Here is a 461,373-nt window from a genome sequence, read left to right as displayed (position 1 = left end):
GCAAGCTGCGGGGGCGATATGATAGCCCCTAGTGCGATGATGGATGGTATGGTGGCTACTATCCGCGCTTATTTAGACAAAGGCGGATTCACACATATCCCCATTATGAGCTATTCTACAAAATTTGCAAGTGGCTATTATGGACCATTTCGCGATGTGGCTAATTCTGCACCGAGCTTTGGCGATAGACATTCTTATCAGCAAGATGGCGCTAATCGTAGAGAGGCAATTTTAGAAAGCCTTACTGATGAAGCGGAGGGAGCGGATATTTTAATGGTGAAACCCGCCCTTGCATATTTAGATATTGTCCGCGATATACGCGAGCATACCTTGCTTCCCTTAGCTGTGTATAATGTGAGTGGCGAGTATGCTATGCTAAAATGTGCGCAAAAAGCAGGGCTTATTGATTATGAACGAGTGCTACTTGAGACACTTACAGGCTTTAAACGAGCCGGAGCGGACATTATTATTAGCTATCACTCTAAAGAGATTGCCCAAATTCTATCCTAAAGACTTAATGAATATTTTTATATGCTATTTGATATATTTTGCTTTGTTTGTAGGATATAGCCCTATCGAAATCCCCATTCTTTTTGTATAGTCTCAATATATAATTTTTCTAGCTCTACGAGCATTACACCTTCTCGATTATCAAGACTATCCTTAATACGTCCATCTGCATTGACAAACATACTATCGCCATAAAATTGCCAAATTACTCCACCATAAGAGAGGCTATTAATAGCATTAAGACGTAAAATTACCATACTATTGTTAAAAGCACGTGCTTGACATAAAATACGCCAACGTTCTTTAGAATCAAATGTATTGCTACAAGGCATTATTACCACATCAACTTTTGCAGATTTTAGTTTAAGCCATATTTCATCAAAATGTATTTCAAATCCTGCAATAATGCCTATTTTTATACCCTCTTTTTCAAATACAAGGGGTGTTTTAGGCGAATTTGGTAAGACATTATCAAAAAATGCCCTTTCATTCCAATGCGAATAGCCTATGAGCCTTTGCTGATGATAAAATTGCACCCTCTCACCCTGTATAAGCGCAATACTTTTATATACTTTACCTTTTTCACAAAGCAATATAGGTGCGACTATATCAAGATGATAGCTTACAGAGAGTTTATGCAAATGTGAGAGGAGTTTTGCACAAGATTTTGCAAAATCTTTAGAATCTTTAGTAATTTCTTTATAAAAAGGCTGAAATATATATTCGCTAAATGCCGCAATCTGCACTTTTTGTTTTTTGCAACTTTGGAGATATTTTTTTAATCGCCCATTATTGGGCTCAAGTGGTAAAAGCTGCAAAAGAGCAATATTCATATCATATCCTTAGGTGGTAAAGATGTCTAAAATTGTAGCATATATGGTTTATTCTGCAAAACCACTATGTGTGCTTATTTCGCCCAAACCAGCGAGGCAATTTTCTGCCTTGCAATCAAGCTTAGCATTCACCTCCCCTTGTTCGTTATAGGCTTTCTGCCACAATGCTTGATTGTCCTGATAGAGCATTTGCATTTTAAGTTTCCCATTGGGATAAAACCAGCTAACTTTTACTTCTTTAGGTATTCCTGTGTTATATACTCGCTCTGTGATCAGTGCGCCATTTTTATCGTAACTTCGCTCGGCTCCTATCTTGTCTCCATTGGCAAAGTGAGATTCTAAGCGCACAATACCACTTTCATCATATTGCTTGTTCTCACCATTTTGCACACCATTTGTATATGTGCTCATTTGTGCAATTTTGCCATTAGGGAAGTAGGCTTTTACTACACCTTCTATCTTACCATTTCTGTAATTATATTGCCGTGAAACTTTGCCATTTGTATGATACTCTATGAGTTTTCCCTCTAATATATCATCATTATAGTTTGCCTCTTTAGCAAGTGCGCCATTCTCGTGATACCACCTTGCCTTACCAATGATTTTGCCCTCATCATAATAAATTTCACTTTTAAGAATATTATTAGGGTAATAGGCTAGGGCGATACCCTGAAGTTTATTGTTTTTGTAGTTTGCATCATAAATCACTTCGCCCTCGTGCGAATATTTTAGTTCTCGCCCTTCTTTGCGCCCATTGATAAAGTGCATTTGTTCTATTAAATGCCCATCTTTATCGTACCACGCCTCGCGCCCGTGCTTAATTTCCGTGCCTTTGATATAGCTTATTTTGCCCTGCAATATCTCACCAGCCGTATTTTTAGTGATTGTCCGTATTTCTAGGTCAATCCCTACGCACACACTAGCCAAGCCTAAACACATTATTATATATCGTAACATCATTTTCTCCTTATGGCTACGTGCTACATCGGCATTTATTTATCTTTCTCAATACCTTTATGTCTAAGCCCTCATATACTGCCTAAGTAAATGCAAGACCTGCTTACAAAGTAGTACTTTGGTATGTGCATAAGTCCACTCTTGTAGGACTGCTTCCCCTTGAAGCCTTTTTATAAGCTTTGTATACCGTTTCGCTCCCATCTTGTGGCCTATCTTTATAAGCTCTAATTGTTTAAGCTCATTTTGCAATTTTTTACGCTTAGTTCGAAATAAAGATGTGAAAAATATATTCCATTATTTTAGCCTTTTGTCCCGTTTTAGAAGTTTAGAAATGCGCTAGTTTTCACCAAATACACGTTTAAAAATGGCATCGACATTTTTCGTATAGTAGCCATAATCAAAGCATTCTCTAATGGTTTGCTCACCAATGAGACTCACTAACTCCCTATCTGCTAAGAGATATTGTAGATAGAGGCTCTCGCCTTTGGCATTCATCGCATTTCCACCATTTTGTAAATCTTGCCACACTTTCATTGCATTGCGTTGGACGATTTTATAAGATTCTTCACGTGAGATACCTTTCTTAGGGAGTTCGAGCAAGATTCGCTGAGAGAATACAAGTCCGCCGGTAAGCTCAAGATTTCTCATCATATTCTTAGGATACACCACGAGCTTTTCAAGCAATCCTTTCAAGCGAAACAGCATAAAATCCGTAGTGATAAAGCCATCAGGTAGGATAAATCGTTCTACGCTTGAATGGCTAATATCACGCTCGTGCCATAATGCGACATTTTCCATCGCTGGAAGTGCAAAGCTTCGTATCATTCTGCAAAGCCCTGTGATATTCTCACTTAGCACAGGATTGCGTTTATGCGGCATAGCCGAGCTGCCCTTTTGCCCTTCCTCGAAATATTCCTCTGCCTCATAGACTTCTGTGCGTTGCAAATGGCGGATTTCTACTGCGATTTTCTCACAGCTACTAGCCAAAAGGGCTAAATCGCTCATTAGTCTTGCATATCTATCACGTTGAATGACTTGATTGCTCACTCTTGCTGCCTTTAAGCCTAAATCCGCACATACAAGCTCTTCTAGCTCAATGGGCGTATGGGCGAGATTCCCCATTGCGCCACTTAGCTGCCCCACGGAGATGACTTCTAGCGTAGATTGCAACGCCTCATAATGCCGCCCTAGCTCATCATACCAAATCGCTAAGACTAGTCCAAAGGTGATAGGCTCTCCGTGAATCCCGTGGGAGCGCCCAACCATAAGTGTATCCTTATGCTCAAAGGAGCGCGTTTTAATCACAGTTCTTAGCTCTTCTATATCGTGTAAGATAATATGCAGAGAATCTCGCATTTGCAATGCCACAGCCGTATCGATACAATCGCTACTTGTGATTCCATAATGCACAAAGCGGCTCTCCTCTCCTAAGCTTTCTGCCACACTTGTAGTAAAGGCTATCAAATCGTGCTTTGTAACACTCTCTATTTCATCAATACGTGCAATATCAAACCTTGCATTTTTGCAAATTTTCTCACAATCTTCATCAGGCACGACACCTAGCTTATTCCACCCGCGCACTAATGCCTTTTCTACCGCCAACCACGCGGAATATTTAGCATTTATATCCCATAGTTTTTTCATCTCCTCACGCGCATATCGCTCTACCATAATATCTCCTTAATTAATAAAAACAAAGCAAATTTTAGCCAAAGTTTGCAAAATTACTCTACAAAGAGAGTGATAAGATAAGGCAAAATCTCCCACTTGCGCTTAAAAATTAACTTTATAGCTGATTTGCATTGTATCGGGTTAGTTTTTAAGGTTTAGAATCTATTATTTTTGCTTTAATTATGATTTTGAAGTTCTATGTTTTTAAGGAAAGATATGCAATACAATAAAGTAAAGGATATATATGAACTATGTCATCATATATCGCCCTTTGATACGCAAGAATCTTGGGATAAGAGTGGGCTAAATCTAGGAAGTATGAATGATACATTTGAGCATATACTCGTATGCTTAGAGGTCAATCTAAATATCGCACAAGCACTTCAACCAAAGACATTGCTTATCACCCACCATCCTTTGTTTTTTCAGCCTTTAAATGCCTTTTGCACAGATAGGTATCCTGCCAATATCGCGCAGATTCTATTACAGAAGCATTGCTGTGTGATAAGTTTGCATACCAATTTTGATAAATCTCATCTTAATACCTATCTTACCCATAAAGTGCTGCAATGGGAGCATTTTGTCGCGCAAGGATTGTTTATGTATGGGAGCATAGCACCTATATCACTGCCAAATCTCGCGCAATATGTATGCAAATCACTGCAAACAGACTATATGCAATACATACAGGGCGATGTAGAATCTATAAAGGAGCATAGTATTAGCGATGTATATATTGTCTGTGGCAGCGGTTGCTCTCTGCTCTCTTGCATCCCACCATCTCCCAGTACTTGCTTTATTACAAGCGATGTGAAGCACCACGATGCGATGATAGCTAAGAGTATGGGGATTAGCCTCATTGATATGGGGCATTATGAAAGTGAGAAATATTTTGTAGAAATTTTTGATTCTATTTTGCAAAATGCAGGATATAACGTTATAATTGCAGATTGTGAAAATCCATTCTCTCTCTGCTTAAATAAGCCAAGAGATTAACCCTCATTCAAAGGACAAGTGATGAATAAGCATTTACAAGAGCTCATACAAGTAGCCCATTTTGATAAGCAAATCGATGATTTAGAGCCCAAAATTGCCCAAGTGCGACACGAGCTTAATGAAAAAATTAAGCAAGAAAGGCAAACATTAAAAGATATAGAATCCCTCAATGAAGAAACACGAAATATCGAACTCGAGATTGCCCGACACGACTGCAATATTCAAGAATCTTCCGCAAAATTAGAGCAAATTACTAAAAAGCAAAAAGAGGTCAAAACAGAAAAGGAAATGCGCGCACTTGATGTGGAAACAGATATTGCCAAAGAGAATATGACACATTCTAATGCTGAAATAGAGCGACTTGAAGCACTCAAAGAGAACAAAAACAAAGAAAAGCAATCCTACACACCTAAACTCGAGCAGCTAAAAAGCGAAATTGAAGCCCTTGAAACACAAACACAAAAGCAGGTGCAAGAAATCAAACAAGCTCAACAAGATCTTTTTGAAGAAAAAGAATCTTTGGTAGCAAAAATGGACAATAAAGTCATTAGTTTTTATGCCAAAATTAGACGATGGGCACTCAATACAAGCGTAGTGCCTGTGTTTAAACAAGCCTGTGGCGGCTGCTTTATCAAGCTTAATGATACGATTTATAATGAGATTTTAAAAGGCAATGATATTATTAACTGCCCTCATTGCGGAAGAATACTCTATGCAGATTCTCAAGCAAAGGCATCTGCCCAAGAATCTGTAAAAGCAGAGGCAAAGCCCAAGAAAAAAGCTAAGGCATAATCCTTAGACGTCGTTGGATACATAATGTGGATACCTTAAAACACACACAAAAAGTCTCCTTTCCTTTTCCTCTTGGTTATTACTGCTTATGTGTGCTGCTGTATATTATCGCGCTTCCCTTTTTGATTGCAAGCAGTTTTCGCTTAAAGCATAAAGATTCTATACCGGCACGATTTTTCCCTTTTTTTATCAAAAAGCTTGAATATGAGCCACACTATTGGTTTCACGCCTGCTCCTTTGGCGAGGTAAAATCACTCGAGCCGCTCATTAATGCCTTTTACAATAAATCTGTAAATATTTTAATCACCACTATCACGCATACAGGCTTTAATGAGGCAAAACGTTTGTATGGAAACAAAGCAGATTCTAAGGCACATATTATCATGCGCTATCTCCCTTTTGAAATCTTTTTGCCTCTGTGGAGTAAGCAATGCAAGGGGCTTAAAACATTAGTTGTGACAGAAGCAGAGATGTGGAAAATACTTTTTTTTATGGCTAAATCTCATAACGCACACACTTTACTTATTAACGCACGTATTTCGCAACGTTCATACAAGAACTATGAGCGGTTTGCGTGGTTTTATCAGGGGATTTTTGCCCTCATTGATGAGGTATTGGCTCAAAGTCATATCGATAAACGACGCCTTGAAGCCTTAGGCGCTACTCATATTGAAGTTTTTGGGAATCTTAAGACGCTTAATACCCCCTGTGTTAGCACACATTATACAAAGCCCTCTATGCCACTTTTCATCGGGGCAAGCACACATAGAGGGGAGGAGAGATTGATTTTAGAATCCTTTAAAACCTTTAAAGAACAATCCCCTACAACACTTTTGCTCCTTGCTCCTCGCCACCCTGAACGTTTTAAAGAAGCTTATGATTTAAGTATGAGCTTTTTTTCTCGCACGGCATTATTTTCACAGACACATTTAGAATCTTGTGAGCAGTATGATGTGATAGTCATTGATACATTAGGGGAGCTGAATAATCTCTATGCGATAAGCGATGTAGTGATACTTGGCGGGAGCTTTACTACAAATGTGGGCGGTCATAATCCGCTTGAACCGGCATTTTTTGGCACAAGACTTATTAGCGGGGAACATATCTTTAACCAATATGCACTTTTTGAATCAGTGGAAAATTATGTGCTTATCCCTCCTCAAAGCCTTAGTGATACACTTTCTAGATGGGAATTGCTCCCTAAGAGTGCCATTAAGACAAATTCACACGATAAGCTCAATATACTTTTGCAAAAGATTCACTAATGCTCAAAGATAAGGCATACAAAGTCCTAGCGCATAATCATCAGCTTTCGCATAAACAGGCTAAGGCTTTGATTGATCAAGGTTTGGTGCGATTGGGAGGTCAGAAGCTCACTCTTGCTCGGGCGGAAGTACCTTATAGTGCGACTTTTGAAATATTAAGCGTTAAAAAACCTCAAGTGCTATTTAGCGATGAAAACATTTTAGCCCTTGCTAAGCCACCCTTTATAGAATCTTATGATTTATGTGCGATGTTTGAGGGCTGGTCTTTGCTCCATCGGCTAGATAGGGAGACAAGCGGTGTTATCTTGCTGATTAAGGAAAATAGTGCTTTTCACAAGAGGGCAAAAAGGGCATTTAAAGATAAGGAGGTATATAAGGAATATATAGCCCTCCTACACGGACGACTTATGGATTCTATCCAGATAGAGAAGCCCATACTCACTATAAAAAAGGGCTTTGCTAAATCATATATTGATAAAAATGGCTTAGAGGCGCATACACAGCTTACACCATTAGCCATAGTGGGTAAAAAGACATTGGTTCAAGCAGTGATTACCACAGGGCGCACACATCAAATTCGCGTGCATACTCAAAGTATCAAATACCCCATATATGGTGATAGAATCTATGGCATAGCAGATAATGCCCCCAGGCTTATGCTTCACGCCCATAAAATTGCGCTTTTAGATTATGAATTTATCTCGCCTGTCCCTCAAGAGTTACAAATGGAGCATTTGTAATGCAGTTTTTTTATTCACACGGATTCCATTCATCAAAAGATTCTCTAGCATATCAGCGAATATGCGAGGGCTTACACTTAAAGCCTTTGCAACTTGTTTATGATAATGGCGGGGACTTTAGGACAAATCTGCAAAGCTGCAAAGAGCAGCTAATGGTATATAAGCCCACTATGCCTTTTGGGTTTATTGGCAATTCTTTGGGAGCATTTTACCTATGGCAGCTTATGCTTTATGCTGATACGCTTAATGTGCCTCTCCCTTGTGTTTTTATATTTTTTAATCCTGTATTTGAGCCATTAGGACAATTGAAAAAATATATAGATAAGCCACAAATAAATAGCACCACGCAGCAGCATTTCACCCTCTGTGATAAGCATTGGGAAAGTTATGCCTTCGCCCTGCGCCTGCCTATACCAAATACCATATCAAATATAAACGGAGCGGTGTGTTTAAGTGAAAGTGATGAACTCATTGATGGGAGCACTTCACAAGCCTATTGGCAGCATTATGCCAAAATAGTGCATTTGCAAGGAGGGCATATCATTACTGATTTTGCCCCACTTTATGAGAATCTTTATCCATTTTTACACAATTAAAATAATTTAAGACTTCTTTTTATTACTCTTGCGTCTAGCTCGTTGTGCTTTACGCTGTGCCAAGAAAATGCGGTAATTTGTCTCCCACCATAAATAGTCTTTAAGATGTCTTCGCTTGAGAGTCGTATGACTGGGTGTAAGAGATTCTACAAGGTGTATGGATTCCTCAACAATTTGCTCAAGATCTTTAAAACCTCCCTCCTTCTGCCCTTCCTCAAGGATTTCAAGCTTTTCTAATACTTCTTGTGGCATAAGCTCTCACTCAGCCTGAGTAATATGTAACAATGGGGCAAGTTCTTTCCTATCCTGTGCTGTTAAAATAATCTTATGTTTTGTGTTCTGCTCTAACATCCTTCCTCCTTCATTTTTCATAAATTCAGCTTATATATTATACAAAAAATTCCCAAAAACCTTTAAATAGAAATATTTATAAGTTAGCATACGAAATTCATAAATGTATCATTTAGCACTTTTGGCACAAATTTTGTATAAAAATTTAATTTTTTTTTGACTTTAATAAAAATTTTGTGTAATAATTGAAAATATGACTTTATATATTTCAAAAGGAGAGAGGCATGGCAACAATTACGCTAACCAATAACGAAACAAAAGAAAGCTTTGATTTTGAACTTATCGAATGCACAAGAGGGCCTAAGGCAGTAGATTTTTCTAAGCTTTTTGAACGCACTAATATTTTTTCTTATGACCCGGGCTATGGCTCAACAGCTGGATGCAAATCTACTATTAGTTATATTAATGGTAAAGAAGGGGAGCTTTTATACAAAGGTATGCCTTTGGCTGAACTTGTGGAAAAATATCATTTTACAGATATATGCAAGCTCCTTATTACAGGTGAAGCGCCCATTAATGACACAGAATCTAAAGAATTTGAAATTGAACTTATGCATCGCAGTTTTTTGCACGAAGGGTTGATTAATATTTTTAACGCATTCCCTGATACAGCTCACCCTATGGCAAATTTATCCGCTGCACTTTCAGCACTCTCAACATTCCATTTTCATCATTTGGATATGAGTAATGAGGCAGAGCGACAAGTGATGGCGAGACGCGCTATTGCCAAGATTACTACACTTGTAGCTTTCGCTTATCGACATTCTTTGGGTATTCCTTATATTTATCCCGATGTAGAACGAGGCTATGTAGAGAATTTCCTCTATATGCTTCGTGCTTATCCGGGTGGCAAAATGAAGCAAACTGCCAATGGAGCAAGTGAGATTACACCACTAGAAGTAGAGGCACTTGATAAAATCTTTATCCTCCACGCAGACCACGGGCAAAATGCCTCTACCACTACTGTGCGCAATGTGGCTTCCACAGGAGCACACCCTTATGCGGCATTAAGTGCTGGAATTAACGCTTTGTGGGGTGCTGCACACGGTGGAGCAAATGAAAAAGTGCTTGATATGCTTAATGAAATTGGCGATGCAAAAAATGTCGATAAATTCATCGCTAAAGCGAAGGATAAAAATGATCCATTCAGACTAATGGGCTTTGGGCATCGTGTGTATAAGAATTATGACCCTCGCGCTAAGATTCTTAAAAAACTCAAAGATGACTTAGATACTAAGGGTATTAAGATGGATTCACGTTTGAGTGATTTAGCCCATAAAGTCGAAGAAATAGCCTTGAGTGATAGCTATTTTGTAGAGAGAAATCTCTACCCAAATGTGGATTTCTACTCTGGTATTATTCTTTCTGCGCTTAAAATTCCTGTATCGCTCTTTACACCTATTTTTGTTATTGGACGAATGCCGGGCTGGTGCGCACAGCTACTAGAGCATATTAAAGATCCAACAGCAAGGATTACTCGACCACGTCAAGTATATATAGGAAAATAGCTTAAGTGTATTTAAGGGTTTTTCGCTATAATAATGTCCTTAAATTTTACTAAAGGACAAAAGAATGCTAGAAGGACAAATTAGAGAGAGTATTTCAAAATCTCAAGCAAAGGCTTTGAGGAATGATGGTTATCTAATTGCAAATATCTATGGCAAGGGACAGGAGAATATCCATTGTGCTTTTAAGCTTAATGATTTCATTAAGGCACTTAAGCATAAAAATACCTTGATTTTCCCTGTAAAAGTAGGTAGCAAGACCCTAGATGTGGTAGTTCAAGAATACCAGAAAGATCCCGTAACAAACACTATTGTCCACGTGGATTTGCTTATGGCACAAAAAGGTGTAGTGAGCAAATATAAAGTGCCCGTAAGTGTTAAAGGCAGTGCTAAGGGCTTAAAGAATAAGGGTGTTTTGTTTATTTCCACAAAACGTATTAGTGTCAAATGCAGCGCGGAACATCTCCCCAATACCTATGAACTTGATGTGAGTGATTTAGATGTGGGAGATTCTATCCTTGTACGTGATTTACCACAGATTCAAGGTGTAACTATCATCAATCGCCCATCTGTGGCAGTAGTTGGAGTGATTAAAGCTAAATAATGTCCTGCCTTCTTGTTGCAGGGCTTGGCAATCCGGGTGTCAAATATCAAAATACTCGGCATAATGTTGGCTTTATGGTGCTTGATTTTTTATCAAAAACCTTAAATTTTACATTTCATTTTGATAAAAAATTTAACGCAGAAGTGGGCACATTACACACAGATTCTCATAAAGTATTTTTTCTTAAACCTCTTACTTTTATGAATCTCTCTGGCGAGTCTATTGCCCCATTTGCTCGGTATTTTGATATTGCTCATACACTGATAATACACGATGATATTGATATTGCCTTTGGTGATATTCGCTTTAAATATGGTGGCTCAAGCGGTGGGCATAATGGCTTAAAATCTATTGATAAAGCTATGGGGGATAAATACTTGAGACTTCGTTTTGGCATAGGTAGGGACACGCAAGGCAATGTGATAGATTATGTATTGAGTGATTTTAATACTCAAGAAATAGCGCAAATAACACAAACTTTGCCTTTTATCCAATTTGCCATTGCATATTTTTACACTATGCAAGGTAGCATAGAGGATATACTCGCTCACTTACAAAACCGCTTTACATTAAGAAATAAATCACAAAAGCCCAATAAAGATTCTATAAATATCACAAAGCAAAACATAAGGGACAAAAGATGATTTTTCGTTTTGTGGGATTTTATTATTTAAAATATTTTTTCATTATTTTTTTAGGACTAGAGGGGTTTTTTCTCGCTATTGATACATTGAAATATGTTGATGAATTGCCCGATTCTGCTAATTTATTGATTTTGTTTTTATTTTATGATGGCGTATTTGCCTTGACTTATACCTTGCCTATTTCGCTTGTTTTGTGTTCAGTTTTATTCTATATGGCATTTCTTAAAAGCTCACAATTAACAGCGCTGATGGCGTTAGGATATTCAAAGTTGCAGATTCTTTTTCCATTGATTTTTATTTCAAGTATCTTTATTTTTAGCTTCATTGGCTTAAACGCTACGCCATTTGCATACGCACGAGAATATGCAGAAAGCATTATTTACCAAAATACACAAAATGTGCGTGAAAACCTACTTTTAAAAAGCGACAACCAATACATTTTTCTCCACAAACTCTACCCTTTGCTTAATGGTGAGGCAAGAGCAGAAGGCATTAAAATTTTTGTGCTTGATGAGGAGCATAGACTTGTGGGCTACCACGAGGCAAAAGAAGCATTTTTTGAAAACAATGAGTGGATTTTAAAAAATGCAAAAAGCTTAGGGATTGTGCCCAATTTGATACTTGGAGAAAAAGCTTTGCAGATAAATATAAATGAGGAATTAGCCACACTTAAGGGCTTTAGCTCTAAAGTACTTGAAACAATTGCGCAAGATAAGCCTACAGCTTCAATTATTGATGCGTTTGCCTCACTTCATATTGCCTATAAGCAGGGTGTTAGCTCGGATAAAATACGTGGAATCCTCTATGGGCTACTCATCGTGCCCTTTTTTGTCCCACTTTGCATTGCTATTATCGCTTATTATATCCCCTCATTGCCTCGCTATGGCAATCTCACGCTCATTAGCTTTGTAAGTATTATTGCTGCATTAGCCATTTGGGGATTATTCTTCTCTCTTTCACAGCTTAGTGTCGCAGGGCTTGTATATCCTGAAATAGGTTTATTGTTCCCTATGGGAATCTTATTTGTTATATTTTTGTGGCATATTCGATATTTAAATCAAAAGTTTTCATAAAAATGAACATTTTAAAGCAAAACTAACAAAAAACAAGGCATAATCATTGCACTTACAACACAAGGGGTTATTATGGACGATAGAGTTTTTACCTTTGCAGGGTTGATTAATGCCAATCATGATTTCATTATTGGATTTCATACACTGCTTGTAGCAGTGCTTATGCTTATTTTTGCACGTTATGCAACACATAAAATGCAAGTTATTCCCGGTGGCATACAAAATGTTTTTGAATTTGTCATTTCTGGAATTATTTCGTTCTCAAAAGATATTGTAGGTGAAGAGGTCGCACGTAAATACTTTCCATTAGCAGCTACTATTGGCTTTTTAGTATTTTTTGGAAATGCTATTGGTATCATACCCGGTTTTGAATCTCCTACATCAAGTTGGAGTTTTACTCTTGTATTGGCACTTGTGGTATTTTTTTATTATCATTTTGAAGGTATTCGCGCACAGGGCGTGTTCAAATACTTCAAGCATTTTATGGGTCCTGTGTGGTGGCTTGCCCCGCTTATGTTCCCTATCGAGATTATTTCACATCTCTCACGCATTGTTTCACTCTCTTTCCGTCTTTTTGGGAATATCAAGGGTGATGATATGTTTTTGCTTGTTATGCTTATGCTTACTCATTATGTTGTGCCTGTTGTTCCGTTTGCTATTCTTGCCTTTATGGCTTTGCTTCAAGCTTTTGTATTTATGATTCTTACTTATGTGTATATTCACGGCGCAATAGTCGTGGATGAAGAGCATTAATAGCTTTGAGGGCGTGGCTTATTACCCCTCATATTGATGAGAGATATATAAGCACACTTGCCTTGTATTTACCTACAATAGCCGTAGATGGGATTATATGTCGCACTCAAAATAAAAAATGGCTCAATGAATTTGTCAAATATATCTCTCCCTTAAGTAAAATACTATTACTTAACCTGCCTTTTAATAGCCTATTAGAAACCATATCTCTTTCTGCTTCTTTTCAAGGCGTGCATTTAAAGTCTCACTTAATGAACTATATAACCCCACTTAAAAATGCTTATTTGGAGGAATTTGCAGAACAAAAAATTATCGGTTATAGCGCACATAGTATCGCAGAAGTAGAATCTGCTTTAGCATTGGGAGCGGATTATTGCACCTTAAGCCCCATCTTCCCTACACCAAATAAAGGCACCCCGCTAGGCTTAGAAACACTCAATAAGATTCCATATACTATACGTTCACGTGTTATTGCACTTGGGGGCATTAATCACACCCATATCCCTATTCTCAAAACATTAGGATTAGGCGGTTACGCAGGTATTCGATGTTTTTTAGAATCTAAACGATGAAAGCCAATCGCATAAATCATTCATCAAGTTGGTAGTATTGGCTATTTACAGCATACAAAAATGCAAATGATAATCTTATCAAAAGACGCTTAGTCATTTCTACAGATTTCTAAGCTTTTACCAAGTAAAGATTCAAGGAAAATAGTCGCATAGCTCCCCTTTGGTAGGGTGAATCGCAGCTCAAAATGTGCTTCTTGGGGCTTGTATTTGCTCTCTACATCTTCCGCCCATACCCACGCATACCGCCTTGAACCACTCGCGCTAATCTTATCTTTATATGCTGCTTCGCACACCAAAGCCATATCTTGGGCGTTTATGCACTTTGTGCCATAAAGTGCACCAGTGGGAGCGATATATCTTTGCATAAAACGTGCAGATTCTATATTTTCATCTTCGCATAAAAATGTCTTGCCAAAGGGATAATGGCACATCACATCGCCTTTTAGCAGCACAAAAGGCTGCTTTTGGGCTTGCCATATTTTTAGCATTTGTGGGTTACATTGTGTATTAAGATGTTGTAGGGCAGGGAGTGATGAGCTTTGCAGAGCATTCATAGCTTCATTTGGACTAAAATGATGTAGGATTTGAGAGAGTGTGATGCGGCAGGAAAGCCACGCATTAAACAAATAGCTTTGATAGCTTGAGATAAGAAACTTGTTTATCTTTTTGTTTTTCATTTCCATAGCATTATGTGCTAATTCTCTGCCACTTTGAAAATTATCGCCCTCATTGCCAAATCGCTGATTGCCAAAATAGTTTGGGAATCCGCTCTGTGTGAGGGATTGCAAGATGGATTCTAGTTTTTTAGCATTTGTGGGACTACATTTTTTAAGTCGCATAAAGAAAGCATTACCCTTAAGATGCCCGATTTTAAGCTTATTATGATGAAAGGTAATGTTTAGAATCTTCACTTGTTTTTCTTCTAAAGTCGCACGGGCAGATTCTAAACGAGGAAGCAAAGAATGGTGAATGCTAATGTATTGGTATGTTGTCGCTGCTTTGTCTTTAAGCCCTGCATAGCCTATATCACGCACTTTGCAGCCAAGTATTTGAGAGAGGAGATGTAAAAGCTCAAAGGTGCTTAAACCCTTTTTACGCACATAGAGGAGGCAATGCTCCCCGCTTCCGCTTGGCTCATAAAGGGGGATTTCTCTCACTACAAAATCGCGAGACGAGGGCTTAAAATAGCCATCACAAGCACTATGTGTAAAAGGGTAAATTCTACGAATAGGTGCAATATCGGGCATAGGCTAAATAAGAGTGCGTTTGATATGCGGGGAGAGATGTGTGAGAATCTCATAACTAATCGTCCCAAAAGCCTGTGCAAGTACGCTCACATCATTAAAAACACAAATGCGAGGTTTATCGCATAAGCAGGAGAAGCAGTCCATTGAGGAGCGAGGGAGGATTTGATAACCCTCTGTGGTATAGACTTTGTGCCGCTCACTCACGCGGAAAAACCCATCGCCATAGCCAATATCATAGGTGCTAATGCAGCTTTGAGATTCTAAAGTTGTGCAGCCACTATACCCTATACGCGCTCCTTGTGGCAAAAAGCGAGTAGCGATTTTATCTGCGTATAATGTAGCGACCTTTTGTAGTTTCGCACTGATGGGATTGGCAAAGGCGACATCGAGGTATCCATACAGCGCGATACCCACACGCACCAAATCATCATCTATTTTGCCCTCACTTGCCACACGTACAGCTCCAGAAGAGCTTAGAGAATGGAATCTTGATAACTTGAAACCATATTTTTGAGATAACGCCCTCACTTGCTCCTTAATAGTTCTGAAGCACTCTTGTGTGCGCATAAAGCCTTCATCTATATCATCGCCATAGCCATTATGGGTAAATACCCCTATAAGCTCCAAGCCCCGATCAAGAATGGCTTTGATGTAGGATTCTAACTCATCAGGTTGTATGCCATTGCGATTCATACCAGCATTGACTTTTAGCTCTACCTTCGTGCCTTTGGGTAAGGATTCAATATGCGCCTTTTGATGCACTACAAAAGCGATATGCGGGGGGAAATCACCTTCTGGCATACCATAAAGTGCTGTGATATGCGGAAAAATTTCACTTATTCGTATAGCTTCAGCATAATTTTTGACAAACACGCTTTTTACACCACATTGCTTCGCGAGTGTGCTTATTTGCTCTAAGCCGTGCCCATAAGCGTTATCCTTTAAGACTGCTGCAAGTTCTATATCTGTGCCAATATGTGAAGAGAGAAGTTGAAAGTTATGTTTGTATGCTTGAGAAGAGAGAGTGATTTCTGCCATTGCTCTGCCTATGCAGACACAAGGTCTGCATATTTCATCATAATATCAATTAAGCTATCAATGATTATTTAGGAAGTTTGGAGATATAATCCGCTAATGCCTCAATATCTTCATCACTTACGGTCGCCATTTGTCCATACATAATAGCCTTTGCACCACCATTATCTTCTGTTTTTGCCTTATAACCTTTGAGTTTTTTAAGCAAATCAGCCTTTGGCATACCAGCGATTGTTACACCACCTTTGCTACCGGGAGCAACTTTCTTCGCATCAGGCCCATGACAAGCAATACATTTTTTAAATACTGCAGGTTGGTCAGCATACGTGAAACTAAAAAGACCCAAAATAGTGAGAAAAAGCAACTTTTTCATAGTTCAATCCTTTCGTTGTTTTAAGATTAATCAACAATGAGATTCTACAAACCAAAACTTAATAATTTCCTTAAATGAAAACTAAATCTTTACACGTGCGCTTATGGCACGTGAGAGTGAAAGCTGATCGATAGAATCTAGCCCAATGCCAGTTGGCACACCTTGAGCGATTTTGCTAAAATGCACAGGGCTCTTGATTTTATCCTCGATATAGAGCATAATCGCCTCATTAGCGAGGCTTGGAGAGAGGGCAAAAATTACCTCTTTAATAGATTCCCTATGGATTCTACGATTAAGCAATGTAAAATCTATTTGCTCTAGCTCCGCACTTAGCACAAAATATCGCCCTTGATACTCCCCCATCTCCTCGATTGTCAGCACATCTTGTGCCTTTGCTACGATACATAATTCCCCATTTTCCCGCTCTAACGATGTGCAAATCTCACACTCCTCGCTTTCGCTCACACAAAAGCATTTTTGACATCTCTGCACTACAAGGGCAGCATTCTCTATCGCGTGAGCGATATTTAGCCCTAAAAATTTATCTTCTACACAAAGTGCATACGCCATTTTCTGTGCGCTTTTTTTGCCAATGGCAGGGAGCTTTTCAAGTGCTAGAATAAGCTCATAAAATGCCTTAAGACTGCTCTTGTAATGATTCATAGCACAAAGCCTTTGATGTAGTATTGAATAGCGCAATCTTAGCTGAAAGAATTTAACTTTGCCTTATAAAATTTCGCTACAATCTCACTCTCACTTTAAAATTAAGAACATTACAAAAGACTAGGAGCAGATTTTGGAGACATTTGATTATTATGAAGTTCTAGAAATCACACGCACAAGCGATAAAGAGACGATTAAAAAAGCTTATCGTAAAATGGCGCTCAAATATCACCCTGATAGGAATCCCGATGATAAAGCAGCTGAAGAGCAATTCAAACGTATAAATGAAGCTTATGAGGTGCTTAGCGATGATTCTAAGCGACAAATCTATGATAAATATGGCAAAGAGGGCTTACAAAATTCCGGCTTTAGTGGCTTTAGCGGACGCGATTTTAGCGATATTTTTGGCGATTTGGGAAGCATTTTTGAATCTGCCTTTGGAGCAAACTTTGGCTTTGGGGGGCAAAAACGTAGCAGTGGGAAATACAACCTTGATGAACTTATTGGCTTAGAGCTAAGCTTTAAAGAAGCTATTTTTGGCTGTAAAAAAGAGATACATAATAGCTTTAAAAAGGCTTGTTCGCATTGCTATGGCAGCGGGGCAAAAGATGGCAAACTAGAGACTTGCAATGATTGTCAAGGCAAGGGACAAGTCTATATGCGACAGGGCTTTATGACATTTGCACAGACTTGCCCCACTTGCAAGGGCGAGGGAAATAGCGCAAAAGAGAAATGTCCTAAGTGTAAAGGTAAGGGCTTTGAGATGAGTGAGGAGAGCTTTGAAGTCAGTATTCCTGAGGGTATTGATGATGGGAATAGAATCCGTATCAGTGGGCGAGGGAATGCTGATAAAAACGGTAAAAGAGGCGATTTGTATATCGCTGTGAGTGTGAGCGAAGATGAAAACTTCGTGCGTGATGGGAATAATGTCTATATTGAAGTGCCTGTGTTTTTTACTTCTATTGTGCTTGGGGCGACACTAAAGATTCCATCTTTACGCGGGGAGCTAGAGCTTAAAATCCCCCCAAATACGCGCGATAAAGAGCAATTTATCTTTGATAATGAGGGGATTAAAGATGTCAATAGCGCGTATAGGGGCAAATTCATCGCACAGATTAAAATCACTTATCCCCCTAAGCTCAACGCAGAGCAAAAAGCCCTTGTAGAACAGCTAGAAAAGAGCTTTGGAGTAGAGAGTGAGCCATATACGAATCTGTTTGAAGAATGTTTTAGTAAAATTAAGCAATGGATTGCGCATCAAAAAGCGCATAAGGCTGATAAAGCCTAGAATAAAGGCTTATTCTTTGAGGCTTAATCATTTCTAATATTAAAGTTATCTATGGAAAAACTGCAGCAAATCTGTTTTAATCTCCCAAATAGCTTGCGTAGCGGGTTTATAGTAAATGTTATCAAAGACAGATTCGGCGATGTGAGAGCTAGGTTCAAGATTATTAAGAATTTTTAAGCCCATTTTGCACTTCCATTCACATCGCGCGATAATAGAACTAATATCCACGACATTGCCACTTGTGCCAATCACCACCATATAATCCTTAAAAGAAAGCCCCTCAAAAATCTTATACATCTGCATATATTTGGGTGCGCGCTCACCAAAAAAGACAACAAAAGGCTTCAGTTGCTCATATCCGCAATGTTTGCAAGCGCGAGGGGTAAATACCTTATAACCTATATCAAGGATATGCTCACAATGAGGGCAAATGATTTTACTTAGCTCTCCGTGCAAATGAATGACATTCTGCGCCCCAGCGCGTTCAAGCAGGCCATCGACATTTTGTGTGATATACTTCGATAGATTCTGTGCGCTTTTTGTTTGCTTTAGGGTTTAAAAGTGTAGGCAAAGAGGCGAGAAACTGGTGCATTGCATTAGGCTTGACACTGCCTAGCTCCACGCGCCTTAAGTTATAGAATCTATGCACGAGGTCAAAATTTTCCCGCCAATTTCCATAATTGCACACTTCCATAGGATTATACTGCGCCAACAAACCGCCATTATCCCTAAATGTCTCTAAGCCTGATTCCGCACTTAATCCCGCTCCGCTAAATACAACGCATTTTGGCATATTGTCTCCTTGAATAAACGTAATTTTTTATATCATCTCATATTTCATCAAGAAGCTATCACATTTTGTGTATAAAATGGGAGCTTTAGGACCGAGTAGCAATATTTATGATTTAAGAGTCTTAACAGAATCTTAAGCTGACTTCAAACAAGATTCGTAAAGCTAGGCTAGAGTGAGCAGAATATATCCCCACTGACCTTACAGAATCTACCAATATAAAGACAATTTTAGTGTTTGATGAAACAGACTCTGGGTCAGGTTTTGTGTTATTAAAAGTCAGTGTTCAACGTTGAAATTGCATCTATGATATAGCTTGAAAAATGAAATTATAACTTATTCATAAAACCTTGATTTTAAGAGTATAACAATATGGATTAATTATTATGAGATTTAGCAGTAATTTTAAAAGCATTGCCTAAAGAGTAAGAATATAAGTTTATTTTTTTTGCTATAATAACGCTTCTGTTTTTGCTTTAAACTTTCATAGAGGTGTCATTATGTCGTTATATCAAATGCTTTCCCCCTATCTTTTTAAACTTGATTCCGAAAGAGCTCACAATTTAGCAGAATGGGCGCTTAAGCATATTGTACCTTTACCTTTAGTGCAGGATTTTGTTGTTTCCCAACATTGTGTTTTTGATGAGAGGCTTAATGTAGAAGTGGCAGGTATAAGATTCTATAATCCTGTGGGATTAGCCGCGGGATTTGATAAAAATGCAACTATGGTGCGGGGATTGTCTGCTTTAGGATTTGGGTTTTTGGAGCTTGGGACGGTTACTCAAGCTCCTCAAATTGGCAATGCAAAGCCTCGTCTTTTTCGCTATGAGGAAGAGAAGAGTTTGCAAAATGCTATGGGTTTTAATAATCAAGGATCGCTTGAAATTGCCAAACGTCTTAAAAATCTTTACCCTTATAGTATTCCATTAGGTATTAATGTAGGCAAAAATAAAAATATTATGCAAAGCGATTCACTAAAAAATTATGAAAACGTATTGCTAGATTGCTTAGAGGTAGGCGATTATTTCGTGTTTAATCTCTCTTCGCCTAATACGCCTAAATTACGTGATTTACAAAATGTAACTTTTGTGCAAGAATTATTTAAGATGGCGCGCACACGGACACAAAAGCCACTTTTTCTAAAAATTTCGCCTGATATGGATAAAGATGAAATGCTCAAAGTGGTAGAAATGAGCATCAAATCCGGTGCGAGTGGCATTATCGCTACAAATACAACTATTGATTATAGCGTAGTGCAAAATCCTAAAGAAAGCGGCGGAGTGAGCGGAGAGGCATTGAGAGAAAAGTCAAAAGCTGTGTTAAAGATTTTAAGCGAAGCATTCTTTGGTAAAACGACATTAATTTCTGTGGGCGGTATTAGCAATGCACTTGAGGCATATAAACGCATTAAGTTAGGTGCATCATTGTTACAAGTATATAGCGGTTTAATCTTTCAGGGTCCAAGATTGTGTAGGGCAATCAATGAGGGGATTTTAGAACTATTAGCACAAGATGGGTTTGCAAATGTGCAAGAAGCGATAGGTCATGATATTCTTAATAAGCCTAAGAAGCGTGGGAGGAAGTCTAAGAGTGATGAAATAGAGGTGATAGAGGGAAAAATACAAGCTGTTGAGTCTAAGAGACGTGGTAGAAAGCCTAAGACAGCAGAATCAGCGGAATCAGCAGAAGCTTCAAATATGACTAAAAACGCCAAATCAAGTGTAAAAAAATCTCAAAAGGCAAGTGTAAGCAAAACAAAAGCACAAGATTCTACAAAAGACACCCAAGCAGCCAAGAGACGTGGGAGAACAAGCACGGCACAAAAGCCAAAAAATACTACTTCCACAGCAAACAAAGTCAATATAGAGAATCCTGCCAATGAAGCTACTAAGACAATCCAAGACAAAGATGATTCTATCAAAGAGTAAGCCGTGAAGTTTCTTATTATAGGAGTATTGATGAGTATCTCTCATATATTTAATTCGCCCTCGTCTTTAAGTGTATTTACACCTAGTGCCTTGCCTAAGTATTATACAAAGACGCTTGAAAATGGATTACAAATCGTGGTGGTGTCGCTTAATAATCAAAGCAATGTGATTGAAACCAATGTTTTTTATAAGGTAGGTAGTCGCAATGAAGTGATGGGTAAAAGCGGTATTGCCCATATGCTCGAGCATTTAAGCTTCAAATCTACAAAGAATCTTAAGGCGGGGGAGTTTGATGAGATTGTTAAGGGATTTGGCGGAGTGAATAACGCCTCTACAAGCTTTGATTACACACGTTATTTCATCAAATCAAGCACAGAGAATCTTGACAAATCTTTAGCACTTTTTGCCGAGCTTATGAGCAATCTCTCGCTTAAAGAAGATGAGTTCTTGCCCGAGCGCAATGTCGTAGCAGAGGAACGATTATGGCGGACAGATAATTCCCCTATGGGCTATTTGTATTTCCGTTTTTTTAATACCGCTTTTGTGTATCATCCTTATCATTGGACACCTATTGGTTTTATGGAGGATATTCAAAGTTGGCAAATCGCAGATATTGCTTCCTTTTATCACACATATTATCAGCCGCAAAATGCTATAATATTAGTGAGTGGCGATGTGAATCCTAATGAAGTCTTTGAGAGTGCTACTAAGCATTTTGCCCCGCTGAAAAATACTGTACCTATCCCTGAAGTCAAGACTAAAGAGCCAAGGCAAGATGGCATAAGACGAAGCATTGTGAAAAAAGATTCGCAAGTAGAATTTTTAGCAATGGGCTATAAGATTCCCAATTTTTTAAGCAAAGATCAAGTGGCTTTAAGTGCGATAGGCGATATTTTGAGCGGTGGAAAGTCAAGCATATTGTCAAAAGAGCTTGTCGATAAGCAGCAAATAGCAAGTAGCGTGTATGCCTATAATATGGAGCTTAAAGATGATGGTGTGTTTTTGATTATGGCAACAGCAAAGCAGGGCATAAAGGCAGAGAGTATTGAAAAGGAAGTATATAAGGTATTAGAGAATCTTAAGCAGGGTAAAATCACGCAAGAAGAGCTTGAAAAAGTGAAAATCAATACAAGGGCGAGTTTTATTTATGGGCTTGAGAATGCTTCGTCAGTGGCTGGGCTTTTTGGGAGCTATTTGGTGCGAGGAGATATTTCGCCTTTGCTTTCTTATGAGCGAGATATTAATGCCTTGAGCATAGATAAGATTAAAGAGGTAGCAAATAAGTATTTTGTGGAAGATTCATTAAATGTAGTGATTTTAAGAGATAAAGATAAAAGCGAGGCACAAGAATGATTTTTGGTGCAATGAGTGCATTAGTAACTCCTTTTAAGTACAATAGAGTGGATTTTGAGACTTATGAAGCATTGATTAAGCGGCAAATCCGCTATGGTATGGACGCTTGTGTGCCTGTAGGCACAACGGGTGAATCTGCCACACTTTCACACAAAGAACATATGGAATGTATAGAATCTGCAGTAAGCATATGCAAAGGAAGTGGTGTAAAAGTAGTCGCAGGTGCGGGAAGTAACGCCACAAGTGAAGCCATAGAATTAGCACAATTCGCACAAAAATGCGGGGCTGATGCGATTTTATGCGTTACGCCTTATTATAATAAGCCAACACAGGAGGGGTTATACGAGCATTATAAGGCTGTGGCTGACGCAATAGAAATCCCCGTAATGCTCTACAATGTGCCTTCTCGCACAGGTGTAGGCATTGAGATAGAAACAGCAAAGGCATTGCACAAAGATTGTGCGAATATTTATGCTATCAAGGAGGCAGCGGGGCTAATGGATAGAATCGTAGCTTTTGGCGCGGAAGCCCCAAACCTCGCTGTTTTTAGTGGGGAGGATATGATTAACTTTCCCATACTTGCGAATAATGGCAAGGGCGTTATCTCTGTAACAGGCAATCTTATGCCTAAAGAAATCGCTGATTTAACACATTTTGCACTCAATGGAGATATGCAAAAAAGCTATGAAATCAATACGAATCTTTATGAGATAAATAAGATTCTCTTTTGCGAGAGCAATCCCATACCCATCAAGGCAGCTATGTTTCTAGCGGGATTATTGCAAAATTTAGAATATCGTCTGCCATTAGTGCCACCTTCTAAGGAAAATATGGCTAAAATACAAAAAATCTTAGAACAATATGAGGTGCAATTATGAATCTAGCAAACACAAGGGATTTTATGAAAGGTAAAACGCTTGTTATTAGTGGGGCTACGCGGGGGATTGGCAAGGCTATTTTGTATAAATTCGCACAGAATGGTGTGAATGTCGCTTTTACCTATAATAAAAATGAGGAAGAAGCGTGTAATATCGCTCAAGATGTGGAGGGCAAATATGGCATTAAGGCAAGATTTTATCCGCTTAATGTGCTGGAGCTAGAGCAGTATATTGAACTTTTTAAGAAAATTGATGAAGATTTTTTACGGGTTGATTTTTTTATCTCTAATGCTATCATTTATGGCAAGAGCGTTGCGGGAGGATTTGCGCCATTTATGCGTTTAAAGCCTCGTGGGTTAAATAATATCTACACAGCTACCGTGCTTGCCTTTGTCGTAGGCACACAAGAAGCAGCTAAGAGAATGAAAGAGGTAGGTGGCGGGGCGATTGTATCGCTTAGCTCCACAGGGAATCTCGTGTATATGCCAAATTACGCAGGGCACGGTAATTCAAAAAATGCAGTGGAAACGATGGTAAAATACGCTGCTACCGAGCTTGGCGAATGGGGTATACGTGTCAATGCAGTGAGTGGAGGACCAATTGATACAGACGCGTTAAAGGCATTCCCAGACTATGCACAAGTAAAGGCTAAAGTCGAGGAAGAGTCTCCGCTTAATCGTATGGGGACACCTGAAGATTTAGCGGGAGCAGCGTTTTTCCTATGTGATTCTACACAAAGTGCGTGGCTCACTGGGCAAACAATAGTGATTGATGGTGGCACGACTTTTAAATAAATATGTTTTCTGTGCATTCTCCTCCATTGCAGACTTTAAAAGGGCTATGTTTTAAAGCTATTAATATACCCTGCACGCCATTTATGTGGCGTAATCCACAGACCTATAAACCTACATTAGTGTGGTTAGCTATATCTTTTGGCTTTGCTTTTATCTGCGTTTTGCCTTTTTATATGCAGTGGCTTTTGGAGCAATACACTTCTAGGGATATTTCTCCATTATTGGCTTCATTTTTGGGCATCTTAAGCGTTGCAAGTGTGCTTTTTACCCCTGCAAATCGTCGCTTTAGCGTGGGATTCTTTATCGGTGTGCTATGGTTTTATTGGATTTCATTGGGGGTGAGATATTTTGATATGAGCTTTCTTGTTCCCCTTATTGTTGTAGCAGTGGGAATCTTTATGGGATTTGTATTTTATATTGTGCTGTGGTGCGAATGTCTGCTGCTTCGTTTTATATTTTTACTGCTTTTGAGTTTTTTTACTCCGCTTGGTTTTGATTGGATTATGCTTGAGAGTGTGTTTGCATATAGCTATTTTGGGGTGGATAAGCTAAGCTTTGCCCTCATTATATTAGGATTATGGCTACTTGTGAAGTATACATTATGGTGGCGATTAATAGGTGTAGTATGCCTTACCTTTGCCCTTGATAGCCATATTTTTAACACACCACATACAGCAACAATTCCTCTAAAGATGAAGCTAATCCAAAGTGATGTAAGTCAGGATTTTACCTATCGTATGGAGCAAGTAGATTCTATTTTTATGCAGCATATTGAGGATATTGCACAGGCAAAAAATGCAGGTTATGATATGGTTGTGCTGCCAGAGAGCGCATTTTATGTGCCTTTTGATGTTATGCCTTCATATTATGAGAATCTTTTGGCATTGAGTGAGGAAATAGTTATCCTCACAGGAGCATTGCGTGTGGAGCGCGATAATGATAACACTCTTTTATATTTTAATAGCACATTTAAGTTTGATAAGGGAGAAGTGAGCTTTTATGATAAGGTGCTGCTTGTGCCTTTTGGGGAGTATATCCCCTCATTTTTATTACCTCTTGCAAATATCTTTTTTCAGGGCATTGGAGGATTTAGCGCAGGAGAGGAATTTGGGTATTTTGACATAAAGGGTGTGCGCCTTAAGAATGCGATTTGCTATGAGGGGACAAATCGAGGATTCTATAAAGATAATCCGCGATATGTGATTGTAACGAGCAATAATGCGTGGTTTGTGCCAAGCATTGAGCCAATTTTGCAAAAAAATTTAATGAAATATTATGCGCGATTGCACAATAGCGTGATTTTTCACGCGACTAATCGCTCATCCCACGCTATCATTACACCCTAGCTTTTAGAATCTCTAGTTTATTATGGCTACGCTGTTATAGCTAAAGCTAGCGCGTAGTCTTACTTCACGCGATATAAAATCCCGATCGTGTAAGACCTTTACCGCAATACATCGCGATAGTAAAGGCATAATGGAATCTAAAAAAATGTGCTTTAAAGCCGATATTAGTTTATTGTGATATGATACGCAATTTTAATTTGCTAAAGGAGGAAAAATGATTTCTTTTAAACATATAGTGTTAGGGCTTATTATTGCAGGTAGTGCAGCATTTGGCGCTACAAATAATTCAAGTTTAAGCAACACAAAAAAACAACTTTTAGGTAATTTTGCAAGTGGCTCTATTCTTAGCGGCTCTTCTCAGGCTGGAAGTGTTCAGCGCTGGTATCTTTTTAACGAAGGGCATTTAGGATATTCATATAGCAAACTTGGGAATTTAAATCTCCATTCTGCCGATGTGGGGTACTCTATTTATATTACTTCTATTAAAGCAGCAAGTGGCATACGTCCGTATGTAGGGACAGAAATCACCGTGCCTATTTATCTTAAATCCTTAGGTAACTCTAATGCATTTTATGATGATAAAGAGATAGGGTTGCCCGGTGGCTCAAAGGTAATGACTGAGCTAGGCTTTAATGGCTGGGGTATACAAGTGCCCGTGATTGTGGGTGTGCAAATGGGTTCATTTTATATTCAAGGTATGGTAGGATATTCATATCATAGCATTACTGATAATTTTTATGTAAGCGAAACACAAAATGATACATCGCTTGAAAATATATATCACGGGCTTACCTATGGTGTTGGAGCTGGATTGAAATTTTCTAATGTCTTTAGTGTGGGATTGCGCTATGTGATGGGAGAATTGACAAGTTCTAGTCGCACAGCTGGTGCTAGTATTAATACAGATTCTGTGCGTACAAAAGATTTTAGAGATAACTATCAGCGATTTTCTATTATTTTTGGCGTAGTTTTCTAGTATATTTTCCTCTCTGTCACTACTTGCATAAAAGTGGTATCATTTTTGCTTAAACCCTTTGGAAAAACCAAGGGGGATAAGTGTCTAGACAAAATTTTGATATCACTTCAGCCGTGCAGATGGCACATCAGCTCTACCAATCACAACGTTACCACGAGTGCATAGATATATGTATTCAAATATTAGGGATTGACTATACGCAAGCACAAGTATGGAGCTTAGCGGGTATGGTAATGCTTGAGCTTAAATCATTTGAGAGGGCAATAGCATATTTCTCTCAAGCTATGCAATATGAACCCACACAGCCTAATCACACCATTAATTGTGCGGAAGCCTACCGTCGCAGTGGGAATCCTGAGCGATGTATCGCAGAGATTAAAATGCTTCTTAGACAAAATACAGCAGCACAAAATAATTCTAATCTCCATTTTAACCTCGCAAAAGCCTATTCGGATATAGGAGATTCTAATCATTCAATCAAGCATTACACGATTGCTATTAAGCTTGACCCTAATGATTTAGGAGCGATGTTTAACCTCGCTAACGCACAAGTGAAACTCAAAAATTTTGGCGAAGCCATAGAGCTTTATCTTAATGCCTTGAGTAAGGGTTATCTTGATGCAGGTGTGAATCTCGCTAATACCTATGTGCAATTAGGGTGCTTTAGTGAGGCACTGCAAGTATATAGCGCGATATATACGCATTATGCAGAGGATAGCGATTTTAATTTTAACTATGCTAATACCCTTGCTTATGCTAATGAAGATATACAGCACACACAGGCACTATACGGGAAAGCCATCGCGCTTAATCCTAATAATATAAGCTATTATATCAACTATGCACATTTCCTACTCCGCTCCTTGCGCCTTAAAGATGGTTTCCGAATCTATGAAGAGCGTAAAAAACTCCCCAATATGTTACCTAGGAGGATTACAAATATTTGGCATTATGATGAAAGTAAAAAAAGTAAATTTAAAGGCAAAAAGGTGCTTGTCTATCACGAGCAGGGGCTTGGCGATAGCATTATGTTTGCACGATTTTTACCCCTTTTAGCAAAGCATACAAAGGATATTTGTGTTATTACTCAAGTTCCGCTTGTGCCACTTTTTACAAAACTGCCTTTTAAATGTGTCTCAAGTCTTAGCGAAGTAGGAAAATACGATATAGCCATCTCTCTTTTGTCACTGCCTTTAGCGTTAGGGGTGGAACATACTGATGATTTAGCCATAATGCCCTTTATGTGTGAAAAGCCCCAAGCGCCCCATAAAGTCAAAAAAATCGGCATTTGCTTTAGCACAGATTCACAATTTAGCGAAGCAAACGATAAAAGTATCCCGCTTGATGTACTAATGAGTGCATTGCAAGACCATAAGGAGATTGAAATCTACTCGCTTAATAAGCCTCAATGCGAGGAGTTAGGAAAGCATAGTATTATCCAAAAAGAGATGAATGACTTTGCAGATACTTATGCGATTATTGATGATATGGATATGGTGATTAGCATTGACACATCAGTAGCGCATTTGAGCGCGAGTATGGGGAGACACACGCTTGTGTTGCTGAATAAACGTTATGATTGGCGTTGGGGGAATGGTATTTCTACGCCGTGGTATCAAAATGTTGTGTGCTTCACACAAAGCAAGATGTATGAATGGAGCGACGTTGTACAGAATCTTAAGGTATACCTCAAAGCGTGGATTTAAGTAGAATCTCTTTTATTATTCTATGCTGTTGTGCTTTACCCCACAAAACTTGACTTTTTAAAAAACTTTGCTTTACAAGTGTGGGCTGGTGCTAAAGCGCAAGCACGAGACTGGCTCGGCGAATATGCCTCGCTCCCCTTATATATCGTTCACTAGATTACCAGCTCACCATTCTTAAGGCGCTTTTATGGGTTGGCACTATCGTGTAATTGATTTGATACAAGTGGGGACACAAGAGAATCTAAACCTAGAATCTCTCTTTACAGGGGTGGAGTGAGAGGGTAATCCAACAAACACTTCGTGCGTATAATCACCAAATGAAGCGCGGTTACAAGTATATTCTTTAGGCGCGGAGCATGGATTCATTCTACACGAGCAAGACCTTTTGCAAGTGTGGATTAGCACTCCGTGCGAATGTGGCGATTACATCGCAGCAGCAAAGGCATAATAGACTAGAGAAGCTACAAATCCAGCTTGTGGGGGGTGAGGGTGTAATAGATGGCATTTTGCTTTGCTAAATTTTTAAATGAGAGGGAGAGAAATTCATTGTGGGCTATAGCAAGAAAAATAACGTCAAATTGCCTTGAAGGGAGTGAGGGTAGGAGTGAGATATGGTATTGCTCTTGTACATCAGGCGCATTAGCGATAGGGTCATATACGCTTACCTCTACCCCAAATTCCTCAAGCTCTTTTTTGACAAGTGGGACTTTGGAGTTGCGTATATCGGGGCAGTTTTGCTTGAAAGTTACCCCAAGTATGAGAATCTTCGCCCCAAGTATGGCAATATGCTGTTTTATCATTAATTTAATGATTTTCTGTGCGATAAAATGCGGCATAGTGTCATTGATGAGTCTCCCTGAGCTGATTACTTGCGGCACATAACCAATCGCATTCATTTTGTGCGTAAGATAATAGGGATCAATGCTGATGCAATGCCCTCCTACTAATCCCGGTGTGAATGGCAGGAAATTCCACTTTGTCTTTGCCGCTTCAAGCACCTCTAGGGCGTCAATATCCAAATAATCACAGATAATACACATTTCATTGACAAAGGCGATGTTTAGGTCACGTTGAGCGTTTTCGATGATTTTTGTCATTTCAGCGGTTTTGATTGATGAGACGCGATGTGTTCCAGCTGTGATGATTGAGGCATAAAGGGTATCTACAAATGCCGCTGCTTCATCGTTGCTACCTGAAGTAATTTTGTGGATATTGCTTAGGGTGTGTATGCTATCGCTAGGATTTATCCGCTCGGGCGAGTAGCCAAGATAAAAATCGCTATTAAGATGAAGTGATGAGGTAAGCTCAAGCATAGCTCTGCATTCATTTTCCGTGCAGGTGGGGTAGGTGGTGGATTCATAAATAACGATATTGCCTCTTTGCAAAACTTTACCTACCATTTCACTTGCGCCCAAAAGCGCGGAGAGGTCGGGGACTTTGTATTCATCAATGGGCGTAGGCACACAAATAATATAGACATTTGCTTCTACAATATCACAAAGTGTGCTGCTAAAGGTGCAATGAGAGCGGAGAATCTCTTCCTTAGAGACTTGCTTTGTCTCATCAATGCCTTTTTGCAAGGATTCTATACGAGTGGGATTAATATCAAATCCAATGGCATTATAACGTTTACTAAATGCGATAAGCAGTGGCAACCCTACATAGCCTAAGCCAATCACGGCAATGCGGATAGTATCTAACTGCGGTAGTGGAGCTAACATTATAGTCTCTCAATTCTATCGCCAAGAAGGCGATATACGCTGTTATCGTAGCTATCGTGTGCAATGAGTGTATCATCAAAGATAAGACGTTTTCCTGCCTTATCTACCCAACCAATATGCTTAGCGGGATTCCCCACATAGAGGGCAAAATCTGGGATATTTTTTGTAACGACACTTCCTGCACCTACAAAAGCATATTCGCCAATCTCCACACCGCATATAATCGTGCTATTTGCGCCAATAGAAGCGCCAAGTTTGATAAGAGTGCGCTTAAACTCGCTTTTGCGGGAGATGAAAGCGCGAGGATTGATGACATTAGTAAAAACAACGCTTGGTCCTAAAAACACATTATCACCAATCTCTACTCCTTCATAAATGCTGATGTTGTTTTGTGCCTTGAGGTTATTGCCAATACTTACATTTGGTCCAATCATACAATTTTGCCCAAAGGAGCAGTTTTGTCCAATCACGCTACCGCTTAGAATATGGCAAAAATGCCATATTTTGCTACCTTCCCCGATACTCACGCCCTCATCGACTATGCTTGTAGGGTGGATAAAATATGCCATTATAGAAACCTTGCGCTTAAGGGGTGATATTCGCCCTTTAAGCCAATGGGCGTAGCGTGGCGGATTTGATGGATAAGCTCAATGGCTGCTTTTGTATCAAGTAGGCTAAAGCCTTTGCCATTTAGAATATTTGCATAGCTTTTTGTGTGTAAATCCTCGAAGCCTTCGCTAAAGGCAAATTCCTCTCCCTCTAAATGCAAGGAGCGATACACTCTTTTTTGCTTTGCTCTGCATTCATCGGGCAGGTGTTGCTCATCAATGGAGAGAAACCATCGCACTCTAGCGTGTTCTAAGACTAGAAATCCACTCGCACTAGATTCATTATAGGTATGCACGATACTCTCCTTGAGTGTGCCAAAAATCCACAGAAGCATATCAAAAAAATGCACCCCGATATTTGTCGCTATTCCGCCACTTTTACTCTCATCACCCTTCCACGAGTGCGTATACCATTTGCCCCTAGCGCTAATATAGCTTAAATCAATATTAAGTACCTTTTGTGAATCTTGCTTTAAAAGGCTTTGAATGTGCTCTCTAAGGGCAATGATACTTGGGTGCAGGCGAAGCTGTAAGATGGTATAAATACGCTTTCCGCTTTCTTTTTGGGCTTGGAGTAGGGCGTCAAGATTCCACGGATTTAGCACGATGGGCTTTTCACAAATGGCGTAAGATTCATTACGTAAGGCAAGACGGATATGCGTATCGTGCAGGTGATTAGGGGAGCAAATGCTGATATAATCTAGCGGTGTGTTATTACATTTAAGCTTATAGAGATACCTCTCAAATCGCTCGCCTTGTGTAAAAAAATCCGCTTGAGGAAAGTAGCTATCGAGTATACCTACTGAATCGTGCGTATCAATAGCACAAATAAGTGTGCCATTGTTTGCCTTGATGGCTTTGAGATGTCTAGGAGCGATAAAGCCCCCAACGCCAATAAGCCCAAAAGTTTTACTCATAGTAATATGAGGCTATTTTACCTCAAAATGCACAGGGTCTGGAACAAGAGTTTTAAAATTAGGCAAATCTCTACTTGCTTCTGTGCGGGAGGTATAAGGCCCAATGAGGTATTTTGTGGTAGGCTGTCCATTTGAAGTGCCTGCATAAACGCGATAGCTATAATTGCTGATTTGCTTTAAAAACTCTGCACTTGGTTTATTAGCAAACGAACCTACTTGTACATAGAATCCTTTTTCTGCTACTTGCCCATTTTTAGATGTGTCCATACGCGGAGTGGAAACGTCTTCAAAAATATTAGGAATGCTCTTTTGGTTTGTCGAAGCTGGCTTAGCAGGTGCAGTAGGCTTGGTAGGTGTTGTAGGATTCTGTGCTGGCTTGGCTGGTTGTGCGGCTGGCTTTGGTGTTGGCTGTGCAGTAGGTTTAGCTGGAAGCACTGGTTGTGCAGCTGGTTTTGGAGCCTGAGCAGGTTGTGGATTCTGTGCGGGTTTAGGTGTTGGAGCAGGCTGTGGCGATTGAGGTGAGGGTTGTGTATTTTGCGCTATTTGAGGATGAGTATCTCCTTGCTCACGTTTGCGAATATCATCAAGTATTTGTTGAAATTCATCAATTTCCCCTGAAGGATTATTACCAAGTGGGACATTCTCAAAACTTGAATCTAGAGGATCTCTAATGGGTGTTAAGCCATTATTTGCCGCTGTGTGTTTTTCATGTGTTGTATCTTCAGAAGCAAAAAAGATGCTTACACCAATTACGATGCACAAAAAAACTAATGCCATCGCAATCATCATCATAAGTTTTTTAGTTTTATTTTCTCTTTGCAAATCATCATCATTGATTAAAATGTCATTGAGTTCTCGTTTTGTTTCCATTTTTACTCCTTTAAAGTAGTTACATATGCCTTGCCCAAGACGATCCACGCTCCTTAGCATAGACGTCATAAGGTAGAGCGAGAATATTGAAATTAGAGGGCATTTCATCATTGGGAAATACTCTCCATTCTTTAGGGCAATGTTGAGATAATTTTAACGAAAGTGTTTTAGCCAAACGTTTACCTTCATTGAGTTCAGTATGTCCTTTATGCACATATAAATGGAGATGTCCGGGCGTTTTGGAACAAAATGCAGTAAAGTTTAAAAATCCTTCTTCGCGCAAAAGCAGTTGAGCACGATGATAGAATCTCTCTGGATTACGCCCGTTATAATCAAATACGATATTCTCTACTTTTTTACCTTTAGCCAAAAGCAGAGAATGGGCTACTATAAGCTCTTTACGAAAATGTTTGCCAATGAGCATAGAGGTAAGCATTGCATCAACTCTCTCATACTTATCATATAGAATCCGCCCCATATGATTGACTTTGCTCCCTAACCCATTAACGCGTCTGTAATAATGCGATGTGTCCATCTTGATGAGCTTAAGATCCATTTCTGTCACGACTTACCCCCTAAAAAATTGGTCGTTCATAGATTCTAAAATCTTTGGCAAAATCTTTGACTTGAGATTTAATTGTTGTCTGTAAGTTGGTATTGTGAATATCATCAAGTATATCTGCTATCCTCTCTGCAATCCATTCAAACTCTTTTTCTTTCATACCTCTTGCGGTAAGAGCAGGAGAACCTATCCTTATACCGCTTGTAACAAAAGGAGAGCGGGTCTCACCCGGAACAGTGTTTTTATTAATTGTGATTCCGGCATTGCCTAAGGCTAAATCCGCGTCTTTGCCGCTAAAATCGTTATTTAAGAAGCTCATTAGCACAAGGTGATTATCGCTTCCGCCACTTACAAGGTTGTATTTACGCTTAATGAGGATTTTTGCAAGTGCTTGGATATTTGCTTTGACTTGCTTTGCATACACTTTCCATTCGGGCTTGAGATTTTCTTTGAAACCTACTGCCTTACCCGCGATTACGTGCATAAGTGGTCCGCCCTGAATCCCGGGAAAGACAGCCTTATTGATTTTGGCTATTAGCTCCTCATCGTTGGTGAGAATCATTCCGCCCCTTGGTCCTCGCAAGGTCTTATGTGTGGTTGTAGTAACGATGTGGCAATGTGGGAAGGGATTAGGATATTCTCCCGCTACGACTAATCCAGCAACGTGGGCAATATCTCCCATAAGGTAGGCCCCTACAGAATCTGCGATTTCACGCAATCGTTTAAAATCAAGCTCACGTGTATAGGCAGAAAAGCCGCATACTAAAATATTTGGCTTCACTACTTGGGCTTGAAGAGCGAGTTTGTCATAATCAATATATCCATTAAGCTCCACGCCATAGAAAAAACTTTGATAAAGTTGCCCTGAAGTGCTTACCTTCGCCCCGTGTGTGAGATGCCCTCCGTGGCTTAAATCCATACCTAGAATCTTATCATAAGGCTTTAAGAGTGCTGCATACACTGCTGCATTTGCCTGTGAACCTGAATGAGGTTGCACATTAGCAAAAGCGGCACCAAAGAGCTTTTTAGCCCTCTCAATGGCAATCTCCTCGATTTTATCGACAAACTCGCAACCTCCATAATAGCGTTTGGATGGATAGCCCTCAGCATATTTATTGGTAAGAATGCTTCCCATAGCCTCCATAACGCTAGGAAATGTGAAATTTTCACTCGCAATCATCTCTAGATGGTCATTTTGTCGTTGTAATTCTTTTTCTATTAGCTCAAATATCTCACTATCTTGGTTTTGGATTAAATAACTCATTTGCCCTCCTTATGCTCTATGATGTTGGTTTGGGTATCTTTTGAGGATATTATATCAAAGTTTGGCTTAGTTGGCTTTAATGCAGGAAATAAAATTACATCTTTAATTGTTTTTGCATTGCATAAAAGCATTACCAATCTATCAATGCCTATACCCTCTCCCGCTGTGGGTGGCATACCGTGTGCTAATGCCCATACATAGTCTTCGTCCATATATTGAGCCTCTTCATCACCTGCATCCTTTGCCTTAACCTGCTCTTTAAAACGTTCTAGCTGGTCTAGAGGGTCGTTGAGTTCACTAAATCCATTGGCGATTTCTCTCCCACCGATAAAAAGTTCGAATCTATCTGCGATCAAAGGATTCTCATCATTACGTCTTGCGAGAGGGCTAATGTCAATGGGGTATTGTGTAATAAAAGTAGGATTGATAAGTTTATGCTCTACAAACTCATCAAAAGCCTCGGCTAAAAGTTTGCCATAGCCCATAGATGTATCGACTTTGAGATGTTTTGCTTGGAGGTGGGCTAAGAGTGCATTTTTATCATTTATAATCTTTTCATCTAAGCCGCCTATATTTATGAGTGCGTCTTTATAACTCATAATGCTCCATTGGTTAAAATCAATGTTATCTTGATTGTAAGTTAGAATTTTAGGGAGTTTGAGGGAGTTAAAAAGAAAGTCAAAAAGTTCTTTAGTGAGAGTGATTAAATCCTCATAGGTTTTATATGCCCAATAAAATTCAATCATACTAAACTCGGGATTATGAGAGTGGTCCATACCTTCATTGCGAAAGTTGCGATTAAGTTCAAATACGGCTTCAAATCCCCCTACAATAAGCCTTTTGAGATAGAGCTCAGGTGCGATACGCAAATATCTATCCACATCAAGGGCATTATGATGAGTGATAAAAGGACGTGCATTCGCCCCACCGGGAATAGGGTGAAGCATAGGTGTTTCTACCTCTAAAAAGCCCTTTTTCTCAAAGAAAGCCCTCACACAGGAGATAATTTGACTACGCATTTTGAAAGTCTCTTTTACCTCTTCATTGGCAATCAAATCCACATAGCGCTGACGATAGCGAAGCTCCACATCGCTAAGCCCGTGGAACTTTTCAGGCAGTGGCACAATGCTTTTAGTAAGAATTTGAAAAGAACGCGCGTGTATGCTTAACTCTCCTGTTTTGGTTATAAAGGCATAGCCTTGCACATTGATAATATCTCCTACTTCAAGGATTTTCTTAATGTGTGCAAAATCCTCTCCCACATCGTCTTTTGAAATATAGGCTTGGAGTAAAGCACTCTCATCTTGAATCTTAATAAAACACGCCTTGCCCATCAGGCGGATAAATCTCACGCGTCCTACAATACTTTCATTTTCAGAGTTTTTGGATGAAGATTCTGCAATATCTTGCAATTTAAGATATTGGTATTTATCTAAAAATGCCTTATTGCTTAAAGTCCGCGTAGCTTTGTTGGTATAAGGATTAAGCCCTGCTTCTTGCATAAGTTCCTTTTTTTTGATACGTTGTTGGATATAGAAATTTGAAAACATACTTTTATTGCTCCGAGGCGGTTGTGTCGTTGGAATGTATAGAACCATCTGTTGCTTGAGATTCCCCCTCATCTATGTTTTTGATATCTTCTGTATGTTTTTCTTCTGTTTCTTTTGCTTCTAAGTCTTCTTTTGATGAGTGTTGTGTAGATGAGTGTTGTGTATGAATATTATTAAGATTTTCTTTGATTTCTTGAACTTCTTCAAGATTCATAATGCGTATGGCAAGATTTTTCATTATGGGGAAAAGTGAACTATCACGTTCAATGCTTTGAGACAGATTATTTAGCCAACCTATTTGAGTAATCCCAAAAACAATAATAGAAATAAGTAAAAAAGCTTTAATAAAGGCAAAAACTAAACCTAATATACCATCAAGGAGAGCTAAAGGAGTGATTTTAAGTATACGGAAGAGAGTTTCCCCAATAAGAAGGAATGCAAGCCAAATACAAACCATAAGGATAAGAAAGCCTACAAGCGCATTGAGTTCTGGAGCATTGAGGTCATAGATAGTTTGTGCAAACCATTGCCCTACATTATCATAGAATCGTGAAGCAAAAAATATACCGAGTAAAATGCCTAGTAAGCTTGCTAACCCACGTATGATACCTTGCCAAAACCCTTTGATTGAAAGCAAGATAAGTAAAACTAAGATTCCTATGTCAATATAGCTCAATGTATCCATTTGAGGTAATCCTTTAAAATTCAAAACTATTTTGAGCGCTTTTCGTATGCAGTTTAGATTTTGCTTCCTTAAAAATATCGTTCAGTAGAGATAATGTTTTACTTACTCTTAAACTTTATATGGAGGCAAACCCTTGGATAGCTCATAAATTGCCTCAAAATGTCATCTTAATATCTCTAAGGGTAAGATATTCAAAGAATGTGTGATAATTCTCCAAGATGTTGAGAACTTTGGTTTTTATTAGGTATTAAGATAACGATATATTAAACGATTTTGCATTATTTTGCAAGAGTTTTAGCTTATTTTTTGGTAAGGTAGTCTAGAATCCTGCGTTTTATTTAGATGATATAGGGAATGCAAACTCGCAAGGAATGGGGCAAGATGGGTATTTTGAAACTATTAGTGAAGAAAATAAAAAATTTTAGCGAACTTGTTAGCTTTGAGCATACTATTTTTTCAAGCAGTTTCATTCTCATCGCAATGGTTGTGGGAAGTATGCAGGTATATAGCATTCCGTGGTGTGGATGGGAGACGTTTGTGCTATGTATTTTGGCTCTTATTAGCGCACGTAATTTCGCTATGGGATTTAATCGCTTTAGAGATAGGGATATAGATAAGGATAATCCCCGCACAAGTAGCCGCCCTAGTGTCGATGGGCGTATTAGCCTTATGGGGCTTGTGTGCTTTAATGTCTTTAATGCGCTACTTTTTCTGTTTATCTCTTACTTTGTAAATCCTCTTGCTTTTGCCTTGAGTGTGCCGTTTTTGCTCATTTTAGCCTTTTATTCCTATACCAAACGTTTTAGCGCGATAGCGCATTGGGTGCTTGGGGTGTGTTTAGGCTTGGCACCTATTGCTGGGGTGATTGCTGTGATGGGGGAGATTCCATTATGGAGTGTATTTCTCTCCATAGGTGTGCTGTTTTGGGTGGCTGGATTTGACTTGCTTTATTCCATACAGGATATAGAATTTGATAAGATTCACAAGCTCCATTCTATTCCGGCTTATTTTGGTGTTGAAAAAACCTTGTGGATTTCGCGCCTATGCCATATCTTTGCCGTGGGGTTTTGGATAGCTTTTGTATATGAGGCACAGCTAGGGCTTATCGCCCAAATAGGTGTAGCTATATCCGCCCTTATGCTTTGCTATGAGCAATATCTTGTAAAACTGCATTTAAAGCATATTCCTAAGGCTTTTTTTGTTACTAATGGCTATTTGGGGATTATATTTTTTGTATGTATTTTGGCAGATTCTATAAGGGAAGCATATGGATTTTAAGAGCATTCTAGTACAAAATGGCATACAAACGCGTCTTGTTCCTTGTGAAATTCAAATCGCATTTGAGCAGCTTAATACGAGTAACGAAGAAATGTTTAAAAAGGAATATATTGCGCTCTCTCAAAATCGCTATGGTTCTATTACTCAATGGCTTAACAAGATTAAGTCTAAAAATCGCACAGAAGATACTGATGAGGTATTATTAGAATTACTTGTGGAACTCTATCAAAAAGTGGAAAATATTGAGCAGATTCTTAATAATAGGGCTACACAATATCTGCGTTTGGCAGGTGAGGGTGTCGCTCATTTTGTGGGGCATAATGTATTATGCACCTCTTCAAGCATATTTGAAGCAGGAGAAAAGTATTATTTGCGTATTTTTTTGCCTGTATTTCCGCAACGTTATATAGGGATTTTTGCTCGAGCTATTGCACCTCAAGTGTTGGTTTTTGAGCAGATTGGGCATAATGATTTGGTAGATTTTGATAGTTTTGTTGTGCAAATGGAACGTTTAATGATTTTAGATTCTAAAAGTTTGTCGAAGGAGTAAGGTAATGTTTGGCATATCAGTAAGCAGTATGAGTATCATATTTTCTTTAATATCCATAGGTATAGTGTGTTATGTTACTTTTTTAAACTATACACGCAACCTTGATATGGCAAAGCGAATTAGACGTTTCGAAAAGGGTATGGAAGATATTAATAATGAGATATTTAAGATTCACAAATGGATTAAAGACAATGAGCTTGAAAGTCAGCTAAGCAGCACTGCCCTTAATACAAAAATCAAAACTGAAAGCATTGATGCGGTAAATAACGCATTAGTAGGTGTGTATCGCCAAGTAGAGATTTTAGAGGCACAAGTCAATAAGGAGCGGGATTATATCGAGGAAAAAATTGTGAGTCTTGAAGAGAGGATTCGAGAATTTAGTTTGTTTCCCACATCAAATACAAATATCAACGAGAAGCGCATTGTCAATATGTTTCGTGATGGGTGGAGCATTGATGCGATTGCTAAGGAAATGCGTTTAAGCAAGGGCGAGGTTGAATTTACACTTAAACTTGCAGATATTAAAGAGTAGTTTGAGAGAGATGTGCTATGATACATAAATCTTCAAGGAGAGTATTATGAAAAAACCCACTTATGCAAAGCGAGTAGAACTCTTACAAGAATCCACAACTATTGCTATTAGCACCCTAGCACGCGAGTTAAAAGCGAGTGGGCAAGATGTGCTTAGTCTTTCAGCTGGTGAGCCAGACTTTGATACGCCTGAGATGATTAAAAATGAAGCCATTAGGGCGCTAAAGAGTGGCTTTACAAAATATACTGCGGTAGTGGGGATTCCAGAATTGATAGAGTCTATTCGAGGGAAGCTTTTACGTGAAAATAATCTACAATATGAGAGCAATGAAATCATTGTAAGCAATGGCGCAAAACACTCACTTTTTAATGTATTTCAAGCTCTCATTAATAATGGTGATGAGGTGATTATCCCCTCTCCATATTGGGTTACTTATCCTGAGCTTGTAACCTTTAGCGGTGGGAAGCCCGTGATTGTGCAAACAACAGAGGCAAATAACTTTAAAATTACAGCCAAGGAGCTAAAAGAGGCTATCACATCTAAAACAAAGATATTTGTTCTTAATACCCCATCAAATCCCACAGGTATGGTGTATAGCAAGGAGGAGTTAGAATCTCTTGCAGAGGTGCTAAAAGATACAAATATATGGGTAGTAAGCGATGAGATGTATGAAAAGCTCGTATATAGTGTGAAGTTTTTCTCCGCTGCGGCGGTAAGTGAGGATATGCTGCAACGCACGATTACCATTAATGGCTTAAGCAAATCAGTAGCGATGACAGGGTGGCGCATAGGCTATCTAGCTTGTAAGGATAAAAAACTTATAAAGTTTATGGATAATTTACAAAGTCAATGTACCTCCAATATCAATTCCATTACACAAAAGGCTTCAGTAATAGCCTTGAAAGGCGAGGTAGATAATGATATAGAGGATATGCGCACTGCATTTGAGGAACGTATGCGCTTTGCTTGTGATGCGATTAATAATATTCAAAGTCTTAATGTCCGCCAACCTCAAGGTGCATTTTATTTGTTTATTAATATCTCTGCATTGCCTCAATATGGCGCAGATTCTATGGGGTTTTGCAAGGCATTGCTTAAGGAGCAAGGCGTAGCACTTGTGCCCGGCTGTGCTTTTGGAATGGAAGGCTTTGTGCGATTATCCTTTGCTTGTAGCTTAGAGGAGCTTGAAGAGGGTATTGCTCGCATAGAACAATTTGTCAAAGCACTTTTTAAATAAAGAATCTTCAAAGTGCTAAAGCATATTTTTCAAACAAGTATATTTCTTTTAGCACTTTGTGTATGTGCGTGGTGGTGCATCGATAGTGATAATACCCCAAGCCCACATATTGATTTCTCAAAGCATACTTTGCATTTACCCGATACTAGCCCTTATAATGTTTATAACGACATTATATATTTTGATATTCCAAATAGTGAGGCTTCTGCTCACGCAAGTGCGATAGCAAATGTAAGCAATGTAAGCGATAAGTATTTGATGTTGCTCTATTTTGCTGGGAGTAGAGAGGGGGCTAGAGATGTGGGGATTTATCAAAGTTTTTTTACCTTTAATAAAAATAACAAAAATGTAAAAGAACAAGATTCGCAAATCGGCAAATGGAGTGAGCCTCAAAAGATTTTAGATGCGCCTTTGCTTTCAAATCTTAGTGGTAAATTTATTAAAAAGCTAGGGAATCCTGTAACCTTTGTAGATACGCAAGGGCGGACACATCTTTTTGTTGTTGGCGTGAGTATGGGCGGGTGGGCGACAAGCAAAATCTATCACCTTATGTTTAAAGATAATCTTTCTAGTTTGCAATACCTTAGAGAATTGCATTTAAGTCCATTTTTGAATTTCTCTCACCTTGTTCGCACGCCTGCTATGCTCAAAGATGATGGCGGATTTATCTTGCCAATCTACCACGAGTTAGCGCGTAAATATCCGCTTTTGCTTGATTTTAATCATCATTTAGATATAGATTCTATCTTTATCCTCCCACCGCAGAATCTCTCCCAGCTTCAGCCGAGCTTTGTCCCGCTAGATAGCCATTCAACCATAGGGGTTTATAGGAATCATAAAGTGCTAAATGATGTGATGCAAGTGATTGAGTGTGCGCCTTTGTGTAAGCATTCAAAGCCAAGCAATTTGCGCAACTATGACGCCTCATCTGTGCTATTTAATGTCCTAGATTCTACATTTTTACTGCACAATCAAAGCTCTCGCCCACAGGGCAATAAACGCGAGGAGCTATGGCTATATATGTTTGATAGGCAAAGCCAAGAGAGCGAATCTATTGACTTTATACCTCTTCTGCGCCTTGATGTGTTGCTTGATAGCGAGGTGTCTTATCCTAGTGTGGCATTAGATAGGGATTTTGCCTATATTGCTTATACGTATGGGCGCAAACATATCCGCGTGAGCTTTGTGCCAAAGAGTATGCTTAAAGCAAAGCTAAAAATAGCAAGTGAGGCTATGCAATGAATCTTGCTGTATGTGTGGCGATAAATATCGTCACTCTTTGTGGCGTGATGTATTTCTCCTGCTTTGTGAATCTAAAGCCTAGTGTGCGATATGCCTTAGTCCTTGTGTGGCTTGTGCTATTTAATATGCCATTATATGAATGGAGTATGTGCGATTATGTCTATGCACTTTTTGATGTGCCAAGCGTTATGCTTGTACTTATAAGTCTATGGTGGCTTGTAGGCTTTATGTGGCAATCTCTAAAGATTCAAAGCCATAGATATGAGAGATTGGCAAATATGAGAATCTTTCCTCCTTTTGTGCAGTGCGTATGGATTATTTTCGGTATCGTGCTTTATATGGGTTTTTTGGGCTTTTGGGGTGTGGATATTTACCATTTAGAGTTTAAAATTTTGGTTTTTATTCTTTGTATTTTGGGCGTTATTGTTTATAGCGTATCCCCATTGAGTGCGTATGGATTAATTTTCTGTATGGTGGCGTATCAATTAGAGATTTTAGGGGATATACATATTGTTTATTATTACATTGACCCTTTTTTGTGGGTAGGGTGTATTCTAGCAGTTTTAATACGCATTTGTAAGCTTTTGATTAAACATTACGGAGGAAAGAATGAAAGATAAATGGCTTGAAAAATTGCTCGTCCAATCCATTTGTTTTGCTATATTTTTATTTGTCTTGTTTTTTGTGCTAAAGCTTTGCTTTGTGCTGTATAGTGGTGTGTATCATAATGCCATAGGGGAAGTAAAGCATTTTGGAGAATATATTAATACCTTTATTAATGGTTTGCGATACGACTCTCGCAATATCGCGGCTTTTAGCATTATATATTTTCTAGTGGGTTTAGTCTTTTTTTGGAGTAATGTACGTTATTTCGTGCTATGGATTTATGCCTTTCTTGTGAGTGTTGTGAGTATTTTTATAGGCATTGCAGAGATTGTATTTTATGAGATTTTTGATGATGTATTTAATGCTAATCTTTTGGGCTTAATTTTTGATGACCAAAAGGCTATTTTCCATACGGGTATCAGTGGGCAGTATGGAATCACATTTAAGGTTATAGTATGGCTTTTGCTTAGTTTGATCTTTATGTGGGCTTATACAAAGATTTTTGGCTCGATTGCACGTGAATATGGAAACGACCCGCTAAGTTCTATCCGCTCTCGCTCTTATAGGAAAGAATCTTATCTTGTGTGTGGGGTGCTCTTTGTCATATTTGGCTTATTTATGATGATTTGTATCAATTCTGCCTTAAGCTTTAAGGGTGTGAGTTTAGACCAAGTTATCAAACCTGTTGAAAATAACTTTTTACGTAAAGCCTCGCCTGGAGCTTTAAGAGATTTATATCTTGTATATAATGGATATACAAAAATTTCTAATTCTAAATTTAGCGATTACACTACTCAAAGTCCATTAGAAGTGGTGAGGGAATACTTTGGGCTTGATTCTAAAGAGCCTTCTTATAACCTTAAAGACTTACTTGCAAAAAAGGTGAATAATACTACCGGCGGGAAAAAGATAGATTATATATTCTATATCATAGCAGAATCTTTAAGCGAGTGGCACTTTGATGAGGATTTTGATGAGATTGGTTTGACATCGGGGCTAAAGTCTTTGGTAGATGGCAATCACGGTGTGAAGATTGGCATATTTTTGGAAAATGCGGGTTCTACGATTAAAAGTATGGACGTGCATCTCACAGGGCTTTTCCAAACAGAGATTCCTGTCAATTCTATGCTTGGCACATTGCAACCTTTTATCACCGCACCCGGCGAGATTATGAAGGATTTAGGATATAAGAATAACTTTTATTATGGTGGGAGTGGCATTTGGCAGAAGCTTGACCAATACAGCTCTTCACAGGGCTTTGAAAAAATGTATTACAGCACTCACATTATTAATAATGCAAAGCTAAATGATTATTCCTCTCCTTATGAGGGGTTATGGGGGGCGTATGATCATCATCTTTTTGCATTTATAAAGGATAATGTCTTTAAAGAGCGCAACGTCCCTAGTTTCAATATGATTCTCACTACTTCTAATCACCCTCCTTATGATGTGCCTTTGGAGCAGTTTGGTGTGCCGCTTGATAGAATCGAGCAGTTCTTTGCCCATAATGCTAAGTATAAAGACAAAAGTGCGCGATTAATTGGGCATATTTGGTATGAAGATAAGGCTATCACACAATTTATCCGTGAGATTTCTCGTGTGCTACCTAATTCGCTTTTTGTCATTACAGGCGATCATTATGATAGGGAATATCCAAAACAAGGTTTGGCAATCAAAGTAAGCAATGCTGTGCCGTTTATTATCTATTCGCCTATGCTTGAGATAAAAAAGAATACCAATGTCGGCTCACATATTGATATTACGCCAAGTATAGTGGAGCTTGTTGCACCGCATAATTATACATATCATAGTTTTGGTACACCGCTTGTGAGTAATGATAATATCGCACTGAGCGAGAAAAATAGTGCATTGGGATATTTTGCCATAGCCACGGATAGGTTTATTTATAATAAGGATGGCACGATAGAGTATTTTCACGATGGCACAGCACGCAATAATGATAAACAGAGCGCACAAGCACTCTATAAAAAGCTCCAACAAGCCACAGCATTGAGCTGGTGGATTCTCAAAAATGGTTATGAAGTTAAAGAGATACCTTAAGAGTGGATAAAAATCATTGGCTACGTGAGAGTAGCGATGGGAGCTTGAGCGCGTATAATGAAGCATTTGGCGAATGCTATCATAGCTTGAGAGATGGCGCACTGAATGAAAGCCTTTATAAGCATGTTTATCCTGCATTGCAGCATATCCAATCAGTTTTTTTAGAGCTGCCACATATATTATGTGCGCTTGATATATGCTTTGGCTTAGGGTATAACAGCTTTGCTCTTATAGCGACTTTAGCACAGAGAGGCTATAAGGGTAAGCTGAGAATCTACTCTCCCGAGCAAGATAGTGCGATATTTAGCGCATTGCGTGATTTTGCATATCCGCCATTGATGAGCGCATACCACAATGAGATAGATAAGATTTTTTGCTTTTTTGCCCAAAGCCTCTGTAATGTGATAAGTATGTATGCTTTTAAAATAGAGGATATGGAATGTGAAATGTATATTTACAAGGGCGATGCGTTAGATATGTTAAATTCCCTCCCGCAAGAAGCGTTTCATATCATTTTTCAAGATGCCTTTAGTCCAAAGAAGAATCCTGCCCTATGGAGCGAAACATATTTTTGTAGTTTATATAAACTTTTGCACTCACAAGGCATTATTACTACCTATTCTCAAAGCAAGGCTATCCGCCAAAATGCTTATCGTGCAGGATTAAGGGTGTATAATTATGAGAGTGGCATTGTGCGCGGCGGCAGTGTGATGGGCAAAGATGATATTAGACTATCATCTTTAAATGGATTTATGATACAGAATAAAGATGATTTGTAAATGCAGAAATAGCAAGAATCTATTGATATCTGGAGAGGAAGCGAATACAATAAACTCATTTTTACCCCCCCCCCCTCAATTTTTGTAAAAAATAATAAAGAATCTAGATCTTTAAAGAAAGCAATATTTATTTAAAAAAAGTCAAATAAAATTTAAAAAATATAAAATTAATATTTTAAATTTAATATATCATTAATTTATTCGATAAATATATTTAGTATAATTAAAATTTAAAAATAATTTTTATGAAGAGTTTTAATACTAAAGGGTTTGTGGAAGATAAGCATAAATGGTCGGAGTAGCGGGATTCAAACCCACGACCTCACCCACCCCAAGGGTGCGCGCTAATCAGGCTGCGCTATACTCCGCCTTCTTAAAAGGGTGGTATTATAGCGAATTTTAGTAACATACTCTAGCTTTCTTTGGGAATGCAAATTGCTTTGCTTAGTTGTGTTGTGATATGAAAGCCAAGGAAAGCATTATGAAAGCATTAAATAGATATATCTTTGGGGCTATATGGATATGGCTTAGCATAACTTGTCTTTATGGGCAAAAATTAAGTGAAGTAGCTCAAATTGTAGGTATTAGAGAAAATAGTCTCGTGGGCTATGGATTAGTTATAGGGCTAAATGGCACAGGCGATAAGAGCGGCTCAAAATTCACTATGCAGAGTGTGGCCAATATGCTAGAGAGCGTGAATGTAAAGCTGTCTGCAAATGATATTAAGTCTAAAAATATTGCAGCTGTAATGGTAACAGCAAGCTTGCCTCCATTTGCAAGGCAGGGTGATAAGCTTGATATTTTAGTATCTTCTATTGGCGATGCGAAATCTATTCGTGGTGGAACACTTATTATGACCCCATTAACTGGGGTTGATGGTAATATTTATGCCCTTGCGCAAGGAAGTATTACCTCAGGTGAGGGGGCAAGCACATTATCTGGAAGCATTATAGATGGGGCGATTGTAGAACGTGAAGTAAGCTATAACCTCTATAATCAAAAAAATGCAACACTTAGTCTTAAAACATCAGATTTACAGAATGCCATTAAGATTCAGCAGGCTTTGAATAGTGTTTTTGCCGACGCGGTGGCGGTGGCTGTCGATGCACGCACTATTAGACTAAGTAAGCCTGACAACTTAAGTATGGTAGAATTTTTAGCTTTGGTTGAGGAAGTGGAGATAGATTATTCTCATAAAGAAAAAATCGTTATTGATGAGAAGTCTGGCACGATTATCGCAGGTGTGGGGATTACTATTGAGCCTGTGGTTATTACACACGGGGATATTACAATTAAGGTTTCTAATGAAATGGTTGAAGATGCCAATGCATTAGTGATTGATGATAGTGCAGTTTTAAGCCAATCCCAAGGCACAATTAGCAGTACAAATGGCACAAAGCCCACCGTTTCAAGTGTAGTGAAAGCATTACAAAAACTGGGTGCTAGCCCACGTAATGTTATACTTATACTAGAGAGTATGAAAAGATCGGGTGCATTACGAGCAGAGATTGAGGTAATGTAAAAATGAGATTTGAATATAAGATTCTAGGAGCGCAAAATGAATATTGACACATCTATGGCAATGATGAATTTTTACAATACAAAAGAAAATAGCATAGCCAAAGCACGACTTGAAGAGCAGAAGACAGACGCAGCACTTAGAGAGCAAACAGACCAATTTGAATCTATTTTGCTTAAATTTATGCTTGAAAAGGCGATTAAAAATGATGATACACTCTATCCTAAGCAGCCCGGAAGTGATATATATCATTCAATGTATATTGATCAATTAAGCCAAGAGCTAAGCGGTGGTTTTGGGTATAGCGAATTGCTTTTTAATTTTCTAAAAGAGCAACAAAATATGGAGAAAACTACTAAGAATCTTGCACATAGGGGAATAAGAAATCCGTATGGACAATCAAAATAGCTTTATTAACCCCGAGATTTTAGCACATCTTAGCAGTAGTGATAAAGGCATTTTGCTAGAGGCTTTAGATACACTTATACAAAGCACTTATGGCACGGAGCAAGAATTTAAAAAACTACAAAATGATTTTAATAGCCTTAAAGCACTCTATGAGTGGGTGCTTGAGCTTATCCCCCAAGCGATTTGCGTGATAGAATCCGATGGAAATGTGTTTTACCAAAATGTTAAAGCCAGTCAAATCGCAGATGTGTTTAAGGATATTGCGCATTTACAAGAGGGGGAGCACGAAGTGGAATATGAGGAGCAAAACTACCTTTTGCAAGTGAGTATTAAAAACGATAAAAAAGTGGTGAGTGCGACTAATATCACCAATCAAAAACGGCAGGAGCGATTAGCCTCTATGGGACAGATTTCCGCACATTTAGCACACGAAATACGCAATCCCATAGGCTCTATATCTTTGCTTACCTCAACGCTCTTAAGACGTGGTGAGCCGCAAATTGAAAGTGTTGTTTTAGAGATTAAAAAGGCGCTTTGGCGTGTGGAGCGACTGATTAATACGACTTTGCTTTGGACTAAGGGCGTCAAAGCGAATCGCGCATTATGTGCTTTGAGCGATTTAGAAAATGAGCTGCACGAAATTGTGGGGCATTATACTTATTCTAAGCCTATTAATTTTGTCTTTGATTTACAGGGAGGGGGAGAGGAGCAGATTCTCGCGGATTTTGATTTGTTAAGCATTGTGCTGCAAAATTTTCTCTCTAATGCTATTGACGCGATTGAGGAGGGCGAGTGTGAAGAGGGGCTAATCAATGTAAATTTTGCAAGCGATAATACATCTTGGTGTTTTATATTTAGCGATAATGGACAAGCCATTGCGGATAAAAATATGCTATTTGAGCCATTTAAAACTACCAAGTTAAAGGGTAATGGCTTGGGCTTGGCATTGTGTCAGCAGATTATCACCGCACATAATGGTTCTATTTCGCTTGAAGATAGTATGGAATCTAAAATTTTTTATGTAAGGATTGCTAAAAGCTAGGTCTATACTGCTATAATGCAGAGTTTATGAGATGGGTTAGCACGATTTGTTTAAGGAGACAAAATGCGTATTACAAAAATTACTCCCGCCAAATGTTTTGAATGTGAATTTGATGATATTGCCACGGATAAGTCTATTTCGCATCGTTCGGCGATGTTTGCGCTTTTGGCAGATTCTCCTTGTGAAGTGGAGGGCTACCTTATGGGTGAGGATACGCTCCATACATTGCAAATCGCACGTGAGTTAGGACTTGTGGTAGAGCAGAGCACAAATACCCTAAAGCTTATCCCGCCTCATCATATCAATGAGCCGCACAAAGTGCTTGACTGCGGTAATGCCGGGACGGGAATGCGGCTATTTGCAGGATTATTAAGCGGTGTGAAGGGGCATTTTGTGTTAAGTGGTGATGAGTATCTTAATGCACGTCCTATGAGGCGGATCGTTGAGCCTTTAAATAGCATTGGGGCGTGCATTAGAGGGAGGAATAATAATGCCTATGCACCTTTAAGCATTGTAGGAGGGCATTTACAAGCTTTTGATTATACAAGTCCTATTGCCTCTGCGCAAGTAAAAAGTGCGATGATACTTGCAGGATTGCGCTCTCAAGGGCGTTCAAGATTCTATGAGCCATTTTTAAGCCGCAATCATACGGAAAATATGCTACGCGGTATGGGTGTGCAAATACAAAGCAAGGAAAATGAAAATGGTGGGTATGAAGTGTGTTTTGAGGGGCAGCCTTATAAAAAGTTAAAATCTTTTCATATTAAAATACCTGCTGACCCATCAAGTGCGTTTTATTTTGCTGTCGCTGCGTGTGTGTTAGAATCTAAAGTAAAGCTTAAAAATGTGCTTTTAAACAAAACGCGTATTGAAGCATTTAAGATATTAGAATCTATGGGTGCGGAGGTGACCTATCATCGTCATCACTCGCTTTATGAGGAGGTGGGCGATATTGAAGTATATGGTAAAAGCCTAAGGGCGATTGAGGTAACTGATAATATCGCTTGGCTTATTGATGAGATTCCGGCTTTAAGTATTTGTTTTGCAGTCGCAAAAGGCACATCACGCGTTTGCAATGCTAAAGAATTGCGCGTTAAAGAGAGTGATAGAATCCGTGCGGTTGTGAGCAATCTACGCAGTATGGGGATTGTATGTGATGAGTTTGAAGATGGATTTAGCGTATGCGGAGGAGAGTTAAAAAGGGCTAGGGTATCATCTTTTGGCGACCATCGTATTGCTATGAGCTTTGCTATCGCACAGCTTGTGTGCGGGGGAGAGATAGCAGATAGTGCTTGTATTGATGTGTCTTTCCCGCAATTCCTTGCATATTTATCGCATATTACATCTGTGGAGAATGCAAATGAGGGTTAAACTTGCAGAGAAATATGGCTTTTGCTTTGGAGTGAAAAGGGCTATTCATATTGCCGAGGGTAATCGTAATGCCACAACTTTTGGCCCGCTTATACATAATGTAAAGGAAATTGAGCGACTGCAAAGGGACTTTGGCGTGAGTTTAAGCGAGACTTTGCAGCAAGCTCAAGATTCTCAAAGTGTGATTGTGCGCACACACGGGATTACAAAAGGGGATTTGGAATCTTTACGAGAGCGTAAGACAAAGATCATAGATGCTACTTGCCCTTTTGTAACCAAGCCGCAAAATATTGTAGAGAAAATGTCTAAAGAGGGCTATCAAATCATTATTTTTGGCGATAAGGATCACCCCGAAGTGAAGGGGGTGGCGAGCTATGGTGAAAATGTGGTGATTGTGGCAAGTGTTGAAGAAATAACCAAATGCAAGTTGCGAAAGAAGATAGCGCTTGTTTCTCAAACGACCAAACAGCCCGAACAATTTGGCAAAATTGCTGCATTCCTTGCCTCAAGGGTTAATGAGCTGCGCGTGTTTAATACTATTTGCAACGCCACATTTGAGAATCAAAGGGCAGCCCTTGAATTAAGCCAAGAGGTGGATATAATGATTATCGTAGGGGGAAAAAACTCTTCAAATACCAAGCAGCTTTTAAAGATTGCCCAAACGCACTGCAATGATAGTTATTTAGTGGAAGATAAAAATGAATTACAAAAGCAATGGTTTAGGGATAAAAAGTTATGTGGGATTACAGCGGGAGCTTCTACTCCCGATTGGATTATAGAGGGTGTGAAGGCAGAAATAGAACAAATTTAGGAGATTTTTATGTATGTATGTTGTTCTTTAAGCTATGGCAAGGTTTGCTTTGCTAGAATCTTAAGAATTTAATCTTAATACATAAAGGGTATTGATGTTAGTCAATTTAGATCATGATGACTTTTTAAATGATGAAGAAGATTTTGCAAGTTTGTTAGAAGCAAGTGAGAAAAAGGCTGCCACAGGCGCGATTCAAACGGGCGAAATCGTAGAAATCAATGATGAATATGCAATGGTAGCTATTGCAAATGAAAAAAGCGAAGCAAAATTAAAAGTATCTGAAATTACTGATGAAAAAGGCAATGTGCTATTTAACAAGAATGATAAGATTGAAGTATTTGTAACATATGGTCGAGGAGGACCAAGTGCGTCATATACAAAAGCACAAAAGATGAAAAAAATTGTTGAGAAAATTGCGCAGTTAGCAGATGACTATCAAGATAAAATCATAGAAGCAAAGGTGATTAAAAGAAATAAAGGCGGCTATGTAATGGAGTATGATGGCGTAGATATATTCTTGCCACGTAGAGATTCTGCAATACGTGAAGATGACAAGGCTATGGGTAGAATCTACAAGGTAGTCATTGTTAATATTGATAAGGAAAATAACTCAATCATCGTATCGCGCAAACGATTCTTTGAGATTGATGATAAGCAACGTAAAGCATTAAGTGGCAAGTTTTTACAAAATGATGAGGCACAAACAGGTCTTATAAAGAAAATAGCACCTTTTGGAATCTTTGTCGATGTGGGTGGTGTAGAAGGACTTGTGCATTATACAGAGCTTAGCCATAAAGGACCTATTAATCCAGCCAAGAAATTTAAAGAGGGCGATGAGGTGATGGTAAAAGTGCTAGGATATGATGAGAAAAAGCGCAGACTTTCTCTTTCTATGAAAGCACTTGGCGATGACCCGTGGGCAGAGATTGAAAAAGAGCTTGAAGTAGGCTATGCTATTAAAGTAAGTGTAAGCAATATTGAGCCTTATGGGGCTTTTGTAGATTTGGGCAATGATATTGAGGGATTCTTACATATTTCAGAAATCTCTTGGGATAAAAATATCAAGCACCCCTCACATTATTTGAGCGTAGGGCAGGAGATTGATGTAGAGATTATAGAGATTGATACACGGAATAAAAAATTGCGTGTATCATTAAAAAAGTTGCTTGACAAACCATTTGCGCATTTTGCTAAAACACATCAAGTTGGTAGTGTTGTTAGGGGTAAGATAGCTACTTTAACAGATTTTGGAGCATTTGTGAATCTTGGCGGGGTTGATGGACTACTCCATAATGAAGATGCGTATTGGAATAAAAATCTTAAATGTAAAGATGGTTTTAAAATAGGTGATGAAATAGAGGTAAAAATCATCAAAGTTGATAGAGAAAACGAACGAATTTCTCTATCACACAAAGTGCTTAAGCAATCTCCTGCAAAAGAATTTGCAAAAATGCATAAAGTTGATGATGTGGTGCATAGCAAGGTGATAGATATAAAAGATTTTGGCATTTTTGTTAAAATCGATGAGATGGAGGCACTTATTCGCAATGAAGATGTTTATCCACTCAAAAAAGAAGAAATAAAAGTAGGTGATGACATTGAATGCGTGATAGCTCATATCGATGAGGAAAACAATAAGATAAGAGCTTCTATTAGGAGGCTAGAGCGCCAAAAGGAAAAAGAAACTCTTAAATCTTTTAATACTGAAGAAAAAATGACGCTTGGTGATAAGCTTAAAAATCGCTTATAGGAGAATATTAATAAATAATGAAAAAGCTCATATTTCTTGCAGGGCTTTTGGTAGTGATAGGTGGAGCAATTTATGGTGTGATTTATATGGATAGAATATCAAATGCACCTCCATTCCATATTCAGCCTATGGAGATTCCCCAAATCAATGGGGCGGTAGAGCATAAAGAGGAAACTTGGCTCAGCTTTGTCCCTGATAGCAATGAGTTACCCTATGCTTATCCAGCAACAGAGCTTAGTGTGCAATTTGACTTTCTCACTGAAGATTCTAAGCCCATAGCTCCATCAACTATTAGTATTGATGGGCTTGATGAATATAAGTTTGCCTGTGTGAAACAGGTCTTAGCACAAAATAATATTGAAACAGCATATTACAGGTTAGGTGATGTGTTAAAGCTTATGGTATTTGTTGATGATGAGGCAATGTATGAGAAGCTTTTAGCAGATTTGAAATATTATCGTTTGCAATTTAGTGTGCAATAAATTACAAAAAGGAGAAGATATGAAATACAAAGTCATCGTATGCGACCACATTCATCAAAGCGGCTTAGACTTGCTTAGAGCGCAAAATGATATAGAAATGGAGAATCTCGCTTCCTTACCTAAAGATGAATTGCTTAGTAAAATCGCTAATGCCGATGTGGTGATTACGCGAAGCTCGACCAATGTCGATGAGAGATTCTTAGAATCTTCAGGCCAAATACGTGCGGTAGTGCGTGCAGGCGTGGGCGTAGATAATGTCGATATTGATGGCTGCTCTCGCAAGGGTATTGTAGTGATGAATGTCCCCACAGCCAATACTATTGCCGCAGTTGAGCTTACAATGGCACATCTTATCAATGCCGTGCGGAATTTCCCCAGTGCAAATGCACAACTCAAAAATGAGCGTAAATGGAAACGTGAAGATTGGTATGGCATTGAGCTAAAGGGTAAAAAGCTTGGTATTATTGGCTTTGGTAATATCGGCTCACGCGTGGGAATCCGCGCTAAAGCTTTTGAAATGGACGTATTAGTCTATGACCCTTATATCCTGCCATCTAAGGCGACAGATTTAGAAATCGCCTACACAAGCAATTTTGATGAGATTCTCTCTTGCGATATTATTACGATTCACACGCCTAAAAACACTGAAACAAAGGATATGATTACCGCTAAAGAGATTGCTAAAATGAAAGATGGCGTGATACTTATTAACTGCGCACGTGGGGGTTTGTATAATGAAAAAGACTTATATGATGGGCTTCAAAGTGGCAAAATCAAGTGGGCAGGGATTGATGTGTTTAATAAAGAGCCAGCTATTGATGATGCGCTGCTTGATTTGCCAAATGTCTATGTAACGCCGCACATCGGGGCAAATACATTAGAATCTCAAGAGCAAATCGCCATTCAAGCTGCGCAGGCGGCTATCGAGGCTGCTCGTGGCTCAAGCTATGCTAACGCCCTCAATCTCCCCGTGAAAGAATCCGAATTGCCAAGTGTGGTAAAGCCTTATCTTGAATTAATGCAAAAACTAGGATTTTTGGCTGTACAGGCAAATAAGGGCGTGATTACCTCCATTCATATAGAAGCGCAAGGCGAGATTGGCGCTTATGTGGATTCTCTTAAAACTTTTGCGCTTGTGGGTGCGCTCAATGCGAGTTTGGGCGATAAGATTAATTATGTAAATGCACCTTTTGTCGCTAAAGAGCGAGGCATAGAGGTGAAAACTTCCATAAAGCAAGTAAGTGATACCTATAAGAATCATATCCATATCACTTTAAGCACACAAAATGAGAGTATTAGCTTAAGTGGGACGGTTTTTGAAGATAGACATCTGCGCCTTACTTCGATAAATCATTTTCAATTTGATATTGAGCCAAAGGGTAGAATCATATTCTTTAGAAATACCGATGTGCCGGGTGTGATTGGGCTTGTGGGTAGCACATTAGGGAATCATCAAGTGAATATTGCTGATTTTCGTCTCGCACGTCAAAATAAAGAAGCAATGGCGGTTATACTTGTAGATTCACAACTACCTGAAGTAGCTATCAAGCAGCTTGAGGAAATCCCCGCGTGCTTGAGTGTTAAGGTGCTTAATATATAATCTAGTTGGGCTATGTTCTCGTATTATGACTTAGCCTTTTATTTCTTTTCTTATAAGTAATGTGCCGTTAATGTTTACAATCATTTGAGTGAATGAAACCAGATTAGCATATTGTGTATCTTTGCATTGTGCGGATTTTGTTTTATAGAGAGTGATATGCCTTTTTTCAAATAGTTTTCTAGGCATTGTGTTTTTATCTGCTTTGCAAAATTTACATTGCAAAGCAAGAAGTTTTTATCACATCTCATTTATTTTAAAAGTTATTGTTGAAAAAGCGATGCACTTTGCGCATTTTGTGTTTTGCTCCCTTGTCCCCCCCCCCAAAAAAACAAATCATCCAAGGAATGGCTCTATTTGCAATCAAAGGCTTTGACTTAGATAGAATGTAAAGTTCTTTCTATCGCGTAATGAATCTTCTGTATCTTTGGTATTTGAAGCAGTGTGCATAAACGCTTTTGCCTTTTGGCTAGATCCTAATTTTGTATTTAGTCGATTTTGCTTTTTGTATTGTGTTTCATTGTTTGTCTTTATGAGGTTATCTATCGCCTTGCTACAGCTAACTCTCTTACACTGCCTTGTGCCTTTTTTGGCAATAATCCTTGAGATAAAAATTGATGTATTTCTCTTATGCTGTGCTTTGTAATGATAAGCTTTTCTTGCAGGATATAATCAAGGGCGGATTTGATGTTGAGTAGCATTTGATCATCTACACTCTTTGAGCTTATTGGGAGGTGTGTTTCAAATAATGTCTCCGCCTCTCCTCTTGTATAGATATTCCCTCGATAATAGCGGAAGTATAGACAAAATCAAAGCATAACTTATAGGCAATGGATTTATGATTTCCTATATTTGTAATCAACTCGTTTAAGTTTATATCTGCACCTATGTCTAGTAAATTATCGCTTTAGACTTTGCTTAAAAAGCTTGTTTTGTCTAAAAATCGGGATTGTATCCAATCATTTTTATCCTTAAATTGTCAATTTGTAAAGCTTTTGCCTCTATTCTATTTCGACATTATATTCATTATCTCATTTGTAAAATTTTGAAACTCTATGTGTGCTTTTGGTATCGATTCATTGATACTTAACACTGCGTTTATGGTTCCCTTATATGAGATTCTATCATAAAGAATACTCTCAGGCAAATACAAGCATTATAGGCTTCTTGTAGTTCTCTAAGTAAAAAGGATGGGGACTAACTTGTTCATCAAAACACAGATTCTAGGTTCTATTCCGCTTTATAATCCAAGCATAAGCAAAAGGCTCATTACAACTTTGTGTTTCATTGTTTCTCTTTAAATGATTTTGTTTTGTCTTTGAGGCTAAAAGCTATTGCATTAGCAAAAAATGTAATATTGCTATTCTAAGCTACATTGAGGTGATACTGATGTAACATTTTCATAAAGTTTCTCTAGTTTATTATGCCTTTGCTACTGCAGCTAAAGCATCGCATTCGCACGAAGTGCTAATCCACACTTGCAAAAGGTCTTACACACTTAAGGCAAAGCCTCTCGTGTGCGCTTAAAGGATACATTTATAACCGCACTTCATTTGGTTATCAAGTGAGATTCTAAGGTTAGAATCTCTATTCTTACCTGCTTTTTTGCTGTAAGGTGTGTGCTTGTTATAGCATTTTTGAGATTATCTAAGCCCTTAAAATGATTATGTTTTAGTGTATCCCTTGCGCTCTTAGCTTGAAGCATTTGCTTTTCATACTTGTGCATAGCGCCATAGATAGAAAAATGCAGATTGTTTGCTTTAAACTTAGATTCCACATCTTGCATAATGCGTTGCAATCCTAAAAAGACATTATTACTTAGTTTAATCTCTTTATGCTTATAAGTAATATTGTTTGCATAATTTAAAGTTTGTGTAGTGGCTAAAAATATTTAACTTTAGCAAAAAAATTAAAATACAATATGTAGTTTAATTTTTTTTGCTAAAATTTTACGCAAAATTTAAATTACAAGGTGAGTTTATGAAAAATTCGTTTCTTTTCACTTCGGAATCTGTTACAGAAGGACACCCTGATAAAATGGCTGACCAAATTAGTGATGCGGTGCTTGATTACATTATCGAGCGCGATAAAAAGGCGCGTGTAGCGTGTGAAACGCTTGTAAGCAATGGCTTTTGCGTGATTGCAGGGGAGTTAAAGACACATATCTACGCACCTATGCAAGATATCGCGCGTAAAGTTGTGCAAGAAATCGGCTACACAGACGCACTCTATGGCTTTGATTATCGTTCCGCTGCTGTGCTAAATGGTATTGGAGAGCAAAGCCCCGATATTAATCAGGGCGTAGATAGAGAGGATGGTGAGATAGGAGCGGGCGACCAAGGGCTGATGTTTGGCTATGCGTGTAAGGAAACACCCTCTCTTATGCCTCTGCCTATTTGGCTCTCTCATCGTCTCACAGAGGGTTTGGCCGCGAAAAGAAAGGATGGTACATTGCCATTTTTGCGCCCTGATGGGAAGTCGCAAGTTACTGTGCGCTATGAAAATGGTGCGCCTGTGGCGATTGATACGATTGTGATTTCTACTCAGCATAGCCCAGAGACACAGCAAACGTATTTAAAAGACGCTGTGATTGAAGAAATCGTGCAAAAAGTGTTGCCTAAACAATATTTAAATGATAATATCCGCTATTTTGTCAATCCCACAGGGAAGTTTGTTATAGGCGGACCTCAAGGCGATGCAGGGCTTACAGGACGCAAAATCATCGTAGATACGTATGGGGGTAGTTGTCCTCACGGCGGCGGGGCATTTAGCGGGAAAGACCCAAGCAAAGTCGATAGAAGCGCAGCGTATGCAGCACGTTATGTAGCAAAGAATCTTGTGGCAAGTGGTGTATGTGATAAAGCCACCGTGCAAGTAGCCTATGCTATCGGCGTGGTAGAGCCTGTTTCAATCTTGGTAGAAACGCACGGGACAGGTAAAGTCGAAGATTCTAAACTCACAGAATGCGTGAAGCATATATTCCGCTTGACACCTAAGGGTATTATAGAATCTTTAGATTTATTGCGCCCTATTTATCGTCAAACGGCGGCTTATGGGCATTTTGGACGTGAATTGCCTGATTTTAGTTGGGAAAAAACCGATAAGGTAGCAGCGATTAGAGATTTTTGCGGTGTGAAGTAGCTTAGAATCTATAAAGATTCTTAAACTCGCCATTAAACCTTTGAAGTCATAAGAATATTTTATGCAAGAATTATCTAAAACTTACCTTGATGATGTGGCGGGGATTTTACCTCGCCGATATGGGCTCAAGGTGGGTAAAAGCTTTCTCTATGGCGCACCAAGTGTAGGGAAGAGTGCTATCGCGCTTTTACATAGTAAGGCATACAAAAAATGCCTTTATATTAATTGTGTGGATTGTCGCACTGATATAGAATCTGCCAATAAGCTCATTCTTAAATCCTATCTTGAGCGCACTATTGAGCTTTTAATCGTGGATAATTATACACCGCATATTTCTCTGCCCAATCTCCCACATATCATTCTTATTGCCTCTTCTCCTGCACATTGCCCGGAGGGTTTTGTGCCTAAACACATACGTGCTTTAAGCTTTGAGGAATATGTGAGTTTTGATAATAAAAATTTCTCTATTCAACATCTTTTTAATAGCTTTCTTAAAGATGGGAATCTTGTGCAAATCTTATCGCTTTCTCCTAGTCATAAAATCCCACGCAAACAGGAGATTCTTAAACTTGCCTTGCAAAATGATTTTCACCTTTTTAGTGCATTACTGCATTTTCAAGCCCAAAAGCTAAGTATTCACCATATCTACATCATATTGAAAAAAACGCATAAAATTTCAAAAGATAGAATCTACCCGCTTTTGCACTCACTTGAAGAGCGAGGTATGATTTATCTCGTGCCACATAGTAAACAAAAGCATAAAAAGCTCTATTTCTATGATTTTACTTTGCCCTTATGCGTGAGTAACCATAAGCATCTTCAAGCCATACTAGAAAATATGCTACTTTTAGAGATTTTGAACTTTTGTGAGCGATATGGCGTGAGTGAGGCGGTGAGCTATGGCGATATGGGGGAGTTTATATGCGATCTTGGGGTGTTTATATTCCTCCCATTTGCCACACGTGAGAGTATAGAATCTAAACTCGCACATTTTCGCACGAGCTACCCACGCATTTATGTGATTACCTTTGATTTTGAGGGTAGGGGTAGAGTGTCGCTTCGGGGGTTAGAATCTATGCAGTGGGAGGCGATGAGCTTTATTAACTTCGCCCTTGAATTTAGTGTGTGAGTAGGTGCCTTAAAAAGGCGAGGATTGTAACGCACTTTGGCATTTTTTGAGGCTACTCAAAGCTTGAATCCTGCATATCAAAAATGCGCCATCGTATGCTGTAATCAAAAAGTTCTTTGTATTCTTGCGCAAATTGCTTTTTCTTTTCATTAAGGATAAAACTTTCATTAGTGGATAAAAGTCCAAAACTTTGTGCAGAATCTGCCCACTTATAGCCTACTTCGGTAGGGATAGGATAAATCCCATCTTTATCAATCCACACAAGCTGATTGAAACCAAAGGCATATCGCTCATCATCATCTTTGCTTAAGATATTGCGTCCTCCTATACTAATGTAAGTCGTATGAGGCAAACTTAAATCATAAAGTGTGGGCAATATATCCTTATGTGAGCCTACACGTGAAGAGTCGTAATGTATTTGGGAGGTAACGTGGTGGCACATACATATAGAGAGGGACAGCATAGTAGAGGGCTTTATCCGTGCTTGTATTGCTATTAAAGTCTCTTAGGCGATGGTCGCCACTTGCTGCTACAATGGTATTTTGAGCAAGAGGAGAGGCTTTTAGCATATTCATAAAATACCCAAAAGTGTCATTAGCATATTGATAGAGTAAGGCGGCAGTTTTCATTCTCTCTTGGGATTCATAAGTACGGAGGGAGAGAAGCGTATCCGGAAGTGTTATAGGCTTTGGCACATAAGTGCGTGGGAGGTGGAAAGGTGGGTGATTGCTCGTAGTAAGCATAGCAATAAAAGTAGGTTTTGTAGCATTATTTAGAATCTCTAAGGCAAGTTTATAGATATACTCATCGCTCACACCATATGCGCTTTTATCTGCCTTACTTTGTGGAAAATGCTTCATAAGATAGGTCGCATCATAGATATGATGCGCTCCTTGCAGTGAGATAAACGCCCCAAAACCCTGCCACGAGGCATAACCTGATGTGATATATATAACTTCGTATCCTGCATTAGCATAGAGCTTAAAGGGATTAAGCGCAAGGGCTGTAGTTTTGTATTTGCCTAATGCAATTTGTGCTGTGGGGCTATCAAAAAAGAGAGCGGCAAATGAGCCAGCCGTGCCATTAGCCCCACTTAAAAAGCGATAAAAGACAAAATCCTCTTCAAAATGCTGCCTTAAGGCTCCTAGCAAATCATTATTTTCCTTATCATCATAGATAAGTAAGTTTGTGCCAAAACTCTCCATAAGATTAGGCACCATATGGGGAGGATTATCGCGCACAATAGCAGAATCTGCGCTTACACGCAGTAATGGAAAAAGTTTTTGTTGTAAGGATTCTCCTTGGGTAAGTGAGGGTGGTGTGAAGGTTGAATCTTGTTCGTAGTTGCTCATAGCCCAAGCAAACGCCATAAGTGGATTTGCCGCTAAGTGATTGAAAATAGGTAAGGGAGAGATAGAGTAATTATCTTCTTTAAGAGGAAACGTCCCTAGTGAACCACGAGCTGCAATAACAAGCAAGATAATCAATAAAAGCTGTCCGCTCATTTGACGTATAATATAAAAACGATGAGGGGTAATTCTAAGTATATTCTTGAGATATATTTTGTATGGAATCTTATAGAGATAGGAGCAGAAGATTCCAAAAATCAAAGCGCATATAATGCCTATCACAAGCGGGTAATCCTGCCACATAATAGAGAGGATAGCAAGGGTATCATCATCTTTTAACACAAAAATAAAAACATCGATTTTGTTCCCATAAGTGCGAAAATAGTAGAAATTCACAATCGCAGCAACCATAAAGGTAAAGCCACATAAAAAGGTATAATATGCGGGAATGTATGCAAGAAGTTTAAGGTAAATATTACAAGGGTATCTTACCCCCCCCCCCTAATATCACTTAATCGCCTTAAAAGATATGAAAATAAATAAGCGATGTATGATATAGCCATAAAAATAAGCATAGTAATACCAATAGAGCGCATATCAAGTTTTGCACCCACAAGCCACATTGCGCTAAAATCGCTGAAGTGTTCCTGCCATAAAGAGGAGGGCAGATAGTGTGCTACCATCACACCACGAGCAATAGCACAGCATAAAAACAGCGCAACACTCAGTAAAAGCACTTGATATATTAAAACTCTCAAATAAAGCATATAGAAAATCCTTGAAGCTAAAAATGTAATCGCATAATTGTAACAAAAGATTTTGTAAAAACAAAGTTTGATTTTAGACAGGACTAGATATAAAAAGAGATTGAAGCTAAGTGGCTCCGGATGCAGGATTCGAACCTGCGACCAAGTGGTTAACAGCCACCTACTCTACCGCTGAGCTAATCCGGAATATTTTAAAGCCTGAGATTATATATAATTTTTATGCCCTTGTCAAGAATAAGCATTAATGCCGTGTTTGCAAGAGGGAGGCTATCAACGCTTAAAGGCAGTTTTAGTTATATAAATATTGACTTTACATCGTTTTTACTTTGTTCTTTGCGCAATTTTACATCACTTTCTTACACTGCAATGTGTTGAAAGCGACAAAATGTTCTTAAGGAGAAAAAATGAAAAAAATAGGTTTTGTTTTGATACTTACAACGAGTGCTTTTGCTGTCGATGAAGTAAAAAGCTGGTTTGAGGGGATACAATTCAAAGGCTTTGCTTTTGCAAGATATTCTGGTGTAAATGGAGCAAATGGGTATGGCGATCGATACCACTATCGCTTTAAAATTGACGCAAAAAGTGAAGAAATCAATGGATATTCCCTCACCGCTGGGCTATATCTCAATCAAGGCTCAAGCACACCCCAAAGACCCGAGCATAACACACATGGAGACGTGCAGGGCAGTCAGGCTATTGCCGCACATAATCAATTCCCCGATAGATTCGCAGTTGCACAACTTTATGCGAGTAAAAATATCACCACAGATTCTATGAAATTTTCCGCAGATGTAGGGAGAATGAATCTCATCACATCATTTACAGAAAAGGCTACCGATGTGGGCTTAGGAGCTAGAGGGAGCTTCAAGTTCTCTAGCGTAGAGTTTGGCATTGCTTTTTATGATAGCTGGGCTACGAATAACTTTGCTTACGCATTTAATGCGATGAAGAATAAGCCTTTAGTTGGTTCTGCCCCTGCGAGTGCCTCTTGGGGAATGGGGAATAATCTCACAATTGTGAATCTTAAAACCCCAAAAAACAATAAGATTGCTGACTTACTCAGCGTAGATGTAAGTATAGGGAATGCCATAGGGCTTTTTGATGTGCTAGCCTTTGGAGAATTAAGATTTGATTGGGATAAAGTGTATCTCTTAGTGCAAGGGGCAGGAGCAAAGATGAATAATACTCCCTATTGGCAGATAGGGCAAACAGGCTCAACAAATGCTCCTATCAGCATAAGTACTTGGGAGAATACGAACACTTTTCCTACTTATAGCGGATTTGATAATAGTAATTTTGCAAAAAATCGAGGAATATATAATATCCAGCTAGGCGCAAAGTTTGGAGGCTTTAGTGCAAGACTAGGCTATCTAGGAAGCTTTGGTGATGGCTATGGAGTGCTTTTAGCCTCTAAGGCAGGGCTTAATATCGCAGGCAAAACTTGGAATAACAATCTTAACTCTTCAAGCGAAGGCTTTAGTGTGTTAGGCTCTGGCGGAAGAGAGGGGACAAGCATTATGGTGGGCTATGCAGCCGCAGAATTAAAGGTTACAGAGCCTTTAAAAATAGGATTTGATTTAAGTTATGTAGCTGGGGATAACAATTATGCTTATCTTGGTGTAGCACGAGCCCCTGATTTAACTACAAATGCTAAGGGTATTAAATTCTTTGAATTAGCCCCATCTTTAAGCTATGCGTTTAATAAGAAACTTAAGGCTAATCTCTTCTATGCACAATATTTAGGTGATGTTACTTATGGGAAGACAAGGGCAGAAATCCGCTTTGATTTTTAATCGTTTTCTTATTTGATGTGTGAGTGAGGCATATCCTCTATTAACATAAAATATTCTTTTTAAACAGTCCTTACTATCTATGCCCTTGCTATCAAGGCTAAAGCCCTCGCAAAAGTCTTGCACGCTTAAGGCAAAGCCTCTCGTGTGCGCCATGCAGTCCTTTTGCAAAAAAAGGACAAATCTCGCAGTAGCGAAGCTACGAGGACAAAAGGATACACTTATGACTGCTTACGCATTCATCAAGTTAGTTTTTAAGGTAGAGATTCTCTAGTCTAAAACAGGCACTTAAAAACAATATGATTATTTTTGGTGTCAAATTATATATAAATATATATAGAGGTATCGGGTAGAAAAGTAAGAGAATCTTTAACTATGATTGATTTTTATCAATGTCCTAAAATGAGAATCAACGATAGAATCTATCCAATCATTTGGATTTCTATGTAGATTCCCAAATGTGAGTGATATTTTAAGGAGGTTTTATGACAAGCAAAATGCAAGAAAATAAATCCACACTTTCGCGTAGAGACTTTTTGAAGAGTGCAGCAGCAGCTTCAGCAGCGGCAAGTGTAGGCTTAAGCATTCCAAGTGCGATGAGTGCGGAGGCACAAGATGCACAAAAGCTTTGGAAATGGGACAAATCTGTATGTAGATTCTGCGGGACGGGCTGCGGTATTATGGTAGCTACGCAAAAGGATAGCAATGGGCACGCTAAAATCGTGGCTGTTAAGGGCGACCCTGAAGCACCTGTGAATCGAGGATTGAATTGCATTAAAGGATATTTTTGTGCAAAAATTATGTATGGAGCAGACAGACTAACCAAGCCTCTTTTGCGTGTCAATGATAAAGGTGAGTTTGACAAAAAAGGCAAATTCGTGCCTGTTAGCTGGAAAAGAGCCTTTGATGAAATGGAAAAACATTTTAAGAAAGCTTATAATGAACTAGGACCAACAGGCATAGCTGTGTTTGGCTCGGGGCAATACACTGTGCAAGAAGGCTATGCGGCAGTAAAGCTTATCAAGGGTGGCTTTAGAAGTAATAATATTGACCCTAATGCGCGGCATTGTATGGCAAGTGCGGTGGTTGCGTTTATAGAAACTTTTGGTATTGATGAGCCAGCGGGCTGCTATGATGATATTGAACTTACCGATACTTTTGTGACCTGGGGTGCGAATATGGCTGAAATGCACCCCGTGCTATGGAGTCGCGTAACTGATAGAAAGCTAAGCAATAGTAATGTAAAAATTATCAATCTCTCTACTTATGCAAACCGCACTTCAGATTTAGCAGATATTGAAATCATCTTTAAGCCTAACACGGATTTGGCTATTTGGAACTTCATTGCAAGAGAAATCATTAAGCGCAATGCCGTTGATGAGGCTTTTGTGCGAGAAAATTGCGTATTTACTACGGGCTTTGTGAATATTGGCTATGGTATGAGGAATAATCCCAATCACCCTAAATTCTTACCAGAGGAACGCGATACTGTGGCAAAAGAAGTATCAAAGGTGGTGAGTGATGATGAGGGCGTTACCCTGCAATACTTAGGTATCAGGGCAGGTGATGAGATGAAAATGGATAAAGCCGCTGTTGCGGGGAATCATTGGAGTATTGGCTTTGAGGATTTCAAAAAGGGCTTAGAGCCTTATAATCTTGATTTTGTTGCAAAACTTGCTAAGGGCAATGTCGATGAAAGCTTAGAATCTTTCAAGCAAAAGCTTCAAGCCTTAGCCGATTATTATATTGAAAAAAATCGTAAGATAGTGAGCTTTTGGACGATGGGGATGAATCAACATCAAAGGGGCACTTGGGTGAATGAGCAAAGCTATATGGTGCATATGCTACTTGGTAAGCAAAGTAAGCCCGGTAGCGGTGCATTCTCGCTCACAGGACAGCCTAGTGCGTGCGGAACAGCGCGTGAGGTAGGGACATTCACACATAGGCTTCCTGCGGATATGGTTGTGGGTAATCCTAAACATCGTGAAACAACAGAAAAAATATGGAATCTCCCCGCTGGAACACTCAATGGCAATCTTGGCTCACCTTATTTGAAAATTATGCGTGATTTAGAAGATGGTAATATCAAATGGGCGTGGGTGCAAGTAAATAATCCGTGGCAAAATACGGCTAATGCGAACCATTGGATTGCCGCAGCAAGAGAGCAAGATAATTTCATCGTAGTGAGTGAATGTTATCCGGGCGTGAGTGCTAAAGTTGCAGATCTTATTTTACCTACAGCGATGATTTATGAAAAATGGGGCGCGTATGGTAATGCAGAGAGACGCACACAGCATTGGAAACAGCAAGTTGTAGCACCCGGCGAGGCTATGCCTGATATTTGGCAAATGGCAGAATTTGCCAAACGTTTCACTCTAGCTGAAGTGTGGAATAAAGAATATGACAAGCTCAATCTTAAGCCCGTTTTGGAGGCGGCTAAGGCGATGGGCTACAAAGAGAGTGATACGCTCTATGATGTGCTTTATGCTAATGAACGTGCAAAAGCCTTTAGCGTAGAGGATTCAATGCTTAAAAATGAGCTAAATACAGAAGTTCTTGGTGATTATCGTAATGTCAAGGGTGGCAATGATGAGGTGTTTGAGGGCTATGGATTCTTTATCCAAAAATATCTTTGGGAGGAGTATCGTCAATTTGGCTTAGGACACGCACACGATTTGGCTGACTTTGATACCTATCATCGTGTGAGAGGTTTGCGTTGGCCTGTGGTCAATGGCAAAGAGACGCAATGGCGTTTTAATGCTAAATATGACTTCTATGCACAAAAACTTGGTAATGGCAAAGCTTTTGCATTCTATGGGAATAAGGGCAAGAGTATCTCCGGCGGTGATTTAAAAGCACCTAATGAGGATAAGGTGAGTATTGACAATAAGGCAAAAATTTTCCTCCGTCCTTATATGGATCCTTGCGAAATGCCTGATGAGAAGTATCCTATGTGGCTTTGCACCGGACGTGTGTTAGAGCATTGGCATTCTGGCACGATGACTATGCGTGTGCCTGAACTCTATCGTGCTGTGCCTGAAGCACTTTGCTATATGCACCCCGAAGATGCTCAAGCACAGAATCTAGAGCAAAATCAAATCGTATGGGTAGAATCAAGACGGGGTAAAGTAAAAGCAAAGCTTGATTTAAGAGGTAGAAATCGCCCACCAAAAGGACTTATCTATGTGCCTTGGTTTGATGAAAATGTGTTTATTAATAAAGTCTGTCTTGATGCGACTTGTCCGCTTTCAAAGCAAACAGACTTTAAAAAATGTGCCGTGAAAGTCTATAAAGCATAAGGATAGAATGTGTCAAATAAAATGCAAGAACCGCTCAATCCCAAAAGACGAGAAGCTCTCCTAAAGATAGGGCAAAATACTGGTTTTGCCCTATTTGGTGCGCTTTTATGGGGAGCATATATTAATGTCGCTAAAGCCGGGAATGCCAATATTTTGCGTCCACCGGGTGCGAGTAAAAATGATGCGGAGTTTATTGCTAATTGCATTAAATGCGGACTTTGCGTAGAATCTTGCCCATTTTACACATTAAGACTAGCAACATCAAATGATGAAACTACGCTTGGCACACCATTATTTGAGCCACGTAAAGTGCCTTGCTATATGTGTGAGGATATTCCGTGTGCGGCAGCTTGTCCTACCAGTGCGCTTGATATAAAGCGGCTTTATGAGCCTAAAAAGCCAGAGGTTGGAGTGGCATACACAGAGCCTAGTATTAATAATGCGACTATGGGTGTGGCGGTGGTGGATTCTAAACATTGTGTGGCTTATGCGGGAATTCAATGTGATGCGTGCTATCGCGCTTGCCCGCTTATAGATAAAGCTATTGTGTTGGAATATAAACGTAATGAGCGCACAGGAAAGCATGGATTCTTGTTACCTGTGGTAGATAGTGATTATTGCACGGGCTGTGGTAAATGCGAAAAGGCTTGTGTGACGGAGTTGCCTACCATCATTGTTTTGCCTCGTAGTGTGGCGTTAGGCAAGATGGGGACAAACTATATCAAAGGTTGGGATAAGCTCGATGAAAATCGGCTTTTTGAGTTAAAAGAGCAAAAAAATAAGCCTAAAGCCTTACCTAATGAGACTTTGGACTATCTTAATAGTTCGTTTGGAGATTTGTAATGAAGCTTTTTAAAATGAGATTCCTGCTTCTTAGACGTTTGGCTCAATTACTTATTCTCGCGCTCTTTGTGCTGGGTAATTACTCTATTGGCACACTTAAAAACGTGCAAAGCAAAGAAGAGGTGACTATCTTTGGTGGTAATATTGAATCTTTGCTTGGAGATTCTAGCTCGGTAGTAGCAAAGCAATCAAGTGTGTTTAGCCATATCGCGCAGGGGAATCTAAGCTATGCGCAATGGTTTGGAATCTTCCCACTTAGCGACCCTTTGGCTGCGTTGCAAATATTCTTTGCTGGTGGTGGGTTAGCGCTTGATGTGTGGCTGGGTGTTTTGCTCGTAGCGACTCTTTATGGCGTATTTTTGGGAAGAGCGTATTGCGCCTTCGTATGCCCTATCAATCTCATAACCGATTTGGCAAATTTCTTACGCGCTAAACTAGGGTTTAATCGTACCCAACGTATGGTTTTCCTCTCACGCTCAAGCCGCTTTGTGATTTTAGCCTTAAGCTTAATCTTAAGCGCATTATTTGGTGTAGCGGCATTTGAGCTTATTAGCCCCATCTCTATGCTACATCGTGGCTTAGTTTTTGGTATGGGATTTGGTATTTTTGCTATTTTGGCGGTATTTTTATTTGATTTGCTTGTGGTTAAAAATGGCTTTTGTGGGCATATCTGTCCGCTTGGGGCGACTTATAGTCTTATTGGCAAATTTGCACTTTTGCGTGTGAAGCATACACTTGCAAACTGCACAAAATGTATGCAATGTGTGCGAGTATGCCCTGAGCCTGATGTGTTAAAGCCTGTTGGCAAGGAAGATGGTGCATTTAAAACAATGACTTGTTTGCGCTGTGGGAGATGTATCGAGGTGTGCGATGATAATGCACTGCATTTTAGTATTTTAAACTTCACACATAAGGAGAGAAAATGAAAACATACATACGAATTTTTATTGTTGGATTGCTTGGATTAGTGTTTGCTGCTTGTGGAGATTCTAATGAGAAAGCACTTAAAGATAGTGAAATTGGCTTAAGAAAAGTGGATTTGCAAAATGAGCAAGATGTGGCATTGCTTCAATATGGATATAGTGAGGCTATGGCGGGTGAAAGCACGAGGATTGAGCGCTCCTACGAGAATGCACCGCCTATGATTCCACATAGCACGGAGGGTATGCTGCCTATCACACAAGATAACAATCAATGTCTTATGTGCCACGACCCTGCTTTTGCCGCTGATTTGGGTGCGATACCTGTGCCTGCTTCACATACCTATGACTTGCGGACAAACAAAGATTTAGGCGAGGTGGCCGCTGCACGATTTAATTGTGTATTGTGTCATACGCCACAAGCAGATGTAGCCCCTGCGGTTGCAAATACCTTTACCCCTACATTCCGCACACAAGATGCTAAAAGCTCATCAAATCTCCTTGATGTTCTTAATGAGGGCGTAAAGTAGGCTTATGAAAGGCTTATTATTGCCTTATATGCGTTATTTTGTATATGTGCTATGCGTGGTGGCTTTGCCCTTATGGGCAGCGCCTGTTACTATTGAGAGTAAAAACGCACAAGTGATACATACTGATGGTATTATCACGTATATTAGCATATTTAAGAATCTCATTTATGTTGGCAATGCTTCGGGCGAGGTGCATATCTATGAGATGGATAATGCAAAAAAGGCACAAAAGAAGGCTACACTTACATTGCCATTAATTGAAGATTATTTTGGCAATATGTATGCGCCACGTGTGTTTAATATTACTACTTTTGATGGCAATAATCTTTTTGTGTTAAGTGAATCTTCGCGTGGAGGTAGGCAGATACTTAAGCTCTCTGCTATGGGCGATATGCAAGTGATTTTAACTACGACAACCTCGCCCAAACGTATCGTTGCCTTTGATAAAAATAAGCTTGTTGTTGGATTTTTGAGTAATGAAATCGGGCTTTTTGATATTGATAGTGCTGCTTTTATCTACACTACTCAGCCTAGTCAAGCTGGTTTTTCTAACTTATGTGTGAATGCGCCCTTTATTTTTAGCACCGATGAATCGGGTGTGGTAAATGTGTTAGATGTGGCAAATGGCAAGATTCTCGCGCGGCTTGATAATATCAACAAGGACAATAACTATCAAATTGCCTCTTCGCAAAATGTTATTCTTACAGCCGGTGTGGATAGAAAAATGGGAATTTATACTTTTGATACTCCCGTTTCCACCACTTCACAAAGTAACTCGCAAAATACAAAGCCAACCTTTAGCCTCAAAAGTGCCAGGAGCGTTAAGAGTGATTTTCTTATCTATGCAGTGGGTATCTCACCTCAAGCGACTTTAGCGGCATTTAGCAAGAATGAGCAAAATGATATAAGCCTTATCCATCTGCCCACATTAGAGGAAAAATATATACTTAAAGGTGCGACCTCGCTTATTAATAGCATTATTTTTTATGATGAAAAGACGATTGTTTCAGGCAATGATGATAAAAATTTCATTATTTGGACGCTTGATTAGCTAGTCTTAAAGGAGCAAAGATGAATATCTCAAGCATTGTGGTAAAAACGACAAAAGATAGTTTTAACGCAGTCAAAGCAAGTATTAGGGAGATAAAGGGCTGTGAGATTTATATCGAAGATGAAGCAACAGCGCAGCTCATAGTGGTGCTAGAAGCCCCAAGCACAGAGGAGGAAATGGCGATTAATAAACATTTAGAATCTTTAGCAGGTGTGGTAAGCGCGAATATGCACTATGCCTATCAAGAAGAGGAATTAAATGCACGACTTCAAACTAATAGTGATGGCGTGTGTGAGTTTCTTAATGATGATTCTATCCCTGCGGAAAATATCACCTATGCGGGCTCAATCGCACATCTTATGGGTAAGACTAAAAAGCATTAGCATAGGATTGCAAAACTTACTATTCTTCCTAATCAACTTAAAGTAGCCTAATAAACAGAATCTTGCTTCTGCAAGAAAGCAAAAGTGCCATTTGTAGATTTTGAAGCTAAAATTAAAAACATATTTTTTTCTTTGTAAGATTTGCTGCTTTTGTTACGGGTGAGGTGTTTTCTACTTGTAAAAATACGAATTTTCTATAAGGTAGAAAGTTTTTTGTCTCATTTTAAGAAGCAACTTTTGCTCCTATCTTAGCTAGGAGTGTAATTATGCTCTAAGGAGCTAATATAATGAGATGGTTTAATTTTTATGCGAGGCGATATTTTAGCCTATGAAGCCCAAGATGGAATCTTTTATAATTTTACTTTTTGCTTAACTCAATATATCGTATTCAGGCAGAGTTTAGGGTATTTAAAAGCACCTCTTTTATAAATTATTTGTGCGTTCAAAAAATCTATCAGAGCCAATATGGGCGATTTCTTTATATCTACATTTGCGTAAAGAGGCACTAATGCCCGATGTATGCGATAATTATCCTCTACCCCAATGAGATTAATACGATATGGTGTAAAATCAATCGATTCTAGGATTTTAAGCTCCGCCCCCCCCCCCTCCACATCAATAGAGAGATAGTCAATTTCAGTTGTATCATGGTGCTTTGCCATAAGGGTGTCAAATCGCATACCCTGTATTTTATAATATTGCCCCCCCCCGCAGCTTTTATTTCACTCTCTATACGGGAGAGATGTTTTGCATCATATTCGCCCACAATACCGCTTAACATTTGTGCCGCCCCTTCTACTTGCAAAAACTCTACTTCCTCGTCTCTATCACACAAGGCGACATTATATTTTGTATTTTTCTTACCTTGACGATTAAGAAGAAGCTTTCCTCTATAAGGATACCTTGCCAATTTTGATATGCTCCATGTGTTTTAGGAAAAGTCTCTAAAAGATAGGTATTGCTAAAGCTTATGCCATCATTTGCACCAATATCAATAAACGTATATTGTGCTTTTTTAGGCTTTTGATGATAGTAATTGATAACAAACACTCTTGTAGATATTGAGCATACGATAAGCCCAAAAACGCCCATTGATTGCGATATTTATAGAGCTTTCTTAATATATACGGAAGCTGCTTGAAGTGCTATTTGCTAGGTATAAGCTTTGATTTGATATGACTAAGCATAATACTCTCCTTTCATTTTGTGTTTAAGATTTTATTCAAAATAGCTTAGAATCTTATAGCCGCCATCTTGAAGATATTTGTCTTTTTGCATAAGTTTTAAATCGCTTTGCACCATATCTTTTACCAATGCTTTTAAGTCATATTCTGGCACCCAGCCTAGCTTCTCTCGTGCTTTGCTCGCATCGCCAATAAGCAAATCCACTTCCGTAGGGCGAAAATATCGAGAATCTACGCTAACTACTTCTGTGTCTTTTTTAAGTTTAAAATTCCCGTGACACGCTATGATATAGCCCTTTTCATTGACGCCTTCACCCTCAAAACCCACTTCAATGTCAAGCTCATCAAATGCCATTTTGACAAATTCCCTTACCTCTGTGGTTACCCCCGTGGCGATAACCCAATCTTCAGCTTTTTGCGCTTGTAAAATAAGCCACATCATACGCACATAGTCTTTTGCGTGTCCCCAATCACGTTTTGCAGAGAGATTCCCCAAATAGAGCTTATCTTGTAATCCTAGAGCGATTTTAGCCACAGCACGTGTGATTTTACGCGTTACAAAAGTTTCCCCACGTATGGGGCTTTCGTGGTTGAATAAAATGCCATTGCTTGCAAATATATTGTAAGCCTCTCTATAATTGATTGTGATCCAATAGGCATAGAGCTTTGCACACGCATAAGGTGAGCGAGGATAAAAGGGCGTTTTTTCACTTTGAGGCACTTCCTGCACCAATCCATAAAGCTCACTTGTAGAGGCTTGATAGATCTTGGTTTTTTCTATTAGGCCTAAAAGTCGCACGGCTTCTAAGATTCTAAGCGTGCCTAAGCCATCGGCATTAGCAGTATATTCAGGCGTATCAAAGCTTACGGCTACATGGCTCATTGCCGCAAGGTTATAGATTTCGTCAGGTTTCACATCAGCGATAATTCGTGTAAGGTTCATAGAATCTGTTAAATCACCATAGTGTAAAAAGAAATTACGATTATTAACGTGGGGGTCTTGGTAGAGATGGTCGATTCTATCGGTATTAAAAAGTGAACTTCGTCTTTTAATTCCATGCACCTCATAGCCTTTTTTAAGGAGAAATTCGGCTAAATATGCTCCATCTTGCCCTGTGATACCTGTAATAAGCGCCTTTTTCATAAAATATCCTTTATAAAACCATTGCAAAATATATATCATAAAATATTTTTGCTTAAATTACATAGTCATATCAATGAATCAGGGTGTAAATTGGAATACTCTAAAAATAAGAATACATGAGCAATAATATAGAATATGGAAAAAGGAGGCTAAGACTTCTTGTGTGGATTTAGTCTCCCTCTCTTCCCTGTAGCGCTTATATTATTTCTTTTTCCTTGTTTGTGGAAAAAAAAGGGGGGGGGGGAGTATTTTCTAAGCGGGAAAAATCATAGCAGTAGCCTTGCCATAATAACTATATTTGTAAATTTATAACTCTATGGCATTACAATATATTTTAGGAATTAAGCTTGCTTATAATTTAAGTATTTGAAATTGATAAGGAGGAAGTGATGAAAGCTTTATATATTGGCGTATGTGTGGCGTTTTTGGCTGTATTTTTTAGTGCATGTAGTGGCAAAAAGAAGCCCATTGGTAATTTTCAAAGTGTAGAATGCCACACAATTTGCAATGCTAATGAATGCACGCAGCAGTGCGTGAGTGCAAGTGGGGATTATTACAAAAAATAATGCTTGCTGCTTTTTACAAACTCATCTTTAGACGTTTTATTTATGTCTATGATGCGGGGTTTTTTAGCCTCTTTTATGCCTTTAAGGCGATGATTGCTATTTGCATAAGTGGAGGATTTTGCTATATCTTGCTAGGAAGCGATGTGCTGATTTGGGCAGTGATGATGGCAATGTATGTATTTTTTCTCAATGGATTTAAGAGCAACAAAGATATGGATTGGAAATATCTTGTGTTGTTTGTGCTTTTTGTCTGTGGACTTATACCGATTTTTGGTATATGGGAGGATAGTTTATGGCTTATCTTGCCCTCTATGCTCCTTGCTTTTAGTATTGGTATAAGTGAAGTGTATGATAGCGATTTGCCTAAGGTGCTTACTTTAGCTCTCATTAATGCACTTGTGGCTATCATCTTTGTAGGCTCACACCCTGAAGTACCATTATGGCAGTGTATCACTGCTGCCCTTATAGGTGGGAGCGTAAGCATTGGTGTGCGACTTTTTATATCCTTTGGGCAGTATGGGAGATTTGTCCAAACGCAATTTGTCGCTCAACTCTTTGAACTCTCTATGATGTGTGAGAATCTTGGTACAGATAATTATGAAACGCTCAAAACGCAATCAATCAATCATATTTCTTTGCTTAAATCAAAGCTCACTTCCACTTCTGCTAAAATTAAAGACGCTCATCTTATCAAAAACCACAAACGTGCCCTTTTTTATATTTATAAATTAGAAAGTGTGTATTATGTGCTAGATTTAATGAATTATTATTTTTTGCACGATGAGGTAGCATTAAAAGATAAAACAGCATTAAAAATGGCACAAGAAGAAATGGCTTATAATCTTAAAGAACTCTCACATATCTTTTATGGCAAAAAACCTATGATTACCAAGCATTCACTTCAATATGCGCTTAAGCATAATGCCAACTCCCAATGGATTGACGCGCTAAAAATCTTTTATTCTAAAATAGAATCCTTTACACAGCTTTCATCTTTGCAATCTCTTGCCTTTGTAGAAAATACTACACCCAAGAGCCTTAAAGAGATGTATGAATCCCTTAAAGATAACCCTATGCCATTTTTTTATGGGATTCGCTATGCGGGGGCAATAGGTGGTGCGATGTTTTGTGCACAGTTTTTTCATATCACTCACGGGGCGTGGATTGCCCTTGGGGTAGTATCTATGATGCATCCTAATATCAGCACGATTAAGACAGTGGGCAAAGATTCTATTTTAGGAAGCTTATGTGGCTTAATACTTGGTGTGATATTGGTATTGACATTGTGGGAATCTCCTTTGCTCTTGGGTATTTTTATCGTTAATCTTTTTTTGGTCGTGTATTTTAAGACTTATCCTTTTGTGCTATGGTCGCTTGTGTTAATGCTCGAGTTTGTGTTAATGTTTGCCTTTGTGGATAGTGATTTTATTACGCTTATTGTATATCGATTTGGTGATATTTTGCTAGGATTTTTATTTGCTTTTTTTGCTTCTAAGATACTTTATCCGCGATATAGTGCTGATGAGCTACTCCCTCAAACGATACTATGTCTAAAGTCTTTTACTGCTTTGATGATAGATTTAGAGCAATCCCAAAGCCAAATTCTAGTCCATCAAAATCAGCTTGTGCGGCAGCTTGATGAGCTTTTTATACTTATTAGACAAAGCAAGGAAGACAAGAGACGCTATACAGAGCATATTTTGCAGGGATTTGCTACCTTGCAAGATAATTTTTCTCAACTCAAAGAACTGACATTTTTATTATGTGAAAGTTTTGCTCCTAAGGCGAATATGTGCGATGTGCTTTTGAAAAATGATTTGAAAGCTTTGCGTGTGCGCTATGAAATGCTTTGTTCTATGCTTGATTCTAAACCGTATTATTTCAAAACTGATGAAGACGAGAGGTTTTTACTCAAAGAGAGTGATATTTATCTTATTGTGCATTCCATTTTTGTATTGCAAAATGCTCTTTATGGCTTTTTGCGCACTACATTGAGGGAATAAGGGTTTTTATAGGTGTTGTTAAGTTTGCAAACATAAAGGCAGCAAGCAGAGATTTATATGGTTTTTGTCATTTGCTAAAAACCCATCGTCTTATTAAATGTCTAAATTGAGCAATATAACATTTTTAAATAGCAATTTGGATTCGCTTAGCGTAATGCGGTGTTTTGGTTATAATAGTATAGAAATAGAGAAGCTAACCTTTGAAACTCACTTTGCAAACGCGGTGAAAATCGCAGTAGCAAAAAATGATAGAAGAGTAGAGTGTAGGAGATAATGATGCAAAAATGTGCGTTTTTTGATAGAGATGGTGTGATTAATAAAGACTTAGGCTATGTGTATAAGCAGACGGATTTTATCTTTTGTGATGGAATCTTTGAGCTTCTCTCTACGCTTAAGGCACAGGGCTATCTCTTGCTTGTGATGACTAATCAATCCGGCATCGCGCGAGGTTACTATACGCAAGAGCAGTTAGGGAGCCTCCATCAGTATATGCAGCAATGCTTGATAGAAAAGATTGGCTTTGGCTTTGATAGAATCTATTTTTGTCCGCACTCACCGGAGGCAAATTGCGCCTGTCGCAAACCTAAAATTGGTATGATTGAAGCCGCTTGTAGGGATTTCTCCATTAATTTGGCGCAATCTTTTTTTATAGGAGATAAAATCACAGATATGCAATGTGCGCAAAATGCCCATATCAATGGGAAATTTCTACTAGGCACAGAAGATATAGGGGATAATTCACTCAAAAATATCCAAAAGGTTGCCACTTTGCAAGAACTCCATAGTATAATAAAAGCACAAAATTCGCTCTAAAGGTAGCAGGTATGAAATATATTTATGATGATTTAGTAGAAAAGAAGATTCTTATTACCGGTGGGGCTGGATTCATCGGGAGTAATCTTGCGATGTATTTTCAAAAGCACCACCCCAATGCTCAAGTTTATGTGTTTGATAAATTCCGTGATGGTGAGCTATTCCCTAGTGGGAATCCTACATCTCTAGGACATTTTAAGAATCTTATTAAATTTAAAGGCAATATCATCGTAGGGGATATTACTAATACGCGAGATTTGCAAAAGCTAAAAGATTATGATTTTGATGTGATTTTTCATCAGGCTGCTATATCTGATACTACCGTGCAGAATCAAGAGCTAGTGATGAAGGCAAATTATGAGGCATTCTTGCATTTGCTTGAGCTTGCTAATAGCTCTCAAGCAATGATGATTTATGCCTCATCTGCGGGGACTTATGGTAATTCTCCCGCGCCAAATATCGTAGGTAGCGGTGAAATACCCGAAAATGTCTATGGCTATTCTAAGCTTTGTATGGATAATTATGTGAGAAAAATCCTTGAGAGCGACCCTTCTTGCCCTATTATAGGCTTGCGCTATTTTAATGTTTATGGAAATAGAGAATTTCATAAAGGTAAAACAGCCTCTATGATTTTGCAGCTTTCCCTCCAAGCCTTAGAGCATAAGAAAGTGCGGCTTTTTAAGCACGGCGAACAAAAACGTGATTTTGTATTTATCAAAGATGTAGTCCAAGCTAATGTCAAAGCCCTAGAATCTGCTAAAAGTGGTATTTATAATGTCGGCAGTGGCGAGGCGAGAAGCTTTAATGATATTGTGGCTTGTCTTAAAGAGCATTTGGGGGATTTTGAAATAGAATATTTTGAGAATCCTTATAGCTTTTTCCAAACGCACACAGAAGCAGATATAAGTGCTACAAAAGAACATCTCTCTTATACGCCACGATTTAACCTAGAGCAAGGGATTGAAGCATATATGAAGGAGATTCAAAATATTTTTGCAACTCTAAGGCGGTAAGTTGATGTTTCATTTAGAATCTAAAAGTCCTAAAATCCTTGTTGTGGGTGATTTGATGATTGATCATTATGTGTGGGGGAATTGCGAAAGAATCTCGCCCGAAGCCCCTGTGCAAGTGGTAGATGTCAAAGATGAGAGCAATCGCTTAGGTGGGGCGTGTAATGTCGCACATAATTTGAATGCGCTCAATGCAAAGGTATTTGTATGTGGTGTAGTAGGAAGTGATGATGCAGGGTTATGGCTAGGGGACAAGCTAGAATCTATGGGGGTGGATATTTCATATCTCTTTGTAGATACCACACGTCCTACGACCAAAAAGACGCGCATTATCATCGCTAATCAACAAGTACTACGTGTGGATAGGGAAAGCAAAAAGCCTATTGATGATGAGATTCAAAATAATATTATGCAGCGGCTTCACGCGGTGCTTGATATGGTGGATTGCGTGATTATCTCCGATTATAATAAGGGCTTATTGAGTGAGGAACTGACACAATTTATTATCAACTATGCAAAGAGTAAATCTAAACTCGTGCTATGTGACCCTAAGGGACAGGATTATCGTAAATATAGTGGCGCGACACTGCTCACTCCTAATAAAAAAGAAGCCCAACTTGCCACAGGCATAAATATCACTGATGAATCTACCCTTATCCACGCAGGAATGGCGCTTAAAGAGATATGCAATCTCACGCATTCAATAATTACCCTAAGTGAAGATGGTATAGGTGTATTTGCAGATAATGCGATGGAGCGCATACCTACAAAGGCAAAAGAAGTGTATGATGTAACAGGTGCGGGAGATACGGTAATCGCTGCTCTTGGCTTTGCTTTAAGCAGTGGGTGTGATATATTAAAGGCGTGTGAGTTTGCTAATACTGCTGCTGCGGTGGTAGTAGGTAAGGTAGGTAGTGCTGTGGCTACTCATAGTGAGATTATGACCTATCTCCATACCCAATCTACCAATTTACGACAGCATATAGCCTCAAAAATCGTCTCTAAAGCCCAACTCATCGGTATATTAAAAGGTTTGAAACAAAGCAAAATCGTCTTTACCAATGGTTGCTTTGATATTTTGCATAGGGGGCATTTGGCTTACCTTGACCGCGCACGTGGGCTAGGTGATATGCTGATTGTGGGGATTAATGATGATAGCTCTGTAAAAGCCCTCAAAGGTGAATCCCGCCCTATTAATACCCTAGAAAATCGCGCCTTTATGTTAGCTGCGCTTGAATGTGTGGATTGTGTGGTGAGCTTTAGTGAGGAGACGCCTTTAGAACTTATCAAAGTCATTAAGCCCGATGTGCTTGTTAAAGGTGGCGATTATCATAATAAAGAAGTGGTAGGCAAAGAATATGCTAAAGAAGTCGTGCTGATAGATTTTGTAGAGGGCTACTCTACAACAAATATTATAGAATCCATACAAAGGAGTGCATTATGCAAAAACTCATAGAAGCCGAATTTAACGCACATTTACAAAGCGCACAAAAAATTTTTTCTCTCACAGCAGAGTTGCAAAAAGCCGCTACATTACTTACGCAATGTTTAGAAAAAGGCGGGAAGATTCTCATCTGTGGCAATGGTGGGTCTGCCGCTGATGCACAGCATTTTGCTGCAGAGCTTACAGGACGCTATAAACAAGAACGCAAAGGCTTGGCGGGTATCGCGCTAAGTGTGGATACTTCTGCACTTACGGCTATTGGCAATGACTATGGCTTTGAATATGTATTTTCACGTCAAGTAGAAGCCCTCGCGCAAAAGGGCGATGTTTTTTTTGGTATTTCTACAAGTGGTAATTCCGCTAATGTGTTAAATGCTGCACAAGTAGCACGTAATATGGGTTGTGCCATTATAGGATTAAGCGGACGCGATGGAGGGAAGCTTAATGATATGAGTGATATTAATCTTATTATGCCTGATAATGATACGCCCAGAATCCAAGAGTTACATATTTTAGTCATACATATTTTATGTGATATTATCGAACGCAATTGTATGAGTAGAGGGGCATAATGCTCCTCCCTAAGACATTGCATACTTTGCAAAACACTCAAAAAGCAGTTATTAAAGAGACTTTGCAAGATGCACTTTATGAATCTGGCATTCACACGAGACTTTTAGATATAGTCTTTGGACATTATTTTATTTATACGCTTTTAAGCGATGGTATCCTTACACCTGTATTTTTATATGAAAATTGTATTAGCTATAAGCAGTCGCAAGCCTATGGGTTACCCAAACTGCATTTTTGTATGTGTGATGAGATACAAAATAATTTTAATCTAGTAAATAGAGCTCAAACACTCTCAAACCGCCACTATATCGCTAAGATAGCTAAGAAAAATGCTTTTAATGTAAGCATTAAGCAGGGTATGAGTGAAGTAGCATTTTATAATGATTATCCGCTTGAACTTTGCCCAATGTGTAAGTATATTTTACAACAAATGCGTGAAGGAGAGGTGATTAATAGCACATTGAGTGTTTATGTGTTTTCTCACCAGTGGTTAGAGCTTTTAGAATCTAATGCCTCTATTAGACAAAAAGAACTTATCGCTTTGCAAAATGCTAATCTCCTTTGCTACAAATGTAAAAGTTTTATCGATATTGATTCTTCAGTATGGATACACATTAATAAGGGGATTCTCAAAATCTGCTGTTGTTAATTTTTTTCTTGTATTATGGGACATTTTAAGATTTCACTCAGGCAGGATTTTATGAGCTTAACATTAGGTATTGATATAGGAAGCACAACAGCAAAAGTCGCGCTAATGGATAATGATGAAATTATCTTTCAATCTTATGAGAGGCATTATTCAAAGGTGCGTGAAAAAAGCATAGAGATCGTGCAAAAAATCACTGATATAGTCGGTGATAGGGAGCTTAAAGTAGCCATTTCTGGTTCTGCTGGATTTGGTATTTGCAAAGCAAGTGGGATTGATTTTGTGCAAGAGGTCTTTGCCACTGCTACAGCAGTCAAGCATCTTGTGTCTGATGCCGATGCGGTAATTGAGCTAGGCGGAGAAGATGCAAAGATTATATTTCTCACAGGTGGCACAGAGGAACGTATGAATGGCTCGTGTGCAGGTGGGACAGGTGCGTTTATCGACCAAATGGTAACGCTTCTAGCAGTTACCCCACAAGAGTTTGACGCTCTCTCGCTTCAATGCCAAAAAATCTATCCTGTGGCTTCACGTTGTGGTGTGTTTGCCAAAACTGATGTGCAACCACTTTTGAATCAAGGTGTGAATAAAGAGGATATTAGCGCGAGTATCTTTCAAGCGGTAGTGGATCAAACTATCACAGGATTAGCGCAAGGGCGCAAGATTGAGGGCAAGATTCTGTTCCTTGGAGGACCACTCTTTTATTATAAAGGTTTGCAGGAGCGATTTGCCAAAACGCTTAAACTTGATGAGGAGCACGCCATTTTCCCTGATTTCGCACAATATGCAGTAGCCATTGGCGTTTCGCTTGAAGCGCGCAATTTAGAGAAAACTTATACTTGCGCCTCACTGATTGCAGCATTAGAGTCAAGTAAAAAGGCTGCTTCGACAAATAAATATCTTGAACCTCTTTTTGCTTCAAGTGCCGATTATGATGCTTTTATCGCGCGACACGAGAGTGCAAATGTAGAGGAAATAGACATTGAGAAAGCCTATGAGGCAAATAATTATCAAAAAATTGATGTTTATATCGGCATAGATTGTGGTAGCACAACAACAAAGCTTGTAATGCTCGATAATAACAATGCAATTGTGTATCAATACTACAATTCTAATAAGGGCAATCCCGTAGAAGTGATTTCCTCTCAACTCAACTACATTTATACGCATTTTGGTGATAAGATTCACATTAAAGGCAGTGCGGTTACAGGCTATGGGGAAGAGCTTATAAAGGCTGCATTTACCCTTGATTCAGGGCTTGTGGAGACAATGGCGCATTTAAAGGCTGCTAAGCATTTTAATCCTAAGGTAGATTTTATCATCGATATTGGCGGACAGGATATGAAATGCTTTTATATCAAAAATCAAACTATTGATTCTATTATGCTTAATGAAGCGTGTAGCTCTGGATGCGGGAGCTTCATTGAGACGTTTGCAAAATCAATGGGATATGATATACAGACTTTTTCAAAGTTAGGATTGGAATCTAAGCACCCTGTGGAGCTAGGCAGTCGTTGTACGGTGTTTATGAATAGCTCGGTTAAAGAAGCGCAAAAAGAGGGCGCAAGTATTGAGGATATTAGCGCAGGGCTATCTATGAGTGTGGTAAAAAACGCCATCTATAAAGTGATACGCGCTCGTGATGCAGATGATTTAGGGAAGCAAATTGTTGTGCAAGGTGGGACATTCCTCAATAACGCGGTGTTAAGGAGCTTTGAGAAAGAAATCGGTAGGGAAGTGGTGCGTCCTAAGATTAGTGGCTTAATGGGTGCATTTGGCGCGGCATTATACGCTAAGGCTTTGGGCTTAGAGCATTCTACTACGATGAATAAAGAAGAACTATCGTCATTTAAGCATACTGCAACAGCAAGTGTGTGCAAGATTTGTGGTAATAACTGCCAACTAACCATTAATCGCTTTGGCGAGGGTAAAAAGTTTATTTCGGGCAATCGCTGTGATAAGCCTTTGGGATTCAAAAAATTGCTTTTCTTGCCTAATCTCTATGATTACAAGCTCAATAAACTCAAATCTCTCTGTGCGTATGAAAATATGGATAAATCACATCTTACAAAGGGAAAAATTGGCATTCCTTTAGGGCTTAATATGTATGAGAATCTCCCATTTTGGCATACTTTGCTTAGTGAGCTAGGCTATGAAGTGGTGGTTTCTGATGTTAGTACACGTAAAACCTTTGCCATAGGGCAGCATACTATTCCTAGTGATACGGTGTGCTATCCTGCTAAATTATTGCACGGACATATTGAAAACCTCCTCAAAAAAGGCGTGGATAAAATCTTTTATCCCTGTATGAGTTATAGTTTTGCAGGTGATGAGAAGCATAAAGATACTAGTACAAATAGCTACAACTGCCCTGTAGTTGCGTATTATCCCGAGCTTTTGAATGCCAATGTCGATAAATTACGTGAAGTGCAATTTTTCTATCCATATTTTGGTTTACATAAAAAAGAGGAGTTTAAGAAAAAAGGCTTTGAATTTTTCAAAAAAGATCTAAACGTTGATAAAAAAGCATTCTTACAAGCGGTTAATAAAGCCTATGAGGTGCGCGATGAATGGTTGAGTGATATTAAAGAGCAGGGGGAAAAGGCATTGCAGTTTGCCCGAGCAAATAAGCTTAAAGCTATTGTGCTATGCGGACGTCCATATCATATTGACCCAGAAATCAATCACGGCATTGATAAGCTTATTAACTCTTTGGGGCTTGTCGTGCTAAGTGAGGATAGTGTAGGGCATTTAGCAGAAGCGGGAGAACTTCACATTCTTAATCAATGGAGCTATCATTCACGACTTTATAATGCTGCTGCCTTTGTGAGCTGTGATGATAATTTAGAGTTAGTGCAGTTAGTGAGCTTTGGCTGTGGGATAGATTCCATCACTACTGATGAAGTGCGTGAGATTTTAGAATCTCACGGAAAATTCTACACACAGCTTAAAATCGATGAAATCAGTAATCTAGGTGCGGTAAAGATCAGAATCCGCTCTTTGCTTGGTGCTATGGAAGAAAAGCAGGCTCAAAAGAAAGCAAAGGTCTTGCTTGGTTCACACCACATACTTGAAAATGCCTAATTTAATTTCAAAGGATAGTCTATGACACAAAAAATGACACCACATATCAATTCTTGGCAAAGCCCTGATACTCAATTGCTCATCATTAAGCCAGAAAATAAAAGAGAACTTAAACGCGTCCCCTTCACCGCGGAGATGAAGGAAACACACACGATATTAGTGCCTATGATGTTGCCCATACATTTTCAATTACTTGTAAATATCTTGCATTTGCACGGATATAAGGCTGAATTGCTACATAACGATGGAAAAGGCGTAGTAGATGAGGGATTACGCAATGTGCATAATGATACTTGCTATCCTGCCTTGCTTGTTATTGGGCAGATGATTGACGCACTTAAAAGTGGTAAATGGGATTTGGATAAGGTCGCTTTGCTTATCACGCAAACAGGTGGAGGTTGTCGAGCAAGTAATTATATTTATTTATTGCGTAAGGCACTTAACAAAGCTGGGTTTGGTAATATCCCTGTGATTTCACTTAATTTTAGCGGGTTAGAATCCAATCAAGGTTTTAGCGTTACCCGTCCTATGTTGCAAAACTTCCTCAATGCTATTTTATATGGGGATTTGTTAATGCATATTGCTAATCAAACACGGGCTTATGAGAAAAATAAAGGCGATACGGATGCGATGGTGGATAAATGGGTGCGTCGTATTACCACAGAGGGCACGAATGAGGGTTTAAAAAAATATAGTGTTTTAAAAAAAGATTTAAAGCTTATTTTAGATGATTTTGCCTCAATTCCTAGGGATTCTAAGCAAAAGGTACGTGTAGGTATTGTAGGTGAGATTTATATTAAATTTTCTCCACTAGGAAATAATAATTTGGAAGACTTCCTTTTGAATGAGGATTGTGAGGTCGTAATACCTGGATTCTTAGATTTTTGCCTCTATTGCGTGAATGATACGATTGTGGGAAATAAAATGTATGGTGGCACTTTTGTAGAGTCTCTCATTTACCGCGTGGTGTATTGGTTCTTTGCCAATAAGCAATTAGATATGATTAAGATTATTAAGAAGCACGGCGTATTTAGAGCTCCTGCGCCTTTCAAGCATACTAAGAAACTTGCTGATGGCTATGTATCTCAAGCAATGAGTATGGGTGAGGGGTGGCTACTCACTGCTGAAATGCTCGAACTTATTGAACAAGGAGTAGAAAATATCGTTTGCACTCAGCCTTTTGGTTGTCTGCCTAATCACATTGTGGGACGTGGTATGATGAAGGTTATCAAAGAAGGCAATCCTCAAAGCAATATTGTATCTATTGACTATGATCCGGGCGCGACAAAAGTTAATCAAGAAAACCGCATAAAACTTATGCTAAGCAACGCGAAAAAAGCATACCTAGCAAATGCTTAATTTTATAAGGAATTAGATACTCTCTTGTTGAGGTTTGATAGTGAGACTATTGTAAGAAAGCAGTTTGTTTAGATGCCTATTTACTTTGTTTCATAACATCGGTGGAAGTGAGTAAAAATCTAGTAAAACCCTGTTTTTAACATTCTTTATACTAAATGATAGCTAACAAGAAAAGCAGTTAGGTTTGCTAAAATTATGAGGCAGCGTAATTCAAGTAGCTAGGAGCATCTCTTTGTTCTTGTTAGTTTATTTTGTTATAAAAGAAACTTGAAATATTACTAGGTAAAAATGCACTAGGCAGTTTTGTCAAAAAACATACTATTTTTTAAAAGCTTGTGCTAAAATTTAATGTATTTTTTAGTATAATTTTTTCTAATTTTTATGTGCTCAAATAATTATTGATTACACACAATTATCATCTCTTAAACTATAAAACTAAAGGAGTTTGCTCTATGCTAGAGGCAACCATTACGCTCAGCCGACATTCGTATGTAAAAGACAAGTTGCAAGAGGGCTTAAATCGCTTTATTACACACGAGTCGTTCGGGGGGATTCTACTCGCTTTTTGTGTGATAGCCGCAATACTTGTAGCAAATTCCTCTTATGCTGATTTGTATTTTGAATTTTTTCGTAGTGAGTTTGGGGCATTTTTTGGTGATTCTGTCTTTAAAATGAGTTTGCAGGAATTTATCAATGATGTGTTGATGTCTTTTTTCTTTTTGCTTGTGGGATTAGAAATGAAACGTGAAATGCTCTATGGGGAACTTGCGGGATTCAAAAAAGTGAGTTTTTCTTTTCTTGCGGCATTTGGTGGCATTGTTTGTCCGGTAATGATTTATTTGTATTTTAATATTGACACAGCCTATCAGCACGGCTTTGGCGTGGCTATGAGCACGGATACTGCCTTTGCACTCGGGCTTATTATGTTGCTTGGCGATAAAGTGCCTAAGATTCTCAAAATTTTTCTTGTAACGCTTGCTGTGGCTGATGACTTAGGGGCAATTTCTGTAATTGCTATTTTTTATTCTGATAATATTAGTATGCAGTGGATTTATCTTTCATTGTTGCTTATAGGGGTGCTTATTTATCTTAATTATCGTGATACCAAATATCTATCTCTGTATTTTTTAGTAGGTATTTTGTTGTGGATTTGTGTGCATCATAGTGGGTTTCACGTAACTATTGCTGCGGTGATTTTAGCTATGGCAATCCCGGGGAGAACACGTGTGAATAGACGATATTTTATCAATATGCTAAAAGAGTTCGATAAGATGAAAGTAGCCACAAATGGCTGGGACGATATTCTTCACGCTAAAGAAGTTGAAAAAATGGGTTTTTGGAAAGGAAGCTTAAAAAATATTAAAAATTTTATATTCGCTCAAGATGTGGAAAAAAAGATTGATATGGCAAAAACTTCACAATTAGTGCATATGCTTGATACCATAGGTACTTACTCGCGCTATGCGCAAAATCCACTTATACGGCTTGAAATGGCATTGCAGCCTTTATGTGCATATTTTTTTGTACCGCTTTTTGCCTTTGCTAATGCAGGAGTATCACTCCATAGTGGCATTGATATTAGTCTTAATAGTGTGATGTTAGGCACAATTTTAGGTTTAGTAGTAGGCAAGCCCATAGGTGTACTTCTATTTTGCTTTTTAGGAGAAAAACTCAATCTCGCTACACGTCCAAAAGATCTAAATTATGGGCATATTTTGTCAGTAGGTATGATTTCTGGCATTGGCTTTACGATGTCTATGTTTGTCGCAAATCTCGCTTATAAAGATGATATGATGAGTATTGATATGTCTAAAATCTCTATTTTAGTAGCAAGTTCAATAGCGGCTATACTTGGGCTTTTGGCAGTATATGTTAGCACGAGAAATCAGCAAGAGCAAGAGGAATATATAGAGGAGAATAAAAATCAAAAAATTGAAGATGAGATTCAAAAGCTTAGAGATACGCAAAGTGTCATTTAAGCCTACAATAAAGGAGTAAAGATGAAACCTAAACAAAATAGAATTTCACAAGCCTTAAGTAGTTTTATTCGTGCAGAATCTTTTAGTGGTATTTTTCTCTTTTTCTGTGCTGTGAGTGCAATGATTGTGGCAAACTCTCCCTTATCGCATTTGTATCACACATTTTGGGAGCAGCCCTTTGGCTTTAGTTTTGCTGGAGGATTCTATGGCTTTAGCATTCACGATTGGATTAATGATGTGTTAATGTCAGTTTTCTTCCTTATGGTGGGGCTAGAAATCAAACGTGAAATACTCTTTGGAGATTTATCCGGGTTTCAAAAGGCGGCTTTTCCGGTTATTGGGGCAATAGGTGGTATGGTCGCACCCGGTATTATTTATTATGCCCTTAATATGGGAACGCCCTCTTATCACGGCTTTGGAATCCCTATGGCGACAGATATCGCCTTTGCTTTAGGCGTGATTTTACTACTTGGCAAACGAGTGCCTTTAGCCCTCAAAGTATTTTTGGTAACACTTGCTGTGGCCGATGACTTGGGCGCTATCGCTGTGATTGCAATATTTTATCCCTCGCCTGAAGGTTTGCATTTGATGTATTTAGGTTTAGCCGTAGTGATTATTGTCATTCTGAGCTTTATGAATCATATCGGTGTGCGTCATTTAGGCGTGTATATCGGTATAGGGATTATATTGTGGTTTTGTGTGCATCATAGTGGGATTCACGCTACTATCGCGGCAGTGGCGTTAGCATTTTGTATTCCCGTGAAGCCTAAAATCGAAAGTAAAGAGTTTATTGAAGTCGTGCAGCAAATGATAAAGATTTTTGAGAGTAAGGACAAAGAGCGCAAAAATATTTTGCTTGATACACAGCAAATGAGTGCTATTGATGAGGCGGGAAGAGATTTTAGCAAGGTGCAAAATCCGCTTTTGCGTTTAGAACATGCCTTACAGCCTATATGTGCGTTTGTTATTATGCCGCTTTTTGCCTTTGCTAATGCAGGTGTAGATATTCGCGGGGAGGTGAATTTCCACATCGACCATATTATGCTAGGCATTATGTTTGGGCTTGTTGTGGGTAAGCCTGTGGGGATTTTAGCCCTTACATTTTTATGCGAAAAATGTAAAATCGCCGCTCGTCCTCACGGTGTATCGTGGAGTCATATTTTTGGCGCAGGAATGCTTGCTGGTATTGGCTTTACAATGTCTATGTTTGTTTCAAACCTTGCCTTTGATGAAATAGAATCTGCCAATGTGGCAAAAATAGCCATTTTACTTGCCTCAAGTATAGCTGGAATCTTAGGCTCTCTGTATTTGGTAGTAAATCATCTCATCACAAACAAAGCTAAATCTTAACTATTCTAAGATAGAATCAGCCTCTTTATTTTAATCTCAAAGGATTACTTATGCAAGGTCAAGGTGGAATGCAAGAGACTTTAATGTCATTACTTCCTATCGTATTTTTTATAGCGATTTTCTATCTACTTCTTATTCGCCCCGCAAATGTGAAAAGAAAAAAACATCAAGAGATGATTAACGCATTGCAAAAGGGTGATAAGATTATTACCACAGGGGGATTGATTTGTGAGATTGTGAAGCCTGAAAAGACATTTTTTAGTGTGCGCTTAAATGATGATACTATTGTTCGTCTCTCTCGTGAGTTCATCGCTTATAAGCTTGATGAGAGCGATACAACCCAAGAATCATAGTAAATGGCAAAGCAACATATCCAGCCCTCTCATACGACTCAAAAGAGCTTCAATTATAGGTTTTTAGCACTTATAATTGCTGCATTACTTGGGATTTTTTTTTCTCTGCCCTCTTTTACCGATATGAGCGGACGTAAAATCTCTTTAGGGCTTGATTTGCAAGGTGGGCTAAACCTCCTTTTGGGTGTGAAAACACAAGAGGCAATTAAAGCGCGATTTGCCTCCCTCGCTTCACAGATTGATTTTGATACAAAACGTGAGAAGATTCTCATTGATAATCTTAAGGCAAGTGAGGATAGCGTGAGCTTTGAGCTTTTTGATATTGATGAAAAACCTAAGCTTGATGACATTCTCTCTCGAATTAATGGGCTATATATCAATGAGCGAGAGGGTAGGTATTTTATCACTTTCACACCTGAATATGAAGAGGAGATTCAAAGTAGTGCCATAGCTCAAGCTATTGGTACGATTCGCAATCGCCTTGATGAATTTGGCTTGAGTGAACCAAGCGTAACGCAGCAAGGCAAAGAGAATATACTTGTGCAGCTCCCCGGTATTAAGACAATAGAAGAAGAACAGAGGGCAAGGGATTTGATTGCTAAGCCTGCGCATTTGCAAATGATGGCAGTAGATGAGGAGCGTAATGCACGAGTAAGCACGATGAGTGAGCTAGAGGCGCAAAAATATAATGATGTGATTTTGCCCTTTGTTAATACAAGTGAGTTGCAAAAGCTTGAAAAGCAGCTTCTTATGTTTAAAGAGGAAATGGCAAGTATTCCCACACATTCTCGCACACAGGACAATACGCAATATATGAATCTTGAAGCACAAATAGAATCGCTTGAATATGATGTGCGTGTTAAAAAAGCACAATCTAATCAAGTGATTCTACTCAAAGCTGTGCCTATACTTGATGGCTCGATGATTACAGACGCACGTGCAGCTTTTGACCACAATAATCAATCCATTGTGAGCTTTAGCCTTGATGCGAAAGGCGCAAAGATTTTTGGCGAATTTTCCGGGGCGAATGTAGGCAAGCGTATGGCGATTGTGCTTGATGGCAAGGTGTATTCTGCACCTGTGATACGTGAGAGAATCGGCGGAGGAAGCGGACAAATTAGTGGAGGTTTTAGCATAGAGGAAGCGAGCGATTTAGCCATTGCGCTTAAAAGTGGAGCATTACCTGCGCCAATGGAAGTGCTTGAAAAGCGAAGTGTGGGACCAAGCTTGGGCGAAGATTCTATTCGGGCGTCAATGATTGCGCTTATTAGCGGATTTGCATTAGTGGTTGTCTTTATGATGATGTATTATGCACTTGCAGGAGTGATTGCTGTAATTGCCTTATTTGTGAATATTGTGCTGATTATTGCTGTAATGGCGTGTTTTGGTGCGAGTTTGACATTGCCGGGTATGGCAGGCATCGTCTTAACGGTGGGTATGGCAGTTGATGCAAATATTATTATCAATGAAAGAATCCGCGAGGCATTACGCGGGGGCTTTGGTATAGCAAAATCCATAGAAATGGGTTATGCGAATGCTTCAAGGGCGATTTTTGATTCTAATCTCACTACGCTTATTGCCGCTGTGCTGCTCTATGGCTTTGGAAGTGGAGCGATAAAGGGCTTTGCTATCACTATGGGCATAGGTATAAGCGCGTCTATTTTAACAGCTATTATCGGCACACACGGCATTTATCAGGCTATTTTGGGTTGGATTACAAAGAGTGGGAATATCCCTTTGTGGTTTGGGATTACACTCCCTCCTAAAGATAGTGCACAAGCACCTTTAAGGAGCAAATAATGGAGATTTTTAAGAAAGTAAAAGTATATGACTTTGTCAAATATAGCTCCTATGGGCTAGTTATATCAAGCATTTTGATTATTGTTTCATTTGTGCTACTTGGCTTGAAGGGCTTTAATTTAGGCATTGACTTTGCTGGAGGCTCTATCGTGCAGTTACAATACACACGGGCTGCGCCATTGCCACAAATCCGCGAATTACTCACCCAAGATGAGCGATTTAAAAATTCTCAAGTAAGTGAATTTGGTTCTAAGGAGGAGGTGTTGCTTAAAATCCCTTATACCCCAAGTGAAGCCAATGAGGATATTTCTAAGGATATTGTAACCCTTTTAGAGCCAAGTGGGAGTTTTGAACTACGTAGGGTGGATTCTGTAGGTCCTAAGGTGGGCGATGAATTAAAGAAAAATGGTATTATTGCCTTGACACTCGCGCTTGTGGCGATGATGGTTTATATTTCATTTCGCTATGAGTGGAGATTCTCACTTGCTGGTGTGTTAGCACTCGTGCATGATGTGATTATTGTCTCTGGTGCGGTGATATTGGCAAATGTGGATTTTAATCTTGATGTTTTGGCCGCACTGCTTACGATTATTGGCTATTCTATTAATGATACGATTATTATCTTTGATAGAATTCGTGAGCAAATGCTTATTAAGCGTCAAAAAGATATGAAATATGTGATTAATGAGGCGGTTTCTTGCACGCTTTCAAGGACATTGCTTACATCTCTCACAGTGTTTTTTGTGGTGCTTACACTTTATCTTTTTGGTGGTGAAATCATCGTAGGATTCTCGCTGCCTATGCTGGTGGGCGTGATAGTGGCTACTTGTAGCTCTATGTTTGTTGCGCCACGTTTGGCATTGCTCTTTGGGTTTAATTTAGATGAGTATTATCAAAAAGAAGCTAATAAGCTTAAAAAGCAAGAGGAAAAGAAGCGATTACGTGCGATGTATGAGCAAGGTCGTCTATAAAGGAGTAAGATATGGATTGGGGTAGGGTATTTTTTGTCTTTTTTAGCTTGATGAGTTTGACTTTCACACTTGGTTTTTTGTATGAGAATAATATCATTATACTTTTTATTGCCACAGCGATTAATTTTATCGCTACAACTTTGCGTATAGGGGTGAAAAATAGCCTTTCAGCTGAGCTTTTTGCTAGTTCACTTGTGGCAGACTTTCATCTCATACCTGCTTTTATTTTTCTGCAAGTTTTTGGGGATATTGAAATCGCTACAGCACTTGTTGTAGGTGCGGCGGTGGCAAATCTATTTTCTATGATTTTGCTTTGTATAGGCGGGGCGAAGGCTAAAGAGAGTGATTACTAGATAAAAGGCGGTATATGAAGCACACATTATGCAGGATAACCTTTTTTTCTCTGCTTAGTTTGTGTGGTGTTGCTTTTAGTGCCTGTGCGACTTATAAACTCGAAGTTTCAAATGTATCCTTGTATAATGAGGGGGTGCAGATAGTGGATTCCATAAAGACAAAAAGCAAAGTGCGCCTTGAAGTAGGGCAGCATAAAGTGGGAAGTGCTAGTAGCATACCCTTAGCGCTTTTTGTATCTGCTGCTAATCTTTCTGCTCAATCAGTAATTTTTGATAGAAACAATGTATTACTCTATCAAAATGGCAAACTTTTACCATCTTTAAGCAATGAGGAGATAAAAAGTGGCAGTTTTGATTATAGCTATATTATAGAATCTTATCATCTTTATATCCCGCCTGCTCCTGTACCAAGCCAATCTGTTGTGATAGCCTCGCCCTTTATTTATCGTGGGTATTGGGGAGGAGGATTCTATATTTATAATGATATGGTTTTTTCTGCGCGTGAGAGAATGCAGCGGCGAATAGAGCTTGAGGAGCAAAGGGCTAAACGTGCTATCATTATCTCAAGCGCATTGCAAAAAAATACGTTAGAACCTAAAGGTATGCCACGAGGAGGATTTGTGATATATTCACCTTCGGTATTGCAGGTAGGAGAGCTTGATATACGCGTTCGCGTGGGTGATGAGGAACATAGTTTTACTTTAGAGATTGTGAAGTAGGAAAGAAACGATGAAAACATTTGCTATGTATATGTTAGGAGGCATAATTGTGAGTTTATGCTTTATGGCTTGTGGTGAGAGTAAAACCCAAGAGGAGCATTCATCTACACAGGAGCAAGGGCAAATACCCTTTAAACTCCAAGGCAATGAGAATTTGGATGCCCTTATGGATAAAATTCTTATGCAGTATGCACCTTTAAGCGGAAATACGCACTTTTTTGATATTAGAGAGATACAAGCCGATAGCACACAATTTACACCCATAGATGAACAACGCAATAAAATTCACCATCTTCTTTATGAAGCATATAAGGAGAATCGGGCTCATTATATAGAGAGCGCTTTGCTTGAGAGTGTTTTGGGCACACAGAGAGAATGGAATGTGCTATCCACTTCAGCACAGCCTTATATGGAAATCCCTTCTTTAGAACGTTTAGATACAGATATAGTCCTTGCTCTTAGTCTTTTGTTTTTGAATGACAATAAGGGTGATAGTAGTGAATTTGATAAACTACTTAAGCAGCAATATCAAAGCGCCAAGGGAAGCGGTACATTAAGCACGATTATAGAATCCCAAATCCAAGCACGACTTTTAGCCCTTTATGGCTTATATCATTTAGATGCAATCAATCAAAATATGGAGCATTTAGCCACGCATCAGGTACGTGTGAGCCTAGAATCAGACCTAGAGCAATATAAAGATTTTATTTTAAAAGAACATTTTGATGTATATCAAAAGGCTTTTTCTCTTCTTAAGGAAGAGATTCTCAAACAACAAGCCCCTATGGATAGAATCTTGGCAAAACTCCTTGAGTATCCACAATCCTTAACGGACAATGATGATATATATTCACATATTGAGCATTTAAAAAATGCTTATGAGATATTTAAAACGCATAGCTTTAATAGCCCCCAAGTCCAAGATATCATCAGCATTGCACAAAATCCTTTGAAGAATGTGTATAGCAACACATTGATAGCAAATTACCTTTATGGGCTTGATTATTTGAGTTTAATGTTTTTAGATGATAATGGGCAGAGCAATATTCCTTTAGCGCTAGACTATTTGCAAAAAGATTTTAAATCCTATCAAATTACGCAACATCGGTTTGATGCAGCTTTATTCCAAAACTATATATCTTCGATATTTATAGGTGCGTATTTTTTGTCTCAAACGTATAAAGATCAGGTTTATTTTGAAGAGTTATTGCGTCTTATTCGAGCTGAAATATCACAATATAATGATGTAATGAGTGAAAAGGATAAGGAGTTATATCAAGATGCGCTTTTTATCTTAGGACAAACTGATAAGAGTAAGTTTCTAGCCATTACATTTGTGGATAATAGACCAAAGGAAGAAGAAGGTTATGTAAAAATCCCACTTGTACTTTCTCCGCAAGAAAATGCACATATTAGAAGTATTATGTCTAAAGAGAAAAATACCGCAGAGGAACACAAAGATGTATGTCTTAATCCAAGCGATATAAGTTTTATGCTGGCTTTGACATACCAAGCTTACAAAATGCAAGGTTTTGAGGGTGTTGCCCCAGAAATGTTTCAAATTCGGCTTGATGAAGTTTTTGATATAGAGCAATTCCGCCAATTACCGCTTTCAAGGCATTTAATCGATTTTGATACTTTTATGGTTTTGGGCGTGGCTGATAAGCAATGTTATGCGCAGGAATTAGATGTGAGTGAGCGTTTGGCTGTGCTTGAGGCAAAGGAGCAGATTTGTGGATATAATTTGTATTTTGATAAAGAAAACGGATTCGTGGTTGATGATATTCTACCCTCTCGAGTCTTAGAGCAAACAGCCGATGGCAATATTTACTATCGCTTAAAAGTGGCCGATATGAATCTTAATCAATTTCTTTTTCATAATGATGAAAATGCACTGAGTGCGTTAAAGCAAGCAGATAATACAGGGGAGATATTACCTGTGCTACTTACATTTTTCCCTCATATGCAGACATATCTAAACAATCGCCTTTTACCTAATGAGGCAGATGAAATTATTAAAAGAGCAACGCCTAGGTCTTGTAAGTAATATTTATGCGTTTGTTTTGATTTTCATTCTAAATTCTTTGCGTTTTTTTGCTTCTTCAAAACGTCTTTTTTCGTTTTCAGTAGTGGGGTTAAGTGGGGGAATCTGCACCTTTTTGCCATTGCTATCAATGGCTACCATTGTGAAATAGCAACTATTGCAATGTGTCACAAAGCGATTTTTAATATCTTCACTAATCACTTTGATCCCTACTTCACAGCTACTACTCCCTACATAATTCACAGAAGCGAGGAAAATCACTAAAGAACCAATAGGAATAGGATTCTTAAACACCATACCATCTACACCGATAGTTACCACACCACAGCCACAATATCGCGTAGCACACGCATAAGCGACTTGGTCGAGGAGCTTCATTAGCTCTCCTCCGTGCATTACTCCGCTAAAGTTTGCCATACTTGGTGAGGCAAGCACACTCATTGTTAAGCATTTGGGGTCGAAGATGTCTTCCATGTGTTTGTATCCTCCAAAAAAGATAATTTTATTTTAAACTTTATAAGAGATTATTATGCGATGACAAGGTTACTACTTATGTAAATAAACGGTAAGAGTGCTTATTTTTATCTCTCTAGTGTCCATAAAAGTAACCTTAATTCTATGCTTTTGTATCATCTAATGTCTAAAAAGAGAAAAAATTGCTGAAAATAATTAAAGTTTTTTTGTTGTAGAACGATATGTATTTCAACCTAAAGGCAGGGACGCCTCTAAGGAAAAAATACATAAAGGAGTCACTATGGCTTTTCAAGTCAATACTAACGTTAATGCGCTTAACGCGCACGCTCAATCTACCTTTACTCAATATAATCTTAAAAATTCAATGGAGAAATTGAGTTCAGGTCTTCGTATTAATAAGGCTGCAGATGATGCTTCAGGTATGACAATTGCTGATAGTTTGCGTTCTCAAGCAAGTGCATTGGGGCAAGCTATTAGAAATACAAATGATGGTATGGGGATTATTCAAATCGCGGATAAAGCGATGGATGAGCAAATCAAAATCCTAGATACTATCAAAACTAAAGCTGTTCAAGCAGCTCAAGATGGGCAAAGCACGCAATCACGTTCAATGATTCAAATGGACATTAAACGTTTGATTGAAGGTTTGGATAATATTGGGAATACAACTACTTATAATGGTATGGCATTGCTCTCTGGTGCATTTTCTAATAAAGAGTTTCAAGTGGGTGCGTATTCTAACCAATCTATTAAAGCTTCTATTGGTGCGACTACTTCTGATAAAATCGGGCAAGTGCGTATTGAGACAGGAGCATTAGTGACAGCTTCTGGTGATGTTACTATAACATTTAAGAATGTAGATGGTGTAAATGACGTAACTCTAGAATCTGTGAAAATTTCTTCATCTGCAGGGACAGGTCTAGGTGTTTTGACTGAAGTTATCAATAAAAACTCCGATAAGACAGGTATTCGTGCCACAGCAAATGCGATTACTACTTCGGACGTATCTATTGCGAGTGGAAGTTTAGCAGGCGTAATGATTAATGGTATCTCAATTGGTGATATTATTGGAATTAAGAAAAATGATAGCGATGGTCGTTTAGTGCAGGCTTTCAACGCAGCTACAATGCACACAGGTGTGGAAGCTTACACAGACAACCTTGGACGCTTAAATTTACGAAGCACAGATGGACGCGGTATTGATTTGAGGGCGACTGGTGCAGTCCAGGGGCAAGGTGATCAGGCTATCCAGACTCTCAACGGTGGGCAAAGTATCACAAATGGCTCTACTAACTATGGACGCCTTTCATTAGTGCGAACTGATGCAAGAGATATTGTGATTTCTGGTGTAAATATCAGCTCAACAGGTTATACTGATGAAACAAAAGTTGCTCAAACAACAGCGAATCTTAGAGATGTAACTGGTGTATTTAACGCTGATATAAAATCTGCTTCAGGCGCAAACTACAATGCCGTTATCGCAAGTGGTGGTGCAGACCTTGGCGCTGGTGTGACAAGTCTTAGGGGTGCGATGGTAACAATGGATATTGCAGAATCTGCGCAAAAAATGCTTGATAAGATTAGAGCTGACCTCGGTTCTGTTCAAGGGCAAATGGTAAGCACAGTAAACAACATCACTATTACTCAAGTGAATGTTAAGGCTGCTGAATCTGGCATTCGTGAAGTAGATTTTGCGGCTGAAAGTTCAGAGTTTAGTAAGCTCAATATTCTTGCTCAATCTGGTAGCTATGCACTTTCTCAAGCAAATGCTATCCAGCAAAATATCTTAAGACTTCTTAACTAATTAAGATATATTCAACTTCTTTTCCTCCTCTGCAACAAGGGGAGGTTATTCCCTTTCTTAATATTCTCTTATATAAATACTAAAGATTTGGTTTTGTAATCCGCTAGAATTTCTTTTGTAAAATTTAAGTTTAAATCTTATTTGGGTTTTGAAAGACTTATTGACCGATAGATTGATTGTTTTGATAGTAATAGTAGCGATTTTAAGCGATAATGTGGCACGCCCGAAGGGAGTCGAACCCCTAACCCCCAGATCCGAAGTCTGGTGCTCTATCCAATTGAGCTACGAACGCATTTGAAAAGTTATAAAATATGGGGTGGGTGATGGGGTTCGAACCCACGACCCTCAGAGCCACAACCTGATGCTCTAACCAGCTGAGCTACACCCACCATATAAAAAGAAGCAATGGTCGGGGCGAAAGGATTCGAACCTTCGACCCCTTGGTCCCAAACCAAGTGCGCTAACCAGACTGCGCTACGCCCCGACATAAAAGGGCGCTATTATAATACAACCTTATTTTTTTGTCAAGGATATTTCTTGAGCAAGAGGCTTGTATCTTGCCTCTGATGCTTTTGTGTTAATTGTAGTTGTTTCCAAGGTTTTTTTGTTATTTCTCTTTATATGGAGCAAAATATCCAGCTCAAAAACCAACACTATGGCTTAAGAATATCAAGATTCTCATCATAATCTTGCGTTTGTATCCCCAATATATGTAACAATGTATGAAATACATAATCGTGGTTTAAAGTGGTATTTATGTGGTTTAAAGCGAGGTTAGGAAGCTGTCCCCATTGTGTGCTAAACCACATAATAGAAGGGATATGCTTTTGATATTTTGGTGCAAGATTATAGCCTAAGCCCCCGTGCATATACTGCCCCAATTCCCCTAAACTCTCCCCATGGTCGCTCACATACCACAGCATAGAGCGCATAGAGCTTTTTTGTAAAATATGTATCATTTGTGCCAATACCCAATCTCCATAGCGCAGAGTATTATCATAGGCATTGACTATTTCTTCATAATCGCATTTTGAGAGTTCTTTATGTGTGCATACGGGAGTAAAATATGTAAAATCTACAGGGTAGCGATTTACATAAGAAGCTCCGTGAGAGCCGTATTGATGTGCGATGATAAAAATATGTTTTTGTCTTTTTTGTGCATTTTGTATAATGTGCTGTATATCTGGCAATATTACTCCATCAAAACTATCGGTTGGGTAGAGAATCTTATGGGCTATGTTTCTATCACAGCCCCCTATACATTTTCCGCCATTATTACCTAGATACCATACTTCATAACCCACACTTTGAGCAATATCAAGGATATTATTAACATAGAGTGATAAGTTGCGATGAGTGTAGGTTTTATGTGTGTAGTGTGTAAGCATACAAGGCACAGAAATAGCTGTAATGACGCCGCAGGAATAAAAATCTTTAAAGCTTATCACATTCAAAGATTCTGTATAGGGGTTTGTGGGTTTGGGATAACCATTAAGAGAGAAATTCGCACTTCTGGCACTTTCTCCAATCACAAGGAGGACGATTTGTGGCGGAGTATTAGCTGCTAAATGCGCATCTTGTGCGATAAGTATGGGCGTAAATTGTCGCTCCTGTGAGTTCTGTATATAAAGAATAGTAGAGCGAATGGGGGCAATGGGATTAGGCATAGTGGCTAGGCTTTTTTGTGCTTTAAAAACAAAGATAATATCTTTACCCCAAATTGCGTAGCTTGCGCTTATAAATATGCTTAGAATCCCAAGTATGTATATCTTCTGCTTACAGGCTTGCATAAATGGAATCTTCTTAAGTTTGATAGCACTAAGAAGCACGCAGGGCAAGATTCCAAGGATTGTTACATAGCCTATAAATCCAAGACTTATCATATCGAGGGCTTCATCCGCGTGGGTTTCTAATACGCTTTGTATAATATCCTCATTGATAAGCACCCCTAGAGAATCCATATAGAATCCACACACGCTACTTAGTAGCAGGATAAAGCCCAGCATATACTTCACACTAAATCGTAGGCATAAAATTTCTAATCCAAGCATTAAAATACCTATATGGATAAGTGCATTAAGCCACGTGAGATAGGAAAGCTCTATACGTGTGGCGAGTTCATCAAAAGTAGTATTAAAAGAATGATTAAGGCATAAAACGATAAAAATCGCACCAAATAGTGTAAGAAAGTGGTAATTAAGTGGGAAGCGAAAATATTTCTTTAAAAGAGCAAACATTGAAAAAAGAGATAAGCGCTAAAGGCTCTGCTTAAGAGAGCCTTATGGGATTAAAGAATAGCATCAAGCTTTTCACGAATAGTTTGCTCTGGCAACGCACCTGTAATTTGATCTTTTATCTCCCCATTTTTCATAAATAAAATAGTAGGGATATTTCTAATGCCAAATCGTTTTGAAAGTTCGGTTTCATTATCTACATTCACCTTACATATTTTTGCTTTACCTTCATAATCTTCTGCAAGTTTGTCAATTACAGGAGAAAGCATTTTGCAAGGATTGCACCAAGGTGCCCAAAAATCTACTAATGCCACACCGCTTGTAATCTCTGTGTCAAAATTATCATTACTCAATTCTATATACTTAGCCATCGTTTCAGCTCCTCAATAAAAGATGATATGTAAATGCTACCTTTAAATCGCATTGCTACGATGTATGAAGCATTTATGTGCTTATTATATATCGCTTTGTTTAATAAATTTTATCCATATTTGAGAATTTTTATAAAATTTATAGATTTCTGTTAAATAATACTTAAAAATTTAGCATGTTGAATTTGCCATAATGACGTGTTTGCACGAGCACATAAGCTCCATCTCTTGCGTAGCATCACTCTTGCTGTTGCCTTTGATAAAGCTTGGCTCGCAGCCGCTAAAATCTATATAAGCCCTCAAATGTGCTTCTCACATTATTGTATATCGTTACTAAAGATGAAAATGTGTGGAAAGCTAAGGCGATTTTTCAGGATTTGTATGGCTTGATTATAGTATGTGTCACCAGGTCGCACATAAGCGACGTTTTTATCTAGTAGATAATCTCTTAAATGCACGTGCAGGAAAACACTTTCTTTGGTGTTAAGTATTTTTTTTCTTTAAGTTTTTGATTGTATTTGCTAAGAGAGCGAGCAAGCGCAAAATCTTTTTTGTAAGATTGGATATAAATTATCTAAATAAGCAATATTATGAAAATATCCGTGAGGCATAGGATAGGGTGCAAAAGCTTTGTTTGAAAAATGCTAGAACTTTGTTGTTTTTGTGGGGTTTCTTACACAGTATATTTGTGTTGCAGATAGTAGGGGCTATAGGTTAGATTTCATTTGAATATGCCATTGCAGTATTTTTGATAGAGATAGCGTCAAGGTAGCATTATAACGGGGGATAAAAGATGGGAAGTAATGGTATGTTTAGATTTATAAAGTGGCAGTGAGAGGTTGAAAGAAGCAATTTCTAATAAATGAATACTATCCCCCCCCCCAGCGTGTAGAATCTATATGATTATATGCTGTTGCACCTTTGCTCCATAGCTTTTGCAAAAGCGTAAATAAACATTTGATTGCCTAAATCACCTACAAGCTTAATAAGTATTAAAACTCCCTTCGTAATGTAGTTACGTAGATTGCAAGTGTAGTATAATTATCCTCAAAATGGCATTTTATGCTAAAATGTAGTATTTATTTTATATTTTTTAAGGATTCTGCAATGCTACAAACCATCAATCTTTCAATGCGATATGCGACAAAAAAGCTTTTTGAAAATGTGAATATCAAGCTTGATGTGCATAAACGTTATGGGCTTATCGGGGCAAATGGCGCGGGGAAATCGACTTTTCTTAAAATTTTGAGTGGCGTGTATGAGGCAAGTAGTGGCGAAGTAGTGATTGATAAGGGCTTGAAGATGGGGGTTTTGGGGCAGGATCAATATGCCTTTGAGGATTTGAGTTTGAAAGATGCCGTGTTGATAGGCAATAAGCGGCTTTATGAGGCGATTAAACGCAAGGAATACTTATATGAAAATGGCGATTTGAGCGATGAGCAGGTGAATGTCGAGCTCGGGGAGCTTGAAATGATATGTGCTGAAGAAGACCCGATGTATGAATATGATGTGGTGATTGAAAAGATTTTAGAGGATTTGGGCTTTGGGAGCAGCATTCATAACGAATTGATGAAAACCATCACCGGTGGCGATAAGTTTAAGATTCTCTTAGCACAGGTGCTTTTCCCAAAGCCCGATATACTTTTGCTTGATGAGCCGACAAATAACCTTGACTTGCCTACAATCGCGTGGCTTGAGGAGAATCTCAAGCGGCACGAAGGCACTTTGGTGGTGATTAGCCACGATAGGCATTTTTTAAATAGTGTCTGCACTCATATTTTAGATATGGATTTTGGCTCTGTGCGGGAGTTTAGCGGGAATTATGACGATTGGTATATTGCCTCAACTTTGATTGCTAAGCAGCAGGAAATGGAGCGTAACAAAAAGCTTAAGGAAAAAGAGGAATTAGAATCTTTTATTGCGCGATTTTCTGCTAATGCGAGTAAGGCAAGACAAGCTACGAGCCGACAAAAACAGCTTGAAAAGCTTGATATTCAAAGCCTTGCTGTGAGCTCAAGGCGAGACCCAAGTATTGTGTTTAAACCCAATCGTCCTATCGGTGATGAAGCTCTAGAATGTGAGGGAATCACCAAGAGTTATGGGGATTTATGCGTGCTAAAAGATGTGAATCTAAAGATTCTACCCGGCGATAAAATCGCGCTTGTGGGGGCAAATGGCGTAGGCAAATCGACATTGTGTAAGATTCTCATAGAAGAGCTAAAGCCAGATAGTGGTGTCGTAAAATGGGGTGCGACTACCCAAAGGGGCTATTTCCCGCAAAATGTGAGCGAAGAAATAAAGGGCGAGGAGACCCTCTATGAGTGGCTTAGGAGCTTTGATAAGAAAAAGGAGAGTGGTGAGATACGTAATGCGCTAGGCAGAATGCTATTTAGTGGAAAGGAGCAGGAGAAGCCTATAAACGCGCTTAGCGGAGGGGAGAAGCATAGAATGGTGTTAAGCAAGCTAATGCTTGAGGGTGGCAATTTCCTCATACTTGATGAGCCCACTAATCACCTTGATTTAGAATCCATTATCGCACTAGGCGAGGCATTGTATAAGTTTAGCGGTAATGTGATTTGTGTAAGCCATGATAGAGAGCTGATTGACGCGTATGCTAATAGAATTATAGAGCTAAAAATCGATAGTGAAAATCCTACAAATGGCGCACAGATAATTGATTTCCGTGGTAGTTATGAGGAATATTTGGAATCTTGTCTTTGAAACTTATTAGAAACAAATGTGAGAGTAGAGTTTTCTGTAATCTGTAAGATTAATTTTTGGCAAAACATTTTTTTAAAGAAAGTGAATCCATAATTTGGCAAATGCCTTGCAGGACTATTTTATGCAGGTAAGAATACGTATAGATTATACTCGAATCTCTAGCTTATCTATGCCTTAGCCAATAAGCGAGTTTTTAGGGTATCAAATCTCTAGTCTCCCCACAAGTGAGGTATATCTTCGCTGACATAAAAATTAAATCGCACAAAGTGCCAACCTCTTAAAGCGTCGTAAGGGGGTGAGAGGATAATCTAGCGAATAACAATAAAAAAGAGCGAGGCATATGCCGAGCTGACTTTGCGCTTGTGCTTTAGCACTAGGCTACACTTGCACATTTAAGTCCCTCCTCCTTATAGAAAGAAAGACTAGAGAATAAACTAGAGTTTCTCTAGTCTTTTTCTTTGGGCTGGGGTTGTGTATTGGCATAATCAATTATACGTTGGATAATCATATCAAGGCTTAAAATTTCGCTTACAGCATCCATTTTTATAGCTTTTTTTGGCATACCAAACACTATACAATCTTTTTCATTTTCTGCTAATGTATGTGCTCCATTATCATACAATTCTTTAAGCCCTATGCAGCCATCATCTCCCATACCTGTAAGAATAATGCCAAGCGCAGAAGCACCTGCTGCATTATTCGCACTGCGGAAGAGAATATCTACACTTGGTTTATGGCGTGAGATTTTCCTCTCTTCATTGAGTGGATAGGCACAATATGAACCCATTACAAAATCAACTACCATATGTTTGTTACCAGTGGCGATATAAACGCAATTATTTTTTAATGACATTTTAGTGGTAACTTCGTAAATGCTAAGCTGCGAGAGGGTATCTAGTCGCTTGACAAATGAGGAACCAAAACTTTGTGGGATGTGCTGCACTACAGCGATAGGTGGTAGCTGTGCGGGCAGGCGTGAAAAAATATATGAAAGTGCATCAACTCCGCCTGTTGAAGCACCAATAACCACAAGTTTGCTACGATTAATTTTGCAGGGATTGCTTTTAAGGATAAGATCGGGATGGTATTTGATAGTTTTCATCAACATCGCTACGCCTTTATCTTTATAAAAGTTTTATTGCCAAGTTTCTCAAATTTTTCACTCAGGTGGAAGAGGATTTCACTATGCCCTAGATAGAATGTTCCATCAATACGCAATGTATCAATTAGTCTTGATAGAATCTCTTGCTGGTCTTTTTGCTTAAAATAAATAAGCACATTGCGACAAAAGAGTATGTCAAATTCTTCACGTATAAAGGGATAGGACTTGCTAAAAAGATTCGTTTGCTTGAATGTAAGCATATTTTTGAGTTTATTTTTTACTTTAAATAAGCGCACAGATGGGTTTTTACCATCATCAAGGGCATCAAAATATTCATCTATATCGCACTAATGTGGAAATTTCTCAACTTTAAAATCAATTGTATAAATGCCTTCTTTGGCTTCTTGCAATACATTTGTATCAATATCAGTAGCTACAATGCTTACAGGGATGCTAGATTTGTAGAGTTTTTTTGCATAAAGCACACTCATAGCAATAGAGTAGGGCTCTTGCCCCGTAGAGCTTGCGCAACAATAAATTTTAATAGGCTTATTAAGTCTAGAAAGTGCAGGCAATGAGCGATCAATCATATCTTGAAAGTGAAAAACCTCACGAAAGAAGTCTGTTTTGTTTGTGGTGAGGCTATTGATAAATTGCTGTTGGATTTTAGCATTACTCTCAATGTTTGAGAGTAATGTATCTATGTTATATATTTGTGTATCGCGCATAAGGTGGTAGATTCTATTTTTTATCATTGCAGGTTTTGAGTCATTTAAGAATATACCGCAATATTTATAGAGCTTCTCTTTAATCAACGAGAGTTGATTTTCATCAAGCATAACCACCTTGCTTTTCTCCTTGATCGCTTATTTGATAACAATGGTTTTTGTGCCGCTGCTGCTATAAATAAGGATTCTTTTATTTTTACCTTTTAATCGTGTGAAAGCATTGCTTAAGTCTGCAGGCTTTCTAATAGTGATATTCTCGACTTGTGCGATAATATCACCTACTTTAAATCCAACTTCACTTGCCTTTGAATTAGGGCTGATACGTGTAATTACAACACCATTAATACTATCGGGTATTTGGTATCTTTGCCGTAGTGTGGGGGTTAATTCCTCTACACTTAAACCATCTATAGCTGAAGAAGAGCCATTCTTTGACGTATTTTGTGTATTTTGAGATTTAGAATCTTTAAGTTCAGCAAGTGTGATTTGCGTTACCCTTTCTTGCTTATCGCGAATAAATTTAATAGTAACCTTTTCATTGGGAGGTAGCATACCAATGAGGTTTTTAAGTTCCGCGGCACTTGATACTTTTTTATTATTAACATAGGTGATGAGATCCCATACCATAAGCCCAGCTTTTGCTGCAGGAGATTGTGGCTCAAGGCTAATAACTACCGCTCCGCTATTATCTCCATAGCTTTCTTTGAGGTCTTCGCTCACATCTTGAATCCCCACACCCAAAAATCCACGTTTAATGCTGCCTTTTTCAATAAGCTCTTTGGCGATTTTCTTTGCCATATCCGAGGGTATGGCAAAGCCAATGCCGTGATTACCACCTGTGCGTGAAAGGATAGCCGTATTAATGCCAATGAGTGCTCCACGAGAATCCACCAATGCACCGCCAGAATTACCTGGATTAATCGAAGCGTCAGTTTGGATAAAGTTTTCATAATCATTGATTCCAATACCGCTTTTATTGAGGGCAGATACAATACCTTGTGTGATACTCTCACCCACACCAAAAGGATTGCCAATAGCAAATACGACATCGCCTATAAGCACATTGCTGCTATCAGCAAAACTAATAGGAGAGAGATTGTTAGCGTCAATCTTAATCACAGCCAAATCGCTACGTGCATCAGTGCCAACGACTTTTGCAGTATATTCTTTGCTGCTATTTGAAAGTGAAACAAGCACCTTATCAGCATCTTCAATGACGTGATTGTTAGTAATGATATACCCATCATTAGAGATGATTACACCGCTACCAAGGCTACGTTCTATACGTTCTTTAGGGATTTGCCCATAAATATCACCAAAAAATTGCTGAAAGAAGGGATCGTTAAACATAGGGTGATTAGGGAGAGAGTTGCTTACATTCTTTTGCGTAGAGATATTTACCACCGCTTTTTTGGCTTCTTCAATAGAGGAATTAAAGGAGTAGAGCGTGTCATTTCCTGTTTGTGGGGTGATACGTTTTTGAATCTTGGGCGCTTCTTTAAAATCCACCGCCACACTAGGACTAAAGAGAAACATTAAAAAGCATAAACATAAAAGTGTGTATCGCATATCTGCTCCTTTAAAAATGTAATAGCTGATTGTATAAGTTTAGGATAAATATTCATTAAGTATAGCTCGATTTATTGTCCCCTGATTTCACGAGCACCTTTAGCATTAGGTGCAGATAAAAAGCCCTCACGTTCAAGCTGTTCAATAATATTTGCCGCTTTATTGTAGCCAATGGATAATCGGCGTTGCAAATGGCTGCCTGAGGTCTTTCTATCTTGTAGGATAATTTTTTTTGCCTCGGCGATTAAATCTCCATTATCTCCATTTTCTTTGTCATTATATGAGAAGCCCTCATCTCTCTCTTCTAGGATAAAACTTTTATCGTAATTCACAGGCTGCTGCTCTTTGATAAAAGCCGTGATTTTTTCAATCTCTTCTTCAGTGCTCCAAGGAGCGTGTAATCGTATAGCCCTCTCTTCAAGTTTGAAAAGCATATCGCCCCTACCAAGCAGAGATTCTGCACCAAAGCTATCAAGGATTACTTTAGAATCTATTTTTGTTCCTACTTTATAGCTAATGCGTGAGGGGAGATTAGCTTTGATTAAACCGGTAATGACATCTACGCTTGGACGTTGGGTAGCTACGATAAGATGTATCCCTGATGCACGTCCCATTTGTGCTATACGAGCAAGGGCAAACTCCACCTCTTTGCCCCCTGTCATCATTAAATCTGCTAATTCATCAATAATTACTACCAAGTAAGGGAATTTATCTCCTCCTTCTTCGGTCATTTTGCGATTATAGCTATCAATATCTCTCACAGGAATTTCACTCATTAAGTCTAGTCTTCTCTCCATTTCTACCACGGCACTATTAAGGGCAATTATCGCCTTTTTGGGCTGACTGATAATGGGTGTGATAAGATGAGGAATATCCGCATAAATGCTAAATTCCACCTTTTTGGGATCAACCATCAAAAGCTTGAGATTTTCGGGTGTATTTTTATAAAGTAGAGAGAGAATCATTGCATTTAATCCCACACTTTTGCCACTGCCCGTCGTCCCAGCAATAAGTAAATGTGGAGCTTTCCTTAGGTCTGTAATAAAGGGATTACCAATAATGTCTTTTCCCAAAGCAAGTGTGAGCGGCGAGGTAGAAGTTTTAAACAAATCGGATTCTAGAATCTCGCGTAAATAGATAGTTTGAGTTGTATTGTTTGGAATCTCAATGCCCACTACATCTTTACCCGGGATGGGGGCTTGGATACGGATAGAGCGTGCACGTAATGCCATAGCCAAATCATCTTCAAGGGTGAGAATCTTGCTTACTTTGACGTGAGGAGCAGGGCGGAACTCAAAGGTAGTTACAATGGGTCCGGAGTATGTGCGGACTATATCACCCTCCACACGGAACATTTTAAGCTTGGCTAATAGATCTTCAATTTTGCGGTCAATTTCATTTTCATCAATTTCTGTATGATCATTTTGCGGCTGATTGAGAAAGCTTGTGAGTGGAAGCCTGAAGTATTTAGGTTTATCCACTTTACCATATTCAAGGTTATTGAGCATTGAAGTATTCTCATCAAGTTCTGTAATGCGTTGATATGTAGGTTTGGTAGGTGTTTGTGCTGGTATTTCTTGCGCGATGTCATTTGCCCATTCTTTAGATTCATTATTGTCTTCTGGTGAGGAAATCTCTTGTATATCAAGCTCTAATGGAGTATTTTGCGGAAAAATTTGTGGTGGAGTATAGGCGCTAGATGTAGGCGATTGGTTGCTGATATTATCGGGTGTATTTTCGCTAGGAGGGGCAACTTCATCGCTGGACATACTCTCTTTAGTGGCTGGAGATGAATCTTGTATGTTATTTGTTAGGGGTTCTATGGGTGTGAAAATGGGGGGTTGAATCGGTGTTTGATTGGGCAATGTTGGAACTTGTGGGCTAGATTCTACAGATGGAATATTTTCATTTGAAATGCTTTCAATAGGAGGATTCTGTGTGGATTGTAAAGATTCTAAACTAAGGTCTGCAGGAATCTCAAGGGATTGTGATGCTTTAAGATTTTCATCTGCGATATGTTGATGTTTTTGGGTATTTTGTGGTGGTGTTGTGGATTGCAAGAATGCGTTAGGGTTTAAAGGACGTGGAGGAGGGGTAGAGATAGTCTTTGATGGTTTTTGAACGGGCTCGGGTGGAGTAGACTGGGGGTGTTGTAAATCTTGGGTTAATAAAGTGGGCTTTTGAGCTGTAAGAACAGGGTCTGTGAGTGCAATATTTCTTTTGCCACTGAGCTTATCAAGTATATTTTTATGTTTAGCTATTTGTAGTTTAAAAAACTCTTCTAATTTAAGCTCTTCGCCTGTAGCCTGGACAACTTCTAATCGTGGTTTTTTATCAGGCTGCTCTTGGGGCTGCTGAAGTATGGGCTGCACTGGGGGAGTAGAAGAGGGGGCAAGAGCGTTCTGTGTATTTTCTTGTAGCGGATGAAGTATTTTTGGATTGGGTTTGTATGCTTCATCAAAACTTTCTTCAATAAGTACATCTTTAAAGTCATAGCTTGCTTGTTGGATTCTCTCTTGTGTCATATTTTGCAAATCAAGAATTTGTTTTTCTTTTTTGCTAAAAAACCGCTGCAAATAAGGTAAAAAACGTGTTTTTATATGAAGAAAAAATGTTTGTATATGTTGAGAGCATACAAGTGTGTAATGCTTGATGAGGTCAAATGCTACAAGGGCTTTGTGTTTGCTTTGTTTTAAGAGTAAGTCGATATTGCGCTGTGTGCCAATAAGCCACGAGAATACAAAGAAAAATAGGGTAAGCACCCATACCCCAAAGTAGCCAATATAATCCTTAAGAAAAAATACAAGACTATTGCCAAAATAGCCCTTTTCTAATACGAGAGATTGTAGAATCAAAAGTCCAAGAAAAAAAAGACAAAATGATACAGCGATTTCAAGTCGTCTAAAGGTGAGTTTCAAGTTTTTATAAAGGGCATAGAGCGGATATAAAAGAAAGGGCAAGTAAATATAGGCAAGATAACCAAAAAAACCAATATTCGCCCTAGCAAATGCTTCACCAAAGCTACCTACAAGCCCATTATTGCCAAAAAGAGTAGCTACAGAGAGAAAAAGTAGTACAATATTAAGCCCAATATAAATATATAGTTTTTTAATGAGAAATCCTTTACGCGTATCTTTGAAGCACTAAGGTGCCTCAAAGTGTAATTTAGATACTTGTATTTTGAGATGAAATGGCGGGATTATATCATAAAGATTTTGAGAAATTCATAATGTTTCTTTTATTTTTATTTGGCTACAATCTAACTTTTGTGTATTGTTTTAAAGGAAACAAAAGCAATTTAAAGAATTTTGTAAATATTAGCTTTATGAGGGAACTGGAGAGAGTTCTGGCTTTTTGAAGGAGTGCAAAAGTGCATGGCAAAATACTAAGATATTCTAGTCAGACCAAAAATGGTGTTATTATTAACGTTAATAAGAAGATTTTTGAGTTACGTGAGAAAAATTGGCACGATCAACGTATGATACCGAGTGCAGGTATGCTCGTAGAGTTTCGGCTTGATGATGAGGGGAATGATAGAGTTACAAGCTGCAAAGCTTCAAAGTATCAACATTTTGGAGAAGGTGATTTGGTGCGCGAAATTGACTTCTGGCGTACAAATACCGATGAAGAGCTTAAAAGTAAAGAATCCGATGCAAGGGCAGCCATTGCAAAGCAAATTTTTGCTGAAACAAATTATCTTAAGCTTAATAGCATACAGATTAGCACACCTATTGCTGATGCTATCAAAAACTACTTTCGTGAGGAATTTCACGCACTTAATTCTATTGCTGATACGGGAGGAGATGAGGAAAGCCCTCAAAAGCGTATCAATTATGTTATTGTGAAGCCTTATCTTACTAAGGCTATTGATTATTTAGTCTTTAATGATAGGCATGTAACCATTGATAATTTTGCCGATGATTTGCAGGTGTTAAAAAAGCTTGAATACTCCTATAGGCAGTTTCAAACAAATACCAATCTCACTCCTGATAAGATTTTTCAAGAATGTTTTCTTGAGTTGCAATATCACTATAAAGGTGTTTTAAGAGCGATAGAGACCTTTAATGAAAAGAAGCTTTCTATGCAGAATAAGATTCGTGTAAGTGCTATGGAATTGCGTTCGATTCAATCTAAGATTGATGCAAAAAAGGGTGATATAAAAGCTTTAGAAGAACGTAAAGTAAAAACAAAAGCTGCTGCAGCTAAAGCAGAATCTGACATTAAGGTGATAAGTGCAACTATGGATAGGTTAAAGACCCTTGCAGAGAATTTCAAAAAAGATAATCTTAAACAATTTGAAGCGATTTTTCACAAAATGTATGAAGTGCTTATCAATAGAACTAAAGAGGCTATGGACGTGTGTGCAACACATATTGATAATAAAATATGGGAATTAGGTATGTCATCAGTAGCGATAAAAAATGTATTTTTTAAGCATAATATCAACAGCCCATTTTGCTCGATGACCTTTTTAGGTAACCACGTTAAAATGCTTGATAGATCTAAATTGAGAGACAATGAATATGCTGTGTATCAATACTATCATAAATATATGGCAAAAAATGCAAAGGATTTTCTCATTTTTACAGATAACCCAACTTTTGGTTTGGAGCTGAAAATCAAAATTATGTCTGTAAGCAAATTCCATAATGTGGTGATGTATCACAAAGAAATCGAATATTTTAGTGCAGTAAATCGCCAAAAATTTGAGATTGTCTATGTGGATTCTGAATTGCGCTTTGGTACACCTGCCTCGATTATCAAAATTGGTAAAGAATCTAAGCGCAATAAAGATACTAATTTTGCTATTCTCTCTTTAGCACAAATTAAGACATTTAAGTTTGAATGAATCTCCTCTCCCTGCAAGATGTCAGCAAGCAATACGAGCATAAAGTTATCTTAAATCGTATTGTCTTGCATATCTCAGAATATGAACGTATAGCTATTGTAGGTAAAAATGGTTCGGGTAAATCAAGCCTTTTAAATATCATTGCCGGGCAAATAGATACTGATAGCGGGGAGCGTATCAACATCAAACATTTAAAGATTCTATCCCTTCATCAAAAGCCCTTTTTCTCTCCTCAAGCAAGCGTCAAAGATGTGCTTATAGAAAGTATGCGTGAGATAAAGGCTGCGCACGAGCGGCTAGAGGAACTGCATAGTATAATGGCTCAAACAAATGAGTCTAGCAAGGAAACAAGCGAGGAATATGAGCGATTAAGTACGTATTTAAGCACATATAGGGGCTGGGATTTACAAGCATTAGTTGATGAGATTCTCACACGTTTTGAATTAGAATCCTTTAAAGATAGATTGGCAAATTCCCTTAGCGGAGGAGAGCAAAAGCGTATAGCCCTAGCAAGTTTGCTTTTGCAACCTTGTGATATTTTATTGCTTGATGAGCCTACAAACCACCTTGATGTGCAAATGGTGCAGTTTTTAGAATCTTTTTTGTTGCAATCGCATTTGACTTTGGTGTTTATTAGTCATGATAGATATTTTATTGATAAAGTAGCAACGCGTATCATAGAGCTTGATGAGGGGATTTTGCGTAGTTTTGATGGTGGTTATATGGACTATCTTAGCAAAAAAGCAGAGATTTTAAAAAATATGGATAGGGAGCATCAAAAGCTACTTAAAATACTTAAAAGCGAGGAGGAGTGGCTAAGGCGAGGTGTGAGAGCGCGGACTAAGCGTAATGAGGGGCGCAAGAATAGAATCTTAACTATGCGCGAGGAAGCGAAGAAAAATCCATCACTTATACGTAAAATGCGCCTAGAGCTAGAGAGGGAGCAAAAATCTTTTAATCAATCTCATAGCGCAAATAATCAAAAATGCCTTTTTGAGATTGAGCATATCTCTAAAAGCATAGGCGGAAAATGCTTGATAAAAGATTTGAGTTTAAGAATCTTAGCGCGGGATAAAATCGCTATTGTAGGCAAAAATGGCTCGGGTAAATCAAGCTTTTTAAAAATGCTGCTTGGAGAGCAAAAGCCTGATTCTGGTGTGATAAAAGTCGGTGATATCCGCATAGGGTATTTCGATCAGCATATCACTATGCTTGATGATAGCAAGGATTTGCTAGAGACCTTTTGCCCTAATGGCGGAGAACATATCGATGTGCGTGGCAAACATTTACACGTCTATGGATATTTGAAACATTTTTTGTTTCCTAAGGAATTACTCACCCAAAAGATTGGATTTTTAAGCGGAGGGGAGAAAAATCGCGTGGCTTTAGCCTTGCTTTTTACCAAAGCTGTTGATGTATTAGTCCTTGATGAGCCTACAAATGATTTAGATATACAGACGATTAATATCATTGAGGAATACCTCTTAAGTCTCTCTTGTGCGGTGATTTTCGTAAGCCACGATAGATATTTTATTGATAAACTAGCCCAAAAGCTATTGATTTTTGAAGGTGAGGGTAAGATCACGCAAAGCAGTATGCTATATAGCGAGTATTTAGCTATGCAGGAGGATTTGTACGAGATAGAGCATTTTGAATCTACCTTGCAAACGGATACAAAGATAGAGATAAAGGCACAGAGCTATCATAGAGAGGATTCTCAAAACAATCTCAAAAAGCCTAGCAAACTCAGCTACAAAGAAAGTAGAGCTTTGCAATCTTTGCCAAATGAAATTGAGTGTTTGGAAAAGCGGCAAAAGGAGTTACAAGATGCTTTAAGTAACCCCCACATTTATGAGCAATATGGCATTAGCACTTTAGCAGCAGAGTTAGCTCAAGTGGAGCAGGAGCTAGAGAGTAAAATCACACAATATCTTTTACTGGAGGAGAAAAATGCGCCTTTTTGCTCTAAAGCTTAATAGAATATTATAAAACTTTTGCTACAATCGCCTACTTTATCTTATATCACAGCGGAGGGCATTCCCTATGAAAGAGTCTCAATATATTTGGAAAGATGGTAAGCTTGTGCCATGGGCAGAGGCGACCACACATATTTTAAGCCATACCTTGCATTATGGCAATGCCGTATTTGAAGGCACAAGGGCTTATATGACAAAAAAAGGGCTTGCCATTTTCCGCTTGAAGGAACATATAAGGCGGCTTTTAGATTCTGCTAAGATTGTATGTATTAAATCCCCCTATACACAAGAGGAGCTAGAAAAGGCACATATCGAGCTTTTGAGGGCAAATCGCAATGATTATCACGGCAATGTGTATATCCGCCCTATTATGTATTTAGGCTATGGCGTGATGGGTGTAAGCCATATTAATGCTCCTGTAAATGTGGCGATTGCTGCGTGGGAGTGGGGTGCATATCTAGGAGAAGATGGTATTAATAATGGCATTAAGGTTAAAACAAGCTCTTTTGTTCGCAATCCCACTAAGGCAATGATGGGTAAGGCAAAAGTAGCAGCAAATTATCTTAACTCTCAAATGGCAAAGCACGAGGCCCTTAGTTGTGGCTGTGATGAGGCATTATTACTTGATGATAATGGCTTTGTGGCGGAAGGAAGTGGGGAGTGCTTCTTTATCGTGCGTAATGGCAAGCTTGTTACACCCCCTTATGATAATACTTTAGAATCTATCACGCAAGCTACCACAATCGAGCTTGCTAGAGATATGGGAATCCCCATCGAGCAACGTCGCATTACTCGTGATGAGGTATATATCGCTGATGAGGCATTTTTTACGGGGACAGCAGCGGAGATTACGCCTGTGCGTGAGCTTGACGCACGAGTGATAGGAAATGGTAAGGCAGGAGAGATGACAAAAAAACTGCAAGAAGCCTTTTTTGGGCTTGTGAATGGGGAGAATCCAAAATACGCCCATTATTTGACTTATATTGATTAAGGAGAGAGTATGCCTATTGATTTAAATGAACATTTGAAGAAAAAACGCGCTCAAATTGATGAGAAATCAAATGAAACTAAACGTGAGCCAAGTAATGGCAATAATGGTGGTGGAAATCGCCCTAATGGTGGAAATAATCGAGGTGGCAATAACTTCAATATAGAATCTTTCCCTATGCCCTCTATGCCTAGTGGTAAGTCTTTGGGGATTATTATTATCGTTGCGTTGCTGATAGTGATTTTTATCGCGGCACGTCCTTTTGTGATAGTGAATGCTGGGGAAGTGGGTATCAAGGTAACTACCGGTAAATATGACCCTAAACCGCTTGACCCGGGATTACACTTTTTTATACCTATTATTCAAGATGTGATTATCGTTGATGTGAAAGTGCGGACGATTAACTTCTCACGTATTGAGGATATGGGAAATATCGGGCGGGAGCAAAGTATTCTGCGCAATGACGCTATTAATGTGATGGATACAAGCGGTATGACTATTTCCATAGAGCTTACCGTGCAATATCAGCTAGAGCGCGATAAAGTTCCGGCTACTATTGCAGAATATGGCACAGCGTGGGAGCAAAAAATCATTAATCCCGTTATCCGCGATGTGGTGCGTAGTGCAGTGGGGAATTATCCCACAGAGGAGCTTCCTACCAAACGCGATGAAGTGGCAAATCTTATCCATAATGGCTTTCAAAGCAAACTTGAGGCAACACCCAATCAACCTGTGAAGCTTGTCTCTATTCAGTTGCGTGAGATTGTTTTACCCGAGCAGGTGAAAACACGTATTGAGGGCGTGGAACTTGCTAAAAGGGACGCGCAGAAGGCAAAAGAAGAGGCAAATGCTTTACGTGAGAGAGCAAAGGGTAAGGCTGATGCGCTGGAGATTGAGGCAAAGGGGCAGAGTGAGGCAAATCGCCTTGTTAATGAGAGTCTCTCTCAAAGATTGCTAGAATTGCGACAGATTGAAACACAGGGGAAATTTAATGAGGCACTTAAAGAAAATACTAACGCACAGATATTTTTAACACCAGGCGGGGCTGTGCCAAATATTTGGGTAGATTCTAAAAGTAAGCAAAAAAGTGCTGTGGTAGGGCAATAAATGCAGTAATAGGGTAATGATATATGCAAGATTTGCTTGGCTTGATTGATTGGGAGCGATATGAGCTTATCCCTACTATCGTGCAAGAGGAGCAGAGTGGGGAGATTCTAATGCTTGCTTACTCATCTAAGCAATCTTTGGAACTTACCTTGCAAACACAACTCGCACATTATTTTTCCCGCTCCAAACGTAGAATCTGGCAAAAGGGTGAGCAAAGCGGACATATACAGCATATTAAGGCAATAAAGCTTGATTGCGATAATGATAGTTTGATCTTTATTGTCCATCAAATAGGCGTAGCGTGCCACACAGGGGAGAAAAGCTGCTTTTTTAAAGCTTTTACTTGCGAGGATTCACAATCTAAGCAATCTACACTAATGCTGCAAACGTCGCATACACAGGGCATCTATCATATCCTTGATGAGCTATATCACATCATACAAGAGCGGAAATATCAAAATCCTAAAGAAAGTTATAGTGCTTCTTTGTTGAGTAAGGGTATCAATAGTATTGCTAAAAAGATTGTAGAGGAGGCTGGAGAGTTATGCTTTGCCCTTAAGGATAAGGAAGAATCTGCGATTATCTATGAATGTGCGGACTTACTCTATCATACGCTTGTAGGCTTAGCTTGGGCGAATATCTCTCCTGAGCTTATCTTCCAAGAATTACGAAGACGCACTGGTCAAAGTGGTATAGCAGAAAAGGCTTCCCGCACATCACATAAGGATAGTGTGAGTAATGATTGAGAATCTTAAAGCCATTTTGATGCAAATGGCTTCGTATTTTTCGATTTATGAAATTGCTATTCTCTTAGTGATTTTTTTTGTTTTTATTATGATTTTTACACTGGCACTTTTATTGCGAGGGCGGAAGTTCATAGCAGGATTTTTCTTTTTTCTCTCTGCAGGGGTAATTATTAGTACACCTTTTACATTGCAATTTGTTATGCAAAAAGTGCTTTATAAAATTGATGTGGATATTACTCAAGCTCATATTATGCAATACACAAAAGGCTTTTTTGTCGCTGGTAATATTACACATAAAGGCAAGATTACTATTAATGAATGTGCTATTAGTGTCAATGAAGTGCGTGATGAAAAGGGTAATAAAATCATAAAAATGCTTAATAGCATTTTCCCCAAGAGTTCATCACATACTAATATTGATATTGATATTGGAGTAGGTGAGCAAAAGTATTTTGCAGTCATTGTCCCACACCCAAAAGCTAAAGAGCCATTTTTATATAGAATCTATGTAGATTGCTATCAATCTAATAAATTTGCACAAAAAATGAATAAAAAAGCTCAAAAGCAAAGCTCTAGCATTATTAAGCCGCAAATGCCTACCTATGAACCACAGACTTTGGCTGATGAAAAAGAGGAGGATTCTATAATCCAAGAGCATATAGAGGCAGATATACAAGATACTACTTCTTCAAATGAGGAGCATTCTCAGCCTTAGATATTACCTTAAGAGGGTATTTGAACGTGGGAGAGAATCTGCTTAGATTCTATAATATCTTGCGTGATACGCTTTTTTAATAAGCTTAAATCGCTAAAGCTTTGATTATCGCGGATTTTTTGCACGAAGTAAATATCCGTTACATTGCTTTTAAGATATATCTCTTTCTCAAGTATGTGGCTTTCTATGCTAAAAGCCCTATCTGTGCTAAGGCGATGTCCCACAAAGCACACACTTGGCAATATCTCATCATTTACACGGGTAAAACTTGCATATACACCATCTTGGGGTAATACATAACGCTGCGTGTGGAGATTAATCGTCGCATAGAGTGCCTTTGCGCCAAGATTCTGTCCCGTGATAACTCTACCTTGTATGGCATAGTATCGCCCAAGCATAGCGTTTGCATTCTCCATATCACCATAGCGGATAAACTCCCTAATCAAGCTTGAATGCACCCCTATACCATTAATGCAAAATTGCGGCACGATAATCACCTCTCCGCTAAAAAGATGAGGCAAATCACTTGCATTAAATGCCCTGTCTTTCCCAAAGGCAAAGTCATAGCCCACCACTATGGTTTGCAACAATGGAAATTTATCTTTTAGAATCTGCATAAAATACTCCCCACTCCATTGCATAATCTCCTCAAACGCTACAGAGATGATAGGATAGGGGCTATATAGCTCTTTATGCGGTGTGAGCAAATTGCCTGTGCTTTCTATACATAAAAGCACACTTTGAGGGGGCAAATGAGTAAATAATGCCCTGTGCGCCAAGTGCATACCATCAAACTTCCCTAATGCTATGCCACGCACATTTTCATTTTCTACCATAGATAAAAAACTCTTCATTACCTTCCTTTCCTTTTAATATGCTTTGCTGTATGTGGAGGATTCTAAAATCATTTTGTATATGCTCACAAAACGCCCTTACGTATTCCTCCCCCAAATGCTTATCTTTTAACACACCTTTTTTATCTCTTTTAGCGTCTTTACCCACTTCAAATTGTGGTTTAAAAAGCCATATATAATCCCTGCTTTGAATGCGTTTGAAAGATTCTATAAGTTTGTAGAGTGAGATAAAGCTCACATCACACACAAGTAAATCAAAGCTACCCTCATCGCTAAAATTCCGCACATCGCATTCCTCAAAGACCTTCACGCGTCTATCATTGCGAATATCGCTATGGAGCTGATTTTTTCCTACATCTACACAAATGATTTCTTTTATGCCCTCTTCTAATAGTACCTGTGTGAATCCCCCTGTGCTTGAGCCAATATCAAGCACCCTTTTATCTTTGAGATAATCCCTCTCCCATAGTCCTTGCCTAATTAATTCATTTATAAAGCCTCTTAGCTTATACCCCGCCCTGCCTAGCAGTAAGCCCTGTGTGTTAATCACCACTTCATCGTTAGCATTAACAAGCATAGCATTTTTATAGATGGTTATGCCATTGACTTTGACGCAGCCAGAAGCAATGGCTTCTTGTGCTTTAGTGCGGGAAGAGAGCAGGGCAGCGCAGTAGGTATCAAGCCGTTGCATTATTGTGCGAGTTTGCTTTCACGTTTGGCATAACCAAAGTCAAAGTCCATATTGCCTATATTTTGAATCTGCGCGGAAAACTTGAGATTATCCCGGCCTCTTAGTCCTATGGAGTGAAATACGACTTTATATATGTCATTATAGGTAATATCGGGTATGAAATGTCCCAAATCTGCTTTTTGCATTTTGAGAATCTGCACAGATTCTATGCTTTTATAGCCATTGCTAAGGTGAAATGTGAGGGATTTTAAAGGTATGGAAGTGTCTTTGGTGTATATTTCGACTAAAAACACTTCCCCCTCATCTTGTTTAAGAAATTTTTTATCGATTTCGTTCATATAGCGCACAATCATAAGCACACGTGTGCGATTATTTTCTAAAATCTGTGATTTGCGCATAGCTTGTATTTCAAGCTCTTTTGTAGTTTGTATCTCTTTGGGGGCATTATGCACTGAAGGGATATGTGTAGAATCTGTGCGGAAAAAATCGCTACAAGCACAAAGCATTGTTGTACTTAGGATTATGAGGATATTTTTTTGGATTATATGTCGCATATTTTTCCTTTAGATTCTGTATTGCCCTGCTTTATTATAGCAAGGTCTTGCACACTTATAAAGTGAGTTTGATAGGTTTAAGAATCTCTAGTCTATTATGCCCTTGCTGTTGCGATGTAATCGCCGTATTCGCACGAAATGCTAATCCACACTTGCAAAGGGTCTTGCTTTGCAGATATAAAATCTGCTTCGCACCATTCAATCCCGAAGGGATTTAATCTCGCAAAGGGCAATAGCCCTTGAGGACAAAAGGATACACTTATAACTAAAGCTACGCTTTATTTGTCAAGCGATTCTCATAGGCTAGATTCTATAGTATAGGACATAAAATTCTAATAAGATTCTAGTATAAAGTTTGCTACAATTCTTAGATTTTAGCACAAAGGATTTTTATGCACTCCCCTAAACATCTCCTCCGCACAAGCGACCTTAGCATAGCACAAATAGAATCTATCCTTTCTCAAGCCCAAATTTACAAAGATATGCGCCATAGAGAGAATCTCAAAAATAAGACTATTATTACTATTTTTTTTGAAAACTCCACCCGCACACTTTCTAGTTTTGAAATCGCCGCTAAACGCTTAAGTGCTGATGTTGTAAGACTTGATGTGAGTAGAAGCTCAACTACAAAGGGAGAGAGTATGTCTGATACTGCTGCTAATCTTAATGCAATGAATCCTAGTGCAATTATTATCCGTCATAAAAATGCAGGAGCTGGGTATTATCTCAAGTCTCAAGTGAGCTGTCCTATCATTAATGGTGGTGATGGCGCACACGCACACCCAACACAGGCTTTGCTTGATTTGCTTACGCTTAAAGAGCATTTTGGTAATGATTTAAACAATCTTAAGGGCAAAAAAATCGCCATTATCGGGGATATCAAAAACTCACGTGTGGCAAATAGTAATATTGAGCTGCTTAGTCGCTTTGGGCTTGAGGTAATTTTGGTTACCCCACCGCATTTTCTCCCGCCTACTACATTACGCACGGCTACGCATTTGCGCGAAGTAGCAAATGAAGTCGATGTGTTTATGAGTTTGCGCACGCAGACTGAACGTCACGATAAGCAGATTTATGGCTCGCTCAAAGATTATGCAGGACAATACTGCTTGACACCGGAGATTCTAAGCGATAGAGATGTGATAGTCCTGCACCCCGGACCTGTGCATCGTAATATTGATATTGATGATGAGGTGCTTAAAGATCCGCGTTGTAAGGTTTTAGAGCAGGTAACGAATGGTGTGTGTGTGCGTATGGCGGTGCTCGAGTTTTGTATCTCTGCTTAGGGTATTTTAAATTAAGTCTTTATTAAGTGTAAAGTGTTAGAATACATATTGTATTTTCAAAAACCCGTCAAATATTTCATTTGTCAATGGAGGCAAGATAATGAAAAAGATAGTATGTATAGGTGTGTTAGTTTGGGGTTGTTTATTGATACAGGTCAATGCTTTTGAAGTGCAAGTCAATGGTTCAGCAGAGACTTTCACCAAATGGGGCTTTAATAATCAAAAACTCAATAAGGAAACTGGTGCAGCCCCTACGGAGAGCTTTACGACACTTTTCTCTCAACTTAATTTAGAGGCAGATTTGGGAGCTGGGTTTAAAGCAGGGCTAGGTGGTGCCATAGGTGGATTAGTCTTTGATTCTACAGCGGGGCTAAATAGTGGTGTGGGCAATGCTTCGCCAGTACAGCAGGGATATTTTGGGCTTTCTTGGGATAAGGAGAAAATACAAAATTATATCGTTCATAATGCTTTTTTGGAATATAAATATGCCGATAGTGTTTATTTGAAAGCTGGACGATATGAGGGTGGTAAGGTAGGTGAGTGGTATAGTGGATATACGCAAGGAGCGGAAGGATACATTCAGCTTAAGCATATAAAAATATGGGGATTTTTATCAAATCGCCGCGGTTTTGCCTATGATCAATGGTTTAATGATTTTTATCGTGTGAGTGGCACTTATAGTAATGGCGCGACACGGAATACCTATGCAGCAGGACTTGATTTAAGTTTTGCTGGGTTTAGCGTGAGTGGATTCTCATATTATATTCCCGGTGTGGTAACTGCGCCGGGTGTAAGCCTTACATTTGATAGTAATCCAAATTTTGAAGCACAAGGTTTTCGTTCTGTAAGTAAGGTGCGCACTCTTTTCCCCATAGCTGCAGATGGACAATGGGGAAGCGATAAGAGTGTGCGGGGAGGACAATGGGTAGGTATTGAACATCATAGTGCTACTTTAATCTTTGAGCAAAAGTTTGAGTTAGATAATTTTCATTTTGGGGCAGGATATTATCAAAATTTTGGCAATGCAAGTGCTTTAATTGGGAGTTGGGGCAGCCCGCTAATGCTTGATATATGGACAGCGAGCGCGTGGGATATTGGACCAGCACTTGCTGATATAATAAGCAAGAATGCTATTACAGGCTTTGGATTTTTGGGCGCAAATTATGCTAAGTTTGATTGGCAGTTTATTGCTAGGGCTACAAATAGCACAAGAAGTGCGGAGCAGAGTGTAGCTTTGCATTTAAAGTACCAAGTGCGTGAAGATGTAAGTGTGGGTGGCAAGCTAGAATGGTTTAGCGATACGACAAAAGCTGGATATAATCCACTTGCTGGATATTACACTGATGTTTTTCTTACTCATAAGCGCATTGATGATAGAAGTCATCTCTTTTTCTATATCCGCCATACATTCTAAATAATATCACTCTGCATAGCATACGGGTGATGAGGCTAGTTTAAATCTGTAAAGAGAATCTACGTTTTAAATGGGTTAAAACAAGTATTAGCGAAGTTTTCTCTAAAAATAAGGCTTTCACCTTAGCTTCATTTTATTCTTAAATTATCTTGCAAATATTTTGTTTTAAACATTTTATATTTTGGAGTATAGAAATATTAAGAGATACTTTCATATAACATAAGCTTTGATGTGATAAGAATTATTGTTATAAGCTATTTTTACGCAACACTATAGAGTGTTTTATTGGAACCATAAAAGGGGTACTTGTAATGTTAAAAGCAGATAGGCTAAGGCTAGGGCAAATTTGGATTTTGTTTGTAATCTTTTTTGAGATTAAGTGGGTGCAGTGTAAGTAATGTCAATTAAATTATGGTAGAAGAAAAAAACTCTATACAAGCACTATTTAGGGTTTTTGATGAGTTATTAGATATCCTTTATGCAAAATCGCCAAGACTATCTACAAAAAAAGCAATGATAGCCTTAGGTATAAGCGAGATTAAAAAAGTAAGAGAATAAAAATTGATACAGATTTTATGCTTGAGAGGCTTATAAACAGACTTCAAAAAACAAAAATGAGCATTACTCGGCTTTTTGCAGAGGATACCAACGATAATGGATTGCGGTATTCAAGGCAAGTGAGAAGAGCAAGAGATGATAAAGAGTTTGATCCGCATACAACCATAGAAGAAGGCACGATACGTTCAGTAAATCACCACTTGAAAAGTCAAATCACAGTAGAAGAAAAAAATAACTGAGTATAGCGGCAAGGAGGTAACCTATAAAATTTGGTTTGCTTTGATTAATCTTGTTACGCACGAGCAATTTTGGAATGAAAGTGTGATAATAAGTAAGGTTTGCAAAGAGAAATACATAAAACAATCAAGTGATGTTATAACTTCCATAAAGCCTAGTGCTGCACCACAAAGCAATTTAGCAAAATCAACTCTTGATGCATATTTTGTTGTGAGGGTAGGGGAGAGAGGTGCTTATTAATAGGATATCTCTTTTATAAGGAAGGAGGAGAGAGGCAAAAATCGCAAGGAAAGTTCTACAAATAAGTTTAATATCAATTATCTTATGCGTATGAATATGGGTGCAATGTTTGAATTTGAGCATTTATCTTTGAATCTTAATGCGCTTTATGCTTGTGCAAATGCTATGAGTGAAGATACAAAAAGCTCAAATCAACCATTTTTCCCACGAAGTACCTTAAAGAATATACGACGTGATGAGCAGATTTTGAGGGCACAGAGTTTAGCAATTAGGTGCAGAACCTTAATAAAATTTCTTAATGTTGTGTATGCCGGTGCTGACATAATGTTTGATGTGCATTCATCTTATGCTACAAAAGAAGGGTATGATGATAATTTCAATAAATGGCAAAAGAAAGCTCAATATTATCCATTTGTGAAATTTGGTTTGATGTTTCATAAACTTTATCAAAAAGGAGTCTTTTTATATCCAGGAGCCCTTCTTCAGTGGAGCGAGACACAATATTCGGGGGCATATTTTGATGCGGGGTTTATGTGGAAATTTTAGCAAAAAATGCAGGTTGAGATTTTTGGGCTTGCCTTGTAATTTGTTTTGTAAGTGAAGATTAACACATTGGCAGATGAATTTAAGAAGAGTGCTAGCAGCATAGAATCTAGCCTATAAAGCTCATACTACAAACGTGGATTAGAGACGTTTGGGTAGACTTGCTCCTTTGTGCTTGTATAGCAGACTTAGACTATAGGCAAAGATTCAAAATGCTATATTGTCTTAAAATATTTTATTATCATAGGTGTATAAGATTTTGCTCATACATAGCTTGATGTATTTCTTCATATCCCTTCAAGGCAGTTTCATCGCATAGCACCCATTGATTGAGCCCTTCTAAAGCCATCATTTGAGCTATTTTGGGGTCATTTTTTAGATTATTTTGTGAGCACATCATCTCTATAAAATCTTTTTTGAGTGTTTCGTCAAAGTTCGCAAGGCAGGTGAAGTTGCAATGGCAATAATCAGGACTTGCATAAAAACTTTCTATTTGTGGATAGCTCCCCTCTTGTATAATTCTAGCCCACGTTGTCGAGCCAATGGCTCCTGCATCAAGCTCTCCTGCCTTAACTTTATCCAATACGTCAAATTCACTTCTGCCGGTATCGCCGTGTTTGCCTAAGTCGCTATTGAAACGAAATATATTGATAGCTCCATTTGTTGTATGTATAGAGTGAATGAGGCTCGTATCACACTCTTGGATTTTATGCCCTTTAAGATAGTAGAGGGGCATAATAGCAGCTTGTGCAGAATCCAAGCTCCCCAAGCCAAATTTTTTACCCCTTAAGTCCTCTATATTCTTTACATTACCTTTTTTGCTCACAAAGACACTTTTAAAGCCTATATCTGTATCGCGCATTAAGATGGCTTGAGCTTTATTTTGTGTAGCAAACATCGTGCGGATATAGGCTACATTAGTATTCCACGCAATATCTATCTTACCATCAATAAGCCATTGCACTTGCCTTTCATAATTACTAAAAAGCACATAATCAAGTCGTGTGTTTTTAAAATATGTATTTGCATAGTCTCTAATAACATCCCAAATAGGCAGTACCTGTGGGGCGTATGCGACTGCCCCTACTACAATATGTTTCATATCTATTCCTTTGGTAAAAGTGCATCTGCAAGCCATACTTGCAAAATATCAAGGCTTGGTGCCATTACTTGAGAGGCTAGAGCGTCACGTAAGTATCGCTCTAATGGTAGCTGTTTGGAATATGCTTTTCCTCCACCAAGGCGCATAGCAAGCTCTGTAATCTCCATAACTAGAGTGGTAGCGTTGATTCTACAAGCAAATATCTTGGATACTGCATCAGCTTCTTTATTATCAAAAGCTCTTGCTGCCTCATTTACAAGGGCGATTTGGCTTTGGGTTTTTGTATAAAGATTAGCAATGTGATTTCTCACTAATTCTTTGTCTGCTAGGCTTGAGCCATCAGTATATTTTCGTGTTTTGACGTGATGAATCGCACACTCATACGCAGCTCGTCCTACCCCACTATATACTGCTCCAAGCCCTACGACAAAATACATTGCCACAATCCCAGCCTGTGCCTCACCCTCTCCATCTTTGCCAAGCAAAGATGTTTGGGTATTGAGCTTTACATTATTGTATTGCACAGGTTTAGAGAAGTTTCCTCGCATACCAAGCCCATTCCACACACCCTCTTCGTGTAGCAATCCATCACTATTATTAGGGACAATCCAATTATTTTTGCCCCCTGAAACTTTGCACGAATTGCTATAGGTAAGATAATAGTCTGCGTGTTGGGCTGAGGTTACAAAGCTCTTTCTGCCATTTAAGATTCTGTACTCATCCACTTCTTGCTCTGTAATATCGGGCAGTCCAAAATGCGTTCCCGAGCCACTCTCACTATATGCTAGAGCAAATGCAGCTTCACCTTTGGCAATTTGAGGTAGAAATTGACTTTTTTGTCTATCACTCCCAAAGAGAGATAGACAGGCTGTGGCAGTATTGTGCATCATATAGCAAAGTGCGCTAGAAGCATCAAATCGAGCTAAATGAAAGCAAACTTTTGCATGATGTTGGCAGTTTCCACCACTCCCACCATATTCTTTTGGCACAAGCAGCCCCATATAGCCCTGATTTCTTAGTGCGTCATAAGCCTCTTTTGGGAATCTTGCTTCTTTATCAATAGATTCTGTGTATGGGGCGATATGTGCTTTCCCAAACTCTACTGTTACTTCTTCTAATTTCTCTAAATTTAACATTTTCTCTCCTTACATAAAATTAGGCGTATGTGCCTTACTCAAATCTATGGCTAACTCTTCATCAATGCCACATTCTATTAAGCGATTTGTGCGGTTTTTTTCCATTTTTTTCTTGAGTTCTAACACCTCCTCAAAACCTCTTAAGATATGCTCTTCTCCTCCACCGCGCAAAATTGCCATAGATTCTAAAAGAAGCGAAGATTCACTACTTTGGGTATCTAAATAGTGTTTACGTGCAAAAACAACTTCTTTTAAAGCCTGAATTTTGGCAGGATTTTGAGCAATGGCATACTTGATATTACTCATACCATAGGCAACGTGGCGAGATTCATCACGTCTTGCTAAATACAATAAATGCGCACTTGCCTCATCACCCAAAGCCCTGAAGCTCTCTTCTAAAAAACGTAGTAAATCAATAAATGTCCCTTCCCCCATAATATGGAGCAAAAAGCTTGATTTGAAATAATCTTTTTCTTTATAGAGGCTATATAGACTTTGTTGTGTGGTGAGTGTAGAATACTGCACACCAAGTCCTGTGGCATTAGCACGTTTGATAAAAGATTCAATATGACGTGCTTCATCACCTATAATACTTGAGAGTAAAAGCGGCACAGCTGTGAAATAAGGGGAAATTTGGCTTAAAAAACGACTAGGGATATAGAGGGCAGAAAATTCATTTTCTACGAGATATGTCATAATTTGTGCTATGGCAAACTGCAATGCAGGGGAAAATAAAGGAATCTCCTGCCATTTTATATCACTTGAGGTATTCCATTGTGTCTTTTTCGCATCTTCGTAAATAGGCTCTATATACGGACTAAAAATCTCCTCATCACATATATAGGTAAAGTGATAATCAGGACTTGCACTTTCTACCTGCACACCATAAGGAGCAAGCCCCTGTCTGTCTGGCGCAATGTGAGGATTTGTATATGTGCTAAAACGTGTGTGTGAGCATTTACGCAAGGTATAGATAAATCTTTCTTTAGAATCCTTATGTGGCATCTGCTTGTGTAAAAATTCTTCCCCCTTAAAGCGACACCACATCAATAAATCATTTTCTAAATTATCATATTCGCTTACTATCTCTATGAATGTATCTTTTTGGGAAAGCAAAAAAGCATTCTCAAGACGCAAAAAAAAGAGACTTTGGGGAGGCAAACTACCCATAAAAAGACAGGTTTTGTGCATAAAATGACTTTTGATTAAGCTCTGTAAGCCATAAGAAGACTTGTTATCTTTCAATCCTGAAAGCTGATGTAAATATAATATATTACAATCGCTTAAAAAAGATTTAAAATATTGTTCAAAATGCCCTATTCTAGGGATATACTTAGATTTATATTTTGCATAATATCACATTGTTTCCTATTGTAGAGATTCTCTTTCTCACACTTCCCTCTTCCTTAGTAGAGGGGATTAGGAGGAGGGGAAATATCACAATTTCCATAAATGCTTACTAGACTAATCTTTAGATATTTTATAAGGCGCTTTATCCTATAAAACAAGCAAAACTACAGCTTCCTACAAATGACAATCCTATGCAGCGTGAAACGCATTTACACGAAGTGCCAACCACATTTGCATACAGCGTAGCATATGAGCGAAGCTCTTATCCTTTGGCAAATCCCGTAAGAGCAAAGCGAAATTTTAAGCCTTGATATGATTATCCAACGTATAATTGATTATGCCAATACACAACCCCAGCCCAAAGAAAAAGACTAGAGAAACTCTAGTTTATTCTCTAGTCTTTCTTTCTATAAGGAGGAGGGACTTAAATGTGCAAGTGTAGCCTAGTGCTAAAGCACAAGCGCAAAGTCAGCTCGGCAATATATGCCTCGCTTTCCCTTAAATATCATTCGCTAGATTATCCTCTCACCCTCCGTAAAAAAAGAGTGAGAGGAAAGGGCTTTTTGTTTTATCCTCCCTCGCAGAATTCCTCTCTTTATTCCCCCTCCCAAAGCGGAGGGGGTTAGGGGGTGGGGCATAAGAATTAAAAATATTTTAAATGAAGAATACAGGAGATTCAATCCTCTTTAGAGAAAATATGGACTTAGATTCTCTCCCTTAGAATCTTTGCTTTGTAAATGTGGATTAGCACTTCGTGCAAATGTGAGAGTTTTAGCTCAATAGCAAAGTCATAGGTAGAATCTCTAGTCTATCATCTATACCTTTTTCAAAACACAACCCACTATATTGATATACAGATATATCCCTATGAAAAGGAATCATAGAACTATCAAAAGGATCTTTCCATTCATCTACTAATCTATATCCACGTGAAGTAAAGAATCCTATAAACTCATCTCTATTAAAAATATAGAGTGGCAAGTAATATTGATTAAGAGCATTTTGAAGTGTTATGAAAGTGTGAGTTTTACTTTGAAGGGGAATGCGCGTAAGCAAAATGTGTGTAGCCCCCCCCGCTGCTTAATAGAGCAAACTTATCAAGTAGCTCCCAAATATTTTTTACGTATTGAAAGGCAGATGAACTAAGGAGTATGTTTGATGGACTAAGATTTGTGCTAAAGCTAAGATTCTCTATTTTAAGCTCTTTTGTCATCGCATTCCCTACACTTACATTAGATTCTAACTCTACTACCTCCCATTGAGGTTTAAGAGCATTATATGAAGTATAGGCAAAATAATGTCTTCCATTTGCTCCACCAAAATCACATACTTTTGCCTTTGGATTTTGAGCTAAGATTCTATCAAGATGAAAAAAGAGAGGATATTCTGTATCTACTAAAGCAATAGGTTTTTTAAACATTTCACACCAAGATTGCAATATATCTTGTGGTGTATCTATATAACCTTTATTTCTTCCTTTAGTCTTAGGCATACACTCAAGTGCTTCTTCAAAGCTAGTATATACTCCACGATAAGCAATATAAGCATTAGGAAAATGCAAATAATGATATATATCCTTACAAAAGTTCAATAAAGATTTTAGAATCTTTTTCATATATGTTCCTTTTTGAGATGAATTTGAGGCAAAGTAGTTTTAAGGGAATTGTAGCATATTATTGGAATTATCCCTTATATGAGTATATCGTAATAGTTTCTCTATAAAATTAGAGCACAAAATGTGTGAGAAGATAGCTTCCCCATACAAAAGTTACAAACAAACACGCTATAAGTTGTATAGCACTTCCCATATCTTTTGCTTTTTTGGCAAGAGGGTGGATCTCAAGGCTTGTGAAATCAATGGCATTTTCAATTGCGGAATTAATAAGCTCTACGATAATAGAAAGCACACAAGGCAAAACAAGCAGGATAAGTTCTAGCCAGCTTTGAGCGATAAAACACGCAATAATACTTAGCATAATGCCTATACTTAATACTTGCCTAAAGCCCTCTTCTTCCTGCCACGCTGCCTTAATGCCATCGAGGGAGAAAAAAAAAGCATTATAGAGGCGCTTTAAACCTCTTTTCCCCTTTTTGTCGTTGCGTTGAGGATTCTTAGTTTTGGTCGCTGGCATTTATGTTTTCCTAGCGCGAGATGACTTCTAATTGATAATTGTCAAAAAAATACGGGAAGATTTGCTCGGGGTTTTCAAGTGAGATAAAAATATCTTCTGTCTTATTTTTTCGACTTAGATTAAAGCCTAGCTCGTGTGTATTACCAAGTATATAAGATTCTATGCCTTTTCCAAGCTGGGATATTTCATCAGGGTAGATATTCCCTAGGGTTAGGTTTGCAGCAAGGACGAATAGCACATTAATATTATTCACATAGCTTGCGAAATTATCCATATTAGCACTTATACCCAAGAGTGGGCTTTGGATCTCATAAAAACGATACATATCCTTGCTAAATCCCTTATCCTTAGTATTTATACTGAAGGTGCGGAGGGCATATTGGTAGTTTTGATATGGCGAGAGGGCATTTTCATTAAACATCATATCAAGGTAGAAATCTTGTAGGATCTGTGCGATATTTTGCCGTGCGAAATTTTCGTGCTGATATACGCCTTCGGTTTGTATAGCATATGTGGCATTAGAGGCTTTTATATCGCATTGTAGTTTTTCATTGAGGGTAATATCATTTTGATTAAGCGCAATATCGCATTGTATTTTGTTTGGGACAAATGATGTAAAGAGTTTGATGCTCTTTTGCTGGATCAAAGCTTCTTCTTCTGTTTGTGCCGTAGTTAAGGGGAGATCATTAACCTCCATTTTCATATTTTTGATATTAAATGTAGCCTTAAGTGAGTTATCATCAGCAGAATGCACGTCTATGCCTATATCGTATAGATGGAGATTAGCCTCTCTACTGCTTAATGCAATATGTTTGCTATAGCAACCTATGCTTATAAAACCACTACACACAAAAGACTCCCAAGATTCGATAACATCAGTTTGATTAGCAAAGTGCTCGAAACTTTGATTGAGCGTTTGTGTCATACGATCTTTAATTTCTTTGCTTTTAAATGAGATAGCAACTCCAAGTCCTATGGCTACAACCGCGCCAATGCCTAAAACAATACCAATGATTTTTTTACCCATTTTGTTTCCTTTGAGGTTTTTGATATGAAAGATTATAGCATAAGTTTGCAATAGTAGAGACCCCACCCAAAGGGCGAGGGAAGAGGGATATTATTTAGTGTTGGTGGCACCAGCAGAAATTTTATCAACTTCGTCGAAGTTGTAAGGTTGAATATTTTTATCAAGCTCTAAAAGCTCTTTTGGTGCTTCACCATTTACTCTGGGATCTTTGTAGTAGCGCTCACCAGCAGTATGTCCATTAAGGTCTATTTTATAAACAATTTCACCGGGATTAAACTTTTGAATCTCTTCAAATCCTAGATTAGAAGTTTTAAAGCCTTTAATGCCATTTGCAGCAGCGATTTCAACAAGTTTGGTTTGTCCCATTCTCGCCATTTCTACAGCTTGGAGGAGCATACGGCTTGCTTCGCGTGGATTATGAAATCCTGTGGAGTTTTCCGCACCCACAAAATCACCTCTCATTTGTCCTCTTCTATGAAGTTCTAGTGGCTCTTGGAGAGCTTTAGAGATTTTTGTATCATCAGCTTTGCCATTAGTTTGATATGCAGGAAGTTTGCCTAACTCTTCGCGTAATTTCTTGATATCAAAGATAAGGCTCACAGTCGCATATTCTGCACTTCTTAAGTCAAACGCTACAGATTTTTGAATATCGGCAATTTGTTTTTTGAGATATTCTTCAGGCTGTGTATGGCAAGTTTTACACGCAGAATTTATATCAAAGAGTGGTGAAGTAACATTATGTTGTGTGATTTTTTTGCCACCTGAACCTCTAATGTAAGGCATATGACAATCTGCACAGCTCACACCATTAGCCGCATGCACACCACCGCTAAAGAGTTCGTATTCAGGGTGTTGAATCTTGAGCATAGGCGCTTTAGTTTCTTTATGTGTCCAGTCTTCTTGAAAGATTGGTCGCACTGCATCATAATGTGCATCAAACATTTCGATTCTAAAGTTTTCACCTTTTTTCCAAGCACTCCAAGGGAAAGTGAGATTGATACCATCGACTTCTATTTCGGTAGCTTTGTTGCCATCTCTCCAATGCTCATATTCATCATAAGTTTTTTGCGTGCCATTCCACCATTTTTTGGTTGGATCGGTGGCAATTGATTCCCCCATAACTTTGACTTTTTCTCCTGTTGGCTTGAAGTAGTATTCCACGTGGCATTGAGCACATACAAGGGTTCGCATTTCTTTTCTATCTGCTTTAATGCCTTGAATAGGGTCTTTTTGATAGCCCCTACCAACAAGGGCATTGATGAGTGCAGGGCGCACTACTCTTAGACTCATATCATCAGGATTATGGCAATCTGCACAGGTTACACCCATTCTTTTACCGCCATGAGGTCCGCCGTGTTCTTCAGAGCCCTCTTGTATGCCATTGCGAGCAGGGACGTTTTTAATCATTGTCCAATATTTTGTGCTGTTAAATACAGTGAAATCACCTTTGGCTACATTATTGATAAGCCACGGAGTCCAGCCGCTATGGCAGTTCATACAGGCTGCAGGCTGCCCGCCAAATTTTGCAAAACCGTGTGCATTAAGGAAATCTTTGTTGTTTCTAGCAGTTTCCATTTGATCTACTTGTATCCAAAAATGCCCTCTTTCTTCATTTGCGTCAAGACTAAAGGGATAGCCTGCCCATAAGATTGTGAGCTGTGGATAGCGAATGAGCTTTGAGTATGCAAGGTTACCACCAAAGTTTGTGTATTTTGGCGTTTCAGTCTCTACCTTAAGATACATATCAAGATATTCAGGGAAGTTTTTACCCCAAAAATCAAAAGTCGGGTTTTCATCAGTAAGCTCCACAAGCTGCTTAGAAATCACTCCTGTATTCCCTGCCTGTTTTGATGAAATATCAAAGTTAAACCATACAAGTCCAACGATAACAACAATGGCCACAACAATAAATATAGGTAGCATTCTTTTTTCTTTTTGCATCTGTTTCTCCTTAAATTTGTCTAAAATCCTCTTTTGTGCCCTACGCCCTCATGGCAGGAAACACAGCTTAAAGCATTGTTATGCCCTGGGGTGGTCGTAGGATTGACCGCATTCTGGGCATATTCGATATGGCATCGCACACAATTATCTTGCACCATTTGCTTACTTGCTTCATTTGCGCTAAGATTAACGGGTAATGAATCGAGCTTAAAGGTAAAGGCATAAGCATGTCCTACGCCGCTTTGGGCTTTAGCGATCCATTTAGAAATAAAGTTATGTGGCAAGTGGCAGTCATTACAAGTAGCTCGTGGCTGTCCTGCGGTTTTGTGGGAGTGGGGAGCATTAGAGTAGTCGTTAAAAACTTCATTCATAATATGACAGTTATTGCACGCTTCTGGATTGTTGCTAAAATATGAGGTGCCTTTGGCATGATAAAATGTATAGCATGCAAGGATAGCAATAATCGTAAGAAGAATGACGAGAATACTCGATATACGAGAGGACGACTTTTTTTGTATGCCTTGTCTCAATAAACTCTCCTTATTTGTTGGTTGCTGAGTGATTTTAAGAAACACTCGCTAGAATATTACTATATATCGCCATAAAAATGTTTTAACTTTTATCAAATATTGTTCAAAAAAGGAAAAAAATGTTTTTACAAACAAGTTTGCAAAGCCTACTTTTTAAGGGACAAAAGATATGTTTTGCTTTGAGTGATCGTTTTGGCGGAGTGAGCAAAGGAGCTTTTAGCACACTTAATTTGGGCTATTATGTAGGTGATAAATCTTTAGACGTGGATTCTAACCATCAGCTTATAACGACAAGATTTTATGATATGTTTTGTGTTGAGCAAGGAGATAGGGCGGCTCTGTATTATTGTCAGCAGATTCATAGCACACAAAGCGTTGTTTTGGATAAAACTTTAGAATCTTTAGCGCAAAATCGGGGAGGGGTCTCTATATCACTTGGTGAGGCTGATGGCATTATCACACAGATTCCATATAGAATCTGTGTAGCCCTAGCCGCAGATTGTAATCCCATTTTGCTCTATGATAAAGCACATCACGCAATGGCAGTAATCCACGCCGGACGCAAAGGCGTATTTGATGGTATATTGCCACAAGTGTTTGCAAAGATGAATGCCTTGTATCAAACACAAGCAGCAGATTGTCTGCTTTATGTAGGGGCGTCCATACGCTCGTGCTGCTATGAGGTGGGTGGAGATATATGTGAGGAAGCTATGAATCTTGGCTTTAGTCGCAATGTCTTGAAGGGTAATAGGCTTGATTTGATGGCGTGTTTGCAAGAGCAATGTGAGAATCTCCATATACAAACACATCAAGTAGAGGTTAGTCCATATTGCTCCTGCTGTGATGAGCGGCTATATTCATATAGACGTGATAAAACAACAGGGAGATATGGGCTTTTGGCTATGCTTTTGTAATATTATTTAGGTGTATATACTGCGACAACAGTGTGTCCATAAGCATTTGGTGGAATCTTAATAAAATGCTTGCCTACTTTCCCTATTTTATTGATAATCTTTCTTGTAATGCCCCTATCTACAAGTGGTGTAGAGAGAAAGAGCTTAGCCCACATCGTACTTTGATAAAAATCGATATGTTCGTTTTGGACATTTTCGTGGTAGAGGTCAAGTAATTGGAGATTGAATATATCAGCAATTTTATGCAAGGTAGTGTCGCTAAAGCGGGAGACGTGATGAGGAGGCATATTGAGGATTCCATTTACGCAATATTGAATAAAGCTATTTTCACTCGGCACGGCGATGATAAGCAGAGGTTTGTTATATGCCCCCCCCCCCATTTAATTGTGAATCTTTTAAGCACTCAATTTGAGCTTGGAGGAAGCCATAAGGATTGCTTACGTGTTCAAGGACTTGGAAACTACAAGCGATGTCAAAGCCTTTGGCGTGGGATTTGGCATATTCTTCAACGCTGATATTTTCAATGCAAATGCCATCTTTGCTTGCCATTTCTTTTGCGCCTGTGCTAAGCTCTAGCCCGATGTAATGCTTTTTGGCTTCAGGGGGTAAAAAATGAGCGAATGCTGCTTTACCACAGCCTACTTCTAAAACTTTGGATTCTGGATTAATGTATTTTTGGACGTAATCATACTCGTGCTTTTCAGCGAAGTAATACCACTCAAGTGTGTTAAGCGTATTGTAGAAGTGATTATCCCCTGTGGGAATCGTGCCATCTTCACAAGTGAAAAAGCGCAAATCACATATTTTGCAGTGATGATAAAGTAAGTTGCTTGTAATAATATGACTTACATCAAGCCCAAAGGCACGTTCATAGAGTGCATTTATATCATCTTGTTTGATGGTTTGCAAGATAGCAGTGCTTTGGCTATGGCAGAGAATACATTGTGTCATATACGTCCTTTGATTTGAGATTTAAATTTTCTAAGCAATTTGACAAGGGGCTTGAGTATAGGCTTGGCGATATTGATAGTCATATATATACATCTGCTCCCCCCCCCGCTAACCGCACAGCAAGATTTACTTGAGAATCCTTATACTTGCTATAAATTTGCACATACTCCGCGCCCTCTATATATCCGTTATATGTAACGCCCATCATCTTAGCGATATGTTTAAACGTGTAGCGATAGTGAAAATGCTTAGGCAGGTGGCATTTAATCACGGGATAAAAACAATTCCCAATCAAGGCTTTTCCACCAATTTTAAGACAAGAGAGCATAGATTCAAAAGTCTTGAGGACATCATCAACGTGTTCTAGCACATCGGTAGATAGTAGACAATCATAAGCATTTTTTTCAAGAGTAGAGACAAAGCGGATATTATCAAATGCTTCTATGCACTTTTTGCCATATTGACTAGGGAAAGGCTCATAAATATCAATTTGCACTTTCGGACAGAGTAGAGCGATTTCTTTAGCTAAGCTCCCAAAGCCCCCTCCATAGTCGCAGATACGTTCAAAGCCCTGTATAGCGATATATTGAGCGATTGCCTTGCGTATAGATAGAGAGAGATTATGAGATTCTATAAACAATCCATTGAGTAGCCATACAGGGTGGGCGTAAAATGCACCGATTTTCTCCCAATCAAGATTGCTATTATCACAGCCCATATTGTCCCACACTAAGTCAATGAGATACCACATTTGCTCCAAGTCATCGCTTATTTGTGGATTTTGCATAGAGAGTAATATCTCAATTTCTTTTCTTTCATCGCTTTGTAAATCTTTATTTGTTAAGTCAATATTCATACTGCCCCCTATGTGGTTACTATTCGTTTTTTGCGGATTCTAAAAGCGGATTGTATCATAAAATGCTCTCCAAAAAATATACGAGGTAAGGCATAAAGGTGATTTTTATGCTGGGGATAGATACAGCCACGCCGTGTTGTTGTGGCAGTGGCAAAACCTAGCTTTGGTATGATAGAAAAATATGAAGAATCTACTTCAAGCCTACTTCCAAAAGGATATGCAAAGTGTTTAGGAATATAGCCTAGATATTGTGTAAAAAGCTGCTGGGATAGGGTAATGTCATCTATGACTTGTTTTTGTGAGAGTTGATTAAAAATAGGGTGAGAGTGCGTGTGCGCTCCTATCGTGCAAAGATTCTTATCCCCCCCCCCATTGTATCTAATAGCTTAATGTCTTCCCAAGTAAGTGCTAGAGAATCATAAGCACGAGGATTATAAGGGATGTTTAAAGAGCGCATAATCTCCTCCCCATCTTCATAGCTTTGGGTATGTGTGATAATATGATGACGTAATGTAAGAAACATCATTTCTTTAGATTCTTTGCTTGAGAGGTCATAGCCGATATGTTGAAACTCCATATAATCCGTGCTTAAAAGATAATCCTCTAGTCCAAACCACCACATACTATGCGTGGATTGAGGGAAAGAAGTGCAGATATAAATGCAAAAGGGGATATTGTATTTTGCAAAAATAGGATAGGCATAGGTAAGATTATCTTTATAACCATCATCAAGCGTAATACATATAAAATATTCTGGGAGAGATTGATGTAAAAGCCTATAATGAAGCTCATCAAGGCTTATAAACACATAGCCAGATTGAAGAGAATCTACAATAAATTGCTCCAAAAATGTGGGGGTAACCTTCATATTTTCATTAGGAGTAAGCTTATCCTCAAAGGGGGCTACACGATGAAGCATAAGAATAAGCCCTTTGCCCTTAAAGAAAGATTGCGCTATGTGAAAGCGAGAAAGATAATCCACAAGAGAATGAATGAATTGATACATAATCTCATCCTTAAAATTTACTATACTTTTTTAGCGATAATGCAAATAAGCACGGGATAGCGACTATCGTAGGTAAAAAGCTCTTTGTGTTTGAGCTCTTCAGCGGCGATTCCGTGTAGCTCGGCTATCACACTTAGCACATTTCCATAGCTTACCACCTCTACATTACCCTCTCCAAAAACGGCTTCAAAATCCTTTTTAATTCCCATATCCGTAAATCGCCAATAGTCTCCCCACCGCTCATAATCATATTGTGAGATTTGCACTAATCCTGCCACAGTTACAAGAGCTACACTTTCTTTTATGCCCCTCCCCTCATTATTTTTTAGCATAAGATAAATGCCTTTAATCGCAGCCTTGTAATCATAAATAAAATTAAGTGTAACGGTGCAGATGAAGCAATCTAAGATATTATGGGGAAGGGTAGAATGTTTAGTTAAATCCCCTATAATCGTTGCTTGCGGGCTAGAGCTATCAAAATGCAGGATTTCACTTTGCTCTATATCTGTGCCAAATTCTTTTGTATAGGTGTTTTCAGCGATTTCACACACTCTGCCTTGTATATAATGTGCATTCTTACTAAGAAAATCATTTGTGTAGATTCTATCAATAGGTGTGCCTCTATCAAAGCCAAAGACACTTGATAGTGGTGTGGTTTGGCGGAGGTTATGCCATTTTGCAGGCTTGAGGGTGCGCGTTACTCTTTTTTGAAAATGTGCAAAAATGCGGCGAAGAATGCGATAAGGTGTAAGTATAGAGAATCTCATAAAATATCCTTTTTAGTGCGATAATATTTGTGTGATACCCGCACATATTATCTTTAATTTTAGGCTGTATAGTTTTTATTAGAGGGAGGACTTATGCCCCTTAATGGCTACCTATAAAAAGAGGCAATAAGGTATTTGTATCAAATCAAGCGCGTATTATAACAAATTATTTTCTCGCCTCAAGATAAAGGCTTGAAACTCCTTTGTATGGAGAGCCATCGGCATTTATATCAAGTAGATATTTATTAAAATGTGGGATATGGGAAGATTCAAAGCTCATTTGCTCTATGTGGTGAAATTGAGCTTGATGCAAAAGACGCACAAGAGAGAAGCTATCATAAGCCCATTTATGCCGCTCTCCAATACTTGTGCGGATAAAAATTTCACTCGCAACAGAACGTGGAGTAAGGTAATAAAGGACTTTAAGATAAATAGAGAGGAGCTTATTTAGAATCTTATCGAGGGTGATTTTTGAGGCGAAAGGGACACTTTGGGTATTTTTTTTCAAGACATTTTCCCCTACGCGGTGCTCTATAAAATTTGCAAGGGTTATGTTTTGGGTTTGTTTGACATTCTCAAAACAAGCCCCCATATCGCCCCCACTTCGCATACGTACCATTTGGTCAAATATCTCAAGCATAAGCCAATCATATTCTTGTATCAGCATTTGCAGGTTTGAATCTTGCCCAGTTTCTTTCTTATGCCCCCCCCCCCACAATATACTCTCATTGCAAGAATCTAAGCTATGAGATGGCAAGAGATTTTTAATCTTATGCAACGTATCCAAATAGGCTTGTGCCATATTTTCCAAATCAGGCACGACTATGCGCAAAATACCATTTGGTTTAAGAATGCGCTTGATTTCTTTGAGTATATCAAGGGCTTTGTGAGGATTCAAATGCTCTAAAAAATGGCTGCTGTATGCTACATCAAAGCTATTATCGCTAAAGGGTAGGGTGGAGAGGAGATTTACCTTTTTGACATGATTATCAAGTGGGCTAAAATCTATATTCACCCAATCCGTGTGGAATCTACTGCCACAGGCGAAATTAAGCATTTTAATGGGGGTATTATTTTCTTGCATAGGAATTCTTTGAAATGTGGTAAAAAGATGATTGTAGTAGCAATTCACTTAACATTTGATTTTCCATTTTGCTAGAGTGATGTAAAAAATGTCAACGGATAGACATTATAGCCTCCTCTCATAGATCGCCTTAAGCGATGATAGAGGGCTTTAAGATTTTTAGGAGGCTTATGCCTTAAATCAAAATTATGAGGCATAAAAGTTTCTCTTAGCGCAATAAGCTCTTTTATATAAGGTGTGTAGATTTGCTCTAGTGCGGCTTGAGGAAGCTTATAATTGCCTAAATCGACTTTGTTTTCACCAATAAATGAAAGGGCGTGAAAATGATAAAAAATAGGGCGGAGGTGGAAAAACTGCTGGATATTCCACGGAGCAAGTGCGTATCTAGGATTGCTTGGCACATACACGCCGCAAAATCGTTCAGTCCAATCATCAAGGTATTTTTGGTCGCCAAACTTACCATCTTCAAAATGCGCAAAACACCATTCTAAACATCTTTGTTTCCACCAAGTGAGCGCTTCTAATCCATCTTGTGTCGCCTTAAAGCACATAAACTGCACACAATAGATTCCACTTGTGGCTTCTTGATTGTAGATAGGCGTGTAGTTATGCTTTGTAAGTAAGATAGAGTTTTCTCTCATTTCATCAATAATCACATTAGGATTCTCAAAGAAATACACATCTGCATCAATATACGTGCAAAATGGGAGGTTGAAAGTTTTAATACAATATTCGATAATCGCGGGGGTGCAGCTCCAGCAGTATTCCCCAAGACTTCTTGTGCTTTTAATAGCAAGGAGCTCTTCAGTTTCAAAATCATATAGGGCAATAGGCGTAACAAAGGATAGTTTAAGCGCGGTGATATGCTTTAAACTCTCATCATCAAAGCAAAGCACATAGATATGAATATCTTGTGTATGAGCGCTCAGGGATTTAATCATCGCAATCCCGCGTGTAAGGTAGTTTGCATTAAAGAGTGTGCAGTAGTAATACATACGCACTCCTTAGAGATGGTAAAGAAGGGGAATAGATTAAATGCGATTTAGAAAAAACAGAAAAAGAAATAACAAAATGTCTAAGAATGTAAAGTAGGAGGAGGATTACAAGTTTGTGTGCCCCCCCCCCCATTAGCCATTTATAAGCTTTAATATAATCTTGAGCGATTTTGCTTGATTCAAATTGTGCGGATACGTTTTGATAGGCATTGAGCGATAGGGTATGATATGCACTCATATTGAGGTTTAAAACCCATTCTATACCATCTTTTAAGTCCGCTGTATCGCCTCTTTTAGCAAGGTAACCATTGCGCTTATGCTCTATCATATCACTATTACCACCAATATCAAATGCCACGACAGGTGTCCCACAAGAGAGAGATTCCATAATTACATTGCTGAGATTTTCGGCTAAAGATGGCGCGATGAATACATCACAAGCATTGTAGGCTAGGGCAAGTGAGCTATCATCATAGATAAAGCCTAGAATGTGGGTATTTTTGATACCTTTAACTTGAGGGGCATTCCCGCCAAATACGATGAGTTCGCATTGGGATTTAAGTGCGGGGTTAAGGGATTCTAAGGCAGTTTTTAGCTCATTAAAGCCTTTACGTGGGGTATCTGCTCCACCAATGGCACCAAATCCTATATAATATGTGCGGGTGGAAACCTGATGCGATAGGAGGGCATAAAGGGTGAATCGAGCGAGGAGAATCACTCGCGTTTTATCTACTGCCCCCCCCCCAGCTAATTGCTGATAGATATCAATATAGGCAGGTGCGATTTTTTGAGAATCAAAATGTTGCAGGGCGGATTCCCTAGCATAAAGGGCAAGGGAAGCATATATTTGCGGGGCGAGCTGCAAAATCCACTCTATGCCATTTTTTAAATCCCCTATATCATAGCATTGGGCTAAATAGCCATTTTTGCGGTGCTGCACGATGTCTTTAAGTCCGCTTGTGTCAAATGCCACGACAGGTGTCCCGCAAGAGAGGGCTTCTAGGGCAGTTTGCCCAAAAGATTCCACAAAGCTAGGCATAATAAAAACATCACTTGCGCTATAAACGAGTGCAAGACTTATATCATCGTGTAAAGTTCCCATATAATGTGTAGGTATGCCCTTAATCTCCTCTCCTTTGCTTTCTCCAAAGACAAGTAATTCGCATTGGGATTTTAAGTTAGAATTGAGAGATTCTAAGGCATTTTTCAACTCATTAAAGCCCTTACGTAGCATTTGTGAGCCACCAATAGCACCAAAACTAATGAGTTTTTTTGGTGTGTTGATACGCAGGGTATTTCGTGCAAATTCCTTATTGATAGGGCGGTATAGGCGTGTGTCGATAGGATTAGGGAGGTTGATAATAGGTTTATTTTTAAAAAGTGTAGAATCTCTAGCACAGGATGTAATCCATTGAGATAAGCCGTTTATGGTTAGATTCTGTAATGTATTATAAACTTTTGCCTTATGTTTAAAAGTCCAAAAACTGATGTCAAAAGGAAACTTAGAATGGAGGAGTGGGCAAGATTTACAAACAGAGCCAACCCCTATACAGGCGGGTGCCACTATGTGGCACCCGCCTGTATAGGGGTTGGCGTCGTGCAGGCTCCACAAAAGCGGCGCTTTGATGGATTGCAAATCTTTGATATTAAAGAATCCGCTTTCAACCCAATGCAAATGCACTACATCAGGGTTTAGCTCATTAATAGCGGCAAGAAGCGGACGATTGTGCGGTGTGAAGAATGGAAGATGGGGTGAAAATATATCTTTGTGTCGTTTGGGATAGAGTTTAAGCGGGAGCTGGGATAAAAAGGGGCGAATCTTGGCAAAGGCTTTTTGGAGTTTGGTTTGCGCGATTTGTTTTATCTGTGGAGTATCTGTAGTTTTATTTTGTGTAAGTATTATAGAATCTACATTGTGTTCAAGCAGTGCCTTATGTAGCCGGACACAGGCTCTTCCAGCTCCACCATTATCTTGAGTAACAAGATGCACTATTCTCATCGTATTCCTTAATCTAAACGCTCTTTTTGCTATTTTGCATCTTAGGTTAATCAAAGTGGCACGCCCAAGAGGATTCGAACCTCTGGCCTACGGCTTAGAAGGCCGTTGCTCTATCCAGCTGAGCTATGAGCGCATTTAAAGTAAAAAGAGGTTTGGGATTGGTTGCGGGAGAGGGATTTGAACCCCCGACCTTTGGGTTATGAGCCCAACGAGCTACCGGACTGCTCTATCCCGCGATACTTAAACTTAATTACAAACTAGAATGTTTAGATATAGCTATAAAACTAAAGGCTTAAAGAAGTGGCTGGGGTAAAAGGATTCGAACCTCTGAATGCCTGGACCAAAACCAGGTGCCTTACCGCTTGGCGATACCCCAATAACAAAAAAATTTAAAGGCGCAATTATAATGAGTTTGTATAGCTTTGTCAAGATTCTTAATGCGCTACGCTTGTGGCAGGAATTCTCTCTATGCCTTTGCTATCAGGGCTAAAGCTTTCGCATTTACACAAAGTGTCAATCCACAATTTGCATACAGCGTAGCATACGAGCGAAGCTCTTATCCTTTGGCAAATCCCGTAAGGGAAAAATGAGTTTTTAAGGCAGAATCTTTATGATATATTTGCTTTGAAGTTACTTGTGTGTTTTACAATGTAAGTATTCCTTGAATGGTTTTAGCGATGAAGCTATTTAAGGAAAATATTATTGTGAAAGGATATATTATGAGTAAAGTTGTGGAAACATTAAAACAAATTCAAGCTGATGCGGCAGTGTTTTATGTCAAAGTGCATAATTTTCATTGGAATGTTAAGGGTATGGACTTTCACCCTACGCATAAGGCTACTGAAGAGATTTATGAAAATTTTGCTGATGTGTTTGATGATGTTGCAGAGCGCGTATTGCAAATTGGTGAAAAGCCCTATGTAACACTTGCAGATATGCTTAAAGCTGCAAAAATTAAAGAGGAGAGCAAAACAAGTTTTACTTCAAAAGATGTTTTAAAAGCTATCCTTGCTGATTATGAATATTTCCTTAAAGCGTTTGAAAATCTTTCAAGTGAGGCTGAAAAAGCTGGAGATAATGTAACACAGGGATATGCTGATGATAAAGTAGGTGAGTTGCAAAAAGCTATTTGGATGCTGAAAGCTACACTTGCTTAAGCCTCCTTACATTTTCGTTTCACATATTATATTAACGATGAGAATCTCTTTTTAGATTCTCATCATCTCCTTAACTTCAATTTTTAAAATATAGAGATTCTAAAAGAAATTTATTTTGTTTTTATATAATTTGCCCCAAAAGCAATGCAAAGGTTAAAAATGTATCAACAACGCGTGAAAGAAGCTATAGAGGCGATTAAAAAAGGTGAGATGATTATTATTATGGACGATGAGGATAGGGAGAATGAGGGTGATTTAGTGATGGCGGGAATCTTCTCTAGTCCTCAAAAAATCAACTTTATGGCGCAAGAAGCACGAGGGCTTATTTGCGTATCTATCACACAAGAGCTTGCCAAAAAACTTGACTTGCCCCCAATGGTGCAAAAAAACGATAGCAATCACGAAACAGCTTTTACGATTTCTATTGACGCAAAAGAAGCCAAGACGGGTATTTCAGCCTATGAGCGCGATATGACTATTAGACTTATGTGTGAGAGTAACGCAAAACCAAGTGATTTTGTGCGTCCCGGACATATTTTTCCGCTTATTGCTAAAGAGGGAGGAGTGCTTGTGCGCACAGGACATACAGAGGCAAGTGTAGATATTTGCCGCCTTGCAGGAGTTGCACCCATTAGCGTGATTTGTGAGATTATGAAAAAAGACGGCACAATGGCAGGGCGCGGGGATAAATTTTTGCTTGATTTTGCCTCTTTGCATAATCTTAAGATTCTCTATGTATCCGATATTATCCATTATCGCCTTAATTTTGAAAATCTCCTGCGTGAGACTTCTCGTAAAAATGCAGTATTTATGGGCGTAGCGTGTGAAAAAATCACCTTTATAGACCATTTAGAGCGCGAGCATATTGCCTTTGCATTTTCTACCTCTACTCCGCATAAGACAAAGCCGCTTATTAGATTCCATAATATGCGCAGTGATTTGGAATTGCTAGAAAATACAGAAGAATGGAATGCGCTTCTTAAAAGCATTGAATATTTAAAAGAACAAGGCGGCTATTTGATAGTTTTAAATACTCATTCCCTGCATATATCTAAAGCCTGTGGCGATATGAAAGACTTTGGTATTGGTGCGCAGATTCTTAAAAGATTAGGTATTGAAGATTTTGTGCTTCTTAGCTCTTGTAGTGCAAACAAAGGTGAGTATAATGCCCTTAGTGGCTTTAATCTGCATTTGGTGGAAAAGATTGAGGTATAAAATAATATTAAGACAAATTTGTTTATAATCTTAGCTTTTGTAAATCCATATTTTAGGGAAAATTATGCCATTATCTCCAAGAGTGAAAATTCTTGTCTGCTATCATAAGATAAGCCCAATCATTGCAAATGAAGTGTTGCAACCAATTTTGGTAGGTGCGGCACAAGCAGACCAAACTACACGAGAATCTTTAGAATTTGCTTGTGCTAAGCAGGGCGTAGAACTTTTTAGGGACGATTATATTTCAGGGGAGGAGGCATACTCTCATAAGTTAAAAAAGAAATTTCCACACTCAATCCCCACTTTTGCGAACTCACCGCAATGTATTGGGCGTGGAAGAATCTAGATTCTGATTATTATGGACTTTTTCATTATCGGAGGGTGTTTGATTTTACCCCAAATACATTTTTTTCAAGGCTAAAATCAGCTTTCACTCCCCAAAGCAACCTCATAGCGAAATATCACCTTGATAGTGCTTCTATCACTTCATATTTGCAAGATTCTTCTATTGATATAATTATTCCTAAAGCCCTATCTTTGCGCCCAGATATAAATGCGTATAAGAATTTTGCGCGTGGAGGGCATAATATAAAGGATTTAGATAAGGCGATTGCCTATATTAAAGAAACTTATCCATTTATGACAGATTCTATTACGCAGACGCTTTTTACAAATGGTGCAAAAATATGTTATTGGAATATGGCAATTTGGCGTAAAGAGGTATTTTTTGCATATTGTGAGTGGATTTTTGATGTGCTTTTTGCGTTGCAAGAGCAGATTGATTATACATCATATAATGCCCAAGAAGCGAGAGTTTTTGGATTTTTGGGTGAGTGGCTTTTTAATGTATGGCTTCACTACCAGCTAAAAATGCGTAAGTTGAATGTCCGTGAAGTAAAAAGCAAACTCCTTTATAGTAGGCAAAGTAAATTCTTTGGTAAAGTCGGCTCAAATGATTGTGAGCGATATTATTTTTTATTTCTTCGTATATACAAAAAACCTATTTCGCCCCCCCCCCCCCACAATATTAGTGAAAATGCAAGGAGTAAGGAATGAATATAAAAATTTTAGTCTGCTATCACAAAGTTAGCCCTATTATTGCAAATGAATGTTTGCAGCCTATACTTTTGGGTGCGGAAAATGCAAAACCACAGATAAAAAATGAGCTGGAGCGACTTTGTCAAAAGGTGGGAGTGCCACTTTTATATGATAATAATGGAGAGCATATTAGTGAGCTTAACCCTTATTTTTGCGAACTCACCGCAATGTATTGGGCGTGGAAGAATCTTGAAGCAGATTATTATGGGTTATTTCATTATCGTAGAGTGTTTGATTTTAGAGATTCTACTCATTTTGATATGCCTAGAACACAAAAATGTTATTATGATTCCATAAGAGGTTTTTTTAGTGATTTTTATCAACAATATGGGCTTAATCCTCAAAATATTATTGAATCTCTAAAGGGTTATGATATAGTGCTTCCAACTTTGGTTATTGACCACGATGATAAGCAAAGAGCACAACATTTATCATTATATGAATTATATGATGAGGTGCATTATATTAAGGATATGGATTTGGCTTTAGAGTATATCGCTTCAAAATATCCGCAGATGTATCAAATTGCACTCGATACACTCCACAAAAAGCCTTTGTTTTGGTATATTGCAAATATGTATATTATGAAAAAGGCATTATATCTTGAATATTGTGAGTGGATTTTTGATATTTTGTTTGCCATTGAGCCTTTGAGTGCTTATAAAAATTATGATAGTTATCAAGCAAGAGTTTTTGGGTTTTTGAGCGAGCGATTATTTAATGTATGGATTGCTTATAAAAAAACACAAGAGAATCTTAAAATAAAAGAACTACCCTTAGTCTTTTTTAAATTTAGAGCAAAAAGAAAATGGCTCGGTTGGGTGAGTGATGGCGATGTGAAGCGATTTTATGTATGTAAATTACGAGTGATAAAGAAATATCTAGGTGAGGCTAAATCCTAAATGTGTGACAGAGTTCAAAGAGGCAAGGGAGAGCTAAATGGATTCTAGGATCTCACAGAAAAATACTCCACAAGATAATTTAGAGCAAAATGCTTTAAGTCAATATACTTCACAGAAAAATACGCACTTTTTGCATAAGCTTTGCAATCTTGCAGATGTGAAAATAGCGCGTTTTCATCTCGGTGAAATTGTCCTATGGCTGTGTATGCTACTTGTGGTGGTTACTTTAGCTATTGTGCCATTTTCTTATAGCTATATACATATCAAAATCCCCATTAATTTGCTGTATGTCGCATTTGGTATGTATCTGCTTTGTTTTTGGCGAGATTTGAAATCTATCAAAACCCTTATCTTGCCTCTTAGCTTTATGGCTATTGTTGTGATAATGGCATATATCTCGCTTTTTTTTGCGGTAAATGTGTCAGAGACAAAGAAGCTTATTCGTTGGTATCTCCTTGAACCTAGTCTTTTTATGATAATGAGTTTTTTATTTACACTTTCCTTGAAGCACAGCCAACAGAGGATATTTTTTCTTTTACTCTGCTGTGTTGTTTTCTATCACCCTTTGGTTACAATTTATGATTTTTATGCCAATGGAGGTGGGAATCTCGGCTATCGTGCGAAATTACCGCATTATCATATCCCTGCTACGGGATATAGCTTTTATTTACTCTTTGCCTTTAGCTTTGCTTATGTGGGCTTTTTAAAAACAAGGGGGTTTGCAAAATACATCTTTGGCATATTTACACTTTTAGGAATCTACGCCTTTGTGTGTAATGGCGGGAGATTCGGGGCTTTGGCACTTATAAGTATGATGTGCGCGCCTTTGGTATTTTTTACCTATAAGCGCAAAAAAATAACTTTTTTTAGCTTATTGCTTACGCTTTGTTTAGGTGCTTTTGCTCTATATCATTTTAGCTCCTCGTGGCAGGATAGATTTAATTTTCATAAGATAGTCAATAATTTTATGCAGGTATGGCATACACCTCCCGCGGAAATGGGGCAGTTTGCAGGGGAGTATTGTCTAACAGGTAAGCAAACGCAATGTTCTGTGCATTCTTTAGACAAACAAGCAGACATCACAATGGAATACTCGGCACTCGATAGAATCTCTAAGCTTAAATCCACGCTCCTTGCCATAGCTGATAATCCATTGCGTCCTAATGGCTATCACTTTCAGCAGTTCCCTTTTAATATTCAGCAGATTTTTCCACTAGATTCTATCAATCACCCCTTTTCGCTTACTCCTTATGAGGATACTTTTATATCTGCTCACGCGCATAATCATAACTACCCTTCATCAATCTTTTTTGAGCTAGGACTTGTAGGCTTTATAGGATTTAGCTTATTTGTGGGATATTTTTTCTACGCACTTTATAAGGCAAAAATTGATTTTCGCTCCAATGTAAATATACAGCAACTCTTTATGGGAAGCATAGGCTTGGCTCTTTTGGGCTTGGTTGTAGCAAATGTTTTTGATTGTTTTCCTGTGCGCGATGGACAACTTTTTCTTTTTGTGCTACTTGGTGTATTTTTGGCTCATTTTAGAAACTTAAAGGATAGTAATGCAAGATGTTAAGACTCAAGAGAAACCCCTCGTATCTGTGATAATCCCAATCTATAATGTAGAAAAATATTTGAGAGAATGCTTAGATTCTGTGATAAATCAAAGTTTGCGTGAAATAGAAATTATTTGCATAAATGATGGCAGCACCGATAAAAGTGGGCAAATCGTGCAAGAGTATGCAAAAAGAGATTGCAGAATCATTTATTTAGAGCAAGAGAATCAAGGCGGAGGTGCAGCACGAAATACAGGATTAGAGAGGGCAAAAGGAGAGTGGGTTTTAATTTTTGATTCCGATGATTATATGCGTCCTTTTGCCATAGAATCTTTAGTGCAAAGAGCATTACAGACACAAGCGCAAATAGTTATAGCTCAAAGCGAGGAGTTAAGCCAAGATGGCAATATAGTGCCTATGGATTGGGCTTTGCGTTTAGACTTGCTCCCGCAAAAAGAGAGATTTGATTATAAAGATTTGGGTGATTATGTGTTTGGATTTTGTGTCGGGTGGGCGTGGGATAAGCTCTATAATAGCGCCTTTATAGAATCTCATAATTTGCGCTTTGAGCCTGTGAAATCACCAAGCGATGATTTACTTTTTACTTTTAGCTCATTAGTAAGAGCAGATTCTATAAGCGTGTGTGAAAAAATGCTTTTCACACATCGCAAACACGCTACTTCGCTAGAGAGCAGCAGGGACAAGAATCCAACTTTGTTTTTATCCTCTGTATCAAAATGGCAAGATTCACTTATAAAAATGGGGATTTTTTCATCAGTGCAAAGAAGTTTTATGAATTGGACTTTAAGTTTCTGTTTATGGCATTTGCATACTCTATATTCTAATGAGGCACATTATCAATTATTTGTAGCTTTAAAAAGGGCATTGCGTGATTTGGGTATAAGCCATTACCCAAAAGCGGCATTTTATAATCAAACACACTATAAGCAAATGCGCTATATCTTATGTATCCCACTTTGGCTTCATCGTTTGAATACTTGGAGGATATGTGATATAAGGGGTATTTTCCGCCTAAGATTAAGTAAAAAAGGGAGTGTAATTAGAATCTTTGGCAAAACTTTATATAGCAATGGCAGTGATTATTTGTAAAAGGAGCGAAAATGAAAGTAAAAAATTGTATTGTGGGAGCGGGATTGGCTGGGCTGACACTTGCGGAGCGTTTGGCAAATGTGAGAGGAGAATCTGTGCTACTTATAGAGCGGAGAAATCATATCGGTGGAAATGCCTATGATTATAATGATGAGGGTATTTTTGTGCATAAATACGGCACACATATTTTTCATACTAATGATAAAAAAGTATGGCATTATTTAAATAAATTTAGCAGATTCTATCCTTATATGCACGAAGTCAAAGCCTTTGTAGATGGGCAGTTTGTGCCTGTGCCTTTTAATCTTAATTCTTTGTATATGGCATTTCCTGCAAAAATAGCACAAGATATAGAATCTACGCTTTTAGATAAATTTACCTATGGGAGCAAAGTATCTATTTTGGAACTACAAAAAGTGCCAGAATTGAAGTTTTTAAGTGATTTTATTTATGAAAAAATCTTTTTGCATTATACTTTGAAGCAATGGCAATGCACCCCCAAAGAGCTAGACCCTAGTGTGTTTGAGCGTGTGCCTGTAAGCATTAGCCGAGATAATAGGTATTTCCAAGATAGATTTCAAGGAATCCCACTGCAAGGCTATACTAAAATGTGTGAAAAAATGATTGAAAATCCGCTTATTACGCTTAAACTTGAGTGTGATTATAAAGATATAAAAGATTGTATTGAATGCGAGAGGGTTTTTTATAGTGGGGCGATTGATGAGTTTTTTGGCTATGAATTAGGCGAGTTGCCTTATAGGAGCTTGCATTTTGATTTTGTGCGTTTTGAGAGAGAGCATTTTCAAAGTGGGGCAGTTATCAATTATCCAAATAATTATGATTACACGCGCATTGGCGAATATAAATACTTTTTAAATTCTAAAACGCCTCATAGTATTGTGAGCTTTGAATACCCTAAGGCGTGGAGCAAGGGCGATGAGCGGTATTATCCTGTGCCAAATGAACAAAGTGCAGCGATATATGAAGCCTATATGCAGAGGGCAAAGGCATTGAAAAATGTCTACTTCATCGGCAGACTTGGGGAATACAAGTATTATGATATGGATAAGGTGGTAGCTAGAGCCTTAGAGCTTTTTGAATCTTTAAGCTGATAAAGGAAACAGATTTTTTGATACCAATATCAAATCTCGTCTTGATGTTTTTAGTCTTTTTGTGCCAAAAAGATAGAAGCTTGTGTATTGCGTGGTTTCTAGTGTTAAAGCTAGATTTATGAGGTATCCAGCCTTTGCATTTTGTAGAAAAATATTGCATATAAAAATATGTCTCCCAATGCCTCAATATCGATTCTATACCGAGTAATGCCTACCCATCATACGCAGTTCTTCTGTGCTAAAGCCTGCTTGGATTCTTGCTTGGATATTAAGGATACGTGGAGGGCTGTAAAATGCCCTAAAACGTTCTAATGTGGCTAAAAACTCCTGTGTAGAGGCATTAGTGTGGCTATATCGCCACCATCTATTACCCTTTTTTACGTGAGCAATTTCATCGTGCAAAATTACCTCTAGCACAGCAAGAAGCCTATCACGCAATGTATGCTCAAAATGCTTAATCTTGCTCACTACAAAGGGATTCGCATCAAGCCCATTTGCTTCTAAGCCCCTGTGAAGTAGCGCCATTCTATCGCTTATATCGCTTGTTGCCTTTTGTGCATCAAAGAGTTGAGTATGCACGGGGAAATCGCCGTATTCATAGCCAAGTGCATTGAGGCATTCGCGCAATAATCTAAAATGCCGCATTTCCTCTAATACGACTTCTAGCCAATCGTGATAATAGGATAAGGGCAAATCCCTAAAGCGATACATCGCATCAAGGGCTAAATCTATCGCACTATACTCGATATGCACGATAGAATGCAGCATTTTAGCGAGGCTTTGCTCACTCTTTATATGCTTTGGGCGGCGGATTCTAGTAGGGTGGGTAATCATACAGAATCCTACATAGGAGGGCTGTTTGAGCAGATAGATGGGGGAATGTCTGCTCTTTATGGATTCATAGCTTTGTGCGGAGGCTAGAGCTATGTTGCTTATCCTTGCCAATGCCTCGATCTCTGTGCATTTTTGTGCAGGAGTTTTAGCATTCATAGCACTATAAAGCATATCAAAAAACATTCACACCCTTTCTTTTATGCGATAAAACACCGCAGAAGTTTCGCCCAAAAGCAGCGCAATGCAGAATATGAAAATCTCCCAACCAAGTATTTCAAAGACAAATGATGAGAGATAAGAGCCAAGTGTGCTATCTGTGTAGTAAAAGCTCAAATATAAGCCGCTTAACACGCCTTTATGATGTGTGCTTAGGGAGCTATTGAGCGCATTAAGCACGGAATGCGCAATAAAAGAGCTAAAGCACATTATAAACATACCCACATATATCCACATTACAGAATCTATGAGGAATACACATAGCCCTAGCACGAAGAAAATGAGGCTTAAGACTATGGTCTTTCTCTTGCCCTCGTATATTTTTGCGATAGAATAAGCAAGGAGTGAGACGACAATACTTGCGCGGTATCTTAAATAGAACCACCCATTTTGTGCTTGAGTAATATGCGGGAATATGTCTCTAGTGTGGAAAGGAAGCGTATTGAGCACGGCTTGTTTTGCGCCCATATCAGTGTTTTATATATTTATTTGCGCTCTAGCACTTCGCACGCAGGGAGAATCTTGCCCTCTAGCAGCTCTAAGCTCGCTCCACCACCGGTAGAAATAAAGCTCATATTATCACGCTCACCGGCTTTGTCAATCGCATCTGCAGTATCGCCCCCGCCAATAAGGCTAAAGGCATAGGTATCGCTTACGGCGTGAGCGAGATTAAATGTCCCGCGTGAAAACGCTTGTATTTCGTAGATTCCAAGCGGTCCATTCCAAATAATCGTTTGGGAATCGCGCACTACCTCACTAAAAAGCTTACTTGTCGCTGGTCCCATATCTACTGCCATAAAGCCCTCTGGCACATCTTGCGCGGGAGTGATTTTAATATGGCGGTGCTCTTTAATATCATCAGTGCTGACAACATCTACGGGCAGATAAATTTTGACTTTCTTTTCTTTAGCGTGGTTGAGAATCTTCTGTGCCTCACTGATGAGATTATCCTCTACAAGGGATTTTTGCATATCAAATCCTAGCGCCTTAAGGAATGTATTGCTCATCGCTCCGCCGATGATGATTTTATCCACGACATCAAGGATATTGTATAAAAGGGCAAGTTTGGAGCTGACCTTGCTACCGCCTACAATGAGTAAAACAGGCTTGAGCGGATTTGCCATAGCTTTTGCAAAGGAGTCAATTTCTTTTTTGAGTAATAGCCCTGCTACGCGCTCTTTTGCATATTTTGCAATGCCACAAGTGCTAGAATGGGCGCGGTGGCTTGTGCCAAAGGCATCATTGACATATACATCACAGAGGGAGGCGAGTTTGCGTGAAAGCTCATCACTATTTTTTTCCTCTCCCTCATAGAATCTAATATTTTCAAGTAAAATCACATTGCCATTCGCACCTTGTTGTAAGGATTCTACATTCTCAATATTTTCTGCAAAATTGACATCTCGCCCTAAAAGCCGCTCCACACGTTTGATTACGTGTTTGAGTGAAAATTCCGCACTTCGCCCTTTGGGACGCCCTAAATGGCTCACAAGCACAATACTTTGAGCGTGATTATCTATGCAGTAATTAATCGTTGGCAAAGCCTCCCTTATACGTGTATCATCACTAATATCAAAGTCTTCACCCATTGGCACATTAAAATCCACGCGTATTAGCACTCTTTTGTCTTTCACATCAATATCGCGCACACTTTTTGTATTTTTCATCACCTCAATACCGGCTTCTTTCATTAAACCTACTCCTTAAAAATTTGTTGTTATTTTAGCATATTTATGTGATTATGGCTTTTAATTCAAACATACTATATGTCCTAAATGTTATCGATTTTACCGCCCATTATCGTGCAAAAGCTTGCCTAAATTATTGTTTTAATAGTATAAGGAGGGGTTGGATAATAGCTTACACTTCAGTTGTGCTAATACCATATTTCTCTTCAAGCTTCTTGCCAAAATTAGTAGCAAAACCCTCGCAAAATCGCATTCCATAGAGCATAACAAACCACGAAACATAAATCCACAGCATAAGAAAAAGAAAGATAGAAATCGAACCATAGACGCTTTTGTAAGTTTGATTATAGAACACATAATACACAAACGCCCATTTAGTGAGTAGCCACGCTGCAGAAGTGAGCACACTTGAAGTAAGTAGAGAAAGAAGTTTCAAGGGTTTATTAGCTGAAAGTTTAAAAAGGAGGAAAAACATAGCCCAAGTCAGCAAATAGGGAATCAAATCAAATAATATGCTTAAATCTGCCGTGCCTTTGAGCGTTTTTTGCACTTCGCCACTAAAATAGATTGAAAAGGCTAATACCACCGGGAAAAGCGTAATCATCGTCCAATACATCATAAGAGAATCAAAAAATTTGCGCGGCGTGGAGTTAAACATCTTTGCCGCGATATACTCATAATTGCGAAAAAACATCACAGAAGCCACAAGTGTGTAGCCAAGCCCCATCATACCAAGCGAAGAGCTATTTTGCATAAAGGTATCAAGGTATTCTGCAATCACATCTGTGTGCGTGGGCAGGATATTTGAGAGGATAAGGGTGCGGATTTGCTCGATTTGGGATTGAAAATTGGGTAGATTGATAAAAATCGTAAAGATAATAAGTAAAAGTGGCACAATAGCAAAAATTGTATAAAAGCTAAGCGAAGCTGCATAAAAGCTAAGCTCCTTATCAGCGACAAAGTCCCAAATGCTCTTAATCTTGCTCCATAGTGCAAAAAAAAGCTGCCGACTCCTGGTCCAAAGCCAATGAACAAATCGCTCTTTTGTTGTGTGCTGCATATTGCTCCTTACATATTGCTTTAATGGCAGCTTGTGGCTGCGACATAGCCATAAGATTCTATCATTGCTACATCATCTCTAGGAGCTTTACCATCGGTGGTGAGGTAGTCTCCTAGCACGACAGCGTTAATCCCTGCCTCAAAAAGTGGCTTTTGATTATCTCCAAAAACCACCTCTCGTCCCCCGGCAATCATTAGCCGCGTGTTAGGGAGGTATTCACGCGCTAAAATCACGCATTCGAGCGCTTCATCTTTGCTTAATGTTTTCATTGGTAAAGGCAGTGCTTCATTGGCGATATAAAAATTAATAGGAGAGCTATGAGGGGAGAGAATCTGCAAATGCTTTAGAAGCTCGATTCTATCACTCCAGCTTTCCCCTATGCCAAAGATTCCACCAGAGCAAAGCCCTAGTTCAGCTTTAAGCGTGTTTTCGCAAGTCTCAAACCGCTCAAGCCACGTATGTGTGCTGCAAATCTGCGGAAAATAATCTTTTGATGTTTCTAAGTTGTGATTATAGCTATCCACGCCGTGCTTTTTAAGGAATTTAAGCGAATCTAAATCCGCACTCCCACAACAAGCGATAATATGCAAACCTAAATCTGCCTCTTTAATCGCACTTGCAGCTTTAGCGATATATTCACATTTATCAGAATCGAGTGAGCGTCCCGCCGTTACAAGGCAAAATCCCAATGCCCCATACTCACGCAAAGCCTTAGCTTCTTGCAGAATTTTATTTATGTTTTTGTTTTTATATCGTTGAATCTGTGTGCCATAATGCGCACTTTGTGTGCAGTATTTGCAGTCCTCCGGGCAATCCCCTGATGTTACATTACAAATACTGCATAAAAATATTTCATTACTTGCCATATTTTGCCTTTCCCTATAAGATGTTTCAAATTACAAAATCTCAAAAAACTTAGCATTGTAGCAAAAAAGTATTTAAAGTTTATGACGAGCTTCTTTAAAAATAGCTTCTTGCGTGCGTTCAATATTTTTTTCAATTAATGTTGTTTAAGGAGAAGTTAAAATCGCAGACATCTAGTATCATAGATATCTGCAAAGGATTTAAAGGCTTTGAAGGATAAGTTCATTGAGTTGTGTATTAAAGGCTTTAGCATTTTCCAATGTGCCACCTTCAAGGACAAGCGTAGCGCCAAAGAGCAATAAGGCACTTTGAGCGATTTTATCTTTTTTTGCACTTTTAAGCTTTTTGACAATGGTGTGAGTGATGTTAAGCTCTAAGGTCGGCTTAGATTCTGGCATTTTCTGCCCCATTTGTGCCATAAGATTTGCCATCATAGGATTAGAATCTTCCTTAATAAGCGTGAGTGGCGCATCGCCAAGAGATGAGAGCTTCACATCAGCAATTTGCTCTCCTAAGGCTTCTTTAAAACCTTTGATAACTTTCTCATAGTCTTTTTGCGTAGCCTCATCTATGCTCTCCTCACCAAGCTCCTCTAAGGCTTCTTTAGAATTGATACTTCTTAGCGGTGTCTTGTCATATTCACCTACCATTGGCATTACAATTGCATCAATCTCATCGCTTAAAAGCAGCACATCAAAGCCCTTTTTGGCGAATTTTTCAAGTAGCGGTGTGTTTTTAAGCGTGTCTTTGTTTTCCCCTAGTATGTAGTAAATGCTCTTTTGCTCACTGCTCATAGCGTCTTTGTAAGCCTTAAACGAGAGATTCTCCGCCTTAAAGCTATCAAAACGCAAGAGTTCTAAAATCTTTTCCTTGTTTTCATAATCGCTATATAAGCCCTCTTTTAGCACTTTGCCAAACTGCTCATAAAACGCCTTGTAGCTTTCCTCATCTTTAGCGATATTGCCAATTTCACCTAGAATCTTCTTTGTCGAGGCGGATTTGATATTGGCTAGAATCTTATTTTGCTGCAAAATCTCGCGGCTTACATTAAGAGGCAAATCCTCACTATCAATCACCCCTCGTACAAAGCGTAAATACGGAGGCAAAAGCTCCTTATCATCATCGGTGATAAACACACGTTTGACATAGAGCTTCACACCGGATTGATAATCCACGCGGTAGAGGTCAAAAGGGGCTTTTTGAGGGATATAAAATAATGTTGTGTATTCTAGATTTCCCTCGACTTTTGTGTGAATCCACCGCATAGGCTCGTTATTATCGTGTGAAAGTGTGCTGTAAAATTCCTTATAATCTGCATCTTTTAATTCCGCTTTGGGAATCTTCCATAAAGCCTTAGCTGTGTTGATTTGAGAGGTTTTGTTCTCTTTGACTTCTTTTTTGTCATCACCCTCGCCTTCAAAGCTAGATTCTGTATAATGGAGATAAATAGGGAAAGCGATATGCTCGGAATATTTATGGATAATGTTTTCAATCTCCCAACGTGACGCAAAATGTGCCTCCTCCTCTCGCAAATAGAGTGTGATTTGTGTGCCTTGTGTGTCTTTGACACATTCGCCTACTTCATATTCACCCTTGCCCTCGCTTACCCACGCATAAGCCTTATCCTCTCCGGCTTTCTTGCTTTGCACGACAACGCGATGAGCCACCATAAATGCGGAGTAAAAGCCTACGCCAAACTGCCCAATGAGCGCAGAATCTTTCTTTTTATCCCCGCTAAGTTGCGCGAGAAAGCTCTTTGTGCCTGATTTTGCAATAATGCCAAGATGTTCTTTCATATCCGCCTCATTCATACCTATACCATTATCCTCTATAGTAATGGTTTTCTTAGTCTCATCAAATTGTATGTCAATACGTGGCGTGAATGTAAGCGATTTGAGCTTCTCATCTGTGAGTGTGAGGTAGGAGAGCTTGTCTAATGCGTCAGAGGCATTACTAATCAGCTCTCTTAGGAAAATCTCTTTATTGGAATACAAAGAATGTATCATTAAATCTAAAAGCTGTGTGATCTCGGTTTGAAATTGATGTTTTGTTGCCATTTTGTCTCCTTGAATAATAAAATTGAGCAATCATAGCAGAAAATATTAAATTTTATATAAAGTTTATAGTAATAATATCAAGTTTAATGAGTTAATATGTATAAAAAATATTTAGTATAAATCTAATACATTTCAAGAATATGCCCTAAACTTAATGAATTTTTCGAGACTCAAAAAAATCATTGTTTTTTGCAATATTCTGTAACTCTATGTATAGAATAATCTCTACTTTTGCAAAATTAAACAAAAAAAATATGTGCAATTACAGAAACTTATCATTAATTATAGACTTGCATTTAATGGCGGGTAATGTCATAAATAACTTAATAGCAAATGCTCGTAGGTTGGTGTTAATACGCACGCTTAGAGTTATGGATTAATAATGCTACAAAAGTTTTTATGTTTAAGGAAATATCTTCTAATAATATGTCTCTAGCAGTATTGCCAATGCTGTTGTATTGTGCAGTTTAAGAGTGCATTAAAGCTATGCTGTGATACAATCGTGCAAATTTTTCAAACAGGAGCGGCAGGAGCGGTATGAAAGCTTTAGCGGTGAGTGAGTTAAACGCGCAGATTAAAAGCATTTTAGAGCAAACCTTTATGGATATTCTTGTGTGTGGGGAGATTAGCAGTGTGAAGATTCACACAAGTGGGCATATCTACCTCACGCTTAAAGATGAGCATTCAAGCATTCGCTGCGTGATGTTTAAGGGAAATGCACGTAGCCTTAAAATGACGCTTGAAGTGGGGCAGAATGTAGAGATAAATGGCGCAATTAGCGTATATAGCCCTAAGGGGGAATATCAGATTCTATGCAAAAGCATTGCTCTTGCAGGGATTGGGGAGCTTTCACGTGCGTTTGAAGCCCTTAAAACAAAGCTTAGTGCAAAGGGTTATTTTGATAGTGCGCACAAAAAGCCTCTGCCTAGATTCCCTAAACGCATAGCCTTGCTTACATCTGCCACAGGTGCAGCAAAAGAAGATATGCTAAAGGTCGCTCAAAAGCGATGGGAAAACATACATATCACACTTTTTAATACCATTGTGCAGGGCGTGGAAGCAAAAGATTCTATCGTGCGTAATATCGCCCTTGCCGATAGCTTTTTTGGCACAAAAGAGGGCTTTGATGTGTTAATTATAGGTCGTGGTGGTGGTAGTATGGAGGATATGTGGGCGTTTAATGAGGAATGCGTAGCGGAGGCGATTTTTGCCGCAAGGACGCCTATTGTTTCCGCAGTGGGGCACGAAATCGATACCTTTATTAGCGATTTTGTCGCTGATATCCGCGCTCCTACGCCCTCTGCTGCTATGGAGATACTTCTGCCGGATAAAAATGAATATTTGCGTTTGCTTGATGAGATGATGAATGCGTTTGCCTCCATACTGCAGAAGCATATCACGCATAAAAGCGATATTTTAGAACAGCTAAAAGAGTATTTCCGTCTTTTTAACTTCCAATCTCAATATATGTCTAAAACTGAGCAGATTAAGACATTGCAAACAATGCTTACAAGGCAGATTGAAGTATTATTACAAGAGAAAAAGGTGCAATGTGAAAATATGGCTTTGTCTCTAAATACCCTTAAAGAGCGGTATATAAGAGCGGCGCAAAGTCAATATGAGAGGATTTATGAAGCTATAAGTGTGCTTAATCCTACATTGCTTTGTGCGCGTGGATTTGCACAGGTGAGTAAGGATAATAAGCCTATCGTGCTAGAGCAGCTAAAGCAAGGTGATACATTTTATTTAAGTGATATAAAACACTCGATTCTAGCTCAATGTATAGAGCGCAAAACACACTAATAAGGTTATAGGCGTATGGAAAGCAAGGATTTAGGTATATATGATATTGCCATTATGGGCTTAGGCGTGGCAGGGAGCAATCTTGGCGCATTGCTAAAGCCCAATCTTAAGGTGATTGGCATAGATAAGAAAGATTTAAGGGGAGATTGTTTTGATGAGGGCTTTCATAAGCCTTGTGGTGGGCTACTCTCTCAAGGAGGACAAAAGGCTTTGGCAAAGCAAGGGCTTACCCTCCCTAACGCACTTTTGGTCAATCCGCAGATTTTTGCCATTAATACCATTGATTTTGGCTATCCTCACGCCTCATATATACATAAAAGCTATGTGAATATGGAGCGGCATCGCTTTGATTTATGGCTGAAAGGGCGTATCCCTAGTCATATTGATACTTATCACAGAGCGTATTTTAAGCAAATAAGGCGGGAGGGAGAGCTATATCATATCACTTTCAAGCAAGGGCAAAGTTTCTATCATTTCAAGGCGCGTATTGTGGTGGGAGCGGATGGAGCAAAAAGCCATTTGCGTCAAATGCTTTATCCCAAGCTTAAAACAAAGAGCCTTGTGTGCATTCAGCAATGGTATAAAGAATCCAATGCCCCTATGCTTTCGTGTATTTTTGATAGGGAGCTTAGCCCGAGTTATAGCTGGAGTATGTCTAAAGATCATTATTTTATCTTTGGTGGGGCATATTTGCATACGAGCTGTAATGAGCGATTTAAGGAGCAAATTAAGCGATTGCAAAGCATAGGGCTACATTTTGGCATACCACTTAAGAAAGAGGCGTGTTTGGTGCTGCAACCCACACGAATGCGGGATTTTGCGCGGGGGTATAGTGGGGTATTTCTCATTGGTGAAGCGGCGGGATTCATTAACGCTAGCACTTTAGAGGGCATTAGCGGGGCGTTGCATAGCTCAAGAATCTTAAGCGAGATTCTAAATAATATACAATCAAGCACAGATATTAACATTAAATCTTTGCATATACTTTATGCTAAACGCACGAGGCTCCTTGTCTTTAAAACACTCTTTAGGCATTATGCGCGTTATCCTTTTATGTTTATCGCGCTTTTAAGACGTATGATCTTGCGTATGGGAATCTTGCGTGTGCGTAGCGGCTTAAGGGATAATAAAATCATTTAAAAATGGTCGATATAATCAAAAGCATAACAAAAAAGGCTTATAAATGATGAAAAAACTATTTCTATGTGCGAATTGCTTGTGTGTAAGTGTGGCTTATGCCGGACATAGCGGATTCTTCATAGGTGGGAGCTTGAGCCTTAATAACACACATTACAGTGGTGTGTATAGCACACAGGATAATGGCACAACTACGCATTACCCTCATGGCAACGATTCTCATAATGCTTTTGGCTTATCTGCGCGATTAGGGTATCAAAGGTTTAGTGCCGATGCGCGATTTGGCGCGAGATTCTATATCGAATACAACGATAATGGCTATGCAAAGTATATTGATGAGGCAAATATAAGCCACAAAATGGATGCTTATGGCTTGGCTTTGAATGTGGATTTACTCTTTGAGCTTTTGCAGATGAAAAATGCTACTCTAGGAGTTTTTGCCGGTGGCGGCGTTATGTTTAATACGCAGACTTTTACAAAGACGCATTATAGTATTTATCAGGAGGATTTTACTTCAGCAGCATCGCTTAAGGGTTATGGGCTAAGCGCACAAGCAGGAGTATCGCTTACATTTAATGATAAACATAGAATCGAATTAGAGATTAAGCGTAGTAATCTTGTGAGCGATTATGATTCAGGATATATTTATGTCGGTGCACAGGCGGAATCTTTGAAACTTGAAGCGCAGGGATTCTTAAGCTATCGACTAAACTATGCATATGTGTTCTAGGAGGTGTGAGATGAGATATGTATGTGTAACATCTCTTGTTAGCCTTTGCCTATGTGGAAGTGCCCTATTTGGGAGTGATGAGGTAAGTGGAAGTATAAAAAATGGTGCGTTTTTTGCCATTGGGGGAAGCTACACGCCTCAAATACCCTATAATGTGCTCTCTCTAGTAGATTCTCAAACACAGATAACGCGCACAGCCCTTTATGGCGGGGGTATTAAATATGGTGCAAAGCATTACTTTGGCAATGCGTTAGGATTGCGCTTGTATGTGCCATTGCAAGCAGGGTATAGCTCTAAAAATGCGACATTTGCCGCTTTAGGTATGGGGGGCGATATACTCTTTGATATTGGCTCATCGCGCAAAAGCATTGGTATCTTTGCTGGTGGTGAGGTAAGCTATGCATATTATTGGCTGGGTGGGAGTAATGCTAAGGGTATGCAAACTGAAGTGCATACGGGTGTAAGCCTTAATTTCAATCCGCATTTTACTTTGCAAATGGGCATTAAGCATTATATTGATAGGCCCTCGCAGGCTAGACTTGCTCTAGGTTCATCGTGGCGCGATTATGGCGCGTTTGTGGATTTTGTCTTTTCACTTGATAATAGCGATATTTCGCGCTCTTATGCCTTAAGGGAGGAAGCAAGACAAAAAGCAAAAGAACAACAAGCTAAAGAAGAAGCCGCTAGAATCGCTGCTCATAATAGGAATATATATGCAAATGGCGGCGTGGTGTATGGTAGCTCAAATCCCGGCGGAGGTATGAGCGCGTTTTTTGGGGCATTGCTTGGTGGATTGTTGGGCAGTTCAACAAATGCTGACAATAGAGGAGGTTCATATTATTCCCCAAGGCAAAGCCCACCACCGCAATTAAAAATGCGCTAATGAATACCTTTGATCCCGCTATTTTTAAGCCCACATTGCCTGATTCTGTGCTTTATATCTTGCAAACCTTGCAAAATGCGGGATATGAGGGGTATATCGTAGGTGGCTGTGTGCGCGATATGATTTTGTGCGAGATGGGGCATTCTCTTACTTTGCCAAATGACTATGACATCGCTACTTCAGCGCTCCCGCAAGAGATAATGGCACTCTTTCCTCATACTATCCCCACAGGCTTAAAGTATGGCACGATTAGTGTTATTATAGAATCTTGTAGCTATGAGGTTACTACCTTCCGTGTTGATGGGCATTATAGTAATGCGCGTAGCCCGGATTCTGTATATTTTAGCACTTCTCTTTTGGCAGACGTGAATCGGCGGGATTTTAGCATAAACGCCCTTGCTTATACACCGCACAAGGGGTTAATAGATATGGTTGGCGGCATAGAGGATATATTGCACAAACAAATTGTTTGCGTGGGGAATCCTATGGAGCGTTTCAGTGAAGATGCCTTGCGGATTCTAAGGGCTTTACGCTTTAGTGCAACTCTTGGTTTTGGGATAGAATCCCACACAAAGGCGGCATTATATGAATGCGCTGTGTCGCTAAAAAAAGTAGCAAAGGAGCGCATACGTGTGGAGCTATCTAAGCTTTTGTGTGGGGCTTATGCGCAAGATGTGCTAAGTGAGTATATATCACTTTTTGTAATAATGATCCCGCAAATCCCGCCTCAAAGTGATTTTAGTGTTTTTGAATCTTTGTGCGGGTGCGAGGTAAGGGTTAAATGGGCTTGTTTTTTGTATCCTTGCAAGGCTTGTGCCGATGGTATTTTAAGGGCTTTAAAGTTTGATAATAAGACGAGGGAGTATGTGTTGGCATTGCTTAGGCTTTATGAAATGCCTTTAGGTATGAGTGCACAGGAGCTAAAAATATTGATTGCGAATCTTGGTGGGAGAGATAAGGGGCAAAATGTGAGCGGCGAGCGTTTAATTAGCGATATACTTATGATAAAGGCGGCGCAAAAGGTGGATATGGAGCTTTTGGAGCAATTTAGGGAAGGCTTTAATGCGATTTTAGATTCTAACCTGCCTTTAAGTATTGCAGAACTCTGCATTAATGGCGATGATTTGCTAGATAGAGGAATGAGGGGTAAGAGAATAGGAGAGGTGCTGCAAATGCTTCTTATGAAAGTATTAAACGAGGAGATAGAGCATAAACGCCCCACTTTGCTTAGATATATCTCGAAATTAGCATAATATTGGCTCTGCTTGATTGGGCTAAAGATATAGCTTTTCTTTAAGAATATTTTAATAATGCTTATGATACAAATCGTTTTTAACATATTATAGTAATAATTATTATAATATTTTAATTTTCAAAAAGGATTTGCTATGAATATATTTCTTATGCCCCCCCCCCCATTAATCTTTTCTAAAAAGCATTATAAACTCTTCTTTTACACATTAGCATTGACTACTTTAGGTTTTGTTGGTTTTGCGGAGGAATTAGAAGATTCTCAATCTCAACTTACACAAAATAAAAAACTCAATGCTATTATCACTTCTGCTACCGGTTTTGACTTACCGCTTAAAGATGAGCCGAAAAATATTTTGTTCATTGAAAAAGAGGATTTAGAAAATAAGGGCTATCAAAGCTTGGAACAAGCTTTGCAATATCAGCCGCTTATCACCTTTAGTGATTCTGGCTTTGGGCGAAATATCGATTTAAGAGGGCAGGGAGCTGATGCCAATCGTGCAGTGAAAATTTTGCTTAATCGTGTGCCTATCTCCCTGCTGGATACCAGCCACGGTGTGCCACCTTATAATAATATCGACATAGAGGACATTCAAAGTATTGAGGTGATTCCCGGAGGGGGAGCTGTCGTCTATGGGAATGGCACACGAGGAGGGGTGGTGAATATCGTTACTAAAGCCCCGAGTAAAGATTTTGTGCGATTGGTGCTAAAAGGCACAAGCGGCGAGGCTTTGGGGCTGCAAGGAGGAAGTCTTAGCTTAGCGGCAGGAAAGAGGGTAAGCGATAGTCTCTTTATCCGTGGTGATGTGAGCGGAAGCTACACCCCCGGCGCACGCAATACCGCTTCATTGGATAACTCCGTAAAAGCCTTTGAAAATGACAATACTACAAATACCTATGTTGCCTTTCAAGCCCTCTATACCCCAACAGAATCAAGCAAGCTTGATTTTAACATCAACTATTCGCATTTATGGCGGAGCTATCCACGCGCATATTTTGCCTTAGCTAATTCTACGCGAATGGGGCAAAACATTACTTATTTCCCAGATAAGGGCAGAAATGAGCTAAAAAATGAGCGTAATCTCCCTCACGCCGATACATACAGAACAGAGACAGACGCCTTGCAAACTTCACTCAATTACACACAAAAATTTAGCGAGAGCCTTAGCTTTGACGCGCTAGCTTTTTGCCAATTCTCCTTATTAAGATATACCAAAGATAGTTATATAAGTGGGATGTTTGTTAATAATGGCAGTGGAGGCAAGGCAGGATTCCAAAATCACGGCGGGGGCTTAAATCTCAAGCTTAAGCACAGCACACAAAACAACACTTTGATTGTAGGGCTTGATAATGTGCTAGAGTATTCTCAAAGGCGGAATCTAACCGACCATATCATTACTATTCCCGCAGGACAAACTCCCACGATATACGACTATGCGGCAGATGTGAATAACACTGCACTAAAGCTTTCTAACTCACTCTATGTCTATGATACCTATGCTTTTAGCGAGAGATTTGACTTAAGTGCGGGAGCGAGAGTGGAGTATTCAAACTATTGGACAGATAATAATCAAGAGTATGCGAGTGTGTGCAGTGGTATGTTATGCAATTCTATGCCTACAATGTATCCAAGCTTAAATCAAAACGAAAAATTTAGCCTACACAGACAGCGATTAGGCTATGCCGCAGAGATTACGCCTAACTTGAAATACAGCGATACGGGCAATATCTATGCTAAGGCGGAGCTAGGATTCATAAGTCCTAGTGCATATCAAATGATTAATGCAGACCCTAATTCAAGCACAAATAGTGGGCGACCAAGCGGTGGAATCTATCTCAATGAAGCTAATGGCGTGAGACCAGAGCGATACCTCACAGGCGAAATAGGCTTTAAAGATGAGCCAAGCTTTAGTTATTTGCAAGCTGCACTTTTCTATACACATACCTTTGATGAGATTTTTGTAAATCAAATCCAACACGGCACGGCTTATACATATAGTAATCTCGGGCAGACGCAACGTGCGGGGCTAGAATTCATCGCAAGTCAAAGACTTTTTGCGACTGAATGGCTTAGGCTAAGTGAGGGGGTAAGCTATATATGGACAAATATTTTCAAATCAAATGGTGCTACTGCCGCACTCAAAGGCAAGAATGTCCCTTATGTGCCAAGCTTAAAGCTCACTTTTAACATCGAGGGCGATATTTTTAGGGCTTCAAATCAATTTCTCACGCTCTTTTTAAACAATGCCTATTTTTCCCAAAGTATCGATTCCACAAGCAAGACAATGAATAAAAATGGCTATGTGCTAAGCGATTTAGGGCTTATGTATGGTATAAAAGATATAAAGGTAAATGTGGGCGTTCGAAATCTGCTTGATTCTTGGTATAGCACTTATCAAGTGTTTCCAAACTACTATCCGGGATTTGGCAGAAGCTACTATGCAGAGCTGCGATATAGCTTTTAACAGCTTTATGATTGTCTATCTACCTTGTCTATTATGCCTTTGCTATTGCAGCTAAAGCTGCTGCATTCGCACGAAGTGCCAATCCATACTTGTAAAGCAAAGCTTCTTCAGATGAAATCTCGCAAGGGTAAAAGGTTTTGTTTTACAGAGTGAAGCCCTGCAAAACGAAGTTTCTTTAGGTATAGGTTCTCTAGTCTATTTTTCTCCCCATAAGTGAGGTATATCCTCACTCATATAAAAATAAAATAGGCACGATAGTGCATACCTCTTAAAGCGTCGTAGGGGTGGGGGATTTATAAGGGGGAGGGAGCGACTTCGCAATTCAAGCCCCTCCCCCTTATAAAAAAAGAAAAAATTTAGAATAGTGAATCTAAAGAGAATAACTTATGGCAAAATCTTATCTTGGCTATCAAAGCGAGTTTTGCTACTACCCTTTGTCAATCCGTGTGAGCTCTGCTTGTAAAAAGCCCTTCCATTTTGCCCTATTGATAGCCTTTGTTGTGATGAAAATATCCTTATCACCGCGCCCGGAGACATTCACAATGATATTTTTATTTTTAAGATTCTTGCAGATTTTGATAGTTGCTGCGAGGGCGTGACTAGATTCTAAAGCGGGGATAATGCCTTCATTTTTAGCAAAGAATTGACAAGCCTCAATCGCCTCTTTATCCAAAGCAGAGGTAAATTCTACCCGTCCAATCTCCGCTAAATGTGCGAGCTGCGGACCTATACCCGCATAATCTAGCCCTGCAGAAATAGAATGTGTTTGACTAAGCTGCCCGTCTTTATCCTGCAAAAAGAGGCTTTTATAGCCCTGTGCGATACCCTCACTCGCGTGAATATTATGAATCCTCTTAGCATTTGCCCCTCTCCCCTCGCCTATGCCACCGCCCTCAACGCCGATTAAACGGACATTTTTATCCATAAGATAATGCGTAAAAAAGCCCATTGAGTTGCTTCCACCGCCTACACACGCTACCATTACATCAGGTAATCCACTAAAATATTTTTTTGTCTGCTTTTTGAGCTCCTTGCTTATCACACTTTGCAGCTCCCGTACCATATCAGGGTATGGATAGGGACCCAGCGCACTGCCTAATACATAAAATGTATCCTCGCTTCTCTTGCTCCACTCGCGTAATGTCTCATTCACCGCATCTTTAAGCGTCTTGCTCCCGCTACTCACACTATGCACTCGTGCCCCGAAAAGCTCCATATTAAAGACATTAGGATACTGCCGCGCGACATCAATTTCACCCATAAAAATATCGCATTCAAGCCCGAGCCTCGCACAAGCTGCTGCTGTGGCTAATCCGTGCTGCCCTGCTCCTGTCTCGGCTATCACACGCTTTTTTCCCATATATTTTGCTAGAAGCGCCTGTCCTAGCGCGTTATTAATCTTATGTGCTCCTGTGTTTGCCAAGCCTTCAAACTTCAAATAAATATTATTTTTGAGGACTTTTGAGCTATTTTGCGCATAAATAAGCGGTGTAGGGCGTCCTACAAAGTTTTTAAGCAAAAATTTTAACTCTTTTTTATACGCCTTACTGGTAAAAATATCGCGATACGCGCTTTCTAGTTCCTTAAATGCAGGAAGCAAAATCTCGGGGATATACTGCCCACCAAAGGCGTGGACACCATTTTTTCCCTCGCCAAAATAGCCCTTTTTAGATTTTGTAAATATTTTTGCCATTCACATACCCTTTGTAAAAAATTCCCCAGATTCTAAGGAAAAATATATGAGATTTACTTTAAATGCTCGCAGTTTTTCTGCAAAATGTGCCGCTAAAATATGCTACAATGTGTGTTTTACTTCATTTTGAGGGCTACTATGTGTGAAAATGCGAAGCAAAAAGATATGACAAAGCTAATGGGGCATATTATTGCAGGGTATCCTAATATGGAATCTAGCCTGTATGCTGCACTTGGGATTTCTCTAGCGGGGGCGAGTTATTTAGAAGTGCAATTTCCATTTTCTGACCCTAATGCCGATGGTGTGGTAATAGAGGAAGCTTGTGATAAGAGTATAGCGGATGGATTCACACTCTCTGCAGGATTTGAGCTACTCTCCACACTTTCAAATCGCCTCTCACAGCTCCAAGATTCGCCTACAAAGCTTATTATCGTAACGTATGCAAACTTGATATTTCACTCTGGTATGGAAAAATTTATCAAAGAGGCGAAAAAATGTGGTGTATTTGGGATACTCGTGCCTGATTTGCCCATAGAATCTGATGAGAATCTCCGCACTTTAGCAAAAAAACATCATATCGCTATTATCTGCCTCATCACGCCTAAAACGCCTATTGCACGTATGAAAAAGATTGCTAAAGTGAGTGATGAAATCGTGTATGTAGTTGCTAGATCAGGAATCACAGGGGATAAAACAGAGTTAGATCAAGCCTTTTTTCGCTATCTTGCCGATGTGAAAAAACATTGCAAAAAGCCTATCGCACTAGGATTTGGAATAAACTCTCACGCTCAAGTGGCAAGTTTAGAGGGAAAAGTCGATATTGTAGTCGCGGGAAGCTACTTTGTGCGCTTTATCAGTGAGCTTTCAATACAGAATCTTGCCCCGCAAAGCTATCAAGATAAACTCACTACCTACGCAAAAAGCCTTATGGGTTGGGATTAACCATAAATACAAAGGCTTGGCGTGGAAGTATTGTTTTTATTTTGCTACTTGGCTTGGTGATGATAATTTGGAGAAGTATCGCTGGGCTTATGGCAAGCTCCTCGATAAAAGCACTCAAACAAGCCTTGTTTGAACTGCAATATAAAATAAGCCTATTCCAAAAAAGAGATAGAAGGTCTCAAAAATCCACAAACAGCAGATTCTCAACCCCATAAACACAAAAATTGATATAAGATTTAAAAGCAGACTTAGCCCATAGTAAAAATAAAATGCAATGTTTTCCTACTTTTAGAGAAACTTTTATAGGTTTAAACACATCTAGCAAAGCCATAGCAGAGCTATCACCCCCCCCCCCACAGGCACAAAAGATGGAATCTAGCACACCTTATATTTTGTATAAAAAGTAATGAGGCAAAACAAGCACTTTATTAGTATTTTTTATGCTTTTCATCAAATTTTATTATGATAATATGATATTTGGAATGCTCATTCTCAATCTATTTTTTTTTGCATTACCTTGAACCTACAAATGCATTTTTTGACCTTACGTTATTGCGGGCTACTTGCAAGTATTATCATCGCTTGGAATCTGTTCAAAATATGCTTTACATTGGAGTAATCCCAAATGCTTTTTTACAATATATGCGTAATACGCACTCTTATTTGTAATGATTTTGTGTGCTAATGTAGAGTGTCTTTTTATGTTTTGTATATGCTGCATAATAGCGGTGTGAGCTTTTATTTCAATGCTAATTTGAATATGTCTATTTTGCGGCTTTGGTGCTATGTGGCATTGTGTTGCCCCATATATGCTTCAAAAAACATATTAAACTTTTTAGAATCTACCCATTATTATTTTTTTCCTTGCGGCGTTAAAAGTCTTTTCTTATCGATACTATCGCTTTTGGTAGTTTTGCTAAGATTGTATTATTTATCTTTATGGGACTTGTATTTTGGGATTGTTTATATCTACTCGCACTATGGTTTTAAACTATTAAGTCGATAAGATAAGATGTGTAGCGTAAATAAGATTCTTTTTACTTAATGCAGGATAAATGCTTTCCTCTTTAGTAGAGATTGCCCTTCGCATTTTCTTTTCTTGCCTTTATTAGCGCGGGAGAGATACATTAAAGCATTTCATCTATTAAAGTGGAAACTAGATTGATTGTCTTTTGATATGAAATAAGATAAATATATTTTCATTTAAAAGGAATACTATGCGTTGGAATGCCTTTGATACTCGTTGGGCGCTTTCGCTCTTTGGCACGGCGGTGGGAGCGGGAATCTTATTTCTACCCATTCGTGCAGGGACAGGTGGATTTTACCCTGTGGTGATTATGACTCTTCTCATCTTTCCTATGGTGTGGCTTTCTCATCGAGCTTTGAGCCGATTCGTCAATGAATCTCAAAGCCCTGAGCACGACATCACACACGCTGCAGAGGAATATTGGGGGCGAGGTGTGAGTATTTTTATTACTCTTTTATACTTTTTTGCCATTTATCCCATTTGTCTTGCCTATGGCGTGGGAATTACAAACACCTTTGCGAGTTTTTTTGTTAATCAACTCCATTTAAGCAGCCTCTATGATGAAGCTACAATGAGCCTCTACCCTTGGGCACGTGCGAGTTTGGCATTTGTGCTTGTGAGTGCGATGATGGCAGTAATGCTGCTGAAAGAAGAGCAGATTACAAAAGTATGCAATGTCCTTGTATATCCGCTATGCGCGGTGCTTTTTGGCTTTTCACTCTATCTTATTCCGCATTGGAAGCTAGAATCTTTGCAGGAAGTCCCAAGTTTTGGTGAATTTATAGAAGTGATATGGCTTACCTTGCCCGTGCTTGTCTTTGCCTTTAATCACTCTCCGGCAATCTCTACTTTTACGCTCAGTGTGCGGAGGGAATACACAAACTCACAGGAAAAGGCAAATCAAATCCTCTTCCGCACAGCGCTTTTGCTATTAGTTTTTGTGATGTTTTTTGTGTTTTCTTGTATTTTATGTCTTGATTCAGGGGATTTTGCTAAGGCAAGGGAGGCAAATATCCCTATCCTCTCATATTTTGCTAATCAGTTTAACACGCCAATTATTGCCTTAGGCGCACCGCTTGTGGCTTTTCTAGCTGTTGTGAGTTCATTCTTTGGACATTATTTTGGGGCACTTGAGGGCTTGAATGGCATTATCCGCAAAGGCGTTAAAAGCAGCGGCAGAGAGCCACATATTCCCACGATTAAGGCTTGTAGCACAGCTTTTATGTATGTGAGCATTATCGTTGTGGCATATCTCAACCCAAGTATTTTGGGTTTTATCGAGGATTTGGGTGGTCCAATCATCGCTGCGATTTTGTTTTTAATGCCGATTATTGCCATTTGGAGTGTGGGGAAGCTCAAAGACTACAAAAACCCGCTTTTGGATATATTTGTGTTTGTAATGGGAGTTCTAACAATTACAAGTGTGGTATATAAGCTATTTCTTTAGCTTATACTAAATGCCAAGTAGTTTTTGTTATAGAATCATTATAATTTAGCATAAATATTAAAAGGAGGTTTATTTTCTATGGTAGTTGAGTCTTTCAAAGATTTTGTCCTAGAGCAGTTAGATTCTGCATTACAAGGGCAGTATCAATTTAGCGCAAAAAAGATGTTTGGCGAGTATTGTATTTATGTGCAGGATATGGGTGTGCAAGGCGATAATGTAGCTAAAGCGATATTTTTGTTATGCGATGATACATTATTTATCAAGCAGCATAAGATTCTCCAAGATATATGCAAGAATCTGCCACTTGGGATTCCCTACCCAAATGCTAAAGAATATTATATGCTTGATGTGGAAGATTCTGCCTTGCTAAAATCTATCGTGGAACTTGTTAGTCTAATCTTACCCGCCCCAAAGAAGCGCAAATAGCATCGCAAAGTGGATTAAGCAAGTTTTGCTATAATATGCGTCTTTTAAACACACACAAAGGCTACCTATGCAGCACAATCCTTCAATACTTGTCTTAGATTTTGGCTCTCAATACACACAGCTTATCGCAAGGCGTTTGCGTGAATATGGCGTTTATACCGAGATTGTCCCTTATTTTGAAAAGCTAGATTCTATCAAAGCTAAGAATCCTAAAGGTATTATCCTAAGCGGAGGACCTGCAAGTGTGTATGAAAAAGATGCATATAAACCAGATTTTGGCTTATTTTCTCTTGGTGTGCCTGTGCTTGGAATCTGCTATGGTATGCAGCTTATTGCTCAACATTTTGGTGGGCACGTGATGAGGGCAGAAGCACAAGAGTTTGGCAAGGCGGTGTTAGAGATAAAAGATAAAGCAAATAGGCTTTTTAAAGGAGTGAAGCAAGATTCTATCGTATGGATGAGCCACGCAGATAAGGTGGAATCTATCCCGCAAGGCTTTGTAGAGCTTGCAAAATCGGGTAACACGCACTATTGTGCTATTGCGGATTACAAGTGCAAGATTTATGCCTTGCAGTTTCACCCCGAAGTCGTACATAGCGAGTGTGGGGGGCAGATGTTGCGTAATTTTGCAGTGGGGATTTGTGGTGCGGATACAAGTTGGAATATGCGAAACTTTGCACAAAATGAAATTGTAAAATTGCGCCAAATCGTGTATGGAAGTGGGGTTAGGCAATGTGTGAATCCTGCTTTTAAAACCATAAAAGAAGCTTTTAAAGAAATAGGCAAAGCACAAGTGATAAAAAAGCTTCTTAAAATTTGGGAAGATTCTGTAAGAGCCACGCAAGAAGTGAGTGAGGAATTTATCACCCATAGACGTAAAGAGATAGAAAAAGATTATATTGCAAAGGCAGAGGAAATACTGATATGCACGACAACAGAGGAGTGGCTAGGCTTTATTGCGGTGCAAAAAAATGAAATTACTTTGCTTTTTATCGTTCCGCAATATTTTGGCAAAGGGATTGGCAAAGCATTACTTAAAGAGACTTTGAATCGGCATTTATACCCATTTGAAAAAATCAAACTTAATAGTCGTAAGCAAGCCATCTCTTATTATAGTAAACTAGGTTTTTACAAAGCAGGAGAACCCTTTTGCGTTGGAAATTATCGGGAGATTATGCTAACGCCTATGGAGGTAGCAAGGGAGGACTTAGAGTGTGCCTTGGAATCCCTAAGGGATTCTTTGCATTTTATCACCTTTGTAGAAGCCTTTAAGCACATTGGTAAAGCACAAGCCATAGAAAGGCTTGTTGAAATCTGGGAGCAGGGCGCAAGAGTCACCCACAAAGATTTAAGTGAAGATGAAATCGCGGATATGAGGGAGGAGATACGAGAGGCTGTTTTAGAATCCAAAATTCTACTGATAGTGCAAAAAAATAGGGAATGGTTAGGCTTTATTGCAGTAGAAAAAAATGAAATTGCAATGCTTTTTGTTGCGCCGAGTGCCTTTAAAAGTGGGGTGGGTAAAGCTCTGCTGCAAGAAGCATTTACGCGATATTTAGGCAAATATAAAGTGATAAAGGTAGCAAGTTTAGAGTGGGCTTTGGGATTCTATCAAGCTTTAGGATTTGCAAAAACAGGAGAGAAACCTATCCCCGCAGGGAGTGCAGGTGCATTTTCACCCGAGCTTATCCCGCTAAATATTACGAGTGAGAGTTTGCAAAAGTCTTTAGGGCTTGAGGCGCAAGATTCAAATGAGGGCGTGCGTGAAAAGGTGCGTTGCGCTTGGGCTACCGATAAGGACGAGGCGGCGCGTAAGCTCTATGAGGACTATCACGATAACGAATGGGGTGTGCCACTCCACGAGGATAAGAAGCTTTTTGAGTTCCTTTTGCTAGAGGGTTTTCAAGCGGGACTTTCTTGGATTACAATCCTTAAAAAGCGTGAGCATTTTAGGGCAGCGTTTGATGACTTTGATTATCATAAAATCATCACTTATGATGAAAGTAAAATAGAATCTTTAATGCAGCACAAGGGGATTATTAGGAATCGTGCCAAAATAGAAGCAGCGATTATCAATGCTAAGGCATTTTTGGCTGTGCAAAGAGAGTTTGGGAGCTTTGATAAATATATTTGGGGCTTTGTCAATCATAAGCCCATTATCAATACCTTTGAGAGTATTGCAGATTTACCCGCTACTACGCCATTATCCGATACAATTAGCAAGGATTTAAAAAAGCGTGGATTTAAATTCGTAGGCAGCACGATTGTATATGCGTTTATGCAGGCGGTGGGGATTGTAAATGACCACCTTACCTCGTGCTTTAAGCGCAATTCGTCTTTGGGTATGCAATGCGATAAGGTTTTGGATTTTTCGCAAGGCACGGACGCTAAATCCGCTAACCTTACAAAAAATCCAAAAAACTTACACAGCCATACCGCAAATACTAGAATTGTGGATTCTCAACATACAGAATCTAGCGACACTAAAGGGCAAAGTCATTTAGAATCTAGTGCAGATTCAGGTTCGGCAGTATCAAGAGATTATCAAGAGCAAGATAACATTGAGGCGGAAGCAGTTGAGATGAGAAAGGGTGGCTTTCAAGGCGGAGGCGAAGGGAGTTTATTAGACATAAATGACCAAGCCGACAACGCAGAATCTGCTCTTTATCGCTCAAATGCAACGCTTTCTAAGGTTTTGTGTGCAGTGAGTGGGGGGGTAGATTCTAGCGTTGTCGCGACGTTGCTCCACCGCGCAATAGGGGGTGACCTTATTCCGGTGTTTGTGGATACTGGGCTTTTGCGCAAAGGCGAGAGAGAGGCAGTAGAGAAAATGTTTAGAGAAAACCTCAAAGTGCCACTAATCACTGCGGACGCTAGTGCGTTGTTTTTAAGCCGCCTTAAAGGTGTGATTGAGCCAGAGAAAAAGCGTAAAATCATCGGTGAGACCTTTATTGAAGTCTTTGAAAAAGAGGCAAAAAAGCACAATACCAAAGGCGAGATAAAATTCCTCGCACAAGGCACACTTTATCCTGATGTGATAGAATCTGTGAGTGTGAAAGGTCCATCTAAGACGATAAAAAGCCACCATAATGTCGGCGGACTGCCTGAATGGATGAAGTTTGAGCTGATTGAGCCATTACGAGAGCTATTTAAAGATGAAGTGAGGGCGTTAGGGCGAGAGCTAGGAATGCCTGAATCTATGCTAATGCGCCACCCATTCCCGGGACCAGGACTAGCCATACGCATTATGGGAGAGGTGAATAAGGCGGATTTGGATTTGCTGCGTGAGGCGGATTCTATCTTTATAGACGAGCTACATAAACAAGGCTATTATGATAAAGTATGGCAGGCGTTTTGTGTGCTGCTCAATGTGCGGAGCGTGGGTGTAATGGGCGATAATCGCACTTATGATAATACAATTTGTGTGCGTGCGGTGGAAGCGATTGATGGAATGACAGCGACTTTTGCGCATTTGCCCCACGATTTTTTAGAATCTGTAAGTAATAGAATCGTCAATGAAGTAGAGGGCATTAACCGCGTGGTGTATGATATAACTTCTAAACCCCCGGGTACGATTGAGTGGGAGTAGCAATGACACAAATCTTAAGTGATACTTTACTTACACCCAAACAAGCGAGTATCTGGGCAAGTGAGTATTTAGGGAAAAAGGTAACAAGCAATAATATTATCTATCTCTTAAATTATGGGAAAATTGCTAATCACAGCACAGATTTAAAAGAAAATTTGATTGATAAAAATGAGCTTAAAATATATTATGATAGCACGATTAAATCGCAAAAACACTTAGAATCTCCGCTCTCGTTTGCACAATATAAAGAAGCAGAGACGACAAAGCATATCCACAGAATCCACCCCTATAAAGGCAAGTTTATCCCCCAACTTGTGGAGTATTTTTTAGATTCGCACACAGATTCTATCAAGCAAGAAACTTATTTTAAGCCCAATGATATTGTGCTAGATATTTTTGCAGGGAGTGGCACAACTTTGTGTGTGGCAAATGAGCTAGGAATGAATGCGGTTGGGATTGATATTTCCATTTTTAATGCTTTACTTTGCAATGCTAAGGTTGCTAAATATGATTTAGAAGCCCTTGAATCTGAACTTCTAAGGCTTACAAACTGCTTAGAAAAACATACAAAGAATCTACAAATTAGCTCTTTTGAATCCGCTTTAAATGACGCTTTGAGCACATTTAATCAAGCTTATTTTCCTAACAAAACCTTTAAACGTCAAGTTGCCTTAAAACAAATTGATGAAAAAGCCTATGGAGAGGCAAAAGCGCAGGAGTTTTTAAAAATTTATAATGATTTAGTGAAGCTTTATCATATCAACCTTAGCACAAAGGCGCAAGGAAGCTTTTTTGAAAAATGGTATGTGGATTCTATAAGGGAGGAGATTATTTTACTTAAAAATGAAATTGCAAAAGCCCCCAAAGTTTTACAAGATATTTTATGCATTATCCTAAGTCGCACAGCAAGAAGCACTCGCGCCACGACACACTCGGATTTAGCTACACTTTTAGAACCTATCACAGCAACTTATTATTGCAAAAAACACGGCAGAATCTGCAAACCACTCTTTAGCATTGCAAAATGGTGGAAAGCCTATGCTAAAGATGCTTTAAAGCGATTAAGAGAATTTGAATCTTTGCGAAGTGAAACGAAGCAACTTTGCTTGAATGCAGATTCTATAAATGTAGATATTATCACTGCAGCGCAACAACAAGATAAGGCTTTTGCTCAACTTATCAAATCTCAAAAAATTGCTGGAATCTTTAGCTCCCCGCCTTATGTAGGGTTGATTGATTATCACGAACAACACGCTTATGCCTATGATATTTTTGATTTGCCTCGCAAGGATAATTTAGAGATTGGTAAGTTAAGTGAGGGGCAAGGCAAGAGCGCACAAGAAAAATATATGCAAGGCATAGCACAAGCTTTAAAAAACGCTAAAAGATTTTTAAAAGAGGATTATAATGTGTTTTTGGTTGCCAATGATAAATTTAATCTTTACCCAAAAATTGCAGAACTTGCAAATATGCAGATTGTCAAAAAATACGATAGACCTGTGCTTAATCGCAGCGAAAAAGATAAAAATAGGTATAATGAGAGTATATTTCATTTGAGGGATAAAAACTTTCAAACAAATTTAGTTTAATGTATTAAACTTAAAAAAATGCAAGGAGCAAAAAATGAGTCAAGAAACTTTAGAGAAAGTCTTAAGTAGGGATAAATTCAGTATTCCACAATATCAAAGGGATTATGCGTGGAAAAAGAAAAATTTTGAAGAATTATGGGAGGATTTAAGGGAAAGCAGAGATTCTGGAGATTCTCAAGGACACTTTTTGGGGACTATTGTTGTAGCACCAAATCAGCAGGATAGTAAAAAATTTGATATTATTGATGGGCAGCAGCGCATTACAACTATATTTATGCTTTTATACGCTCTTGTATGCAAAAGTGAGTTTAAAGATACTTACAAAATTAAATTTCTAACTGATAAAAGAGGTGATACAAAACTTGAGGTTGTTCCACAAAATCAAGAATTCTTAAAAGAACTCTTAAGAGATTCAGAGAAAGGAACTTTATCATCAACATTGAAAGAAAAAGCTGATACTAGAGGTAAGAAAAACTTATATGAAGTTTTTGAATCAATTTTAGATAAAGTATCAAACCTAGATTCTGTCGAAGTTGAAAAATCTATTGAAACATTATTATCTATGGTTTTAATGTGGCTTGAAGAACCAAATTCTGGGAGAGCCATACGAACATTTCAAAGCGTTAATGATAGGGGCATTTCTCTTAGTTTGTTAGATAAGTTAAAATCACTTTTGATTTATTATTCTAATCTTTATTGTAATGGCAGTGGGGGCTTAGACGAGGAAATTAATAATACTTTTGGAGAAATTTTTAAGATATTTTTAAAAATTGAAGACCATAGACATATTTCAAATATTGGCAATCAACAATTTGGAGAAAGCGACATTTTTCGTTATCACGCAGGAAGCAATAAATTTGCACATATTGAGTTCTTGGGGTATTATAGAAGCAGTAATAGTGATACTTATGAGAAACTAAAAAGTGAGCTTAAAAGTATTAGCAAAAAGTTAGAAAGTTCTGATTTCAAAAATTTTATTAAATCTTATATTGATGATTTAAAAAATTTTTATCAAGCCTTTTTGGGTTTATTGGATGAAATAGATACTAATCCTCATATTTTTAAACTTTTTTTGCTTGAAAAAATAAATCCATATTTTTATAATTCCCTTGTAAGATGTAAGATAAATAATCAGCTTGATAACGAGCTTATAACGCTTTTTGCAAAGGCGGATATTTTATTTTTTAAATCAGGCAGTTCTCGTGATGGAACTGCATATAACTTGATTAATTCTTGTTTGCACGGAAAAGAAGAGTTTAAAAATGAAATAATTTTGCAATGCAAAAAATCTAATAACATTAAACAAGCCATAGAATATTTATTAGAATATGCCTATGGTATGCTTTATTTTCATTATGTATTTTTTGAACAAAATTGTCAAAATATGGATATAAACGAACTAAAGAATCTTATAGAGAAAAAACAACTCACACAAGAAAAAGAACATATCATACCTGAAAATTTGCTTGAAACAGAAGATGAAGCACAGGCAAAAAAATTAGGTTTTGATGATTTAGAGGATTTGGATAATTATATAAATTCATATGGAAATCTTTTATCACTTGAAAAAGGTCTTAACTCAAAAGCAAAAGATAAAGATTTAATTGGCAAAGCGGAGATTTACAAAAGTTCCAAAATTCATTTTATAAGAAGGTTTGAAGTGGAAAAATTTAATAAAAATTTATTGAAAAAGCGTAAGGAGGAATGTGAAAATTGGCTCAAAAAAGAATTTTTTAAAGATTTTTTAAATTAAGGGTGAGCAAAATAATGCAAAATCTTAAAAACAATGTCAAAAATCGTCTGTTTCAAGCATTACGCAATAAGTTTGAAAATTATAAGCCCGAAACTTCTTCTATGCCTTTTCACACAAGACTTTTAGGTAAAGACAGAATGGCACTTTATAGCTTTATTCAAAGTCTGAATACTAATTTCGGCACAAGTATCTTTGAGCCTGTGGCTGAAGAATTGGGTTTAAAGCATTTTGATGTTATCAAGCGTCAAATGGTGGTTGCAACTACAATTACCAAAGAAGCACAAAGAGTGATACAAGATATTATGGATTCTTTAGAAAGCGGCAATTCTAAGCCTAACAAAAATGAGGAAATCGCTAGAATCTTAGCGGTTTCACAAAGTGGAGAAACAAGCATTATCAAACCTACAAAGGTGGATTTGTTTTTGCAGAAGGGCAATAATGTGTATTTAATTGATATTAAAACCGCTAAACCAAACAAGGGTGGATTTAAAGAATTTAAACGCACACTTTTAACTTGGGTAGGTTGCTTTGGGTTTAATAATCCAAATGCAAAGATTAACTCACTCATTGCTATACCTTACAACCCTTATGAGCCAAAACCCTATGAGAGATGGACAATGGCAGGAATGCTTGATTTAGATTCTGAAATTAAAGTAGCAGAGGAATTTTGGGATTTTTTGGGTGGCAAGGGAAGTTATGAGCTAATTTTATCGGCTTTTGAAGAGGTTGGGTGTGAAATGAGAGAGGAAATTGATGCGTATTTTAAGAAATTTAATCAACATTGAATCTGTGAGTAATAGAATCATCAACGAAGTAGAGGGCATTAACCACGTAGTGTAATCTTGCAAGAAAATCTAAGAGCAAATCCAAGCACAAGTAAATTAAATAAATAAAATCAAAGGTTAATACTTTGACATTAATCAAAAACTATATAAACGGTCTTAAAAGCGTAAATGTATATTTTGCTTACCCACTAAGCGAAACATACAAAGTTTTTATATATTAATCATTTTAATATAATATTAAACGATTTTGAAATAGCAATTTATTCAATTGAAAATAAACAAATATATAAAATATAAAGTTAGATGAATAAAAGAATATTAAAAGATTATTTTTTATAATTTTTTATGCTCACTTTAGCTTCTTATAAAAAGAAATAATTTTATATATTGCTTTATATTTATTTTGTTAAAAATTGCATTGAAAAATTTATTTTTAAACAAAGGCTATTTTTATGAGACATTTATTTTTTATTTTCATAACTCTTTTGTTTGCAGCGTGTTCTTCAACACCAAAGGTTGATCATGGTATAGGATTGAGCCCAACGCCTCCACCTAATGAGCCAATACCGGGTGAAAAATCAAGAGCAATGCTGATGGAAATGGAGGGGCATAAAACTCCTGTTAGTATTCCTGATGCAAATGCGCCAAAAATAGATAGAAATGCTTCTAATCCTATATCAATTATGTCTTCATCGGGAGGTCTTTTAACGCTTTGGGCGCTTAAGCCAAGAAATTGGGTATGGGGATATACGCCTATTGATAGTTTTGAGTTTGGCAGAGCAAAATTTTGGCGTATTATAAGTTTTTCAAATGGGCAAGTGATGATTAAAAATATGCAAGAAAGTACTTGTCTTCAGGCTTATGGAAATGGTGTGATTCACGATATATGCGATAGTAAAAATCAAGCGCAATTATGGAATCTCAACTTCTTTGACAATCAAGCGATACAAATTCAAAGTGTGAGTGCAAAAACTTGTTTGCAAACACCAACTGTGCGAACAACGACATACTATAGTATTTATTTAACAAAATGTGCGACGAGTTCTAACCTTGACCAACAATGGTATATTACCCCTGTGGCACTAGAACCAGAACCTATTTTTTTCATTAGATAATCAATATTAAGGAGTAAAAATGAGAATACTATTATGCTTTTTAATGAGTTTTACCCTTGCTTTAGCCAATCTTGAAGATTATAGAGTAAGCACTTGGAATCTACAAGGTTCTTCAGCAAATACTGAGAGTAAATGGAATATAAGTGTGAGACAACTCATCACAGGAGATAATCCTGCTAATATCCTTATGGTGCAAGAAGCAGGTGCTATACCTGCTTCAGCGAGAAGAACGGGCAGAATGGTTCAGCCCGGTGGGACACCTGTAGAGGAGTTTACATGGGAGCTTGGAACTTATTCTAGACCAAATACGGTTTATATCTATTATGCTCCTCTAGATGTGGGAGCAAGAAGGGTGAATCTCGCCATAGTTTCTGATAGAAGAGCTGATGAAGTTCTTGTAGTGCATCAAAATGTTGTTGCCACAGAGGCATCGCGTCCAGCTATTGGTATTCGTATCGGCAATGATGTGTTTTTTAATATTCACGCTTTAGCAAGTGGAGGTGGTGATGCACCTGCTTTAGTTACAGCCGTGCACGATAATTTTATTAATATGCCACAAATAAATTGGCTTATCGCTGGAGATTTTAATCGTGATCCAGCGCTCTTGCAATCTGGGCTAGATACAAGAATCACCAATCATATCCGCATTACTGCGCCAAACTCTGCTACACATTTTAGCTCTAGAGGAGCAAATAGAACACTTGATTATGCGGTAGTGGGCAGATCAAGCCCTTCTCGTTCTACTATAGCCTTGCCGCAAATTGCAGCAATACTTATGGCAGCAAATATACGCGCACACCTCTCATCTGACCATTCGCCTGTGCATTTTGGACGATTTTAGGAGGCATCAATGAAAAAATTTACTTTATTATTCATTTTAATCTCAAGCTTTGTATATGGAGGTGATCCTGAAGATTTACCAGATTTTACCGCACCATTTTCTCTAAGAAATCTTGCAACAGGAGATTTACTTGCTCCAGATTATAGAAAACCAAATTGGAATCTCAAGCAAGTTGATCTTGATGAACAAATCCGCAAAAGTGATCCTTTTGATAAGTTTAATTTAGGGGCTATGCAATTTGTTAATGCAGATGATCCAAAGTCGTGCCTAGGGATTGATGAAAGCGGATTTTTTGCGCTTAAAAATTGTGAAGAGGATTTAAAAAGTAAAAAGCTTGAAACCGTATTTACAATTATTCCTACAACAAGTGCTGCGGTACAAATTCGTTCTTTTGTTTTGGACAAAACAGAATGTATTTCGGTATTTTTTAACCCTCGCCTACCTTCAGGCAGGGGCACTGGCATTACTCCTTGTAGTGTAGATAAAATATTTACCATAGATTTGTTTAGACTTATGCTCATTCTCCCTCCTTTGGTTGAGGCAAAAACTATTAATCCTTAAAGGTTTGCATAAAAGAAAGATTGAGTATGGGTGGTTATCCTTATTCCACCCATACACCTACATTTACAAGATATAGCTTTTATGCTATAATGCCGCAAATTTAAAATTCTTAAAATGGAGGAAAAGGGCAATGTTTTGGGAGCAAGGCTATCAATCGTTTGCTTTTCTCATCTATTTTTTCTCTATCTCCTCACTTTAAAGCTCTGCTTCTCACCTTTACATTACATCATACATAGATTCTAAACCGCATTTATGGGCTTTGGCTTTTGCAATCCATAAAATGCACAAAATTATTTCACAAGGAAATGTTATGACACAGATTAAACTCACCCCGAATCTCGCGTGGGGATTGGTGCTTTTAGGTGGCATTGTAGAATGCTTTTGGGCGAGTGGGCTAAAATATGCCGATAGCCTCTTGCTCTATGCGCTCACAGGCATTTTGATTCTCATCTCATTTTTTGGAATGATTTTAGCAGTGAGAGTGCTAGAAGTAGGTATCGCTTATAGCGTGTTTGTGGGCATTGGCACATTAGGCGTTACAATGGCAGAAGTTCTTTTCTTTGGCGAGCCTTTTTCAGCCCTTAAAATTCTCTTTATCATTACCTTGCTTATCGGCGTGGTGGGGCTAAAGCTTTCAGCAGATAAGATAGAAGAATCTCAAGGAGAGAAGCTCGCAGAAACGCTTTCGCACGATTTGGGAATTGATGAAATCGTGCAAGATTCTAAGGAGTACAAATGAGCTGGGTGTATTTGCTGCTTGCTGGATTGATGGAGATTGCAGGTGTTATTTTGATGAAAAAATACAGCCTGACAGGGCGCAAAATCTTTTTGCTTGGTATTGTTGTGCAGTTTGGACTAAGTCTTGCTTTGCTCTCTCTTGCAATGCAGGGCATTGCGATGGCAACTGCGTATGCAATATGGACAGGCATTGGCACTGCTGGGGTGTGCTTGTGGTTTTTTAAAGAGAGCAAGAGCGTCAAAAAACTCTTTTTCATCGCGCTCATTATCGTTTCAGTCGTGGGGTTAAAGGTGATTGGCTAAACTCTAAGTAGCTTAATCTCTAGCTTTTCTTGAAAGATTTTAAGCTACAATTTTGCATTATATAAGGTATCAACTCTAATTTAAGTTAAGACTCATTTTTGAGGTTTTATTTAAAAATAAAAATAATTAATCTTTTATATTGATAATTTGCCTTTTCCCATTGCAATATTTTTATATAATTGCCACTTTAAGACATACGGCACAACCCCAAAATGAAGTAGCTATGAGGAAACAAATTTAAATTTTGCTATACTTTTGCATTTATAAATATATTATGGACTGGAAAGGAGCAATCCAAATATGGCAAGCATAGAAGAAATTATTGAAGATAAGGCGAAAAGGCAGCTTGAATCTTTGCAAATTGATTATTTTACAAAGACACAGCCCATAAACACAGAGATAGTTCAGCCCTAAGCAAGTATCCAAGCAAGAGTGGCGGAAGTGGTAAAAATTATCCAGACATTAAGCTTTTTTTAAAAACAGGTGAGCTTAGAAAAATCCCCGTAATGATAGAAGTTAAAGGCACGAAATGTAGGTTAGCTAGATTTAAAAATGGCGAAATAGAAAACACAAATGATAAAGGCGAACTACTCTTTAAAAACATTGGCGATTATGCGCTAAATGGTGCGGTGCATTATGCTAATGCGATTTTAGATTATACACATAGCTATGATGAGGTTATCGCGCTTGGGATTAATGGCTACTACAAGGACGACCAAAGCAAAGATATTGCCACAGAATATGCCTTTTATTATTTAAACCGAAAAAATCTTTCTTGCCCTAAGAAAATCGGCGATTATAAGGATTTATCTGTTTTTGCAAAAGAGCATTTAAGCGAATTTATAACGCAAATTGATGCGCTCACTTTAAGTGAAAAAGAGCGCGAAAAAATCATTGAAAATTTAGAAAGCGATATAGAATCTAAGCTTAATGCCTTAAATCAATTTCTTCACGATGAGCTTTTAAATATCAATCCAAACACGCGCGTAGCATTACTTGTAGGTATGATTATGGCAGCACAAGGCGTTAAGGATAAAGTGAAGCCTTTATCATTAGAGGAATTAAAAGGCGAACAAGGCACAAAATCAAATGATGGGCAAATTTTTCTTAATAAAATTAACGACTTTTTAGAGCAAAAAAGTTTTCCGCAAGAAAAAATCGCAATGGTAATTAATGATTTAGAATCTGCCTTTATTCACTCAAAGCTTTGGCAGCAAAGCACTTTTACAAACACACAAAAAACCGATGAAACACCCTTAAAAAAGACCTATGCTCTAGTATGTGATAACATTCTCCCACTTGTAAGAAAGCTACAAACCGCAGACATTGCGGGGCGACTTTTTAACTCTCTTACAAAATGGCTTGAAGTGCCAGATAGCGAGAAAAATGATGTCGTGCTAACCCCTCGCTATATAGTTGATTTAATGGTCGCACTCACTCGCGTGAATAAAGATTCGTATGTATGGGACTATGCCACAGGCTCGGGAGCGTTTTTGATTTCTGCGATGAATACAATGATTAAAGACACACAAGAGAGGGTTCCAAGCCCTAAAGAAAGAGAAGCTAAAATCGCTCATATTAAAGCTTTTCAATTACTAGGTATAGAGAAAAGAGCAGATATTTACTTGCTTGGAATCTTAAATATGATTTTGCTTGATGATGGCTCGGCGAATCTCTTGCATAAGGATAGCCTTAGTGATTTTCAAGGCTTTTATGAGCAAGGAGAGAAGAAAGGAGAGAGTTTCCCTGCGGATTGCTTCTTGCTAAATCCTCCCTATTCAGCTGCTGGTAAAGGCTTTATATTTGTTGAGAGGGCATTAAAGAAAATGAATAAGGGCAAAGCCTGTGTGATTATCCAAGAAAATGCAGGAAGTGGCAATGGACTGCCCTATACAAAGGATATTCTCACACATAGCACGCTTTTGGCAAGTATTAAAATGCCAAATGATTTATTTGTAGGTAAATCAAGTGTGCAGACTGCGATTTATCTCTTTGAAGTAGGCACTCCTCACGATGTAAAATCTCAAGTGAGATTTATTGACTTTAGCACAGATGGCTACACGAGAGCGGCACGCAAAAAGGCAAAAGCCTCTACAAACCTAAAAGATAGCGATAATGCAAAAGCAAGATATGAAGAACTCATTAATGTAGTGCTATATGGAAGCTCTTATTTGCATTATTATAAAGATTTTTTCATAGAAGATTGCATAAATTTAGAGGGTAGAGACTGGACTTATGCGCAGCATAAAGTGATAGATACGAAGCCTACTTTAGGGGATTTTAAAAAATGCGTGAGTGAGTATTTAGCTTGGGAAGTGAGCAATGTGCTAAAAAATAGCAATAAGGATTCCGCGCAAAATTTTCTCTAAGCCCTCGTTTAGCAGAGCTTGAAGCGACATTCAAGCAAAACGGGGGCGAATGGAGGGAGTTTAGAATCGGAGAGTTGTTTGAGGTAAAGTCAAATCCTCAATTAAACAAAGATAGTTTTATATTCGCAGAAAATGCTCCTTACCCTTACTTTACAAGGACTTGCTTAAATAATGGCATAGCAGGGTATGTGGAGTATTTAGATGAGGAACATAAAATAAAAGGTAATAGTATAGCGGTGGGAATGCTTGGAATGCAATTTTTTTATATGGAAAAAGATTTTTACGCAGGGCAATTTACAAAAACCATTTATCCCAAATTTGATACATTTAATAGCAAAATTGCTCATTTTTTCATCACTTGGTTAAATAAATTTCAAAAGACTTTTCAAGGTGTTTTGGTGCGGGATTTTGAAAAAACTTTTAATGAAAGCGTGATTTGCTTACCAACTCAAAACAACAAAATTGCCTTTGATTTTATGGAATCCTATATTCAAGAACTTGAGGCTTACCTTTTAGTTGCTGGATTGAAAGATATAAATCTCACAAGAGAAGAAAACCAAGCTTTGCAAACCTTTGCAAAGCTTGGAGATTCCACCTTGTCGGGGGGGGGGGGGGGGGAGTAGAATCCTCTTTGCCGCTTGAAAATTTTATAAACATCAAATGGCAGGAATTTAGAATCGGAGAGTTGTTTGAGATGATTAAGCCTAAGTGTTCTTATGCAAAAAGAGATTTGCCAAAAGAACCAACCTCAAAATGTGATTTACCAGCTATAACTTGCACAAGCGATAATCAAGGCATAAGCTGTTATGTGCCACGACAAAATGCAGAAATTTTAAAAAATGTTATTTCTGTTGCAGCAAATGGCGATGCTCCTGCGTTTTATCAACCTTATGAATTTACGATTTTGCAAGACGCTTACGCTTTAAAATTTACAGAAAAGGAGTTAAATTCTAGTTGCTATTTGTATTTGACTTCACTTTTGCAAAAAATTCTGCAAAAGTATAATTGGAATAATAAATCAGGCTGGACAAAGGTTTCTCAAGAATTTATTTATCTCCCCACTTATCCAAACAACAAAATTGCCTTTGATTTTATGGAATCTTTTATAAAAGCCCTAGAGAAAGGAAGCATAAAAAGCGTGGTAGAGTTTAGCGAGATGAAATTAAATGCTTATAAAAAATAATAAAAAGAGATGAGATTGTGTAGATTCTTGTAGAGTAAGGTTGGCTTAGGGAATCTTATAATGAAGTCTTGTTTTTTTGTCAAAGAAACGATTATTTTTGTAAATTTTCATCACAAATCTCATTGAATACAGTGCTACCTTTAGCTCGCTTTAAAGCAATGCAAAGGAGGGTGAGAAATACATAAAAGAATATGTATGGATTGTGCAATGGGCTTAAAAACCTTACAAATAAGATTGCAAAAATGGATTCATTTTACTTTAACCCCTTGACAAACACTAAGTGTCAGGCTTTATAATTACAAAATATTTTAAAATGCAATACAAAAAGGATAAAAATGCAAGAACATTTCACACCACAGCGCACGGCTTTGCATTCAAGACGCACATTTTTAAAGACAAGCGCAGCATTTGCGACAATGGCATTTCTTAGCTCTAGCGCGGTTGCAAATGGAGTAAAAACTACAAAGGAGGTAAAAATGGCACAAATTCCACAAAGAAAAATTGGAAATTTCAAAGTCTCTGCAATCGGCTTAGGTTGTATGGGAATGAGCGCAAATCACGGACCTGCAAGGGATAAAAAAGAAATGATAAAGTTGCTGCATAAAGCGGTGGATTTGGGATATACATTCTTTGATACCGCTGAAGTGTATGGACCACACACCAATGAGGAGCTTTTGGGCGAGGCTTTGAAAGGCTATAAAGACAAAATTATTATTAATACCAAATTTGGCTTTTACTATCCCTTTGGCAAACAACAGCTAGATTCTAGCCGCAAGTCTATTATGCGCGCAGTTGATGGGAGCTTGAAACGATTGCAAAGAGATTGCATTGACCTCTACACCCAGCATAGAGTGGATATTGACACGCCCATTGAGGAAGTGGCAGGGACGATGAAAGATTTAGTCAAAATGGGTAAAATCAAGGCGTGGGCGTTAGGCGAAGCAGGGATTAAAACAATACAGAAAGCACACAAAGTCTTTGCCCCTGTGGCAATGCAGAGTCAATACTCTATGGCATTCCGCGACTTAGAGCAAAATGGCATAATGGACACTTGCGAGAAGTTAGGAATCGCCATTGTTGCTTATTCTCCGCTTGATAGAGGATTTTTAGGTGGAAGCTTTAATAAAAACACGACTTTTCATAAAACGCTTGATTTTCGCTCCACAATGCCGCGCTTCTCCAAAGAGGCGTTGGAGACCAACCAAAGCGTGGTTGAGTTTATTAAAAAGGTAGCACAGAGCAAAAGCATTAATGGCAAACCCGCAAGTGTCGCGCAAGTCGCCTTAGCGTGGATTCTTTCAAACAAAAGCTTTGTTGTGCCAATCCCAGAGACAACCAAGATTCATAGGCTAGAGGAGAATCTTAACGCAAGTTTATTGCACTTTAGCCTTAACGAACTAAAAGAAATCAATAAGGAATTAAGCAAGATTGTCATCATAGGGGATAGATACGCACCCAATAGCGATGCGGCAAAGAGTGTGGGGCTGTGAGATTTTAAAATCTTATTTGCCCCTTGACAAACACTAAGTGTTAGGATTTATACTATTATTTTATCTTGAAAGGGGCAAATATACAAAATTCACACGAAAAAATGCGTAGAGTGCTTCATCAAGACTCCCACAAACCTTATCACAATGGCAAGTTTTGCAATTTTTTCAATAAATCGCTTAATTTTACTTTTGAAAGATAAGATTCTAAAGTAATTTGTGCTTTTTCAAAAGATGAATCTAGAATAAGATGAATGTTTTTACCCAAAGGGCAGAGCTCATTAGGATTAGCGTGAAACTTAAAAAGCCGATTTTTGCCATTAGTCTCTTTGCCACCCATAGACTGCACTGCGTTAAAAATATCTAAAAGGCTTATTCCTTGTGGTTTTTTACTCAATACACTCCCGCCACTGCCTCTTGCTACATTTATTAACCCTGCAGATTTAAGTTGAGCAAGGATATTGCGGATAATCACGCTATTCACTCCCACAGAATCTGCCAAAGCCTCACTCGTCATCTTTTTGCAATGTGTTTTGTTAGTATTTGCATTGAATTCTGAATCCTCATTAAAAAACTCCAAACACAAACAGATATGGATAGCAATACTAAAGCGTGAGGGGATTTGCATAAGATTCCTTTGATTAATTTGTGGTATTGTAGCACAAGATTGTATTGTAATACTTGACATTATAACAAAACTGTTTTATACTTCCTCTATTCCTAGTTGTAATATTATTTATTACATTAAAAAGGCTAAAATCAAGGAGACCCAATGAATCCTATTCTTTTTACTATTCTACTTGCTGTATTTGTCGTGCCTAGCTCTATTTCAGGCACAGCCATCGCCCTGCCTTATATCGCAGAAAGTCTTGGGAGCGAATCTACACTCTTGCAATGGGTAGTCAATAGCTTTAATCTATTCTTTGCGTGTTTTACGCTCATTTGGGGTGCGATAAGCGATAGATTAGGGGCAAAAACTTGCCTCATAGCAGGGGTGGCAACTTATCTTTTAGGCTCAATGCTCTCTTTCCTCGCTCCTAGCTTACTTTGGCTTGATATTGGGAGGGCATTAGCGGGTATTGGTGGGGCAAGTGTCTTTGCGTGTGGCAGTGCTATTTTAATCCGCACTTTTGAGGACAAAGAACGCATAAAAGCCTTTGCATTTTTTGGCACGACTGCGGGGCTTGGCATTACTTTGGGACCTACGATAAGCGGATTCCTTATTGATTTATTTATGTGGAGGGCGATTTTTGTCTTTCATTTTCTCACTCTCGGGGCTGTTTTGCTCCTTGCCCCTATGCTACCAAAAGATATGCAAAAAGAGCAAAATGCCTTCGCATTTGATAAAATAGGTGCGATTCTCTTTGTCGTCTTTATGTCAAGTTTTATGCTCTTTATTACACAAATCCACGCCCTACAAGATCCTCAAACACTTGGAATCTTAGCCTTTTGTCTCATTGTAGCGATAGCTTTTGGAACGCACCAAAGGAACTTACATTTTAAAAACCTCGCTCCAAACTCAAACATTCCTCAACCACTTTTAGATTTTGAAGTGCTTAAAAATGCTTCATTTTTTGGATTTAGCCTTGTAACGATTATCGCAGGATTTAGCTTTGTGGTGCTACTCACTTATTTTCCTACTTTTCTCTCCATAAACTTTGGGTTATCTGCCTCTTTTTCTGGGCTTTTTATGTTAGCTCTCACTACACCTATGTTATTTTGCCCTATTTTAGCAGGTAAAATGCTAAACAAAGGGATAGATTCTAAAACTTTTGCCCTCACAATGTCTTTAATGATGAGCGTAGGAATTTTTGCGCTTTTAATCATTTTGCACACTTTAAGCGGGATTGTTTTGCAGGTAATGACACTTGTCGCACTTTTTGTTATCGGCTGTGGTATGGGATTGCACGCAGGGGCAATTGATGGGTTGGCTCTTAGCAGTGTGGAATCTTCTAAGAGTGGCTTAGGTGCTGGAGTGTTTAACTGCTTGCGTTTAGGTTCAGAAGCTGTGGGGGTTAGCCTCTATGGTGCTCTTATGGTAGTATTCATCACTGCAAAATTGCCATATTTTATCACAGATGAAGCAGATTCTACTCCCCTTATTGAAAGCATCGCAAGTGGAAATCTTAGTGCGGTTGAAAACTCGTTGATTATAGCAAATGCACCCTCTATTTATCTGCAATCTTTTTCTTACACTTTGGGAATATTGGGGCTTATAAGCCTTGCTTTAAGCTTAGGTGTTTGGAGATTGCTTAGGAGGGTAAAATAGAGTGCTTAAGCTGCATTAAGCACTTTAAAAATCTCAATTACTCTTATTATCTTAAGCAAGATTTGCTGTTTTTCTCACTCTACATTTACCAAATCTCCTTAATAAATACTAAGTGTAAGATTCTATAATATCACATATATTTTGTGTTAAGGAGGGAGTATGCGCTTTACAATCAATGATGAGAATAACTTTTTCAAAGATAAAGATAAGGCTTATATAGAGCCACCCAAAAAAATGCCATTTTTGCTAAAAATAGCCGTTTATTTAGCGCAAAAAAGCGCCAAGAAAGAAGTGCTCATCGCTAAACTTTTGACTTGGTATCCTAAGGCAAACAATGCAAGAACCTCAAAAGCTTGATGAAAACGCGGTAGAATCCCTACTCCTGCAAAGTTTAGAAAACGCAGGATATGACTACAAAAGCGGCAAGGAATTAGAGCGCAAAAGCGAGGAGTGGATACTTGAGGGCGCATTTAAAGAGGCGGTGTGGAGGATTAACTTTGCGGATTCCAAACCTTGCAATCTTAACCTAAGTTATAAAATCCAAGAGCAGCTTATAAGCGAGGCATTGGCTAGACTTAAAGCCCTTGAAAATGAGGAACTTTTGGAAGCAAATGCGAAATGCCACGCTTATCTTACGCAGGGTATCCCGCTTGAAGTGCTACTTGATGGTGAAATGCGAGGCATTCTCTTGCAAGTGCTAGATTTTGAAAACCCGCAAAACAATCACTTTTTGTGTGCTAATCAACTCCATTTTGAATCTAAAATGCCCAAACGCCCTGATGTTGTGCTCTTTATCAATGGCTTACCCTTAGTGGTGTGTGAGCTTAAAAATCCCCTAAATCCAAATGCTACCTTGCAAAACGCCTATCATCAGATTCAAACTTACAAGGCGCAGATTCCTATGCTTTTTATCTCCAATGCGCTATGTATGGTAAGCGATGGGCTAAATAGCAAGGTGGGGAGCTTGAGTACGGACTTCACACGCTTTATGGTGTGGAAAGACGAGGATAAAACCGATACGCAAATGCCCCAAATACCTGATGTATTAAAGCCTCACAATCTTTTGGAATTTACGCGCTTTTTTATCCTCTTTGAAAAAGAGACTTTTTATGATAAAGCAGGCTTATCCACGACACAAATCAACAAAAAAATCGCTGCCTATCATCAATACTATGCGGTGCAAAAGGCAATAGAATCCGCTAGAAGCGCAATGAATGGAGACAAAAGAGGAGGGGTGCTCTGGCACACGCAAGGGAGTGGCAAAAGTCTCACAATGGTGTTTTTTAGTGCAAAGGCGATTGCGAGCTTTGCCAACCCCACGCTTTTACTCATCACCGATAGAAACGACCTTGACGAGCAGCTTTTTGGCACTTTTGCTAGAGCAAAGGAGCTTTTACGCACAGAGCCGATACTCGCAACGAGTACACAGGACTTAAAAGCAAAGCTTAAAAGGGCAAGTGGAGGCATTGTCTTTAGCACGATTCAAAAATTTAGAAGCGAAAAAGAAAGCTTTGAATGCTTAAGCAAGAGGGAAAATATCCTCGTGCTATGTGATGAAGCCCACAGAAGCCAATATGGCTTTGAAGTGCGACTTGATGAGGAGGCGCAACTCCGCTATGGCTATGCAAAATATTTGCGAGACGCGCTACCAAATGCCACTTATCTAGGCTTTAGTGGCACGCCGATAGAAAAGGCAGACACGGACACAAGGCGCGTTTTTGGAGAATACATTGATATTTATGATATTGCAAGAGCGGTAGAGGATAAGGCGACTTTGCCAATTTATTATGAAAGCAGGTTAGCTAAAATTGCTTTAAGCGCAGAGGGAGAAGAGATTTTAAGCGCGCTAGATTCTAAACTAAGCAAAAGTGAGGAGCAAGAGAAAATCAACGCCAAAGCTACAAGATTATGCGAAATTGTCGGGGCAAAGGATAGGCTACAAACTATCGCAAAGGATATTTTAGAGCATTTTACACAGCGACAGAAGATTTTGCAAGGCAAGGCGATGATTGTTTGTATGAGCCGAGAAATCGCAGTGTCTTTATATGAGCAAATCGTGCATTTAAATCCCTTGTGGCATAATGAGGATTCCACAAAGGGTAAAATCAAAGTGATTATCACCGCAAAGAGCGATGATGGAGAAAAGATAGGCAAACACCACACGAGCAAGGCGCAAAGAAGCGAAATCGCTAAAAGGCTTAAAAGCATTGATGATGAGCTACAAATGGTTATTGTGTGCGATATGTGGCTCACAGGCTTTGATGTGCCACCCCTACATACGCTTTATATGGATAAATTCCTAAGCGGACATAACCTTATGCAAGCCATAGCGAGGGTAAATCGCGTGTATAAAGACAAACCGGCGGGGCTAGTGGTGGATTATTTAGGAATTGCCAATGAACTAAAAAATGCACTAGAATTTTACACTCAAAGCGGAGGCAAGGGCGCGTTTATACAAGAGAAAGCAAAAATCATAGAAAAAATGCAAGAAAACTATGAAATTACCGCGCAAATGCTGCAAGGAATCAATTATTTGCAGTATTTTACGCTTAACGCACAAGAAAAACTTCAGTTTATCGCCCAAGTTTTAGAATGTATCCTAGCCCAAGAAAATGGCAAAAAGCGATTTTTGGATAATACAACAAGGCTTTTAAAATCCTATGCAATGGCTCTGCCTTGCGAGGAAGCGGAGAAAATCGCAAAAGATGTGGCGTTTTTTGACCTCATCAAAAGGACTTTGCAAAAATACGAAAGAGAGGAGGAGCAAAAATCTCTTGTGCCACAAAGCGCAATTAGGCAAATTATTAATGACGCGATTGTGAGTGAGGGGGTAGTGAAACTTTTAGATAGCGCAGGGATTGCAAAGCCAAACCTCTCTATCCTTTCAGAGGAATTTTTAAGCGAGCTTGCCTCCCATAAACACAAAAACCTTGCCTTGCATACTTTGCAAAAGCTTTTAAATGATGAACTAAGTGCGCGTCTTAGCTCTGCACTTTCTGCAAAAAGCTTGATAGAGCGACTGCAAAAGACAATGCAAAAATATCAAAACAACCTCCTTAGTGTAGCAGAAGCCATAGAGGAGCTGATTGCCCTAGGCAAAGAACTCGTTGCGAGTGATATGCAGAGGCAGGAAATGGGATTAAAAGACTATGAATATGCCTTTTATGAAGCGATTGCCAAAAATGAAAGTGCAAAAGAAGTGATGAGTAAAAATGAGCTAAAAGAACTTGCCATAGCGATTTTTCAAACTCTCAAGCAAAATGTTAGCTTAGATTGGCAGCATAAAGAAAGTGTGCGAGCAAAGCTTCGTGTGGCAGTTAAAAGGGTGCTGCAAAAATATGGCTATCCGCCTGATATGCAAAAACTTGCAGTGGATAGAGTCATAGAACAAGCCGAGCTTGTGGCAAAAGATTTGACAGCTTTATAATTGAATATAAGGAGACAAATATGAAACATGGAATCTCGCCCAATCCAAATAATCCCTTTCCAATCAAGGGTGTGGATTATGTTTGCTATGTCAAGCCCATCATAAAGAATCCAAATGTTATCGTGGGCGACTTTACATACATTAGTGATAGTGATTTTGAGCGGCATATCAGCCACCATTACGCATTTAATGGGGATAAACTTATCATTGGTAAATTTTGCCAAATTGCTGCGGGTGTGGAGTTTGCGATGAATGGCGCAAATCATCAAATGAATGCGGTAAGCACCTTTCCTTTTAATATCTTTGAGGGTTGGAATGCACCGCCTCCAACTCCCGAAAATCTGCCGCTTAAAGGCGATACGATAATTGGTAATGATGTGTGGATTGGGCAAAATGCTACGATTTTACCCGGTGTGCATATCGGCGATGGTGCGATTATCGGTGCAAATAGCGTTGTGGGCAGCAATGTCGCACCTTATAGCATTGTGGTAGGGAATCCTGCAAAAGAAATTAAGAAGCGATTTGACGAGGAGCTGATTTCACTTTTGCTTGCGTTTCAATGGTGGGAGAAAAGCATAGACGAGATTCAAACTCTTATCCCGCTTCTTACCTGCAGCGACTTGCAAAGGGTAAAAAAGGAGATAAAACAGAGGATATAAAACAACAAAAAGTTTATTTGGCTTTACCCGATGCCTTTCTCCCTCTTGCATTTTTTTTGATATATTTAGATATAACGCAAAAATGGAGTGTCTAGAAAAAAAGGTTTATGCACAAGATTCTAGGGGCAACAAGATTCAAAATATTTGGGAGTTGAAAGATACACAAAATCCTATCTACCCAACACAAAAAATAATGTAAGAATCATTCAAATGTCCTCTAATGTGGATTCTTTAGTAATGGATTGCTTTTGTGGAAGTGGGAGTTTTTATAAGAAGCATTTTTGTTGGGACGAAAGTTCATAGGCATTGATGAAGGTAGCGAAGCGACTAAAATTAATGAACAGCAGAAATCGTGTCGTCTATGAGATCACAAGCAAACCTCCTGACACGATTGAGTCGGAGTAACTTTCCCCAAATACCATCCTTGCCTGTAGCTTAAGCAACATTCTCCAATAAAGTAATACATCATCATTCTTTAGTAGAATCTTATAGTAACTTAAAATATTTAGGCTTTGTATTGAAGCCACAAAATACTGATTTTGGGTGAGGAAAACGGATATAAAATTTAAACTTATCAGTTATTTTATAAATAAATTTGACATTAAATGACTAAACTTATATAATGCTACTCATATAAAATTTAAAGGAGTTTGCTATGAACATTTTTGAAAAATTAACTAATCAAATGAAAGAAACCCTCGATAGTGCAGCTTCTCTCGCCTTGCATTCTCAAAATCAAGAAATCACCCCCGCACACGTATATTGGGCATTTCTTGCTAATCATCAAAGTATTTTGAATCAAGCTTTAAACAAAATGAATATCGCTAAAGAGGCTATCGAGCTTCAGGCGCGTAGCGAAGTGGATAAATTGCCTAAAAGTTCAAGTGTTACAAAAGAGAATCTAAGCCTTAGCAAAGAATGCTCTGCCGCGCTACATCTCGCGCAAGGTGAAGCTACCAAAAATGGCGATAGTTACATCGCTGCGGATATGTTTTTGATTGCTAATATTAAAGATGGCGCGTTTGTAAGTATTTTTAAGCCTTTTGTGGATATAAATGAGTTGAAAAAGACCTTGCTTTCTTTACGTGGAGAGGTAAAGATAGATTCTCAAAGTGGCGATGATAATTTAGAATCCTTAAGCAAATTTGGAATTGACCTCACACAAAAGGCGTTAGAAAACACGCTAGATCCTGTGATAGGGCGAGATGATGAGATTAATGCGATGATGCAGATTCTCATACGCAAAAGCAAGAATAATCCTATTTTGCTCGGTGAGCCCGGCGTGGGAAAAACTGCTGTGGTAGAAGGTTTGGCACAAAGGATTGTGGCAAAGAGTGTGCCTGTGAGTTTGCAAAATAAAAAGCTTATCGCGCTTGATATGAGCGCGCTCATTGCCGGAGCGAAGTATCGTGGGGAGTTTGAGGAGCGGCTTAAAAATGTCGTAGAGGAGGTGAAAAAAGCAGGGAATGTGATACTTTTCATCGATGAGATTCACACTATTGTCGGCGCAGGGGCGAGTGAAGGCAGTATGGACGCTGCAAATATCCTTAAACCCGCTCTTGCAAGGGGTGAGCTACACACGATAGGAGCGACCACATTAAAAGAATATCGTAAATATTTTGAGAAGGACGCCGCACTTACAAGGCGATTTCAGCCCATTATGGTGAATGAGCCAAGCATTAATGAGGCATTGCAAATTTTGCGAGGGATTAAGCCTAATTTAGAGGCACATCATAATGTCAATATCGCAGATTCCGCGCTTGTGGCAGCAGCCAAGCTTTCTACTCGCTATATTGCAGATAGATTTTTGCCCGATAAGGCGATTGACTTAATCGATGAAGCCGCTGCAGAGCTAAAAATGCAAATAGAATCCGAGCCATTAGAGTTAAGTAAGATTAAAAAGCAGATTGCGAATTTAGAAGTGGAAAAACAAGCCTTGAATATGGAGAAAAATAATGCTAATGAGGCGCGAGTAGGGGAGATTGATAAGGAATTAGCGAATTTGCGTGAGGAGAGGGTGAGCTTAGAGGGGCGATTTGAACAGGAAAAACAGGTTTTTACCCAAATAGCTGCACTTAAATCACAGCTCGATAGCTTAAAAAGAGAATCCGAGCTTGCCAAGCGAAGTGGGGATTATAATAAGGCAGCGGAGATTGACTATGGGAAGATTCCTGATATAGAGGCACAAGAAGTGGCATTGCAAAAGCAATGGGAGGATATGCAAAATCACGGCACATTGCTTAAAAATGCTGTTACGCAAGAGAGTATAGCCGGTGTGGTGAGTCGTTGGAGTGGTATCCCGGTAAAAAAAATGCTTCAAAGTCAAAAAGATAGAATCTTAGGCATAGAAGCCGAGCTTGAAAAAAGCGTAGTAGGGCAGGAAGAGGCGATTAAGGCGATTGCACGTGCGATTAAACGCAATAAGGCAGGGCTAAGTGAGGGCGGCAGACCTATTGGGAGCCTTTTGTTTCTAGGACCCACAGGCGTGGGGAAAACACAATGTGCTAAGACATTAGCCGAATTTTTGTTTGATAATGCAAAGTCGCTTGTACGTATCGATATGAGCGAATATATGGAAAAACACGCGGTGAGTCGGCTTGTGGGTGCACCTCCAGGATATGTAGGCTATGAGGAGGGCGGAGTGCTAACTGAAGCTATTCGCCGCAAACCTTATAGTATCGTGCTATTTGATGAAGTTGAGAAGGCACACCCTGATGTGTTTAATATCCTCTTACAAGTGCTTGATGATGGGCGATTAACCGATAGCAAGGGCGTGGTTGTGGATTTTAGTAATACGATTATTATTTTGACAAGCAATATCGCAAGTGATAAGATTATGGAGATAAGTGATAAGGCACAGCGAGATATTGCCGTCAAAGAGGCGTTGAAAATGTATTTTAAGCCGGAATTTCTTAATCGCCTTGATGATGTGGTGATTTTCAATCCTTTGCGTTTAAAAGAAATTACAAAAATTGTGGATATTATGTTTGCGGCTTTGGCTAAGAGGGCAAAAGAGCGAGGCATTCACATTGCATTAAGTGAGGAGGCAAAGGCGCATATCGCAAAAGTGGGCTTTGATAGTGTGTATGGTGCGCGTCCGCTTAAAAGGGCATTGTATGAAGAGGTGGAGGATAGATTGGCGGATTTAATTTTGCGTGATGAGGTTAAAGACGGAGGGAGCGTACGTTTTGTCTGCAAAGATGATGAGATGAGCGCAGAGGTAGGGAAGTGATGACTTTTAAAGCATAAAAGGGCGCAAAATATGGAATTATTACTTAATATGGCTATAATACGCACATTTTTGTAATAGCAAGGGAGCAATATGAAGCATAAAATAGCGTTAGTTAGTGTATTGATAAGTATGTGTCATTTGGCGTATGCCCAAGCAAACAAGGATTCCCTTGAACAGACATTAAGGGCAAATAATATAGAAGGTAAAATTATTTCTAATAGCGATTTAGGAAGCGGACTAAGTATGGTAGTGATAGAGATTAGCACTCAGCACGTGCCATTTTTGGTTACCAATGATGGGAAAATGATGTTCCAGCCTGATATATCTCTCTTCCAAGATAAGAATACGGAGTCGCATATACAAGGATTCTATAAAGATCTCTACGAGAAAGAAAAGGCAAAGATTAATACTAAATTAAAGGAGCTCTTTAACGATAAAAATGCGCAAGTATTTTCCTTTAAGGCGAAGAAGCAGAGTAGTAAAACAATTTATATCGTCTCTGACCCTAATTGCCCCTATTGTCAGCAAGAATTCGCTAATCTTTCTAGGCGTCTAGAAGAAGCGAATGTGAAAATGCTACTCGTAGGATTTTTGGGAGAAGATTCTATGTTGAAAGTAGCAAATGCCCTTAAAAATAAAAGTGGCAATCAAGCTAAAGATATAGCTATGCTTAGTGCGCTTTATGGTGCTAAGGTAAAGGGGAAAGCGATGGATACAAAAGAGGCAATGGCACTCACTCAAGCGGTCGCGAATGTGGGTGTGCGCTCTGTGCCTTATATTATAGAGTGATGAATGTGTAAGTGGGTGCTTGGGATTCTATTGATGGCTTAGAGGGAAAAGGCAAATGTATAGAGTGATTTTTGGTTGATTTTGTGAATCTGCTTGTGTTACCTGCTTAGAACCTTCGCTTAAATTTTTGGCAAATGCCACAACATCAGACTTAAATGTAAAAGTAGGGGGCGTAGGCTTTGCATTGGTCTCTGTGCTATCTGTGGGGGCAGGATAAATCAAAAAGCCCTTTTTGCATTGGTATTTGCACAGATATGCCCATATTTGATAGATGTCCGCTTGAGCGATATTATCGATATTGTAATGTTTTTGTGAATCTTGGCTTAAAAGTTTCCATTTGGTATCGGCGATAAAAAAGGTTTGTGGGGTTTGTTGGATATTGTCCTTTGTGTAGCCTACAATGTCGGGAATAAGCCTAAACATTTTTTCTTTGTCTTGTTCGGCTAGATATTTTATACTTTCTTGTGTTTTAATGAAGATGTTGTGCTTTTGAATGTCGCTTTGAGAATCTTTCAAAATGTGTTGCACAAATTCATCATAAAGCCCATTTTTGTAGCTTTTATCATTCAAGTATTTTTTCATCTCACTTGCGACATAAGATTCAAATAAAATATTCATATCAAAAAGCAGGGCAAATGCTTTAGAGTTGCCCTGATATGCGCTAAAACTCTGCCTTTTTAAGAAAATTTTGCACCATAATAAAATATTTTCATATACCTTAAAATGCCTCGTGTTTTGACATCTGCTTAAATCTTTATCAATATTTTTGCTTGGCTTAATCTCTGCAAAAATAAAGTGCATTTGTATAAGTTTGCTTTGGGTTTTGCTACTAAGGCTTAGTGTCTCTAAAAGTTTTAGAGTGCTTTTGATAAGGGCATTTTCAGGGATATTATGAGAGAACTCATCACTTGCAGTAAAAAATCGCTCTTTATGTGTGAGGTTGTATTTGAGATGTTGGCTAAAAAGCAATTTGCCCTTTAAAAAAGTGCGATTTTGCTCTTTTAACACATAGTTTGCTCTAATTCCCCTTTTCACAAGGCTCTCAAGCTCATCTAAAAACATTAAAACAAAGGCTTCAAGCAGAGGAAATTGCTGGGCTTTAAGATGTGCAAATTGTGTGTGTTTCAAGGGTGAGTTTTTCAGGCTTTTTAGCATATTGAGTAGAATTTGCTTTGCTTGGCATACTTTGCATTTTTGGCTTTTTAAATTCTCGTTGTGAGGCGATGTATTGATATGGCAATCCACATTGTTTTGGATTGTTTTGTCAGTTTCACTTCCTTGTAATGATGAGCAGGTGCAATTTTTGATTTGAAACCCATTGCTTTCTTTAATGCTTTGAAATGTTTTAGGCAGAATCTCTACGCAAAAGCCGCTTTTACTTTGGATAAGCCCGACATAGTTTTGCGCTTTGAGCATATCTTTGCCATTTTGCCTAATGAGTTTTAAAAACTGATGATTGCCCTCATATTTTGTAAAATCTACAAGTTCATTGAATATGCTTTGAGCTTTCGATTCTATGGCTTTTGCTTCACTTGTGATAGTAGCTTTTGTCTCGCTCCATTCTGCATTAGAATTATTAAGAGTAGCATTTATTTTATGGTTGGCTTCAAGGGCTTGTTTAACCTCATTAAAACCAAAGCTCTGCCATTCGGCTATGCAAAGGGTGTTTTTAGGCTTCATCTTGCTCGTTTTCTTTTTCTAAGTTAATGTTATTGTCATAAATTCTTTTAAAATTCTCTATTGTCCAATTTTCTTGTTTTGTGATTTCATAAACCACTTTTTCGCTATCAAAATCATTAAATTTTCTCGTGTCAAACAACCTAGAAAATGTCAAATCTTTTTTCTTTTTCACCATTTTATTGCCATTAGGCACCGCGTCAATCTTGGCATAATCCTCATAGAAATACTCCTGCAAAAGCGGGATAATTTTTTTAGCAAAAATATTTTTTAAATCCTCTAAGTTTTTAACATCAATAAAAAAGGCGTGCCCTATAGTATGCTTTCTATCGAGCAAAAACTCAATGCGATTGTTTATAGAATCTAAAAGTTTTAGCAGATTCACATCTTTATAGTCATTATTTATTTTACTCGAATCTGGCATTAATTCTATAAACTCAAATCGCCTACGCAATGCCGTATCAAGCAAGGCTATGCTTCTATCAGCCGTATTCATCGTGCCGATGATATAGAGATTTTTAGGCACTCCAAAGGATTCATTGCTGTAGGGTAAACTTACGCGTAATTCCTCACTAGCTCCTATGCGCTTGCTTGGCTCTATCAATGTAATGAGTTAATAGAATCTTAGAAATATTCCCGCGATTGATCTCATCAATGATAAGGATATAGGGTTTTAGAGTGTTATCAATAGAATCTGTGGAAATCTGCAATTTTTTTGCTTTTTCTCGCCATTGGGGAGAGTTCTCAAAGTCTTGGATTTTTTCAAAGATGGCATAATATATTTTGGGATCAAAATATATTATGCCTTTTGGCGAAGGAATATTAAACTCCTCTTTTTTAGTATTTTTAAAATTGTTATATTCTGCAATAAGAGCAGCCACACTAAGTTTTTTGGTTGGTTTTTGTGCTGCTGATGTTTTTGCACCTAGCCATCGCTTGTCGGGATTTCCATATATTTTATAAGGACTTGATTCTTTAATTTTTGAAACAAAGAAGTTGTTATAGAATGGAAAATGATATTCTTCATTATCGTCTTCAGTTTCCTTAATTTTTTCTATAAAAGATTCTATTAGTTCTCTTACATAATCCTCTATTTGTAATGTTTCTACTGATTTTTGAGAGTTTTGTAAATTCTCTAAGGCTGCATTGCAAATTTCTTTAAAAATTCCCTCTTCTACCTTATAAACCATTTCATTAGAAAATTCTACTTCAGCATTATTTTTATCGATATCTGGCTTTATCCCCTCGATAAATTCCTCATAGGAAAAGCTTTGATGAAAGGTGATAAATTCAATTTACCTTTTCTCCTTATATTCATCAAAAAGCTTCTTTTGCTCCGCTCTATCATTTGGTATAGAATCTATGAGTTTAAATTCACGCAAGATTTCTAAGGCTTTATTGATAGTATGGTAAGTCTTCCCTGTGCCAGGATGTCCATAAAGGATTTGATTTAGAGGGATACGATTTTTGTTCATTGATTCTCCTTGTTTTTAATTTGTAGTTTATAGCATATCTTTTTTTTGCAAGTGGCATTAGACAGAATTAATAGAATTTGCCACAAAATGTAATCATTATAGTATAAAACTATTGCTATAATTTTACAATATTTAAGGAAGTTTAGGTGAATGAAGCGACAACAATTAAGCATTTCATCAAGAAATAGCCTTATCAAGAAAGAGATTCATTATGAGGAAAATATTAAGGCTTTGGCTGTAAGTTTAGTAGGCTTTATGGCAATGGCAGAGGAAAGCGGAGTGTTTGTAGGTGTAGGGCTTGGTGCTAATACTTGGCAGAGGAAAGACCTTTGATGTTCCTGATATTAAGAAAATAAGCTTTGATACAGCTCTTAATGTCGCTCTAAGAACTGTATAACCAGATACCATAGCATAGAACTCGCCGCTAGGGAACTATTTGTAGATACTATATTGCATAATCAAGATCCACTAAAATTAATTACAATGTGGGCGTAAGATATGTCTTCAGTTTTTAAGATTTGTTATTGTGCTTATAGCTTTGCTTTCGGGGAGCAGTCCCCGTTAGGCTAAGTAGAGTCTTATAGAGTATATCCATAAAATCTTGTAGTAACAAGAGCATAGATATTAGCCCTAATATGTAGAAAAGGGCAATGTCGATTCTCATCTCTACAATTCAAAATTGTAGAGAAATAACATCAGCAATTTATTCTATAAATAAGGCAACTTCCTATTTTTTAACAATAAGCATAGTTAGTGTAGAATAGCAATACCATATCTTGAAAAACGCACTCGATAGATAGGGCACAGCCTTAGCTATAGGTGTATTCTTTAGGCGCATAAGCTGGATTTACTCCTGATTGTGCAAGACCCTTACGGCGATTTATCGCAATAGCAAGGGCATAATAGAATAGCGTTCCTATGCCTTAAAACTTATTTTTTAGGCGCAGATAACATTTGTGTAAATCTCTTTATGCTTTGGCTCATTCCTATTTGTAAGACTACACGGTGCGCTAATATGATAGGGTAGAAATGGAGGGAAAATGTGAAATGTCTTGTATGTGAGCGATATAGCTGGAAGATTCTATGTAGGGATTGCCTGAATGATATTCCTCTAACGCCTCGCCATAGAATCCTTGCAAATTCTATAAAAACTTATAGCTTTTATCGCTATGAAGATGTGGCGTTACTTATGCAGAGCAAATATCATCTTGTAGGTTCGCGTATACTTGCCACTCTTGCAAAAAATGCGGCAAAATATTTTTTTTCACATATATATGATAGTTTAGAGTCCCCAAAACTTACGCTTTTAGGCTTAGATGATTATCCTTATGGAGCATATTCACACACGGGTGTGATAGTTCGGGCATTTACTAAAGAAAGCAAAGGCGTTTTTGAGGGTTGCTATGGTGCGCTTAAGGCACAAAATAATGTAAAGTATGCAGGGGAGAGCTTACAATTTCGACAGGATAATCCTAAGGGATTTGCCTTGCAAAAACCTCTGCAAGATACGCATATTGTGCTTATTGATGATATTATCACCACTGGCACAAGTCTCAATGAAGCTATTAATGTGCTTCATTCTTACCATATCGCATTTTGCTTGACACTTTGTGATGCGAGATAATTATTTTTTCTGTATTTTTTGTGCTTGTGCAGTGTTAAGCACATCAGATTCTATGCGCTCGAGTTCTTGGCAGTATTGTTGTTGGGCAGAGAGAATTTCTTTAAATTTAAACCCTAACATAACGATGGTGTAAAGCTCACTTTTATTCTTTCGCCAATTATAGAGTGTTTTGGTATCGACTTTTAGAATCCCTGCAATATCACGTTGTGAAAGCTTAGGTGAAAGTGAATTATTGCGCCTCATTATGTTTTCCTTAAAGCAATGTGAAGAAATTTTATTCTTTATAAGATTTTACTAAAAGAATATTTCTATTCTATCATAGTGATTATTAAAAATTACTTTTTTACTTAATGCTAGGAGATAAAAGAGTGAAAATTCCTTATGGAAATAGTTTCAAGATCGTGCAAAATATAAGATACTTATCCCTTAAAGAGCAGTTTCATATTTTTTAGAATATCAATATTCACATTTACTAAAATGAGGACAAAGAAGCACCAAGTCTTTATGCGGCTTTTTAGAATCCTTACTTCTATGGGGGGGGGGGAAGATATTTCTCTACTTGATGCTTGCATTTGAGGCATTCATATATGTGCTTTTTGCGATATTCGCGTTCACACATTATCCCACCGCATTCGGGGCATTTTTCTTTAGTAGGTTGAAACTTTGATATAAAATTGCATTTAGGATAGTTCTTACAGCCAAAGAATGCCCCCCTACGGCTGAATCTTTGCACGATTTCACCGCCGCATTGAGGACAAGCTACATCCTCAACGCTTTTAGCTTGAGGCTTATTAGAGAGTGATTTCGTATTTTTGCAGGTAGGATAGCCACTACACGCTAAAAACTCGCCATTGCGTCCAAATTTCTTAACCATAGGCTTACCGCATTTTTCGCATACACCATTGTCTTGGCTTATACCTTGCTCTTTATTTTCATTGGGCTTAATATATTTGCACTTAGGATAGCCACTACACGCCACAAACTCACCATATCGGCTTTGACGCTGCACGAGTTCCTTGCCACATTTAGGACATATCTCGCCTGTAGGTATGATGACTTTCTGCGAGACAATATCTTTTTTGCCTGATTCTATCTTTTGCATAAAAGGCTCATAAAATTCCCATAGCATTGCTTCCCAATCAATTTTTTCTTGTGCGATGTCATCAAGCTTATTTTCAAGCCCTGCGCTAAAGTGAGTATCGACAATTTCATTGAAATGTTCTTCGAGCATTTCAATCACCTTAAAAGCACTCTCACTTGGCACAAGCTGCTTTTTATCAAGCTGCACGTATTCCCTTGCTACAAGTAAAGCAATGGTAGGTGCATAGGTGCTAGGACGTCCTATACCTAAAGATTCCATACTTTTAATAATGCTTGCCTCATTATAGCGCGATGGAGCCTCTGTGGATTTTTCAATCGCCTCTAAATCCTGTAATAGTACACTTTCCCCCTCTTTGCACTCAGGCAAAAGCTTATCCTTATCATCGCTCCCTGTAATTTTATAGAATCCATCAAAGACAAGTTTGCGTCCATTTGCCTTAAAGCTCACCTTATGCTCCCCCTCTTTAGCGCTAAAAATGATATTTTGTGTCTCAAATATCGCATCTTCACTCTGTGAGGCAAGGAAGCGATTGTAGATTAATGTATAGAGTTTATATTCTTCAGGCTTCAAGCAGGATTTTGCCATTTGTGGCGTGAAATCAAGATTTGTAGGACGTATGGCTTCGTGTGCTTCCTGTGCGCTTTTAGACCTTGTCGCATAAATTTTAGGCTTCTTAGGGACATAAGATTCCCCATAAGTTTTTTTCAATACCGCCCTTGCCGCATTTTGCGCTTCTTTAGCGATATTAAGGCTATCTGTCCTCATATAAGTGATAACCCCCATTGTCCCAAAATTCGTATTCACGCCCTCATAAAGCCGCTGTGCGACACTCATCGTGCGCGATGGAGAGAATCCTAAGAGATTTGAAGCACTCTGTTGCAGGGTAGAAGTCATAAATGGTGCAGGGGTGGGCGTTTTCTTAGATTTTTTACTAATTTCTTCAATGATAAATTGAGCACTTTTGATATATTGGCACATCGCTTCTACTGCTTTAGAATCTTGCAAAGAGAGCTTCTCTAGTTTTTTATCATATATAATTAACTCAGATTCTATGCTCTCTTTTGAGGGCAGGGTAAAAGTCGCATTGATCGTATAGTATATGGTAGGCTTGAAAGCGCGGATTTCTCGCTCTCTATCAACGATGATTTTTAATGCGGCGCTTTGCACTCGCCCTGCAGACAAGCCTTTTTGAATCTTGGAAGACATCAGTTGAGAGAGCTTAAAGCCTACGATTCTATCTAGTAGCCGTCGTGCTTGCTGGGCATTGACCTTTGACATATCGATTTTTCTAGGATTTGCTAATGAATGTGTAATAGCATTTTTAGTAATCTCGTGGAATACAATGCGTGGGAACTCATCATAAGGGCGTTCGAGAGCCTGGGTGATATGATAGCCTATTGCCTCTCCCTCTCTGTCCTCATCGGTTGCGATATAGGTAGTCTTTACCTTTTTGCTCGCATTTTGAATCTTGTCTACAATTTCTTGATGATCTTTATCAATGTCATATTGGGGCGTGAATGTTTTGTCCTTAATCTCAATACCAAAGCTATATTTTGGCAAATCGCGTATATGCCCCTTAGAGGCGATAACCTCATAATTATTCCCTAAAAAATTTTTGATTGTCTTTGCTTTAGCTGGTGATTCTACGATGATTAGATCTTTCATTTAGGCCCCTCATAAAACTTCCCTTGAGATTTAAAGTCGGATTTTAGCATAGATTCTTTGTGAAATTTTATTTATTTTATTTCTTTGTGCAATCTTTATACAAAATTGAATTATTGAATTTGTGGAATCTTTTTTGCTTTATCGACAAAATATAGAAAAATTTTAGCAAAGGATGCAATATGAGTTTTAGGATAAACACAAATATTTCTGCCCTTACCGCACATACCATTGGGGTGCAGAATAACAGAAGTCTGCATAATTCGCTTGAAAAATTAAGTTCGGGTTTGCGACTCAATAAAGCTGCAGATGATGCCTCGGGTATGGCGATTGCCGATAGCTTGCGAAGTCAAAGTGAGGGGTTAGGACAGGCAGTGAGAAATGCCAATGACGCCATTGGTATTATACAAGTGGCTGATAAGGCAATGGACGAACAGCTCAAAATCTTAGATACGATTAAAACTAAGGCTATTCAAGCCGCACAAGATGGGCAAAGCACAGAGACAAGAAAGGCACTTCAAAGTGATATTATACGTTTACTTGAAGAGCTAGATAATATTGCTAATACCACAAGTTATAATGGACAGCAAATGCTCTCTGGCGCATTCTCTAATAAAGAATTTCAAATTGGTGCTTATTCAAATACAACGATAAAAGCCTCTATTGGTCCTACAAGCTCTGACAAAATCGGACACGTGCGTCTGGAAAGTGGCTCGTTTTCTGGTGAAGGTATGCTCGCTTCTGCTGCTTATTCTAACCTCACTGAAGTAATGCTCAAGTTTCGTCAGGTTGATGGAAAACACGATTATGAAACAGAAACCGTTAAAATTTCTACTTCTGCGGGGACAGGTATAGGTGTGCTTACAGAAGTAATTAATAAACATTCAAATACTTTGGGGGTGCGCGCAGCGTGGAATGTAATGGCAACAGGCGATGTGCCCGTGCTTTCAGGCACAGTGCGAGGCTTGGTGATTAATGGTGTAACAATCGGAAATGTTAATGATGTGCGCAAAAATGATTCTGATGGACGCTTACTTAATGCTATCAATTCTATCAAAGAACGTACGGGGGCTGAAGCTTTCACTGATATTACAGGGCGTATCAATATAAGAAGTTTGGATGGACGTGCTATTTCTATTCGCACAGAGGGCGATAGTGGTAAGGTGTTTGGTGGAGGAAACTTTGCCGGAATTTCTGGCACAGAGCACGCCATCATAGGACGCTTAACGCTCATTAGAACAGATGCAAGAGATATTATAGTTAGCGGAATAAATTATAGCCATATAGGATTTCACTCTGCACAGGGTATTGCTGAATATACTGCAAATCTCCGCTATGTGCGTGGGGAAATGGACGCTAATATTGCATCAGCATCTGGAGCAAATGCTAATGTGGCACAAGCCAATCTTCACTTTGATGGTATTGGTGCTGGGGTTACAAGCCTTAAAGGAGCAATGGTGGTTATCGATATGGCAGAATCTGCTCGTATGCAGCTTGATAGATTACGCGCAGATATTGGTTCAGCACAGATTCAGCTTGTTGCAACAATTAATAATGTATCTGTTACACAAGTGAATGTTAAAGCTGCAGAATCTCAAATTCGCGATGTGGATTTTGCTGCAGAATCTGCGACATTCTCTAAACATAACGTTTTGGCTCAAAGTGGTAGCTTCGCTATGGCTCAAGCCAATGCTGTGCAACAAAACGTGCTTCGATTGCTTCAATAGTCATATCGCATAGTGTAAGAATGGTATATGCAGGATTTTTTCTCTCTTAATCTTTCTGCATTAGCAGTAGTTTCTCCTGCTCTTGCGCTAAAACTCAATGATTTTAAACCAAATGAATCTTATGAGGTATTTCAAGGTGATGATGTGCTCAATATCAACATTATTGATAAACGCACACACACACCACTTTTCACACAAAATCCACTAGAAGAAACAAATTCGAAGATTCAGGTATTTAGCACATATTCTCATTATCCATATTTATATTTTTTTGGCGTGGGTAATGGGGTGTTTTATAAAGTGCTGCTGCATAATGAGCTTTTGAAGCGCATAGTCGTGCTAGAGCCTGAGCTTGAATTGCTTTTTATCGCTTTGCATTTTATGGATTTTAGCCAAGAGATTTTGGAGCAAAGAATTATATTTCTTGACGCTACACATTGTGATTTTATCCATATTGATATGCTTTTTGCCACTAATCGCGATGCAAAAGTTTATTCAAAAACCTATGATTTACATTTATTTAATGGCTATTATGAGAAATATGCACAACTCTACATTAATATTAATCAACTTTTTATCCGCGCTATCGAGCATAGTGTCGTGAGTGTGGGTAATGATAGCAGGGACGCTATTATTGGTATTTCTCATCATATACGCAATTTACCAGATGTGCTGAAATCTCCTACTTTGCTAGAGCTTTTAAGGCATATCAAGGGCAGGGATAGCGCTATTATCGTTGCTACTGGACCTAGCTTGAGTAAGCAGATTCCATATCTTAGGCAGATTCAAGACTATGCTACGATTATGTGCATTGATGCGTCTTTTCCTATTTTAGCAAGAGAGGGCATTAAGCCTGATATTGTATTTTCACTCGAACGTGTGGAGCTTACGGCAAGATTCTATGAAGACACGCCTAAGAAATTTCACAAAGATGTGATTTTTGCTATTACCTCTATTGTGCATCAGCGGCTGAAAAATGCGCTTAAAGGCGATGTGGTGCAGTATTCATTGCGTCCATTTGGATATACAAATTACTTCCATATTCCTGAGTATGGTTATTTGGGCATAGGTATGAGTGCGGCAAATATGGCGTATGAGCTTATCGTGCATTCAAAATTTAAGCGTTGTATTATTATTGGGCAGGATTTAGCCTTTGGCGAAGATGGCAGTTCTCATGCAAAAAATGCTGTATATGGCGAGAATGAGATTAGCCCCAAGACAATGGAGGACAAAGGACAAAAGGTAATGGTAGAAAAATATGGCGGTGGCGGTATGGTGGAATCTACTAAAGTGTGGAAGATGTTTTTGACATTCTATGAACGCGATATTGCTAATACGCCCTATCCCATTGAGGTGATTAATGCCACAGAGGGTGGGGCTAGGATTCAAGGCACGAAAGAAATTCCCTTTAAAGAAGCCATTAAACTCATAGATACGACACATAAAAAAAAGTCCATCACCTTAGTTTACCCTAGCACACAAGAGTATGAGGCAAATCTTGATAAGGTAAGGCAGAAGATAGAGGATTGGATTGAGCTAGGCTTAAAGGATAAAGCTTTTGTCGAGGAAGTGTTTTTAGAAGTGGCTGCGCTCACGGAGCGATTTGAGCTACTCAACAAAGAAAATCGGCTAGATGAGCTACAAGCACAGGAGTTGCAAAATTGCATAGATAGAATCCAAAAGGTCAAAGAGCTTTTTGATGATATAAGATTCCGTGAATGTTTTATGGACGCGATACAATCTTATATCTTTCATCAAGAGATGGACATCGCGCGGCTGCTTGTTATGCCTGCAAACAATGAGGAGGCAAAGCTCATCAAACAAGCTGAAATCATCTATGCGCATAAATATTGGCTTTTTTCACTCGCTGGAGGAATGGACGTAGTGATTGAAAAAGTTAAAGAAGCCTATGAGAGTTGGGAGATACATCATCAGGCTAAAGATATGTCTGTAAATAAAGCCTAGGGTTGCATTATCTAATATGGAGTACTAGGGTATATCCTAGCTTCATATAAGAGGAGCTTTTACAAGATAGGGGAGGGAGGGTATCCCTTTATATTTGATTGCAAGTGTAAAATGCAGGGAATCATCAAAGCATTTTGTGTGTTGAGTATGCTGTGTTAAGGAAGCAAAGAGTATAGAATTAAGCTTTTGTGGTAAGCTTAATTCCCTTGCTATCAATACCTATACCCCAGTTGTAGCCAAAATTGCCTACCTACTTCATACACAGGGGTAGCTGTAGTCCCTGCAGTCGTAGAGTATGCAGCTGAAGCAATAGCAAGATTCTTAGCATCTAGCACATTATAAATATCTACATTCATATACATTGTATTGCCTTTATGCATATCTACTTCAAAGCCTAGTCGCATATCCCAAGTAAAAGCCCCTTTAATATCTAAAGGACGAAAGGTATCCACAGGCGTTTCAGGTATGCCATCACCATCAAGGTCAATCTTATCAGGCGGACGAGTAGCCACTGTGGAAGTAGCAAGTGTGCTAGCCATAGCCTTGTAACTACTTCTGTATCTAAAAAAGTTATTTAAAAGCCATTTTGTTTTGCCTACATTAAACGTATGCGTGGTGTTTAAACGCAACGTATAAGGGCGATTAAAGTTTTCTGCTGGTTTATCAGCATAGCGGATAATCTGCCCATTCCAAGAAATCCATTGATTGGCTAATTCTTGATTTGTAAGCGTATCGCTATAATCTGTATAGTTTCTATTCACATTTGTCCAATCAAAGGCAAAAAAGATATGATTTTTCACTCCTAAGATTTTTAAAGGGTGAGTATTTTCTAAAGTGAGAGTGATGACATTGGTAGTAGAGATACCCTCATTGGTGTAGATATAGTAATTACTTGAATAATTTGAATCTGTGGGGAGATTGCTCACGCTTCTGCTACTTCGTCGTATCTCATCTCTCCCCGCACGATAGATATATTTTATCCCTAAATTCATATCATAGATTCTCTGTGAAATACCTATCATCAATTCATCTGCATAAGGGACTTTGAGCTGTGAAAATTTAGTGGTGTTCACGCCTATTGTGGAGATACAATTATCATCATTTCTATTAGCGCATACTCTCCCCTCAGCGAGAATCTCCTCAAAAGATTTGCTTATTTCACTACGTGATACATCTCTACGCAGACTTTCTAGCTGCCCTGATATAGCATAGGCAAATATATTTCTCCCATAGTAGCGATTTGCCCCTGCGGTTATTTGTGTAGCAAAGTGCTGCCCTATATTGCCCTCATTCCAAGGGGTTTGATAATTGAGTGAAAATCTAGGAGCAAAGGTAACTTTTCCCATATAGGAATCACTATCAATGCGTAATCCCGGGCGGATATTTAATGCACCTATATAACCTAAAGGGATTTTCATATTATCTTCAATAAACAATGCTCCCAAAATATTATTGAGTGCGACACTGCCTTTGCCATAAAATCTACTTCCTCGCACCCACTGCCCGTATTGTAATTCATACATCGTATTTCCACCATAGGTAATTTCTTTTACAGAATCTCCATTGAGCGTATATTGGTTCATTCTTATACTAGTAGCATAAGCCTTGCTTGGGTCGCACCATTCTTGATTGGTTTGCAAACAAATAGTTTGTTGTGTTTGTGTCATTGCATAAGGAGTATTAGAGCTTGCAAAGTAATCTCTAGGATTAGCACTTTGCACATATTGATAGCCTAGCTCTAGCCCTGCTTGAAAGTGCTAAGGCATCTTCTATGGGGTGGAAGTCTTGAATGAGTTTATTAGCAATCGTATTTTGCATAGAATCATAGGGCGCATAGCCTCCCTCTCTATAATATCCATTCCAATTTGTGCCATTATGATTTTCAGAAATGAGCCAAAACTTATGGTTGGTATAGCCGTGCTATTTTTCAAAAAAGAGTAGCTAAGGTTGTTGGTAAGCACACCTAAGGCATTATCCCAAGTAGTCTTAAAGCCTACATTATGTCCGCCTGATTCTAAAGTATAAAAGTCTCCTGCACTCCCTTGAAAGAAATTTTTTGATTTATCGGGCGCAAAGGCATAGCTTAGCTCTAATCTCACAGAATCGCTTGGGTCATAATAGCCTTTGAGAAAGAGATTATAGCTTTGACGATTGATGTCTTGAATAGCATTTTTAAATTGTGATACTTGCGTTACAGGCGTTTCTATGGAGTTTGCATCACCACCTGCATAAGTATGTAGGGGAATAATGCTTTGCGTTGTCGTAAAGCTCGCCATCACTCCACTTCTATCATTGATTTTAGATTCAATACTTGAGCGAAAGAGATGTTTGGTAAATTGAGGCTGATTAGAGCTAGAGGAGGAATTGACAAAGTTTTGTAACGAAGTGGAGTTTGCCTCATAGATATGATAATTTGTAAGGGAGAATTTGCCCGGTTCTGCATTGCCTTGTGTGATTTGATAGCTTATATTTGCGCCAAAGCTTTTTGTAGGTCTCCTTGTATTTGCCTCTACTACTCCGCCTGTGAATCCTCCATAGGCTGCAGATACATTAGAATCTTGCACTGAAATAGATTCTAAAAGGCTAGTATCAATGGCTAGTCCTTGACTTCTACCTTGTCCCTCTCCGCCATACGCTCCGGCTGTGCCTATGGGATTTATATCATTATTCATATTAAACCCATCAAGCTGGAAGTTATTTTGATAATGCAAACCAGCGCTTATACTTATTTTAGCCGGGTCTATCTCTCCGGGTGTAGCACTTCGTAATTGCTGTGTGTCATATTGGACGTTGGGGAGGATTCTAAGTATGCTTGTGATGTCACCATTCCCGCTAGGGTTGGATTCTAACATTTGGGCATTGATAGTCTCTCCACTTTGATAGGCTTTTGTTTCATTTACTTCTCGCACAATAGATGTGCCTAGATTGACTTTTCTTATAGAATCTTTAGAGTTTTCTTCATTAGAATCTGCACTACTTATTTCATCGGCAGTAAGTGGAAGTGTGAATATCAAGCAAATATATAGAAGTAAAATATGAATTTTGCTAAAGATTCTATCTATCCCCCAAACCCACAGCTTTTTCATAGTATGTTTTAAACATCGCATAATAACCTCCAACTTTATATGAGAAAGTAAAGTAGGGCGAATAATATTATTTCTTATCTTTTAATAAAATAAAAATAGTTATTATTTTATATTGTCAATATGATATAAAAGATATTTCATAAAGTGTGATAGCATAGATTAGGGTAGGAAGAGCTGATAGCTTAGGATTATATTCAAGTATTCGATTCGCTCATTTTATGAAAGTGATATGTGTTTTTAATATCTATAGAAGTTTAGAGAATCTTATTCAATCTTCTAAAACTCTCTTGTCTTTGCCTACTGAACCACACATCTGCCGCTAACACATTGATTAATCATAGTGCTTAAGGGCATACTTGCGCTTCCGCGTCTATCCTCACCCTCGCCAGTGCAGTTATTATTAGACACAAAACTTGTGATAGGATTAGGATAAATTTCGCGTAAACGCAGGGTGTAAAGCATATAAACTTGATGTCTGCCATTATTACTAATGATATTATAAGCCCCTCTTAAATTGTGTGCTAAAGAGGCGTTTAAAGCATATTGATATTCCTCATAAGTTCCATTAGAAAAATTGGTAGGAATGAAAAGCACTCCATCGCTTGTGCGAAGAGCCGGCATAGCGTGTCCGTGACGTGCGCCATCGGGGGTAGTATAATACATTTGCACTATCCATAAAGTCCCACTAGGCTGCTCGAATAAATCCCTTAGATTGCTGCGAATAGTAATATCACTTGAAGCAAATTCTGAAGCCATCCAAAAATGCCCCGGAAAGAGTGTTAAAGCCACAGAGCGATACATTTGTGCAACGTATTCAAAGGTTTGAGCGCGTGATAAGCCTCTTGGTATATTGGAGGATTGATATTGCTCTAAGGAAGCAGCCAAAAGAGGGTATCTGTTTCTAAAAGAAATGAAAGGATTATGCCCATAGAGTGTATCAAAGAAAAAGCCTCCTAGTTCTAGTGGGACGTAGGTGTATTCTGTTAGTTCTGCTATCATTTGATAACTATGCAGTAAGCACACACCACAATCTCCAGCACGGTCTAGCACCCCATCAGTTGTTGTAGCAATGTCATACAGCCTTCTTTTCCATTCATCGCTTAAAACAAAGCTAGGAGGAAGGATAAGGAGCTTTTGAGTTTTGGCGTTCGTGCCATTAGCCGGACACACAGGCAAAGAATCTGATAAATTACCATTTTTAAATCGCTGCCAATCTTGTAAATTATGGCTGAATCTAAAATAAGAAGTTTGATCTTGCCCTGTGTCTTTAGCTAGATAATCAGGCTTTGCAGTATAGGGCACACCCCAATGCACGCCGTATTTAGTAACGCGTAAGAAATTTCCTAGGTAATCTTTGAGCATAGCTTGATCGTTTTCACAAAATAAAAATAACTCCCATCTTTGATTAGGTTTTGTGTTTGTATTGGTACAGCTTTCCCAGTCTACCCAATTCCAAGCTTGGGAGGTAGTCTGCAAGGAAGTAAGGCAAGTGAGTTTGCCATTTTCGGGGTGATAGAGGGCTATGGTGTTGTTTTCTACATTAAAATACAAATCCTGCGGGTCGTTTTTGATAGATTCATCATTGGTTATATAATACAAGTCAAACTCGCCAGAGCTAATAAAACTCCAAGCCATGAAGCTTTTAAGATTTAAAGGCGGGGGAGTGGCAATGGTATCACTCCATTCTTGCATATGGTGTAAAATCACCTTAGGCTTAGTGGAAGTTGGCTTTTCAAAGCTCAGTATATTGTTGCTTAAATGAAGCTGGTAGTTCATATCGGGGGTGTAGATTGTATTATCTTTAATCACAAAACTTTGAGTTTTATCATCAATCACGCAAGGTCTTAATACAACAGCCCTGCCCTCGGCATAATCCTCATTTTGTCCGCTCATACACAGCCATACATCATTATAATTCCAAGCTATGTGGCTAAAAACATCATAACGAGCTTCTTGTGCATTTTGACAATCACTTATTCCTACATAGCTCTCATTTTGCCTAAAAATGGGCGTGAGGCATTGAATCAGCGTATCAGGACTGGTTTGAAAAGTAATGATTTTGTCTTTTGGACTATCAGCAAGTTTTTGAGTGGGAGCAGGAATAGCTGAAAAAGAAGAAGGAGAATTTTCAGCCTTAAAAAACAAAAAGAGACAAAACCCAAATATAATGGCACATAGCCCTGCAATGAACACTTTCATTAATACTCCTTTGTGCGAAAATGAAACCATTGTATTGCAGCTTTTTTATTTTTATGTTAATGTGATGATGCTTGATCCCATTTCTTGCCTAGTGAAGCGGAGCAGATATAAGTGAATTTTATACTTATTTGGTTTTGTAATTTAATCTAAATTTTTGAATGTTTGTATTAAAAACGAATTTCTAAGTAAGTTTTTAGATTAAAAAATTAAGTGGCAATATGCGATCATTAACTTTGAAATAATCTTAAGTAATAAATCTCCTAATCAATCCAAGATAGAAATGTTAATCAATTTCTTATAACTTTTCTCAATATGTATAAGGGATAAGAGATAGAGCTATCAATGATATAAGTTTTAGAGATTCACTAGAGATTTTAAGTAAAGAAAAACTATATTATTTTTAAGTTTAGAATGTTTTGCTTTTGCAATAAGATTAAATCTTTAAAAAATGATTTGTGCTTTGTTTGAGAGAAACTTATATGTTTCATTTGTTTTTAAGCAATGAAAAAATGTGATGAAACTAAAGAGATTTTGCTATGAAGTTTATACTTTGTATTGCTCCAAGCAAAGATGTAAAAATTCTTCTCTTTAGTAAAAAACTTTGATAAATATTGTGAAAAAGATTGCAAAGGATTCTAAGCAAAAATTTTTTATTGCCTTGTTGAAATTTTTAAAACAAAAAAGCTCACAAAAACCAATAATTTTCTTTCAAAACCTCTACTCAACTTAGATTGTTTTTTGAAAAATTTTCATCGCATTTGAACATTGAAATTTTCAAAAAAGTTCAAACATTACCACTAAAATCACAAAATTTGTGATTGACTAGCATAAAACACCCTTGTATAAGGCATTTGATACCTTTTGATGTGCATAAAAAGGGTTATCCTGCACTTTTTGATTTTGGACTTATTTTTTCTTGAATATTAAGAGAAAGCTTCAAGAAATTTTCTAAAATATTTTTGTATTCTACATATTTTGCCTTTGTTTCTTACCACATTATCAAAAATTTTACTCTCTTAAGCGCATAATTTATATCTTTGCTACAATATAAAAGTAGTTTTCCATTGAGCTTCATTAGATATTTTCTTTTGATGAACATAAGGGAAATAAGATAAAAGACATCATTATTGACATACCTTTGGAAAGCGAATTATTGATGATAAATTATTTGAATACACTTCGTTTAGAAAAGCAAGAATCTTGCCTCAAATCTATCAAGCAAGAGTAAGGAATGCTTTTCAATAATCTTACTTAATCTGCTCTATTATATTTACTCCACATAAGATAAATAAAAAGCACATTGTGATAAAAAATATTGGCAATATAAAAAGGATTTGTTTAAAGAATGCTTTAACCTATACGATTGAAAAAAGCTATCAAGCATTTTTCTTTGATACTTTGAGGGATATTTTTAAACAGAATCTCTTTATTCTCTCTCAAGGCAAACTTGATTATACAAATGAAGCAAGTTTAATAAAATTTTCTAAGACATTTCATAGCCTATTACACTACTTTTTTAAGAACCATAAGGGATAAAGACTAGTGTAGCATATTAGAAGCGCTTTGCTTTTTAAATGCTCTTGTTATATTGATTATGCCCAACGCACAGGTTATAAAGATACAACATTATCTATCACACAAATCTGTGAAATCGCAATAATGGCAGTGCTGCTTATTCTCGCATTTGTGAAAGTTTATCTCATCTTGAAAAATTTTAAGGTGTTCTAGTAATTTCTCATTTTTCTCCTCCACACTTTCTTCTTCTACAATCTTACAGCCCTTAATATCCCAATAGCACATTGTTATAGGTAATGAGGCATATTGTGGATTATTCTGCTTAAAAGCCTCTGCATAAAGGATAAGTGCAAAATCACTCGTTTTTTCTGCATTTTTCTCTACCTTGAAATTTTGACGATATTTATAGTCAATGATTTCTATACGCTCTCCTATCTTTTGGATTCTATCCGCACACACACTAAAGTCAAACACCCCATAATGGGCTTTCATTTTTTCCTCAAGATAGAGAATCTCCACCTCTCTTTTATCCTCATATTCTTTTAAAAATGCCTCTATTTCATATGCAAGTAGCTGTGTATTAATGCCATCTAATGCGCTCATAGAAGCATATTGTGCCTTAAAGTGAGTAAGAATATTTGCATAGATTTCCTTTGCATTAAGCTGCACTTTTTTGCCTATATACTGCCTATATACAGATTCTAAACATTGATGTGCGACATTACCCATAAACGCAACATTACTCTCTTCTTGCACTTTACACAAAGATTCTTCATATTGGTAAAAATAACGCCTCGGGCATTCTAGGAGCGTTTTTAACTTACTTGGTGTAAAAAAGCGCGGAATCTTACCCATAATCTCATCTTCACAATACTCATATTTCCCCCCATGTGGTAAAAGCGCAAAACGCTTATCGCCATCATTTGACGTAATATGCGTATATTGCTCTAATTCCTCAAGTAAAAGGCTTTTATGCTTATCCTCATTCTCCACATACGATACGACTACTTCATCAGCACTGCTAAAAATCCCATAGTAATAATGCTTTTGAAGTTGCTCCTTATCTCGCATTGTCGGCATACCAAGTCTTTGCCTTAGCATAGAGTTCAAAAATAAATCATCTTGTGCTACATTTGGTATCACGCCTTCATTAAAATCCACAATAATAGCCTTCTTACACGTAAAACCTCGCGATTCTAGCACCCCCATCACGCGAATCTTCCCGCCCATCACATCATCAATACTGCATTTTTTTAGCTCCTCTAACAAAAGCTCTAAAATCTCTTTGTAGCGACAATCTGCAAACCCCGCATTTTCCCATATAAAAAGCAGCTCACTTAGACTTTGCCTAAGCTTTTTACTTCCTCTATCATCAAGTGATATAAGATTTGCTTCAATCATCTCACATATTTGCCTATAAGGATAAGTCTGCATATCCGCTTCATAGACACCTAGCATATTTTCTAGGCATTTATAAGCCTGTGTACGTGTGATGTCCTTCCCCATTGCAAAGTTAAGATTATGCGCTTTATCAAACAGTGCCAAATAGCTTACAAAATGCTCATCTGGCACAATTACAGCGATCTCCTCCGCATTTACACCATTTCTAAGCCATTCTTCAATCTTATAAAAAACTAATGCCACTTGCGAAATGCGAAGTGAAAAATGATACGTACTCACGCACATAGGGCGATTTATGGGTGCGGATTCTAAAATCTCATTTGTAGCGGGATTAAGCATATAGCGGTGAAAAGGTTTGCAATCCTTCATTTGGGTAAAAAAGGGCAAAGTGATATTAAAATTATCAAGCCAAAAATGCAGCCTAAGGGTAGTCATCTGCGCTACTTGTGATAGAAGCGCAAGATGTGCCTTGCTCACAATTCCCTCAATATATATATCAATGTGTGAAAAATGTCGCACATAAGATTCATTAATGCGTATATGCGCCTGTGGAGGCAGAATTAAGCCATCATAATACTTTAGTTCCTCCAAACGTTGCTTGTATCGATTTTCCACCCATTTTAATACCCGCAAATGGTCTTCATAGTCCCCATACGTATCAAGCAATGGAATCTCATCAATAGAGACTTGCGCTTGAGTAAGCTCATCAAAGAAGCCAAATAAAAATTGCGAGGATTCTAAAAAAGCTAAAAAACTCTGCTCGAAAATAAATTTCACCCGTTCTAATTCTTTAGCGCATTCTTTTAGCACAGACATAGACAGGGGCAAACGCATCGCTTGAGGCAAGGCTCTATATCCATCAACAATAACAAGCTGCGTGAAAAACTCGCCCATCACTATGTGCGGTGAAAGTAGCTCCCCCTCGTTCAAATGTTGCACTAAGGAGCGATGAGAGCTATATACTTTTAAGCAAGATTCACCCGCCAAGATATGCCCTTAAGAATCTGCGCCAAGAAGCTGCTGTGCGACTTCTACAATATGTTCCACACTAAAGCCAAAATGTGTGAATAATCCCTCGCCTTTGCCCGATGCACCAAAGCTTTGCATACCTATCACATAATCCGCCACAACATACCATTCCAACCCCCTTGAAGCTTCAATAGCTAGGACTTTGCTCCCTTGAGATAAAGATTCTCTATAGCTTTTAGGCTGCTTTAATAGCAAATCCAAGCAAGGTACACTCACTACTTGCGCTACTATACCCTTTGCTTGGAGGGCTTCGCTTGCTTTTAATGCAAGGCTCACCTCGCTTCCACTTGCCATTAATGTAACTGCTGCATTGTCTGCAGGAGATAGCACATAAGCACCCTTTTGCACTTGCTCTTTAAGCGTAGATGTGTAAGGGACGATGATAGGGAGATTTTGACGACTTAGCACAAATGCACAAGGCACAGCGGAATCCAAGCCCACCTGCCAACACGCCACATTCTCGTTCCCATCAGCAGGGCGAAATACCAATAGATTAGGCATAGCACGGAAATGGCTTAACTGCTCGATAGGTTGATGTGTCGCGCCATCTTCTCCCACGCCTATACTATCGTGCGTCCAAATGTAATAGACTTTGCTTTTCATTAGGCTTGCCACACGCACACTAGGAGACATATAATCGCTAAAAACAAAAAAAGTCGCGCAAAATGGCAAAAATAGCCCATAATTTGCCACACCATTAGAGATTGCCCCCATTGCGTGCTCCCTAATGCCAAAATGCCAATTTTTGCCTTGGGGGAAGTCTCCCTCATTCTCTAAATGCGTATTGTTTGATGGAGCTAAATCCGCGCTCCCCCCTATAAAACCCTCTAGGCTTTGAGAGATAGCATTAAGAATCTTGCCATTACTCACACGTGTAGCCATACTTTCTCCTAGCTCAAAGTGGGGATAGGCAATGCGTGAATTATCTACATTTTGCATATTATCAAAGCGCTCTCTAGTGATTTGCGGGAGATTCTCATATTGCTTATGCCATTGCTTAAAGGCGAGTTCCCCTCGCTCCCTCATCAAGCCAAAGGTAAATTTCACATCATCGGGCACATAGAAAGATTGCGCCTCTAGCCCTAGCTTTGCCTTTGCCTTTGCAATAATCTCCTCTCCCAAAGGTGCGCCGTGCGCTTTATGACTACCCTCTAGGTCAAGGGCATTTTTTGCAATAATTGTCTTTGCGATGATTAATGTCGGCTTTGTAGAATCTTTAGCGCGAGTGAGGGCATTATGAAATGCTAAGATATTATGCCCATCACAATTTAGCACTTGCCAGCCTTGCGCTTCAAAACGTTTGCATATATCCTCGCTCATACTCACATTTGTATCACCCTCAATCGTAATATTATTACTATCATAAATCACAATGAGATTATGAAGCTTATGATGTCCTGCAAGGGAAGCAGCCTCATAGCTAATGCCCTCTTGCAAATCTCCATCACCACATAGACAATACACATAATGGGAAATAATCTCTTTACCAAAGAGATTCTGTGTGTATTTACTCGCCATAGCTATACCCACAGCATTTGCCACACCCTGCCCCAATGGTCCTGTGGTGATTTCAACACCTTGTGTATGTCCGTATTCTGGGTGTCCGGGCGTTTTAGAGCCAAGTGTGCGAAAAGATTGCAAATCTTTCATACTCACATCAAAGCCCCATAAATGCAAAAGCGCATATACAAGCGCACTCGCGTGTCCACCGCTAAAAATGATTCTATCGCGATTAAGCCAAGTGGGATTATGCGGAGCAAGGCGGAGATGAAAACTAAGCACACTTGCTATATCTGCAAGTCCCATAGGTGCACCCGGGTGCCCGCTATTAGCCTTTTGCACCATATCGGCACATAAAAATGCAAGCGTATGGGACATCTTTTGCAATAGTGGTAAATCCTGTTCTGTGATTTGTGGTAGGCTCTGCATACTCTCTCCTTTTGTGATAAGCTAGAATCTACGCGCGTAGCGAAGCATTGAATGTATTTGTAAGCACGTTAAGTACGGCTTGTGTTGCGCTATTTAGCTGGGATTCTTGCAGGGTATCCTCAAAAGACTGCAGCACGAGGCGAATACTTAATGCCATTTGCTCTCCCAATGCGCTATCATAATACACATCGATAGGATATACATTTTGCAAAAATGCAATATTTGCCTGTGTAATTGCCTCCCGCACACGATAAAATGGAATCTTTTTATCGATAAGAATTGTCAAATCACGCATAGATTTTTGATATTTTGAAAACGTCTTTGCCTGTGGCAGCGATACGTTGCTTAAATCAAGCTCTATTTCACAAATAAATGTCTCGCTTAAATCCATATCCGTGGCAATTTGTGGGTGCAGTTTTGCTATCACGCCCACAGGTTTATCCTCCATATATACAAAAGCACTTTGATAGGGGTGCAAGATTCTATCATCGGCAAATCCAAAAGATAGAAGAATCTCATTCGCCCCCTCTACATCGCGAATATTTTTTAAAGATATATCCCCCACACATCTTTGACACACAAGCCCAAAGGAGTAAAAATCCCAAAGTGCTGCTTTTGTATGCGGATAGCATTCATCTTTCATTGAACCACTTGCCACAAATGCGAGTTTGTTTTTTTCCTCTCGTTGAGCCGTATAGACACTGCCCATTTCAAATAATGCTATGCTCTTAAATCCTAGATTCTCATTGCGTTTGATAGAATCTAAAAGTGCAGGAAGCAAACTTGTACGTAATGTATCTAGCTCTTGCGTGATAGGATTTAGCAGGGCTAAATTCTCATCAATTTGCACAAAGCCAAGTTGCATTAATCTTTGCGAAGAGGCAAACACGTAGTGTATACACTCCATAAAAGCATTTGCGATAAAGCTACGGGCGAGTTTTCTGCTATTTTTATACACAAAATATGCATTTGATGTATTATGCGATTGTAAGCAAAGCAGAGGTGAAGAAGGAATATTATCAATCCCATAGATTCTTAGTACCTCCTCTGCTACATCTTGTATGCTCTCTATATCGTGGCGATAGTGCGGCACAGCAATCATAAAGAAATTTTCATCACAAGTTACATCAAGCTTGAAATCAAGACGTTTGAGTATGGTAGCAATTTCTTCTTTATCTAAATCAATCCCTATAATCTTATTAATCGCGCCAAAAGTCGTTTTAATCGTTATTTCATCGGCACTTTGAGAAATATTATGCGAGCCAGAATACACCAGCACGTCCGAACTATTAACCATTTTTTTACATAAAAAATCCATACCTTGCTCTAAGAGCGGATTGCTCCCCCTTGTACTACGATAGGTAAGCTGCGTATCGCCTTTGATTTTATGCTGATGGATTGCCTTTGCGATTTGCACAGGTTTCACATAGCTTGCTTCGATGATGAGAATCTCTGAACGTGTCCCAAAATGCCGTTCCCCATAGGTTACACCAATCATAGAAAGTTTTGTATTAGCAAATACTGCCTCTAAGCCATTTTCATCTTTTTTTACTCGAAGCTGTGCGGCTAAACCATTATCTAGAACAATGTCCTTACTCTCGCACTCACGCAGTTTGTAAGCGTTCAAAATCACACCTGTCATATATGTGCCAAATTCCAAAAAATTGCATATAATATCATCAGCTAAACTACCATTTCTTGCTAAAGCAATGGCAATATCTATGGGAAGCCGCGCTTGTTTAACCTCTATAACGCGATAGAGTAGGTGCGCATTAATTTTCTCATCAGTGAGAATCTGCAGTACCCGCCCAAGCCCTAGAGTGATAACATTATCCATATCAATCTCGTGTTTTAAGCGTAAATCATAGCAAGTAGCAAGCTCACGTGCGATACCTAGCACACTCAAGCAATCTCCACGATTAGGTGTTATGCTTACTTCAATCACATAATCGCTAAAAAGCGGTAATTTGCTTAACTCCTGCCCTAGGGTGAGCTTCCCCGCACTCTCATCTAAAATCATAATGCCATCATTGATTTTAGGTAATCCTAGCTCTGTGCTAGAGCATAGCATTCCGCAACTCTCCACACCGCGCAAAGTCGTCTTTTTAATGGTTAGTTCACCGCCTTTGGTATGTGGGATTATCGCACCTTCTAATGCCACCGCTACATACTGATCGGTTTTGACATTGGGCGCACCACATACGATTTGCAGCTCCTGTGTGCCTATATGCACACGGCATACACTTAGTCTATCCGCGTCAGGGTGCTGACTACAAGCAATAATCTTACCTACTACAACATTTTTAGGAATCTTAAGGGCATAGGCAGATTCTACTTCTAATCCAATGTTGCTTAGACGCTCACTCACTTCATTTATATCAAGATGAGATATATCCACAAATTGCGATAATAAATGTTTTGAAAAGATCATTAAAACTGCTCCAATACCCGTAAATCTGTCTCAAAAAAGCTACGTAAATCATTCACACGATGAGTAAGCATAGCAAACCGCTCAACACCAAGTCCAAAGGCATATCCGCTCACATCTTTATAGCCTACAGCATCAAACACCTTTTGATTCACAATGCCACAGCCTAGCACTTCAAGCCACCCTGTATGTGAGCATACCCTGCAACCCTCTGCTTTGCAAAATACACAGCTAATATCCACTTCCGCACTTGGCTCTGTGAAGGGGAAAAAGCTCGAGCGGAAGCGAATGCGAACATCGCCAAACATATAGTGCAAAAAATCCTCTAAAATATATTTTAAATGTGCGAAATTGACTTTATCTTTTTCATCTACTACTAGCCCCTCGACTTGATGAAACATCGGTGAATGCGTCAAGTCATAATCCCGTCTAAACACATTGCCCGGAGCAATCATACGAATAGGCAAGGAATCTTTTTCCATAGTGCGAATCTGCACAGGCGAAGTATGTGTGCGAAGCAACATAGAATCTTTAAAATAAAATGTATCCTGCATATCGCGCGCTGGGTGGTATGCGGGGAGATTGAGGGCTTCAAAATTATGAAACTCATCTTCTACAAGTGGTCCTGTGCCGATAGAAAAATCCATATTGACAAAAAAATCAATGATTCTATCCATTGTTTGCGATATAGGGTGCCCTTGACTTTTTAAACGCAAGGTGCTAAATAAACTCGCATCAATAGATTCTTGAGCGAGATTTTCACTCATTTGAGCTTTTAAGAGCATATCTTTTTTGGTATTAAAAGCCCTTTCAAACTCTTCTTTAGCGGCATTTAAATCCGTAGCAAAAGACTTTTTCGCCTCTCCTTGAAGTGTTTTTAGTATGACAAATTGCTGTGTCAAAACACCCTTTTTCCCTATAACCTCTATCCGCAATGCTTCTAGGGCTTCTAGATTCCCTACCTGCTTTAACTTTTCTAAAATCTCTTGTATTTGCTTTTTCAAATTCCCTACCTCTGTGTTATCTCTTCTTGTGTGATTGGTATTTGCGCGATATAAAAAGCGATATTGTAGCATATTTAAAGATTATTATTGATATTTAAAGCTATAATATCACTTATTCTACATACAATGAGCATTCTCATCTTTATCATATAGCATTGAGAGTCTTGCAAGGAGCATAAAATGGCAGAAAAAAATATTTTTGAGAAAATCGTAGCAGGGGAGCTTCCCTGTAAAAAAGTGGCAGAAAATGAGCAATTTCTTGCTTTTTATGATATTAATCCTAAAGCGCCTGTGCATATTCTAGCCATTCCAAAAGTATGTGTTAAGGACTTCTCTTGTGCTTCTGCGGAGCTTTTAGGAGGGCTTTGTGCATTCAGTCAGGAAGTAGCACGTATGGTAGGCATTGATAAAAGCGGTTATAGAATCTGCACAAATATTGGTGCAGACGGAGGGCAGGAAGTGCCGCATTTGCATTTTCATATCCTCGGCGGAGGTAAACTCTCTTTCTCTAAACTCGCATAGATTCTATTAAAGCACATAAAGTAAAGCAATGCACGAAGACGCACTCAAATGGAATGAACGTTATAAAAATGACTTTATGCCTAATGAGCCAAGTGCGTTTGTTATCAACGCTTGTGCGCTGCTTGAAGCCCATTTCCCACAACTTAAAGTGATAAAAGATACAGACAATCCGCGTCCTGTGGCACTTGATATAGCTTGTGGCAATGGACGCCACGCAAAGGTGCTATCACAGCTTGGTTTTATGGTAGATGCGCTTGATATTTCCTCTATCGCGCTTAAAAATCTTGCCAATATAGCGCATATCACGCCTGTTTTAGCAGATTTAGACAACTTTATATTCACACCAAATCGCTATGATGTGGTATTGAATAGCTTTTTCCTTGATATACGCCTTTTTCCATCGCTCATTGCCTCGCTTAAGCCTAATGGCATTGTACTATTTGAGACGTTTATTCGCCTTGATGTGGATTCTCACTTAGATAAAGCCGAAAAAGCCCTTTATGTAAATGAATTAGAGAGTATCTTTAGCCCACAAAATGGCTTTATCACACTTCATCATCATATCTATGAAAATATAGAATCTAGCACAGGTAAAAGGGCGGCGTATCCGCATATCGTGCAATTCATCGCACAATACACAGGCAATCATAATGACATATAATTTCAACCAACGTATGCGTAAGATTCTAAGTATTGCCTTGCCATCTGGAGGCAATTCGCTCTTAGATATTGTTAATATTGCCATTGGTATGTATTTTATCGCGCATATTTCTGCAGATGTGGAGGTTACAAAGCATAATATTGTGGCACTTGGGCTGGGTATGAGCTGCTGGATGTTTCTCTTTGCGCTTACTACGATTTTTTATGTGGGCACAAACGCACAAGTCTCACGTGCCTTTGGAGAAAGGAATTATACGAAAATACAAGCCGTACTTAGCACGATGAGTATAGGGGTTGTGTTTTTTTCTATACCTATTTATCTCCTTGCTTATAATTTTAATGGCTTGTATTTTGATTGGATGGGTGTGGGGGAGGAGACAAAAGCCTTGGGTATGCTGTATTTGGGCTGGATTTTTTGCTCTATCCCCGCCCTTTTACTTAAAACGATTTTTATCTCCGCCTTAGCCTCCACGGGCGATACAAAAAGTGTCTTTTTTATTAAAATCATTAGCACAAGCTTAAATATTGCCTTGAATTTTATGTTGATTTTTGGCGTGCATTCCCTCCATATCCCTCCGCTTGGCATTGCAGGTGCAGGGATATCAAATGTTATTATCTCTTATTTTGAAGGCATTATTTTGTTTGGAATCCTCTGTGGGCTGCATAGACACTTAAAAATATCTTTGGTTTTTAAATGGCGGATTTTGCTTTTTGGATTGCGCATCGGCTTACCCTCTGGGATTGAACGAGGGCTTACTATTCTCTCCCTTGTGCTGATTACAAAGTTTATGACAGACTATGGCTTAGAGGTGATTGCTGGGTTTCAAATCGGATCAAGGGTGGAGAGCTTTATTTGTATGCCCGGATTTGGATTCCAAGTCGCTGCAATGGCGTTAGTAGGACAAATGCTAGGGGCTAAGCGGCTTGATTTAGCAGAATCTTTTATCCGCACGATTTTGCTTATCTCCTCTATTATTATGGGTATATTGGGGATTGGGCTTTGTGTGTTTGGTAGGGAGCTTTCAAATCTCTTTAGTGAGGATATGGCAGTGCTTGATTATTCTTTAATGTATCTTATCGCCGTTGGTGTATCGCAAGTGCCACAAATCTGCGTGTTTGTGCTTGATGGAGCATTAAGGGGAAGTGGCGCGACAAAGCTATCGCTTTGGATTAATACCGGTAGCATTTGGCTACTTAGAATCTTCCCTATGTGGCTCTGTGTGCATTACCAACTTCACGCAGGATATATTTTTGGGATTATCTGCTGTGAGACATTCCTACGTGCTCTTATCTTTGGCTTTATTTTCTATAAAGGTATATGGAAGCACTATATTGCAAGAATCTTATAAGTGAGATTCTATTATTCTTTGCTTCCAAAATGTTGGAGATGTGGCTTGAGCGAAGAGAAACGCTCTTTAAAACTTAGAGTCATTAATAAGTGTTATATGATAGGAGATGTGACATTGTGCGTATAGATTCTTATATCTGTTTTGCCAAAGGCTTGAAGTAATTTATTGATAATAAAATGTGCATTTTGTTCGTTTAAAAATATTCTAAATAATCCATATTCTTGCCTACCGCTTACTTGTTCATCAGCACTCTGCAAAAGTGAGCTTGAAGCGTATTTGGCACATTTGATATGAAAAAAATCATCATATCCATCTTCTAGCAACATATCTACAATGCTATCTTTGAGTGTAGCCTTAAAATAAATATCAATGCTAAGTTCTGCTTCCATAAGATACCCTATAATGTTATGAAATTGTATTTGGGATTTGCTCCCCATAGGCGATAATTTGATGGATTCTAAAAACAGCAATAAGATAGAGAATACAACCAACAATTAGCAAAATGCAAGTGGCTAGTAAAAGCAAGGCGACTATAACGATAAGGGCTTCACTTTTTAGACCTAAGGCAACCATTGTAAAAACTAGCTCTACAAGCATAGCTATGAATGATATAACCATCATCTTTGTGCCTTTAAAGAAGCAGGCGTCATTGAGAATAAAGCTTAGCTCCTTACCCATTTGCCAAAAGATATAGAAATATACAGGTAGGGCAATACAAGTATAAAGGAATAAAGCCGCTACTGCTAGACTCCCTTCAGAATCTTTGCTAAGTAAATCATCTATATCTTGTGGCACAATAAAGTTGATAATAGCCCCAATAAGTGCGATTGCAAAAACAACAATATAGAGATTAAAAATACGTCTTCTTAGGCTTAATTTAGAGAAATAAAAAAAGACGATGAAGAGAGCAATAAATGAACAAGCAGAGAAGATGTTAAGAAATATATTAAGTTCTGGCGGAATAACCGTAATTTCTTTATATCCTGACCAAAATATAAAAGAAAACGCAACACAAAAACTGACAAGATAAGTAGTAATAAGAATAAGTTTCGCACGTTTGAGTAAGGGAGTGTCAGCTATATTATGAATTGCTACACTATCGGGGACTTGAGGCATATTGACTTGAAAGAGAGCCATAAGTTTCCTTTGCTACAAAAAATAAGAGCAGGATTATAACACAAATATTTGCAGAATCTATTCTTAGAAGCGCTGTTTTAAGGATAAGACCTTTTGATCTTTGCGGCGGTTACATTGCAAAACCCAATCTCTAAATTAACTTGTAAATATGGATTAACACTTCGTCCGAATGACGAATAAGACATGTCTTAGCCATAAGTCAATAACTTTGGGTGTAAATGGGTGTTTACCCCCATTTACAAGAGCTTGTGTAAGTGTGGATTGGCTTTAAGGCACAAATGCGGAGGCTTAAGCCTCAATAAGCAAAGGCATAAATATTATAACTTAACAACCTTTGCCCCAAAGCCACCCATTTGTGCGGGTGCGTCTGCAAAGGATATGACTTTAGGGTGGGTTTTAAGATAATCATATACAAGCTTACTTAAGATTCCCATACCTATGCCGTGATACACAAGCACTTCATCATATCCAGCAATGAGCGCAGCAGAGAGAAACTCATCAAGTCTCTCTATCGCTTCATCGCCCCGCATTCCGTGCAAATCAAGGCTTACCCCTGCCTTTGCGGGGGCTTTGAAAATAATATCCATCTTTGGAGGAGGTAATGGCGTGCTAGAGGGCTGAATATCCTTAAGATTTGCTTTGATTTTCATACCGCTTTCAAGTGTGATAGTGCATACCTTACCCTTTATGCTAAGGATATGCCCTTGTGTGTTTTGATACTTCACTCTATCACCTACTTTGAAAATATGAGGTTTTTGTGTGTGCGGTGTCAAAGGCTGTGTTTGTAGGGATTGCGTATGTGATAGAATCTTATGGGCTTGGTTAAAAGCCTTGTGTATTTCTTTGCTTTCTTGTGCTTTGAGGGTAGCTTTAAGCGTTTGCGTGGCTTGATGATAAGTAGATTCTAAATTGCGCTTGAGTGCGAGAAAAGCTGTCTTTTGCTCCTCTTCTTGCGTTTTAAGCGATAGAATCTTCGCCTGATATGTTGCAATCGTGGCTTCAAGCTCTGTACATTTGGTTTGAAGCGCACTCTCTAACTCGCTGGAACGTTCTATAAGTTCATTTAATCGCTCTTTGTCCGCGCCATACACTTCTTTGGCTGTTTTGATAAGGGAAAGTGGGATTCCGTAACGTGCGGCACTTTCAAAGGCATAGCTTTTGCCAATACTCCCATCAAGAAAGCTAAAAAGCGGTCTTTGGGCTTGTATATCATACATCGCTGCACAAAGCTGCACTTTGGGATTATGCGCCATAAGTGCACTCAAATGCTTGTGGTGCGTGGTGAGTAGAATCTTTGCGTGATTATTCATTAAATGCTCTAATAGCACTTTATAGAGACTTGCAGCTTCATCAGCGTCCGTGCCTAGCTCGATTTCATCAATACCAAGCAGTAGATTTTGTGTTTGCAAAATCTGCTTAAACTCAAGCATTCTCCCCGCAAAAGTAGAAATATCGTTTTTGCTATTTTGTGGATCGCTTATAATCGCCATGATATGTTTAAAATAGGGGATTTTAGACTTATAGGCGTTGATTTTGAGCGGGATAAGATATTTGCTTAAGAAACACACAGCAAGGAGGGATTTAAGCAGGATAGTTTTACCCCCTGCATTCACGCCTGTAATCATTAGCACATCACCATTACAGGCAAAGCTAATGGGCTTTGGATTGGCTAATGTGGGGTGTGAAAATTCCTCAATGACAATCTCTTTTTGTGTTGTGAGTTCATATATGAAAGAGAGATTATAAGCCTTTGCAAAGGCGATTCGGGCATAAATTTGATCAAATGTATCAAAGGCGTGATTAAGAAATGTGAGAAAAGGTGTGTATTTATGTAGAGTAAGGCAAAGGCTCTTACAAAGGGTGTAGAGGCTCTCTTGCAAAGTGTCTTTAAGCGCATTTTGCCGCTCTTTTAATGTGTTAATCGCATCTGGCAGGAGATAGAAAAATCCATTGTGAGAGCGCTCAAGTACCATTCCTTTAATCACTTGATTATACCCTGCTTTAAGCAGTAGGCACTCATTTTGATTGATGTAATGCATACTATTATCGACAAGATAGGGTGTAATCTCGCGGGAATGCAGAATCCGTCTGATTTGCTCGTCAATGTGGATTTTGATCTGCTTGATATGGGACTTTAGGTTGTCAATGTCTGGATAAATACCCTCACATAGCTCACCTTGTGTGTCAAAGATAGATTCCATATCGCATATTGCTTGAGGAATGAGAATCTTATCAAGCCACGTTTTTGTATGCGGGGTGGATTCTGTAATATGTGCTTTGAGATAGAGAAAATAACGCACAAGCTGCATAAAGGTAAAAATCGCTTCAAGTTGTAATGTGCTGTGCTTTTGCAAATGCACGATGGGTGTATCAAGCGTGGGTAGAGGTGGCGGAGCATTAAGAGGGATAGAATCGAGCTCTTGCAGGATTTGTGCGTAGAATCTCCTATCGCCATTGAACATAAAGGGTTTTTCTCGTGCAAAATATGTGTGAAATTGAGAAACAAAATCACTTAAATCAAGGCGAGCGATGAGGGTTTGATGGCTTTGCACAGCTTAATCCATAAGATTAAAAATTAATCCACTTCTTGCAAAGTGCAATCTTGCAAAGGAATGATAATGTGCGAATAAGAGCTGTTTGGCTTACCTTGAAAGCTCATCGTGCCATTGCTGAGATTAAAGTCTGTTTGTGTAATTTCAATCGCACTGCCTTGATAGCTACAAACAAGTGGAATATCCCGCACAAAGGCACTTTTAAGTGTGCTAAGATTCTCACTCTCTTTTTCTTGTAGAGTATTATAAATCCCAATAAGCAGGGCGATTGCTAAAAACGAAGCGCCTATGAGAACTTGCGTTTTGCGTGAGATGTGATTTTTATATTTCCCCACAAGCAAACCAATGGCGACAAAAAGTAGCAGTGTAAGCACAAAAATAAGATAGCCCATTATTTTTCTCCTCGTAATTGATAGGTAATGTCCCCCGCACCAAGCCCGATAATAATGGCATTTTGCAGTGTTTTTATAGAATCTTTGCCATCAAATAGGGTAATGCAATCCCCCTCGCGCTTAAGATGTGTAGCAAAAATGGGATTATAGCGCATAAAAAGTGAAGCAAAATCAATATCGACGTGAGATTCCCCTGCTTTCCACACAGGCAGGATAACAAGCTCATCGCATAGATTTGCAAAGCAATCAACAAAGGCTTGAAGATTATCAAGCACACGTGAATACTTATGCGGTTGCCAAATGGCGATGACTTTTTGGTGGGGTTTGAGCTGATTGTAGATAGCTACGCTTTTAAGCGTCGCGAGAATCTCGGTAGGGTGGTGTGCGTAATCATCAATGATAGTCGTTGTGCCTTTAGCGATGATATCAAAACGTTTTTTAATGCCCTTAAAATGCGCAAGATTTGTCCTTATCTCTTCTAGCGCATCTATGCCTAACTCATCAATCGCACACAATATCGCCAGACTCGCATTTTGCGCCATATGCTCCCCAAAGCCCCATACCTTGAAGATTCCATAATCTTTAAACTCAAAGCTTGTTTGTGGCTCGTCATTGTGAATTTCAAAACGTATATTTGTAATATCACTTTGAGGATTTAAAGTAATAGCTTGTATGGTTTTTAGGCTTTGCAAAAAGGGGTCGCTAAGGTTAAAAATGCGCTTCTTAGCCGTATGGATAAATTGCCTATAAGCACCATAAAATTCATTTAAATCGTGATTGTAGCTCTCCATATGCTCTGGCTCGGCATTGGGGATAATGGCGTAGTAGGGATTGGAATTAAGAAAGCTTTTATCGGATTCATCAGCTTCAAAGATGATAGATTCACTCTTTGCCTCGCGCACATTTGAGCCAAATTCTTTAGAGTCTGCTCCGATAATTGCGCCAAAATGCGGGAAAATACTGCTTAAAATTGCGCTTGTAGTGGATTTGCCGTGTGCGCCACATACGCTAAAGACACGTTTTTCTTTGAGAATAGAGGCAATGGCTTCTTTGCGGGAAAGCACTTTAATACCCTTTTTGATAGCTTCTTGCACCTCGACATTATCAGGCTTGATAATCGCAGAATGGATCACAAGGTCTTGATTAGTGATAGCAGCAGCGTTATGAGGAATATTGATAGACACACCTTGTGCGCGGAGATATTTTGTCGCGCTTCCTTCTGCGATGTCTGAACCGCTAATCTCTATGCCTTGTGCGCGGAGATATTTTGCCAAGCCTGAAATGCCAATACCACCAATGCCTATAAAATGTATTTTCATACATACTCCTTTTTATAAAACTTGATAGCCTCTTTCAGAGCATTTAAAGCTCTTTTTATGGTCTCATTATCATACACAAGAGCTATCCTCACATATCCTTTGCCTTGCCCCTCACGCCCTAAGTAGCTTCCGGGTAATGTCAGCACTCCCATTTTTTCATAGGCAAATTTACAGAATCTTTCATCATCTCCTACATAAAGCCATACATAGAATGTATAGGGAGTAATCTCTGCTTTACTAAGTTGCAAAATTGTTTCTGCAAGGGCGAGATTTTGCGCATAAATGTGGCGAATAGATTCTGGAATGCGCATATCGTTCCACGCAACTGCTGCAGCCTTTTGTAAGGGCAATGGAAGCGCACAGCCTAGATAGGTGCGGTAGAGATTATAGCTTTTTAGAATTTGCTCATCTCCAGCGATAAATCCACTACGCAAACCGGGCGCAGAGGAGCGTTTGGAGATAGAATTAAGGGCGAGAATATTTTTAAATGTGGGATTATCTGCCTTAAGAGAGGCTTGGAGAATACTAGGCGGTGGAGAATTGGCATAAATTTCACTATAACATTCATCATTAATAATCACAAAATCATATTCTAGCGCCTTTTGCACCCATTGGCTTAAAGATTGGATATCTAATGCCCTGCCGGTAGGATTATTAGGGGAATTAAGAATAACTAAATCCACTTCTTTAAGCTGTGTATCGCTAAGAGAGGGCATAAAATTATTATCTTGCGTGAGATTCATAAGGATTATTCGTGCTTTTGAGGCAATTGCCGCGCCCTCATAGATTTGATAAAATGGATTAGGGTAGGCAATGCTAGGGTTTTCTTTGCCAAAAAGATAGAATTGCGGGAAGTTGAAAAGCACTTCACGTGTGCCAAAAGTAGGGATAATTTGATGATGGGTAAGCTCAAGTTGATAGCGATTTTTAATAAAGGAGAGTTGAGCGTTTTTAAGCTCATCTTCACCGCTTGATTTAGGGTATTTGTTCAGCAAGGGAGCGTTATTTTGCCAAGATTCTATAATATTTTGCGGCGTAGGGAATTGAGGCTCACCGATGGTAAGAGTGAAAATTTCACAATCTTTGGGGGGATTACTGTGTTTGAGAAGCGTGCGGAGCTTGTCAAAGGGGTAACTTTCAAAATGATTTAGCACATTTTTCTCCTTGAAAAATTAATATTGATTTATTGGTGGAAACTATCATCTTTAAAACTTACATAAGAATCTATAATTTTTTCTATCCATAATAAGGGGGAGGGCTTAAATGTACAAGTGTGGGCTGGTGCTAAAGCACAAGCACGAGGTCGCTCCCTCCCTCTCCCCTACCACTACGATGCTTTAAGAGGTAGCACTTCGTGCGATTTGATTTTATGCAAGTGAGATATATCTCACTTGTGGGGAGAATAGAGATTTTATGCTTTTAAAACTTAATCTACTTGTAAATCAAGTTTAGAGATAGATTTCATATTTGTGCGGCAGGGATTATATAGTAAAATGATAATTTTTTATTATATTCTTGTATTTTACTCTTGATTTTTTTAAGAAGCGTTGATACAATTATGCCCTTAAAAATTATGCGGGAGTAGCTCAGTGGTAGAGCACAACCTTGCCAAGGTTGGGGCCGCGGGTTCGATCCCCGTCTCCCGCTCCATTAAGACTTAATCTTTACAACTCCATTTTTGTAGTCAATCTAAAAATATTGCTCTTTGATGTTTTGTGAGGAAATGTATTATTTTACATATCAAATCAAAAGCCCGGGTGGTGAAATTGGTAGACACAAGGGACTTAAAATCCCTCGGACATTGCGTCTGTACCGGTTCAAGTCCGGTCTCGGGCACCACCTGATTATCGTAAAAGATTCGTTAAGAAAATATGATAAGGTGGCGACATAGCCAAGTGGTAAGGCATGGGCCTGCAAAGCCTTGATTCCCCAGTTCGAATCTGGGTGTCGCCTCCATAACACTTAAGCATACATTAAATATACTCTTAATCAGTTATGTTTCTAGAATCTGTATTATATTTATGGTAACGGGAGATGGCTGAGTGGTTGAAAGCGGCGGTCTTGAAAACCGTTGAGGGTAACACCTCCGGGGGTTCGAATCCCTCTCTCCCGGCCACTTACTTCTACTTCATATCTCAAAATATTTTATTTTGGGTATTTTTATGATTATATTCATAATGGACATGAGGCTTCAATGGATTTACCCTTGACAAAGGGCAGTGAAATCTATATAATTGCAACTTTTTTATGCGCTGGTTTAGCTCAGTTGGTAGAGCATCTGCCTTGTAAGCAGAGGGTCGGGGGTTCAAGTCCCTTAACCAGCTCCATTTTGCACTTTAGCATATTTGCTTTCAGTGTTTGACCAGTTTTGTGATTATTTTTGGTGAGTTACTCAAGTGGCCAACGAGGGCAGACTGTAAATCTGCTGTCTACGACTTCCGTGGTTCGAATCCACGACTCACCACCACTATAAATTGATAATTTTACAATCATTAAAAAGTGGTAGTCAAAATAGTTTTTTTAAGTTTGCGGGAATAGCTCAGTTGGCTAGAGCATCAGCCTTCCAAGCTGAGGGTCGCGGGTTCGAGCCCCGTTTCCCGCTCCATACTGGGAGCTGAATCTTCACTTTGATAACTTTAAGTTAAGATTTTCTCCAAAATAGATTATTATTGTAGTTATTTATAATATGCCCATATAGCTCAGTGGCAGAGCACTTCCTTGGTAAGGAAGAGGTCGGCGGTTCAATCCCGCTTATGGGCTCCAGTTTTCATAGGCTAGAATCTTTAAAAGTCATAATTTAGGGATTCTAAAAAAATAAAATTTTGAGTTAGGAGAACAAAATGGCAAAAGAAAAGTTTGTGAAAAACAAACCTCACGTAAATGTGGGAACAATTGGACACGTGGATCACGGTAAAACAACTTTGAGTGCGGCTATATCCGCTGTATTGGCTACTAAGGGTCTTGCAGAGTTAAGGGATTATGATAATATCGATAATGCCCCTGAAGAAAAAGAAAGAGGTATTACTATCGCTACTTCTCATATTGAGTATGAAACAGAGAATCGCCACTATGCGCATGTGGATTGCCCTGGGCACGCTGACTATGTGAAAAATATGATTACAGGTGCGGCTCAAATGGATGGCGCAATTCTTGTTGTGTCTGCCGCAGATGGTCCTATGCCACAAACAAGAGAGCATATCCTTCTTTCTCGTCAAGTAGGTGTACACTACATCGTTGTATTCCTAAATAAGCAAGATATGGTAGATGATGCAGAATTACTTGAGCTTGTGGAAATGGAAGTGCGTGAATTGCTTAGTCAATATGACTTCCCCGGTGATGATACTCCTATTGTAGCAGGTTCAGCTCTTAAAGCGCTTGAAGAAGCAAAGGCTGGAAATGTTGGAGAATGGGGAGAAAAAGTATTAAAACTAATGGAAGAAGTTGATAGATATATCCCTACTCCTCAACGTGATACAGAAAAAACATTCCTTATGCCTGTTGAAGATGTATTCTCTATCGCTGGTCGTGGAACTGTGGTAACAGGTAGAGTAGAAAGGGGTGTGGTAGCAGTAGGCGATGAAGTAGAAATCGTAGGGCTTCGCGATACACAAAAAACCACTGTTACAGGCGTTGAGATGTTTAGAAAAGAGCTTGATAAGGGTGAAGCGGGAGACAATGTAGGTATTCTCTTAAGAGGAACAAAAAAAGAAGAAGTAGAAAGAGGCATGGTGCTTTGTAAGCCCGGTTCGATTACTCCACATAAGAAGTTTGAAGGCGAAATCTATGTGCTTTCAAAAGAAGAGGGTGGAAGACATACTCCATTCTTTAAAGGCTATCGTCCACAATTCTATGTACGAACAACTGACGTTACAGGTTCTATTGAACTACCAGATGGTGTAGAAATGGTTATGCCCGGTGATAATGTAAAAATCACAGTGGAGCTTATCGCACCTGTGGCACTTGAAGATGGCACTCGTTTCGCAATTCGTGAAGGTGGTAGAACAGTTGGTTCAGGTGTTGTAACAAAAATTATTGAGTAGAGGCTTGATATGGCAAAAGGAAACACTGTTAAGATAGGACTTAAGTGTTCAGAATGTGGTGATATTAATTATAGCACTACCAAAAATGCGAAAACGAATACAGAAAAACTGGAGCTCAAAAAGTTTTCACCTCGTTTGAATAAACATACGATTCATAAGGAAGTAAAACTTAAAAGCTAGGCTTTTGCCTAGCTGATAGGTCAGTAGCTCCAATGGTAGAGCGTCGGTCTCCAAAACCGAGTGTTGGGGGTTCGAGTCCCTCCTGGCCTGCCACAAAGCTGTAAGTTTAGATATTGAATAAAAGAGATACGATGATTAAAAAAATAAAAACCTATTTCCAAAATGCAAATGAAGAACGAACAAAAGTAATATTTCCCACAAAAGAACAGATTCGCAATGCTTCTGTATCTGTTCTTATCGTGGTAAGTGTAGTTACTTTATTTTTAGCGTTAGTTGATTGGATTTTATTTCATTCTGTATCCGGTATTTTGTAATATTGTGGAGAGGTGAAACTTGGAGTGGTATGCGATACAAACATATTCTGGTAGTGAAGAATCAGTTGCTAATGCAATAAGGAATCTTATTGAGCAGAATCAAATGCAAGATAGATTTGCTGAAGTGGTTGTGCCTACAGAGCCTATTATTGAGGCGAAGAAGAAAGTTGTAAATAGAAGTCTTTATCCCGGCTATGTCTTTATAAGGGTTGATTTAGACACAAAACTTTGGCATATGATTCAATCTTTACCTAGGGTTGGACGTTTTATTGGTGAAAGTAAGAAGCCCACACCGCTTAATGAAGCTGATATTGCTAAAATTTTAGAAAAGGTAAGAAATCCAAGCGCACCAAAACCAAAGATTTCTTTTGAACACGGCGAAGTTGTGCGGATTATTGATGGACCTTTTGTAAATTTTACAGGCACGGTAGAGGAATATGATTTAGAGCATAAAAAACTGAAGTTAAACGTCTCCATTTTTGGACGAAACACTCCTGTTGAAATTTTGTATTCGCAAGTAGAAAAAATCATTTAATTTGACAAAAAGGAAGGCATAATGGGTAAAAAAGTTGTTGGTGAATTAAAATTACAGATTCCAGCGGGAAAAGCAAATCCATCTCCTCCGGTAGGTCCAGCATTAGGACAAAGGGGGGTTAATATTATGGAGTTTTGCAAAGCATTTAATGAAAAAACAAAGGATATGGGTGATTTTAATATTCCTGTTGTTATTACCATCTATCAGGATAAGAGCTTTACCTTTATTACTAAAAAGCCGCCTGTAACAGATCTCATTAAAAAGGCTGCAAAAATTACAAAGGGTTCTGACAATCCTTTAAAAAATAAAGTTGGGAAGCTTACAAGTAAGCAACTTGAAGAGATCGCTCAAACCAAAATGGAAGATCTCAATGCTTCGAATATTGAGGCTGCAAAATTGATTGTAGTGGGCAGTGCAAGAAGTATGGGTGTTGAAATCCAAGATTAGAATAGATGGAGTTTGTTTATGGGTAAAAAGATAGCAAAGAGACTGCAGGCTTTACAAGCAAAGGTAGATTCTCAAAAGGTATATGATATTCAAAGTGGTGTGAGTGCGGTGAAATCTCTTGCTTCGGCAAAATTTGATGAAACTGTTGAGGTAGCATTGCGTTTAGGAGTAGATCCAAGACACGCTGATCAAATGATACGGGGGGCTGTGGTTTTGCCACACGGGACAGGCAAAAAAGTGCGTGTTGCTGTGTTTGCAAAAGATATTAAGGCAGATGAAGCAAAAAATGCCGGAGCTGATGTCGTAGGGGCTGATGATTTGGCTGATGAGATTAAAAATGGCAATATTAATTTTGATATCGTCATAGCTACACCTGATATGATGGCTCTTGTGGGGAAAGTAGGACGTATTTTAGGACCAAAAGGTTTAATGCCAAATCCCAAAACAGGCACGGTTACAATGGATGTGGCTAAAGCTGTTTCTAATGCTAAGAGTGGGCAAGTGAACTTTAGAGTGGATAAAAAGGGTATCATTCACGCACCTATTGGAAAAGTTTCTTTTGATGAATCTAAAATACGAGATAATATGCTTGAACTTGTTCGTGCAATCAATAAGCTAAAGCCTACCTCGGCAAAAGGTAAGTATATCCGTAGCAGCACATTGTCTTTAACGATGAGTCCTGCAATTAAGCTTGATTCACAGGAATTGATGGATACAAAATAACAGATTTGTATTCTTTATCTTAGACCAAAGAGCATAGGGGCTTAGCTTAAAATTTACCCTATGTGAGGTTTTGGGCTGAAAGGAGGAGAAATGACTAAGCAAGAAAAGATTCAGGTTGTTGAATACTTAAGTGCTGAATTTAAGCAATCTTCTGCTTTGATTGTGTGCGATTATAAAGGTTTACAAGTGAGTCATCTTGAGGAACTAAGACGCACTTCAAGGGCTGTAGATGTCAAGGTGCAAGTAATCAAGAATACTTTAGCAAGCATCGCTATAAAAAATGCAGAATGTCCAGATTTAGAACTTAAGGATACAAATATCTTTCTTTGGGCAGATGATCAGATCGCTTTGTCTAGGGTGGTTTGCAAATTCGCAGAATCTCATAGCGAACATTTTAGTCTCAAAGTTGGTATATTTGATGGGCAAGTAGTTGATACGAAGCATATCGTGTCGGTTTCTAAGCTACCAAGCAAAGAAGAACTTATTGGTATGTTGTTGTCTGTATGGACAGCTCCAGCGCGATACTTTGTTACAGGGCTTGATAATTTAAGAAAACAAAAAGAAGAAAATTAACATTGCAAGGAGTGTAAAATGGCAATTTCTAAAGAAGAAGTATTGGAATACATCGGGAATCTTTCAGTATTAGAGCTTTCAGAGCTTGTAAAGGCTTTTGAAGAGAAATTTGGTGTAAGTGCTGCACCAACAGTTGTAGCTGGTGCAGCAGCTGGCGGAGGTGCAGCAGCTGGCGGAGCAGAAGAGAAGACAGAATTTAATATCGTGCTTGTTGATGCAGGTGCAAATAAAATCAATGTCATCAAAGCAGTGCGTGAAATTACAGGCTTAGGTCTTAAAGAAGCAAAAGACGCCACAGAGCAAACTCCAAGCACACTTAAGGAAGGTGTGAATAAAGAAGATGCTGAAAACTTTAAGAAAAAACTTGAAGAGGCAGGAGCAAAAGTCGAAATTAAATAGTTTTGACATTCACTTCATATACAATTGCCAAATCTTAGATACTAAGGTTTGGCTTTTTGCATTTAATAGAATATTGTAAAAATACTTTATAATTATAGGTCTTTTTAGAGTATTTTGCTCTTTTTCATAATCTAATAGAATAAGAAGGACACAACACATGGCAAACTTCACAAAACTGAAAAATAGACTCCGCGCTGATTTTACTAAAAATCCTCAAAATATCGAAGTCCCTAATCTTTTATTGCTCCAAAGAGATAGCTATGATGATTTCCTTTCTATCGAGGGAGAGGGAGAATCTGGTATTGAGCGGGTATTCAAGTCTGTTTTTCCCATTCAAGATAGCCAAAACCGCATTACGCTTGAATATGCAGGATGTAAATTTGGTAAGCCTAAATATACTACAAATGAGGCAATGGTTCGTGGTGTAACCTATGCTATATCACTACAAGTAAAAATTCGCCTAGTGCTTTGGGAAAAAGATGAAAAAACGGGTGAAAAGCTAGGCGTAAAAGATGTTAAAGAACAAAATATTTTTGTCCGCGATATTCCTCTTATGACAGACAGAACAAGCTTTATTATTAATGGCGTTGAACGCGTCGTGGTCAATCAACTCCATCGTAGCCCGGGAGTGATTTTCAAAGAAGAGGAATCTAATACTTCATCAAATAAACTCATCTACACAGGGCAGATTATCCCCGATAGAGGCTCTTGGCTATATTTTGAGTATGATTCTAAAGATGTGCTTTATGCACGTATCAATAAGCGTAGAAAAGTGCCTGTAACTATTATTTTGCGTGCAATGGGGTATAGCAAACAAGATATTCTTAAGATTTTTTACCCCTTGCAGAAAGTAACATATAAAAAAGGTAAATATCTTATCCCCTTTGATATTGATAGTATAGGCAATCGTGCAGAATTTGATATTAAAGATGCAAAAGGGAATCTTTTGGTAGCTTCGGGCAAGCGTCTATCTGCTAAAAAAATCAAGGAGCTTAAAGAGGCAAGAATCGATCTTATTGAATATCCCCTTGAGAGTTTGACAAATAAGTTCCTTGCTCAACCTATTTTAAACTCGCAAGGTGAAGTGCTTTTTGACACTCTCACACAGCTTGATGAGAGTAAGCTAAAAAAACTCCTTGAGTTAAAAATCAATGAGTTTGTGATAGCCAATGATAGTGCTGCAGGTGTGGATAGCTCTATTATTAACTCATTTATTGCTGATGCAGAATCTTTAAAAATGCTCCGTCAAAGCGAAAAGATTGATGATGAGAATGAATTAGCTGCTATTAGAATCTATAAAGTAATGCGTCCGGGTGAGCCTGTAACAAAAGAGGTGGCAAAGAACTTTATGCGTCAGCTTTTCTTCGATTCTGAACGTTATGATTTGACACGTGTAGGACGTATGAAAATGAATCATAAACTGCAAATTAACGTGCCTGATTATGTTACTGTGCTCACACACGAGGATATTATTAAGACAATTCGGTATCTTTTGAAAGTTAAGAATGGCTTGGGTAAGATTGATGATAGAGATCATTTAGGTAACCGTAGAATCCGTTCAAGTGGTGAGCTTTTGGCTAATGAACTTCACGCAGGGCTTGTAAAAATGCAAAAAGCTATACGTGATAAGCTTACTTCACTAAGTGGAGCGTTTGATACGATTATGCCTCACGATTTGGTCAATGGCAAGATGATTACTAGCACGATTATGGAATTTTTCACCGGTGGGCAGCTTTCACAATTTATGGATCAAACTAACCCTCTTTCGGAAATTACACATAAACGAAGACTTTCGGCTCTTGGAGAGGGTGGGCTTGTAAAAGATAGAGTAGGTTTTGAGGCAAGAGATGTGCATCCTACACATTATGGTAGAATCTGCCCTATTGAAACACCAGAAGGGCAAAATATTGGTTTGATTAATACACTTTCTACCTATACGCGCGTGAATGACTTAGGTTTTATTGAAGCACCTTATAAAAGAGTAGAAAATGGCGTAGTAACAAATGAAATTGTTTATCTTACTGCTGCACAAGAAGAGGGTATAGTGATTGCTCCAGCTAGCACAAAGGTAGATAAAAATGGGCATATTGTTGAAGATTTGATTGATGCACGCAAAGATGGAGAGATTATTTTAAGTGAGAAATCACGTATTCAACTTATTGACTTAAGCCCTCGTATGCTCGTAGGTGTGGCTGCTTCTCTCATTCCATTTCTCGAGCACGATGACGCAAACCGTGCGCTTATGGGTTCAAATATGCAGCGACAAGCTGTCCCATTGCTTAAACCTGATGCACCTGTGGTAGGAACAGGTATCGAGCAAATCATTGCACGTGATGCTTGGGAGGCTGTTAAAGCTACTCGCAGTGGTGTAGTAGAAAGAGTGGATTCTAAAAATATCTATATACTTGGTGAAGATGACAATGGAGCATATATTGATCATTATCATTTGGGTAAAAATCTCCGTACCAATCAAAATACCTGCTTTTCACAGCAGCCTATTGTGCAAGTAGGAGATAAGGTAGAAGCAGGGCAAATTATTGCTGATGGTGCAAGTATGGATAATGGTGAGCTGGCATTGGGAAAAAATATCCGTGTCGCCTTTATGCCATGGAATGGTTACAACTTCGAAGATGCGATTGTCGTAAGTGAAAAACTTATCAAAGAAGATGCCTTTACATCAATTCATATTTATGAAAAGGAAATTGAAGCACGGGAGCTTAAGCACGGACTTGAGGAAATTACAGCTGATATTCCAGGCACTAAAGAATCAGAAACAGCGCATCTTGATGAAAGTGGGATTGTGCGAATAGGCACATATGTAAGTGCGGGTATGATACTTGTAGGAAAAGTTTCTCCTAAGGGTGAAGTGAAACCTACTCCTGAAGAAAGGCTTTTGCGTGCTATCTTTGGTGAAAAAGCCGGACACGTGGTAAATAAATCACTTTATTGCCCACCTTCTCTTGAGGGAACGGTGGTTGATGTGAAGATATTCACAAAAAAAGGTTATGAGAAAGATGCACGTGCCATAAGCGCGCACGATGAGGAAAGACGTGTGCTTGATATTGAGCATCACGATCGTTTAACGATGATTCAACAAGAAGAAGCCTTAAGAATCTCTCTTATGCTATCTAAAGAAAAACTCGCAAGTGATGCTAAAGTGGCTAATAAAGTCTTCAAAAAAGGCACACAGATTTCCAAGGAAGAGTTAGCTACGTTTAATCCTTTCACTTTAAGTATTCTTCTCAAGAGTTATTCTAAGGCTGTGCAAACACGATATGAGCAAATTAAAAGAAACTTCTTAGAGCAGAAAAAAACTTTAGGTGAAGAACACGAGGAGAAGCTTTCTATTTTAGAAAAAGATGATATTTTGCCAAGTGGTGTAGTAAAACTTGTAAAAATTTATATTGCCACAAAACGCAAGCTCAAAGTGGGTGATAAAATGGCAGGACGTCACGGAAATAAAGGTATTGTATCTAATATTGTGCCTATGGTAGATATGCCTTATACTGCTGATGGTGAGCCTGTGGATATTGTATTGAATCCTCTTGGTGTGCCAAGTCGTATGAATATTGGGCAGATTCTTGAGGTGCATTTGGGATTGGTAGGAAAGAATCTTGGACAGCAGATTCAAGAGATTTTTCAATCTCAATCAAAACAATGGATAAACGCATTACGTTCAAAGATGATTGAAATTGCTCAGGTAGTTAATTCCAATGATAAGACAATGGTTTCATTCTTAGAAAGTATGAGTGATGAAGATTTGATGAGCTATGCACGGGATTGGAGTAATGGTGTGAAGTTTGCTATTCCTGTATTTGAGGGCATAGAGCAGGAGAAATTTGATAAACTTTTTGCGTTAGCAAAGATTGATACTGATGGTAAAACAGAGCTTTATGATGGCAAAACCGGCGAAAAAATGCGCGAAAGAGTGAATGTGGGTTATATGTATATGCTCAAACTTCATCACTTGGTTGATGAAAAGGTCCATGCAAGAAGTACAGGTCCTTACTCTTTGGTTACGCAACAACCTGTGGGTGGAAAGGCTCTCTTTGGTGGGCAGCGTTTTGGAGAGATGGAAGTATGGGCATTAGAAGCTTATGGTGCGGCTCATACACTAAAAGAAATGCTCACTATTAAATCTGATGATACAGAAGGGCGAAGAGGTGCGTATAAAGCTATCACAAAGGGTGAGCACGTAGGGGAATCTGAAATCCCTGAAACATTTTATGTTTTGACAAAAGAGCTTCAGTCGCTTGCCCTTGATGTTAATATCTATGGTGAAGAAAAAGACGAAAATGGTGCCGCTCTGCCTATTGTGATTAAAGAAGATGAACGCCCTAAGGATTTTAGTTCATTTCAGCTAGTTCTGGCAAGTCCAGAGAAGATTCTCTCTTGGAGTCATGGAGAGGTAAAAAAACCTGAAACAATTAATTATCGCACATTAAAACCAGAGCGAGATGGCTTATTCTGCACGAAAATCTTTGGTCCTGTGCGTGATTATGAATGTTTATGTGGTAAATATAAAAAAATGCGCTATAAGGGTATAGTGTGTGAAAAATGTGGTGTGGAAGTTACGCGTGCGAAAGTGCGCCGCTCAAGAATGGGGCATATAGAGCTTGTTGCTCCTGTGGCGCATATTTGGTATGTGAGTTCATTGCCTAGTCGTATTGGCACTTTGCTTGGTGTGAAGATGAAAGATTTAGAGCGAGTATTGTATTATGAAGCATATATTGTAAAGACACCGGGCGAGGCATTCTATGATAATGAAGGCACAAAACCTATTTTAAAATATGATGTACTTAATGAAGAGCAATTCCAAAGCATTAATCAGCGATTTGAACATACTGGATTTGTCGCACAAATGGGTGGAGAGGCGATTAAGGAGCTACTTGAAGAATTAGACTTAATGGTGCTTCTCAGTGCATTGCGTGAGGAGATTAATCTCACTAATTCTGAAGCAAAGAAAAAGACGATTGTTAAGCGTTTGAAAGTAGTTGAAAGCTTTATCAATTCAGGTAATCGTCCAGAGTGGATGATGCTCACCATTCTGCCTGTGCTTCCACCGGATTTACGTCCTTTGGTGGCACTTGATGGTGGAAAATTTGCCGTAAGCGATGTGAATGATCTTTATCGCCGAGTAATTAATCGTAACCAACGCTTAAAACGTCTTATTGAGCTTGATTCGCCAGAAATTATTGTGCGCAACGAAAAAAGAATGCTTCAAGAAGCGGTTGATGCGCTTTTTGATAATGGAAGAAATGCTAATGCTGTAAAAGGTGCAAATAAGCGTCCCCTAAAATCCCTTTCTGAAATTATCAAAGGCAAGCAAGGACGCTTTAGACAGAACTTGCTCGGTAAGCGTGTGGATTTCTCTGGACGTAGCGTGATTGTGGTAGGACCAAACTTAAAAATGGATCAATGTGGATTGCCTAAAAATATGGCTTTAGAGTTATTTAAGCCGCATTTATTTGCTAAGTTAGAAGAGAAGGGCTATGCGACTACACTTAAACAAGCTGTGAAAATGGTAAGCCAGAAGACAAATGAAGTATGGGAATGTTTGCAAGAAATTGTTAATGGCTATCCTGTGTTGCTTAATCGTGCGCCAACCTTGCATAAGCAATCCATTCAGGCATTCCACCCAAAACTTATTGATGGCAAGGCGATCCAGTTACATCCACTTGTGTGCTCTGCGTTTAATGCAGACTTTGATGGTGACCAAATGGCAGTTCATGTGCCGCTTTCTCAAGAGGCTATTGCAGAATGTAAGGTGCTTATGTTAAGCTCTATGAATATTTTGCTACCTGCTAGTGGTAAAGCTGTGGCAGTGCCAAGCCAAGATATGGTTTTGGGCTTGTATTATCTCTCCTTAGAAAAGAAAGGTGTAAAAGGGGAACATAAAGTTTTTGCAAGTATTGATGAAATCTTTATGGCTATTGAGATGGGTGAGCTTGATATCAATGCGCGTATTAAAACTGTGCATAAACGCCGTGTGATTGACACAACGGCTGGGCGTATGATTCTAAGTTCTATCTTACCTGATTTTGTGCCACTTAGTCTTTGGAATCAGACAATGAAGAAAAAAGATATAGGTATATTGATTGATTATGTATATAAAGAAGGGGGCTTGGGTATTACGGCAACTTTTCTTGATAATCTTAAGAATCTTGGCTTTAGATACGCGACAAAAGCAGGTATTTCTATTTCTGCAGCGGATATTATTATTCCTCACGATAAAGCAAAAATGATAGATGATGCCAAAAAAGAGATTAAGCGCATACAGGGCGAGTTTGAGCAAGGACTTCTTACTGCACAAGAGCGATATAATAAGAGTATTGATATTTGGACAGAAACGAGCGAAAAAATGGGTAAATTGATGATGGAGAAAGTTAAAAATGATAAAGAAGGCTTTAACTCTATCTATATGATGGCAGATTCTGGTGCGAGAGGTAGTGAGGCACAGATTCGCCAACTTTCGGCGATGAGAGGGCTAATGGCAAAACCTGATGGCACGATTATTGAAACACCTATTACTTCAAATTTTAAAGAGGGTTTGAATGTGCTAGAGTATTTTAACTCAACGCACGGTGCGAGAAAAGGTCTAGCTGATACTGCCTTAAAAACTGCTAATGCTGGTTATCTTACAAGAAAGCTTATTGATGTGAGCCAAAATATGAAAGTTACTATTGAGGATTGTGGCACGCACGAGGGCGTTGAGATTACGGATATTACGGTGGGTAGCGATATGATTGAACCACTTGAAGAGCGTGTTGTAGGACGTGTGCTAGCACGTGATATTATCGATCCTATTGCTAATGAGATTCTGCTTAGTGAAGGTGTATTAATCGATAATGCGATGGCAAGACGTATTAAAGAGGCAAATGTTAAGTCTGTGATGATACGCACCCCTGTAACCTGTAAAGCTCCTAAGGGTGTGTGTGCGAAATGTTATGGATTGAATCTTGGCGAATCTAAAATGGTAAAACCCGGTGAGGCAGTAGGGGTGCTTGCCGCACAAAGTATCGGTGAACCCGGCACACAGCTGACATTAAGAACATTCCACGTTGGTGGAACAGCAAGTAGAAGCACAGAAGAGAAGCAAATCATAGCTAAGAAAGAGGGCTTTATCCGCTATCATAATATCCGCACTTACACTAATAGTAAGGGGCAAAAGATTGTGGCAAATCGCAGAAATGCGGCGATTTTGGTTGTTGAACCACGTATTAAAGCGGAATTTGATGGAGAAATTCGAGTAGAGAGTGTTCATGATGAAGTGCATATTACTATTGTGGGTGATAAAAAACATTCTGTTACGCATCGCTTAAGAAAAGATGAAGTAGCCAAACAAAATGAACTTGCCGGTGTAGCAGGGAAGATTGAGGGTAAATTGCTTGTGCCGCACGAGAGTGGCTATAAGGTCAAAGCGGGCGGCAGTGTAGTTGATATTATTATGGATAGCTGGAATGTGCCTACACGGATTCCTTATGGAAGTGAATTGAAAGTGGAGGATAATGCACCCATTTCCCAAAAAATTACTGCTAAAGAAAAAGGTGTTGTGAAATTTTATACACTTCGCTCTGATACGCTTGAACGTAATCACAATGTCAAGGCAGGTATGGTTGTGAATGAAAAAGGTATGTTTGCCGTTATTGCAGACCAAAATGATAGAGAGGCAATCCGCCATTATATTGCGCGAACCTCTAAGATTCTTGTTGATGACAATAGTGAAGTGGATATCAATACATTGATTTCTGAACCTACTTCAAGTGAGCAGATTGTGGTGGCTGAATGGGATGCTTATAGTGAGCCAATTATTGCCGACCAAGCAGGTGTAGTATCTTTTAGGGATGTGGTTGCAGGGCTAACTGTAAGCGAGCAAGAAGACGAAAATACGCACCAAAAGAATTTTGTTATTAATGAATATGTGCCCGCAGGCTACAAGCCGATGATTGTTGTAACGACAAAAGAAGGTAAGGAAATGGCTTATCGCTTAGAATCTCGTACTTCTATTGCTGTTAATGATGGAGATAAGGTTGAAGTGGCAGATATTATCGCTAAAGTACCCAAGGCATTAGCAAAATCTAAGGATATTACAGGTGGTCTTCCGCGTGTAACGGAATTATTTGAGGCAAGGAAACCAAAAGATACCGCTATTCTTTCTGAACTTGATGGAACAGTGAGCTTTGGCAAGCCTATGCGAGGTAAGGAGCGTATTATTATTACATCAGCTGATGGACGAGTGGCAGAATACTTGGTAGATAAGAATAAAAAGATTCTTGTACATGAACAGGAGTTTATCCACGCCGGAGAAGCGATGACAGATGGTGTTGTCTCAAGCCACGATATTTTACGCATTAGTGGGGAGAAAGAACTTCACAAGTATATTGTGAGTGAAGTGCAGCAGGTATATCGCCGACAGGGTGTAAGTATTGCCGATAAGCATATAGAAATCATTGTGTCTCAAATGCTCCGCCAAGTGAAGATTGTTGATAGTGGTAATACAAAGTTTATTGCAGGTGATTTAGTAAGCAAGCGACATTTTAAAGAGGAAAATGAGAGAATCTTACGTATGGGTGGAGAGCCAGCGATAGCTGAACCTGTCCTTCTTGGTATTACTCGTGCGGCTATTGGAAGTGATTCTATTATTTCAGCGGCTTCATTCCAAGAAACAACAAAAGTGCTTACAGAGGCAAGTATCGCAGCTAAAAAAGATACACTTGATGACTTAAAAGAAAATGTTGTGCTTGGACGTATGATACCTGTGGGAACAGGCTTGTATAAAAATAAAAAGTTCTCTTATAAAGGCGACGAGCAAGAATACTATTGTGATAGTGAGGAAGAATAGGCATTTTTTGCCTATTCTCTAAGAGAAATAAAAGTTTTCATTGGGTAAAATCCCGCATTTTTTATTTTCTAAAATTTACATAAAGGAAAGTCAGTGCCAACCATAAATCAATTAATTAGAAAAGAGCGCAAGAAAGTTATCCGTAAGACAAAGTCCCCTGCGTTACTAGAGTGTCCGCAAAGAAGGGGTGTATGCACACGTGTTTATACGACAACACCTAAAAAGCCAAACTCGGCTTTAAGAAAGGTGGCTAAAGTAAAGCTTACTTCGAAAGTAGAGGTGATTAGCTATATTCCGGGAGAAGGGCATAATTTGCAAGAGCACTCCATTGTACTTGTGCGTGGCGGACGTGTAAAAGACTTACCCGGTGTGAAGTATCATATTATACGTGGGGCATTAGATACTGCAGGTGTGGCTAAACGAAGTGTTTCACGTAGTAAATATGGTGCAAAAAAAGCAAAAGCCGGTGGCGATAAAAAATAACTAAGGAGAAGAGATGAGACGAAGAAAAGCTCCTGTGAGAGAGATTTTAGGGGACCCAATTTATAACAACAAGGTAGTAACAAAATTCATTAACAAAATGATGTTTGATGGCAAGAAAAGTGTAAGTGAAAAAATCATTTATGCAGCATTTGATAGGATCGAGGAAAAAAGCGGTGAAAAGGGCATAGAGGTATTTGAAAAAGCGCTTGAGCGCGTCAAACCTCTTGTAGAGGTAAGAAGCCGCCGTGTAGGTGGAGCGACTTATCAGGTACCTGTTGAAGTAAGACCCGCTCGTCAGCAATCTCTTTCTATCAGGTGGTTGCTTGAGGCGACACGTAAAAGAAATGAGCGCACAATGGTAGAGCGTTTAGCAAGTGAGCTAGTAGATGCTGCAAATGAAAGAGGAGCAGCTTTTAAGAAAAAAGAAGATGTGCACAAAATGGCTGAAGCTAACAAGGCATTTGCACATTATCGTTGGTAAGGAAGGATAAAGAATGGCTAGAAAAACTCCTTTAGCAAGAATTAGAAATATCGGTATTGCTGCACATATTGATGCGGGTAAAACTACGACTTCAGAACGGATTCTCTTTTATACCGGTGTAAGCCATAAAATCGGTGAAGTGCACGATGGCGCAGCAACTATGGACTGGATGGAGCAAGAAAAAGAACGTGGGATTACCATTACTTCTGCAACTACAACTTGTTTTTGGAAAGACTATCAAATTAATCTTATTGACACTCCCGGACACGTTGATTTTACCATCGAGGTAGAACGTTCTATGCGTGTGCTTGATGGTGCTGTTGCGGTATTTTGCTCTGTGGGAGGTGTGCAGCCTCAAAGTGAAACCGTGTGGCGACAAGCAAACAAGTATGGTGTGCCTCGTATGGTGTTTGTGAACAAAATGGATAGAATCGGCGCAAATTTCTATAATGTAGAGAGCCAAATCAAGCAACGCCTAAAAGCTAACCCTGTGCCTATTAGTATCCCCATTGGTGCAGAGGAGAACTTTAAGGGTGTGGTTGATTTGATTCAAATGAAGGCTATCGTGTGGAATGATGAATCAATGGGTGCAAAATATGATATTGAGGATATTCCTGCTGAACTTATAGAAAAAGCAAATGAGTATAGAGAAAAGCTTGTAGAGGCTGCCGCAGAACAAGATGAAGCTTTGATGGAAAAATATCTTGGTGGTGAGGAGCTGAGTATCGAGGATATTAAAAAGGGTGTAAAGATTGGTTGTTTAAATATGAGTCTTATTCCTATGCTTTGTGGCTCAAGCTTTAAGAATAAAGGTGTGCAGACATTACTTGATGCGGTGGTTGATTTTCTCCCTGCACCTACTGAAGTGGCAGAAATCAAAGGTATTGACCCAAAAGATGAATCTGAACTTAGCGTAGAATCAAGCGATAATGGCGCGTTTGCAGGTTTGGCGTTTAAAATTATGACTGACCCATTTGTAGGGCAGCTAACCTTCGTCCGTGCATATCGTGGGAAGTTAGAATCTGGTAGCTATGTTTTAAACTCTACAAAAGGTAAAAAAGAGCGTGTAGGGCGACTTTTGAAAATGCACTCAAATAAACGCGAAGACATAAAAGAGATTTATGCGGGTGAGATTTGTGCTTTTGTAGGATTAAAAGATACAGTGACGGGTGATACGCTTTGTGATGAGAAGCAGCCCGTTATCTTGGAGAGAATGGACTTCCCAGAGCCAGTTATTCAAATTGCTGTAGAGCCAAAAACTAAGGCAGACCAAGAAAAAATGTCTATTGCACTAGGCAAACTTGCAGAGGAGGATCCTAGCTTTAGAGTAAGCACACACGAAGAAACAGGGCAAACACTTATTGGCGGTATGGGTGAATTACACTTAGAAATTATTGTTGATAGATTAAAGCGTGAGTTTAAGGTTGAGGCTGAAGTAGGTGAGCCACAAGTCGCTTTTAGAGAGACTATACGCACTGCCGTAGAGCAAGAGTGTAAATATGCAAAACAATCCGGTGGGCGTGGGCAATATGGACACGTGCATATTAGGCTTGAACCAAAAGAACCCGGTGAGGGCTATGAGTTTGTGAATAATATTAGTGGCGGTGTGATACCAAAAGAATATATTCCTGCTGTTGATAAAGGTATCCAAGAAGCAATGCAAAATGGTGTGCTCGCAGGCTATCCTGTCGTGGATTTTAAAGTAACACTTTATGATGGAAGCTATCACGATGTGGATTCATCTGAAATGGCATTCAAAATTGCTGGTTCTATGGCTTTTAAAGATGCTTGTCGTAAGGCAAATGCAGTATTATTAGAGCCTATGATGAAAGTCGAAGTGGAAGTCCCAGAGGAGTATATGGGTGATGTCATAGGAGACTTGAACAGGCGAAGAGGGCAAATTAACTCTATGGATGATCGTATGGGTTTAAAGATTGTAAATGCCTTTGTGCCTTTAGCTGAAATGTTTGGATACTCAACTGATTTACGTTCGGCTACACAAGGTAGAGGTACATATACAATGGAATTTGACCATTATGGCGAAGTACCAAACAATATTGCTAAAGAGATTATGGAAAAACGTAAAGGTTAATCATTTATTAGGTGAAGCTATAAGGAGTTAAAAAATGTTAAGATATATATTACTTGTGCTCTGCATTATTTTCGTTGCTTGCTCTAGTGACAATAAAGTAGAGCAAGCAGCAGATGAAAAATCAGGCAATAAAGTAGAGGATAGAGTAGAAGATTCTCAAAAAGATATGCCTGAAGCAGATAAATCTCAAGCTCCCCAACAAACCCTCCCAGCAGCTCAAAATAAGCCAGATGCAGCGGTACTTTATGTTAAATGTGCGGCTTGCCACGGTAAAGATGGTAAAAGTGTCGCACCCGGTAGTGTAGGCAATGTGCTTATTGCTTCTCTCAATAAAGCTCAAGTGGTAGAATCTCTTAAAGGATTCCGTGAGAGGACATTAAGCAAGGGAGGTAATTCTATAATTATGTATATGCAGGCAAAAAATCTAAGCGATGAGGATATTGACGCCTTAGCAACATATATCGATGCATTTTAGTGATTTTGCTTATTCATTTGTTTTATATTTCTCTTATCTCATAAAATCTTTGATTTATTCTTTTTAGAGAAAGTCCGCTATAGCTATGCTATTGCGGCATTATAACCCATTACATTTGTTGGGTCTATTTGACTCTTATGACTTGCTTGGTTTCTAACAAATGAAGGTTTAAGCTAGATTCATATAGCTACGCTTATTCTCTTGTGGAATAAAGTGTTAGTAAATATCGCTAAATACTATATCTCGCATTATTCTACGGCTTGTTTCTCTCTTGCACTTATGAAGCCAATTTGTGAATATATATATTCACAGAACGAAGCTTTGCTTCAAGTATGAGTTTGTTTATCTTGTGGATTGTTCAGCACTTAGGGCTTTATAATTGAGAGAAGAAAACTGATATATTATATTTATGATTGTTGTATAGTGATATGGTTTTTAGATGGGGCTAAAAATATAAGTATTTGCAAATGTAAACCACGCATAAGTTAGTTTTACTTTACTTATTCTTTAGCCAATCATTTATATATTATCCATTTTAAGCTCATATACGATAGGCAGCTCGATTTTTGTTGATATATTTAGGATAGGGAAATCATTTTGTGCTTTTCTAATAGCATTGAGTGCGGCGACATTAAAAGGATCGTGCGAGGGCTTCACAATCCGGATATCCGCCACCCTGCCATCTTTATAAATCACAAATTCTACTATCACTTCCCCCTCCAATCCACGTTTCCTAGCCATAGGCGGATATTTGTTTTTGCGCTCAATGGCACGTTTGATTTTAGAAAATAGCTCATCTTCGCTTCCATCTCTATAAGAGAGCGTCTGTATCACATCACCTTCCTCTGCTTTTTCATCAGGCTTTGCTTTGGGAGATTGAGCAGGAGGGATGACCTCTTCTTCTTTTTTGCTCAGTTTGCCATTTTCTTTGAGTATTTCTTTATGATAATGCCTTTTCTTGTGTGTGATAGGTTTGGGCTTTGGATTTTCTATATTTTTCTCATTAGAGGGATTTTGAAAAGTGGCTAGGGCAATGGTAGTGATATTATCACCATTTTGCTGCAACTCCATATTGTGAAAAAAATCATAGAATGTTAAGGCAAGGGCAACGTGCAAAACAGCGCTAATAATGAATCCTGTGCGCATAGAAGTAGAGAATGACTTGTTATTACATTGGGGATTGCTATTTGTTTTTGGTTGAGATACCGAAGTTTTCATGTCCCTTCTCCTTTAAAATATCAACGATTTGGATAAAACTCTCAAATTTTGAATCCTTATCGCTTTTGAGTTGAATAAGCGTTTTATTGTCAATACTGCTCAGTTCCGTCTTAAGCGATTGTATATCAATAGGCTTATCATTAAAATAAATAATGTTGTTATTATCAATGGCAATTACAATAGGTTTTTCTTCCTTGTTTTGCTGATTTTGACTTGCATAGGGCAGTTCGACTTTGATTTGCCCTTGTGCGATGAAAGTCGATACACTTAGCACAATGGCTAAAAGCACTAGCATCACATCAATGAAAGGAACGATGTTTAAGCCGTCTTTTTTAGGAATCCTCATTCTCTAGCCTTGTTTTGCTTGTTTTTGTAAAAGTTTGTAGCGGTTAAGCTCCACGTCCATTTTACGCACGAAGCAGTTATAGACAATCAAGGTAGGGATTGCCACTAGTAAGCCAAGAGCTGTCGCTTTAAGCGCAGTGGATAAGCCTACCATAATACTTTGAGCGTCCATTCCGCCACTCATACCCATATCATAGAAGGTAATCATAATCCCAATAACAGTGCCTAAAAGCCCTATGTATGGTGCATTGGAGTAAATGATATAAAGTGCAGTGAGATTCTTGCTCAAGGCTTCTTCTAGTAACTCTTCATTAGGATAATCGTTAAGATTTATACGTATATAAAAAATCAATCTCTCACAGCTAAACCATAGACTTAAAAAGCTCATTAAGCCCAATGTAGCGAAAATTATATGGTCTATATTACCTTTAAGAAATTCCATTTTTATAATGCTCCCTTATATGCCAATTTTATTTTGTAATATTATAAAAATCATTCTTAAGATAACTTTATATTTTTCTTTAATTTCACTTAGGGTTTGGAAATTGGGTTTGAAAGGTTAAATAAAAATGTATAAGCACGACTTTTGCGCAGTAGTGATATTTTATACTTGATATAAAATTGTTGTAACAAAAAACTCTTTGCTATTTTAAGATTTTTGCCCACTCTTTGTATTTTTATTGCAAAAAGATTTTTATTTAAGATTTTTTTGATGCAATCAAAATCTTTTAAAGAGTTCAAAATTAAACAAGCAAGGCAGATTCAAAAGAACTGCAAACCTTTTATTAAAAAACCAAAAGGAGGGATAATGAACGATAACAATGTAGATTCTAAAGCTGTGTTACAAGCACTTTTTGAAAAGTATAAAAGCGGGGCGAGTGAGGGTGGAATTGGCAATATGATAATGAATGCAGCTTTAAATACTGGAGATTGTGTTGTTGCGACTTTGAGAAAAGCTGGGTTAAGAATAGCACAAGAGCACAAACAAAGGGTTTTACAAGTTTTTAGATGTGTCTCATAAAGATAAAATACCTTTGGCATTAAGGTAACAAATGTCGCCCCGGATTGTTCCGCACAAACTTCTATCAAAGCGGAAAATGGGGCATTACGCCCGAGATTCCTATTCAAGATTATGACGCACACAAATAGCAAGAATCTTTTGTAGAAAATGCCTTGAAAAACGAACAGCCCGGCAACCTTGCAAAATTTGTAGATTTGATTGTGCAGGTTGCAAATGTTTCTAACTCTCTACTACATTTGCCTATTAGAGAGATGCAATCTCTGGTGTGGAGGATTCTAATTCTAAGTTTCAAAGCGATATAAAAGTTTGGAAATCAAAGGCTGTGCAAACACAATTTGATTAAATTTGTTCCCCCCTCCCCTTGACAAACACTAGGTATCAGGTTTTATAATTACAAATGTATTTTTATATTACAAAAGGAGAATAAATGAAAAAATTACTTGCTATTGCTTCGGTTGTGGCTTTAGGTTGCACAAATATCACCTATGCACAGGAGGTAAAAATGCAAAAAACACAAGAAATAGTTAAGGCGGGAAGTCTTGGTGGATTTAAAGGAGATTCTAAAATCTTTAGCGGTGAAGTGAATGTAAAAATGCTTTTTAAAAGCGGAGATTATCGTAATTTTAGTGGTGCAGAAGTTACTTTTAGCCCAAAGGCTAGGACAGCTTGGCATACGCACCCCGCAGGGCAAACGTTGATTGTTACACAAGGCACGATTTATACAGGCACAAAGCAGGGGATTACTCAAATTGCAAAGGTTGGCGATGTGGTGCTTTGCCCATCTGATATAGAGCATTGGCACGGAGCAGGTTTGAAAGAAAAGGGTGTGCATATCGCTCTTACACACGAGAAAGATGGCAAGAATGTTACTTGGTTAGAGCTTTTAAGCGATACAGAATATGAGGGCTATATCAAGGAAGCAGAAAGTAAGGCGAAGAAGTAGATAAGTCTTATTCTTACAAGAAATTCTGCATTAAGCGATAGGATAAGATTCTAAAATAAGCTTAAATTGTTAGCTTTGTAGATATTCTTGTAGGGCATGGGCTTCATTCATATTGCTATTTTGTATTTTTTTAATTGCTTCAATCGCTACACGTGCGGCAGAGAGTGTTGTAAAATATGGAATTGAGTTTTTAATAATTTGTGTGCGAATAAGATGTGTATCGCCTTTGTTTGAGCGATGATCGCTTGTATTAATAGCAAGGGCGATTTGATTATGTGCCATCTTATTAGTGATATTTAGGCGTTCCTCACTTAACTTTTGGAATCTGTGAGGATTCTCATATTGTTTTCACAAAGTGCTCGATAAGTTGTAATCCCTCGTGTAAAATCAAAGTGAGAGATTTGACTTTGATTCAAACATTAAATTTAAGTAAGTTTTAACAATCCCTAGCTACAAAAACTAACCTTTAAATCTTATCTCCCCCAGCCCTTATAAAAAGCCTTTAAATCCCTCATACGACAAAATAACACCATTAAGCCTTTTAAATCTTTTAACACCCACCGCGCGCATTAAAACATCTTTAAAAGGTCCCTTAAAATCCCATTTTCTTACGTTTCATCACTTTTTCTCATCTTTGTGCCACTCTCACTCTCGCATTTATTGCAATCGCTTATTTATTATAAAATCTTGCTTTGGGCAAGTAAATTGCCCTTCGCGCTTAAACTTACTCTCTACGGAGGGGCGAGAGGCATATCTTTGAATCGGGGAGTGGGCAATAAAAGCTGGAATGCTCTTTAGATAGAAACAAGAGCAAAAGGACACGCTTATGATTATTGGTGTATTCATCATTTACTTTAATTTCACACTTCTTTTTCTTAATATTTTTCAGCTACAATTTTTCAGTAAATTTGCTAAAGGAAAATCAATGAAAGCTAGCATTATCCGCTTTAGCGTATCTCTACCGCAGAATCTGCTTGATAAACTTGATGAGCGTCTCACGCATAAGGGTTATTCCTCACGCTCGGAGCTTGTACGCGATATGATACGTGAGAAACTAAATGAGGAAGTGTGGAGCAGTGGTGCTGAAGATACGCAAGGTGTGGCTGTTTTGACTATTATATATGACCATCATCAGCGTGAGCTCAATCAAAGAATGATTGACATTCAGCATACTAATACGCATAATGGCAATGTGGAGATTCTATGCAATACGCACGTGCATTTAGATCATCATAATTGCCTTGAGACGATTATTCTACGCGGCAAGGGAAGCAATATTGAGAATCTTAGCATTGAGATTGGCGGATTAAAGGGTGTGAAGTTTTCCAAGCTCACACGTGCGAGTCGCTTTGAATAATCCTCCCTCTAGCTTTGTGGCAATCTATGGCGGAAGCTTTGATCCACTGCATAAGGCACATAGTGAGATTATCCGCCTTCTCTGCGAAGATTCGCTTTTTTGGCATATTATCCTTTTGCCAAATTATGCTAATCCTCTTAAGCCGCCACCTCTTTTTAGTGCTTTAGAGCGGCTTAAGATGTGCCAAATAATGGCTAATGCGTATAATGCTAGGTATTCCTCGCTTACTTCTCTGCCTAAGGTGGCGGTAAGCGATTATGAAGTGGGACAAAATAAACCTGTTTTTAGTATGCAGAGCATTGGGGTGATTGAAGCGCAAATGAGGCAGACTTATCCTCACGCGCAGTTTGCCTTTGTGCTAGGGAGCGATAGTTTTGCCTCTTTGGCACAATGGAATCAACCTCAAAAGCTATGTAAAATGGTGCAATTTGTGCTTATTCATCGTAAATTGCTACATAATCCACAATATCCACAATCGCTCAAAAATCCTTTGCCACAAAGCCACACAGAGTCTATAGATGAGTGTAAAATGCCTTTAAAAGCTAAGATTCTAAAGCATTTTTCTTTGGGTGCGTTTGATGCATTCTCATCAAGTAAGGTGCGATATTTGCTAGAAAATGCACGCACACAAGCAGCCCTAGAGATGATACCTACAAACATTCATAGCATTATCAAGACACATTTTCAGCTATAATATTACTTATTTTTTCTTTAAGGAGATAGATTGCAGACACATTTAGAGAATCTTCAGGCGAGGATTGAGCGTATTAGCACACTTTTAGCAGACAAAAAGGGTGAGGACATTGAGGTTTTTGACTTAAGAGGCAAGGATTATATCGTAGATAATGTCATTATTGTAACAGCAATGATAGGCAAACACGCCTTTGCTTTGCTTGATTATCTAAAGAGTGAGTTAAAGCCTAAGGGTGAGGTATTTTATGCTACAGAGGAGGAAAGCGAAGATTGGGTAATAGCGGATTTAGGAGATATAATGATCCATATTTTTACGCCTAATCATCGCAAGAAATTTAACCTTGAAGAGTTTTTAAGCACATTGAGGAAAGCTCAAACTCCCGCATTTTCATCATAGCTCAAAGACATTTAAGAATCTTTTTGCCCTCTCACTTTTTGGTGTGCTAAAAAATATATCGGGTGTAGATTCTTCCACGCATTTACCTTCATCAAAAAAGCAGATTCTATCGGCGACTTTTTGCGCAAAACGCATTTCGTGGGTTACAATAAGCATTGTCATACCCTCTTTAGCAAGTTCTAATATCACTTCAAGCACCTCTTTTACCATCTCTGGGTCAAGTGAGGCGGTTACTTCATCAAAAAGCATTATTTCAGGATTCATACATAACGCACGCACAATCGCCACACGTTGCTTTTGCCCTCCGCTTAGCTCTCTAGGCTGTGCGTTACTTTTATGTGCTAGTCCTACACGATTGAGTAGAGATGTCGCTTGAGCCATTGCTTCATTTTTATTACGCTTTTGCACTTTGAGCGGACCTAAAAGGATATTATCTATCACGCTCATATGCGGGAATAAATCATAACTTTGAAACACCATACCAATGCGTTGGCGGATTTTGCTCCATTTGGTTTTATTATGATTTATAATCTCTCCATTGAGTAGGATTTCACCGCTTTGGGTAGATTCTAAGCCATTAATGCAACGTAAAAAAGTGCTTTTACCGCAGCCACTTGCCCCGAGTATGACCACCACCTCGCCCTTTTGCACCTCCATAGAAATATCATCTAGCACAAAATGTGTGCCATCATAGGTTTTTTTCAAATGGCTAATGCGAAGGAATGGCTGTGTCATTGGTATTTTTTCTCCAAGATTCTACTAAGATATGAAAGCGGATAGCATAGCACAAAATACGTGCAAAAAATCCCTCCATATACCCAAAAACTAGCATGTGGATTAGATTTATTAAGCTCAATAATCTGCTGTCCCACTTTGAGTAAATCCACTGCGCCAATTAAGGCAACAAGCGAAGTAGTTTTAATCATACGCGTAAAGAGTGAGATAATAGAGGGCAAAAGTCGCAAAAAGGCTTGAGGGAGGATAATATAAAGTGTGATTTGCCATTGTAGTAGTCCTAATGCCCTGCCGCTCTCACTTTGATGTTTGGGCAAGGAAGTGATAGCCCCTCGCACTAAATCCCCCACTTCAGCCACCCCCCATAAGCTAAAGACAATAATCGCACTTGTAATAGCACTCAAATTCACATTAAAGACTTGTGCTATGCCAAAGAATACAATAAAAAGCCACGCAAGAATGGGGATAATCCGCACAGATTCTAAATAGAATCTGCAAACCCCACGCATAAGTAGATTTCCCCATACCATCATAAAGCCAAGCAATAATCCACCAAGCAGGGCTAAGACAATAGATATAAGTGCGATTTGCAATGTGAGTAAGACACCTTGAGCTAATCTTAGAGCGTTTGAGCCTATGAAAAAGATTTCCATTATAGCACTCGCTTTTTATAGAATCTCTCTAAGAGCGAAAAGGCGATTGATAGTGGCAATAGCACGATAAGATAGCAGCAAATAAGCATCACAAGAGCTTCACTTGTCTTGTAGTAGTTTGTGATAATATCTTTAGCTACAAACATAATATCCGCAAGGGCAATCACACTTACCACAGAGGTTTCTTTAAGGAGAAATATCACATTCGCACACACAGAGGGTAGGGCGACACTTAAGGATTGAGGCAAAATCACGTAAAACATCATTTGATGAGGTTGCAAACCTATGCTTTGAGCGGCTTCAATCTGTGTGCGATGGATAGATTCTAGCCCCGTGCGGAAGCTCTCACACATATATCCCCCACCTAAAAATGCCAAACCTGTAATAGCACAGGTGTATTCGCTAAGATTCACATCAATCACGCTATGCAGCCCATAGTAAAGAAAAAAGAGCTGGATAAGCAGGGGGGTATTACGCGCTAATTCTACATACAATCCCACAAGTGGGCTTAGAAATTGCAATTTTAAAAACAAAATCCACGCCCCAATAAAGCCAATAAGGAGTGAGAGCAAAATACCAAAAAAAGAAATGTAGAGTGTAAGGGAGAGAGCCTTGCTAAAAAGCGGCACACATTGATACATAAAATCAAAATCTAGCATACGCTTCCCCTAAAATTCTTTACAATCTTTATGAAAATATCGCACTATTATATAGAGAGTTGTTAAATTATGCACTAAGCTTAAATCTAAGCTATAATGCAAAGCCAATAATTGCACGTTAAGGAAAATAATGTCTATCCATACTTATCATACTCACCCATTTTCGCCCGTATTCGATAAGCATTCAAAAGTGCTGATTCTAGGCTCTTTTCCCTCTATGATCTCGCGTGATGAGGGATTTTACTATGCTCATAGCCGCAATCGCTTTTGGCAGATTCTAAGCTATTTGTTTGAAAGCGATATTACAAAAGGTAGCGTAGAATCTAAGAAGCAATTTTTGCTTACCCATCATATCGCATTATGGGATATAGTGAGTGAGTGTAGCATAGCTCATTCAAGTGATGCGAGTTTGAAATGTGCGAAGTTTAATGATTTGGATGTGATTTTAAGCCAAGCGGATATTGGGGCTATTTTTTGCAATGGGCGCAAGGCTTATACGCTTTTTACAGATTTTGCAAGTATGCAGCCGCATTTTTGCATACAATCTTTTCTATTACCCTCTTCAAGCCCTGCTAACGCACGATACAGCCTTGAAAAGCTCCTTTGTGAATGGGAAATAGTGCGAGATTATGTAAAAGCATAGAATTTGTATTTTGTATAATGATAATATAAGTGAGATATGAAATAATCCATATAATGCACAATCTCATAATGCTAAAAGCGTAGCTGTATGATTTCTGCAACGAGGATTTTAACCCCCATTTTTTGCCTATGGAGGGGGTATATCTATAAGGTAGGAGAAACCTTACAAGATTAGCAAGTAAGAATATCCTCTGAGCGTAGAATATAGAGAGCTTCACAAGAGATTAAGCTTTCTTATTAAGCTTAACAAGCTGGGTATGAATATCTATAAAAAGGAAAAGGGTGTAGTAGAGCAAAACCACGAGTGGCAATCCCAAAACGATTATTCCCAAACCAACCAAGAAGCCTTCACCAAAAGGACTGAAAATCGATAACAGACCTGCAACGATGACAGCGATAAGACAAAAGATATAAGATAGCTTAACGATGAAGCCTCCAACTTTAAGTGTAATTTCTACCATAAGAACTCCTTAAGAAAAATATAATGTCAAAAGACGCGCTAGTGTATCAAAAAAAAAAAAAAATAAATGAAGCAAAATATAGACAAAAGAGTGGAAAATATGCAAGTAGGATTGCTCCCATTTCTAAGATTTTGTGGTGATGCATCGCAATAGCAAAAGCATAGTAGAATCTAAACATTTACAACCCACCTGCAAGTATGAACTAGCACTCTGTGTGAGAATATGCTTAGTACAAAAACTCATTTAATAAGCCAACTTCAAATCTCACAAATTCGCTCAATACACCAAGATTATTGCACGTATTGGGTCAAAACGCCAATAGGCAAATTGATAGAGTTTTACGCTTACACTATAGCTTTGCTTTACACCAAGCCCATTTTATATAAAATTCCAAGATGGTTACACGCCTTAAGCACCCTACCATCACAAGCAAGTTTGTAAATAGCGAAATGCTCTGCTTGCTGCATTACTCTGCGTATAGTTTTGCAGAGAGTGGCTAACCTCATAGCACAAGCAGAGCTTAATCTCCTGCTAAAGACTAGGCAGTAATTTATAGCAATGCTTAAAAAAATTCCTTTATAAGCAGTTGCAAGGAGAGAAGAAAAGAGGTGCATATCACAAGAGGACGAATGATCTTTGCCCCGTGCTTAATGACAATTTTTGCTCCTAGACTTGCTCCTATGATTTGTCCTATACACATAACCATACTAAGAAGCCACAGCACATTGCCACCTATGATAAAAATAAGTGTAGAAGCGATATTAATGCTAAAGACTATCCAGCGCGAATGTGCTACTGCTTTACTTAAGCCATAACCAGCAATACTAACAAGTATGGCTAAAACAAATGAGCCTATGCCCACACCGAGAAGCCCTCCATAGAATCCTGCTCCAATAGTGCTTGCATAGACTAGTAATTTGTGTGGTTTTTGTGTCCTATCCTCATCGCTAATATGCTTTGAGAGCAAAAAATATCCCCCTATGATTATCATAGCAAAGGGTAGGATTTTCGATAAGAGGTTGAGTTCGATATATTGCACACTTATTGCCCCAAGGGCTGCAAAAATCATTGCAATACCCATTAAGATTCTGCTTTGGGATATATCTACCAAACCTTGATGATAATAATGTACTGCACTTGTAAAAGAGCCTACACAGGCTTGAATCTTATTAACCGCAAGAGCAACGAGTGGATTTAACCCACTAAGGAGAAGCAAAGGCATAGTTATCATTCCTGCACCACCTGAGATTGAGCCTACAAGCCCACCAATAATAGAAGCAAGAAATAAAATAATATACCAATGTATGGCTATAGTGTCATAAAAAGATGTGATTATATCAGGCATAAGGGCTCCATTTGAATTAAAAATATGGATTGATATAAACAATCATTCTATATTTTTTATTAAAATGAGTTGAAGCAAACTTATATTTTAGTGCAGGATATTATTTTGCCTTTTACTTTCCCATTTTTTGTAATTTGTGTTTCATTATTTAGAGACTCATAGGCACAAACAGAATCTAAACCTTCAAAACTCACTTGATAGACAAGACAACATCTTAGCTTATAAATGTGTCCTTTAGGTGCAACAAAAAGCTTTGCTTTGAGTTGCAAGAGCCTTGCAGCACAAAGTGTAGTAGCAAGGGCATAATAGAATCTCAGCACTTTGTACTTTTGATTGGGTATTCTTATTTGATTTATGTGATTATGCCTTCTAATTCAAACATATTTATGATGTCATAAATATTGTCAATTTTACCACCCATTATCGTGTACAGCCCTTTTTTAAATCATTGTCTTTGACAAATACAATCGGTCTGCCATCATCGATTTCATTTTTGATTTGCAATGTTTTCACCTCATAGAGAGATTCTTTATAGATTAAATCTTGTAGCAATGGCATATATCGCACACAATCTGCCTGCATTAGCGGAAAATGGCTTGTTGGATTGCGCAAAAAAGCAGAGAGCATAGTGTAGGGGTCATCTTTGCTTTCATAGGCATTCCAAGCTATATGTGGTGTATAGCGCACGTGGCTTAAGCCATAACAATTCCTCGCAGGAAATGGCATAAGCGAAAAGAATGAGCCATCCATTAAGGTAATGGAGAGATTGCCAAGAGGCGGAGGGACATCAACCAATGCCATTTCTGTGATTTCATATTTAAGAGGGAGCGATTGAATATGTGAGCGATGAAGCAAGGTATTGATACCCGCATAAGTGCAGTTAAAGACAAGTGGCGCATAGAAATGCACTTTTTGGGTTTGCCGCAAGGTGTGAATGGCTATGAGATGTTGCATTTTATGCAGTGAGGTTGCTTGTGTAGATAAGGCGGTGTGAATCTTAGAATCTCCAATCTTTGCTTGAAGCATTTTGCGTAAAATATCTGCATTAAAGACATATTCTCGCACGGCAAATACATCGCTCACAAGGCTAGGGTTAAACATCGCTTTGATATGTATGGGAGCAGACTCTATAAAAATATCAAATTGCTTAAAAAGTCTGTAAAATTGTGTAGCGCTGGTTTTTGAGCCAATTTTTGCAATCGCATAATACTTAGTAAAATCATCTTTGATAGCAGGGGCAAATTCCGTGCAGAATCTTTTAAAGGCTCTTGCGCTGCTAAGGGCAGTATTAAGACTTCTAGGATAGTGGTAGCCATTATGCACTCGCGCTTGATTATGAAAAGACGCTCTAAGGAGTAAATGAGATTCTTGCTCTATAATCAGCACTTTTTGATATTTGCGCTTGAGTTGCAGGGCTAAGTATGCCCCATAGAATCCACCGCCAATAACGATACAATCATAATGTTGGCACATTATGAGCCTTGAAATGTAGCTATGAGATTGCTTCTATCCATTAGCTCTAAGACTTGTTTGCATAATTGCAGATGTGATGTATAAAATGCCCTATCATTGAGTGCTTGATGAAAATATTGAAGACTTAGAGAGAGATTGTTTTTTTCATCAAATACGGGGAGATTCACATTTGTGAGCAAAGGAGAGACACTAAATGGAACGGGGGAGAGCATATCTACTTGGAGTTGGCATTCGTCTGTGTGAAATTGTATGATACGTGCCTTAGTGTTATGAAGTAAGGAGCAATCAAGCCTAATATGTATAGGACTGCCTTTGTGAGAAGATTCTATATCGATGCAGACACTTTGCTTGTCTTTATCACAAAAGATACTGCGAGTGGGCAAAAGATACTCTAAGATACCTTTTTGGCACATTTGAGCTAGGATACTTAAATAATGCACCCCTAATACTTCTATAACACTTTCATCTTCATAGAATGCCCCATATTGTGTGAGCGTGGCGTGAATGGATTGTAAATTCCCCCGATTTGAGGCAAGAAAATCTAAGGCATATCGTATAGAACGCGAAAAGGTATAAATATAGTCTGTAAAAATGATATGCTTAGTGTGTTGAGCGATGGATAGGAGTGATTCAAATACTGATAATGTAGGCGTAGTGGGCTTTTCTACAAAGACATCGCAATCACATTCTAATGCAATTTTGCAAAGTGAAAAATGCGCTTTAAGCGGCGTAGCAATAAAGGCTACATCGGCTTCTTGCAGGGCTTGTATTAAATCATTTTCTCTATAATCCTTCCCAAAAATAGCAATAAGTTGATAATCTTTGTAAATATAGTTTTGAAGAATGCTCCCCCAATATCCTTTCCCGATTAAAACAGCCTTTTTGCGCATATTATCCCCTCTTATCCCTATATCGCTTAAGCCATAATTGCCATATTTGATATAAATAAATGCGTGAGAGGCTTAGAATCTTTACTTTTGAATGTGTGGGTTCATCGTCCCATTTTACAGGGATTTCCTCTATTTTAATGCCTTGTTGCTCCGCGATTATAAGTATTTGAGCGCAATAAAACCAGCTTGTATCTTCATTGCAATGTGCTACTAAATGCTGAGCGATAGAGGCTTGGTAGAATTTAAACCCGCACATCGCATCGCTAAATGTAGTCTTTAATACGCATTGTAGCAAGACATTAAGCATACGTGAGAGTATCTCGCGCTTCTTGCTTCTACCAGATACTTGAGAATCTTGTAAGAGTCTCGATCCTACTACGATATTTGCGCCATTGCATAAACGCTCATATACTTCGCATAAATGTTGCAAATCTGTGGATAAATCAATATCCATATAGCCTATGAAGGCACAAGGATTGCTTCTTGTTGCATTATGCTTGATAGCAGCGCGTAAGCTTAGACCTACGCCTTTTTGCTCTAAGCGGATATATTCAAGCCTTGAGCTTATTTGTGAATCTAAAGCAGGGCTATTAAATCTCTTACATAAAGATTGTGCCAAAATAGGAGTACTATCGCTTGAGCCATTATCGACAATGCTAAGAATATGTGGAATCTTGTGCGTTTGTAAAAAGCGCAGAGTTTCTTCTATGCCCTTTTGTAGACGTTTTTCCTCATTGAGCACGGGGATTATGATATTAAGAGTGTGATTCATAGGGGATTCCTTTGGATATTATTATCTTTAAAATCAATCACTACCGAGCTTTGCTCATTGATGATTTCATAGGGCGCGCTGCCTTTTAAACGCAAAAGTATGATGCGTATGTATTCTCCTATGATGGAAAGCATAAGGAATAAGCCGATATTCATACTCACTAAATACAGCGATGTAGAAGTCCAGCCTTGTGAAATATGTGGCATAAAGATATATGAGGCAAGGATATAGAGTGCGTATATGATATTGACAAGAGCAAAGAGGAGACAGAGGCAAGTGCCAAATCGGAGGAGTTTGTAAGATTGCCCTATGATAATATCAAGCCCAATATTTAGAGATTCTACAAAATTTCTATGCGGGATATACATAGGCGTGTAGGGATATTGATACATTTTAAGGGCTTTGTCAAAATGTGTGATTTTAAGGAGTTTAATATCATCTTGTGTATGCAAAAGAGAGTGAATGCACTTGCGTGAGAGAGCGCAAAACTCGCTGTAGTGCTCTTTTTTCCCGCTATGGGTAAGGATATGCAATGTGTTATAAAAGATTTTTGCACCTATTTTTTGCATAAGACTACGTGGCTTAGAGCGAGCAATGCCAATGACTAAATCATATTCTTTGCATATATGAAGCATATTGAGCGCATCTTGAATAGAATCTGTGGCTAAATCCATAAAAAGCAGATAATCCCCAATGCAATGCTGTAAAAAGATTTCATATTTGATTGTACCGATATGCTTATAATCTCCAGCGGGTGTGGAAATCTCTAAGATTCTAATATTGGGAATAGAGGAGGTGATATAAGTTAAATAATCTTGCGATGAGCTAAAGCAAGGGGTATCTACAAAAGTGTTTTGCAGCACAGATGTGTGAGATATGTCTTGAGATGTCTCTTTTCTAGCGGGGGGGGGGGGCATAACTTTTTGCCCCTATGGGATTTATAAGCAGTATCTCAAAATATGTAAAATGTGCTTTTAACGCACGAACCAGGGCTCTAAGCCTATCTATATTAATGTGTTGATTAAGGAGTGCTATGGAGATAACAGATTGCTTATGTGTGGAATCTTGCATAAAAATCCTTAGTAAGTATTTAAAACTCTAAAATGCCTATTTTATATTACCACGCTGTTTGCAAGTGTGGAAAAACACTGCGTGTTGTATGTAGCTAAAGCTTATGAATAAGACGTTGTCTTATTCATCAAGTGAGTTTTTAAGGTAGAGATTCTCTATTCTATCCTATACACCGCTTTTTAAGGTTGGCTCTCCGTGCAAATGCGAGGATTTTAGCTCAATCAAAGGCATACATAGAATCTCTATTCTAGCACAAAAATATTACTATTAAAAGAATATATATTTTATTTGCTATACTTATAAAATGAAATCTCAAGCATATACCATAGAACTTTTTGGCGTGATACAGGGCGTTGGGTTTCGTCCTTTTGTCTATCGCTTAGCCCAAAGTATGAATCTTAAGGGCTATGTGCAAAACCGCTATGATAGGCTTTTTATTTATATAGAGACAAGCCATAGGCATATTTTAGATGATTTTCTTACCTCACTTTTAGACCAGCCTCCACAAAATGCGCATATTACGCATTATCGTATTAACGATGTTTTAACATTCTCTCCTTTCTCGCATAATGGCTTTGAAATTAGAGATTCTCAAAATATGCCATCAAATGCACCTTGCTCTTTGCCACTTGATACGCGCCCGTGTGAGAAATGTTTAGCTGATATGCGTTCCAATGGGCGATTTAAGAACTATGCTTTTACCACTTGCACCCATTGCGGAGCGCGATATACGATTCTAAACGCCCTGCCTTATGATAGAATCCACACTTCTATGTGCGATTTCCCTATGTGTGAGGAATGCAGCAGTGAATATAGCAATGCGTTTAATCGTAGATTCCACGCGCAGCCTATTTCGTGTAATATGTGCGCGATTAGAATGCGCTTGATTGATAAAAATGGCAAGATTCACACATATAAGGACGCTAGAGATGATATAAAGCTTATAAGGCAAGTTGCACAGGCTATTGAGGTGGGTAAGATTCTCGCTATAAAGGGCGTAGGGGGGTTTAACCTCATAGCAAATGCGAGCAATGTAGAGACAATTGCCACCTTACGCACGCGCAAAAATCGCCCTAAAAAGCCCTTTGCCCTGATGTTTAAGGATTTAGCACAAATAGAGAGCCTAAGTGCTATCTCTCCACTTGAGAGGGAGGCTCTGCTTTCTCCACAAGCTCCTATTGTGCTTTTACGGAGGCATTTTCAAAAGGGCGGGATTCTAAGTGAGGAAGCTCTCTCGCTTATCGCCCCTGATGTTAGCACTTTGGGCGCGATTTTGCCTTATAATGGCATTATGCACTTGCTTTTTAGATATATCCACACGCCGCTTATTTTCACAAGCGCGAATCTCGCCTCCTTGCCCATTATCACGGATATTGATACATTGCTAGAAACATTTTGTGGCGCAAATGCCCTTATTGATATGGTGTTAGACTATGATAGGGAGATTCTGCACGGGGCTGATGATAGCATTATGCGGCTAATGGCAGGGGATATGCGCCCTTTGCGCTTAGGCAGGGGCTATGCACCTTGCAATCTCTCTTTGCCATTAAGATTTCAAGCAGATGGGCTGATTGTAGGTATGGGAGCAGGGCAAAAATCTACTCTAAGCTTTGTTGATAGCAATCAAGTGCTAATAAGCCCATATATAGGGGATTTACAAAGCGTAGATTCTATAAAGCGATACGAGAAGGATTTTACATTTTTTAGCACACTCCATAAGCAGGATATTGGCGCACTCGTGTATGATTTACACCCACAATACCCCTCCACACAAAAGGCTCTAGCTTATGGTAATGGTAGAGATGTTAAGAAATATGCCCTCTCTCATCATAAGGCGCATTTTTATGCCCTTCTTGCTGAATCTAATGCTTTAGAGGAGGCGGGCATTGGCATTATATGGGATGGCACGGGATTGGGTGAGGATAGACATATTTGGGGTGGGGAATGCTTCTTGTATCAACCTAATGGCTGTGGGGATTCTCATACAATGGAGCGAATCTATCATTTTGATGAATTTGTGCTTTTGGGCGGAGAGAGCAGCATAAAGGATATTGGCAAACTCGCCCTAAGCCTAATGTGGCATTATGACATAGAAAATATTGCAGAGATAGTGCATTTCACGTCTCAAGAGATAGAGCTTTTAGCCTATGGGTATGAAAGGGCTATGTATCCGCTCACGAGCTCCGTAGGGAGGATTATAGATGCAGTGGCTTATATCCTAGGGATTGTGCAGATTCAAAGTTATGAGGGGCAGAGCGGGGCATTGCTAGAATCTTATGCATATAGGGATAGCTCAAGCAATGTTGTGCCCTATGAATTTGTAATAGAAAATGATGTAATTAGCCTCGATTCTGCGATTAAGAGCGTGATAGCAGATAGGGCAAATCCCTGCTTGGGTGCGAGGCGATTTTTAGAGACACTCGCTCAGATCGCCCTTACTTTAGCAAAAACTCAAAAAATACCCTTTAAAGTGTATTTTAGTGGCGGTGTATTTCAAAATAAGTTTCTTTGTGATAAAATTCACGATTTATTTACAACACATCACATTCCTTTTTATATGCATCAAAAATTACCTTGCAATGACGCGAGTATTAGCCTTGGACAGGCGGTATTTGGGATATTGCAATCTTAAAAATGGAGTAAATATGCAAAAAATATCCTTAAATCGCGATGAGCGTTTGAATAACAATCCTAATTTAAATACAAAATCTATTGAAATAGTGAGTAAGATTCTCTCTAAAAATGACCTCAAAGCACAGGAGCTAAGGGAGATTTATCGCTCACTTGGCTTGTATGTGGTTAATCTTATGAGTTCTCCGGGTAGTGGAAAAACGACTTTTTTAGAATCTTTAAGCACTTATACAGATATGCGTTTTTGTGTGCTAGAGGGGGACTTGCAGACTAATCGCGATGCTTTGCGTTTAGAGGAAAAGGGCGTGAGTGCGTATCAAATCACCACAGGCGAGGCGTGCCATCTTGAAGCGGCGATGATAGAATCTGCCCTAGAGGCATTGCAAAAGCAATGTGATATGCGACAAATGGAATATTTGTTTATCGAAAATGTAGGGAATCTTGTGTGTCCGGCGAGTTATGACTTGGGCGCGGGACTAAATATCGTGCTACTCTCTATCCCTGAAGGCGATGATAAGGTGTTAAAATATCCTACGATGTTTATGTGCGCTGATGCGGTGATTGTAAGTAAGGCGGATATGATGGGGTATTTTGATTTTCGCTTAGAGCGCGTGAAAAGCGATTTAGCACAATTAAAGGCGAATGTGCCACTATTTACGGTAAGCAGTAAAGAGCGTGAGAGTGTTATAAAAGTGCGTGATTTTATCGCAGAGCGACGCACACAGGGTTATTGTAGCACTCATCAATTTTAAAACGTAGCAAGAAATAAGGAGTAAAAATGTGTTTGGCTATACCTTCTAAAGTTGTAGAACTTAAAGAGCAGAATATGGCACTGGTGGATACACTGGGCGTCAAACGTGAGGTGAGCTTGGATTTACTCAATGATGAGGTAAGTATAGGAGATTGGGTGCTTTTACATATCGGCTATGCGATAAGTAAGATTGATGAGGAGAGTGCGCGAGAGAGCTTGAGGCTTTATGAGCAGATTCTAGAAGCTATACGTGAGGAAGAAGAAGCCTTGATAAAGGCAAATGTATGAATATTTTTATTGTCAATCTCAAACGTGCTAAAGAGCGTAAAGCTCTTATGCAAAAGCAGTTTGAAAGGATGAGTGCTACTCAAAAGCAGCAATATAATATTATTTTTTTTGAAGCCATTGACGCTAAGGCTGGAGAACATCTTGCCTTTAAGCAGTATTCTAAAATTGCAAGTATTTTGTTTCGCGGGAAAGAAATGAGTGATGGAGAGAGGGCGTGCTTTGCAAGTCATTATAGTCTGTGGCAAAAGTGTGTAGAACTGAATGAGCCTATCATAGTGCTTGAAGATGATGTGGAAATGATAGGGGATTTTTGGAATAAGATAGCGCATATCGCGACAAGTGAATATGTGTATGTGCGATTGATGTATTTGAAAGAAAATGCATATTTTTATACATTGCCTGATGATTTTTATGTGAGTTTTGATAGCGCTGCAGGGACACAGGGCTATTATCTTACACCATTAGCTGCAAGAGCTTTTATAGAATCTGCTAGGATATGGTATCGCCCAGTAGATGACTATATGGATATGTTTTATATACATCATATCCCTGCTGTGTGCGTTACACCTATCTTAAGGGAATTATCTATTGAAACCACGATAGATGGGCGAGAGAGCAAGATAAAATGGTATGTGAAAATTATAAGAGAGATAACAAGGGCATATTTTGAATGTAAAAAAATGTTTTTTTTAGGGTGCAGTAAAAAAAGTCTTTTGCTGCCAAAAAATGCTTTGCAATCTCTGCAGATAGGAGTAAAGCGTGCAAGGTTCTAATATAGATTTGATTGAAAATTTCCGTGATAAAGATGTGATACTCGCCTATGCTAAAAAGATAGAAAAGCTCTCTTCTAGGCTTAAATCCCCACTTCATATTATGGAAGTGTGCGGCGGACATACACATACGATTATGCGCTATGGGTTGCAGGATTTGCTTCATAAGGATATTGACTTTATCCACGGACCGGGCTGCCCTGTGTGTATAATGCCTAAAAATCGCATTAATCAAGCCTATGAAATCGCTATGCAAAAAGATGTGATTTTGCTTACATTGGGAGATATGATAAAGATTCCGGGTTCACAAGGAAGCCTAGCAGATGCAAGGGCGAGGGGGGCTGATGTGCGCTTTGTGTATTCTCCTATGCAGGTGCTTGAGGTGGCAAAGGATAATTCGCATAAGCGTGTGGTGTTTTTTGCCATTGGGTTTGAGACCACTACGCCTATGAGTGCCGCATTGCTTGAGAGAGTTATAGAATCTAATATTAATAATGTGCTCTTTCATATTAATCACGTGCTTGTCCCCCCGCCTTTACGCGCAATTTTTGATTCTAAGCAATGTCGTGTCAATGCTTTGATTGCACCTTCCCACGTAAGCGTGATAAGCGGGGCAAAGATTTATGCAGATATTGTGCGTGATTATGCTTTACCTGTGGTGGTGAGCGGCTTTGAGCCTGTGGATATGATGGAGAGCATTTATCAGCTTGTAAAGCAAAGTATAGAGGGGAGAGCAGAGCTTGAGATTCAATACAAGCGTGTTGTGAATATGGAGGGTAATACAAAGGCACAAGAGCTAATAGAACACTATTTTGAAGAAAGAGAATCTTTTGAATGGCGTGGGCTAGGGGAGATAGCGCATTCTGCCTTAAAACTTAGGGGTGCATATAGCCATTTGGATGCGGAAGTGGTATTTGATGATATTTTAAGCAAAGAATATGTGCCGGATAATAAGGCTTGTCGCTGTGGGGATATTTTGCGCGGCGTGGCTAAGCCCTTTGATTGCAAAGTCTTTGGCAAATCCTGCACCCCAAGCAATCCTCTAGGAAGTTGTATGGTAAGCAGCGAGGGAGCTTGTGCGGCATATTATAAATATGGCGGTGCATTACATCGATGAATGATTTAAAGCAGATTCTTCTCTCAGCAGCACATATTTATTACCAATATCTAAGTGATAATAATTTAGGTTTAAACGAGATTGCTATCAAGCAGTTTGAATGTAGAGATGATGAGCTGATACTTGCGTTGAAATATAGTGTAGGTGATATGGATTTGAAGCTAGGCGGGGCGTTGCTTTTGCAAGTGGGAGATAGGCTTTATAGCATTGCTGAGGCAGATTCTCCAAAGGAGAGTGAGGTAATGCTGCATTTTTATGATGAGAAGCAAAGGACACTTTTTCTTAATGTCAGTGAAGCGATGGCAAAGATGTTAGAAAAGGCGCAAAAGGCGAAGATCCCATTAAAGCTTTTTAGTGATTTGAAGTTTTTAGTGCAAAATGTGGCTGATTTTTTTGATAAATATGGCGAGAAGCTGCGTTTGCCAAGCTCTATAGTGCATAATCCTACCCCGCATATTCCCCGCTTAAGTGAGGAGCAAAATATCGCTTTATCCAAGGTGCTAAACTCACCTTTAAGCTATGTATGGGGACCGCCGGGCACAGGAAAAACACAAGCTGTGCTTTTTGAAGCCCTTTTGTATTATATCAAGCAGGGGAAGAGAGTGGGCGTTGTCGCTACGACAAATAATGCCCTAGAGCAAGTGCTAAAAGCTCTCATTAAGCAATTTGACAATCTAGGCTTAGCAAGGGATATGATATTGCGTTTGGGTATGCCTACATTGCAATATATGAGTGAATATCCCCAGACTTGCGACCCAAGCCTTTTGCAAAAGCGTAAAAAACTCGATTTATTTAGCTTCCAAGAAAGCACACAAGATAATATCAAAATACGCCTCAAAAATGCCTTTGTAGTGGGAGTAACGCTCGATGGCTTTATCTCCCGTTATGACAAATTAGATTTGCATTTTTCACATATTTTTTTAGATGAATGCGCGTATGCTTCATTGATTAAAACCTGTGCTTTATGTGTCGATAATACACCCCTAGCGCTTTTTGGCGACCATAAGCAGCTTTCTCCTGTGTGTGAAATGCCCCCAAATAAACTTACAGAAGCAGAGAATAATAATGCATTTGTGTGGAATCTCTCTGCCCTTTTTCTAGAAGCTTTTTGCAAAGGAGAAAGCCCAGCGCAACTTGCCAATATGAACGAGCAAGGTTATTCCATGCCGCCCTTGCAAGACACGATTCTAAGCACATTAAGCAAGACACATCGCTATGGAGACAATCTCGCGCGTTTGCTTGATAATTATGTTTATCATATAGGTTTAAGAGGCACAGAGATGCAAATGGAACTTTTTGTAGTCGATAGCGGCGCAAAAAGTGAGTCAGATAAGCAAATAAGTGAAAATGAGGCACAAATGTGTGCACGTTTGTGTGAGAAAATCGCAAATGAGGAATACGCGGTTATCACGCCCTTTGTCAAGCAGAGACAGCGACTTGTGGAGCAAATCAAACGTGATAGAGTTTTTACCATTCATGGCTCACAGGGGCAGGAGTTTGATAATGTGATTTTCTCTCCTGTGAGTTTGCATTATTATTTGACAAATTCTACTCAAGCACACGCGCTTTATGCGCTTAATGTGGCTATTTCACGCACGAAAAAGCGATTGTTTATCGTGTGTGATTATGCTTTTTGGAGTAGGCAAAAGGGGCAATTAATCTGGGCGATTCTGCAAGAATCTAAGCCATTTGTTTTAACTTAAGGAGTAAGAATGAAAAATACACATATTAGCCTTTCACACGGAAGTGGAGGCGTGGAATCTAATGCACTTGTTGATGGTGTGATACATAAGATTCTAGGTGAGGTGATGTGCGAGTATGGAGAGGATGCGGGGGTCTTTAGCGGTGTGAAGGGATATGCTATCAGTACAGATAGCTATGTGGTAAGCCCTATTTTTTTCCCCGGAGGCGATATTGGCAAACTCTGTGTGTGCGGCTCAAGTAATGATGTGAGTGTGCGAGGGGCGACACCGCGATATTTGACTTTGGGCTTGATATTAGAAGAGGGCTTTACTATGGAGGAGCTGGAGCAGATTTTGCATTCTATCAAGAGAGAGGCGATTCAAGGGGGATTACGTATCATCACCGGCGATACAAAAGTCGTCCCAAAGGGCAATGCGGATAAGATTTATATCAATACCACGGCTATTGGGGAGATAAAGGATGTGGATTGGCGTGTGGGGAATATACAAGAGGGTGATGATATTATCCTTAGTGCGCCTGTGGGGACACACGGGGCGGTAATCTTTTGTGCTAGGAATGAGATGGCATTGCAAAATGACTTACAGAGCGATTGTGCGCAGCTTTATCCGCTTATAGAATCTACCCATCAATATGGTAATGCTATACACGCTGTGCGCGATGCGACACGAGGGGGTGTAGCAGCGGTGCTAAATGAATGGAGTAGGGGAGCGTGTGTGGAAATAAATATACAAGGAGAGAAAATCCCTATTTTGCAGCAAGTGCGCGGCGTGTGTGAGATACTTGGCTTAGAAGCGCTCAATCTCGCTAATGAGGGAGTGCTATTAATGGCAGTATCACCGCATAAAAGCAAAGCAATTCTAGAATCTTTGCGCTCTCATACTTTAGGTAAACAAGCTTGTATCATTGGTAGGGTATCGCGTAAGGTAGCACATATACAAGAAGCACGTGTGATTGCAACAAATGCGTGGGGCGGAAAATGCTATGTGGAATATCCGCAAGGAGAATTGCTCCCTAGAATCTGCTAGATTCTATATAGATAAGTGCAATAACTACACTGCCACCTTCTTACTTAGCAGAGAGATATTCATCTTTCATCCCCCCCCCCTATTTTTTTGGGGAAGGGGGTGGGCAAATAAATTATCAAGCAAGGCGGGGAGAAACTATAAGTAGATAGGGAAAATTTTGTAAGGATTCTAAAGAGTGAAGCATTTAACTTTCCCCCTTCTGTCAAGGGGAGGGGCTATACAACTTGCCTCTTTTATTGATAGCAAGGCTTTTTGTTTCCCTCTCACTTATGCAGATATGTTTCTTTCTCCTCTCTTCTAATGGAATGTAACTCACCCCTTATCCTTTCCATTGCAGAAAGGCGAGAGGCATATCCTCGAACACTTCGTGTATATGGGATTAGATAGTGTGAATTGTGGATTTGACTTTACGTAAAACAAGACTACGCGGTGGCGATAGCCACAACAGTGCAGTAATAATAGCCCAAAAGGCTTATTGTCGTGGGCGGGCTTCATTCACGCGGAGATTGCGTCCGCGGAAGTCCTTTTCATTCAGCGCGTCAATGGCTTTGAGTGCGTCCTCATCATTCATTTCTACAAATCCAAATCCCTTGGGTTTGCCACTCTCTCTATCATTAATAAGTTTGACAGAAAAAACTTCCCCAAATGGAGCAAATAGCTCCTTTAACTCATCACGAGTAACTGCATATACTAAGTTTCCTACATAAAGTGTTTTCAAAGGCACTCCTAAAGTAAAATATCAACTCCCCCATTTTTTAAAGGTGTCCTTTGTATGCTATGATTTATTTACTTACAAGATTCTTAAAATAGGCTTGTTTTTACTATTCGTTGCGTAAAACTTGCAAAGTATCTACTAATGATGCTCTCTTTGCAGGATAATACGATGAAAGGCATACGATGATTACCGCACCTATGATAGTGAGGCAAAAATCAAGTAAGGATAAGTCAAGGGGTAGCTTTGAGCTACCATATACATCAGCAGGAAGCGAGATGATAGGAAAGGTATCAAGCACATACATGGCAATGCCTGTAAGAATAATGCCAAAAGCAGTACCCCCTAGCCCGATTACATTACCTACCCAAAAAAATATTTTTTTGATTTCTGCTTTACTTGCTCCAAGTGAGAGGAGCAGAGCGATTTCTTTACGGCGATTCATTACCACCATAAGCAAGGAGCTAATGATGTTAAGACTTGCCATAACGATAATAAGCATAAGCACAATAAAGAGAGCGCGTTTTTCAAGCTCTAGGGCTGAAAAGAAATTGCCATTTTGTTGCCACCAGCCCTCAATCCCCGCACGAGCAGGAAATTCCGTGATTAAAAAATCATTAATGGGCTTAATATCCTGCATAGGATTTTCTGCATAGACGTGTATACCATCATATACGCCCTGCGGCACACGGCGGATTTTCTGCAATGCTTCTAAATTCGTATAGGTATAAGCCTGATCATACGCTCTCAAGCCAGATTCAAAGAATCCTGCGATAGTGAAACGTTTATTAATAGGCGTGTAGCTAAAGCCTGAAGGCTCAAGCTGTGTGAAAAATAAATCGAGCTTATCATCCACTTCTAAGCCAAAATGTTCTTCAAAACCCTTGCCTACGAGGATAGAAAATGTCTTTTCTTTAAAGGCGGTGATATGTTGCTCTCTTTGTTTGATTAACTCTTCACTTGAGAGGGTATCACTCGGGTGATTACTCTGTGATTCAAAGGCTTTGCGCACCACCTCATTGATTTGAGATTCTGCATACATATCCACGCCAAAAACCATTGCCACATTCATTGTGTTACCCACCTTCCCTACGGCTTGATAGCGCAAATATGGGCTGAAAAGAAATTGCGGGAAGTGATTTTGCAAAGCGTGTAGTATCTCATCATCAAGCCCCGCATACGTCGCAGAGTATATACTTAGAGGATAATTCATCACAAAAAGTTTGCGCTCAAACTCCTTTGACATACCATTCATAATTGCCATTGCTACACATAGCACCATCACGCCTACACCCACGCCAAAAAATGCAAGCAAAGCGGTGATAGAGATAAAGGGCTGTGTTTTATCAAATCGCAAATAGCGGGGCAAAAGATAGAGAGTAAGCGTTTTCATTAAGCCAATAATCCCTTTTTAGGTCCGCTTTTTCCGTGGCAAAGCTTGTATTTCTTACCACTTCCGCAAGGACAAAGCTCATTGCGCGAGATTTTTACTTTTGAGGTGGTAGAGGCATTTGAATTAAAATCTTGCAAATCCTCCTCTAGCTCCTCTTGCATATTTTTTAGCATTTTATCTGCCGCGCTTTCCTCTTGCTCTCTTAGCTGGATAATGTGTAGCATTTTAGTCGTTTCAATTTTAAGATTCTCTACAAACTCTAAAAACAGATTGTAGCTTTCTTTTTTGTATTCAATCAATGGATCTTTTTGATTATATCCGCGCAAACCTATGCCTGTTTTGAGATTATCCATCGTATAGAGATGCTCTCTCCACGAGCTATCAAGCACCTGCAAATAGATAATGCGCTCAATCTGCGCCCTATGTGCGTTATCGAGTTTTGACATTTTACCTTCATAGCTTTCACTCATTTGTGTGATAAGCTTTTGGAGTAATTCATCATATTCTAAGCCCTCGCAATCTCCCAAATCAAGCCCTAAATCCTCACTCACTTGAGCTTTAAGTGATGAGATATTGAAATTACTGCTATCATCACCGGGCAGAATCTGTGCCTTATAAAGCAGGGATTGCGCAGTGATGTCGCGATTGGTAATGATACGCTCATTCAAAGAATAGTTTTCGTCAAGCAATTCATTACGGAGCTTATACACTGCCTTGCGCTGCTCATTAGCGACATCATCATATTCAAGCAGATGTTTGCGTGATTCAAAATGGAGATTTTCTACCTTTTTTTGTGCGCTCTCAACAGAGCGAGTAACAAGGCTAGATTCTATATGTTCACCATCTTTCAGTCCAAGCCGTTCCATAATGCCCTTAATCTTATCGCTTCCAAAGATTCTAAGCAAAGAATCTTCAAGACTTAAGTAAAATTGACTAGCTCCTGGGTCGCCTTGTCTCCCGGCTCTCCCGCGTAATTGATTGTCGATACGTCTGCTCTCGTGCCTTTCTGTGCCGATGATGTATAATCCCCCCAATTCGCGTATTTCATCATTGATTTTAATATCCACGCCACGTCCAGCCATATTCGTAGCAATCGTAACCGCCCCTTTCATCCCTGCATCTTTAATGATTTCTGCTTCTTTGCTATGCTGCTTGGCATTTAGGACTGTATGGGGGATTCTTTGTTTTTTAAGGAGTTCGTGAAGCACCTCACTTTTTTCAATACTTGCTGTCCCTACAAGCACAGGCTGTCCCTTTTTGTGAAGCTCAGTAATCTTAGTAATTAGGGCATTAAACTTCTCTCTCTCGCTTTTATAGATAAGGTCATTTAAATCTTTGCGTTGCACCGGAATATTGGTAGGGATACTCACCACCTCAAGATTATAGATTTGTAGAAATTCACTCGCCTCTGTTTGCGCTGTGCCTGTCATACCCGATAATTTTTCATAAAGGCGGAAGTAGTTTTGAAATGTAATATCAGCTAAAGTTTGGCTTTCCTCTTTAATATCTACCTTTTCTTTTGCCTCAATGGCTTGGTGTAGCCCCTCGCTAAAGCGTCTGCCTTCACTCAAACGCCCGGTAAATTCATCAACGATAACCACCTCATTATTCTGCACGACATAATCTTTGTCTTTGATAAAGAGATAATTTGCCTTTAGGGCTTGGTCTAAATGATGAGAGAGCGCGGCATTTTCGATACTATAGAGATTATCAACTTTGAAAAGCGATTCAGCTTTTTTGATACCTTCCTCATTAAGCAAAATGACACGATTTTTTTCATCAATGCTAAAATCCACTTCATTTTGAAGCTTTTGAGCTACACTATTAGCAAGTTGATAATGCTCTAGAGTGCGATTTACAGGTCCAGAGATAATAAGCGGTGTGCGTGCCTCATCAATAAGGATAGAATCCACTTCATCAATGATGACAAAATAATGCTCTCTTTGCACTTTTTGTGTAAGGTCATATTTCATATTATCCCGCAAATAGTCAAAGCCAAATTCATTATTTGTGCCATACACGACATCACAGGCATAGGCTTGCAAACGTTGGTTATCATCGCGGATATCGCTAGTGATAATGCCAACAGAAAATCCTAGAAAGTTATAAAGGGGCTCTAGCTCCTTTGCATCGCGTTGAGCGAGATAGTCATTAACGGTAACGACATGCACACCCCTGCCACAAAGGGCATTGAGACAGACTGCGAGTGTGGCTACAAGCGTTTTTCCTTCACCCGTTTTCATTTCTGCAATGCGTCCGTTATTTAGCACCATACCACCGATAAGCTGCACATCAAAATGACGCATACCTAATGTCCGCTTACTTGCCTCACGTGTGATGGCAAAGCTTTTGTGAAGCACTCCTTGCAAAGAATCCTCACCATTTTGCACCCGCTCTTTTAATTCGCTAAACGCATTTTGGAGTGCCTCATCGCTTAAGCTTTCATAAGTGGATTCTAAGGCATTGATTTTTTGGACTTCTTTGCGATATTGTTTGATAAGTTTATTGTTACGAGAACCTAAAAAAGTTGATACAAGCGTTTTTAGCATAAATGAAGCCTTTTGGTAAGAAATTGGGCGTAATTCTAACATACTTTAATATACTTTGGTAGAATCTCACATTTTAATTTAAGGGTAAAGGATTGTGTAAATGCGTGTATTAATCATAAGTGTGATAATGCTACTAGGCTACTGCGGGACGCTCTTTGCGTGGGGAGAGAATCTCAAAAGCATAGAGGCAGATTTTGAGCAATATATTGAAAATGATGATGGCACGAGCGTGTATTATAAAGGCAAGATTCTAGGCAAATCTCCTAATAAAGTAAAATGGGATTATCAAATGCCCTTTAAAAAAGAAATTTATATGAATGATAATAAGGTGATTATTTATGAGCCGAGTTTGGAGCAGGTAAGCCACTCGACTTTAAGGACAAGTAGTGATTTTATATCGATTATCAAATCGGCTAAAAAGCAAGATGATGGGAGCTATCACACGCAGGTTGATGGCGTGGAGTATGTGCTGTTTGTGGATAAAAATGACAAGCCAGAACGTATTAACTTTGTAGATTCTATGGGGGCAAAAAGCACATTGAAATTAAGCAATGTGAAGCTTAATACTATAATAAATGATAAAGTATTTGATTTTGTTACGCCAGAGGGCGTGGAGGTTGTTGAGCTTAAAATGCGTTAGCGATATAAATCTCTATAAGGGGGTATATCTTCAAACACTTTGCGCAAATATGGCGGCTTAATAAGCCACCACAACAAAGGTATAATAAAAATATAAGGAGTGAAGATGTTTGATTTTAAAAATGCCAATAAGGCAGTGATAGTACATAAAGAAATGTTGTGCGACAATCTCACGCCTTTAGCGGCGTTAGGGGCGTTAAATGCAAAAATGCTTTTAGAATCTGCCTATAATGAAACGGGCAAGGATAGGTATTCCATTATGATTTTATGTGAGGCTTTTTGCGTTTATAAGGAAAATGGAGCATACATACTTGTATGCAACAATCAAAAAATGCTCTTAAGCGAGGCTCTAGCAGGATATGAGGTGAAAATCCCCGATAAAAGCGCAGATAATCCCTTTAAGCAAGATGGTTTTTTGGAATCTCTTGCTCTTGTGCGCACTCTAGCTCCCAATCCACAAGGGATAATCCCGCACGATTTGCCCTTGCCACTTGGTGGAGCAGGGTATATAGGATATGAGTTTTTTGCTGAAATCGAGGAAGTGAGCTTTCACAATCCCCCGCTTTATGAAGCACCTGAATGTGCCTTTATATTTGGGCGGGATTTTTTGATTTTTGATCATCTTTTTGATAGGCTACATATTGTGAGTGTGGGCTATGCTAATGAGTGTGAAAAGATAGAGCCTATGCAGAGGGTAGAAAAGATTATTACCACTTTGCGATCTCTATCACCATCTCCAACATCATTTGATAGTAGCGCATTTTCAGGGGATTACACGATACAAAATGCTACTACACAAAGCGAGTATGAAGCAATGGTTGTAGCGATTAAAGAGGCGATTTATCGAGGCGATTTGCTCCAATGTGTGCCAAGCCAATATATGAATGTCGCCTCTGCTTTGCCTCCATTAGAGGCGTATCGCCACCTCCGCCATCTCAATCCTAGCCCATATATGTTTTATTATCAATTTGAAAATTTTGTCGTTTTGGGGGCTAGTCCGGAAATTATGATACGGCTTAAAACTCAAGAGGGACGCGCACTTTTTGCTATCCGCCCTATTGCTGGCACTCGTCCTAGAGGAGAGAGCGTAGCGCGGGATTTAGAGCTTGAAAAAGAGCTTTTAAATGATAAAAAAGAGAATGCAGAGCATTTAATGCTACTTGATTTAGCGCGGAATGACGCTGGAAAAGTCAGCATAGGAGGGGGCGTGGAGGTAATGGCAAGAAATAAGATTGAACGATACTCTCACGTAATGCATATTGTTTCAGCAGTGCAAGGAGAGCTAGATACAGAGCGATTTAGCAAACACGATGCGCTCAAGGCGGCATTTCCTGCAGGGACACTATCAGGAGCACCAAAGATTCAAGCCATTAAAACTATCGAATCTTTAGAAAGCCATTCGCGTGGCATATATGGTGGTGCGATAGGGTATTTTACTTATGATGAGGATATGGATTTTGCCATTGCTATTCGCACAGCAGTGTATCAAAATGGCATATATTATTTGCGCTCTGGCGCGGGCATTGTGCAAGATTCTATCCCTAGCACGGAGTATATGGAGACACAAAGCAAAGTCCGATCACAAATCAGTATGCTTACAAAGGATAACAAATGATTTTGCTTATAGATAATTATGATTCTTTTACCTACAATATTTATCAGGCATTTTATCGCTTTGGATTTCCTATTAATGTCGTAAGGAGTGATAAGATTAGCATTGAAGAGATACGTGCCCTTTCTCCGCAATACATCATCATTGGTCCTGGTCCCAAAACGCCACAAGAAGCGGGGATTTCTATACAAATCGTGCAGGAATTGCAAGGCGTGTATCCTATTTTGGGAATCTGTTTGGGGCATCAGGCGATTATGGCGGCTTTTGGTATGGATATTGTTAATGCAAAGCATATCGTGCACGGTAAGGTCGAACCTTTACATCATAATCAAAAAGGGCTTTTCCGTCATATTAAGCCACTCACACCTATTGTGCGCTACCATTCTTTGGTAGGAGAGGTTCATCAGCTACCTGAATGCTTTGAAGTAAGCGCGTGGAGTGAAGATGGCGAGATTATGGCGATTGAGCATAAGAGCTATCAGCTTATGGGAGTGCAGTTTCACCCTGAATCGATTGGCACAATAGAGGGCGAGAAAATGCTTTTAAACTTTTTGCATTACACACGTGAGATTATCCCTATAAAGCAATATCTTAAAAGCACTATGCAGGGAGAGAATCTTAACTTTAAACAAGCCTGTGATGTGATGGATGAGATTACAGAGGGTAATATGAGCGATGCACAGATAGGGAGCATTCTCACAAGTCTTGAGATTAAGGGTGTGAATGCGGAGGAATTGGCCGGGTTTGCAAGTGTGCTCAAAAAAAAGGCGATAACCTTTCCTCTCCCGCTAAGCGATGAAGTGCGGCTAGATATGGTAGGCACGGGCAGCAGTCCTAATAAAACCTTTAATGTCTCTACCACAAGTGCATTACTTTTAGCCACAGCGGGAGTAAAGGTTATTAAACACGGCAATAGAGCTGTTACATCAAAGTCCGGTTCGGCGGATTTACTTCAGGCATTGGGCGTGAATGTCGATATGGACGCGCAAACTTGCAAATATGTGTATGATAATATAGGCATTACTTTTTTATTTGCGCAGAAGTTTCACGCTGCTATGCGATTTGCTGCTCCGGCTAGAGCGTCTCTAGGCTTTAGAACGATATTTAATCTTATTGGTCCTCTTTCAAATCCGGCGAGTGTTACCCATCAATTTATTGGCGTTTTTGACAAATCTTACACGGAGATTATGGCACAAGCGCTTGATATTTTGGGGATTCAAAGGGCGATGGTGGTGAGTGGATTTGATTGCTATGATGAGATTTCACTCTGTGCGCCTACGCAGATTACCGAGCTTGATAGGGGCAATATACACACATACGTGTTTAATCCTAATGAGGTAGGGCTAGATTTTGCCTCTTTTGCGGAGCTAAAGGGTGGAGATGTGGCAGAGAATAAGTGTATCAGCCTTGATATTTTTAATGCCACCGCGCCTAATTCTCCTAAGACACAGCTTGTCGCACTCAATACTGGCGCAGCACTCTATCTTGCTGGGAAGGCAAAGGATATAAAAGAGGGATATTTCTTAGCACAAGAGATTATCGCATCTAAGCGAGTTTTTGAGGTGCTAGAGGAATTTGTGAGATTAAGCCATAAGAGAGATAAATAAGCTATTCTTAATTTCTAACAAATTAATTTTGAATTGTATGAGTAAGTTATAATAGAAACTTTACGCTTTAAGAACATACTTACAACCAAGTAAAGCGTAGTTATAAGTATATCCTTTAGTCGCACACGAGAGACTTTGCTTTAAGTGTATAAAACCATTACGGAGTTTTAGCTTAATAGCAAAGGTAGAGTAAATCCTAAAAATACAGCCTTACGCCTAGCATTGATGTAGGCTGTGTCAAGTTCTGTGTGTCATTTTTTAGCATTTGCATACGTGCGATAAGCGCGAGATTGTGCTTGAGATTTATACTAAAAGTGGTATCGAGCAGGTGGCTAAAATGCGTGGGGCTGTATGTTTTAAGCTTGTATTCTAATGTGGCTTTGAGGCGGTTATTATCCTGCAGGACAATGCCTAGCACGGCATTAAGCGCGAAATCTGCCCTGCGGAAGCTATCGATAAAAAAGGTTGGTTCAAGGAAATAGTATGTATAAGCGACATCACCTATTTGATGGCTCAAGCCCCCACCAAATGCGGCAAAATAGTGCAAATGCTCATCATAAAAGCTACGATTAAAGCCTGTTTCAAGCCGATAAGAAAAGGGTTTAAAGAATTTACCTCTAGGCGCGATAGAGGCGACAGAGAGGATATTAAGTTCATAGAGACTAAAGGCAACTTTAGGCGTTTTGCTCGTATCATAATAGCCCAGAATCCGCATAAACTCGATTTGTGCGCCTTTGAGATAGCCTTTGTCATTATCGGTAATATCGTGGTAGGCGATTCTAAAATCAATGGCAGGGTGAATGCCTTGTGTGTTTGCAAGGATTAGTGGCGTAATGCGTAAGCCTTGATTCGCCTCTAGTGGATTGGCAGGGATATTAAGCGCAGGGGGTGTATTTGCACCAAGTTTTGAGCGTGTGGAGGCAAGGTCGTAGGCGATTTGTGTGTAATCTTCGTGTTTTAGTTTGCCATTGAGGTAGTAATACTCGCTTAGTTCAAGGGCAGATTCTAGCGTGTATTGCTTATCTTGAAGGGAGAGTTTGCTATCATCAAGCACACTTTGGGGGGTAGCTTTCCCACGTGAAAGCGATTTGGCAAGTGAGATAGAATGAGAATCCATCACTTTTTCATAAGAGAGGAGTTTGCTACGTTTGCTAGGGCGATAGGCTATATCGTTAATAAGCCCTGCTTTTTGAAAAGCAAAAAGTGTCTCTGGAGGATTGACTTGATAGATAAATTCTTTGCGTAGATTGAGGCTTTTTCGCGCAACTTCAAGTAGCCACAAGATATTATAAGAGCAGTTGCGATGAAAAAAGTAATAGTAACTAAAGGCATCGCTTAACTCCCAAATGTGATTGTATAATCGCTTTATTTCTTCAGGTGTAAAATTTAGCTCATATTCCCACATATCACGGGTTTCTACATTGGAATATTCTTCGATTTTATCATAATAGGGCAGGATAGAGTAGCTCCCCGTGTAGAATCCAAAAAGTCCTTTAAAGGCGAAACTAATGGCATCAACTTGGTTAGGGTCGGCATCGGCTTGGTAATTGATAGCAAAGGCAAGCAGACGGGATTCAAACACAGAATCAAGTAGTAAGAATGTATGTCCAAACATCGAGGCGGGAGAGTTGATATGTGCTGTGGGAAAGACGATACTTGCCTTTGTGGGGGCAATATAGTCATACATTGCCTTAAATTCCGCACATTCAAGTTGAGGGAGATTTTTAAAATCTAAATGCGATGAAAGGAATGCAAGACGGGCAGGAAAGCGACAAATAGCGTGATAGTCTGCTGCTTCAATAGAACGTGTAGGGAGATTGATATTATTTTCTTTAAATTCTACAATCTGCTTCATACGTCGCTCTTTGATAGCTTCAGGCACAGCCACTTGCGAGAGAGGTTGATAGAAAGCGATAATAGTCGCTTCTAGTTCATCTTGTGCGAGATTGCGCGAGGATTTGAAATTAGGTGTGAGAAAAAAGTAGGGTGAGATAATCTCACTTTTGTGCTTATTGATATGCAAAAGCGTTTTCCATTCCTTAGAATCGGCAAGCTTTAGAGCTTTAGCTTGAGCGATAAGTTCATTAATATGTGCGCTGTGGGAATCTTGTGCATAGAGATAAGCACAAAGTATAAAAAACATCATAATGGGGCGGAAAATATATGTGTGAAAATCCAAAATACAACCTTAAAATCAAAGCGGTTTAAGCAGAAAGAGGCGCATATATGAAAGATTCATATATGCAAAAAAAGATTAGAGATTTGCTGCTCCATCAAGCACATCGGCACTTTGCGCATCTTTGCTTGTGTAGAGTTTATGATAATTTTCTTGAAGTGCTACTTTGAAAGCTTCTTTGTCGCTTACATTGAGGAGCTCTACAAGTGTGTCAAGGTGTTCGCCTCGCCCTTGTGCGATTTCTTGAGAAAGTGCGTCCATATTCGCAGCTACAAATTCTTCTGTGCGGCTATCCATAGCGACTTTTCCACTTTTACAGCCAGAAGTTCCAGAAGTGATACCAAAAGTTTGATTAAAAAATGTAGCGTTAGTAGTTGCTTGTAGGACGTTCCATAAAATCCCTTTTTTATCAATAATGAGCGAACCAAGTCCGCAACCTGTATTTGTATTTGCTGCAGCTAATGCACCGCTTACTAAACCTGTGCTAAGTACTAAACTAACAAGAATTTTTTTCATCGTTTGTCCTTTGAAAAGATATTTGTTCCTTTGTGAAACGCGCTATTGTATCTTAAAAAACGTTAAATACTTTTTAAATTTATTGCTGATTTGTATGGCTTGTGGGATTTATTGTAAGTTTTTATTTTTCTCTAGAATGTATCACAAAAACGTTTGAGTAGTTCGCTATAAGATTCTATTCGCCTATCGCGTAGGAATGGCCACATACGGCGCACTTCCTCACTTTTAGTTAAATTAATATCCGCATATATAATCTCTTCTTTATCCTCACTTGCCTGTGCGATAAGCTCTCCTTGTGCGCCAAAGATAAAGCTACTGCCCCAAAAGCGTATGCCATTACCCACACCGCTTTTATCTTTCTCAAATCCCACGCGGTTAATCGCCAATGTCGGCAGTCCATTAGCCACGCTATGCCCTCTCTGCACAGCTATCCACGCGTCTTTTTGCCGCTTTTTCTCCTCTTTATTATCCTCATCAAACCAGCCAATAGCGGTAGGATAGATAAGTATTTGTGCGCCTTTAAGCGCCATAATACGTGCGGCTTCGGGATACCATTGGTCCCAGCAGATAAGCACACCAAGTGTCCCTAAGCTCGTGTGTATAGGCTCAAAACCTATATCGCCGGGCGTGAAGTAAAATTTCTCATAGAATTGTGGATCATCGGGAATATGCATTTTGCGGTATTTTCCTGCGATTTTACCATTGTTCTCAAAAACTATAGCGGTATTGTGGTATAGCCCTGCTGTGCGTCTCTCAAAGAGGGAGGTGATTAAAACAATATGATGTTGTTTTGCTAAGGCACTGAAATGAGCAATGTCTTTGTCAAAATCCGCTGCATAGTCAAAAAACGCAGGATTCTCACTTTGGCAAAAGTATTCTCGTGTGTGAAGCTCTTGCAAAGCGACAAGCTGTGCACCATTATGGGCTGCCTCTGCAATCATTGCGCTTGTAGCTTGTATCATTGAATCTCTATCGCCTGTGTAGGATTGCTGCAAAAGCGCTAGTTTAATGCTTTGTGCGGTATCTTTAGCTTTCATAGGAACTGCTATTCCTCATCGTATTCACTATCAGGATTCTCATAGTCATCATCGTCATAGCCGCTATACAGGCTATCCTCGTCCTCATCATCATAGTATTCAAACTCATCATCTTGGTTGTATCCTTCATCTTTATAATCATCATATTCATCTCGCATAACTTTTCTCCTTTAATATATTTTATATTTTGTATGATTTGATACTAATGCTATAGTCCAAAACTCATTGTTACAGCATATGCAGCTCCATAACGCTTTGCATTTTGGCACTTCAGGGCTGAATGCTGCCTTAAACGACCTGCGGATACCCGCTTTTTTAAGATATTCGAGTAGTTTTCGAGCAAATTTATCGCCGTGTGTTTTCCAAATATTATCTAGGCGGATATGCAGAGGATTAAGCTTTTTCGCGCTGCCTGTGGAGACGATAAACTTCTCTAAAAGTTTGTGTAAGGTGGTTCTAGTAATATCGACTTTTCCATAAATATCATCAATGGCATCGACAATATAACCAAATGCTATTATATTAAATCGCTTTAAAAATACACTATCTATTTGCTCTTGCATAGGGGTAATGCTTGGATACATTTGGGCTAAAACGGCGACTTTTGGCTCATTGAGCCGCTTTGTACAGATTTGGCGATTTTGATTTGTTGTATCAAAGCAATTTTTATCTATGATGGTAATATGCTTCAAACTACTACGATAGAGGCAATCCAATGTGAATCCTCCTACATCATCTACATTAAAAATCAACACTTTTTACTCCGTATGCGTTCAAAATCATTGTCAAAAGCATACGTGAGCGTGTATATCTATCAATAATTCAGTCATTGTTAATCCATTTTGAGAGTATTTGAGTATCCTCATAGCTTGTCATATCGAGCTTGATAGGGCTAATAGATACATAATTTTCATACACTGCTTTAAAATCCGAGCCATTAGGATAATCCGTATCTTTGCGCTCCTCCCATTGCAAAGGGTGTAAGCCTAGCCAATAATATTCCTGTCCGCGTGGATTGCGGTGGAGATGAGCCTCATCGGCGTAGATTCTATAACCCATTTGAGTGATTTTGTAACCCTTGCATTCTGCGTGTTGAATATAGGGGATATTGACATTAAGAAACTTTCGCTCTTGCAGCGGGAAACCTTTGTCAAAAATCATTTTTACTATATCCACGATAGATTTTTTTGCAAGGGAGAAATCAAAGTGTTTAGAGCGGTTCATATCGGGCATAACTTGCGATATGGCAATAGCAGGCACACCTTGAATACAAGCCTCCATCGCCCCTGCAATCGTGCCTGAATAGGTAATGTCCTCTCCCATATTCGAGCCAAGGTTAATGCCAGAAATCACTAAATCAGGTTTACAATCCTCTTTGTAGAGGGTATTAAGGGCGAGATACACGCAATCGCTAGGTGTACCATCTTCAAGTTTGTAAAAATCATCATCAAGACGGACAAAGCTAAGCGGACGCGTGAGTGTAAGCCCGTGCCCACAGGCTGATTTTTCGCTCGCAGGGGCGACTACCATAATATGAGCGAGGTTTCTTAATGCGTCTTTGAGCGCGAGTAAGCCACTTGAATTAAACCCATCATCATTGGTTAGTAGGATTTTTTTCATTCAATCTCCTTAAAATAATTTTGCAAAAGTGTGTTGAGTTCGTATTCAATAGCATTTCCAAAGTCTTTGAGTTTGTGTTGAATCTGCGTTTTTTGACGATGAAACTCTGCCTTTGCCTCATCTAAGCCAAGTAGATTCACATAGCTGTTTTTATGTGCGTCATTTTGCGTTGTTTTCCCTGCTTGTTCCGCATTAAGGCAGGTATCGATAATATCATCACGTAGCTGAAAATACACTCCAAGTTCTAAGCCAAAATCATAGAGTGATGAAGTAAGCTCCAATGAGGCACTAGCGATAATCGCCCCGCATTGTAATGAAGTGGCGATAAGTTTAGCGGTTTTGTTTAAATGGATAGTTTTAAGCTGCCCTAGAGAAAGTGTTGTGTTTTCAAAGGCGCAATCAAGCACTTGTCCTAGCACCATACCGCCAATACCGGCATTTGCTGCAAGAGATTCAATGAGTTTTAAGCATATTTGGGAATCTAGTCGCGCTTGAGAGAGTAGCCAAAAGGCATAAGTATTGAGCCCATCTCCTACAAGCAGGGCGAGAGTTTCTCCATATTTAGTATGTAAAGTCGCGTGTCCCCGCCGTAATGCAGCATTATCTATACAAGGCAAATCATCGTGGATAAGGGAATAAGTATGAATGCACTCAATGCTTAAGGCTGGTAAAAAGGCATTTTTGATCATTTGCGGAGAGAGGGCATTAACGATACAAAAAAGCAGCGCAGGGCGGAAACGTTTACCACCATTTTTCATCATCTCCCATATAGCGGATTCATAATGTGTGTGAAAGCTTGGAATCTTAGGCACTTGCTCGATAAGAAAGGATTCAAAATCGTTTAGAATCTCTGTGATATTTTGTCGCATTGTATCTCCCTACATTTTAAGAAAAATCTCAAGGTCATTACGGACGATGAGAAGCTGTATTTTATCGTCAAATCGCGTATCAAATCGTGTTTGCGAAAGGAGAAACTTTAGCCTCTCAAAACGTTTGTGAGCATTGTCTGTGCTTGCTGTAATAATAGGCTCTTTATTAATCCACAAAATTCTATCCCCTGCACGTAGCTGTGAGAATCGCCCTGCAAGAGATGGGTTGATAGAAATAATAGTCATATATTCATCAAGTTGTATGCCAAAACGTTCTAAGAATGTTTCCCTCAGCAAAAAGCCTCCATAGCGTTGATCGACTTTAACATTAATAGTCATATTTTTGCCATTGCGTTTGATGAGAATTTTTGCTAGAGAATCTTTTTTAAGATTGCTGATTAGCCATTCTGCTTCATCACTTGAGCTGACTTTTGTGCCATTGATAGAGAGAATCTCATCATTTAATCTAAAAGTAGAATCAATAAAGGGGTCAATCATATCTACAATGGCTTTAGGGGAATTAAAACGAACGCCCAAATCACCATAATATGGGGATTTTTGAGAGAGAAATCTATCAATATATTTTTTTTCAATAAATTGATTATTGCCTACACTTATGCCATAGATTTGATAGCAAATATTGCCCAACACACTATTGGCTGACGCGTGGGCGGAAAATCGCGCATAGTTAAGGAAGTTTGTCTGCCTTTTGGTAATATGCCCGGTATGTACTTTCGCATTAGCGCTGATAAAAGCAAGATTCTTATCTTTTAGTGTGCGAGCATCAAGGGGGAGCAATTCATAGCTTTGCTTAGTTTTTGAAGCAGAAATGAGATATAGCCCGATGAAAGGGTCAGCTTTGAGAAGCTTTACATTACGAGGTGGAGTAGGGGAGTAGAGGAGATGGTGCTGCCCTGTGCCATTTTTAAGGCTTATGGCGTATGTTGAACCCACAGGGGTGCTTGCTGCGTTGAAATACTTTATACAATGCGAGTAGTCATAAGCCCACACAGATGTAGCACATAAAAGTGCGATAAAGATTCTCAAAAATAAATGCCTTGAAAAGAGTGATTTAGCCATTTGGTTTGCCACCAAAGATATTAAATCCTCCAAGTCCGCTAAGGAGATTCATAGCAGTTGATTGGCGATTATCCTCTACACTTTTGCGGAGGTCATTAAAGGCGCTGATGAGCAAAATTTGCAAAGATTCTTTATCTTCCAATAAGCTATCATCAATGCTCATATCTATCACTTCACCGCTTCCATTGCAGCTGATACTCACAAGCCCACCGCCACTTTTAGCCGTGAGGATTGTCTGCTTATTTTGCTCTTCTAGTTCTTTTATTGAATCTTGCATTGAGCCGAGCATCGCTCCAAATTCATTTGGGTCAAACATCACTACACCTCATTTATAATAGATAGAATATGATTGTTTTCATTGACTTGCACGATTGTAGGCTTGTAGTATTTTAGCTCCTCTTGTGTATAGGTCGCATAAGCAACGATGATGATAGTATCCCCCACTTGTGCTTTTCGTGCAGCTGCGCCATTGAGGCAGATTTCTCCTTGTTTATCGCCATAAATCACATAGGTGCTAAATCGCTCTCCGTTGTTAATGTTAAGAATCTCCACTTTCATACCGGCTAAGAGATTAGCGCTTATAGCTAGATGTTTATCGATAGTGATTGAGCCAATGTAATTGAGATTTGCATCACTTACGTGGGCACGATGAATCTTTGAATAAAGCATTTCAAATTGCATAAGATTGCCTTGTGTTGTCAAATGGATTAAAAGCACGATTTTAGCATAAAAAGTAAGCGAATGCTATTTTGTCAAGAAAATATTTTATTTTTGGTAAGATAGAGAATATTAAAAGCATTAAGCCCACTTTAAGCTTTATATCTGTAATATTGCGTTCCCATTTGATTGAGCTTCTAGTCTCTTCTTGTAGGTTTTTCGTCAGTTTATAGTTTTTAGTTTTTCTTTAATAAATCACTAAAACCATAATCTAATGTCTAAAATCTATGATATTTAGGATAATGAAGCAAGTTCAAGATTTTAACTAAAACTTGAATACTAGTCTTATGGTTGTTCTTTATCAATATAATCAATGTTTGTTTAGCTTTTAATGTAGAGAGCTTCAAGGTTTTTAGCTTGATTATATTTGGTGCGATCTTTGACATCTAAGCAAGAAAATGAAGTGTTTTGTTACTTTTATAGAGAATAAAAACTTGTATTTTCTTAGTTCATTTCTATACAACTCAATTATGACTTTGAGTAGATTCTAAAAGATGAAACCTTTGCTTCTTTAAAGAGAGCAGAAGGCTTAAGTCATAGAATCTATACTCTAGTCTTTGTGATAAGAGAGACACTAAGAGATAGGACAAGCTTAAACCTTATGGAATATGTTTATGGATATAGAGATATAATGTTTTATACTTTAATATTGCATAGTTTTGATAGAGATTGAATCTATTTTCATAGAAACAGTATCTATACTTTAAATGGAGAGTTTGTATCATATTTATTTATGATTCAAGCTTCCCCATAATTCTTATGGAGAGTTTGATCCTGGCTCAGAGTGAACGCTGGCGGCGTGCCTAATACATGCAAGTCGAACGATGAAGCTTCTAGCTTGCTAGAAGTGGATTAGTGGCGCACGGGTGAGTAACGCATAGGTTATGTGCCCTTTAGTCTGGGATAGCCACTGGAAACGGTGATTAATACTGGATACTCCTTACGAGGGAAAGGGACTCTCAAATAAAAATTCAGTTTGTGGCGGCTTTTAAGGAGTGAGAACATTGCTTCACTGCGGCGTATGTTTAATACGCCTCATTCGCAATAACCTCACAACCTTAAAAATTCACACACAACCTTAGAATTTTTCAATGCTTTGTAGATTTTGTAGGATTCTAGGGTTTTAGATGAGAAATACTTGTTGTGCAGGAAAAATCGTAGCGTAGCATACTCCTTGTATGTGAGCGAGATTTTTACAAACTCAAGTATTTATCGCTAAAAACCGAATTCTTATTTGAGAGTCTCCGCTAAAGGATCAGCCTATGTCCTATCAGCTTGTTGGTGAGGTAATGGCCCACCAAGGCTATGACGGGTATCCGGCCTGAGAGGGTGATCGGACACACTGGAACTGAGACACGGTCCAGACTCCTACGGGAGGCAGCAGTAGGGAATATTGCTCAATGGGGGAAACCCTGAAGCAGCAACGCCGCGTGGAGGATGAAGGTTTTAGGATTGTAAACTCCTTTTGTGAGAGAAGATAATGACGGTATCTCACGAATAAGCACCGGCTAACTCCGTGCCAGCAGCCGCGGTAATACGGAGGGTGCAAGCGTTACTCGGAATCACTGGGCGTAAAGAGTGCGCAGGCGGGCTTGTAAGTCAGATGTGAAATCCTGTAGCTTAACTACAGAACTGCATTTGAAACTATGAGTCTAGAGTGTGGGAGAGGTAGGTGGAATTCTTGGTGTAGGGGTAAAATCCGTAGATATCAAGAGGAATACTCATTGCGAAGGCGACCTACTGGAACATTACTGACGCTCATGCACGAAAGCGTGGGGAGCAAACAGGATTAGATACCCTGGTAGTCCACGCCCTAAACGATGAATGCTAGTTGTTGTGGAGCTTGTCTCTGCAGTAATGCAGCTAACGCATTAAGCATTCCGCCTGGGGAGTACGGTCGCAAGATTAAAACTCAAAGGAATAGACGGGGACCCGCACAAGCGGTGGAGCATGTGGTTTAATTCGAAGATACGCGAAGAACCTTACCTAGGCTTGACATTGATAGAATTTGCTAGAGATAGCGGAGTGCCCTTTTAGGGAGCTTGAAAACAGGTGCTGCACGGCTGTCGTCAGCTCGTGTCGTGAGATGTTGGGTTAAGTCCGCAACGAGCGCAACCCTCGTCCTTAGTTGCTAGCAGTTCGGCTGAGCACTCTAAGGAGACTGCCTTCGTAAGGAGGAGGAAGGTGAGGACGACGTCAAGTCATCATGGCCCATACGCCTAGGGCTACACGTGCTACAATGGGGTGCACAAAGAGACGCAATACTGCGAAGTGGAGCAAATCTCTAAAACATCTCTCAGTTCGGATTGTAGTCTGCAACTCGACTACATGAAGCTGGAATCGCTAGTAATCGCAAATCAGCCATGTTGCGGTGAATACGTTCCCGGGTCTTGTACTCACCGCCCGTCACACCATGGGAGTTGTATTCGCCTTAAGTCGGAATACTAAATTGGTTACCGCCCACGGCGGATGCAGCGACTGGGGTGAAGTCGTAACAAGGTAACCGTAGGTGAACCTGCGGTTGGATCACCTCCTTTCTAGAGATACGTTAAAGCATTCGTTTGTTTTAACATCATCTATAAAGTATAAACATGGAATGCTCTTGCTTAGTTTTCAAAGATCTCCAAATACTTTAGGTTAAAACAAGCTTTAAGGGGCTTATAGCTCAGGTGGTTAGAGCGCACCCCTGATAAGGGTGAGGTCGGAGGTTCAAGTCCTCCTAAGCCCACCAAAAATTGTTCTTTTTGCGATAAAGCACTGATTCTTTATTGTTTTTTTTGGTTATTACCTACTTGGTAACTCCTTTCAAAAACAATTCACAATCAGCACTTTCTCATCAAAAATAACTAATTTTAAATTATCAAACTATTAAGAGAAAGAATATAGAAACCAGATTCTTATCTAATAGTCCTCTTGGGGAATTAGCTCAGCTGGGAGAGCGCCTGCTTTGCACGCAGGAGGTCAGCGGTTCGATCCCGCTATTCTCCACCACTTTTAAGCTTATACTAAAAATGAGAGGACAAACAAAGAAAGCTAAGCTATAAGATTAAGATGATAAAAGATGAAGGGGCACCAAGATATAAGCCTAAAACCTATTATCTTAAGCTATATAAGTCTAAATTGAAGAAGAACTTTATGGATTGTGTGATATAGCATAAAGCAAGAATTACTAAGTCTAATACAAGGATTAATGAAGTGAATAAATAAATTTTTCTAATCTTTGTATTAGACTTTAAAGTCTAAGTGTTATTTGAAATTTTATTGTTAATAGCCTAAAAGTAATTAACTACAATTACGCGATATATTGTTTTATTGTTGTATATCTATACATTCAATAAGGCAGTATCCTTAAGAATGTAAAAAGCTTTTAAGGGCAAATGGTGGATGCCTTGGGTGATAGAGGCGATGAAGGACGTACTAGACTGCGATAAGCTAGGTGGAGCTGTCAAGAAGCTTTGATACCTAGATTTCCCAATGGGGCAACCCAATACCTAGAGATAGGTATTACCTTTTATAGGAGCGAACCTAGCGAAGTGAAACATCTCAGTAGCTAGAGGAAAAGAAATCAACAGAGATTCTCTTAGTAGCGGCGAGCGAACAGGGAAGAGGGCAAACCAGTAGCTTGCTACTGGGGTTGAGGACTGCAATATCCACTATAATCTTTTAGCAGAATACTCTGGAAAGGGTAATCATAGAGGGTGATAGTCCCGTATGTGAAAAGAGATTGTTAGGTAGCAGTATCCAGAGTAGGTCAGGACACGTGAAATCCGGGCTGAAGCAGGGGAGACCACTCTCCAACCCTAAATACTACTATCACACCGATAGCGCACAAATACCGTGAGGGAAAGGTGAAAAGAACCGCAGTGAGCGGAGTGAAATAGAACCTGAAACCATTTGCCTACAATCATTCAGAGCCCTATTGTTTACAAGGGTGATGGACTGCCTTTTGCATAATGATCCTGCGAGTTGTGGTATCTGGCAAGGTTAAGCAAACGCGAAGCCGTAGCGAAAGCGAGTCTGAAAGGGCATTTAGTCAGATGCTGCAGACCCGAAGCCAAGTGATCTATCCATGGCCAAGTTGAAGCGAGTGTAATAGCTCGTGGAGGACTGAACTCGTGCCCATTGAAACGGGTTGGGATGAGCTGTGGATAGGGGTGAAAGGCCAAACAAACTTGGTGATAGCTGGTTCTCTTCGAAATATATTTAGGTATAGCCTCAAGTGATAGTAATAGGGGGTAGAGCTCTGATTGGGCTAGGGCTGCTCACCGCGTACCAACCCCTGTCAAACTACGAATACCTATTACCGTATCTTGGGAGTCAGGCGGTGGGTGATAAAATCAATCGTCAAGAGGGAAACAACCCAGACTACCAACTAAGGTCCCAAAGTTCTATTCTAAGTGGAAAATGATGTGAAGTTACTTAGACAACCAGGAGGTTGGCTTAGAAGCAGCCATCCTTTAAAGAAAGCGTAACAGCTCACTGGTCTAGTGATTTTGCGCAGAAAATATAACGGGGCTAAGATAGACACCGAAGTTGTAGATTGTGCTGATGCACAGTGGTAGAAGAGCGTTCGTATCAGCGTTGAAGGCATACCGGTAAGGAGTGCTGGAGCGATGCGAAGTGAGCATGCAGGAATGAGTAGCGATAAAAGTGGTAAGAATCCACTTCGCCGAAAATCTAAGGTTTCCTACGCGATGCTCGTCATCGTAGGGTTAGTCGGGTCCTAAGACAAGTCCGAAAGGGGTAGTCGATGGAAAATGGGTTAATATTCCCATACCAACATTAGTGTGCGATGGGGGGACGCATAGGGCTAAATGGCGTTAGCTGATGGAAGTGCTAACTTAAGAGCGTAGATTGGAGGAATGGAAAATCCGCCTCTGTATTTGAAACTCCAATAGCTTCAAGCGAGCTTCGGCTCAATTGGAGTGCCATTGATGCCGTCGTGCCAAGAAAAGCCTCTAAGTTTAGCTAATGTTGCCCGTACCGCAAACCGACACAGGTAGATGAGATGAGTATTCTAAGGCGCGTGAAAGAACTCTGGTTAAGGAACTCTGCAAACTAGCACCGTAAGTTCGCAATAAGGTGTGCCTACGCAAGTAGGTCTCAGCAAAGAGTCCCTCCCGACTGTTTACCAAAAACACAGCACTTTGCAAACTCGTAAGAGGAAGTATAAGGTGTGACGCCTGCCCGGTGCTCGAAGGTTAAGAGGATTAGTTAGCAGCAATGCGAAGCTTTGAATTGAAGCCCGAGTAAACGGCGGCCGTAACTATAACGGTCCTAAGGTAGCGAAATTCCTTGTCGGTTAAATACCGACCTGCATGAATGGCGTAACGAGATGGGAGCTGTCTCAACCAGGGATTCAGTGAAATTGTAGTGGAGGTGAAAATTCCTCCTACCCGCGGCAAGACGGAAAGACCCCGTGGACCTTTACTACAGCTTGGCACTGCCGATGGGAGCATTATGCGCAGGATAGGTGGGAGGCTTTGAAGTCTTCACTCTGGTGGAGATGGAGCCATCGTTGAGATACCACCCTTAATGTTTCTGTCTGCTAACTGGCTTATGTTATCCATAAGCAGGACAATGCCTGGTGGGTAGTTTGACTGGGGCGGTCGCCTCCTAAAAAGTAACGGAGGCTTGCAAAGGTTGGCTCATTGCGGTTGGAAATCGCAAGAAGAGTGTAATGGCATAAGCCAGCCTGACTGTAAGACAAACAAGTCAAGCAGAGACGAAAGTCGGTCATAGTGATCCGGTGATTCTGTGTGGAAGGGTCATCGCTCAAAGGATAAAAGGTACCCCGGGGATAACAGGCTGATCTCCCCCAAGAGCTCACATCGACGGGGAGGTTTGGCACCTCGATGTCGGCTCATCGCATCCTGGGGCTGGAGCAGGTCCCAAGGGTATGGCTGTTCGCCATTTAAAGCGGTACGCGAGCTGGGTTCAGAACGTCGTGAGACAGTTCGGTCCCTATCTGCCGTGGGCGTAGGAAAGTTGAGGAGAGCTGTCCCTAGTACGAGAGGACCGGGATGGACACGCCACTGGTGTACCAGTTGTTCTGCCAAGAGCATCGCTGGGTAGCTACGCGTGGATGTGATAACCGCTGAAAGCATCTAAGCGGGAAGCCAACTCCAAGATAAACTTTCCCTGAAGGTCGCAGCAAGACTAGCTGCTTGATAGGGTAGATGTGTAAGCATAGTAATGTGTTTAGCTGACTACTACTAATAGACCGCTTGGCTTTTTATATAAGGGATACTGCCTTATTGAGTGTATGAGACAATCAATAAACATATCGTGTAATATTTGTAGTGCTTTTAGATTCTATTCTATCTATCAAGTAGATAGAATAGATGGAGAGAAGCAAGAGTAGTTATCTAAAAGGCTTTTAACAATGTATTTCCTTAAAGACTTAAGGAGAGCATAAAAATCTTAAGCTATGATTATCGATTATCAAAGTAAAGATATTTATGGTGAGGCATAAGCTATTATTTTAAGACTAGAGTTAGCTACATTTCTTAACTTTAAGCCTTGAATGTAGTCTTGCTTTTTATAGATAAAGAGAGAAGTGATATATCCTCCTTCATACTCTTACCTCAAAAAAGCACTTCATTGCCTACAAAAAGATTGTAAAGCAATCCTTAAAGAAAAATGGAAATAAGAGCATAGATTAATATCTCTATAAGGTATCACAATTCTAAGAGCTTGAATAGTAGAAACCTTGAAGCTTAAAATGCTTTTAAGAATAAGCGCAAGGCTTTGTTCTGCTTCTTAAAGAGAGCAAGGTTTTTAGAGTGAAGAATCTCTACAGAGTGAGCAAATCCTCAATAGCACTAAAAAGTTTAGCTTTAAACCTTTATAAAGTAGGGTTGGCTCAATCTTAGCTTTGCTTTAATCTTTTAATAAAGATTAAGCCTTAGTAGCTTATGCTTTTATTTCCCTTTTTCTTGTGTCTATAGAGAGAAGGCAACACCTAGCTCCATTCCGAACCTAGCAGTTAAGCTTCTCTTCGCCGATGATACTGCACTTTTCAAGTGTGGGAATGTAGGTCGATGCAGGGATAGGGGAATACTTCTTTTACTGCTTTCTTAGAGATTTTTTACATTACTATTTTATACAAATTCCATTTTTAATATATAAAATATTTGCAGAGATTGGGCTTTTTTATTGTAGCCGTATTTGTAATATTGATAAAAGGAGATAAAGCCTAATTGGTTTTACTTTCATAGTGGATTTATAAGGATTAAATTTTTAAAGATTATGGGGTTAAATGCGTAATCTTAAAACTTAAATTTATAAGCGAAAGTAATGTTTTTATAAGAGAAAAGAGCGTTTTTACTTGGATAGTATGAAGGATTTATAAATAAATTATTTGCTTTTAAGTTGTTGTGAAGATGTGTGGTTTTATATAAAGAATCTTAGAATAAAGTAAAGGCTTTTATTTTTACTTTGTTTATATTTGAATAGGAAATTTATTGAGATAGGTTCTATCTTGTTAAGGTTTTGAACTTTTTGCTTTGAAAATATAAAGGGTTACTTATAATATAGAGTTACTCTTCTTTCCAAATCTCCCCTAAGATAATTGCTTGTATTGTTTTTATTCCTACAAATAGGATAATACAGGTTGTGAGTATAAGAGAAAGGAAACACAAGAAATAATATAGCAAGATAGAGGTTTTTTCATATGCTACAAGGAGTGCTAGTGTGAGGGCAGCAAAAGGAAAGGTAAACGCCCACCACGAGATAAAAAATTTGATTTTATAGAAGTTTTTTGCAAGGGCAAAGAGGATAAGGGTAAAAATAACAGCAATGTTTAGAAGAATTTCAGCAAATAAATCAAATTCTCCATTGTTGATTCTAAGATAACCTAGCATTGCAACAGCAGGAGGAGCGATAAAAATAGCAAGTGTGGGGAGAAATTTTTGGGCTAACATTCCGTGAAAAATAATGCGATTAAATAAAATTGCCGTAAGGATAATCCAAAAAAAGATTCCTAAGGAAAAGAAAAACATCAAGAGAGTGTGATTGGCAAATCCTACCCCAGCCGTTGTTACAAGGAGATTCCCAACAACGGGAATAAACCAAGCAGGATTAGAATGCGCAAATTCTATATCTTTGTTAAGCCAATAAGTAATGGCATAAAGGGCGATGAAGATTTGGAATCCTGCAGCAAGGGAAAAAAGCGTGTGAGAAAGAGGGGTAATGTTGTGAAATATATTTGAAAGAAGTAAAGCCGACATAGAGATTGCAGCAAAAAAATTGAGTTTTACAGGGTGAGTGAATTCACTCAAAATGGCTTGCGGATATTTCAAAAGTTTAAGTATATAAAAGCAAAAAATAATCAATGAAAGAGTTGAAACAATGACACAAAGAAACTGAAATAAAATGGGCGGAAAAGAAAGCACTTCAGTAGCTTTTTATAGTCTAGTGTAAGCCCTCCAAGTCCCATTATGATAGCAAATATCATCACAGGAAAATATTGCAAACGAGATGATTTAGTCTCTTCCATAATGACCCCCTTATGGTTTGTAAGCATTAGAATCTATTTATAAAAATGTTCATTATATTTGTTATTTGCAATTATTGCTTAAATGCAAAGATGTTTTTGGCACGAAGTTATGAGGTTTTTAATTGTTGATACTTGTTACAATTCTATTGCACCATTTATGATAGGAATGCTCTAGCGAAGATTTTAAATACAGAAGTATGAACTCGTGTTAACTCACAGGTATCGAATTAGCTCAGTAATGTATGCTTCACCCCCTTCCTGTTATAATTGCTTACTGCATTACTCTTGTCCTATGATGGTTTTTAAGAGGTTTTACAAGTGCGGAATGAGAGAGTAGGTTGGCGGAATGTCTTCTTTTTTAATATTTATGCTATGAAAACTAAGTGAGAAAGTGATAGGATTATCTATGAAGACTTATTATTTTTTTAGGGCTATATCGATAGCATTTCTTAATATTTTTTTGCTGGGGGGGGGGAGTGAAGAGTGTATCCCTGAGCGATAAAGGAAAAACTTTTTTGTATAACTTCATAAGATTCTATTAGACGCCTTGGGCAATTGAGACATAGAGTGGAGGATTCTCACGGATAGGGATTAATAGTGCGTATTTACACCATATTGCAGGAGATAGTCGCATAGATAACGCACAGCTTATAATTACAATTTTCAAAATGGCATTATATTGGGCTATGACGAGACACTTGGAGCCAGTATAGGCAATACTAATGATATTTATCTCTTACAAGGTGCAAAAAAGCTTACCACAACTATCCCTAGGGGCTATACCTTTTTTTGATTTTGAATTTTACGTAGACTATTACATTGCAGGACGTAAGTATGATAAACCACTCTATATGAGCACAGGATATAAAAGAACAAAATATGCAAATAATTCTGGCAATACATCTGTTTTTTGGGATTTGCCGAATGTATTACTCATTAAAGTGCGAGGCAATATAGCCTTAAACTCCACTTGGATTTTTGAATATCCCCTTGCTTATGATATAGGCTTAAGCGCTACAATGGTAGTTATTGATGATAGCAATTCAAAGTATACTCTTTCTACCAAAAGTGGCTATGGACTGCGTTTAAGCACGAGAGCGAGATATTATGTAAGCAAAAACATATTTTATATTCGTATGTTTATGCATTTCAAAAGCAACGGACAAGTGATGGCGTGAGTATTAGTATTCCTGTAGATAGCGATAAATCAGGTGTGACAAAAGATGCACGTACAGTGGTGCATTACCTATCTTCAAACACAAGCTATGCAGGCTTACAATTTGGTATAGGATATTAAGGAGGGAGCGATGAAACATTAAGATTTGACTATGCGCCAGGAATCTACACAGGCATTATTTTAGATCCTGATAATCTCGATAGGGATGGACGCAGTTTGCAACAATAAATGATTCAATGGCTGGGTATAATATGCTAAAAACCTTAACACCCCTCACACACTTTATTTGCAAAGTGGCTTAGGCTATCATCTTAATCATAATAAAAAATAGCAATAAAACGTTATTAGCGTTATTTCTGTCTGCTTATTGAAGTTGAGGGAGAACCTTTAATAATCAAAAGTTTGCCCTCAACTATGGCGGAGGGCATCGCTATTTTATTTTTGAGAATCATTTCAGTGAACTAGGACAGCGTGGATAGAGAATCTTAAGGTTACACAAAAAGAGGGCTTCAACCCATCAACCTTTATCAAGGCAAACTTTTTCAATAAGTGGTGAAGTGAAGTGGAGAGTTACGCTCCTTGTAACTAATTCTATGAGTATTGAAGCATAGAAGGTTTAAAACGAGAGTAATAACAAATGTTTAAGTGGTGAAGTGAAGTATTACTATGAGTAAAAAACAGCACACATCGCCCTTTCTTTCAATATAGCTTTGTTAAACCAAATACGTTATATTATTCCTAAGATTCTAAAAAGAGCGTGTAATATGAAAAAGCACAAAAGAATGCGTTTAAGGACTCTCTTTAGATTATGGTGGATAAAACTCACATTACTTTATAAACGAAGTGATAGATTTTTTCATTTGTTAGTAGGTATGCCAAGCTATGATAAATACCTAGAACATATGCAAATCCACCACCCCGATAAGATTCCTAAAACGCAAAAAGAATTTTTTACCCAAGCCTTAGAGGCAAAATATGGCGCAGGAAGCATAAAATGCTGATAGAGAGTATCTCGCAAGGTTTGCGACAACAAAGGCTCATAATTGCTATTGGGATGTAGTCGCTCCATTCGTACGGAGTGTTCGCTAGATTGCCTTCTTACTCCACGTTTGCAAAGTAAATCGTCTTTAGAAAAATCTTACAAGTGTGAGGGCAAAGCTCACATGCGCCTAAAAGAATAGAGTTGTAACTACCTTGCTTATCAAGTTTTGAGGTTTAGAATCTCTATGTAGAATCTCTATGTAGAATCTACGCGATTGATACAAGGAGAAATAATGCTAAGCTACATTGTCAAACGATTAATACTCATTATCCCCACACTCATAGGCGTGATGAGCATTAATTTTTTGCTTATGCAGCTCTCTCCTGGTGGTCCTGTGGAGCAGACTATCGCTAAAATAGAGAATCTTGGGCATTTAAGCGAAGCCTCAACAGGCTCAAACGCTCTCTACAAAGGTTCCGTAGGCTTAGAGCCTGAACTCATCGAGGAGATTAAAAAACTCTATGGTTTTGATAAATCTTTGGGTGAGCGCTATGTGCAAATGCTGTGGCGTTTTGTGTGTTTTGATTTTGGCGAGAGCTTTTACGCACAGCAGAGTGTGTTGTCTATCATTGTTCAAAAGCTCTCTGTGTCTATATCGCTTGGGGTTTTTAGCACATTGCTTATCTATTTTATTAGTATTCCACTAGGCATTGCTAAGGCAGTGCGGCATGGCTCATGCTTTGATGTGATAAGTAGCATTGTCATTGTCGTGCTTAATGCCATTCCCGCCTTTATGTTTGGCGTGGTGCTTATCGTGCTTTTTTGTGGGGGGAGCTATTTTGAGCTATTTCCTTTGCGAGGACTAGTAAGTGATCATTTTGAGAATCTAAGCGCTTGGGGGAAGCTTAAAGATTATCTATGGCATTTGTGTTTGCCCGTGTTATGTATTAGTATAGGGGGCTTTGCCACATTGAGTATGCTAAGCAAAAACTGCTTTTTAGAGGAGATTCATAAAAGTTATGTGGTATGTGCGAGGGCAAAGGGTGGGAGTGAAAATCATATCTTATACAGGCATATTTTCCGCAATGCTATGCTTTTAGTAGTGAGCGGATTCCCTGCGGTATTTGTGGGGGCGTTTTTTAGTGGGAGTTTGCTTATAGAGATTATTTTTAGCCTTGATGGATTGGGGCTTTTAGGCTATGAAAGTGTGGTGAATCGTGACTATCCTGTCGTTTTTGGCACACTCTATATTTTTACTTTTATCGCCTTAGCATTAGGGATTATCACTGATATTTGCTATTACTTCATTGATCCACGCATCCACTTTGGGGGCAAAAATGTTTGACAAACGCATACTTCAAGTGCGCTATCAAGTCTTTAAGCAGAATAGACGTGCATTTTACTCATTGATACTTTTTATTGCGTTCTTTGTTTTGAGTGTGGGAGCAGAATTTATCGCTAATGACAAGCCGCTTTTTATCTACAAAGATTCTAAAATGTATTTTCCTGTGTTTGTGAATTATACCGAAACGGCTTTTGGTGGGGATTTTGATACGTGGTGTGATTACCTTGATAACTATGTGAGGGAAGAGCTTTTAAAGGATGCTTTTGTCATTTATGCACCTATCCCATATAGCTATAATAGCATCATTATGGATTTAGACACACAAGCCCCTAGCCCTCCGGATTCCAAACATATACTTGGCACAGATGATAAGGCGCGAGATGTCGCTGCACGGCTGATTTATGGGTATAGAATTTCCATTTTATTTGCGTTAATTTTGTCTGTATGTAGCGTGGTGATTGGCGTGTGCGCGGGGGCTGTGCAGGGCTACTATGGCGGAGGAGTGGATTTGGTAGGGCAGAGAATCATTGAAATTCTCAATGCTGTACCTATTTTGTTTGTGATTATCATCATTTCAAGTGTGTTTGAGGCGAATTTTTGGTGGATTCTATGCGTGGTGCTACTTTTTTCGTGGATGGTGCTTGTAAATCTTGTCCGCGCGGAGTTCTTAAAAGCGCGGAATCTAGAGTATGTCCGCGCGGCAAAGGCTATGGGTGTGAGTGATGTGAGAATAATGTTTGCGCATATTTTGCCTAATGCGATGAGTGCTACGCTTACTTTCACGCCCTTTATTATGGCAGGAAGTATTGCCACATTAAGTAGCCTTGATTTTTTGGGCTTTGGTATGCCTGTGGGTAGCCCAAGTTTGGGGGAACTTCTCGCACAGGGTAAAAACAATCTCACCGCCCCGCATTTAGGTATCACAGCGTTTGTTGCGCTATGTGTGCTACTCTCAATCCTCGTTTTTATCGGTGAGGGTTTGCGTGATGCTTTTGACCCGTATATCAAAGTGCATTTAAATGATACAAATACGGCAAATAAGGTAGAACACAGCGATAAAATCGCAAACAGCGGAGGGCATAATGAAAACCTTTAAAACTCACTTAATAACCAAACGAAGTGCGGTTATTAAGTGTATCGTTTTATCCTCGCGCTTTCACCGCTGCGAGATTTGTCTTTTTTTGCAAAAGGACTGCATGGTGCGAAGCAAATTTTACACCTGCGAAGCAGACCTACGCTGGAAGCTTTAGCGACAAAATCGAGGAGAAATGATGAAAATCTTTAAAAATGCCCTTGATAACCAAGCAAAGCGCGGTTATCAGTGTATAAACTTTAGGCATGAGTGTGGATTTACTCCACACGAGCAAGACCTACGCGGTGGCTTTAGCCACATACGGACGAAGTGTTTATCCACGCTTACAAACAGCGTAGGCAATAATAAGGGCATATTATGCTAAAGATAAATAATTTATGTGCTACTTTTGCACATTCTCATCATTTTGCTTTGGATAACATCTCCTTACATATCGCACCACAGGAAAAAGTCGCTTTGGTTGGAGAATCTGGCTCGGGCAAAAGTATGCTTGCACAGCTTATTTTAAAGCTACAAAGCAATGTCATCGTGCAGAGTGGCGATATATGCTTTAATAACACAAGTCTTTTAGGACTAGATTCAAAGCAAATGCGTTTTTTACGTGGAAAGGATATTGCCTATATCCCCCAAGAGCCACTCTCAAGCCTTAATCCACTCCATAAGGTAGACAAACAAATTTTAGAGAGCTTTTATCTCCATAGCGATGTGCTATACCCGCATTTGCGTGGCAAGGCATTGAATCTAAAGGCACAAGAGAGACTAGAAGAACTTCTAAGCCTTGTGGGTTTGAATGCAAACCTTGCTGAACGTTATCCTTTCGAGCTAAGCGGAGGGCAAAAGCAACGCGTAGCCATAGCGATGAGTATTGTCAATAATCCTGCTTTGCTTATTTGTGATGAGCCTACAACTGCGCTTGATGTCCTTGTGCAAAAGCAAATTATGGACATGCTTTTACGTTTAAGCACAAAAAGCGCGATTTTGTTTATTAGCCACGATTTGGGTGTTGTGAGAGGGTTTTGTGATAAGGTTGCCGTGCTAAAAGATGGCAAAATAATAGAATCTCGCTCTACAAAAGATATTTTTCACAAGCCTAAACACCAATACACGACATTTCTTATAGAATCTTTAAACCTCCCTCACAGAGATAACACCACATTTGTAGATACAGATTCGACTTTAAGGGCAATGCATTTTGATGTGCAAGTGAGTCAAAGGAAATTTTTCAAGATACATTATAAGACATTGGTTTCAAATGTGTGCTTTAATGTGAGAAGTGGGGAAATTCTAGGCATAGCTGGAGCGAGTGGTAGTGGTAAATCAAGCCTTGCACTAGGTATATTGCGATTACTTGAAATAAAAGGAGAGCTGTATTTGCACAATACGCAAGTTGAGACAAAAGTTTTAAGAAAAAAAATTAGCATTGTATTTCAAGATCCTTTTTCATCACTCTCTCCAAGATTCTGTGTGGGGGATATTATCGCAGAGGCGTTGGGAGGGCGATTTGAAACATATAAAGATAAAGTGATATGGGCTTTAGAATCTGTGGGATTAAGCGCATATCATGCCCAAAGCTATCCTTTCGAGCTAAGCGGAGGGCAAAAGCAACGCGTAGCCATCGCCCGTGCTATTGTGAGAAAACCTGATATTTTGCTCCTTGATGAGCCTACCTCTGCCCTTGATAAAAGCTCCCAAAAGCTTATCCTTACGCTTTTGTTATCCCTGCAAAAGCAGCTACGTATGGCATATATCTTTATCACGCATGATTTAGAAATACTCCGCGCCTTGAGCGATAATATATTGATTTTGCACAAAGGGCAAGTGGTAGAATCGGGCAAGAGCAAAGAAGTCTTTGCCGCTCCGCAAAGCAGCTATGCTAAAAGCCTTATAAATGCGTTTTTCTCACAAGCACAGGATTTGAGGGAAACACAAGATATTTATAAGGATAATGAATGCTAGAATCAAGCTTTAGCTTACTTAAAGCACTAAAACAAAAGCATTTGCTATATGATAAGCCAAGCTGGTGGTGGGCAAATCACGGGCATTTTGAAGTTGTGTTAGGGGCGATTTTAGTGCAAAATACGCAATGGAGCAATGTAGAGAGAATGCTTCATTCTATGCAAAATACGGGAATTCTAAGCGGAGATTCACAAATGGATTTAGAATCTATGGCACTGGTGGATTCTATGGTATTGCAATCCCATATCATTGGCTTACAGCGGCAAAAATCCGCCTATATTATCAAACTTTCACGAGCAATATTAAGCGATTTTGGGAGCTTTGAGAACTTTAGGCAAAATGTGGATTGTGAATGGCTACTTGCACAAAAGGGCATAGGGCGTGAGAGTGCATATGCGATACTCAACTATGCGTGTTTGCGGGAAGTGATGGTTGTTGATAGATATACCTATAAGCTACTATGTCATTTGGGTAGGGAGATAGAGGACTATGAGGAATTAAGAAGATTCTGTGAGGAAGGCGTGAGGGAGAATCTTAACTTAGTCTATGAACTATACCCGCAGGATATGAGTTTAGCGCAGATTTTCGCGCGGTTCCACGGCAAGATTGTAGAATTTGCTAAGGCAAAGGGTGATATGGCGCATTTGGCTAAAGAGATAGAATCTTGCTACTTCTAAAACCAAACCGATCTTAACACAAGGTGATATTTTCAATCAATTCGCATTTGCCATTTTTGATAATCAAGGCATCAAGGCAGTAAGCCTTTGTTATATTATGTGTGGATAAATACAGCCCTATAGCTTTTGTGAGTTTTGTAAGTTTAAGGGGCGTGATATTTAAAAGCGGCTCAAAGTTTTTACCGCTTTTAACCTCAATAAAATGCAGCACATCATCTCTAAAAGCGATAATATCAATCTCACCATATCGTGCGTGAAAATTCCGCTCTATAATCTCAAAGCCCCTCTCACGCAAAAATATACAAGCACTCTCCTCTGCTAAATCACCCTTTTTGCGGCTCATTTTCATCTCTCATTGTATTTAGCTAATCTTCAAGGCGCATTTTATAGGGCTTCTGCACGATAGAAGGGAGCGATTCTAGCTCATTTAGCGCGTGATTGACATTTTTTTCATAGCAATGATGTGTAGAAAGCAGCATTTTTGCGACATCTTTATCATCGGTTTCTTTTTGCAAAAATGCACCAATAGATATATTGTGCCTCCCCAGAATCTGTGATACCTGCCCTAGCACACCGGGTTTATCGCTCACATATAAACGTATATAATAGCGTGAATATATCTCATCTTTGCTCTTTAGCCGAATATACTTACTATCTTCTAAGGCACGCTCAAAGCCTAACATTGCCGCATTCTCACCTCTGGCAATAGCTATTATATCACTCACCACAGAGCTTGCCGTAGCATCACCTCCAGCCCCCGCTCCATAATACATACTCTCTCCTACACAATCCCCAATCACACTAATGCCATTCATCACGCCATCAACCTTGCTTATCATCGCATCTTTTTTTATCATACAGGGATGAACGCGCAATTCTATATCGTGTCCTTGTTTTTTCGCAATGCCAAGCAACTTAATTGTATAGCCAAATTCGCAAGCAAATTCTATGTCATCAGGCATAATCCCTTCAATCCCCTCGATGAGAATCTGCTCGGGCAGGGCGTTAATACCATAGGCTAGAGAGGCAAGTATAAGGAGTTTATGCCCCGCATCACCACCGCTTATATCAAGCGTAGGGTCAGCTTCTGCATAGCCGAGATTCTGTGCTTGTTCGAGTGCGGTGTAGAAATCCTGCTTATGATTTTGCATTTGCGTGAGAATATAATTGCTCGTACCATTAAGAATCCCGCGGATAGTAAGGATATGATTCGCATTTAAGCCATCTTTTAGCACACGGATAATGGGAATCCCCCCGCAAACACTCGCCTCAAAGCCTACAGGCACACCATTTGCTAGATGCGCAATATCATAGCGATGATAGGCTAACATTGCCTTATTCGCGGTAACAAAAGCCTTTTTCGCGCTCAATGCCTTTTTAGCAATCTCATAGGCAAAGCCCACACCGCCCATTAACTCGACAATAATCTCTATTTGGCTATCATTTAGCATATCATCGACATTATCGCTTACTAACACCTGTGTGTTCAGCTCCTCTAGCTTTTTGTAAGCCTTTGCTTTATCACGCACCACAACGCGCTTTAGGATAACCTCCTTGCCCGCCCGTGCATTAATAATTGCACGATTAGCAATCAATGCCTTTAGCACACTGCTCCCAACCACGCCAAAGCCAATCATACCTACAATGAGTTTTGACATTTTTACCCTTATTGAAATTGTTTTAAAAATGCTTTGAGATTCCGTGCGGCTTGGCGGATACGTTTTTCATTTTCAATAAGTGCGATTCTCACATAACCCTCACCATACTCACCAAAGCCTACCCCTGGGCTAACTGCAATCTTTGCTTCCTTAAGTAATCGCTTAGAAAACTCCAAACTTCCCATATCACCCACACATTGAGGAAGTTTCGCCCAAATAAACATACTTGCCTTAGGCTTTTGCATATCCCAACCAGCCTCGACAAAGCTCTTAATCAGCACTTCCATACGTCTCTCATATTGCAATTTAATCTCCTCTACACACGATTGATCGCCCTCGAGTGCGATAGTTGCAGCGATTTGTAGGGGCGTGTAGATTCCATAATCTATCCAGCTTTTAATCTTTTGCAAGGCTTGAATGATTTTTTTATTCCCCACGACAAAGCCAACCCGCCAACCCGCCATATTGTAACTTTTTGATAATGTATAGCTTTCTACGGCTACGTCCTTCGCTCCCTCTATTTGTAAAATACTTGGCGTCTTAAACCCATCAAAGCATAATTCCGCATAGGCAATATCAGAAATAATATAGAATCTCTCCTGTTTTGCCATCGCCACCAAACGCTCATAAAATGCTTTATACACGACAATGGTTGTAGGATTATGAGGAAAATTCACTACTACAAACTTTGGGCGGGGCATTACCTCCCTTAACACGCGCTTAATATTACTAAAAAAATCCTCCACATCAAGCTCCATTTGCTGATTCCACTTTAGCCCAAAGGTAGAGACATTTGCACCATTGAGGATAAAGGCATAATAATGGATAGGATAAGCTGGCTCTGCTACGATGGCATTATCACCCGGATTTGCAATGGCTTGCACAAGATGCACATAGCCTTCTTTGCTTCCCATCGTTACACAAGCCTCATTCTCCGGGTCTAAATCCACATTGTAGCTGCGTTTATACCAATTACAAATCGCCAAACGTAGCTTGTAAATCCCGCGACTAACAGAATAGCCCTGATTTTTCTCTTTTTGTGCAGCTTCACAAAGCTTTTCCACTATATGCTTTGGTGTACTACCATCAGGATTCCCCATTGAGAAGTCAATCACATCTTCATTGTTGCGGCGCATTTCTAGCTTAATCTCATTAATGGCAGCAAATACATACTTAGGTAAACGTTTTATCTTATCAAACTCAATCTCATCAAACATCGCTTACTCCTTATATTTACTTTATAAAACTACTTAAGATTCACAGAAATACCGCCTTTTAGGCTTTCTGGACTATCATAATCTGTAATCATCACAAACTTTACGCCTCGAGGCACACGTATTTTAGCTGAAGCACTCATTCCTGTATTGGCGACTATATCTACTATACCAAGATTCTTATCATAAAGCACTACGCGGGGATTCCATTTTATAAAATTTATTGTTTGGATATGCAAATCCCCATTTGCATTCAATGCAAGCCAATACTCCCCGGATACCTCGCGTAGATTCAGTGTAGCACTTTTAGCAAGAAATTTTGTATTAGGCAAACGGGGCTCATTCACCTCTAGCACATATTCCCATTGTTGCTCACTTATACGATTAATATCAAGGCAGACAAAGCCTCTCTTGCTAAGTTCATCAAGAATAATGCCAATATCTGGATTGTGTTCAGTATTAAAAGAAAATTCTATATTAGATAAACCTTGAGAAAGTTCGGCTTTGCTCACTACGTAGTATGAATAACCCATTGTAGCAAGAATACTATTAGTTACTTTTGTTAATAAAATAGGGCTAGTACGTGCAGAAAAACTTAACTTTACTTCACTTGGTTGTCCAAAACGCGAAGTAAGCAATCCATTACTCTTAAGCGCATATACAATCTTAGCTATATCGAGTCGTCCATTTGTATAATACATCGTTTTATTTGCAAAAATTTTATTAAGAAAATTAACATTGAGCTGATAGCTTTGTTCTCCTATAAGATTACGCACCTTATCATCAAATACATCAGCCCATATATAAGTAAGCATAAATGCCATAAATAGCACATATCTTACCATTCTAAACCACCATTAAGTTCTTTGAAACGTGTATAGCCTATGTTGCGTAAAGTTGAGCCATCATAATACATTCTTACAGGGTGTTTTGTCCCGTGTGGAATATCTTCACCATTAAGCGTAAGCGTAAAACTGCTATGCCCCATAATAAAGAGCATTTTACCCTCAAGCTTTATATCATATTCTTTCTTATAAGAAAACTGCTCTTTTGTACCTGTTTCTAAGTTAATTACACCCAGCCATAAATCAAAGTCCGATTGAATATGCAAGATATTGTCATTAATGACTTTCTTTTGAGCTTCTTGGCTCGAAGAAGTATTTTGAGGCTGGAAGAAGAAATTTTGTTCAGGGTGGCTCTGTAATGGCTCTTGCAAAGGTTTAGAGTAAGCATTAGAGCTCTCCGTAGATACAGCTTCTCCTTTTTGAGGAGTGTCTTGCTCTTGCACAGCCTCTGGTATAGATTGTGCTTCAACCTGAATGCTCGATGTATCAAAGAATAAGCCATCATAGCCATCTTCTTGTGAGGAAGTATGAGTGTTGCTCTGCGATATAGGTGCTAGATTGCTCTTTTGATGGTCTTGCATAAATGCCTTATAGGCAAAATATCCCATTAGTGCTAAAAGTATTAAAACCAAGATAACATAAAGCCACGAATAAGATTCTGTATCGGATTTAGCAATTGGCTTGCCTTTAAGCGCTAAATCAAGTACTTGATGTTCGCGTTTTTTTTCTTCATTCTGCTTTTGCTCTTTTTCTTTTGCTATTTGCTCTTCTTTAGCAGCATTTTCTTTTAATCTTTGGGCACGTTGCTCTTCATCTTGTTTGGCAATGACTTGTGAGACACTTTTTATATCTTCATTTTTTGAACGTTCATACAAAAGAAGCCAATCGCGCAAATCAACATCATATTCTCGCTCTAAGATAGCAATAAATCCTTTAGCCCTTACTCTATCGATTTTATCAAAACGCTTCTCGAGCACATCTTCAATCTTTGAATTTGCTAACTTTGTGCTCTTGCTAATTTCTTTTAAGCCAATAGCTTTAAGTTTAGCAAGCTCTGAATCAAGTAATGATACATTATTTTTGTCCTGCATAGTTAATCCTATCTATTAAAATTCCAGTAGCCACAGCTACATTAAGCGAATCAAAATGATGTGCCATTTGGATAGAGAGTATTGTATCAAGTTTGTGCTTCAATCGACCTGATAAACCTTGATTTTCACTCCCTAAAAATAAAGCCCATTTTTGCCCCACTTTTCCCTTTTGTCCTACATTCATATCTGCCCCTATGAGCGTGAAATTGGCATTTTTTAGCTCATTTACGACATCAAAAATATTTGCAAAGATTCCATAAGGTAAATGTAAAAATGCACCGCTTGAAAGACGAGCGATACTTTCTATCGCTTTTTGACTAAGACTTGGCAAACAGATTATCACTCCCTCTACCCCTAAAGCATAGGCAGTGCGGAAAATAGAGCCGATATTCCCCACATCAGTAACATTATCGAGTACAAGCAAAGAATCTTTACTTTTTAACTCATTTAAATGTGCCGGCAATGGTGGCGTAATACGCGCTAAGATTCCTTGATGATTACCTCCGTGCGCTAAGGCTTGAGCCTTTTTAAAATCAAGTTTTTTGATAGGCTTGTTGAGTTTGGCTAATTGAGAAAATATATCTCTTGGCAATTCTTTAGTTAAATAAATTTCCTCAATACGCCAAGGGCAGGTATTGAATGCATAAAAAACAGGCTGCTTACCATAAAGTATCACTCTTGCCCCCCTCTCGTATTTCCTCATAGCACTCCTTAACGCTTCTATCGCTCATCTTACTTAGAATCTTTGCCTTTATTTTAGGTGGAATATCAAGCATTAGCACCTCTTCATAATCAAGTGTTCTTTGTTCTTTGGTGATATAGGGTTCTCTCACTTCAAGCACGAGCACCCATTCTCCTTTAATGGTAGAATCTTGCAATGCTTGGCTTATTTCGCTCGCACTACCATAATAGCGCTGTTGATGGAGTTTAGTAAGCTCCTTTTGTACGCTAAGATGAATAGAGGGCAAAAGGAGCGCAATATCTGCAAGGGTATCTAAGATTCTATGAGGGCTTTCATAGCAAATAACGCTATATGCCTCACCCATACGTAAATGCGTAAGCTGCATAAGTTTAGAATGCCGCTCTAGCTTTTTATGCGGCAAGAATCCTGCGAACACAAAAGGCGTAGATTCTACTCCACTACCGCAAAATGCGACATTGAGCGCACACGCCCCTGGTAAAACATCAAAAGGAAGTTGATGTGCTATCGCATAAGATATAAGTTTCGCGCCCGGGTCACTGATACAGGGAGTTCCCGCATCGCTCAAATAGAGTATATGTTTCTCAAACATACTTGGCTGTAAATTGGCTATAATATCATTTTGATTATGTGAATGAAAGGGTATAAATTGTTTAGATTCTATAAAGCTTTGGGAATCTACTCCCGCTGGGAGAGTGAGTAGCTGACGCTCAATGAGGAGATGTAAGAGTCTCTTGCTAACCCTACTATCCTCACATAGAATAATATGAGCTCGTTTTAGCCACTCCAATGCTCTAAAAGTAATATCCTCCAGATTCCCTATCGGGGTTGGCACAAGGGCTAGCACAGGTTTATTTTATATTATATTTTTGCTTAAATTTTTCCACACGTCCTGTAATGTCTGTAATTTTATCGCTGCCTGTGTAAAATGGGTGGCAAAAGCTTGAAATATCAATACGTAACTCGCTTTTAGTGCTTAAGACTTCAATTTGCTTACCGCTTGTTACGCAAGTTACCTTGCACGGCACATATTCTGGGTGAATACCTTTTCTCATTATTAATCCTTTATAGTATGTGGTAAATAAAGGCGTAGATTTTATCAAAAACTGCTTTAATTAAACTAAAATGAAAGTTATATTTCAACAAGGAAGTAAGATGTGCTGTGTAATATTTTTGATACAGCAAAAATATTACAAAACATAAATGGAGAAAAACAAGAGGATAAACAGTGCAAACTTTCCCTGCTATTGATATAAATAAACTATTTTACCTTTTCGAGATACTCGCCTGTTTCGGTATTGACTTTGATTTTCTCACCCTCTAGTACGTGAAAAGGCACTTGCACGACTGCCCCTGTCTCAAGTGTGGCAGGTTTTTTACCACCACTGCTTGTATCGCCCTTAAAGTTTGGGGCTGTTTCAGTAATGGTAAGCTCCACTACAAGTGGAACATCAACAGAAATCGCCTTTTGATTATGGAATAGAATCTGCACATTTAGCCCATCAATAAGCCACTTTGCCACATCACTCACTTGGTCATCACTCAGGGCAATTTGCTCATAAGTAGCCGTATCCATAAACTGAAACGCACTCCCATCGTGATAGAGAAACTGCATTGTTCTTTCCTCTAAATTTGGCTCTTCGCATTTATCCCCTGCATGAAAAGTTTTTTCAATCACTTTGCCATCAAGAAATGACTTAATCTTTGCCCTTACAAATGCTGCACCCTTGCCGGGTTTTACGTGCTGATATTCTGTGATTCTATATGGAATCCCATCAATTTCTATCTTCAAGCCCTTTTTCAATTCACTCATTCCAATCGCCATTGCATATCCTTTAAACATAATTGAGGCCACATTATAGCAAAAAACATCTAGAATCCATATCTTAAGGAACAAACTTATAAGGGTAGAGCGAGAGTAAAAACCAAACAACCATAAAATGCGAAATAGTATGAAGTGTGGTAGCAAGAAAGCACAAAATCTAGATCTTAGAAACGCACAACCTCACTTGATAAGTTGCATTGAGCAAATCATCAAAGCCGATAACTTTTAAGCAATAGGCAGAACTTTACTTTCTATAAAACAGGATTGCACTATGGCAAAATTTAATAGCATATAGCAATTATGAGCCTTTGTTGTCGCAAACCTTGCGAGATACTCTCTATCAGCATTTTATGCTTCCTGCGCCATATTTTGCCTCTAAGGCTTGGGTAAAAAATTCTTTTTGCGTTTTAGGAATCTTATCGGGGTGGTGGATTTGCATATGTTCTAGGTATTTATCATAGCTTGGCATACCTACTAACAAATGAAAAAATCTATCACTTCGTTTATAAAGTAATGTGAGTTTTATCCACCATAATCTAAAGAGAGTCCTTAAACGCATTCTTTTGTGCTTTTTCATATTACACGCTCTTTTTAGAATCTTAGGAATAATATAACGTATTTGGTTTAACAAAGCTATATTGAAAGAAAGGGCGATGTGTGCTGTTTTTTACTCATAGTAATACTTCACTTCACCACTTAAACATTTGTTATTACTCTCGTTTTAAACCTTCTATGCTTCAATACTCATAGAATTAGTTACAAGGAGCGTAACTCTCCACTTCACTTCACCACTTATTGAAAAAGTTTGCCTTGATAAAGGTTGATGGGTTGAGGTTGTGATGTTGAATAAAAAATTATATTAATTTTGCACAAATATCTACACACAAAGGATCGCGGTGAGGAACTGTAGCTTGTTGATGCCAATAGGGATATACAGGACGCACAGCACTTACATCATTGAGCTGTTTGATATGCTCTTTACTAAGGGTAATTTCGCTTGCTTGTAGATTTGCAATTAACTGCTCTTTATTTCTCGCACCAATCACAAGTCCCGCTACACTTGGGCGAGTAAGCAGCCAAGCAAGGGCAATTTGTGCAACACTATGATGTGTCTCTCCCGCAATATCCTCTAAAACATCAATAATATCAAAAAGCTTTTCTTGCTGCACGCTCCAAGTAGATTCTGTGCTTAATCGGCTGTCCTTTGGCGGCTGCTTATTTCGCGAGATTTTCCCACTAAGAGCAGAGCCAGAGAGAGGAGACCAGACCATTGTGCCTATATTTTGGTCAATACCAAGCGGAAGTAGTTCCCACTCTAACTCTCGCGCTGCTAAGGAATAATACGCTTGATGAACCACCGGCTTTGGTAAATTGTATTTTTCGCATATTGAGAGCATTTTCATCAAATGCCACGCGCTATAATTAGAGACCCCAAAATAGCGGATTTTCCCCTGTGTGATGAGGATTTCAATCGCGCGCAACATCTCCTCCATTGGCGTGAGCGCATCAAAAGAGTGGAAGTAATATAAATCAATATAATCTGTTTGCAATCGTTTTAAACTTGCCTCGCAAGCATTCAAAATACGTGCAAAAGATGTCCCGCTGTCATTTATCCCTGTACCCATAGGCATACCTGTTTTGGTGGCTAGGAAAATCTCCTTTCGGCGGCTTTTAATCGCTTCCCCTAAAATTTCTTCTGCCTTGCCTGATGAGTAGCAATCCGCGGTATCAAAGGCATTTGCCCCATACTCTAGGCTAATGCTTACAAGCTCTTTTGCCTCTTGTAGTTGTGTATTTCCCCAATCTTTAAAAATCTCGCCTACACCGCCAAATGTGGCTGTGCCTAATGTCATTTCGGGGATTTTAATGCCTGAATTACCCAATCTTCGATAACGCATATTGCACTCCTTAAATTTTATACCTGTAAAAATTATAATAATTCCTCGTAAATTAAGCGTAATGTGTGAATTACAAATATGTGGCTACACAACTAGCTTACCGCGCCTCTGCTTAAAAAGCATTTGAGGAGAATGATATTTCATAGAATCTATTTTTTTTTTTTTTTAATTTTGTAGATAATCCTGTATTGCGCAAGATTCATTAATATTGCAATTTTTCATATTTTTAATAGCCTCAACTGCCACATACGCCGCAGAAAGAGTGCTAAAGTAGGGAATGGCACTTTTAATAATTTGTGTGCGGATAATGTGCGTATCCTCTTTGTTTGAATACTGGTCGCTTGTGTTAATTGCAAGGCTGATTTGATTATTCGCCATACTATCGATGATATTTGGACGCCCCTCGCTTACTTTGAGGATATGCGTGGCTTGGACGTCTTCTTCGCGTAAGGTTTTATATGTTCCCTCTGTCGCACAGATAGTGAATCCAAGCTCGATAAAGCCCTTTGCGAGTTTCACTCCTTCTTTTTTGTCAGCATTTGCCAATGAGAGAAAAATCTTTCCGCTTAAGGGCAAAGCGTTTTTGCACGCTAATTGACTTTTAGCAAAGGCACGTCCAAAGCTCTTTGCAATTCCCATTACTTCGCCTGTGCTTTTCATCTCTGGTCCTAGCAGTAAATCTGCGCCGGGCAGCTTATTAAACGGAAAAACAGATTCTTTAATCGCCACATATTGCAATGCCTTTGGTTGATAGATATTGTTGCTAAAATCTACCCTTTTGTATTTATCATAGAATCTTAGGGCTTCTGCTAAAATGCCTTGATTGTTGGAATGTAGCGATTGTTGGGTTTTATTTGTATGGGCGTTAGGGAATGCAAAATCTATGCTGCCGGCATTAGAATCTATATTTTGCAAGGCGCAATGCCACATTACCCTTGTAGCGATTTTAGCTAAAGGCACGCCGGTAGCTTTACTCACAAAAGGCACGGTGCGCGAGGCTCTAGGATTTACCTCTATGATATAAAGCTTATTTTCAAAAATCGCATATTGCACATTCATTAAGCCCACTACGCCAAGATTTAGGGCGATTTTTGCAGTCGTTTGGGTAATCTCATCAAGCATACTTTGAGACACATTCACAGAGGGTAGGGAACTTGCACTATCGCCGCTATGTATCCCAGCTTCCTCGATATGCTCCATAATGCCCCCGATATAGACATTCACTCCATCACTCACACAATCCACATCAAATTCACTCGCATTTGCTAAAAATTTATCAATGAGCACAGGAGAGCTATCGCTCACGGCGATGACTTCGTCCATATAGCTTTTTAGTTCCTCATCATCATATACAATCCGCATAGCTCGTCCGCCAAGCACATAGCTAGGGCGCACAAGCACAGGAAAGCCAATGCTATTTGCGATAGAAAATGCCTCCTCTTTTTTGTAAGCGATACCATTTTGTGGTTGATTTAAGCCTAACTTATTCACAAATTGCGCGAATTTCTCTCTATCTTCGGCTATATCGATGGCTTTAACCGATGTACCAATGATTTTTGCATTAATCTTTTGCAGAGAGTGTGCAAGTTTTAAGGGCGTTTGCCCCCCAAAATGCACAATAATGCCATCGGGCTTTTCTCTCTCAATCACGGCTCTTACATGTTCAAAATCGATAGGCTCAAAATACAGTACATCGCTTGTATCATAATCTGTGCTAACGGTTTCGGGATTGCAGTTATACATAATGCTTTTAATGCCTAAATCTCTAAGCGCAAAGCTAGAATGCACACAGCAGTAGTCAAATTCGATGCCTTGACCTATCCTATTAGGACCACCCCCAATAATCAAAACTTTGTGTGTTGTTTTGTGGCTATCTTTGCGGGAAGGCATATTTGTAGAATCGTTAGAAACCACCCTCGATTCTGTCCCTTCAAAATCTATATGCTGGTAATTTCCTATGGTTGAGTATAAATAATTTGTCAAGCTTGGAAATTCTCCCGCACAAGTATCCACTTCATTATAACGATGTGTAATATTAAGTTTCTTTCGTGCCTGATAGACTTCCTCCTCGCTCACATCTATATTCTCATTTTCTTTTAGATAATAGGCTATCATTTTGTCGCTAAAGCCATAGCTTTTTATCTCTCGCATAAGCGTAGCATTGTTTAAGATAGCGATGGATATGAGCTTTTCAGACTCTATAATCTCACTTACTTGGTGTAAAAACCACCTATCAATCTTGCATAGCTCATAGATTTCATCTACGCTCATTCCAAGCCTAAAGCCCTCCGCTATGTAAAGCAGTCTATTGGTATTTGGGCGGCGGATTTCACGGCGGATTAGCTCAATATCTGCGGTAATTCTATTAAATCCAAAAAGCCCTGTCTCAAGGCCACAAAGCGCCTTTTGCAAAGATTCTTTAAAGCTTCCGCCGATTGCCATTACCTCACCGATAGATTTCATACCCGTAGTAAGTGTAGAATCTGCCTTTGGAAACTTCTCAAAGGTAAATCGCGGAATCTTGGTAACAATATAATCAATGCTTGGCTCAAAACTCGCCGGTGTACCTGTGATATCGTTTTTAATCTCATCGAGGCTAAAGCCCACAGCTAAAAGTGTGGCGACTTTTGCAATAGGATAGCCTGTCGCCTTAGAGGCTAGGGCGGAGCTGCGCGATACGCGAGGATTCATCTCAATGACCGTCATTCTGCCATTTTGTGGATTAATCGCAAATTGCACGTTAGAGCCGCCGGTATCTACGCCGATTTCTCGCAATATTTTAAAACTCGCATCACGCATACGTTGGTATTCTTTATCTGTGAGTGTGAGCGCGGGGGCAATAGTGATAGAATCTCCGGTATGCACACCCATAGGATCGAGATTTTCAATACTGCATACGATGATACAATTATCATTTTTATCACGTATGACTTCCATTTCGTATTCTTTCCAGCCTAGCAGGGATTCTTCGATGAGGATTTCATTAATCGGGCTTACCTCTAAGCCATTTTGTGCGATAGCCTTAAATTCATCGATATTATAAGCCACGCCGCTGCCGCCTCCTGCTAGTGTGTAACTCGCGCGAATAATTAGGGGGAATCCTATCTCTTGTGCCGCCTTGAGTGCCTCCTCCTCTGTGTAGGCATAGCGTGATTTAGGCAGGTCCATACCGATTTTTAGCATTGCTTCTTTGAATGCCTGTCTGTCTTCACCCTTTTTAATCGCCTCGGGCTTTGCTCCTAGAAATGTAATGCCCTCTAATAAGCCCTTTTCAAACATACTCATAGCGACATTTAATGCCGTCTGTCCGCCCATAGTGGGCAAAATTGCATCGACTTTTTCTTTTTTGATAATATCGACAATGATTTCTTCAGTGATTGGCTCGATGTATGTCCTGTCTGCAAAATCTGGGTCTGTCATAATCGTAGCGGGATTTGAGTTGATTAGGATAACTTTATAGCCTAGAGATTTTAATGTCTTAGCCGCCTGTGTGCCTGAATAGTCAAACTCACAAGCCTGTCCTATGATGATAGGTCCTGAACCAATAAGGAGAATCGTATGAATATCGGTGCGTTTAGGCATAATGTACTGTCCTTGCGTAAAATTGTGTGATTGTAGCAAAAAAGTACTTAATCTATGGATAGGGTTTAAGTGGTTTAGAGAAACTTATCTAAAAACTCAAAGCATTTGTGCAGAATCTATTCTGTGAAATAAAATTTCTAGTCTAGGAATCATAATATTAAAGTTTCTTTGATTCTTTCTTTTTTATCTATAAACAAGAGGTGGGAGATGGGTTTAAAGAATTTGGCTCGAGGATATACTTCTCACTCTCTCTTATATATCGTTTGCAAATATATTGCTCACCACCCTTGCGACGCTTCTAGAGGTTAGCACTATCGTACGATTTTTTATGCATAGGGTTACAAGATATTGGTGTCCTTTTAGAATTTTTGTTTGATGTCAGCTTTTGAGTAATGTTTGGAAGTAGGCATTAGAGGTAAGGTTTAATGATTTCTATGTAACCCAAATAATGCCAAAAGACGCAAGGTGTGAAAACTTTTTGAAAGTAGGGCTAGAATATTTCTCAAAATACAATCGTTTTGTTGCCATAGACGAAGATTCTATCTTCTAGGGCGAGATTAAGCGCACGAGAGAGTACTATCTTTTCTATATCGCGTCCGGCTTTTTGCATATCCTGCCACGAATAGCTATGATTGATGTGGATAATATCTTGAGTGATAATAGGCCCCTCATCAAGATTTTCATTGACAAAATGTGCGGTCGCACCGATAAGCTTTACACCACGTTGATGTGCTTGTTTATAGGGATTTGCACCGATGAATGCCGGGAGGAAACTATGGTGAATATTGATGATTCTATTTTCAAAATGCTGTGTGAAATACTTTGTGAGAATCCGCATATATTTTGCCAATACCAAATACGCACTATCAAATTCTTCAATAATCTTTAAAAGCTTTTTCTCGTGAGCCTCACGGCTTAAGCCTTCTGCGGGAATATGGAAAAAGGGTATATCAAACTTTTGCGCTAGGGGCTTTAATATATCATAATTGCTAATAATAGCTTGAATATGGGCGTTTAGTTCCCCGCTGTCGTGTCTTAAAAGCAAATCTCCCACGCAATGATTTTCTTTCGTGCAAAGAATAATAATATTTTTTTTGCTAGTGGGCTGAATGGTTAGTGTGCTGTGAGGCGGCAGGATAGATTCTAATTTATTTTTAAGAATCCTATCATCTACCTCGCCGCAAGTGTGTGTGCGCATAAAAAATCGTAAAATTTCTTTATCAACATATTCATCGTTGCGCTCGATATTTAGCCCTAACTCATAAAGCACAGATGAGATGTGATACACAAGCCCCTTTTTATCCGGTGCGCTAATAAGAATAATGCGTTGAGGTACATTCACAAATGTGCCTTGAGCGAGGGAGCAGTGAGTGAAAGCACCTTAGAACTCATAGAATCTAAGAGTTTATCCATATAATCTTCAAACTTGTCTTTTTTAAGCCATACGGGCTTTTCTACATTACTATGCTTTTGTAATGCGCTAATTGCTTCTTGCATTGAGCCAACTTTATCAATCAATCCTAGTTTTTGAGCCTGAGATGCGGAGAATATTTTACCCTCTGCAAATTGATGATGATTTTTGCTTACAAGCTTTGATCCACGAGCCTTGATGACATCTTGCCAAAACATCGTGTATTGCTCATTGATAAGATGTTCTAAAAAATCTTTTTCTGATTCGCTCCATTGGCGTGTCATCGTACCTACTTCTTTATACGCACCTGCTTTAATACCTTGCTCCTTGATACCTACTTTTTCCATTAGCTCTGCTATATTCATACCGCTAAAAATCACGCCAATAGAGCCAACTAATGCCCCACGATTAGCATAAATTTCATTAGCATACATACCCGCATAGTAGCTTCCACTTGCCATTGAGCCACGCACATAGGCGACCACAGGCATTTTAGTAGAAAGGTGTTTAATCATATCGGCAATTTCTATACTCGCTCCCACCGCTCCACCGGGCGAATCAATAATGAGTAGCACACCTTGAATATGCTTATTGTCTGTGATTTTCTTTATTTGTGCGGCAAAGCTCTCGCTCTCATAAATAGGCATAGTGAGATAGAGCTTAGCCAAATTGGGTTTTTGGTGCTCTTTCGTATCGTTGCTTGGGACTAGAATAAGCAGCACAATAAAGATAAAGATAAGCGACTTAAAATATTTATTGATAAAATCAAGTGGGGCGGTAAAAATACGAAATATATTGCGTAAATCGTCCATATATTGCCTTTATAGAATCTTAGAGTGTAGCAATGCACTCGATTTCTACAAGTGCATTTTTAGGAAGTGTCTTTACCGCAATTGTGCTGCGAGCAGGTTTATGTGAGCCAAAGTATTGTGCATATATAGTATTAAGGGTGTTAAAATCCTCCATATTGCTAAGAAAAACGGTGGTTTTAATGACTTTTTGCAAACTGCTTCCCGCAGATTCTAGAATAGCTTTGAGATTTTCAAGCACTTGTATGCTTTGAGCGGTAATATTACCCTCTATAAAAGTACCTTGTGGCGTGAGGGCAATTTGCCCTGAGGTGTAAATCATACCATTGCAGATATAGGCTTGTGAATAGGGACCAATGGCTTGGGGGGCGTTTGCTGTGCTAATGGGAGTAATGTTTTGCATAAAAATCCTTTAAAAAGCAAAATTTAAGTATAATCTTAGCATTAAACTTTAAATCAGATTCTAAGCAAAAGGAGCGGTAAATGCGTACAAGACATACATTTGCATTACTATGTATGGGTATAGCTATGAATGTGTGGGCGGATAATATGATACTTGATTTTGATAGTATCGAACGTATAGAGCTTAATCTTAAGCCTAATCAAACTTTAATGATTGACCACAAAAGTGGTGCATTGCTTGGCATTATGGAGATTTCTCCTAATGGTGTGATCAAACGTTTGCCCATCCCGCCTAATTTGCTTGGTAAAAGTGAAGCTGATATAATGGGTGGCTCATCACTTAAAGAGTATGAAGTACATACAGATCGTTTTGTGGATTCTCCAACAACTATCTATTATAAAGAAATCGAGGGAGAAGCAAAAATCCCAATGGGTAATGAAAAAGGCGTAGAGAATCCAAAGTTGGGCATAAAGCAACGTAAGGGCGAACGGGAGTGGGATAAGAGTAAGATTATTTATGAGCAAGCAGAAGAGATACTTGATATTATACGCTAATTTCAGGGTATAAAATGTGAAAAAAATGCACATTGTTATGATGAATGTAAGATAAAATAATGTAAATACGGCCAAAAGGGTATTATTTTTGCTTTAAAAGTCGATAATTAAGATATTACTTAACTAATTAAATACAAGGAAGGGTAATGCGAGTTACATTTGGCACGAAATATAACCAAATGAATTATTATCAGGGCACTATGCAAAGCAAGCTAATGGATATAAACACCAAAATTGCTTCGGGATTAAAGATCCAATATGGCTATCAAGATAGTAGCGTGTTTAATCAAAATCTAAAGCTTGAATATGAAAAGGCAAATCTTGACCAGGGCATTGATGTGAGCCACGACGCTCATACTGCTACGCTTAATACTGACAAAGCACTTGCGGAACTTTCTCAAACTGCAGAGCAATTCAATACGAAGATTCTTCAAGCGGCAAACGATATTCACTCTCCCACATCACGTGAGGCGATTGCAAGGGATTTAGAAAAGCTTAAAGAACATATGATAAATATCGCTAATACAGCTATTGGTGGGGGGTTTCTCTTTGCAGGGAGTAATGTGAAGATACGCCCATTTGAGCCAGATGGTACATATAAGGGCAATAATGAGCGACTTGAAGCCTTAGTAAGCAATAATAATTTGATACCTTATAATATTACTGGTGAGGAGCTGTTTTTTGGGCGGGATTCCGACCATCATAAGAGCATTACAACCAATATCCGCAAGTTTAATCAAAGTAAGCTCAATAATGACATTATGGATAGAATCCGCCGTGGTGATATACCCGAAGAAGTGTATATTAAGGCTACTGACACCTTGCGAGATTTGATAGGTGATAATGACAATGACACAAGTAATGATGGACAGGAGTTTTTCTATTTGCGCGGTGTCCGCCCTGATGGCACGAGCTTTAAGAGTAAGTTTGCATTTGATGTGGGTTATAAAAATATAAATAATGCAACAAAAGTCCAAGATTTGCTTGATAGAATCGGTAAGGAGTTTGGCAATACGAGCAAGAGTAAAGTGGTCGATGTGAGTTTGAATTTTTGGGGACAAATTGAGATTAAAAACCTTGCTCCGGGGAATGCGAATTTAGATTTTCATCTCATATCAAGTGATACAGATGTGGATAACGTAGATGAATTGCCAGAGCTAGGTGCAAGAGTAACAAGTTTTCAAAAAAGCCCGTTTATGGGAGCGTTTTCGCAAAGCTATTTAGAGGCTGTCCAAGATAATTATGACCATCGCATACTCAAGTTCCCCTCTACTTTTCTCACAGCCGATAATTCTCCAGCTACGCTTACTACAAAACTTAAAGATATTTTGGCTAAAGATGTGAAAACGCTTGTGATTGATGGCACTCGTCCAAATTATGATGATGGGAGCATTAATGAAGAACCTATATCGGCTTTAAATATAAGGGTTGATAATGATTTGGAAGTGCAGGATTTATTCGTGATGATTAAAAATCATTTTGGTGGCAAGATAGAGGGCGAGATTGTGCGTGGAGAACTTGTATTACGTGATCTGAATGTAACACATAAAGATAGGGATATGATGAATCCTCCTTTTAATGGACCAAGTGGCTTTAGTCTCTCTTTGACCACTCTTGATAATGCAGGCTTTGAAACAAATGGGTTGAGACGTGATTACCGCACGGAATATGACCAAGTATATTTTGAGAATCAAGGCGCAAAGCTTATATCAAATGTCCAGCAGATGCTACTAGATGGTATGGGCTATGCAAATGAAGAGACAAAGCTCTCTGCCGTAGCAGGAGGAAGCCTTGATGGACAAACTTACAACCTTGTGCTTGAAGATCATAATGGAATCCCGATTAATGCACGGATTGAATTTAGCAATAAAGGCTCATATTTAGTGTTACCTAATGTGGATTTTGATGCGACGAGTTTCCGCTCCCAGCCTGAATTTTTTATTCCTTTTTATAATCCGCACGATGAGCCGCCAGCAGTAAGTGTAAGCAAGGCTGATGATATTACTTATCGTCAGTTGCTTGATATGATAAGTATCGCGCTTAACTATAGTAATCAGGATATGGATAATTATAAAAATGCTCAAATGAAAAAAAATACCCCTACACAAGAGGGTAAAAGTGCCTATGAAGAGCTTTTGCAGCAAACAAAAGGACGTTTTAATGTTTCTTTGAGCCGTGATGGACGTATTGAGATTGTTGATGAAATGCGCTCTATCTCTCGTATGAAATTTATGATATATGATAATGCAAGTAATGATTTTAGTGAGCAAGGTATCCGTAACTATCGCTCATCGCTAACATTTAATGCCAACAATGCACTTATTATAGACCAGCCTGATGTGGATTTCTTCCGCTCGCTCGATGGGATTATTGAAGCGGTTCGCTCAGGTGTGTATCGTCCTGATGCTTATGGTGATGAATATACTGACCAAATGCGTAACAAAGGGATTCAAAATGCTATTGAGCTTTTTGGGCATTTGAGTGATCACATTGAAAAGATGGTTGCTCTTAATGGTGCCCATAGCCGTAGCTTTGAGAATGTGATTAGAAGAAATGAGGTTTTACGTGTGCAAATAGAATCTATTAAGAGTGAAGTAATTGGTACAGACATAGCCCAAACTTACAATCATTTCTCAAATCTTACGACAAATTATAATGCCGTGCTTGCTTCTACAAGTCGTATCAATCAAATGTCATTGGTAAATTATCTATGATGTGCCTTCCTATACTGCGATATATACATATCCGTAATATGCAAGATTCCCATAGTGTGTCTTTGGCAAATTTTGAGAAACAGCTTCAATATTTGCAAAAAAAAGATTATCAGTTTTTAAGTCTTGATGATGTGATTGCTTACAAACAGGACAATATTAAGTTTTCTCCTCGTTGCGTGTTATTCACTTTTGATGGGGCGTGGCGTGATGTTTATATGAATGCGTATGAACTACTCAAAGAATATCAGGCGAAGGCAGGACTATTTGTTGCAACAGAGTGGGTCGATGAGGCTTCAAAAAGCGCAGCAGATTATATCCAAATCCCTCATAATGAATGTAAAAATGCACTTTTAAATAATGCTAGGGCAGTGATGTGTAATTGGGAGGAGATACATACAATGCAAGATGTGTTTAGCATAGGCTCAATGACGCATACCTATCAATTTAAAAATATTGTATCGCTCTCGTGGCACGAGGATTTTGAGCTTTCAAAACGATTGATTAAGGAGCAGCTTAATAGAGAGACAAAGCATTTAGCTTGGCCTGATGGTATGTATAATCAAGGATTGCTCCGCACGGCTAAAAGTATAGGCTATGAGGTATTTTATACAATGGAGAATGGACTAAATCAACTCAACGAAGATAATAATGCCCTCAAACGTTATGATATGAAAGACAATCTTTTTTACTTTAAAAAAGTATTGTTTGCTACTTCCAGCACAAGAAATTTTAGAATTGGGAAAATATTTTTATAAACTATGTTATAATTGAAGCTAAAATTAAGTATTGAGAGGAATTTAAATGAGAATCTTAGTTATTGAAGATGATCCGAACCTATGTAAAAACATTGCAGAAATGCTTAATGAGCACAGCTACCAAACTGACGTAGCAGAAAATTTAAAAGATGGTGAGTATTTTATCAATATTCGTAATTATGATTTGGTGTTGGTAGATTGGGATTTGCCAGATGGTTGTGGGCTTGATATTGTTGCGCAGGTGAAAGAAAAGTCCCCTCGCACACCTGTAATTATCACTTCTAGCAAAACATCTGCTGAAACAGAAATACAAGCTTTCAAAGGTGGTGCGGATGACTTTGTGTCCAAGCCTTTGAGTTTGCAAGTGCTTTTGATTAGAATCCAAGCAAGATTGCGATTTTGGGGTTCAAGCGTGATTGAAATTGAGGATTTAGTTATTAATCCTGATGAGGAAAAAATTACATATAGAGGGCAAGAAATAGAAGTTAAGGGCAAGCCTTTTGAGGTGCTTACACATCTTGCGCGTCATCGTGATCAAATCGTCTCAAAAGAGCAGCTACTTGATGCAATTTGGGAAGAGCCCGAGCTTGTAACGCCCAATGTTATAGAGGTAGCGATTAATCAGATTCGCCAAAAAATGGATAAACCTCTTAATATTAGCACAATTGAGACCGTGCGCCGTAGAGGCTATCGTTTTTGCTATCCCAAAAAGCCAAGCGAGAGTTAATCTTTCCTTTCAATCATTTTTAAGTCTCGAATGATATAATTCCTCCGCTTCCTTGCAGACTTATGCAACAGATAAGTAGGACAACGCTTCAGGGTGGGAACACAGCAGAGCAGCTTATTTTTTTGTGTGCCATAAGCACCTGCACGGGAGTTTATTAAATATCTCAATATACACCTCTTTAAAAGTAAAAGAAGCACAAAAGGCTATTTTATGTGGATTACTCGTCAGCTTACACCAAATTTTCGGCAGGAATACACAATTGATACTAAGATTCTTGACGCACGTAGCACGCATAGTATAGAGATTTTTAAAAGCACTGATTTTGAACAAATAGCAATGATTGACCAAACTCATCTTATGCTTGGTAAATATCTTTTTATAGAATCCGAGCTTTTTGCTCATCTCCCGCTTTGTGTGCTTCCTCAAGCTGATAATGTCCTGCTTTTTGATAGTTTCAACCTTGAAATTGCGTATGAATGTTTAAAACATAATGTAAAGGTGGATTGTGTGCAAGGCGATAAAAAGACCCTAGATTCACTTATGAGCTTTTTGCCGCATTTTCATAAAGTTTTGCAGCATAAGGATTTTTCACTTTTTACACAAGTCATTGATTTAGACATTAAAAAATATGATGTGATTATCGCAGATAGTGTGCTTAACAAGCATCAAATTGATGGCTTGGCGCGTATGCTTACAAACACAGGCATACTTATAATGCGCAATCACCACCCTCTTTTAGAGGAAGAATCTTTTATGCAAAAATTAAGTGATTGTGCTGAGTTTTTTCATATTGTTATGCCTTTTTTTCCTTCCTTAAGTATTTTAGGTGATAAGAGCTATATTTTTGCTTCCAAAAAGCCCCACCCAAAGGCCGATATGCTCCTGCAAAAAATTGATTTACTCCCCTCTTTGCAATATTATAATGCCCATATACACGAGAGTGTATTTGCATTACCCCATTTTTTATTTAGCAAGATTCAATCTATTGCGCGATTTTAAAGGTATGGTATGACAGCTGGGGCATTGACACACGCAATCGCATTAACAGGCTCCATAGGGAGCGGTAAAAGCACGTTAGTAAATCTCCTTTCACTTTATGGGTATCAAAGCATTTGTGCTGATAGTATTGCACATGAAGTGCTCGATGAGTGTAGAGCAGAGGTTATCGCTCATTTTGGTGATAGAATCTTAGATAATAGCGGAAAGATTGAGCGTAAAAAACTCGCAAATATTGTTTTTGCTTCGGCGATAGAGCGTAAAAAGCTTAACTCTATTCTCCACCCACAGATTCAAATGCAAATTTTTGCCCAGGCTTGGCAGCTTGAGGAGAAAAAAATGTGGTATTTTATAGATATTCCACTTTTTTTTGAAGTAGGGGGCAAAGAAGCCTTTCCTGTGGCACGCTCACTTGTGATTTACACACCTGCAAATAAAGCCATAGAGCGCATTATGCAACGTGATAAGCTTAACTTTGAAGAGGCAAAAATGCGCCTAGATTCACAAATATCTATTGAAGAAAAATGCCGTTTAGCTGATGATATTATAGGCAATGATGGGAGTTTGCGCGCTTTGCAGCAACGTTTGGAATCTTATCTTAAGTCCCTGCCTAAACCTTAAAGCGATACGGGCAGGATTCTATGCAATTTGTGAAATATAGCAGTAATGGAAATGATTTTCTCATTTTCCATACACAGAACTATAATGATGGCTCACGTGCGTATCTTGCGCAAAAAGTTTGCGATAGACATAATGGCATAGGGGCTGATGGTATGGCGGTGCTTATCCCTGCTGTGGGGGAAGAATATGCCTATAAATGGGAATTTTACAATGCTGATGGCTCATATGCAAGTATGTGTGGCAATGCTACTAGAAGTGTGGGGCATTATGCCTATATGGAAGGATTAGCACCAAAGCAGCACTGCTTTTTAAGTGCAGTAGGAATTATTCGCATAGAGATAGATTCGCACAATACGTCTCTAGTGCAGAGCGATTTAGGCGTATATACATTGTTGCAGAGGGATATTATAGAATCTAATCCTTATGATGTGCCATCTTGGACATTGCTTGATACGGGAGTACCACATTTGGTGGGATTTGTCAAAGATAAAAATGCGCTACCTGCAAAAAAAGAGCATATTTTGGAGCATTTGAGGTATAAATATAATGCCAATGTAAGTATAGCTTACATAGAGAGAGAACATATCATTTATATGAGCTATGAGCGGGGTGTGGAGGATATCACACAGGCTTGTGGCACAGGGGCAGCAGCGGTATTTGCCATTGCTTTGGCTAATGGTTTATGTGATAAAAATGCCATTTTGATACCCCCAAGCAAGGAGAGACTAGAGCTTAGCTTAAGCCAAGATTCACATATTTTGTTTAAAGGTGCGGTAAGCCGCATAGCGCGTTGTGAATGGCTGCTGGACTAGAATTTATAACTTTCAAAAAGAAAACTTGTATGAAGCATGCCTATATCTCAATAGAGCCAATATAGTATCTCGTGGTAGGAGCAACGCTCAGCTAAAACCTAAAGATTCTAAAAATGCTCTATCATTTTTTAATTTTAAATATTTTCAAACCTATCTCTCCTCCTCTCTCATATTTCTTTAGATTCACACACTTATAAAAAGCATATAGAGATATTTCAATCTTAGCTATTATGAATATATACTTTATGGTATGTGTCTTTACACCTTTTGCTGTATAGAGTAGTGATATTTCTCAATTTGATATAACCAAATACCTTAATTACACTTTGTGCTTTATAGCTTATATTATAATAATGGCAAATGTCTACATTTTAGTAAGCAAAAAGTGTATAGAGTGAATATTCTCATATAGAGCAAATGAAATACATAAAAGAAGAACACAAAAGCTATTATTATCAGCATTATGATACAGAAATATGCGCTCTTATATATTTGAAAGATACTATACAATGGCTTAAAGATGAGAGGATTTATGATAATACACAAATCTTTATCTTAAGCAGTCATAGCGGGGCATATCCTTATTGATTTTAAATAATGACGCTCGTCCTGATTCAATATTTTTCTCTAAAGATTTTGGTGGCATAGGGGAGCTGCGTATAGATTATCGCTTGATGATACATTAGGCGTCCCAAGCATTTTTGTGGGAATCTGCCCAATGGCTTCCCTTATGTGCCAAAAATATATCAAAGCATTATCCCGCAAGATTATTCAGTGATAAAACCATTCCCATAAGCTGGGAGATAGAAAAGCACAAGAGCAATCAATGGATACTTGATAAAAATATATGAAACAAGAGACAATATCTATAAAGAAGAGAGTTATGGAGATATAACTAAGGATATATAAATCAATAGGATGGGTTTTAGCAAAAACAGCAAACAAGATTCTAAATTTGAATCTATTTACAAGCAAAACATATCTTTTAACTTATATAAAATAAATCATACGATAGTGCATACACGTCTAAGCATTCCTTGGATTACCCTCTTAACTTCACACTTGCAAAATCTCTTAAGGCATCATAAGGGTGATAAGAGCAGGTAATCTAGTAAATGATATATAAGGAGGAGTGAGGTATATATTGCCAAGCTAACCTCACTCTTGTGCTTTAGCACTAGTCCATACTTACACATTTATGCCCTTCACTAGATATACTGCTCACTCCTGATAGAAAAAAGAAAACATAAAAGAATTTCAAACTTTAATAAAGTTGATATTTGCTCAACACGTAGAATTTGATATAAAAACTCTAAGGGGTTTGAATTAATTTTTTGTATTGCATACGGGGTTTGCATAATCTTGCAGTTTTGTTATGCCATTTTCTCCACATACACGGCATTGTGGGTTTCTTTTAAGCGTGATTTTGCGGAAGTTCATTTCCATAGCATCAAAGCTTAGAAGCTGATTATAAAGAGGCTGTCCTATGCCTGTAATGATTTTTAGCACTTCTGTGGCTTGGATACCGCCAAGCATTCCAGCCACAGAGCCAAATACACCTGCAGTAGCGCAATTTGGGATATTTTTATCATCAGGTGGAGTATCAAACACACAGGCATAGCACGCACTCACCTTGGGCTCAATACTCATACTTTGTCCGCTAAAGCGCAAAATTCCCCCATGTGAATAGGGCTTATTGAGTAGCACGCATATATCATTGACTAAAAACTTTGTCGCAAAGTTATCGCTCCCATCAACAATTACATCATAAGGCTCACATATCTCTAGCGCATTACTCGCATTAAGCATAGTAGGATAGGTGGTGATTTTGATATGGGGATTAAGGGCGTGGAGCTTTTTTTGCGCGGATTCTATTTTAGGAGTGCCTATTTCTGCGGTGGTGTGCAGAATCTGCCGCTGTAAATTGCTTAAATCTACATTGTCTCCATCGACAATGCCTATATGCCCCACCCCTGCTGCGGCTAGATAGAATGCTACAGGTGATCCAAGCCCTCCAGCCCCTACAATCAATACCTTAGATTCTAAAATTTTGCCCTGTCCTTTAAATCCGCATTCCACAAGGCTAAAATGCCTTGCATATCGACGGAGTTGCTCGTCAGTAAAGTTATATATCATTGGCTACCCTTTAGCATTTCTAAGGCTTGAGAACAGAGATTTTTCCACGCACCCTCGTGAGCTATAAGTTGGCATTGTTCAAATGTGCTTTGCGAATCTCGCCCTAGAGTTTTAAGCAGCGAGCCTTTGAGATAAAGAGCCTTTTGCTTATTATCATTATTCATATCTTTTGTAAGGAGTGTATCAAGTACATTTAAGGCGTCATCTGTGCGTTGAGTGCGGATATAGCTTTGAGCGAGGGCAAAATCCACATACGGAGAATCTGTTATATTATTTGTAAGCTTTTGCAAACGTAAAATATCCTTGGCGTAGATTTCAATGCTTAATTCATCTTTTTGTGTTTCTGCATTTTTCAGCAAATATAGATCTACACCCAGCATTTGGGGATTGTCAGCTTGTTTTTCTTTTAAAAAGGCATAGGTTTGTAGCGCACCCTCTTTGTCATTGAGCTCGTTTAGCGCATTAAAGAGTAAAAAGCCCACATCATAATATTTTGCCTCTTGCAAACTTTTAGCAAGCTCTAGTGTGTCTCTTCCTGCAAGTGCAGTGCTTTTATTATCACCAAGTTTGGCAAAATTAAGTGTATCGCGATAGAGCCAAGCAAGTTTTGTTGGTAAATCTTTAGATTCTGTAGCCATATTAGCGGAGACTTGTGCGGCTTCTTTATTGAGTGCGAGCGAGTAAAGGCAATCAAAAAGAGGCATTTTTTGCTTAGGTTCTAAATTCACATATGGGTATTGCATATAATAATTTGCAGTGATTTTGCAGTCATTATCTTCAAGCGATTTGTGAATGAGTGCGTTATAGCTTTGTGCTATAAGGGGCGTATCTTTAAGATGCTCTTTGAGAGATAATACCTCCTCATACTTGCCCTCATCAAAAAGCACTTGGGCTTTTAGCATTAGTGCTTTTTCTTGCTCGGGTGAATTGGCATAATGTTCAATAATATAATCATATTTTTCAAGTTTAGCTTCTATGCTATCATCTTCTGTAAGGGCAAAGAGGAGCTTATCATCTCTATCTTTTACTTCATCTGCTAAGGGGCGATGTTCAAATTCGCTAAGAAAAATTTTATTGATTCTGTGCGCATCTTGCACAGCATTTGCCGCTTGATACCATAAACTTACATTGTTAAGCAATTCTTCTTTGTTTATATCATCGCTTAAAAGATGATTATAGAGATATTCTCCAAGTTGTGCAGCGATAAGATAGAGCTGCTCCTCGGCTAAAAGATTGAGAAATTCATAGGTTTTAAGAGGATATTTTGTAATATAGCTAGGATTGACTTTAAACATTGTTTCTAATAACTTTTGAGTCTGCTCTTTATTTCTATTTTGGAGGTAGAACTTACTCCATTCAATCGCCACCGCACTTGCGCTATCTAAGTCCTTTGCTTCTTGATAGGCTTGAGCAAAGAATCTAGAGGCAGCATTTGTATCAGTGCTGCTATAAAAATGCTTTGCAAGTGCCATTTTAGAAAGAGGCATATAACGTGATTGTGGGTATTCACTGATAATTCTTTCAAGATAATATTTTGCTTCTTCGGGGATTCTCATATCAGCATAGGCATTCCCTAGATAAAACAACACTTCAGGGACATTAGAATCTGTGGGGTATTTTTTAATCCATTTTATCCCCATATCGATAATCATATCGCTATTTTCTACAGAATCAAAATGTTCTAATGCGCGTAATCGAAAGAGCAGCAAGTCTTTGGCAAAGATAGTTTTAGGGTAGGCAATGAGCGTTTCATCAATACGTTTTACCGCATCAATGTAGGCTTGGTTTTGAATTAATGTTTTAATTTGTGTATAGGCTACGAAATCCTCTCCATCATCGTGATGAAGAGGTCCCCTCTCAATATCCAAATCATTAAAATAGAGCTCATTGTTTTTGATGATTTTGATAGGAAAATTTAGTCCGCTTGGTTTGTTTTGATTGGCGTAGTCATTGAGGAAAGGAATTGTATTTTTATAGCCAATGATTTGCCACGATTTGCTTTTAGGTGGCTGTTCTTTCGTGATAGGGGTAGTTTTTTTTAAATCATTTGGCGTGGCAAAAAGTATCATTTTATGCTTGGGTTCGACATAAAGATAGAATCTTCCATCAACTACACGACTCCAGAATCGAAAAAAAAGCGTTTCTGTGGGGGTGAAGCTCGCAATAGGCATACGATCAAGTGTGCAGGCAACATACACGACTTCATCTTGAGCATTGCGATTCTGGGTGCATTCTAAAGGCTCGTTATGGATAATATTTAGGACAGAAAAATGCTCTTTTAGCTCCTTGCCATAGTTGATGGTAACATCGAGCCCAAGGGCGCATAGGGGCAAAAGGCATATAAAAGCCACTATAAATGTTTGCACAAGCACTCCTAGAGTGGCTAGATTCTGTTTAAAAGCCACTATCCAATATAAGTTGTAACTACTTCAAGCAAATTTTGGACCATAAATATGCAGGCTATGCTCACAATAAGAGTAAGACTCAAGGCAAATATGCTTGAAGAGGTAAGTGGGGAGTGATGGGACGCAGTATGAGGCTTTTTAGCAAAGATATAAATAACAACTTTAAGGTAGTAAAATGCCCCTATAACGCTATTTAACGCCATAATGATCGCAAGAACGATATAGTTTGCACTTAAAGCACTTTGTATGAGATACATTTTACCCCAAAAGACACTAAAAGGTGGAATCCCAGCAAGAGCAAACATAAAGAGCGTAAGGAGGACGGCTAGAGTAGTGTTTGTCTTTATCATTCCGCCCAAAGAGGCAAAAGTATAGTTATCTTCACTATCTTTGTCATTTTGACTTAGCCATAGAATACCAAAAGCACCAATATTGGTAAAGAGGAATAAAAACCAATACAAAAATACGATTTGAGGGGCATTTATCAAAATCGCGCCTAGCACAAAGCCAGAATGTGAAATAGAGCTATATGCAAGCATACGTTTCACATCTGTTTGTGTTAAAGCAATGAGATTGGGTATAGTCATAGTAAGCACCACAAGTGCATAGAGGACATATTCTATAAAGGGGCTATGGGAGTACATAAAAGGAGTAAAGATTCGTATAATAATGGCAAAGGTAGCAATTTTTGGAACAATAGCAATAAAGGCAGCCAAAAGTGGGTTTGAACCTTCATAAACATCAGGGACCCAAGTATGAAAAGGCACGATGGAAATCTTGAAGCCAAGCGCACAGAGTAAAAATGCAAAGCCTGAAAAAACTAAAATAGAAGGCTCATAATGATGAGTGTATAAAAAATAGGCAATATGTGATATTTCTAAACTTCCTGTGGCAGCATATAAAAGCATAGCACCAAAAGCATAGATAGCAGTGGCTAATGCACCCATCACAAAATATTTAATAGAGGCTTCAAAGGCTTTTGTATTATTATGCAATGCAATCATTGTGTAAAGACTTAAAGAAGCGCATTCTAAGCCTAAGAGTATAAGGATAAGATTCTCACTTGATACCATAAAGGCAAATCCGGCAATAGCAAATAAAAGAAGTGCATAAAATTCTGCACTTTGGGTTTCTGTAAAAGTATTTTTATACATAAAAAAGCATAAAAGCACAAACGTAGCTAGAAGCATAAGTATCTGGCTTAAAATCGAGATACCATCAATAAGCAAGAGATTGAAAAATCCAAATTGTGGTGAGGGGTTGCCCTCAAGGAGCAGAAAACCAAGATTAAGAATCACAAAAAGTAGGCTTATGGCAATATAGAGTTCGCGAGTTTTTATTTTATTTAAAGCTCCAATACCAAGTAAAATAATCCCACCAAAGAGCGAGATACACATAGGAATAAGCAAGGGTATTTGAAGTTGTGCGAATGAAAAATACATAGATTCTGGCATATTAATCTCCTATGTTGGGGATAATGAGCATTCCTTCATCATCAAAATCATTAGGGATATGCTCGTAAGGATAAGGATTTTGCCCTTCTATGATACGATTTGAGCCATAGGAGAGAATTTTTGCTTCAATGGTTTTTACAAGTGTTTGCACACTGGAATCTATAGGCTCAAGTATGGGTTTGGGATAGATTCCAAAACAGATAATAAAGGCGATGATGGGTATAAAGATACTTTTTTCTCTTAGACGTAAATCTTTAAGGGTGCTGTATTGCGGAAGTGTAGTGCCTAGAAAAACTTTTTTGAAAACCACAAGCATATAAATCGCCCCAACAAAAAAGCTGCTTCCTGCCAAGAATGCGATAAGAGGACTTACTTGAAAGTATCCATATAGGCATAGCACCTCACCCACAAAACCCATAGTGAGAGGTAATCCTAGAGAACACATCATCACTATGCCAAAGACGCTACTTAATTTGGGCAGACTATGGGCTAAGCCTTGCAATGATGATATTTGCTGTGTCTGCACTCGCTCATACACCACACCCACAAGGAAGAAAAGCCCCGCGACAACAAGTCCGTGTGTTACCATAAAAAACACCGCTCCGCTTAAGCCCTCTGCATTAAGCGCAAAGATACCCAGCACGATGATACCCATATGCGAAAGTGAGCTATAAGCAAGGAGAGTTTTTAGATCTTTTTGCACAAAGCTTATCATCGCTCCATAGACAATCATAAAGACACAAATAATACCAATAAAGACATTGAGGGAATCGCTTGCATTAGGGAAAAGCGGTAATACAAAGCGCAAGAGAGCGTAAGCCCCCATTTTGCTCACCACAGCCGATAGAAGTGCGGAGCCAATAAATGGCGCTTGTGTGTAGGTATGTGGCTGCCAAGAATGCAGCGGAAAGAGAGGAATCTTTACTGCCATACCGACAAAAAATGCGACAAAAAGCCATTTTTGAGTCTGCCAATCAAGGGAGATTTGATACCAATCAAGGAGATTAAAACTCCATACTCCCATAACGAGCTTATATTGATAAGCAAAATATAAAATCCCTAGTAACATAATAATCGAGCCGCCAAAGGCATAGATAAAGTATTTAATGGCGGCATAGATTCTCTTCTCTCCACCCCATACACCAAGCGTATAGAGTATAGGCAGAAGTGAAAGCTCCCAAAAGATGTAAAAGAGCATTACATCAAGTGCGCTAAACACACCCATCATAATGCTTTCAAGACATAAGGTAGCAATGATGAGCGAAGTTTTGAGATATTTAAAAAGACATAGTGCAAGAAGTGTAATGAGTGCATTAAGTGCAATGAGAAAAAGCGAGATGCCATCAACACCTACATAATAGCTTATACCATAAGAATGGATAATGTCTATATGGCTAGAGAACTGAATCCCCCCATAGCCTACATTAAACTCACTCCATAAAAGCACGACAAAAAGCAACTCCAAAGCTGCTGCAATAATGCCAAATATGCGACTATTTTCACCCTTTAGCACATATAAGAGGGTTGCAGCAAATGATGGAAAAAAGATAATAATGCTTAGAAGGTAATTCATAACTGCCTCCATATAAAATAAAGCGCACACGCAAGGAGTAAGAGAGTCAATCCTCCAATCATAAGTGTAAGCATACGCGTAAGTGAGCCATTTTGAATAAGTGAGAGTTTGCCCCCTAGTGCCCTTACATAATGCGCGATAGTGTCTGTAAAGTGATCAATGCCTATTTCTATTTTATGCCATAAGAATAGGGCACATTTTTGATAGGGCTTGATAAAAAAACATTCATAGAGTTTGGGGATATAGTAGTTATTATAGAGAATCTTGTAGATAAAAGTGCGCTCCCAAAATGTGCTAAAGCCACCTTTAGCGTATTTAATAATACTAAAGAGTGCCACAAGAGCGACAAGTGAGAGTGTAGCGCCAATTAGCAAGAAATGTGTTTGTGTAGGGAGTGTGGGCAGTGTATAGGGAATATACCCACTTAAGAAATGCTCTAACACCTCTCCAAGCCCAGCGATGATAGAGAGAATAGCTAAGGGTAGCATAGCTAAAAGCATATAGGGATAGGCTTCGTGAGGGTGTTCGTGATGAGATTTAGGCACAAAGAATACAAGCATAAGTAATCTAAAGCTATAAAATGCCGTAAAAAGTGCAGATATAAGCAGCATGGTCCATATTAATGTATGCTCTGAAAAGGCGATTTCTAAAATCAAATCTTTAGAGAAAAATCCTGCAAAGGGGTAGATTCCCGCTAGTGCCACAGAGGCGATACACATCATTATCATCGTGTAGCGTAATGGCTTATGCAAACCGCCCATTTTAGTAATATCAAGCTTATCATTCATAGCGTGCATTACATTTCCTGCACCCAAGAAAAGCAGGGATTTGAAAAATGCGTGAGTAATGAGGTGAAAGAGCGCTACCCAATACGCCCCAAACCCTGCTGCGACAAACATATAGCCAAGTTGCGACAGGGTAGAGTAGGCGATGATTCGCTTTAAATCCCTATTTACAAGTGCCATACTCGCGCCAAAAATGGCTACAAACGTGCCAAGCGAGGCGATGAAAAAACTTACATCGGGTATCATTTGATAGATTGGAGAGCAGCGCACCACGAGATATACTCCTGCGGTTACCATTGTGGCAGCGTGTATGAGGGCTGATACAGGTGTGGGTCCCTCCATCGCATCAGCAAGCCACGTATGGAAAGGGAATTGCGCAGATTTACCCATAGCTCCTACAAAGAGTAATGCTCCAATCCACACAAATAAGCTATTATCAAAATTTTCTGTTTGCAATGATAAAAATACTTCTTCGTATTTTAGACTTTCACAATGATATACAATAAGGAAAATCCCTATAATAAGTGCAAGATCGGCGATTCTATTCATCACAAAGGCTTCTATGGAGGCAAAATTTGCACTTGTCTTTTCATACCAAAAGCCAATAAGCAGATAAGAGCATAGCCCCACGCCCTCCCAACCAGCAAAAAGCCCAAGAAAATTATCACTCATTACTAGCAACATCATAGAAAACACAAACGCACTTAAATAGCTAAAATAGCGGTTAAATCCCTTATCGTGCCTCATATAGCCAATAGAATAGATATGCACGAGCATAGAAATAAGGCTTACAACAAGCATCATACTCACGCTAATAACATCAACCATATAGCCAAAAGAGCTATAAAAATCCCCCGCTTCAATCCAAGTGAGAAAATCAATGTGGATAATCAAATCAGCTTGATAAAGGCTTATAAAGAGTAGCAAAGAAGCCACAAAGGAGATACAAAGCAAGAGTGTAGGGACAATCCCAGCGATAAGGCATTTTTGTCTATGTCCAAAAAATGCTGCAAAAATAGCTCCGCAAAGTGGCGCAAAAAGCGCGATATAGACTAATTGAATGAGTGTTTCATTACCGAGTGTCATAGATTATCCTTTGAGATTTTCTATCGTGCTTATATCAAGTGTGCGATGCTTCCTATACCAAATCACCACAAGCCCCAATCCCACAGCGATTTCCGCCGCAGCAATAGCGATAATAAAAAGTGCGAAAATCTCACCTTGCAAGTCATTAAGATATGAAGCAATCGCCACAAAGCCGATATTAATGCTATTAAGTAAGATTTCAGTAGCAAAAAATAGCATAAGTATATTGCGTCTTTTTAATATGCCAAAAAGCCCTATAGAAAAGCAGATTGCACATAGCAGTAAATAGTGATTGAGGCTAACCATTCTTACTCCTTTTGATACTTAATACAATTCCTGCTACCATTGCCACAAGCAGTATAAAAGCGGCTATTTCAAAGGGAATAAGATATTTTGTAAAGAGCACATAGCCAATCATTTGGATATTGTTCATCTCTGCAATATCAATAAGATTCTGTGAAATAGCGATAGTCTCTAAATTATTGCCTACTAAAGGCATACCAAATGCCCCCACAAGCACGATAGCAATCCCCACACACAGCACACTTGCCACCCATTGATTTTTGCGAGATTCTATGACATCTTTCACACTATCAAAAAACATCATTGCAAAGGCATAGAGCGCCACAACAGAGCCTCCATATACAACAATCTGCACGACGCCTAAAAATTCCGCATCAAGCACAAAAAATATGCCCGAAATGAATATCATACCACTTGCAAGAGCGGTCATCACATAGAGAATCTGCGAGGAGGTTGCCACAATTAAAAAGCACACAATACATAATGTGCTAAAGAGATAAAAGGCGATAGTTTCAAACATTGCTATTCTCCTGTGTAGAAGATTCTGTGCTAGGTTGCGAATCTTGAGTAAAGACATAGCTTAGAGGAGTAGGCTGCATACGTTCATCTGCGTGAGGTGATAGAGAGCCATAGCCGCTAAATTCTATGAGAGAGGATTTAGATTCTAAAAGTGTGGGCTTAAAGCCAAAGTGCGCCCTCTGTACACTTGCATTTTCAAACATATCACTATGCACAATAGCAAGTTCTGGGCAGACTTCAGCGCATAATCCGCAATAAATACAACGTCCAAAATTGATACTATAACTAAGAATCTTTTTTCGTCCATCATCGCCCCTATCGGTGATTATGCGTATGCAATTACTCGTGCAGATTTTTTCACATAATCCACAGCCAATGCATCGTTCATTATCGGATTCTAAAAGTCTTTGAAGCTTATGTATTGCCCTGTATCGTGGGCTTAGAGGGATTACTTCGATTGGATAAGGGATAGTTACCTTAGGGGCAAAAAATACACCCAAAGCCTTTTTGAGGCCGGCAAATAAATCAACGCTGAAGGTGGCTTTGAGTGTGATGGCTACACGCGTAGGGAAAGATTGCACTTCACGCTTTTTGCGAGGAGTTAAAACATAATAATCATTTTTCATTTATCCTCCTAAAATAATAAAATGCAGCCTGTGAGCAGCACATTAAGCAGTCCTAAAGGAAGCATAATTTTCCAACACATACGCATAAGCTGATCAGGACGCACGTGTGGGAATGACGCCCTCACCCACATAAACAAAAAGATAAAAAAGCATACTTTAAGTAAGATAGCAATGCCTCCGGGGATAATGCCCCAATCATTGAATCCACCGCAAAAAATAAGGCTTAGGATAAATGCTGTGGCAAACATATTTGCATACTCACCAATAAAGAACATACCCCATTTTAAGCCGCTATATTCACTTGCAAATCCCGCCGTTAATTCCGCCTCGTGCTCTAATAAGTCAAAAGGTGTGCGGTTAAGCTCGACATAGGCAGCCACGATGAAAAGCCCAAAGGCAAGAGGCTGCTTAAAAATGAGCCAATCAAGCATCCCACCCTGCTGATAGCTATTAATATCAATGAGTGAAAGAGAGCCAACGAGCATAAGCGGGGCTAAGAGTGAGAGGAATGTAATCACCTCAAAGCTTAAAAATTGCAAAGCTGCCCTAGCGCCCCCAAGGAGCGACCATTTATTACCCGAGCTTAACCCCGCTAAAAGTGGTGCATAAATGCCACAAGAACCCACAGCAAGGACAAAGAGAATCCCTACATTAATATCTGCGATAATAGGACGTATTGTGTAGCCAAACAGCTCAAATTCTGGGAAAAAGGGTATGGGTGCCATAGCGATAAAGGCAGTAATAGCAGCAATTGATGGAGCGATAATAAAAATAGGCTTAATCGCATTTTGTGGGATAATATCCTCTTTAGTAAAAAGCTTAATGCCATCGGCTAGCACTTGCAATAAGCCATAGGGTCCTACATAGTTTGGTCCTATGCGTTTTTGAAAAAAGCCTAGAATCTTGCGTTCTAAATATGTGCCAAAACCTGCAAGTGCAGAGAAAATAAGCAAAACAATGACGATTTCTAGGAGGGTTTCTACAATATTAGCGCTGAAATCACTCATGCTTCTTCCTTGTGTGAAATATGTAAATGTGTCCAAAGGGTAGTATTAAACACCTTATCCGCACCCTCAAGCATAGGGTTAATAAGGAAATAAGAGCTATTAAGATAATAATCCACAAATACCGCGCCTTTTACCTGATGTATGTTATCTGTAAGTGTGATAGAATCTCCCTCTTCCAGTCCTAATTCCTGTAATAAGGCGTGGCTTACATAGATTCCCATTTTGTTTTGTAAATGCGCGCTTCCTGCGGTATAAGTATTAAATTGCGATGGAGAATGGAGCTTATAGGCATTGAATGTTTGCTTATAAGTGGGTAATGTAAGCGGGAGTGAATGTGGCAAATCCAATGGAGCAAGAGGAAGGCTTTTAAAACGATAGCCACGCATATCTGTGCCATCATTCAAGTATTCATTTTTAAAGTCATCAAACTCACAGCCACAAATAAGGCTTGTATAATCAATCAAATAATCGCCTTTCATATCAAATGCCTTAGCAATATCGCTTAAATCATAACCATTGAAGGGAAGCGCGGGTTTGAGAGGCAAGATTCTGCAATCTATGCTCGTATAAGTGCCCTCCATTTGATTGAGCGCAGGGAGGATAAAATCAGGCGTAGTAGGGGAAGTAGGCATTTGTGAATCTATGCTTATGAAATTAGATTCACATACAAAATCGCCCTTATCGCGGAATCCTATGCTAAAGCCCTCATTTGCGCTTTCTTTAGGGCTTAAATCACAAATCATCGCTAAGCCTAGCGCATTGGCAAAAGGCGGGATAAAGATAGTTTTTAGTACATTTTTACGCTCTAAAATAGCCAGAATTTGCGCCAATATCTGCATATTGGCATTTTCATACACATCAGCCCCAAGCACAAGCACGGGATTAGTTGTTAGCATTTGGGCTAATGCGTTCAAATGTTCCATACTGATATGTGCGTCTATGAGAGTTTGATAGATGATTTCCTCTTGCATTTCTTCAATAGTTTCTGCAATCTCTTCTTTTACCTCCTCACCGGCTTCATTTGTGGTAGTGATGGTTTTTTTGATTTCTTTAGTGATGGGCTTAGAAATACTTTGCTTACTTGCAATAATGGGCTGCAAAAGCGTTTGAAGCATTTGTGTTTCTGTATCTTGTGAGGGATTATCCATAAGATAAGCTAGAGCCACACTTCCCACAGCGACACAAAGTGCGTCGGGGTGATAAGCAATATGAGTAAGATTCTTACTTAGGCTTGTTGTAAGGCTATCATCAAGCGGGTGCATATATATGGCTTGTGAGCCTTTAAGGAGCTTAAGTTTGTTATTGAGCATATAGCGTAAATTTGGTACTTGATAATTAAGCGCACTACCTATGATAATGGCATTTTGGGATTCTCTAAAGCTATCAAGGTGATTAAGCATACTCTTTCGTGCATATGTGAGAAATGTATTTATAAAATGCTTAAAATGTAAGGCTTCATCATTATGCAGGGTGCAATTTAGACTCTTAGCAAGGTGATTGAGCACGAAGGCTTCTTCATTGGTTGTTTGATTACCTATATTGATATGCGTTGCCTTTTTGAAAGCTTCAATGGCTGCTTGTAGATTCTGTGTGGGATTTATACTTGAGCTTACATCATAGCCATATCGCCCTGCACCACAGATAGGATTGAAATAAAAGTCATTTTTTATACGATAAATATGTGGTGTGCCAAGTGTATCATTATGGCGGACTTCATAGGTGATTTTACAGCCCATAGGGCAGTGGAAACAAGTAGAATCTATCTTTTTTAGCTCCCACGCATTAGACTTATATTTAAAATCATTTGTGCTTAAAGCCCCCACAGGACACACACTAATACACTCACCACAATCAAAGCAAGGCGTATCGCTTACAAAATCAATCAATGCCTTTTGCTTCCGCGCCCATACGCTCAAGGCGTCCTTTGGCATAGAATCTTTCCATAAGGCATTATCGAGTGGCTCTAAGGGTGCTTTTTGGGCTTTGAGCTTGGATTCACCTAGATTATCTTTACACGTAGTGGCGCAACGTTCGCACATAATGCAAAGATTAGGGTCATATACGGCTTTTGCCCAGCTTTTGTGAGGTTTGTCGCTTTCTTTAATATGATATTCCTGCGTGGTTACATTCATTTTTAAGGTATAGTTTTGCAGCTCACATTCGCCGCTTTTATCACACACACCGCATTGTAAGGGGTGATTGACATCATAGCTTTGCATTATGGCATTGCGTTCTTCGAGGATTTCAGGCGTGTGAGTGAGGATATTCATACCATCTTTAGCCTTTGCGTTGCAAGAGTAGTTGCGTTTACCATCAATATCTACCATACATAGCTTACAAGCCACTGTGGGAGAGCAGTTAGAGAGATAACAGATGGCAGGAATTTCAATGCCCTTTCTGCGTGCGATTTGTAAAATACTTTCGCTTTCATTGCAGGCAATGTTTTGCCCATTAATTGTGATAGTAATTTCACTCATAATATTACCTCGACTTTTTTGTAGGGATAGCCTATATCGTGTGTTTGTGGCAAATACAAGAGAGCGATAGTACCTTTTTGTGCCTTATCGCATTGACATATTGCCTTGATACTTTGAGATTCAAAGTTTAATGTGATATGCTCTCCATCTTTAAGCTTTAGAGCAGGAGCAAAAAGCGGCGGGATCTTAAGTGTAGGCGTGGATAGTGTAGAGGGTAGGGCATAGATAAAATTGCCATTAGATTCAGGTAAATCCTCGCATATTTGTAAGTCAAGATGTGGTGGTGTGCTAAGAGTAATGTTCTCTGTGAAATCTGGCATAATCATATCAATATAAGGACTTGCCCCAAGTATACCACATATCAAGGCAATATCCTCTGCGTGAGGGTGAAGGGCTAACTCCTTGCCAAGTACTATGCCTATGGGGCTTTGGGTATGAGAGAGATAATCGCTTATGCCCTCTAGCTCCTCTTCAGCGAGATTAGATTCTGAGGCAAGATAGCCTATATCGATATGCTTTAATGTGGCTTGAAGGTCTTGTGTGAGTGGATTTGAGGCATTAAGCATAGAGGAAAGGGTATGTGCTAAAAGCCATACTACGCCAAATTCTGTGCCGATTTCATATCGCAAGGTTTGCACAGATGGATTATCAAACAAAAAAAGCGGATGTAGGGCAAAAAGCTGTTTGCAATCAGGTAGATTTTGCCAAAAGTAACCAAAACTAAGAAGCGTATCGTATCCTTTAACATCGTGTTTTATGGTCTTTTGAGAGATGTTAGCAAGGAGAGAGACAAAAGCTTTCATTGTGCTTTTCTCCTTACTACGATAGTCCAATCCACTTCATTAAAACGGAGGCTATTAAGTAATTCATCACCATGATGCAAGATACAATCAATCGCCTTTTGCACATTAGTAAAATCCCGCACTTCAAAGAGGAAAATAGCTACCTCGCCATCCTGCAATGTATCGCATATTTCATTCATTCTTTTATCAAAATCATTTGCTAAGTGCCGTAAATCATATCGTTTCATTGATGTCCTTTACCTATCCACTTCGCCAAAAACAATGTTGGTAGAGCCAATGATGGTGGGAATATCTGCGAGATAATGTCCTACTAAAAGTTCTTGTAATGCTCCTGTGTGATGGAAGCTTGGGGTGCGGATTTTTAAACGATGTGGCGATGTGCCGCCAAGAGAGGCGATAAAGAAACCTAACTCACCCTTAGGAGATTCGGTAGGGACATATACTTCTCCTACAGGTGGGCGCATACCTTGAGTTACAAGCACAAAGTGCTGCATAAGGGAGTAATTTTGCGTCATAATATCCTCTTTGGGCGCAGAGAGATAACGTGCATCTTTTGCCATAATCTCTGGTGGTGTGCTAGGGTAGAGGGTGATGAGTTGTTTTAGAATCTTTAGGGATTGGTAGATTTCCTCAATATAGAGCTGATAGCGCGCATAGCAATCCCCCTCATTAGCGATAGGCGCTTCAAAATCAAGCTGTGGATAAAGCTCATAGGGATTATGCTTACGAATATCCCATTTGATACCGCTGCCTCGTGCCATAATACCGCTTAAACCCCATTGCTTGATAAAATCCTGTGATACCTGCCCCACGCCCTCTAAGCGAATGCGCCAGATTCTATTTTTATCAAGCAAACCTCGCACCAAATCAAGCGTTTTGGGCACACTCTGTGTGAATTTCTCTACACTCTCTAGGAATCCATTGGGTAAATCAAGCGGCACACCACCGATACGAATGGCATTATGCGTAAGTCTTGCTCCGCAGTAATCCTCCATTAAATCCAAGCCATACTCGCGCTCTACAAAACAATACAAAAATATAGAAAGCGCACCCACGTCCATACCATGTACACCGAGGAAAAAGATATGTGAGATAATGCGATTAATTTCTAAAAGCATAGTGCGGATAACCTGCGCACGTAAAGGCACTTCTACACCAATGAGCTTTTCTACTCCTAGCGCAAAGGCATAGTTATTGCTTGTAGCGGCGATATAATCAAGTCTATCGGTTGTAGGCATAAACTCATTATAAATCATATTTTCAGCTAGTTTTTCAATGCCACGATGGAGATAACCAATATCAGGTGTAGCCTTGATGATTTTTTCATTATCAAGTTCTAAAATTAGGCGGAGCTGTCCGTGAGCAGAGGGGTGCTGGGGTCCAAAGTTAAGCACCATTTTATCATTTTCTTGCTCAAAAAAGATATTTTCAAAATTTGGTTTTAATCTCGTGTAATTTTGCTTCATCGCCGCGCCTTTAGTTTTGTATGCTTTTTAAAGGATTTGACAAAAGCAGGAGTATTTTCCTCTTGATAGATAGGCGTAGGAGTAGTGGGTGCGAAGTTTTTATCATCATTAAAGTCAATCCTTGCGCTATCGCGTTGCTCTGCGCCGATAATGGCACGGTACTCCTTGCCAAAGATTCTATCTACTTCATACCACGCGGCATATTCATCACCTTGCAAAGGATAGGATTTAAGCAATGGGTGTCCTACCCAATCCTTGGGCATAAGCAATCGCTGCAAACAAGGGTGTTCATCAAAAATAATGCCAAACATATCATAGCATTCACGCTCACTCCAATTTGCGCTTTTAAAAAGTGGCGTGAGGGAGGCGATATGCTGTCCTTTTTTGATTTTAGTTTTAATCTTTAATCGCTTTGAGTGAGTATCCTCAAGCTTCAATAAAAGATAAAACAATTCAAATTCATTGCAATCTTGCAATCTATCAATCGCGCTCATTTCAGTCAGTGTAGCATAGCCTAGTGCGTGAAGCTCCTTAATGAGTGCGAAAAGATGAGCAGATTCTACCCACAATGTTGCAAGGTTATTTTGCATATAGCTTTTTGCAATGGGTGTTTGGATAGCTTTGCATTCCGCTTCAAAGCCTTCAAGCGGGAGCTTTGGTGAAGTGGGCGCGACATCAAAGCGATGCGTGTAGTATGCGCTTTTTTGAGCATTAGCCTTAGGGGGATTCTGTCTTATCATCACTTTTCCTTAGATTGCATTACACAAGTCGCTTTTGTAGATTCTGTGGCAGAGCCTTTTGTCTGCGAATCTTTTGTTGCAGCACCATAATGGCGTATTGCAAGGTTTCAGGGCGAGGCGCACAGCCGGGCAAGTAGATATCCACAGGTATGATTCTATCCACGCCTTGCACAGTGGAGTAGGTATTAAACATACCGCCGGTATTGGCACAACTACCCATAGAAATCACCCATTTGGGTTCTGGCATTTGGTCATAAAGTCTGCGGACAAACTCGGCGTGTTTTTTAGTAACTGTGCCTGATACAATCATTAAATCTGCTTGTCTAGGAGAAGCACGGAAGATTGTCCCAAACCTATCAAGGTCAAAGCGACTACCACCTGTAGCCATCATCTCAATCGCACAACAGGCTAAACCATAAGTTAACCCCCATAATGAATTACTTCGCCCCCAATTGAGTAGTTTATCCACACTGCTAAGGGCGATAGGCAAACCGCCACTTTGTGCGTAATTTATTTGATGTCTTGCCACGATAGAACTCCTTTTTTCCACGCATAGATAAAGCCTATAACGAGTAATCCAATGAAACTTAGCATTTCTATAAACACAAAGCTGCCAAGCCCGATATGTGCAAAATATTTAAAATTAATCGCCCAAGGTAGCATAAAAATCACTTCAATATCAAAAAGAATAAAAAGTAGAGCGAGGATAAAAAAATGCGTGGAGATTTTGTTTGGCTGTTTGTTAGGCGTGGGACCGCATTCATAGGTAGAGAGTTTGAGCTTTTCTCTATCTTTTTTAGCAAGCTTACGTGAAAGAATGCGCTGCAATCGAAGCGTGAGGGTAAAAGCAACGCAAGTGAGGACAAATAATACAAACACACCAAAATAGGGGTGTTCAAATGCAGAATGAGTCATTTTTTCCCTTTTGTTGTTTCATTGGAAAAATTGTAATGTATAGATTCTAACAAAAGGGCTATTTGGTAAAAAAATACTTTACAAATAGAGAAAAAAGGTTACTTTTTTACTCTCAATAAGGCTTATTTATGCTAACTGATATTTGTATAAACCGCCTGAACATCGTCATCTTCCTCGATTTTATCAAGTAGTTTTTCAATTTCTTGCATTTGGGCTTCATCAAGGGTAATGGGTGAGGTTGGAATTCTCTGCAGGATGGCTTTAAGGATTGGAATCTGCAAGGATTCAAAGCCTTCATTGAGTGTGCCAAAATCTTTATAATCTCCATAGGCGGTATAATACGCACCTTGCTCATCTTCTGCGCTTTCTAGTTCCTCTAAACCATAATCAATAAGGGCTAATTCTATCTCTGCTACATCTTTATCTGTGCGAAATACAAACACACTTTTTCGCGCAAACATAAAGTCGATAGAGCCATTGGTAAGGATACTTGCATTGGGCGTTTTGTTAAAATAGCTTTTGATATTAGCAATAGTGCGTGTGGGATTGTCTGTCGTGCATTCGATAAATATAAGTACACTATAGGCTGCCTTGCCCTCATAAGTGATTTCGCTAAAGGTGCCATCTTTGCCACTTGCGCGTTTGATAGCCGCATCGATATTGTCTTTTGGCATATTTTGTGCCTTAGCATTGGCAATAGCCGTGCGGAGCTTAGCATTCATCGCAGGGTCTCCCCCACCTTCCTTAGCGGCGACAGTAATGGCTTTTGCAAGTTTGGGAAAGACTTTGCTCATCTTGTCCCATCGTTTTTCTTTAGCTGCGCGGCGATATTCAAATGCTCGTCCCATACGAATCCTTGTGCATTGATATAAAGATGGGATTATAGCAATATTAAGATAAAATAATAACTTACACATCAATCTTTAAGCACTGTAAGATTTTCTCCTTCAACCTATAAGCAATGATATAATCTTTATATCTTTAAGGTAAAAAGAGATTTATGTTTTTGGACTTGAGGGATGAAAGGTATTCTCAAATAGAAGAGGAAAAATCTTTTCACCTTTGGGGTATTATATTTGGAATGGAAGGAGATGAGTGGGGTGGGGGGCGTGAAGAAGTTGGTTTTGGATATACCTTATTATTTCCTGTGATGTCTAAAAATAAGCAATTCTATATTCTTTTGCAGTGATTATCAAAGTGAGTTTTTAGGGCTTAGAATCTTGGAACGCATATATTTATGGGAGAAAAAAGTCTATATCTTTTGTGCGCTTCCTAAGATTCCCATACGTTCAACCATTACTTTAATTACAGATTCCATAGCTGGAGTAAAAAACTTGCGCAAATCAAATTGCGTATTGTCCGCATTTGCCACTCTCCGCACTTCTGCTATAAAGGCAATGCGCAAATCTGTATCGATATTAACTTTATTAATCCCGCCCTTAATGGCTTCCTGCAAGAACTCAAAAGGCACTCCCCTACTCCCCTTTAAATCCCCACCTGTAGCTAAAAATGCCTCTCTCACATATTCGGGAATAGCGCTCGCTCCGTGTAAAACAAGTGGGATATTTGTGCGTCTTTTTACTTCTTGTAATCGTTCAAAATCAAGCTTTGGCTCACCTTTAAACTTAAATGCCCCGTGGCTTGTGCCAATAGCAGGAGCGAGATAATCAACTTTCGTAGCTTTCACAAACTCCTCTGCCTCATCAGGATTAATCAGCACCGCATCTTTTTCACTCACAGAGATATTATCTTCAATCCCCATAAGTCGCCCTAACTCCGCCTCTACACTCACGCCCTTAGAATGTGCGTATTCTACAACCTCTTTTGTAAGGGCGAGATTTTCTTCAAAAGGGTGATGAGAGGCATCAATCATCACAGAGGTAAACCCCGCATCAACAGCCTTCTTGCAAGATTCAAAGCTCGTGCCGTGGTCGAGATTAAGCGCCACAGGGATATGCGGATAGCGATTAGAGAGAATCTTTAGCATTCCCACTGCCATATCAATCCCCATATATTTAATCGCCCCTTCACTTGCCTGCACAATAATAGGGGATTTGGCTATATCTGCTGCCACAAAAATGCTATTTAGCATCTCAAAATTAACAAAGTTAAATGCTCCTACACCATAGCCCTCTTTATGTGCTTTGAGCAATATCTCGCTCCCGGAAACTAACATATTCCCTCCTTAGGTAATTTTATATGTTTATTTTGTGATTTCAATTTTAGCTTTTTGTCGCAATGCCTGAATTTTTTGCATCATACCCTCTCTTACGTTTTGCGCCCTGATTTCGTTTTCTATACTTTTTTTTGCCTCATCATACGGAACAATTTTTGGCTCACTTTTACGCTCTAAGTAGATTATGTGATAGCCAAAAGGAGTATGCACAGGTTCTTTACTATATGTGCCGGGTTTCAAGTCAAAGGCAGCCTTTGAAAAATCAGGGTGCATCATAGAGCGTTGAAATACACCCAAATCACCACCATTTTTTTGCTGCTGTGAAGCAGGATCGATAGATTTTTGATTGGCAAGTTCGATAAACTTCGCTTCTACTTTGCCTTTTGATGCCTTATCAAGCTCTTTAATGATATTCTTCGCTTCTGCTTCAGTTTTTACAAGAATATGCCTTGCCTTACCTTCCTGATTGATGAAAAGCCCTTCATTTTCTTGATAAATTTTGCGAATCTGCGCATCATTCATATTTGGCACCTGAATGCTATCGGCTTGTTGTTTTGTCCATAAGTCAATAAGCAGATTATCTTTTATGTTATTGACGACATCAATATATTCCTTTGAGGTGTCAAGCTTTTCTTGTTTTGCGGCTTTAATCATAAGCTGCCTATTTACAAGCTCATTAATAAACATCTCTTTTTCCTGTTCAGAGAGTTTGCTGTAGTTAAAGTTTGGGATATTCTGTTCAAGAATCTTTATATCTTTATCCGTAATTGCTTTGCCATCGACAGTTGCATAAGTTTTTGCATATACAGATGTTGCGCATATTAAAAAAAATCCCACACAGATTTGCTTATTGAGCTGTAGTTTCATAGTTCTCTCCACTAATTATTAAGATAAGCGCGATTGTAACAATTAAAGCTAAATAAATTGTAAGAAAACGATTGCTTTTTATCAAACAAAAAACAAATAGGTAGGATTCTAAATTTATTTATTTTAATTTATATGAAATTAAACGTAAAGAGCATACATAAAGTTTTTAAGATAGACTTGGATTGCTCTCATTCTGCACTTGCAAACCTTTTAAGGCATTAACTTATGATGCAGAGAGGGTAATTTGACTTAGGCAATATACAAGTGAGAATGAGATTATACTAAGGTCTCTTTATTTTAAATGACACTGTATTGCAGCATCTTTGAATAGGCTTAAGGTATCCCTTTGCTGCTATGGAGAAAATGTTTCCTCTTAATTTAAAAGTAAATTACACATAAGAGCTTGAGGATTTGTATTAGATTTTACTTTTCACAAATGTTTCCATTTCGCTCACAATTTCTTCGATACTACGTTCCCCATTAATCTTATGCAGCACTTTTGATTGTGTGTAGAATGCTTGTATTTCTGTTAATGGTGAGAGATAGACTTGCATACGATTATTGAATACCTCTGCATTATCATCAGCTCCTCTTGCACGCCCCAATACCCTGTCTCGTGCGACTGCTTCGCTTACTTGCACTTCAATAACACTTATAAGTTCTACTTGATTTTGAGATTTTAGCTTTTCATCTAAGGCTTGCATTTGCTCCACGCTGCGAGGATAGCCATCAATAATGATTACATCTTTAGGCGCATTGGCTAGGGCATTGACGATGGTGCTTACCACAATATCAAGCGGCACAAGATTCCCCTTGCTGATAAAACTATCAATGATCTTTCCCTGCTCACTTCCACTTGCCACTTCTTCACGGAGTAGGTCTCCGGTAGAGTAATGCACGATAGAATCTGTATTGTGTTGTGCGATAAGTTGTGCATCTGTTGTCTTACCAGAGCCGGGTGCGCCGATAATTAAAAACAATTTTTTCATTTTGTCTCCTTCAAATTAAAAATTAAAATGTCTAAAATTTAATATTTAGTTCTGTATAGGGAGGTTTGATTATACTTTTTTAAATCTTAAGAAAAGCTAGTGGTGCTTTGAAGTATTCTGAAAAATTATGCAATGTGAGTATAAAAAACCTAAAAAACTACCTTGATGGGCTGTTTTTCCGAGAAATAAAGAGCGTGGGTGTAGCCCACACTTTTTGCTAAAGCGCATAAATCATTATATCTAAAGCCAATGTGTTCTACACTATGGGCGTCCGAACCAAAGGTAATATCGATACCTTTTTGAAAGGCTTTTTCTAAGATAAATGCGCTAGGATAGCATTCTTTAATAGGTTTGCGCCACCCAGCAGCGTTAAGCTCGATAGCCAAATGATTATCGGCGATAGATTCTAAGGCGCGATTGAGATAGGGTATTTGAGAATCAGGCATAGTATGTCCAAAGAGTTTGAGCAAATCTAAATGTCCTACGATTTGAAAAAAGCCTGTTTGCGCCATTTGAGCGATGGAGCATAGATATTCACTCCAGCATTGCTCGATGTCGCGTTTAGCGTATTCGCCTATAAACGCAGGATTATCAAAGCCCCAAGATTCTAAAAAATGCACGGAGCCAATGAGATAATCAAAAGGCTGTGATAAAAGTGAAGATTCTATCAAATCCTCTCTATGTAGGATATAGTCGACTTCTAAGGCGCTTAGAATGGTAATTTTATCTTTAAATTTTTCCTGCAAACGGGTGATTTCTCTAAGATATTGGGGGAGTTCTGCCAGATTCATACGATATGCCTCATCAAATGCCATAGGTGCGTGGCAGGAGAAGCCAAAAATATCAATATTTTGTGCGATGGCTTGAATGATATATTCCTCCATTGTGCCTGTAGCGTGGCGACAAAGGGCAGTGTGATTATGTAAATCAATGTGCATAAATATCATTCCTTGCTGATTTGTGGGTATGTGTTTGCAAAGGGATTCTATAATGCTTTACTTATAAATGGCTTAGAATAGGCAAAATTTAAAGTATTTGGGTGAAAACAATGAAGTATGTTTTTAAGATTACAATATGCGCTATGACGGCTTTGATAGTAATGAGTGGGTGCTTTGTGGATTTAGTGCGACAAGAGAATAAAGAAGCGCTGTTAGAGTCAAGTAAGCAATGGTATGTATACAAGATTCTTTATCAAAATGGGCGTGAATTTACACCTATATGGGAGCAAGCCAAGTCGAGTATGAGCTTTGATGTAGATGAAAATCGTATCTTTGGCGTGAGTGTATGCAATAATTATTTTGCAACTTTTGCCTTGAGTGGCAAAAAACTAAAAGTGAGCAATAGTGGCTCATCACGTCGTATATGCTTCCCCCACGAGAGCGCGGAATATGAATATTATTTTCTAAAAGCCTTGGAGGGAGATTTTATTGTGCGTAAAAAAGGTAATCAAATGCAGTTAGAAGGCAAAGAGGCAACATATTATCTCAAATTAATTGAAGATTAAAATGAAAATGCTTCTTTCTCAAGCACAGGGTAGTTTTGAGAGTAAGGGTTCAAAGTTTTTAAGCTTTTTAACACCTTTTGGTGAATTTGACACTTTATATAAAAATTTGCGACAAGAACACACAAAGGCGGCGCATTTTGTTCGTGCGAGTCGGCATTTGAATGAATATCAGCATATTATAGAATCTTTTGATGATGATAGAGAGCCAAAGGGGAGTAGCGGTATACCAAGCTTGAATGTGTTACGTGGGGAGGAGCTTATTAATGTGGGGGTGGTGGTTGTGCGCTATTTTGGTGGGCAGCTTTTGGGCGTTGGTGGGCTAGTGAGAGCATATACGGCAGCTGTGCAAAATACCATAGAAATGGCTCAAACACAGCATTTATTGCAAACATTTGTAATGAGTGAAAGTATAACATTACAAATTGCCTATAATCAACTTTCCTTGTGTGAGTATGAGGCACAAAAAATGGGTTTGAAGGTTTATAAAGATTCGTTTTTAGCAAATGGGGTGAGGCTTAGAATAGAGGGTGAAAAAAGTGCTTTGGAGACACTTTTAGCTAAGAGATTTATGGAAGATTCTTAATTATCCATTAATTGAAAAATCTTTGTTACACTGCAATATATTTGTGAAAAGGATTGGCTTTGAAAAAATATATAGTCGCTGTGGTAGGTGCAAGTGGGGCTGTTGGCGAGGAGATTTTTAGAGTTTTGGAGGAATGTAAGTTCCCTGTGGCGAGGATTGTGCCATTAGCAAGTAAGCGTAGTGTGAGTAAGGAGATAGAGTTTGATTCACAAACGTATAAAATACAAGAGACAACACACGAAATTTTTGCTAAAGAAAATGTAGAGATAGCCTTTTTTTCAGCAGGAGGCAAGGTAAGCGCAGAGTTTGCACCAAGTGCAGTAAGAGCTGGAGCGGTAGTGATAGATAATACAAGCCATTTCCGTATGGATAGTGATGTGCCACTTGTCGTGCCTGAAGTGAATGCGGAGGATATTAAGGAATGGCGCAAAAAGGGGATTATTGCTAATCCTAATTGCTCTACGATTCAAATGGTGCAAATCCTTGCACCCTTGCATAAGGTATTTGGCATAAAACGTGTAGATGTAAGCACCTATCAAGCAGCAAGTGGAGCGGGCAAACGCGGTATGGAGGAGCTTGTAATGCAAATGCAGGCATTTTTTGCCTTTAAGCTTGATGAGGCGGCGGCTGAAGTATTTCCCCATCGTTTGGCTTTTAATGTGATTCCACATATTGATGTATTTATGCCAAATGACTACACCAAAGAGGAAATGAAAATGATTAATGAAACACATAAGATTATGCACGTCTCTTTCCCTGTGAGTGCTACTTGTGTGCGTGTGCCGGTTTTACGCAGTCATAGTGAATCTGTTACGATTGTATTTGAAAAGAAAGTTGATGTAAAAAAAATTCGCGAGCTTCTCGTGCAGTCCTCTAATGTAGTGCTTTGTGATGATCCAGAGCGCAAACTCTATCCTATGCCAAGCTTTGCAAGTGAGACAGACCAAACATACGTAGGGCGCATACGTGCAGATAATTTTGATAAACATATTGTGCATTTATGGTGTGTAGCAGACCAGATTCGCGTAGGAGCGGCAACAAATGCAGTGAGAATCGCTCAAAAGTGGATTGAAATGCAAGAGAATAAATAATAAAAAAACAAAGTTAAAAGGTGGCAGGAATGATTTTTATCGATGCGTGTTTTAGGAAGCCCACACCCTATACGCCTATATGGCTTATGCGACAGGCTGGACGCTATTTGAGTGAATATAGGCAAACTCGCACAAAGGCAGGGAGCTTTTTAGATTTATGTAAAAATGTGGAGCTTGCTACAGAGGTAACGCTTCAGCCCATAGAGATTTTAGATGTTGATGCGGCGATTTTATTTAGTGATATTTTAGTAGTGCCGATGGAGATGGGGCTGCCACTGGAGTTTTTAGCCGGTGAGGGACCACATTTTCAAAGAACAGTCAGCACGATGGAGGATATAAATGCTTTAAGTGAGAGGGCATATACACGTCTTAATTATGTCTATGATGCGGTAAGTGCTATCCGCGCCAAGCTCCCTAAAGATAAGGCACTCATAGGATTTTGTGGTTCTCCTTGGACGTTGGCTACCTATATGATTGAAGGGCAGGGGAGTAAAACATATACAAAGAGCAAGGCTATGTTATATAAAGAGCCACAGATTCTAAGAGCATTGCTTGAGAGATTAAGCGAGGAGTTGAAATACTATTTGGAGAGGCAGATTCTCGCTGGGGCAAATGCAGTGCAAATCTTTGATAGCTGGGCAGCTGCGTTAGAATGTGAGGCGTATATGGAATTTAGTTGGAAATATATGAAAGATATCGCCTCATATCTTAAGGCGAAATATCCGCATATCCCTGTTATGCTTTTCCCTAAGGGGATTGCGGGGTATTTAGATAAAATCGATGGGGTATTTGATGTTTTTGGTGTGGATTGGAGCACACCTATGAATCTTGCTCAAGCAAAGTTAGGAGGAAAATATGTTTTGCAGGGGAATTTAGAGCCATCAAGATTGTATGATATAGAATCTATGGAGAGAAGTGTAGATGAGATTCTCTCCATAATGGGCAAAAAGCCCGGACATATCTTTAATTTAGGGCACGGAATGCTCCCTGATTTACCACGTGAAAATACTATCGCGCTTGTAAAAATGGTGAGGGATAAAAGTAGGCGATAAGCACTTGAAGTCAAAATTAATAATTTTTTTGGTGAGCGCATAATGTCTCGCTTTTATAAGCAAAAATAAAAACGAAATAACATTATTTTAATGTTGGTTTAGTTGTAGGGGGCATTGTTATACTGCTTGTTTGTAAAATATGACACGATTTTCTTTGGTTACGGCAGGAAATTTGCCTATAAAAGTGTAAAAAGGCAGTAATGCTGCGATTGTCTTAATGAGATATTCTTTTTCCGTATTGGCGGGGTTGTAAGCGGTGCTCTCAATCAAGCCTTAAAAAAGAAGAGCCATCTAATGCGTTGCAAAATGTGGATATTTTGCATTCGTATTGGTTGAAATGCAATTTTTGTTTGGACGTGATTGCTGGATTACTAAAGGGGTAGCCTACTAGTGTTAAATAATGTCTCATACACCCTTCTATAAAGCTAAAGCCCCTTCTTTTGAATGGACTTTGGAAACTTAATGATTTATGCCACTTCTAGCAAAGTAACTTTTAGCTTTTTAATCCTCGCTCCGTCCATTTCAAGCACTTCAAAAGTAAAATGCTCATCGTTGATTTTGTCCTTTACCACAGGAAGTCGCCCTAGTAAGCCAAATACATAGCCGCCTATGGTAATATGGTCATTTGTATTGCTAAAAGCAATGCTAAATCTCTCCTCAATACTCTCTAGCTCAAGTTTGCCATCAAACTCATATGTATGTGCGTCAATTTGCCTCATATCCTCGATTTTTAAATCGTGTTCATCGCTAATATCGCCGATTATCTCCTCGATAATATCCTCCATCGTTAGAAGCCCTGAAGTGCCGCCATATTCGTCGACAACGAGTGCAGTATGGACTTGCTGACGATTCATAGTGTTGAGAATCTGCGAGATATGGGCTGTTTCTGGCACGATAATCATATTTCTTACAAGCTTTGAGAGATTATGCTCCCCGCCTTTAAAAGTGTTTTCAAATAAATCGCGGATATGTATCATACCTAAGATATTATCCTTAGAATCTTGGTAGTAGGGATAACGTGTGTGATTAGTCTGCAGGACGATTTCAATATTTTTTTCATAGTTATCTTGGGCATTGAGGCATATCATATCTTTGCGTGGGGTCATAATCTCTTTAGCAAGGGTATCGGAGAAATCTACTGCATTTTTGATAATCTCTCCTTCGATAGAATCTAAATATCCACCCTTAAGGCTTTCTCCTACGATGATTTTTAGCTCTTCATCTGAATGTGCCCTTTCATTTTCGTGTGCAGGGGTGATATGGATAAGCTTTAAGAAAAATGCCGCGAGCAAATCAAAAAGCTTAACAAAAGGAGAAAAGATAATCCAAAAAGTATAGAGAGGTCGTGCGACAAAAAGCACCACAGATTCAGTTTTAGCAATGGCAATAGATTTTGGTACAAGCTCACCTAGCACGACGTGCAGGAGTGTTACCAATATAAAGGCAATCACTGAAGCGATGGAATGCACGAGAAAGGGTGAAGATTCTAAGAGATAATGAAAGGGCAGGGCGATGAGATTAGCAAAGGCATTTTCACTCACCCACCCAAGCGCCAAAGAAGCAAAGGTGATACCAAGCTGTGTAGCACTGAGATAGGTATCGAGTGAATTAGTCATCTTTAAGGCGAGAGAGGCATTTTTTACATCATTATTGGCAAGTTCCTCTAGCTTGGATTTTCGAATTTTAACAATTGCAAACTCTGATAGCACAAAAAAAGCATTAAGAAAGACTAAAAACAATGCTAGGATAAGCATTAAAACCGACGAATACGGGTCCAAAAATTCTCCTTAAGAAAAATGAAGATTTGAATTGTAATCAATCAAATCTTTTAAAATACTAAAGTTCAAAACCAGCACTAATAATTATATAGTATGTCAATGCTCCAAGTAGCGCAGACATAGGCACAGTAATAAGCCAAGAAGCGATAATTTTATTAATCGCACTGCGCTTAACAAGCTCTTGTTTGTAGGCTTTTTTGAGTGATTTGCGCTCTTTTCTATCAAGACGTGGCAGCATTTTAAGCTTATCATTGCTTTTTAATGCCTCAAGCATTAAGCCCTTTTTCTTAATACTTGCCTTATTGAATCTTTCTAAAAAAGCTTCTACCTCTTGCGCGTCCTTGCCTTTGTGGGCTTCTATGATGGTTTGCTGCATTTCATAATAGCGCTTTTTGAGATATTCGCGCAAAAATCCTACACCAAAAATTGCTCCAAGTGCAATATGCGTAGAGCTTACCGGTAATCCTAGCTGCGAGGCAAGCAGCACGGTTAAAGCTGCACTCATAGCGATACAAAATGCCCTCATTTTGTCCAACTCTGTAATTTCACTTCCTACAGTGCGAATAAGGCGAGGACCATAAAGGGCTAAACCAAGTGAAATACCAAGCCCCCCGATAATCATAATCCACAAAGGCACACCGGCTTTTGCAGAGGGTAGGGAATCTAGATTTTGAAGTGTTTCATTAATAGCAGCAAGAGGTCCAATGGCATTAGCCACATCATTTGCCCCGTGAGCGAAGCTTAGAAGGGCAGCTGCAAAAATAAGTGGGATAGTAAAAAGGGAGTTAATATCTTCTTTTGTATTTAGGAGAGAATCTGCCTTTTTTGCCACAATGGGACGCACGGTGAAATATACAATGATGGCAATAATAAAGCTAATAGCCACAGATACGCCAATATCGAGGATAGGCAGGACTTTCTTTAATCCTTTAAGGATAAGATAAAGGCTAAAAGCCCAAGTCATCACAAAAATGAGGATAGGCACCACCTTTTTAGCAGCTTCACGTTTGTTTTCTTTATAGGTAATGCTTTTTTTAATGATAATAAGAAAAATGACGGCGATAATACCGCCAAGCACAGGGGAAATAATCCAACTAGAAGCAATGCGTAAAAGCTCTATCCAATTTACTACATCAATGCCACCAGCCACAATGCCAGCACCCAAGATTCCCCCTACAAGCGAATGTGTAGTAGATACAGGTGCACCAATGGCAGTAGCTAAATGCAGCCATACTGCCCCAGAAAGTAAGGCAGCAAGCATAAGAGAGACAAATATACGTGGTTCTAAAATTTGCTTAGAATCTATAATGCCGGATTTAATAGTTTCCACCACCTCGCCCCCAGCAATGATTGCCCCCATAGCTTCACAAATAGCCGCGATAATGATTGCCCCCACAAGCGTAATAGCGTGAGAGCCAACAGCTGGTCCCACATTGTTTGCTACATCATTTGCACCAATATTCATAGCCATATAGCCGCCGATGATGGTAGCAAATACAAGCAGAAGTGTGTTATGTCCTGTGTGAGCAAAAATGGCTACAAGTGAAATGATTAAGAAAAAAATAAGCACAACAAAAAGCTTTGCGCCATCTTTGCGATTAAAACTCTGCGCTTTTTCAATATGCTTAATGTCTTTAAAATCCATAAACCCTCCTTTAGGTTTCAGTTGATTTGATTAGGAAGCCAAAGCGAAATTTGAGGGATATATGTTATTAAGAGTAAGCCTACTAGCATAACAACAAGCCAGGGTAAAACAGATATAGTTACATCTTTAAGGCTTAAGCCTGTGAGTGAACTTGCCACAAAAAGATTTAACCCCACAGGTGGCGTAAGCATACCTAGCTCCATATTGACAACCATCACAATGCCAAAATGTATAGGGTCAATGCCAAGCGCTATGGCAATAGGTAAGAGTAAAGGAGTCATAATCATAATAACAGAACTAGGTTCCATAAATTGCCCCATAATAAATAATACAACATTGACAAGAATGAGGAACATCCACCAACTCATTTGCTGTCCTACGAGGAATTCTGCAATAAGATGAGGGATTCTCTCATTGGTGAGAAAATGAGCAAACACTACTGCAAAGCCGATGATAAAAAATATCATTGCAGTGGTGATTGCCGCATCTAAAAACACGGCATAGAGATCTTTAAATTTGATGTCTTTATATACAAAAACGGAGATGATAAACGCATATACAGCACTAATGCCCGCTGCTTCTGTGGCAGTAAATATACCACCATAAATACCGCCAATAATGACAAAAATGATAAGTAAAGCCCAAAAGGCTTCGTGGAATTTTTTAAAGCGCAAGGCAAAACTTTCGGGCACACTAGCCTTAAATCCTAATCTTTTTGCTCCTATATAAGCATATAGCATCATCATTGTACCAATCATTAACCCCGGAATAATGCCAGCCATAAAAAGTTTTTCAATGGAAACTTCAGCGGTAACCCCATAGACAATCATCACCACAGAAGGCGGAATGAGAATTCCTAAACTTCCCGCAGAGGTAATCGCCCCCACAGCATAGCTTTTAGGGTATCCTGCATTTTTGATAGCTAAAAACATTACTGAACCAACCGCCACCACGGTAGCAGGAGAGCTACCACTTACCGCAGCAAAGATGATACAGGCTAAAATCGCACTGATAGGCAATCCACCGGGTAAATGCCCCACAAGAGACTTTGCAAAATCCACAATACGTTGCGCTGAACTTCCCTTGCTCATAAGTGAGCCTGCCAAGATAAACATAGGAATTGCCATAAGAGCAGGTTTTAAGCCATTGAACATAATCTCTGCTGAGCCTACGACATTATAAGAAGTGAATATAAAAAGCGCACTCACAGCGCTAACACCCAAGGCAATGCTCACAGGTACGCCTATGAGAAGCAAACCAAACAACACTAATAATAAATACGCAACACTCATTTATACCCCGCTAATCTTTGATAACAGAATCGTGTATCATTTCACTTTCTGCATTTTTTACGACCTTGTCCGCTTGTGTCCAAGACACTTCGTAGATTTTTTCGATTGAGCGATAAGTCGCGCCAAAAAAAGCTAATGGCAAACAAAGCAGAAAAATCCATAATGGGACATTATGTAATGCCTCACTCATATAGCCAATACGATAATTATCATAGCATACCATAGCCCCAGCATAAGTCATAAAAGCAAGAAAAAGAGAATTTAGGGTATGTATGCCAATCATACAGGCTTTAGCGAGTTTAGGAGGGAATCGCTCTAAGAGCATAGTAACGCTGATATGCACACCTTTTCTGAATCCATAAGCCGCACCAAAAAGAGCTGACCACAAAAAGCAATATCGAGCGATTTCTTCCGCCCAAGTGAGTGAAAGATGGAAAAATTCGGGAAAAAGCCCCGTGAGATAGCGGCAAAATACATTTATAGCGGTGATTAAGACACCCACAAGTAAGCCAACTACGGCGATATTTTTATTAATAGAGGCGATGATAGTGTCTAAAATGGCGAAAATTCTATGCACCTGTGAACTATGGTGTGCCCACACAAATGGTTTGGCAATCCAAGAAAGCATTATGAAGCCTTATCCTTTAATTACTGCACTTGCAAAACTTTTTCAATTAAATCCTGTCCTACAAGCTCATAAAACTTTGGATAAATTGCTTGCATTTTTTCCTTCCATTGAGCGACTTGCTCATCTGTAAGTTCTATTATTTCTGTTTTTGTAGCATCATCTTTTTTAAGCTTATCTAGTAACACTTTTTCTTCTTTAGCACTTTGGGTGCGTTCAAACTCTGTAGCCTCGTGAAGCGCTTGTTTGAATATTTCTTTTAAATCATCAGGGAGCTGTTTCCAAAATCCATCGCTTACTACGACAAGATAGCCTAAATAACCGTGATTTGAAAGCGTAATAGAGCTTTGCACTTCGTAAAATTTAGAATTGTAAAGATTAGAGAGGGGATTTTCAGCTGCATCAACAACACCTGTGGAAAGTGCGGAATACACCTCGCTAAAAGGTAAAACTTGTGGAATCGCCCCTAATGCTTTTGTTTGCTCCTCAAGCACTTTTGAACTCATAATCCTCATTTTTTGCCCCTTAGCGTCCTCGGGGATAATAATAGGTTTTTTATTTGTGCTAAATTGTTTGAATCCTGCGTCCCAATAATTAAGCGCGACAATACCTCGCTTAGAAATAATATCTTTGAGAATCTGTCCTACCTCGCCGTCCATAACCTTATGTAAATGCTCTGTGTCACGGAATAAGAAAGGTATATCCCAAATGTTAAATTCCTTTGCGATAGGAGTAAATTTTGAAAAGCTTGGTGCTGCCATTTGCACATTGTTGCGCGATAATTCTTGGAATACCTTATCATCATCGACAAGCTGTGCGCTAGGGAAAACTTCTACTTTGATTTTACCCTGGCTTAGCTCATCTACACGTTTAGCGAAAAAATCAGCAGCTTGTCCCTTAGGCGTGTTTGCACTCACCACGTGAGCAAATTTGACTTTATATACATCTTGTTGTTGCGTTTTATTCTCGCCACAACCCCAAAAGGCTATGCTTATTGCACTTATGAATGCAAGGATTGAGATTTTTTTCATAATATCTCCTGTAGTTTTATTTGCGTTTTACTATTACGAAGATTCCTTAATGATATATACAGAAGTTTATTGTTTTTTGTGTAAAAATAAAATTCCTGTGTAGTTTATAAACAGATTCTGCTTTTTGTCATTGTGTTGTCTAAGAGCGTGGGCGGGTGGTGATAATCCCTCTCCACAAGGCAGATATGCTTAATGTAAAAAGTAAGATTTTAAATACTAACTCGCTTTGTTTGTGCATAGAGCTAAACGCGTCATTGTTGATAGTTCCTTGCGCTTGAGCCTCCATAATAAAAGGTGTGTAATAGAGCGTGAAAAGGAAAATCAAAATAACATTAATCCCACCAAGCAGTAGCCAAAACCTGCGTTGTGCGCTACAAGCAAATTGTTTAGCAAAAACAAAACCAGCTAACTCATAGACAATAATCACAATAGCAAGGAAATTGAAGTAGTTATTGCACTTGAGGAAAATCTGTCCCATAATCAAGCCACTATCGCTAACGCTCAGTGCGGGTACAGAGTTTGCAGCTCCAAATATCGCAGCTGCTGCAAATGCAGATGTCATAATGCAGCCCACACCAATACTTAGCAAAAAGACATAAAATGCATCAAGTGTGCGGAAGATGCTGTGAAGTTTCATAGAGTCTCCTTAATTTTTGATTTTCATTATTGTATTTGAAAAAATTAAATTGCGATATTTCATATCTTAAAAACCTTTTTGGCTCATATTAATCCTCTTTAGAATCTGACCCCGTATTATCGCGTGATACCTCGCTGCTTGCACATTTTGAATATATTGGCATAAGTAAAAAGCTTATATAAAGCTTAATCTCTTAAGAGCTGATATATGAGCACTGACCACACCGGGCTTGGATATACTACAGATTAAAAGAAGTCGCGGTGTAAAGCACTACTGCCATATCGTGCATTATCTCTTGTCTATGACTTATCGGGTATGTTGGTAGAGATTATTTTGATTCCGTATTAGTGGCAAATCAGATTCAAAAAGACTTTGTCCATGATGTAGTATCTGTTCATAATCTCAAGCCTAAGCATATTGTAATCGTAGCTAACACTTATCTTGAATAATCTCTCTTTTAGTTTTAAATCTTTGCAAGATTCGCCCATTACTTTGTATAATCCTAATGCCCCTACCATACTTATTTCGCCCTCTTGACATAAGAAGATGTTCCTTACAAAGCTAGGGCTTATATTTTTTAGAATTTCTTGCAAAATGCCCTTATAAAATATCATTATCCACCCTCGCCCTCAAAGCTTTATAAGAGAGGCGGAAATCCAGAAATATCGCCTATTTACAAAACTGCTTAAAGAAGTATCAAATGTAATTTGGGATATTGGCACATCTATTTTATACCTTTAAAAAGGCGGACTTGATGATTTCGGGTTTCTCAAGTGTTTTTTTGTATGTCTGTGTGGCAAGCCTGTGCTGACTTTAATTCCCATATACCAAGAGAGAATATCTGGACGCTTAAAGCCATTAATTTAGTAGGAGGGAGATTTAGCCCTGATAGACTAGATTTTATCGTAGAGTATCTAGCTTTGCTTGTGGAGGATTTTATCTCGCTATCTTTGGGTAAAAAGATAGTTTTAGCAAGTATTTATGCCACCCTTGCCTTTTTAAACACACAAATCGCTCTTGCTTACGCGATAAACTATCCTATCACTATACACTAATAATTCCGCACAGATTAGCGTGTAGCTTTGCTTCTGCTTTAGATTGCCTAGATGATACTCACACACAAGAAGCGCAAGCAGCACGCAAGCAGCAAAGGTAAGATTGAGAGTCATATAAAATGTATATAAAAACACCTAAATATTTTTACAAAGTCTAAAGGATTATGGGTTGGATATAAATTTTATTAATGAGATTTTTAACTCTTTTAATCAAAGGGCACAAAATGGCGTATTTGATACGGCGCGGGTAAGAAGGAAATTTTTAAAAATCTGTGATGAGTAGAGAGTTTTTGTTTCGCTAATATTTTAGTAATTTTGTTAAAATCGTCATTTTAATTAAGCAAAAGTGAGTTTTATGGTAGATTCTAGGCTTTTTTATACAGTTACCTTGCTTATTTGTGTCGGTGTGGTAATGTCTTATTCGCTAGCGGTTTATATTACGAGTTTGTATAATTATTCATCTTTTCATTTTTTTATGCGTCAATTGATTGCGGCTTGTATAGGTATTGCGCTGATGTGGTGGCTTTCACGTCTTGAGCCTAATGTGTATTTCAAACGTATTGGCTTATTTATTTTTATTCTTTCTATTGTTCTTATGATCGGTATGCACTTTCTTCCTCAAAGCTTCATAAGCTCTGCTGGTGGGGCAAAACGATGGATAAGGCTACCTTTTATTTCTTTAGCTCCATCAGAACTTTTTAAAATTGGTTTTGTATATTTTTTGGCGTGGAGCTTCTCACGCAAATTTGTGAGCGATGTGGATTTATCGATTAAAGATGAGATTAAAATTTTTATTCCTTATCTTATATTGTTCATTGTGGCAGTGGTGTTAATAGCTGTACTACAAAATGACTTAGGGCAAGTGATACTCTTAGCGTTAACTCTAGGCGTAATGTTGCTCTTTGCCGGTGGGAGCCTACGTTTGCTTGGAGTAATTTTTTTAGGGACGATTAGCACGGCATTTGTAGCTATTATCACAAGTCCGCATAGAATCTTACGTATGAAGTCGTGGTGGGCGAGTGCGCAAGATTCTGTCTTAGCCCTTTTACCTCAAGGCTGGGCAGAAAATCTCCGTGTAAGTGGCTTACCCGAACCTTATCAAATCTACCACGCAGCAAATGCTATATCAAGTGGAGGATTCTTTGGCTCTGGGCTTGGAGAGGGGTATATCAAGCTTGGATTTTTAAGTGATGTGCATACGGATATTGTCTTAGCGGGGATTACTGAGGAGCTTGGTTTTGTAGGATTATTTGTAATTGTAATGCTATTTAGCTATATGCTTTGGCGTTTTTTTCGTATTGCTAATCGTGTTGCTAACAAAACATATTATCTTTTTTGCGTAGGTATAGCCCTTTTGCTTGGCTTTTCGTTTATTATCAATGCCTTTGGTATCTCGGGTATCACGCCTGTGAAGGGTATAGCCGTGCCATTTTTAAGCTATGGAGGTAGCTCATTGATTGCAAACTGTATAGCTATCGGCTTAGTGCTAAGCATTTCAAAAAATACACAACTTAATGAAAGGAGTTTATAATGCGTTTTAATCGTGTGCTATGGTTGGCTTTTAGTGTCTCTCTTGTTGTCTTGGGTGTTGTATGTATCGCAAATCCACTTGATACAATGCGATTTCTTGCCTATCTCGTAGGCTTTATAATGCTTTTCAGCGGTATTGGCGAGATTGTTTATTTTATACAAATGCGATATGTGATGATTTTGCTTGATGGGATTGTTTCGTGCGTGTTTGGCGTGGTGCTTCTCTTTGGCGGAGAGGATATTGCGCAAAATTTTATCCCGCTTTTCATTGCGTTATGGCTCATTCTTAAGGGTGTGTTGTGGTTTATACACGCGTGGAGGGTTAGCTATGTGGTGAGTGCGAATACAAAGATGAGTATTATCATTATGGGAGGACTTTATGTTGTGCTGGGGATTCTCTTTATACTTTTTCCTGAAGTGTTAGCGACACTCATTAGCCTCGCTTTGGGGATAATGCTTATCATAAGTGGTGGGGTAGGGCTATATTTTTGGAATCTAGCGCGGAGAATAGATTAATAAATGCTAGATGAATATGAAGTGGTGCTGACAGGCACACGTGAGGTGGAGGGTGTAAAATGCCTCCTTACAAATCGCATAGTCTTTACGCCAATTACACATACATTAGAATATATTGATGCACTCATTTTTACATCAGTATATGCGATAAAATCCCTTATAGAATCTGCTTCTTGTAATCCTCACCTTGCGCGTTGGATAGAGATTCCAAGTTTTGTGATAAGTGAGGTGAGTGCAAAGGCACTCTATGAATGTGGGGCATTAGTGGAGTATGTAGGCAAAAAAACGCAGGGCAAGGCATTTGCAGCAGAGATTTGTCCATTATTAAAGGAGCGTAATCCTTTATATTTACGCGCTAAAGAAATTGTCTCTGGATTAGATTCTATTTTACAATCAGAGGGAATCAAACTTGAAGAAGTGATTGCCTATGAAAATATCCCTTTAGACCTTCATATATCCTTGAAGCCACCACCTCATAGCGTGATTATTTTCACCGCACCAAGTAGCTATCATAGCTTTATCAAAAATTTTGGTTGGGATAGTCAATATAGAGCCATCGCGATAGGAGAAAGCACATTTGCACATTTTGATACAGATATAAAAGCCTACATTAGCCCAGGTACAAGTATTTCAGGCTGTATTGCCTTTGCCAAAGAATTAGCTCTTAAATCAAATCTATAATTTTGTTTGATGTTGCCCATTGAATCGCCTTTTAAGATTTTAAACTTTGATAAAATGGAGCTGGTTGTAAAACATTTGCTCAAGGTTATGGGGTGATTTTGCTCTAATTATGGAGACAAGCAATAAGTGTTAGTTTCTTTATATTTTTCCTATGAAGAACAAGAGATTTGATTTTTGTGATGATAAGAATAAAGCATAAGCTAAACTATGTTGAGCAAAACAAAGCTCATAGTTTGTATTTTTAAGTTCTAAGGTGGCACTTAGGAGAGTGCCACTGCATTTTGATAAAGTCGCTTAGAGGGAGAAATCTGGCATAAGATTGAAATTAAGATAAGTATAAATACTTGCTTTTTGAGATTCAATCTTTTTAGGAGCGATTTCAAGGTATTCTTGTGCGGTTGGCAAACGTCCCAAAGTCGCACATACACCGCCAAGCTCCGCACTGCCTAGATAGACTTGTGCGCCTTTACCCATACGATTATCAAAGTTTCGTGTGGAAGTAGAGAACACCACAGCATTATCTCTTACACGTGCTTGATTTCCCATACACAAGCTGCAGCCGGGAGCTTCTAGCCTCGCACCTGCTGCACCAAAGAGTGAGAGATAACCTTCTTTGGTAAGCTCTTTTTCGTCCATTTTAGTAGGAGGGGCAATCCAAATCTGCGTTTTACTTTGCCCTTCATTTTTAACAATCTCACCAAAAGCTCTAAAATGCCCAATATTAGTCATACAACTACCGATAAATACTTCATCGATATTTTTTGGACGTTTAGGATTAGCGTGGATTTCGCTGAGTGTGGCTACATCATCTGGATCATTAGGACAAGCTAGGATAGGTTCTTTAATATCTGCAAGGTCAATTTCAATAATCGCCGCATATTCCGCATCGCTATCAGGCTCTAAAAGCACAGGATTAGCAATCCATTCTTTCATTTTGTCTGCTCGTCTTTGCAAGGTTTTAGCGTCTTGGTAGCCATTAGCAATCATAGATTCTATAAGCTTGATATTCGAGCTTAGATATTCAATAATTGGCTCTTTGTTAAGGCGCACACTACAAGCAGCCGCACTTCTCTCTGCACTCGCATCGCTTAGTTCAAAAGCTTGTTCGACTTTCAAATCACCTAAGCCCTCAATTTCTAGAATCTTTCCACTAAAGATATTTTTTTTACCCTTTTTTTCAACGGTCAAAAGTCCTTGCTTGATCGCATAGTAAGGGATAGCATTTACTAAATCGCGCAATGTAATGCCCGGATTGAGCTTACCTTTAAAGCGCACAAGCACAGATTCAGGCATATCAAGGGGCATAGAGCCTGTAACAGCAGCAAACGCGATAAGTCCACTTCCTGCAGGGAAGCTAATGCCAATAGGGAATCTCGTGTGAGAATCCCCTCCTGTGCCTACCGTGTCAGGTAAACACATACGATTAAGCCAAGAGTGTATCACACCATCTTTAGGACGCAATGCCACGCCACCGCGTTCGGCTACAAAATTTGGTAAAGTTGCATGTAAGCTCACATCAGCAGGTTTTGGATAAGCGGCAGTATGGCAGAAACTTTGCAATACAAAATCCGCCCCAAAGCTAAGTGCGGCAAGCTCTTTGATTTCATCTCGTGTCATTGCACCTGTGGTATCTTGACTACCCACGGTTGTGGTTTTTGGCTCACAATAGCTACCCGGACGCACGCCCTCTACACCACAGGCACGTCCTACCATTTTTTGCGCTAATGTATAACCTTTGTTACTAGGGGCTGGTTGTTTTGGCTCTTTAAACACATCGCTTTTGCCAAGTTTAAGGTATTCTCGTGCTTTCGCGGTTAATCCTCTACCGATAATGAGGGGAATTCTACCACCGGAGCGGATTTCATCAGCAATAGTTGCGGGATTAAGATTGAAAGTAGCCACAACTTTGCTATCTTTGCTAATCTCACCCTTTTTTGTATCAATTTCAATAATATCGCCATCTTTGAGCTCGCTCACATCAGCCACAATAGGCAATGCCCCGCTATCCTCACAAGTGTTAAAGAAAATAGGTGCAATTACGCTCCCTATGACAATTCCACCACTTTTTTTGTTGGGAATATAAGGAATTTCCTTGCCAAAATGCCACATAATCGAGTTACAAGCGGATTTACGGCTACTACCTGTGCCGACCACATCGCCCACGTATGCTACTATGGCGTTGTTTTGCGCTGCTTTTTGTTTGGCAGTTTCTATACGTTGCTCGAAATTTTCAATGCGACTTTTGAGCATAGCTTTTGCGTGGAGTGGAATATCACTTCGAGTGAAAGCATCTCCTGCTGGGCTTAAATCATCGGTATTTGTTTCTCCATCGACTTTAAACACACATACTTTGATTTTTTCGTTCAAATCCTCTTTGCTCTTAAACCACTCTGCGTTTGCCCAAGATTCTATAATTTCTTTTGAAAGCGGGGTGTTAAGCGCCGCAATTTTTTCAAAATTATCATAAATTAGAAGCGTGTGTTTTAGTGCATTCGCACAGGCTTGAGCTAATGCAGTATCTGGCAAGGAAAGTCCTTGAATGAGTGGTGCTACATTGTAGCCCCCAAGCATTGTGCCTAGATAAGTAACAGCTTCACTTGGAGTAAAGCCATAATCTTGCTTATTATGAAGGAGTATCTCTCCTAGAAATGCCGCCTTAAGCTGTGCGGACGCATCGACACCCGGATTCACTTTATGTGTAAGTAATTCCTTAGCAAACGCTTTTTGATCGGCATTTAGACTAGAATCTTTACACATATCAATGGCTTTTTGCGTTTGCGTTATATTTAGCGGTAGTGGTGGCACACCTTGCGTAGCTCTCTCATCTGTATGTGCTTTATACTCTTTAAGAAACTGCTCGTATTCTTCCCTCATTGTGTTCTCCTTGCTAGTTTTGTGGATTTGTTGTTGTCATAGAAACGAAAACCTTATATAATGGTTTGCTTCAAATTGTATAATAAAAATCCTAAATAATAAGGAAAGTAAAGTGAAAGTTATCCAAAATATTGTTTTTAAACGCTGCATTTGTTTATTTTTTGAAATTTACTTTTTCTTTTATATGTTATTTAAATACGCTCCTAGCAAAGATTGTGGGATTTTTAAGAAAAGCAAAATGTTGTTTTGCTTTCAAGCGATACATAAAGTAACAATGTCATTTTTTATCAAGGAATAAAATAATGCCGCTCACATCACAAAAGTATGGGAAAATCATTACTCGCTTTTTTGCTCCCTTGCTGAATATCGATAGCGATATACTTTCTACGCTTCGCGCTAATACTCTCCTTGCTAATGGAGAGCGTTATTTTGATTTCACGGCTTCAGGGCTTTCATATAGGGCGATTAATAAACGTATAGAATCTATTTTACCCTATTATGCGAATACACATTCACATTTTGCTTCACACGCGGCGTTGATGAGTGAGATTTATGAGAGAGCAAAGGAGCACATTGCAGAGGCTTTGGGATTGAGTGATGATTTTGTGTTGATTGCTGGAGGGAGCGGGGCGAGCTTTGGCATTAAGAAATTTCAAGAGCTAATGGGTATTTATGTGCCACCGCGCAGTTTGCTGCATTTAGAATCTATGCTTGAAAATGCCATAACGACAAAAGACACTACTCATTCACACACTTATTCATCTTTACCCTTACTTATGCGTCTCAAGAACTACGATATACAGACAAATATGCTAAATCTGCCGCATATTATTATGAGCGGATTTGAACATCATTCTAATGAAATAAGCTACAAAGAGGGGCTTTGCCACGTGTATAAAATCGCATTTGATAAACGTGGATTGCCCGATGTAGCTCATCTTAAAGATATACTATGTGATTTGAAAGATAAAAAGATTATTGCAAGCTTGAATGTTGCCTCTAATGTTACAGGGATTTTCACACCTTTAGAATCTTGTGTGAAGCTCTTGCGCGAATATAAAGCGATTATCGCACTTGATATGGCTAGCTCCTCGCCTTATATGGTGGTAGATTCTACTCATTTTGATGCGGCTTTTCTCGCACCACACAAGCTTTTAGGTGGTGTGGGGGCTTGTGGAATCTTATCTATACGTAAATCATTGCTTGATAATGCCTTGCCGCCAAGCTTTAGCGGTGGTGGAGTGATGGAATATGCTAATGATGAGACACATTGCTTTATTGATGATATAAAATTGCGCGAAGAGGCTGGCACGCCGCATATATTGGGCTTACTCTATGCAGCATTAGCCTATCAGCTGCGCAATGAGGTGGGGTTAGACTGGATAGCAAGGAGGGAGAAGATTCTTACAGAGGTATTTTTACACGAATTAGCTAAAATCCCTGCAGTAAGCATTTATGGAGATTTATCACTTGAGCGATTGGGTATTGTAAGCTTTAATATCGGCTCAATCTCACCCCTTGATTTATGCGCCCTGCTTAGTAAAAAATATGGGATTCAAACACGTGCAGGGTGCAGTTGCGCGGGACCTTATGGGCACTATCTTATGCCTGAGGGTACATTAGCTAAAAAGCCTATGTGGCTACGTGTAAGTATCCATTATACCCATAATGTAGCAGATATAGAGTATCTCATTGCCTCTATTAAAGATTGTGTGAAGATTCTAAGAGGATAGCTATAAACTAGAGATTGGTTTATTCCTCTATCCACTCTTGTATTTTTTTGTAGAGCTGTATGCTTACGCGTTGGGAAGCAACATATAGGGCATCTTTGGTGTCTATTGCTTCATAAGATACATTTGTGTTAAAAATAGGGTTGCCAGAACAATCAAGTATACTAAAGAGTATGTTTATCTTTGCGTTTTCACTGCTTGTATTGCTTATTTGGATTTTTGCCTTGAGTGTGTGTGCTGCATTGTTTTGGATACGATAGAAATACCCTAATTCTTTTGCTAAATCATTGCTGATTTTATCATTTGGCATATTGGTTTCAATGAGAAGTTGTGCTAAAGGAAGGGGTGTATTTGCGTTCAGTATAGATTCAAAACTGCTGAGGGATTTGCTACTTTTGCCTAATGTTTGCAGTAAATCTGCATAAAGATGTAGCGTATTGAGTATTTTTGCAAGACGTGTTTTGTCTTTAATAGAGAGAATCCTACATTTCTTTAGATTGGCGGGATTAAGCTTATTATAGGCTACATCAAATTCTTTTTGGAATTGTGCGATAAGAGCATTTTTTGTAATTTCCGCCTGAATATAAAATTGCCCATTTTCAAATGCACTCTTTGTATAGTGCACATCATTAAGGTTGATATTTGCACTATCAAGATAGACATCGCTACTTGCATTATGGCTTGTTTGAAAATCTTGCCTTTGGGTAGTGGAGGTAAATTGCGAACTCACTTGTACATTGAGTTGTGTAACAATATCGCTTAAGGCTTTTGCCTTTGCAGAATCAAGATTCTTATCATTCCCAAAACCGATTAAGGATTGATCGCTTATTGTGCTTTTGCCATACCACAATGGAGGTTTAGATGGGGAAGCCCAACAGCCTCCATATATGCAAATAAATGCAATTAAGCATACAAAACGCAGTGATAGCATTCTATTTTAGTGCCACTATTCAGCAGTAGATAAGGTTGCACTAACGGCATTAATTGCGTCTTGCTTGGCTTGCGTATGAAGAGTGCTTTTATTAATTTCTTTTTTTACATTTGCTTCCAATTTGGCCTTAAGCTCTGGATTAAGCTTAATGAGAACAAAAAGTTTTGTTGCATCTTTGGTGATCCAAGTATCTGTTTGCTTGGCGCCACTTAATGTTTGAGAAACAGTTTGTTTTGTAATTTGCTCACTTGTTTTGCTCACTTGCGCATCTTGAGTTGAAGCCCCCATACTTACGTTCGCTGCACGATTAATGGTGCTTTGAATTTTTGTGCCTACTTGACGAGCAAGTTCATCACGAGCGAGAGCTAAAGCTTCTGTGCGGGCAAAGCCTAAATCTCCATTGACAATATCGGCAATTCCTACCGCACTCATATCGCCTTGTCCGCCATTAAGAACCCAATTTGGGGCACCTTGAATATTAAGAGCTTGAAGCGCTTTTTTATCGATTTTTTTTGCACCTTCTCCTAATGCGTCATCTTTGTTAGCGCAACCTGCAATAAACAGCACTGCTGCAATACTCCCTGCCAAAATATGTTTTACTTGTGTTTGCATTGTATCCCTTTGTTATAAAATAAAATTACCAGCTCACTGATGAATTTGAGCCAACTTTAATAATATTGACTTCGTCATCCCAGACTACCAATCCGTTTTTAAGATTCGTAAGTGTGAGAAGAAAGTAATAATCTGTGCGTTGCTTTGAGCCGATTTTAGTATTTTTTTGCACGATTTTACCTGATAGTGAATATTCAGGGGCTTTGAGTGTGCCTTTTTCAATCGTAGTGTGTTGGTCAAACTCATCATCATCACGCACACTTCTCCCCATAGCAATACCTTTGTCTTTTTTGTCTCCTACTGCAAGAGTGAGTGCAAACTTTCCACTATTACGCATATCGCGTGTAATTTTTCTTGTAAGTTGATCGGTATCAATATTTTGCATAGTGTCATTAATAACATCTGAAATCATCAATACTTTTGGTGAGCCTGTGTTGGAAATATTACGCACATACGCACTCTTGAGCAAAGACTGCATGCTATCTACCGCAGCCTTTTCAATATCGTGATAATCAAGCCCCATACTTGTATAAGACTTAGAATCCGCGGTATCTATATATTTGGGCGATGTGCTACAACCAGCCACAAATAACATACTAAGAGCAATAGTGTAGAGTAAGTGTTTATTCATTACGTGCCTCCTTTTAAAATACGATAAAATGGATTTACACTTTTATGTCTTAAGTAGAGAATATTATCATTTTTGTGACATAAGTATATCAAGTTTGTTTTGCTTTTTGATTCATTTTGTGGAGAATTGTTATTTTCAATACATTCAAAATGAATATGAAATAAAGGGCGACTATCGGCTTTGAGTGTGAAATTGCCTATATCGTTAGGAATCTGCATAGCAAGGATACGTTTGGGTAAGGCTGTGCTTATACGTATATCAGCATTGGTAGTTCCGGCTGAATAGATTGCCCCTGCAAGTGCCCCAAGTGTGCCTAGCTGATCACTCAAAGCAGCTTGTGTGGTGGCTTTAAGAATAGCTGATGTAATAGCACGTGTGAGGATAAAAGGCAGCTGCTTTTGAAATTCATTAGCAATCACTTTATCCATATCGCTTATTTCGTAAGCTTGGAAAGTCTCTCCACTATAACTTTGAGCCTGATAGTTACTCGATGTAGCTTTTCCCTCTACAAGCGTAGGTATGGATACTCCTATGTGTAAAATCTCGCTACTTACATAAAAAGATGGGAGATTGAGCGATGTATCATATTTCATAGCACTTCGTCCATCTTCGATAATAAGCCATGTGTATGTTTGCTTTATGCGACCGCTCTTGCGCCTTTGGAGCACTTTCAAATCTTCATCAATCACTTTAGCCTTAGTAATACCATAGGATTCTTTATATAAATCCATTGCTTTGGCATAGTCCCCCTCACTCATAAAGAATAAAGCCGATACATAGCTTACTGCAGGGTTGATAAATCCTTCATAGGCTTGAAAAGCCTTGAGATTGCTATATTGTTGCTCTAATATGGGAGAAATGGCTCTGCTTGAATTATGTGTATCAATCTGTCTTAACGTAGAATTTTGAGCATTTTGTTTATTTTCTTCTTCAAGCGCTTTTTGAATATCTTTTCTAAAATAATCTTTAGCACGTCTTTGTCTATCATTAGCGCGGTTAAACTCCACACGAGCTTTACCATAATTACCTTGAGCCATAGCATTAAGGGCTTTGTAGTAATTAAACATTACACCCTCATAAATATTGCCTCTATAATTTTTTACATTTTCATTCACAAGCATTGCACCGATATTGCCAAATATTCCACCCATTAAACCCTCGGCTTCATACTTGCTAAAGAGCATTTCACCTTGTTCTAACAGCATCAAGTTTTCCTTTGTCTGTGTGCTAAAGCCACTCATACCCGCTTGTAGATTCCATAGCACATCTCCATTTTTACCTGTTTTTGATTTGGCATATTCATAAGCTTTTATGTCTTGTCCGCTATAATAGTATTCATTAAAGGTTTGTAAATCACTATGATGTGAGCAAGCACTCATTATAAAAAGAGCGTTTAGGCAGAGCAAAAAGCAAGTGAGATGTTTAAGCATTGAAAACCTTTGATATGATACCAAGATTCTAGGTTTGGTATTTGAAGCTATGTGATTTTAAGAATTAAAAATTAATTTCACTTTAATTTCACATTGTTTTAATACTATGCCGGCTTATTTTTCAAAATTACACAATCTTTAAAGAGGGATAAAAGTATTGAAACGATTATGTTTGTTGGGTGTCTTAGTATTCATATACATAGGGTGTAGCACACAGATTCCTACACTTGAAGAAAATGCCAAGCAAACCCATATTCCTGAATCTTTCCGCAATCTTGAATCGTTGAAAAAGCCTACACAGAGGGTAGATTCTGTAAAAGCTGAAAATACTACAAAAAATAAAACAAGTAAAGACAAAGAAGAGCCCTTCAGCCTAGAGCAGTTTGTTGCTTTGGTTAATGATAAGGATTTACATACGATTCTTCATATTGCTTTAGAAAAAAATACTAATGTCCTTACAATGATTTCACGTATCAAACAAGCCAAATCTCAAGTGAAAATCAATACTGCGAGTATGCTACCTACGATTAATGCAGGGCTTAATTCAAGCTATATCGATAACCGCACACTCTCTCAAAGCACGATAGTGCGTCCGGGTGCAAATTCTATTAATGCGAGTTTGAGTATGAGCTGGGAACTTGATTTATTTGGTAAGCTTAATGCCTTGCGCCAATCGAGTAAGAAATCATATCTTCAAGCCCAGAGCAATCTCGCATACGCGCAAATTAGCTTAATTGCTGAAGTAGCGACACTCTATTTTACATTAAGAGATAATGCACATTCTGTCAAAATCGCAAAGGCAACACTAGAGAATCTTCAGCAGATCGAGCAAATCAATACCGATAGGTTTAGAATAGGGCTGATTGATATTAATGCCTATCAAAGCATTGTGGCTAATACGCGAACGCAAAAAAATAATTATGAATCTTTGCTTTATACTTTTGAGCAAAATCAAAATGCCTTGCTTACACTTTTAAATATTCCGCTTGAGGAGCTTAAGCAAAAGATTAATTTCTTAGATTCTAAAGAGTATGAGTTCCCACAGATTAGGGCATTTTATGTCGATAAAATGCCAAGTGATGTTTTGCTCTCACGTCCTGATATTCAGGCAAATATTTATGCCCTCCACGCACAGCTTTATAAGCAGACAAATGCTAATGCGGCGAGATTGCCTACTATTTCCCTTAGCGGTTCAATAGGGGATATTTTATATAGCACGAGTGGTAATTCTGTTGGCTCTATTGTCTTTCAAATTGCTAACTCTATTACTACTCCTTTACTTAATCGCACTTCTTTAAGGCAAAATTATCTTATACAAAAAGAATTGAGTAATGAGGCATTTTATACATTGCAAAATAGCATCAATACCGCTTTGGGTGAAGTAGAAAATGCGCTTTTTGATGTCCAATCTAAGAAACGTCAGTTACAAAATACACAAGATGTTTATGACATCGGGCTTAAAGCCTATAAAGATAATAGCACTAAAAGCACTCGTGGTTTATTGGATAAGAATGATTTTTTAGGACTTGAAAATAGCTATTTTAGCCTGCAAACGCAGCTATTTAGTGCAAAAACGAATGAAGTCTTATCTGTTATCACACTTTTTAAAGCACTCGGGGGTAATCTCGCACTTTCAAGCATTGATGATACCAAAGAGGATACTATCACAAGGGAGCAGCAATGAATCTATATCAAGCTTTACGTAATAAAAAAACACATAAGAAGCTCACTCCTCTTGCGTGGGTTATTGTAAGCAGTATTATCATAGCCGTGATTGTGTGTATTGTGGCTATATATAAGATTTTTAGCACACATATTATATATGATACTACTCAAGCTACACGTGGAGATATAAAATCGACTATCTCCGCCTCTGGCTCACTCTCTCCACTCAATGAAATTGAAATAGGGAGTGTGATTTCAGGGCTTGTGCTTGAAGTGCTTGCCGAAGAAAATGATGAAGTAAAAGAAGGGCAAGTTTTAGCACGGATTAACCCTGAAACGATTAATCAAAACATTGCTCGATATGAAGCACAGCTCAAATCCGCACAGGCTAATCTTAAGGCAAGTGAGCAGACTTTGGTTGATAGAAAGTGGAATTATGATAGACTAAAAGAGCTTTATGACGCTACAGGTGGGGCTTCACCCTCTTTGCTTGAGCTACAAGCAGCGAAGACAAGCTACACTTCAGCACGCGCTGATGTAGATATTAAAAAAGCCTCGATTAATGAGATTCAAACAAGCATTGAGAGCGCTAAGATTGATCTGAAAAACTCCGAAATTATCTCGCCTGTTGATGGTATTGTGCTTAGTCGTAGCGTGGAAGTAGGGCAGAGTGTGGCAGCGAGCTTCCAAGCACCTACTTTATTTAAAGTAGCAGAAAACTTGGAGGAAATGATACTTTATGCAAGTATCTCGGAAGCTGATATTGGCAAAGTCAAAGAAGGACAAGAAGTTATTTTCACCGTTGATGCCTATCCAGATAGAAATTTTCACGCAAAAGTTAATCGCGTGAATTTTGGTTCAGGTGATGGCAGTAGCTCCAGCTCAAGTTCAAGCTCTAGCACGGGCTCAAGTAGCTCGATTATCACCTATCGGGCAAAAATCGAAGTGGATAATAAAAATCTCCTTTTGCGTCCGGATATGAGTGCCACAGCTGATATTATTATTGCTAAAGCGGATAATGCCCTGCTTGTGCCAAGTGCAGCGCTTTATTTTGACTTAAACAAATCGCTTCAAAAGGCAGGAGCACAAAAAGGTAAATCGGCTCTAGGTTCTATGTTTACCCCACCACGTCCCCCTAGGGCACAGACAAGCGCTCCTAAGCAAAAACAGCAGCGAGGTAAAAGTGGGACATTATGGATTCTTAAAAATGGCAAGCCAGAATCTGTAAATGTTGAGGTAGGCATTAGCGATGGGAGTTTTGTGCAGATTTTAAGTGACATTGATGAAAATACATTCATTATCACCGGCGTAAAAGTGCAATAAGAGGGCAATATGCAGGAAAAAATTCAAGATTTTATTGTCTTAAAAGATGTGCGCAAGACTTATGGTAAAGGCGAGGGTGCATTTGAGGCACTTAAGGGTGTAGATTTGCAAATTGATAAGGGCGAGTTTGTCGCATTGATGGGACCTAGTGGCTCGGGTAAATCAAGCCTTGCTAATATCCTTGGCACACTTGATGTAGGCACGAGCGGGGAATATTTATTTTGCGATGTTGATGTGTTTAGATTAACGCAGAATGAACGCGCTCTTTTACGCCGCAACTATATTGGCTTTATCTTTCAAGGATTCAATCTCTTAGCGCGGACAACAGCACTTGAAAATGTTGAATTACCCCTTATGTATCGAGGTGTCAAAAAGGCAGAGCGGGAGGAAATTGCTTTAAACGCGCTTGATAAAGTAGGGCTTAAGGAATGGGCTTCGCATACGAGTGCTAAACTAAGCGGCGGACAGCAGCAACGTGTGGCTATCGCACGAGCGATTGCTTCAGAGCCACTTTTTCTCCTTGCTGATGAGCCAACGGGGAATCTTGATACAAAGCGAAGTGTAGAGATTATGGAGATTCTTAAAAGTCTTAATCAAACTTTGGGTATTACTATCCTTATGGTAACGCACGAGCCGGATATGGCAAAATATGCAAGCAGGGAATTGCATTTTTTAGATGGGCGATTGCTGAGTGATTCTAAGTATGATATGGGAGAAGCGCAATGATACTCAATGCCTTTGCGTTAGCCCTGCGACAGATTCAGCGCAACTTTTTACGGGCTTTCCTTACAATGCTTGGCGTGATTATTGGTGTGGGTGCAGTGGTAGTGATGATTAGCTTAGGGAATGGCACTACAAAAATGATAAGCGATAGAATCTCCTCCTTAGGAAGCAATCTTTTGCTTGTTTTTCCTGCACGTGTGATGAATCCAAGCGGTGTGAATCTCCGCCGTAATTTCAGTATGCAGGAAGCTCAAAGTGTGCAAACGCTTTCACAAGAGTATATTGAAGCCCTCGCTCCAATCGCACAAAGCTCCGTAATGCTGCAATATCAATCCCAAAATACAACAACACAAGTGCAAGGTGTGAATGCGGCGTTTTTTGACGTAACGCAATGGGATACGAGTATGGGGAGAGGTTTTGAAGATAATGAATATCGCGTGGGTAGTAATGTCTGTATGATTGGTGAATCTGTGTTAAAAAATTTGTTTGGACAGAAAAATCCCTTAGGGCAGAAAATCCGCTTAAATAATATCGTGTGTGAATGTATCGGTGTGTTAGAATCTAAAGGGCAGGGCGGTATGGGTAATGACCAAGATGATGTGGTGCTACTGCCTATGAAAGCATTTTTACGCTCTGTGGTGGGGGCTAATACGCTTTTTTATGTGAATCGCCTTATGCTTCGTGCTAAAGATGGTGTAGATTCAGATGAAGTAGTCCCGGCTTTGACAAGGATATTGCGTCAAGTGCGTAATGTCCGCCCGGGCGATAGAGATTCTTTTGAAATTATGGATACTAAACAAATCGCAGAGACGCTTACTTCCACTACTAAAACGCTCACTGCGCTTTTAGGGCTTATTGCGGGCGTAAGTCTTATCGTAGGGGGCATTGGGATTATGAATATTATGCTTGTATCTGTTACCGAACGCACTAGAGAGATAGGCACACGTATGGCGATTGGAGCATTGCAAAGCGAAGTGCTTATGCAGTTTTTGATAGAAGCCATTACATTAAGCTCACTTGGGGGCTTATTGGGAATCTTATGGGCGTTTTTTGCCTCTTTTGCGTTGAGTAAGTATATGGGGATTCCCTTTATTTTTGATATACCCACAGCCATTATTGCCTTTGTGTTTTCCGCATTTATTGGAGTGCTTTTTGGCTATCTACCGGCTAAACGCGCTTCAAGGCTTAATCCTATTGACGCTCTGCGCCACGAGTAGAAAAAGGAGATAGCAGGGGATAAAGCGATATGCTTACCTAAAAGTTAGATCAAAAAGTGCTTGAGAGATGGTTTGTAAAACCATTTATACAGCTTTTATGTTTTTTTGTTTCTGTGTGCGTGAGATTGCTCTAATTTTTGAGTGCGTTTGATTTCTGTAAGGGCGTGTATAGCGTAGGATGGATATCGTGTTTTTGGCATAGTATACATAATAGCGATTCTAAACCCATTTTGTGTCTTTTTGATAGAATGCTTAGTTCTTACAGCACTCGTATATCTTACGGCTGTCTTTAGTTTTTTTAAGGTATAGGTTCATTAGTATTATCAGCGCAGCGGATATGTATGATAAGAAGAGGGCATATGGCGTAGCTTTATATCATCGAGTAAAAATCCTAATGCTTTGCCCTGTGAATAAGACTTTTTATCAAGTTTGGCTATATGTGTTCTACAATGATTTTTTAATCAGCTCGTATATCATTCCTGCAAAATGTCTCATTCTTGTAGCACTAAAACTTAGTATATTTGTTTATATGCCTTTCTTTCCTGCTCATTCATATCTCTATAGCTTGTATTCTGCGGATAGGGAATCTTGCGGCATATAGACTCAAACTTTGCATATAGCTTAGCTTCCATTTCATTTGTTTGATCTACCGCTTCCATTGCACCCCCCCCCTTTTTTTTATTGAAATATAATAGATTTTATAAAAGACTCATATAATGAAGCCAATTTGGTATGGGTTTTATTAAAATAATCCTACCCACTTTCTCGTTTGGCTCTCGTGGTGTAGAAAAAGAAATCATACATTAAGATAAAAATATTTTTTTGAGATGCTAAAACATCAAATAAAACCATCGTTTTTATATTATTTTTTAGCAATCAAAGTGCCAAAATTCACCCACTTAAATAGCACTTCCACGCCGCTAAATCCTACATTTTTAAGCATAGTTATATTTTCTGCTAGGCTAAAGGGGATGAGCACATTTTCTAGGGCTTCTCGCTTCTTGCTAATCTCACTTTGCGTGTAGCCTTGCTCCATCTTATAGCGCATATATCGCTCTATCATTTGCTTATCAAGGATTCTATGTGGAGAACTCATCTTTTCACTTATCATCAAAACCCCATCATCTGCAAGGCTATCATAGATTTTTTGCAAAAGTGTCTGTCGCTGGATAGGGCGGATAAACTGCAAGATATAATTTGCGATAATAATATGTGAGGGCAAAAATTGATAACTAAAAACATCTTCGCATAAAAATGTGATATTTGCTCCATACGCCTTTGCCTTGAGTGTGGCTTTATCAATCATAGCTTGAGAGTTATCAATCCCTATAAAGTGTGTAGAGGAGGGCAGAGCTTGATAAAGGGCTAGAAGTGTCGTGCCTGTGGAGCTTCCTAAATCATAGATAAGCGCATTTTCTGTCTTAAGATTCATAGCGCAAAAATCCACAATCAACCCTAGCACTTCCTTGTAGTGAGGGATTGAACGCTCTAACATATCATCAAAGACACTTGCCACTTGGGCATCAAACTCAAATTGCTTACCAATATCTTTTGTGAAGATTCTATCTTTCATAGCTACTCTTATTACTATAATGCAAATAGGTATAGAATCTGTGTAGTTTTATTTTCATATTCAACCTAGAATCTAAACAAGTTGTGCTTTACCTTCAATGGGCGAGCTCGCACTCGCATAGGGCTTACGCGGTATGCGTCCGGCTAGATAGCTTAAGCGTCCGGCTTTTACCGCATATTTCATCGCTTCAGCCATAGCTACTGGATTTTGCGCTTGAGCTATGGCAGTATTTGTCAAAACTCCATCAGCCCCTAGCTCCATAGCGATACTTGCATCACTCGCACAGCCCACACCCGCATCGACAATCAGCGGGACACTAATAGCCTCCTTGATGAAGCTAATATTATAGCGATTTTGAATCCCAAGTCCGCTTCCAATGGGTGCAGCAAGGGGCATTACAGCCGCTGCTCCAGCATCTTGTAATCGTTTTGCCATAATGGGGTCATCGTTTGTATAAGCAAGGACGCAAAATCCCTCTTTTGCTAGAATCTTTGTCGCCTCTAAAGTCTCCATTACATCAGGGTAAAGCGTTTTTTCTGTATCACCGATAATTTCAAGTTTAATAAAGCTAATGCCTGTGGCTTCTCTCACAAGACGAAAGAGTGTGATTGCTTCTTTTGCATTGACGCAACCAGCGGAGTTTGGTAAAAACTGAATCGTGGTATCCTTAAAAGTTTCGAGCAGATTCTCACTTTTGTTGTCCATAATATTCACGCGTCGCACGGCAACGGTGATGATTTCTGCGCCACTTGCTAAAGTCGCTTCCTTTGTAGCAGCAAAGTCTTTATATTTGCCACTGCCTACAATCAGGCGTGAAGTGAAGTTGTATGAGCCTATGGAAAATGTATCATTCATTATTTTATCCTTTGTGAAATGTGTAGAGTGCGAATAGATTCTATAAGTGTGTGAGGCGTGAGCGCGTAAGAGGCGATATGCTTTAGTGCTGCTTTTGCTGCGAGTGTATGAGCGAGTGAGCCTTGAATAGCAGAATGCAGGGCGTCATAGCCCTGTGCTAGAAGCGCACCTATAAGTCCGCTCAAAACATCGCCGCTACCACCTTTAGCAAGGGCATTACTCCCTAGAGGATTGATATAAACTTCTTGTGCCTTAGCGATGAATACATTTGCACCCTTTAGTACAAGCGTGGTGTGTGGATACTTTTGTGTAAAATGAAGCATTAAATCTAGCTTTTTCTGTGGGGTGTATGCTCCTAAGTCGCATATTTGGAGTAATGAGGCAAATTCCTTGGGGTGAGGGGTAAGGATAATCTCTCGTATGAAGTCAAGTCGCTGCTGCTTGAGGGATTCATCAAGGAATGTTTTTATCATTGGTGTGTGGAACACATCAGCATCAAGCACACAAGAGAGGCTGGATTCACATAAATCTTTTAGAATCTCCGCACTTTTTTCAACGCCAAGCCCCATACCTAAGGCAAGGGCTGTGCTTTTTTGTGGCAAGGTATGCTCCTGCATTATTTCGCTAGGAATAGTGATATTTTCATCGCTAATAATACTCACTAGTCCCGCACCAAATGATAATGCGCTTTGTGCGCTCATAATCGCTGCTCCGCATTTTTCTCCTGCAAACACAGCCAAATGCCCAAAGTCGCCTTTGTGGGTATTCTCCTGTGTGCGTTGGGGCAGGGATAAATCGCAAGATTCAAGCATTTTGATATTAGAACTTACTTGATAATGACTCTCACTCAAGCCGAGTTTGCCAATATGCAATGTGCCTATAAAGTCCTTTGCCTTATCACTTAAGCACACAAGGCTAATAGCACCCATACACATCGTGTGATGTGCCTTGAAAACAAAGCCATCATTTGATTCATTAAGCCCACTAGGGATATCACAGGCAATATTGATACGTGCGGCTTTTTGGGCGTTTTTTAGCACATCACTTAGACTAGATTCTAAATTCCCCTTTAAGCCGCTTCCCACGACGCAATCCACCATTACATCGCAAGGTAAAATTTTTTTAATAAACTTCACATCACATTGCATTGCGCGTTCGTAAGCTTGCTGACACATGGGCGATTTAGGCTCTTTGAGCTGCATAATCCGCACAGCATAATCTCCACTCAAACGTCTCGCAAGAGCATAGCCATCGCCTCCATTATCGCCACTACCACATAGAATCGTAATCACACTGCCTTTGTGTGTGAGTGTGCCAATGAGTGTTTCTAACGCACAAGCGGCATTTTCCATTAAAATTTCAGGGGAGAGTTGATATTTCTCACAAGCCCTTTTGTCTAAAAAAGCGGTGCTTTGATAAATATTTTTCATTTATGCTCCATAACGTGCACTCAATGCTGCCACAATCACGCTTACCATATCATCTTCGGGCTTAGATTGTGGTGTGGGCATTAGTTCATCAATCTTATTTTCGATATATGAGGTATCAAAATACCCGCGCCTAAAGTCTTTATCATTGCAAATATTGATAAGAAAAGGAATAGTCGTCTTTACGCCTTTAATGGTGAATTCATCTAAGGCACGGGCGAGTTTATTCACAGCGAGATTGTAACTAGAAGCCCTCACTATGAGCTTTGCTACCATAGAATCATAAAATGACGGTATCACATAATCTTTATAAATGCAGCTATCCACGCGCACAAATGGTCCAAGTGCGGGATAATAAGTAGTGATTTTGCCCGGATTTGGCACAAAGTCATTTGCCACATCTTCAGCATTGATACGTGCCTCAATAGCAAAGCCTTGTGCGTGTATATCGTGCTGTGTTAAATCTAAAATCTCGCCTTGTGCGATACGAATCTGTCGTCCTATGAGATCATAGCCGGTAATTTCTTCTGTAACACCGTGTTCAACTTGAATACGGGTATTCATCTCCATAAAATAAAAGTTGTTATTCTCATCAAGTAGAAATTCCACCGTCCCCGCATTGGTATAACCCGCTGCTTTTGCCGCAGCCACAGCAGTAGCCCCCATTCTACGTCGCAAATCCTCACTGATAAGGGGGCTAGGGGCGATTTCTATAAGCTTTTGGTGACGTCTTTGTATCGAGCAATCCCGCTCTAAGAGATGTATCACATTGCCATAATTGTCCGCAAGGATTTGAAACTCAATATGGCGGGGATTTACAACATATTTTTCCATAAAGACATCATCATTTTTGAAAAATGCCATCGCCTCGCGCTTACACGCATCAAAAGCCTCTATTAAGTCCTCTTGTCTCTCCACCACGCGTATGCCACGTCCACCACCGCCACTACTTGCCTTGAGTATCACAGGATAGCCGATTTTTTGTGCGAATTTAGCAATTTCTCTTGTGGGGTATTGATTGAGTGGTTGAGTGCCCGGCACGATAGGGATTCCATTCTTTTGCATAATTTCCCTAGCAGCGTTTTTATCGCCCATTTTGGCAATCGTTTGTGAATCTGGTCCAATCCACACAATTCCCGCTTCTTGCACCTTTTTGGCAAAGGCGGCATTCTCACTTAAAAATCCATAACCGGGGTGAATCGCATCAACCTCCGCTCGCAGAGCTGTCTCTACAATCAAGTCCGCGTCAAGATAACCCTTAAGCGGGTCATCGCTGATTTCATAAGATTCATCAGCCATTTTAACGTGTAGACAATCTCTATCAGCACGTGCATATATAGCTACACTTTTGATATGTAAATCTCTACACGCGCGAATGATACGGACGGCGATTTCACCACGATTGGCAATAAGGATTTTTTGAAACATAATGCCTCCTTTGAAATGGATTAATATAGTTTCTAAACCTTTAAAAAATACTTAATACTAAGTATTTTGGGAAAATTTGAGAGTATAGACAGAATGCTTTTGTGATTTGTTTCTATCGAGTTAAAAATTTTATATTTATGCCGGGAAGAACAGAGCCGATATATGATGCTTTATTTAAATAAAAAAGAGTTATAAGCTCAAAATCTCCTTTGCTTTTTAAGTCTTGTGTAGCTTGGATTTTAAAGAGGGATTACGCATATTTTTGAAGCTTATGCCTTTTGCTAATCATTTTGTCCAAAAAAGGTGTTTATTGTATCGCACAAATCTCATTCCATTTTATTGTTTCATCTTAACTCCACAAATTGCACATTTTTAAGTTTTTATAAAATTTAGATTTGAAATCTAGAAGTGAGGGTAGAGGCATTTTGATATATATTTTCAAAAATTGAGGTGCGGGGGGATTTATTTGTATCATCTTTTTCCCATAGAGAGCTTATAACTGCGCACATATCGGTATTTTTTAGCAAATGTATGTTATGAGTGCTAATCCCCCCAATAGCGCAAATAGGAGTGTTTAAACTCGCTTTAGCAGTTTCTAGAATTTCTAAAGGCGCAAGCGGGGCATTTGGCTTCGTAGGAGAGGCAAAAAACGCCCCAAAGGCGACATAATCCACACCCAAAGATTCTAAATCTTTTGCCCTTTGCAAATCTCCATAGCTTGAAGCACCCAAAATCCCTTTAAATCGCTCCCGCGCATTTTGAATCGCCCCATCGTCCTTGCCTAAATGTAGGGCAGGGGCATTGAGCTTTAAGGCGAGATTTAGTCTATCATTTATCACAAATAGCGCGTTATATTTTTCACACAGCTCCATAAGCGGCTTTGCTCTCTCATAGAGCCACTCATCGCTATGGCTTTTATCGCGGAGTTGAAATATTTTTATCCCGCCTTTGAGGGCAGATTCTAAACATTGAGAGAGAATCTCATAGGGAGTAAGGGCTTCATTTGAAATGCCATAAATCCCTTGTAGTACGTGCTTCATCTTGCTTCCTATTTTAGAATCTTAGTAGTTATGCTTTTTGTAGGCAAATATTGTAGCTCTATATTTAAGAGAAATCTTTGTAATTATCATCACTTAAAATAACTCACTATGTGAGCCTACATCGATACAAGTGAGGATTAAAATATGTTTATCTTTTTGGTAGATTAAAAGTAAATCGGGCTTGATGTGGCATTCTCTAAAGCCTATATACTCGCCTTTAAGCGCGTGGTCTTTGTGCTTTTGCTCTAAAGGCTTATCATTGGCAAGTCTGTGAATGATTTTCAAAACAAGCTCTTGTTCTCCTGTGTTAAGCTTCTTAAAAGATTTTTTAAAGCTCCTGCTCCGCTCTATAAGATACTTCATTTCATCAAATCCGCTTTAAAACTCTCAAAATCCTCAAACACCTCTACTTCCCCATTTCGCACTTCCTCTATGGCTTTTAGAAGCCTTTTGCTTGGCTTTTTGTGAGACTTGCTAGAATCTTGGCTTTCCTTACACTTTGCATTAATCGCTTTCGCAAAGGCTTCCACAGATTTTTTAAATTTCTTATCGACATTTTCTAAAATCAAAGTCATTTGAGTTCCTTTTGCTTCTTTGGTAGTTCTTTAATCATTTATTATCATACTAATTTTATATTTGCAATGCAAGATTCTATCTCCAAACTTTTATGTAAAGTCTTTATGATATTGCTAAAATGCTTATAATCTATCTCTTCGCCTTTGTGGGATTTGAGATATTTATCTAAGACTTGGTAGCCACCGATTTTATATTCCCAAACCGCCTCGCTCACTCCGCAAAAGTGCAAGTTTTCATTCACAAAAAGCTTTTGCACTTCGGCGTCATAGGCGATTTTTTCAATTTTGAGATTTTTATTTTTTGTATCTTTATATTTGGCTTCGCCGATTTGCTCACTCATTTCTTACCCTTTCATTTATATAAAGCGGAAAAACATAGCTCCCACTACCCACCAAATGCAAATCAATAATGTTTTGTGTGATGAAAATATTATTAATCTCTTGCAACTTGCACCCTCTATCACAGACTAATCCCATATTTACGCCTTTTGGTAGAGATAGAGAGGAAAGAGGTAGTTGCCCTCTTTTGTTTTGTTTGAGATATAGCACATTTCCATTATCGTGTGTGCTATGAAGCTGTGTGTAAATTCTTTGCTTACCACTTGTCTGCAAGCTACTAACCCAATATTGCAAGTCATTCTCATCATTTCTGTTCTCTCTCTCTCTCTCTCTCTCTCTCTCTCTCTCTCTTGTTGCGAATCTTGCATTAAATGCGTAAGCATAAGCTCTTGTCCTAACGCACTTAAGGTTAAAAATTTTTCTTTAGATTCCACAAAGGGAATCTTTGGGAAGTCAATTTTAAGAAAATCAATGTATTTTTCTCTATAATCTTTATGGAATAGCACCGCATAGATATAGCCTAAAATCTGCTCTGGCGCGAAATGTTCGTTGTATTTGGTATCAATGAAGTTTCTAAATTCAGGAGTGAAATTTTCTACCCATTGTCCTTGCTTAGAATCTGCATTTTCTTGTGAATCTTTTTTGTTCTTTTTGGGGCTTTTATCTTTACTAGATTCTGTATTTTTAAGGTAAAGAGGTGAGATGTAATCTCCTCCTTGCATACCCGAACAAGACCAACTTCTAAAATCAATTATTGAATCTGTTGCAAAACCTTGTCCGCTTTGTGTGTTTGGAAAACCTCTTTTATAAATAAGCCCTACATTATCATTTTGCAAAAAATGCTGCATTATTTCAAATCTAGGGCGTGTAACTTTGGAAGTATCATAATAAACTTTCATTAAATCAAAAGGGCGATAAGCTATATTTTTGACAAATTTTAAATCAAATTCATTATAAAAGTCTTTTACTTGTTGTTCTAATTGTTTTTCATTAGAGGCAATCAATACAGAATCTTTACCTGTTACTACCCCCACGCTTGAAACCTTAAAAATATCCTTGACGCTAAAGCCCTTATCATACTCTGCCCTTAAATCCTCATTTTGTGGGATAAAAAGATAAAAGGGAGCTTTAGGCTGCAATGTAGCCCAAGCAATAGAATCCAAGGTATTTTCATACAAAAAGTTTGTTTTATCGCTTCTTTTGCCATATAAATCATAGTGGTGAATTTGAGCGAGTTTTTGAGGTTTTTCATTGGAATCTTCGCTGTGTTGAGAACGAGAAATTCTAGTATCTTGCGTAAGATTTGAATGTTTTGCAAGGTGAGGCGATGGGAGTTTATCAGGCATAAATGACCGAGCCGAGCCGCCGCAATCATTTAAAGATTGCGTAAGAGACGAATTTCTATTTTTCACAAAGATATTAATGCTTACGCCTTGCATAATATCAAAGACATTTTCATCTTTGCTTCCATCGGGTGTGGCTTCCTTTTTTCTCGCATTGCCGTGCAAATCTAGGATATAGATTGTATCAAAGGTTTTTAGCAGATGATAGCGCATACCGCGAAAGGTGGGATTATCTAAAAAGCTATTGTTGGAGATAAAGGCAAAGATTCCGCTATTTTGGGCTTTGATTTTAGATTCCGCGAAGCAGATAAACTTCACATAATCATCAAGTAGCCATTTGGGATTTTTCTCGTTTTTGAGTTTTTTCTTTTGCAGAATGGTTTTAAAGGTAGATTTTTGATTTGCATCTTTTTTGGGATTTTGCAGATAAAAGTTGATTGCTTCACTCTCTTTTTCGGTTAAATGCGCCTCGCTTGGCTCTAAACCATAAGTGATACGCACATTATCTTCAAATAAGCCTTTGTTGGCACTTGCCCCACTATAAGGCGGATTGCCTGTGATAATCAAAATCGCATTTTCTTTGATTCTTTGCGCTTCTTTAAACTCCTGCGCTAACTCCATCATTCCCGCAAAAAGATTGCTTTGCTTATTTGCCTCATCTTTTTCTTTGTTGGAATAAAGTGTGTTTGTCAGGCGGATATTGAGTGATTCATTTTCTTGCAAAGGCGCGTTAAACTCCTCTTTGAAACTTTGGGAAAGCTTTAAATGTGCGATTGTATAAGGAGCAATGAGAAACTCAAAGCCAAAGAATTGCTTTAATAGCTTTTTAGGCTCATATCTTGCGCTATCTTTAGGTGTGGATTCTAAGGTTTTGCGGAAAGCTTCAAGCAAAAATGTCCCTGTCCCTGTGGCAAAATCTAAAAGCGTGATATTGCCATTCTCCAAACTCGCACCTAAGCCATTTTTCAAGGCAAAATCTTTTTTAAGTGTAGAATCTATGGCATTAACAATAAAGCTCACAACACTTGCAGGAGTGTAATACACACCGCGAATCTCACGCAATCTAGGGTCGTATTGAGAAAGAAAAGTCTCATAAAAGTGCAAATAAGGGTCTTTATGTGTAAATTGCGTGGTGTAATGCTCTAACAAGTCTTTTTCGCTTACTTTGTTTAGCTCTTTTATAATGCTTATAATATCAATATGATTGATAATATACAAAATCTCCTCTATAAGCCATTTGATAGAATTTAAATCCTCTAAATTGTCTAAAAATCCACTCATCGCACGAATAAGCGGAAAAGACTTAGGGATAAAGGCTTTGGCATTATACAAATCAATCTCCTTGCCACTCGTATTATTTAGCCTTGCAAGAAAAAGGCTATAAGTGAGCGTTTGTGCGAGGCTATCGGCAAACTCTGTGAAATTTAACTCTTTGTAAAGCTGCTCTTTAAAAGTTTCATAAAGGCTTGTAATATGCGTGTTTTCTTGCGCCTCTATTAAAGAATTTTTTAGAATCTGTGTGCGTTGAGCAAGAGCGTTAGCAAACTCTTGTGCAGTGATAATAGGCTTTGGGCTGTGAGTAAAAAAGAGTTTGAAAAGCTCGGTCAATTCTTTTTCTTTGGATTCTAAAAGTGCTCTGTTTTTAAGGGTGGCTTTAAGTTGGCTTAAATCGCAGATTCTATATTCCTGCACGATATGCACTTTGCCTTTATCATTTTTACGCACGAAGCAAAATCGCAAATAATCCGTAAGCATTAGATTATCGCTAAGTCGCAGATATTTTTCAATCTGTGGGCTTTGTGCCACAGAATCTAAATCTGCATTCACGCGCTTGTTTTCAATATAGCCAATTATCAAGCCTTGATTTTGGATAAGAAAATCAGGTGCGCCTCTGCCCTCTTTGTCGTTGTTTGGCTCGTGTTTGATATGGAGGGATTGTAAGGCTTTGTTATGTATAGCGAGATTATCCCTTAAGATGCCAAAAAGGTTTTCTAAAGCAGTGCGGTAGGTATGCTCTTTATTCTGTGGTGAAATACTTTGTATTTGACTAAGGTATTCACTTAAAAATTGCATTATTTCTCCTTTAAACCCTCATACATCTCCCAAAGGGGGATTTCAAAGACATCGGGGATATTTTTTAGCACTTCAAAGGGGGTGAATCGCTCCTTATAGCCCATACAATAATGATCCTTTATCCAATAGCCCGGGTAGAAGTATCTTAAGCCATTTTCCTTAGCGATTTGAATTTGCTTTAAAATATTGAGTGTGCCTAAGCTGTAAGTAGCAAAGCGATGGTCATAGTAGAAATACACCGCTGTAATGCTATCAAAAACCACATCGACTAGCCCCACGCCAATAAGTTGAGAATCCATAAAATACAGCATCTCATAGCCAAAATCCTGATGCCCATCGACAAACATATCCATATAAGATTCAGGCGTTACGGGGGAGTATTCCCAACCTTTTTTATCCCGCATAGATTGATGATAGCGATTATAAAGCTCTATATGGGCTTGTGAGATAGTGGGCTTTTGTATGTATATATCGATATTTTGAGCCTTTTTTAGCACTCTCTTATGATTCTTGCTAAATGTAAAATCATCAATAAGTGTGCGGATAGAAATGCAATCCGTGCAGCCCTCACACATCGGGGTGAAAAAATAATTCCCAAACCGCCGCCAACCTCGCTCTAGCAGCCCATAATAAAAGCTAGGCGTTACATTTTGGATATGGAAATAGCGGAATATGCTCTTTTTAGAATCGATATAACTACACGCTTTTTGCTCGGAATAAAATTCAACTAATCGCATTATTTGAGATGCTCGTAATTTTTCTTATAGGTAGTAACTTTAAGAAGGTAGCGTCTTGCCTCGCTAGATGGGTGCTTAGAATGAAGTGTATCATACACCTTTGTGGGACTAAGGGCGTTGATACGCGCAAATGCCTGTGCTTTGTCATTATGGAATGTCCTTAGCACACTTCCAGCCCCCGCATTGTAAGCGGCAATCACGCAGTATTCTTGACTTTGCTTATTTTTCACATCAGGCAAATAGCGATTAAAAAGTATGCTTAGGTAAGCCACGCCGTAATGAATATTTGTCTCTGGGTCAAAAAGCATTTCTTTTGTAGGCATACCTTTTTTGCCATTGATAAGCTCATACGCGTCCGCTCCCGCTGTGCTAGGGACGATTTGCATAAGTCCATAGGCTGGTGCACCACTCACTGCATAGGGATTGAAGTTAGATTCTGTTTGGATAATGCCTAGCACAAGGGCAGGGGGGACATTATATTTATGTGCATATTTTTGTACTATGGCTTCATATTTGTGTTCGCTCTTGCTTTGATAATCCCCCACCATTTGCAAATCGACATAATTGACAAGCTTCCCCCTCTCATCATTGCGTGTTTTGAGGGCGTTTGTTATGAGATATTTAGCATATTTTTGTGCTCGCCAAGAACTAAGTATATCTTCCCCCTCATTATCCTTGACAAGCCCAGCAAGAAAGGGTTTTCCCTTAATCTCTACATCACCACTTGAATACAAATCCATATGGTTTGGGTTTTGCGACATTAAAAGTGTATTGACAATAGCCTTTTCTAGCGTATTCACCCCATCGATACTTTCTATACGAATCGCTCCTGTGGCAAAATTCACACTCACCCTTGTTCTGTATTCATTAGAGTATTTTACATAGACTTGCGCACTTGGTAATGTGATGTCTTCTTTGCTCCATCGTTTAGCGATATTGCCGCTTAGAGTCTGCGTAATTTTGGCATATTGTCTTTTAGCTTCTTTGATATTACGCAAAAGCACCTTTTCATCATTGCCATAGACTCTAAGCTGATTTCCAGCGATTTGTCGCATTGCGTATTGTGGATCATCGGTTATTGTAATATTTGCATTTTGAGTGGAGGTAGAGCAGCCATAAAATAAACTTATAAGAGGAAGCGCGTAGCAGAGCGTCATAGTCTTATGTGCGGATAGAATCTTCAAGTATAGCCCTTAATATAGAGTGTTTCAAAGCGTGGATTCTATCCTAAAAAGTTAAGTTTTCTACCATAATGCAAAATATGCTATACTTTTTGCCCTAATAAAAGCCCTGCAAGACTTTAAGGAGTAATATGGAAATTGTCTTTGGTCCTGTGCATTCACGGCGATTTGGACGCTCACTAGGGGTTGATTTATCCCCTAAGATAAAGCAATGCAATTTTGACTGCGTGTATTGTGAGCTACAAAAGGCTAAAAGTGTAGATTCTATGGGTGATGTAGTGCCTTTGCAAGAAATTATAGAATCTGTGAAAAAAGCCCTAGAGATGCATCAATGCGATGTTTTGACGCTTACTGCCAATGGAGAACCAACGCTCTATCCACATCTCAAAGACTTAATTAGCAATCTTAAAAAGATAGTGCCAGATTCTATAAAATTACTCTTGCTTACTAATGGCTCGCTTCTATGGAAAGCAGATATACGTGAGGCGCTTCAAGGGCTTGATATTCTTAAATTTTCTTGCGATAGCCTAGAGAAAAGGGCGTTTAAACGTATCGACCGCCCGCATTCTAGCCTTTCTTTAGAAACTATCAAGGAGGGCATTGTGCGCTTTTGCGAGGAATTTAAGGGAGAGATTGTGGCTGAAGTGCTGTTCGTTAAAGGCATAAACGATAGCCTTTCTCAAGCGCAAGAAATTGCCGCATTTTTAGCGAGTTTGCCACTTTGTCGTGTAGATATAGGCAGTATCGACCGCCCACCAGCTTACAAAGTAGAGGCGATAAGCGATGAGAGATTAGAGACGCTTGCACAATGCTTTTATGCCTATCCGCATTTGCAAGTCAATCTCCCAAAACGCAAGGATTCAAACAATATATCATCACAACAGGCTAAATCCTACACACAAGAGCAATTACTAGGCTTAATCAAACGCAGGCCATTAAGCATAAAAGACGCACAAAATATGTTTGATTCTCAAACTTTAGCACTCTTAGATACATTATGCCAAAAAGGCGATATAAAGCATTGTAGAGTAGGGCTTGATACTTTTTATCAAGTGTGAGTTTAAATAGAATGACTGGTTTTTATTAAATGTTCTCTTTGAGTAGAACTCATTTGTTTTATTTGAATCTCCATTTTTTGCATTTTTGATACAAGCTCTTTCTCAAAACTTTACTCTTGCCTTTGTTATTAAGTTTAAGAAAATAGAGTTTAAAATACCATAGAAGTGCTAGAATCTATGCCAAAATATGAGCCTTTAGAATAAAATTATCCTAAGCATATAGAGAAAAGATATTATCCTACCTCCGCTTTAAAATATACCTCTCACGCTCTGTAAGAGAGGAGCTTTTAATTTCTTTTTTCTTAATAAAGGCTTCCTTAAATCTATTCCTATCTCCTCTTTTATTTTTTGTAGAAGATTCGCCATTTGCCCCCCCCCTTTTTTTTTGTGGAGGAGGTGGGAGGAGACTAAAGCTTCTTTAAAAAGACAAGATAGTACTATCACTAAGGAGAGTAGCTCTAGGCACATTTGCTACTTTTGCTTTTCAACGTATAGCAAAAAGTTAAAAAAATTGTTTATAATATGGTTGCTTAAAAGCAAACAATAAATTTTAAGGAGAAAAAAATGTTTGAATTACGTAAATTGCCTTATGGCACGAACGAATTTGGAAGCTTTATTAGCGAGGAGGCATTCTCATATCACTATGGCAAACATCATCAAACCTATGTGAATAACCTCAATAATCTTATCAAAGGTACAGAGTTTGAAAATGCTGCTCTTGGCGATATTGTGTTGAAATCAAGCGGAGGGCTTTTTAATAATGCTGCTCAAGTGTATAATCACGATTTTTATTGGGACTGCATAAGCCCTAAAAGCAGTGAAGCAAGTGCAGAGCTAAGCTCGGCTATCAATGCAGAATTTGGCTCTATGGATAGCTTTAAAGAAAAGTTCCTCGCTTCTAGCACAACGCTTTTTGGCTCGGGCTGGAATTGGCTCGTGTATAACGCACAAAGTAAAAAGCTTGAAATCGTGCAAACAAGCAATGCTGCTACTCCTGTAACTGATGGCAAAGTGCCGCTTTTGGTTGTCGATGTGTGGGAACACGCTTATTATATTGACCATAGAAATGCGCGTCCTGCATATTTAGAAGCGTTTTGGAAGCATATTAATTGGGCTTTTGTCTCTTGCTCTTATGAATGGGCGCTCAAAGAGGGCATTAACTCTGCTGAATTCTATATGAACGAACTCCACCCAGTTAAATAGCCTATATTTGGCACTTCCGCAGCACTCTTAAAGCAGAATCTACACAGATTTATGCAATTATGAGTGTTGCGATTTTATGCTATTATCCTACTTTATCTTTGTTTTATGTATAAAGGGGATTTATGACCTCACATTCTATTTATACTTTTATCACTCAAGCTATTAGCGAGGATTTGGGCAGGGGCGATTTGTATGCGCTTTTTGCACCCACGAAAAAGGCTAAAGCCTATGTGTTGGCTAAAGAAGATGGCATATTCTCGGGGGAGTTGTATCTCACAGCCTTAGCGCAATATTTTCATCTCAATCTTACCTTTTTGCGTAAAGATGGACAATCCTTTCATCAAGGGGAACATTTATGCGAGTTAGAGGGCGGTTATGTGGAGATTTTGCAATGTGAGCGTGTGCTTTTAAATATCCTCGCTCATAGTAGCGGTATAGCCACTCTCGCCCATCATTATAGCACTTTGATAAAAGATACTCCTGTCAAACTCCTTGATACACGTAAGACTCGTCCATTGCTGCGGGAGCTTGAGAAATATTCTATCCGCAATGGCGGGGCACATAATCATCGCTTTGGATTAGATACGATGTTGATGTTAAAAGATACGCATTTAGCACATATAGCGGATTTAAAGGCGATTATTAGCAATGCAAGGGATAAACTGCCATTTATGTGTCCTATTGAAGTAGAATGCGATACATTTAATGCTGCTAAAGCAGCTATGGAAGCAGGGGTTGATGTAGTGATGTGCGATAATATGAAACTAGCACAGATTAGGGAGGTTGTCGCTTATCGTAATGTCAATGCGCCGCATATTACCCTAGAGGCGAGTGGGAATATCAATCTCAATAATATTAGAGAATACGCGCTAAGCGGCGTTAATGCCATTAGTGTAGGCTCACTCATACATCAGGCTAAATGGCTTGATTTGAGTTTGAAAATCAAGGACTAGATTCATAATGCAGGGCTTTGATAGGGAATCTTACTTTCTCACCTTGCTTGAAAAAGAGGGTATCACAAGGGGTGTGGGTGATGACTGCTGCATTTTAGATATACACCCCTTGCCCTCATACTTGCTCCCACATAAAGCCCATATACACAAATCCCACACACACACACAAACTATAAAGTCGCTTGTTGTAGGTATGGATAGTTTTTGTGAGGAGGTGCATTTTTTGCGCGATTGGTTTTCTCCTTATGAACTCGCTACAAAGGCGTTTTTAGTCAATTATTCCGATATTATCGCTATGAATGCCACACCGCTTTATGCTGCCTTAAGCGTGGCGTTGCCAAAGGATTGGGGGAGGGCTGAAATCAAGGCATTTGTGCGAGGAATAGGTGATTTTTGCCGCAAGTATCATATATGGCTTATCGGTGGAGATACCATTAGCGCGGCAAAAATGCAAATCCACATTACACTCTTTGGCAAAGCACACAAGCACACACTTTATCGCGATAGAATAAAGCCCAAAAGCATATTATGCTACACAAATGACAGGTATCCTCAAAATACTATCACTCAATGCTATAAAGTGCTAAAAAATCTATTAAATCTACCTAATGGTAGGATTGCTAAAGCAAAAGGGAGATTCTTATCTCCGCATATTCGCGCTCCATTTATCCGTGAATGCGCTCCATTCCTTAAGGGCGGTATGGATATATCTGATGGAATCTTAGCCGAAATCACCCGCATTTGCGCGATAAATCATCTTTTCTTTAAGCCTTGTATGCCATTTTTTGCGCCGTATTTAAAGCCATTATTGCAAAGTGGAGAATCCTATGAAATGCTTATTGCCATAGATTCTAAAGACTTTTTAAGGCTTAAGAGAAAGGCTGCACGTCATAGAATCAAAGTGTGTAAACTTGGTACATTCACGCGGCAAAGGCAGATCCTACCATCTTTTAAGCATTGGCATTAAATTTGAAGGAGCAGAAATGACGATTATTTTAGCCACAGGTAATCAGCACAAAATCCGCGAGTTTCACGCTATGCTAGAAGGGAAAAATGCAAAAATATATACATATAGCGAGATTTTAGAACCTTTAGAGATTTTAGAAAATGGCAAGAGTTTTGCCCAAAATGCCGCGCTTAAGGCAAAAGCCATTTATCAGGCATTATATACGCGATATACAAATGCGCCAGATTCTCTATCATTTTTAGAATCTCCTCTTGCCATTATCGCCGAGGATAGTGGGCTATGTATCCCTGCACTCAATGGAGAGCCGGGTATTTATAGTGCAAGATATGCGCGATATAGGCATTTTTCCCACACAACGCAAAATAGTGATGATAGTGAAAATCTCCAATGCCTTATAGAACAAATCAAGCCCTTTGCTCCTACATCTGCCTTTTTTGTTGCACATATTGCATTTATTTTTATCAAATCTTTGCCTCTGCCGCCATTGACACAATGTGAAGTGCAGCATTGTGAAGGTGTGCTATATGGCGAGGTCATAAGCGAGATAAGGGGAGATAAGGGCTTTGGCTATGATCCTATCTTTGTGCCTGATATTGCAAATCCTCTCAAAAAGACTTTAGCAGAATTTGAAGTAAGTGCTAAAAATGCTATATCTCATCGCAAAAAAGCCCTCTCTAGCTGTATCAAAATGCTTTTTCCCACTTTAAATTAAATTGCCCTGTGCTGATAATTTTAAGCTAAAAACAAAATTTTTTTGCTTATAATGCGCGACTTTGAAATTTTTAAATTACAAGAAGGATTTTTATGCTACAAACAACGACTTCACGGATTTCTCTTACTGTGTGCGGAGCGCTCTTAATGGCAGCTTGCGCCACAAATCCTTTTACAGGTGAATCTCAAGTGAGTAGAACGGCTATTGGTGCGGGATTAGTAGGTACAGGAATTGGTGCATTAGTAGGCAAGCAGGATAGGGCTAAAGGTGCAGCTATTGGCGCAGGAGTAGGTGCATTAGCGGGTGGTGCAGTGGGTGGCTATATGGATATACAAAACAAAAAGCTACGTGAGGAACTTCAAGGCACAGGTGTGAGCGTTACTAAAAATGGAGATGAGATTATGCTCAATATGCCCGGCGATATTACCTTTAAATCTGGCAGTGCTGATTTAAGCGGGGATTTCTACAAGGTGCTTAATTCTGTGGCAAAAGTGCTTAACAACTATGAAAAGACTATCGTTAGCGTAGTGGGCTATACAGACAGCACAGGCAGCGCCTCTAAGAATCTTACATTCTCTCAGCAAAGAGCGCAAAGCGTGGCTACATATCTTAAAAATCAAGGTGTTAAGACAGAGCGATTCGTGGTTGATGGGCTTGGACAGGAGAATCCTGTGGCTTCAAATACTACCGCTGAAGGCAGAGCGAAGAATCGCCGCGTAGAAATCTACCTTACAGCTATTACAAAATAACTTCGATTTCCCTTGCCTCCTCTAAGGTAGGGAATCTATAAAGCAATGAAATATCTACTTGCTTTTACACTCTCTCTTAGCAGTATCATAGCTATCTTGTGTGTAGGATTCTATCCACATTTGTGTGGATTACTCTATATCGCATTTTTGGGAATCTTTATTGCCCTATACATTTATAGTTATGAAATTTTAAAGATAAAAAAACAAGCTACAATCAAGGCTTATTACAAGCTTGATTCTCTCTTATATCGTTATTTTGGACGCTTTTTTCTCACAAAAATAGTGAGCGTTTTTGTCGCTTTTACAGGGTGTGTATCCCTTTTTTTAATGCTTGTATTTCCTAGCGGTAGCGAAATATTGATTTTTTGTCTCCTTGTACCTTGTAGCATTTATGGCTACAAAATCGTATATGCCCTCTGTAATGCTAATCTCAATGCCGATTTTGCCCCGATATTGGCTAAAAAATATACTGCCCTTATCTGTGCCTTTCTAGCGTTTATAGGAACAATCGCCCTCAATGGCTTTGCCCCCTCTATCTCGCACATTAGTGATACGCAAAGCCACTACTACACATTAATGCACAATTATGGCATTATGCAGATGTCCTGCCGTTTATGGCAGGAGCTTTTTGGCTTTGTGTTGCTTAAAAAGGCATTGCTTGATACATTATATATTAATATCGCCGATACTTACTTGCATATCGCCCTTGATGTGTTGTTTGCCTGTGGGTATTTCGCGGCATTTGCGAGTTTTGCATTACTTTGCATAGGAAGTGTATCGCCTAAAGCATCTGCCCCTAAGGATTCTGCCCTTACAAAAGAGGAATATGCTTCTACTACATTCACAGAATCTCGTTCTTTTAAACAATTCTTTACTATGGTGTTTTTTCTCATTTTTGTATATATTGCCTTTAATATCAGTATTCACCTGCAGCCATTAGCTAAGAATCAGCCCTATCCGCCGCTTTTAAGCACACAGATTTTAAAACATAATCAATCCTATATCCAAGTGAGTATGCAAGGGGTGGATAGCCTTATACGTATGAATGATTTACCCGCATTAGAAGCAAAAATCAAAGCAAATCTCACAGATTTTGAATCTCAGCTCAATACTGATATAGAATCTGTCCTCAATGAATACTTGGTCCAAAAAGAGACGATTATAGACCAGTATTCACAATGGTATTTTAGCGTTTATGGCGAATACACAAGGCTTTTTTATGCGGCTATTGGCAAGGGTGAGGATATAGCTCAAGAGCAATTTATATTTTTACTCAAAGCTCATACACCCTATGATTTGCAAGAACATCTTAACGCCCTTTATGATAAACATTTCCAAGCACTCAAAACGCGCCTAGAGCAGAGCTTTAGCTTTTTTAAAGTGCATAAAAATGCAAATAATATCCCTATCGCTCAAGTGCTTTCTTTTGATGAATTTACCCAAAAGCTCAATTTGCTTAATCCTCGTGCTACTGATGGTGTAGCAGCACTTCTAAGTGCAAGTGTGGCAGGGGCGATGATACTTAAGGCTTCAGGTAAAGCCATTGCTAAGACAAGTGCAAAGGTTGTGAGTAAAAGTGTAGCGAAAAAGGGATTGGGAGGGGCGATTAGCGCAGGGGGAGGCTCACTTTTATGCGGGGGATTTGCTCCCTTATGTGCAATAGGCTTTTTTGTCGCGAGCGATTATGCGATTAATAGCGTTGATGAGGCTATTAATCAAGATGAGTTTAAAAGGGAAATGCGCGAAGGATTTAACTCTTGGGAACTTCAGCTAAAAAACAGCCTGATTAGCTATAATTCGCAACTTTCACATCAAATCTTAGAACAGCTAAGTTTAACTGATGAGATAAAGGAGTAGGCAAGGTGAAAGCAATGAACTTTTGGGTGTTTGCAGGTGCAGCGATACTTTTTGCTTGTATTGTTGTGTTAGCAAATTACACCGTGCAGTATCCTGTGCTTGGGACCCCTCTTACTTATGGTGCACTGACTTATCCGCTAAGCTTTTTGTTGATGGATATTTTGAGCGAAAAATATAACAAGCCACAGGTGCTTAAAACGCTTTGGGTGGGGCTACTTCTCGCCTTTATTCCCTCGCTTTTAGCAAGTGAAGCACGTATTGCTATTGCAAGTGTGTGTGCGTTTTTTATCTCACAGAATCTTGATGTGCATCTCTTTTACTATCTTAAAAACTGCTTTCCTAGCCTTTGGTGGCTACGTAATAACGCAAGCACAATGATTTCACAATTTATCGATACGATGATTTTCTTTCATATCGCCTTTTTATTTATTTATCCGTGGGAGCAGGTTATGGCTATGTTACTAGCTGATTTTTGCATTAAGGCATTTCTTGCTTTATGCGATACACCATTTTTCTATGTCTTTGCCATACGCAAAAGTAAGCCCAAAATCCATACTAAATAAGGAGCTAAGATGTATTTTTCCAATAAAGTTTCGCGACTTTTTGGTCGTTTCGCCTCTTATGAGTTTTTTTCCCCATTGCAAACCTTCATTAATACCGTATATGTCAAAATCTTTCATATTGAGCTTGATGAGTTTGCTCCTGCATCCTCTTATCCATCGCTTAATGCACTTTTTACTCGTGCTTTGAGTGTTAAGCGAAGCATTAATCCTAATCCTATCGTGCTTATCTCTCCGTGTGATTCGCTGATTACACAAATAGGCAAAACAAGTGAAAAAAATGCCCTACAAATCAAGGGTATGGAATATTCTGTTGAAGAACTTCTAGGGCAAAAGCTTGATAGGGAGCTGCATTATATTAATTTCTACCTTTCTCCAAGGGATTATCATCGCTATCACGCCCCTTGTGATATGGAAATTTATGAGGTGCGGTATTTTGGTGGAGAATTGCTCCCTGTAAATACGCCATCATTGCGCAAAAATCAAGATTTGTTTGTGAGAAATGAACGTGTGGTAGTAGTAGCCAAGACTTCTAGTGGCAAGTGGGTATATTTTGTCGCTATAGGTGCGCTCAATGTGGGCAGTATGGTAATGCACTTTGAAAGCAAGATTCAAAGTAATGCTAAAGCACATAATATCTGCTATACCTATCGCACACCTATTGCGATTAGAAAGGGTGAGGAGCTGGGTATGTTTAAGATGGGTTCTACTATCGTGCTATTTATGGAACAGATGATTCCAGATATTAACATTGGACAAAAGGTGAAATTTGCCCAAGATATAGGCACATACGCATAAGATTCTATAAAATCACTACATTTAAGGAAAGATAAGATGTCGGCTCATATTTATAATGAAATCAAGGATTTGCTCCATAAGCTCGATGGGCTTTTGGTAGCGCATTATTATCAAAAAGATGAGATTGTAGCCCTAGCAGATTTATGCGGTGATAGCCTAGAGCTATCGCGTAAGGCAAGTATGAGTGAAAAGCCCCTTATTGTATTTTGCGGTGTGGCTTTTATGGGGCAGAGTGTAAAAGTCCTAGCTCCGCAAAAACGCGTCATAATGCCCCGCTTAGCGTGCTGCTCAATGGCAAGAATGATAGATAGCGATTATTATGATGAGAGTATTAAAACCTTAGAATCTTATGGCATAGACAAAGATTCTATCTTTCCTATTACCTATATCAACTCAAATGCCGATGTCAAGGCGAAAGTCGCGCAAATGGGTGGGCTTGTCTGCACGAGTGCGAATGCGCAAAAGATTTTTGACTTCGCCTTGCAAAAGGGCAAAAAAATCTTTTTTCTGCCCGATAGATGTTTAGGAGAGAATCTCGCTCGGGCAAGTGGCAAAAGCTCTGCCTTACTTGGCAGGGATAGCCAAGAGCAGATGAGGGAAGCACAAGTGATTTGCTATGATGGATTCTGCTCTGTGCATCAGCTTTTCACGCCCGATGATGTGCGATTCTACCGCAATAAGTTTGCAGATATTAAAATCGCCCTTCACCCTGAATGCGACCCTAGTGTCGTAGAAATGGCGGATTTTGTAGGCTCGACTAGTCAAATTATCAAATATGTCCAAGATTTGCCACTAGAGCAGAGAGTAGCCGTAGGGACGGAGTTTAACCTCGTTAATCGTCTGCGCCCTAAATATAATGGCAAACAAACAACCTTTGTGCTAAGTGCGAGTAAGCCCCAATGCCCTACGATGAATGAAACCACCTTAGAGGACATACGCGATGTGCTTTTAGCCTATGAGGATAAAAAGCCTATAAATGAGGTGTTTTTAGACAATGAGATTCAAAAATGGGCAAAAATCGCCCTAGATAGAATGCTAGAGCTATCATAGGGCAGTGGCATTATTTTTAACCCTTCTTTTATGGAGATTGCTTTAAATTTCTTTGCATAAGAGGTTATTTCTTTTCTCTCCTTGGTAGAATCTGCTTTTGCACCCCTTCAAAAGCAGGGTTTTATTCGTTTCCCACTCAATTCTTTTTTCTTTTTTTGTGGATTTGGCTCCTACTCATTGCCCCTCTCTCGCGGAAAATTACTTTATCTCTCACCTTTTTTTGCGGAAGGTGAGCTCATCTCTTATCCCCCCCCCCTTTTTTTTGGCGGTGGTAAGTATTGCAGGGGGTTAGGGGGAGGGGAAAGTTTCTATATATTATAAAAAGCCTAAAGTTAGAAAATACTTTACTTTTTGTAACTTTAATATACAAATTCGTTTTTTAATCCTAATATTAGGAATTATTACTAATAATGTAATCATTTCCTTTGAAACATCAAGGTGAAACAAAAAATTTTTTTAGGAGGTCTGTTATGAGACAGATTTGTGCTTTATTGTTGGTGTCAGTTTTATTTGGAGCGACTAGCCTAGCGGCTGTTGAGGGTATAGCTTCCAACGCAGGGGAATTGCAAAAAAGTGAAAAAGCTTTGCTTTTTTGGCGATAATGTGCAAAATCTCAATGTAGAGACTTTGAGCGAAAAAGAAATGCAAGAAACTCAAGGTGAGTTTTGGGGTGGATTAACCGCTGGACTTATCGTTTTAGCAGTAGAAAAAAATCGGCGATAAAAATGGGTGGTGGTAAAAACCACCCCACCTATATAAAAAGGAGGGTATCTTATGTTTGCTTTCAAATCAAAATCTTTGTTTTCTTTGGGAATCTTAGCATTACTCCCTTGCTTTATCTTTGCCACGGACTGCACTGATTCAAATTGCAAAAACTTCCGCATAGGGCTTGGAGGAGCCTATCATAATCTAGATTCTAAAGATGCGCAAATAAGCAGTGTAGGAGGATATCTCGCCTTTAGTGCACGTGGCACTCTTAAGAACCGTCTTGCTTCCGAACTTGGTGGCAAAGTAGGGTTAGGCAGTGCTACAGCCTCTGGAGCTTACTTTGAATCTGATCTATACAGCAAAAGTAATCTTTCGCTATTCACTGATTTTTATTTTAAGATTGGGGGTGAATATCGCAAGTGCAAAAATGCCTTTATTTATCAATGCTGTTTATGGCTGGGATAATTTCTCTACAAATCTAAAAAGCAAGGGAATAGGGCTTTCCCGTCATTTTGCTGGAGGAGAGTTAGAGGGCTTCCTTCCTATGGGCGACACTTCAAGTATAGAATATCTCGCGGGATTTTATACCTTTTTAAATGGCGATTATGTATTTGCTAATACCAATACTGCCTCAAAGCTACGAGGGACAAACTTTATGGCAAAAGTCAGCGTGGGCTACACAAAGCATATTAATCCGCAAATTGGATATTATGTCAAGCTCATTGGCAAATATGAGGATATGAGCGCCTCGCAATCAGTAGGCGAGATTCACTACCCATCAAGTAAAAATATAATAGGTATGCTAGAATTTGGAATCTCCCTTTAGCGTTGCCATTAAGGCACAAAATCGCTAGGCAAGTTTTGGCGATTGTGCCTGATGGGCGATACTTCACAAATGGCTAAACTCGCGCAAAGTAGAGTAGGATAGAGTAGGCAAAACAAATTATAAAATAAACCATAGACTGATTATTAAAAGTAAGCCTAACAGAAGTGCCATTACCTCACTATCTGTAATTTTTTTTCTTTTATGTTTCTTTCTCTTGTAAAAAATGCCTTTTATTTCTGTACCTTTACTATCTACTTTAATGATTCCGTAGATATTTTTCTCCAATTTTTTATTCCTAAGTGCCCTTTTAGCTGCATTTTGAGCCTCTTTTACACTATTGAATGGAGAGCGGTTTATGATTTTTTTATTATTCGTGTTTGGGTCTATTTCTGCTAGGTAAATATTTTTCATTATTGCATTCTTTTTGATTTGGTTTTGCTTAAATTAAGGAAATTTAAAATTTTAGAGATATGCTTTTAAAAGAGGTAATTGCAATTCCTCGTAGAGTTCCTTTGCCTTTGCTTTGCCACATAGCTCCTCGACAATGCTAAGGGCAAATACCCCAGCCGTAGCCGGAGCTGCTGATGTGATAATATTGCCATTTTTTACAACAGCTTTTGTGTTTTTTGTCTTACCTTGCATATTGATTTCGCTCTCACAGCCCGGATAACAAGTAAAATCCCCTTCAAGCACCCCAGCCTTATCAAGCACGATAGGGGAAGCGCAAATAGCAGCTATGAGCTTTTGCTCTTGCTTGAAAGTGGTAAGCCAGAGCTTGATAAGCTCATTACTAGCGAGATTCTGCATACCATTATAGCCTCCAGCTAAAGCAATTGCGTCAAAATCCTCCATATCAAGCTCGGGTAGGACAGAATCTGATTCTATCACAATATGATGTGCTCCAAGTATGCGTTTATGAGAATCTAAACTTGCCATCACTACACGCACTCCAGCTCGACGCAAAATATCGACTATACTTACAAGTTCTATCTCCTCAAATCCCCTTGCAACAGGCACTAAAACATTTTTCACTTAAACACTCCTTGATGTGATTTTGTCCTTATTAAAAAACGCACAGATTCTAACATTTTTTAATGTAAGAACAGATTAGACTTAATAGATATTTTTTGATTTTGGTAAATTTTATATGCAAATGCAGTAGAAAGTAGGACTAGTGCCTTTTATATAAAAGTTTGAAAAGTATAGTTTTCAGTAGAAGTTGTTTTAGTCTTTATTGCTTTAAGTGTAAATCTTTTGTGTAGTCTTAGTGCAGCCGAGGCGGTGCAAATGCCACGTAAGGTATCGATTTTAAGCATTTGTGTGTCGATTTTGTCTAAAAAGAGATGTTCATAACTTGACTTTAGAGCTTCAAAATCATATAATGCGCCCTGAAACATTGCTAATTCCTTTGTCTTTGTTTCTTGATTTTTACCTACCCCTTGCAGGTTTTAACTTGCAAGGTTTTTTTATGCCTTGAATCTTACATTAAAAAACTTAAAAACCTTTTAAACCAAAAAAACCCCTAGTTTATCTCTTAGTTGCTGTGCCTGTGCGTTGTATTTGTTTGTCTGGGCTGCAGCCTGTGGGTAAGTAATGTGAGTAGTGTATGTGTAATACTTGCTTACTTTAATGCCCAAAAAGCGCCGCCAGTGCGTATGCTGCACCGAGTGTTTTATGTTGATTCTACTTTTCCATAGGTTGTAACTACTCATAGCCGCGTTATACGCTCTTATGTCTTTATCAATGTCAATCACCATTAAGAAAAAGCCAAAGTCGGGCGTGTGTGCGGTTTGCATTCTATTTCTTTACTAGCTTAAAAATTTCTGCCGTTTTTTCAAACGTCTTGCCACCAAAGTAGAATCCATAAATAAGCATAGCGATAGTAGAGTATAAGTCCATTATGTGCAGTGGCACTTTATCAATGAATGGTAGCACTATCACTATAACGGTATAGATAAGCATTATAATAGCTCGTATGTGGCGGTTAAGCCAAGAGCTGCTCTCTAAGTCTTTTTGATACCTTAGCGTGGCTTCACTCATTACCGCCTTGTCAAACTCTACCTCTAGTAAGGCAAGTTCCTTTGTAATCTCACCCCTTATCATCTCTCGCTCGCTATCGCTAGGGATTTTGCTTATTACCCGCTCGGCGGTTTTAAAGATATTTCCAAATACTGATAATGTGCTACTCATTTATGCCCCCTTTTCTTTCTTTTGCGTGGCATATTTCGCATATGCCCCCTGACACAATAGCCCTTTACCCTAACTCTACCCTTTTTATTAAGGGCTTTTTTAGCACTTTTTTACGCGCGTTGCGTTGCGCTTGTGCTTTCTTTGCATTCCTTACATTTTGCGCGTATTCCCGCGCCCTTTCGTGTTCCCCAAATAAAGCTAAAAACTCTTTTTCCCAATCTTGCATTTATACACCTTTACGCACGGCTTTGTATGCCATATAGATTAAAGCCACCTTCCACGCTAAAGCGAGAATCGCCCCTGTGGTAAAGACTACCCCCGCGCCCTTAAAAATCATCTTTACGTCCTCTTTAGCTGCCCTTATGGGATTTTTGTATTCCACTATGCTGCTAAAAGCACTCTTGCTTATACCTACGATGCTTAAGGCAAAGCCTTGCAAAGAGGGCATAGAATCAAACATTCTTACTAGCGCGTTTTGATTAAGTAGCTCGGCTTTAACCTGCTCCCACGATTTCCCCGCGTATCTTGGTGCGTTTGAGATATTTATCACGTCTGTTTCGCTTAATACGCGTTCATCGCTTAACGCCTCGCCCCCAGCTGTCTTTAACGCCTCACTTAGTTTAAATATTCCTAACATTTTGCCCCCTTTTCACGGCTCTTTGTTATGCCTTGAAGTTTTTCACTCTTGCTATGTATTTTTCAGGCGTCCCTGCACCTAACACGCTGTTATAATACTTTTTCCAATACCTCGCCCTACCCTCTAGTGTGCTAGGGATAGCCTCTCTAATGCCCGCGTAATACATTCTGCACAAAATCGCTTGCAATGTGCTTTTAAGCTGCAAGTCGTTTTCATATACGCCCTTGTAGTTTGCGGGGCTTAAGTCGCTTGTAGTTAAAGACAAGAGACGAATTTTATTTAATTGCCCCTTAGATTCTGCCACTAGTAGGGATTGCTTCATTCCTATAGGGTCAAACTGAAACGCCCCGTATCCAAACCCGCGCTTATTGTTGTAAATCGCCCTGCCATAGTTAGATTCTGTAATGGCTGTCTCTCTTAGCATAGCCCTTAAGTTATCTACATTTGCCCCCATAGCGAAGTTTTGCACCGTGTATTCTATCGCGGCGGTAAGCTCCGCGTCGCTATTAATCCCATAGCATTTGAATCTATCACTTTGACTCATAATCACACCTCCTGTAAATCCTAAAATTAAACATATTCCAAACATTCCAAATACCACAAAAAGCCCCACGTCTTAGCTCTCATAGATGATAAAGTCGGCTTGCGCTAGCCAATCCGTGCTTACCCTTACATTTCCTCTTGCCATAAACCATATTATTAAGCCTGTATTTCCCTCTGTATCCCTGCTTATCAAATTATCCAAGATAAAATCACCGCTAAACTCTAGTGTTTCGTTTGAATCCTTAAAAGTGGCAAGGTTGTTATAGTTCGCCCCGTAAGCCGTGCCTAGGCTATAACCGCCCCTATGTGAATAGGCGGTAAACTGGTAAAAGTCCCCTGATAAAAATTGCCCCCATAAGCCCCTTAATATTGCCCTTATGGTGTAGTTTTTACCGCGTTCAAAAAGGGTAGGCGGTATAACTGCTTGCGCCTTAGTGTGGGCGTCCTGTGGAGTTGTCCCCCACACGGTGAGTTTTCTAAAAATTACTGAATCTGTCATATTTTGAGTAGTAGCTTTAATCGTTTTGTTTATACTCTCTACTTGCCCTATTTTGCCTATATTGCCCACTTGAGAGATAGCATTAATACTTGAGTTGTTCAAAATTTCAAAGCTATACACTCCACTAGAGGCTATGCGCACTTTTGCCGCCCCGCCTTTGGAATCTTGCAAGTTGGTTATGCCCTCTGTCCATAGATAGACATTTTGCACTTGTGCGGGCACGCCCTTGCTGGTATATACGTCTGTAATTCTAAAGCCCGTATTGCGATTATCTACCAAAAAGGCGTCCTTACGCTCGGGATTGAGTGAGATATACACCTTTACATCCACGGGGTAGTCAAGGAGCAAAAAATACGCGCACGCCCCTAAATTGACTTGATTATATTCCCTATCGCAAGGCAATTCTAAACTTTGCAATGGATTTTGTTGTTTTGCAAAGCTTGTATTTTGTTTGCTAAAAAGTAAGTTACTCATTTACGCCCCTTTATTTTAAAAACTATAAGTAAAACTCCTAATAAAACCCACCACATATAAGGCGTTTTAAACATATTACTTGTTTGAATGCCTAAGCTGCCGTTGCCCTTTGTGGCTTCTATAACCGCCTCTTTATTCTGTGCGGTAATACCTAAAATCGCGCTAAAAGCATTATTTGTAATACCACTGATAATATTTCCTATGGCGTGTAAATCCTCTCCCATAAGCCCTAATTTCGTGCTTGTATCTACTACGGCGCCGCTTAAGTCTAGGTTTATGCCATTATCTACAAAGTAAGAGTTATCCCCTATTGTAGCCGCGCTTGTGCTTTTGCTATTGTCTGTTTCTCTTAAATCTAAACCTAAATTAGTTGCCATAAAATCCCCTTTGATATTACAAATAATGCTTATTTACGCTTGTTTAACATAAGCACACCTAACATACCGATTAAGGCTAAAGGTATTAAAGGGCTTGATAAGCCGCCCCCTTGAGATAGCCCCCCGCCGTAACTATCGCTACCGCTTAAGCCCGTTGAGGCGCTCCCCGCGCTACCACTCCCTCCACCTATACCTAGCCCTACGCTCGCACTGAATCCTAGCTCGTCTTTTTGCGTGGTCGTGTTTGAGTTTGTGGCGGTATTATGAGGGCTGGTAGTAGTGCTACCCCCGCCAAAGCCTCCGTTTGCCTCATTATATATGCTCCCACTGCTACCAATGCTAAAGGTATTGCCCCCGCCAAAGAGATTTGAGAGTTTGCTCCCCGTTACCGCCCCATAGGACGTTGTGTTGTATAGGTTTGTGGTATTGTTTGTAGTTTTTTTGTTACTAGAAAACCACCCCATAGCCTCACCCCCCCCCCCCTTACTTACGATTAAAGATAAAAAGCCCCGTGCCAATAGCAAGTATGACGCCACCAATAAGCATTAGCTTTGCATTGCTTAAGTTGATTTTGTTTTGCGTCTCGGTCGTGTGCCAATTTGCATTAGCTTGTTGCCTTGCTATGTCGTTTGCTGTCTGGTTACTTGAGTAGCTATTGTAGATATTTACGCCCTTATCTACCAAGCTACCGATAGAATCAAAATTCCAATCCATAGAATCCCCCTTATTAGATTAACCCATTTTGCACGGCTCTGTGTTATGCCGTGTCTTTTTTAGCCTTGTGCTTGTGCAGTGCGGTTTGCCTCTGCTAGTGCCACTTGTTGTAAAAGCTGTGGTGAATCCTCGTAGTTTTGATATACCTCTACTAGGATTTCCTCCGTCGCACCATTAAGCACACTTGCAAATTTATCGTTAAAGTCGATAGTCAAGCGCATTTGATTGAAACTCATAAATACTAAAGAGTTGTTCATATCGCCAAAGTAGTTACTCGCTATATGATACACTCCATAGAATACGCCTTTACCATCTGGGCTGTCGCTTAGCTCTTTGCCAAATAGCATTTGCGAGAGGCTAAACTTTTGTAGCATTTCATTTTTGAGAATTTCTGGCGTGGTATCCACTAGGATATTATTTCCATCTGCAATTTTAATCCTGTCTATCATACCATCTAGTCGCTCGTTGGTTTGAGAGTTTCTAAATACTATGATAAAGTCCTTGATCCATAGGTTGGGGGTAAGTTCGATATATTGCCCCTTACCGCCACCGCTAAAGCCCTTTGAGATAACCTTTTGCACATAGAGATTACCCATTTGAGACAAGAATTCTTCTTGTGTGTTTGCTTGAATCTCGCTTGTTATCCAATACTTGCTACTGCAATTGACATAGGTATTAGCAAAGGATAGAGTAGCCGCGCCCTCATCATCACTTGCCCCCTGTGCTCTTGCTAGCATAGATTTGAAACATACTTCTTGCGGCTCGTTCTTATAGGTAAGTTGGAAGCTATTAAACAGCCAAGTGCAGATGTTTGTTTGTGTAGCCCCTATCTGGTCAAACATTGCAAAAGGTATAGTGATTACGAGCTTAAACTCTGCTACCCCTTGAGTTTGCCCCGCTTTTATGCTTACACTCTCTGGGATTTCCCTATATTCAAACTTACCGCGATTTTGCAAGGTGTTAATAAATCTAAAAACAGCAAGTGAAGTAACGTTTTTTACCTCGGTGTTACCATTTAGCTTTATTTGCACGTTGCTAAAGAGATTGTAAATGTGGTCGTCTGCATAATTGATTGTGTATGCTGTGTCGCTTGTTGGGGCAGTAGTTACCTTAGCTACGATTTGCCCTGTGATGGTTAAAATCGTTGCCAATGCGCGCTTATTGCGATACCGCCCTAAGTCTATAACCACATTTCCATTTGGTTGCCACTGCGCCCCTGTGCCGTCTGGTTCGATATTCTTACGTCCGTTAAATACGCCTGCCATAGAATCCTCCTTATAGATTTGGTTTTTTGAGTTTTGAGAGTTTAGCAAATACGATACTTGCTACCAATGCCGTAACGGCTGTTTCTAAAATCGTTTTCATATACTCCCCCTTTTAGCTAATTTGTGGAATCTTAGTCTTGACAAGATTAAACAATACGATACCGACTACTACGCCGATAATTGCCTTAACGTTTAGCCCCGATTTGATTGTGGATTTTAAGCTCATTGTAGCCCCTTTTCTAGTTGATGTATTAAGGTTTGAGATAACCTTATGCGAGTAGCCTTGTTATCCCCTAAAGCTACCCGCATAAAATCACCTCGCGGCAAGTATTGTGAATCCTCGGCGATGTCTTTATCTAACGTCTTGCGTATATACTCATAATCCGTATAGCTTTTCCCTATGCGCCCTATGTAGAATACGTCCGTTTGAGACACTATCGCCTTTGGTGTATCCTGCAGCCGCCGCGCCATCACGATTAAGTCTATCTCTCTATGCCGTCCATAGTTGATAAGCTTATAAAGTTCTAGCTCTTTGTCTAGCATATTCTTATAGTAGAAGTCGATTTCATCTATCACTATGCAAATATTTTCCATCGTGGCTATGCTCCCTAAAAGCTCCTCTAGGCTAGCAAAATCACTGATGTAATAGATATAGCTTACCCCGCTATAAAAGTCCTCTTGTAGCTCGCTTTGATTGACTTTATCTCTAAAGTGTGTAGGGATAGAGTACATAATGGGGCTTATAAAGATAACGGGCTTACTTTGTGCTAAACCTAACGCCGTGGCTAGCATAGTCTTACCGCTACCCTTATTTGCAAAGATGGTAGTAATTGTGTTTTGTTTCAAAACAAGCCCCCTTTACATATCTCTATGACAAGCAAGCTTAAGCAAAACGCTATGCTAAAAAGTGAGAGTATTTTCCAATGAATCATTTAGAATCCCCCTTATTTTGATTATCTTTACGCGGCTCTTTGTTACGCTTCAGTTTTTCAAATCCTATTGCAGAATCTATAATCATTGCAATACTTGAGAGTATAAGCAGGATTAGCCCTACCTTGCCCCCCGCCCCTACGCTTACATACTCGGCTAGCGCGCTTTGGTTACTTTCTACCATTACCTTAATGCCCGGGTTAAGCGGTTCATTTACCCGCGCCTTTTTGAGAGCCTCGCACGTTGAGACAAAGCCTTTGACTATCTCTTTGCTGGATTCTATGGTTTTGCGGCTTAGCTCGTCTTTTTGCGGGTCGCGCTTTTCTCTTAAGATAAAGTCTAACTCTTGAGAACTTAGCCGTTCAAGTGTGCTAAGGCTTCGTTGAGAGTAGCCTAAGTCGTGGATTTTTTGCGCTTTTGCAAGGTTAGAATCCCCGCTTTTACCCCCGCTTGAATCTCCGCTCGGGATTCCGCCCGTGATACCGCTTTTAGATTCCGCTTGCGGATTCTGTGGCTTTTTGTGCGTTAGTTTCATTTTTCTTTTCCTTGTTTAAGAGATAGAATCCATAAACTGCAATTCCTACCCCCACCATTCCCACTAAAGCTACTACACTTTGCAAAAGTGAGGGCGTCTTATCCATAAAATCAAGATTTTTTATAGCTTCTTTGTGCGCTTTTTTATCGATTTTTTCCTGTTTGCGCCCCGCATAGAGCTTTTTTTGCAGCCTTGCTTCGACTTGAGATTCTATTTTGTTTATAAAATCATTATCATATTGCACGGACTCACGCGCGCTTTCTAACGGGTCATGTGGCGTTAGAGTAATGTTTCCCTCGCTTGCTGGCTCTGTGTTAGCATTTTGTGTATTTGGTGTGCTATCCATTAGTAAAGCTCACTTTTTGGGATTTTGGGCGCGTTTTGTGCCTTTTTGATACTCTCACCCTTGAGAGAGAGAAAAAGCTGTGCTAATTCCTGCTTACTTTTGCGGTTTAGCTCACTGGCTTTGCGTTCATTACTTGTAAGCAATTCCACTAAATGCGCTTTAGTGTATGTGTCCATTATAGAATCTAGGTTCATTTGTTACCCCTCGTTTTAAATTTCAAGGGGCATTCTAACGCAAAGCAAAAAGTGCCCTAAAAAGCGTCATATTGCATTATAAGCGCGATTATGTGATAATGTGAGATTTTGCGTTTTGAGTAGTTTTAAGTTTGTTTGTGTATTTGTGGATTGTTTTAAAAGTTGATTTTGATAAAAACACTTAAGGGATTGTTTGAGATAAACCCCTTAAGTTTAGCCCCTAAAACTTGCCTTTTAAGAGTTAAATAACAATCGCTAAAAAGTAAAATTTTAAACTCTATGTTACTTAATGAGACAAATCTATTAAAATTTGCAAGGCAATGGGTATTAAAGCCCCTATAAACATATGCTTGATTTTTGCTCTCCGTCCATTGTATGCCTCCTTTACGCGGTTTGTGGTGTGCCCTTTTGCCCTTGTAGCCACTTATAAAGCTTCGTTCTAGAGATTTTCATTAGCTTTGCCGTCTTTGTAATGCTCCCACCGCTGGCAAAGAATGCCTCATCAAACGCCGCTTTATCTACATTGATAAACGGGCGCCCGCTTTTGAGTGTGCCTTTTGCCTTTTGTATCGCTATGCCCTCTAGTTGCCGCTCTTTGATATGCGCTAGCTCCATTTGCGCCACGTATCCTAGAATGCTAATAAGCATATCCGTAACCACGCCCTTGCTGGTATCTAATCCTTGAGAGAGAAAGCGCACAATCACGCCCTTATCCTTGCAAATGTTGAGAATCTCGCATAGGTTCCTATGATTACGCGCTAATCTATCTATGCTGTGGCAAATGATAGTATCGCCCTCGCGCACATAGTCTAGCATTGCGTTAAGCTGGGGGCGGTTTTCTGCCTTGCTACCGCTTAACTTTTCTATAAATACCTTGTCGCACTGCTCCTGTTTGATAAGCTCTAGCTGCCTTGCCTCGTTTTGTAGTATCGTGCTTACCCTTACATATGCTACTATCATAGAATCCTCCTTACTCTACTACTATGAATCGGACGGGCTCTAGCTCTGCGTTACTGACGCACTCATCTAAAAACACCTCTAAATGCCCGTGCTCTAACTGCGCGCGCTCTATCTCACCCTCGGCGATGTCGAATGTTTGCGGTTCGCCCTCGTTATCGCGCTCCCATAGTAGCGCATAGAGTTTGTAATCGCATTTGATAGAATCTACATTGCTTATTTGCAAGTAAAAATCCGCCTTTATATCCTCGCGCGCCTTGTAGAATAAAGGCTCGTGCGTGCCCGCTTGCCCTGCTATGCCATTTACATATTGTGCTATGTTCATTTTAGCCCTCCTGTTATTTCTAAAAATGCCATTGTAAAGAGCATTCCTAAGATAAAGTTCAAATTGAATACATTATCTATCCACCACCGCCAATTTTTCTTATTGTTATTCTTTTTCATAAAGCCTCCATTGTAAATTTATCTCTAAATTTTATCCTTTTGTAAATCAATATGCAAGCACAACTTTTTTTTACTTCAAATGTTACACTTGCACGATGTATATTTAACTACACATTTATTTACACATAGACAAGGCATAAGCTATTGTTCTGTAAAAATCTATCTCTAGTGTTAGCATTTCGGTAATGCTGTGGCTACTCCTTACGCTTTTTATGTAATGCCTTAAGTTCATTATTACGTTGTCTGCCTCTACCTCGTCGTGTTTTTTGTAGATTTTGGTTTCTATAAAGTGATAATCCATAAAGCACTCCATATCCCGCGCGATAAGCCTACCTGTTTTTTTTGCTATGTGTTTATTAGCCATTGTTTGCCTCCTTTTATTCCAATTCTAAAGCGCTTTGCGTTTGTGCTAGCTTTTTGCGGTCTCTAAAGCGCGCTTGCCTTATGCGATTATCTATCCTTTTTTGCTGTGCCTTTTGCTCGGCTTTCTCTTTAGCCCTTGCCTCACGCGCCTTTTGGGCTTCTAACTCTTTTGCCCTTTGTGCCTTAGCTTGAAGCGCGGCGCGTATGTCCGCTTCACATCGCTTCCTTTGTGCATAGAGACTCGCGTTATACTTGCTAAAGTTGTTATTATCCCTATATGCCCTTAAGTTTCGCACGATTTCATAGATATACTGCCTTTTAGCGATATAGAGATGTGCGTTATTTTGCATTTCATAGGGGTATTGCGTGTTTCGCTCGTTATACCATTCCTTTAATGTCTGTGTGTAAAGCTCTGTGTTATTTGCTGTACTCATTGCTTACCTCCTTAGCATAGGTAAAGAGTGTTTGCTGTGCCGCCTCTCTCTTAAGCTGTGCAAGTTCCTCTTTATCGATTATCGCATATTGATTACCCGTGGCATTGCCTACGATTTCGCTTATATACTTTAAGGGGATAAAGCCTTGCGTCCCTGTCGTGTAGCGCACTACAAGGTTAGTGTCTTTGTATGGATTGTGCATAACTGCTCCTTTGTTTTAAGATTTCACATTCTAGTTTGTAAGGTCGCTTACCCTTAAGGGCTTGCTCCCTTAGCTAGAATGTGTTTTGTAAAATGTCTCATTGATACTTTTTGCTTTTTGTTGATAGAGAGATACTTAAAGAATTCTTTTGTAGAATATTTCAAGTATTGAGAGTCGCGTTTAAGATTCTTAGATATTTTCTTATTATGGGGGCTTGATGGCTTACGTTTTCCTTGCTGTGTGGCTTTTGGTCGGTTTAGTGTTGTATGGTTTTTACTTAATTTTAAGGTTGCTTCATAACGTAATATGCCATATTGTGCTGGGCATTTCATATTCCTTTGTCTATCTTTTATCGCTTTATTATAGATGCAAAGCTGCCCCGCCTCGCCAAAGTCTAGGTAGTTTGTCCCCTTATATTGCTTTGTTTTGTGTGCTTTTTGTGTTTTTAGTAGCTGTGTGGTGTCTAAGCACACGTCCGCTTGTGTAAAATTGAAACTTTTTTTTGTAAGTAAATATTTGAGTAGCTCTTTATGCTGCTTTTGCTGGCTCTGCGTTAGCTTGTAGTTTTGTGCTAAAGCATAGATTTCAATGCTAAATCTATTTGCTTTTGGGATTTTTCGTAACCTTAATACACCCCTCCCCACCCGAAAAACATTGAAAGTATAGTTTTCAAATTGGATATTACAAAACTATGCTATGCTTACAGCTCTATATAAGGGCTTTAAAGCTCTCTAAGGTGCAATTATGAAATATCCATTGCGTTATAAAGATGACTTTTCTGCAAATATGCTGTTTTGGATTACGCGCTTCATACGTTACAAGCTCACTACATTATCCAATCATCAAGTTTATGACAAAGAGCGCATTTTAGAAGCGATAAATGCCCTAAACAACGATGAAATAAACTCTTTAGAATCTTTAGAATCCCTCTGCAAAAGCGTAAGAAAAGCAGGAATGATAGGGATTAATACCTACGCCACTCCCCTACTCAAGCTCTATACATTCCTCGCACAAAGTAATATTCACACAATGGAAGAAATCGATGAAGAGGTGCTAAGCGATTTTTTGAGCGTGGAGACAAGCTTCCTTTCAAATGCGAGTAAAAAAAATTATAGAATTGCACTCATTGGGCTATTTGGCTATATTGATAAACAAAATGAGAACGAAGGCAAATCTTATGTGTATAACATCACACTTAAAATCGGTGCCCTACAAGGCAAAAGTGGGCAAAAGTTGCCCGCATATTTAAATCAAAATGAACTTGAGCGGTTTTTACAAGGCATTGACGAAATGCCCTTTGGCGAGAAAATCGCTGCACGCAATAAACTCATCATCAAACTCATTGTCTATACGGGCATACGCGTGAGCGAGGCGCTCAACCTCCGCCGCAAGGATATATTCCCTATGCAAGACTGCTATCTCGTGCAGATTCGCGGCAAGGGCAATAAGCCTAGAGTAGCGATGATACGCAAAAGCCATATAGAGAATCTGCTCGGCGTATGGCTCACGCAACGTGAAGCTTTTGCCCCGCAGCACGATTTGCTCTTTTGCAATGCTAAAGGCAAGGCGCTCACACAAAGCTATATCTATAAAAATGTAGAAAATATACTGATGTCAGTGGGTCTCCGCAAGGAAAAAAATGGCGCGCATATGCTGCGACATTCTTTTGCTACACTACTCTATCAGCAAAAGCACGATTTGGTAATGGTGCAAGAAGCTCTAGGACACGCAGATTTGAATACAAGCCGTATTTACACGCATTTTGATAAAGAAAGACTGCAAGAAGTCGTCAATGCAATGGATAGTATTGGGAAATCTTAGATTTATTATAGCTATACTATCGCGATACTTGCCACGTAGTCTTACAATCAGTGCTTACAAATGTGTTTCTACTCCTGCTTGTGCGCCCAAAAAATACACTTACAATTAAAGCTAGTGTTTTTTATTTATCATACGTACGAAGTGTTGGCTGGATTACCCCCCCCTCACTCCACACTTGCAAAGTGTGTTAAAGGTCTCGATTCTATAATTTTAAAGGAGAATAGCAATGAATCGTATCAAAAATCAATACATAGTGCTATGTCTCATCGCTCTACTCGCACTTGGGCTATGGCTCTATAATGCCGAGCTTTATGGCGATGTGTTCCGCCTTATGCTTATTCCACTTGGTTTGTGGTGGCTCTCACAGAAGCAATATAGACTTATGGCATACTTTGTTTGCGTTGTTGCAGTCATTTTAGGCATAGCCTTTGTGTGTAAGCTCACATTTACATATATGGCAAGTCATTATGGAGATTTACAATCCGTGCAAGATATTATAGAAATCGCCAAACGCCCTATTAATGGCGAGTTTAAGGGATTCCCTAGCGGACACACTACTGCCGCATTCACAGCAGCTGCATTAATGTGGTATTTTATGGGTAAGCAATGGGGCATACTCGCCTTTATTTTAGCTCTATTTGTGGGCTATTCGCGTATCATAAGCCTATGGCACACGCCCATGCAAGTATGTGCAGGAGCATTTTTAGGTTTTGTGGGGAGCTTGGCTCTTATAATGCTACTAAACAAAATTGACAAAACGTGCAAAAAAGACTATAATCCCCGCCCTTAAAGATTCTAAGAATCTTTATAGAATCTGGGGCTGACTTGGCTTTCGACAGGAGTGGCGAGGCTTAAGTGCATGTGAGCCGGTAAGCTCTCAAACTGCCACTTTTTATTAAACGCAAACAACGCGAATTACGCTCCAGCTTACGCAAAAGTAGCGTAGGTTTATCACTCTTTAGGAGCCGATTTTAGCTTTCTTATCTAGCGAGGAGTTAGAATTGTCATCTTTGGCTAGATGCTCTTTTACCTTACCTGTGGCAAAAGAAAAGACTAAGGTTGCTTGTGGATTCTATCTTGAGGTATTGGATAGCCACAAAAAGATTGCAATGCCTACTAAGCATGTAGATTCTTAAGAAGCTCTCATTTTTGGACTGGGGTTCAACTCCCCACAGCTCCACCATTACTTTTTCTTTTGTTTTTAAAATTTTATGAATGCTCTCAATCTGCATAAAGCTGCATAGTAACGCAATGTAAGCTCCCGTGCCATAAAATCAACGAGCGGCAAGGCACACCTACTACCTTATAATGAGGCAAAGCACGTGATAGAATAGCTAGGGCTTTGCTATCGTTTTTATCATCATAGGTTGGCACAAGCAGCGCGTTATTCACAAATAAAAAATTCGCATAGCTTGATGGAAGCCTCTGCTTATGCTCATCATATATTGCTTGTGTAAAAGGCAAGGCGATAAGCTTATAAGGCTCTCCATTGGGCTGTTTAAGGGCTTTAAGCTCGGTCTCCATACATTTCAAGGCTTCAAAATGTGAATCTTCCCTATCTGCACAAGCAATATATGCGATAGTATCAGGCGTGATAAAACGCGCTAATGTATCAATATGGCTATCGGTATCATCGCCCTCAAGATAGCCATTGTGAAGCCATAGCACCTGCTTTAATCCAAAATATGCCTTAAGCTTAGATTCTATATCGCTTTGTGCTAAATGCGGATTGCGATTAGGCTCAAGGAGGCATTGCGTATTGGTAAGCAGCACCCCTGCCCCATTACTCTCAATGCTCCCACCCTCTAGCACCATATCAGCTTGTGTCATATATTGCGGTGTGAAGATATCTCTCACAATGCGATTATCATAATTGGCAGGATACTTTAGTCCCCAGCCATTAAACATAAACTTGAGCATTTCGCCATTCCCTGCTTTCTCTATGCCTATACCGCCAAAATCCCTAGCCCAAGTATCATTGCTGTGGATTCTCACAATATGCAGGGTAAAATGAGAATCTAGCATAAAATGTGGAAGAAAAGGATTAGTAATGCTTACTTGAGGCACATCATCGCGTATATGAGTACGGATATAGGCTGATATAGCGCTAGATTCTGTATTTTTCACATTACTAGAGGGCTTAAAATAATCACACAAAAGCTCTATACCCTCATTATCGCGCACATCTATGCAGAGAATCACCGATTCAAAACACAAAATATGCTCGATTATACGTATAAAGCACTCTCTCGCCCTATCTATATGCAAAGCCCAATCGCTATTTATATGTGGAAAAGCCATCAATATCGCCACTTGCTCTTCCCACTCCGCCTTTAAACGCACCCTATCCATCGCACATATCCTTTAAACTTCTTTTGTATAATTTTGACATTTTCCATTTTAAAATGAGGTTATAGAGATGATTTTAAGCATAGAATCAAGCTGTGATGATAGCTCCATTGCCCTAACACACATTGATAGCGGGATTCTCATATATCATTTGAAAATCTCACAAGATGAAGCCCATAGCCACTATGGTGGCGTAGTGCCAGAGATTGCCTCAAGGCTACATTGCCAAAAACTGCCCGAGATTCTAAACAAACTTGCACTTTTTGTAAATGATGATTTCTCACATATCAAAGCCATTGCAGTAACCACACGTCCGGGCTTAAGCGTAACGCTCATTGAAGGCTTAATGATGGCAAAGGCTCTCTCTCTTTCTTTGCAAGTGCCGCTTATTTGCGTGAATCACCTCAAGGGGCATATTTATTCGCTTTTTATTAGAGATACCCTACCCCACTTGCCTAAAATCCCTCCTTATGCAGAAATACAAGCCCTAACCTCTACACAAACAGATTTAGAATCTACCATCACTTCGCATTTACCACTAGGTATTTTGCTTGTATCTGGCGGACATACGCAAATCCTCTCTATGCGTGGTATTGATGTTATAAGCATTATCGCGCAAAGCCTTGATGATAGCTTTGGTGAGAGTTTTGATAAGGTAGCAAAATATCTTGGTCTAGGCTATCCGGGTGGTCCTTTGGTAGAATCTTACGCAGCTGAATTTATGCGCTTATACCCTCACGACACACCCCATAGCTTCCCTGTGCCACTTTTGCACAATCATCAATTAGAATTTAGCTTTTCAGGACTAAAAAATGCTGTAAGAATCGCCACTCTAACCCTAGAAAAGCCTTTTTCGCAAAAGGACATAGGGAGCATTTGTGCGGGATTCCAAAAAAGCGCGTGTGAGCATATCGTGCGTAAAGTGAGATTATTTTTTCAAAGCAATGAAGGGCGGGATTTGCCACATTTTGCCATTGTAGGCGGTGCGAGTGCAAACACACATTTAAGAACAGCTCTTGCAGAGCTTTGCAAGGAATACAACAAACAATTACATCTAGCGCCATTAGCATTTTGTGCCGATAATGCGGCGATGATAGGTATGGCAGCGATTTGGCAATACACAAGCAATGATTTCACACCTCTGCATGAAGCACAAATCGCTCCTAAAAGTTTGCCTAGCGATTTTTGTATCTAGACTTTGATATCTCCTCGTATAACACATTTATAAGATTCTATGCTGCGCTTCAAAGGCTTAGAATCTATGAATGTTTATGAGCAAAATATGCCTTTACTATTTCTCTATCATCAAAATGTAGCTTCTGTGTGCCGATGATTTGATAGTCCTCATCGCCTTTCCCTAAAATCAGTAGTACTTCATCATTTTGCAGCTCATCTAATGCCCTGCAAATCGCATTTTTGCGCTCAACTTCTACAAATACGCGCTCCTGCCTAATAATACCGCTCAATATATCCTCTATAATAGATTGTGCAGATTCTGTTCGAGGATTATCACTTGTAACATATATCTTATGTGCGAACTGCTGGGCGCACTCTCCCATTTTAGGACGCTTAGTTTTATCTCTATCACCTCCTGCGCCAAATACCACTACAATTTTTTGATGTCTAAAGCTTTCAAAAATTTGACGCATACCGTCGTATGTATGAGCAAAATCCACTATCACAAGCGGCGATGTATGCACGACCTCCATACGTCCGCCCACACCGCCAAAATGCCCCAAAGCTTGCGCGATAGATTCTAAGCCTTTAGATGTGAGAATCTTCACCGCTCCAACAGCAGCAAGGGCATTATAAAGATTATGCTTTCCATACAAATGTGCTTCTATCGTGCTATGCTCCACATCGCCATTGTGTCCTCGCCACGAGATATGTGCGTCAATGCCATTTTCCAGCGCGTAGGCATCTACACTCAAATGCCCTTTTTTCTCAATCCCATAATAAAATGCTTTTTTATCACTGCAATGTGCGTATGGCTCATCTGCGTTGATAAGCTTTGCCCCACTGCCCTCAAAAAAGCTATTTTTGATACGTCTATATTCCTCTATACTTTTATGATAATCTAAATGATCGCTTGTAATATTACTAAGAATCTTCAAAGCAAACTCAAGCCCTGCGATACGTTCTTGCTCGATAGCGTGAGAGCTTACCTCCATAATGAAAAAATCACTTTTTGCCTCTCGTGCAATACATAGATTTTCATAAAGCTCAAGCAAACTCGGCGTTGTTAGCCCCTTAGGCTTTATCATTTTATCATTCATAAAAAAGCCCCTTGTGCCAAGCAAGGCTACTTTATATCCCAAATCAAGCAGTATGGAATAAATAATCGCCGCTGTGGTTGTCTTACCATTTGTGCCAGTAATCCCCACTATGCGCATTTGCTCCTGCATTGCGTTGCCTAGAAGTATTTTTATAAGCTGGGTAGATTCTATAATATGAATCTGCCTAGATGATGTATCTTTTATAGAATCTTGTAAGCGTTCTACAAAAGTGGCATTTTGCTTACATCTCACAAGCAGGAGGGAATCTAACTCTATGGGGTGCTCATCTTGGCTTATGCTCTCTCCTTTCAAAAGAGAGGCGACAACGCGAGTATCATCAGTGATAGCAGTATAAAGCTTATCGCTATGTTTTATGGTTTTTATGATTATCATCAGTTACCTTTTGTAAAATTTTTTCTATTTCACTATCATAAACAATATTTTTCCTTAATGATTCTATATATTCAAGCGACATATCTTGATAGCCATTTTCTATAAGCTGATTAAGAAATTCGTAAAATTCATACTTATTAAGAAAAATAATCTTTGTGCTAAAAATCAAATCCTCAAATATCTCCTTAAAGCTTTTCTCCGCTGTTAAACGCTTAAAATCTTGATATAAAATCCCATCAATAGAATCTGCACGTAAATTCTCAATACCCTTTACTAAAGAAAAAATATCATTTGTGCTTTTGTCAAAGTTTTTAATAGCCTTTAGGATCTGTTTTCTTGCCTTGACTTTGCTTATTTCTTGTGAGAGCAGAATTTGATAGTATTCATACAAGCCAAGAGCCTGTTCTTCAAAGTCTTGTGCAATATCAGCGAGTAATATACCAATAAGTGATTCAGTATTATTAGGCTCTAAGTGGAGATTGTGAGCGAAGAGCTCAAATGCTTGTTTGTATTCCTTAGCACTAAAAAGCGCAAAGGCTCTTTTATTATTTTTGTTAATCACTTGTCTTGTGCGAGTATCTGTCAATTTTACACTTTCCATAGGAATTTACCAATTAAAATGTGATTCTTCCCCGTGAGGCACATTAATAATAGCAATATCCGGGTGGATTTCCTCTTTTAAGCGATTTTCAATAGCGTATTTAAGCGTATTTGCAGAGCTTGGGCAGCCTTTACACGCTCCCTCAAGCCGAACATATACCTTTGCATCTCTAATGCCTAGTAGAGTAATGTCTCCACCATCAAGTGTTAGTGTTGGACGCACCTTTTGCATAACCATTTCAACGGGTATTTTCAGCTCTTCATCACTAAAGGGAAACACGCCATTACCTCCCTAGAACTTTATATCCCCATATTTTAGCCTATTTTTTCAAATGTTATATACGAAATACACTTAAGCCTCCAAACTCGCTCTACAATGCGTATAACATAGCATATTAAGCAGCTGCAAGGCTATGGATTCTTTAGTCAGGGTAAGAAAAGCTACACCTTCCTTGCAACCAGCAATAATGAGCCGCCAAAAGGCATACCAAAAGGAAGTAAGGGCAATAGTGCATTTTCTAAGCGACATAGCCCAAGCAATGCACTATTTAGAATCTTAGGAGGTGGCACATCGCGCAAAGCCTCTTTAGATAGCTTTTGTGCCTTTTTAGCAGGGCTTAACAAGGCTCGTGCAAACAAAAGCGGCGTGAGCGCGACGAAGAAATATTGCGCCATCTCTATATATAAACCGCATTCTTTAAATAGATTCATAAGCTTACCTTTGGTGTAGCGGCGTTTATGATACACTAAGACATCGTGTGCATTCCATAGCCATTGATGTGCGGGGACACTCACGCACAAAAGGCTTTTTGCATTGTTTTTAAGCATTTTTTTCATATTTATAATGGCTTCTTTGTCATTCTCGATATGCTCTATCACATCAAAGGCAAAAATACAATCAAACTCATCTTCAAAAGGCACATCAAGCAAATCCATACAAAAAAGCTTAGAAATGCCATAAGTTTTAGCATATTCCAAGCCTTGCGAGTGAATCTCACCCAATGCCATATCCTCAAATCCTTGCGAGAGAAAATATCGCGTAACGCTCCCTGTCCCTGCTCCTACATCAAGTATATATTGCTGCTTGAAGTGTTCCTTACCATATAAACGCACAAGCTGCTTACTCACCTGCTGGTAGATAAACTCCACCCTACTCCTATGCCAAAAATGCACCTTTTCAGCCAAATAGAGCATATCCATACCTTCAAGTGGAAAATGCGTATTTGAATATGAAGTGTGAGGCGATATCTGGGAATTATAAGAATCTATATTGCTAAAAGAGGGATTATCTAATGGGGGGGGGGCAAAGAATACAATGCCATTTTGGATATATGAGGGCTTTATCTGCATAAGACTCCTTTTGTAAAAAATGAAAGATTTATGAAAATTATACCTTGAAAAACCCACTTTACAAATGTGGAGAGAGGTATTTCCAAATAATCATTAAGGCGCGAATATAACACAAAATACAATGATAAAAGAATCTGGATTAGAATGTTGATTGCAATATACACTAAAATAATAGATTATCATTCTCAATTGATATTTGTGCTACAATCATAACTTTTAACCCGCATAAAGGATTTTTATGAATCGTAGCTCAAGTAATACTCATATCACAGGAGTAATCACCCTCTTTTTGCTCATTGTCTTATGGAATATTAATCGCGAATCATTTTGGGGAGATGAAGCATTTAGCGTATATTCTATTATGGGGGGGGGGGCATAGCACAAGCCTAAATACTTGGAATTTTAGGAGCTTTTGGCATAATCCTAAATGACAATCACCCTTTTTTTACAATCTCCTTCTTAAAATCTACTCACATATCTTTGGTACTTTTGATTTTACGCTGCGCTTTTTTAGCACTTTATGGATACTTTTTGGCGCTATTACTAGCTATATCCTCCTCTATAAACATCATCTTGAAAAACTCGCGCTCATATATTTTGTTTTATTTCTCTTTAGCTCCAAATACTATTTATTACGCACAAGAATCCCGAAATTACGCTATGCTCCTTGCATTAGCAAGTATTTTTTGCACCCTTTTGTATTGCGTTTTTGAATCTATGTATTACAGATTAACACTCAAACACCCTATGTATTATTTTGTAGGTATATTGATATGCGGGGTCGCAATGGTTCTAACGCATTACTACGCATATATTTTTGTGTTTTCTACGGGTATGATTGCACTTATTCAGGCTTGGCGCACGAAGCAATATTTCATACCCCTATTTATCATTTTTACCCTTATGGGTGCGATGGGGGTTATGTGGATTGGCATTCATCACTACTATGGAGACTTTTTACATCGTATGAATAGTGAATGGGTATATGATAAAAGTCTCTATTTTCTGCTTTTATCTATTCCACTCTCGGCATTGGGGAAGTTTGGCTGGATTTTCATCATACTTTTTTACGCCTTTTGTTTTAAGCAAATCCCTCTTAAAGCATATAGGCAATACGCACCTCTGCTTTATATTGTAGGCTTAGAGCTATGTATCATCATTGCTATTTTTATGAGTATATCTCAAACGATAACAACACGCTATTTTATGGAACTTTATCCGCTTATCTATTTATTTCTTGCAAGTATTTTGGTATACGCCTCTAGGTATGCTGTATTTTACATACCTGCCCTTACTCTTATCCTTGTAGCACATATCACATATCACAGCGCCACATATCATAAGGAGGATTTACGCGCAGCGAGTGCCTCCATCGCCACACATTTTGATTCACAAAATTGCAAACTGCCTCTCGCTTGAATAGCTTATAAGCGGTATTTACCTCAATTTGAAGCCATAGAAACACTCCTAGAACAAAAAGACTGGGACTTAATCCTTTTGTCCACACACAACAAAGATGACAAATCTTTTACCCGCATTCATAGCTTTTTAGAACAGCATAACATCAGCACAACATACAAGATTCTTTCATTTAATGGAGCGGTCGTAGTGGTAAAAAGCAATCAATAATCAAAACTTAGCGATGGAACTATCCTGCCTTTTAAAGAGGCAAGATTTGTAATATACTTTGTATCACCACAGCATTGATTAAATCAATAAAGAACGCTCCCACCAAAGGCACGACAATAAATGCCATATGACTTGATCCATAATGTGAAGTAACCGTCTGCATATTCACCATAGCTGTAGGTGTCGCGCCTAAGCCAAAGCCACAATGCCCCGCTGCCAATACAGCCGCGTCATAATCCCTCCCACAGAATCTAAAGGTAACAAACACGGCAAAAAGCACCATACATACTGCCTGTGCGGTCAAAATCACTATCATAGGTAATGCCAATGCCACAAGCTCCCATAGATTCAAAGTCATCATCGCAAAGGCAAGAAAAAGCGAGAGCGAGACATTCCCTAGCACAGAGACTTCCCTATCAAAGACTTGATGAATATTGAGCGCACTTAGCACATTACGCAAAATCACGCCCATAAAGAGACAATACACAAATGTAGGGAGATTAAATGAGGGAAATACACTCTTACTATAATCGCTAAGCAATGTCCCTATGAGGAGGCACATCGCAATGAGTGCTAAAGATTCTATAAAGCTAATGGGTGTAATAAGCCGCTCTTTATTGGGCGCCTCAAAGCCGTGAGAATCCTTGCTAATATGCTCTTTACCCGGAATCTTAAGATTATGCTTTTTAATCAAATAACGCGCAGTAGGTCCGCCTATAAGCCCTCCCATCACAAGCCCAAAGGTCGCACACGCCATAGCCACCTCCGTAGCTGCACCAAAATTATAAGGTGGATTTTTAAATATATCTGCCCACGCTGCACCTGTGCCATGTCCTCCACTCATCGTAATAGAACCGCCAAGCATTCCAAGCAGTGGATTTTGTCCCATTGCATAGCTCACGCCCACGCCGATGATGTTTTGCAAAAAGAGTAGTCCTACTACAACGCCTAAAAATATCACTAGCATTTTACCGCCTTTTTTTAGAGAGGCAAAATCCGCACTCAAGCCAATCGAAGAGAAAAAGGCAAGCATTAGCGGGTCTTTAAGTGAAGTATCAAACTTAAATTCAATATGCAAGAATTGATACACACAGAGGATAAAAATCGCCGCTAAGATTCCACCTACGACGGGCTCGGGAATATTGTAATCCCGCAAAACCTTTACCTTAGAGATGATATATCGCCCAGTGAGTAACACAAATACCATACATACCAGAGTGAAATAAAAATCAAAAGAGAATGCTCCAAGACGTGCAGAATCCCCCTTGATATAAAAATGTTTAATTCCCTCATTTTCGCTCTGTGTCTCTACATATAAAAATTCATCATTGCTTGCAAGGGCTTTAATCTTCTGCCCTCGATTAAGGGTATTGCCTAATATGCAGGATTCAAAAGGAGCACTATATACATTAGTATCATCTGCATTCACTATATAGTCATTCGCCCACGATGAGATGGGGTGCATAACTGATGAAGTAGCGTTAGTGCAAGGGCTCCCCCCACCCCATTGCGCCACCTCTGCATGAAGCGATGAAAACAAGCAAAGTGCGAGAAATAAAATGAGTTTGCCAAACATAAATTATTCCTTTATTTTGAATTTGCAAAAATTATAATTCGCATATTTTAATCTTCACGTAATAACATTGTATAATTTCTATTTAATCATTCTTGCAGAAGACTTAAGAAAATGTAAATAAATGCTTGGGTAGAATCCACCCTCTAACAACTACTTAAGCTTCAAATGCCTGAATGATAAGGATTGCAGAGTACAGAGAGTTCGCGTAGCTCAGTGGTAGAGCACTACCTTGACATGGTAGGGGTCGCTGGTTCAAATCCAGTCGTGAACACCATCTAGTGCAACATATTATTGCTTTAATATAAGGTATTTATGCGTATTTTTACACTTTAATTTTTTACTTGTAGTGGATAAATATTGAGTATCTTAAGTCTTAGAGTGCTTCTCCCTCAACATCTGCCAGATAATCAGCACTACGCTTATATCAATCATTACATCGGCTAAATTAAAAATCGCGAAATCAAACCAATAATGCCAATACACATAATCCACCACGCCCTCATACATAAACCTATCAAGAATATTTGAAACCCCAGCACCCACTAAGATTCCTAGTGCCACATAATGCTTTAAGAAAAAGTCGCTGCATAGTGCAAAAAGTAGCAAAAAGCACAAAAATAAAATCTGCAGATATTTTAAATACTCGCTCAAAAAACTAAACATCGAGAACGCCACACCTTTATTATATACTAACGCCCTCCCGCCTATGCTTAACACCTCGCTATCCCAAGCAAAGCCCTCAATCATAATAATTTTCACCCATTGATCAAGAGCTATACTGAATATAAAAAGTGCGGCAAACACAAGCAAATGCTGCTTACTAAGCTGATGGATATATTGTAAAGATAGCATTTGCTCACACATTGAGTTGCTTTTGAAAAAACTCTACAAGCATTTTAACCTGCCTCTCGACTATTTTAGAATCCTTACCCTCGACCAAGATTCTAAGCTTATTTTCCGTGCCAGAGTAGCGCACTAAGTGACGATTGCCACTTTGAGTAATAGAATCTAGCTTCTCTTGCAGCCCCTCAATATTTTCAAGGGGCTTTTTATGCGCTACTTTGAGGTTAAAAAGCTCACTTGGGTAGAGCTCAAAAGGATTAAGCACATCTTTTGAGCTTTGCTTACTTTGTAACAAAAGAGCTAAAACTTGCAAGGCACTCACCAAGCCATCGCCTGTTTTAGCATAATCGCTAAAAATGATATGTCCGCTATTTTCCCCACCAAAATTGAGGTTATGCTCTTGCATCATATCCCACACATATTTATCACCAACATTACAGCGATACAGGCTTATTTTATGCGATTTGAGAAACTCCTCAAGTGCCAGATTACTCATCAGTGTCGCCACAATGGCATTATTTTTTAATACACCCATTTGCTTTTGATAAAGCGCAAGTGCACCGATAAGCTTATCGCCATTGACGATATTGCCCTCGCTATCCACCACGACAAGCCTATCCGCATCGCCATCAAGGGCAAAACCCACATCAGCGCGATATGTCCGCACCTTTTGCGCTAAATCCTCTGGGTGCATAGCCCCGCACTGCTTATTGATATTGAATCCATCGGGTTCGTCATTAATCGCAATCACATCAGCCCCAAGCTCACTAAGCACGATAGGGGCGACCCGATACGCCGCGCCATTGGCACAATCGCACACAATTCTAAGCCCTCTTAACGTAAGGTGTTTGGGAAATGAATTTTTAATATGCACAATATAGCGCCCCACGACATCATCGATACGTTTTGAGCTACCAATCTCCTGTCCGCTTTTGAGTGCAGCTTGTAGGGCGGCATTATCGTGGTAGTAAGATTCTATACTCTCCTCCTCTTGCGGGGCAAGTTTGTAGCCGCAATGATTGAAGAATTTAATGCCATTGTCATCATAGGGATTATGACTAGCACTAATCATCACTCCTGCATCGCAGCGCATATCTTCAGTGAGGAAAGCCACTGCAGGAGTAGGCATAGGACCAATTTGTATCACATCATAGCCCACAGAAGTAAGGCTTGAGACAAGTGCATTTTCTATCATATAGCCGCTGCGGCGTGTATCTTTACCTACTAGAATCTTATTTGTAAGGGAATGTTGGCGGAAGTGTATCCCCGCACTCGCACCTAGGGCAATCACACTTGAAGGCGTGATAACTTCTCCGGCTCGTCCTCTCACGCCATCAGTGCCAAAAAGCTTTGTATCCTTCGAGTTCATCATATCTCCTTAATGGCTTTAAACTGCATTTAATCAAACTTTTGGCACAATTTTGCCTTAATTTTTTTTAAAAAGGACTAATAGGAAATGGCAAATCATAAATCCGCACAAAAACGCATTCGACAGACAAAAACACGAACCGAGCGTAATCGATACTACAAAACGCGCATTAAAAATATTGTCCGTAATCTTAGAGAAGCAGTAGCAAATAAAGACCTTGCAAAAGCGCAAGAAGCCTTTAAAATTGCCAATAAAGAGCTACACAAATATGTAAGTAAGGGCATTTTAACAAAAAATACAGCCGCAAGAAAAGTATCGCGCCTCAATGCAAGTGTGAAAAAACTCGCACAATCTGCCTAATCACCATTTTTACAAAGGCTTGAAATGCTTGTCGATAAGCTTAAGCCCATTGTGGCGCGTTATGATGAGATTTCAAACCTCCTTACTTTAGAATCCACTCTCTCTAACATCCAGCAATTAACACAACTTAGCAAAGAACAAAGCGATATAGAATCTATCGTCCAAAAGGCTAGAGCATATTTTGCCACACTTGAGGGCATTGCTGAAAATAAGACATTACTAGAGGATAAGGAGCTAGGTGAGCTTGCCAAAGAAGAGCTCAAAGATTTAGAATCTCAAAAAATCATATTAGAGGAGGAAATTAAGATTCTCCTTATCCCTAAAGATCCTAATGATGGTAAAAATATTTATCTTGAAATCCGCGCTGGGACAGGCGGTGATGAGGCGGGAATCTTTGTAGGAGACTTGTTTAAGGCGTATTGCCGCTATGCGGATTTGCAAAAATGGAAAGTGGAGATAATGAGCGCGAGTGAAAATAATGTGGGTGGCTATAAGGAGGTGATTGCACTTATCAAAGGTAATGGCGCATACTCGCGGCTCAAATATGAGGGCGGCACTCATCGCGTGCAGCGTGTCCCCGAGACAGAATCTCAAGGGCGGATTCACACTTCTGCCATCACCGTGGCGATTATGCCTGAGGTTGATGATGTAAGCGTCGATATTAATCCAAATGATTTGAAAATCGAAGTTTTCCGCAGCGGCGGGCACGGAGGGCAAAGTGTCAATACAACTGATTCTGCAGTGAGGATTACCCATATCCCTACAGGCATTAGCGTATCAATGCAAGATGAAAAATTTCAACATAAAAATAAAGACAAGGCACTAAAGATTCTCAAAGCGAGGCTGTATGAAGCCGAGATTGAAGCCCAAAATGCCCAAAATAAAGAGGTACGCAAAACACAAGTAGGGAGTGGCGATAGAAGTGAACGAATCCGCACTTATAACTATCCGCAAAATCGCCTTACAGACCATCGCATCGGCTTAACGCTTTATAGCCTTGAAGAGATTATGCTAGGTGGGCTGCTTGATGAGATTATAAATCCCCTTATCGCCCACGCCCAAAGTCAAGCAATGGGAACGACTGAATAATGCCACAAAAGCCGACAAAAAAGGTGTATTTTTGCGATGGGGCGGTGGAAGGGAAGATTCTAGAAATCCTCCGCAAACATTATAAGCTCATCTTTACCGACAAAAATCCTGATTATATCTTTTATTCTGTGATGGGAGATAAGCATATTGAATATTATGGGATTAGAATCTTTTCCTGTGGGGAGAATGTCCGGGCGGATTTTAATTTTTGTGATTATGCGATTGGATATGATTATGGAGTTTGAGGATAGATATATGCGCTATCCGCTCTACTTGCATTATAAAGGAGTCATGGAAAAAGCTATGAGCAAACATCAAAGCATCACTCCGCAGTTACTCAAGGAGAAAACGCGATTTTGCACCTTTGTAGTGAGTAATGGCAAGGCAGATGAACTTACGAGCGCAGTTTTTTGACTATCTTTCTCAATATGATCATATAGATAGCGGTGGAGGCTATAAAAATAATATTGGCAAACGCGTAGCAGATAAATATGCCTTTCTCAAAACAGGCAAATTCAACATCGCCTTTGAAAATTCAAGCACAAATGGCTATACGACAGAAAAGTTGATTGAGGCACTCGCCGCCCAAAGCATACCTATCTATTGGGGTGATGAAAGAGTGAGCTTGCCTTTAGAATCAAGCGGGGGGGGGGTGAATGCAAAGGCTTTTATCCATTGCCGCTCACATACAGATTTCGCAGCAGTGTTAGAGCAGATTAAATATCTTAATAAAAATGATGAAGCCTACCTTGCTATGCTTTCCCAGCCTAGTTTTCCAAATAGCAATCACCAAGAAATTTTTGACAAAAAGCTTGAAGACTCTTTCTTCATATTTTTAATCAACCTTTAGAAAAGGCTTATCGCAGAGGCTTTGGGCAATGGCGATGTAACCTAGAGAGACGTTATAAAAAAATTCAAAGAGCACGTAGATTAGCTAATAGCTTTGCTCATATCTTTCAAAAGCCTATTCGGGCTATAAAATCTACCTTGCGCAAGATTCTATTGCCCTTAAAGTAAATCAAAATGAGTAATAATGGATAGCCTATTATAAAAAAGCTATCCATTATCAAGGCTTAGAAATTCAAACCACCACCAATTTTAATAGCTACATAATTAGGGATAGCCACGCCTCCTATATCTGTCTTGCCTGTGGAGTATGACAGAGCAATACCAACCAAACCTAAACCAAATCCACCACTAAAGGTTAAACCATTATCTAAGCCAAAATCCTTTGCTATACCTAGATTTAAATCCACATTTTCAAATCTTGTGCTGTGGAATCTCATCCCACCACCAACAACTTGAGAATGCACGGTCTTGGAAGCAAGAGGAAGCAACTTATTTGATGTCAAATCTGCATCGAAGGTAAATGTCAGCCAATCTAATGGGTCAAGCGACATACCCAAACGCACTTGAGGATTAAGGGAAATTTTTTCATTTGTGCTAACACCATTGCTAATATGTTTCATCGTAAAGCTTGGTGCATTGAGATTTTTAACAACCAATCCTATGCCTAAACGATTATTTATAATGTTAGGACTATAGTATGCGCCCAAATCTAGCCCAACATTAAAGCTTGAAGCTGCATTTTCTACTGAAAGTGTATCTTTGATAAGATCAGTTATATTCCCATTAAGATCCATACTATGCCTTCCACCAGCGCCAAACATAAACTTCACACTCGCACCCACGCTTATCTCTCCTGCAGATGTGCTAAAACGATATGCATAACCAATAGGTAGCTCATCAATAGCTAACAAGTGTGCATCAAACCCAGCATTGTCTGTTACATCATTGAGATTAGTGGAATTATCGGGTATATTTCCCCAACCACTCAAAGAAGTATAAATATTTTTAAAATAACCAATGCTTAGATTATGTCCTTGCGATATAGGTAGCAATTGAAATACGATACCACTTTGAAAGGTAAGATTAGCACCTCGATTTAGTGCCTCATTCAAAGATTGAGTATTCTTAATTGTATCTTGTTCCAAAATGGAGTCGTCAAACATCGTGAAAAGCCCACTATCCATAAGTGTTGCACCCACATTCCAACCAACTTTAGCGTGTTTTGCAGGTTCTGCTGCAAGTAATGCAGGATTATAATATAAACCCCATTGTGTTTGCTTCAGAGCCACACCAGCGCCACCCAAAGCGGCAGAGCGAATCCCCTGCCCTCCAAACTCCACAGCACAACTCAATAAAGGTGCAAGCAACATTGTGCCCGAACCTATTTTCTTATAAACTCTATTCATAGCGTCTCCTTATTACTTAATGTTAATGGATTCTCCTAATTTTACATAAAATCTATATGTAAAGCAATAAATTTCTACTGGCAATTCACACATTCTACACTTCTATCCATAATCTGCTCTTCTGCTTCTGGGCTTTGAGAGCGCAGATAATAGGTGCTTTTTAAGCCTAATTTCCACGCAAGCATATAAACATCATTGAGCATTTTACCACTTGCCTTATCAAGCCGCACAAAAATATTTGTGCTTTGCCCCTGATCAATCCATTTTTGTCGCACAGCAGCAGCCTTAATAAGCAATGTTTGGTCAATATCATAAGCAGACACATAATAATTCCACGTATCCAAATTAAGATGTGGCACAACTGTGGGAATAAGCCCGCTTAAATTTTCTTCATACCATTTTTTGCGATAAATAGGTTCAATAGTTTGTGTTGTCCCTACTAAAATGCTGATGGAACTTGTAGGGGCGATTGCCATTAAATAGCCATTGCGCATACCTTGTGTTTTTACCTTTGCTCTTAGAGATTCCCAATCGCATTGTTGTGAGAAAAGCCCTCCTCTATCAACAAGCTTTATCGCTTCTTTATTAGCTAAATCAATAGGAAAAACTCCCTTGCTCCAATTACTCCCTTCAAACTGCGGATATATGCCTTTTTCTTGAGCCAAATCTGCGCTTGAATTGATTGCATAGAAACTAACAATTTCCATTACTTCATCAATTTTAGCTAAATGCTCTTCGCTTCCCCATTCAATTCCAGCTCGTGCTAACATCTCTGCTTCACCCATTACACCAAGCCCAATAGCACGATTACGCATATTAGTAACCTTTACCTTACGATTGGGATAGAAATTCAAATCAATTACATTATCAAGCATTCTAATGGCAATAGGCAGCACACGCTCAATATCCTCTTTAGCGTGGATTTTGCTTAAATTAATACTTGCTAGATTACACACAGCTGTATCACCTCCTTGGGCAATACGAGAGGTAATAAATACCTTTTTGCCATTAACAGAATCTATACTTGTAAGCTTATTTGCTCTTTTTGAAATGCCACTATCAACCTGTATCTTTTCTTGTTCATCATAGATACTCTTGCTTCCATCTTCAAACTCCACTTCCACCACGTAATGATTAGGATTAGTATTTTGAAAAATCTCCGTACAAAGATTGCTACTTCTAATAATACCAACATGCGCATTAGGATTCGCACGATTAGCATTATCTTTAAAGCACAAAAATGGCAAACCAGATTCAAAATAATTAGTAAGAATCTTCTTCCATAAATCTTTAGCTAAAACACAGGTTTTTAGTATTGAATCTGATTGCTCGTATTCGATATATTTAGCCTCAAATGCCTCTCCGTAGAGTTCTGTGAGCTCAGGACATTGATAGGGGTCAAAAAGTGTCCAAAACTCATTTGCCTCAACGCGTTTCATAAATAAGTCACAAATCCACACAGCAGGGAACAGATCGTGTGTTCGCCTACGTTCTTCACCGCTATTTTTACGTAAATCAATAAAATCATTAATATCATTATGCCATATCTCTAAATACGTAGCAATAGCCCCCTTGCGTGTGCCTAGCTGATCCACAGCAATAGCCACATCATTGGCAATTTTTAAAAACGGCACAACACCACCTGCTGCATTTTTATGCCCATCAATATAGCTTCCTAGACCTCTCACACGGCTAAAATCCCAGCCAATCCCTCCACCATACTTGCTTAAAAGTGCCATTTCCTTATACGCATCAAAAATACCCTCAATATTATCAGGTGTGCTTCCCACAAAGCAAGAGCTCAACTGATGTCGCGTAGTACGTGCATTTGCTAAAGTGGGAGTAGCACAAATGACCTCAAAAGAGGAAATCATATCGTAGAATTTCACTGCCCACGCATTACAATCAGTCTCATTTTGCGCTAAAAACATAGCAATCGCCATAAACATATGCTGAGGTAACTCAATGGGGTGGTTATTTGCATCTTTAAGCAAATATCTATCATAAAGTGTCTTGATACCTAAATAATTAAATTGCAAGTCGCGCTCGGGCTTAATATGAGAATCCAAAAATGCTAAATCATATTTTTCTTTAATTCCGCATATGAGCTTACCCTCTTTTTCACCTTGCATAAAGTAATCTTCAAGCTTCTTGTATCCCGTCCAACCCGTTACTTTATGATACAAATCATACAAAAATAATCGTGCCGCGACAAAAGTCCAATTAGGTGTATCTACATCGATTTTATCCACAGCTGTTTTAATCAATGTCTGCTGAATTTCTTCAGTGGTGATTTTATCCTTAAACAAAATCTTTGCATCAACCTCTAGCTCACTTTGGCTTACGCCCTCTAAGCCCTCTACTGCCGCGTGAGTATGCTTTTGTATCTTTGAAATATCAAGTGGCTCAATGCGCCCATTTCTTTTAGTAACTGTGATTGTATCTAGCATTTATCCCTCCATTTTTACTTATATTGCACAAACTCATCTATTCCGATTCGAAAACGTTGCTGCTGTTCTTTTCCTCTATATCCAAAGCACACTATAAGACTTACTTGTTCTTTAAAGGTATCCAAACCATAAAGCTCTTCAACCTTATTTTTCTCAAAACCCTCAATATAGCAAGTATCGATATTAAGATAACTGGCATACGCTACCATATAAGTAACTGTAATATAAGCCTGCAATGCACTCCAATACGCAATTTTCTCATCGACAAACCCACGAGATTTGAGATAGTCTCCCAATCGCTTAGAAAAAGTCTCGTACTTACTCAAATCTATCTTACGCCTTAAAGCATTTTGTTTAGCGTATTCACTTGGCGGCACTAAATCATTTTGCAAACTCTTAAATACCACTACTTCACTCGCAGTAGTGATTTGTGGCTGGTCCCAACACAAAGGACGCAACGCCTCTTTTGCCGCTTCACTACGCACTACAATAAGCCTTGTAGGCTCCATACCAAAGGAGCTAGGAGCCATTCGCCCTACTTCTAATATCTCATCAAATTGTTCTTGAGGAATTTTCTTTTTGTCATCAAAAAGTTTACACGCGTGGCGAAAATAAATAGATTCTAAAAAATGATTCATAATATGCTCCCTTGTTCTTTTGAAAGAAATATGTTTCAAGGAGAGCTACTCCTTGAAAAAGGAATATCGACTTTTTGATTTATTTTTTTGATCTTTTCCTCATATTTGGTTCTAAAACTTTCTTGCGAATTCGAATATTTTGGGGCGTTACTTCTAAAATCTCATCATCTTCTATCCATTCTAGCGCCCTCTCTAACGTTAAATCTCGCGGCGGCACAAGCTTAATCGCCTCATCAGCCCCGCTGCTGCGCATATTTGTGAGATGTTTTGCCTTAATGGGATTAACATCTAAATCATTATCCCTGCTATGCTCCCCGATAACCATTCCCACATAAACTTTGGTTTGCGGCGTGATAAAAAGCACTCCTCGCTCTTGGATATTAAAAAGTGAAAATCCTGTCGCTTCGCCATTTTCCATACTTACAAGCGCACCATTCTTACGAGATTCTACATTGCCACTAAAAGCGCGGAAATCTAAAAAGCTATGATTCATCACACCCTCACCCTTTGTATCTGTTAAAAACTCGCTACGATAGCCAATCAGCCCACGCGCGGGAATCTCAAATTCAAGCCTTGTATAGCCATCATTCATAGGATTCATCGCTTTCATCTCTGCCTTTCTGCGCCCTAACCGCTCAATAATTGCCCCGCTAAAGTCTTGCGGCGTATCAATGACTAAATGCTCGAAAGGTTCACATTTCACGCCATCAATATCTTTGATAATTACTTCAGGGCGCGAGATACTAAACTCAAAGCCCTCACGTCGCAAATTCTCCGCCAAAATAGTGATTTGTAGCTCCCCGCGCCCACTCACGCGGAATTTCCCTTCCCCCATCTCCTCGCAACGCATAGCGATATTAGTTTGCATTTCCTTAAGTAGTCTATCTTTGAGCTTATTTGCCGTTACGTGCTTACCCTCTAGCCCGGCTAATGGGCTATCATTAACCGCAAAATATACGCTCATTGTTGGCTCTTCAAGGTGCATAGGATCAAGGGGCATAGGATTACTAGGATCAACAATAGAATCCCCCACATCAATGGCATTGAATCCCGCAATCGCCACAATGTCCCCAGCCTGTGCAGATTCTATCTCTGTGCGCGCTAAGCCTAAGAATCCTATGAGCTTGGTAATGCGCCCTGTCTCTTTCTCGCCATCACTTTTTGCAAGCATTACATTTTCATTCTTTTTTACACGTCCATTAAACACCCTCGCAATGCCAATTTTGCCCACATAGTTATCATAATCAAGTGTGAAAATCTGCATTTGCAGCGGACTTTCACTACTGCCGCTAGGCGCAGGGACATATTCTAAAATCGCCTCAAAAAGCGGCTGCAAATCTTTCTTTTCATCATTTAAATCTTTTATCGCATAGCCATCTCGTGCAGCAGCGTAAATCACGGGAAAATCAAGCTGAAAATCACTCGCTTCCATTGCTACAAATAAATCAAAGACTTCATCTACTACCCTATCTGGCTCGGCAGCAGGTTTGTCAATCTTATTTACTACGACAATGGGGCGGATTCCAAAGCTTAGAGCCTTTTTGACGACAAATTTTGTCTGCGGCATTACGCCCTCTTGCGCATCTACAAGCAATAGCACACCATCGACCATTTTTAGCACCCGCTCGACCTCTCCGCCAAAGTCCGCGTGTCCGGGCGTGTCTATGATATTGATTTTTGTGCCTTTGTAGTTGATAGCGGTATTTTTAGAGAGTATCGTAATACCTCGCTCTTTTTCTAAATCATTGCTATCCATTACACGCTCATCAATTTGCTCCCTCTCGCTAAAAGTACCTGATTGCGTGAGTAAACCATCTACAAGCGTTGTTTTGCCATGATCTACGTGGGCTATAACTGCGATATTTCGTATGTTTTGCATAGGATTTCTACTTTCAAAATGGAGATTAAAAGCGGGATTATAGCAAAAAATATGTCTCCAACAATAAATAGGCACATTTCACTTAAATCAAATCTACACTGAATATAAAACTCTCTCATTCAAGCGATTTGAAACATAAAGCATTAATCTCCAATAAGCAAAGCTACCACTCCTCCCCAATGCCTAGCATAATGCACTTGTCAAATCGCGGCAATACACAATAAGCAAAGATTTCCTTCCCTATACCAAAAGATTCTATATCTGTCAAATATCGCCCATCAAAATTGAGATAAAAGCTCATTTTGTCATCTAGATTCATTTTTGCCCCTATGCCTACACCGCCCAAATGGCTATACTTAATAAATTCAGCTATATACGCCCTTATAAGCACTATCCACCCCCGCATAGATTCTTTATCTGCCTGTTTCAAACCACGATACACGCTATATTCAATAATGGGACGTGAGGAATAAAAGGGATAGTTTTTTTCTAAAGATTGCTTCCGTACCACCTCGACATAATCGCGCAGTATGGGAGCATATTGCTCTAAATAGTAGCTACCATCTTTAGGAAATCTAAAAGGATTAGGAGGCTCATTGACGACAGCATTACCTCCTGCATAGCACATAGCACAACCCAAGCTCCACATAAAGCCACAAATGCACAGGCGGCTTAGGATTCTATACATCTTGATTAATCATTGCTTCAAAGCTTGTGAAGTATAACTCACTGATTTCTTGTAAAGAGAGGTTTATCTCATCACAGCAGAAGTGGTCTCCGCCAACGCAGCCAATCTCGTGTAGAGGTATTTTATGCTTCTTTGCCATTTGTGTAAGCAGAGCGAGATTCTCAACTGCAATTTCCACGATAATACAGCTTTGAGATGGTGCAAAAAGCACTTGTGATGGCAAACTCGTATGCACATTACAGCCCATAGGCCTATGCTCTCCATTGCCTAATGCCATTTGCGCTAAAGTAATGGCTAAGCCCCCCTCACCTATATCTTTTGCCGCTTTGAGAATCTCCAAACTCACCGCCTCTAACATAAGATTCCACAATGCTGATTCCTTATCTAAATCAATGCTTGGGATACAGCCATAAATGCGCCCCTCACAAAGCTTTTGTGCCAAAGAGCCGCCAAATTCCGCTTTTGCCTCCCCTAGTAGCACGATCACATTACCTTGTGCTTGAAAAGATGAGGGGATTACCCTCGAGACATCATCTATTAGCCCCACACTCACAATGCTTGGCGTAGGATAAATATCTATGCCATCGCTTTGATTATATAAAGACACATTACCGCTTACCACAGGGGTATTAAGTGCCTTACACGCTTCTTTAATGCCCTCACATACTTCTTTAAACGCCCACATCACTTCAGGATTCTGCGGTGAACCAAAGTTAAGGCAATCGCTGATTGCTAAAGGTTTTGCACCATTAACAATAGAATTGCGTCCAGAGGTAGCCACGGCGATTTTCGCGCCGTTTTTTGGATTAAGATAACAATATCGCATATTGCAATCTACACTCATACTTATGCCTACTTTGCTATTCTTGATGCGTATCATACTCGCATCGCCACTTCCTGCGGAAGTAATAGTATTACTCTGCACACTACTATCATATTGGCTATATACCCATTTTTTATTAGCGATTTCCACACTGCCAAGCAACATAAGGAAAATCTCTTGGGTATTTAAATGTGTCTCAAGGTGATTTGCCTTGTGTGTTTGAGGTGGCTTTGCCCTCACAGGCATATCAAGCACAGGCATATTCTCGTTTAGCTCAGCGATAGGAATCTCCGCACATTTCTCCCCCTCCCAAAATAATTCCATAATGCCACTTTTTGTAACCTCTCCAATAATCGCCGCGTCAATCTCCCATTTTTCAAATATGCTCAGCACTCGCTCCTCACAGCCTTTTTTCGCACAGATGAGCATTCTCTCTTGGGATTCACTCAGCATTAACTCATAAGGATTCATACCTGCTTCACGCATAGGCACTTTATCAAGATGAAGTATCATACCGCTTCTGCTACGTCCTGCCATTTCAAAGCTAGAGCTTGTAAGCCCCGCTGCGCCCATATCCTGAATCCCCACGATTAAATCCTGTTTAAAAAGCTCCAAACACGCTTCAAGCAAAAGCTTTTCTGCAAATGGGTCTCCCACCTGCACGGCTGAACGCATAGCCTTTGCTTGAGAGCTAAAGCTATTAGAGCTCATCACTGCGCCGCCTAGCCCATCTCTGCCGGTTTTACTCCCTACATAAATGACAGGATTCCCCACACCCTCTGCTCGTCCGTAGAAAATCTCATTTTTCTTTGCCAAGCCTAAACAAAAGGCATTAACCAAAATATTGCCATTATAGCAAGATTCAAGGCTCATCTCCCCACCGATAGTAGGCACACCCATACAATTCCCATAGCTACCTATGCCTTCTACCACGCCACGCAGTAAATAACGATGTTTGCGCCCTAGTGCGCCATTGTCATTAATATCGCCAAATCGTATGGAATTTAGAGAAGCCACAGGACGCGCGCCCATAGTGAAAATATCGCGCATTATGCCCCCTACTCCCGTAGCTGCCCCCGCGTGAGGCTCGATAAAGCTTGGGTGATTGTGAGATTCTATCTTAAACACGGCACAGAGGTTATTACCTATATCTATTATACCGGCATTTTCCCCCGGTCCTTGTACTACCCAAGGCGCAGATGTAGGGAATCCTTGCAAATATTTCTTGCTTGATTTATAGCTGCAATGCTCACTCCACATCGCCGAAAAAATACCCAGTTCAATGAGATTAGGAGGGCGTTTAAGAATTTTCACAATCGCTTCATAATCACTCTGTGTGAGCTTGTGTGCTTTAAGTGCTTCATCAATATCTTTGATTTCACCAAGAATATGTGTAATATCTACCGCCATTATTACCTCTTTTTACTGATTTGACTTTTAATTTAAATTACTGCTTTGAAATTTTGAAATAAAGCAGGTTTGGGAAAACGCGGATTCTATCACAAGTTACCCTTTTTTTTGCTTTACACAAAAAGAAGCAACGAAGTTCATTATTTTAAGTTTGCGATAAACTTTGATTAACTACAATGTGCGCTTTAATACAACTATAAAATGAGGAGAAAGCGCGGATATGAAATATATCAAGTTTTTCAAGGAACTCAACAATAAAGATGTGCCTATTGTCGGTGGTAAAAATGCAAGTATTGGCGAGATGTTTCAAGAGCTTGTAAGTGAAGGGATTAAAGTCCCCAATGGATTTGCAATCACAAGCGATGCGTATTGGTATTTGCTTGATTCTGGCGGCATTAGAGAGAAAATCGTAGAGTTACTTGATGGCGTTGATGTAACCGAAATCGATGTGCTTAAAACCCGATCAAAAAAAATCCGCGAACTCATCTTTGGGACACCATTCCCCGCAGATTTGCGTGAAGAGATTTTTAAAGCCTATGAAATACTTAGTGCGGAATATGGTATGAAAGATGCCGATGTGGCTGTGCGGAGTTCCGCTACTGCAGAGGATTTACCCGATGCAAGTTTTGCCGGACAGCAAGATACATACTTAAGCATTAAGGGCAAAACGGAGTTAATCCATTATGTAAAATCCTGTCTTGCCTCACTCTTTACCGATAGAGCCGTGAGCTATCGTGCTTCAAGAGGATTTGACCACTTTAAGGTCGCACTTTCCGTGGGAGTACAGAAGATGGTGCGCGCAGATAAGGGTAGCGCGGGAGTGATGTTTAGTATCGATACAGAAACAGGTTTTAAAGACGCGGTATTTATTACTTCAAGCTGGGGACTTGGGGAAAATGTCGTAGGGGGGACGGTGAATCCAGATGAATTTTATGTATTTAAACCTACTCTCAAAGAGGGCAAACGTCCTATTATCAAGCGACAGCTAGGGTATAAACATCAAAAAATGGTATATGCCCCACGTGGAAGCGAACACCCTACAAAAAATATCAAAACCACGCAACGTGAGATGAAAAGTTTTTCTATCACTGATGCAGATATTCTTACTCTTGCGCGTTACGCGATAAAAATCGAGGAACACTACACTAAAGAAGCCGGAGAGTATCGCCCTATGGATATGGAATGGGCAAAAGATGGTGATAGCGGGGAGATTTACATCGTCCAAGCTCGTCCTGAAACCGTACAAAGCCAAAAAAACAAAAAAGGTGATGGGCAAAGGCTTGAAAAATTTAAATTTGTGAATCCTGAAATCAAAAAAGAAATAATCCTTACAGGCAAAGCTATCGGTGGAAAGATAGGTTCGGGCAAGGTGCGGATTATTAATGATATAGAGCATATGGATAGCTTTAAGGAAGGGGAGATTCTCGTAACGGATAATACTGACCCAGATTGGGAACCCGCGATGAAAAAAGCAGCAGCGGTAATTACTAATCGTGGCGGACGCACCTGCCACGCAGCAATTGTTGCTAGGGAAATCGGCGTCCCTGCTATTGTCGGGGCTATTGGTGCGACAGATAGACTTTATAGTGGTATGGAAGTAACCGTCTCTTGTGCCGAAGGCGAGGAAGGCTATATCTATGATGGAATCCACGAATATGAGATTGAAAGCATTGAATTAAGCAATCTAGGGAATCCTAAAATAAAAATCTATATGAATGTGGGAAATCCCGAAAAAGCCTTTAGTTTCTCACAGATTCCCAGTCACGGAGTGGGTTTAGCGCGTATGGAGCTTATCGTACTCAATCAAATCAAAGCTCACCCCCTTGCCTTGCTTGATATTCAAAATGGTAATGCAAAGGGACTAAAAGAACGCGCAGAGATTGAGAAGATTATGTCCGGTTATGAAAACCCTAAAGACTTTTTTACTAAAAAAATCGCTGAAGGTATTGGTATGATTTGCTCTGCTTTCTATCCTAATCCCGTGATTGTCCGCACGAGCGATTTTAAATCAAATGAATATCGCGGAATGCTAGGCGGCACAGGATATGAGCCACATGAGGAAAATCCTATGCTAGGCTATCGAGGTGCGAGCAGGTATTATTCCGAACAGTATCGCACGGCATTTGAGTGGGAATGTCAGGCTTTAGCAATGGTGCGCGATGAGATGGGGCTTACCAATATGAAAGTGATGATTCCATTCCTACGCACACCTGAGGAAGGTAAAAAGGTGCTTGAGATTATGCGCCGCAATGGCTTGGAGGGTGGTAAAAATGGTTTAGAAATTTATGTGATGTGTGAATTGCCTGTAAATGTGATTTTAGCCGATGAGTTTTTGAGTATGTTTGATGGATTCTCCATTGGCTCAAACGACTTGACACAGCTTACTTTGGGTGTAGATAGAGATGGACAGCTTGTAAGCCACGTCTTTGATGAACGTAATCCTGCTATGTTTGTAATGTTTAAGAAAGCCATTGAAGCTTGTAAGCGTCTTAATAAATATTGCGGTATATGCGGACAAGCCCCAAGCGATTATCCAGAAGTAACTGAATTTTTAGTGAAAGAGGGCATTAGCTCTATTTCTCTTAATCCCGATTCGGTAATCGCCACTTGGCAAAAAGTCGTAGAGGTAGAAAAAACGCTAAAATAACTTCTAGAGGCTTTTAAGCCTCTATCTTCTCATTATATTTTTAAATCTTTCAAGTATTTATACCTTACAAGGATACTTTATTCCTGCATTTGCCCACCCCGTTTGAAAGATATGCCTTCCCTCCCTCATAGGCAAAGAAAGTTCTTTATATAGTTCCCCCTTTAAAAAAAGGGGGGGCATCCTTGAAACAGAGGGGGATATAAAATCTGTAAGCAGAAACCAATATATAAACAAAGAAATATAAGACTACGGGCGATATTAGCTACAATAGAGTAGCTTAATATGTTAGTGAATCTGCGCTGCCTTGCGGATTCTATATGCTTTTGAGCGGCATGCACTCGAGCAAGTCTTCGCACTTTTGCTCCCAATAAAAGGCTTGTGGCATACTTCACAATCCTTTTTTGTTTTATCTAAACTTTTGAGTAAGCTCACAACTTCGCTATGAGACAGCGTATGTTTACAATAAGGACATTCCATATCAAACTCCTCCCTTAAGAAATGGCTTTGTTTTATGCTGATTCTAGCAAAATAATATTATGAATTATCAAATTTCATCACATTTTAGAAAGTATATTGCTACATTTTATAAAATGTGATAAACTTCAAACTTTATTTTCTGCATAAAGGTTTTTGCAATGATACGTTCTCCTATATTTCCAAACATATCTCTTTGCACTACATATTTGCTTTTAGGAGTTAGCGGACTTTTTGGAGAGGAAGTTTCCAGTACGAAGCTCTCTCCTCTTGTCTCTGTGGCTCACCCTATAAGTAATGCCAACATAAGTATCATAGATGATGCTTTCATCGCTAATACTCAAGCACAAAATTTGCGTGAGATTTTCAACAAAAATGCCGAGATTCAAGTTGGAGGAAGCACACAAATCGCGCAAAAGCTCTACATACGCGGTTTTGAGGATAGAATGTATCGCGTCCGCCTTGATGGTATCACACAATCAGGGAATCTCTTCCACCATCAAGGCAATTTAGTGCTTGACCCATTTTTGATAAAAGATATTGAGATAGAAAAAGGACTTGCTAAGGCAGAGGATGGCGCAGGAGCATTAGCCGGTGGGATTAATATCACTACCAAAAATGCCTTTGACATACTGCAGAATCGCGATTATGGGGCGCATTTCATACTCAGCGGACAAAGCAATAAAGGCGTGAATGCTTCCCTTGCTGCCTATGGTAAATTCTCAAAGAATCTCGGGCTACTCGCTGCCTATAGCTTTGATAACATACCTTATTACCGCGATGGCAATGGTGATAAAGTCCTCTCCTCTAAAACACAAACACAGAACGCAAGTTTCACGCTTACCTTTCTCCCTGCAAAAAATCATAGCATAAACGTGCATTATCACTTTAATCACATCACTTCAGTCGCACCCTATGCCGCAAATGTCATCACTAGCACAACACCAGAGCTTTTTAATAATACTCTCAACGCCCACAATGCAGCATTGCGCTATGATTATAGTGCAAATGATAGCTTTATGTTATCGTGGAATAACTATTTCTCACACAAATCTCTTAAACTCTCCCCCACAGATGTAAATCATAGCGATATTACAACCACACACGACCCAGAAGGAGCTATGGACTTAAGTCTTATGAATCTTGGGAGTGATTTAGGTTTCAAACATTACTTTGGTGCTTTAGGGCATTTGTTTAAATATGGACTTAATTACCAACTCATCGCTACAAAGGCTTATGACCTTGACGCTCATAGCCTCGCACACGGGAATCTAGGACATGAATTAGGCGCGATATATGGAGGATACATAGGTGCGAGTTTCAATCTACTTGATAGCCTTAGCTTTGATCTAGGCTCACGATATGACTACTTTACATACCGCGATAAATTTAATGCCACGCATTATACGCAAGGATTTAGCCCCTATGCTTCCTTGCTTTATGTACCCATCGATGATTTAAGCTTCAAGCTTACTGCAAATTATAACACACGCGGGGCTATACCACTTGATGCCTCACTACTTACCAATTCTCACGCTTATATCCACTCCTTACGTCCGGAGGGTATGTATAATGCGGAATTTGACATAGATTATGACAATAGTGTTTTTAGTGCCTATATAGGTGTGTATTATCAATATTTAAAAAACTTTATCAATAGCTACACAAACGCAGGAGAGGAGCATAATCACAATAGTAACGCAGATGACCATAACCACGAGGATATGTATAGGCAAAATATGGCAAATGGCATACAATTTGTAGGATATGAGGCAAATGTAGGGCTAGACTTTGATTTCATAGATGCGCATATCGGTATCGCACAGCATTTCCCCACGTATAAAAATCATTTTATCACCGACACCTTTGAACTTGGCGCATTGAGCGGACGAAGCTATTATTTAAGCGTAGGTTTGCGTCCTTTTAGTGCCTTACCGCAATTTCAAATGCTCTATCTTGGACGTTTTGTAGAATCTATGAGCTATCAAGGCTATAATTTGTATTATGATGCCTTAGAATCTGTAAACAAAAAGGGCTATGATGTGCATAATATTTATCTCACTTATGATGTAAAGTCTTATCTTAGCCTGCGTCTAGCATTTTTAAATATCACAAACAAAACGTATGCAAATCCATATAGCCCACTTAAAGAGCTATTTGCACGAGGTAGTGGCACAGCACTTTATGAGCCGGGCTTTAATGTCAAGGCACAAATCGCATTTTTCTTTTAAGAAAGCAAGAAACTTTTGATATAATCGGCTTTATCCAATACACAAAGGAGCATACAATGGATTTAAATAAAATATCTGCGGGTGAAAACCCTAATAAAGTCAATGCGATTATTGAAATTCCTTATGGTTCAAATATTAAATATGAGGTTGATAAGGAAAGCGGCTTGGTTGTCGTAGATAGAGTGATGTATGGCGCGATGTTTTATCCTGCAAACTATGGCTTCGTGCCAAACACACTTGCTGATGATGGCGACCCAGCAGACATTCTCGTGCTCAATACTTATCCATTACAAGCGGGAAGCATGATTGCCACTCGACTCATTGGTGTGCTAGTAATGGAAGATGAAAGCGGAATGGATGAAAAGCTCATCGCCGTGCCTGTCTCTAAAATCGACCCCTCATTTGATAAGATTCAATCCCTAGCAGACCTGCCGCAAATTACATTGGATAGAATCAAAAATTTCTTTGAGACATACAAAACACTAGAACCAAACAAATGGGTAAAAGTCAAAGAATATAAAGACGTGGCCGCTGCTACTGCCATTTTAGAAAAAGCCATTAAAGCGTATAAATAAGTTTATGCGGTTGTGCTAGATACACCGCATAAACTTATAATTTTACAAAACCCACCTTTTAGCATTTACTCTACTGAATAAATCTAATATTTCTTACTAAAATATACAGGAATATCTGCCCAAGGGGCTATTAGGATAATCTACTCCCGGTAGGGTGCCACTCTTTTAAGAATCTTTGCATCGCTTGGCACAAGATTTTTCTCAAATACGACACTTCTCATACTGGAGAAAAAGCAGATTTTTAGCAATATATATGCCTCCATAATGCTTATGCTTGAAAAGGCGTATGGATAGGCATATAATGCTCTTTTAGCTTCTCTAGCATCGTTAAACACCTTTTTAGTAACTCAAAAAATATTTGGAATTGATATAGGCTACCATTTGAGCCGATATAAGCGTGTTTAACAGAGACTTTATACTCTCCACTTCATTATAGTCTTGTGAATCTTGATATGTAGTTTAAGTGTGTAAAAATAGTGGAGCATCTTCATTTTTGCTCCTTGTGTTTTGCCACTTATCATAGCAGCATATATACAATGAGCACCTACAGATAGCTTCTTGCCCCTCTGTATGCCTTGCCCCAATAGCTAGAATCTAGCCGTGCCTTGCTCACTACCTTACCCCTACTTGGTGCGTGGATAAACTCATTATTGCCAATATAAATACCTACGTGATTAATTTTCTTACCCTTATCCGTAATGAAAAATACCAAATCCCCTTTCTGCAGCTTAGCTTTGCTCACAGAATCCCCCTCATTATATTGCTCATAGGACGCACGAGGGAGTGAAATACCATTAAGGAGATAAACCGCGCGGGTTAGCCCACTGCAGTCAAAGCCAGATTCTGTTGTGCCACCCCATTTGTATGGCACACCCATATATTGATGTGCGCTTTTGACAATATCCTCCCTCACATCACTTGCTTTTTGCTTTGATGAGCTTTTTTTATTGATAGCATATTTCTGTGGCGAGATGATGAAATATGCTCCAATAAGCCCATTTTTATAGTGTTTCTGTACTTTTGCCTGTGCAATTTCATAGCTTTGATAATTCCCAAAACGCACTTTATACGTATCTGATTCTTTAAACAAAAACGCATCAAGCCCCTTGCTATTAAGTGTATCAACAAACTTCCCTGCATTTTCTATATTACTAAAGCTCCCTACTTGCACACTATACCCAAGAGACTTTTGCGTATTGAGATGAGCGCAGCCCGAAAACAGAAAGATTCCAAATAAACACCAATATATAATTCTCACTCTATATTCCTCAATGCTTTTAAAATATCTCAAAAAAATTCAGGACTCAAGAATCTTAAGCCCACAGATACCCAACTTCCTCCACCGCTAAAGGCATTGCCATAAGTGCTATCAAGCTGGATTTTATCTTGCAAGAGCCATATCCGCACACCCACTTGAAATTTTGTTTTCTCAAATCGCTCATAAAGGGCTTCTCCCAAAAGCCATAGTCGCTGTGTAATCTGCTGCTCTAAGCCCAACCCAGCATAAAAAATATGCGGTTCATCGTTTCTACGCTGAAGCTTGTAGCCAAGATTAGAATGCAAAAGAAGCTTATTATCAAAAAATACCATACTTGCGGGTATATAGAGATAATAATCATTGCTATATTTTGAATATAAAAAATTATACGCATTGCCCAAGGCTATGCCATAGCTATAACCTTGCGTTTCTAAGTCACTAAATACTCTCTTTGCGCTAAATATGAACTGCTGTGCCCTAAATGACTCTTTTGCTTGATTAGCAGGTAGATTACTCATCATTGCACCCATACTGATTTCAATATCTAAGAAGAGATTACAACCGGGTATGACATAGTATTCACCAATTTTTCCATCATATATGCCCCAAGTTTCTAACTGACACGAATGCCTATCTACCACACGCGCATCATCGGTAATCATAGGACGTGCAGCATATAGTGCAGCATAAGTAAAAAGCAGCATAAGACAGATTCTATACATCATCTTAAAAATGTTCCCCAAACCAACTTGCCACATTGCTACGTATGGTTTGACGTAATTGAATCCCCGCAATGAAATCATCTTTTAGCGCCTTGCTTAAAAGGCTTAAAGCCCCATTGCGAAACTTGCTTAAATAGGGGTGGTCTATCTGCGCCCAATCCCCTAAAAACACAATCTTACTCCCCTCCCCTATACGTGTGCCTATAAGCTTAATGGTTGCATTTGAGGCATTTTGCACTTCATCAAAAATCACAAACTTATTGCCTATGCTGATGCCTCGCGCGTGAGCTATATCAACCACTTCTATTTTATGCTTTTGCAGGAAATATTCCGTCGCATCCTGCTTGTGTATGCCATTGACCTCACCACGATACTCGATACGTTTAGCAAGGCTCTGCTCTTGGAGTTTGTCAATAGTAAAATTTATCGCACCATAAAGTGGATACATAAAATAGGCAAGCTTTTGATTTTCATCACCCTTACGATAGCCCAGCTCGGCTTCTTTGTCATTAGCTGTAATCGTGTTTCTCATATAAATAATACCATCAACCACATTATTTTTGACTAGAGTAATCCCCGCTTGGAGCGCGATAAGTGTTTTCCCACTGCCTGTTGAGCCTGTGGCGATGGTAAGGTTATTTTGCGGGTGGATAAGCAGGGCATAGAGCATTTTTTGCTCTAAGTTAATAGGCATAATGTAGGGCTGATAATTTTTAAGAATCTCATCAAGATTTAGTTCTTCAAAGCCCTCGCCTACCTTTAGTCCAAAGGTCTTTTTACCCGTTTTATAGAGTGCACTATCGGTATTATCCATTTCATTAACTTGTATCAAGCTCCATTGTGTAAGCTCTCTAAAGTTTTTTTCATCTTTTAAAAGTGTGAGCGGCTTGTCTTTATGCCATTCAAACAAAGCCCAAAAATCAATATCATTAGGATTCTCTACCCTATCGCGAAAAAGCGATTGCGCAGGAATTCCTTGCGTTTGTGCGCGGATTTTAAGCGAAATATCATTGGTTAAAAGCACTAAATGATAATCCCTAGCAATCTCTATGAGCTTAGAATCGTTATAGCTATGCTCTTGTGGTGTAAGGCTGTATTGAGGGCGATAGATGAGTGTAAGCGGGATATTCGTATGGTCAAAGCGGAAATAAAGCGTTTGGACAAAGTCATTATGCTGAGCCAGATTCTGTGCTGTGTGTTGTGTATGTGTGCTCTTATTGTGCGAATCTAATGTATTGATATTATCACTATTAATGCAACGGAAAAACTCACGCGCAAAAAAGCCCGTTTCATTCTGTAAATCCTTTTTCTTATCAAGCTCTTCAATCACCACTTCGGAGATAAAAAGCATATTTTGAGAATCCTGCCATAGATAAATGATATTTTGTGTATCATCAAGAATAATAGAAGTGTCAAGTAGATAATGTTTGCCGTGCAAATCACTCCCCTTAATAAATATAGGGAAATTGTATCATATTATGTAAAAAATAAGAGTGTGTAATGAAGCTTTCTCATTCTGCCTTAATGTGCAAAAGTATATGAATATTTTAGCACTGCCAAACTCAATCCCAAAAAAGGCTAAATGGAACCAAAGACACACTGCTTGTTCCTTGTAAAAAAGACTATTAGCGGTCTAAACAAGTGGACAAGAGTAAAGCAAATCTAAAGAACCCCTCCGCCATTAACGCTATCGACAAACTTCATTGTATTAACCACTGAATCTATCAATCCTTTCATTTCTTTGCTGTGATTATCATTTACTGCGATTTTATTAAATTCATCAAAGCTTAACTTTGTGGCATTCTTTTTTAAATATTCCATAGCTACTTGTTCATTGCTACTGATTAAACCTTTTTTTCTTAACGTAGAGGCAAGATTCTCAAATGATGTTTTATCATTGAATCCTCCCTGCAGCTCACCACCAATCTCACGTGCTTTTTGAAGTTCTGCTGATGGAGAAAATTTGTCTTCAATACGTTTTGCAACATCTGCATATTGGAGCGAGTGCATACTTTTGTCTTGACTATGAATGCTATCCACACCTTTAAGGTGCTGCTCGCTCTCTTTGGATTGAATATTTTGCGGCTGATTGGGAGCATTATAAATATTAGCAAGTAGTCCCTGTACACCACTATGATTGATTTTTGTAATATCCACTTGACACCTCCATAAATAATAATGGACTTAAAGCAAATAGTATTCCTAAAAATCCCAACCCTTGAATGCCTTATTTTCTCTTTGTATATTGGGCTGCAACTGAATCATATCTTGTTAATTTAAATCTTGAGTGCTATTTAATGCTTGATTTAAAAGTATTTGATAAGCCTTATCAATCTCTTTAATACGTGTGAGCGAAGTATCACGGAATGTTTTATTAATATTTTTATTATCAAAAATATTTTGCTTGGCGTCTTTAATAAGGCGATGATAGATTGTCTCAAGTTCCTCTTTGCTAGGAATCTCTGTAATGCCAAAAAGATTCTTTGCATCTTTTTCATTCATACTGACTTCTTGTATATATGCCTGTTCAAATTGCTCAAAAAGTGCATTAAAATCTTCATTGGCAATCTCAAATAACGCGGCAATATCAATAATACAATCTTTCTCACTCTCTTCCAAAACACCATCAGCATATGCCAGAACAAATAAAAATTCCACTACCTTCAGACGTTTTTTATACTCACCTTTTGTGAGTGTTACATATTCTTCACATAGCTCTTCAAGGGATATGGATGGATTTTCTTGTTCCATAAGAATCGTCTTCAACTCATCTTTGGATAATTTAGGGTTTTTAGATTCTATTGCCATATCTGTGAGCATTTCATCAAGGAGTTGCTCTTGTAATGAGCATACCTTTTTATCACTCCACACTAAATATCCCAAGATTGCAGCTAAAACACCAAATTCACTTGACTTCACTTTGTCCGCTTGAGCCATCTCCTCATAAGGGTTTTGAAAATCTATAGGTGCAGCATCTGTGCGATTTGTATAGTGTTGCTGATTGGGCTGAAGAGGGTTTTTAAGATATTCTTGCAACGTATTGTAGAGAAAATATACCACTACTCCAGCTATAAGTAAGAGTACGATTTCCATTGTATATATGTCCTTTTTGTGATTTTGGGTGCGATTGTAGCAAAAATTACTTTAGTGTTTGTTAATACGCTTTTCAAACTCTTTTTTCAAACGCTCTTCTTGCTCCCTTGCGCTTTTTTTAAGCCGCTTTACTTCCTCCATACGCTCACTTTCAAGTGCAAGCTTACGCTCTTTGCTATCTCGAATTTTTTGCATAAATGCTTCGCGTCTTTTAGGATCTTGATACCGAATAGGCTTCATAAAAAGCACACCCAAAATAATAAAAAAGAATACTAATCCCATAGCCGCATCTTCACCACCAAAATGATACCAAGTCGCTCCAATAATTGCAGCAAGAATAATTTTCCAAAATGCTCGCATTAAAATATCTCTACTTTCTGTTTATGGTGCGTAAAGCCAAGTTTCTTTTTATCTTTTTCTCCAAATGCCAAAAGCAATACTTGAGGTAAAAAGAGAATGGGCAAAGCGATATCATCGCGATTATAAGCTTTACAAAGCTGTGGGCGATGAGAATCTAGCATATCAAATTGACTCAAAGAATATGAGAGTATAAAATCTACCCCCAAATCCGCTATATCAAAAAAATATTTCCCAGTATTATAATATGCGCTTTGCGGATTATTTGCCAATAAATGTGCATAGTATTGATTGACAAATGGTAACTCAACAGCTTTTAAACCAATTTGCTCGTAGATTCTATAATTTGTGCTTTTAGGTAAATGCCCATAATATGCCCCTCGTATCATTGCAAACAAGTAGGAATGAAATTGTTTTTGAACTAAAGGTGTTATATCAAGGCTATTAAGCAAATCAGGCAAATAGCTCATCTGCACCTTACTATCATAGAGAAGATTAAAACGATGAAGATATTGTGTCTCTATTTCGCGCATAAGGGAAGTGTGAGATTCTATAAGTGTTTTTGCATAAAAGGCATTCGCATAGGTATCTTCCTCTAAAAAAACAAGCATAGCATTTGCTGCATTTGCCAAAGCCAAATTATAAGCAACATTACGCAACAAATCATCTTTTTGCACTAGCCTAGCCCAATACCCGCCACAATCAGCCAAACCAACAGAAGATACAACATCAGCAGAAAGTAACTCTAAGTCCAAGTATGCAAAAAGCATTTTTGTGCTAGAAATTAAACTTTGAGCATTCCTATTGTAATATTTATCATATATCATATACTTCATATTTATCCTTTACGTTGTGGCTTTAGCGTAGCTAGAAGCTGCCATTGCCTAGAATCATAGCTAAGTACAACATCACGTATAAAATTCCACATCTCCTCATCAAGTGCAGTAGCACGGGGATAAACCATATCTGCAAGACTTACAAAGTTTAAAATACCTTTCCTAGGTTCAATAAGCCATTGCATAATTTCTCTAATCTTTTCAGGGTGGCGAGAAATAAGCCATTTAAGATAGAGAAAAAATCCATCGCCCAGATAGTGTTCATCACTCATCGGGGTGATAAGATTTAGCATAAGATACTTACCCAACTCATTTTTTTCGTCTATATTTAAAAAATCAGCCCATTGAAAAAAGCCTTCATACTTTTTCCATAATGCCTCTTTATTGAGCAATAAATCCTTAGTAGCATAATATATACTTAAAGGTTCAATCTGCCACTCTCTGCCAAATCGCTGCACAAGTTCGATAATAGGAAGATTCTCAAAAATAGCAATACCATTAATACGTAATGCGAGATATTTTTCATCATAGCCATAATTGTCAAGTTCATTTTGTAGCAAAATCAGCGTATCAATAAGTGTTTGCTCCTGCGTGAAGGAAAAAGTGCATTTATTGTAATATGGTAGATAATCTACTCCTGCTTCAAATCTAAAGACCTCAATATTTACTTTATCCATTCACAACTCCTTGCCTTTAAGCTTAATCCTCTTAAATTGCAAAGAATCTTAGCATACTTCATCTGCATACTCTCTTAAAAGGTTAATTATTTTTTGAAAAATTTACTATTTTCGGGATTTGATGTAAAGGCAAGTTTTGAATGCTCTAAGCCCTCTTCTTGAATAGAAGCGATATGTTCTAGCTCCTCATTAGAAAGGTTATGAAAGCAAGGGTGGCTTACATTTGTAAATAATAGAATCTCACGTAGCAAGTCATTATCGTGTAAGAGAATCTGCACAATACCCTCATAGTCAATATCTACAAATGCACCAATATTTTCATTCCCAAAACCCGCTTCAAAACTCATACCCTTATGCTTTAACTCAATGCTCTCAAACGTATAACCCGCCAAGACAAAAAGCGTAATATCATTAAATGTATCGCTAATATGCCGAGGGAGAGGGGGTGTAAAATGCGTATATTTCATATCACATAGAATATTAAAGTTTATCCTCTCTTTAAGTAAAAAATCTAATATATCTCTTGTATGAGAAAGCATAACTCTCTTAAATACCGGAGAAAATAGAATCTTTTGCATTCACTAACTCCTTAAATTCTTCAAGCATTTTTTGCACTTCACCCATACCAATGAGCCAAAACTTATCGCTCTCTAGATTTAATCCAAACGCACTAACAAGCTCCTTAGGGCTTTTGCTTCCCCCGAGTGAAAGGAATTGCGTATATTTTTGAATAAATTTTTCCCTGCTTTGAGGTGTTTGCTGTGATTTATATAAGCCAAAAAGTGCCAAAACAAGCAGCTGTCCATAGCTATACGCATAGCAATAAAAAGGTGAATGCACGAAATGCGGGATATAGCACCACCAGCCATCATAATTTTTGCTTAATTTGAGGCTGCTCCCAAACATCCGTTCATTTTCCTCACGCCATATTTCATCGAAATTTTCAGGCTTTAGCTCATCGCCTTGAGCGTGGATTCTGCGTTCAAAATGCGTCATCACCACTTGACGAAAAAGTGTAGAAAAAATATCCTCTAGTTTTCCTGCATACAGAGGGATAAGATCCTCTTTACTAAGAGTATTTTTTAGCGTGTCAAAAAGTAACATTTCGGCAAATACAGAGGCGGTTTCAGCAGTGGTAAGAGGTGTATCCATATTGAGATAGCCTTGCGTTTTAGATAATTCTTGATGCACCATATGCCCGAATTCGTGGGCGATTGTAAATACATCTCGCCGTGAATTTGTGTAATTAAGCAACACATAAGGATGTGCACTAGGCACACTTCCGTGGCTAAATGCCCCCCCTCGCTTATGTGGTGCAGGGTGAGAATCTACCCAACCCTTGTTTAATGCCTTCAATGCAATATCCTTAAAAGTTTTGCTAAAGTGCCCAAAGGATTTTAAAACAAGCTTTAAGGCTTCATCATAGGGCAAATTACAGGCATTGCTTTCAAGTGGGGCATAGCGGTCATAATCTTTCAATGCCTTTAAGTCAAGTAGCTTTGCCTTTATTTGATAATATTCCCCTACAAAGCCATAATGTGCGCTTACCACATCTATGAGCTTATCTACACTCTTTTGTGTCGCGGCATTTGAGATATGGCGGAAAGATTCGGGGAGCTTGTATCCACGCAAATGCGTCATAATATGCAAATCTTTGCGCACCATATTCAGTATATAGGCTAGGAGATGGCGAGATTGTTTAAGCTTTTGTGTAAAGATTTTTTGTGCTTCTTTACGCACCGCGCGTTTGGGATGATGGAGGAGGCTTAAAATCTCCTCTTCACTTATTTTTGCTTTTTTTGCTCTTTTATCTTGCTTAGATTCCATTTTAGAATCTGCTTTTTTTCTATCCATTTTGGGAGATTTAAATTGGAGATTAGCTAAATGTTCATCAAAAAGCCGTGAAAATGCTCCTACCCCCACAGGTGAAGTCGCTAAAAGTATTTTCTCTTCAGCTAAAGAAAGCTGATAGCTATCTTGCTCGATAAGCTTTTGCAAAAAATACTTATATTGTGGCACATTTGCAATAATCTCCTCTTGTTTTTGAGCGGGTAATTTACAAAATTCTAGCTCGAAAAACAGCACAAGATTCTGTGCCTGTGTAGTTTGCATTTCATACTTAGCATACATATCCCCTTGCGTTGTATCCTTTGCAAAACGCAAAAACACATACGTCATCACACGCCCAAAGCCTTCTAAAATCTCCTCATATTGCTTGATGACCTCACAAAACAAAGTAGGTTCGATGCTTTCAAGCTGCTGTTCATATTGCTTAGCAAACTGCTTTGCCTTGCGCGTATTTGCCACCATAAAACGTTCCATTTGCTCTTCACTCTTAAAAAGCGCGTTTAAATCCCACTGGCTAGATTCTCTATTCATTGTTGCTCCTTTTTTGGCTCTTTAAATTTTCATCTCCGCTTCCTCATCTTCTTGCACCAAAGTAAGCGCCTTAAGGAAGCTAATATTATCCATTTGCATTCCTGAAGTCATATTCTTAAGCGTGAGGGTTTTTGAGTTAAATTCACTCTCGCCAATCACCATCACAAATTCGTGTCCCTTTGTATTTGCATATCCAAATTGTTTTTTAAGCTTACTCACTTCCGGATAGACCTCGATAGACACCTTTGAGCGGCGGAAAGATTCTGCAAGGGTATGGGCGTATCCAAAATATGCCATATCCATACATACGATGAGTGCACGGGCTGAAGTTGCCTTTTTATCAAGCAACTCTAACTCCTCTAATGCCGCTAAAAGCCTATCTATGCCGATACTTGCTCCCACACCACTCATTTTTTCCTTAGAAAATGTGCGCGTAAGATTATCATAACGCCCACCAGAGCATACGCTCCCAATACTCTTTAGCGCATTTAAAGTGCTTTCATACACTATCCCTGTGTAATATCCCAATCCACGAGCGATTGAGAAATTCACGCGATAGGTATCCCTATCCATTTGCAAAAGCGCAAGCACCTCATACAAGGCTTTTAAATCATCTAAACCTTTTTTGATAGAATCATTCCATTCAGCCATAAAGGCAATTTGTTTAAAAAAGCTTTCACTATCACCCTGTTGCTTGATTGAAGTATATTCTAGCAGTTTATCAACTTGAGTGCTACCTAATCGTAATTCCCGTTGCAATTCAGCCCCCACGCCATCTTTACCAATCTTATCAAGCTTATCAATAATACGCAAAGCGCTATTTATATCCTTTTGCCCACTCACGCCACAATACTCGCAGATTCCATTAAGGATACTGCGATGATTAAGCCAAATAGTAAATTCATCTATCCCAAGCCCCACGAGCGAAGCATAAATCACCTGCAGAATCTCCGCATCACAAGATATACTATCACTCCCTATAAAGTCAAAATCACATTGCGTAAATTCCCTATATCGCCCTCTTTGCGCCCTCTCCCCGCGAAACACATTCCCAATAGCAAATCGCTTAAAAGGCAAATCCACTTCGTTTTTATATTGCGATACAAAGCGCGCTAAAGGCACGGTCAAATCAAATCTCAAAGCGACATCCCGCCCCCCGTGGTCTTTGAAACGATATAGCTCTTTTTGTATCTCATCGCTGCCCTGCTTTACTAACACATCGGCATATTCTAAATGTGGCGTTTCAATAGGCACAAAGCCAAAGCTCATAAATACAGCACTTAATTTGTTTAATAAAATAGTCTTTGCGAGTGCCTCTTTAGGCAATCTATCTCTGAATCCACTCAATGTGCGAGGGGTAACCAACGCCATTTACAAACCTCCTAGCAGTAATGCCTTTACTTCAAATTTTATAAAAGCTTTCATTCTACCTTAAAAATGTTTTATTTTAACTATATTCCAAAAGTAATTTAAGAAAATTATGCCTTTTGCTAACAGATTTTTAGCTTTTTAGCTTACAATACGCTTATAATCAAAGTCTAAAATATCACTATACGGAGTGCAAGGAAAAGTGTTTTTTACAAAAGATATACGCCATATCCACACATCTCAAGTTAAAAGCATTCTCTTACGCCTGCCAAATTGGCTAGGCGATAGTGTGATGGTATCTCCAGCATTTGAATGGCTTAAAAAAAGCTTTGAAACAGCGCAATTTACCCTTGTAGGCACGAAAGCGAGTTGTGGAATCTATGAGCGAGATAAACGCGTGAAAGCCATTTTTATAGACAATACCAAAGCCGCATCTTGTAGAATCATCGCCACAAAGGCACTTGCTAATAAAATAGGCACACACGATATTGCCATTAGTTTTAGTAATACCTTTTTTTCTGCCCTGCTTTTGTATTGGAGCAAAAGCCCTTTGCGTATAGGCTATGGTAAAAATGCCCGAAACTTCCTCCTCTCTCACCCACTTACTTTACACAAATATCATCAAAATAGACTCAAACACCAAGTGCTTTTATACCTTGAACTTATCACTCCACTATCACAAGTGCAAAATTATGCGATCAAAACCCAGAATAGCGCAGATTTTATACAAGATTTTGCATATAAAAATGATAAACACAAAAAAGATTCTATAAATCTCTCTAATCACTCACATATAAAAATCTCGCACGATGAGATTCTTACCTACCTTGCCACACAGCCGCTTCATCTCATCTCCTCGCCTATCACGCTCCCTACAAAAAGTTATGCTATAGGGATTAATCCCGGAGCCGCTTTTGGCAGTGCAAAATGTTGGGAAAAATCATATTTTATTGATATTATTAAGCATTTTCTCACACAAGGCTATGATGTCTATCTCTTTGGCTCAAGTGAGCAATCCCGCGCGAATGTAGAAATCGCCCAATCTTTTATCAATCACCCACAGGCGCAGTTTTTCATAATCTCACAGATAAAACAAGCCTCACGCAGCTTATTGACTACATCGGCGCGATGAATGTGTTTATCACTAATGATAGCGGACCTATGCACATTGCTGCTGCCTTAAATGTCCCAATGATAGCTATCTTTGGACCCACAAATATTGATGAGACAGCCCCTTATAGCCCCGCTCCCCTGGCACAAAATCACACTTTAGAGATTCAAAGTGCTGCAAATATGCGAGATACGCAAGATTCTATATCCCCTCACATTATAGAAAATCCTCCACAATGGGTGCTACTCTGCAAATATGTGCCTTGTGCGCCGTGCAAAAAGCGTGAATGTCCCCTCACTCATCATCGTTGTATGACGCTTATCACACCACAGGAGGTTATCACTCACACTATAAATCTGCTAAAAAATAATGACAAAAGGCTAAATAATGATACTTGAAGCACATTCAACCACACCCTTACAGCATTATAAAATTTTGAGTAATACGATCACGCCGCGACCTATTGCGTGGGTAAGCACGATTTTCCCCAATGGTGGAGTAAATCTCGCGCCTTTTAGCTTCTTTGCTCCTATTAGTGTGAATCCGCCTATTTTTTCTATCTGTATGATGCAAAAAAGCGATGGATTAGAAAAAGATAGTTTTAAAAATATCTTTCACACGCACAAAGCAAGTATCAGTATGTGCGAAATTTCGCATATTCAAGCATTGCATAATAGTAGCGCGGAGCTTGAGTTTAATATGAGTGAGGCAATTGAATTTGACATACCGCTTGAAATCGTGCAATCAGGCTATCCTCCTATACCTAAAGGTGTAAAAGTCGCTTTTATGTGCGATTTGTATGATGTCTTAGAGCTAGGAGAAGCCAAAAGTGTGCTTTTAGAGGCTAAAATTTTTATATAGATGATAGCATTTATAGGGAGGACTTGCACCTTAGCCCAAACTTCATTGGTCGTGTAGGGCGCATTTATAGGTCTTTAGGAGCGGAGATTATCCCTACACAGACAAATCCTACAGAATCTACAGCCCACAACCCAAAGGAGAGCGATGAATAAACCCAAAACCTCTCTAAATAATCATCATCAAGGATTGCCTATGCCTATTACATTCTTACAAGAATTGATTACCTATCCCACCATCACACCCAAAGAATGTGGGATTTACAAGCATATTTTAGATAAGCTCCAACCCATCGTGCAAAGTAAAGGGCTTGATAGCCTCATCATCGAGCAAGAAAAAGCAGGAGTGAAAAATCTGTTTTTTGCCATAATGCCTAAAAATACTGATAAAAGCGCACTTTTTCATTTATGCTTTGCTGGGCATATTGACGTCGTGCCTACGGGAGAAAATTGGTCTTTTGAGCCATTTTCAGGCTTGGAAAAAGAGGGCTATATCTGCGGTCGTGGTGCACAAGATATGAAAGGCGGCATAAGTGCGTTTATTTGCGCGATTTGCGATTTTTTAGAATCTTCGTCTTTTGAAAATTCTACATTAATGCTTTCTATTTTGCTTACAAGCGACGAGGAGGGTGAAGGCATTTATGGCACAAAATATATGCTTGAGCAGCTAGAGAGGGAATCTTTGCTCCCTCATAGCTGTATTGTCGCCGAGCCTACGAGCATTCAACGCACGGGTGATATGTGTAAAATTGGCAGACGCGGCTCAATTAATGGCATACTCACCATTCAAGGCAAGCAAGGGCACGTAGCCTATCCGGAAAAATGTATCAATCCCATAGAATTGCTAGGAGATAGGCTTGGTGCATTAGCCGGTGCAGCACTAGATAATGGAAATGAGTATTTTACGCCCACACGTCTAGTCATAACAGACATTCGTGGCGGTATGGAGGTGGTAAATGTAACGCCGCAGAATCTTAAAATAATGTTTAATGTGAGATATTCGCCTTTAAGCAATGTAGATTCTATTCGGACTTATATTGATTCTGTGCTTAGCTCACTGCCTTATGAGCTAAGCCTTAAAGTTAGCTCATTACCCTTTATCACGCGGCAGGATAGCCCTCTCATACAAACACTTTGTGAGGCGATTAAGCATACAGCACAAATCACACCTACATTAAGCACAAGCGGGGGTACAAGTGATGCGCGATTTTTCGCACAATATGGGATAGATGTGATAGAACTTGGTGTGCCAAATGATAGAATCCACGCCATAGATGAACGTGTATCCATAAAGGATATTCTTACTCTGCGCGATATTTTTCTTCATTTTTTACATTTAAAAGCAAAGAGTGCTAATCCTCTTATTGCAAAGGAGCATAGCACTTAAAAACGCAATGTGTGGCACTTACTTGTGAAGCACAAATCTATAGACACATAACCTACACAAAGGAGCAATAAATGGCAATTATTGGTAAACTCACCCAACTTGATTGGTTTTTAAGGCTTATCCTATGCTTAAAGAAGCAAAAGACTATATGCTTAATGCTACAAACCCTACCCATAGCATACATAAAAGGATTATTGAACTTGACTTAGCAGGGCAGGAACGCAAAGAAGTGAGCTATGCACTCTCACAAGGTGTGCGAGCCATCGAGCAAACCTATCATCTTAAAGAAGCTAAAAATGCGTTTTTTGAGACACATCGCGCATTTATTGACTTTCAACTTGTGGTAGAGGGATATGAATATATGTGTATTGGTGATAGGAGCGCGTTTGATGTGAAGATTCCCTATGATGAAAGTAGAGATTTAATTGTATATGATAATGCCTTACCATACAGCTTATATTCGCATTACAAGGCTTTACATATAGAAACTAGCAATCATAAAACTACTTTGCCAAAAGTATGTCGCCCTTTTCCTATTGATGAATCTATCAACACACCCTGTCGTAGCAATATACTTCTAACAAGTGGGGATCTAGCGGTATTTTTCCCTAATGATGTGCATGCGGGAGGATTAGAATTAACGCCAAATATCAATCATAATGTTATGTCTCAAGTAAAAAAAAGTGTACTCAAGGTGCCCGTATCGCTCCTTGGGTTGTAACTCTTTTCACAAAAACAATAAACTTTTGTCTTATAGTTTCATAAAATAATATACTCAAAGTTAAATCTATAACGCTATGTTATAGATTTAAGAGGTAAACATATATAAGATAAGCTCTAAAATGTAGACTTATAGTAAGGCTACACGCTAAAATATATAGCCAAGATAGTAACGATAAAGCCTATTCCCATTACTCCAAAGCCACTTTTACGTTTGCCCTTGCAAAATGAAGTCATAATAAGCCCAGAGAGATAGAAAAGTATCATAGATAGCCCAAAGCACACGGCAATAAAGTCAAAAAATGTGAATTTAAAGCCCCCGAGCTCAAATTTTGTCCCCCCGCTTTTGTGCATCATCATCAGCACACCATAGAGGTTTCTATCTACCACATTAAGTATCAAGCCTTCTTTTTGGTCATTCATTATCGTAGCTGAATACTTGACATTCCCCATACTTGGATTTCCTCGAGCCATTTTAATTTCTGTATTGCTTGGGATTCTAAGATTATTTTCTTCTAGCACATTGATGATAAAATCTCTTTCTTCACCTTTTTTAGGCTTTAAATCTAGAGGGATTTTAGTGATAGTCGCCCCTGAATTTTGCCGTATCTCAAAGATATAGAGTGCTCCTGTAATAGCATAAATCAATGCTGCAGGAAGAAAAAAAAGACTAAGGTATAAATGGATTTGCATCCAAAGTTTGCGATGAAGTTTCATAATGGAGTTTCCTTTGAAATAATATAAATACTCACAATCTTATCTAAATAATGTGAGCTATGTGTGAAATTTATCATCAAATTACCTTAGAGCAATACCAAAATAATGAATAAATTCTCATTTTTTTGCGGGATGATGGGGAACTACAAGTTTTATGTTGGTTGCCTCCATCCTATTCTAACTCTCATAATAACAAATGGATCGTCTCATCATTGCGAGGGTAATGCCCCAAAATAATCTATAAACAAAGACAGATGGCTCTTCTAAGATTCCCTTGCAATCACAGGAAAATATAGATTTACTAGTGAGGACAAACGCTTCACATATATACTTTATTAGTCTTTGCTCTCACCTCGCAATAACAAAGCAAAAAGTTACCAATCCGCCCTAAAACTTATCCAATATGCTCTTGCGGGCAAGATTCTTTGATAGGGATTAATATATGATGTGCCACCCCTTCCACTGCTATAAGTAATCAAATTATCTGGATCATAGAATTTCACATCAAGGAGATTATTCACCGCAAAAGTGAGGGCATAAGTTTTATTAAACTTATAGGTAGCCGCAATATCTACTAACTGATAATCTTTATAATACTTCCCTACAAGTCCTCGCGCACTTGTAGCAAGACTGCTTTGTTGCACTGCGGAAGTGGGTGTTTGGAAGTTACCACTCCAGCGAATATAGGCATCAAAGTTCTTATAGTGATAGTTTGGCTTAATGGTAAATTTATGTTTAGGAATATTGTTTATAGGCTCACCTACAAGAAATTCTTGATTTGCATTAGAGACACTAAGTGTTCTTGAATAAGTAAATCCATAACTTGCATCAAGAGAGATTCCATAAATAGGCTTTAGCTTAAAGCTTGTCTCTGCTCCTGTGAGCATAGCACTATCAAGGTTGCGATAAAAGGCACATTGATTAGCACCCGCTGCATCACATAATACACCATCGATAGTAGTTCCGGGTTGAATGCCTGTAACGCTTGAAATTTTATTATTAAAATCTGTATAGAATCCGGTTAATATTAGCATAGCTGGTTCAGTATCAAGAATAGCGCTTAGCTCATAGCTCACACTCTGCTCGGGCTTTAGGTTTTTATTACCATAAGATGCCGTGGTTGTGTTATTGTTACCCCTATCGGTGCTTAACGTATAACCCTCATAGAGATAGCTAAGCTGTGGCACAAGCACCCCTGTGGCAATGCCAGCCTTAAAAGTAAGCCAATCGGTAGGATTGTAATTCACATAGAATCGAGGATTAGGGATAGCCTTAAAAATATCGCTGTAATTGTAGCGTAAGCCTAGAGTCGTGCTAAAGTATTGATTGATGAGATATTCACCCTCGGCAAAAGGGCTACTTGATTCATATCTCTTCTAAAGCCATTGTTTTTAGTATAGAGCTGCTGCCATATATAATACACTCCACCATTAAAGATAAGGCTTCCTGCTCTACCAAAATCAAAATCATCAGTAAAGGTAGATTGAAAAATAAGGTCTCGATTGTATCGTCCATTCGCCCAATCTACGGTATTTCCTTTTGATGAACCTGGCCAAAGCCCACTACCCCAAGTGCTATTGGTATCAGCGTGAGAAGCCCATTGTGTTTGACTATATTGTATATAACTATTGATTTTACCCCAATCATAATCTGCGGTGTGGCTTAAAATATTATTAAATTTATAGAAATCTCTTACCGCAGTAATGCTGCTTGATGATGTTTTGAGGCTTCCTGTCCGTGCAAAGAATACTTCAGAATCTAAGTAGATATAATTATTTTTATTAGGCGTGAAGTTGAGCCGTCCTCCGGCATTCCATTGGGTATAGCCTGTAGCAGACCAATTATAATATGGATTGCTAAAATTTACGCTGCCATTATTGCCTGATGTATATGTGATAGGTGTATGGGGTCCTTACCGGGTTCATAAAATGCATTTTGCCCACCCCATTTGTAGGCTCCACGAAGATTCAAAGAAAGCATTTCTTTTATAAGAGGGATATTCATATAGCCATTTATTCCATATTGAGGACCAAAGGTTTGAGGATGTTGGGAAAGTGTAGTCTCAAGTTGGATTCCCCCGCTAAATCTATCGCTATGTTTTTAGTAATGATATTTATCACCCCACCCATTGCATCGCTTCCATAGATGATAGAAGCAGGTCATCGAATAACCTCGATCCTCTCTATCATACTAGCAGGAGGCATAAAGGAAGTAAAGGTGCCATTAAAGCCATTAGCATCAAAGCCTTGAGCGACATTTTGTCGTTGCCATCAATAAGGATAAGCGTATAAGCTGAGCCAAGCCCACGCATAGAAATGGTATTACCCCTGTTTTCCGGCTTCCACATACACACCCGGAATATCTTGCACCGCATCGCCTAGGTCTCTAATAGGGCGAGTGAGTATTTCCTCACGTGGGATAATGGCTATACTTGCCGGAGCATCTTTTATATCTTGCTCATAGCCTGAAGCACTTACCACAGAGCGCCCTAGATTAACCTTGCGGACATTTTCATCATCTACATTTTGACTTGATTCTTGGCTATGCCCCCATTTGGTTATTTGCTGAATCTAGCAGATCTGCGATTGCAAAGCTACTTAGCAAACTTGCTACTAAGGTGCTATACGGAATAATTTTCATTGTTCCTCCTTGAAAATTTTAAGTGATACTATCATTTACAAACAATAATAAGAATGATTTGCAAATGAATAGCTGATAATAGCAAATGAAAACTAAAGTGAAAATTAAAAAGTGTGAGAAAAGTTATATTTTAATAATATTTCATAATGCAAACAATAAATACTATTCAATTCATAGTCCTTAAAATTGAGATAATTGCAGAAAAGAGGCTTCTTAAATGCTCTAGATATGGAATATTTATAAACTAAATCAGCTTTAACCCCCTCCTCTATACGATAAAATTTGAGTTTTAAGACTCTACTCATAAGTATTTATTTTTACTTGATTCTTTTTTTAACAAATATCAACTTTATTAAAGTTTGAAATTCTTTTATGTTTTCTTTTTTCTATCAGGAGTGAGCAGTATATCTAGTGAAGGGCATAAATGTGTAAGTATGGACTAGTGCTAAAGCACAAGAGTGAGGTTAGCTTGGCAATATATACCTCACTCCTCCTTATATATCATTTACTAGATTACCTGCTCTTATCACCCTTATGATGCCTTAAGAGATTTTGCAAGTGTGAAGTTAAGAGGGTAATCCAAGGAATGCTTAGACGTGTATGCACTATCGTATGATTTATTTTATATAAGTTAAAAGATATGTTTTGCTTGTAAATAGATTCAAATTTAGAATCTTGTTTGCTGTTTTTGCTAAAAACGATGAGTTCAGTTTGATGTTTAATATCTCAAAAAATATTTATCTTAATACTTTGATAACTTCTTTTTATCGCAAAAGATGTAATCCTGCAAAGGCAAAAGGGGTTTACCCTCCAGCCCCAAAGAGCGGAGGTAGTAACGCCTCCTTAATTCTCTTTTTCCGCACCACAAAGTGGGTGAGAAAGCAGATAGTGTTATTTTAACAAAAAACTCATCGTCTTTCTTTGACACCAACATCTCAAAACACTCCCTTTTTTTATCACTTTTGATTTTTTTATAAATAAGGTAGGCACTTTAATATGAATATGCAAGACAAAAGTTTTACCTCTTTTTGCTTAAGGGATTATCTACCCACTCTCTATAATCCCAATAAAGCCTACATAAGATAAAAGATTTGCTCTTTCTGCACCTGTGGTAGTTTAGAAATGATTTATGTATCAGTATAAATTTTAGTAAAACTCACTTAGGCTAAAAGATTTTTACAGAGCAATATGTTATTGCCAAAGCACTTAAGACAAAGTGCTAAACCCAATATTATACTCACATTGGTATGAATGCTATTGATACCATTGAACAAAACAATAAAAATGTTTTTATATAAAAGTAAGCACGACCTTTTGACACTTTTTGCTTAAAGAAGTTTTAATCCATACAAAAGTGTATTATCACTTTTACCCTTGAGGTTTTGTATGAAGTCGTATGTACAGAATCCTCTAAGGCAATTCTATTTAGATTCTATGCCCTCACAAATAAGGGAGCAAAGGATTATGATGAATAATACCATACAAATTGATGTGCGTGATCTCCCTTTGTCCCGAGCCTGTTATCAAAGCAAAAAGGCGCTTTTTAGGCGTGAATGAGCATT

At 39.0% G+C, this 461,373-nt stretch carries 426 protein-coding genes, 20 tRNA genes, 3 rRNA genes, 2 other RNA genes and 7 pseudogenes (1 of these 458 only partly in view); 227 read left to right on the top strand and 231 right to left on the bottom strand.

What is annotated here, in order from left to right; genetic code table 11:
* Positions 1 to 510, top strand: the 3' portion of a protein-coding gene (gene hemB / locus V3I05_RS02300) for a porphobilinogen synthase (protein WP_300450886.1). Its footprint begins 459 nt before the window's first position; 510 of the gene's 969 nt are visible here — the last part of the coding sequence; the start codon falls outside the window, past its left edge; its stop codon occupies positions 508 to 510.
* Positions 511 to 572: 62 nt separating this feature from the next.
* Here hemB and V3I05_RS02295 read toward each other — a convergent pair whose 3' ends face one another.
* From V3I05_RS02295 to purB, 3 genes are all read right to left on the bottom strand, one after another.
* Positions 573 to 1,343 (bottom strand): carbon-nitrogen hydrolase family protein, encoded by a 771-nt coding sequence (locus V3I05_RS02295; protein ID WP_343353880.1) that lies wholly within the window; start codon positions 1,341 to 1,343, stop codon positions 573 to 575.
* A 48-nt stretch (positions 1,344 to 1,391) separates the two neighbouring features.
* Positions 1,392 to 2,300 carry a toxin-antitoxin system YwqK family antitoxin gene (locus V3I05_RS02290; protein WP_300446832.1) on the bottom strand — a complete coding sequence of 303 codons (909 nt, stop codon included), beginning with the start codon at positions 2,298 to 2,300 and terminating at the stop codon, positions 1,392 to 1,394.
* Between the two features lie 336 nt (positions 2,301 to 2,636).
* Positions 2,637 to 3,971 (bottom strand): adenylosuccinate lyase, encoded by a 1,335-nt coding sequence (purB, locus tag V3I05_RS02285; protein WP_300446830.1) that lies wholly within the window; start codon positions 3,969 to 3,971, stop codon positions 2,637 to 2,639.
* Between the two features lie 216 nt (positions 3,972 to 4,187).
* Between purB and V3I05_RS02280 the strand changes: the two genes are divergently transcribed.
* The 5 genes from V3I05_RS02280 to V3I05_RS02260 are packed head-to-tail and all read left to right on the top strand — an operon-like array spanning position 4,188 to position 8,360.
* Entirely contained in the window at positions 4,188 to 4,967 is a 780-nt protein-coding gene (locus V3I05_RS02280; protein WP_300446828.1) for a Nif3-like dinuclear metal center hexameric protein, read from the top strand.
* 21 nt (positions 4,968 to 4,988) lie between these two features.
* Complete coding sequence (locus V3I05_RS02275) at positions 4,989 to 5,759, top strand: zinc ribbon domain-containing protein (protein ID WP_300446826.1); 771 nt, start codon at positions 4,989 to 4,991, stop codon at positions 5,757 to 5,759.
* A gap of 26 nt (positions 5,760 to 5,785) precedes the next feature.
* A complete protein-coding gene (gene waaA, locus V3I05_RS02270) occupies positions 5,786 to 7,024 on the top strand; it encodes a lipid IV(A) 3-deoxy-D-manno-octulosonic acid transferase (protein WP_300446824.1) in 1,239 nt (412 codons plus the stop codon).
* Entirely contained in the window at positions 7,024 to 7,764 is a 741-nt protein-coding gene (locus tag V3I05_RS02265) for an RluA family pseudouridine synthase (protein WP_300446822.1), read from the top strand. The genes waaA and V3I05_RS02265 overlap by 1 nt, the downstream gene beginning before the upstream one ends.
* Complete coding sequence (locus V3I05_RS02260; protein ID WP_343353879.1) at positions 7,764 to 8,360, top strand: YqiA/YcfP family alpha/beta fold hydrolase; 597 nt, start codon at positions 7,764 to 7,766, stop codon at positions 8,358 to 8,360. Before V3I05_RS02265 ends, V3I05_RS02260 begins: the two co-directional genes overlap by 1 nt.
* A 6-nt stretch (positions 8,361 to 8,366) precedes the next feature.
* On the opposite strand, the gene V3I05_RS02255 is transcribed toward V3I05_RS02260, so the two are convergent.
* Positions 8,367 to 8,612 carry a hypothetical protein gene (locus V3I05_RS02255; protein ID WP_300450892.1) on the bottom strand — a complete coding sequence of 82 codons (246 nt, stop codon included), beginning with the start codon at positions 8,610 to 8,612 and terminating at the stop codon, positions 8,367 to 8,369.
* A 323-nt stretch (positions 8,613 to 8,935) separates the two neighbouring features.
* Here V3I05_RS02255 and V3I05_RS02250 point away from each other — a divergent pair, with 323 nt between their 5' ends.
* The 6 genes from V3I05_RS02250 (at position 8,936) to V3I05_RS02225 (ending at position 13,862) form a co-directional block, all read left to right on the top strand.
* Positions 8,936 to 10,219 (top strand): citrate synthase, encoded by a 1,284-nt coding sequence (locus V3I05_RS02250; protein WP_343353877.1) that lies wholly within the window; start codon positions 8,936 to 8,938, stop codon positions 10,217 to 10,219.
* Positions 10,220 to 10,283: 64 nt separating this feature from the next.
* Positions 10,284 to 10,820 (top strand): 50S ribosomal protein L25/general stress protein Ctc, encoded by a 537-nt coding sequence (locus V3I05_RS02245; protein WP_295699941.1) that lies wholly within the window; start codon positions 10,284 to 10,286, stop codon positions 10,818 to 10,820.
* Positions 10,820 to 11,464, top strand: a complete 645-nt coding sequence (pth, locus tag V3I05_RS02240; protein ID WP_295699944.1) for an aminoacyl-tRNA hydrolase — start codon at positions 10,820 to 10,822, stop codon at positions 11,462 to 11,464. The genes V3I05_RS02245 and pth overlap by 1 nt, the downstream gene beginning before the upstream one ends.
* On the top strand, positions 11,461 to 12,537 hold the full coding sequence (locus tag V3I05_RS02235) for an LptF/LptG family permease (protein WP_295699947.1): 1,077 nt from the start codon (positions 11,461 to 11,463) through the stop codon (positions 12,535 to 12,537). The genes pth and V3I05_RS02235 overlap by 4 nt, the downstream gene beginning before the upstream one ends.
* A gap of 72 nt (positions 12,538 to 12,609) precedes the next feature.
* Entirely contained in the window at positions 12,610 to 13,290 is a 681-nt protein-coding gene (locus tag V3I05_RS02230) for a F0F1 ATP synthase subunit A (RefSeq protein ID WP_295699949.1), read from the top strand.
* A gap of 5 nt (positions 13,291 to 13,295) precedes the next feature.
* The gene (locus V3I05_RS02225) at positions 13,296 to 13,862 is read left to right on the top strand and encodes a thiamine phosphate synthase (protein ID WP_343353874.1); all 567 of its coding nucleotides are present in this window, start codon (positions 13,296 to 13,298) and stop codon (positions 13,860 to 13,862) included.
* 89 nt (positions 13,863 to 13,951) lie between these two features.
* On the opposite strand, the gene truD is transcribed toward V3I05_RS02225, so the two are convergent.
* The 4 genes from truD to recR all read right to left on the bottom strand — a co-directional run bounded on the left by truD (position 13,952) and on the right by recR (position 17,180).
* A complete protein-coding gene (gene truD / locus V3I05_RS02220) occupies positions 13,952 to 15,109 on the bottom strand; it encodes a tRNA pseudouridine(13) synthase TruD (RefSeq protein WP_300446813.1) in 1,158 nt (385 codons plus the stop codon).
* Between the two features lie 3 nt (positions 15,110 to 15,112).
* Positions 15,113 to 16,147, bottom strand: a complete 1,035-nt coding sequence (locus V3I05_RS02215) for an alanine racemase (RefSeq protein WP_300446811.1) — start codon at positions 16,145 to 16,147, stop codon at positions 15,113 to 15,115.
* A 64-nt stretch (positions 16,148 to 16,211) separates the two neighbouring features.
* Positions 16,212 to 16,517, bottom strand: coding sequence for a c-type cytochrome (locus V3I05_RS02210; protein WP_295699961.1), 306 nt, complete (start codon positions 16,515 to 16,517; stop codon positions 16,212 to 16,214).
* An 81-nt stretch (positions 16,518 to 16,598) separates the two neighbouring features.
* Entirely contained in the window at positions 16,599 to 17,180 is a 582-nt protein-coding gene (gene recR / locus V3I05_RS02205) for a recombination mediator RecR (protein WP_295699964.1), read from the bottom strand.
* A gap of 133 nt (positions 17,181 to 17,313) precedes the next feature.
* Between recR and dnaJ the strand changes: the two genes are divergently transcribed.
* Positions 17,314 to 18,468 carry a molecular chaperone DnaJ gene (gene dnaJ, locus V3I05_RS02200; RefSeq protein WP_300446809.1) on the top strand — a complete coding sequence of 385 codons (1,155 nt, stop codon included), beginning with the start codon at positions 17,314 to 17,316 and terminating at the stop codon, positions 18,466 to 18,468.
* A 45-nt stretch (positions 18,469 to 18,513) separates the two neighbouring features.
* Here the strand turns inward: dnaJ and V3I05_RS02195 are convergent, their stop codons facing one another.
* Together V3I05_RS02195 and V3I05_RS02190 are read right to left on the bottom strand one after the other, a co-directional pair.
* The gene (locus V3I05_RS02195; protein ID WP_300446862.1) at positions 18,514 to 18,960 is read right to left on the bottom strand and encodes a Sir2 family NAD-dependent protein deacetylase; all 447 of its coding nucleotides are present in this window, start codon (positions 18,958 to 18,960) and stop codon (positions 18,514 to 18,516) included.
* Complete coding sequence (locus tag V3I05_RS02190; RefSeq protein WP_300450897.1) at positions 18,953 to 19,261, bottom strand: Sir2 family NAD-dependent protein deacetylase; 309 nt, start codon at positions 19,259 to 19,261, stop codon at positions 18,953 to 18,955. Before V3I05_RS02190 ends, V3I05_RS02195 begins: the two co-directional genes overlap by 8 nt.
* Positions 19,262 to 19,758: 497 nt before the next feature.
* Between V3I05_RS02190 and V3I05_RS02185 the strand changes: the two are divergent.
* The 7 genes and pseudogenes from V3I05_RS02185 to V3I05_RS02155 form a co-directional block, all read left to right on the top strand.
* Positions 19,759 to 20,811 (top strand): annotated as a pseudogene (locus tag V3I05_RS02185) (quinone-dependent dihydroorotate dehydrogenase); the annotation flags it as partial.
* 378 nt (positions 20,812 to 21,189) lie between these two features.
* Positions 21,190 to 22,539, top strand: coding sequence for a M16 family metallopeptidase (locus V3I05_RS02180; protein WP_425531740.1), 1,350 nt, complete (start codon positions 21,190 to 21,192; stop codon positions 22,537 to 22,539).
* Positions 22,536 to 23,417 carry a 4-hydroxy-tetrahydrodipicolinate synthase gene (gene dapA, locus V3I05_RS02175; protein WP_343353868.1) on the top strand — a complete coding sequence of 294 codons (882 nt, stop codon included), beginning with the start codon at positions 22,536 to 22,538 and terminating at the stop codon, positions 23,415 to 23,417. The genes V3I05_RS02180 and dapA overlap by 4 nt, the downstream gene beginning before the upstream one ends.
* On the top strand, positions 23,414 to 24,211 hold the full coding sequence (locus V3I05_RS02170) for an enoyl-ACP reductase (protein WP_343353866.1): 798 nt from the start codon (positions 23,414 to 23,416) through the stop codon (positions 24,209 to 24,211). The genes dapA and V3I05_RS02170 overlap by 4 nt, the downstream gene beginning before the upstream one ends.
* A 2-nt stretch (positions 24,212 to 24,213) precedes the next feature.
* Positions 24,214 to 25,557: an apolipoprotein N-acyltransferase gene (locus V3I05_RS02165; RefSeq protein WP_300742451.1), complete on the top strand. Its 1,344-nt coding sequence runs from the start codon at positions 24,214 to 24,216 to the stop codon at positions 25,555 to 25,557.
* A gap of 214 nt (positions 25,558 to 25,771) precedes the next feature.
* Positions 25,772 to 26,533, top strand: a complete 762-nt coding sequence (locus tag V3I05_RS02160; protein ID WP_343353864.1) for a hypothetical protein — start codon at positions 25,772 to 25,774, stop codon at positions 26,531 to 26,533.
* Positions 26,534 to 26,613: 80 nt separating this feature from the next.
* Positions 26,614 to 28,239: a tetratricopeptide repeat protein gene (locus tag V3I05_RS02155; RefSeq protein ID WP_300446799.1), complete on the top strand. Its 1,626-nt coding sequence runs from the start codon at positions 26,614 to 26,616 to the stop codon at positions 28,237 to 28,239.
* Between the two features lie 461 nt (positions 28,240 to 28,700).
* Here the strand turns inward: V3I05_RS02155 and V3I05_RS02150 are convergent, their stop codons facing one another.
* From V3I05_RS02150 to V3I05_RS02115, 8 genes are read right to left on the bottom strand one after another with little or no spacing between them, the layout of a single operon-like run.
* Positions 28,701 to 29,960, bottom strand: a complete 1,260-nt coding sequence (locus tag V3I05_RS02150; protein ID WP_300446797.1) for a nucleotide sugar dehydrogenase — start codon at positions 29,958 to 29,960, stop codon at positions 28,701 to 28,703.
* Positions 29,960 to 30,529 carry an acyltransferase gene (locus V3I05_RS02145; protein ID WP_300446794.1) on the bottom strand — a complete coding sequence of 190 codons (570 nt, stop codon included), beginning with the start codon at positions 30,527 to 30,529 and terminating at the stop codon, positions 29,960 to 29,962. The genes V3I05_RS02150 and V3I05_RS02145 overlap by 1 nt, the downstream gene beginning before the upstream one ends.
* Positions 30,529 to 31,485, bottom strand: a complete 957-nt coding sequence (locus tag V3I05_RS02140; RefSeq protein ID WP_300446792.1) for a Gfo/Idh/MocA family protein — start codon at positions 31,483 to 31,485, stop codon at positions 30,529 to 30,531. Before V3I05_RS02140 ends, V3I05_RS02145 begins: the two co-directional genes overlap by 1 nt.
* A 12-nt stretch (positions 31,486 to 31,497) precedes the next feature.
* Positions 31,498 to 32,355 carry an SPOR domain-containing protein gene (locus V3I05_RS02135; protein ID WP_300446789.1) on the bottom strand — a complete coding sequence of 286 codons (858 nt, stop codon included), beginning with the start codon at positions 32,353 to 32,355 and terminating at the stop codon, positions 31,498 to 31,500.
* A gap of 19 nt (positions 32,356 to 32,374) precedes the next feature.
* Positions 32,375 to 32,920 carry a DUF1882 domain-containing protein gene (locus V3I05_RS02130; protein ID WP_295699998.1) on the bottom strand — a complete coding sequence of 182 codons (546 nt, stop codon included), beginning with the start codon at positions 32,918 to 32,920 and terminating at the stop codon, positions 32,375 to 32,377.
* A 10-nt stretch (positions 32,921 to 32,930) separates the two neighbouring features.
* Complete coding sequence (locus tag V3I05_RS02125; protein WP_300446787.1) at positions 32,931 to 34,181, bottom strand: serine hydroxymethyltransferase; 1,251 nt, start codon at positions 34,179 to 34,181, stop codon at positions 32,931 to 32,933.
* Complete coding sequence (gene lysS, locus V3I05_RS02120) at positions 34,178 to 35,731, bottom strand: lysine--tRNA ligase (RefSeq protein ID WP_295700005.1); 1,554 nt, start codon at positions 35,729 to 35,731, stop codon at positions 34,178 to 34,180. Before lysS ends, V3I05_RS02125 begins: the two co-directional genes overlap by 4 nt.
* 4 nt (positions 35,732 to 35,735) lie before the next feature.
* A complete protein-coding gene (locus V3I05_RS02115; protein WP_343353861.1) occupies positions 35,736 to 36,416 on the bottom strand; it encodes a CvpA family protein in 681 nt (226 codons plus the stop codon).
* Positions 36,417 to 36,803: 387 nt separating this feature from the next.
* On the opposite strand from V3I05_RS02115, the gene mqnP reads away from it, so the two are divergent.
* From mqnP to V3I05_RS02075, 8 genes are read left to right on the top strand one after another with little or no spacing between them, the layout of a single operon-like run.
* Entirely contained in the window at positions 36,804 to 37,694 is an 891-nt protein-coding gene (gene mqnP, locus V3I05_RS02110) for a menaquinone biosynthesis prenyltransferase MqnP (RefSeq protein ID WP_343354238.1), read from the top strand.
* Positions 37,684 to 38,244 carry a hypothetical protein gene (locus tag V3I05_RS02105; RefSeq protein WP_295700010.1) on the top strand — a complete coding sequence of 187 codons (561 nt, stop codon included), beginning with the start codon at positions 37,684 to 37,686 and terminating at the stop codon, positions 38,242 to 38,244. The genes mqnP and V3I05_RS02105 overlap by 11 nt, the downstream gene beginning before the upstream one ends.
* A 4-nt stretch (positions 38,245 to 38,248) precedes the next feature.
* Entirely contained in the window at positions 38,249 to 38,776 is a 528-nt protein-coding gene (locus V3I05_RS02100) for a hypothetical protein (protein ID WP_300446779.1), read from the top strand.
* A gap of 46 nt (positions 38,777 to 38,822) precedes the next feature.
* Positions 38,823 to 40,013, top strand: a complete 1,191-nt coding sequence (locus V3I05_RS02095; protein WP_300446778.1) for a pyridoxal phosphate-dependent aminotransferase — start codon at positions 38,823 to 38,825, stop codon at positions 40,011 to 40,013.
* Between the two features lie 12 nt (positions 40,014 to 40,025).
* Positions 40,026 to 41,255, top strand: coding sequence for a sialidase family protein (locus tag V3I05_RS02090; RefSeq protein WP_343353858.1), 1,230 nt, complete (start codon positions 40,026 to 40,028; stop codon positions 41,253 to 41,255).
* Positions 41,252 to 41,875 (top strand): hypothetical protein, encoded by a 624-nt coding sequence (locus tag V3I05_RS02085; protein WP_295700020.1) that lies wholly within the window; start codon positions 41,252 to 41,254, stop codon positions 41,873 to 41,875. Before V3I05_RS02090 ends, V3I05_RS02085 begins: the two co-directional genes overlap by 4 nt.
* Positions 41,865 to 43,922, top strand: coding sequence for an LTA synthase family protein (locus V3I05_RS02080; protein ID WP_300446776.1), 2,058 nt, complete (start codon positions 41,865 to 41,867; stop codon positions 43,920 to 43,922). Before V3I05_RS02085 ends, V3I05_RS02080 begins: the two co-directional genes overlap by 11 nt.
* A 2-nt stretch (positions 43,923 to 43,924) precedes the next feature.
* A complete protein-coding gene (locus tag V3I05_RS02075) occupies positions 43,925 to 44,701 on the top strand; it encodes an MnmC family methyltransferase (protein ID WP_343353857.1) in 777 nt (258 codons plus the stop codon).
* Positions 44,702 to 44,991: 290 nt separating this feature from the next.
* Here V3I05_RS02075 and V3I05_RS02070 read toward each other — a convergent pair.
* Positions 44,992 to 45,069, bottom strand: a tRNA-Pro gene (locus V3I05_RS02070).
* Positions 45,070 to 45,182: 113 nt separating this feature from the next.
* Here V3I05_RS02070 and V3I05_RS02065 point away from each other — a divergent pair.
* The 8 genes from V3I05_RS02065 to serA all read left to right on the top strand — a co-directional run bounded on the left by V3I05_RS02065 (position 45,183) and on the right by serA (position 53,684).
* Positions 45,183 to 46,223 (top strand): flagellar basal body P-ring protein FlgI, encoded by a 1,041-nt coding sequence (locus V3I05_RS02065; RefSeq protein ID WP_300733228.1) that lies wholly within the window; start codon positions 45,183 to 45,185, stop codon positions 46,221 to 46,223.
* A 36-nt stretch (positions 46,224 to 46,259) separates the two neighbouring features.
* Entirely contained in the window at positions 46,260 to 46,628 is a 369-nt protein-coding gene (locus tag V3I05_RS02060; RefSeq protein WP_300446773.1) for a rod-binding protein, read from the top strand.
* Positions 46,612 to 47,670: a sensor histidine kinase gene (locus tag V3I05_RS02055; RefSeq protein ID WP_300446772.1), complete on the top strand. Its 1,059-nt coding sequence runs from the start codon at positions 46,612 to 46,614 to the stop codon at positions 47,668 to 47,670. Before V3I05_RS02060 ends, V3I05_RS02055 begins: the two co-directional genes overlap by 17 nt.
* A gap of 63 nt (positions 47,671 to 47,733) precedes the next feature.
* Positions 47,734 to 49,041: a 3-phosphoshikimate 1-carboxyvinyltransferase gene (aroA, locus tag V3I05_RS02050; RefSeq protein ID WP_295700034.1), complete on the top strand. Its 1,308-nt coding sequence runs from the start codon at positions 47,734 to 47,736 to the stop codon at positions 49,039 to 49,041.
* On the top strand, positions 49,031 to 49,852 hold the full coding sequence (locus V3I05_RS02045; protein ID WP_295700036.1) for a 4-hydroxy-3-methylbut-2-enyl diphosphate reductase: 822 nt from the start codon (positions 49,031 to 49,033) through the stop codon (positions 49,850 to 49,852). The genes aroA and V3I05_RS02045 overlap by 11 nt, the downstream gene beginning before the upstream one ends.
* A 94-nt stretch (positions 49,853 to 49,946) precedes the next feature.
* Positions 49,947 to 51,602, top strand: a complete 1,656-nt coding sequence (locus V3I05_RS02040) for a 30S ribosomal protein S1 (protein WP_300450919.1) — start codon at positions 49,947 to 49,949, stop codon at positions 51,600 to 51,602.
* 17 nt (positions 51,603 to 51,619) lie between these two features.
* Positions 51,620 to 52,084 carry a hypothetical protein gene (locus V3I05_RS02035; protein ID WP_300446770.1) on the top strand — a complete coding sequence of 155 codons (465 nt, stop codon included), beginning with the start codon at positions 51,620 to 51,622 and terminating at the stop codon, positions 52,082 to 52,084.
* A 19-nt stretch (positions 52,085 to 52,103) separates the two neighbouring features.
* A complete protein-coding gene (gene serA / locus V3I05_RS02030) occupies positions 52,104 to 53,684 on the top strand; it encodes a phosphoglycerate dehydrogenase (protein WP_300450922.1) in 1,581 nt (526 codons plus the stop codon).
* A 539-nt stretch (positions 53,685 to 54,223) separates the two neighbouring features.
* On the opposite strand, the gene V3I05_RS02025 is transcribed toward serA, so the two are convergent.
* Both V3I05_RS02025 and V3I05_RS02020 read right to left on the bottom strand, forming a co-directional pair.
* The gene (locus V3I05_RS02025; protein ID WP_295700046.1) at positions 54,224 to 54,382 is read right to left on the bottom strand and encodes a hypothetical protein; all 159 of its coding nucleotides are present in this window, start codon (positions 54,380 to 54,382) and stop codon (positions 54,224 to 54,226) included.
* 848 nt (positions 54,383 to 55,230) lie between these two features.
* Complete coding sequence (locus tag V3I05_RS02020; RefSeq protein ID WP_295700049.1) at positions 55,231 to 55,467, bottom strand: hypothetical protein; 237 nt, start codon at positions 55,465 to 55,467, stop codon at positions 55,231 to 55,233.
* 194 nt (positions 55,468 to 55,661) lie between these two features.
* On the opposite strand from V3I05_RS02020, the gene metK reads away from it, so the two are divergent.
* Positions 55,662 to 56,822, top strand: a complete 1,161-nt coding sequence (metK, locus tag V3I05_RS02015; protein ID WP_295700050.1) for a methionine adenosyltransferase — start codon at positions 55,662 to 55,664, stop codon at positions 56,820 to 56,822.
* Between the two features lie 61 nt (positions 56,823 to 56,883).
* Positions 56,884 to 57,951, top strand: a complete 1,068-nt coding sequence (locus V3I05_RS02010; protein WP_343353853.1) for an ATP-binding protein — start codon at positions 56,884 to 56,886, stop codon at positions 57,949 to 57,951.
* Between the two features lie 52 nt (positions 57,952 to 58,003).
* Here the strand turns inward: V3I05_RS02010 and V3I05_RS02005 are convergent, their stop codons facing one another.
* The 4 genes from V3I05_RS02005 to V3I05_RS01990 form a co-directional block, all read right to left on the bottom strand.
* Positions 58,004 to 58,327, bottom strand: coding sequence for a hypothetical protein (locus tag V3I05_RS02005; RefSeq protein ID WP_343353851.1), 324 nt, complete (start codon positions 58,325 to 58,327; stop codon positions 58,004 to 58,006).
* A 7-nt stretch (positions 58,328 to 58,334) separates the two neighbouring features.
* Positions 58,335 to 59,711, bottom strand: coding sequence for an LTA synthase family protein (locus V3I05_RS02000; protein ID WP_343353849.1), 1,377 nt, complete (start codon positions 59,709 to 59,711; stop codon positions 58,335 to 58,337).
* A gap of 77 nt (positions 59,712 to 59,788) precedes the next feature.
* On the bottom strand, positions 59,789 to 60,067 hold the full coding sequence (locus tag V3I05_RS01995; protein ID WP_300451434.1) for a hypothetical protein: 279 nt from the start codon (positions 60,065 to 60,067) through the stop codon (positions 59,789 to 59,791).
* Between the two features lie 111 nt (positions 60,068 to 60,178).
* Positions 60,179 to 60,253 (bottom strand) — tRNA-Asn (locus V3I05_RS01990).
* A 218-nt stretch (positions 60,254 to 60,471) separates the two neighbouring features.
* On the opposite strand from V3I05_RS01990, the gene V3I05_RS01985 reads away from it, so the two are divergent.
* The 7 genes from V3I05_RS01985 (at position 60,472) to V3I05_RS01955 (ending at position 68,883) form a co-directional block, all read left to right on the top strand.
* Positions 60,472 to 61,860 carry a hypothetical protein gene (locus V3I05_RS01985; protein WP_343353847.1) on the top strand — a complete coding sequence of 463 codons (1,389 nt, stop codon included), beginning with the start codon at positions 60,472 to 60,474 and terminating at the stop codon, positions 61,858 to 61,860.
* Between the two features lie 482 nt (positions 61,861 to 62,342).
* On the top strand, positions 62,343 to 65,156 hold the full coding sequence (napA, locus tag V3I05_RS01980; protein ID WP_300451429.1) for a nitrate reductase catalytic subunit NapA: 2,814 nt from the start codon (positions 62,343 to 62,345) through the stop codon (positions 65,154 to 65,156).
* Positions 65,157 to 65,177: 21 nt separating this feature from the next.
* On the top strand, positions 65,178 to 65,999 hold the full coding sequence (gene napG, locus V3I05_RS01975; protein WP_300451456.1) for a ferredoxin-type protein NapG: 822 nt from the start codon (positions 65,178 to 65,180) through the stop codon (positions 65,997 to 65,999).
* Positions 65,999 to 66,925: a quinol dehydrogenase ferredoxin subunit NapH gene (napH, locus tag V3I05_RS01970; protein WP_300446761.1), complete on the top strand. Its 927-nt coding sequence runs from the start codon at positions 65,999 to 66,001 to the stop codon at positions 66,923 to 66,925. The genes napG and napH overlap by 1 nt, the downstream gene beginning before the upstream one ends.
* A complete protein-coding gene (locus V3I05_RS01965; RefSeq protein ID WP_295700065.1) occupies positions 66,922 to 67,449 on the top strand; it encodes a nitrate reductase cytochrome c-type subunit in 528 nt (175 codons plus the stop codon). Before napH ends, V3I05_RS01965 begins: the two co-directional genes overlap by 4 nt.
* A gap of 4 nt (positions 67,450 to 67,453) precedes the next feature.
* Positions 67,454 to 68,500, top strand: coding sequence for a WD40 repeat domain-containing protein (locus V3I05_RS01960; protein ID WP_300446759.1), 1,047 nt, complete (start codon positions 67,454 to 67,456; stop codon positions 68,498 to 68,500).
* Between the two features lie 20 nt (positions 68,501 to 68,520).
* Positions 68,521 to 68,883, top strand: coding sequence for a chaperone NapD (locus tag V3I05_RS01955; protein WP_300446757.1), 363 nt, complete (start codon positions 68,521 to 68,523; stop codon positions 68,881 to 68,883).
* A gap of 374 nt (positions 68,884 to 69,257) precedes the next feature.
* Here V3I05_RS01955 and V3I05_RS01950 read toward each other — a convergent pair whose 3' ends face one another.
* The 3 genes from V3I05_RS01950 to gmd all read right to left on the bottom strand — a co-directional run bounded on the left by V3I05_RS01950 (position 69,258) and on the right by gmd (position 71,211).
* A complete protein-coding gene (locus V3I05_RS01950; protein ID WP_425531742.1) occupies positions 69,258 to 69,572 on the bottom strand; it encodes an FkbM family methyltransferase in 315 nt (104 codons plus the stop codon).
* A gap of 121 nt (positions 69,573 to 69,693) precedes the next feature.
* On the bottom strand, positions 69,694 to 69,975 hold the full coding sequence (locus V3I05_RS01945; protein WP_343353841.1) for a hypothetical protein: 282 nt from the start codon (positions 69,973 to 69,975) through the stop codon (positions 69,694 to 69,696).
* A gap of 126 nt (positions 69,976 to 70,101) precedes the next feature.
* Complete coding sequence (gene gmd, locus V3I05_RS01940; RefSeq protein WP_300446753.1) at positions 70,102 to 71,211, bottom strand: GDP-mannose 4,6-dehydratase; 1,110 nt, start codon at positions 71,209 to 71,211, stop codon at positions 70,102 to 70,104.
* 389 nt (positions 71,212 to 71,600) lie between these two features.
* Here gmd and V3I05_RS01935 point away from each other — a divergent pair, with 389 nt between their 5' ends.
* The 17 genes from V3I05_RS01935 (at position 71,601) to V3I05_RS01855 (ending at position 92,281) form a co-directional block, all read left to right on the top strand.
* Complete coding sequence (locus V3I05_RS01935) at positions 71,601 to 71,777, top strand: hypothetical protein (protein ID WP_295700079.1); 177 nt, start codon at positions 71,601 to 71,603, stop codon at positions 71,775 to 71,777.
* The gene (locus V3I05_RS01930; RefSeq protein WP_300446751.1) at positions 71,729 to 73,780 is read left to right on the top strand and encodes an FUSC family protein; all 2,052 of its coding nucleotides are present in this window, start codon (positions 71,729 to 71,731) and stop codon (positions 73,778 to 73,780) included. The genes V3I05_RS01935 and V3I05_RS01930 overlap by 49 nt, the downstream gene beginning before the upstream one ends.
* Positions 73,781 to 74,056: 276 nt before the next feature.
* Positions 74,057 to 74,593: a D-glycero-alpha-D-manno-heptose-1,7-bisphosphate 7-phosphatase gene (locus V3I05_RS01925; RefSeq protein WP_300446749.1), complete on the top strand. Its 537-nt coding sequence runs from the start codon at positions 74,057 to 74,059 to the stop codon at positions 74,591 to 74,593.
* Positions 74,594 to 74,604: 11 nt separating this feature from the next.
* Positions 74,605 to 75,606, top strand: coding sequence for an ADP-glyceromanno-heptose 6-epimerase (gene rfaD / locus V3I05_RS01920; RefSeq protein WP_300732947.1), 1,002 nt, complete (start codon positions 74,605 to 74,607; stop codon positions 75,604 to 75,606).
* A 4-nt stretch (positions 75,607 to 75,610) separates the two neighbouring features.
* Positions 75,611 to 77,059 carry a D-glycero-beta-D-manno-heptose-7-phosphate kinase gene (rfaE1, locus tag V3I05_RS01915; protein ID WP_300446858.1) on the top strand — a complete coding sequence of 483 codons (1,449 nt, stop codon included), beginning with the start codon at positions 75,611 to 75,613 and terminating at the stop codon, positions 77,057 to 77,059.
* Positions 77,044 to 77,619: a D-sedoheptulose 7-phosphate isomerase gene (gene gmhA, locus V3I05_RS01910; RefSeq protein ID WP_295700091.1), complete on the top strand. Its 576-nt coding sequence runs from the start codon at positions 77,044 to 77,046 to the stop codon at positions 77,617 to 77,619. The genes rfaE1 and gmhA overlap by 16 nt, the downstream gene beginning before the upstream one ends.
* Entirely contained in the window at positions 77,619 to 78,269 is a 651-nt protein-coding gene (locus V3I05_RS01905; protein WP_295700094.1) for a hypothetical protein, read from the top strand. The genes gmhA and V3I05_RS01905 overlap by 1 nt, the downstream gene beginning before the upstream one ends.
* 51 nt (positions 78,270 to 78,320) lie before the next feature.
* Positions 78,321 to 81,350, top strand: a complete 3,030-nt coding sequence (locus tag V3I05_RS01900) for an acyl-CoA dehydratase activase (RefSeq protein ID WP_295700096.1) — start codon at positions 78,321 to 78,323, stop codon at positions 81,348 to 81,350.
* Positions 81,351 to 81,371: 21 nt separating this feature from the next.
* Positions 81,372 to 82,709 (top strand): 2-hydroxyacyl-CoA dehydratase, encoded by a 1,338-nt coding sequence (locus V3I05_RS01895; protein WP_300446745.1) that lies wholly within the window; start codon positions 81,372 to 81,374, stop codon positions 82,707 to 82,709.
* Positions 82,710 to 83,161: 452 nt separating this feature from the next.
* Entirely contained in the window at positions 83,162 to 84,688 is a 1,527-nt protein-coding gene (nhaA, locus tag V3I05_RS01890) for a Na+/H+ antiporter NhaA (RefSeq protein WP_343353839.1), read from the top strand.
* 21 nt (positions 84,689 to 84,709) lie between these two features.
* The gene (nhaA, locus tag V3I05_RS01885) at positions 84,710 to 86,038 is read left to right on the top strand and encodes a sodium/proton antiporter NhaA (RefSeq protein WP_300446740.1); all 1,329 of its coding nucleotides are present in this window, start codon (positions 84,710 to 84,712) and stop codon (positions 86,036 to 86,038) included.
* A 50-nt stretch (positions 86,039 to 86,088) separates the two neighbouring features.
* On the top strand, positions 86,089 to 86,391 hold the full coding sequence (yajC, locus tag V3I05_RS01880; RefSeq protein ID WP_295700106.1) for a preprotein translocase subunit YajC: 303 nt from the start codon (positions 86,089 to 86,091) through the stop codon (positions 86,389 to 86,391).
* 3 nt (positions 86,392 to 86,394) lie between these two features.
* Positions 86,395 to 88,191: a protein translocase subunit SecD gene (gene secD, locus V3I05_RS01875; protein ID WP_295700108.1), complete on the top strand. Its 1,797-nt coding sequence runs from the start codon at positions 86,395 to 86,397 to the stop codon at positions 88,189 to 88,191.
* Positions 88,191 to 89,162 (top strand): protein translocase subunit SecF, encoded by a 972-nt coding sequence (gene secF / locus V3I05_RS01870; RefSeq protein WP_300732940.1) that lies wholly within the window; start codon positions 88,191 to 88,193, stop codon positions 89,160 to 89,162. The genes secD and secF overlap by 1 nt, the downstream gene beginning before the upstream one ends.
* An 11-nt stretch (positions 89,163 to 89,173) precedes the next feature.
* The gene (locus V3I05_RS01865; protein WP_295700112.1) at positions 89,174 to 89,515 is read left to right on the top strand and encodes a DUF6394 family protein; all 342 of its coding nucleotides are present in this window, start codon (positions 89,174 to 89,176) and stop codon (positions 89,513 to 89,515) included.
* Positions 89,516 to 89,529: 14 nt separating this feature from the next.
* Positions 89,530 to 90,234 (top strand): hypothetical protein, encoded by a 705-nt coding sequence (locus V3I05_RS01860; protein WP_300446733.1) that lies wholly within the window; start codon positions 89,530 to 89,532, stop codon positions 90,232 to 90,234.
* A gap of 10 nt (positions 90,235 to 90,244) precedes the next feature.
* Positions 90,245 to 92,281, top strand: coding sequence for a hypothetical protein (locus tag V3I05_RS01855; RefSeq protein WP_343353838.1), 2,037 nt, complete (start codon positions 90,245 to 90,247; stop codon positions 92,279 to 92,281).
* A 3-nt stretch (positions 92,282 to 92,284) separates the two neighbouring features.
* Here V3I05_RS01855 and V3I05_RS01850 read toward each other — a convergent pair whose 3' ends face one another.
* A complete protein-coding gene (locus tag V3I05_RS01850) occupies positions 92,285 to 92,752 on the bottom strand; it encodes an acyl-CoA thioesterase (protein ID WP_295700117.1) in 468 nt (155 codons plus the stop codon).
* 280 nt (positions 92,753 to 93,032) lie between these two features.
* On the opposite strand from V3I05_RS01850, the gene V3I05_RS01845 reads away from it, so the two are divergent.
* Positions 93,033 to 94,556, top strand: a complete 1,524-nt coding sequence (locus V3I05_RS01845) for a flagellin A (RefSeq protein WP_295700120.1) — start codon at positions 93,033 to 93,035, stop codon at positions 94,554 to 94,556.
* 215 nt (positions 94,557 to 94,771) lie between these two features.
* Here V3I05_RS01845 and V3I05_RS01840 read toward each other — a convergent pair.
* The 5 genes from V3I05_RS01840 to trxA form a co-directional block, all read right to left on the bottom strand.
* Positions 94,772 to 94,848, bottom strand: a tRNA-Arg gene (locus V3I05_RS01840).
* Positions 94,849 to 94,868: 20 nt separating this feature from the next.
* Positions 94,869 to 94,945: transfer RNA gene (locus V3I05_RS01835), tRNA-His, on the bottom strand.
* A 17-nt stretch (positions 94,946 to 94,962) separates the two neighbouring features.
* Positions 94,963 to 95,040: transfer RNA gene (locus tag V3I05_RS01830), tRNA-Pro, on the bottom strand.
* A gap of 169 nt (positions 95,041 to 95,209) precedes the next feature.
* Positions 95,210 to 96,793 (bottom strand): phosphoethanolamine transferase, encoded by a 1,584-nt coding sequence (locus V3I05_RS01825; RefSeq protein WP_343353836.1) that lies wholly within the window; start codon positions 96,791 to 96,793, stop codon positions 95,210 to 95,212.
* 50 nt (positions 96,794 to 96,843) lie between these two features.
* A complete protein-coding gene (trxA, locus tag V3I05_RS01820; RefSeq protein WP_343353835.1) occupies positions 96,844 to 97,161 on the bottom strand; it encodes a thioredoxin in 318 nt (105 codons plus the stop codon).
* A 1,107-nt stretch (positions 97,162 to 98,268) separates the two neighbouring features.
* On the opposite strand from trxA, the gene V3I05_RS01815 reads away from it, so the two are divergent.
* On the top strand, positions 98,269 to 99,882 hold the full coding sequence (locus V3I05_RS01815) for an ABC-F family ATP-binding cassette domain-containing protein (protein ID WP_300448978.1): 1,614 nt from the start codon (positions 98,269 to 98,271) through the stop codon (positions 99,880 to 99,882).
* Positions 99,883 to 100,327: 445 nt separating this feature from the next.
* On the opposite strand, the gene V3I05_RS01810 is transcribed toward V3I05_RS01815, so the two are convergent.
* The 4 genes and pseudogenes from V3I05_RS01810 to V3I05_RS01795 form a co-directional block, all read right to left on the bottom strand.
* Positions 100,328 to 100,990, bottom strand: coding sequence for a CheB methylesterase domain-containing protein (locus V3I05_RS01810; protein WP_300448980.1), 663 nt, complete (start codon positions 100,988 to 100,990; stop codon positions 100,328 to 100,330).
* 2 nt (positions 100,991 to 100,992) lie between these two features.
* Positions 100,993 to 101,823, bottom strand: a pseudogene (locus V3I05_RS01805) (CheR family methyltransferase).
* A 27-nt stretch (positions 101,824 to 101,850) separates the two neighbouring features.
* Entirely contained in the window at positions 101,851 to 103,281 is a 1,431-nt protein-coding gene (locus tag V3I05_RS01800) for a Do family serine endopeptidase (RefSeq protein ID WP_300451679.1), read from the bottom strand.
* Positions 103,282 to 103,352: 71 nt separating this feature from the next.
* Positions 103,353 to 106,136, bottom strand: coding sequence for a DNA translocase FtsK (locus V3I05_RS01795; RefSeq protein WP_343353833.1), 2,784 nt, complete (start codon positions 106,134 to 106,136; stop codon positions 103,353 to 103,355).
* Positions 106,137 to 106,651: 515 nt separating this feature from the next.
* On the opposite strand from V3I05_RS01795, the gene V3I05_RS01790 reads away from it, so the two are divergent.
* The 6 genes from V3I05_RS01790 (at position 106,652) to V3I05_RS01765 (ending at position 113,662) form a co-directional block, all read left to right on the top strand.
* Entirely contained in the window at positions 106,652 to 108,130 is a 1,479-nt protein-coding gene (locus tag V3I05_RS01790; RefSeq protein ID WP_295701945.1) for a hypothetical protein, read from the top strand.
* Positions 108,127 to 110,106 carry a ribosomal protection-like ABC-F family protein gene (gene abc-f, locus V3I05_RS01785; protein WP_300451677.1) on the top strand — a complete coding sequence of 660 codons (1,980 nt, stop codon included), beginning with the start codon at positions 108,127 to 108,129 and terminating at the stop codon, positions 110,104 to 110,106. Before V3I05_RS01790 ends, abc-f begins: the two co-directional genes overlap by 4 nt.
* A gap of 67 nt (positions 110,107 to 110,173) precedes the next feature.
* Positions 110,174 to 111,097: a branched-chain amino acid transaminase gene (locus V3I05_RS01780; protein WP_300448985.1), complete on the top strand. Its 924-nt coding sequence runs from the start codon at positions 110,174 to 110,176 to the stop codon at positions 111,095 to 111,097.
* A gap of 9 nt (positions 111,098 to 111,106) precedes the next feature.
* Positions 111,107 to 112,201, top strand: coding sequence for an SPFH domain-containing protein (locus tag V3I05_RS01775; protein WP_295701940.1), 1,095 nt, complete (start codon positions 111,107 to 111,109; stop codon positions 112,199 to 112,201).
* Positions 112,202 to 112,224: 23 nt separating this feature from the next.
* Positions 112,225 to 112,947, top strand: coding sequence for a bifunctional phosphoribosyl-AMP cyclohydrolase/phosphoribosyl-ATP diphosphatase HisIE (gene hisIE, locus V3I05_RS01770; RefSeq protein WP_295701938.1), 723 nt, complete (start codon positions 112,225 to 112,227; stop codon positions 112,945 to 112,947).
* The gene (locus V3I05_RS01765) at positions 112,940 to 113,662 is read left to right on the top strand and encodes a DUF2393 domain-containing protein (protein ID WP_295701936.1); all 723 of its coding nucleotides are present in this window, start codon (positions 112,940 to 112,942) and stop codon (positions 113,660 to 113,662) included. Before hisIE ends, V3I05_RS01765 begins: the two co-directional genes overlap by 8 nt.
* An 8-nt stretch (positions 113,663 to 113,670) precedes the next feature.
* Here V3I05_RS01765 and V3I05_RS01760 read toward each other — a convergent pair whose 3' ends face one another.
* The 3 genes from V3I05_RS01760 to V3I05_RS01750 are packed head-to-tail and all read right to left on the bottom strand — an operon-like array spanning position 113,671 to position 115,761.
* A complete protein-coding gene (locus V3I05_RS01760) occupies positions 113,671 to 114,516 on the bottom strand; it encodes a bifunctional riboflavin kinase/FAD synthetase (protein ID WP_295701934.1) in 846 nt (281 codons plus the stop codon).
* The gene (tlyA, locus tag V3I05_RS01755) at positions 114,485 to 115,207 is read right to left on the bottom strand and encodes a 23S rRNA (cytidine-2'-O)-methyltransferase TlyA (protein WP_300451668.1); all 723 of its coding nucleotides are present in this window, start codon (positions 115,205 to 115,207) and stop codon (positions 114,485 to 114,487) included. Before tlyA ends, V3I05_RS01760 begins: the two co-directional genes overlap by 32 nt.
* Positions 115,207 to 115,761, bottom strand: coding sequence for a hypothetical protein (locus tag V3I05_RS01750; protein WP_300451666.1), 555 nt, complete (start codon positions 115,759 to 115,761; stop codon positions 115,207 to 115,209). Before V3I05_RS01750 ends, tlyA begins: the two co-directional genes overlap by 1 nt.
* A gap of 392 nt (positions 115,762 to 116,153) precedes the next feature.
* Between V3I05_RS01750 and V3I05_RS01745 the strand changes: the two genes are divergently transcribed.
* From V3I05_RS01745 to V3I05_RS01730, 4 genes are all read left to right on the top strand, one after another.
* Complete coding sequence (locus tag V3I05_RS01745; protein WP_295701928.1) at positions 116,154 to 117,047, top strand: aspartate carbamoyltransferase catalytic subunit; 894 nt, start codon at positions 116,154 to 116,156, stop codon at positions 117,045 to 117,047.
* A 100-nt stretch (positions 117,048 to 117,147) separates the two neighbouring features.
* The gene (locus V3I05_RS01740) at positions 117,148 to 118,461 is read left to right on the top strand and encodes an outer membrane family protein (RefSeq protein ID WP_343353830.1); all 1,314 of its coding nucleotides are present in this window, start codon (positions 117,148 to 117,150) and stop codon (positions 118,459 to 118,461) included.
* A 614-nt stretch (positions 118,462 to 119,075) separates the two neighbouring features.
* The gene (locus V3I05_RS01735) at positions 119,076 to 119,258 is read left to right on the top strand and encodes a hypothetical protein (RefSeq protein ID WP_300900609.1); all 183 of its coding nucleotides are present in this window, start codon (positions 119,076 to 119,078) and stop codon (positions 119,256 to 119,258) included.
* A gap of 343 nt (positions 119,259 to 119,601) precedes the next feature.
* Positions 119,602 to 120,042: a hypothetical protein gene (locus V3I05_RS01730; RefSeq protein WP_343353828.1), complete on the top strand. Its 441-nt coding sequence runs from the start codon at positions 119,602 to 119,604 to the stop codon at positions 120,040 to 120,042.
* A 238-nt stretch (positions 120,043 to 120,280) separates the two neighbouring features.
* Here the strand turns inward: V3I05_RS01730 and V3I05_RS01725 are convergent, their stop codons facing one another.
* The 9 genes from V3I05_RS01725 to nrfH form a co-directional block, all read right to left on the bottom strand.
* Positions 120,281 to 121,141, bottom strand: coding sequence for a phosphate/phosphite/phosphonate ABC transporter substrate-binding protein (locus tag V3I05_RS01725; RefSeq protein WP_300451657.1), 861 nt, complete (start codon positions 121,139 to 121,141; stop codon positions 120,281 to 120,283).
* Positions 121,142 to 121,143: 2 nt separating this feature from the next.
* A complete protein-coding gene (locus V3I05_RS01720) occupies positions 121,144 to 122,277 on the bottom strand; it encodes an acyl-CoA dehydrogenase family protein (RefSeq protein WP_300448993.1) in 1,134 nt (377 codons plus the stop codon).
* Between the two features lie 9 nt (positions 122,278 to 122,286).
* Positions 122,287 to 123,468, bottom strand: a complete 1,182-nt coding sequence (locus tag V3I05_RS01715) for a ferritin-like domain-containing protein (protein WP_295701918.1) — start codon at positions 123,466 to 123,468, stop codon at positions 122,287 to 122,289.
* A 930-nt stretch (positions 123,469 to 124,398) separates the two neighbouring features.
* Positions 124,399 to 124,608: a hypothetical protein gene (locus tag V3I05_RS01710; protein ID WP_343353826.1), complete on the bottom strand. Its 210-nt coding sequence runs from the start codon at positions 124,606 to 124,608 to the stop codon at positions 124,399 to 124,401.
* Positions 124,609 to 124,654: 46 nt separating this feature from the next.
* Positions 124,655 to 125,242 carry a hypothetical protein gene (locus V3I05_RS01705; RefSeq protein WP_343353825.1) on the bottom strand — a complete coding sequence of 196 codons (588 nt, stop codon included), beginning with the start codon at positions 125,240 to 125,242 and terminating at the stop codon, positions 124,655 to 124,657.
* 109 nt (positions 125,243 to 125,351) lie between these two features.
* Positions 125,352 to 125,759, bottom strand: a complete 408-nt coding sequence (locus V3I05_RS01700) for a diacylglycerol kinase (RefSeq protein WP_343353823.1) — start codon at positions 125,757 to 125,759, stop codon at positions 125,352 to 125,354.
* Positions 125,760 to 125,769: 10 nt separating this feature from the next.
* Positions 125,770 to 126,786, bottom strand: coding sequence for a hypothetical protein (locus tag V3I05_RS01695; protein ID WP_300451858.1), 1,017 nt, complete (start codon positions 126,784 to 126,786; stop codon positions 125,770 to 125,772).
* Positions 126,787 to 126,876: 90 nt separating this feature from the next.
* Positions 126,877 to 128,727 carry an ammonia-forming cytochrome c nitrite reductase subunit c552 gene (locus tag V3I05_RS01690; RefSeq protein ID WP_295698978.1) on the bottom strand — a complete coding sequence of 617 codons (1,851 nt, stop codon included), beginning with the start codon at positions 128,725 to 128,727 and terminating at the stop codon, positions 126,877 to 126,879.
* Positions 128,728 to 128,747: 20 nt separating this feature from the next.
* On the bottom strand, positions 128,748 to 129,221 hold the full coding sequence (gene nrfH / locus V3I05_RS01685; protein ID WP_369699027.1) for a cytochrome c nitrite reductase small subunit: 474 nt from the start codon (positions 129,219 to 129,221) through the stop codon (positions 128,748 to 128,750).
* Between the two features lie 155 nt (positions 129,222 to 129,376).
* Between nrfH and V3I05_RS01680 the strand changes: the two genes are divergently transcribed.
* Complete coding sequence (locus V3I05_RS01680; protein WP_343353821.1) at positions 129,377 to 130,171, top strand: polyphenol oxidase family protein; 795 nt, start codon at positions 129,377 to 129,379, stop codon at positions 130,169 to 130,171.
* Between the two features lie 2 nt (positions 130,172 to 130,173).
* Here V3I05_RS01680 and V3I05_RS01675 read toward each other — a convergent pair whose 3' ends face one another.
* From V3I05_RS01675 to V3I05_RS01620, 12 genes are all read right to left on the bottom strand, one after another.
* A complete protein-coding gene (locus tag V3I05_RS01675) occupies positions 130,174 to 130,551 on the bottom strand; it encodes a hypothetical protein (protein WP_295698985.1) in 378 nt (125 codons plus the stop codon).
* Positions 130,532 to 131,122, bottom strand: a complete 591-nt coding sequence (locus V3I05_RS01670) for a class I SAM-dependent methyltransferase (protein ID WP_343353820.1) — start codon at positions 131,120 to 131,122, stop codon at positions 130,532 to 130,534. Before V3I05_RS01670 ends, V3I05_RS01675 begins: the two co-directional genes overlap by 20 nt.
* A gap of 79 nt (positions 131,123 to 131,201) precedes the next feature.
* Entirely contained in the window at positions 131,202 to 131,978 is a 777-nt protein-coding gene (locus tag V3I05_RS01665) for a class I SAM-dependent methyltransferase (protein ID WP_300742944.1), read from the bottom strand.
* A gap of 8 nt (positions 131,979 to 131,986) precedes the next feature.
* Positions 131,987 to 132,295, bottom strand: coding sequence for a hypothetical protein (locus V3I05_RS01660; RefSeq protein WP_300449114.1), 309 nt, complete (start codon positions 132,293 to 132,295; stop codon positions 131,987 to 131,989).
* Positions 132,296 to 132,318: 23 nt separating this feature from the next.
* Complete coding sequence (locus tag V3I05_RS01655) at positions 132,319 to 132,984, bottom strand: polysaccharide deacetylase family protein (RefSeq protein WP_343353818.1); 666 nt, start codon at positions 132,982 to 132,984, stop codon at positions 132,319 to 132,321.
* Positions 132,985 to 133,004: 20 nt separating this feature from the next.
* Entirely contained in the window at positions 133,005 to 133,751 is a 747-nt protein-coding gene (locus tag V3I05_RS01650; RefSeq protein WP_300449106.1) for a hypothetical protein, read from the bottom strand.
* A 166-nt stretch (positions 133,752 to 133,917) separates the two neighbouring features.
* Positions 133,918 to 134,835, bottom strand: a complete 918-nt coding sequence (locus tag V3I05_RS01645) for a class I SAM-dependent methyltransferase (protein WP_343353817.1) — start codon at positions 134,833 to 134,835, stop codon at positions 133,918 to 133,920.
* 71 nt (positions 134,836 to 134,906) lie between these two features.
* Positions 134,907 to 135,830, bottom strand: a complete 924-nt coding sequence (locus V3I05_RS01640; protein ID WP_300449103.1) for a hypothetical protein — start codon at positions 135,828 to 135,830, stop codon at positions 134,907 to 134,909.
* On the bottom strand, positions 135,805 to 137,829 hold the full coding sequence (locus V3I05_RS01635; protein WP_343353815.1) for a glycosyltransferase: 2,025 nt from the start codon (positions 137,827 to 137,829) through the stop codon (positions 135,805 to 135,807). Before V3I05_RS01635 ends, V3I05_RS01640 begins: the two co-directional genes overlap by 26 nt.
* A 56-nt stretch (positions 137,830 to 137,885) precedes the next feature.
* A tRNA-Arg gene (locus V3I05_RS01630) sits at positions 137,886 to 137,962 on the bottom strand.
* A 26-nt stretch (positions 137,963 to 137,988) separates the two neighbouring features.
* A tRNA-Met gene (locus tag V3I05_RS01625) sits at positions 137,989 to 138,065 on the bottom strand.
* A gap of 65 nt (positions 138,066 to 138,130) precedes the next feature.
* Positions 138,131 to 138,205: transfer RNA gene (locus V3I05_RS01620), tRNA-Gln, on the bottom strand.
* A gap of 343 nt (positions 138,206 to 138,548) precedes the next feature.
* On the opposite strand from V3I05_RS01620, the gene V3I05_RS01615 reads away from it, so the two are divergent.
* From V3I05_RS01615 to glf, 8 genes are all read left to right on the top strand, one after another.
* Positions 138,549 to 138,986 carry a Dps family protein gene (locus V3I05_RS01615; RefSeq protein WP_034327437.1) on the top strand — a complete coding sequence of 146 codons (438 nt, stop codon included), beginning with the start codon at positions 138,549 to 138,551 and terminating at the stop codon, positions 138,984 to 138,986.
* A 159-nt stretch (positions 138,987 to 139,145) separates the two neighbouring features.
* Complete coding sequence (locus V3I05_RS01610) at positions 139,146 to 140,201, top strand: bifunctional 3,4-dihydroxy-2-butanone 4-phosphate synthase/GTP cyclohydrolase II (RefSeq protein ID WP_300449763.1); 1,056 nt, start codon at positions 139,146 to 139,148, stop codon at positions 140,199 to 140,201.
* A gap of 64 nt (positions 140,202 to 140,265) precedes the next feature.
* Positions 140,266 to 140,547 (top strand): hypothetical protein, encoded by a 282-nt coding sequence (locus V3I05_RS01605; protein ID WP_343353812.1) that lies wholly within the window; start codon positions 140,266 to 140,268, stop codon positions 140,545 to 140,547.
* Positions 140,523 to 141,257, top strand: a complete 735-nt coding sequence (locus V3I05_RS01600; RefSeq protein WP_343353811.1) for a DUF4422 domain-containing protein — start codon at positions 140,523 to 140,525, stop codon at positions 141,255 to 141,257. The genes V3I05_RS01605 and V3I05_RS01600 overlap by 25 nt, the downstream gene beginning before the upstream one ends.
* Positions 141,254 to 142,201 carry a DUF4422 domain-containing protein gene (locus V3I05_RS01595; RefSeq protein ID WP_343353810.1) on the top strand — a complete coding sequence of 316 codons (948 nt, stop codon included), beginning with the start codon at positions 141,254 to 141,256 and terminating at the stop codon, positions 142,199 to 142,201. The genes V3I05_RS01600 and V3I05_RS01595 overlap by 4 nt, the downstream gene beginning before the upstream one ends.
* Positions 142,202 to 142,238: 37 nt before the next feature.
* Positions 142,239 to 143,780: a hypothetical protein gene (locus V3I05_RS01590; RefSeq protein ID WP_343353809.1), complete on the top strand. Its 1,542-nt coding sequence runs from the start codon at positions 142,239 to 142,241 to the stop codon at positions 143,778 to 143,780.
* Positions 143,767 to 144,870, top strand: coding sequence for a glycosyltransferase family 2 protein (locus V3I05_RS01585; protein WP_343353807.1), 1,104 nt, complete (start codon positions 143,767 to 143,769; stop codon positions 144,868 to 144,870). Before V3I05_RS01590 ends, V3I05_RS01585 begins: the two co-directional genes overlap by 14 nt.
* 11 nt (positions 144,871 to 144,881) lie before the next feature.
* Entirely contained in the window at positions 144,882 to 145,982 is a 1,101-nt protein-coding gene (gene glf, locus V3I05_RS01580; RefSeq protein WP_343353805.1) for a UDP-galactopyranose mutase, read from the top strand.
* 195 nt (positions 145,983 to 146,177) lie between these two features.
* Here glf and V3I05_RS01575 read toward each other — a convergent pair whose 3' ends face one another.
* The 6 genes and pseudogenes from V3I05_RS01575 to htpG form a co-directional block, all read right to left on the bottom strand.
* Positions 146,178 to 146,999: a ferritin-like domain-containing protein gene (locus tag V3I05_RS01575; RefSeq protein WP_300449781.1), complete on the bottom strand. Its 822-nt coding sequence runs from the start codon at positions 146,997 to 146,999 to the stop codon at positions 146,178 to 146,180.
* Entirely contained in the window at positions 147,000 to 147,500 is a 501-nt protein-coding gene (locus V3I05_RS01570; protein WP_343353803.1) for an MFS transporter, read from the bottom strand. It lies immediately after the preceding gene.
* Positions 147,501 to 147,517: 17 nt separating this feature from the next.
* Positions 147,518 to 148,723, bottom strand: coding sequence for a phosphoglycerate kinase (locus V3I05_RS01565; RefSeq protein ID WP_300449010.1), 1,206 nt, complete (start codon positions 148,721 to 148,723; stop codon positions 147,518 to 147,520).
* A 169-nt stretch (positions 148,724 to 148,892) separates the two neighbouring features.
* The gene (locus tag V3I05_RS01560) at positions 148,893 to 149,780 is read right to left on the bottom strand and encodes a YihY family inner membrane protein (RefSeq protein ID WP_300449011.1); all 888 of its coding nucleotides are present in this window, start codon (positions 149,778 to 149,780) and stop codon (positions 148,893 to 148,895) included.
* Between the two features lie 20 nt (positions 149,781 to 149,800).
* Positions 149,801 to 150,655: pseudogene (locus V3I05_RS01555) on the bottom strand (biotin synthase); the annotation flags it as partial.
* A gap of 189 nt (positions 150,656 to 150,844) precedes the next feature.
* Positions 150,845 to 152,701: a molecular chaperone HtpG gene (gene htpG / locus V3I05_RS01550; RefSeq protein WP_343353800.1), complete on the bottom strand. Its 1,857-nt coding sequence runs from the start codon at positions 152,699 to 152,701 to the stop codon at positions 150,845 to 150,847.
* 537 nt (positions 152,702 to 153,238) lie between these two features.
* On the opposite strand from htpG, the gene xseA reads away from it, so the two are divergent.
* The 6 genes from xseA to V3I05_RS01520 all read left to right on the top strand — a co-directional run bounded on the left by xseA (position 153,239) and on the right by V3I05_RS01520 (position 160,970).
* Positions 153,239 to 154,504 (top strand): exodeoxyribonuclease VII large subunit, encoded by a 1,266-nt coding sequence (xseA, locus tag V3I05_RS01545; RefSeq protein WP_300449013.1) that lies wholly within the window; start codon positions 153,239 to 153,241, stop codon positions 154,502 to 154,504.
* Between the two features lie 15 nt (positions 154,505 to 154,519).
* The gene (locus V3I05_RS01540; RefSeq protein WP_300449014.1) at positions 154,520 to 155,644 is read left to right on the top strand and encodes an FAD-binding protein; all 1,125 of its coding nucleotides are present in this window, start codon (positions 154,520 to 154,522) and stop codon (positions 155,642 to 155,644) included.
* Between the two features lie 43 nt (positions 155,645 to 155,687).
* Positions 155,688 to 156,371 (top strand): outer membrane beta-barrel protein, encoded by a 684-nt coding sequence (locus tag V3I05_RS01535; protein WP_300449015.1) that lies wholly within the window; start codon positions 155,688 to 155,690, stop codon positions 156,369 to 156,371.
* A gap of 10 nt (positions 156,372 to 156,381) precedes the next feature.
* A complete protein-coding gene (locus V3I05_RS01530) occupies positions 156,382 to 157,254 on the top strand; it encodes an outer membrane beta-barrel protein (protein ID WP_300449016.1) in 873 nt (290 codons plus the stop codon).
* Complete coding sequence (locus V3I05_RS01525) at positions 157,254 to 158,507, top strand: [cytidine(C)-cytidine(C)-adenosine (A)]-adding enzyme (RefSeq protein WP_300449017.1); 1,254 nt, start codon at positions 157,254 to 157,256, stop codon at positions 158,505 to 158,507. Before V3I05_RS01530 ends, V3I05_RS01525 begins: the two co-directional genes overlap by 1 nt.
* A gap of 135 nt (positions 158,508 to 158,642) precedes the next feature.
* Complete coding sequence (locus V3I05_RS01520; protein ID WP_343353799.1) at positions 158,643 to 160,970, top strand: TonB-dependent receptor; 2,328 nt, start codon at positions 158,643 to 158,645, stop codon at positions 160,968 to 160,970.
* Positions 160,971 to 161,397: 427 nt separating this feature from the next.
* Here the strand turns inward: V3I05_RS01520 and trpB are convergent, their stop codons facing one another.
* The gene (trpB, locus tag V3I05_RS01515) at positions 161,398 to 162,663 is read right to left on the bottom strand and encodes a tryptophan synthase subunit beta (RefSeq protein WP_300449019.1); all 1,266 of its coding nucleotides are present in this window, start codon (positions 162,661 to 162,663) and stop codon (positions 161,398 to 161,400) included.
* 138 nt (positions 162,664 to 162,801) lie between these two features.
* Between trpB and trpA the strand changes: the two genes are divergently transcribed.
* The 16 genes and pseudogenes from trpA (at position 162,802) to V3I05_RS01435 (ending at position 182,821) form a co-directional block, all read left to right on the top strand.
* The gene (trpA, locus tag V3I05_RS01510; RefSeq protein WP_343353798.1) at positions 162,802 to 163,605 is read left to right on the top strand and encodes a tryptophan synthase subunit alpha; all 804 of its coding nucleotides are present in this window, start codon (positions 162,802 to 162,804) and stop codon (positions 163,603 to 163,605) included.
* A 1,217-nt stretch (positions 163,606 to 164,822) separates the two neighbouring features.
* Positions 164,823 to 166,079 (top strand): aromatic amino acid transport family protein, encoded by a 1,257-nt coding sequence (locus tag V3I05_RS01505; RefSeq protein ID WP_343353796.1) that lies wholly within the window; start codon positions 164,823 to 164,825, stop codon positions 166,077 to 166,079.
* A gap of 78 nt (positions 166,080 to 166,157) precedes the next feature.
* Positions 166,158 to 166,505 (top strand): transcriptional regulator, encoded by a 348-nt coding sequence (locus V3I05_RS01500; protein WP_300449802.1) that lies wholly within the window; start codon positions 166,158 to 166,160, stop codon positions 166,503 to 166,505.
* Positions 166,506 to 166,572: 67 nt separating this feature from the next.
* Positions 166,573 to 170,094, top strand: coding sequence for a glutamine-hydrolyzing GMP synthase (gene guaA, locus V3I05_RS01495; RefSeq protein WP_343353795.1), 3,522 nt, complete (start codon positions 166,573 to 166,575; stop codon positions 170,092 to 170,094).
* Positions 170,095 to 170,096: 2 nt separating this feature from the next.
* A complete protein-coding gene (locus V3I05_RS01490) occupies positions 170,097 to 171,683 on the top strand; it encodes a DNA methyltransferase (protein WP_343353794.1) in 1,587 nt (528 codons plus the stop codon).
* 34 nt (positions 171,684 to 171,717) lie between these two features.
* On the top strand, positions 171,718 to 173,436 hold the full coding sequence (locus V3I05_RS01485) for a DUF262 domain-containing HNH endonuclease family protein (RefSeq protein WP_343353793.1): 1,719 nt from the start codon (positions 171,718 to 171,720) through the stop codon (positions 173,434 to 173,436).
* 14 nt (positions 173,437 to 173,450) lie between these two features.
* A complete protein-coding gene (locus tag V3I05_RS01480; RefSeq protein ID WP_343353792.1) occupies positions 173,451 to 174,221 on the top strand; it encodes a TdeIII family type II restriction endonuclease in 771 nt (256 codons plus the stop codon).
* A 452-nt stretch (positions 174,222 to 174,673) separates the two neighbouring features.
* Positions 174,674 to 175,336, top strand: a complete 663-nt coding sequence (locus tag V3I05_RS01475) for a cytolethal distending toxin subunit A/C (RefSeq protein WP_343353790.1) — start codon at positions 174,674 to 174,676, stop codon at positions 175,334 to 175,336.
* Between the two features lie 19 nt (positions 175,337 to 175,355).
* Positions 175,356 to 176,177 carry a cytolethal distending toxin subunit B family protein gene (locus V3I05_RS01470; protein ID WP_343353788.1) on the top strand — a complete coding sequence of 274 codons (822 nt, stop codon included), beginning with the start codon at positions 175,356 to 175,358 and terminating at the stop codon, positions 176,175 to 176,177.
* A 9-nt stretch (positions 176,178 to 176,186) separates the two neighbouring features.
* Positions 176,187 to 176,738: a cytolethal distending toxin subunit A/C gene (locus tag V3I05_RS01465; RefSeq protein WP_343353787.1), complete on the top strand. Its 552-nt coding sequence runs from the start codon at positions 176,187 to 176,189 to the stop codon at positions 176,736 to 176,738.
* A gap of 310 nt (positions 176,739 to 177,048) precedes the next feature.
* The gene (locus V3I05_RS01460; protein ID WP_343353785.1) at positions 177,049 to 177,477 is read left to right on the top strand and encodes a multidrug efflux SMR transporter; all 429 of its coding nucleotides are present in this window, start codon (positions 177,049 to 177,051) and stop codon (positions 177,475 to 177,477) included.
* A complete protein-coding gene (locus V3I05_RS01455) occupies positions 177,474 to 177,779 on the top strand; it encodes a DMT family transporter (protein WP_343353783.1) in 306 nt (101 codons plus the stop codon). The genes V3I05_RS01460 and V3I05_RS01455 overlap by 4 nt, the downstream gene beginning before the upstream one ends.
* A 506-nt stretch (positions 177,780 to 178,285) precedes the next feature.
* The gene (locus tag V3I05_RS01450; RefSeq protein ID WP_343353782.1) at positions 178,286 to 180,148 is read left to right on the top strand and encodes an HsdM family class I SAM-dependent methyltransferase; all 1,863 of its coding nucleotides are present in this window, start codon (positions 178,286 to 178,288) and stop codon (positions 180,146 to 180,148) included.
* 59 nt (positions 180,149 to 180,207) lie between these two features.
* A pseudogene (locus tag V3I05_RS01445) lies at positions 180,208 to 180,771 on the top strand (restriction endonuclease subunit S); the annotation flags it as partial.
* Positions 180,772 to 180,779: 8 nt separating this feature from the next.
* Complete coding sequence (locus V3I05_RS01440) at positions 180,780 to 181,331, top strand: restriction endonuclease subunit S (protein ID WP_343353779.1); 552 nt, start codon at positions 180,780 to 180,782, stop codon at positions 181,329 to 181,331.
* A 485-nt stretch (positions 181,332 to 181,816) separates the two neighbouring features.
* Positions 181,817 to 182,821: an aldo/keto reductase gene (locus tag V3I05_RS01435; protein WP_343354237.1), complete on the top strand. Its 1,005-nt coding sequence runs from the start codon at positions 181,817 to 181,819 to the stop codon at positions 182,819 to 182,821.
* Between the two features lie 139 nt (positions 182,822 to 182,960).
* On the opposite strand, the gene V3I05_RS01430 is transcribed toward V3I05_RS01435, so the two are convergent.
* Positions 182,961 to 183,446, bottom strand: a complete 486-nt coding sequence (locus V3I05_RS01430) for an Rrf2 family transcriptional regulator (protein WP_300599451.1) — start codon at positions 183,444 to 183,446, stop codon at positions 182,961 to 182,963.
* A gap of 144 nt (positions 183,447 to 183,590) precedes the next feature.
* Here V3I05_RS01430 and V3I05_RS01425 point away from each other — a divergent pair, with 144 nt between their 5' ends.
* The 6 genes from V3I05_RS01425 (at position 183,591) to V3I05_RS01395 (ending at position 193,194) form a co-directional block, all read left to right on the top strand.
* Positions 183,591 to 185,087 carry an MFS transporter gene (locus V3I05_RS01425; RefSeq protein ID WP_343353778.1) on the top strand — a complete coding sequence of 499 codons (1,497 nt, stop codon included), beginning with the start codon at positions 183,591 to 183,593 and terminating at the stop codon, positions 185,085 to 185,087.
* A 159-nt stretch (positions 185,088 to 185,246) separates the two neighbouring features.
* The gene (locus tag V3I05_RS01420) at positions 185,247 to 185,444 is read left to right on the top strand and encodes a hypothetical protein (RefSeq protein ID WP_343353777.1); all 198 of its coding nucleotides are present in this window, start codon (positions 185,247 to 185,249) and stop codon (positions 185,442 to 185,444) included.
* Complete coding sequence (locus tag V3I05_RS01415) at positions 185,422 to 188,514, top strand: type I restriction endonuclease subunit R (protein ID WP_343353776.1); 3,093 nt, start codon at positions 185,422 to 185,424, stop codon at positions 188,512 to 188,514. The genes V3I05_RS01420 and V3I05_RS01415 overlap by 23 nt, the downstream gene beginning before the upstream one ends.
* A 20-nt stretch (positions 188,515 to 188,534) precedes the next feature.
* Positions 188,535 to 189,173, top strand: coding sequence for a CatB-related O-acetyltransferase (locus tag V3I05_RS01410; protein WP_343353775.1), 639 nt, complete (start codon positions 188,535 to 188,537; stop codon positions 189,171 to 189,173).
* Between the two features lie 655 nt (positions 189,174 to 189,828).
* The gene (locus V3I05_RS01400; RefSeq protein WP_343353774.1) at positions 189,829 to 192,405 is read left to right on the top strand and encodes an ATP-dependent Clp protease ATP-binding subunit; all 2,577 of its coding nucleotides are present in this window, start codon (positions 189,829 to 189,831) and stop codon (positions 192,403 to 192,405) included.
* A gap of 90 nt (positions 192,406 to 192,495) precedes the next feature.
* The gene (locus V3I05_RS01395; protein WP_343353772.1) at positions 192,496 to 193,194 is read left to right on the top strand and encodes a thioredoxin fold domain-containing protein; all 699 of its coding nucleotides are present in this window, start codon (positions 192,496 to 192,498) and stop codon (positions 193,192 to 193,194) included.
* A 27-nt stretch (positions 193,195 to 193,221) separates the two neighbouring features.
* On the opposite strand, the gene V3I05_RS01390 is transcribed toward V3I05_RS01395, so the two are convergent.
* The 3 genes and pseudogenes from V3I05_RS01390 to V3I05_RS01375 form a co-directional block, all read right to left on the bottom strand.
* Positions 193,222 to 194,874: an McrC family protein gene (locus V3I05_RS01390; RefSeq protein ID WP_343353771.1), complete on the bottom strand. Its 1,653-nt coding sequence runs from the start codon at positions 194,872 to 194,874 to the stop codon at positions 193,222 to 193,224.
* Positions 194,864 to 195,557: pseudogene (locus V3I05_RS01385) on the bottom strand (AAA family ATPase); the annotation flags it as partial. The gene V3I05_RS01390 and the pseudogene V3I05_RS01385, both read right to left, overlap by 11 nt.
* A gap of 609 nt (positions 195,558 to 196,166) precedes the next feature.
* Complete coding sequence (locus V3I05_RS01375) at positions 196,167 to 196,346, bottom strand: hypothetical protein (RefSeq protein ID WP_343353766.1); 180 nt, start codon at positions 196,344 to 196,346, stop codon at positions 196,167 to 196,169.
* A 150-nt stretch (positions 196,347 to 196,496) separates the two neighbouring features.
* Between V3I05_RS01375 and V3I05_RS01370 the strand changes: the two genes are divergently transcribed.
* Together V3I05_RS01370 and V3I05_RS01365 are read left to right on the top strand one after the other, a co-directional pair.
* The gene (locus V3I05_RS01370) at positions 196,497 to 196,679 is read left to right on the top strand and encodes a hypothetical protein (protein ID WP_300448411.1); all 183 of its coding nucleotides are present in this window, start codon (positions 196,497 to 196,499) and stop codon (positions 196,677 to 196,679) included.
* A 709-nt stretch (positions 196,680 to 197,388) separates the two neighbouring features.
* Positions 197,389 to 197,970 carry a ComF family protein gene (locus V3I05_RS01365; RefSeq protein ID WP_295699122.1) on the top strand — a complete coding sequence of 194 codons (582 nt, stop codon included), beginning with the start codon at positions 197,389 to 197,391 and terminating at the stop codon, positions 197,968 to 197,970.
* Here the strand turns inward: V3I05_RS01365 and V3I05_RS01360 are convergent, their stop codons facing one another.
* Together V3I05_RS01360 and topA are read right to left on the bottom strand one after the other, a co-directional pair.
* Positions 197,971 to 198,213 (bottom strand): hypothetical protein, encoded by a 243-nt coding sequence (locus V3I05_RS01360; protein WP_295699124.1) that lies wholly within the window; start codon positions 198,211 to 198,213, stop codon positions 197,971 to 197,973.
* Positions 198,214 to 198,499: 286 nt separating this feature from the next.
* On the bottom strand, positions 198,500 to 200,737 hold the full coding sequence (gene topA, locus V3I05_RS01355; protein WP_343353764.1) for a type I DNA topoisomerase: 2,238 nt from the start codon (positions 200,735 to 200,737) through the stop codon (positions 198,500 to 198,502).
* Between the two features lie 179 nt (positions 200,738 to 200,916).
* Here topA and V3I05_RS01350 point away from each other — a divergent pair, with 179 nt between their 5' ends.
* Positions 200,917 to 202,461 (top strand): flagellin B, encoded by a 1,545-nt coding sequence (locus V3I05_RS01350; RefSeq protein ID WP_300448422.1) that lies wholly within the window; start codon positions 200,917 to 200,919, stop codon positions 202,459 to 202,461.
* A gap of 27 nt (positions 202,462 to 202,488) precedes the next feature.
* Positions 202,489 to 204,426: a motility associated factor glycosyltransferase family protein gene (locus V3I05_RS01345; protein ID WP_300448424.1), complete on the top strand. Its 1,938-nt coding sequence runs from the start codon at positions 202,489 to 202,491 to the stop codon at positions 204,424 to 204,426.
* 212 nt (positions 204,427 to 204,638) lie between these two features.
* Here the strand turns inward: V3I05_RS01345 and V3I05_RS01340 are convergent, their stop codons facing one another.
* From V3I05_RS01340 to pheS, 7 genes are all read right to left on the bottom strand, one after another.
* The gene (locus V3I05_RS01340) at positions 204,639 to 206,147 is read right to left on the bottom strand and encodes a hypothetical protein (protein ID WP_343353763.1); all 1,509 of its coding nucleotides are present in this window, start codon (positions 206,145 to 206,147) and stop codon (positions 204,639 to 204,641) included.
* Positions 206,148 to 206,195: 48 nt separating this feature from the next.
* Positions 206,196 to 207,533: a TonB-dependent receptor plug domain-containing protein gene (locus tag V3I05_RS01335; protein ID WP_343353761.1), complete on the bottom strand. Its 1,338-nt coding sequence runs from the start codon at positions 207,531 to 207,533 to the stop codon at positions 206,196 to 206,198.
* Positions 207,534 to 207,809: 276 nt separating this feature from the next.
* Entirely contained in the window at positions 207,810 to 209,711 is a 1,902-nt protein-coding gene (locus tag V3I05_RS01330) for a DUF1561 family protein (RefSeq protein ID WP_343353760.1), read from the bottom strand.
* Positions 209,712 to 211,337: 1,626 nt separating this feature from the next.
* On the bottom strand, positions 211,338 to 213,614 hold the full coding sequence (locus tag V3I05_RS01325; protein WP_343353758.1) for a PD-(D/E)XK nuclease family protein: 2,277 nt from the start codon (positions 213,612 to 213,614) through the stop codon (positions 211,338 to 211,340).
* A gap of 9 nt (positions 213,615 to 213,623) precedes the next feature.
* Complete coding sequence (gene tkt / locus V3I05_RS01320) at positions 213,624 to 215,585, bottom strand: transketolase (RefSeq protein WP_343353756.1); 1,962 nt, start codon at positions 215,583 to 215,585, stop codon at positions 213,624 to 213,626.
* Positions 215,586 to 215,613: 28 nt separating this feature from the next.
* The gene (pheT, locus tag V3I05_RS01315; RefSeq protein ID WP_300732677.1) at positions 215,614 to 218,016 is read right to left on the bottom strand and encodes a phenylalanine--tRNA ligase subunit beta; all 2,403 of its coding nucleotides are present in this window, start codon (positions 218,014 to 218,016) and stop codon (positions 215,614 to 215,616) included.
* Positions 218,016 to 219,005, bottom strand: coding sequence for a phenylalanine--tRNA ligase subunit alpha (gene pheS, locus V3I05_RS01310; RefSeq protein ID WP_295699225.1), 990 nt, complete (start codon positions 219,003 to 219,005; stop codon positions 218,016 to 218,018). The genes pheT and pheS overlap by 1 nt, the downstream gene beginning before the upstream one ends.
* A gap of 192 nt (positions 219,006 to 219,197) precedes the next feature.
* Here pheS and V3I05_RS01305 point away from each other — a divergent pair, with 192 nt between their 5' ends.
* Genes V3I05_RS01305 through V3I05_RS01295 form a run of 3 tightly spaced genes read left to right on the top strand, consistent with a single transcriptional unit; the run spans position 219,198 to position 221,548 of the window.
* Positions 219,198 to 219,539: a histidine triad nucleotide-binding protein gene (locus V3I05_RS01305; protein ID WP_300448443.1), complete on the top strand. Its 342-nt coding sequence runs from the start codon at positions 219,198 to 219,200 to the stop codon at positions 219,537 to 219,539.
* Between the two features lie 28 nt (positions 219,540 to 219,567).
* Entirely contained in the window at positions 219,568 to 220,200 is a 633-nt protein-coding gene (locus V3I05_RS01300) for a class I SAM-dependent methyltransferase (RefSeq protein ID WP_300732680.1), read from the top strand.
* Entirely contained in the window at positions 220,190 to 221,548 is a 1,359-nt protein-coding gene (locus V3I05_RS01295; RefSeq protein WP_343353754.1) for an MATE family efflux transporter, read from the top strand. Before V3I05_RS01300 ends, V3I05_RS01295 begins: the two co-directional genes overlap by 11 nt.
* A 92-nt stretch (positions 221,549 to 221,640) precedes the next feature.
* Here the strand turns inward: V3I05_RS01295 and V3I05_RS01290 are convergent, their stop codons facing one another.
* From V3I05_RS01290 to V3I05_RS01265, 6 genes are all read right to left on the bottom strand, one after another.
* A complete protein-coding gene (locus V3I05_RS01290; protein ID WP_295699153.1) occupies positions 221,641 to 221,937 on the bottom strand; it encodes a DUF3240 family protein in 297 nt (98 codons plus the stop codon).
* A gap of 16 nt (positions 221,938 to 221,953) precedes the next feature.
* Positions 221,954 to 222,685: a hypothetical protein gene (locus V3I05_RS01285; protein ID WP_343353751.1), complete on the bottom strand. Its 732-nt coding sequence runs from the start codon at positions 222,683 to 222,685 to the stop codon at positions 221,954 to 221,956.
* 317 nt (positions 222,686 to 223,002) lie between these two features.
* A complete protein-coding gene (locus V3I05_RS01280; RefSeq protein ID WP_300448452.1) occupies positions 223,003 to 225,237 on the bottom strand; it encodes an endonuclease MutS2 in 2,235 nt (744 codons plus the stop codon).
* A gap of 23 nt (positions 225,238 to 225,260) precedes the next feature.
* Entirely contained in the window at positions 225,261 to 225,629 is a 369-nt protein-coding gene (locus V3I05_RS01275) for a hypothetical protein (protein ID WP_300448455.1), read from the bottom strand.
* Complete coding sequence (murC, locus tag V3I05_RS01270) at positions 225,629 to 226,948, bottom strand: UDP-N-acetylmuramate--L-alanine ligase (protein ID WP_295699159.1); 1,320 nt, start codon at positions 226,946 to 226,948, stop codon at positions 225,629 to 225,631. Before murC ends, V3I05_RS01275 begins: the two co-directional genes overlap by 1 nt.
* A complete protein-coding gene (locus V3I05_RS01265) occupies positions 226,945 to 228,102 on the bottom strand; it encodes a succinyldiaminopimelate transaminase (protein WP_300448460.1) in 1,158 nt (385 codons plus the stop codon). Before V3I05_RS01265 ends, murC begins: the two co-directional genes overlap by 4 nt.
* A gap of 421 nt (positions 228,103 to 228,523) precedes the next feature.
* On the opposite strand from V3I05_RS01265, the gene V3I05_RS01260 reads away from it, so the two are divergent.
* From V3I05_RS01260 to V3I05_RS01155, 22 genes are all read left to right on the top strand, one after another.
* Positions 228,524 to 228,598, top strand: a tRNA-Gly gene (locus V3I05_RS01260).
* Positions 228,599 to 228,699: 101 nt separating this feature from the next.
* Positions 228,700 to 228,787: transfer RNA gene (locus tag V3I05_RS01255), tRNA-Leu, on the top strand.
* A 42-nt stretch (positions 228,788 to 228,829) separates the two neighbouring features.
* Positions 228,830 to 228,904: transfer RNA gene (locus V3I05_RS01250), tRNA-Cys, on the top strand.
* Between the two features lie 72 nt (positions 228,905 to 228,976).
* A tRNA-Ser gene (locus V3I05_RS01245) sits at positions 228,977 to 229,064 on the top strand.
* 135 nt (positions 229,065 to 229,199) lie between these two features.
* Positions 229,200 to 229,275, top strand: a tRNA-Thr gene (locus V3I05_RS01240).
* Between the two features lie 55 nt (positions 229,276 to 229,330).
* Positions 229,331 to 229,415 (top strand) — tRNA-Tyr (locus tag V3I05_RS01235).
* Between the two features lie 61 nt (positions 229,416 to 229,476).
* Positions 229,477 to 229,553: transfer RNA gene (locus V3I05_RS01230), tRNA-Gly, on the top strand.
* Positions 229,554 to 229,636: 83 nt separating this feature from the next.
* Positions 229,637 to 229,711 (top strand) — tRNA-Thr (locus V3I05_RS01225).
* A gap of 77 nt (positions 229,712 to 229,788) precedes the next feature.
* A complete protein-coding gene (gene tuf, locus V3I05_RS01220) occupies positions 229,789 to 230,988 on the top strand; it encodes an elongation factor Tu (RefSeq protein WP_295699162.1) in 1,200 nt (399 codons plus the stop codon).
* A 9-nt stretch (positions 230,989 to 230,997) separates the two neighbouring features.
* Positions 230,998 to 231,168 carry a 50S ribosomal protein L33 gene (rpmG, locus tag V3I05_RS01215; protein WP_034369264.1) on the top strand — a complete coding sequence of 57 codons (171 nt, stop codon included), beginning with the start codon at positions 230,998 to 231,000 and terminating at the stop codon, positions 231,166 to 231,168.
* Between the two features lie 17 nt (positions 231,169 to 231,185).
* Positions 231,186 to 231,261, top strand: a tRNA-Trp gene (locus tag V3I05_RS01210).
* Positions 231,262 to 231,302: 41 nt separating this feature from the next.
* Positions 231,303 to 231,482 carry a preprotein translocase subunit SecE gene (secE, locus tag V3I05_RS01205; protein ID WP_295699227.1) on the top strand — a complete coding sequence of 60 codons (180 nt, stop codon included), beginning with the start codon at positions 231,303 to 231,305 and terminating at the stop codon, positions 231,480 to 231,482.
* A 19-nt stretch (positions 231,483 to 231,501) separates the two neighbouring features.
* Entirely contained in the window at positions 231,502 to 232,017 is a 516-nt protein-coding gene (gene nusG, locus V3I05_RS01200) for a transcription termination/antitermination protein NusG (protein WP_295699165.1), read from the top strand.
* Positions 232,018 to 232,038: 21 nt separating this feature from the next.
* A complete protein-coding gene (gene rplK / locus V3I05_RS01195; protein WP_295699167.1) occupies positions 232,039 to 232,464 on the top strand; it encodes a 50S ribosomal protein L11 in 426 nt (141 codons plus the stop codon).
* Positions 232,465 to 232,482: 18 nt separating this feature from the next.
* Positions 232,483 to 233,187, top strand: coding sequence for a 50S ribosomal protein L1 (rplA, locus tag V3I05_RS01190; RefSeq protein ID WP_343353749.1), 705 nt, complete (start codon positions 232,483 to 232,485; stop codon positions 233,185 to 233,187).
* Between the two features lie 90 nt (positions 233,188 to 233,277).
* Positions 233,278 to 233,760, top strand: a complete 483-nt coding sequence (gene rplJ, locus V3I05_RS01185) for a 50S ribosomal protein L10 (protein WP_343353747.1) — start codon at positions 233,278 to 233,280, stop codon at positions 233,758 to 233,760.
* An 18-nt stretch (positions 233,761 to 233,778) separates the two neighbouring features.
* Positions 233,779 to 234,159, top strand: a complete 381-nt coding sequence (gene rplL / locus V3I05_RS01180; protein ID WP_295699173.1) for a 50S ribosomal protein L7/L12 — start codon at positions 233,779 to 233,781, stop codon at positions 234,157 to 234,159.
* Positions 234,160 to 234,316: 157 nt separating this feature from the next.
* Positions 234,317 to 243,001 (top strand): DNA-directed RNA polymerase subunit beta/beta', encoded by an 8,685-nt coding sequence (locus V3I05_RS01175; protein ID WP_343353744.1) that lies wholly within the window; start codon positions 234,317 to 234,319, stop codon positions 242,999 to 243,001.
* A 93-nt stretch (positions 243,002 to 243,094) separates the two neighbouring features.
* Positions 243,095 to 243,484 (top strand): 30S ribosomal protein S12, encoded by a 390-nt coding sequence (gene rpsL, locus V3I05_RS01170; RefSeq protein WP_002955409.1) that lies wholly within the window; start codon positions 243,095 to 243,097, stop codon positions 243,482 to 243,484.
* A gap of 13 nt (positions 243,485 to 243,497) precedes the next feature.
* Positions 243,498 to 243,965, top strand: a complete 468-nt coding sequence (gene rpsG / locus V3I05_RS01165; RefSeq protein ID WP_295699182.1) for a 30S ribosomal protein S7 — start codon at positions 243,498 to 243,500, stop codon at positions 243,963 to 243,965.
* Between the two features lie 13 nt (positions 243,966 to 243,978).
* The gene (gene fusA / locus V3I05_RS01160) at positions 243,979 to 246,057 is read left to right on the top strand and encodes an elongation factor G (RefSeq protein WP_295699184.1); all 2,079 of its coding nucleotides are present in this window, start codon (positions 243,979 to 243,981) and stop codon (positions 246,055 to 246,057) included.
* Positions 246,058 to 246,091: 34 nt separating this feature from the next.
* A complete protein-coding gene (locus tag V3I05_RS01155; protein WP_343353740.1) occupies positions 246,092 to 246,532 on the top strand; it encodes a c-type cytochrome in 441 nt (146 codons plus the stop codon).
* A 519-nt stretch (positions 246,533 to 247,051) separates the two neighbouring features.
* On the opposite strand, the gene V3I05_RS01150 is transcribed toward V3I05_RS01155, so the two are convergent.
* The 3 genes from V3I05_RS01150 to exbB are packed head-to-tail and all read right to left on the bottom strand — an operon-like array spanning position 247,052 to position 248,537.
* Positions 247,052 to 247,750 (bottom strand): energy transducer TonB, encoded by a 699-nt coding sequence (locus V3I05_RS01150; protein WP_300449918.1) that lies wholly within the window; start codon positions 247,748 to 247,750, stop codon positions 247,052 to 247,054.
* Positions 247,716 to 248,096 (bottom strand): TonB system transport protein ExbD, encoded by a 381-nt coding sequence (exbD, locus tag V3I05_RS01145; protein WP_300449024.1) that lies wholly within the window; start codon positions 248,094 to 248,096, stop codon positions 247,716 to 247,718. Before exbD ends, V3I05_RS01150 begins: the two co-directional genes overlap by 35 nt.
* A 3-nt stretch (positions 248,097 to 248,099) precedes the next feature.
* A complete protein-coding gene (gene exbB / locus V3I05_RS01140) occupies positions 248,100 to 248,537 on the bottom strand; it encodes a TonB-system energizer ExbB (protein ID WP_300449023.1) in 438 nt (145 codons plus the stop codon).
* A gap of 366 nt (positions 248,538 to 248,903) precedes the next feature.
* Between exbB and V3I05_RS01135 the strand changes: the two genes are divergently transcribed.
* Both V3I05_RS01135 and V3I05_RS01130 read left to right on the top strand, forming a co-directional pair.
* Positions 248,904 to 249,116 (top strand): hypothetical protein, encoded by a 213-nt coding sequence (locus tag V3I05_RS01135; RefSeq protein ID WP_343353739.1) that lies wholly within the window; start codon positions 248,904 to 248,906, stop codon positions 249,114 to 249,116.
* Between the two features lie 427 nt (positions 249,117 to 249,543).
* A complete protein-coding gene (locus V3I05_RS01130; protein WP_425531739.1) occupies positions 249,544 to 250,059 on the top strand; it encodes a cupin domain-containing protein in 516 nt (171 codons plus the stop codon).
* A gap of 69 nt (positions 250,060 to 250,128) precedes the next feature.
* On the opposite strand, the gene V3I05_RS01125 is transcribed toward V3I05_RS01130, so the two are convergent.
* Positions 250,129 to 250,341, bottom strand: a complete 213-nt coding sequence (locus V3I05_RS01125; RefSeq protein ID WP_343353737.1) for a hypothetical protein — start codon at positions 250,339 to 250,341, stop codon at positions 250,129 to 250,131.
* 643 nt (positions 250,342 to 250,984) lie between these two features.
* Here V3I05_RS01125 and nikR point away from each other — a divergent pair.
* Genes nikR through rsfS form a run of 3 tightly spaced genes read left to right on the top strand, consistent with a single transcriptional unit; the run spans position 250,985 to position 252,506 of the window.
* A complete protein-coding gene (gene nikR, locus V3I05_RS01120; protein ID WP_300448464.1) occupies positions 250,985 to 251,416 on the top strand; it encodes a nickel-responsive transcriptional regulator NikR in 432 nt (143 codons plus the stop codon).
* On the top strand, positions 251,409 to 252,110 hold the full coding sequence (locus V3I05_RS01115) for a nicotinate-nicotinamide nucleotide adenylyltransferase (protein WP_300599409.1): 702 nt from the start codon (positions 251,409 to 251,411) through the stop codon (positions 252,108 to 252,110). Before nikR ends, V3I05_RS01115 begins: the two co-directional genes overlap by 8 nt.
* Positions 252,111 to 252,140: 30 nt before the next feature.
* Positions 252,141 to 252,506 carry a ribosome silencing factor gene (gene rsfS, locus V3I05_RS01110; protein ID WP_343353734.1) on the top strand — a complete coding sequence of 122 codons (366 nt, stop codon included), beginning with the start codon at positions 252,141 to 252,143 and terminating at the stop codon, positions 252,504 to 252,506.
* Here the strand turns inward: rsfS and V3I05_RS01105 are convergent.
* Genes V3I05_RS01105 through V3I05_RS01095 form a run of 3 tightly spaced genes read right to left on the bottom strand, consistent with a single transcriptional unit; the run spans position 252,501 to position 254,553 of the window.
* Positions 252,501 to 253,241 carry an amino acid ABC transporter ATP-binding protein gene (locus tag V3I05_RS01105; protein ID WP_343353732.1) on the bottom strand — a complete coding sequence of 247 codons (741 nt, stop codon included), beginning with the start codon at positions 253,239 to 253,241 and terminating at the stop codon, positions 252,501 to 252,503. The two genes, rsfS and V3I05_RS01105, sit on opposite strands and share 6 nt — an antisense overlap.
* Complete coding sequence (locus tag V3I05_RS01100) at positions 253,238 to 253,894, bottom strand: amino acid ABC transporter permease (protein WP_295699205.1); 657 nt, start codon at positions 253,892 to 253,894, stop codon at positions 253,238 to 253,240. Before V3I05_RS01100 ends, V3I05_RS01105 begins: the two co-directional genes overlap by 4 nt.
* On the bottom strand, positions 253,894 to 254,553 hold the full coding sequence (locus tag V3I05_RS01095) for an amino acid ABC transporter permease (RefSeq protein ID WP_295699207.1): 660 nt from the start codon (positions 254,551 to 254,553) through the stop codon (positions 253,894 to 253,896). The genes V3I05_RS01100 and V3I05_RS01095 overlap by 1 nt, the downstream gene beginning before the upstream one ends.
* Before the next feature lie 136 nt (positions 254,554 to 254,689).
* Between V3I05_RS01095 and V3I05_RS01090 the strand changes: the two genes are divergently transcribed.
* Entirely contained in the window at positions 254,690 to 255,196 is a 507-nt protein-coding gene (locus tag V3I05_RS01090; RefSeq protein WP_343354236.1) for a DNA-deoxyinosine glycosylase, read from the top strand.
* A 223-nt stretch (positions 255,197 to 255,419) separates the two neighbouring features.
* On the opposite strand, the gene V3I05_RS01085 is transcribed toward V3I05_RS01090, so the two are convergent.
* The 7 genes from V3I05_RS01085 to V3I05_RS01055 all read right to left on the bottom strand — a co-directional run bounded on the left by V3I05_RS01085 (position 255,420) and on the right by V3I05_RS01055 (position 261,207).
* Positions 255,420 to 255,656: a hypothetical protein gene (locus V3I05_RS01085; protein ID WP_343353731.1), complete on the bottom strand. Its 237-nt coding sequence runs from the start codon at positions 255,654 to 255,656 to the stop codon at positions 255,420 to 255,422.
* A 562-nt stretch (positions 255,657 to 256,218) separates the two neighbouring features.
* Positions 256,219 to 257,001, bottom strand: coding sequence for a TSUP family transporter (locus V3I05_RS01080; RefSeq protein ID WP_300448480.1), 783 nt, complete (start codon positions 256,999 to 257,001; stop codon positions 256,219 to 256,221).
* Positions 257,002 to 257,421: 420 nt separating this feature from the next.
* Complete coding sequence (locus tag V3I05_RS01075) at positions 257,422 to 258,474, bottom strand: FAD-dependent oxidoreductase (protein ID WP_343353728.1); 1,053 nt, start codon at positions 258,472 to 258,474, stop codon at positions 257,422 to 257,424.
* Positions 258,474 to 259,364: a Gfo/Idh/MocA family oxidoreductase gene (locus V3I05_RS01070; RefSeq protein ID WP_343353727.1), complete on the bottom strand. Its 891-nt coding sequence runs from the start codon at positions 259,362 to 259,364 to the stop codon at positions 258,474 to 258,476. Before V3I05_RS01070 ends, V3I05_RS01075 begins: the two co-directional genes overlap by 1 nt.
* A 1-nt stretch (position 259,365) precedes the next feature.
* Positions 259,366 to 260,136: a glycosyltransferase gene (locus tag V3I05_RS01065; protein WP_295699217.1), complete on the bottom strand. Its 771-nt coding sequence runs from the start codon at positions 260,134 to 260,136 to the stop codon at positions 259,366 to 259,368.
* A complete protein-coding gene (locus V3I05_RS01060; protein ID WP_300448489.1) occupies positions 260,133 to 261,053 on the bottom strand; it encodes a hypothetical protein in 921 nt (306 codons plus the stop codon). The genes V3I05_RS01065 and V3I05_RS01060 overlap by 4 nt, the downstream gene beginning before the upstream one ends.
* Positions 261,034 to 261,207 carry a hypothetical protein gene (locus V3I05_RS01055; RefSeq protein WP_300449946.1) on the bottom strand — a complete coding sequence of 58 codons (174 nt, stop codon included), beginning with the start codon at positions 261,205 to 261,207 and terminating at the stop codon, positions 261,034 to 261,036. Before V3I05_RS01055 ends, V3I05_RS01060 begins: the two co-directional genes overlap by 20 nt.
* A 304-nt stretch (positions 261,208 to 261,511) precedes the next feature.
* Here V3I05_RS01055 and hypF point away from each other — a divergent pair, with 304 nt between their 5' ends.
* The 7 genes from hypF to hypE are packed head-to-tail and all read left to right on the top strand — an operon-like array spanning position 261,512 to position 269,493.
* Entirely contained in the window at positions 261,512 to 263,839 is a 2,328-nt protein-coding gene (gene hypF, locus V3I05_RS01050) for a carbamoyltransferase HypF (RefSeq protein WP_343353726.1), read from the top strand.
* A gap of 22 nt (positions 263,840 to 263,861) precedes the next feature.
* The gene (gene hypB, locus V3I05_RS01045) at positions 263,862 to 264,590 is read left to right on the top strand and encodes a hydrogenase nickel incorporation protein HypB (protein ID WP_300448533.1); all 729 of its coding nucleotides are present in this window, start codon (positions 263,862 to 263,864) and stop codon (positions 264,588 to 264,590) included.
* A gap of 26 nt (positions 264,591 to 264,616) precedes the next feature.
* Positions 264,617 to 264,877, top strand: coding sequence for a HypC/HybG/HupF family hydrogenase formation chaperone (locus V3I05_RS01040; RefSeq protein WP_295701233.1), 261 nt, complete (start codon positions 264,617 to 264,619; stop codon positions 264,875 to 264,877).
* Positions 264,874 to 265,650 (top strand): glycosyltransferase family 25 protein, encoded by a 777-nt coding sequence (locus V3I05_RS01035; RefSeq protein WP_300448499.1) that lies wholly within the window; start codon positions 264,874 to 264,876, stop codon positions 265,648 to 265,650. The genes V3I05_RS01040 and V3I05_RS01035 overlap by 4 nt, the downstream gene beginning before the upstream one ends.
* Complete coding sequence (hypD, locus tag V3I05_RS01030; RefSeq protein ID WP_300448502.1) at positions 265,637 to 266,764, top strand: hydrogenase formation protein HypD; 1,128 nt, start codon at positions 265,637 to 265,639, stop codon at positions 266,762 to 266,764. The genes V3I05_RS01035 and hypD overlap by 14 nt, the downstream gene beginning before the upstream one ends.
* A complete protein-coding gene (locus tag V3I05_RS01025; protein WP_300448504.1) occupies positions 266,761 to 268,467 on the top strand; it encodes an AAA domain-containing protein in 1,707 nt (568 codons plus the stop codon). The genes hypD and V3I05_RS01025 overlap by 4 nt, the downstream gene beginning before the upstream one ends.
* A 9-nt stretch (positions 268,468 to 268,476) precedes the next feature.
* Positions 268,477 to 269,493, top strand: a complete 1,017-nt coding sequence (hypE, locus tag V3I05_RS01020; RefSeq protein ID WP_300448506.1) for a hydrogenase expression/formation protein HypE — start codon at positions 268,477 to 268,479, stop codon at positions 269,491 to 269,493.
* A gap of 472 nt (positions 269,494 to 269,965) precedes the next feature.
* On the opposite strand, the gene V3I05_RS01015 is transcribed toward hypE, so the two are convergent.
* The 3 genes from V3I05_RS01015 to secA all read right to left on the bottom strand — a co-directional run bounded on the left by V3I05_RS01015 (position 269,966) and on the right by secA (position 274,147).
* A complete protein-coding gene (locus tag V3I05_RS01015) occupies positions 269,966 to 270,211 on the bottom strand; it encodes an RNA recognition motif domain-containing protein (RefSeq protein ID WP_295701351.1) in 246 nt (81 codons plus the stop codon).
* A 103-nt stretch (positions 270,212 to 270,314) separates the two neighbouring features.
* The gene (locus V3I05_RS01010) at positions 270,315 to 271,598 is read right to left on the bottom strand and encodes an ABC transporter permease (protein ID WP_343353722.1); all 1,284 of its coding nucleotides are present in this window, start codon (positions 271,596 to 271,598) and stop codon (positions 270,315 to 270,317) included.
* Positions 271,598 to 274,147: a preprotein translocase subunit SecA gene (gene secA / locus V3I05_RS01005; RefSeq protein ID WP_300449960.1), complete on the bottom strand. Its 2,550-nt coding sequence runs from the start codon at positions 274,145 to 274,147 to the stop codon at positions 271,598 to 271,600. The genes V3I05_RS01010 and secA overlap by 1 nt, the downstream gene beginning before the upstream one ends.
* 100 nt (positions 274,148 to 274,247) lie before the next feature.
* On the opposite strand from secA, the gene lolA reads away from it, so the two are divergent.
* The 3 genes from lolA to V3I05_RS00990 all read left to right on the top strand — a co-directional run bounded on the left by lolA (position 274,248) and on the right by V3I05_RS00990 (position 278,005).
* The gene (lolA, locus tag V3I05_RS01000) at positions 274,248 to 274,787 is read left to right on the top strand and encodes a LolA-like outer membrane lipoprotein chaperone (protein WP_300448512.1); all 540 of its coding nucleotides are present in this window, start codon (positions 274,248 to 274,250) and stop codon (positions 274,785 to 274,787) included.
* Positions 274,788 to 274,892: 105 nt separating this feature from the next.
* Entirely contained in the window at positions 274,893 to 276,401 is a 1,509-nt protein-coding gene (locus tag V3I05_RS00995) for an anthranilate synthase component I family protein (RefSeq protein ID WP_300449966.1), read from the top strand.
* Positions 276,398 to 278,005: a bifunctional anthranilate synthase component II/anthranilate phosphoribosyltransferase gene (locus V3I05_RS00990; RefSeq protein WP_300448516.1), complete on the top strand. Its 1,608-nt coding sequence runs from the start codon at positions 276,398 to 276,400 to the stop codon at positions 278,003 to 278,005. Before V3I05_RS00995 ends, V3I05_RS00990 begins: the two co-directional genes overlap by 4 nt.
* A gap of 196 nt (positions 278,006 to 278,201) precedes the next feature.
* Here V3I05_RS00990 and V3I05_RS00985 read toward each other — a convergent pair whose 3' ends face one another.
* The 10 genes from V3I05_RS00985 to panD form a co-directional block, all read right to left on the bottom strand.
* Entirely contained in the window at positions 278,202 to 280,184 is a 1,983-nt protein-coding gene (locus V3I05_RS00985) for a DUF4105 domain-containing protein (protein WP_300859771.1), read from the bottom strand.
* Positions 280,185 to 280,259: 75 nt separating this feature from the next.
* Positions 280,260 to 280,697: a DUF3015 family protein gene (locus V3I05_RS00980; RefSeq protein WP_295701364.1), complete on the bottom strand. Its 438-nt coding sequence runs from the start codon at positions 280,695 to 280,697 to the stop codon at positions 280,260 to 280,262.
* A gap of 131 nt (positions 280,698 to 280,828) precedes the next feature.
* Positions 280,829 to 281,734, bottom strand: coding sequence for a carbon-nitrogen hydrolase (locus V3I05_RS00975; protein WP_295701366.1), 906 nt, complete (start codon positions 281,732 to 281,734; stop codon positions 280,829 to 280,831).
* An 8-nt stretch (positions 281,735 to 281,742) separates the two neighbouring features.
* The gene (locus V3I05_RS00970) at positions 281,743 to 281,892 is read right to left on the bottom strand and encodes a hypothetical protein (RefSeq protein ID WP_300448521.1); all 150 of its coding nucleotides are present in this window, start codon (positions 281,890 to 281,892) and stop codon (positions 281,743 to 281,745) included.
* A gap of 12 nt (positions 281,893 to 281,904) precedes the next feature.
* Positions 281,905 to 282,489 carry a ThiF family adenylyltransferase gene (locus V3I05_RS00965; protein WP_295701370.1) on the bottom strand — a complete coding sequence of 195 codons (585 nt, stop codon included), beginning with the start codon at positions 282,487 to 282,489 and terminating at the stop codon, positions 281,905 to 281,907.
* A gap of 67 nt (positions 282,490 to 282,556) precedes the next feature.
* Complete coding sequence (surE, locus tag V3I05_RS00960) at positions 282,557 to 283,354, bottom strand: 5'/3'-nucleotidase SurE (protein ID WP_295701372.1); 798 nt, start codon at positions 283,352 to 283,354, stop codon at positions 282,557 to 282,559.
* Positions 283,351 to 284,223 carry a polyprenyl synthetase family protein gene (locus tag V3I05_RS00955; protein ID WP_343353715.1) on the bottom strand — a complete coding sequence of 291 codons (873 nt, stop codon included), beginning with the start codon at positions 284,221 to 284,223 and terminating at the stop codon, positions 283,351 to 283,353. The genes surE and V3I05_RS00955 overlap by 4 nt, the downstream gene beginning before the upstream one ends.
* A gap of 9 nt (positions 284,224 to 284,232) precedes the next feature.
* Positions 284,233 to 285,303 carry a PDZ domain-containing protein gene (locus V3I05_RS00950; protein ID WP_295701376.1) on the bottom strand — a complete coding sequence of 357 codons (1,071 nt, stop codon included), beginning with the start codon at positions 285,301 to 285,303 and terminating at the stop codon, positions 284,233 to 284,235.
* Positions 285,296 to 285,619: a YbaB/EbfC family nucleoid-associated protein gene (locus V3I05_RS00945; protein WP_300448528.1), complete on the bottom strand. Its 324-nt coding sequence runs from the start codon at positions 285,617 to 285,619 to the stop codon at positions 285,296 to 285,298. Before V3I05_RS00945 ends, V3I05_RS00950 begins: the two co-directional genes overlap by 8 nt.
* Positions 285,620 to 285,621: 2 nt before the next feature.
* Positions 285,622 to 285,984, bottom strand: a complete 363-nt coding sequence (gene panD, locus V3I05_RS00940) for an aspartate 1-decarboxylase (protein ID WP_343353714.1) — start codon at positions 285,982 to 285,984, stop codon at positions 285,622 to 285,624.
* Between the two features lie 792 nt (positions 285,985 to 286,776).
* Here panD and V3I05_RS00935 point away from each other — a divergent pair.
* The 5 genes from V3I05_RS00935 (at position 286,777) to rrf (ending at position 293,072) form a co-directional block, all read left to right on the top strand.
* Positions 286,777 to 288,557: ribosomal RNA gene (locus V3I05_RS00935) — 16S ribosomal RNA — on the top strand.
* 117 nt (positions 288,558 to 288,674) lie between these two features.
* Positions 288,675 to 288,751, top strand: a tRNA-Ile gene (locus V3I05_RS00930).
* A gap of 184 nt (positions 288,752 to 288,935) precedes the next feature.
* Positions 288,936 to 289,011, top strand: a tRNA-Ala gene (locus V3I05_RS00925).
* Between the two features lie 366 nt (positions 289,012 to 289,377).
* Positions 289,378 to 292,260: ribosomal RNA gene (locus V3I05_RS00920) — 23S ribosomal RNA — on the top strand.
* 696 nt (positions 292,261 to 292,956) lie between these two features.
* Positions 292,957 to 293,072, top strand: a 5S ribosomal RNA gene (rrf, locus tag V3I05_RS00915).
* The 16S, 23S and 5S rRNA genes sit together here with 2 tRNA genes alongside, the layout of an rRNA operon.
* A gap of 489 nt (positions 293,073 to 293,561) precedes the next feature.
* Here rrf and V3I05_RS00910 read toward each other — a convergent pair.
* Positions 293,562 to 294,416, bottom strand: a complete 855-nt coding sequence (locus V3I05_RS00910) for an SLAC1 anion channel family protein (RefSeq protein WP_343353712.1) — start codon at positions 294,414 to 294,416, stop codon at positions 293,562 to 293,564.
* Positions 294,353 to 294,520: a hypothetical protein gene (locus V3I05_RS00905; RefSeq protein WP_300859537.1), complete on the bottom strand. Its 168-nt coding sequence runs from the start codon at positions 294,518 to 294,520 to the stop codon at positions 294,353 to 294,355. Before V3I05_RS00905 ends, V3I05_RS00910 begins: the two co-directional genes overlap by 64 nt.
* Before the next feature lie 722 nt (positions 294,521 to 295,242).
* On the opposite strand from V3I05_RS00905, the gene V3I05_RS00900 reads away from it, so the two are divergent.
* The 7 genes from V3I05_RS00900 (at position 295,243) to V3I05_RS00870 (ending at position 301,750) form a co-directional block, all read left to right on the top strand.
* Entirely contained in the window at positions 295,243 to 295,698 is a 456-nt protein-coding gene (locus V3I05_RS00900) for a hypothetical protein (protein ID WP_295702304.1), read from the top strand.
* Between the two features lie 781 nt (positions 295,699 to 296,479).
* The gene (kcuS, locus tag V3I05_RS00895) at positions 296,480 to 296,698 is read left to right on the top strand and encodes a KCU-star family selenoprotein (protein WP_300448921.1); all 219 of its coding nucleotides are present in this window, start codon (positions 296,480 to 296,482) and stop codon (positions 296,696 to 296,698) included.
* 273 nt (positions 296,699 to 296,971) lie between these two features.
* Positions 296,972 to 298,024 (top strand): microcin C ABC transporter permease YejB, encoded by a 1,053-nt coding sequence (locus V3I05_RS00890; RefSeq protein ID WP_300448862.1) that lies wholly within the window; start codon positions 296,972 to 296,974, stop codon positions 298,022 to 298,024.
* Complete coding sequence (locus V3I05_RS00885; protein WP_300451852.1) at positions 298,017 to 299,120, top strand: ABC transporter permease; 1,104 nt, start codon at positions 298,017 to 298,019, stop codon at positions 299,118 to 299,120. Before V3I05_RS00890 ends, V3I05_RS00885 begins: the two co-directional genes overlap by 8 nt.
* 175 nt (positions 299,121 to 299,295) lie before the next feature.
* Positions 299,296 to 299,481 carry a hypothetical protein gene (locus tag V3I05_RS00880; RefSeq protein WP_295702183.1) on the top strand — a complete coding sequence of 62 codons (186 nt, stop codon included), beginning with the start codon at positions 299,296 to 299,298 and terminating at the stop codon, positions 299,479 to 299,481.
* On the top strand, positions 299,475 to 301,073 hold the full coding sequence (locus V3I05_RS00875) for an ABC transporter ATP-binding protein (RefSeq protein WP_343353710.1): 1,599 nt from the start codon (positions 299,475 to 299,477) through the stop codon (positions 301,071 to 301,073). The genes V3I05_RS00880 and V3I05_RS00875 overlap by 7 nt, the downstream gene beginning before the upstream one ends.
* The gene (locus V3I05_RS00870) at positions 301,067 to 301,750 is read left to right on the top strand and encodes a 3-methyladenine DNA glycosylase (protein WP_295702187.1); all 684 of its coding nucleotides are present in this window, start codon (positions 301,067 to 301,069) and stop codon (positions 301,748 to 301,750) included. The genes V3I05_RS00875 and V3I05_RS00870 overlap by 7 nt, the downstream gene beginning before the upstream one ends.
* A 13-nt stretch (positions 301,751 to 301,763) precedes the next feature.
* Here V3I05_RS00870 and V3I05_RS00865 read toward each other — a convergent pair whose 3' ends face one another.
* The 15 genes from V3I05_RS00865 to V3I05_RS00795 form a co-directional block, all read right to left on the bottom strand.
* Entirely contained in the window at positions 301,764 to 302,093 is a 330-nt protein-coding gene (locus tag V3I05_RS00865; RefSeq protein WP_300448870.1) for a YraN family protein, read from the bottom strand.
* A 22-nt stretch (positions 302,094 to 302,115) separates the two neighbouring features.
* Complete coding sequence (locus tag V3I05_RS00860) at positions 302,116 to 303,408, bottom strand: homoserine dehydrogenase (RefSeq protein WP_300448873.1); 1,293 nt, start codon at positions 303,406 to 303,408, stop codon at positions 302,116 to 302,118.
* A gap of 8 nt (positions 303,409 to 303,416) precedes the next feature.
* Entirely contained in the window at positions 303,417 to 304,625 is a 1,209-nt protein-coding gene (locus tag V3I05_RS00855; protein WP_343353707.1) for an LL-diaminopimelate aminotransferase, read from the bottom strand.
* Between the two features lie 29 nt (positions 304,626 to 304,654).
* Positions 304,655 to 305,467 carry a hypothetical protein gene (locus V3I05_RS00850; RefSeq protein WP_300448879.1) on the bottom strand — a complete coding sequence of 271 codons (813 nt, stop codon included), beginning with the start codon at positions 305,465 to 305,467 and terminating at the stop codon, positions 304,655 to 304,657.
* On the bottom strand, positions 305,461 to 306,558 hold the full coding sequence (locus V3I05_RS00845; protein ID WP_343353706.1) for a hypothetical protein: 1,098 nt from the start codon (positions 306,556 to 306,558) through the stop codon (positions 305,461 to 305,463). The genes V3I05_RS00850 and V3I05_RS00845 overlap by 7 nt, the downstream gene beginning before the upstream one ends.
* Positions 306,542 to 307,261: a 23S rRNA (guanosine(2251)-2'-O)-methyltransferase RlmB gene (rlmB, locus tag V3I05_RS00840; protein ID WP_300448886.1), complete on the bottom strand. Its 720-nt coding sequence runs from the start codon at positions 307,259 to 307,261 to the stop codon at positions 306,542 to 306,544. Before rlmB ends, V3I05_RS00845 begins: the two co-directional genes overlap by 17 nt.
* The gene (gene rsmI, locus V3I05_RS00835) at positions 307,218 to 308,105 is read right to left on the bottom strand and encodes a 16S rRNA (cytidine(1402)-2'-O)-methyltransferase (RefSeq protein WP_300448889.1); all 888 of its coding nucleotides are present in this window, start codon (positions 308,103 to 308,105) and stop codon (positions 307,218 to 307,220) included. Before rsmI ends, rlmB begins: the two co-directional genes overlap by 44 nt.
* 4 nt (positions 308,106 to 308,109) lie before the next feature.
* A complete protein-coding gene (gene rpmE, locus V3I05_RS00830; protein ID WP_295702203.1) occupies positions 308,110 to 308,313 on the bottom strand; it encodes a 50S ribosomal protein L31 in 204 nt (67 codons plus the stop codon).
* A 206-nt stretch (positions 308,314 to 308,519) separates the two neighbouring features.
* A complete protein-coding gene (gene efp, locus V3I05_RS00825) occupies positions 308,520 to 309,083 on the bottom strand; it encodes an elongation factor P (protein ID WP_295702205.1) in 564 nt (187 codons plus the stop codon).
* 340 nt (positions 309,084 to 309,423) lie between these two features.
* Entirely contained in the window at positions 309,424 to 309,642 is a 219-nt protein-coding gene (gene kcuS / locus V3I05_RS00820) for a KCU-star family selenoprotein (protein WP_300448921.1), read from the bottom strand.
* Positions 309,643 to 309,937: 295 nt separating this feature from the next.
* Positions 309,938 to 310,981, bottom strand: a complete 1,044-nt coding sequence (locus tag V3I05_RS00815; protein WP_300448894.1) for an aldo/keto reductase — start codon at positions 310,979 to 310,981, stop codon at positions 309,938 to 309,940.
* Between the two features lie 165 nt (positions 310,982 to 311,146).
* On the bottom strand, positions 311,147 to 314,563 hold the full coding sequence (gene carB / locus V3I05_RS00810; RefSeq protein ID WP_300448896.1) for a carbamoyl-phosphate synthase large subunit: 3,417 nt from the start codon (positions 314,561 to 314,563) through the stop codon (positions 311,147 to 311,149).
* Positions 314,564 to 315,065: 502 nt separating this feature from the next.
* Positions 315,066 to 315,905 carry a formyltetrahydrofolate deformylase gene (gene purU / locus V3I05_RS00805; RefSeq protein WP_295702127.1) on the bottom strand — a complete coding sequence of 280 codons (840 nt, stop codon included), beginning with the start codon at positions 315,903 to 315,905 and terminating at the stop codon, positions 315,066 to 315,068.
* Positions 315,902 to 316,786 (bottom strand): signal peptide peptidase SppA, encoded by an 885-nt coding sequence (gene sppA / locus V3I05_RS00800; RefSeq protein WP_300448899.1) that lies wholly within the window; start codon positions 316,784 to 316,786, stop codon positions 315,902 to 315,904. The genes purU and sppA overlap by 4 nt, the downstream gene beginning before the upstream one ends.
* Before the next feature lie 19 nt (positions 316,787 to 316,805).
* The gene (locus V3I05_RS00795) at positions 316,806 to 317,186 is read right to left on the bottom strand and encodes a RidA family protein (protein ID WP_295702131.1); all 381 of its coding nucleotides are present in this window, start codon (positions 317,184 to 317,186) and stop codon (positions 316,806 to 316,808) included.
* A gap of 80 nt (positions 317,187 to 317,266) precedes the next feature.
* Here V3I05_RS00795 and V3I05_RS00790 point away from each other — a divergent pair, with 80 nt between their 5' ends.
* The 9 genes from V3I05_RS00790 (at position 317,267) to V3I05_RS00750 (ending at position 324,953) form a co-directional block, all read left to right on the top strand.
* A complete protein-coding gene (locus V3I05_RS00790) occupies positions 317,267 to 317,740 on the top strand; it encodes a hypothetical protein (protein ID WP_300448903.1) in 474 nt (157 codons plus the stop codon).
* 146 nt (positions 317,741 to 317,886) lie between these two features.
* On the top strand, positions 317,887 to 320,454 hold the full coding sequence (gene flgL / locus V3I05_RS00785) for a flagellar hook-associated protein FlgL (RefSeq protein ID WP_343353702.1): 2,568 nt from the start codon (positions 317,887 to 317,889) through the stop codon (positions 320,452 to 320,454).
* On the top strand, positions 320,451 to 321,209 hold the full coding sequence (locus V3I05_RS00780; protein WP_300733442.1) for a polysaccharide deacetylase family protein: 759 nt from the start codon (positions 320,451 to 320,453) through the stop codon (positions 321,207 to 321,209). The genes flgL and V3I05_RS00780 overlap by 4 nt, the downstream gene beginning before the upstream one ends.
* A gap of 46 nt (positions 321,210 to 321,255) precedes the next feature.
* Positions 321,256 to 321,936 carry a homeostatic response regulator transcription factor HsrA gene (gene hsrA / locus V3I05_RS00775; protein WP_295702138.1) on the top strand — a complete coding sequence of 227 codons (681 nt, stop codon included), beginning with the start codon at positions 321,256 to 321,258 and terminating at the stop codon, positions 321,934 to 321,936.
* A gap of 51 nt (positions 321,937 to 321,987) precedes the next feature.
* An RNA gene (gene ffs, locus V3I05_RS00770) (signal recognition particle sRNA small type) lies at positions 321,988 to 322,085 on the top strand.
* A 61-nt stretch (positions 322,086 to 322,146) separates the two neighbouring features.
* Positions 322,147 to 322,935 (top strand): spermidine synthase, encoded by a 789-nt coding sequence (locus tag V3I05_RS00765; protein WP_343353699.1) that lies wholly within the window; start codon positions 322,147 to 322,149, stop codon positions 322,933 to 322,935.
* Between the two features lie 9 nt (positions 322,936 to 322,944).
* Complete coding sequence (gene coaE / locus V3I05_RS00760) at positions 322,945 to 323,553, top strand: dephospho-CoA kinase (protein WP_300448915.1); 609 nt, start codon at positions 322,945 to 322,947, stop codon at positions 323,551 to 323,553.
* A 20-nt stretch (positions 323,554 to 323,573) separates the two neighbouring features.
* On the top strand, positions 323,574 to 324,365 hold the full coding sequence (dapF, locus tag V3I05_RS00755; protein ID WP_343353697.1) for a diaminopimelate epimerase: 792 nt from the start codon (positions 323,574 to 323,576) through the stop codon (positions 324,363 to 324,365).
* A gap of 417 nt (positions 324,366 to 324,782) precedes the next feature.
* Positions 324,783 to 324,953 (top strand): hypothetical protein, encoded by a 171-nt coding sequence (locus tag V3I05_RS00750; protein WP_295702314.1) that lies wholly within the window; start codon positions 324,783 to 324,785, stop codon positions 324,951 to 324,953.
* A 738-nt stretch (positions 324,954 to 325,691) separates the two neighbouring features.
* Here V3I05_RS00750 and V3I05_RS00745 read toward each other — a convergent pair.
* The 17 genes from V3I05_RS00745 to V3I05_RS00665 form a co-directional block, all read right to left on the bottom strand.
* Complete coding sequence (locus tag V3I05_RS00745) at positions 325,692 to 326,498, bottom strand: HesA/MoeB/ThiF family protein (RefSeq protein ID WP_295699540.1); 807 nt, start codon at positions 326,496 to 326,498, stop codon at positions 325,692 to 325,694.
* Positions 326,498 to 328,867, bottom strand: coding sequence for a DUF7494 domain-containing protein (locus V3I05_RS00740; protein ID WP_300731942.1), 2,370 nt, complete (start codon positions 328,865 to 328,867; stop codon positions 326,498 to 326,500). Before V3I05_RS00740 ends, V3I05_RS00745 begins: the two co-directional genes overlap by 1 nt.
* Positions 328,868 to 328,905: 38 nt before the next feature.
* Complete coding sequence (gene nuoN / locus V3I05_RS00735) at positions 328,906 to 330,360, bottom strand: NADH-quinone oxidoreductase subunit NuoN (RefSeq protein WP_300451234.1); 1,455 nt, start codon at positions 330,358 to 330,360, stop codon at positions 328,906 to 328,908.
* A gap of 1 nt (position 330,361) precedes the next feature.
* Positions 330,362 to 331,933 carry an NADH-quinone oxidoreductase subunit M gene (locus V3I05_RS00730; protein WP_300448052.1) on the bottom strand — a complete coding sequence of 524 codons (1,572 nt, stop codon included), beginning with the start codon at positions 331,931 to 331,933 and terminating at the stop codon, positions 330,362 to 330,364.
* The gene (gene nuoL, locus V3I05_RS00725; protein ID WP_300448050.1) at positions 331,930 to 333,804 is read right to left on the bottom strand and encodes an NADH-quinone oxidoreductase subunit L; all 1,875 of its coding nucleotides are present in this window, start codon (positions 333,802 to 333,804) and stop codon (positions 331,930 to 331,932) included. The genes V3I05_RS00730 and nuoL overlap by 4 nt, the downstream gene beginning before the upstream one ends.
* 3 nt (positions 333,805 to 333,807) lie before the next feature.
* Positions 333,808 to 334,110, bottom strand: a complete 303-nt coding sequence (gene nuoK / locus V3I05_RS00720; RefSeq protein ID WP_295699243.1) for an NADH-quinone oxidoreductase subunit NuoK — start codon at positions 334,108 to 334,110, stop codon at positions 333,808 to 333,810.
* Positions 334,103 to 334,627 (bottom strand): NADH-quinone oxidoreductase subunit J, encoded by a 525-nt coding sequence (locus V3I05_RS00715; RefSeq protein WP_300448048.1) that lies wholly within the window; start codon positions 334,625 to 334,627, stop codon positions 334,103 to 334,105. The genes nuoK and V3I05_RS00715 overlap by 8 nt, the downstream gene beginning before the upstream one ends.
* Positions 334,620 to 335,252 (bottom strand): NADH-quinone oxidoreductase subunit NuoI, encoded by a 633-nt coding sequence (nuoI, locus tag V3I05_RS00710; protein WP_300448046.1) that lies wholly within the window; start codon positions 335,250 to 335,252, stop codon positions 334,620 to 334,622. The genes V3I05_RS00715 and nuoI overlap by 8 nt, the downstream gene beginning before the upstream one ends.
* Positions 335,253 to 335,260: 8 nt before the next feature.
* Positions 335,261 to 336,259 carry an NADH-quinone oxidoreductase subunit NuoH gene (gene nuoH, locus V3I05_RS00705; RefSeq protein WP_300448044.1) on the bottom strand — a complete coding sequence of 333 codons (999 nt, stop codon included), beginning with the start codon at positions 336,257 to 336,259 and terminating at the stop codon, positions 335,261 to 335,263.
* The gene (locus V3I05_RS00700; RefSeq protein WP_300448042.1) at positions 336,256 to 338,736 is read right to left on the bottom strand and encodes an NADH-quinone oxidoreductase subunit G; all 2,481 of its coding nucleotides are present in this window, start codon (positions 338,734 to 338,736) and stop codon (positions 336,256 to 336,258) included. Before V3I05_RS00700 ends, nuoH begins: the two co-directional genes overlap by 4 nt.
* Entirely contained in the window at positions 338,733 to 339,539 is an 807-nt protein-coding gene (locus tag V3I05_RS00695) for a hypothetical protein (RefSeq protein WP_300448040.1), read from the bottom strand. Before V3I05_RS00695 ends, V3I05_RS00700 begins: the two co-directional genes overlap by 4 nt.
* Positions 339,536 to 339,766: an NADH-ubiquinone oxidoreductase subunit E family protein gene (locus V3I05_RS00690; protein ID WP_295699256.1), complete on the bottom strand. Its 231-nt coding sequence runs from the start codon at positions 339,764 to 339,766 to the stop codon at positions 339,536 to 339,538. Before V3I05_RS00690 ends, V3I05_RS00695 begins: the two co-directional genes overlap by 4 nt.
* Positions 339,767 to 339,775: 9 nt before the next feature.
* Positions 339,776 to 341,005: an NADH dehydrogenase (quinone) subunit D gene (gene nuoD, locus V3I05_RS00685; protein ID WP_300448038.1), complete on the bottom strand. Its 1,230-nt coding sequence runs from the start codon at positions 341,003 to 341,005 to the stop codon at positions 339,776 to 339,778.
* Positions 341,002 to 341,745, bottom strand: a complete 744-nt coding sequence (locus V3I05_RS00680) for an NADH-quinone oxidoreductase subunit C (protein ID WP_300448035.1) — start codon at positions 341,743 to 341,745, stop codon at positions 341,002 to 341,004. The genes nuoD and V3I05_RS00680 overlap by 4 nt, the downstream gene beginning before the upstream one ends.
* Positions 341,746 to 341,764: 19 nt before the next feature.
* Positions 341,765 to 342,274, bottom strand: a complete 510-nt coding sequence (locus V3I05_RS00675; protein ID WP_295699263.1) for a NuoB/complex I 20 kDa subunit family protein — start codon at positions 342,272 to 342,274, stop codon at positions 341,765 to 341,767.
* Entirely contained in the window at positions 342,256 to 342,660 is a 405-nt protein-coding gene (locus V3I05_RS00670) for an NAD(P)H-quinone oxidoreductase subunit 3 (protein ID WP_295699265.1), read from the bottom strand. The genes V3I05_RS00675 and V3I05_RS00670 overlap by 19 nt, the downstream gene beginning before the upstream one ends.
* 131 nt (positions 342,661 to 342,791) lie before the next feature.
* Positions 342,792 to 343,508 (bottom strand): YebC/PmpR family DNA-binding transcriptional regulator, encoded by a 717-nt coding sequence (locus V3I05_RS00665; RefSeq protein WP_343353693.1) that lies wholly within the window; start codon positions 343,506 to 343,508, stop codon positions 342,792 to 342,794.
* Positions 343,509 to 343,660: 152 nt separating this feature from the next.
* Between V3I05_RS00665 and V3I05_RS00660 the strand changes: the two genes are divergently transcribed.
* Positions 343,661 to 343,849 (top strand): hypothetical protein, encoded by a 189-nt coding sequence (locus V3I05_RS00660; protein ID WP_300448031.1) that lies wholly within the window; start codon positions 343,661 to 343,663, stop codon positions 343,847 to 343,849.
* 63 nt (positions 343,850 to 343,912) lie between these two features.
* Here the strand turns inward: V3I05_RS00660 and V3I05_RS00655 are convergent, their stop codons facing one another.
* The 4 genes from V3I05_RS00655 to V3I05_RS00640 all read right to left on the bottom strand — a co-directional run bounded on the left by V3I05_RS00655 (position 343,913) and on the right by V3I05_RS00640 (position 347,630).
* Positions 343,913 to 344,836 carry a class II fructose-bisphosphate aldolase gene (locus V3I05_RS00655; RefSeq protein ID WP_300451267.1) on the bottom strand — a complete coding sequence of 308 codons (924 nt, stop codon included), beginning with the start codon at positions 344,834 to 344,836 and terminating at the stop codon, positions 343,913 to 343,915.
* 27 nt (positions 344,837 to 344,863) lie between these two features.
* Entirely contained in the window at positions 344,864 to 345,703 is an 840-nt protein-coding gene (locus tag V3I05_RS00650; RefSeq protein ID WP_295699278.1) for a peptidylprolyl isomerase, read from the bottom strand.
* Between the two features lie 416 nt (positions 345,704 to 346,119).
* Complete coding sequence (locus V3I05_RS00645) at positions 346,120 to 346,692, bottom strand: adenylate kinase (protein ID WP_300448024.1); 573 nt, start codon at positions 346,690 to 346,692, stop codon at positions 346,120 to 346,122.
* 149 nt (positions 346,693 to 346,841) lie between these two features.
* Positions 346,842 to 347,630 (bottom strand): histidinol-phosphatase, encoded by a 789-nt coding sequence (locus V3I05_RS00640; protein WP_300448021.1) that lies wholly within the window; start codon positions 347,628 to 347,630, stop codon positions 346,842 to 346,844.
* Between the two features lie 110 nt (positions 347,631 to 347,740).
* Between V3I05_RS00640 and V3I05_RS00635 the strand changes: the two genes are divergently transcribed.
* The 4 genes from V3I05_RS00635 to hemE are packed head-to-tail and all read left to right on the top strand — an operon-like array spanning position 347,741 to position 350,922.
* Positions 347,741 to 348,196 carry an META domain-containing protein gene (locus tag V3I05_RS00635; RefSeq protein WP_295699283.1) on the top strand — a complete coding sequence of 152 codons (456 nt, stop codon included), beginning with the start codon at positions 347,741 to 347,743 and terminating at the stop codon, positions 348,194 to 348,196.
* A gap of 1 nt (position 348,197) precedes the next feature.
* Positions 348,198 to 348,779: a YigZ family protein gene (locus V3I05_RS00630; RefSeq protein WP_300448018.1), complete on the top strand. Its 582-nt coding sequence runs from the start codon at positions 348,198 to 348,200 to the stop codon at positions 348,777 to 348,779.
* Between the two features lie 59 nt (positions 348,780 to 348,838).
* On the top strand, positions 348,839 to 349,870 hold the full coding sequence (locus V3I05_RS00625; RefSeq protein WP_295699289.1) for an aspartate-semialdehyde dehydrogenase: 1,032 nt from the start codon (positions 348,839 to 348,841) through the stop codon (positions 349,868 to 349,870).
* A gap of 29 nt (positions 349,871 to 349,899) precedes the next feature.
* The gene (gene hemE / locus V3I05_RS00620) at positions 349,900 to 350,922 is read left to right on the top strand and encodes a uroporphyrinogen decarboxylase (RefSeq protein ID WP_343353692.1); all 1,023 of its coding nucleotides are present in this window, start codon (positions 349,900 to 349,902) and stop codon (positions 350,920 to 350,922) included.
* Positions 350,923 to 351,389: 467 nt separating this feature from the next.
* Here the strand turns inward: hemE and V3I05_RS00615 are convergent, their stop codons facing one another.
* The 6 genes from V3I05_RS00615 to V3I05_RS00590 all read right to left on the bottom strand — a co-directional run bounded on the left by V3I05_RS00615 (position 351,390) and on the right by V3I05_RS00590 (position 357,930).
* Positions 351,390 to 352,700 carry a hemolysin family protein gene (locus V3I05_RS00615; RefSeq protein ID WP_300448012.1) on the bottom strand — a complete coding sequence of 437 codons (1,311 nt, stop codon included), beginning with the start codon at positions 352,698 to 352,700 and terminating at the stop codon, positions 351,390 to 351,392.
* A gap of 58 nt (positions 352,701 to 352,758) precedes the next feature.
* Positions 352,759 to 354,345, bottom strand: a complete 1,587-nt coding sequence (locus tag V3I05_RS00610; protein ID WP_295699300.1) for an inorganic phosphate transporter — start codon at positions 354,343 to 354,345, stop codon at positions 352,759 to 352,761.
* A gap of 17 nt (positions 354,346 to 354,362) precedes the next feature.
* Positions 354,363 to 355,637, bottom strand: coding sequence for a TRAP transporter large permease (locus tag V3I05_RS00605; RefSeq protein WP_295699301.1), 1,275 nt, complete (start codon positions 355,635 to 355,637; stop codon positions 354,363 to 354,365).
* Positions 355,638 to 355,647: 10 nt separating this feature from the next.
* Positions 355,648 to 356,265, bottom strand: a complete 618-nt coding sequence (locus V3I05_RS00600; RefSeq protein ID WP_295699302.1) for a TRAP transporter small permease — start codon at positions 356,263 to 356,265, stop codon at positions 355,648 to 355,650.
* A 20-nt stretch (positions 356,266 to 356,285) separates the two neighbouring features.
* A complete protein-coding gene (locus V3I05_RS00595) occupies positions 356,286 to 357,293 on the bottom strand; it encodes a DctP family TRAP transporter solute-binding subunit (RefSeq protein ID WP_295699303.1) in 1,008 nt (335 codons plus the stop codon).
* A gap of 139 nt (positions 357,294 to 357,432) precedes the next feature.
* On the bottom strand, positions 357,433 to 357,930 hold the full coding sequence (locus V3I05_RS00590; protein ID WP_295699304.1) for a DUF4149 domain-containing protein: 498 nt from the start codon (positions 357,928 to 357,930) through the stop codon (positions 357,433 to 357,435).
* 785 nt (positions 357,931 to 358,715) lie between these two features.
* Between V3I05_RS00590 and V3I05_RS00585 the strand changes: the two genes are divergently transcribed.
* The 4 genes from V3I05_RS00585 (at position 358,716) to V3I05_RS00570 (ending at position 361,712) form a co-directional block, all read left to right on the top strand.
* Complete coding sequence (locus V3I05_RS00585) at positions 358,716 to 358,985, top strand: hypothetical protein (protein ID WP_295699305.1); 270 nt, start codon at positions 358,716 to 358,718, stop codon at positions 358,983 to 358,985.
* Positions 358,986 to 359,340: 355 nt separating this feature from the next.
* A complete protein-coding gene (locus tag V3I05_RS00580) occupies positions 359,341 to 360,516 on the top strand; it encodes an FtsW/RodA/SpoVE family cell cycle protein (RefSeq protein WP_343353689.1) in 1,176 nt (391 codons plus the stop codon).
* Positions 360,516 to 361,031 (top strand): DUF308 domain-containing protein, encoded by a 516-nt coding sequence (locus tag V3I05_RS00575; RefSeq protein WP_300448000.1) that lies wholly within the window; start codon positions 360,516 to 360,518, stop codon positions 361,029 to 361,031. The genes V3I05_RS00580 and V3I05_RS00575 overlap by 1 nt, the downstream gene beginning before the upstream one ends.
* A gap of 3 nt (positions 361,032 to 361,034) precedes the next feature.
* On the top strand, positions 361,035 to 361,712 hold the full coding sequence (locus V3I05_RS00570; RefSeq protein ID WP_343353687.1) for a uroporphyrinogen-III synthase: 678 nt from the start codon (positions 361,035 to 361,037) through the stop codon (positions 361,710 to 361,712).
* Positions 361,713 to 362,006: 294 nt separating this feature from the next.
* On the opposite strand, the gene acnB is transcribed toward V3I05_RS00570, so the two are convergent.
* Positions 362,007 to 364,586: a bifunctional aconitate hydratase 2/2-methylisocitrate dehydratase gene (acnB, locus tag V3I05_RS00565; RefSeq protein ID WP_343353686.1), complete on the bottom strand. Its 2,580-nt coding sequence runs from the start codon at positions 364,584 to 364,586 to the stop codon at positions 362,007 to 362,009.
* Positions 364,587 to 364,888: 302 nt separating this feature from the next.
* Between acnB and V3I05_RS00560 the strand changes: the two genes are divergently transcribed.
* The gene (locus tag V3I05_RS00560; RefSeq protein WP_300451280.1) at positions 364,889 to 366,319 is read left to right on the top strand and encodes an aminotransferase class V-fold PLP-dependent enzyme; all 1,431 of its coding nucleotides are present in this window, start codon (positions 364,889 to 364,891) and stop codon (positions 366,317 to 366,319) included.
* 19 nt (positions 366,320 to 366,338) lie between these two features.
* Here V3I05_RS00560 and V3I05_RS00555 read toward each other — a convergent pair whose 3' ends face one another.
* From V3I05_RS00555 to V3I05_RS00540, 4 genes are read right to left on the bottom strand one after another with little or no spacing between them, the layout of a single operon-like run.
* A complete protein-coding gene (locus V3I05_RS00555; protein ID WP_300447992.1) occupies positions 366,339 to 367,247 on the bottom strand; it encodes an LPP20 family lipoprotein in 909 nt (302 codons plus the stop codon).
* Between the two features lie 15 nt (positions 367,248 to 367,262).
* Positions 367,263 to 367,859, bottom strand: coding sequence for an LPP20 family lipoprotein (locus V3I05_RS00550; RefSeq protein WP_300447990.1), 597 nt, complete (start codon positions 367,857 to 367,859; stop codon positions 367,263 to 367,265).
* A gap of 25 nt (positions 367,860 to 367,884) precedes the next feature.
* The gene (gene lpoB / locus V3I05_RS00545; protein WP_300447988.1) at positions 367,885 to 368,490 is read right to left on the bottom strand and encodes a penicillin-binding protein activator LpoB; all 606 of its coding nucleotides are present in this window, start codon (positions 368,488 to 368,490) and stop codon (positions 367,885 to 367,887) included.
* The gene (locus V3I05_RS00540) at positions 368,490 to 369,920 is read right to left on the bottom strand and encodes a COG3014 family protein (RefSeq protein ID WP_300859635.1); all 1,431 of its coding nucleotides are present in this window, start codon (positions 369,918 to 369,920) and stop codon (positions 368,490 to 368,492) included. The genes lpoB and V3I05_RS00540 overlap by 1 nt, the downstream gene beginning before the upstream one ends.
* 157 nt (positions 369,921 to 370,077) lie before the next feature.
* Between V3I05_RS00540 and V3I05_RS00535 the strand changes: the two genes are divergently transcribed.
* Genes V3I05_RS00535 through V3I05_RS00520 form a run of 4 tightly spaced genes read left to right on the top strand, consistent with a single transcriptional unit; the run spans position 370,078 to position 374,848 of the window.
* On the top strand, positions 370,078 to 371,604 hold the full coding sequence (locus V3I05_RS00535; RefSeq protein WP_343353685.1) for a TolC family protein: 1,527 nt from the start codon (positions 370,078 to 370,080) through the stop codon (positions 371,602 to 371,604).
* Entirely contained in the window at positions 371,601 to 372,908 is a 1,308-nt protein-coding gene (locus tag V3I05_RS00530) for an efflux RND transporter periplasmic adaptor subunit (RefSeq protein WP_300447980.1), read from the top strand. Before V3I05_RS00535 ends, V3I05_RS00530 begins: the two co-directional genes overlap by 4 nt.
* 9 nt (positions 372,909 to 372,917) lie before the next feature.
* Positions 372,918 to 373,634, top strand: coding sequence for an ABC transporter ATP-binding protein (locus V3I05_RS00525; protein ID WP_300451287.1), 717 nt, complete (start codon positions 372,918 to 372,920; stop codon positions 373,632 to 373,634).
* A complete protein-coding gene (locus V3I05_RS00520) occupies positions 373,631 to 374,848 on the top strand; it encodes an ABC transporter permease (RefSeq protein WP_295699337.1) in 1,218 nt (405 codons plus the stop codon). The genes V3I05_RS00525 and V3I05_RS00520 overlap by 4 nt, the downstream gene beginning before the upstream one ends.
* Before the next feature lie 512 nt (positions 374,849 to 375,360).
* Here the strand turns inward: V3I05_RS00520 and V3I05_RS00515 are convergent.
* The 13 genes from V3I05_RS00515 to V3I05_RS00455 form a co-directional block, all read right to left on the bottom strand.
* Positions 375,361 to 375,507, bottom strand: coding sequence for a hypothetical protein (locus tag V3I05_RS00515; protein ID WP_300447974.1), 147 nt, complete (start codon positions 375,505 to 375,507; stop codon positions 375,361 to 375,363).
* Positions 375,508 to 375,710: 203 nt separating this feature from the next.
* Entirely contained in the window at positions 375,711 to 376,421 is a 711-nt protein-coding gene (gene cmoA / locus V3I05_RS00510; RefSeq protein WP_343353681.1) for a carboxy-S-adenosyl-L-methionine synthase CmoA, read from the bottom strand.
* Positions 376,422 to 376,493: 72 nt separating this feature from the next.
* Complete coding sequence (locus V3I05_RS00505) at positions 376,494 to 377,276, bottom strand: thiazole synthase (RefSeq protein WP_300731945.1); 783 nt, start codon at positions 377,274 to 377,276, stop codon at positions 376,494 to 376,496.
* Positions 377,276 to 378,706 (bottom strand): NAD(P)H-hydrate dehydratase, encoded by a 1,431-nt coding sequence (locus V3I05_RS00500; RefSeq protein ID WP_300451290.1) that lies wholly within the window; start codon positions 378,704 to 378,706, stop codon positions 377,276 to 377,278. Before V3I05_RS00500 ends, V3I05_RS00505 begins: the two co-directional genes overlap by 1 nt.
* On the bottom strand, positions 378,707 to 380,131 hold the full coding sequence (locus V3I05_RS00495; RefSeq protein ID WP_300447966.1) for an acetyl-CoA carboxylase subunit A: 1,425 nt from the start codon (positions 380,129 to 380,131) through the stop codon (positions 378,707 to 378,709).
* 389 nt (positions 380,132 to 380,520) lie between these two features.
* Positions 380,521 to 381,171, bottom strand: coding sequence for a thiamine phosphate synthase (thiE, locus tag V3I05_RS00490; RefSeq protein ID WP_295699355.1), 651 nt, complete (start codon positions 381,169 to 381,171; stop codon positions 380,521 to 380,523).
* Between the two features lie 93 nt (positions 381,172 to 381,264).
* Positions 381,265 to 381,534 carry a type II toxin-antitoxin system YafQ family toxin gene (locus V3I05_RS00485; protein WP_300447965.1) on the bottom strand — a complete coding sequence of 90 codons (270 nt, stop codon included), beginning with the start codon at positions 381,532 to 381,534 and terminating at the stop codon, positions 381,265 to 381,267.
* Entirely contained in the window at positions 381,531 to 381,746 is a 216-nt protein-coding gene (locus V3I05_RS00480; RefSeq protein ID WP_295699360.1) for a hypothetical protein, read from the bottom strand. The genes V3I05_RS00485 and V3I05_RS00480 overlap by 4 nt, the downstream gene beginning before the upstream one ends.
* Before the next feature lie 44 nt (positions 381,747 to 381,790).
* The gene (locus tag V3I05_RS00475; RefSeq protein WP_343353678.1) at positions 381,791 to 382,087 is read right to left on the bottom strand and encodes a type ISP restriction/modification enzyme; all 297 of its coding nucleotides are present in this window, start codon (positions 382,085 to 382,087) and stop codon (positions 381,791 to 381,793) included.
* Positions 382,080 to 382,223, bottom strand: coding sequence for an adenine specific DNA methyltransferase (locus V3I05_RS00470; protein WP_343353677.1), 144 nt, complete (start codon positions 382,221 to 382,223; stop codon positions 382,080 to 382,082). The genes V3I05_RS00475 and V3I05_RS00470 overlap by 8 nt, the downstream gene beginning before the upstream one ends.
* A 2-nt stretch (positions 382,224 to 382,225) precedes the next feature.
* Positions 382,226 to 385,501, bottom strand: coding sequence for a type ISP restriction/modification enzyme (locus V3I05_RS00465; protein WP_343353676.1), 3,276 nt, complete (start codon positions 385,499 to 385,501; stop codon positions 382,226 to 382,228).
* Positions 385,501 to 386,238, bottom strand: a complete 738-nt coding sequence (locus V3I05_RS00460; protein ID WP_295699364.1) for an arginyltransferase — start codon at positions 386,236 to 386,238, stop codon at positions 385,501 to 385,503. Before V3I05_RS00460 ends, V3I05_RS00465 begins: the two co-directional genes overlap by 1 nt.
* Complete coding sequence (locus V3I05_RS00455; RefSeq protein ID WP_343353675.1) at positions 386,238 to 387,422, bottom strand: murein transglycosylase domain-containing protein; 1,185 nt, start codon at positions 387,420 to 387,422, stop codon at positions 386,238 to 386,240. Before V3I05_RS00455 ends, V3I05_RS00460 begins: the two co-directional genes overlap by 1 nt.
* 128 nt (positions 387,423 to 387,550) lie before the next feature.
* Between V3I05_RS00455 and V3I05_RS00450 the strand changes: the two genes are divergently transcribed.
* The 13 genes from V3I05_RS00450 to V3I05_RS00390 all read left to right on the top strand — a co-directional run bounded on the left by V3I05_RS00450 (position 387,551) and on the right by V3I05_RS00390 (position 398,860).
* On the top strand, positions 387,551 to 388,477 hold the full coding sequence (locus V3I05_RS00450; protein ID WP_343353674.1) for a radical SAM protein: 927 nt from the start codon (positions 387,551 to 387,553) through the stop codon (positions 388,475 to 388,477).
* Positions 388,478 to 389,041: 564 nt separating this feature from the next.
* Complete coding sequence (locus tag V3I05_RS00445) at positions 389,042 to 389,680, top strand: superoxide dismutase (RefSeq protein WP_300447628.1); 639 nt, start codon at positions 389,042 to 389,044, stop codon at positions 389,678 to 389,680.
* A 122-nt stretch (positions 389,681 to 389,802) separates the two neighbouring features.
* Positions 389,803 to 390,633 (top strand): carboxylating nicotinate-nucleotide diphosphorylase, encoded by an 831-nt coding sequence (nadC, locus tag V3I05_RS00440; protein ID WP_295699374.1) that lies wholly within the window; start codon positions 389,803 to 389,805, stop codon positions 390,631 to 390,633.
* A 7-nt stretch (positions 390,634 to 390,640) separates the two neighbouring features.
* Positions 390,641 to 391,600, top strand: a complete 960-nt coding sequence (locus V3I05_RS00435; protein ID WP_295699377.1) for a thiamine-phosphate kinase — start codon at positions 390,641 to 390,643, stop codon at positions 391,598 to 391,600.
* Positions 391,601 to 391,616: 16 nt separating this feature from the next.
* Positions 391,617 to 392,312, top strand: coding sequence for a non-canonical purine NTP pyrophosphatase (locus tag V3I05_RS00430; protein WP_300742633.1), 696 nt, complete (start codon positions 391,617 to 391,619; stop codon positions 392,310 to 392,312).
* A gap of 92 nt (positions 392,313 to 392,404) precedes the next feature.
* Positions 392,405 to 393,061: an OmpA family protein gene (locus tag V3I05_RS00425; RefSeq protein ID WP_343353671.1), complete on the top strand. Its 657-nt coding sequence runs from the start codon at positions 392,405 to 392,407 to the stop codon at positions 393,059 to 393,061.
* Positions 393,062 to 393,106: 45 nt separating this feature from the next.
* Positions 393,107 to 394,918, top strand: a complete 1,812-nt coding sequence (locus V3I05_RS00420; protein ID WP_300450694.1) for a hypothetical protein — start codon at positions 393,107 to 393,109, stop codon at positions 394,916 to 394,918.
* Between the two features lie 14 nt (positions 394,919 to 394,932).
* Positions 394,933 to 395,481: a queuosine precursor transporter gene (locus V3I05_RS00415; protein ID WP_295699386.1), complete on the top strand. Its 549-nt coding sequence runs from the start codon at positions 394,933 to 394,935 to the stop codon at positions 395,479 to 395,481.
* A gap of 9 nt (positions 395,482 to 395,490) precedes the next feature.
* Positions 395,491 to 396,276 (top strand): phosphatidylserine decarboxylase, encoded by a 786-nt coding sequence (locus V3I05_RS00410; protein WP_295699387.1) that lies wholly within the window; start codon positions 395,491 to 395,493, stop codon positions 396,274 to 396,276.
* Between the two features lie 36 nt (positions 396,277 to 396,312).
* Positions 396,313 to 397,326, top strand: coding sequence for a quinolinate synthase NadA (gene nadA, locus V3I05_RS00405; RefSeq protein WP_295699389.1), 1,014 nt, complete (start codon positions 396,313 to 396,315; stop codon positions 397,324 to 397,326).
* Between the two features lie 573 nt (positions 397,327 to 397,899).
* Positions 397,900 to 398,049 (top strand): hypothetical protein, encoded by a 150-nt coding sequence (locus V3I05_RS00400; protein WP_343353669.1) that lies wholly within the window; start codon positions 397,900 to 397,902, stop codon positions 398,047 to 398,049.
* A gap of 51 nt (positions 398,050 to 398,100) precedes the next feature.
* Complete coding sequence (locus V3I05_RS00395) at positions 398,101 to 398,499, top strand: hypothetical protein (RefSeq protein WP_343353667.1); 399 nt, start codon at positions 398,101 to 398,103, stop codon at positions 398,497 to 398,499.
* Positions 398,441 to 398,860: a hypothetical protein gene (locus V3I05_RS00390; protein WP_343353666.1), complete on the top strand. Its 420-nt coding sequence runs from the start codon at positions 398,441 to 398,443 to the stop codon at positions 398,858 to 398,860. The genes V3I05_RS00395 and V3I05_RS00390 overlap by 59 nt, the downstream gene beginning before the upstream one ends.
* 117 nt (positions 398,861 to 398,977) lie before the next feature.
* Here V3I05_RS00390 and V3I05_RS00385 read toward each other — a convergent pair whose 3' ends face one another.
* From V3I05_RS00385 to V3I05_RS00270, 24 genes are all read right to left on the bottom strand, one after another.
* Complete coding sequence (locus V3I05_RS00385; protein ID WP_295699396.1) at positions 398,978 to 399,271, bottom strand: hypothetical protein; 294 nt, start codon at positions 399,269 to 399,271, stop codon at positions 398,978 to 398,980.
* Positions 399,272 to 399,322: 51 nt separating this feature from the next.
* A complete protein-coding gene (locus V3I05_RS00380) occupies positions 399,323 to 399,892 on the bottom strand; it encodes a DJ-1 family glyoxalase III (protein WP_300447607.1) in 570 nt (189 codons plus the stop codon).
* A gap of 149 nt (positions 399,893 to 400,041) precedes the next feature.
* Positions 400,042 to 400,257, bottom strand: a complete 216-nt coding sequence (locus V3I05_RS00375) for a hypothetical protein (protein ID WP_300731504.1) — start codon at positions 400,255 to 400,257, stop codon at positions 400,042 to 400,044.
* A 108-nt stretch (positions 400,258 to 400,365) separates the two neighbouring features.
* Positions 400,366 to 400,656, bottom strand: a complete 291-nt coding sequence (locus V3I05_RS00370) for a hypothetical protein (protein ID WP_343353664.1) — start codon at positions 400,654 to 400,656, stop codon at positions 400,366 to 400,368.
* Position 400,657: 1 nt separating this feature from the next.
* On the bottom strand, positions 400,658 to 401,050 hold the full coding sequence (locus V3I05_RS00365; protein ID WP_300447599.1) for a hypothetical protein: 393 nt from the start codon (positions 401,048 to 401,050) through the stop codon (positions 400,658 to 400,660).
* 64 nt (positions 401,051 to 401,114) lie between these two features.
* Entirely contained in the window at positions 401,115 to 401,276 is a 162-nt protein-coding gene (locus tag V3I05_RS00360) for a hypothetical protein (RefSeq protein WP_300447597.1), read from the bottom strand.
* On the bottom strand, positions 401,277 to 401,687 hold the full coding sequence (locus V3I05_RS00355) for a hypothetical protein (RefSeq protein ID WP_300447595.1): 411 nt from the start codon (positions 401,685 to 401,687) through the stop codon (positions 401,277 to 401,279).
* A gap of 25 nt (positions 401,688 to 401,712) precedes the next feature.
* On the bottom strand, positions 401,713 to 402,231 hold the full coding sequence (locus V3I05_RS00350; RefSeq protein ID WP_300599283.1) for a hypothetical protein: 519 nt from the start codon (positions 402,229 to 402,231) through the stop codon (positions 401,713 to 401,715).
* A gap of 72 nt (positions 402,232 to 402,303) precedes the next feature.
* Positions 402,304 to 403,203 (bottom strand): hypothetical protein, encoded by a 900-nt coding sequence (locus V3I05_RS00345; RefSeq protein ID WP_343353663.1) that lies wholly within the window; start codon positions 403,201 to 403,203, stop codon positions 402,304 to 402,306.
* Positions 403,200 to 403,580, bottom strand: coding sequence for a hypothetical protein (locus V3I05_RS00340; protein WP_343353662.1), 381 nt, complete (start codon positions 403,578 to 403,580; stop codon positions 403,200 to 403,202). The genes V3I05_RS00345 and V3I05_RS00340 overlap by 4 nt, the downstream gene beginning before the upstream one ends.
* 29 nt (positions 403,581 to 403,609) lie before the next feature.
* Complete coding sequence (locus tag V3I05_RS00335; RefSeq protein WP_343353661.1) at positions 403,610 to 404,044, bottom strand: hypothetical protein; 435 nt, start codon at positions 404,042 to 404,044, stop codon at positions 403,610 to 403,612.
* A gap of 19 nt (positions 404,045 to 404,063) precedes the next feature.
* Positions 404,064 to 404,294, bottom strand: a complete 231-nt coding sequence (locus V3I05_RS00330; protein WP_300447585.1) for a hypothetical protein — start codon at positions 404,292 to 404,294, stop codon at positions 404,064 to 404,066.
* 59 nt (positions 404,295 to 404,353) lie between these two features.
* The gene (locus tag V3I05_RS00325) at positions 404,354 to 405,559 is read right to left on the bottom strand and encodes a hypothetical protein (RefSeq protein ID WP_343353660.1); all 1,206 of its coding nucleotides are present in this window, start codon (positions 405,557 to 405,559) and stop codon (positions 404,354 to 404,356) included.
* A gap of 222 nt (positions 405,560 to 405,781) precedes the next feature.
* Positions 405,782 to 406,405: a hypothetical protein gene (locus V3I05_RS00320; RefSeq protein ID WP_343353659.1), complete on the bottom strand. Its 624-nt coding sequence runs from the start codon at positions 406,403 to 406,405 to the stop codon at positions 405,782 to 405,784.
* A gap of 82 nt (positions 406,406 to 406,487) precedes the next feature.
* Positions 406,488 to 407,024, bottom strand: coding sequence for a hypothetical protein (locus tag V3I05_RS00315; RefSeq protein ID WP_300447576.1), 537 nt, complete (start codon positions 407,022 to 407,024; stop codon positions 406,488 to 406,490).
* Positions 406,978 to 407,370, bottom strand: coding sequence for a hypothetical protein (locus tag V3I05_RS00310; RefSeq protein WP_300447574.1), 393 nt, complete (start codon positions 407,368 to 407,370; stop codon positions 406,978 to 406,980). Before V3I05_RS00310 ends, V3I05_RS00315 begins: the two co-directional genes overlap by 47 nt.
* Positions 407,370 to 407,564 carry a hypothetical protein gene (locus tag V3I05_RS00305; protein ID WP_300447572.1) on the bottom strand — a complete coding sequence of 65 codons (195 nt, stop codon included), beginning with the start codon at positions 407,562 to 407,564 and terminating at the stop codon, positions 407,370 to 407,372. The genes V3I05_RS00310 and V3I05_RS00305 overlap by 1 nt, the downstream gene beginning before the upstream one ends.
* A gap of 384 nt (positions 407,565 to 407,948) precedes the next feature.
* The gene (locus tag V3I05_RS00300; protein WP_343353657.1) at positions 407,949 to 408,524 is read right to left on the bottom strand and encodes a recombinase family protein; all 576 of its coding nucleotides are present in this window, start codon (positions 408,522 to 408,524) and stop codon (positions 407,949 to 407,951) included.
* 10 nt (positions 408,525 to 408,534) lie between these two features.
* Positions 408,535 to 408,846, bottom strand: a complete 312-nt coding sequence (locus V3I05_RS00295) for a hypothetical protein (protein ID WP_343353655.1) — start codon at positions 408,844 to 408,846, stop codon at positions 408,535 to 408,537.
* Positions 408,843 to 408,965 carry a hypothetical protein gene (locus V3I05_RS00290; RefSeq protein WP_295699444.1) on the bottom strand — a complete coding sequence of 41 codons (123 nt, stop codon included), beginning with the start codon at positions 408,963 to 408,965 and terminating at the stop codon, positions 408,843 to 408,845. The genes V3I05_RS00295 and V3I05_RS00290 overlap by 4 nt, the downstream gene beginning before the upstream one ends.
* A gap of 115 nt (positions 408,966 to 409,080) precedes the next feature.
* Positions 409,081 to 409,329, bottom strand: a complete 249-nt coding sequence (locus tag V3I05_RS00285; RefSeq protein WP_300447565.1) for a hypothetical protein — start codon at positions 409,327 to 409,329, stop codon at positions 409,081 to 409,083.
* 13 nt (positions 409,330 to 409,342) lie between these two features.
* Positions 409,343 to 409,762: a hypothetical protein gene (locus tag V3I05_RS00280; protein ID WP_343353652.1), complete on the bottom strand. Its 420-nt coding sequence runs from the start codon at positions 409,760 to 409,762 to the stop codon at positions 409,343 to 409,345.
* A complete protein-coding gene (locus V3I05_RS00275) occupies positions 409,746 to 409,964 on the bottom strand; it encodes a hypothetical protein (protein WP_343353650.1) in 219 nt (72 codons plus the stop codon). Before V3I05_RS00275 ends, V3I05_RS00280 begins: the two co-directional genes overlap by 17 nt.
* A gap of 53 nt (positions 409,965 to 410,017) precedes the next feature.
* The gene (locus V3I05_RS00270; RefSeq protein ID WP_343353648.1) at positions 410,018 to 410,608 is read right to left on the bottom strand and encodes a hypothetical protein; all 591 of its coding nucleotides are present in this window, start codon (positions 410,606 to 410,608) and stop codon (positions 410,018 to 410,020) included.
* A gap of 100 nt (positions 410,609 to 410,708) precedes the next feature.
* Between V3I05_RS00270 and V3I05_RS00265 the strand changes: the two genes are divergently transcribed.
* The 3 genes from V3I05_RS00265 (at position 410,709) to ssrA (ending at position 412,968) form a co-directional block, all read left to right on the top strand.
* Positions 410,709 to 411,785, top strand: a complete 1,077-nt coding sequence (locus V3I05_RS00265) for a tyrosine-type recombinase/integrase (protein ID WP_295699457.1) — start codon at positions 410,709 to 410,711, stop codon at positions 411,783 to 411,785.
* Positions 411,786 to 412,011: 226 nt separating this feature from the next.
* Positions 412,012 to 412,575, top strand: a complete 564-nt coding sequence (locus V3I05_RS00260; RefSeq protein ID WP_300447554.1) for a phosphatase PAP2 family protein — start codon at positions 412,012 to 412,014, stop codon at positions 412,573 to 412,575.
* A gap of 26 nt (positions 412,576 to 412,601) precedes the next feature.
* Positions 412,602 to 412,968, top strand: a transfer-messenger RNA (tmRNA) gene (gene ssrA, locus V3I05_RS00255).
* Between the two features lie 38 nt (positions 412,969 to 413,006).
* Here the strand turns inward: ssrA and V3I05_RS00250 are convergent.
* Positions 413,007 to 414,137, bottom strand: coding sequence for an agmatine deiminase family protein (locus tag V3I05_RS00250; RefSeq protein ID WP_295699461.1), 1,131 nt, complete (start codon positions 414,135 to 414,137; stop codon positions 413,007 to 413,009).
* 67 nt (positions 414,138 to 414,204) lie between these two features.
* On the opposite strand from V3I05_RS00250, the gene tsaD reads away from it, so the two are divergent.
* A complete protein-coding gene (gene tsaD, locus V3I05_RS00245; protein ID WP_295699463.1) occupies positions 414,205 to 415,329 on the top strand; it encodes a tRNA (adenosine(37)-N6)-threonylcarbamoyltransferase complex transferase subunit TsaD in 1,125 nt (374 codons plus the stop codon).
* Between the two features lie 64 nt (positions 415,330 to 415,393).
* Here tsaD and V3I05_RS00240 read toward each other — a convergent pair whose 3' ends face one another.
* The 4 genes from V3I05_RS00240 to V3I05_RS00225 form a co-directional block, all read right to left on the bottom strand.
* Complete coding sequence (locus V3I05_RS00240; RefSeq protein ID WP_343353644.1) at positions 415,394 to 416,803, bottom strand: UDP-N-acetylmuramoyl-L-alanyl-D-glutamate--2,6-diaminopimelate ligase; 1,410 nt, start codon at positions 416,801 to 416,803, stop codon at positions 415,394 to 415,396.
* A complete protein-coding gene (locus V3I05_RS00235; RefSeq protein WP_295699468.1) occupies positions 416,775 to 417,389 on the bottom strand; it encodes a hypothetical protein in 615 nt (204 codons plus the stop codon). Before V3I05_RS00235 ends, V3I05_RS00240 begins: the two co-directional genes overlap by 29 nt.
* Positions 417,390 to 417,410: 21 nt before the next feature.
* On the bottom strand, positions 417,411 to 417,683 hold the full coding sequence (locus V3I05_RS00230) for a NifU family protein (RefSeq protein ID WP_300447550.1): 273 nt from the start codon (positions 417,681 to 417,683) through the stop codon (positions 417,411 to 417,413).
* Positions 417,684 to 417,844: 161 nt separating this feature from the next.
* The gene (locus V3I05_RS00225) at positions 417,845 to 418,753 is read right to left on the bottom strand and encodes a class I SAM-dependent methyltransferase (protein WP_300447548.1); all 909 of its coding nucleotides are present in this window, start codon (positions 418,751 to 418,753) and stop codon (positions 417,845 to 417,847) included.
* Positions 418,754 to 418,991: 238 nt separating this feature from the next.
* Between V3I05_RS00225 and V3I05_RS00220 the strand changes: the two genes are divergently transcribed.
* The 3 genes from V3I05_RS00220 (at position 418,992) to V3I05_RS00210 (ending at position 420,382) form a co-directional block, all read left to right on the top strand.
* Positions 418,992 to 419,132 (top strand): hypothetical protein, encoded by a 141-nt coding sequence (locus V3I05_RS00220; protein ID WP_299136178.1) that lies wholly within the window; start codon positions 418,992 to 418,994, stop codon positions 419,130 to 419,132.
* A gap of 152 nt (positions 419,133 to 419,284) precedes the next feature.
* Entirely contained in the window at positions 419,285 to 420,172 is an 888-nt protein-coding gene (locus V3I05_RS00215) for a hypothetical protein (protein WP_343353640.1), read from the top strand.
* A gap of 78 nt (positions 420,173 to 420,250) precedes the next feature.
* Positions 420,251 to 420,382, top strand: a complete 132-nt coding sequence (locus tag V3I05_RS00210) for a hypothetical protein (protein ID WP_300447544.1) — start codon at positions 420,251 to 420,253, stop codon at positions 420,380 to 420,382.
* A 31-nt stretch (positions 420,383 to 420,413) separates the two neighbouring features.
* On the opposite strand, the gene gltS is transcribed toward V3I05_RS00210, so the two are convergent.
* Complete coding sequence (gene gltS, locus V3I05_RS00205) at positions 420,414 to 421,652, bottom strand: sodium/glutamate symporter (protein WP_425531754.1); 1,239 nt, start codon at positions 421,650 to 421,652, stop codon at positions 420,414 to 420,416.
* A 505-nt stretch (positions 421,653 to 422,157) separates the two neighbouring features.
* On the opposite strand from gltS, the gene V3I05_RS00200 reads away from it, so the two are divergent.
* Positions 422,158 to 422,232, top strand: a tRNA-Val gene (locus tag V3I05_RS00200).
* Between the two features lie 92 nt (positions 422,233 to 422,324).
* Here the strand turns inward: V3I05_RS00200 and lspA are convergent.
* Both lspA and glmM read right to left on the bottom strand, forming a co-directional pair.
* On the bottom strand, positions 422,325 to 422,810 hold the full coding sequence (gene lspA, locus V3I05_RS00195) for a signal peptidase II (protein WP_370527821.1): 486 nt from the start codon (positions 422,808 to 422,810) through the stop codon (positions 422,325 to 422,327).
* A 4-nt stretch (positions 422,811 to 422,814) separates the two neighbouring features.
* Entirely contained in the window at positions 422,815 to 424,170 is a 1,356-nt protein-coding gene (gene glmM / locus V3I05_RS00190) for a phosphoglucosamine mutase (protein ID WP_300447540.1), read from the bottom strand.
* 87 nt (positions 424,171 to 424,257) lie between these two features.
* Between glmM and rpsT the strand changes: the two genes are divergently transcribed.
* Genes rpsT through V3I05_RS00165 form a run of 5 tightly spaced genes read left to right on the top strand, consistent with a single transcriptional unit; the run spans position 424,258 to position 426,469 of the window.
* A complete protein-coding gene (gene rpsT / locus V3I05_RS00185) occupies positions 424,258 to 424,530 on the top strand; it encodes a 30S ribosomal protein S20 (protein ID WP_300447538.1) in 273 nt (90 codons plus the stop codon).
* 24 nt (positions 424,531 to 424,554) lie between these two features.
* Positions 424,555 to 425,619 carry a peptide chain release factor 1 gene (gene prfA, locus V3I05_RS00180; RefSeq protein ID WP_343353637.1) on the top strand — a complete coding sequence of 355 codons (1,065 nt, stop codon included), beginning with the start codon at positions 424,555 to 424,557 and terminating at the stop codon, positions 425,617 to 425,619.
* Positions 425,619 to 425,864, top strand: a complete 246-nt coding sequence (locus V3I05_RS00175) for a hypothetical protein (RefSeq protein WP_343353635.1) — start codon at positions 425,619 to 425,621, stop codon at positions 425,862 to 425,864. Before prfA ends, V3I05_RS00175 begins: the two co-directional genes overlap by 1 nt.
* A gap of 46 nt (positions 425,865 to 425,910) precedes the next feature.
* Positions 425,911 to 426,033 (top strand): hypothetical protein, encoded by a 123-nt coding sequence (locus V3I05_RS00170; protein WP_343353634.1) that lies wholly within the window; start codon positions 425,911 to 425,913, stop codon positions 426,031 to 426,033.
* The gene (locus V3I05_RS00165) at positions 426,008 to 426,469 is read left to right on the top strand and encodes a glycosyltransferase family 10 domain-containing protein (protein WP_343353632.1); all 462 of its coding nucleotides are present in this window, start codon (positions 426,008 to 426,010) and stop codon (positions 426,467 to 426,469) included. Before V3I05_RS00170 ends, V3I05_RS00165 begins: the two co-directional genes overlap by 26 nt.
* Before the next feature lie 223 nt (positions 426,470 to 426,692).
* Here V3I05_RS00165 and traF read toward each other — a convergent pair whose 3' ends face one another.
* The 6 genes from traF to purL form a co-directional block, all read right to left on the bottom strand.
* On the bottom strand, positions 426,693 to 427,874 hold the full coding sequence (gene traF, locus V3I05_RS00160) for a conjugal transfer protein TraF (RefSeq protein WP_343353630.1): 1,182 nt from the start codon (positions 427,872 to 427,874) through the stop codon (positions 426,693 to 426,695).
* A gap of 74 nt (positions 427,875 to 427,948) precedes the next feature.
* On the bottom strand, positions 427,949 to 430,324 hold the full coding sequence (locus V3I05_RS00155) for a ribonucleoside-diphosphate reductase subunit alpha (protein ID WP_343353629.1): 2,376 nt from the start codon (positions 430,322 to 430,324) through the stop codon (positions 427,949 to 427,951).
* 14 nt (positions 430,325 to 430,338) lie between these two features.
* The gene (locus V3I05_RS00150) at positions 430,339 to 430,962 is read right to left on the bottom strand and encodes an NAD(P)H-dependent oxidoreductase (RefSeq protein ID WP_343353627.1); all 624 of its coding nucleotides are present in this window, start codon (positions 430,960 to 430,962) and stop codon (positions 430,339 to 430,341) included.
* Positions 430,963 to 431,041: 79 nt separating this feature from the next.
* Complete coding sequence (gene typA, locus V3I05_RS00145; protein WP_343353625.1) at positions 431,042 to 432,841, bottom strand: translational GTPase TypA; 1,800 nt, start codon at positions 432,839 to 432,841, stop codon at positions 431,042 to 431,044.
* A 163-nt stretch (positions 432,842 to 433,004) separates the two neighbouring features.
* Positions 433,005 to 433,529, bottom strand: a complete 525-nt coding sequence (locus tag V3I05_RS00140) for a hypothetical protein (protein WP_300447524.1) — start codon at positions 433,527 to 433,529, stop codon at positions 433,005 to 433,007.
* Positions 433,522 to 435,762 carry a phosphoribosylformylglycinamidine synthase subunit PurL gene (gene purL / locus V3I05_RS00135; protein ID WP_343353624.1) on the bottom strand — a complete coding sequence of 747 codons (2,241 nt, stop codon included), beginning with the start codon at positions 435,760 to 435,762 and terminating at the stop codon, positions 433,522 to 433,524. The genes V3I05_RS00140 and purL overlap by 8 nt, the downstream gene beginning before the upstream one ends.
* Before the next feature lie 220 nt (positions 435,763 to 435,982).
* Here purL and ppsA point away from each other — a divergent pair, with 220 nt between their 5' ends.
* On the top strand, positions 435,983 to 438,409 hold the full coding sequence (ppsA, locus tag V3I05_RS00130) for a pyruvate, water dikinase (RefSeq protein WP_343353623.1): 2,427 nt from the start codon (positions 435,983 to 435,985) through the stop codon (positions 438,407 to 438,409).
* A 285-nt stretch (positions 438,410 to 438,694) separates the two neighbouring features.
* Here the strand turns inward: ppsA and V3I05_RS00125 are convergent, their stop codons facing one another.
* On the bottom strand, positions 438,695 to 438,886 hold the full coding sequence (locus V3I05_RS00125; protein WP_295699504.1) for a hypothetical protein: 192 nt from the start codon (positions 438,884 to 438,886) through the stop codon (positions 438,695 to 438,697).
* A gap of 158 nt (positions 438,887 to 439,044) precedes the next feature.
* Here V3I05_RS00125 and V3I05_RS00120 point away from each other — a divergent pair, with 158 nt between their 5' ends.
* Positions 439,045 to 441,114 (top strand): TonB-dependent receptor plug domain-containing protein, encoded by a 2,070-nt coding sequence (locus tag V3I05_RS00120; protein WP_300447518.1) that lies wholly within the window; start codon positions 439,045 to 439,047, stop codon positions 441,112 to 441,114.
* Between the two features lie 56 nt (positions 441,115 to 441,170).
* The gene (gene ppa, locus V3I05_RS00115; RefSeq protein ID WP_300447516.1) at positions 441,171 to 441,689 is read left to right on the top strand and encodes an inorganic diphosphatase; all 519 of its coding nucleotides are present in this window, start codon (positions 441,171 to 441,173) and stop codon (positions 441,687 to 441,689) included.
* 544 nt (positions 441,690 to 442,233) lie between these two features.
* Here ppa and V3I05_RS00110 read toward each other — a convergent pair.
* The 11 genes from V3I05_RS00110 to hisS all read right to left on the bottom strand — a co-directional run bounded on the left by V3I05_RS00110 (position 442,234) and on the right by hisS (position 452,376).
* A complete protein-coding gene (locus V3I05_RS00110; protein ID WP_300742588.1) occupies positions 442,234 to 442,947 on the bottom strand; it encodes an NlpC/P60 family protein in 714 nt (237 codons plus the stop codon).
* A gap of 29 nt (positions 442,948 to 442,976) precedes the next feature.
* A complete protein-coding gene (locus tag V3I05_RS00105) occupies positions 442,977 to 443,690 on the bottom strand; it encodes a hypothetical protein (protein ID WP_300599309.1) in 714 nt (237 codons plus the stop codon).
* A complete protein-coding gene (locus V3I05_RS00100; protein WP_300447508.1) occupies positions 443,674 to 445,107 on the bottom strand; it encodes a PhoH family protein in 1,434 nt (477 codons plus the stop codon). The genes V3I05_RS00105 and V3I05_RS00100 overlap by 17 nt, the downstream gene beginning before the upstream one ends.
* Before the next feature lie 224 nt (positions 445,108 to 445,331).
* Positions 445,332 to 445,826: a hypothetical protein gene (locus tag V3I05_RS00095; RefSeq protein ID WP_300447506.1), complete on the bottom strand. Its 495-nt coding sequence runs from the start codon at positions 445,824 to 445,826 to the stop codon at positions 445,332 to 445,334.
* Positions 445,827 to 445,940: 114 nt separating this feature from the next.
* Complete coding sequence (locus tag V3I05_RS00090) at positions 445,941 to 446,762, bottom strand: TerB family tellurite resistance protein (RefSeq protein ID WP_300447504.1); 822 nt, start codon at positions 446,760 to 446,762, stop codon at positions 445,941 to 445,943.
* A 51-nt stretch (positions 446,763 to 446,813) separates the two neighbouring features.
* Positions 446,814 to 447,122, bottom strand: coding sequence for a hypothetical protein (locus V3I05_RS00085; protein ID WP_295699523.1), 309 nt, complete (start codon positions 447,120 to 447,122; stop codon positions 446,814 to 446,816).
* Positions 447,122 to 447,955: a hypothetical protein gene (locus tag V3I05_RS00080; RefSeq protein WP_300447502.1), complete on the bottom strand. Its 834-nt coding sequence runs from the start codon at positions 447,953 to 447,955 to the stop codon at positions 447,122 to 447,124. Before V3I05_RS00080 ends, V3I05_RS00085 begins: the two co-directional genes overlap by 1 nt.
* 2 nt (positions 447,956 to 447,957) lie before the next feature.
* A complete protein-coding gene (locus tag V3I05_RS00075; protein ID WP_343353621.1) occupies positions 447,958 to 448,632 on the bottom strand; it encodes a DUF5644 domain-containing protein in 675 nt (224 codons plus the stop codon).
* Between the two features lie 86 nt (positions 448,633 to 448,718).
* Positions 448,719 to 449,210, bottom strand: a complete 492-nt coding sequence (locus V3I05_RS00070) for a hypothetical protein (RefSeq protein ID WP_300447498.1) — start codon at positions 449,208 to 449,210, stop codon at positions 448,719 to 448,721.
* Complete coding sequence (locus V3I05_RS00065) at positions 449,179 to 451,011, bottom strand: M3 family oligoendopeptidase (RefSeq protein WP_300731598.1); 1,833 nt, start codon at positions 451,009 to 451,011, stop codon at positions 449,179 to 449,181. The genes V3I05_RS00070 and V3I05_RS00065 overlap by 32 nt, the downstream gene beginning before the upstream one ends.
* 21 nt (positions 451,012 to 451,032) lie before the next feature.
* Entirely contained in the window at positions 451,033 to 452,376 is a 1,344-nt protein-coding gene (gene hisS, locus V3I05_RS00060) for a histidine--tRNA ligase (RefSeq protein WP_300447638.1), read from the bottom strand.
* 205 nt (positions 452,377 to 452,581) lie between these two features.
* On the opposite strand from hisS, the gene V3I05_RS00055 reads away from it, so the two are divergent.
* From V3I05_RS00055 to V3I05_RS00030, 6 genes are all read left to right on the top strand, one after another.
* Complete coding sequence (locus tag V3I05_RS00055) at positions 452,582 to 453,511, top strand: glycosyltransferase family 9 protein (protein ID WP_343353620.1); 930 nt, start codon at positions 452,582 to 452,584, stop codon at positions 453,509 to 453,511.
* Positions 453,508 to 453,888: a glycosyltransferase family 9 protein gene (locus V3I05_RS00050; protein WP_343353619.1), complete on the top strand. Its 381-nt coding sequence runs from the start codon at positions 453,508 to 453,510 to the stop codon at positions 453,886 to 453,888. The genes V3I05_RS00055 and V3I05_RS00050 overlap by 4 nt, the downstream gene beginning before the upstream one ends.
* On the top strand, positions 453,878 to 454,351 hold the full coding sequence (locus tag V3I05_RS00045; protein ID WP_343353618.1) for a flavin reductase family protein: 474 nt from the start codon (positions 453,878 to 453,880) through the stop codon (positions 454,349 to 454,351). Before V3I05_RS00050 ends, V3I05_RS00045 begins: the two co-directional genes overlap by 11 nt.
* 23 nt (positions 454,352 to 454,374) lie before the next feature.
* Positions 454,375 to 454,503, top strand: coding sequence for a hypothetical protein (locus tag V3I05_RS00040; RefSeq protein WP_343353617.1), 129 nt, complete (start codon positions 454,375 to 454,377; stop codon positions 454,501 to 454,503).
* Between the two features lie 40 nt (positions 454,504 to 454,543).
* Positions 454,544 to 455,734, top strand: a complete 1,191-nt coding sequence (gene dapE, locus V3I05_RS00035; RefSeq protein WP_343354266.1) for a succinyl-diaminopimelate desuccinylase — start codon at positions 454,544 to 454,546, stop codon at positions 455,732 to 455,734.
* 124 nt (positions 455,735 to 455,858) lie between these two features.
* Complete coding sequence (locus V3I05_RS00030) at positions 455,859 to 456,455, top strand: YhcH/YjgK/YiaL family protein (RefSeq protein WP_343353616.1); 597 nt, start codon at positions 455,859 to 455,861, stop codon at positions 456,453 to 456,455.
* 140 nt (positions 456,456 to 456,595) lie between these two features.
* Here V3I05_RS00030 and V3I05_RS00025 read toward each other — a convergent pair whose 3' ends face one another.
* The 4 genes and pseudogenes from V3I05_RS00025 to V3I05_RS10630 form a co-directional block, all read right to left on the bottom strand.
* On the bottom strand, positions 456,596 to 457,171 hold the full coding sequence (locus tag V3I05_RS00025) for a hypothetical protein (protein ID WP_300450562.1): 576 nt from the start codon (positions 457,169 to 457,171) through the stop codon (positions 456,596 to 456,598).
* Between the two features lie 374 nt (positions 457,172 to 457,545).
* Positions 457,546 to 458,523, bottom strand: a pseudogene (locus V3I05_RS00020) (TonB-dependent receptor domain-containing protein); the annotation flags it as partial.
* Positions 458,524 to 459,034: 511 nt separating this feature from the next.
* Positions 459,035 to 459,175: a hypothetical protein gene (locus V3I05_RS00015; protein ID WP_343353615.1), complete on the bottom strand. Its 141-nt coding sequence runs from the start codon at positions 459,173 to 459,175 to the stop codon at positions 459,035 to 459,037.
* A 95-nt stretch (positions 459,176 to 459,270) separates the two neighbouring features.
* Positions 459,271 to 459,651: pseudogene (locus V3I05_RS10630) on the bottom strand (TonB-dependent receptor plug domain-containing protein); the annotation flags it as partial.
* A 1,546-nt stretch (positions 459,652 to 461,197) separates the two neighbouring features.
* On the opposite strand from V3I05_RS10630, the gene V3I05_RS00005 reads away from it, so the two are divergent.
* Positions 461,198 to 461,368: a hypothetical protein gene (locus tag V3I05_RS00005; RefSeq protein WP_343353613.1), complete on the top strand. Its 171-nt coding sequence runs from the start codon at positions 461,198 to 461,200 to the stop codon at positions 461,366 to 461,368.
* Positions 461,369 to 461,373 lie beyond the last annotated feature (5 nt).

The organism is Helicobacter mastomyrinus (assembly GCF_039555295.1).
GTDB lineage: Bacteria > Campylobacterota > Campylobacteria > Campylobacterales > Helicobacteraceae > Helicobacter_C > Helicobacter_C mastomyrinus.
This window is presented reverse-complemented; position numbering and strand designations above follow the sequence as displayed.

What these genes read in the sequence shown, in the direction of transcription:
- V3I05_RS02295 (WP_343353880.1), bottom strand. Translation starts at nt 1,343, where the DNA reads ATGAATATTGCTCTTTTGCAGCTTTTACCACTTGAGCCCAATAATGGG.
- V3I05_RS02290 (WP_300446832.1), bottom strand. Translation starts at nt 2,300, where the DNA reads ATGTTACGATATATAATAATGTGTTTAGGCTTGGCTAGTGTGTGCGTA.
- purB (WP_300446830.1), bottom strand. Translation starts at nt 3,971, where the DNA reads ATGGTAGAGCGATATGCGCGTGAGGAGATGAAAAAACTATGGGATATA.
- V3I05_RS02280 (WP_300446828.1), top strand. Translation starts at nt 4,188, where the DNA reads ATGCAATACAATAAAGTAAAGGATATATATGAACTATGTCATCATATA.
- V3I05_RS02275 (WP_300446826.1), top strand. Translation starts at nt 4,989, where the DNA reads ATGAATAAGCATTTACAAGAGCTCATACAAGTAGCCCATTTTGATAAG.
- V3I05_RS02265 (WP_300446822.1), top strand. Translation starts at nt 7,024, where the DNA reads ATGCTCAAAGATAAGGCATACAAAGTCCTAGCGCATAATCATCAGCTT.
- V3I05_RS02260 (WP_343353879.1), top strand. Translation starts at nt 7,764, where the DNA reads ATGCAGTTTTTTTATTCACACGGATTCCATTCATCAAAAGATTCTCTA.
- V3I05_RS02255 (WP_300450892.1), bottom strand. Translation starts at nt 8,612, where the DNA reads ATGCCACAAGAAGTATTAGAAAAGCTTGAAATCCTTGAGGAAGGGCAG.
- V3I05_RS02250 (WP_343353877.1), top strand. Translation starts at nt 8,936, where the DNA reads ATGGCAACAATTACGCTAACCAATAACGAAACAAAAGAAAGCTTTGAT.
- V3I05_RS02245 (WP_295699941.1), top strand. Translation starts at nt 10,284, where the DNA reads ATGCTAGAAGGACAAATTAGAGAGAGTATTTCAAAATCTCAAGCAAAG.
- pth (WP_295699944.1), top strand. Translation starts at nt 10,820, where the DNA reads ATGTCCTGCCTTCTTGTTGCAGGGCTTGGCAATCCGGGTGTCAAATAT.
- V3I05_RS02235 (WP_295699947.1), top strand. Translation starts at nt 11,461, where the DNA reads ATGATTTTTCGTTTTGTGGGATTTTATTATTTAAAATATTTTTTCATT.
- V3I05_RS02230 (WP_295699949.1), top strand. Translation starts at nt 12,610, where the DNA reads ATGGACGATAGAGTTTTTACCTTTGCAGGGTTGATTAATGCCAATCAT.
- truD (WP_300446813.1), bottom strand. Translation starts at nt 15,109, where the DNA reads ATGCCCGATATTGCACCTATTCGTAGAATTTACCCTTTTACACATAGT.
- V3I05_RS02215 (WP_300446811.1), bottom strand. Translation starts at nt 16,147, where the DNA reads ATGGCAGAAATCACTCTCTCTTCTCAAGCATACAAACATAACTTTCAA.
- V3I05_RS02210 (WP_295699961.1), bottom strand. Translation starts at nt 16,517, where the DNA reads ATGAAAAAGTTGCTTTTTCTCACTATTTTGGGTCTTTTTAGTTTCACG.
- recR (WP_295699964.1), bottom strand. Translation starts at nt 17,180, where the DNA reads ATGAATCATTACAAGAGCAGTCTTAAGGCATTTTATGAGCTTATTCTA.
- V3I05_RS02190 (WP_300450897.1), bottom strand. Translation starts at nt 19,261, where the DNA reads ATGCCAAAATGCGTTGTATTTAGCGGAGCGGGATTAAGTGCGGAATCA.
- dapA (WP_343353868.1), top strand. Translation starts at nt 22,536, where the DNA reads ATGATTTTTGGTGCAATGAGTGCATTAGTAACTCCTTTTAAGTACAAT.
- V3I05_RS02170 (WP_343353866.1), top strand. Translation starts at nt 23,414, where the DNA reads ATGAATCTAGCAAACACAAGGGATTTTATGAAAGGTAAAACGCTTGTT.
- V3I05_RS02165 (WP_300742451.1), top strand. Translation starts at nt 24,214, where the DNA reads ATGTTTTCTGTGCATTCTCCTCCATTGCAGACTTTAAAAGGGCTATGT.
- V3I05_RS02160 (WP_343353864.1), top strand. Translation starts at nt 25,772, where the DNA reads ATGATTTCTTTTAAACATATAGTGTTAGGGCTTATTATTGCAGGTAGT.
- V3I05_RS02150 (WP_300446797.1), bottom strand. Translation starts at nt 29,960, where the DNA reads ATGTTAGCTCCACTACCGCAGTTAGATACTATCCGCATTGCCGTGATT.
- V3I05_RS02145 (WP_300446794.1), bottom strand. Translation starts at nt 30,529, where the DNA reads ATGGCATATTTTATCCACCCTACAAGCATAGTCGATGAGGGCGTGAGT.
- V3I05_RS02140 (WP_300446792.1), bottom strand. Translation starts at nt 31,485, where the DNA reads ATGAGTAAAACTTTTGGGCTTATTGGCGTTGGGGGCTTTATCGCTCCT.
- V3I05_RS02135 (WP_300446789.1), bottom strand. Translation starts at nt 32,355, where the DNA reads ATGGAAACAAAACGAGAACTCAATGACATTTTAATCAATGATGATGAT.
- V3I05_RS02125 (WP_300446787.1), bottom strand. Translation starts at nt 34,181, where the DNA reads ATGAGTTATTTAATCCAAAACCAAGATAGTGAGATATTTGAGCTAATA.
- lysS (WP_295700005.1), bottom strand. Translation starts at nt 35,731, where the DNA reads ATGTTTTCAAATTTCTATATCCAACAACGTATCAAAAAAAAGGAACTT.
- V3I05_RS02115 (WP_343353861.1), bottom strand. Translation starts at nt 36,416, where the DNA reads ATGGATACATTGAGCTATATTGACATAGGAATCTTAGTTTTACTTATC.
- V3I05_RS02105 (WP_295700010.1), top strand. Translation starts at nt 37,684, where the DNA reads ATGGATTTTAAGAGCATTCTAGTACAAAATGGCATACAAACGCGTCTT.
- V3I05_RS02100 (WP_300446779.1), top strand. Translation starts at nt 38,249, where the DNA reads ATGTTTGGCATATCAGTAAGCAGTATGAGTATCATATTTTCTTTAATA.
- V3I05_RS02095 (WP_300446778.1), top strand. Translation starts at nt 38,823, where the DNA reads ATGAAAAAACCCACTTATGCAAAGCGAGTAGAACTCTTACAAGAATCC.
- V3I05_RS02085 (WP_295700020.1), top strand. Translation starts at nt 41,252, where the DNA reads ATGAATCTTGCTGTATGTGTGGCGATAAATATCGTCACTCTTTGTGGC.
- V3I05_RS02080 (WP_300446776.1), top strand. Translation starts at nt 41,865, where the DNA reads ATGAAAGATAAATGGCTTGAAAAATTGCTCGTCCAATCCATTTGTTTT.
- V3I05_RS02065 (WP_300733228.1), top strand. Translation starts at nt 45,183, where the DNA reads ATGAAAGCATTAAATAGATATATCTTTGGGGCTATATGGATATGGCTT.
- V3I05_RS02060 (WP_300446773.1), top strand. Translation starts at nt 46,260, where the DNA reads ATGAATATTGACACATCTATGGCAATGATGAATTTTTACAATACAAAA.
- V3I05_RS02055 (WP_300446772.1), top strand. Translation starts at nt 46,612, where the DNA reads ATGGACAATCAAAATAGCTTTATTAACCCCGAGATTTTAGCACATCTT.
- aroA (WP_295700034.1), top strand. Translation starts at nt 47,734, where the DNA reads ATGCGTATTACAAAAATTACTCCCGCCAAATGTTTTGAATGTGAATTT.
- V3I05_RS02045 (WP_295700036.1), top strand. Translation starts at nt 49,031, where the DNA reads ATGAGGGTTAAACTTGCAGAGAAATATGGCTTTTGCTTTGGAGTGAAA.
- V3I05_RS02040 (WP_300450919.1), top strand. Translation starts at nt 49,947, where the DNA reads ATGTTAGTCAATTTAGATCATGATGACTTTTTAAATGATGAAGAAGAT.
- V3I05_RS02035 (WP_300446770.1), top strand. Translation starts at nt 51,620, where the DNA reads ATGAAAAAGCTCATATTTCTTGCAGGGCTTTTGGTAGTGATAGGTGGA.
- serA (WP_300450922.1), top strand. Translation starts at nt 52,104, where the DNA reads ATGAAATACAAAGTCATCGTATGCGACCACATTCATCAAAGCGGCTTA.
- V3I05_RS02025 (WP_295700046.1), bottom strand. Translation starts at nt 54,382, where the DNA reads ATGCTACTCAACATCAAATCCGCCCTTGATTATATCCTGCAAGAAAAG.
- V3I05_RS02020 (WP_295700049.1), bottom strand. Translation starts at nt 55,467, where the DNA reads ATGCAAGATGTGGAATCTAAGTTTAAAGCAAACAATCTGCATTTTTCT.
- metK (WP_295700050.1), top strand. Translation starts at nt 55,662, where the DNA reads ATGAAAAATTCGTTTCTTTTCACTTCGGAATCTGTTACAGAAGGACAC.
- V3I05_RS02010 (WP_343353853.1), top strand. Translation starts at nt 56,884, where the DNA reads ATGCAAGAATTATCTAAAACTTACCTTGATGATGTGGCGGGGATTTTA.
- V3I05_RS02000 (WP_343353849.1), bottom strand. Translation starts at nt 59,711, where the DNA reads ATGGTTGCTGCGATTGTGAATTTCTACTATTTTCGCACTTATGGGAAC.
- V3I05_RS01995 (WP_300451434.1), bottom strand. Translation starts at nt 60,067, where the DNA reads ATGCTTTATTTGAGAGTTTTAATATATCAAGTGCTTTTACTGAGTGTT.
- V3I05_RS01985 (WP_343353847.1), top strand. Translation starts at nt 60,472, where the DNA reads ATGAAAAAAATAGGTTTTGTTTTGATACTTACAACGAGTGCTTTTGCT.
- napA (WP_300451429.1), top strand. Translation starts at nt 62,343, where the DNA reads ATGACAAGCAAAATGCAAGAAAATAAATCCACACTTTCGCGTAGAGAC.
- napG (WP_300451456.1), top strand. Translation starts at nt 65,178, where the DNA reads ATGCAAGAACCGCTCAATCCCAAAAGACGAGAAGCTCTCCTAAAGATA.
- napH (WP_300446761.1), top strand. Translation starts at nt 65,999, where the DNA reads ATGAAGCTTTTTAAAATGAGATTCCTGCTTCTTAGACGTTTGGCTCAA.
- V3I05_RS01965 (WP_295700065.1), top strand. Translation starts at nt 66,922, where the DNA reads ATGAAAACATACATACGAATTTTTATTGTTGGATTGCTTGGATTAGTG.
- V3I05_RS01960 (WP_300446759.1), top strand. Translation starts at nt 67,454, where the DNA reads ATGAAAGGCTTATTATTGCCTTATATGCGTTATTTTGTATATGTGCTA.
- V3I05_RS01955 (WP_300446757.1), top strand. Translation starts at nt 68,521, where the DNA reads ATGAATATCTCAAGCATTGTGGTAAAAACGACAAAAGATAGTTTTAAC.
- V3I05_RS01945 (WP_343353841.1), bottom strand. Translation starts at nt 69,975, where the DNA reads ATGGGCGTTTTTGGGCTTATCGTATGCTCAATATCTACAAGAGTGTTT.
- gmd (WP_300446753.1), bottom strand. Translation starts at nt 71,211, where the DNA reads ATGAAAAAGGCGCTTATTACAGGTATCACAGGGCAAGATGGAGCATAT.
- V3I05_RS01935 (WP_295700079.1), top strand. Translation starts at nt 71,601, where the DNA reads ATGAAAGCTTTATATATTGGCGTATGTGTGGCGTTTTTGGCTGTATTT.
- V3I05_RS01930 (WP_300446751.1), top strand. Translation starts at nt 71,729, where the DNA reads ATGCACGCAGCAGTGCGTGAGTGCAAGTGGGGATTATTACAAAAAATA.
- V3I05_RS01925 (WP_300446749.1), top strand. Translation starts at nt 74,057, where the DNA reads ATGCAAAAATGTGCGTTTTTTGATAGAGATGGTGTGATTAATAAAGAC.
- rfaD (WP_300732947.1), top strand. Translation starts at nt 74,605, where the DNA reads ATGAAATATATTTATGATGATTTAGTAGAAAAGAAGATTCTTATTACC.
- rfaE1 (WP_300446858.1), top strand. Translation starts at nt 75,611, where the DNA reads ATGTTTCATTTAGAATCTAAAAGTCCTAAAATCCTTGTTGTGGGTGAT.
- gmhA (WP_295700091.1), top strand. Translation starts at nt 77,044, where the DNA reads ATGCAAAAACTCATAGAAGCCGAATTTAACGCACATTTACAAAGCGCA.
- V3I05_RS01905 (WP_295700094.1), top strand. Translation starts at nt 77,619, where the DNA reads ATGCTCCTCCCTAAGACATTGCATACTTTGCAAAACACTCAAAAAGCA.
- V3I05_RS01900 (WP_295700096.1), top strand. Translation starts at nt 78,321, where the DNA reads ATGAGCTTAACATTAGGTATTGATATAGGAAGCACAACAGCAAAAGTC.
- V3I05_RS01895 (WP_300446745.1), top strand. Translation starts at nt 81,372, where the DNA reads ATGACACAAAAAATGACACCACATATCAATTCTTGGCAAAGCCCTGAT.
- nhaA (WP_343353839.1), top strand. Translation starts at nt 83,162, where the DNA reads ATGCTAGAGGCAACCATTACGCTCAGCCGACATTCGTATGTAAAAGAC.
- nhaA (WP_300446740.1), top strand. Translation starts at nt 84,710, where the DNA reads ATGAAACCTAAACAAAATAGAATTTCACAAGCCTTAAGTAGTTTTATT.
- yajC (WP_295700106.1), top strand. Translation starts at nt 86,089, where the DNA reads ATGCAAGGTCAAGGTGGAATGCAAGAGACTTTAATGTCATTACTTCCT.
- secD (WP_295700108.1), top strand. Translation starts at nt 86,395, where the DNA reads ATGGCAAAGCAACATATCCAGCCCTCTCATACGACTCAAAAGAGCTTC.
- secF (WP_300732940.1), top strand. Translation starts at nt 88,191, where the DNA reads ATGGAGATTTTTAAGAAAGTAAAAGTATATGACTTTGTCAAATATAGC.
- V3I05_RS01865 (WP_295700112.1), top strand. Translation starts at nt 89,174, where the DNA reads ATGGATTGGGGTAGGGTATTTTTTGTCTTTTTTAGCTTGATGAGTTTG.
- V3I05_RS01860 (WP_300446733.1), top strand. Translation starts at nt 89,530, where the DNA reads ATGAAGCACACATTATGCAGGATAACCTTTTTTTCTCTGCTTAGTTTG.
- V3I05_RS01855 (WP_343353838.1), top strand. Translation starts at nt 90,245, where the DNA reads ATGAAAACATTTGCTATGTATATGTTAGGAGGCATAATTGTGAGTTTA.
- V3I05_RS01850 (WP_295700117.1), bottom strand. Translation starts at nt 92,752, where the DNA reads ATGGAAGACATCTTCGACCCCAAATGCTTAACAATGAGTGTGCTTGCC.
- V3I05_RS01845 (WP_295700120.1), top strand. Translation starts at nt 93,033, where the DNA reads ATGGCTTTTCAAGTCAATACTAACGTTAATGCGCTTAACGCGCACGCT.
- V3I05_RS01825 (WP_343353836.1), bottom strand. Translation starts at nt 96,793, where the DNA reads ATGTTTGCTCTTTTAAAGAAATATTTTCGCTTCCCACTTAATTACCAC.
- trxA (WP_343353835.1), bottom strand. Translation starts at nt 97,161, where the DNA reads ATGGCTAAGTATATAGAATTGAGTAATGATAATTTTGACACAGAGATT.
- V3I05_RS01815 (WP_300448978.1), top strand. Translation starts at nt 98,269, where the DNA reads ATGCTACAAACCATCAATCTTTCAATGCGATATGCGACAAAAAAGCTT.
- V3I05_RS01810 (WP_300448980.1), bottom strand. Translation starts at nt 100,990, where the DNA reads ATGTTGATGAAAACTATCAAATACCATCCCGATCTTATCCTTAAAAGC.
- V3I05_RS01800 (WP_300451679.1), bottom strand. Translation starts at nt 103,281, where the DNA reads ATGCGATACACACTTTTATGTTTATGCTTTTTAATGTTTCTCTTTAGT.
- abc-f (WP_300451677.1), top strand. Translation starts at nt 108,127, where the DNA reads ATGAATCTCCTCTCCCTGCAAGATGTCAGCAAGCAATACGAGCATAAA.
- V3I05_RS01780 (WP_300448985.1), top strand. Translation starts at nt 110,174, where the DNA reads ATGAAAGAGTCTCAATATATTTGGAAAGATGGTAAGCTTGTGCCATGG.
- V3I05_RS01775 (WP_295701940.1), top strand. Translation starts at nt 111,107, where the DNA reads ATGCCTATTGATTTAAATGAACATTTGAAGAAAAAACGCGCTCAAATT.
- hisIE (WP_295701938.1), top strand. Translation starts at nt 112,225, where the DNA reads ATGCAAGATTTGCTTGGCTTGATTGATTGGGAGCGATATGAGCTTATC.
- V3I05_RS01765 (WP_295701936.1), top strand. Translation starts at nt 112,940, where the DNA reads ATGATTGAGAATCTTAAAGCCATTTTGATGCAAATGGCTTCGTATTTT.
- V3I05_RS01760 (WP_295701934.1), bottom strand. Translation starts at nt 114,516, where the DNA reads ATGAAGAGTTTTTTATCTATGGTAGAAAATGAAAATGTGCGTGGCATA.
- tlyA (WP_300451668.1), bottom strand. Translation starts at nt 115,207, where the DNA reads ATGCAACGGCTTGATACCTACTGCGCTGCCCTGCTCTCTTCCCGCACT.
- V3I05_RS01750 (WP_300451666.1), bottom strand. Translation starts at nt 115,761, where the DNA reads ATGCGACATATAATCCAAAAAAATATCCTCATAATCCTAAGTACAACA.
- V3I05_RS01745 (WP_295701928.1), top strand. Translation starts at nt 116,154, where the DNA reads ATGCACTCCCCTAAACATCTCCTCCGCACAAGCGACCTTAGCATAGCA.
- V3I05_RS01740 (WP_343353830.1), top strand. Translation starts at nt 117,148, where the DNA reads ATGAAAAAGATAGTATGTATAGGTGTGTTAGTTTGGGGTTGTTTATTG.
- V3I05_RS01735 (WP_300900609.1), top strand. Translation starts at nt 119,076, where the DNA reads ATGAGCATTACTCGGCTTTTTGCAGAGGATACCAACGATAATGGATTG.
- V3I05_RS01730 (WP_343353828.1), top strand. Translation starts at nt 119,602, where the DNA reads ATGTTTGAATTTGAGCATTTATCTTTGAATCTTAATGCGCTTTATGCT.
- V3I05_RS01725 (WP_300451657.1), bottom strand. Translation starts at nt 121,141, where the DNA reads ATGAAACATATTGTAGTAGGGGCAGTCGCATACGCCCCACAGGTACTG.
- V3I05_RS01720 (WP_300448993.1), bottom strand. Translation starts at nt 122,277, where the DNA reads ATGTTAAATTTAGAGAAATTAGAAGAAGTAACAGTAGAGTTTGGGAAA.
- V3I05_RS01715 (WP_295701918.1), bottom strand. Translation starts at nt 123,468, where the DNA reads ATGCACAAAACCTGTCTTTTTATGGGTAGTTTGCCTCCCCAAAGTCTC.
- V3I05_RS01705 (WP_343353825.1), bottom strand. Translation starts at nt 125,242, where the DNA reads ATGAAAAAGATTCTAAAATCTTTATTGAACTTTTGTAAGGATATATAT.
- V3I05_RS01700 (WP_343353823.1), bottom strand. Translation starts at nt 125,759, where the DNA reads ATGCCAGCGACCAAAACTAAGAATCCTCAACGCAACGACAAAAAGGGG.
- V3I05_RS01695 (WP_300451858.1), bottom strand. Translation starts at nt 126,786, where the DNA reads ATGGGTAAAAAAATCATTGGTATTGTTTTAGGCATTGGCGCGGTTGTA.
- V3I05_RS01690 (WP_295698978.1), bottom strand. Translation starts at nt 128,727, where the DNA reads ATGCAAAAAGAAAAAAGAATGCTACCTATATTTATTGTTGTGGCCATT.
- V3I05_RS01680 (WP_343353821.1), top strand. Translation starts at nt 129,377, where the DNA reads ATGTTTTTACAAACAAGTTTGCAAAGCCTACTTTTTAAGGGACAAAAG.
- V3I05_RS01675 (WP_295698985.1), bottom strand. Translation starts at nt 130,551, where the DNA reads ATGGGGGGGGGGGCATATAACAAACCTCTGCTTATCATCGCCGTGCCG.
- V3I05_RS01670 (WP_343353820.1), bottom strand. Translation starts at nt 131,122, where the DNA reads ATGACACAATGTATTCTCTGCCATAGCCAAAGCACTGCTATCTTGCAA.
- V3I05_RS01665 (WP_300742944.1), bottom strand. Translation starts at nt 131,978, where the DNA reads ATGAATATTGACTTAACAAATAAAGATTTACAAAGCGATGAAAGAAAA.
- V3I05_RS01655 (WP_343353818.1), bottom strand. Translation starts at nt 132,984, where the DNA reads ATGTATCAATTCATTCATTCTCTTGTGGATTATCTTTCTCGCTTTCAC.
- V3I05_RS01650 (WP_300449106.1), bottom strand. Translation starts at nt 133,751, where the DNA reads ATGAGATTCTCTATACTTACACCTTATCGCATTCTTCGCCGCATTTTT.
- V3I05_RS01645 (WP_343353817.1), bottom strand. Translation starts at nt 134,835, where the DNA reads ATGCAAGAAAATAATACCCCCATTAAAATGCTTAATTTCGCCTGTGGC.
- V3I05_RS01640 (WP_300449103.1), bottom strand. Translation starts at nt 135,830, where the DNA reads ATGTATTACTACTGCACACTCTTTAATGCAAACTACCTTACACGCGGG.
- V3I05_RS01635 (WP_343353815.1), bottom strand. Translation starts at nt 137,829, where the DNA reads ATGAGAATAGTGCATCTTGTTACTCAAGATAATGGTGGAGCTGGAAGA.
- V3I05_RS01615 (WP_034327437.1), top strand. Translation starts at nt 138,549, where the DNA reads ATGAGTAAAGTTGTGGAAACATTAAAACAAATTCAAGCTGATGCGGCA.
- V3I05_RS01610 (WP_300449763.1), top strand. Translation starts at nt 139,146, where the DNA reads ATGTATCAACAACGCGTGAAAGAAGCTATAGAGGCGATTAAAAAAGGT.
- V3I05_RS01605 (WP_343353812.1), top strand. Translation starts at nt 140,266, where the DNA reads ATGCCATTATCTCCAAGAGTGAAAATTCTTGTCTGCTATCATAAGATA.
- V3I05_RS01600 (WP_343353811.1), top strand. Translation starts at nt 140,523, where the DNA reads ATGTATTGGGCGTGGAAGAATCTAGATTCTGATTATTATGGACTTTTT.
- V3I05_RS01595 (WP_343353810.1), top strand. Translation starts at nt 141,254, where the DNA reads ATGAATATAAAAATTTTAGTCTGCTATCACAAAGTTAGCCCTATTATT.
- V3I05_RS01590 (WP_343353809.1), top strand. Translation starts at nt 142,239, where the DNA reads ATGGATTCTAGGATCTCACAGAAAAATACTCCACAAGATAATTTAGAG.
- V3I05_RS01585 (WP_343353807.1), top strand. Translation starts at nt 143,767, where the DNA reads ATGCAAGATGTTAAGACTCAAGAGAAACCCCTCGTATCTGTGATAATC.
- glf (WP_343353805.1), top strand. Translation starts at nt 144,882, where the DNA reads ATGAAAGTAAAAAATTGTATTGTGGGAGCGGGATTGGCTGGGCTGACA.
- V3I05_RS01575 (WP_300449781.1), bottom strand. Translation starts at nt 146,999, where the DNA reads ATGTTTTTTGATATGCTTTATAGTGCTATGAATGCTAAAACTCCTGCA.
- V3I05_RS01570 (WP_343353803.1), bottom strand. Translation starts at nt 147,500, where the DNA reads ATGGGCGCAAAACAAGCCGTGCTCAATACGCTTCCTTTCCACACTAGA.
- V3I05_RS01565 (WP_300449010.1), bottom strand. Translation starts at nt 148,723, where the DNA reads ATGAAAGAAGCCGGTATTGAGGTGATGAAAAATACAAAAAGTGTGCGC.
- V3I05_RS01560 (WP_300449011.1), bottom strand. Translation starts at nt 149,780, where the DNA reads ATGCAGCACACAACAAAAGAGCGATTTGTTCATTGGCTTTGGACCAGG.
- htpG (WP_343353800.1), bottom strand. Translation starts at nt 152,701, where the DNA reads ATGGCAACAAAACATCAATTTCAAACCGAGATCACACAGCTTTTAGAT.
- xseA (WP_300449013.1), top strand. Translation starts at nt 153,239, where the DNA reads ATGAAAGCTTTAGCGGTGAGTGAGTTAAACGCGCAGATTAAAAGCATT.
- V3I05_RS01540 (WP_300449014.1), top strand. Translation starts at nt 154,520, where the DNA reads ATGGAAAGCAAGGATTTAGGTATATATGATATTGCCATTATGGGCTTA.
- V3I05_RS01535 (WP_300449015.1), top strand. Translation starts at nt 155,688, where the DNA reads ATGATGAAAAAACTATTTCTATGTGCGAATTGCTTGTGTGTAAGTGTG.
- V3I05_RS01530 (WP_300449016.1), top strand. Translation starts at nt 156,382, where the DNA reads ATGAGATATGTATGTGTAACATCTCTTGTTAGCCTTTGCCTATGTGGA.
- V3I05_RS01525 (WP_300449017.1), top strand. Translation starts at nt 157,254, where the DNA reads ATGAATACCTTTGATCCCGCTATTTTTAAGCCCACATTGCCTGATTCT.
- V3I05_RS01520 (WP_343353799.1), top strand. Translation starts at nt 158,643, where the DNA reads ATGAATATATTTCTTATGCCCCCCCCCCCATTAATCTTTTCTAAAAAG.
- trpB (WP_300449019.1), bottom strand. Translation starts at nt 162,663, where the DNA reads ATGGCAAAAATATTTACAAAATCTAAAAAGGGCTATTTTGGCGAGGGA.
- trpA (WP_343353798.1), top strand. Translation starts at nt 162,802, where the DNA reads ATGTGTGAAAATGCGAAGCAAAAAGATATGACAAAGCTAATGGGGCAT.
- V3I05_RS01505 (WP_343353796.1), top strand. Translation starts at nt 164,823, where the DNA reads ATGCGTTGGAATGCCTTTGATACTCGTTGGGCGCTTTCGCTCTTTGGC.
- V3I05_RS01500 (WP_300449802.1), top strand. Translation starts at nt 166,158, where the DNA reads ATGGTAGTTGAGTCTTTCAAAGATTTTGTCCTAGAGCAGTTAGATTCT.
- guaA (WP_343353795.1), top strand. Translation starts at nt 166,573, where the DNA reads ATGCAGCACAATCCTTCAATACTTGTCTTAGATTTTGGCTCTCAATAC.
- V3I05_RS01490 (WP_343353794.1), top strand. Translation starts at nt 170,097, where the DNA reads ATGACACAAATCTTAAGTGATACTTTACTTACACCCAAACAAGCGAGT.
- V3I05_RS01485 (WP_343353793.1), top strand. Translation starts at nt 171,718, where the DNA reads ATGAGTCAAGAAACTTTAGAGAAAGTCTTAAGTAGGGATAAATTCAGT.
- V3I05_RS01480 (WP_343353792.1), top strand. Translation starts at nt 173,451, where the DNA reads ATGCAAAATCTTAAAAACAATGTCAAAAATCGTCTGTTTCAAGCATTA.
- V3I05_RS01475 (WP_343353790.1), top strand. Translation starts at nt 174,674, where the DNA reads ATGAGACATTTATTTTTTATTTTCATAACTCTTTTGTTTGCAGCGTGT.
- V3I05_RS01470 (WP_343353788.1), top strand. Translation starts at nt 175,356, where the DNA reads ATGAGAATACTATTATGCTTTTTAATGAGTTTTACCCTTGCTTTAGCC.
- V3I05_RS01465 (WP_343353787.1), top strand. Translation starts at nt 176,187, where the DNA reads ATGAAAAAATTTACTTTATTATTCATTTTAATCTCAAGCTTTGTATAT.
- V3I05_RS01460 (WP_343353785.1), top strand. Translation starts at nt 177,049, where the DNA reads ATGACACAGATTAAACTCACCCCGAATCTCGCGTGGGGATTGGTGCTT.
- V3I05_RS01455 (WP_343353783.1), top strand. Translation starts at nt 177,474, where the DNA reads ATGAGCTGGGTGTATTTGCTGCTTGCTGGATTGATGGAGATTGCAGGT.
- V3I05_RS01450 (WP_343353782.1), top strand. Translation starts at nt 178,286, where the DNA reads ATGATAGAAGTTAAAGGCACGAAATGTAGGTTAGCTAGATTTAAAAAT.
- V3I05_RS01430 (WP_300599451.1), bottom strand. Translation starts at nt 183,446, where the DNA reads ATGCAAATCCCCTCACGCTTTAGTATTGCTATCCATATCTGTTTGTGT.
- V3I05_RS01425 (WP_343353778.1), top strand. Translation starts at nt 183,591, where the DNA reads ATGAATCCTATTCTTTTTACTATTCTACTTGCTGTATTTGTCGTGCCT.
- V3I05_RS01420 (WP_343353777.1), top strand. Translation starts at nt 185,247, where the DNA reads ATGCGCTTTACAATCAATGATGAGAATAACTTTTTCAAAGATAAAGAT.
- V3I05_RS01415 (WP_343353776.1), top strand. Translation starts at nt 185,422, where the DNA reads ATGCAAGAACCTCAAAAGCTTGATGAAAACGCGGTAGAATCCCTACTC.
- V3I05_RS01410 (WP_343353775.1), top strand. Translation starts at nt 188,535, where the DNA reads ATGAAACATGGAATCTCGCCCAATCCAAATAATCCCTTTCCAATCAAG.
- V3I05_RS01400 (WP_343353774.1), top strand. Translation starts at nt 189,829, where the DNA reads ATGAACATTTTTGAAAAATTAACTAATCAAATGAAAGAAACCCTCGAT.
- V3I05_RS01395 (WP_343353772.1), top strand. Translation starts at nt 192,496, where the DNA reads ATGAAGCATAAAATAGCGTTAGTTAGTGTATTGATAAGTATGTGTCAT.
- V3I05_RS01390 (WP_343353771.1), bottom strand. Translation starts at nt 194,874, where the DNA reads ATGAAGCCTAAAAACACCCTTTGCATAGCCGAATGGCAGAGCTTTGGT.
- V3I05_RS01375 (WP_343353766.1), bottom strand. Translation starts at nt 196,346, where the DNA reads ATGAACAAAAATCGTATCCCTCTAAATCAAATCCTTTATGGACATCCT.
- V3I05_RS01370 (WP_300448411.1), top strand. Translation starts at nt 196,497, where the DNA reads ATGAAGCGACAACAATTAAGCATTTCATCAAGAAATAGCCTTATCAAG.
- V3I05_RS01360 (WP_295699124.1), bottom strand. Translation starts at nt 198,213, where the DNA reads ATGAGGCGCAATAATTCACTTTCACCTAAGCTTTCACAACGTGATATT.
- topA (WP_343353764.1), bottom strand. Translation starts at nt 200,737, where the DNA reads ATGAAAGATCTAATCATCGTAGAATCACCAGCTAAAGCAAAGACAATC.
- V3I05_RS01350 (WP_300448422.1), top strand. Translation starts at nt 200,917, where the DNA reads ATGAGTTTTAGGATAAACACAAATATTTCTGCCCTTACCGCACATACC.
- V3I05_RS01345 (WP_300448424.1), top strand. Translation starts at nt 202,489, where the DNA reads ATGCAGGATTTTTTCTCTCTTAATCTTTCTGCATTAGCAGTAGTTTCT.
- V3I05_RS01335 (WP_343353761.1), bottom strand. Translation starts at nt 207,533, where the DNA reads ATGCGATGTTTAAAACATACTATGAAAAAGCTGTGGGTTTGGGGGATA.
- V3I05_RS01330 (WP_343353760.1), bottom strand. Translation starts at nt 209,711, where the DNA reads ATGAAAGTGTTCATTGCAGGGCTATGTGCCATTATATTTGGGTTTTGT.
- tkt (WP_343353756.1), bottom strand. Translation starts at nt 215,585, where the DNA reads ATGCAGAGCCTACCACAAATCACAGAACAGGATTTACCACTATTGCAA.
- pheT (WP_300732677.1), bottom strand. Translation starts at nt 218,016, where the DNA reads ATGATCTTTTCAAAACATTTATTATCGCAATTTGTGGATATATCTCAT.
- V3I05_RS01305 (WP_300448443.1), top strand. Translation starts at nt 219,198, where the DNA reads ATGGCAGAAAAAAATATTTTTGAGAAAATCGTAGCAGGGGAGCTTCCC.
- V3I05_RS01300 (WP_300732680.1), top strand. Translation starts at nt 219,568, where the DNA reads ATGCACGAAGACGCACTCAAATGGAATGAACGTTATAAAAATGACTTT.
- V3I05_RS01295 (WP_343353754.1), top strand. Translation starts at nt 220,190, where the DNA reads ATGACATATAATTTCAACCAACGTATGCGTAAGATTCTAAGTATTGCC.
- V3I05_RS01290 (WP_295699153.1), bottom strand. Translation starts at nt 221,937, where the DNA reads ATGGAAGCAGAACTTAGCATTGATATTTATTTTAAGGCTACACTCAAA.
- V3I05_RS01285 (WP_343353751.1), bottom strand. Translation starts at nt 222,685, where the DNA reads ATGGCTCTCTTTCAAGTCAATATGCCTCAAGTCCCCGATAGTGTAGCA.
- V3I05_RS01275 (WP_300448455.1), bottom strand. Translation starts at nt 225,629, where the DNA reads ATGGGCTATCTTATTTTTGTGCTTACACTGCTACTTTTTGTCGCCATT.
- murC (WP_295699159.1), bottom strand. Translation starts at nt 226,948, where the DNA reads ATGAAAATACATTTTATAGGCATTGGTGGTATTGGCATTTCAGGCTTG.
- tuf (WP_295699162.1), top strand. Translation starts at nt 229,789, where the DNA reads ATGGCAAAAGAAAAGTTTGTGAAAAACAAACCTCACGTAAATGTGGGA.
- rpmG (WP_034369264.1), top strand. Translation starts at nt 230,998, where the DNA reads ATGGCAAAAGGAAACACTGTTAAGATAGGACTTAAGTGTTCAGAATGT.
- rplK (WP_295699167.1), top strand. Translation starts at nt 232,039, where the DNA reads ATGGGTAAAAAAGTTGTTGGTGAATTAAAATTACAGATTCCAGCGGGA.
- rplA (WP_343353749.1), top strand. Translation starts at nt 232,483, where the DNA reads ATGGGTAAAAAGATAGCAAAGAGACTGCAGGCTTTACAAGCAAAGGTA.
- rplJ (WP_343353747.1), top strand. Translation starts at nt 233,278, where the DNA reads ATGACTAAGCAAGAAAAGATTCAGGTTGTTGAATACTTAAGTGCTGAA.
- rplL (WP_295699173.1), top strand. Translation starts at nt 233,779, where the DNA reads ATGGCAATTTCTAAAGAAGAAGTATTGGAATACATCGGGAATCTTTCA.
- V3I05_RS01175 (WP_343353744.1), top strand. Translation starts at nt 234,317, where the DNA reads ATGGCAAACTTCACAAAACTGAAAAATAGACTCCGCGCTGATTTTACT.
- rpsG (WP_295699182.1), top strand. Translation starts at nt 243,498, where the DNA reads ATGAGACGAAGAAAAGCTCCTGTGAGAGAGATTTTAGGGGACCCAATT.
- fusA (WP_295699184.1), top strand. Translation starts at nt 243,979, where the DNA reads ATGGCTAGAAAAACTCCTTTAGCAAGAATTAGAAATATCGGTATTGCT.
- V3I05_RS01155 (WP_343353740.1), top strand. Translation starts at nt 246,092, where the DNA reads ATGTTAAGATATATATTACTTGTGCTCTGCATTATTTTCGTTGCTTGC.
- V3I05_RS01150 (WP_300449918.1), bottom strand. Translation starts at nt 247,750, where the DNA reads ATGAAAACTTCGGTATCTCAACCAAAAACAAATAGCAATCCCCAATGT.
- exbD (WP_300449024.1), bottom strand. Translation starts at nt 248,096, where the DNA reads ATGAGGATTCCTAAAAAAGACGGCTTAAACATCGTTCCTTTCATTGAT.
- exbB (WP_300449023.1), bottom strand. Translation starts at nt 248,537, where the DNA reads ATGGAATTTCTTAAAGGTAATATAGACCATATAATTTTCGCTACATTG.
- V3I05_RS01135 (WP_343353739.1), top strand. Translation starts at nt 248,904, where the DNA reads ATGAACGATAACAATGTAGATTCTAAAGCTGTGTTACAAGCACTTTTT.
- V3I05_RS01130 (WP_425531739.1), top strand. Translation starts at nt 249,544, where the DNA reads ATGAAAAAATTACTTGCTATTGCTTCGGTTGTGGCTTTAGGTTGCACA.
- V3I05_RS01125 (WP_343353737.1), bottom strand. Translation starts at nt 250,341, where the DNA reads ATGGCACATAATCAAATCGCCCTTGCTATTAATACAAGCGATCATCGC.
- nikR (WP_300448464.1), top strand. Translation starts at nt 250,985, where the DNA reads ATGAAAGCTAGCATTATCCGCTTTAGCGTATCTCTACCGCAGAATCTG.
- V3I05_RS01105 (WP_343353732.1), bottom strand. Translation starts at nt 253,241, where the DNA reads ATGACACAGCCATTCCTTCGCATTAGCCATTTGAAAAAAACCTATGAT.
- V3I05_RS01100 (WP_295699205.1), bottom strand. Translation starts at nt 253,894, where the DNA reads ATGGAAATCTTTTTCATAGGCTCAAACGCTCTAAGATTAGCTCAAGGT.
- V3I05_RS01095 (WP_295699207.1), bottom strand. Translation starts at nt 254,553, where the DNA reads ATGCTAGATTTTGATTTTATGTATCAATGTGTGCCGCTTTTTAGCAAG.
- V3I05_RS01085 (WP_343353731.1), bottom strand. Translation starts at nt 255,656, where the DNA reads ATGGTAGAAATTACACTTAAAGTTGGAGGCTTCATCGTTAAGCTATCT.
- V3I05_RS01080 (WP_300448480.1), bottom strand. Translation starts at nt 257,001, where the DNA reads ATGCCTGATATAATCACATCTTTTTATGACACTATAGCCATACATTGG.
- V3I05_RS01075 (WP_343353728.1), bottom strand. Translation starts at nt 258,474, where the DNA reads ATGTGCCAACATTATGATTGTATCGTTATTGGCGGTGGATTCTATGGG.
- V3I05_RS01070 (WP_343353727.1), bottom strand. Translation starts at nt 259,364, where the DNA reads ATGCGCAAAAAGGCTGTTTTAATCGGGAAAGGATATTGGGGGAGCATT.
- V3I05_RS01065 (WP_295699217.1), bottom strand. Translation starts at nt 260,136, where the DNA reads ATGAATCACACTCTTAATATCATAATCCCCGTGCTCAATGAGGAAAAA.
- V3I05_RS01060 (WP_300448489.1), bottom strand. Translation starts at nt 261,053, where the DNA reads ATGCCCCCCCCCCCCGCTAGAAAAGAGACATCTCAAGACATATCTCAC.
- V3I05_RS01055 (WP_300449946.1), bottom strand. Translation starts at nt 261,207, where the DNA reads ATGCAAGATTCCACACATAAGCAATCTGTTATCTCCATAGCACTCCTT.
- hypF (WP_343353726.1), top strand. Translation starts at nt 261,512, where the DNA reads ATGAAATCTCAAGCATATACCATAGAACTTTTTGGCGTGATACAGGGC.
- V3I05_RS01040 (WP_295701233.1), top strand. Translation starts at nt 264,617, where the DNA reads ATGTGTTTGGCTATACCTTCTAAAGTTGTAGAACTTAAAGAGCAGAAT.
- V3I05_RS01035 (WP_300448499.1), top strand. Translation starts at nt 264,874, where the DNA reads ATGAATATTTTTATTGTCAATCTCAAACGTGCTAAAGAGCGTAAAGCT.
- V3I05_RS01025 (WP_300448504.1), top strand. Translation starts at nt 266,761, where the DNA reads ATGAATGATTTAAAGCAGATTCTTCTCTCAGCAGCACATATTTATTAC.
- hypE (WP_300448506.1), top strand. Translation starts at nt 268,477, where the DNA reads ATGAAAAATACACATATTAGCCTTTCACACGGAAGTGGAGGCGTGGAA.
- V3I05_RS01010 (WP_343353722.1), bottom strand. Translation starts at nt 271,598, where the DNA reads ATGAAAACGCTTACTCTCTATCTTTTGCCCCGCTATTTGCGATTTGAT.
- secA (WP_300449960.1), bottom strand. Translation starts at nt 274,147, where the DNA reads ATGCTAAAAACGCTTGTATCAACTTTTTTAGGTTCTCGTAACAATAAA.
- lolA (WP_300448512.1), top strand. Translation starts at nt 274,248, where the DNA reads ATGCGTGTATTAATCATAAGTGTGATAATGCTACTAGGCTACTGCGGG.
- V3I05_RS00995 (WP_300449966.1), top strand. Translation starts at nt 274,893, where the DNA reads ATGTTTGATTTTAAAAATGCCAATAAGGCAGTGATAGTACATAAAGAA.
- V3I05_RS00990 (WP_300448516.1), top strand. Translation starts at nt 276,398, where the DNA reads ATGATTTTGCTTATAGATAATTATGATTCTTTTACCTACAATATTTAT.
- V3I05_RS00980 (WP_295701364.1), bottom strand. Translation starts at nt 280,697, where the DNA reads ATGAAAAAAATTCTTGTTAGTTTAGTACTTAGCACAGGTTTAGTAAGC.
- V3I05_RS00975 (WP_295701366.1), bottom strand. Translation starts at nt 281,734, where the DNA reads ATGAAAGCTAAAGATACCGCACAAAGCATTAAACTAGCGCTTTTGCAG.
- V3I05_RS00970 (WP_300448521.1), bottom strand. Translation starts at nt 281,892, where the DNA reads ATGCGAGATGAATATGATGATTATAAAGATGAAGGATACAACCAAGAT.
- surE (WP_295701372.1), bottom strand. Translation starts at nt 283,354, where the DNA reads ATGAAAAAAATCCTACTAACCAATGATGATGGGTTTAATTCAAGTGGC.
- V3I05_RS00955 (WP_343353715.1), bottom strand. Translation starts at nt 284,223, where the DNA reads ATGCGACAAAATATCACAGAGATTCTAAACGATTTTGAATCCTTTCTT.
- V3I05_RS00950 (WP_295701376.1), bottom strand. Translation starts at nt 285,303, where the DNA reads ATGGCTAAATCACTCTTTTCAAGGCATTTATTTTTGAGAATCTTTATC.
- V3I05_RS00945 (WP_300448528.1), bottom strand. Translation starts at nt 285,619, where the DNA reads ATGTTTGACCCAAATGAATTTGGAGCGATGCTCGGCTCAATGCAAGAT.
- panD (WP_343353714.1), bottom strand. Translation starts at nt 285,984, where the DNA reads ATGCAATTTGAAATGCTTTATTCAAAGATTCATCGTGCCCACGTAAGT.
- V3I05_RS00905 (WP_300859537.1), bottom strand. Translation starts at nt 294,520, where the DNA reads ATGGAAGAGACTAAATCATCTCGTTTGCAATATTTTCCTGTGATGATA.
- V3I05_RS00900 (WP_295702304.1), top strand. Translation starts at nt 295,243, where the DNA reads ATGATATTTATCTCTTACAAGGTGCAAAAAAGCTTACCACAACTATCC.
- kcuS (WP_300448921.1), top strand. Translation starts at nt 296,480, where the DNA reads ATGCGTTTAAGGACTCTCTTTAGATTATGGTGGATAAAACTCACATTA.
- V3I05_RS00890 (WP_300448862.1), top strand. Translation starts at nt 296,972, where the DNA reads ATGCTAAGCTACATTGTCAAACGATTAATACTCATTATCCCCACACTC.
- V3I05_RS00885 (WP_300451852.1), top strand. Translation starts at nt 298,017, where the DNA reads ATGTTTGACAAACGCATACTTCAAGTGCGCTATCAAGTCTTTAAGCAG.
- V3I05_RS00880 (WP_295702183.1), top strand. Translation starts at nt 299,296, where the DNA reads ATGAAAATCTTTAAAAATGCCCTTGATAACCAAGCAAAGCGCGGTTAT.
- V3I05_RS00875 (WP_343353710.1), top strand. Translation starts at nt 299,475, where the DNA reads ATGCTAAAGATAAATAATTTATGTGCTACTTTTGCACATTCTCATCAT.
- V3I05_RS00870 (WP_295702187.1), top strand. Translation starts at nt 301,067, where the DNA reads ATGCTAGAATCAAGCTTTAGCTTACTTAAAGCACTAAAACAAAAGCAT.
- V3I05_RS00865 (WP_300448870.1), bottom strand. Translation starts at nt 302,093, where the DNA reads ATGAGCCGCAAAAAGGGTGATTTAGCAGAGGAGAGTGCTTGTATATTT.
- V3I05_RS00860 (WP_300448873.1), bottom strand. Translation starts at nt 303,408, where the DNA reads ATGTCAAAACTCATTGTAGGTATGATTGGCTTTGGCGTGGTTGGGAGC.
- V3I05_RS00855 (WP_343353707.1), bottom strand. Translation starts at nt 304,625, where the DNA reads ATGTTTGATGAGATTGAGTTTGATAAGATAAAACGTTTACCTAAGTAT.
- V3I05_RS00850 (WP_300448879.1), bottom strand. Translation starts at nt 305,467, where the DNA reads ATGGTAAGATATGTGCTATTTATGGCATTTATGCTTACTTATATATGG.
- V3I05_RS00845 (WP_343353706.1), bottom strand. Translation starts at nt 306,558, where the DNA reads ATGCAGGACAAAAATAATGTATCATTACTTGATTCAGAGCTTGCTAAA.
- rlmB (WP_300448886.1), bottom strand. Translation starts at nt 307,261, where the DNA reads ATGAGGAAATACGAGAGGGGGGCAAGAGTGATACTTTATGGTAAGCAG.
- rpmE (WP_295702203.1), bottom strand. Translation starts at nt 308,313, where the DNA reads ATGAGAAAAGGTATTCACCCAGAATATGTGCCGTGCAAGGTAACTTGC.
- efp (WP_295702205.1), bottom strand. Translation starts at nt 309,083, where the DNA reads ATGGCGATTGGAATGAGTGAATTGAAAAAGGGCTTGAAGATAGAAATT.
- kcuS (WP_300448921.1), bottom strand. Translation starts at nt 309,642, where the DNA reads ATGCGTTTAAGGACTCTCTTTAGATTATGGTGGATAAAACTCACATTA.
- V3I05_RS00815 (WP_300448894.1), bottom strand. Translation starts at nt 310,981, where the DNA reads ATGCGTTATCGAAGATTGGGTAATTCAGGCATTAAAATCCCCGAAATG.
- carB (WP_300448896.1), bottom strand. Translation starts at nt 314,563, where the DNA reads ATGCCTAAACGCACCGATATTCATACGATTCTCCTTATTGGTTCAGGA.
- sppA (WP_300448899.1), bottom strand. Translation starts at nt 316,786, where the DNA reads ATGGACGATTTACGCAATATATTTCGTATTTTTACCGCCCCACTTGAT.
- V3I05_RS00795 (WP_295702131.1), bottom strand. Translation starts at nt 317,186, where the DNA reads ATGCAAAACATTACTCCCATTAGCACAGCAAACGCCCCCCAAGCCATT.
- V3I05_RS00790 (WP_300448903.1), top strand. Translation starts at nt 317,267, where the DNA reads ATGCGTACAAGACATACATTTGCATTACTATGTATGGGTATAGCTATG.
- flgL (WP_343353702.1), top strand. Translation starts at nt 317,887, where the DNA reads ATGCGAGTTACATTTGGCACGAAATATAACCAAATGAATTATTATCAG.
- V3I05_RS00780 (WP_300733442.1), top strand. Translation starts at nt 320,451, where the DNA reads ATGATGTGCCTTCCTATACTGCGATATATACATATCCGTAATATGCAA.
- hsrA (WP_295702138.1), top strand. Translation starts at nt 321,256, where the DNA reads ATGAGAATCTTAGTTATTGAAGATGATCCGAACCTATGTAAAAACATT.
- V3I05_RS00765 (WP_343353699.1), top strand. Translation starts at nt 322,147, where the DNA reads ATGTGGATTACTCGTCAGCTTACACCAAATTTTCGGCAGGAATACACA.
- coaE (WP_300448915.1), top strand. Translation starts at nt 322,945, where the DNA reads ATGACAGCTGGGGCATTGACACACGCAATCGCATTAACAGGCTCCATA.
- dapF (WP_343353697.1), top strand. Translation starts at nt 323,574, where the DNA reads ATGCAATTTGTGAAATATAGCAGTAATGGAAATGATTTTCTCATTTTC.
- V3I05_RS00750 (WP_295702314.1), top strand. Translation starts at nt 324,783, where the DNA reads ATGAAATACATAAAAGAAGAACACAAAAGCTATTATTATCAGCATTAT.
- nuoN (WP_300451234.1), bottom strand. Translation starts at nt 330,360, where the DNA reads ATGCCAGAATCTATGTATTTTTCATTCGCACAACTTCAAATACCCTTG.
- V3I05_RS00730 (WP_300448052.1), bottom strand. Translation starts at nt 331,933, where the DNA reads ATGAATTACCTTCTAAGCATTATTATCTTTTTTCCATCATTTGCTGCA.
- nuoL (WP_300448050.1), bottom strand. Translation starts at nt 333,804, where the DNA reads ATGACACTCGGTAATGAAACACTCATTCAATTAGTCTATATCGCGCTT.
- nuoK (WP_295699243.1), bottom strand. Translation starts at nt 334,110, where the DNA reads ATGGTTAGCCTCAATCACTATTTACTGCTATGTGCAATCTGCTTTTCT.
- V3I05_RS00715 (WP_300448048.1), bottom strand. Translation starts at nt 334,627, where the DNA reads ATGTTTGAAACTATCGCCTTTTATCTCTTTAGCACATTATGTATTGTG.
- nuoI (WP_300448046.1), bottom strand. Translation starts at nt 335,252, where the DNA reads ATGAAAAATGATTATTATGTTTTAACTCCTCGCAAAAAGCGTGAAGTG.
- nuoH (WP_300448044.1), bottom strand. Translation starts at nt 336,259, where the DNA reads ATGAGTGATTTCAGCGCTAATATTGTAGAAACCCTCCTAGAAATCGTC.
- V3I05_RS00700 (WP_300448042.1), bottom strand. Translation starts at nt 338,736, where the DNA reads ATGAGTGAAATTACTATCACAATTAATGGGCAAAACATTGCCTGCAAT.
- V3I05_RS00695 (WP_300448040.1), bottom strand. Translation starts at nt 339,539, where the DNA reads ATGAAAGCTTTTGTCTCTCTCCTTGCTAACATCTCTCAAAAGACCATA.
- V3I05_RS00690 (WP_295699256.1), bottom strand. Translation starts at nt 339,766, where the DNA reads ATGAAACGATATGATTTACGGCACTTAGCAAATGATTTTGATAAAAGA.
- nuoD (WP_300448038.1), bottom strand. Translation starts at nt 341,005, where the DNA reads ATGAAGCAAAATTACACGAGATTAAAACCAAATTTTGAAAATATCTTT.
- V3I05_RS00680 (WP_300448035.1), bottom strand. Translation starts at nt 341,745, where the DNA reads ATGATAAGACAGAATCCCCCTAAGGCTAATGCTCAAAAAAGCGCATAC.
- V3I05_RS00670 (WP_295699265.1), bottom strand. Translation starts at nt 342,660, where the DNA reads ATGACTCATTCTGCATTTGAACACCCCTATTTTGGTGTGTTTGTATTA.
- V3I05_RS00665 (WP_343353693.1), bottom strand. Translation starts at nt 343,508, where the DNA reads ATGGGACGAGCATTTGAATATCGCCGCGCAGCTAAAGAAAAACGATGG.
- V3I05_RS00660 (WP_300448031.1), top strand. Translation starts at nt 343,661, where the DNA reads ATGTTTTTGGACTTGAGGGATGAAAGGTATTCTCAAATAGAAGAGGAA.
- V3I05_RS00655 (WP_300451267.1), bottom strand. Translation starts at nt 344,836, where the DNA reads ATGTTAGTTTCCGGGAGCGAGATATTGCTCAAAGCACATAAAGAGGGC.
- V3I05_RS00650 (WP_295699278.1), bottom strand. Translation starts at nt 345,703, where the DNA reads ATGAAACTACAGCTCAATAAGCAAATCTGTGTGGGATTTTTTTTAATA.
- V3I05_RS00645 (WP_300448024.1), bottom strand. Translation starts at nt 346,692, where the DNA reads ATGAAAAAATTGTTTTTAATTATCGGCGCACCCGGCTCTGGTAAGACA.
- V3I05_RS00640 (WP_300448021.1), bottom strand. Translation starts at nt 347,630, where the DNA reads ATGCACATTGATTTACATAATCACACTGCCCTTTGTCGCCACGCTACA.
- V3I05_RS00635 (WP_295699283.1), top strand. Translation starts at nt 347,741, where the DNA reads ATGAAGTATGTTTTTAAGATTACAATATGCGCTATGACGGCTTTGATA.
- V3I05_RS00630 (WP_300448018.1), top strand. Translation starts at nt 348,198, where the DNA reads ATGAAAATGCTTCTTTCTCAAGCACAGGGTAGTTTTGAGAGTAAGGGT.
- hemE (WP_343353692.1), top strand. Translation starts at nt 349,900, where the DNA reads ATGATTTTTATCGATGCGTGTTTTAGGAAGCCCACACCCTATACGCCT.
- V3I05_RS00610 (WP_295699300.1), bottom strand. Translation starts at nt 354,345, where the DNA reads ATGGATTTTAAAGACATTAAGCATATTGAAAAAGCGCAGAGTTTTAAT.
- V3I05_RS00605 (WP_295699301.1), bottom strand. Translation starts at nt 355,637, where the DNA reads ATGAGTGTTGCGTATTTATTATTAGTGTTGTTTGGTTTGCTTCTCATA.
- V3I05_RS00600 (WP_295699302.1), bottom strand. Translation starts at nt 356,265, where the DNA reads ATGCTTTCTTGGATTGCCAAACCATTTGTGTGGGCACACCATAGTTCA.
- V3I05_RS00595 (WP_295699303.1), bottom strand. Translation starts at nt 357,293, where the DNA reads ATGAAAAAAATCTCAATCCTTGCATTCATAAGTGCAATAAGCATAGCC.
- V3I05_RS00590 (WP_295699304.1), bottom strand. Translation starts at nt 357,930, where the DNA reads ATGAAACTTCACAGCATCTTCCGCACACTTGATGCATTTTATGTCTTT.
- V3I05_RS00585 (WP_295699305.1), top strand. Translation starts at nt 358,716, where the DNA reads ATGTCTGTGTGGCAAGCCTGTGCTGACTTTAATTCCCATATACCAAGA.
- V3I05_RS00580 (WP_343353689.1), top strand. Translation starts at nt 359,341, where the DNA reads ATGGTAGATTCTAGGCTTTTTTATACAGTTACCTTGCTTATTTGTGTC.
- V3I05_RS00575 (WP_300448000.1), top strand. Translation starts at nt 360,516, where the DNA reads ATGCGTTTTAATCGTGTGCTATGGTTGGCTTTTAGTGTCTCTCTTGTT.
- V3I05_RS00570 (WP_343353687.1), top strand. Translation starts at nt 361,035, where the DNA reads ATGCTAGATGAATATGAAGTGGTGCTGACAGGCACACGTGAGGTGGAG.
- acnB (WP_343353686.1), bottom strand. Translation starts at nt 364,586, where the DNA reads ATGAGGGAAGAATACGAGCAGTTTCTTAAAGAGTATAAAGCACATACA.
- V3I05_RS00560 (WP_300451280.1), top strand. Translation starts at nt 364,889, where the DNA reads ATGCCGCTCACATCACAAAAGTATGGGAAAATCATTACTCGCTTTTTT.
- V3I05_RS00555 (WP_300447992.1), bottom strand. Translation starts at nt 367,247, where the DNA reads ATGCTATCACTGCGTTTTGTATGCTTAATTGCATTTATTTGCATATAT.
- V3I05_RS00550 (WP_300447990.1), bottom strand. Translation starts at nt 367,859, where the DNA reads ATGCAAACACAAGTAAAACATATTTTGGCAGGGAGTATTGCAGCAGTG.
- lpoB (WP_300447988.1), bottom strand. Translation starts at nt 368,490, where the DNA reads ATGAATAAACACTTACTCTACACTATTGCTCTTAGTATGTTATTTGTG.
- V3I05_RS00540 (WP_300859635.1), bottom strand. Translation starts at nt 369,920, where the DNA reads ATGCTTAAACATCTCACTTGCTTTTTGCTCTGCCTAAACGCTCTTTTT.
- V3I05_RS00530 (WP_300447980.1), top strand. Translation starts at nt 371,601, where the DNA reads ATGAATCTATATCAAGCTTTACGTAATAAAAAAACACATAAGAAGCTC.
- V3I05_RS00525 (WP_300451287.1), top strand. Translation starts at nt 372,918, where the DNA reads ATGCAGGAAAAAATTCAAGATTTTATTGTCTTAAAAGATGTGCGCAAG.
- V3I05_RS00520 (WP_295699337.1), top strand. Translation starts at nt 373,631, where the DNA reads ATGATACTCAATGCCTTTGCGTTAGCCCTGCGACAGATTCAGCGCAAC.
- V3I05_RS00515 (WP_300447974.1), bottom strand. Translation starts at nt 375,507, where the DNA reads ATGGAAGCGGTAGATCAAACAAATGAAATGGAAGCTAAGCTATATGCA.
- cmoA (WP_343353681.1), bottom strand. Translation starts at nt 376,421, where the DNA reads ATGAAAGATAGAATCTTCACAAAAGATATTGGTAAGCAATTTGAGTTT.
- V3I05_RS00505 (WP_300731945.1), bottom strand. Translation starts at nt 377,276, where the DNA reads ATGAATGATACATTTTCCATAGGCTCATACAACTTCACTTCACGCCTG.
- V3I05_RS00500 (WP_300451290.1), bottom strand. Translation starts at nt 378,706, where the DNA reads ATGAAAAATATTTATCAAAGCACCGCTTTTTTAGACAAAAGGGCTTGT.
- V3I05_RS00495 (WP_300447966.1), bottom strand. Translation starts at nt 380,131, where the DNA reads ATGTTTCAAAAAATCCTTATTGCCAATCGTGGTGAAATCGCCGTCCGT.
- thiE (WP_295699355.1), bottom strand. Translation starts at nt 381,171, where the DNA reads ATGAAGCACGTACTACAAGGGATTTATGGCATTTCAAATGAAGCCCTT.
- V3I05_RS00485 (WP_300447965.1), bottom strand. Translation starts at nt 381,534, where the DNA reads ATGAAGTATCTTATAGAGCGGAGCAGGAGCTTTAAAAAATCTTTTAAG.
- V3I05_RS00480 (WP_295699360.1), bottom strand. Translation starts at nt 381,746, where the DNA reads ATGACTTTGATTTTAGAAAATGTCGATAAGAAATTTAAAAAATCTGTG.
- V3I05_RS00475 (WP_343353678.1), bottom strand. Translation starts at nt 382,087, where the DNA reads ATGAGTGAGCAAATCGGCGAAGCCAAATATAAAGATACAAAAAATAAA.
- V3I05_RS00470 (WP_343353677.1), bottom strand. Translation starts at nt 382,223, where the DNA reads ATGGGATTAGTCTGTGATAGAGGGTGCAAGTTGCAAGAGATTAATAAT.
- V3I05_RS00465 (WP_343353676.1), bottom strand. Translation starts at nt 385,501, where the DNA reads ATGCAATTTTTAAGTGAATACCTTAGTCAAATACAAAGTATTTCACCA.
- V3I05_RS00460 (WP_295699364.1), bottom strand. Translation starts at nt 386,238, where the DNA reads ATGCGATTAGTTGAATTTTATTCCGAGCAAAAAGCGTGTAGTTATATC.
- V3I05_RS00450 (WP_343353674.1), top strand. Translation starts at nt 387,551, where the DNA reads ATGGAAATTGTCTTTGGTCCTGTGCATTCACGGCGATTTGGACGCTCA.
- V3I05_RS00445 (WP_300447628.1), top strand. Translation starts at nt 389,042, where the DNA reads ATGTTTGAATTACGTAAATTGCCTTATGGCACGAACGAATTTGGAAGC.
- nadC (WP_295699374.1), top strand. Translation starts at nt 389,803, where the DNA reads ATGACCTCACATTCTATTTATACTTTTATCACTCAAGCTATTAGCGAG.
- V3I05_RS00435 (WP_295699377.1), top strand. Translation starts at nt 390,641, where the DNA reads ATGCAGGGCTTTGATAGGGAATCTTACTTTCTCACCTTGCTTGAAAAA.
- V3I05_RS00430 (WP_300742633.1), top strand. Translation starts at nt 391,617, where the DNA reads ATGACGATTATTTTAGCCACAGGTAATCAGCACAAAATCCGCGAGTTT.
- V3I05_RS00425 (WP_343353671.1), top strand. Translation starts at nt 392,405, where the DNA reads ATGCTACAAACAACGACTTCACGGATTTCTCTTACTGTGTGCGGAGCG.
- V3I05_RS00420 (WP_300450694.1), top strand. Translation starts at nt 393,107, where the DNA reads ATGAAATATCTACTTGCTTTTACACTCTCTCTTAGCAGTATCATAGCT.
- V3I05_RS00415 (WP_295699386.1), top strand. Translation starts at nt 394,933, where the DNA reads ATGAACTTTTGGGTGTTTGCAGGTGCAGCGATACTTTTTGCTTGTATT.
- V3I05_RS00410 (WP_295699387.1), top strand. Translation starts at nt 395,491, where the DNA reads ATGTATTTTTCCAATAAAGTTTCGCGACTTTTTGGTCGTTTCGCCTCT.
- nadA (WP_295699389.1), top strand. Translation starts at nt 396,313, where the DNA reads ATGTCGGCTCATATTTATAATGAAATCAAGGATTTGCTCCATAAGCTC.
- V3I05_RS00395 (WP_343353667.1), top strand. Translation starts at nt 398,101, where the DNA reads ATGTTTGCTTTCAAATCAAAATCTTTGTTTTCTTTGGGAATCTTAGCA.
- V3I05_RS00385 (WP_295699396.1), bottom strand. Translation starts at nt 399,271, where the DNA reads ATGAAAAATATTTACCTAGCAGAAATAGACCCAAACACGAATAATAAA.
- V3I05_RS00375 (WP_300731504.1), bottom strand. Translation starts at nt 400,257, where the DNA reads ATGTTTCAGGGCGCATTATATGATTTTGAAGCTCTAAAGTCAAGTTAT.
- V3I05_RS00370 (WP_343353664.1), bottom strand. Translation starts at nt 400,656, where the DNA reads ATGCAAACCGCACACACGCCCGACTTTGGCTTTTTCTTAATGGTGATT.
- V3I05_RS00365 (WP_300447599.1), bottom strand. Translation starts at nt 401,050, where the DNA reads ATGAGTAGCACATTATCAGTATTTGGAAATATCTTTAAAACCGCCGAG.
- V3I05_RS00360 (WP_300447597.1), bottom strand. Translation starts at nt 401,276, where the DNA reads ATGCAAGATTGGGAAAAAGAGTTTTTAGCTTTATTTGGGGAACACGAA.
- V3I05_RS00355 (WP_300447595.1), bottom strand. Translation starts at nt 401,687, where the DNA reads ATGTTAGGAATATTTAAACTAAGTGAGGCGTTAAAGACAGCTGGGGGC.
- V3I05_RS00350 (WP_300599283.1), bottom strand. Translation starts at nt 402,231, where the DNA reads ATGAGTCAAAGTGATAGATTCAAATGCTATGGGATTAATAGCGACGCG.
- V3I05_RS00345 (WP_343353663.1), bottom strand. Translation starts at nt 403,203, where the DNA reads ATGAGTAACTTACTTTTTAGCAAACAAAATACAAGCTTTGCAAAACAA.
- V3I05_RS00340 (WP_343353662.1), bottom strand. Translation starts at nt 403,580, where the DNA reads ATGGCAACTAATTTAGGTTTAGATTTAAGAGAAACAGACAATAGCAAA.
- V3I05_RS00335 (WP_343353661.1), bottom strand. Translation starts at nt 404,044, where the DNA reads ATGGGGTGGTTTTCTAGTAACAAAAAAACTACAAACAATACCACAAAC.
- V3I05_RS00330 (WP_300447585.1), bottom strand. Translation starts at nt 404,294, where the DNA reads ATGGATTGGAATTTTGATTCTATCGGTAGCTTGGTAGATAAGGGCGTA.
- V3I05_RS00325 (WP_343353660.1), bottom strand. Translation starts at nt 405,559, where the DNA reads ATGGCAGGCGTATTTAACGGACGTAAGAATATCGAACCAGACGGCACA.
- V3I05_RS00315 (WP_300447576.1), bottom strand. Translation starts at nt 407,024, where the DNA reads ATGAAACTAACGCACAAAAAGCCACAGAATCCGCAAGCGGAATCTAAA.
- V3I05_RS00310 (WP_300447574.1), bottom strand. Translation starts at nt 407,370, where the DNA reads ATGGATAGCACACCAAATACACAAAATGCTAACACAGAGCCAGCAAGC.
- V3I05_RS00305 (WP_300447572.1), bottom strand. Translation starts at nt 407,564, where the DNA reads ATGAACCTAGATTCTATAATGGACACATACACTAAAGCGCATTTAGTG.
- V3I05_RS00300 (WP_343353657.1), bottom strand. Translation starts at nt 408,524, where the DNA reads ATGATAGTAGCATATGTAAGGGTAAGCACGATACTACAAAACGAGGCA.
- V3I05_RS00295 (WP_343353655.1), bottom strand. Translation starts at nt 408,846, where the DNA reads ATGAACATAGCACAATATGTAAATGGCATAGCAGGGCAAGCGGGCACG.
- V3I05_RS00290 (WP_295699444.1), bottom strand. Translation starts at nt 408,965, where the DNA reads ATGAAAAAGAATAACAATAAGAAAAATTGGCGGTGGTGGATAGATAAT.
- V3I05_RS00285 (WP_300447565.1), bottom strand. Translation starts at nt 409,329, where the DNA reads ATGGCTAATAAACACATAGCAAAAAAAACAGGTAGGCTTATCGCGCGG.
- V3I05_RS00280 (WP_343353652.1), bottom strand. Translation starts at nt 409,762, where the DNA reads ATGAGTACAGCAAATAACACAGAGCTTTACACACAGACATTAAAGGAA.
- V3I05_RS00275 (WP_343353650.1), bottom strand. Translation starts at nt 409,964, where the DNA reads ATGCACAATCCATACAAAGACACTAACCTTGTAGTGCGCTACACGACA.
- V3I05_RS00265 (WP_295699457.1), top strand. Translation starts at nt 410,709, where the DNA reads ATGAAATATCCATTGCGTTATAAAGATGACTTTTCTGCAAATATGCTG.
- V3I05_RS00260 (WP_300447554.1), top strand. Translation starts at nt 412,012, where the DNA reads ATGAATCGTATCAAAAATCAATACATAGTGCTATGTCTCATCGCTCTA.
- V3I05_RS00250 (WP_295699461.1), bottom strand. Translation starts at nt 414,137, where the DNA reads ATGGATAGGGTGCGTTTAAAGGCGGAGTGGGAAGAGCAAGTGGCGATA.
- tsaD (WP_295699463.1), top strand. Translation starts at nt 414,205, where the DNA reads ATGATTTTAAGCATAGAATCAAGCTGTGATGATAGCTCCATTGCCCTA.
- V3I05_RS00240 (WP_343353644.1), bottom strand. Translation starts at nt 416,803, where the DNA reads ATGATAATCATAAAAACCATAAAACATAGCGATAAGCTTTATACTGCT.
- V3I05_RS00225 (WP_300447548.1), bottom strand. Translation starts at nt 418,753, where the DNA reads ATGCAGATAAAGCCCTCATATATCCAAAATGGCATTGTATTCTTTGCC.
- V3I05_RS00220 (WP_299136178.1), top strand. Translation starts at nt 418,992, where the DNA reads ATGAATCGTAGCTCAAGTAATACTCATATCACAGGAGTAATCACCCTC.
- lspA (WP_370527821.1), bottom strand. Translation starts at nt 422,810, where the DNA reads ATGCTATCTTTACAATATATCCATCAGCTTAGTAAGCAGCATTTGCTT.
- glmM (WP_300447540.1), bottom strand. Translation starts at nt 424,170, where the DNA reads ATGAACTCGAAGGATACAAAGCTTTTTGGCACTGATGGCGTGAGAGGA.
- rpsT (WP_300447538.1), top strand. Translation starts at nt 424,258, where the DNA reads ATGGCAAATCATAAATCCGCACAAAAACGCATTCGACAGACAAAAACA.
- prfA (WP_343353637.1), top strand. Translation starts at nt 424,555, where the DNA reads ATGCTTGTCGATAAGCTTAAGCCCATTGTGGCGCGTTATGATGAGATT.
- V3I05_RS00175 (WP_343353635.1), top strand. Translation starts at nt 425,619, where the DNA reads ATGCCACAAAAGCCGACAAAAAAGGTGTATTTTTGCGATGGGGCGGTG.
- V3I05_RS00170 (WP_343353634.1), top strand. Translation starts at nt 425,911, where the DNA reads ATGGAAAAAGCTATGAGCAAACATCAAAGCATCACTCCGCAGTTACTC.
- V3I05_RS00165 (WP_343353632.1), top strand. Translation starts at nt 426,008, where the DNA reads ATGAACTTACGAGCGCAGTTTTTTGACTATCTTTCTCAATATGATCAT.
- traF (WP_343353630.1), bottom strand. Translation starts at nt 427,874, where the DNA reads ATGAATAGAGTTTATAAGAAAATAGGTTCGGGCACAATGTTGCTTGCA.
- V3I05_RS00155 (WP_343353629.1), bottom strand. Translation starts at nt 430,324, where the DNA reads ATGCTAGATACAATCACAGTTACTAAAAGAAATGGGCGCATTGAGCCA.
- V3I05_RS00150 (WP_343353627.1), bottom strand. Translation starts at nt 430,962, where the DNA reads ATGAATCATTTTTTAGAATCTATTTATTTTCGCCACGCGTGTAAACTT.
- typA (WP_343353625.1), bottom strand. Translation starts at nt 432,841, where the DNA reads ATGCAAAACATACGAAATATCGCAGTTATAGCCCACGTAGATCATGGC.
- V3I05_RS00140 (WP_300447524.1), bottom strand. Translation starts at nt 433,529, where the DNA reads ATGTATAGAATCCTAAGCCGCCTGTGCATTTGTGGCTTTATGTGGAGC.
- purL (WP_343353624.1), bottom strand. Translation starts at nt 435,762, where the DNA reads ATGGCGGTAGATATTACACATATTCTTGGTGAAATCAAAGATATTGAT.
- ppsA (WP_343353623.1), top strand. Translation starts at nt 435,983, where the DNA reads ATGAAATATATCAAGTTTTTCAAGGAACTCAACAATAAAGATGTGCCT.
- V3I05_RS00125 (WP_295699504.1), bottom strand. Translation starts at nt 438,886, where the DNA reads ATGGAATGTCCTTATTGTAAACATACGCTGTCTCATAGCGAAGTTGTG.
- V3I05_RS00120 (WP_300447518.1), top strand. Translation starts at nt 439,045, where the DNA reads ATGATACGTTCTCCTATATTTCCAAACATATCTCTTTGCACTACATAT.
- ppa (WP_300447516.1), top strand. Translation starts at nt 441,171, where the DNA reads ATGGATTTAAATAAAATATCTGCGGGTGAAAACCCTAATAAAGTCAAT.
- V3I05_RS00090 (WP_300447504.1), bottom strand. Translation starts at nt 446,762, where the DNA reads ATGGAAATCGTACTCTTACTTATAGCTGGAGTAGTGGTATATTTTCTC.
- V3I05_RS00085 (WP_295699523.1), bottom strand. Translation starts at nt 447,122, where the DNA reads ATGCGAGCATTTTGGAAAATTATTCTTGCTGCAATTATTGGAGCGACT.
- V3I05_RS00080 (WP_300447502.1), bottom strand. Translation starts at nt 447,955, where the DNA reads ATGAAGTATATGATATATGATAAATATTACAATAGGAATGCTCAAAGT.
- V3I05_RS00075 (WP_343353621.1), bottom strand. Translation starts at nt 448,632, where the DNA reads ATGGATAAAGTAAATATTGAGGTCTTTAGATTTGAAGCAGGAGTAGAT.
- V3I05_RS00070 (WP_300447498.1), bottom strand. Translation starts at nt 449,210, where the DNA reads ATGCAAAAGATTCTATTTTCTCCGGTATTTAAGAGAGTTATGCTTTCT.
- V3I05_RS00065 (WP_300731598.1), bottom strand. Translation starts at nt 451,011, where the DNA reads ATGAATAGAGAATCTAGCCAGTGGGATTTAAACGCGCTTTTTAAGAGT.
- V3I05_RS00050 (WP_343353619.1), top strand. Translation starts at nt 453,508, where the DNA reads ATGAATGTGTTTATCACTAATGATAGCGGACCTATGCACATTGCTGCT.
- V3I05_RS00045 (WP_343353618.1), top strand. Translation starts at nt 453,878, where the DNA reads ATGATACTTGAAGCACATTCAACCACACCCTTACAGCATTATAAAATT.
- dapE (WP_343354266.1), top strand. Translation starts at nt 454,544, where the DNA reads ATGCCTATTACATTCTTACAAGAATTGATTACCTATCCCACCATCACA.
- V3I05_RS00030 (WP_343353616.1), top strand. Translation starts at nt 455,859, where the DNA reads ATGCTTAAAGAAGCAAAAGACTATATGCTTAATGCTACAAACCCTACC.
- V3I05_RS00025 (WP_300450562.1), bottom strand. Translation starts at nt 457,171, where the DNA reads ATGAAACTTCATCGCAAACTTTGGATGCAAATCCATTTATACCTTAGT.
- V3I05_RS00015 (WP_343353615.1), bottom strand. Translation starts at nt 459,175, where the DNA reads ATGAATATCCCTCTTATAAAAGAAATGCTTTCTTTGAATCTTCGTGGA.
- V3I05_RS00005 (WP_343353613.1), top strand. Translation starts at nt 461,198, where the DNA reads ATGAAGTCGTATGTACAGAATCCTCTAAGGCAATTCTATTTAGATTCT.